Raw genomic sequence first — 461373 nt, forward strand, 5'->3', positions numbered from 1 at the left:
GATCGGGCCCTTGAGGTGGACCAGGCCATGGAGACTGAATTCTTCTTCGCTGTAGAACCGGCCCAGGCTGCTGGCGGCCTGGTGGTCGAGCAGGCGGGTGGTCGCCACGAGGCGGCCGGTGTTCAGGTCGCGTACGCCGATGTGGGCGCAGTGAACATCATAGTCGTCCATGTCCAGACCCATTTCCGCGCCTTTGAGCTTGGCGTTGAATTCGCCACTGAAGACGTTGAAGCGCAGGGCCTGGGCTTCTTGCAAGGCCTGGGCGCCGATCAGGCGTTCGGCTTGCAGGCGGCGTTCATTGCCGGTGTCGCTGATGCGGGCGATCTGGGTCATAGCGAATCTCCGTGCTGGCCGTCTTAAGGTTGCAGCCAATCAACTTTCTTTATGCAGCCATGTTGTGCAAAGTCAGGCTATGTAGCCCCGGTGTCATCGCCATGAAGCTTTGGTGATGCTTATATGACAGCCTTCGAGGAGCCGCCCATGCCCTGGCAAAACCTGATCGAACGCAGTGAACGCCTGCCCGCCCACCCGGACCTGGCCGAGGGTTACGCGACCTTGCAGCAGCGATTGGGGCCGGTGACGCCGTTCGAACTGGCGGTGGCCGGCGCACGGTTGATGGCGACGCCGGGGCTGGCGTTCCTGGTGGGCTATCAGGCGGCGTTGCGCGTGCTCTGGCCCAGTGCGCCCCAGGGCCTGGGCGCGCTGTGTGCCACCGAGCAGCGCAGCCTGCGCCCGGCCGACCTGCACACCCGCCTCGACGACTTGCGCCTGAGCGGGCGCAAGGACTTCGTCACCGCCGGCGACGCCGCCGAGTGGCTGCTCATCGCCGCTCGCAGCGAAGCACCGGGGCAAACGCCGCGGCTGAGCCTGGCGGTGGTCTACCCCGGCGAGCCCGGGGTGAACCTGGAGACACTCCCGGCCATCGCCCTGATGCCCGACATCAGCCATGGCCGCGTACACCTCGACGGCGCCTCGTGTGAATTGCTCGCGGGCGATGGCTGGGATGCCTATGTGAAACCGTTCCGCACCCTGGAAGACCTTTACGTACTCAGCGCCATGACCGCCTGGCTGTATGGCGTGGGGCAAGAGTGCGACTGGCCCCAGGCGCTGCAACTGCGCTTGCTGGCACTGCTCGCCGGGTGCGCGGAAGTGAGCCGGCACAACCCTTCCAGCGCTGCCGGGCATGTACTGCTGGGTGGCTTGTTCGCTCAGTTCCAGGGGCTGGAGGGGGAATTGAATGCCGCACTGGCCGCCGGGCCGACGCCCTGGCGCGAGATGTGGACGCGGGATAACGCCGTGATGGACATGGCGGCGGGCGCGCGGGCCAAGCGGTTGGCCAAGGCGTTGGGCAGCACGGCTAAGTGACCCACCCCTGTGAGGGCGAGCAAGCTCCCACCCGGGATTTGGCGTGTACGCCGCCTTTGCATGCACCACCTGACTCTGTGGGAGCGGGCTTGCCCGCGAAGACGGCGGCACATTCAGCCTCTTCATGACAGACACGCCGCTTTCGCGACCAAGCTCGCTCCCACCTCCCACCCCGGCACTCAAACTGTCATCAAGCTCGATTAGGATCAGCAGGTTCAATCCTGCGAGCCCCACGCATGTCCAAAGGCTGGTTGCTGATTCCGCTCCTGCTGCTCACCCTGAGCGCCCACGCCGAAGACTGGCCTGGCGAGCAATGGCCCACCGGCCCTGCAACCAGTGGGCCGGCGGTTGAAGCCCTGGAGCAATACGCTTTCCCGGCTCGGGACGACGCCACCCGCCAAGGCATCCGTACCGACGCGCTGCTGGTGATCCGCGACGGTCGCCTGGTCTACGAACGTTACGCCGGGCCGAACAGCGCCGACACCTTGCACCTGACCTGGTCCATCAGCAAAAGCCTGCTGGCGACGCTGTTCGGCGTGGCCTACGGGGAGCGGTTGTTCGATCTGCAGGACCCGGCCGCCCGGTATTACCCGGCCCTGGACCAGCAGCCGACGATGACCCTGGCGGATCTGTTCCACTGGGCGTCCGGCCTGGACTGGCAGGAGGACTACGAATACGCGCCGCTCAATTCGTCGGTGGTGGCGATGCTGTACACCCGCGGACGCCACGACATGGCGGCGTTCACCGCACGGCATGAGCGCTACAGCCCACCGGGTCAGGCGTTCCGTTACTCCAGCGGCGACAGCAACCTGCTGGCGGCGGCGCTGAGGAACATCGTCGGGCCGCAGCGTTATCCCGATTACCCCTGGACGGCCCTGTTCGAACCGCTGGGCATTCGCCGCGCCACTTGGGAAAGCGATACCAGTGGCACGTTCGTCGGTTCGTCCTATGCCTACCTCACGGCACGGGACCTGGCGCGGGTGGGGCTGTTGATGCAGCGCGACGGACGCTGGGGTGAGCGGCAACTGATCCCCAAGGCCTGGGTCGCGTTCAACCGCGAGCCCTTCGTCCACTTCCAGGCCGGCCAGGATGAAGCGGTTCCCGGAGGCCATTGGTGGCTCAATCGCGCCGCCGACCCGGCCATCCATCCTTGGCCCGATGCGCCGCCGGATACGTTCGCCGCGCTGGGCCATTGGGGCCAGGCGTTGTACGTCATTCCCAGCGTGAAGTTGGTAATCGTGCGCTACGGCGACGACCGCGACGGCTTGTATCGCCACAACGAACTGCTCAAGCGTGCGATGGCGGCGTTCGCCGAAACGGTGCAGCCATGAAGCGGCGCTGGCTGCTCGTGCTGTTGGCGGTTCTGTTCGTGGCGCTGGCCAGTTGGCTCTGGCGCGAGCGAACGGCGCTGCGGGTCTTTCCGGACATCATCAGCGCCTACACCGCCAAGGAGTACTGCTCGTGCCGCTACGTGATGCTGCAACCGGCCGACTATTGCCGTGGCTATGTGGAACAGTCGGTGCCCATCAGCGCATTCCTGGAAACCCCCGAGGCCAAACGCGTCACCGTCAGCGGCTTGGGTCGTAGCCACAGCGCGCGGTGGCTGGGAGAGCGGCAGGGGTGTCGGTTGGAGCCCTGAAAGCTGACTTTGGCGATTGCCTTTTGTGGCGAGGGAACTTGCTTGCGCTCGAGTGTGCAGCGCTCGCAAATTCTTCAGTCGGTCGTAATCTTGGGGCTGCCTCGCAGCCCAGCGGGAGCAAGCTCCCTCGCCACGGAATGTGTGGATAGCCGGTTCACTGTTGCAACAGACAGTTTGCAAGCGGCCCTGGCCCGGTTAAGGTTCGCCACAGGTTTATCTGTCTGCCGAGTGTGTATGTTCAAGCGGTCTCTCTCCCACGCCGTCGCTACCTTGCTACTGGCCTGCGCCGCGCTGCCGGCCCAGGCCAACTGGTACCTGGACGGTGAATCGTCGCGGCTGTCGTTCATCAGCAGCAAGAACGGCAATGTCTCCGAGGTCCAGCGGTTCCTGGTGCTTCATGGTCAAGTCCAGCCCAATGGGCTGGCGCGCCTGGAAGTGGAACTCGACTCCATCAACAGCGGCATCCCCCTGCGGGACGAGCGCATGCGCGCCGAGCTGTTCGAGGTCAAGCAGTTTGCCGAAGCGACGGCCACCGCGCAGATCGACCTGGCACCCATCCAGGACCTGGCCAACGGCGCGCAACTGGAACTGCGCCTGCCGCTGACGGTGGACTTGCATGGCAAGCAGCATGAGTACAACGTCGAGCTGCTGGCCACTCGCCTGGATGAACGCCGCTTCCAGGTGGTGACCCTGGAGCCGGTGGTACTCGACGCCGCGGATTTCGAACTGGCGCCGGGCCTGGAAAAACTGCGCCATCTGGCCGGGTTGTCGGCCATCAGCCTCTCGGTGCCGGTCAATGCGGTGCTGATCTTTACGGCGCGCTGACATGAGCGGCCCGGTCTTCCCCTGGCGTGACGGCAACCGCTTCGAGCTGCTGATCGACGGGCCGCAATTCTTCCCGCGCATGCTGGTGGAAATCGCCCGCGCCCAGGAACAGGTCGAGCTGGAACTGTACCTGGTGGAAGCGGGGCACTGTGCCGAGGCGATGGTCCAGGCCCTGGTGCAGGCGGCCGAGCGCGGTGTTCGCGTGCGGTGCCTGTTCGACGACTACGGCAGCCTGGCGTTTACCCTCAGCCTGCGCAATCGCCTGGTCGAAGCCGGGGTGGAGCTGCGTTTCTACAACCGCCTGAGCTGGCGGCGTTGGGTGCGCAATTTCTACCGTGACCACCGCAAGTTGTTGCTGGTGGACCAGCGCTTGGCAGTGGTGGGCGGCACCGGCGTGACCGATGAATTCTGGAACCCCCTGGATGATCGCAGCGAATGGCACGAGGTGATGGTGGAAATCGTCGGCCCGCTGGTGCTCGACTGGCAGTTGCTGTTTGACCGCCAGTGGCTCGCCAACCGTCATCGGCGCGCCTGGAAGCCGGCTTCCAACTTCGGCTTGCCGCGCCTGCCACGTGTTCCGCCGGCGGGCGAGGGCATGGGGCGGGTGGCGTATGCCGACGCCCGCCAGCACCGCGACATCCTGCAATCATTGTCCCGGGCGCTGAACAGCGGCCAGAAACGCATCTGGATGGCGACCCCGTATTTCCTGCCGACGTGGAACGTCCGGCGCTCCCTGCGCAAGGCAGCGGCCCGGGGTATCGACGTGCGCTTGCTGTTGACCGGCCCGCGCACCGACCACCCCTCCGTGCGCTACGCCGGGCACCGTTACTACCCGCGATTGCTCAAGGCCGGGGTGAAGATCTTTGAGTACCAGCCCTGTTTCCTGCACCTGAAGATGGTGCTGGTGGACGACTGGGTCAGCATCGGCTCGTGTAACTTCGATCACTGGAACCTGCGCTTCAACCTGGAAGCCAACCTCGAAGCCCTGGACCCCGGGCTCAGCCAGGCGGTGGCGGCGAGTTTCGAGCGCGATTTCAGCCAGAGCCTGCAAGTCAGCCTCGACGCCTGGCGGCGCCGACCGCTGTGGAAGCGGTTCAAGCAGCGGCTGTGGGGATGGGTGGACCGGTTGGTGGTGAACCTGTTGGATCGGCGAGGCTGACGGTACACCGAGCATCCAACGGTGGGAGCGGGCTTGCTCGCGAATGCGGTGTATCAGTCAACCATTCAGTCGGCTGACATACCGCATTCGCGAGCAAGCCCGCTCCCACAGAGGGTAAACGTCAGAGCAACTCAAAACTCTGTTGCTTCACATCCTGGGAGTCCAGGCCGATCTGCACATTGAACTTGCCCGGTTCGGCGGCGTACTTGAGCTGGGCATTGAAGAACTTCAGGTCATCCTCGCTGATGGTGAAGTGGACGACCTTCTTCTCGCCGGCCTTGAGCATCACCTTGCGGAAGTTCTTCAGTTCCTTCACCGGGCGGATGATCGAGCCCGTCACGTCCTGGATGTACAACTGCACCACGGTCTCGCCGTCACGCTTGCCGGTGTTCTCCACCGTCACGCTGGCGTCGAGCTTGCCGGTCTTGTTCAGCGTGGTCGACGACAGGGCCATGTCCGACAGGCTGAACTCGGTGTAGCTCAGGCCGTAGCCGAAGGGGTAGAGCGGGCCGGTGGTGTCGTCGAAGTATTGCGAGGTGTAGTTGCCTGGCTTGCCGGGTGTGAACGGCCGGCCGATGCTCAGGTGGTTGTAGTAGGTCGGAATCTGCCCAACCGAACGTGGGAAAGTGATCGGCAGCTTGCCCGATGGGTTGTAGTCGCCAAACAGCACGTCGGCGATGGCATTGCCGCCCTCGGTGCCGCTGAACCAGGTTTCCAGGATCGCATCGGCCTGTTGCTGTTCTTCCAGCAACGACAGCGGACGGCCGTTCATCAACACCAGCACCAGCGGCTTGCCGGTGGCTTTCAGGGCCTTGATCAACTCGCGTTGGCTGGCCGGGATGTTCAGTTCGGTGCGGCTTGAGGACTCGTGGGACATGCCACGGGATTCACCCACCGCGGCCACCACCACATCGGCGTCCTTGGCGGCTTTCACCGCTTCGTCGATCAGCACCTGGGCCGGACGCGGGTCGTCCACCACTTCCGGGGCATCGAAGTTGAGGAAGTTCAGGTAGTCGAGCACCTTCTTGTCGCTGGTGATGTTGGCGCCACGGGCGTAGACCAGTTTCGACTCGGCGCCCAGGGCGCGGGTCATACCGTCGAACAGCGTGACCGACTGCGCAGGGCGCCCGGCGGCGGCCCAACTGCCCATCATGTCGATCGGAGCCTTGGCCAGCGGGCCGACCAGGGCGATTTTCGCGCTCTTTTTCAGGGGCAGGGTCTGGTTGCGGTTCTCCAGCAACACCAGGCTGCGGCGTGCCACGTCACGGGCGTCGGCGCGGTGCAGGCGGCTTTCGGCGTAGGTGTCGGCCGGGTCATCCTCGGCCTTGCCGATGCGCAGGTACGGGTCCTTGAACAGGCCCATGTCGTACTTGGCGGCCAGCACTTCACGCACCGCGTTGTCGATGTCGCTCTGCTCGATCTCGCCGGACTTGAGCAGCCCCGGCAATTCCTTGCCATACAGCGAGTCGTTCATGCTCATGTCGATGCCGGCCTTGATCGCCAGCTTCGCCGCTTCGCGACCGTCCCGGGCGACGCCGTGCTTGATCAGTTCGAAGATCGCGCCGTGATCGCTCACGGCCAGGCCCTTGAAGCCCCACTCCTTGCGCAGCAGGTCGTGCATCAGCCAGGTGTTGGCCGTGGCCGGTATGCCGTTGATGGAGTTCAGCGCGACCATCACCCCGCCGGCGCCGGCATCGATGGCGGCGCGGTAGGGGGGCAGGTAGTCCTGGTACATTTTCACCGGGCTCATGTCCACGGTGTTGTAGTCCCGGCCGCCTTCCACGGCGCCGTACAGGGCGAAGTGCTTGACGCTGGCCATGATGCTGTCGGCGGCGTTGGCGCCGTTGCCCTGGAACGCCTTGACCATCACCCCGGCGATGCGCGACACCAGGTAGGTGTCTTCGCCAAAGCCTTCGGACGTCCGCCCCCAGCGCGGGTCGCGGGAGATGTCGACCATCGGCGCGAAGGTGATGTCCAGGCTGTCGGCAGCGGCTTCCTGGGCGGCGATGCGCCCGGAGTGGTAGATGGCGTCCATGTCCCAGCTCGACGCCAGGGCCAGGGGGATCGGGAAAATGGTGCGGTGGCCGTGGATCACGTCATAGGCGAAGAACATGGGGATCTTCAACCGGCTGCGCATGGCCGCGTCCTGCATCGGACGGTTTTCATCGCGAGTGATGGAGTTGAACGTGCCGCCGATGTTCCCCGCGGCGATTTCCTTGCGGATCATCTCCCGGGGCATTTCCGGGCCGATGCTGATCAGGCGCAACTGGCCGATCTTCTCTTCGAGGGTCATCTGCTTCATCAGGTTGCTGATGAAGGCATCCTTGTTCTCTATGGGGGCTGGCAGGTTGTCGGCTACTACGGATTGACTGGCCAGGGTGACAAACAGGCCCAGCAAACACAGCTTCTTCATGAATAGTTTTCTCGCAAGCCTAAAGGGCGGTGAGCACACGCCGGTCAGCCAAAATGTGAGGAGCGGCTATTGTTGTTCGGTCAAATACAGCACACTTTCGAGCCCGGTGGGCTGAACTTAGTTTCGCACCGCGCATCTTTTAGCCCATCGCCCTGATTGAATCCAGTGCGGCGGCAGATTATGCCCTAGACGCCGAGGCGATAGGTGGCCGCGTTTTTTAATGTCATGCAAGGGAGAGCTTCACCCGATGAATCTACGACTGAACCACCGCAGCGGCTTACAGGTGCTGGTGCTGATGCTGTTCACCACGCTGCTGGCCGGTTGCGGCATCAACAACATCCCGACCCTGGACGAACAGGCCAAGGCCGCCTGGGGCCAGGTGCAGAACCAGTACCAGCGGCGTGCCGACCTGATCCCCAACCTGGTGGAAACCGTCAAGGGCTACGCCCAGCATGAACAGGAAACCCTCACCGCGGTGATCGAGGCCCGGGCCAAGGCCACGTCGATCCAGGTCGATGCCAGCACCCTGGACAACCCGGAAAAACTCAAGCAGTTCCAGCAGGCACAGGATCAACTGTCCGGGGCATTGAGCCGGCTGATGGTGGTGTCCGAACGTTATCCGGACCTCAAGGCCAACCAGAACTTCCTGGCCCTGCAATCGCAACTCGAAGGCACCGAGAACCGCATCGCCGTGGCCCGTCGCGACTTCATCCTGGCGGTGCAGCAGTACAACACCGAGATCCGTACCTTCCCGGGACGCCTGTGGCACAGCGTGATGTACAGCGACCTGCCGGTCCGCCAGACCTTCGAGGCCACCAGCCCCGATGCCGAGAAAGCGCCCCAGGTGAAGTTCTGATCGGTACCCGGCGCCTACAGGAGTTCCAATGCGCGTGTTGAAATTTGGCCTGGTGCTGTTGCTCTGGGTGTTTGCAGTCACGGCCCAGGCCGAGTTGAAGTTTCCGGCGCTGACCGGGCGGGTGGTGGACACCGCCCAGTTGCTTGAGCCGGCGGTGCGCGAGCAACTGGATGCGCAGCTCAAGTCCCATGAGCAGGCGACCGGCGAGCAGGTGGTCGTCGTCACGGTGCCAGACCTGCAAGGCGCCAGGATCGAGGACTTCGGCTATCTGCTCGGGCGCCACTGGGGCATCGGGCAGAAGGATAAAAACAACGGCGCCCTGCTGATCGTCGCCCGGGATGACCGTAAACTGCGCATCGAGGTGGGCTACGGCCTGGAGGACCGCCTGACCGACGCCCAGAGTTCGGTGATCATCAACCAGGTGATCACCCCGGCGTTCAAGACCGGCAACTTCAACAAGGGCATCAGCGACGGCGTGTCGGCGATGCTGGTGGTGCTGGGCGGCAGCCCGCTGGATGAACCGGCGCCGGTGTACAGCACGGACGAGCAGCAGGAGGGCGATTTCGTCCAGCGGCACCCGTGGCTGTTCGTCCTGCTGGTGATGCTGTTTATCATCACCGTGATGGTGTGCCAGGTGCTGGGCATCCTGCCCGTAAGCATCGGCAGCTCCAGCGGTTCCAGTAGCAGTGGTTCCAGTGGTGGTTTTGGCGGCGGTGACTCCAGCGACGGAGGGGGCGGCGGAGGCTTCAGCGGGGGCGGTGGCAGTTTTGGAGGCGGCGGTTCGTCGGGCGGCTGGTGACAATAATAATGAACGGGCATTTCTAACCATGGCATTACTGACTGAACACGAACAACGCAAGGTGGCCGAGGCCATTGCCCGGGTCGAGCAGGACACCGACGCCGAGCTGGTCACGGTGCTCGCCGCCCGCGCCGACGACTATGCCTACATCCCGCTGCTGTGGGCCAGCCTGCTGGCCCTGGTGGTGCCCGGCGTGGTGCATTACCTCACGGGCTGGCTGGCGATGCACAGTTTGCTGCTGGTGCAATGGCTCAGCTTCATCGGCTTGTGCCTGGTGTTTCGCATTCCCCGCATCACCACGCACCTGATCCCCCGTTCCGTACGGCATTGGCGCGCCTCCAACCTGGCGCGTCGGCAGTTCCTCGAACAGAATCTGCACCACACGGTGGGCGGCACGGGCATGTTGATCTTCGTCTGCGAGGCCGAGCGCTACGTGGAAATCCTGGTGGACGAGGGCATTTCCAAGCGCCTCGACAACAAGCATTGGGACGCCATCGTCGCCACGTTCACCCAGCAGGTGCGCCAGGGCCAGACGTTGCAGGGCTTCGTGAACTGCATCGAAGCCTGCGGCACCTTGCTCAAGGAACACGTGCCGGTGACCCAGGCGCGCAATGAATTGCCGAACCGGTTGGTGGTGTTGGGCTGAAGATCTGCTGTCGAACATCGTTGTGGCGAGGGGATTTATCCCCGCTGGGGGCGAAGCCCCCCAAAGAGCCGACGGCTGGAACGCCAAGCGATCTGGTCGCCTGTTTTTTTGAGGGCTGCTGCGCAGCCCAACGGGGATAAATCCCCTCGCCACATTAATTTCCCAATTCCCCGTGCCCTCGAACCCCATCCCCCCTAAAATACCCACCACTCCCGTTTCGCCCCGCCCCGAGGCCGCTTGTTCATGTCCGTTACCGCCACCCCCGCCCGTCCCGCGCCGGATCATCACGCCCAGTTCATCGAGCTGTTGCGCACCAGCCTTGCGCAAAACGCTTTCATCAAACTGGTACTGGCCAAGCATGTCGGGGATGAAGCGGACCTCCAGCGGTTGATCATCAAGCCGCTGACGGTCAAGGAGCAGCCGTGCCTGTCCTTCGTCTACCGCTACAAGACCCGCGACATCACCAAGAACTTCCCGTTGGCCGAAGGGGTGGACACCGTTGCTGCGCTCTTGCCGGCGTCGTTCAAGAACGCGCACCTGCTGGCGGTCACCGACGAGGCGCAGCTGGAATACAGCAAGAAGGGCAAGCCTTCGCTGTTCAGGAGCAAGCCCCAGCAGTTGCGTGAGGTGCCGTCCGGCGAGCACAACCGCGAGAAGAACCGCTTCCTCGACCTGAGCCGGCCGTTCCTTGCCGACCTGGGTGTGACCAACCACAAGCACGAGCTGATCCCAGCGATGTCGCGCAAGTGGAAGCAGATCAACAAGTTCATCGAGGTGTTCAGCCATGCGCTGACGTCTTCGCCCCTGGCCCTGGACAAGCCGGTGCGGGTCTCGGATTTCGGCTCGGGCAAGGGCTACCTCACCTTCGCCATCCACGATTACCTGCGCAACACCTTGCAGGCCGAGGGCGTGGTCACCGGTGTCGAGCTGCGCGAAGACATGGTCAAGCTGTGCAACGAAGCGGCGGCGCGCCTGGAGCATCCGGGCCTGAGCTTCCAGCACGGTGACGTGCGCAGCGTCGCGCCGAGCGCGGTGGACGTGATGATCGCCTTGCACGCCTGTGACATCGCCACCGACTACGCGATCCACATGGGCATTCGCTCCGGCGCCTCGATCATCATGTGCTCGCCGTGCTGCCACAAACAGATCCGCCTGCAGATCCAGAGCCCAGCCTTGCTCAAGCCCATGCTGCAATACGGCCTGCACCTGGGCCAGCAGGCGGAAATGGTCACCGACAGCCTGCGGGCGCTGTTCCTCGAAGCCTGTGGCTACGAAACCAAGGTGTTCGAGTTCATCTCCCTGGAACACACCAACAAGAACAAGATGATCCTGGCGGTCAAGCGCGCCGAACCCATCGATACGACCGAACTGCTGCGCAAGATCCAGGAACTCAAGGCGTTCTATCACGTCACCGAGCATTGCCTGGAGACCCTGCTGCGCGCGGATGGACACCTCTGACGCCGCCCCTGTGGGAGCGAGCTTGCTCGCGAAAGCGGTACATCAGCCCCATTGCCGTGGGCTGATACTCCGCCATCGCGAGCAGGCCTGTTTCTCTCTCGTCGTGCAGCCCGTCCGGTAATGCCGGGTTGGCGCTGCACGGCCGGGCCACCGGGCTACCTTTAATGCGTTCACCCTTCTCGCATACAAAGGAGCTCAACCATGGCCGCCAAGAAAATCCTGATGCTGGTCGGCGATTACGTCGAAGACTATGAAGTGATGGTGCCGTTCCAGGCCTTGCAGATGGTCGGCCATACCGTGCACGCGGTGTGCCCGGACAAGAACGCCGGGCAGACGGTGCGCACGGCGATCCACGATTTCGAAGGTGACCAGACCTATAGCGAAAAGCCTGGGCACCTGTTTGCCCTCAACCATGACTTCGCCACTGTCGCCGCCGCCGACTACGACGCATTGCTGATCCCGGGCGGGCGTGCGCCGGAATACCTGCGCCTGAATGAAACGGTGCTGCAACTGGTGCGGGATTTCGATCTGGCCGGCAAGCCGATCGCGGCGGTTTGCCACGGCGCGCAATTACTGGCGGCCGCCGGCATCCTCGAAGGTCGCGAATGCAGTGCTTACCCGGCCTGCGCCCCGGAAGTGCGGCTGGCCGGAGGCACCTACATCGACATTCCGGTGACTCAAGGCCATGTCCAGGGCAACCTGGCGACCGCTCCGGCCTGGCCGGCACATCCGAACTGGCTGGCGGGGTTCCTGACCTTGCTGGGCACGGCGATCACGTTATAGCCATGTCGCCAGGCATCGCCAGCGTCTAGGCCACGATGGGGGGGTGGCGGTCAAACCTCCACCGGCACCGCCAGCTTCGGATCGCCCAGGGGATGACTCTTGGCGTCGAAGAACCGCAGCTCCACCGCCAACCCCTGGAACACGTTGGCGTAGTGGCGCTTCTGGTGCTGGATGAACGCCTGGCTGCGCGGGTAGATCGAGATCGCCACGACCTTGGGGGCCGCCAGGCGAAGGGCGTCGACGATGTGCCGGTCCTGCTCGCCGAGGGCATGGCCGAACAGGCACAGGTTGTCGCCGTGATGCAGCAACTGGTCGTAGCAGAATGACAGGTAGTCGGAGCTGCGGATGGTCTTGAGCTTGTCCTGGCTCGGGCCTTCATTCACGAACAGCGGCACATCGTCGAGGGTCTTGAGGGTGTTGTTGATGGCGAAGCTGCCCAGCAACGTGCCTTCGGTGGAACTCAACCTGCGCGCCATGCCGTCCTGGTTGCGCACCAGGTGCAGGCCGCCGTGCAGGTACAGCAGGCGCGGTTTGTCGGTGATCGCCTGGCTCAGGTCGAAATGGTGATCGCTGCCCGTGAACAGGTCGGTGAGGGTGCCCGGCGCGTGCTGGATCGCCCAGTGATTGAGCAGGTCGTAGTTGGTGGTGAACACCGTGCGGTAGTGGCTCAACGCCTGGTTGAGCGTCGCCAACGTGGAAGGCTGCACCAGTCGCCACGGGATGTGCACCGCGTGCACGGTATTGATCAGCGCTTCCTTGATCGCATAGTAGCGGTTGCGCGGGGCGGCGGAGCTGACGGCCAGGGCCTTGTTGATGCGGCTGGTGGTCTTGAGCGCGCCGAGCACCTGCTCGAAGCTGCGCGTCTGCATCGCATCGAACACACTCAACTCCGACGGGCTCAGGGGCTTTTCCTCGACGGTGCGGGCGTTTTCGAACAGTGAGTCGTAGCCGAAATCGTCCCACACCGCGCGACTGGCACCATTGCCCAACAGCAGGCCGCTGAAGTCGGTGCTGGCCTGCAGGGCCGCCCAATCTTCAAGCCGGGCGTCGTATTCGTGGAAATCGGTCATCGCGAAGCTCATCCAAAACGTGGCAAAGGCAGGGCGCGACTTTATCACGACAAACTCTTGAGCCAGATCAAGGAACGCCGTGACTGATCGGTCAATCCTGTATGCCCCTACCGATCCGGTCTCTTCCAGGAGCGTGTCCCATGAGCAGCACCTTTTTCATTCCAGCCGTGAACATCATGGGCCTGGGTTGCCTCGACGAGGCGATGACCGCCATTCGCAACTACGGTTTTCGCAAGGCCTTGATCGTCACCGACGCTGGGTTGGCGAAGGCCGGCGTGGCCGGCAAGGTGGCTGAGCTGCTGGCAGTCCAGGACGTCGATGCGGTGATTTTCGACGGCGCCAAGCCCAATCCAAGCATTGCCAACGTCGAGCTTGGGCTGGGGCTGCTGAAGGAGAGCGGGTGCGACTTCGTCGTGTCGCTCGGCGGAGGTTCGCCCCACGATTGCGCTAAGGGCATTGCCCTTTGCGCCACCAACGGCGGGCAGATCCGTGACTATGAAGGCGTGGACCGTTCCAGCAAGCCGCAACTGCCACTGATCGCCATCAACACCACCGCCGGCACGGCCAGCGAGATGACCCGCTTCTGCATCATCACCGACGAGACGCGCCACGTGAAAATGGCGATCGTCGATCGCAACGTGACGCCATTGATGTCGGTGAACGACCCGGCGCTGATGGTCGCGATGCCCAAGGGCCTGACGGCGGCCACCGGCATGGATGCGCTGACCCATGCGGTCGAGGCGTACGTGTCCACCGCTGCCACGCCGATCACCGATGCCTGTGCCCTGAAAGCCGTCACCCTGATCAGCAACAACCTGCGCCTGGCCGTGCGCGACGGCAGCGATCTGGCGGCGCGGGAGAACATGGCCTACGCACAGTTTCTCGCCGGGATGGCGTTCAACAACGCTTCGCTGGGTTTCGTGCACGCCATGGCCCACCAACTGGGTGGCTTCTACGACTTGCCTCACGGGGTGTGCAACGCGGTGCTGTTGCCGCATGTGCAGAGCTTCAATGCCACGGTGTGCGCCGCTCGCCTGGCTGAGGTGGGGCGGGCCATGGGCGTCGACGCGCCGAGGGCCACCCCGGAAGAGGGCGCACAGGCCGCCATCGCGGCGATCCGCAGCCTGGCCCAGGACGTGGACATCCCCGCCGGCCTGCGTGAATTGGGCGTACGCCTCAATGACGTACCGGTCCTGGCCTCCAATGCGCTGAAAGACGCCTGCGGCCTGACCAACCCCCGAGCGGCGGACCAGCGCCAGATCGAGGAAATCTTCCGCAGCGCGTTCTAATCGCCCTGGGGCGGCCTGGACCTCACGCAGGCCATCGCCGCCACACCCAGCAAGGCGCACAACGTCGCCAGTGGCCAGGCCTGTTGGCTCAGCAACAGGCTGGCCACGGCACCGATCACCGAAGCCAGCAGTTGATGCAGGAACCCGCTCAACGCCATGGCATAGGCACCGGCCACCGGCGAGCCTTGGTTGGCCAGGGACAGGCTGATGGGGTAGTTGACCGACTGGCCGAACACCGCAAAACAATAGGGCAGCCAGAACAGCAAGGCGACGTGGCTCAGCGCCAGGCTGCTGACCAACATGATCGTGCTGCCGGCCAACACCAGGGCAATGCCCCAGCCCATCATCCGCTGCTGGCCGGTACGCAGCACGAAAGCATTGACCGTCAGCGCTCCGAGCAGGTACGCCGCGCTGATCGGCCACCCCAGCAGCCCGTATTCGATGGGCGACCAGTCAAAGCCTTCCTGCAGAATCAATGGCGCTGCGGTATTGAAGGCAATGATCACGCCGTAACCCAGCCCGCCGGCCAATGCCGGTCGCAAAAAGTGACGGTGCCTGAGTATCCGGGCGTAGATTCGCCAGGCCGATGGGCTGTCCTGGCTCGGCGCCACCACCGGGAACCTGGCCCGGGAGACCGCCGCCGCCATGACCAGGCTGGTGGCGCCCAACCCTTGGAAAATCGCCTCCCAACCCAGTGCAGCCTGGATCAACGAGCCCAGGTATTGACCGATGCCGAGGGCCACCACGAAGGCGATGGATATCCATGAAAGGGCCTTGGCCAGCAGGTCACCGCTGAAACTGTCGCGAATCAGCACCCGTGCCATCACCGAGATACCGCTGGCGCCGATGCCCTGGATCAGCCTCATCGCCAGGAATGCCTCGGCGTTGCTGCCCATCGGCAAGGCCAGGTTGCTCAGGCCGTAGAGCCCCAATGCCGCCAGCAACACCACCTTGCGCCCCAGCCGCTGGCTCAGGCTCCCCCACCACAGCATCGGCAGGGCCATGCCGATCAGGTACGCCGCCAGGCCCCAGGACACCCGGGAGGCGTCGGTTCCCAGGGCCTGGGCGATGTCAGGCAGGGCCGGCAAATAGATGCTCATGCCCAGTTGTGCCAGGAACACGGTCGTGCAGGTGACGATCAGGGTGGTGCGGTTGTTCATCAGGAGGCTCGTTTCATGGGCGGATGTCGCGTCCGTGGGCAGCCAGCAGTTGAGTGATGCCTTGGCAGAATTCGCTGATCACCTTTGGCTCCATATCGGCGCGCAGGGTAATACGGATCGCAGCCTTGCCTTGGGGCACCACCGGGAAAAAGACCGCCGAGGTGAAGTACCCTCGTTCGGCCAGTTCGGTCGCCAGGCTGTTCGCCAGGGTGGTTTCACCGCAAGGCACCAGTCGGATCGCCATGGGGCTGCCGTGCTGTTCGGTACGAACGAGGCGGTCGAAGAGGCGGATATTAGCCTGCAAACGCTCCTGCAAGCTGCCGAGCTCGCGGCTGTGGTGCAGGCGAATCGAAGCCATGCCGGCACCGATGGCTGCCGCGTTCAAGCTCTGGGACCAGTTGCTCGGCCCACCGTAGCGTTGCACCAGCGCCTTGTGCCGTTCGCTGCCGAACATCGCCAGCCCACCGCTGGCCCCGAAGGATTTCGCCAGCGAAGCGACGATCAGAGTGCGCTCGTCCAAGGCGGGCAGGCGCGAGCGGACCAGGCCCATGCCGCGCTCCCCGACGGCCGACAGCGCATGAGAATCGTCCAGGTAGAGAAACAGACCGTACCGTTGCTTGAGGTACATCAGGCTGTCCGGTCCGCGAGGCCGCCCATGCTGTAGGCGCCGTCGGCCACGTACGCCACGTTGCGCTGGCGCTTGCACACGTCCTCGATGAAGTCCATGTCGTTGTGCGCACAGGTGAGCACCTGGGTTTCATCGGCGCAGGCCGCCTTGATGTGATTCATCGAATAATGGGCCAGCTTGTCGAACACCATGACGGGCGATCGATTGTCCGAGAAGGCACCGCTGGCCAGCAGCGGCAGGATTCCGGCACTCGCCGCGCTGCACGACAGCGCACTGAGGCAACTGGCGCCGAACAGCTCCGACAATTGGGTCTCGTACTGCGCAAGGATCGCCAGCTTGCAGCGGTTCCTGGAGTTGGCGACTCGCAAGGTCCCGGTTTCCCACAGGGCGGTCATGGCGCCATCCAGCAAGGCCGGGTGGTAATCCAGCCCCAGGTAGGACGTGGTGCAGAAGTGATGGAGGGTACGGCCATATTGGTCGACCAGGACATTGGGCGTCTTGACCTCGACATTGAGCCCTGAGATTTTTCCGGCTTCAGCGCATTGCCAATCCTGATCCGCGAGGGAAATGACTTTACGGTAGTGGGTGAAGCGATGGGTGGGGTGTGCAGTCTGGTTCATGGTTCGATCACATTCCTTGATTCACGACGCTGTCCGTGGCGTGTTTCGTCGCCGTGTTTCCAGACTTTACAGCGCAGGGCCATAGGCTTTGAATCGGTCGTTTCCGGCATGTTTGAGTGTTACTGGAGACTTCTGCGTAGGAGTTTGCCTAGGAACCTGGACGGCAAATCCATTTGCGAGTGCGAGGTGCCGGCAGGTTATGCTCTGCGGGCTGGGGGGCTCTATTCTTTAATGGGGGGGCGTGGCTTGCGCCTCGGTCACCTGCGCTATCCTCATCATGACTTTCGCCCCTTTACCGCTGCACTCACCCGGATGACTCCAGCACCATGGACACCCGAAGCCACACGCCGCTGGCCAGTTACATCGACCTGATGCTGGACGCCGTGTGCGCGGTCGATGGCCAGGGGCGCTTCGTGTTTGTCAGTGCTGCCTGCGAGCGCATTTTCGGCTATACCCCGCAGGAATTGATGGGGCAGGCGATGATCGACCTCGTGCACCCCGCCGATCGCCAGCGTACCCTCGAGGCCGCGCGGGAGATCATGAACGGGGAGCCCAAGCTCAATTTCGAGAACCGCTACCTGCACAAGGATGGCCGGGTGGTGCACATCCTCTGGTCGGCGCGCTGGTCGCCGGTGGACCAATTGCGGATCGCCGTGGCGCGCGACATCACCGAGCGCAAGCTGGCAGAGTCGCGCCAGGCGGCGTTGTATGCGATTTCCGAGGCCGCCCATGCGGCGGCGGACCTGTTGGCGCTGTTCAAGCGCGTCCACCAGATCATCGGCGAATGGCTGCCGGCGTTGAATTTTTCGGTGGCGCTGTACGACGAGCAATGCGCGCAGTTGAACTTCGCCTATCACGTCGACGACCTGGAGCAGCAGCCCGAGCTTCCCGGCACGATGACCGGGCGTTTGTGCGCCGAGGTGATCCGCAGCGGCCAGCCGATCCTGTTGACGCCCGGTTGCAGCTCACTGCCGTCGGGGTTCTGCGACCTCGTGGCGCAGCCGGGCGCGCCCTGTTGGCTCGGTGTGCCGTTGAACTCGCAGAACGGCACGATCGGGGCGCTGATCGTCAAGAGTGCCCCGGACAACGAGCGCTACACCGAGCAGGACAAGGACCTGCTGCAATACGTCTGCGCTCAAATCACCATCGCCATCGAACGCCAGCAATTGCATGCCCGGTTGCAGCACATGGCGCAATACGATCAGTTGACCCAGGTGCCTAACCGTGAATTGCTGCGTGACCGGTTCAAGGCTGCACTGGCCAGCGCCCGTGCCGTGTCGGGGCGCATGGCCTTGCTGTACATCGACCTCGATCGCTTCAAACAGATCAACGACACCTACGGCCACGGTGTAGGCGACCTGTTGTTGCAAGCGGTGGCCAGCCGTCTCAAGGGCTTTATACGGGATGTCGACACCGTGGCGCGCATCGGCGGGGACGAGTTCGTGGTGCTGCTTCATAGCATCCAAGCGTTGGACGATGCTCACCGCGTGCAGGAAAAAATCCGCCAGGTGCTGAGTCAGCCGCTGCGGCTGGACGGCTATTGCCTGAGCATCGAGCCGAGCATCGGGGTCGCTTGTTTTCCCGACCATGGGGTCGAAGATGTGGCGCTGTTCCGTCATGCCGACGAGGCGATGTACGCCGCCAAGCGTCAGAACCATCGGGCATTCAGCCACTGAGCGTAGGTCGCCGTTCGTCGCGGCGAGGCACTTGAATCAAACTTTTCAGCCCTTTTGCCTTTCGAAACCCTGGCAGGTCCCGTGGTGGGGCCGCTGCCGAATGTTCAATTGAGGAGGGCGCGACCATGAACCGGATGGCCACCTTTTTTCGCACCACCAGCCTCGTCGTGTTGATGGGCCTGGGTGCCAACAGTGCCTGGGCCCAATCGCCTGCCGAATTCATCAACGACGCTTCCGCCAAGGGCATGGCCGACATCGAGGCCAGCCGCATGGCCCATGGCAAGGCTGAGTCCAGGGAGGTCAAGGACTACACCATCATGGTGATCAACGACCGTACTACCGCCAACCAACACCTGGCGAAGATCGCGAAGAAGCTCGACTTGCCCGTCGCGCCTCGGGAGGAAATGGCTGACAAGGCCAAGACCCTGATGCCGCAGGTGCAGGAGGGCGAGTCGTTCGAGGCCGCCTATGCCGCCAGCCAGGTCAAGGCCACAGAGGAGGCCATTACCCAGATCCAGGAGCAGGCCCAGACCACCGAAGTGCCTGAGATCAAGGCCTTCGCCGATGAGACCCTGCCCAAGTTGCAAACCCATCTGGAGATGGCCAGGGCGCTGCAAGCCAGCCGCTGAGCCGCTGCACCTTTTGACGTGAGGGCGACATCCATTGCCTTGACGGTGGCCGGGAAGACGCGAGGGGCATCACGCCCCTCGCGTCTTCGTATCAGCACTGATTCAGGTCAACGTTGCTTTTTTGCTCAAGGCCTTCAAGGTTCTTGACCTCGCCCTGGCCCATCGTCTGGTAGTGCTTCCTCAATGCCTCCAGTTGCTTGAGGTCCAGCGATTCGAGACCGAGCATCGCGTTCTGCGCCTCCGCCGTGGCTCGCAACAACTCATCGATCTTCAGGTGCAAGATGTCTGTGTCGCGGTTCTGCGTGTTCTGAATCAGAAATACCATCAGGAAGGTGATGATCGTCGTCGACGTGTTGATGATCAGCTGCCAGGTGTCGTTGAACTGGAAAAAGGGTCCGCTGATCGCCCAAAGCGCCAGTAATACAATGGCGCCCAAGAACGTCTTCGGGCTTCCCGCCCATAGAGCCAGCTTCTGTGCGATTTTTGCGAAGTTCATTGCCGTGTTCCTTAATGGGATTCACCTGTCTGGTGAGACAGCAACGACGCGTTGAAAATTCTGCTTACATTTGCACCGCTCCCACAGGTTTATTTGCGAGAGGCCCCGGGCCGATCAATTGATAACAACCAGCCGGTGTTGTGATGTGCAGTTCTCGGATTCTGCCTACAAGCCAAGCGGAAGGTGTCTGCTATCCACAGGAGTCACCCCGTGAACGTTATGAATTATCAAGGCTACGCCGCTCGGATTGACTACAGTGACGAGGACGGTCTGTTTGTAGGCCATATCGCGGGGATCAAGGATGTCGTCGGGTTTCACGGCGAATCTGTCAGCGAGCTTCGAGCGGCGTTCAAGGAGGCGGTGACTGACTACCTGGAGACGTGCGCCAAGCTGGGGCGCGCACCGCAGAAGCCTTATTCAGGCCATCTCATGTCACTGGAGTGTGCGCTTGAGGAAAAACAGGTTCAGCGCTTTGGGTTGCAGGCATTCCCGGACTTGGATATCCAGGGAAAGTAAATGTGGAGCGGGTGAAGGGAATCGAACCCTCGTTATCAGCTTGGGAAGCTGGAGTAATGCCATTATACGACACCCGCTCAGAGCGGCTGACTTTGTACCAGATGTGGGCGGGGATTTGAAGTTTTTCTTTGCCTGATGCGCGTGCGCTCGTCTACGCAGGCCTTGGATCAAAGCGGTCTTTCGCGGGCAAACCCCGTTTTGTTGGCGCGGGGCGGGGCTTGCTCGCGAGGACTCGTTTCAGATTGCCAGTGCATGGTAGTCCTGCACGAAGCTGTAGCGCGGACGGCTTTCGCGGTGTGTCGGCGTGAGGAAGTTCATCACGGCGTTGCGGCTGTCGCGGCAGGCGGCCTTGTGTTCCATGTCCAGGAAATGCCCGGTGGCTTGCACCGTGCTGAACGTACTGTGCCGGACATGGTTGGCAAAAAGCCTGGCGTCGTCGGCCGAGGTGTATTCATCCCATTCGCCGTTGAGGAACAGTACCGGCACGTTGATTTTTCTCGCCGCGTTGACGTAGCACTGCGGGTCGCTCTGGAGCACGTCAGTGATGTGGAAATGCATCTGGCCGTACTCATGCTCGGCCAGGCTGCTGACATGGCGATAGTTGAAGCGCTTGAACAGCGGCGGCAAATGCTTGCCGATGGTGCTGTTGACCAGGTGGCCGACCCGGTCGCGGTCCAGGTTGCTCAGGTAATCCACGCCACGCTCCAGGTAGTCGCGCATCGGTGCGTTGAGCACCGGCGAGAACGAACTGATCACCGCTTTTTCAATCCGCTGTGGGCGCTGGGCCAGGGCGCTCAACGTGGCGGCGCCGCCCCAGGAAAAGGACAGCACATGCTCGGCGGCAAAGTGGTCGATCAGTTCCAGGAGAATCTGCCCTTCGATCTCCTTGGTGAGCATTCTTTCATGCCGGTTGTGCGCTTTTGACTTACCCGCATAGGGCTGGTCGTACAACACAACGTTGAATTGCGGATGGAGGCTTTTGACGGTCTGTGCAAACGACGCAGTCGTGGCCATCGAGCCGTTGACCATGATGATGGTCTTTTGTGCGGCGTCTGCGCGATAGAACTCCGTGTAAACCCGATACTGACCTTGTATATCCAGCACAGCGATTTCTGGCCTCATGTCATAAGACTCCTGGCAAGCGGGTATGCGCGCAATGAGATTGCACGGGCAATGTGACAGGTAGGCATACGCCTGGAAGATAAGGCCCATGTCGATCCACTGAAGCGGTCGACGGGTGTTGTTGTAGGCGGGCAGTTTGCCGGGAGGGATACGGCGGAGCCTGGGGGCTCTGGCCGGCAAAAAGTTTCTTGGAAGTATGTTGTGACTCATCGGTCACATTTCGGCCGACGGTTTGATTCAAGCAGGGGGACGACCGTTGTGCAAGTACCGCTTGGAAAATTGTTCGACACTTCTGCCCGACGGTAATGGGCTCAGATCAGGCTGATCTCGTCAGCGCCCAGGGCGCGGTACTGGCCCGGTTCGAGAGCAGGGTCCAGCACCAGGGGGCCCATGCGTTCGCGGTGCAGGCGCAACACCTTATTGTCGAAGTGGCCGAACATGCGCTTGACCTGGTGATAACGCCCTTCGACGATGCTCAGGCGCGCCGTGGTCGGCCCCAGCAGCGTCAACCCTGCCGGTTGGGTGGTGAGGTCTTCGAAGGCGAAATACAGACCCCGCGCGAAGGTGTCGGCGTACTCGGCGGTGATCGGCTGTTCGGTTTCGACGTAATAGACCTTGGGCAGCTTGGTCTGCGGTTGGGTCAGGCGGCGCGACCAACTGCCGTCATTGGTGATCAGCATCAGGCCGGTGGTATTGAAGTCCAGGCGCCCGGCGATGTGCAGGTCGTCCTTGTCAGGTTCATCGAGCCAATCGAGCACGGTCGGGTGTTGCGGATCGCGGGTGGCGCTGACGCAGCCGGGTGGCTTGTGCAGCATGAAATACCGTGGACGTCGGCCCGCCTGCAGCACCTCGTCATCGACTTCAACACGACTGAACTCACGCACCTGGGCGTGCGGGTCGGTGACGGTCTGGCCGTCGATCCGCACCCGGCCCGCCACCAGTAACAGGCGGGCCTGCTGGCGATTGAATCGGGGTAGATTGCTGAGAAAGCGGTCAACGCGCATGGGGCAGTTCAGGCCAGGAAGAGGGCGCGCATCTTACGCGATCGGCCGGGGCTTGGCGTGCAGTTGGGCTTCAACCTGTGCACAGCGTGGGCACAGGCAGGATTGATCACGCAGCGCTGCCGGCAGCGCTTCGAGCACGGCCGGGTCGATGCTTACGCCAAAACACCAGCAGGCCCGATCGACGGTTCTCGGATCGGCCAGCGAGCAGTCGTTGCTGCCACCGCAGGCAGGGCAAAGGTCGGGTTTATTCATAACTGGAGTGAGGCATTTCCACACAGGTTCGATTGCGGCCGGTTTGCCGGGCGCGTTGCAGTGCATGATCGGTCCGGGACAGCAGGCTGTGCAAGGTGTCTTCGTCCTGCACCGTGGTCAGTCCGATGCTGACCGTGACCAGCAATTGTTTCCCGCTGCAGAAATAGCGCTGTTTTTCCATGTGCTGACGAATTTTCTCAGCGATTTTCAGACCGGTCTGTCCATCGGTGTCCTTGAGCAGGACGACAAAGGCATCGGTGCTCCAGCGACAGACGATGTCTGAATGCCGCAGGCTCTCAGTCAGGCTGCGGGCGAACCCGGTCAACAGTTGATCGGTGGCGATATGACCGTGAGTGGTGTCCAGTCGCTTGAAGTCGTCCAGTTCCACCAGCAGCGCCGTCAAGGGTCTGGGCTCACGCTGGGCTTCGTGCAGGGCTTGCACGGCCAGCAGATCGAAGCCACGGCGGTTTGGCAATTCGGTCAGGCTGTCGAGGGTGGCCTGGGCGTCGATGCGTTGCTGGTAGTCGTTGATCAGCCGATAAACAATGGTCAGGACCGCCAGTGTCACGAGCACGCCGATCAGCAGGTTCAGGTACAGCGTCCTGAGAATGTGCTCGCGTATCGAGGCCTGGGCTGCGTAATAGCCCAGCAACGTAATGATCAGGAAGCCAGTACCGAGCAGCGCCACCACCGCCAGCAGCGGCTTGCACAGGGAATACAACGGCGAACGGAGCGACATGGCGATTCCCTTGGCGCAGACCCAATGAAGTCAGTTTAGTGGCCTTGTGGGAAAAGACAGTCGATTTTGCCGGTTTGCAAGATTGTGGCGAGGGGATAAATCCCCTCGCCACAGGTACTGTTTACTCAAGGGTAGTTAGATAAGCCCGCCATCCCCCCAGATGGCTGATGTCCTGAGCGCCCTCCAAACCATACGACTCACAGATGAATCCGTTTTCCCAGCGCCCATCGGCCAGTTGCACCTTGCCCAGTCCCAACGGGGCGGGAATGCCAGTCAGGAACGAGCCCAGTTCACTGCTCGGCAGCTCCCAGACTTCGACCTCGATCGCCACGCCGCCTTCACGAACCCGAACCATGCCGGGGCGCGAGGGTGGGCCGCCGGGCAAGGCATGCAGGCGGTAGTCTGGCGAGCTTTGGGTGGCCTCGATCAGCCGGGCGCCGCGTTGCCTGAGCTGCCAGTTCAGCGCCAACCCGTCCAGGTGTGCGCCGCACACGACCAGCCGCGCCCGGTCGTGGCGCGCCGGGTGGACGGCAACGGGCAACGTCTTGTCCTGTTGACGCTGCAAGGCATCGGCCAGGCTCAAGAGGTACTGATCGGTGAAGGCTCGACCGAACAGCGTCACGCCCCAGGGCAAGCCGTTGGCCATGAACGCGCTGGGGACGGCGACGGCGGCGTAGTCCAGCAGGTTCATGAAATTGGTGTAATAACCCAGTTCCGAGTTGCGCAGTACCGGTTCGGCGGCCAGTTCGGCGAGGGTCACTGGCCGGCCGATGGTCGGTGTGAGTACGCAGTCAAGCGCGTCCATGGCTCGGTCGCATTGGGCTTTGAGCGCTTGCAGACGGTACCGGGCGCGGAAGGTCTGTACGCCATCTACCGTAGGCGCTTTCGCCAGCACGGCACGAATGACGGGCAGCACGGCGTCGGGCTCGCGCTCCATCAATGGGCCGGCGACGCTGTAGCGCTCGGCTACCCACGGACCTTCATAAAGCAGCCGTGCGGCTTCCAGGAACGGCGACAGGTCCAGTTCCACGGCTTCGCCGCCCAGGCGTTCGAGTCGTTTGACGACTTCCTGAAACAGTTGCGGACCTTCAGGGCAACCGAAAAACGCCAGGTCTTGCTGGCGCGGCACACCGAAACGAAAGCGCCGAGGCACGCCGAACGCAGAGCCATCGTTCCACTGCGGGTTGTGGCGGCTGTAGTCGTCACGCGGGTCTGGGCGGGCTGTCAGCGCCAATAGCTGGCTGGCTTCCCTGGCCGTCGCCGTGAAGGTGGTGACGCAGTCCAGTGTGCGACAGGCCGGGACCACGCCCGCCGTGGAGATCAATCCCAGGGTGGCTTTCAATCCCACCAGGTTGTTCAGCGCGGCGGGCACCCGACCGGAGCCGGCGGTATCGGTGCCCAAGGCAAAACTTGCCAGGCCCAGGGCTACGGCCAGCGACGAGCCGGCGCTCGAACCGCCTGCCGGATAGTCGGGCAACACGCTGTTGCGGCAGGCGCCGTAGGGCGAGCGGGTGCCATTGAGCCCGGTGGCGAACTGGTCGAGGTTGGTCTTGCCCAGGGGGATCGCGCCCAGTGCCAGCAACTGCTCGACAATGGTCGCCGAGCGCGGCGGCACATAGGCAAACGCCGGGCAGGCTGCCGTGGTCGGAATGCCGGCCAGGTCGATGTTGTCCTTGATGGCAAACGGCACCCCATACAGCGGCAGGCTCTCCAGGTCGCGGCTTTCCAATGCGGCCAGGTAGGGCTCCAGTTCCTCGACCGTCAGCAGGTGGATGAACACGTGATAGTCCGGGTTCAGCGCCGCGGCTTTTTGGCGCAGTTCCAACAGCAATTTGCGCGGCGTCAGTTCGCCGCTGCGATAGGCATCGCGCAGGTCGTCCAAGCGAAGCGAAAGGTTCATGGTCTTAATCCTTTGATTGAGTTCAGTCACGTTCCAGCACCACGACGCGCTGTCCGGCGCGCACCGCCGAACCGGCCTGGACGCGCACCTCGCGCACCACGCCGGCCGAGGGCGCAAGCAGCGGGATTTCCATCTTCATCGACTCCAGGATGACCAGCACATCGCCGACGGCGACCCGAGCGCCAACCTGCACCTGGACCTGCCAGAGGTTACCGGCGATGTGGCTGTCGACGCTCAGTTGACCTTCGGTCAGCAGCGAATCTTCGCTCGGCGCGATGGGCGGTTCTTCACTGTCAAAGTGCGCCTGGCCACTGGCGATCCAACGCTCGCGCTCGGCATCGAAGGCACCTTGTTGCTGGCGGCGGAACGTGGCGATGCTGTCGGCTTCCTGCAGCAGGAAACGCTGGTAGTCGGCGAGGTTGAGCTGGCTGTGCTCGATCTTCAGGTCGAAGCGGCCCAGGGGGAATTCGCGGCGGATGTTCAGCAGCTCATCGGCGCTGACCGGGTAGAAGCGGATCTGATCGAAGAACCGCAGCAACCAGGGCTTGCCGTCGAATGCGGCGACGTCCCGATAACGATTCCACATCTGCAACGTGCGCCCGACGAACTGATAGCCGCCCGGCCCTTCCATGCCGTACACGCACAGGTAGGCGCCGCCGATGCCCACCGAGTTTTCCGCGGTCCAGGTCCGGGCCGGGTTGTATTTGGTGGTCACCAGTCGATGGCGTGGGTCGAGCGGTGTGGCGACCGGTGCGCCGAGGTAGACGTCCCCCAGGCCCATCACCAGATAGCTGGCGTCAAACACTGTGCGTTGCACTTCGTCGAGGTTGGGCAGGTCGTTGATGCGTCGAATGAACTCCAGGTTGCTCGGGCACCAGGGCGCGTCCTTGCGCACCGTGGTCATGTATTTCTCGATGGCCAGCTGACAGGCCGGGTCATCCCAGGACAGCGGCAGGTGAACGATGCGCGACGGCACTTGCAAGTCCTGCGCGGCGCACACGGCGTCCCACTCACCGGCGACGAGGCTCAGTAGATCGGCCAGGGGCAGTTGTTCGGGTTGATAGTGCACTTGAAGCGAACGAATGCCCGGCGTCAGGTCGATCACCCCGTGCAATTGTTTGTGTTCCAACGCCTGCATCAAGGCATGGGCGCGAAAGCGCAGCACCAGGTCCAGTTCGGGGGCGCCGATTTCCAGCAACAGATGAGTGTCGCCAGCCAAGCGAGCGACCAGGCGGGTATCGTCCTGCCCGATATCCAACACCACAGGCGACACGATCCCCTGTGGGAGCGAGCTTGCTCGCGAAGGCGATGGCACATTCAGCATTGATGTATCCGACAGACCGCTATCGCGAGCAAGCTCGCCCCCACAGGGAGCCCATTTCAGGGCCAGTGAGCGCGCGGTCGATATATCCACCGGCACGAATCGCACCTTGTCCCCCGCCTTGAGTTGCCCCAACTGCCAGAGATCCGCTTCGATCACCGTCACCGGACAGACAAAACCGCCCAGGCTCGGGCCGTCGGGGCCGAGGATGACCGGCATGTCGCCGGTGAAGTCCACGGCGCCGATGGCGTAGGGGTTGTCATGGATATTGGAAGGGTGCAGCCCGGCCTCGCCACCGTCGGCGCGAACCCATTCAGGTTTCGGCCCGATCAGTCGGACGCCGGTGCGGCTGGAGTTGAAGTGCACTTCCCAGGCGGTGTCGAAGAACGTCTGGATGTAGCGCTCGGTGAAATATTCGGGCGCGCCGTGCGGGCCGTAGATCACGCGGATCTGGCGCACGCTCGGCAGTTCCAGGATCGGTGCGCTCGTTGGCGGCAGCGTCGCTTGCTCATCCAGCGGCACCAGATGCAACACGTCGCCGGTACACAACGCCCGTCCGCCATGGCCGCCGAACTGACCGAGGGTAAAGGTGCTTTTACTGCCCAGGTAATCCGGCACTTGTACGCCACCCTGCAGGCACAGGTAGCTGCGCGCCCCGGCGCCGGAAATGTTGCCGATGGCGAGGGTGGAGCCGGCAGTGATCGACAACGGCGTGTTCATCGGTACGGCTTCACCGTCGAGTGTGAGGGCAATCACCGCACCGGTCACCGCCACCCGGGCATCGCAGTTGAAACGCAGCAGTGGCCCGTTCATGGTGATTTCCAATGCCGCCGCACCTTCTTCATTGCCCAGCAGGCGATTGCCCAGGCGCAACGAACGGCTGTCCATCGGTCCTGACGGCGGCACCCCCACTGCCCAGTAACCGAGGCGGCCGGGATAGTCCTGGACGCTGGTCTGGGTGCCGGGGCTGAGCACTTCAACGGTGTTGGCACGGTAGACCAACGTCTCCAGGCAGCGGGTCCAGGGCTGGCCGTTGGCAAACGGTGCATCGAGGAGAATCTGTTGCAGGTAGTCGCGATTGGTTTCGACGCCGTACAGCTGGCTTTCGTCCAGCGCTTGGTGCAAGCCCAGGCGGGCCTGCTCGCGGGTTGGAGCCCAGCGAATGACCTTGGCGATCATCGGGTCGAAGTAGGGCGGGATCTGGCAACCAGCCTCGACCCAGGTGTCGATGCGTAGCTGTTTGCCATCGGCCTCGGGGAATTTCACGGCGGTCAGTAGCCCCGGGCTTGGCTGGAAGTCCCGACCTGGATCCTCGGCATACAAGCGAGCCTGGATCGCGTGGCCCTCGGCTTTTAAACCCTCGCTCAACGCTTTCAGTGGTGGCAGGTCTCCGGCTGCCAGTTGCACCATCCAACGCACCAGGTCCACGCCCCACACCTGCTCGGTGACACCGTGCTCCACTTGCAGGCGGGTGTTCACTTCCAGGAAATAGAAGCGCCCCGCATCGCTGTCGAAGACGAACTCCACGGTGCCGGCGCTGCGGTAGTTCACGGCCTGGGCCAGTTGGATCGCCGCTGCGCAGAGTTCGTCGGCCATGCCTTCGGGCAGGTTGGGGGCCGGCGTTTCCTCGATGACTTTCTGGTTGCGTCGCTGCACCGAGCAGTCGCGCACGCCCAGGGCGATCACCTGGCCCTGGCCGTCGCCGAACACCTGGACCTCCAGGTGCCGGGCCTTCTCGATGTATTTCTCGATGAACACTCCGGCGTCGCTGAAGTTGTTCTGGCCCAGGCGCTTGACCGCTTCGAAGGATTCGCTCAGTTCGGCGGCACTGCGGCACACGCGCATGCCGATTCCGCCGCCGCCGGCGGTACTTTTGAGCATGACCGGATAACCGATCCGGGTGCCGGCCAACAGTGCGGCGTCGAGGCTGTCGAGCAGTTCGGTGCCTTTGAGCAGAGGCACGCCGTGCTGTCGCGCCAGGTCGCGGGCGGTGTGCTTGAGGCCGAACACACGCAGTTGTTCTGGTGTCGGACCAATGAAGGCGATACCGGCAGCTTCGCAGGCTTCGGCGAAGGCTGCGTTTTCCGAGAGGAAGCCGTAGCCGGGATGAATCGCTGTCGCGCCGCTGCTTTTGGCAATCGCCAGAAGCTTGTCCACCGCCAGATACGTATTGGCCGCCGCGCCTTCGCCCAGGCTGTGGGCTTCGTCGGCCTGCAAGATATGCAGGCTGGCGGCATCGGCTTGGGAATACACCGCCACGCCTTGGACCTTCAGTTCGCCCAAGGTCCGCAGGATGCGGCAAGCGATGGCTCCACGGTTGGCGATCAGGATTTTTTCGAACATGGCATTGCCCCCTCAGGCATGCGTGCTGCCTGAACTGGGATGCGGGCCGTCCCGCAGTTGTCGATGGCCACCGGGGTCGTCCCCGTGAGCGAAATAATCAATCTTACAAACACCGCTGACCCCTGTGGGGGCGGGTTTGCTCGCGAAATCGGTGAGTCAGTCAACATCAATGTCACTGTCGTACCGCTTTCGCGAGCAAGCCCGCTCCCACATGAGGTTTTGGGTGTCAGTGCTGTTTGATGCATTGCCCCGATCGGCTCTGGCACAGCGTGAACAGCCAGCGACGCAGGCAGGTGAGTTTCAGTTCCATATCAAAAGCTCCGCTGGCGTGGGGTTGTAGGCGTTGCAGGGGTTATTCAGTTGCGGGCAGTTGGAGATCAGCACGATCACATCCATCTCGGCCCGCAGGTCGACGTATTTGCCTGGCGCCGAGATCCCGTCTTCGAAGGTCAGGCCGCCGTCGGCGGTGACCGGCACGTTCATGAAAAAGTTGATGTTCGGCCCGATATCGCCCTTGCCCAGGCGACCATCGTGGGCGCAGGCCCGCAGATAATTGTCACGGCAACTGTGCATGTAGCGTTTTTCCAGGGCGTAGCGCACGGTGTTGCTTTCCTGGGCGCAAGCGCCGCCGAGGGTGTCGTGGCGTCCACAGGTGTCCTCGACGATGGTCAGCATCGGGTGGCCGAGGTTGGAATACAGCACGCTGCCGGTGCTCAAATAAACGCTGTTTTGCCGGCGCAGGGTGCGCTGCACGTCGTAGCGCTCCTTGGGGTTGGCCAGGCTGTAGAACAGCGTATCGACTGCCTGGTTACCTTCCAGGTCGAGGATGCGTAGGGTCTGGCCTGCCTTGACCTCCACCAGCCAGGGTTCCCCGGCGGGAATCGTGGCACGGTAGACGGCGGTATCGGGTTGTTTGTGTGCGGTGGCGATGGCGAGTGACATGGCAGCGATCCTCAGGCGAACAGGCGGTCGGTGTTGATGAAGCCGCGCTGGTTTTCCGGGCGCGAAAGGCGGCAGTGCTCGGCGACGCTGGCATCGGCGTTCATCCAGCTGAGCTTGAGCGGTTGCGGGGCGTATTGCGGGTTCGGGTCCATCGGGTGTTGCAGCGCGGTCAGCACCACCAGGGTGTCCATCGGTGCGTACAGCTCGATGTAGTCGCCGGCCTTGGAATGGCCTTCGACGAAGTGAAAGTGGCCGGCCTCATCGACGTTGACCCGGCTGAACAGGTTGAGGGTCATCAACAGGTCGGATAGGCCCAGACCCCATTTGCCCAGTTCCACCAACAGGTTGTCGGTGCCGTTGCGAAAGAAGCCGTTGCGCAGTTCCTGATAGCGCCCCTGACCGTACTTTTGCGCGACTTCCTCGGCGCAGAGCACACCGCCCAGGCTGTCGCTCCAGCCGCAGGTGTCGGCGGTGATTGCCGCCAGTACCCGGCCCATGTCCGAGTAGAGGCAGTGGCCGGCGGTGAGTTTGGCGGTGTGTTGGCATTTGAGGCTGTCAGGCAGGTTCAGGCGTTCGGTTTTCTCGTTGGCATTGAGTAGCGTCAGGCTCACATTGGCCCCGCCGCGCAGATCGGTCAGGCGCAGCAGTTGGCCGCGCTTGAGCACGAACGAACGGTGGCCGCCGCCGGGCAGCAGTTCTTCGGCGAAGGGTGTAAACAAGCGGGTCGAATCGGTCATGGAAAAACTCCTTTCAAGCGATACGCAATGTGCCGGCCAGTTCGGCGGGCAGGGCGTCGACGGCGGCACGGGCGGTGCGGCGGTCGCTGTTCAATGGAATGTCGTAGGTGATGCGTGCGCCATAGGCGCCAGGGGCGTGGGGATCGACACGGACTTTGTCGAACACCAGCAGGCGCGTGCCGAGGCTGAAACCTTCGCTCAGGTCATGGGTGACCATGAACACGGTCAGCCGGGTTTCGCGCCACAGCTCCAGCAACAAGGCATGCATGTCCTTGCGAATGCCCGGGTCGAGGGCGCCGAAGGGTTCGTCCAGCAGCAGGACGCGCGGCTTCATGATCAGTGCCTGGGCGATGGCCAGTCGCTGCTGCATCCCCCCGGACAGTTGCGCCGGGTATTTATCCCGCGCATGGCCGAGTCCGACCTTGTCCAGCAACTGTGCGGCTTCTTCCCGGGCCTGGCGCTTGGCGCTGCCGAACAGACGGCCCAGCAGCGGCGAGCGCGGCAACTCCAGGCCCAGGGCGACGTTGTCCAGCACGCTCAGGTGCGGGAACACCGAGTAGCGCTGGAACACCACGCCCCGGCTCATATCCGGCTCGCCGGACAAGGGGGCGTCGTCCAGGAGAATCTGTCCACGACTGGCGCACTCCTGGCCCAGTAGCAATCGCAGGAAGGTCGACTTGCCGCAACCCGAGGCCCCCACCAATGTGCAGAACTCACCCTCGGCGACGTTCAGGTTCAAGCGCTCCAGTACCACCTGGTCGCCGTACTGTTGCCAGACGTTGTTCACCGTAATGAAGCTCATGCCTTCGCCCCCTCATACCAGGGGAACGCCTGCCGGGTCAGGCGCTTGAGGCCCCAGTCCATCAGCCAGGCGAGCAGGGTGATCCACACCACGTACGGCAAGATCACGTCCATCGCCAGGTAACGGCGCACCAGGAAAATCCGATAGCCCAGCCCATCGGTGGAGGCGATGGCTTCGGCGGCGATCAGAAACAGCCAGGCCGAACCGAGCATCAGTCGCAGGGAAATCAACAGGCGTGGCAGTAATTGCGGCAGCACCACCCGCAGCATCAGGGTCCAGGTCGAGGCGCCGAGGGTCTGGGCCTTGATCAGCAGCTCGGAGGGGATTTCCCGGGCGCGCTGTTCCAGGTCCCGGGCCAGGCTCGGGGTGATGCCAATCACGATCAGCATCACTTTGGACAACTCTCCCAGCCCGAAGACGATGAACAGGATCGGCAGGATAGCCAGCGGCGGCACCATCGACACCACGGTGAGCAGCGGCGATAACGGCGCGCCCAATAGCGGCAACGTGCCGGCGGCCATGCCCAGGCACAGCCCGGCCAGGGCACTGATGCCCAGGCCGATGACTAACCGGCGCAGGCTTGAGCCGGTGTCTTGCCAGAGCAGGTACTCGCCGCTGCGGGCGTCAGCGGTGAAGGCCAGGCGCTTGACCGCATCGGCCATTTGCACGGCGCTGGGTAGCAGTTTGTCGTTGGGATTGTCCGTCAACCGTTCGGCCGAGCCCATGAAGTAGGCGAACAACACCAGCGCGAAAGGCAGGATCACCAGCAACAAGCGGCTGGGGCGATCCGGGTAGCGGTTGATCAGGCGCATGCCAGGTCCTCCGGTTTACAGCTTGGCGTCGGCGGCCAGCTGTACGTAGGTCGGGTCAAAGCGCAGCTTGAGGTTGGCCTTGTCGCCGCGGGTCACGCCATTGGCGAACGTCATGCCGACCGCGTTCGTGTCCTTGGCGCCTTCGCCCAACAAGCCGTGCTGAAAGGAGAACTCGGCCACCTTGCCCATGGTGGCGGGCAGTTGTTCGCTGGTGGCGAAGTTGAGCGCTTCTTTGGGGGTGGCGAACAACTTGGTGGTGTCCAGTTGCGCCTGGAAACCTTTGAGGTCGGTGCCCGAGGCTTTGGCCATGTGTTCCAACGCGGCCTGGCTGGCTGCGTTTTTCGCATTCATCAGCGCCACCACTTCAAACCAGGCGCCGGTCAACGCTTTGCCCAGGGCCGGGTTGTCCTGCAAGGTCTGGGTATTGACCACCATCATGTCCATGATCTCGCCGGGAATCTGGCTGGAGTTGAACACTTCACTGACGCCTGGCTGGGCCTTGATGTCCGAGAGCATCGGGTTCCAGGTGGTGACGGCCTTGACCTGATCGGTGTTGAACGCGGCGGAGATGTCGGCGTCGGAGGTGTTGACGACTTTCAGGTCTTTTTCGGCGAGGCCGACGGAGTCCAGGGCGCGGGCCAGCAGGTAATGGGACACTGACAGTTCCACCAGGTTGACGTCCATGCCCTTGAGATCGGCCACTTTCTTGCCCTCGCCCTTAAGGACGATGCCGTCGTTGCCGTTGGAGAAATCGCTGACGATCAGCGCGGTGCTGTCCACGCCACCGGCCGCGGGAATGGTCAGGGCGTCCATGTTGGTCATGGTGCAGCCGTCGAACTGACCGGCGGTGTACTGATTGATGGATTCAACGTAATCGTTGAGCTGCACGACATCGATCTTGATGCCGTACTTTTTTGCCCATTTGTCGACGATGCCTTGGCTGCCGGCGTATTCCCAGGGCATCCAGCCGGCGTAAATGGTCCAGCAGACGCTGAAGTGGTCTTTTTGTGCGGCAGCGGATGAAAAGCTCACGAGGGCCGAAAGGGCGGCGAGGAGCAAGGCGGACAGACGAAGCTTGAGCATGGTGGTTCTCCAGTTGATCAAGGGCGGACAGGAGCAACGCGGCACCGCGAACGGTGGCTTGTCTCCCGGGCTTTTGTCCCGCCGTGTAACCTCAACTGGAGGTCGCCAACTCTCGGACCAGCCACTCGCCAGAAGCGAGCCGGAACCCTAGTCAGCCATTGCAAATTGTGGTGCCGCGAACCTGTGATGACTCCTGCACGGGTTTGTTAAAGCGAGAGACGTGCCAACTCCGGCAAAGGCCCGGGCCAGAGACGGCAGGTGTTGGGGAAGGAGGGGCGAGGGCGGATTTGTGCTTGCTTGTGGTGCTGCCGCGCACCGGAAGAGGGCGACGAGGGACATGTTTCCAGTTGTTGCCATATCGCACCAGATTCCGATTTTGCTGTCTGAATATTCGTCAGTCACCCAAATATGACTGCCGCCCATCAGCGTCGCTGATGTGGCCCATTCGCGGTCCAGGAGGCCGCCATGTATCGACGACTGCTGCTCCTTGCGTTTCTCGGTTTGACTCTTTCGGCCTGCGTGCCCTACTACGACGGAGACTCGAGCTACTACCGTTCAGAGGTCTACACTTCACCCGCGCCGGTCTACTACGGGGGCGCAGGTTATTATTCGGCCCCACGTGGCTATTACGCCCCGCGGTATTACCAACCGGCGCCGCGCTACTATTCGGCCCCGCGCTACTATCAACAAGGTCCGCGCTACTACGCGCCACCGCGGGCCGCCTACCGGCCTTATCCGAACCGGGGCGGCTGGGATGGCTGGGGCGGTCGCGACCGGGGCGGCTGGAATGACGATCGAGGTGGACATGATCATCGAGGACGCGGTGATCATGACGGACGAGGCAGAGGCGGCCACCGCTGATCCCCTGGCAATAAGAAGCGGCGCATCGAGCGCCGCTTTTTTTTGCCTGGCTTACACCCACGTTGTGGCCCGCACTGACAGGGCTCGTTCAACGCCTATTCGTTGGACAAGTCCGCCAACGGGTGCCGACCTTCCCAAGCCTTGTGGAAATGCGCTTGCACCACGGCTTCCGGAATATGGTTGATGTCCGGCCAGTGCCAATGGGGCTTGTGATCCTTGTCGATCAGCCGTGCCCGTACGCCTTCGCTGAATTCCGGATGGCGGCAGCAGTTGAGGCTCAAGGTGTATTCCATTCGGAACACACCGGCCAATGACAGGTGTCGGGCGCGGAGGATCTGCTCCCAGACCAGGTGCGCGGTCAGGGGCGAACCTTCAGTCATTGTCCGGGCTGCCCGAGCGATCAGCGGGTCCTGGTGGTCCACCAGCAGGCTCAGTGCTTTCCAGGCGCAGCGCACATCGCTGACGTCCAGCCACTCATCGATTTTCTGCCGGCGCGGCAGCCATTGGGCTTCGGGCAGTTGCGCGATGGCTTCCTGCTGCAAGGCCTTGAACAGGCTGTTGAGCTGCATCTGGGTCTGTTCCTGCCAGTTGAGCTGCAACAAGCCTTCGATCAGGTCGTCCTGTTGTTCGTCCAACAGGAAACGGTCGGCCAGGCCCAGGTCGAGGGCATCCCGAGCGTTCAGGTGGGCGCCGGTCAGGCCGAGGAACAAGCCGAGCTTGCCCGGCAGGCGCGACAGGAACCAACTGGCGCCGACGTCCGGGTACAAGCCGATGCTGATTTCGGGCATCGCCAAGCGACTGCTGGGCGTGACGATGCGCGTGCTGGCGCCTTGCAGCAGGCCCATGCCGCCGCCCAATACGTAGCCATGTCCCCAGCACAGCAGAGGTTTGGGGTAGGTGTGCAGGTTGAAGTCCAGCCGGTATTCCGCCGCGAAGAATTGCGCCGCCAGCGGCGGCACTTCACCGGGACTGGCCCGGCAGGCCTCCACCAGGCTGCGGACTTCACCGCCGGCGCAGAAGGCCTTGGCGCCGTTGCCACGCAGCAGCACGCAGACGATTTGCGGTTCTCTGGCCCAGGCATCGAGACGGTCACGCAGGGCGTTGATCATCGGCAGGGACAGGGCGTTCAGGGTTTTTTCGGCATCCAGGGTGGCGACGCCGATGCGCGCTCCTGTGATACCCGTCAGTTCTTCGAAGTGCAGATTCATCGTGACCTCGATCCGAAATTTGAATGTTCAGTATGACCGTTGCGTGGGAAAGTGCCGGTTCTGTGTCAGATCAATTGACAAGCCATGTAGGCTTTCCTAGGGTGCGCCCATTGTTTCTACCGGGTGCAATCATGACTGCTGATGACCGTATCAAACTCGAACCGAGCTGGAAGCAGGCACTGCGTGCCGAGTTCGACCAGCCCTACATGGCAGAGTTGCGCGAATTCCTGCGTCGGGAGTACGCCGCGGGCAAGGAGATCTACCCACCGGCATCGCTGATCTTCAACGCCCTCAACTCCACGCCGCTGGACAAGGTCAAGGTGGTCATCCTCGGCCAGGACCCGTACCACGGCCCGGGCCAGGCCCACGGCTTGTGCTTCTCGGTGCAGCCGGGCGTGCCGACGCCGCCGTCGCTGGTGAACATCTATAAGGAATTGAAGCGCGACCTGAACATCGACATTCCCAACCACGGCTACCTGCAAAGCTGGGCCGACCAAGGGGTGCTGCTGCTTAACACCACCATGACCGTGGAGCGCGCCAATGCCAACGCCCACGCGGGCAAGGGTTGGCAGCATTTTACCGACCGGGTCATCGAAGTGGTCAGCGAGCACCAGCCGCACCTGGTGTTCCTGCTGTGGGGTGCCCATGCGCAAAGCAAGCAGAAACTGATCGACGCGACCAAGCACCTGGTGCTGACCTCGGTGCATCCGTCGCCGTTATCGGCGTACCGGGGGTTCCTGGGGTGCGGACATTTCAGCCGCACCAACAAGTTCCTCGAACAGCACGGCGAGGCGCCGATCGACTGGCGATTGCCGCCGGTCTGAGTGTTCGTCCTCGGGGCCTGTTCGCCAGCAGGCTCGCGAAGAAAACACCGCAGACAATCAGCCCTGCCCCTGGCGCCGTATCCAGTAACGGAACAACGGTTCTGCCAGAAACAGCACGAACAACAGTCGCATGACCTGCAACGCCGTCACCAACGGCACCGACAATTGCAGCGTCTCCGCCGTCAAGCTCATTTCCGCGATGCCGCCGGGCATCATGCCGAGGGTCAGTGAGCGCAGGTCCAGGTGGGTCAGTGTGCTCAGGCCCAGGGCCGCGAGGCTGGCGATCAGCATCGTCAACACGGTGCCGATCAGGGTGCGGCCCATGAACGACGGCGCCCGCCGGAAGAACTGTCGGTTGAAATGACAACCCAGGCCGCTGCCGATCAGCCATTGGCCAATCTGGCTGGCGCCGTGGGGCAAGCCGATGTGCAGGTCCCAGCCGATGCTCACTGCCGCGCTCACCAGCAGCGGCCCGAACAGCCACGGGTTGGGTTGGCGCAGGCGCTCCCAGATCCAGGCGAGCAGGGCGCCGGCTGGAAACAGCAGCGCCAACCAGAGCCAGTCCACGGTCGTGGCGTGTTGTACCGGGGAGCCTTCGCCCAACAGGTACTTGAATGCTGCGGGCACGCACAGCACCACCACCAGCACCCGCAAGCTCTGGCCCGCGGCGACGCGGCTCAGATCGGCGCCGTTACGGGCGCCAAGGTTGACCATTTCGCCGGAGCCGCCCGGCATGCTGGAAAAGAAAGCGGTGGCGCGGTCCTCGCCGGTGCGGCGCATCAGCCAGACACTCACCCCGCTGGACACGCTGGTGATCAGCGCGCCAAAAAAAATCAGGCCGAAGTGGCCCAGGACCTGCTCCATCACCAGGGGCGTGAAGTGCAGGCCGATTCCGATACCCACTACCCATTGGCCGCATTTGCGGCCGCCGGGGATTTCCTTCAACTGCCAGGGTGTCAGGCAGCGCACCAGGATGATCGCCAGCAACGAGCCGACCATCCAGGGCAAGGGCCAGCCAACCAGGCTGGCCAGGTAACCGCCGGCCAGGCCGACCAGCGGTGTTCCCCACCATTGTCTAAAAGTCGCCTCAGACATTGGCCAGGGCACGTCGTTGGGCGGCGCGACGACGCCAGATCCGCAACAATGGCATGAACAGCATGATCGCCGTCAGGATCCAGCAACCGAAGGTGATCGGGCTCGACCAGAGGATCTCCAGTGCGCCATTGGAAATCGACAACGCACGCCGCAGGTTCTGCTCCATCAGGCCGCCCAGGATAAAGCCCAGCAGCACCGGTGACAGCGGGAAGTCCAGCTTGCGCAGGATGTAGCCGAAGATGCCGATGCCGATCATCAGGAACAGGTCGAACGTGGTGGCGTGCACCGCATAGACACCGATGCCGGTGATGATGGCGATGACCGGTACCAGCGCCCAGTTCGGTACCGCCAGGATGCGGGTGAACACGCGGATCATCGGGATGTTGAGGATCACCAGCATGACGTTGGCGATGAACAACGACGCGATCAGGCCCCAGACGATGTCCGGCTGTTGCTGGAACAGCAACGGGCCAGGGGTGATGTTGTACAGCGACAGCGCGCCGATCATCACCGCCGTGGTGCCCGAACCGGGAACGCCGAGGGTCAGCATCGGCACCAGCGCACCGCAGGCTGCGCCACCGATGGCGGTTTCTGGCGCGGCGAGGCCACGCTTGTCGCCCTGGCCGAACGTGCCGCTGGCACCGGCGATGCGCTTCTCGGTCATGTAGGCCACGGCACTGGCGAGGGTCGCGCCGGCGCCCGGCAACACGCCCATGATGAAACCGAGTAGGCCGCAACGCAGGTTCACGACAAATACCGATGCCGCTTCCTTGAAGTTGAACATCATCCGCCCGGTGGCTTTCACCGCTTCCTGGCCGCGGTGGGTTTTCTCCAACAGCAACAGGATCTCGCTGATGGAAAACAGGCCGAGCACCAGCACGACGAACTGGATCCCGTCGGTCAGGTGGATGTTGTCACCGGTGAAGCGGTACACGCCGCTGTTGGCATCGATCCCGACACTGGACAGGAACAGGCCGATCAGCGCTGCGATAAACGTTTTGAGGGGACGGTCGCCGGCCATGCCACCCAGGCAGACGATGGCGAACACCATCAGGACGAAATACTCCGCCGGTCCGAAGGCAATTGCCCATTTGGCCAGCAGCGGGGCAAACAGGACCATGCCGCAGGTGGCGATGAACGCACCGATGAACGAACTCCACGCCGACAGTGACAACGCCACTCCGGCCAGGCCTTGGCGCGCCATCGGGTAGCCGTCGAGGGTGGTCATCACGGTGGAGGCTTCGCCCGGGATGTTGAGCAGGATCGAGCTGATGCGCCCGCCATATTCGCAACCCAGGTACACGGCGGCCAACAGGATAAGCGCCGACTCCGGCGGCAGCCCAAGGGCGAATGCAATCGGGATCAGCAGTGCCACGCCATTGATCGGGCCCAGACCCGGCAACAAACCGACCACGGTGCCGATCAAGGTGCCGGTCAATGCGGTGACGAGGTTGTAAGGCGTCAGTGCCACGCCAAAACCCTGGCCGAGATAATTCAGGGTATCCATATCAATTCTCCAGGACGTCGAGCAGGCCGAGGGGCAGGGGGACGTCCATCAGCTTGTCGAACAACAGATACAGACCAATGGCCATCAGGCTGATGATCACCACGCTCGGCACCCAACGGCCGCCATACAGGCGTGCCATCGGCACTCCGACCAAAATGCTGGCGAGGATGAAGCCCAAAGGTTCGAAGGTGCCGGCGAACACCAGCAGCAGTGCTATGCAGATGCCGATTTTCTGCAGGGTTTCGCGGTCCAGTTGCGGGTCTTCGTCGCTGTGTATGACCGGTGCGGGACGAAACAGCATGTACAACAAAGCCAGGCCCATCAGCCCAAGCATCAGCAGGGGAAAGGCGCGTGGGCCAACGGGTTCATAAGAAAAAGCCGCCTGGTAAGGCCAGGCCATCAGTGCCAGGCCAACACAGGCCAGCAACAGCACCGCCGCAAAAATACGTTGAAGGGTGAGCATGACTAACTCCTGGGCAGCGTCGGGGTAGCCGACGCCGCCGCGCGAACAGAGACGGTTACTGGATCAGGCCGAACTCTTTGGCCAGCACCTTGTAATCGGCGACTTGCTTCTTCACGTAGGTGTCCAGTTCCTGGCCGGTCATGGCGAACGGGAACAACTCGCGCTGGTCTCGCAGCTTGGCGAACTCTTCGGAGGCCAGCAGCTTGTCGAAGGCGTCTTTCCACCAGGCGTAATCTTCGTCGCTGACCTTTGGCCCGAGGTAGAAGCCGCGCACCACCGGCCAGACGATGTCGTAGCCTTGTTCCTTGGCGGTCGGGATGTCTTTCATTTCCGGCTCGTCGATGCGTTTTTCGGCGAACACGGCCAGCAGGCGCATGTCACCGCTCTGGATATGGGGCATGGAGTCGGAGATGTCGGTACTGCCGACCTGGATGTGCCCGCCGAGCAGGGCAGTAGCGATTTCACCGCCGCCTTCGAGGGCCACATAGCGCAGGTCGCGAGGGTTGATCCCGGCGGCCTTGGCGATGAGTGCGGTCTGCATCCAGTCCTGGCTGCCCACGGTGCCGCCGGAGCCGATGACCACTGAGCCTGGATCTTTCTTCAGGGCTTGTACCAGATCATCGAGGGTCTTGTAGGGCGAATCACTCTTCACTGCGATGGCGCCATAGCTGGTACCGACGGCGGCCAGCCAACGCACGGCGCTTTCGTCGAAGCGACCGAACTTGCCCTGGGCCAGGTTCAACAGCGAGCCGCTGGACCAGGCCACCAGGGTGCCGGCGTCCGCCGGGCGCTGGGCGACCACGGCGTTATAGGCCACCGCGCCAACGCCACCGGGCATGTAGGTGACGCGCATCGGCTTGGTCAGCAGCTTCTGGTTGACCAGTGCGCTTTGCGCAAGCTTGCACGTCAGGTCGAAACCGCCGCCGGGGGAGGCCGGTGCGATGCATTCGGGGCGCTTGGGTTCGGCGAGCAACTGCCCGGCGAACATCAGGCAGCCGGCGGCCAGGACGACTTTACGCAGTGATAGGCTCATTATTGTCTCCACAGGAGTTGTTGTTGTGTGTGGTACGAAGGGGGCGATTCCGGCTCCTTGCCTTGCTCATCGAGGATGGCCGACACAGGTCGTGGCAGGGAGGGGCGCGATGGAACAACGGCAGGCCGGGCAGCAGTGAAGCTGGCCAGGACGGTCTGTTGGAAGCGGGAAAGGTGGGCTGGCACGGTGGCCTGACGCTGCATGGACAGCATGATGAACACTCCGCTTTTATTGTTCTTATCGGCGAAAACGCTTCGAGGCGTTTTTCGTTCGCGATCCGCATCGCGACCGGCAGTCGAAACTGTCCGTCCCGGGACTCTAACGGCCCAACCTTTCGCTAACCTTTCAATACCTTTCAGGCTGTTTTTTGGCTTCACAGTGGGCGTTGCGGCTGTAAACTCCGCGCCAAAGAATGGCGTCGGCCATCCCTGAATCGAGGAATAACCCATGCGTGTTCTGCTCGTCGAAGACCATCTGCAGCTTGCCGAAAGCGTTGCCCAGGCGCTCAAGAGCACCGGTTTGACCGTCGATGTGCTGCACGATGGCGTGGCCGCAGACCTGGCCTTGAGCAGCGAGGAGTACGCCGTGGCCGTCCTCGATGTCGGGCTGCCGCGCATGGACGGTTTCGAAGTGCTGGCGCGCCTGCGGGCTCGCGGCAAGACCCTGCCGGTGCTGATGCTCACCGCCCGCAGCGACGTCAAGGATCGTGTCCATGGCCTGAACCTGGGGGCCGACGATTACCTGGCCAAGCCCTTTGAACTGACCGAGCTGGAGGCCCGGGTCAAGGCGCTGTTGCGGCGCAGTGTCCTGGGCGGCGAACGCCAACAGCGCTGTGGTGGGCTGGTGTATGACCTGGACACCCGTCGTTTCACCCTCGACGATGAACTGCTGACGCTGACATCCCGCGAGCAGGCGGTGCTGGAGGCGTTGATCGCCCGGCCGGGGCGGGTGATGAGCAAGGAGCAGTTGGCCGCCCAGGTATTTGGCCTGGACGAAGAAGCCAGTGCGGATGCCATCGAGATCTACGTCCACCGGCTGCGCAAGAAACTCGATGGCCATGCCGTCGCCATCGTGACGTTCCGTGGCCTGGGCTACCTGCTGGAAAACCGCGATGCATAAGCCCGACAGCCTGCGCTGGCGGTTGCTCTGGAACCTCGCATTGCTGTTGGTGGTGCTGATGCTCGCCAGCGGCCTGAGCGCCTACTGGAACGGTCGCGAAGCCGCGGATACCGCCTATGACCGCACGCTGCTGGCCTCGGCCCGAACCATCGCCGCGGGGCTTTCCCAGCGCGATGGCAGCCTGAGCGCAGACGTGCCCTATGTGGCCCTGGACACCTTCGCCTATGACAGCGCCGGGCGCATTTATTACCAGGTCAATGACATCAACAAGCAGTTGATCTCCGGCTATGAAAACCTTCCCGGCCCGCCGCCCGGTACGCCACGCACCGACGATTACCCGGCCCTGGCGCGCTTCTACAACGCCAGTTACCAGGGCCAGAACGTGCGGGTGGTGAGCCTGCTCAAAGCCGTGAGCGAGCCGAACATGAACGGCATGGCGGAGATTCGCGTTGCGGAGACCGAAGAGGCGCGGGTCAGCATGGCCCGCAGCCTGATGGCCGACACCTTGCTGCGCCTCGGGATGCTGGCCGTGGGGGCGTTGCTGCTGGTGTGGTTCGCGGTCAGTGCCGCATTGCGTCCACTGGAGCGCTTGCGTACGGCGGTGGAGGAGCGCCAGCCGGACGATTTGCGTCCGCTGCCGCTGGTGGAAGTCCAGCATGAGCTCTGGCCCCTGGTGCGGGCCCTCAACCACTTCACCGAGCGGCTGCGCGGGCAGTTCGAGCGCCAGGCGCAATTCATTGCCGATGCCGCCCATGAACTGCGCACACCGTTGGCCGCGCTCAAGGCCCGCCTGGAGCTGGGCTTGCGCGCCAGTGAGCCGGCGACCTGGCGTGAAACCTTGGAAACCGCCGCCCAAGGCACCGACCGCTTGACCCATCTGGCGAATCAGCTGTTGTCCATGGCCCGCGTCGAAAACGGCGCCCGCGCCATCGCCGAGGGCGGCGCGCAGTTGCTCGACATGAGTCAGCTGGCCCGGGAGCTGGGCATGGCCATGGCGCCGCTGGCCCATGCCCGGGGTGTGGCGTTGGCGCTGGAAGCCGATGAGCCGGTGTGGCTGCGGGGCGAGCCGACCTTGCTCAACGAGTTGCTGAGCAACCTGGTGGATAACGCCCTGGCGCATACCCCATCGGGCGGCAACGTGATCCTGCGGGTCACCGCGCCGGCGGTGCTGGAAGTTGAGGACGACGGCCCTGGCATTCCCCTGCACGAGCGCGATCGGGTGTTCGAGCGCTTCTATCGTCGCAACCAGCAAGTGGCCGGGTCCGGCCTGGGGTTGGCGATCGTCGGTGAGATCTGCCGCGCTCACTTGGCGCAGATCACCCTGCACGATGGGCAGGAGCGGGGGCTGAAGGTGCGGGTGAGTTTTGTACCGGGCTCGGACTGATTCCAATGCGCTTCGGCGCACCCGGCTCGCTAGTAAAACATCGACCGCGCTTCTTCGATGTGCGCGCAGCGATCCTTGTTGTCCAGGTCGATGCCCAGCTTCTTGAAGGACGGCACCGCAAACACATCGATCTTGCCGAGAGGGTGGTCGGTGTCTCTGTAGCAATACAGCGCAGCGACCTGCACCAGGTCGACATAATCGACCTGCCGGGTATCCCGGGTGAAATCCAGGTACAAGCCCGGCAGTTTCACCAGCCTCTCTGGAAACTCCCAGACACTGAGCAACTTGTCCCCCAGCACCGGATGAATCGTCTCGATGACATGGTTGAGGCTGACGGGGTCGGACAACAATTCGTTGTTGTCTTGCGCGTACGTCAGGATCGGCAGCACGCCGATCTGGTGCACCAGCCCACCGAGGGCCGCCTGGTCGGGCTTGAGCTGCGTGTAGCCGCGGCACAGCGCATAGCTGACACCGGCGATCTCCAGGCTTTTGCGCCAGACTTCGCGCATTTTCTGTTCGACCACCTCGGAGCGGGCATGGAAAATCTGCTCCATGACCAGGCCAATGGCCAGGTTACTGCTGTAGTTGACGCCAAGCCGGGTGATGGCCGTGTGCAGGTCGGTGACTTCCTGGGTGGCGCGAAGCAGCGGGCTGTTGACCACTTTTATCAGGCGAGCCGAAAGCGCCGTGTCGCGACCGATCACTTTGCTCAGGTTGCTTACGCTGATTTCCGGGTCTTCAGCGGCCCGGCGAATCTGCAGGGCCACTTCCGGTAATGTTGGCAACACCAGGTCATCGTTATCGATGGCCTCCACCAAATCCCGTTGGACCTTCTCCGCCAAATCGCTCATTTCGGTTCTCTAGGGTGTTGCGACAAAGGCTGCGATCAGCGCTGGATCTCGCGGTCGCGGTCCAACTCGTAAGGCAAGTCGAGCAACTGCAGGGTTGGGCCTTCCAGGGCGCCCAGGTGCAGGTTGCCATCTTCCGCTGCTTCGGCCTGCAACACCGCCAGCAGTTCAATGTTTTGCTCGGCTCGCGCAGCCATCACCACTTCGCCGATGGAGCTGCCGTGGGTCGGGGAGAACAGCGCCGTGCCCGGTTCCGGCAGTTCGCTGGCGTCCAGTTGCAGGCGATACAGGCGCCGTTTGAGCTTGCCCAGGTACTGCATGCGGGCGACGATTTCCTGGCCGGTGTAGCAACCTTTCTTGAAACTCACGCCGCCAACGGCTTGCAGGTTGAGCATCTGCGGGATGAACAGCTCACGGGTGGCCGGCATCACCTGACCGATACCGGCGCGGACCTGGCCCAGCAGCCACGGGTTCAGGTCTTTCTCGGCGAGTGCCGCGGCCAGTTGGCTCCTGAGCGCTGGCGCCTGCTCGGCGCGGGCCCAGAGTTCAGCACGGCCGGGGGAAACCCGCACGGCGATCAGCGACTCATGGCGAACCACACTGTCGGTGTCGGCCGGCAGTTCGAGGCCCAGGCCGGCGAGCACGTCGTCGGCGTTTTCCAGGCCGAAGCGAACCCAGGCCGGGCTTTCGTCGGTGAGTTTGGATTTGGAGAACACGGCGTATTTTTTCAGGTCCGCCAGTTGTGGCTCGAGCAGCTCGCTGGCCATCGCCATCAGCACGCCGTCGCCTTCGAGCAGGATGCGGAAGCTCGATTGCATACGGCCTTTCTGGGTGCAGCGGGCACCAAGGCTGGCACGGCTGTCGCTCAGGTAGTTGAGATTGCAGGTCAATTGACCTTGCAGGAATTTGCCGGCATCCACGCCGCGGACCGCGAGAACGCCTTCGTGGGACAGGGTGCAGAAAAAAGCGGAATCAGCCATGGGACATCGCAGGGTAAAAAGTCTGGTGGACATCATAAGGGGGCGCCCTTGAAATGGGTAGTTCACAAAGGAACGGTCGTGGCCGACCAATGCTGTCTGTTCCACCACGGCGGGGCCTGTATACTTGCGCTCTATTTGAGGAGCGCTCCATGGTCGAAGATGTTGAACTGAATCGCCTCTACTGGCACAGCCGTCGCGGCATGCTTGAGCTGGACGTGTTGCTGGTGCCGTTCGTGAAAGAGGTCTATCCCCATCTCAATGAAACGGACCGCGCGTGCTATGTCCGCCTGCTCGAATGCGAGGACCAGGACATGTTCGGCTGGTTCATGGAGCGTAGCGAATCCGACGATCCAGAGCTGCAGCGCATGGTTCGGATGATTCTGGACCGTGTCCAGCCAAAGTAACCGCTTCGAATGCCGCTGGCAGGCCTCCAGGCAACTGCTGGCGGCCTACCTGCTGGCCCAGGCTGTCGCCCTGGGTTCGTTGTGTCTCCTGTCTGTCCCTTTCCCGTTGGCAGCGCTTGGCGTGGTGCTGTGCCTGGCCCATGGCGCCTGGGTCCTGCCGCGACAGCTCTTGTTGACCCATCGACAGGCCTTCAGTGGTTTGCGTTACGATGCGGCCGGTTGGCACCTGTGGAGCCCGGCTCACGGTTGGCGGGCGGTGCAGTTGCGCCCCGACAGCCTGGCGTTGCCGATGATCGTCGTGCTGCGTTTTCGCCTGCGGGGCGAGTGGCGGGTCCGCTCGCTGTGCGTGCCGCGCGACGCGATGGCGCCGGATGTTCATCGGCGCCTGCGGGTGCGGCTCAGGTTCAGTCGACGTAGGTGGGCGGCACCAGGATAGTGTCCAGTGCCTCGGGCAGCAGGTTCGGGTAGTCGAGGGTGTAATGCAGCCCTCGGCTTTCCTTGCGCTCCATGGCCGAGCGAATCATCAGTTCGGCCACCTGGGCCAGGTTGCGCAGCTCGATCAGGTCGCGACTGACTTTGTAGTTGCTGTAGAACTCGTCGATTTCATCCAGCAGCAAGCGCACCCGATGCTGGGCCCGTTGCAGGCGCTTGTTGGTGCGCACGATCCCCACGTAGTCCCACATGAAACGCCGTAGTTCGTCCCAGTTGTGGGCGATGATCACGTCTTCGTCCGAATCGGTGACCTGGCTGGCGTCCCACGAGGGCAGGGCGGCGGGGATGGCGATCTGTGGCAACTGTTGCAGGATGTCTGCCGCCGCCGAGCGGGCGTAGACGAAGCATTCCAGCAGCGAGTTGCTGGCCATGCGGTTGGCGCCGTGCAGGCCGGTGAAGCTGGTTTCGCCGATGGCGTACAGGCCCGGCACGTCGGTGCGGCCCTGCTGGTCGACCATCACGCCACCGCAGGTGTAGTGCGCCGCCGGCACCACCGGGATCGGTTGCCGGGTGATGTCGATGGAAAACTCCAGGCAACGCTCGTAGACGGTCGGGAAATGGCTCTTGATGAAGGCTTCGGGCTTGTGGCTGATGTCCAGGTAGACGCAATCGATGCCCAGGCGCTTCATTTCATGGTCGATGGCCCGGGCGACGATGTCCCGGGGCGCCAGTTCGGCACGCGGGTCGAAGCGCTGCATGAAGCGTTCACCGTTGGGCAGCTTCAGGTGGGCCCCTTCGCCACGCAGGGCCTCGGTCACCAGGAAACTCTTGGCCAGCGGGTGGTAAAGGCAGGTGGGGTGGAACTGGTTGAATTCCAGGTTCGCCACCCGGCAGCCCGAGCGCCATGCCATGGCGATGCCGTCGCCGCAGGCGCCGTCGGGGTTGCTGGTATAAAGGTAGACTTTCGCGGCCCCGCCGGAGGCCAGGATGACGAAACGCGCGCCGTAGGTGTCGACTTCGCCGGTGCCGCGATTGAGCACGTAGGCGCCCAGGCAACGATCACCCTCCAGGCCCAGGCGCTTTTCGGTAATCAGGTCGACCGCGACGCGCTGCTCCAGCAACTCGATGTTCGGCCGCTGCCGGGCCTGGGCGAGCAATGTCTTGAAGATCGCCGCGCCGGTGGCATCGGCCGCGTGGATGATCCGTCGATGGCTGTGGCCGCCTTCGCGGGTCAGGTGAAATTCGAAACCGCCGTCTTCGTTGCCGGAGTGCTCGTCACGGGTAAATGGCACGCCCTGGTCGATCAGCCACTGGATGGCTTCCCGGCTGTGCTCGACGGTAAAGCGCACCGCGTCCGGGTGACACAGGCCGCCACCGGCGTTGAGGGTGTCGTCGACATGGGACTCGACGGTATCGGTATCGTCCAGGACGGCCGCGACGCCGCCCTGGGCCCAGAATGTCGAGCCGTTGGCCAGGTCGCCCTTGCTCAGCACGGCGATGCGCAAATGCTCCGGCAAGGTCAGGGCAAGGCTCAAACCGGCGGCTCCGCTGCCGATTACCAGAACATCATGTTGGAACTGTTGGCTCATTCGAATGGTTTCCGCTCAAGGCGACCCGGGTCGGGGTTGGCGCAGGACACCGTTTCATCGGGTCACGCAGCCACGCAGCCCACTAGTATATAGAGGGGGGGACCGGCACAATAGCCGGGCGAATCATGGCAATGTGGTACCAGTGTGGTGGAACAGCGGCACGCTTCGTCGGATCGCGGTTTCGCATGGGTGGGCAACAAGGCGGCCGTTTCGAGGACAGAGCGTGGTTTATCCCGTCACGGTTGGCCAATGTCCACTTCACAGCGCTATAAAATAGAGGGAACTTTTGCCAGGCGCCTACGTTCAATAGACGGTTGTCTGCAAAAGGGAGCAGCGTTGGGTGTGCAGGATTTCGATTGAAGTCCTTGCCGACAGGCCCGGCGATAGATTATTCGCGCAGCCGGGGAATCTCGTGCTGCGTTTTTCGTGCGTGCCTAGATCAGAGTGCGCCGGAAACTTGCTTGAAAGGGGGAGAACTTTTGCGAAAAGCCCGAGTCTATGTTTGCAAGCCCGGACAATTAGTAATGCAAGCCTCCTTCGAGCTTATCGAGGAGTGTTCATGCTAACCCAGGAAGAGGATCAGCAGCTGGTTGAGCGCGTACAACGCGGCGACAAGCGAGCTTTCGATCTGCTAGTGCTGAAATACCAGCACAAAATTCTCGGGTTGATCGTGCGGTTCGTGCACGACACCCATGAAGCGCAGGATGTTGCTCAGGAGGCCTTCATCAAGGCCTACCGTGCACTTGGTAATTTTCGCGGCGACAGCGCGTTCTACACGTGGCTTTACCGCATCGCCATCAACACGGCGAAAAACTATCTGGTTTCACGCGGCCGCCGGCCGCCGGATAGCGATGTAAGTTCTGAAGATGCAGAGTTCTACGATGGCGATCACGGCCTCAAGGACCTCGAATCCCCGGAACGCGCATTGCTGCGGGATGAGATCGAGGGCACTGTCCACCGAACCATCCAGCAACTGCCCGAAGATTTGCGTACGGCTTTAACTTTACGCGAGTTCGACGGTCTGAGTTATGAGGACATTGCGAGCGTCATGCAATGTCCGGTGGGTACCGTGCGCTCCCGGATCTTCCGCGCTCGGGAGGCCATCGATAAAGCCCTGCAACCGTTGTTGCAGGAAAACTAAAGACAGCGGCGATAGCCAAGAGAGGAACGCCATGAGTCGTGAAGCCCTGCAGGAATCGCTGTCCGCAGTGATGGATAACGAAGCGGACGAACTGGAATTGCGTCGGGTATTGAATGCCTTTGACGATGTTGAAACCCGTGAGACCTGGGCTCGTTACCAGATCGCTCGGGCTGTAATGCACAAGGACCTGCTGCTTCCGCGCCTGGACATCGCTGCGGCCGTTTCTTCTGCATTGGCTGACGAAGCCGTACCGGCAAAAGCCTCCCGCGGACCATGGCGCAGCCTGGGTCGCCTGGCCGTTGCCGCTTCGGTCACCGTAGCCGTACTGGCCGGTGTGCGCCTGTACAACCAGGATGAGATTGCCGGCGTGCAAATGGCGCAGCAGTCCACCCAGCCTGGCCTCGCCGCTCCACAGGTCAAGGGCCCGGCAGTGCTGGCCGGCTACAGCGAAGGTTCGGAAGCTGCAGGTCCGATGACCAACGGTGTGCTGCAAGGCCAACCTGGCTGGCATGACCAGCGTCTGCCTAACTACCTGCGTCAGCATGCCCAGCAAGCTGCCTTGAAGGGTACTGAAAGCGCGCTGCCCTATGCCCGTGCAGCCAGTATGGAAAACCGTTAATTAAGGACGACCATTGCGCGCCATACCTTTATTCGCGCTGTTGCTGGGAGGCTGGTGTACGGTTCCAGCCTATGCCGATGAGGCTCAGGACTGGTTGAACCGCCTGGGCCAGGCCGAGCAGCAACAAAGCTTCCAGGGCACTTTCGTTTACGAGCGCAACGGTAGTTTCTCTACCCACAACATCTGGCATCGTGTCCAGGATGGCAAGGTCCGCGAGCGGCTACTCCAGCTCGACGGCTCGGCACAGGAAGTCGTGCGCATTGATGGACGGACTCAATGCGTCAGCGGCTCCCTGATCGCGGGGTTGGGCAATACGCCAGACGGCACTGCAAGGGCGCTCGATCCGCAAAAACTCAAGAATTGGTATGACCTTGCCGTCATTGGCAAGTCGCGTGTGGCTGGGCGTCCGGCGGTCATCGTTGCGTTGACGCCCAAGGACCAGCATCGCTACGGCTTCGAACTTCACCTGGACAAAGAGACGGGGTTGCCGCTCAAGTCCTTGTTGCTCAATGACAAGGGGCAACTGCTCGAACGGTTCCAGTTCACGCGCATGAATGTTGCCGCGCCGGCGGAGGCCGATTTGCAGGCCTCGGCTGATTGTAAGGTGGTTGCACAGGACCCGGACAAGGCCGCTGCGGTGAAAGCCTCCTGGCACTCGGACTGGCTGCCGCCGGGCTTCGAGTTGGCCAGCAGTACCGCGCGCAAGGACCCGGACACCAAGGTCCTGGTCAACAGCCTGATGTACGACGATGGCTTGGCGCGCTTCTCGGTGTTCCTTGAGCCATTGAATGGCGCCAACGCCACCGATACCCGCACTCAGCTCGGCCCGACGGCCGCCGTCTCCCGTCGACTCACCACGCCCCAGGGCGAAATGATGGTCACGGTGGTTGGCGAGATTCCCATCGGGACGGCGGAGCGGATCGCGCTGTCCATGCGTTCCGATGTCACGGCGACCCAGTAGCGTATTGGCTGGGTGGCCTGAATGCGCGAAAGGCTGATGGCGCCGGGGTCTGATCGAAATGCCGAAACTTCCTGTCAGCATTTTCATTTGCAAAAACACGGTTTTTTTTCTATTAGGTCAGAGCCGCTCGGCCCTGGCCTTGTCTGTTTGCGGAACAAAAATACCGGCGTATCTTTCCCTGGTATTGCTTGCTCCATATCGCTTAACCATGCTCGTCGTAACGGGAGCCGTATGTCGATACCACGCTTGAAAACCTATCTCTCCATCTTTGCCACCGTGCTTGTGCTCGGCCAGGCTGTCCCTGCCGTGGCAGCCGAGTTGCCTGACTTCACGCAGTTGGTCGAGCAGGCGTCGCCCGCAGTGGTGAACATCAGTACGACCCAGAAGTTGCCGGATCGTCGGGTATCGGACCAGCAGATGCCGGACCTCGAAGGCCTGCCGCCGATGCTGCGCGAGTTCTTCGAGCGCGGGATGCCGCCGCAACCGCGGTCGCCGGGTGGCGGTCGCCAGCGTGAGGCGCAATCCCTGGGTTCCGGCTTCATCATTTCGCCTGATGGCTACATTCTGACCAACAACCACGTGATCGCCGACGCCGATGAGATCCTGGTGCGCCTGGCTGATCGCAGTGAACTCAAGGCCAAGCTGATCGGCACCGACCCACGCTCCGACGTGGCCTTGCTGAAAATCGACGGCAAGGACCTGCCCGTGCTCAAACTGGGTAAATCCCAGGACCTGAAGGCCGGCCAGTGGGTCGTGGCCATCGGTTCACCGTTCGGTTTCGACCACACCGTGACCCAAGGCATTGTCAGCGCCATCGGGCGCAGCTTGCCGAACGAGAACTACGTGCCCTTCATCCAGACCGACGTGCCGATCAATCCGGGTAACTCCGGTGGCCCGCTGTTCAACCTTGCCGGTGAAGTGGTGGGTATCAACTCGCAGATCTACACCCGGTCGGGCGGCTTCATGGGCGTGTCCTTCGCCATCCCGATCGACGTGGCCATGGACGTGTCGAGCCAGCTGAAAAGCGAAGGCAAGGTCAGCCGTGGCTGGCTGGGCGTCGTCATCCAGGAAGTGAACAAGGACCTGGCCGAGTCGTTCGGGCTGGAAAAACCAGCCGGTGCGCTGGTGGCGCAGATCCAGGAAGGGGGGCCGGCGGCCAAGGGCGGCCTGCAAGTGGGTGACGTGATCCTGAGCATGAACGGCCAGCCGATCATCATGTCCGCCGACCTGCCGCACCTGGTGGGCGCCCTCAAGGCCGGTGCCAAGGCCAATCTGGAAGTGATCCGCGAAGGCAAGCGCAAGAATGTCGAACTGACCGTCGGGGCCATTCCCGAGGAAGGCAAGGAGCTGGATTCGCAGACCAAATCCGGTGTCGAGCGCAGCAGCAATCGACTGGGCGTGGCAGTGGCCGAGCTTACCGAAGAGCAGAAGCGCACCCTGGAGCTTCAGGGCGGCGTGGTGATCAAGGAAGTGCAGGACGGTCCTGCGGCCCTGATCGGCTTGCAACCAGGCGACATCATCACTCACCTGAACAACCAGGCCATCGGTTCGGCCAAGGAGTTCACCGATATCGCCAAGGCACTGCCGAAGAATCGCTCGGTGTCGATGCGGGTCCTGCGTCAGGGACGTGCGAGTTTCATCACCTTCAAGCTGGCCGAATGACCGGTTAGCGCCGCAATGAAAAAACCGCCTCAAGAGAGGCGGTTTTTTATGCGTGGTAAATACTGCCTGCCACGCAGATGGGTGACGAGCCCATGACCCTGTGGGAGCTGTGCTGGGCCGTAAACCTGGCGTCGCAGCCTTACCCCATCATGTCCTTGACCATGCGTTCCTGTTCCATGAGCTCCCGTTGCCGGGCGTCGATGCGTGACGACAGCGGGAAGTTGGTGCCGGCGCGACGTTTGGCGAAGTCCAGTTGCTGGATGGCCTGGCGGTAGTCGCCAACCAGCGCGAAGTACTCGGCACGCGCCTGATGCAAGCCAATGATGTTGCCCGACAAGCCGCGAGTCTCGGCCACCATGTACCAAACGTCCGGGTCGTCCGGGCGGGACTTGAGCAGCGTTTCCAGGGCCTTCTCGGCGTCGGCGGGGCGGTTTTGCTTGAGCAGCAGGTCGACCCGTACCTGGTTGAGGGGGTAGTTGCCTGGGTATTGCGTCAGCATCCGGTCGACGCGCGATTGTGCGTCGGCCAGCTTGTTGCTGGTGATGTCCAGGTCAACCTGGGCCAGGTTGTAGATGATTTCGTTGGGTGATTTGGCCAGTAGCGGCTTGAGGTTTTCCCGGGCCTCGTTCAATTGGCCGCCCTTGATCTGCGCGATCGCCAGGCCATAGCGCGCCACGTCGTTCTTCGGGTTCTCATCCAGCTGCGCCCGGAAGCGCTTGGCGCCCAGGCCCGGGGTTTCTTCGTAGATCAACTGGACGCGTGCGCGAATCAGTTGATAACGCACGCTGTCCTCGATGCCGCCCGGCTTGGCCTGTTCGGCGCGGTTACGGGTGTCGGCGATCCGGGATTCGGTCACTGGGTGAGTCAGCAGGAACTCCGGAGGCCGGGCGTCGAAGCGGTACTGGCGCATCAGGCGCTCGAACATGGTCGGCATGGAGCGCGGATCGTAGCCGGCCTTCTCCAGGTTCAGGATGCCGATACGGTCGGCCTCCTGTTCATTCTGGCGGGAGAAGCGCCGCTGTTCCTGGATGGCGGCTGCCTGGGTCCCGGCGATGGCGGCGATGCCGGCGTCACCGCCACCGGCGGCGGCGATCACGATGCCGGTCAACAGCGCCGCCATCATCGGCACTTGCATGCGCTGCTGGGCTTCGACGCCGCGGGCGAAGTGGCGTTGCGACAAGTGCGCCAGTTCGTGCGCCATGACCGAGGCGTATTCGCCTTCGGTCTGGGCGTTGAGGAACAGGCCGCCGTTGACCCCTACGATCCCGCCCGGCGCGGCGAAGGCGTTGAGTTGCGGGCTGTTGATCAGGATGAACTCCAGGCGCCGGTCATTGACCTGGCTGGTTTCCACCAGCTTGTAGACGCTGGTTTCAACATAATCCTTGAGCTGTGGATCGTTGAGCTGGGACACCTGGCTGCGCAACAGGGCCAGCCAGGCGCGACCCAGCTGGTGTTCCTGTTCCGGCGAGACGATGGCAGAACTGGCGTCGCCAAGTGACGGCAGGTCGTCGGCGAAGCCCGGTGAGGCAAGCAGGCAAGCGAGCGTCAGCAGGGTGGGGCGCAGAAATGTCATGCACGAAGCCTTAGTCGACAAAGACCTTACTGTAGCCGGACACCGGGCCCGGGACCAGATATTCTAGGCGGCTCAACGACCTGCCGCGGAGTGAACCGATGACCGATGCTGTAGCCCACGATGCCGAACTGGACGCCAGCGGCCTGAACTGCCCGTTGCCGTTGCTCAAGGCCAAGCTGGAACTCAATCGGCTGGCCAGTGGCGCGGTGCTCAAGGTGACCGCCACGGATGCGGGCTCCCAGCGTGATTTCCGCACCTTCGCCCGGTTGGCCGGTCATACGCTGCTGCGTGAAGAAGACGATAACGGCGTTTACCGTTACTGGCTGAAAAAGGCCTGAGCAATCGATGACGCTTCTTAAGGATTTTTAATGTTCAAGGTGTTACGCGACTGGATTCAACGCTACTTCTCCGATGAGGAGGCGGTGGTCCTGGCTGTCCTGCTGTTCCTGGCCTTCACCGCCGTGCTCACCCTGGGCGGCATGCTGGCACCGGTGCTGGCGGGGATGGTGCTGGCGTACCTGATGCAGGGCCTGGTCACCACCCTGGAGCGCCTGCGTTTGCCGGGCGCCGTGGCCGTCGGCTTGGTGTTCGCCCTGTTCATGGGCTTGCTGGTGCTGTTCATCGTGGTGATCGTGCCGCTGCTCTGGCACCAGTTGGTGACGCTGTTCAACGAGTTGCCGGGGATGCTCGCCAAATGGCAGTCGCTGCTGTTGCTGCTGCCCGAGCGTTATCCGCACCTGGTGTCCGACGAGCAGGTACTGCAGACCATCGAGGTGGTGCGCGGGCAGATTGGCAAGTTCGGTCAGTGGGCGCTGACGTTTTCACTGTCCAGCCTGCCGCTGCTGGTCAACATCATGATTTACCTGGTGCTGGTGCCGATCCTGGTGTTCTTCTTTCTCAAGGACCGGGAAATGATCGGGCGCTGGGTCCGGGGCTACCTGCCTCGCGAGCGCACGCTGATCACTCGGGTGGCCCAGGAAATGAACCGCCAGATCGCCAATTACATTCGCGGCAAAGTCATCGAGATTTTCATCTGCGGCGGCGTGACCTACATCGGCTTCGTGGCCCTGGGGCTCAACTACGCGGCGCTGTTGGCCTTGCTGGTGGGGGTTTCCGTGGTGGTGCCGTACGTGGGCACCGTCGTCGTCACCGTGCCGGTGGCGCTGATTGCGCTGTTCCAGTGGGGCTGGAGCGATCAGTTCATTTACCTGATGGCGGTCTACGGGATCATCCAGACCCTGGATGGCAACGTGTTGGTGCCGCTGCTGTTTTCCGAGGCGGTGAACCTGCACCCGGTGGCGATCATCTGCGCGGTGCTGCTGTTCGGCGGGTTGTGGGGGTTCTGGGGCGTGTTCTTCGCCATTCCCCTGGCGACGCTGTTCAAGGCCGTGCTGGATGCGTGGCCGAGCAAGGAGCCGGTGGTGGCGCCGTTGTTGTAGCGGTCACATCTGAATGAGTCGGTGAGGTTGATGGCGCCATCGCGAGCAAGCTCGCTCCCACAGGGATTGATTAACACCACCAATCCATAGTGGGAGCGAGCTTGCTCGCGATGGCGCCAGTACAGGGCAGTGAGAATTTCAGGCCTTGTCGAGCGCCTGGGCCGCCGCCAGCACCGCATCCACATGCCCCGGCACTTTCACACCACGCCACTCCTGGCGCAGTACACCGTCCTTGTCGATCAGGAAGGTGCTGCGATCCACGCCCAGGTATTCCTTGCCATAGAGCTTTTTCAGTTTGATCACATCGAACAGCTGGCAAACGGCTTCGTCCTTGTCGCTGATCAGCTCGAACGGGAATTCCTGTTTGCACTTGAAGTTCTCGTGGGACTTGAGGCTGTCCCGGGAGACGCCGAACACCTCGGTGTTGGCGGCCTGGAACTGCGGGTACAGGTCACGGAACCCCTGGCCTTCGGTGGTGCAGCCTGGCGTGCTGTCCTTCGGGTAGAAGTAGATCACCACCTGCTTGCCTTTCAGGGCCGCGAGGCTGATGGTCTGCCCGCTGGTGGCGGGCGCCTGGAAATCGGTAACCGGTTGGTCGACGGCAACGGCCATGAACGCTTCCTTACATTGGGTTTTGTGGACGCCACGGTTCGATCAGCGCATCCAGGTTCATCGCGTCGGCGAAGTCCAGGAACTGATCGCGCAGCCAACTGATCTGGGTGCCGGCCGGCAGGGTCACGGTGAACGTGGCATTGAGCATGGTGCCGCCGGTCTGGGGTGCCTGGTAGGTGTCGCAGGTCAGGTTTTCCAGCTCGACGTGGTGGTCCATGAAGAATTGGCACAGCTCGTTGATGATGTCCGGGCGGTAGGCCGAGCTCACGTAGGCCACGTAGGGCAGAGCCTGGGGACGGTTCTCCAACGCGGCGCTGCGCACCACGTTGACGGTGAAGGCGTGCTTCTTCGCCAACACGGGGAGGCTGCCTTCCAGGCGAGCGAGGGCGTCCCAGCTGCCGGAAATTTCCAGCACGAGCGCACTGCATTCGCCGTGACGGGTCAGGCGTGAGGTCACGACGGCGCAGCGATTTTCATGGCTGGCGCGGCACAGGACGTTAGTCAGCTCCATGGGGTTGGCGCCAAGGGCACTGATAACAAGGAATTGTTCGCGGACTGTGGGGGTGGACATGCAGCATTCCTAAAGCGATGAGCGGTCGGTACTTTTTACAGCCCGGTACGGCGCCAGGCCCCGGAAAAGCGCACGGCCCAGGCCCAGTGTCCGGGGTTGCGCCGTGTTCCGCGATGGCAGCAACGGACCGGGACAAACGCAGGATCGGGGCTTGTGGCGACGAAAACGGAGGCTGGAAACCGGCGTACGAGCTTATCGGTACCGATCAAAGCCTGAAGGGTAGCGAAAACCATCGCCAAGGGGAATGGTAGTTCGCTTGTACAAGCATCTTGGCGCCAGTACCATTACCGCTCTCTTTTTCCGGCAGGAGCGGTTTCATGATTGCGGGCAGTATGGTGGCACTGGTCACACCCATGGATGCACAAGGGCATCTTGACTGGGCCAGCCTCAGCAAACTCGTGGACTTCCACCTTGAAAACGGCACCCATGCCATTGTCGCCGTCGGCACCACCGGCGAGTCGGCCACCCTCGACGTCAACGAACACATTGAAGTCATCCGGGCCGTGGTCAAGCAGGTCAATGGCCGCATCCCGGTCATCGCCGGCACCGGCGCCAACTCCACCCGCGAAGCCGTCGAACTGACCCGCAATGCCAAGGAAGCCGGCGCCGATGCCTGCCTGCTGGTTGTCCCGTACTACAACAAGCCGACCCAGGAAGGCCTGTACCAGCACTTCAAGCACATTGCCGAAGCCGTCGACATCCCGCAGATCCTCTATAACGTTCCCGGCCGCACCTCCTGCGACATGCAGGCCGAGACGGTGATCCGCCTGTCCACCGTGCCGAACATCATCGGCATCAAGGAAGCCACGGGCGACATGAAGCGCGCCAAGGCGATTCTCGATGGCGTGAGCGAGGATTTCCTCGTGCTGTCCGGTGACGACCCGACCGCCGTCGAGCTGATCCTGCTGGGTGGCAAGGGCAACATCTCCGTGACTGCCAACGTCGCTCCGCGCGAAATGGCCGACCTGTGCGAGGCCGCGCTCAAGGGCGACGCCGAGACCGCCCGGGCCATCAACGAAAAACTGATGCCACTGCACAAGGACCTGTTCATCGAGGCCAACCCGATTCCGGTGAAATGGGCCTTGGTCGAAATGGGCCTGATGCACGAGGGTATCCGCCTGCCACTGACCTGGCTGAGCAACACCTGTCATGAACCGCTGCGGCAGGCCATGCGCCAGTCCGGCGTCCTGGTTTAATTGAGGAAGTACAACGCATGAAGCGAATGGCCGGACTTTCCGCACTTGCCTTGATTATCTCCAGCACCAGCGGCTGCGGATGGATCTGGGGGCCGGAAGGTTACTTCCGCGACCGTGGTAGCGATTACCTGCAGGCGCAACAGACTGCACCGATGCAATTGCCGCAAGACGTCAACGTCGCCAAGCGCCTGGATCCGCTGCTGCCGATCCCGCGCAACGTTGCCGACGACACCGCCAAGGGCGAATACGTCGTCCCACGCCCGCAGCCGCTGTCGGCCGTGGCCGAGGCCAGCGACTACACCTTGCAGAAAAGTGGCGATTCCAGCTGGGTCATGGGCCAGCATCCACCGGCTGAAGTCTGGCCCGTGGCAATCCAGTTCTTCCAGGACAACGGTTTCCGCCTGGATGAACAACGCCCGCAGACCGGCGAATTCACCACCACCTGGCAGCGCGCCGATGAACTGTCCGCGGCCATGGGCAAGCGCCTGAGCGCCGCCGGTGTCGCATCCGACGCCGAAACCCGCGTGCGGGTGCGCATCGAGCCTGGCGTGCAGCGCAACACCAGTGAAATCTATGTCGTCAGCGCCGAGCGTCCTGCCGGCAGCACCGCCGACGTGGCCTTCACCAACCGTTCGGTCAACACCGGCCTCGACGCAGCACTGGTCGATGACATGCTGGCCAGCATGAGCCGTACCGCCGAGCAGGGTGGTTCGGTTTCGATGCTCGCCACCCGCGACTACGACACGCCAAGCCGCGTCAGCCTGAGCGAAGACGGCAGCGGCAACCCGGTGCTCAACGTCGGCTCCGACCTGGACCGTGCCTGGTCGAGTGTTGGCCGTGCATTGGAGCAGGGCGAATGGCGAGTTGAAGATATCAACCGCAGCCTGGGCCTGTACTACATCAACCTCGCCGAAAAAGCCGAGAAGAAAGACGAGAAGCCGGGCTTCTTCAGTGGCCTGTTCGGCAGCAAGCCGGACAAGGAAGAAGTTGAAGCCCGTGCCGAGCGCTATCAGGTTCGCCTGAGCAAGGTGGGTGACAGCGTCCAGGTGACCGTCGAGAAGAACATCAACACCGTGGCGCCGGCCGAAGTGGCTCGTAAAGTGTTGAGCGTGATTCAGGACAACCTGGGCTGATCCGATGCGTTTTGCCGTTCTCGGCAGCGGTAGCCAAGGGAACGGCACGCTGGTCGCCAGCGCCGGTACGTATGTGCTGGTCGATTGTGGTTTCTCCCTGCGGGAAACCGAGAAGCGCCTGTTGCGCCTGGGTGTGCATCCGGCGCAACTGAGCGCGATACTCGTGACCCACGAACATGCCGACCACGTGCATGGCGTGGGTTTGCTGTCTCGGCGCTACAATCTGCCGGTGTACCTGAGCCGTGGGACTCTCGGCGGCCTGCGCAAGCCCATCGAACCGGCGGGGTTCGTGGCCGGTGGCGAGCAATTGCGCATCGGCTGCCTGGACATCAGTGTGGTCAGCGTGGCCCATGATGCCCGTGAGCCGACGCAATATGTGTTCAGTGACGGCGAGCGGCGCTTCGGCTTGTTGACCGACCTGGGTTCGTATTGCGACAGGGTGATGGACAGTTACCGCGACCTCGATGCCTTGATGATCGAGTCCAACCACTGTCGTGACATGTTGGCGCGCGGGTACTACCCGTATTTCCTCAAGCAGCGGGTCGGCGGGGAACACGGACATTTGAACAACCACCAGGCCGCGTTCCTGGTGGCCGAGTTGGGCTGGCAAGGCCTGCAACACCTGGTCCTGGCCCATCTGAGCAGCAAGAACAACCTGCCGCAGCTGGCCCGGCAATGTTTTGTCGACACCCTTGGGTGCGACCCGGACTGGCTGCAACTGGCCGATCAAGATTCAGGGCTCGACTGGCGACATATCGCCTAGCCCACTACTTAGCAAGCGGAGCCATCATGGAAAAACGTGAAGAACTCTACCGCGGCAAAGCCAAGTCGGTTTACAAGACCGACGACGCCGACCGTTTGATCCTGCTGTTTCGCAACGACACCTCGGCGTTCGACGGCAAGCGCATCGAACAGCTGGACCGCAAGGGCATGGTGAACAACAAGTTCAACGCCTTCATCATGCAGAAGCTCGAAGCCGCCGGCGTGCCGACCCAGTTCGACAAGCTGCTGGGCGACAATGAATGCCTGGTCAAGAAGCTGGACATGATCCCGGTCGAGTGCGTCGTGCGTAACTACGCCGCCGGCAGCCTGGTCAAGCGCCTGGGCGTGGAAGAGGGCATGAAGCTCAACCCCTACACCTTCGAATTGTTCCTGAAGGACGACGCCAAGGGCGACCCGTTCATCAACGAATCCCACGTCGTGGCATTCGGCTGGGGCACCGCCGAGCAACTGGCGCGCATGAAGGAACTGTCCCTCAAGGTCAACGAGGTGCTGAGCAAGCTGTTCGACGACGCCGGCCTGCTGCTGGTGGACTTCAAGCTCGAGTTCGGCGTATTCAGCGACGGCTCCATCGTCCTGGGTGACGAATTCAGCCCGGACGGCTGCCGCCTCTGGGACAAGGCCACCAAGAAGAAAATGGACAAGGACCGCTTCCGCCAAGGCCTCGGTGATGTCATCGAAGCCTACGAAGAAGTCGCCCAACGCCTGGGTGTGCCGCTGTAAACGACGCAAGCATCTGATAGCACGGAAAAAATTTCGCTCGGGGGTTCGCTTCCGGCGAATGTGCTGGTATGATGCGCGCCACTGGAGAGATGCCGGAGTGGCCGAACGGGACGGATTCGAAATCCGTTGTACTGGCGACAGTACCTAGGGTTCAAATCCCTATCTCTCCGCCATTATTGAATACGATTAAGCCCCTGAAATGGTTGAACATTTCAGGGGCTTTTTCGTTTTTCGGGTTTGAGTGATTCTAGTGCGCATTGTTTTGCGAATTACTTTACGTATACTCAGGGTGCGCGCCTAAGCAGCGACGTTAACAAATGAATTGAGGCAACTAGCGCATGAGTGCACTTCTAGACCGAGCTGAGCAGGCAGTCTCCGCTACCGCGATGGTTCGCGGTTTCAGTGCGAAATTGAAGGAAGTCACCAGTGGGGAGGTCACCCACCTGGTGATTTTCAAAGACAACGAGCCGGCTGCTGTGTTGGTAGGCGTAGATGCCTATCAAGCCCTGCAGGATGAGCTTGAGGATCTGCGTGCCGAGCGCCTGGCCATCGAGCGTCTGGCAACCTTGGACGAACAGAACACGGTAAGCCTTGAGAGTATGGAGGCTTGCTTCAAGTAGGCAGCAGCTAATGAAATGGAGCGTCCGATTTCACCCCGATGTTGAACATGACTTGAAACAGCTGGGCAATGCCAAGGCGAAACAAATCCTGAAGGTGATACGCGAGCGTATTTCAGAAGGAGAGCCCGAGAAGATCGGTAAGGCCCTTCGTGGAGCGCTTGCCGGTTATCGCCGAATTCGGACGGGTAATGTACGCATCGTCTATCGCATCAACGGCACCGAAATTATTTTGGTCCTGTGTGTAGGCGCAAGACGCGACGATGAAGTTTATGAAGTCGCCAACCGTCGAGTCTGACCAAGCTCTTGTTTTGACATAATTGATAGCACCAAGCCCCTGGAAATGAACATTTCAGGGGCTTTTTGGTTTCTGGCGTTTGATTTTCAGGCGGTGATCTCGTCACAACGCCACGGACTTGGGGCTAGCGCTGATCAACGCTACCCGCTACCCGATTTGCCAGCAGTTCGCCCAGATCGATCACCTGCTGAATACCCATCGCCGCATGCCGCCGCGACCCTTCAAGGTCGAATACTAAAGGTACCGCTTCACAGCCCAGCGGGGGGCAAGCGCCCTCGCCACGCCAATTCCCGGCGTAACCCTCTGCGCATGTCACCATCCTGTGACAATTGCGCTAATGTCTCTCTAGCAGAAGGCTTGCCTGCCGATAGGTAAGACATACCCTAAAAAGGAGTGACCTCATGCCACGGTTCTTCGCCGATCTGGGCTTTCGCTGGAAAATCACCCTGCCCATTGCTTTCCTGGCGTTGTTGCTGGTGTTGATGGGGTGGTCGGGGATGCGGGGCATTGGCCAGGTGACGGAGTCGAGCACGCAATTGACCAACCGTTATCTGCCGGCGATCAGCCTGCTGCTCAACGCCGATCGAGACCTTTACCAGGCGTTTGTCGCCGAACGCAGCCTGCTGGGGGGCAATGCGGGGGAGCATCTGGAGGCGTTGCGGGCCAGTCATCGGGACAACCTGAAGCAGGCTTATGATCGCGTGCAGAAATACGCCGCGATGCAGCCGGGGGCCGATGCGATGGCACTGGTCAGTCAGTTCAATGACCGCTTTGCCCAGTGGTCGCAACTGTCACGGCAGGTGGTCGAGCAGGCGGCAAGCAATCCACAGGCGGCCAGCGCCCTGAGTTTCGGCGAGGGTGAAAGTAAGTTCGATACCATGCGCGATGCCATCGACAAGCTCGGTGAGCTGGAGGATGCCGCGTCGCAACGCGAGGGGCAGGCGGCAATTGATCATGGTGAAGCGGTGGGAGTGCAGCAGGGCGGCATTCTGTTGATTGGATTGCTCGGCTGCATGGTGTTGATTGCGGTCTTGCCCTTGGTGGTGTTGCGTCCGATGCGGCGCTTGCTGCACCGCGTCGAGCAGATTGCCGAGGGCGGCGGCGATCTGAAGGGGCGCCTCGAGGTGGGCTCGGCGGATGAGCTGGGCCAGCTCGGCAGTGCTTTCAACCGTTTCCTCGACAAGCTGCAACCGCTGATTGCCGAGGTGGGCCGGGTGTCCGGTGAGGTCGATTCAGCGGCACGCGCCATGGCGAAGATGGCGGCGACCAATGATCAACTGATCAGCAGTGAACATGCCGCCCTCGACCAGGTCAGCACCGCCGCGACCCAGATGAGCGCCGCCGTACACGAGGTGGCCCACAATGCGGTGAGCGCGTCCGACGCCGCACAGCAGGCCAGCAGCCAGTCCCGTGAGGGCACCGAGGTGGTCAACAGCACCATCGACTCGATTCGGCAACTCGCCCAGGAAGTGGAAAGTGCGTCGTCTACCATCGAGGCCTTGGCCCAGGAAACTTCCAGCATCGGCGCCGTGCTGGAGGTCATCCGCGGGATTGCCGAGCAGACCAACCTGCTTGCGCTGAACGCAGCCATTGAGGCCGCTCGGGCCGGCGAGCAGGGCCGCGGTTTCGCTGTCGTGGCGGACGAAGTCAGGGCCCTGGCGGCGCGCACCCAGGATTCGACCAAGGACATCCAGGTTCGCATCGAACGCCTGCAATCGGGCGTCGCCAAGGCCGTCCAGGCCATGCAGGTAGGCAGCGGCAAGGCCCGCGACAGTGTCGCGCAGGCCGCCGGGGTCGATCAGGTGCTCAGCGGTACCAGCGGCTCGATCCAGCGGATCAACGACATGGCTGCGCAAATCGCCAACGCCTGCGAGGAGCAGAGCAGTGTCACCGAGGAAATCGCCCGCAATATTTCCGATCTCCGTGATTTGTCCAACGAAGCGGCGCAGAATTCCGCCCAGAGCATGCAGGCCAGCCAGCAGCTTTCCACCCTGTCGAAGAACCTGGCGCAATTGACGGGGCGTTTCCGCGTTTGAGGCCGTGGCCCCGGGATCGTGCGTCCTGGAGCCCTCCAACGGTCAGATCTCCTTTACGGGTGTCTCGCCCTGGACGTTCTTGATCAGCCCGATGGCATGCATGCAGTCGGCCTTGTTCACATAGGATTCGCCGCTGGCGATCGTTTCATGGTTGCCGGCCCTCAAGCGCCAGCGCCATTGGCCTTTTCCGGTGCAAAGGGTGCCGCGGGTTTGCCGGTAGATTTCAAAATACATCGATTCGCTCCCTGCGATGATTCAGTCAAGACATGTGGTGCACATGTGGCTCACAGCCTAGCCAAGCGGCCGGATTTGGCTACGTGAAAATCGTTTCCATTGGTTATCGGGTATGTCCGGGCGCAGGCTCTGGCAAACGGCTCGACCATGAGTGGAAAACAAGTCATGTTGCGGCCGACGAGTCTGTGGCAAGTTCCGGTTTCATCCTTGCGTTGCCCTGACCGGTCCTGCTTAATACGGTTCGACACGGGCCTCCTCCAATGAGGGCCTGGGGGCCGGTAACCTGAGGTGGGGCTGTCCGACAGGTCCGAAAACACTATAAGAAAAAGAGCCATCAAGTGACTGAATATCCAGGAACGGATCTGCAAGGACGTCTAGCGCTTTCGCTTGTCATACCGGTTTACAACGAAGTCCAGTCCATTGACTTGTTCATCACCAGGATCGACCAGGTCTTTGTCCATGAATCGCTGGTGGACCTGGAGCTGGTGTTCGTCAATGACGGCAGCGTGGACGACACCCTGGTGCTGCTGCTGGAACGGCAGAAGACCGACCCGCGTATCCGCGTTGTCGACCTGAGTCGCAACTTCGGCAAGGAGGCGGCATTGAGCGCTGGCCTGCAAGCCGCGCGCGGCCAGGCGGTGGTGCCGATCGACGTCGATCTGCAAGACCCTCCCGAGGTCATTCTCGAAATGATCACGCACTGGCGCAACGGTGCCGAGGTGGTGCTGGGGCACCGGGTCAACCGCGACTCCGACTCCTGGGCCAAGCAGGTTTCCGCCAACAGCTTCTACCGCCTGCACAATAAAATCGCCGACCACAAGCTGCCGGAAAACGTCGGTGATTTCCGCTTGATGGATAGGTGCGTGGTCGATGCCTTGCAGACGTTGCCCGAGTCCCGGCGCTTTATGAAAGGGCTGTTTGCCTGGGTCGGGTTCCGCACCACCTACGTCGATTACGTCAGGCCCGAGCGTGCCGCCGGCCAGAGCAAGTTCAACGGCTGGCGCCTGTGGAACTTCGCCCTCGAAGGCATCACCAGCTTCAGCACTGAACCGCTGCGCATCTGGACCTACCTGGGGCTGTGCGTCTCGCTGGTGTCTTTCGCCTTTGCGGTGTTCATCATCCTGCGCACCCTGATTTCCGGCATCGACTTGCCAGGTTATGCCTCGCTGATGGTGGCGGTCACGTTCCTCGGTGGGTTGCAATTGATCGGCATCGGCGTGCTGGGGGAGTACCTGGGCCGCACCTACATCGAATCCAAGCGTCGACCGGTGTTCCTGGTGCGACGCATCTATGACCCTAAGGACTGAACCGTGGATCTCAAGGAAACCGATATCCTGGGGCCCGATATCGGGCAGCACTGGTATTACCGTTCCAAGGCGCTCGCCATGCGCCACCTGCTCAAGGGCATTTCGGCCCGTACGTTGCTGGATGTGGGCGCCGGGTCGGGGTTTTTTTCCCACCATCTGCTGACCCATACCGACACGGCCCAGGCGTGGTGCGTGGACATCAGTTACCCGGACGATTCCGATGCCACCACCGCCGGCAAACCGGTTCATTATCGACGCGCCATCGACACGCTGGACGCCGACCTGGTGTTGCTGATGGATGTGCTGGAGCATGTGGACGACGACGTCGGGTTGCTCAAGGGCTATGTCGACAAGGTGCCGTCCGGCAGCCGTTTCCTGATCACCGTGCCGGCGTTCCAGTTTCTCTGGAGCGGCCACGACGATTTCCTCGAACACAAGCGCCGCTATACCCTCGGGCAATTGGAGGGCGTCGTGGCGCAGGCCGGGTTGCAGGTGCAGCAAGGCGCCTATTATTTCGGTCTGGTGTTCCCCATTGCCGCCGGCCTGCGGCTGGTGCAGCGCAGCACGTCCAGCGAGGCGCCCAAGTCCCAGCTGGCGCGGCATCATCCGTGGGTCAACGGTGTGTTGAAGGCCCTGTGCAGCCTGGAGCGCCCGTTCATGGGCGCCAATCGTCTCGCCGGCCTGACGGTGTTCTGCCTGGCGCAGAAGCCGTGACCTGGATGCATTCGCCGTTGCTACGCCGTGCCCTGCGCTTCGGCCTGACGGGCCTGCTCGTCACCGCGATACACGTGGTGGCCGCCGTGGCGTTCATGCACCTGGTCATGGCCAACCCACCGCTGGCCAATGGTTTCGCCTTTATTGTCGCCACTCTCGTTTCCTACCTGATCAACACCCTGTGGAGTTTTTCCAGCCAGTTGCAGGGTCGCACCCTCGCTCGTTTCGTGGTGGTGTCGATCGGCGGGTTCTGGCTGGCGATGCTGGTGGCCTGGGTGGCCCAGAACGCCGGCCTGGACTACCTGGCGGGCATCGCGGCCGTAGCGCTGATCATCCCGGTGTTTACCTTCATCCTGCACAATTTCTGGACCTATCGATGACCGCTCGCGGCCGGCACTACTCGCTTTCCCTATTGCCCCTGCTGCTGGGTGCGCTGGCATTTCTGCTGGTCATCGGCCCTCGGGTGCTCGACCCGACGAACATTGCCTGGCTGGGGGAGGGCGATGCGGCGACCCACTACATGGGCTGGGCCTTTTTCCGCCATTCGCCCTGGACTTTTCCACTGGGCATGAACCCCTCCTATGGGCTGGAGTTGGGCAACGGGATCATCTTTTCCGATTCCAACCCGCTGCTGGCGTTTATGTTCAAACCTTTCAGCGCCTGGCTCCCGGACACTTTCCAGTATTTCGGTTTCTGGTTGCTGGCCTGTTTTGTCCTGCAGGCCTGGTTCGCCTGGAAGCTGACAGGGTTGTTGTCGTCCTCGGTGTGGGTGCGGTTGCTGGGGACCGGCCTGTTCGTGTTTTCGCCGCCGATGTTCCTGCGCATGGGCGGGCACCTGTCGTTGTCCGGGCATTTCCTGATCCTGGCGGCGCTGTACCAGGCGCTGCGCCCCGGTACAGAGAAGAGTCGGCTGGCGTGGGGGGCGTTGCTGGCGGCAACGGCGTTGGTGCATGCGTACCTGCTGGCGATGGTGGCGTTGATCTGGCTGGCGGACCTGGCGACCCGAACCCACCAGGGCACTTTGTCGCGGCGCCGTGCCGGGATCGAGCTGGCGGGCCTGTTTCTGCTGGTTGCGTTCTGCTGTTGGCAGGCGGGTTATTTCAGTGTGGGCGGCGGGACCGTGGCGGGCGGTTATGGCCTGTATCGCCTGAACGTCATGTCGCTGGTCAACCCCAGCGGCTGGTCGCATGTGTTGCGGGATATCCCCCAGGGGCCGGGGGATTACGAAGGCTTCAATTACCTGGGCTTGGGCATCCTGGTGCTGGCGATCTGCGCGGGCGTGGCCCTGCTGCAAGGCAATACGGGGCTGGGCAGGGCCGTGCGTAACCGGTGGTTGTTGCTGGTGGCGCTGATCGGGCTGACGCTCTTTTCGCTGACCAACCACCTTGGCATCGGCCTGCTGGAGGTGCATTACTGGCTGCCCAAAAGCCTTGAACAAGCGGCGAATGTGTTTCGCGCGGCCGGTCGGATGTTCTGGCCGGTGTTCTACGCCATCGTGTTTGTCGTGATCTTCCTGGTGATCCGGGGCAACAGGCCGCGGGCGGCGGCATGCCTGCTGGCCATCGCCCTGGTGGTCCAGGTCCTGGATACCCATGCCGGCTGGGCTGGCCTGCGCAAGAACCGGATGCAGCCCGCCGCGTCGAGTTGGCCGACCTCGATGAGCGATCCGTTCTGGGCCAGTGCAGCCGGGCATTATTCGAAGGTCCGCACGTTGATGCCGCAGAATCAGCCGGAAAACTGGTTGCTGACCAGTCAGTACGCCCTGAGCCATGGGCTGGGAACCGACGGCGTTTACCTGGGGCGCATGGGCACCCGCGAGATCGAACAGGCCCAACGGCGCGCCGACCAGATGCTTGCCAGCGGTGAGTATGAGGCGGACTCGCTGTACATCCTCGACAGCCGCGCCGCGCTCCTGGCGGCGAAAACCGTTCATCGCCAGACCGACCTGCTGACCCGTGTCGATGGCTTGGTGGTCCTGGCACCGGGCTGGAAGTCCTGCGCCCAGTGCCGGCCATTTGCCGATGAGACGTTGGATGTGCAAGCCCGGCTTGGTGAGCGCCAAGTGTTCAACCGCGCCAATGCGATGCTGACCAGTGGCTGGGGTCGTGTCGAGGATTGGGGCACCTGGTCCGAAGGCATGGCGGCTGAGGTGGTGTTACGCGTACCACCCCAGGCCCGCGGGATTGCCATTGAAGCGGCGGCCTTCATCCAGCCCCGGCATACGAGCCAGCGGGTCGAGGTTTCGATCAATGGTATCGCGGTGCTGTCGACGCGGCTCACTCGCTTGCAGGACAACACCCTCGAGCTGCCGCTGACACCCGCCATTCGAGAGGCGATGGAAGTGGAAGGCCAGGTGCGCGTGCAGTTCCATTTGCCCGATGCCATCAGCCCCAAGGCGCTGGGGTTGAGGACGGATGAGCGAGTCCTGGGGTTGGGGCTGAAATCCCTGACAGTGAACTGAATACTCATCCTGTAGGAGCGGGCCTGTGGGAGTCTGCCCGCGAAAGCGGTGTGTCAGTCGGCGGAGATGTTGGATAGACCGGCCCCTTCGCGGGCAAGCCCGCTCCCACAGATTGATCGTTGGCGGGCACGAGATGTGTGTTCACCGTAGATCCCCGGTGGGAGCGGGCTTGCCCGCGAAAGCGGTGTGTCAGTCGATGGAGAGGTTGGCCAGGCCCGGCCCCTTCGCGGGCAAGCCCGCTCCCACAGGTTGACCCTTGGCGGACACAAGATTTGTGTTCATCGCACATCCCTTGTGGGAGCGGGCTTGCCCGCGAAAGCGGTGTGTCAGTCGGCGGAGATGTTGGCTAGACCGGCCTCTTCGCGGGCAAGTCCGCTCCCACATTTTGGTCGTTGGTGGGCACGGGATGTGTGTTCACCGTAGATCGCCGGTGGGAGTCTGTGGATGATTGCAACCCCGCGCTTGGACCTTTTGTGGATAGACGCGCAACCCTCGGCGTTTCTACACTGCACCCAGTTCGGGATTGGGAGCTGTGGATGAATCGCAACGAATTGCGCAAGGCCGACATCAACCTGATGGTGGTGTTCGAAACGCTGATGCTCGAACGCAACGTCACGCGGGTGGCGGAGAAGTTGTTCCTGGGCCAGCCGACCATCAGCTCGGCCCTGAACCGTTTGCGCAAGATGTTCAACGACCCGCTGTTCATTCGCGTCGGCCATCGCATGGAGCCGACCGCCCGAGCCGAGGAGATCATCCGGCATTTGTCGCCGGCCCTGGACTCGCTGTCGGTGGCCTTGAGCCTGACACACGATTTCGATCCCGCCAGCAGCACCATGACGTTTCGCATCGGCCTGTCGGACGACGTCGAGTTCGGCCTACTGCCGCCCTTGCTGAGCAGCCTGCGCCAGGAAGCGCCGCAAATCGTGTTCGTGGTCCAGCACGTCGACTACTGGCGCATCCCCGACCTGCTGGCATCGGGTGACATCACCGTGGGCATCAGCCAGACGCGTGGGCTGCCGGCCAATGCCAAACGCAAATTGTTGCGACACATCCAGCCCCGGGTATTGCGCGCCGATGCATCGGACACGCCGCTGACCCTCGACGAATACTGCGCGCGCCCGCATGTGCTGGTGTCCCACACCGCCAACGTGGCCGGTTTTGCCGACGAGTGGCTGGCCGAGATCGGTCGGACGCGCCAGGTGGTGCTGTCCGTGCCGCAGTACAGCGCGTTACCGGCGCTGCTGGCGGGCACGGACCTGATCGCCAGCCTGCCGGATTACACCGCCGCGGCAATGGCCGCATCGGGCCAGTTGTTCAGTGAACCTTTTCCCTTCAAGACCCCCACCCTGGACTTGTCCATGGTCTGGCTGAGCCATGTCGACAGCGACCCGGCCGAGCGCTGGCTGCGATCCCGGCTGGAGGCGTTCATGGGCGAACGCATCGCGCCAGGGCGTTCCTGAGCTCGCCGGACGACGAAACAAAAAACTGCCGCACAGACGAAAGTCGAGCTATGGTTGCCAGGTTTCATCACCTCGTCATTCTCGAACCGGAGTCGAATACATGCCCCACCTGCACATGGAGTACACCGCCAACCTGCCCGAGCTCAAGCCCGAGGTCGCCCTGTTGCGCCTCAATAATGCGCTGGTGGCGTCCGGTCAGTTCGCGGCGGAGTCGGACATCAAGAGCCGGGCCATGAAGGTGGAAACGTTTCGGGTCGGCACCGGTCTGGGCGAGCGCGCTTTCGTGCACGTGAAGCTGGCGCTGTTGAGCGGTCGCTCGCCGGAAATCAAGAAGCAACTGGCCGACAGCCTGCTGGCGGTGATCCAGGAGCTGGGTCCTTGGCCGGAAGGCGTGTCCGTGCAACTGTGTGCGGAAATCCTCGACATCGATCGCGGCCCGTACGCCAAGGCCTTGATCGAGCGTTGAGCGTCGGGCGCCTTACCCGGCGCAGGCCTTGATGATCTGTTCGCGCAGCCAGGCATTGGCGCTGTCCTGGTCGGCGGCCTGGCTCCATTGCATGTTCAAGGTAAAACCCGGCAGCCCCTTGGGCACTTCGTGGTGATTGAAGATCGCCTCGTTCGCCAGCAGTTTCTGGATGCGGCGAGGCAGAGTCAGGATGAAGTCGGTGCCGGTGATCATCTTCAGCGCGGCGCTGTAGCTGTTGGCTCGTGCGGCAATCTGGCGCTGGTGCGCCTGCTGCGACAGCCAGCCGTCCACCATGTTGCTGGATGACATCCAGGGTGTCGGAAAAACGTGCCGGCGCTGTACGAATGATTGAAGGCTCAGTTGCGGCTCCAGTGGCGTCGCCCGCTTGTCCACGACACACACCAGCTCTTCCTCCAGCAACTGCCGGGATTTGAAGTCGGCGTGGTTGCTGTGGAAGTTCGGACCAAAGCAGATCACCAGGTCGAGGCTGCCGTCTCGCAGTTCTTCGGCAGGAATATCGGCTTCGAGCTTGTGCACGTTGACCACCACGGGCAGGTCGGCGTAGTCGAAGTTTCGCAGCAACTGCGGCAGGATCACGTGCTCGAAATACTCCGGCGCGCAGATATTGAACGTGATGGCCTGCCGGGTCGGATCGAACGTTGGCGTACCGGCGTGGCACAGGTTGATGCTTTGCAAAATGGCGCGCACGTGGTCGTACATGCCCTCGGCCTTGTAGGTAGGACGCATGCCGGTGCGGGTGTTGATAAACAGCTCGTCTTCGAAACAGGTTCGCAGTTTCTTCAGGCAGTAGCTGACAGTGGACTGGCTGACACACAGCGCCTCGGACACGCCGGTGACGCTGCTTTGCTCGTACACGGCGCTAAACACCATGAGGTCTTGCATATCGAGCTTTCTGAGGGAGTTACTGTTCAGCATCCTTTCTGTCTCTCGCTGTGCTCCTTGCGCGGATCTTGCGCAAACCAGGCTGATGATCGTAACGGAACGATGGTCCCAAGAGAATGCCGGGCAGGCCGTTTCACGGTCGGCAGTGGGACACATAATGTAGGGAATACGACGCGTCGATCAACGCCCGGGTCGATGATTCATTGTTTAGCTCGGCCCGATCCGAACTCCATCAAATCAATGTTTAACGTCTGTAGGTTGTCGTGGGACGCTGCTCGGACCTGTTTTTCAGTGATGCGCTCATGGACGGTTGGCCTTCAGCAAACCCGTACTCGTCACCGACTGCCCTGGGGCCGCGCTGCGTCGCGACGCCCTCGCTGAGCGCGCTGCCTTCGGAACTGGCCTTCTGGGCACTCTGGCATTGTCGCCATGCCCGGCCTCCGGACTGCCGTATTTCCTGTTGATCCCTTCACGGTGCTTGCCCATGCGAGCACGGGTTGACGGCGCCTGGGCGCCTGTCCGACATGACCATACGAGCCTTGTGATGAACCTTGCCAAGACACCCTTCGCGTCAGTGCAGCACGCCGACGCCTTCCTCACCGAAAACCCCGATATCGAACTGTTCGAGCTGTTCATTCTCGACAACAACGGCGTGCCTCGCGGCAAGTTGTTGCACCGGGACGAATTGCGGGCGGTCTACACCAGTGGCCGGCCGCTGCCCAGCACGATTCTCGGGCTGACCCTCAATGGCGACGACGTGGAAAACTCCGGGCTGGTGTGGGACGTCGGCGACATCGATTGCCGGGCCTATCCCCTCAGCGGCAGCTTGCAGCGCCTGCCCTGGCGGCTGATCCCCACGGCTGCGGTGCAGGTCAGCATGCACCCCGAGGAGGGAATGCCCGCGACCGTCGCCGATCCGCGCTACCTGCTCAGCCGGGTGATCGCGGCCTTGCAGGCGGACGGCTATTACCCGGTGATGGCGGCGGAGTTGGAGTTCTACCTGCTGGACGCGCAACGCGACAGCCAGGGGCGGCCGCAACCGGCGCGGGATGCTGACGGTGCTCGCCCGAGTGCGACCCAGGTCTATGGTTTGCGTGAGCTGGAACAGATCGAACCGTTCCTGGCGGACCTTTATGCCGCATGCAAGCTCCAGGGGATTCCCGCCCGGACCGCGATTTCCGAGTACGCGCCGGGCCAGGTGGAGATCACCCTCGAGCATCGCGCCGATGCCTTGCAGGCCATGGACGAAGCGGTGCGCTACAAGCGGCTGGTCAAGGGCGTGGCGCATAAACACGGCATGGCCGCGTGCTTCATGGCCAAGCCTTTCGCCCACTTGGCAGGTTCCGGCCTGCACATGCATGTCAGCCTGGCGGACGAGAAGGGCCACAACCTGTTCGCCAGCGAAGCCGCCGAGGGCACGCCGTTGTTGCGCCATGCGGTGGGCGGGATGCTCGAAACCTTGTTCGACTCGTTGCTGATGTTCTGCCCGAACGCCAACTCCTACCGACGCTTCCAAAGCCACAGCTACGCGCCGCTGGCGGCGACCTGGGGCGTGGACAATCGCACCGTGAGCCTGAGGGTGCCGGGCGGTCCCGCTTCGTCCCGGCACATCGAACACCGCATCTGCGGCGCAGACGCCAACCCGTACCTGGCGGCCGCGGCGATATTGGCCGGTATCCATCACGGCATACGCCAGCAGTGCGATCCCGGGGCGCCTGTCGAAGGCAATGGTTATGCCCAGGCGACCGCGTTGTTGCCCACCGACTGGCTTACCACCCTGAGTGCCCTGGAGGCATCGACCTGGGCGCGGGAAGCGTTTGGCGATGAGTTTCTCAATGTTTATCTAGCGGTCAAGCGCGCCGAGTACCGCCAGTTCATGGGGGAGGTGGGCGAGCAGGACTGGCGTTGGTACTTGCATCACGCCTGACGCCCGGGCAAGCCGCGCGGGGCATGCGCCCCGTGCGGCGTGTTGCTTAAAAAATTATTTAATAGCAACTTTTTCACGAAAAATTGATGGTGGCCTACTTAAAGTTTGTGTTGCCGTAGGGAATGAATTTTTCACATTCACCTGCGGCACTTCTTTTTCAAAGAGCAACTTTCAGGAAACCGTCAATCATCATGCCGACTATTAAAGCCGTGCGCCCGGAGTGGGTGACACTGGTGGCCAGTGCCTTCTTGTTAGTGGGCTTCAACATTGTGCTCTGGCAACACTTGCTGGCGATCACCACGGCGGACGCCCGGGGCCTGCTGATGTGCCTGGCCTTTGGCGTGATGATCTTCTGCGCCTTCAACCTGGTGTTGACGCTCGTGGCGTTCCGGCCGCTGCTCAAGCCGGTGTTGATACTGCTGTTCATGATCAGCGCCGGCGTGGCCTATTTCATGGCGCAGTATGGCGTGCTGATCGATGCCGGGATGCTGCGCAACTTTGCCGAAACCAATGCCACGGAAGTCCGCGACCTATTGTCGCTGAAGTTGTTTGCCTACATCGTTTTACTGGGTGTCGTGCCGTCCTGGTTATTGTTCAAGACACCGATCAACTATCGTCGCTGGCCAAGGGAGTTATTAAGTAAGTTGTTGGTCGGCGTGGCGTCGGCGGCGGTGATCGGTGGCGTCGCGTTGGTCAACTACCAAGGGTTGTCGTCGTTGTTTCGCAACCACCACGAATTGCGCCTGATGGTCGTGCCCAGCAACTACATCGGGGCGACCGTCGGCTACTTGCGCGAACAGGTCGCGTCGGCCAAGCAACCCTTCATCGCCGTGGGTGAGGACGCCAGCCGCAACCCGGCCTGGCAAACCCACGGGCGCAAATCCCTGACGGTGCTGGTGGTGGGGGAGAGCGCCCGGGCCGAGAACTTCGGCATCCTCGGCTACAACCGCGACACCACCCCGAACCTGGATAAGGAAGCCGGCCTGATCGCCTTCACCGATGTGCATTCCTGCGGGACCGAGACCGCCGTGTCGGTGCCGTGCATGTTCTCCAACATGGGGCGCAAGAACTACGACGCCAGCAAGGCCAGGAATGAAGAAGGCCTGCTGGACGTGCTCAAGCGTGCCGGGCTGGAGGTGATCTGGCGCGACAACCAGTCTGGCTGCAAGGGTACCTGCGACCGCGTCACATTGCAGGATGTGAGCAACCTCAAGGATCCGGCGCTGTGCGCCAACAGCGAGTGCCGCGACGAAATCCTGTTGCAGGGTCTGCAGCACTTCATCGACAACCTCGACAAAGACACCGTGCTGGTGCTGCACCAGATGGGCAGCCACGGGCCTGAGTACTTCAAGCGCTACCCCAAGGAGTACGAGCACTTCACTCCGGTGTGCGAGAGCAATGCGCTGAACAATTGCAGCCGCGAGAGCATCGTCAACGGCTACGACAATACGTTGGTGTACACCGACCATGTGCTGTCGACGCTGATCGACCTGCTGCGGGCCAACCAGGACAAGGTCGACACGGCCATGCTCTACCTGTCGGACCATGGCGAGTCCCTGGGCGAGTACAACCTGTTCCTCCATGGCACGCCCTACATGCTCGCCCCGGAACAACAGAAGCACGTGGCGATGCTCGCCTGGTTTTCCGACAGCTATCAGAAGGCGTTCTCGGTCGACACCCATTGCTTGCAACTGAGCCGGGAGAAACCCCTGAGCCAAGACAACCTGTTCCATTCGATGCTCGGGCTGCTGGAGGTCAGCAGCAAGGTCTACAACCCGGACCTGGACCTGTTCGCCAATTGCCGCGGCGCGGTCATCGACGGCGTGTTGGCGCGCGAGTGAGTGCCTACACCTTTTTTTCACGCGACGCCGGTTAACCTGTCTGTCATCCATTTCCCAAGAGCCGTTCGTATGTCCGCGTTACCCCCTTCCACCGTCGAGCTTGAGTTCGCCAGGCAGCACGACCAGGAGCATGCGCAGGTCTGCTGCCAACCGGCGCCTCGACGGCTGCGCCTGGCGTTCTGGCGGGATGAGCACATGGTGCGCAACGCCCTGAAAGTGGCTGGTGAACCGGGGTTGGTGCTGGATGTGGCATGCGGGGCCGGGCGGTTCTGGCCGGTGCTGGCTGAGCATGCCAACCGGGTGATCCTGGCGGCGGACCCATCGCCGGACATGCTCGAGCACGCGCTCACCCACCATGGTGGCGCGCTGCTCCAGCGGGTCAGGACGTTTCCCAGTTCGGCGTTCACCATCGGGCTCTCGGCCAACGCGGTGGATTGTATTTTTTGCCTGCAACTGTTTCGGCACGTCAGCGCCAGCGAGCATCGCCTGGCCTTGTTGCGCGAGTTTTATCGGGTCAGCCGCGACACGGTGATCGTTTCGGTGCAAATCGAGGGCCGTCTGAAGATCGGCCATTCTTCGCCGCGCAAACTCGCCGGCAAGGCGGACATCGAGACCGAATTCCGAAAGGCCGGTTTCAACGTGGTGTGGCACCAGGATTTCCTGCCCGGTTTTGCACTGACGCGGGTATATGTATTGCGTAAGACCAGTTAGTTCGTAATGTAGGACTATTCTTGCGTTTGCGCGGGCAATTTCTCTCAGGCTCTGGCTCTACGAATGCTCGCAATCGCCGGCGGCGATATATACTGCGCGCCATTCTTCAAGGGAGAGCCGTGTGGCCATCGATATTCACTGGATTCGCGACAACGATAGCCTCGGTCAGTTTTGCGCCGAATGGCAGCAGTTGCCCTTCGTCGCCCTCGACACCGAATTCATGCGGGTCGACACCTTTTACCCGATTGCCGGCTTGCTGCAGATCGGCGATGGCAAGCGCGCCTACCTGATCGACCCCTTGACCATCGACAACTGGCAACCCCTGGCCGCACTGCTGGAGAACCCGGCGGTGCTCAAGGTGCTGCACGCCTGCAGCGAAGACCTTGAAGTGCTGCTGCGCCTGACGGGCAGCCTGCCCGCGCCGTTGTTCGACACCCAACTGGCCGCCGCGTACCTGAACCTGGGGTTCTCCATGGGGTACTCGCGCCTGGTGCAGGACGTGCTGGGGATCGACCTGCCCAAGGGTGAGACCCGTTCCGACTGGTTGCAACGGCCCTTGTCCGAGACGCAGATCAGCTACGCCGCCGAAGATGCGCTGCATCTGGCGGAAGTTTTCGTACAACTGCGTCCGAAACTGTCCGATGAAAAATACGCCTGGGTCCTGGAGGATGGTGCCGAACTGGTGGCCAACCTGCGTCGTGAAATCGACCCGTATGAGGTGTACCGCGAAGCCAAGCTGGCCTGGAAACTCTCCCGCGCCCAATTGGCCGTGCTGCGCGAGCTGTGTGCCTGGCGCGAGCGTGAGGCGCGTGCCCGCGACCTGCCGCGCAACCGCATCATCCGTGAGCATTCGCTGTGGCCCCTGGCCCGCACGCAGCCGGATAACCTCGGGGCGTTGGCTAAAATCGAAGACATGCACCCGCGCACTGTGCGCCAGGACGGCGAGTTCCTGCTGGACCTGATCCAGCGCGCCGGCAGCGTACCGCCCGACCAATGGCCGCCAGCCGTGGCCGAGCCGTTGCCGATCGAGGCCGCGGCCCTGGTCAAGCGCCTGCGGGCACTGGGGCAGGCCGAAGCGGAACGCCTGGGGATTGCCCCGGAGCTGATGCTGCGCAAGAAAACCCTCGAAGCCCTGATCAAGAGCGGCTTTCCCGAGGGCCCTTACCAATTGCCCGATTCGCTGCGTGGCTGGCGCCGCGAATTGATGGGCCAGGCGCTGCTCGACAGCCTGGCCACTGCCGGAGAACAGCCTTGAAACGTATCTGCTCCATCTACCGAAGCTCGAAGAAAAACGAGATGTACCTGTATGTGCTCAAGAGCGATGCACTGGCGCGGGTCCCCGAGCCGTTGATGGCGGCCTTCGGCAAGGCGATCCATGCCTTTGACCTGGTCCTGACCCCGGAGCGACAGCTGTCCCGGGAGGACATCAACCGGGTGCTGGAAAACCTCGATACCCAGGGCTACCACTTGCAGATGCCGCCCGCCGAAGACGAGTACATCGAGCATCTGCCCGAAGAGTTGCTGCGCCGTAACGACCCGGTCTGACAGGTACCCCGAGGCCCCGTCCTGGGGCGCTTGAAACACTGGAATGGATTTATCGATGATGACCCCAGGGCGGAAAACGCTCCGCCGGCGGTCGTCTGTACTGTTTTTGAAAGGTTTGATTCATGCGCGTTCTGATTGCCGAACACGATCATGCGGTATACGCCCAACTGCTGCGCCAGGCTGCCCCCGATCTTGAAGTCCTGACCAGCGGCGATTCCGCCGAACTGTCGCGGCTGGCCGCCGATTGCCCGGTCTGGCTCGGCCAGCCCGACCTGCTCGCCACACTGTTGCGCCAAGGCCACCAGCCGCAGTGGTTGCAGTCGACCTGGGCCGGCATCACGCCGTTGCTTGCCGAAGGCTTGACCCGCGACTACCGCCTGACCCGGGCGGTGGGCATTTTCGGTCAGGTGATGGCCGAATACGTGCTCACCTACATGCTCGGCCATGAGCGCGAGGTCCTGGCGCGCCTGGTCAGCCAGGTGGAGCGCAAATGGGACAACCGCCAGGGACAGGGCCTGGTGGGGCGCAAGGTGTTGATCGTCGGTACGGGCGATATCGGCCAGCGCGTGGCGCAGTTCCTGCTGCCGTTTGGCGTGCAGTTGTATGGCATTGCCAGCGAGGCCCGCGAGCAGGCGCCGTTCGTCGAAGTGGGAGCGCTGGAGGATCTGCCGCGGCTGGTGGGGGAGGCGGACTACGTCATCAACCTGCTGCCCAACACGCCCGACACCCATGATGTGTACGATGCGGCGTTATTCAAGCAGTTCAAGCCCAGCGGTCTGTTCATCAACGTCGGACGCGGCGTGGCGGTGGTGGATGCGGACCTGGTCGAGGCCCTGAAGGAAGGGCACCTGGCCGGCGCGGTGATCGACGTCTGCCGCCAGGAGCCGCTGCCGCAACGCCACCCATTCTGGACTGCCTGGGGCCTGCTGCTCACCGGCCACAGCTCCGCCCCGACCTCGCCACCGATGATGGCGCAACTGTTCCTGGAAAACCTGCGGGCCTACCAGGCCGGCGAGGCACTGCGCGGGGAAGTGGATTTCACTCGGGGTTACTGAAATCACCGATCAATCTTGTGGGAGCGGGCTTGCTCGCGAAGGCGGTGGTTCAGCCAGAGTCAATGTTGGCTGACACATCGCCTTCGCGAGCAAGCCCGCTCCCACAGGGGGATTGTGTGGCGGGTTACAGAGTGAAATCGCCTTCGGCCACCAGTTCGCTCAACGGCCGGCGCGGGCTAGGGGTTTCGCGGGCCTGGAGGTACTCGGCCAGGGTGGATTTGTCCCCCAGCTTGCCAATCGCCACGGCCGCGTGCAGGTCATAGCCCTCGGGGATCTTCAGCTCCTGGCGGGTCAGTGCCTGATCGAACCCGGCCATGCCGTGGGTGTGCCAGCCGCTGAGGCTGGCTTGCAGCGCCAGGTGGCCCCAGGCCGCGCCGGTGTCGAAGGCGTGGCTCTGCGCCGGGGTTTCTTCGGTGGCGCCGGGTACGGCGAAGGTGGTCTTCGACACGATGATCACCAGCGCCGAGGCATGCTGGGCCCAGCTGCGGTTGAATTCGTTGAGCAGGCCCAGGAAGCGCTCCCAGTTCGGCGTGTCACGGCGCGCGTACAAGAACCGCCACGGTTGCGAGTTGTAGGCCGATGGCGCCCAGCGCGCGGCTTCGAAAAAGCCCAGCAGGGTGTCTTCGGCAATGCTTTCGCCCGTAAAGGCGCGGGGCGACCAGCGTTCGATGAACTGCGGATGAATGGCGTAATCGGCGATGCGGGAATTGGCGCTCATGACTCACCTGACAGGGCTGTTTGGAAAATGTCGCAACAACCTACGTCGCGGCGTGCGGCCTGACAAGACCCCGCCTACCGACAGTCGCCAATGCTTGGCCTGAAGCAGCCCGGGCACTAGACTGTCGGCCTTTTCACCACCTGATGTTGATGCTTGAGCCATGGCCGCCAAAGTCGAACCGTTCTGGATACGCAAAACCCTCGATCAGCTGGATGCCCAGGAATGGGAATCGCTGTGCGACGGCTGCGGCCTGTGCTGCCTGCAAAAGCTCGAAGACGAAGAAGACAACAGCGTCTACTACACGCGCATCGCCTGCAAACTGCTGGACCTCAAGACCTGCCAGTGCAGCGACTATGCCAACCGCCGTGCGTTCGTTCCCGATTGCATTCAACTTACCCCGGGCAAGGCCGATGAGTTCAAGTGGCTGCCACCGACCTGCGGTTATCGGCTGGTCAGCGAGGGCAAGGACCTGCCGCTGTGGCACCACCTTGTCTGCGGTGATCGCGATGCGGTGCACCACGAACGCATTTCCCAGTCCGGGCGCATGCTGGCCGAAGGCAGCGTGCCCGAAGAAGATTGGGAAGATCATCTGATTTTTCGCGCCGGCTGAGCCGCCGGGCATCGCTACCAGGGAGAACCCATGGCTGCAGGATTGAAACGGATGCTGGCGGCCGGGTGCCTGGTCGTGTGTGGCCCTTTGTGGGCGGCGCAGAAAGTCGACCTGGATTATCACGTGCACCTGCTGCCCCAGAGCGACCAGGCCGAAGTGCGCCTGACGCTGGCCCGCGGTTCGGCGGTGCGCAGCCTGGATTTCGACCTCGACGACGGCAGCCGCTACAGTGATTTCAAGGCCGACGGCCAGTGGCAACTGACCCCCGGCAAGCACGCCCGGGGTGTCTGGCGGCCGACAGCCGACAAGGCCAGCCTGAGCTACCGGGTGCGCATCAGCCATACGCGCAAGAATGGCACCTTCGAAACCCGCATGACTCCGACCTGGGCCCTGTTTCGCGGCGACGACCTGGTGCCGTCGGCCAAGCTCGACCAGCAGGACGGTGTCGAATTGGTCGCGCGCCTGGAAGTCGAGTTGCCCGACGGCTGGAAAAGCATCGAGACGCCGTGGCCGCGCATCGGCAAACAACGTTTTCGCATCGACAACCCCTCGCGCCTTTTCGACCGGCCTACCGGCTGGATGCTCGCCGGCAAACTCGGCAGCCGCCGCACACGCCTGGGGGAGACCGAAGTGACGGTGGCCTCGCCTCAAGGCCAGGGCATGCGCCGGATGGACGTGCTGACGCTGCTGACGTTCGTCTGGCCGCAGGTGCAGGCCGTGGTGCCGCGTCATCCCGCCAAGCTGCTGATCGTTGGCGCGGGCGACCCGTTATGGCGCGGTGCCCAGGGCGCCCACGAATCGATCTACCTGCACAGCCGTCCGCCGCTGGTGAGCGAGCGGGGCAGCAGCCCGCTGTTGCGCGAGTTGATGCAAGTGCTGGCGCGGGTTAACGACCGTGATCGCAGCGACTGGATCAGCGAGGGGCTGACGGAGTTCTATGCGATCGAACTGCTGCGTCGCGCCGGCGGCCTGAGTGACGAGCGCTATCAGGCCCTCAATGACCGGCTCGCTCGGGACAGCCATGGTGTCACGACCTTGCGCGGCGAGCAGATCAGCCCCGCGATGGTGGCCAAGGCGGTCCTGCTGTTGCAGGAACTGGACCGTGAGATCCGCCTGAAAACCCGTAACAAGCGTTCGCTGGACGATGTGCTGCAAGGGGCGATGCGGCTGGAGACGGTCGATACCGAGGAGTTCGTGCAGCTCAGCGAAAGCATCCTGGAGGGCGCTTCCACCGTCCTGGATAACCGCTTGCTTCAGTGACGGCGCTTTCGCGAGCTGGCTCGTTCCCTCAGGGGATCAACGGTGTTCTGCGGTCTTGTGGCCGAGACACTGTAGGCGCGAGCCTGCTCGCGGTGGGGCCATCAGCCCCGGCGCAAAAGATCAGAGCCCGGCTTTGGGCGAAACCAGCGAATCATTCCCCGTCACCGTAGCCGTGCTCGTCGCCGCTTCGGCGTTGGCCTTCATGCGGCTCAGCTCCTCGCCGGCCTGTTCAATCCGGGCCCGGGCGTTGTCGAGGTTCTGGCGATTCTTTTCCAACAGCGACTTGGCCGAGCAATGCCCGGTGATGCCCCGCGCCAGTGCCATGCCGCCAATGGCCAGTTGAGCCAGCCCGATCACCCCGCCACGGCGCAAGCCCTTGCCCATCATCAGCACCCCACCGGCCAGCGAGCCGATGCGCTCCCAGCCGTGCACGTTCTGCCGCGGGTGGGATTGGAAAGGGGTGCTCTGAATCGGCTCGAATGGATTGTTATCGCTCATGATCTGTCTCCAGTGTGGGGATTGGTATAAAGCTGACTGCCCGAGCGTTTGCCTTGTTCAATCGGATTTGACGCCGGTCAGCGGAATTGCGGACCGGAGCGGGTGTTGTTGCCTTTGGCCATGCGGTCGTACAGCACGACGTTGACGGTGGCGGCCAGGTTCATACAGCCCGTGGTCGGGATGTACACCACGTCTTCGCACCAGTCGCGGATGTCCTTGTCCAGCGAGCCGTCTTCGGGGCCGAAGATGTACAGGGCCCGGTCCGGGTGGGTGTATTCGGGCAGCGGACGGGCGCCTTCCACCAGTTCCACGGCCACCGGTACGCAGCCCAGGGGCAGGATTTTCTTCAGGTCGTCGATGCCGATCAGTGGAATGTCGTAGTGGACTTTCTTGGTGTCGGTGACGAAGTCGGCGGCGCGCTCGTAGCGCTTGCCGGTGTAGAACACCGACGCCACGCCGTAGCAGCCGGCGGCGCGCATGACCGAACCGACGTTTTCCGGTGACTTTGGGTTGAACAGACCGATGCAGCTGTAGCGTTTGTTGGCCACGGGCGGGGTGCCTTTGGGGAAAAAGGCGAGATTATACGGGGAATGGGGGAGGGGCGGCAGTTTCGAGATTGGCGGTGACTGTCGGACCGCTTTCGCGAGCAAGCTCGCTCCCACAGGGGGCTATCGGCGTACGTGAGCTTCTGTGTACACCTCGATCCACTGTGGGAGCGAGCTTGCTCGCGAAGAGGCCCTGACAGCCCCTGAAGAGGCTGTCAGGCCCTTGCCGATCACTCGTCCTTCTTCATCAACCCAGCCAGCGCGGCGAAGGGGTTGTGGGTCGCCTTGGCGATTTTCGGCGTGCTGAGGGAGCCGTCGCCGAAGTACTGCTGGTCGGTGTAGCGCGAGTGCTCGTTGTCGTGGCAGTACAGGCACAGCAGTTCCCAGTTGGAACCGTCCTGCGGGTTGTTGTCGTGGTTGTGGTCGCGGTGGTGAACGGTCAGCTCGCTCAGGCGCTTGCCGGAAAATTCACGGGCGCAGCGGCCGCAGACGTGGGGGTACATTTTCAGGGCCTTGTCGCGGTAGCCCATTTCCCGGTCGCGCTGGGCGTCGGCGAGGATGCGGTCCAGCTTGGCGGTGTTGGACGGTGGCGTTGACGAACTCATGGGTTCACCTTGTAGAAAAGACAAATGACGGTTGAATGCAGTTTAGCTCAGCCCTTGAGCTTCTCGGCAATCCAGATGGTGTGGCGGGTGCCTTTGTTGCCGTGGGCGAACACTTGCACTTCCTCGGCCTTGAAGCCGGCTTTTTTCAGTTTGTCGGAAAACTGCCGGTCAGCGCTGGCCGACCACACCGCCAGCACGCCCTTGGGGCGCAGCGCCTTGGCGCAGGCGGCCAGGCCGGCAGCCGAATACAGCCAACTGTTGGCTTTCTGGGTCAGGCCTTCGGGACCGTTGTCGACATCGAGCATGATCGCGTCGAACCCTTGGGGTTCGGCCTGCAGGACCTTGGCCACGTCTTCAAGGCGGATGACGGTGCGCGGGTCCGACAGCGGCCGCCCAGCCTTTTCACCCAGGGGGCCGCGATTCCACTCCACCACGCCGGGCACCAGCTCGGCCACCACCACTTCGGCCTGCTTGCCCAGGTGCTTGAGGGCCGAGGCGAGGGTGAAACCCATGCCAAGGCCGCCAATCAACACTCGTGAATCGGGCCGGCCGGCGACCTTGCGGCAGGGGATCTCGGCCAAGGCATCCTCGGAACCGTGCATGCGCGTGTTCATCAACTGGCCGCCGTCACCGCCCTGGATCTTGATGACGAAGTCTTCGCCGTACTCGAACAGGCACAAGGCGCCGCCGTTGGCCGGGATGGGGGTGGTGTCGAGCAGAACGAAACGTTTCATGGAAGTCTCATGAGGGAGGGTGGACCGGTGTGCCAGCGGGCTGTGCGGTTAATTCCAGTGCATCCATTAGCCACACAGGCCTCCTGGGTCTAGCCTGAAGGCAACAGTCGCCACGGAGCCATTGATGAAGTGCATCATTCTACCGGCCATTGTCCTGGCGGTGTGCTCGATGAGTTGCGCGCAGGCCCAGCAGCCGACGATTCCGGTCAACCCGCCGAGCATCCCCGGTTCGCCCGGCACCGCCACGCCCCTGCCGTACCCGCCGGTCGCGCCCAGCGGCCTACCCAAGACCGGCCCCGGAAGCGCCGGGCCGCCTTTGCTGCCGCCGATCGAAATGCCCCACCCGCCCAAGGACCAACCGCTACCGGGCATGGAGTCGCAAGCGCCGAAGGCCAAGTCGCCGGGGGGATGAACCTGATAGGTGAATGACGGGCCCTGTGGGAGCGGGCTTGCTCGCGAAAGCGGAGTGTCAGTCGACATCAATGTTGTTTGACACTCCGCTTTCGCGAGCAAGCCCGCTCCCACGCCGATTGTGGTTGGCCGTCAGACCTGCTGCGACAGCAGCTGTCCATCGGCCATGCGCAGGCGCTTGGACAGGGACACAGCGAGGGCGCGGATGATCTTGGCGGCGATCTTGGGGGCGTCGTTGAGCATTTTTTCCAGGGAGTCCTTGCCCAGGTTCAGCAACTGGCAGGGGCTGGCCGCGATGCAACTGGCCGAGCGCCGCTCGCCGTCCAGCACGGCCATTTCCCCGAACGCCCGGCCACTGCGCAAGGTGGCGATGGTCACGGGTTGGCCGTCGGGGCCGGTTTTCTGCACGGCCACCTGGCCGGTGTGGATGATGCACATGAAACTGCCCGCATCACCCTCTCGGAAGATCGCCTCGCCCTCGGCGATGGCGCTGATGCTGAAATAGCCCGACGCCGCCGCGAAGTCGGCAGGCTGCAATTGGTCGAACAGGCCGCAGTCCATCAGCCAGTCGCGGATTTCTTTGTTCAGTAAGGTCGGTTCTGACATGTCGTCACGGTCTTTTTCTTGTGTCTGCTACGGTTTGGATTGCTTGGCTGCAAGCAGGGCCCTGTAGGAGCGGGCTTGCCCGCGAAGGCGCCATATCAGTCACTGCTGATGTCGGCTGACACATCGCCTTCGCAAGCAAGCCCGCTCCCAGCTTTTGAGCGCGCGTCGTTTCTAAGACCCGGCCGTCATCCAGAGTTCCTCAGGCCTTGCCCAAAACCTTCAAGACAAATGCATATTCGAGGGCTACGTCACGCAATCCCTGGTAGCGCCCGCTCATGCCACCGTGGCCTGCGCCCAGTTCGGTCTTGAGCAGCAAGGGGTTGTCGTCGGTCTTGGTGGCGCGCAGTTTCGCCACCCACTTGGCCGCTTCCCAGTACTGCACGCGGCTGTCGTTGTAGCCGGCGATGACCAGCAGCGCCGGGTATGCCTGGGCCTTGACGTTTTCGTACGGGGCGTAGGCGCGGATCCGATCATAGACGTCCGGCTCCTGCGGGTTGCCCCATTCGTCGTATTCGGTGACGGTCAGTGGCAGCTCCGGGTCGAGCATGGTGTTGAGCACATCGACGAACGGCACTTCGGCAATGGCGACCTTGAACAGCTCCGGGCGTTGATTGAGCACCGCGCCGATCAACAGGCCACCGGCGCTGCCGCCACTGATCGCCAACTGCTCGGCGGTGGTGAAACCGTTGGCGATCAAATGCTCGGCGCAGGCGATGAAGTCGCTGAAAGTGTTGGCCTTGTGCTCCTGCTTGCCGGCGCGGTACCAGGCTTCGCCCAGTTCACCGCCACCGCGTACGTGGGCGATGGCGAACGCCACGCCGCGATCGAGCAAACTCAGCCGTGCGTGGGAAAACCAGGGGTCGAGGCTCTGGCCATAGGCGCCGTAGCCGTACAGGTACAGCGGCACCGGTTGGCCGAGGGCCTCGCGCTTGACCACCAGGCTGATAGGAACTTGCGTGCCATCCGGGGCCGTGGCCCAGATCCGCTGGCTGACGTAGGCGTCGGCATCGAACGGCCCCAGCACCGGGGTTTGCTTGAGGACCACCTGCTCACCGCTGGCCAGGTCCAGTTGGCGGATCTGCGCGGGGCGGTTCAAGGCTTCGTAACGCAGGCGAATGCGCGGGCTGGAAAACTCCAGGCTGTTCTGCACGTGCAGGCTGTAGGCGGTGTCCGGCAGTTGCACGCGATAGGCCGGCAGGTCCTGTGGGTGGACTTCGATGATCGGCAGGCCACCTTCGCGCAGGCTCAGGGTCATCGCCTCGGCATTCAGGCTCAGGCCGTCGATCATCACCGTTTCGCTGTGGGGAATGAGGTTCTGCCAGTCGGCTTCGGTCGGCGCCACGCCGGTGTCCGCGGCCTGGTACAGGGCAAAGTTGATGCCGTCGCGGTTGCTGCGGATCAACCAGGTCCACTGGCCATCGAGCAGGCCGTGGTCGACGTCGTATTCGTGGTGTGCGCGCCGTGGCGCCAGGCAGGTGAAAGGCTGTTGCGGGTGCGCGGCATCCAGCACCCAGGCTTCGCTGGTGGTCTTGCTGCCCAGGGACAGGATCAACTGGCGCTCGGAGCTGGAACGGTAGCAGTGCAGGAAGAAACGTCCATCCGGCTCGTGGAACACTTCTTCGGCGGCGGTGCCATCCAGGCGATAGCGCCAGAGCTTGTGGGGGCGATGGGTGTCGTCCAGTTCGCCGAAGAACAGTGTCAGGCTGTCGTTGGCCCACGTCATGCTGCCGTCGCAGTGTTCGAAGGACAGTTCACTGATCTTGTCGTTGGACAGTTCCTTGACGAACAGCGTGTAGATCTCGTCGCCGGTGGTGTCCAGGCTGTAGGCCAGGCGCTGGTGGTCGGGGCTGATGCTGAACGCACCGAGGGAAAAGAAACTGCCGCCCGCCAGCGCGTTCGGGTCCAGCAGCAGTTGTTCGCGACTCTCGTCCACGCTCAGGCTGTCGTCGGCCGGACGCGGGCAGCGGTAATGGCGCGGGTATTCGTCGCCGGCGGTGGTGCGGGTGTAGTACAGGTACGGTCCCCAGGGCGAGGGCAGGGACAGGTCGGTCTCCAGGATCCGTCCCTTGATCTCCTGGAACAGGGCCTCGCGCAGGTCGGCCTGGTCGGCGAGTTGGTCTTCCTGGTAGCTGTTTTCGGCCTTGAGGTAGTCGAGCACCGCGTCGGTGTCGCGTTCCTGCAGCCAGGCGTACGGGTCCACCCCGGCGTCCCTGCGGGCAATCGGGGCGTTGGAAACGTGGGCAGATAAGGACATGGAAGGCTCTCGAACGTTGTACGAAAAGGGGCTTGGCAGACGCCGGGGCAGCCTGACGAGCGAAAAGTCGTTACTATAAGCGCCTCTTTGCCTGCCTTGCCATGGACACCATGACCGAGAACGACTATCTGATCGCCTGGGGCCTCTATGCCTTCGCGGCCCTGGGCTGCCTGCTGGTGTGGATGCGCATGACCCGCTGGATGTGGCGCTGGTTGCGCGAGCCGCTGCGCTTGCTGATGGCGGTGTTGCTGTTCTGCCCGACCATTGTCGACCCGGTGAAGGACAAGTTTGCCCCTGCCGTGGCCATTGTCGCCCTGGACGTGCTGTTCAAGGTGGGCAACAACGTCTGGCGGGCCGCGTCCGACCTGCTCATGTACGGCATGATCGCGTTCGGCGTCTACTTGCTCTTCGCGCTGGTGCGCTTGCCCATCGAGCGCGCATCCAATGCCCGCAAGGCACATGCCGCCGCCGCAAAAGCCGCTGCCGCCGCCGATGAGCCCGAGGATGAGCCGCCGTTCGGCGTGGCCGGCGATGATCGCTACGGTCGTCCGCCGGTGCCGAGCAATCCCCAGCGTTCGCGCATCGAACCGCGCCTGTAGCCAAGCCTGCCTTTTGAAGCGAGAGTCCGAGCATGTGTGAGTTACTGGGCATGAGCGCCAATGTGCCGACCGACATCGTGTTCAGCTTTACCGGGCTGATGCAGCGCGGGGGCAAGACCGGGCCGCACCGGGACGGCTGGGGCATCGCCTTCTACGAAGGCCGGGGCTTGCGCCTGTTCCAGGACCCGGCCGCCAGCAGCGAGTCGGAAGTGGCGAACCTGGTGCAGCGCTATCCGATCAAGAGTGAAGTGGTGATCGGGCATATTCGCCAGGCCAACGTCGGCAAGGTCTGCCTGGCCAACACGCACCCGTTCGTGCGCGAGCTGTGGGGCCGCAACTGGTGTTTCGCCCACAACGGCCAGCTCGCGGATTTCCAGCCGGGCGTGAGTTTCTACCGCCCGGTGGGCGACACCGACAGCGAAGCGGCCTTCTGCGATTTGCTCAACCGCGTGCGCCAGGCCTTCCCGGAACCGGTGGACGTGGAGCAACTGCTGCCGGCGCTGATCGAAGCCTGCGGCGAATACCGTCGCAAAGGCGTGTTCAATTGCCTGTTGAGCGACGGCGACTGGCTGTTCTGCTATTGCTCGACCAAACTGGCCCAGATCACTCGGCGTGCGCCATTCGGCCCGGCACGGCTGAAGGATGTCGACGTGATCGTCGATTTCCAGGCCGAAACCACGCCCAACGACGTGGTCACGGTGATCGCCACCGAGCCCTTGACCGAAAACGAAACCTGGACCCGCTACGAACCGGGCCAATGGAGCCTGTGGCGGCGCGGCGAATGCGTCAGCCAGGGCCGGACCGAATAAGGACGTCACGCTATGTTGCTCAGTTATCTACGGCTGGTGTTGTTCGCGATTGGCCTGCTGGTGGGGGTCCAGGTGCCGGGCTTCATCAATGATTACGCCAAGCGGGTCGAGGCCCACCTGATCGAGGCACAGACAGGCCTGCAAGGTTTCCAGGGCACCGCCAATCAGTTTTTCAAGGGTGACATGCAGGCCCTGGTCGCCCATTACCGCGCCAGCGAAGACCCGATCTTTCGCAGCGACGCCGACAGCCTGAACACCTTGCTCGTGCGCCAGCAGGCCTTGGACAAGCAGTTCCAGGCGATGCAGGGGCCGTGGTACATCCGCTTGCTGCAAGTGGCACTGGCCGCAGACCCGGACATTCGCAAGGAAACCTGGAACGGCTACAGCTACCAGATCCTGCTGACCCCCGAGGCCATGGTCTGGGGCATCAGCGGCGCAATGCTGCTGTCGTTCGGCCTGGAATGCCTGTTCCGCCTGATCGACTGGGTCGTGCTGGGCGGCAAGCGCCTGCGCCAGAGCCGACCGATCGAAGAGCGGGATTTGCGCGGGCTTTGACGCTCACGCTAGAACGCTTTTTGTGGCGAGGGAGCTTGCTCCCGCTTGAGTGCGAAGCGCTCATCGCTTTTTTGGGGCCGCTGCGCGCTGGAGCGCCAGCCCGGCCCAGCGGAGCAAGCTCCCTCGCCACAAAGGCTTTGCGCCGTTTCCGCGGGTAGTTCTACCCATCAACTTTTTCTTATGACCCGTCCGAGGTTTTATTAGTTGGACGCGCCGGCGCCTGCGCTCAAGAATCACGGCACCCGATCCCGACGTTTGCAGCGTCGAGGCTTAAAACAATAAAACCGTGGAGAACCACCATGAGTGCACCCGACATGCTCGGCGTCCCCGAGTCCAAGGCCCGTTCCGGCCCGTTCGATTGGTATCGCAACATCAACCAACAGGAACGTCGCACATTCTGGAGTTGCAAGATCGGCTACGCCTTGGACGGCATGGACACGCAGATGCTCAGTTTCGTGGTGCCGACGCTCATCGCGATGTGGGGCATCACCACCGGTCAGGCGGGGCTGATTCACACCAGCACCCTGATCGCCTCGGCACTTGGCGGTTGGGTGGCCGGCATTCTCTCGGATCGTATCGGCCGGGTCCGCACCCTCCAACTGACCGTGCTGTGGTTCGCGTTCTTCACCTTCCTCTGCGGCTTTGCCCAGAACTACGAACAATTGTTGATCGCCCGTACGCTGATGGGCTTCGGCTTCGGCGGCGAGTGGACCGCTGGCGCGGTGTTGATGGGCGAGGTGATTCGCGCCAAGGACCGTGGCAAGGCGGTGGGCATGGTGCAATCGGGATGGGCGCTGGGTTGGGGCATGACGGCGATTCTGTACGCGCTGCTGTTCTCGGTGCTGGCGCCGGAAGACGCCTGGCGCGCGCTGTTCATCCTTGGCATCGTGCCAGCGGTGTTCGTGATTTTCGTCCGTCGGCTGGTCAAGGACCCGGAGGTCTACAACCAGACCAAGGCCCGCCTGGCGTCTGGCAATAACGCCAGGTTCTACGAGATTTTCGCCCCCGACATCCTCTTCACCACGATCCGCGCTTCGCTGCTGACCACCGGCGCCCTGGGTGGCTACTATGCAATCACGTCCTGGCTGCCGACGTTCCTGAAGAACGAGCGCGGCTTGAGCGTGCTGGGCACCGGTGGCTACCTGGCGATGGTGATCGTCGGCTCCTACGTGGGTTACGTCATCAGCGCATACTTGTCGGACATACTGGGGCGCAAGAAAAATTTCGTCCTGTTCGCCGTCGGCTCGTTCACCATCGTGCTGCTGTACACCCAGGTGCCGGTGAGCAATAACGTGATGCTCTGGCTGGGCTTTCCCCTGGGCTTCTTTGCCTCCGGGATGTTCAGCGGCATGGGCTCGTTCCTCACCGAGCTGTTCCCCACACGTATCCGGGGCTCGGGCCAGGGTTTTTGCTACAACATTGGTCGGGCGGTGGCGGCATTGTTCCCGCTGCTGATCGGCCTGCTGAGCCAGCGGGTGCCGTTGAGCGTCGGGATCGGTGCGTTTGCGGCCGTGTCCTACGGCGTGGTGATCCTGGCGGCCCTGAGCCTGCCGGAAACCCAAGGCAAGCAACTGGAAGCCGAGTAACGAGTAACCTGGGGGTGTGTGCCCCCAGGGTCAGAAGAAAGTACCTACAGGAGCGTTCAGCGTGAACCGCCTGCTATTGAATTGTGACATCGGCGAAAGCTTCGGCAGTTGGACCATGGGTCTGGACGCCGAAGTGATGCCCTTCATCGATTGCGCCAACATCGCCTGCGGCTTTCACGCCGGCGACCCGAGCATCATGCGCAAGACCGTCAGCCTGGCCCTGGCCAACGGCGTGCAGATCGGCGCACACCCGGCCTATCAGGACCTGGCCGGCTTCGGCCGCCGCTCCATGGCCTACGCTGCCCAGGAACTGCAGGACCTGTTGCACTACCAGATCGGCGCCCTCGACGGCATCTGCCGGGCCCAGGGTGGACGGGTCAGCTACGTCAAGCCGCACGGCGCGATGTACAACGACATGATGGCCAACCCGGCGCAGTTGCGCGCGGTGATCGAGGCGGTGGCCCACTATGACCCGGACCTGCCGCTGATGCTCATGGCGACCCGGGATAACAGCGCCGCCCAGGCCCTGGGTGACGAATATGGCCTGACGTTGTGGTTCGAAGCCTTCGCCGACCGTGCCTACGACAGCGCTGGCCGCCTGGTGTCGCGGCAGGCGCCGGGGGCGGTGCATCACGATCCCGAAGCCATCATTGCCCAGGCCCTGACCATTGCCCGTGGCGATGCCTTGGCCGCCAGCGATGGCAGCGCGTTGATCCTGCACGCCAATACCTTGTGCGTGCACGGTGACAACGCCAGCTCCGTGGCCGCCGTGCAACGCATCCGCGAAGCGCTGGACCGGCAGCGTGCGTCATGAAGCCACGTGTGGAAGTGGTCGCGGTGGACTGCCTGATGGTGCGCCTGTTCGATGAAATCGCCGAAGACAACATGCCGTGGATGCTCGCCGCCAGCGAGCGCCTGCGCGCGGTGTTCGCCGCCGACCTGATCGACCTGGTGCCGTCCTACACCACGTTGATGGTGCATTACGATCTGTTGGCCTTGAGCCCGGCGCAGGCCCGGTCGCTGGTCAGCGAGGCGCTGAACCATTTGTCGCCCGATGCTCGCTCGGCTGGGCGCTGCCATGTGCTGCCGGTGTGGTACGACCTGAGCGTCGGACCGGAACTTCTGCTGTTGTCGGGTCGCAGCGGGTTGACCGTGGAGCAGGTGATCCGGCGCCACAGCGAACACGAATACCAGGTGTTCGCCCTGGGCTTCGCTCCGGGGTTTGCCTTCATGGGGTTGGTGGACGAAGCGCTCGCCGCGCCGCGCCTGGACACGCCGCGCAAGCGGGTGGCCGCAGGCAGCGTCGGGATTGCCGAGCGCCAGACCGCGGCGTACCCGCTGGTGTCGCCTGGCGGCTGGAACCTGATCGGCCGCACCCCGGCCAAACTGTTCGACCGTGAACGTGACGGCTACAGCCTGATGCAACCCGGCGACACGGTGCGTTTTGTCGCCGTGGACCGCGCCGAGTTCATCCGCTTGGGCGGCGATGACACACCCCAGGAGGCCCAGGCATGAGCCGCTTATTGATCCAGGCCAGCACCCCGCTGTGCCTGTTGCAGGACGCCGGCCGCTTTGGCGTCCGCCACCTGGGCGTGACCCAGGGCGGTGCGGCGGATTGGCTGTCGATGGCCTGGGCCAACTGGATGCTGGGCAATGCCCTGGACGCGTCGGTGGTGGAAGTCACCCTTGGCGGCTTCACGCTGGTGGCCGAGGACGACTGCGTGCTGGCGCTGGCCGGGGCCGACCTGGGCGCCCGGGTGGACGGCCAGGCCGTGGCGCCTTGGCGCTATTTCAGCCTGCGCAAAGGCCAATCCCTGGCGCTCACCCAGCCCGTGCTGGGGGCTCGGGCCTACCTTGCGGCCCCTGGCGGCTTCGAAGCCCCGGCGGTGTTGGGCAGCCGGGCAACGGTGGTGCGCGAAGCGCTCGGCGGGTTGGATGGGCTGGGGCGGGCGTTGGCTCGCGGCGAGCGCTTGAGCTATGGGGGGGCGGCCACGCCTCGGCCGATGCCGGGCCGGTTGATCCCGGATTTCCAGCAGTCTCAGCCATTGGAGCTGATCCTGGGGGCGCAGAACGGGGTGTTCAGTGGCCGCAGCCTGTTCGATGCGTTCAACACGCCCTGGACGCTGGACAGCCGCGCCGATCGCATGGGCATCCGCCTGCTGGGAACGCCGCTGGAATACCAGGGCCCGCCGATGATTTCCGAAGGCATTCCCCTGGGGGCCGTGCAGGTGCCGCCGGACGGCCAGCCCATCGTGTTGCTCAACGACCGGCAAACCATCGGTGGCTACCCGCGCCTGGGCGCCTTGACCCCGCTGGCCCTGGCCCGGTTGGCGCAATGCCTGCCGGGGGCGCAAGTGCGGTTGCGGCCGGTGGTGCAGGAGGTGGCGCATCGGCAGCAGGTGGCGTGTTTGCGCGGTTTTCTCGACCGCTAAAAGCATCGCGAGCAAGCTCGCTCCCACAGGGGATCTCATGTGTGACGAAGATCCAGTGTGGGAGCGAGCTTGCTCCGGGCGGCGATCCGACGATGAGGCCCTAAAGGGCACCAACGATCACTTGGAAAGAAACCGCATCCCTTCCTCCAACCCTCGCAGGGTCAGCGGATACATCCGGTCCTCCACCAGTTCCCGCACGATGTTGGTGGAGGCGGTGTAGCCCCAGGTGTCCTTGGGGTAGGGGTTGATCCAGATGAGCTTCTTGTACTTCTCCATGAAGCGCTGCATCCACACGTAGCCCGCTTCTTCGTTCCAGTGCTCGACGCTGCCGCCCGGCTGGGTGATTTCATAGGGCGCCATGGCGGCGTCGCCGATGAAGATCACCTTGTAGTCGGCGCCGTACTTGTGCAGCAGGTCCTGGGTGGAGGTGCGTTCGGAGGTGCGGCGCAGGTTGTTCTTCCACACCGACTCGTACACGAAGTTGTGGAAGTAGAAGTACTCCAGGTGCTTGAACTCGGTCTTGCAGGCCGAGAACAGCTCTTCGCAGATCTTCACGTGGGCATCCATCGAACCGCCGATGTCGAACAGCAACAGCAGCTTGACGGTGTTGCGCCGCTCCGGCCGCATCTGGATGTTCAGCAGGCCGGCATCCCGGGCGGTGTGGTCGATGGTGCCGTCGATGTCCAGCTCTTCGGCCGCGCCCTGGCGGGCAAACTTGCGCAGGCGGCGCAGGGCGATCTTGATGTTGCGGGTGCCCAGTTCCACCTGGTCGTCGAGGTTCTTGTACTCGCGTTGGTCCCAGACCTTCACGGCCTTGCCCTGGCGCTTGCCGGCGTCGCCGACACGGATGCCTTCCGGGTTGAAACCCCCGGAGCCGAACGGGCTGGTGCCGCCGGTGCCGATCCACTTGTTGCCGCCGGCATGGCGTTCCTTCTGTTCTTCCAGGCGCTTCTTGAATTCCTCGATCAGCTTGTCGAGGCCACCCAGGGACTGGATCTGCGCCCGTTCTTCATCGGTCAGCGAGCGCTCGAACTCCTTGCGCAACCAGTCTTCGGGGATCAGCGCCTGGAGATGATCGTCGAGTTTCTCCAGGCCATTGAAGTAAGCGGCGAAGGCCCGGTCGAACTTGTCGAAATGGCGTTCGTCCTTCACCAGGATCGCCCGGGACAGGTAATAGAACTCGTCCATGTCGGCGAAGATCACCCGCTGTTTCAGCGCATTGATCAGGTCCAGCAGTTCACGCACCGACACGGGCACCTTGGCGGCGCGCATCTCATTGAACAGGTTCAGCAGCATGGCAGTTGCCCTCGCGCTTGTTGACGAAGAGGGCTCAACGCGTGCCGCGACGGCTCATGAACGCCAGGCGCTCAAGCAGCTGCACGTCCTGTTCGTTCTTGACCAGGGCACCGGCCAGCGGCGGGATGGCCTTGGTGGGGTCGCGCTCGCGCAGGACCGCTTCACCGATGTTGTCGGCCATCAACAACTTGAGCCAGTCCACCAGCTCGGAGGTGGAGGGCTTTTTCTTGAGGCCCGGCACCTTGCGCACGTCGAAGAACACGTCCAGCGCTTCGCTGACCAGGTCTTTCTTGATGTCCGGGTAATGCACATCGACGATCTTCTGCAGCGTCGCGCGGTCCGGGAAGGCGATGTAGTGGAAGAAGCAGCGGCGCAGGAAGGCGTCCGGCAGCTCCTTTTCGTTATTGGAGGTAATGATGATGATCGGCCGCTGCTTGGCCTTGATGGTTTCGTCGGTCTCGTAGACGTAGAACTCCATCTTGTCGAGTTCTTGCAGCAGGTCGTTGGGGAACTCGATGTCGGCCTTGTCGATCTCGTCGATCAGCAGGATGACCCGTTCCTCGGACTCGAACGCTTCCCAGAGCTTGCCTTTCTTCAGGTAGTTGCGCACGTCATGGACCTTGTCCACACCCAGTTGCGAGTCCCGCAGGCGGCTGACCGCGTCGTACTCGTACAGGCCTTGGTGGGCCTTGGTGGTGGACTTGATGTGCCAGGTGATCAGGCGGGCGCCGAAGGACTCAGCCAGTTGCTCGGCCAACATGGTCTTGCCGGTGCCCGGTTCGCCCTTGACCAGCAGCGGCCGCTCCAGGGTGATGGCGGCGTTGACGGCCAGCTTCAGGTCATCGGTGGCCACGTAGGCGCGGGTGCCTTCGAACTTCATCTGCGGATTCCTCGAACGTGTCGTCGGCCCGGCGAGGCGGGGCGCGCGAAAATAAATGTCGTGCCCGACTATAACGCGACGTCCCGCCGACTGTGAACGCAGACGCTGTATTCAGTCTCTGAATGGAGCGTCACATGTTGACCCGGTCTCGCCACGGGATTGATGCCCCTAACCTTTGGATGGCGGTGGCTGTTCATAGCGGGCGTTGAAGGCCTGGACGAAGCCGTTGCGCAATATCTGCAGGAAGGCTTCGAAGGCGCTGATGTCCTGTTGATGGACATTGCCGCTGAGTTCGACCCGGGTGGCGAACTGGTTCTTGCGCTGGTTTTTCAGTGCCGTTTCACCCGCGCCGACCAGTGCTTCCCAGACCGAGCGGAAAATGTTCTTTTTCTCGTTTTCCACGTCCTGCTGCCAATCGAAGACGTCCACATCGCGCAGCAGCGGCTTGATGTAGCCGCTGAGCTTGGCGTCGGTCGCCTGCGCTTCGATCACCAGGTCGCCGTGGCCGGCGTTGAAGTCGAACTTGCCATAGGCCGCGGCGAAGTCGTTGAGGCGCTTGAGTTCGATGTTCGTGGCCCGCAGGCGGAAATCGAAATCCTCGAAATTGCTCAGTGGATCGAAGGTGGCCAGCACTTCCAGGGGCGCGTGTTCGGCCACCAGCGCCTTGCCCTCGAAACGCGCGTCACGCTTGCCTTCGGTGTCGACCACGTTGGTCAGGTTATAGAAGCTGGCATTGACGTCGGTGGCCCGCAGGTTGACGGGCGGCTTGGAGTTGAAGTTGCGAAAGGTCACGTGGCCATCCCTGATCCGCACTTCGTTGAAGGTGATGGGCAGCAGTTTGCTCAGTTGTTCGCGCCAGTTGGTGCCCTGACCGGTCTGGGAGTTCTGTCGGTTGCCACCGCCGTCGACGAAGTTCACTTCGGGCCGGGCGAACTCCGCCTCGGCCACCACCGCATGGTCGTACCACAGCGAATGCCAACTGACGGACAAATCGACCAGCGGTGCATCGACGAAAGGCACCGGGACCTTGCCGTCGACCTTGATGATTTTCAGGCCGTTGATCCGATAGGCCCCGCGCCACCAGGCCAGGTCCACGTCGGTGACTTGGCCGCGATAATCGCCCATATTCGCCAACTTGTCGTTCAGGTAGTCGCGAACCAGATAAGGCAAGGTGAAGTGCAAGGCCACCAGCAGCACGACGAGGGCGGCGAGTCCCCACAGTGGCCAGCTGTATCGACGCTTCATGTCAGTCAGTCTCCAGCGTTGTTAAAGCCATTGACCGTTGTCGCCGTGCGAACGTTCGGTGCAACTGGACGCCCATGGGCAACAGGCTTACCTTAAAGCGCTTAACTATCCGCAGCCTCAAGGACCGGTCATGAGCCGCATATTCGTCGACAACGCCCATTCCATTGGCAATACGCCGCTGGTGCAGATCAACCGCATCGCGCCCCGTGGCGTGACCATCCTGGCCAAGATCGAGGGGCGCAACCCGGGTTATTCGGTCAAGTGCCGGATCGGCGCGAACATGATCTGGGACGCCGAAAGCACCGGCAGGCTCAAGCCGGGCATGACCATCATCGAACCGACCTCGGGCAACACCGGTATCGGCCTGGCGTTCGTCGCCGCCGCCCGCGGCTACAAGCTGATGCTGACCATGCCGGCGTCCATGAGCGTCGAGCGGCGCAAGGTGCTCAAGGCCCTGGGCGCGGAACTGGTGCTCACCGAGCCGGCCAAGGGCATGAAAGGCGCCATCGAGAAGGCCGCCGAGATCCTCGCCAGCGACCCTTCCCGCTATTTCATGCCGCAGCAGTTCGAAAACCCGGCGAACCCGGCGATCCACGAAAAAACCACCGGCCCGGAAATCTGGAACGACACCGATGGCGCGGTGGATGTGCTGGTCGCGGGGGTAGGCACCGGGGGAACCATCACCGGCGTTTCACGGTATATCAAGAACACGTGTGGCAAGCCGATCCTGTCGGTGGCGGTCGAACCCGAAACCTCGCCGGTGATTACCCAGGCGATGGCGGGGCAGGAGATCAAGCCCAGCCCCCACAAGATCCAGGGGATCGGTGCCGGCTTCGTGCCGAAGAACCTTGACCTGTCGATCGTCGACCAGGTCGAGCGGGTCACCGACGAAGAGTCCAAGGCCATGGCTTTGCGCCTGATGCAGGAGGAGGGCATCCTCTGCGGCATCTCTTGCGGCGCGGCGATGGCCGTGGCCGTGCGCCTGGCGGAAAAACCGGAAATGCAGGGCAAGACCCTGGTGGTGATCCTGCCGGATTCGGGCGAGCGCTATCTGTCGAGCATGTTGTTCAGTGATTTGTTCACCGAGCAGGAGATCCAGCAGTAACGGCCAAGCAATCGAGGCTTCTTGTGGCGAGGGAGCTTGCTCCCGCTGGGGTGCGAAGCGCCCCTTTTGTAAAGCAGGCGCCTGCTTCGCAGTCGAGCGGGAGCAAGCTCCCTCTCCACAAAAGTGGGCCGTGCAAAGTGGTGAAAAGGCATGAGCTGAACATTGGCATCAGCCAACGTTCAGCTCATGCGTGATAAGAAGGGCATTGTTGCGTCATTCTCAACAGTGAATGTTGCCTGGGGCGGTTTCTTCCCCGGGCAAGGCTCTATACCATGGCCGGCCGTCGCGCCGGGCTGATGGCGTTGCGCAAGTCGTTTTGGACAAGGAGTTTTACAATGACCGTTTCGTTTGTCGCCAAGGCCTCGGTATTGCTGCTGTTTCTGGGCAGCACGCTGTATGTGCACTTGCGCGGTCGCGCGCGTTTGCCGGTATTGCGCCAGTTCGTCAATCACTCGGCCTTGTTCGCCCCCTACAACGCCTTGATGTACCTGTTTTCCGGCGTGCCCTCCAAGCCCTACCTGGACCGCAGCAAATTTCCCGAGCTGGATGTGCTCAAGGACAACTGGCACGTCATTCGTGACGAGGCCATGCACCTGTTCGACGAAGGCTATATCCGGGCCGCGGAAAAGAACAACGATGCCGGCTTCGGGTCGTTCTTCAAGAAAGGCTGGAAGCGCTTCTACCTCAAGTGGTACGACAAACCGCTGCCGTCTGCCGAACTGCTGTGCCCGAAAACCGTCGAGCTGGTCAGCGCCATTCCCAACGTGAAGGGCGCAATGTTTGCCCTGCTGCCGGGCGGCAGCCATCTGAACCCTCACCGGGACCCGTTCGCCGGTTCCCTGCGCTATCACCTGGGGCTGTCCACGCCCAATTCCGACGACTGCCGGATCTTTGTCGACGGCCAGGTCTATGCCTGGCGCGATGGCGAAGACGTCATGTTCGATGAGACCTACGTGCACTGGGTCAAGAACGAAACCCCGCAAACCCGGGTGATCCTGTTCTGCGACGTCGAACGCCCGCTGAAAAGCCGGCTGATGACCCGTCTCAACCGCGCCATCAGCGCCTTCCTCGGTCGCGCCACCGCACCGCAGAACCTCGACGACGAACGCGTCGGCGGGATCAACCAGGCCTATGCCTGGAGCAAGCGGTTCAGCGACGGCTTCAGCGGCCAGCTCAAGCAGTGGAAGCGCAAGCATCCCAAGGCCTACCGGGTGATGCGCCCCGTATTGGCGGTGGTGGTGCTGACGACCCTGGGCTACTGGCTGTTCGGCTGAGCCGTGGCGAGGGAGCTTGCTCCCGCTGAGTGGCGCAGCCGCCCCAGAAAACGAGGGCCGCTTCGTGCCCGGCGGGAGCAAAGCCCTCGCCACGGCCTCACTCTATCTCAACAGGCTTCGCCACCCCTGGCTTCAACACCAGCCACAACGCCGCCGCAATCAGCACCCCGCCATACAGGTGCGCCATGCCCAGCGGCTCATCCAGCAGCAACGCCCCCCACAACACGCCGAACGGCGGGATCAGGAAGGTCACGGTCATGGACTTGACCGGGCCGATGGAACTGAGCAGCCGGAAGTACAGAATGTACGCCAGTGCCGTGCACACCAGGCCCAACCCCAGCAGCGACGACCAGACGCTCCAGCCGCCCCAGCTGGCCGGGGGCTGGCTGATGGCGGTGTAGCCGAACAGCGGCAGCAAGAACACCGTGGCGCCGAACATGCTGCCCAGCGCGGCGAGGCGGCTGTCCAACCCTCCTTGATGATCGAGCCAGCGACGGGTGAGGAAGCCGGCAAAGCCATAGCAGGTGGTCGCCAGCAGGCAGGCGAGGGCGCCCATCAGCAGTTGCAGGTCGAAGGCCACCGGCCCGGCGCCGGTCAGGATACCCACCCCGAACAAGCCCAGGAACACCCCACTGACCTTGGCCACGGTGAGTTTTTCGCTGAAGAACAGGCCGCCGATCAGCACGCCCATCAACGGCGTGGTGGCGTTGAAGATGGCCGAGTAGCCGGCGGGCAACACCTGGGCCGCCAGCGAGTAGAACGTGGCCGGGATGCCCGAGTTGATCAGGCCCAGCACCATCACCACTTTGAGCTTGCCGCGAAAATCGAAGTCGATGCGCATCAGCGTCAGGATGACCAGCAGGCCGACGAAGGCGATGGACACGCGAAAAAAAGCAGTGGGGATCGTGCCAATGACGGGGGCGATAATGCGCATGAACAGAAAGCTGGCCCCCCAGATGGCGGCCAGTGATAGCAAACGCAGGGTATCGACGAGGTTCACGGGGCTTTCCTGGCAGAATCGGGCGACAAGTGTCGCTGCCCCGGATACCGATGGCAATGGTTGCGCTGGCGCGCGATTGGCCTCTAAGCTCAGTCGCCAATAACAAGCCTGACCCGCCGAGGTTCACCCTATGCCGCAACCATGGCCCGCCACCGATATCGCCCGTTCGATCCTCGAAGGCTTCGACGATTATCGCGAGCATTTCCGGCAGATTACCGACGGCGCCCGCGCCCGGTTCGAGCAGGCCCAGTGGCTGGAGGCGCAAGCGGCGTCGGCGGCGCGGATCAATCTGTATGAAGAAAAAGTCTTTGAAACCGTGGCGCGGCTGCGCAAGGCCTTCGAAGCCGAGGCGTTGATGGACGTGGGCTGCTGGCCGCTGGTCAAGAGCGCCTACATCAGCCTGATCGACCTGCGTTTCGACGATGAACTGTCGGAAACCTGGTACAACTCGATCTTCTGCGGGCTGTTCAGCCACGACCTGATCAGCGACGGCACCATGTTCATCCACACCACCCGGCCCAGCCTGCGCCGGGCCCGGGCCGCCCAGACGCGTACCTACAAGCCCCAGGGCCAGCTCGACCGGATGCTGGCGAACATCTTCGCCGACTACCGCTTCAGCGAGGACTACGCCGACCTGCCGGGCGACCTGCAGCGCCTCGAAGCCCAACTGCGCGAGAACCTGCCGGACTGGGTCTGCAAGGACCCGGAACTGACGGTGGAGTTGTTTTCCTCAGTGCTGTACCGCAACAAGGGCGCCTACCTGGTGGGCCGGATCTACACCCAGGACGACCAATGGCCCCTGGTGATCCCGCTGTTGCACCGCGAAGGCCGGGGCATCCAGATCGACGCGCTGATCACCGACGAGGCGCAGGTGTCGATCATCTTCTCGTTCACCCGCTCGTACTTCATGGTGGACGTACCGGTGCCGGCGGAATTCATCGGTTTTCTCAAGCGCATCCTGCCGGGCAAGCACATTGCCGAGCTGTACACCTCCATCGGTTTCTACAAGCACGGCAAGTCCGAATTCTACCGGGCGCTGATCAACCACCTGGCCAACACCGACGACCGCTTCATCATGGCGCCGGGGGTGCGCGGCATGGTCATGAGCGTGTTCACCCTGCCGGGCTTCAACACTGTGTTCAAAATCATCAAGGACCGTTTCTCGCCGTCGAAAAACGTCGACCGGGCTACGGTGATCGAGAAGTATCGCCTGGTGAAAAGTGTCGATCGGGTTGGGCGCATGGCCGATACCCAGGAGTTCGCCGACTTCCGCTTCCCGCTGAGCAAGTTCGAGCCGGCCTGCCTGGAAGAACTGCTCGACGTGGCGCCGTCCACAGTGTCGGTGGAGGGCGATACGGTGCTGATTCGCCACTGCTGGACCGAGCGGCGCATGACGCCGTTGAACCTCTACCTGGAAAACGCCAACGAGGCCCAGGTGCGCGAGGCGCTGGAAGACTACGGCCTGGCGATCAAGCAACTGGCGGCGGCGAACATTTTCCCCGGTGACATGTTGCTCAAGAACTTCGGCGTGACCCGCCACGGCCGCGTGGTGTTCTACGACTACGATGAGATCTGCTTCCTCACCGAAGCCAACTTCCGCCACATCCCCCAGCCCCGCACGCCGGAAGACGAGATGGCCTCCGAGCCCTGGTATTCCATCGGCCCGCTGGACGTGTTCCCTGAGGAATTCCCGCCGTTCCTGTTCGCCGACGTGGGCCAGCGCAAGCTGTTCGACCAATTGCACGGCGAGCTGTACAACGCCGATTACTGGAAAGGCCTGCAAGAGGCGATCCGGGCGGGGAAGGTGATCGATGTGTTCCCGTATCGGCGCAAGGGATAGAAGCAGCTTCAAGCTTCAAGCTTCAAGCGGTAAGTTTTGAGTTTCCGGTCAACGCGGCTTGCAACTTGCAGCTTGCAGCTTGAAACTTGCCGCTGCTCTTTTTTCCCCTTGCGTACCTGATGACTGACCAAGCCCCCGCTATCGACAAGCTGCTGAAGAACCTCGACCACGCCATGCTCGCCGACCGTCACCGGTTGCGGCGCCAGTTGCTCGAGCTGCGCAAGAAACCCGACGAGGCCAAGCTGGCCCAGTGGGTGGCGCGCATGCAGGCATCGTGTGACCAGGTGCTGGCGCGCAAGGCCAGCCTGCCGGTGATTCGCTACGACGACAATCTGCCGATCGCGGCCAAGCGCGATGAAATCAAGGACGCGTTGCTCAAGCATCAGGTTCTGATCATCGCGGGCGAAACCGGCTCGGGCAAAACCACCCAGTTGCCAAAGATCTGCCTGGAAATCGGTCGCGGCCAGCATGGCCTGATCGGCCACACCCAGCCGCGCCGTATCGCCGCTCGCAGCGTTGCCAGCCGGGTCGCCGAGGAACTGGCGACGCCGTTGGGCGCGCTGGTGGGCTACCAGGTGCGGTTCGAGGACCAGAGCGACGCCAACACCCTGATCAAGCTGATGACCGACGGCATCCTGCTGGCCGAGACCCAGAACGATCGCTACCTCGAACGCTACGACACGATCATCGTCGACGAGGCCCACGAACGCAGCCTGAACATCGATTTTCTGCTGGGCTATCTCAAGACCCTGCTGCCGCGCCGCCCGGACCTGAAAGTCATCATCACCTCGGCGACCATCGATCTTGAGCGCTTCTCCAAGCACTTCGACGATGCGCCGATCGTGGAGGTCTCGGGTCGTACCTTCCCGGTGGAAACCTGGTATCGGCCGCTGACCCTGGAGCAGGACGAAGAAGGCAACCGGGTCGAAGACGACCTGACCGTCGACCAGGCGATCCTCGCCACCCTCGATGAAATTGCCGCCCATGAACGCAGCGAGCGCCGTAGCCCCGGTGACGTGCTGGTGTTCCTGCCAGGCGAGCGGGAGATTCGTGACGCGGCGGAAATGCTGCGCAAGGCCCAGCTCAAGCACACCGAGATCCTGCCTTTGTATGCGCGCTTGTCCCCGGCCGAACAACAGCGAATTTTCCAGTCCCATCCGGGGCGGCGCGTGGTGCTGGCGACCAACGTCGCCGAAACCTCGCTGACCGTGCCGGGCATCCGCTACGTCATCGACAGCGGCACCGCGCGCATCAGCCGTTACAGCTACCGGGCCAAGGTCCAGCGCCTGCCCATCGAAGCCATTTCTCAGGCCAGCGCCAACCAGCGCAAGGGCCGTTGCGGCCGGGTCGAGCCGGGGATCTGTGTGCGGTTGTACAGCGAGGAGGATTTCCTCGGCCGGCCGGAATTCACCGACCCCGAGATCCTGCGCACCAACCTGGCCGCGGTGATCCTGCAGATGCTGCACTTGCGCCTCGGTGAGATCACCGATTTCCCGTTCATCGAGCCGCCGGACGGCAAGGCCATTAGTGACGGTTTCAACCTGCTGCAAGAGTTGTCGGCGGTGGACCGCAATGGCCAGCTCACGGCGTTGGGCCGCCAGTTGGCCCGCCTGCCGGTAGACCCGCGCATGGGTCGCATGCTGCTGGAAGCGGCGAAGCTGGGCAGCCTGCAGGAGGTGCTGATCGTGGCCAGCGCGATGTCGGTCCAGGACCCGCGCGAGCGTCCGCCCGAGCGCCAGCAGGCCGCCGACCAGGCCCACGCCCAGTGGAAGGACACGGACTCGGACTTCGCCGGGCTGGTCAACCTGTGGCGCGGTTTCGAAGAGCAGCGCCAGGCGTTGACGTCCAGTCCGCTGCGCAACTGGTGCCGGAAGAACTTCCTCAACTACTTGCGCCTGCGTGAGTGGCGCGACGCCCATCGGCAATTGAGCCTGATCTGCCGCGACCTGCAGTTGAGCCTCAACAAGGAACCGGCGGATTACCCGAAGCTGCACAAGGCGGTGCTCTCGGGGCTGCTCAGCCAGATCGGCCAGAAAACCGAGGACGGCGATTACCTAGGGGCCCGTCAACGGCGGTTCTGGGTCCACCCGTCATCGGGCCTGGGCAAGAAACGGCCGCAGTGGCTGATGACCGCCGAACTGGTGGAAACCACCAAGCTGTATGCGCGCATGGTCGCCAAGATCGAGCCGGACTGGATCGAGCCGCTGGCCGGCCACCTGATCAAGAAGAATCACTTCGAACCCCATTGGGAAAAGAAGCGTGGACAGGTGGTGGCCTATGAACAGATCACCCTGTTCGGGTTGATCGTGGTCGGTCGTCGGCCGGTGCACTACGGGCCGGTGGACCCAGTGGTCTCCCGCGAACTGTTCATCCGCGAAGCGCTGGTGCGTGGTGAGATCCAGTCCCGGGCCAAGTGCCTGGGCGCCAATACCCGGCTGCTGGAACAACTCGACGAGCTGGAGGCCAAGGCCCGTCGTCGCGACATCCTGGCGGATGAAGAAACGCTGTTCGGATTCTACGATGCACGCTTACCGGCGGAGATCCACCAGACCGCGACGTTCGACAGCTGGTACCGGATCAACAGCCAGAAAGACCCGCAACTGCTGATCATGCGCGAAGAAGACGTACTGGCTCGCGAGGCCAGCGAGGTCACCGCCGCGTACTACCCGGACACCTTGCGCGTCGGCGATTTGACCTTGCCCCTGAGCTACCACTTCGAGCCCAACCATCCTCGCGACGGTGTGACCCTGCGGGTGCCGGCGCCGCTGTTGCCGATGCTGCCGCCGGAGCGCCTGGAATGGCTGGTGCCCGGGATGATCGAGGCCAAGTGCATCGCCCTGGTGCGCAACCTGCCCAAGGCCTTGCGCAAGAATTTTGTGCCGGTGCCGGACTTCGTCAAGGCTGCGCTGCAACGCATCACCTTCGCCGAGGGTTCGTTGCCCCAGGCCCTGGGGCGTGAACTGCTGCGCATGACCGGGGCGCGGGTTAGCGACGAAGCCTGGGCCGAAGCGGCGCAGCAAGTCGAAAGTCATCTGCGCATGAACCTGGAAATCGTCGACGGCCAGGGCAAGTTCCTCGGCGAAGGCCGCGACCTGGCCGAACTGACGGCGCGCTTTGCCGAGGCCAGCCAGGCCGCATTGGCGGTGCCGCAAACGGCGAAAAGCCAGGCGCCGGTGGAGGCGAAAGTCTTTGCGCCGGTGGCCGAGAAAACCCAACAGAAGATCGCCGGGCTGTCGATGACGGTCTACCCGGCGCTGGTGGAAGAGGGCGGCGTGGTCAAGGAAGGGCGCTTCCCGACACCGGCCGAAGCCGAGTTCCAGCACCGCCGCGCCTTGCAGCGCCTGTTGATGCAACAACTGGCCGAGTCCGCCAAGTTCCTGCGCGGCAAGCTGCCGGGGCTGACCGAGCTGGGCCTGCTGTATCGCGAGCTGGGGCGCATCGACAGCCTAGTCGAAGATATCCTGCTGGCGAGCCTCGACAGTTGCGTGCTGGAAGGCGAGGCGAGCCTGCCCCGCGACGGCGCCGCGCTCGCCTCCCTGGCCGAGCGCAAGCGCGGCGGGTGGACCGAGCACGCCGAGCGCCTGGCGAAGCTGACCCTGGACATCCTCAAGCTCTGGCACAGCCTGCAAAAGCGCTTCAAGGGCAAGATCGACCTGGCCCAGGCCGTGGCTCTGAACGACATCAAGCAGCAGCTCGGCCACCTGGTGTACCCGGGCTTCGTGCGCGAAACTCCGCATCAATGGCTCAAGGAACTGCCGCGCTACCTCAAGGCCATCGAGCAGCGCTTCGAGAAGCTCGGCGGCCAGGTGCAAAAGGACCGGGTCTGGAGCGGCGAGCTGTCGAACCTCTGGGCCCAATACCAGGCCCGTGCCGACAAACATGCCCAGGAAGGCAAGCGCGACCCGCAACTGGAGTTGTACCGCTGGTGGCTGGAGGAATACCGGGTGTCGCTGTTCGCCCAGCAGTTGGGCACCAAGGTGCCGATTTCTGACAAACGCCTGGGCAAGCAATGGAGCCAGGTGGAACCGTGATCGCAAAGCCCCTCTAACCCCTGTGGGAGCGAGCTTGCTCGCGATAGCGGTGTATCAGTCAACATCAATGCAGGCCGAACCATCGCTATCGCGAGCAAGCTCGCTCCCACAGGGTATGGGGTTGTGATGAATGGAGAATGGGCCAAACCCCAGGGTTTATGGCAAACTTCGCGCCTATAAATGCCGGTCCCGTGGTTTTTGAGCTTCAATCCCTCGGGCGGATCGGAATAAAGCGCTGCCAGGGCTGCTTCCCCGGATGGGAAAAGTCCCTTTGTGTATTGGTACGTCGGTGCCAATGCTTTCTGCCTGAACAGATCAGAGACACGCCCATGCATAACGTCGTCATCAGCGGCACCGGCCTGTACACCCCGGCCAACAGCATCTCCAACGAAGAACTGGTGCACTCCTTCAATACCTATGTCGCCCAGTTCAACGCCGACAACGCCGAGGCCATCGAGCGCGGCGAAGTGGAGGCGCTGACCGAATCCAATGCCGCGTTCATCGAAAAGGCTTCCGGTATCAAGAGCCGCTTTGTCATGGACAAGGACGGCATCCTCGACCCGCAACGCATGACCCCGCGTCTGCCCGAGCGCTCCAACGACGAGTGGTCGGTGCTCTGCGAAATGGCGGTCGGTGCCGCCAGGCAAGCCCTGGAGCGCGCCGGCCGCAGCGCTGCCGACATCGACGGCGTGATCGTCGCCTGTTCCAACCTGCAGCGGCCGTACCCGGCCATCGCCATCGAGGTTCAGGAAGCGCTGGGCATCGAGGGCTTCGGCTTCGACATGAACGTGGCCTGCTCCTCGGCAACGTTCGGCATCCAGGCCGCCGCCAACAGCGTGCAACTGGGCCAGGCCCGGGCGATCCTGATGGTCAACCCGGAAGTGTGCACCGGGCACCTGAACTTCCGTGACCGCGACAGCCACTTCATCTTCGGCGACGCGGCCACCGCCGTGATCATCGAACGCGCCGACCAGGCCACCTCGGCGCACCAGTTCGACGTGGTCAGCACCAAGTTGCTGACCAAGTTCTCCAACAACATCCGCAACAACTTCGGCTTCCTCAACCGCGCCGCTGAAGAGGGTGTCGGCAGCCGGGACAAACTGTTCGTCCAGGAAGGCCGCAAGGTGTTCCGCGACGTCTGCCCGATGGTGGCCGAACTGATCGGCGCCCACCTGGATGAGAACCAACTGGACGTCGGCCAGGTGAAGCGTTTCTGGCTGCACCAGGCCAACCTGAGCATGAACCAGTTGATCGTGCGCAAGCTGCTGGGACGCGAAGCCACCGAAGAAGAAGCCCCGGTCATCCTCGACCGCTACGCCAACACCAGTTCGGCAGGTTCGGTCATTGCTTTCCACCTGTACCAGGATGACCTGCCGGCGGGCACCGTGGCCGTTCTCAGCTCGTTTGGCGCCGGCTATTCGATTGGCAGTGTGATTCTGCGCAAGCGTTGATCCTGTCCGGGCTTCCTCTGTGGCAAGTGGAGCTTCTGTGGCGAGGGAGCTTGCTCCCGCTCGGTTGCGCAGCGACCGCAAGATCTGGGGGCTGCTTCGCAGCCCAGCGGGAGCAAGCTCCCTCGCCACAAAAAGCAGCGTCCGGCTTCCTGCAGAATGGGGCGTTTGAATGACGGTCACCGATGACACCCAACTGCTCCAGCGCCTGCTGGCCGGTGAGCAGCGTGCCTACAAGGAACTGGTCAGTACCTACCAGGGCCCGATGCGCGCGGTCGCCTATGCCATCGTCGGCAACCGCCACGCCGACGAAGTGGTGCAGGACGCCTGGTTGTCGGTGGTGCGCAATCTCAGCGGTTTCCAGGGGCGTTCCAGCCTCAAGACCTGGCTGTTGACCATCACCGCCAATGCCGCCAAGGGCCGCTACAAGCAGAACCGGCGGGAAGTGCTGCTCGACGATCTGCCGGCGCCCCACGGCACCCTGGGCGACGAACGTTTCGCCGCCGACGGGCATTGGTTGCTGGCACCGTTCGCCTGGCACCAGGACACCCCCGAAGCCCTGCTCACGGAAAGCGAGCTGCGCGATTGCCTGGAGCACACCTTGCTCAGCCTGTCGGACCTGCAGGGCAGTGTGCTGACCCTGCGTGAGCGTCAGGGCCTGGAGCTGGAAGAAATCTGTAATCTTCTCGACATCTCGCTCTCCAACGTTCGTGTGCTGTTGCATCGCGCCCGGCTAAAGGTCTTCGCGACCGTGGAACATTTCGAGGAAACCGGCGAATGCTGACCTGCAAGGAACAAGTGGCGCGCTCCAGCGATTACCTCGATGGGCAACTGAGCTTTCGCGAGCGCCTGATGGTGCGCCATCACCTGATGTTCTGCCCCAACTGTCGGCGTTTCATCCGCCAGATGCGCCTGATGCAGGCGACCCTGAGAAAACTCCCTGAACCGCCGGTGCCCGATCTCGACCACCTCGCCGAAAAACTTGCGGCCGAACGTCGTCGATCAAGCCACTAAAATCCGCCAACCGCGCAAGTTGTGGGAGCGGGCTTGCTCGCGAATACGGTGGCACATTCGATATCCATGTCGACTGGCACACCGCTTTCGCGAGCAAGCCCGCTCCCACAGGGGGCTGCATAGCCTCTGGTTATTCCCTTTCGAAGTAAAAAGTTCCGCTGTCATAAAATCTTTATGTGATAGCAACTCGCCTGACACAACCTGCCGCCAAGATCCCCTCCCAACACCAGCGGGCCCAGTTCCGCGTGTTTTCTAACGCATAGACTACCAACTAGGGGAATTCTTCGATGATCCGTAAGCACTTCGCAGGTTTTGCCGCCAGCGCACTGGCAATGGCAGTAACCGCCCAGGCTTTCGCCGGCACCGTCACCACCGATGGCGCCGATATCGTGGTCAAGACCAAGGGCGGCCTTGAGGTCGCTACCACTGACAAAGAGTTCAGCTTCAAGCTCGGCGGTCGTTTGCAGGCTGACTACAGCCAGTTCGACGGGATCTACACCGACAACGGCAAATCTGCCGATGCCGCTTACATCCGTCGCGCATTCCTGGAACTGTCCGGCGTGCTGTACACGGACTGGGCCTACACCATCAACTACGACATGTCCCACAACAGCGGCGACTCGGACAACGGCTACTTCGACGAAGCGTCCCTGGCCTATAACGGTTTCAAACCAGTGTCGATCAAGGTCGGTCGTTTCGACCCCGACTTCGGCCTGGAAAAAGCCACCAGCTCCAAGTGGGTCACCGCGCCTGAGCGTAACGCTGCTTACGACCTGATCGACTGGGCCAACAGCCACCAGAACGGCCTGGGCCTGCAAGCGTCCAGCACCTTCGCCGATTCGTTCTATGCATCGGCCGGTGTGTTCAGCAAGGACACCGACGACACCGACGGCGACAGCGTCAAGCAAGTCAACGGCCGCTTCGTGTTCGCCCCGATGCACGAGGCTGGCAACGTGTTGCACTTCGGTGTGAACGTGGCCTCGCGCGATGTCTCCGACACCGTGTTCGATGCACGTTATCGCTCTCGCCTGGGCATGCGTGGCGTAGAAACCCTCGGCGGCAACGATGCCGGCCCTAACGGTAACCGTCCGGTACTGGGCGGTGCCAACAACTCGCCGGCCGGTTCCTACGACCGCGACACCGCGTTCGGCCTGGAAGCCGCCTTCGCCATGGGGCCTGCGTCGATCCAGGGTGAGTACATCACCCGCAAGACCAAGGCTGATGCCGACGGCTTCGAAGACCTCAAGGGCCATGGCTTCTACGTTCAGGGCGCCTACACCCTCACCGGTGAATCGCGCGGCTATAAAGTGGGCAAGTTCGACGCCATCAAGCCTCAGAACAAATCCATCGGCGCCTGGGAAGTGTTCTATCGCTACGACAGCATGACCGTCGAAGACGACAACATCACCACCGCCAGCGCCACCCGCGACGTCGGCGATGCCGAAGCCAAGGTGCACAACCTGGGCGTGAACTGGTACGCCAACGAAGCGGTGAAAATCTCCGCCGCCTACATCAAGGCCAAGACCGACAAAGTCACCAACGTCAACGGTGATGACGACGGCGATGGTTTTGTCATGCGCGCCCAGTACGTGTTCTAAGCCACGTACCGCTACACCGCTCTCGCTTCATCCGTTAAGCTCCTTTGAACCCCGCCTCTGGCGGGGTTTTTTTTGGCCTTTTTTCCGGGGGCACTGTACGGGCATGCACCTGTAAACCCTGACAGTTTCGCGGTTTCCGGAAAACGTGCTTACTTCGTTCAGGCGCAATGGCAGATGCGGAGAACGACATGGCGGGTTCAGATAAAGTAGGACAGCCTGGGTCCAATGGCTCTCTCGGCGACTCCGGGGTTTCACGCAACGAAACGACTGACGGCTTTCACTATGACGCGCTGGACAACTTGATTGGTCGAACGACCTCCGCCGGTAGAGAGCAACGTTTCTACCGAAGCGATGAATTGGCGAATGAAACCAACGGGAACATCAACAGCACTTTCATCCGCGCCGAGGGTGTCGTACTTGCCGAGCACCGGACCGGCAGTGGTTCAGAGGTCATGCTGTTGGCGGGCGATGACAAGAACAGCGTGTTGAGTGAGATCAGCCAGGGTGCTGTCAAAAGCATCGCTTATTCGGCGTACGGCCATCTTACGCAGAGCGCCTCGGTGAACTGTCATCTGGGCTACAACGGCGAACGACGTGATACACAAACCGGTTGGTATCTGCTGGGTAATGGTTATCGAGTGTTCAACCCACGTCTAATGAGGTTTCACAGCCCGGACAATTTAAGCCCGTTTGGAAAGGGGGGCTTGAATGCGTATATGTATTGCGTGGGGGATCCGGTTAATAGAGTGGATCCTACTGGGCATATTTCTAAGGGATTTTTCTTGCGAATTTTCCGGAAAACCACTGCGTCTTCCATCGCAAAAGAAATTCCTGACGCTTTAAAGAGGGGCCCTGAAGGAAAGCCGGCATCCCTATTTTCTATTACAGAGAAGCATGTTAGTGATCTTAATAAAAGGCAGCTGGTGGCCTATGACAATGCTCGAAAAGTCCATCTTGATCTCGAAAAGCTTTACAAGAGTGAAAGCGGAAGATATGCGGATATCACAAAAAATATGTGGGCCCTCGAAAAATTTGTCGATAAAGCAAATGCCGCCAGGATGGATTACGCATTTTCTGAAGCGAATATAGGTAAGCGTCGTATTACTCGACATAGCGCCGACGCTTTTAATGATGATGCGATTTTGTATAACTCGCGAATGTCAATGGATTTGAAGGAAGTAGATGCCGAGTTGGCTTATTTTAAAAGTGAAGTTAATAGATGGAGGGTTCGTCATTTAAGATCATTAAAAGTTCGTTGGTAAAATTTTCAAGAGTCGACGAGGAAAGAAAAGTGACTGTGTTCCACTATGATGCGCTGGACACGTTGGTCGGACATAGCACCGCCGATGGCCAAGAGCAACGGTTTTACCGAAACAATGAGCTGGTGGCGGAGACCAACGGAACTGACAGCACGACTTTTGTTCGAGCAGAAGGTGTTGTACTCGCCGAGCACCCGGTCGGCGGTGATTCCGGTGTCCGGTTGCTGGTGGGCGATGACAAGAACAGCGTGTTGGGGGAGATCAGCCAGCAGGGCATCACGCATCATGCCTACTCTCCTTACGGCTATCTCACTGATGCCGCATTAGCGAACAGTCTGCTGGGTTACAACGGCGAGCGACGTGAAGGGCAAACCGGGTGGTACTTGCTAGGCAAGGGTTATCGAGTCTTCAATCCGTTAATGATGAGGTTTCACAGCCCGGACAACCTGAGCCCGTTTGGAGGGGGTGGGTTGAATGCGTACATGTACTGTGCGGGGGATCCGATCAATCATGTGGATCCGACTGGACATAACTTGTTAGGCACGTTGCTCAGGGCCGTCAGGAAAACGACTGCCTCGGCGGATTATCTCGAGGATGTTTCAGGTATACCGCGTGACCTTCTGAGAACTAATCCTGCCAAATCGGAAGCGGCTTCGATTAAAACCATCAGGCCCAAAGATGTGGACTATCTAAAGAAAAGGAAAAATTTTTATTCGGATGTGGCAGCAGCGCGTCAAGCAGACCTCATCACGGCCAAGGTCGAGGGGAGCGCTCATATTGCGACTCTGGAGAGTCAAGTGGAAAGTAGTCTTGAGGTGTTTGTCTCAGTCAATAAGGCCTATCGACATGCTAAGAATAATATAGGCCGCCTAGGCAGGACCCGGCACAGTACAAGAGACTTTAAGATAATTGCAGCGGCATACGATCAGAAAATCTCACCGAGAAGTGATCTGGAAAAATACTTCAAAGGCTTGAATCTCGGAGAGGAGGAGATGAAAAACATCCGCCAGCTCCGTATGTGAAATATCGAATACCCCTCCTTCCTTTTCCCCGGATCGGCGATACTGATCCTATCGCTTGGACCCTGGTACCCCCAATGCCGCTTCACGTACTGGACACTCTCTCCACCATCGCGTCCCAGGAATGGGACGCGATGGTGCCCGCCCATCAACCGTTCCTGCGCCACGCCTTCCTGAGTTCCCTGGAAGACAGTGCCAGCCTCGGCCCGCAATCCGGTTGGCAGCCCGAGCATTTGCTGCTCGTCGAAGACGGTCGTCTGCTGGCCGCCTTGCCCAGTTACCGCAAGTGGCATTCCTACGGTGAGTACGTGTTCGACCACGGCTGGGCCGATGCGTGTGCCCGGGCCGGTATCGACTATTACCCCAAGCTGCTGACGGCGGTGCCGTTCAGCCCGGTCAGCGGTCCGCGTCTGCTGGCGGCGCGGGGGGAGGATGGGCTGGCGTTGTTGGGCAGCGTGCCGGGGTATCTGGAGGTCGAGGGGCTGTCCAGCGCCCACATCAACTTTACCGATGACTTCACCGATACCGCGCTGGCCGGGCAGGAGGGTTGGTTGCAGCGGATTGGCTGCCAGTACCATTGGCAGAATCGCGGTTACCGGGACTTCCAGGACTTTCTCGACGCGCTCAGTTCCCGCAAGCGCAAGCAGATGCGCAAGGAGCGCGAGCAGGTGGCGGGGCAGGGCATCGAGTTCGAATGGCTCGATGGCCATCAACTGGACGAGGCGCAGTGGGATTTCGTCTACGCCTGTTACGCCAACACCTACGCGGTGCGTCGGCAGGCGCCGTACCTGACGCGGGCGTTCTTCAGCCTGCTGGCCGAACGCATGCCCGAGGCCATTCGCGTGGTGCTGGCCAAGCAAGGCTCACGGCCGGTGGCGATGGCCTTCAGCCTGGTGGGCGGCGACAGCTTCTATGGGCGTTACTGGGGTTGCCTAGCGGAATTCGATCGCTTGCACTTCGAGACCTGTTTCTACCAGGGGATGGATTATGCGATTGCCCACGGCTTGCAACGCTTCGATGCCGGTGCCCAGGGCGAGCACAAATTGATACGTGGGTTCGAGCCGGTGATCACCCGGTCGTGGCATTACTTGCGCCATCCGGGGTTGAAGGCCGCGGTGGCGGACTTCCTGGCGCGCGAGCAGGAAGGGGTTTTGGCCTACGCCGAGGAGGCCAGGACTGCACTGCCGTATCGACAATGCTGAACTCACTGGCTGGCACGGCCCTCTGTGGCGAGGGGATTTATCCCCGCTGGGCTGCGAAGCAGCCCTAAAACCTGGCACCTCGGTGTATCAGGCTGATTGAGTTGGACTCTTTTGGGGCTGCTCCGCAGCCCAGCGGGGATGAATCCCCTCGCCACAGGTACGATTGAGTCAGGTCCTAGTCGATCCCCACAAACCCACCCGTCTGATGCTGCCACAACCGCGCATACAACCCGCCGTGCGCCAGCAGTTCGGCGTGGCTGCCGGTTTCGGCGATGCGGCCATGCTCCAGGACCACCAACCGGTCCATCCGGGCGATGGTGGAGAGGCGGTGGGCGATGGCGATCACCGTCTTGCCTTGCATCAGGGTCTCGAGGCTTTCCTGGATCGCCGCTTCGACTTCCGAGTCCAGGGCTGACGTTGCTTCGTCCATGATCAGGATCGGCGCGTCCTTGAGCAGCACCCGCGCGATAGCGATGCGCTGGCGCTGGCCGCCGGAGAGTTTCACGCCGCGCTCACCCACGTGAGCATCGAAGCCGGTGCGCCCCTCGGCGTCCGACAGCAGCGGGATGAACTCATCGGCGCGGGCCTTGTGCACGGCCTCCCAGAGCTGTGCGTCGGTGGCGTCGGGCTTGCCGTAGAGCAGGTTCTCGCGAATCGAACGGTGCAGCAGCGAGGTGTCCTGGGTGATCATGCCGATGCGCGAGCGCAGGCTCTCCTGGCTCACTTCGGCAATGTCCTGGCCGTCGATGAGAATGCGCCCGCCCTGCACGTCATAGAGACGCAGCAGCAGGTTGACCAAGGTGGACTTACCGGCGCCGGACGGACCGATCAGGCCGATCTTCTCACCGGGCTTGATGGTCAGGTTGAGGTCGCCGATCACCCCGCTTTTCTTGCCGTAGTGGAAGTCCACATGTTCGAAGCGCACCTCGCCCCGGGCCACCGCCAGGGGCTTGGCTTGGTCGCGGTCGGTGACGCTGACCGGCTGGGCGATGGTCTGCAGGCCATCCTGGACCATGCCGATGTTTTCGAAGATGCCGTTGACCACCCACATGATCCAGCCGGACATGTTGACGATGCGAATCACCAGCCCGGTCGCCAGGGCAATCGCGCCGACGCTGATCAGCGATTGGGTCCACAGCCACAGCGCCAGGCCCGTGGTACCGACGATCAGCAGGCCGTTCATGCTGGTAATGACCACGTCCATGCTGGTCACCACACGGCCGGCCAGCTGGGCTTTTTCGGTCTGTTCCTGGATCGCCTCGCGGGCGTATTGCTGTTCGAAGTTGGTGTGGGCGAACAGCTTCAGGGTGGTGATGTTGGTGTAACCGTCGACGATCCGGCCCATGAGCTTGGAGCGGGCATCGGACGACACCACCGAGCGCTCCTTGACCCGCGGCACGAAGTAGCACAGGGCGCCGATGTAGGCGGCGATCCAGAGCAACAGCGGGATCATCAGGCGCCAGTCGGCCTCGGCGAACAGCACCAGCGAGCTGATGGCGTAGATCAGCACGTGCCACAGCGCATCCACGGCCTGCACCGCCGAGTCGCGCAGGGAGTTGCCGGTCTGCATGATGCGCTGGGCGATGCGCCCGGCAAAATCGTTCTGGAAGAAATTCAGGCTCTGTTTGAGCACATAGCTGTGGTTCTGCCAGCGGATCAGGCTGGTCATGCCGGGGCTCAGGGTCTGGTGCACCAGCAGGTCATGCAGGGCCACGAAAATGGGGCGAAAGACCAGCGCCACCACGGCCATCCAGGCCAGCTCCAGGCCGTGGATCTTGAAGAAGTCCACATTGGGCGTGCCCTGGGCCAGGTCGATGATGCGGCTCAGGTAGCTGAACAGCGCCACTTCGATCAGTGCGCCGATCAGGCCCACCACCAGCAGCACGGCGAAGCTCGGCCAGACCTGTTTCAGGTAATAGGTGTAGAAGGGTAGGACGCGGTTCGGCGGTGCCGAAGTGGGGGCGTCGCGGAAGATGTCGATCAGTTGTTCGAAACGGCGATAAACCATCGGTCAATGCCCTGGCAGGGGCTCTCCTTTTGCTGTGAGCGGCGCGCGATTGGCCTCGCCGCTCAGGCTTGCCGTGTGCCTCAGTCGATGCGCTTGGCCGACTTGATGATCACAGGGTCGATTGGCACGTTCTGCATGCCTTGCTTGGTGGTGGTCTGGGAGTTGACGATGATGTCCACCACGTCCATGCCCTTGACCACTTTGGCGAACACCGCGTAACCGGCGTCACGGCCCGGGTCGAGGAACGCATTGTCGGCCACGTTGATGAAGAACTGGCTGGTGGCCGAGTTCGGATCGGAAGTGCGGGCCATCGACAAGGTGCCGCGAACGTTATGCAGGCCATTGCTGGCTTCGTTCTTGATCGGTGCCTTGGTGTCCTTCTGTTGCATCTGTTGGGTGAAACCGCCGCCCTGGGCCATGAAGCCGGGGATCACGCGGTGGAAAATCGTGTTGTTGTAGAAACCGCTGTCCACGTACTCGAGAAAGTTCTTGGTACTGATAGGGGCCTTGACCGGGTCCAGTTCGATTTCGATCTGGCCATTGGTGGTCTCCAGCAGCACGTGAGGCGCAGGCGCGGCCATCAGGTTGGCGGCGAACAATACGGTACCGGCGGCGAGGGCGATTTTTTTCAGCATGGGGTCAGTGATCCTGAGTGGTGGAGTCGGTTGCGCTCAAGAAGTGCAACAGGGTTTGGTTGAAGCGTTCGGGTTGATCCAGCGGGGTAGCGTGCCGTGAATCGGCGATGACCGCCAGTTGCGCATTCGGCAGCCGCTTCACATAGGCTTCTTTGAGCGCCACAGGGGTATAGTCATGGTCGGCGCAGATGACGAGCGTTGGACAGGTGACCTGCGACAGTCGTTCCTGGACGCCCCAACCCACGATCGCGTCGAAGCTGGCGAGATAAGCACGTTTGTCGTTCTTTGCCCAGCGTCGGGCCATTTCCAGGCGTAACTCGATCTGCCCGGGCTTGGGAAACAACTTGGCGCCCAGGGCCTTGCCGATGGTTTCCAGGCTGAGGAGGCGCATCAGGCTCCAGCGCTTGAACCATTGCCAGCAGTCGTCGGGCGTGCGGACCTTGACTTCGGGGGCGCTGTTGACGATGCACAGGCTCCTGACCCGCGCAGGTTCGTCCACGGCCAGCTGAAAGGCGATCATCCCGCCCATGGACCAGCCCACCAGGTGCACCGGGCCGAGGTCGAGGTGTTCGATCAGGGCGATCAGGTCGGCACTGAAACCCTCGATGCTGTAGCGTTCGCGAGGCTTGTCGGAGCGGCCGTGGCCGCGCACGTCCATGACGATCAATCGATAGTGAGCGGACAGCGCCGGGATCTGCTGTTCCCAGTCCCGAGTGCTGGAACCCAGGCCGTGGACCAGCAGCAAGGGCGCACCGTGGCCGTATTCCTCGTAGTGCAGGTGACAACCTTCATGTTCGAAGTAGGCCATCGATGACTCCTGTCAGGCTTGTTCAGGGGCGGCGAACGGCGCATCCAGCGGCGCGGTGTCGAAGGTGCGCAGCAGTTCGACAAGGATCTGCGTTGCCGGGCCCAGGGGTTTTTCCTTGTTCGAATACAGGTAGAAACTCGGGTTACGGCTGCCACCCTGATCCAAGGGTAGTCGTTTGAGCGTGCCTTCCTTGAGTTCTCGCTCGATCATGTGGCGGGGCAGCCAGGCGAAGCCCAGGCCGCTGCTGACGAACGTGGCGGCGGTGGCGAGGCTGCCGACGGTCCAGCGTTGCTCGGCGCCGAGCCAGCCCACGTCCCGGGGTTGCTGGCGCCCGGAGTCGCGGATCACCACTTGCAGCTGGCTTTCCAGGTCCTGGAAGCTCAGTTCGCGATTGAGCCGGTGCAGGGCATGTTCAGGGTGCGCCACTGCGACGAACTCTACATCGCTCAACTCCGCGCCGAGGTAGCCAGGAATATTGAAACTGCTGATCGCCAGATCGGCCACGCCTTCGAGCAACACTTCCTCCACCCCCGACAGCACCTCTTCGCGCAGCCGGACCCGGCAGCCACGGCTTTGCGGCATGAACGCCGTCAACGCGCGCACCAGGCGGGCCGAGGGGTAGGCCGCGTCGACCACCAGGCGCACTTCCGCTTCCCAGCCTTGCTCCATGTGGTGGGCCAGGTCTTCCAACTGGCTGGCCTGTTTCACCAGTTGCCGGGAGCGCCGCAGCAACACACCGCCGGCCTCGGTCAACACGGCCTTGCGCCCGTCGATCCGCAGCAGCGGCACGCCGAGCTGATCCTGCATGCGGGCCACGGTGTAGCTGACCGATGACTGGGAGCGATGCAACACTTCGGCGGCCTGGGCGAAACCGCCGTGGTCCACCACGGCCTGCAACGTTCGCCATTGATCAAGGGTCACGCGGGGCGCTTTCATATTGAGCTCCTCTTGTCCTAAGCTGGCGGTCCCTGGGTGGAGACTGCCGAATGAAAAAAATCTGTTGTGCGGTGCTGGCCTTGCTGCCGCTGACCGCGTTTGCGTACCCGATCGATGTGGAAAAACACCTCAACGGCCTGAGCATCGACTACAACGCCTACGACACCGATGCCGACATCGGCTCCATCCAGGTCAACAACTACGGCAACACGGACGCGGCGTGCACGGTGGTCTTTCGCAACGGCCCCGAAGCGCCACGCACCCGCAAGCTCGAAGTCGCCGCCGGCAAGTTCAAGAACGCCACGGCCAAGTTCAACCGCAACATCATCAAGCTGCGCATCGTGCTGACCTGCCAACCGAAATAACGGCATAGCGGGGCAAGCGCCGAGTGCTTGCTCCGCTTATAAACGAATTTATCGATGCTTTACAGCAGTTATTTGCGCTTTTTCATCGATATGCTCATGTTTAATCTTCACTCCATCGACTGACAACATTTTCAGATGGAGCCTACAACCCATGTCACGCGTCCTGATCATCGAAAGCAGCGCCCGCCAGCAAGACTCGGTTTCCCGTCAACTGACCCAGACGTTCATCAACCAGTGGAAAGCCGCGCACCCGGCCGATGAGATCAAGGTCCGTGACCTGGCCGTCAACCCGGTGCCGCACCTTGACGCCAACCTGCTGGGTGGCTGGATGAAGCCTGCCGAGCAACGCAACGACAGCGAAAATGCCTCGCTGGAACGTTCCGATCAGTTGACGGAGGAACTGTTGGCCGCCGATGTGCTGGTGATGGCGGCGCCGATGTACAACTTCGCGATTCCAAGCACCTTGAAGGCCTGGCTCGACCACGTACTGCGTGCCGGCGTGACCTTCAAATACACCCCCACCGGCCCGCAAGGCCTGCTGACCGGCAAACGCGCCTTCGTGCTGACCGCCCGTGGCGGTATCCATGCCGGCGGCAGCACTGACCATCAGGAACCGTACCTGCGCCAGGTCATGGGCTTCATCGGGATCCACGACGTGACCTTCATCCATGCCGAGGGCATGAACCTGGGCGGCGACTTCCAGGAGAAGGGGCTGAACCAGGCCAATGCCAAGCTCTCCCAGGTCGCCTGATCCGTTAATCCTCGGGTAATCGCCAGGTGGTCTAGTGACCTGGCGCTTCCCTTCAAACCGTTTTGCGCATCGAACCTCCCTTTGCACTTATTGCTCCTGAGTGCATCAGCCCGATTGAACGCCCTGGCGAGATCGGGCTTTTTTTTGCCTGCGATTTCACTCACACAAAAAGGCCCCTTGTGGGAGCAGGCTTGCCCGCGAAGGCGGCTCATCAGTGACAAATTTGTTGGCTGACACGCCGCTTTCGCGGGCAAGCCCGCTCCCACAGGGAAGTGCGGTGCTTACGGATCTTGTGTGCGCTGGGCTGGATCTGTGAATGCACCGCCGCCTTCGCCAGCAAACTCGCCCCCACCGCGCAAAACCGCTATCTTCGCCGCCATTCGAAACGAGGGGCTTATGGGCTATCTACTTTTTGTGACGCTGATCCAGGCGTTTTCCTTCAGCCTGATCGGCGAGTACCTGGCCGGGCACGTCGACAGCTATTTCGCGGTGCTGGTGCGGGTCGTGCTGGCGGGGCTGGTGTTCATTCCATTGACGCGCTGGCGCCAGGTCGAGCCGTCGTTCATGCGCGGCATGTTGCTGATCGGTGCCTTGCAGTTCGGTGTGACCTACGTCTGCCTGTACCTGAGCTTCCGGGTGTTGACGGTGCCAGAAGTGTTGCTCTTTACCATCCTGACCCCGCTGCACGTCACCCTGATCGAAGACGCACTGAACCGCCGCTTCAACCCCTGGGCGTTGATCGCGGCGCTGGTGGCCGTGGCCGGTGCGGCGGTGATTCGCTATGACCGGATCAATCCGGATTTCTTCATGGGCTTTTTGCTCCTGCAACTGGCCAACTTCACTTACGCGGCCGGGCAGGTGCTGTACAAGCACCTGGTGGCCCGCCACCCCAGCGACCTGCCGCACTACCGGCGTTTCGGCTATTTCTATCTCGGTGCGCTGGCGGTGGCGTTGCCGGCGTTCCTGCTGTTCGGCAAGGCCGACTTCTGGCCCGAGGCACCGCTGCAATGGGGCGTGCTGCTGTTTCTCGGCCTGGTGTCCACCGCGCTGGGGCTGTACTGGTGGAACAAGGGCGCGTGCCTGGTCAACGGCGGCACGCTGGCGGTGATGAACAACCTGCATGTGCCGGTAGGGTTGCTGCTGAACCTGCTGATCTGGAACCAGCACGAGGCACTGGGCCGGTTGCTGCTGGGCGGGTCAGTGATATTGGCGGCGGTGTGGATCAGCCGGTTGGGGGTACGCCAACCGCTACCTGCACACTGAAAACCCTTGTGGGAGCGGGCTTGCTCGCGAAGACAGAGTATCAGTCGACATTTTAATTGACTGACCCACCGCTTTCGCGAGCAAGCCCGCTCCCACAGGGTGATTGGTTGTGAGGGTCAGACCACCTGCTTCTGCGGCTCCGGCAGGTGGCTCGCCCCCAACACTGCCGGCAGCAGGCCTGAGCGCAGGTCCGTGCCGCTAGGCTGCTGATACAGGTTCAACCCAAACTCCGGCATCACCGCCAGCAGGTAATCGAAGATATCCCCCTGGATCCGCTCATAGTCGGCCCACACCGTGGTGCGGGTGAAACAGTAGATTTCCAGGGGGATGCCCTGGGCCGTGGTCTGCAACTGGCGGACCATGCAAGTCATGTTCGGCTGGATCTCGGCGTGGCTTTTCAGGTAGGCGAGGGCATAGGCGCGGAAGGTCCCCAGGTTGGTCATGCGTCGACGGTTCGCCGACATTGCCGCGACGTTGCCCTGGGCTTCGTTCCAGGCCTTGAGTTCAGCTTGCTTGCGGCTGATGTAATCCGTCAGCAGCCGCACCTGGGTCAGGCGCTGTTCTTCCTCGTCATGCAGAAAACGCACGCCGCTGGCGTCGATGAACAGGCTGCGCTTGATGCGTCGGCCGCCGGATTGCTGCATGCCACGCCAGTTCTTGAACGACTCGGACATCAGGCGCCAGGTCGGGATCGAGACGATGGTCTTGTCGAAGTTCTGCACCTTGACCGTGTGCAAGGTGATGTCCACCACGTCGCCGTCCGCCCCGACCTGGGGCATCTCGATCCAGTCGCCGACCCGCAACATGTCGTTGCTGGTCAACTGCACGCTGGCGACGAACGACAGCAAGGTGTCCTTGTAGACCAGCAGGATCACCGCCGACATCGCACCCAGGCCGGACAGCAGCAACAGCGGTGAGCGGTCGATCAGGGTGGCGACGATGATGATCGCGGCAAACACATACAGCACCATCTTGGTCAGTTGCACGTAGCCTTTGATCGAGCGGGTGCGCGCGTGCTCGGTGCGGGCGTAGACATCCAGCAGGGCACTGAGCAGCGCACTGAGGGCCAGCACCATGAACAGGATGGTGAACGCCGTGGCGACATTGCCTAGGAACACCAGGCTGGCCTTGCTCAGTTCCGGCACCAGGTGCAGGCCGAACTGGATGATCAGCGACGGCGTTGTCTGCGCCAGGCGATGGAAGACCTTGTTCTGGCGCAGATCATTGATCCAGTGCAGGGCCGGTTGGCGCCCCAGCAGCTTGGCGGCGTGCAGGATCAGGTAGCGCGCCACGCGCCCGAGCACCAGCGCAATCACCAGCAGCAACATCAGACCGAGGCCGGAGTGCAGGAGCGGGTGCTGGTCTAGGGCACCCCAGAGGTCTTGAAGGTGGACCCAGAGTTGTTTGATATCCATGGACGAAACGGTTCTTCTCTATAAGACGCGATGGCGCGATTAGAGCATTTAAGCCGGCCCAGGTGACCGTTAGGGCGCGCGGAGGCCGGAAAAAAATCGCATATTGTCGGCGTTTGCATAAAGAAACTCGGCCTTCGCGCTCGAAACCGTTACCCTATGCAGCTGTTTTTTTGCATTTCTTCGAGGTAGCACCCGTGTTTTCCGAATTCGCCCTGCACGAACGCCTGCTCAAAGCCGTGGCCGAGCTTAAATTTGTCGAGCCAACGCCCGTGCAGGCAGCGGCCATTCCGCTCGCGCTCCAAGGGCGTGACCTGCGGGTGACGGCGCAAACCGGCAGCGGCAAGACCGCCGCGTTCGTGCTGCCGATTCTCAACCGCCTGATCGGTCCGGCCAAGGTCCGCGTCAGCATCAAGACCCTGATCCTGCTGCCGACCCGTGAACTGGCCCAGCAGACCTTGAAGGAAGTGGAGCGTTTCTCGCAGTTCACCTTCATCAAGTCCGGCCTGATCACCGGCGGTGAAGACTTCAAGGTCCAGGCCGCCATGCTGCGCAAGGTGCCGGACATCCTGATCGGCACCCCGGGGCGGATGATCGAACAGTTGAACGCCGGCAACCTGGACCTCAAGGAGGTCGAAGTGCTGGTATTGGACGAAGCCGACCGCATGCTGGACATGGGCTTTGCCGAAGACGTGCAGCGCCTGGTGGACGAGTGCGCCAATCGCCAGCAGACCATGCTGTTCTCCGCCACCACCGGTGGTTCGGGCCTGCGCGAGATGGTCGCCAAGGTGCTGAACAACCCCGAGCACTTGCAGCTCAACGCGGTCAGCCAACTGAACTCCACGACCCGCCAGCAGATCATCACGGCGGACCACAACCAGCACAAAGAGCAGATCGTGAACTGGTTGCTGGCCAACGAAACCTACGAAAAGGCCATTGTGTTCACCAACACCCGCGCCATGGCCGACCGCATCTACGGTCGCCTGGTGGCGCAGGAATACAAGGCTTTCGTCCTGCACGGCGAGAAAGACCAGAAGGACCGCAAGCTGGCCATCGACCGCCTCAAGCAGGGCGGCGTGAAAATCCTCGTCGCCACCGACGTTGCCGCCCGCGGCCTGGACGTGGACGGCCTGGACATGGTCATCAACTTCGACATGCCTCGCAGCGGCGATGAATACGTGCACCGCATCGGCCGTACCGGCCGCGCCGGCAATGACGGCCTGGCGATCTCGCTGATCTGCCACGGCGACTGGAACCTGATGTCGAGCATCGAACGCTACCTCAAGCAGAGCTTCGAGCGCCGCACCATCAAGGAAGTCAAGGGCACCTACAGCGGGCCGAAAAAGGTCAAGGCGTCGGGCAAGGCCGTTGGCGTGAAGAAGAAAAAGGTCGACGGCAAGGGCGACAAGAAGAAAGCCGCCGCCAAGTCCCCGACCAAGCGCAAGACCGCCAACCGCCCGAAAGCCGACGCGCCTTCGCTGGTCAGCAAGGACGGCATGGCCCCGCTCAAGCGTCGCAAGCCAGAGGCACCGGCGGCGGAGTGAGGGGGCTGTAGCGTTGCAAAAAAAACCGGACCTTGAGTCCGGTTTTTTTTATGCCTGGCACAGGAACCGTGGCGAGGGAGCTTGCTCCCGCTGGGCTGCGCAGCAGCCCCATCAGGCTGCCTGTTCACCTGACTCAAGGGGTTGATCCCACGTTTGGGATGTTTCGCACGGGAGCATTCGCCTGCCGGCTCAGCGGGAGCAAGCTCCCTCGCCACAAAGACCTGTGGCACTCCGGTTGGGGCAATCAACCCGCCTTCTGCTGCGCCTCTTTCAACTCTTGCAAACGCTTGTCGATCAACTGGCACTTGTCCGGCAAATCCTTGCTGGCGGTCTTCAGATCCATGGCCTGCAGTTCATCGTTGATTTCCTTGGCCTTGGCCGGATTCTGCTGAGTGAGCCTGGTCACTTCCTGGGCCAGTTGCTCGCGTTTGGCGGTGGCTTCCTCGGGCGTGCAGGCCCAGGCGGGCAGGGCGCAGGCGAGGGTTGTGGCCAGGGTGAGTTTCAGGAAGGTTTTCATGGGGCGGGCCTCGTATTCCTTGTTGGGCGGGTAAGGGGTTGAGGCTGGTTTGGGCCTGAAAGTTCACCTTGAAAGAGCTCAATCTGACGTCGCCAGGTTTCCGACCAACGCTCCATAAAACTTTCATTTTTTCGTGCATTAGTTAATTGACGCCAAAATGATGGCTCTCTAATATCGCGCCACTATTTTGATGTCATTTTTGCTCGAGGGATCGAACATGTCCTCACCCGCCCATTGGGCGAGGTTGTGCCTGGCTCTGCTGTGCCTTTCTCCGCTGACCGACGCCCGTGCCGCCCCGACACCCGGTGAAACCGACCTGATCCGTGAGCGCCAGAATCGCCTGCTCGAAGAGCAGCAGCGTCGCCTGGAGGAGCTCAAGGACTTGCCGGGCCAGGAAGCGAAGCCGGCCCAGCCGACGGCGCCGGTCGATGCCCGTTGTTTCCCCATCAAGACCATCGAACTCAAGGGCGCCGACAGTCTCTCCGCCAGTGAGCGCGAGCGCCTGCTCAAACCTTACATCGGCCAGTGCCTGGGGGTGACCCAGCTCAACGAGTTGCTCAAGGTCATCACCGACCGCTACATCGAAAAAGGCCTGGTCACCAGCCGTGCCTACCTGCCGCAGCAGGATCTGTCGGGCGGGCACTTGAGCGTGCTGGTGGTGGAAGGGCGGCTCGAAGGCCTTGAAGGCGCCGAGAACAGCCAACTGTCGGATCGTGAGCTGGCGATGGCGTTTCCCGGCAAGGCCGGCGACCTGGTCAACCTTCGAGAGATCGAACAGATGGTGGACCAGCTCAATCGCCTGCCGTCGAACCAGGCAAAAATGGAGCTGACCCCCGGCCAGAACGTTGGCGGCAGTGAAGTGCGCGTCACCAATGACCCGCGAAAGCCCTGGCGTGCCGGCCTGTCGCGCAGCAACGACGGCCAGCGCAGCACCGGTGAGCAACAATGGGGCTCTAGCTTTGAATGGGACAGCCCGCTGGGCCTGGCCGACCAGTTGATGTTGCGCGGCGGTCACGACGCGATGACCGACCACCAGCACACCTCCAACAACGCCATGCTCTATTACAACCTGCCGTTTGGCTGGTGGAACGTCAGCTACACCTACATCCAGAGCGAGTACCGCTCGCAGATCGCGGCGAACGGTTTCAACTTCAAGCAGACCGGCGACAGCCAGAACCACCAGCTGCGCGTTGAGCGAGTGATCCACCGCGATGCCCTGAGCAAGACCTCCCTGAACACTGGCCTGGCTTACCTGCGCAGCAACAACTTCATCGAAGACAGCAAGCTGGCGGTCAGCAGCAATCGCCTGAGCGAAGCACAGTTCGGCATCAACCATGGCCGGCGGGTCGGCAGCGCCTTCATCAACCTGGACCTGGGCATGCAGCAAGGCATTGGCGCGTTCGATGCCCAGGACAACAACAACCCGGGCCCCGGCCAGGCCGACGCCCGCTACCGCAAGTACACCGCCACCGCCAGTTACCTGCTGCCCTTCAAGCTGTGGAACGAGTCGTTCAGTTTCAGCAGCCTGATGACCGGTCAGCGCAGCGAGGACGTGCTGTTCAGCCCGCAGCGCATAAGCCTGGGCGGGCAGTCGTCGATTCGCGGCTACAAGGATCAGTCGCTGTCCGGCGACAGCGGTGGCTACTGGCGCAATGACCTGCGTTGGAGCCGGCCGATCTCCCAGGCCTGGCTGCGCCCGGTGTTCGCCGAATACGGCGCCAGCCTTGGCTACGACCAGGGCGTGATCCGCGGTGACCGCTACAACGGCGATCAGCACGGGCGCATGTCGAGCAACTCGGCGGAGCTGTTTGCCCGCGGCGAGCACCTGACCGCCAGCGTCACCTTCGCCCATTCCCTGGAACGGCCGGATCCCCTGACCGAGCGCGAAGCGCCGATCTACTTCCGCCTGGACGTACTTCTTTAATTTTTGCTGCAAAGAGACTTGAACATGGACGATCGCCAATACGCCTTCCTGGCCCGCCAACCTTCTGCTGCCCTGCAAACCCGCGAACGGTTCTGCGGCATGCCCAAGCGCGGCCTGGCGTTTTTGCTGGCCAACGTCATGTTCTGGCAACCGATGTGGGCCCAGGCCGACGGGATTGCCGTCAGTGCGGCGGGCACCGGCCTGGACCGGGCAGGCAATGGCGTGCCCATCGTCAACATCGCCCGGCCCAACGGCAACGGCCTGTCGCACAACCAGTTCACGGACTACAACGTCGGCAGCAACGGCGTGATCCTCAACAACGCCACCGCCCGCACCCAGGCCACGCAACTGGGCGGGATCATCCTCGGCAACCCGAACCTGAGCGGCACCGCGGCCACGACCATCCTCAACGAAGTCAACGGCGGCAACCCCAGCCAACTGCGCGGCTACACCGAAGTGGCGGGGCAGTCGGCCCGCGTCATCGTCGCCAACCCTTACGGCATCACCTGTAACGGCTGTGGGTTCATCAACAGCCCGCAAGTGACCTTGAGCACCGGTAAACCGGTGGTGGAAAACGGCCGGCTGGACCGTTACCAAGTGGACCAGGGCAGCGTCACCGTCGAAGGCGCCGGCCTCAACGCCACCAACATCGACCGCTTCGAAATCATCACCCGCAGCGCCAGGATCAACGCCGAGATCCAGGCAAAAAACCTGACGATTGTTGCCGGTCGCAACGACGTCAACGCCGACACCCTCAACGCCACCGCCCGCGCCGACGACGGCAGCGCCAAACCGCAACTGGCCATCGACTCCTCGGCCCTGGGCGGGATGTACGCCGGAGCCATCAAGCTGGTGGGCACCGAGGCCGGCGTCGGCGTGAAGCTGGACGGCAAACTGATCGCCAGCGGCGGCGACATCCAGCTCGACGCCAACGGCCAGTTGAGCCTGGCCGAGACCTCCGCCACGGGCGCGGTCAACGTCAAGGCGGCCAGCGCCACCGTGCAAGGCGCGGTCTATGCCGGCACCGCACTGAATGTGCAGACCCAAGGCAACCTGAGCAACCAGCAAACCCTCGCGGCGCGAGACAGCATCACCCTGAACGCGGGCGGGCAGTTGACCAACAGCGGCATGATCGAGGCCGGGGTCAATGCGGATAACACGCGTAATGCGGCGGGGGATGTGAGCCTGACGGCGCAGAGTCTGAGTAACGAGGGTAAGAGTGTTGTTGCCAGTCGTAACCTCACAGCCAACGTGACGCAGACGCTGAGTAACCAAGGCGGAACGCTGAGCGGTGGGCAGACCACCACGGTCAACGCCGCGACCCTGGACAACCAAAACCAAGGTCGGGTGCTGAGCAACAACACCCTGAACATCACCGCTAACACACTGCTCAACACCCAGGGCACGATCAGCAGCAACGGCAATCTCACGGCCAATGTCGGGCAGTTGAATAACAACAGTGGCGAATTTACCGGCTTGAACGGCGTCACGTTGCGCGTCGCTTCGCTGGATAACGTGGCGGGTCTGGTCGCGGCGGGGCAGGGTTTGGTTATCAACGCCAGCGGCCAGGTGAACAACCGCAGTGGTCGGCTCACTTCAAGCAAGAGCGTCCAGCTCGGCGCTGCATCGATGGATAACACGGCGGGCCGTTTGCTCAGTGACGGCGCGCTCACCGCCAGCCTTTCGGCGCAACTGCTGAATCAGGCGGGATTGCTGTCGTCGGCTGGACTGCTGACGCTCAATGCGGCGAGCCTGGACAACCGCCAGAATGGCGTTGTCACCACAACCCAGGCCGCCGACGTCAATGTAGGCAAGGTGGATAACCGCGGCGGTGAGCTGTCGAGCCAGGGCGCCCTGACGCTGACTGGCACCGAGCTGGATAACAGCAACAGCGGCAAACTGATTGCCTACGGCGACCTGCGCGTGACCCTGGAACGCCTGAGCAACCAGAGCCAGGGCGTGATCTCCAGCCGAAGCGCCTTGGCAGTCAACGCTGGGCAACTGGACAACCGCCAGGGTTCGCTTTACGCCCGGCAAGGGATGAACCTGGACCTGAGCGGGCAACTGCTCAATGCCCAAGGCAGCATCAAAGGCGATACCACCGCCAACGTCAAAGCCGCCGGGATCACTAACGATGCGGGCCAACTGACCAGCGTCGGTGCGTTGAACATCGACAGTGCCGCGACCTTGAGCAACCTGGGCGGTAGCGTGATCAGCGGCGACACGCTGCTGTTGAAGGCCGGCCAGGTGAACAACGCCACCGGCCGCATCGCCAGTGCCAAGGCCCTGAATGCCAGCGTCACCGGGCTGGCGCAACAGAATGGCCAACTGGTCAGCAACACCCGTCTCTCTCTTGACCTTAACCATGGGCAGCTGAGCAACCAGGGCGGGCTGATCAGTACTCCCGGCGCGCTGCTGCTGAACAACCTTGCCGCTGTGGACAACCGTGGCGGTGAGATCTCCAGCGACAAGGCCTTCAGCCTGAACGCCAGCGCGTTGGACAACAGGGCCGGCAAAGTCGTCAGCAAGCAAGGCCTCAACCTGACCATTGCCCAGGCGTTGAACAACGCCCAAGGACGGATCTCGGCCAATGGCCTTGCCGTGCGCGCAGCCAGCCTGGACAACAGCAGCGGCACCTTGAGCAGCGACGCCGACCTGAGCGTGAACCTCGACGCCGCGCTGACTAACCTGGCGGGGGAAGTGTCCAGTGCCGGGCTGACCCGACTCAACGCGATGACCCTGAACAACCGCAACGGCCAGATGCTGGGCGACAACGCCCTGGAGATCACCCTGGGTGGTGCGCTGGACAACCGCGAGGGTGTGCTCGGTTCGGGCAAGGTCGTGGACATCCAGGCCGCCAGCCTGAACAACAGCGGCGGCGGGCAGATAATCAGCGACGACAGCTTGCGCGCCCGCATCAGCGGCCTGCTGGACAACCAGAGCCAAGGCGAAGTGATTGCCAAAGGCGCACTGGACCTGCAAACCGGCAGCCTCGACAACCGTAGCGGACGCCTCACCGGCAAGGATCTGCTGACCTTGCGCAGCGATTCGCTCGACAACCGTGGCGGCAACGTCCGTGCTGACAAAGCGCTGCAACTGACAGTCGCGCAACTGGACAATCGCAACAACGGCGTCATCACCGGCAAGACCCAGGTCACCGTCGAAAGCACGCGGCTGGACAACAGCGGTGGCCTGCTGAGCAGCGTCGGCCCGCTGACCTTGAAGGCCGATGAAGTACAGAACGGTCTTGGCCGAATCTCCAGCCAAACCGACCTCACCGCCGTGATCGATACCTTGCAACAGCAGGGCGGTGCGCTGGTCGCCCAAGGCAACCTGAGCCTGACCGGCAGCGTTCTGGATAACCGCAACGGTGGCTTGGTCGGCACTACAAAAGCGCTGGATCTGCAGGTTGGGCAGATCGATAACCGTGCGGGCGAACTGTCCGCAGGACTGGGCGTCAAGGTCGGCGCTCAACGGCTGGACAACAGCGACGGCGGCAAACTGATTGCCGGCAGCGCTCTTGAATTGAAAGTCGCGCAACTGATCAACCAGACCAAGGGCCTGATCCACGCCCAAGGCGGCCTCACGCTCACCGGCAGCACCCTGGACAACAGTGCAGGCTCCCTCAGCAGCCTTGAGGCGTTGGTGATCACCCTCGACAACGCACTGCTCAATAACAAAGGCCTGATCAGCAGCGAAGGTGCACTGACCGTCAACGCCGGCAGCCTCGACAACACTGCCGGCAGCCTGGGCAGCGCCGGTGCGTTGTCGATTGTCAGTAAGGGCGGTTTGATCAACCAAGGCGGCTCCATCAGCACCGATGCCGCGCTGACGCTCAACAGCGCCAGCCTGGACAATAGCCAGAAAGGCCTGGTCTCGGGCAGCGCCGCCACTGAAGTGCGCACTGGCGCTTTCAATAACAGCCAGGGCGGGCGCCTGACCTCGGGCAATACCCTGACGCTCACCGCCACTCAGGTGAACAACGCCGCTGGCCGTATCGCCAGCAGCCAGGCCCTGAGTGCATCCCTCACTGGCCTGGATCAACAGCAAGGCGAGTTGTTCAGCAACACCCGCGTCAGCCTGGACATGAACCAAGGCCAACTGAACAACCAGGGCGGCCTGATCAATGCCCCGGGCCTGTTGCTGCTCAGCAACCTCAAGGACGTCAACAACCAGGGCGGTGAAATTTCCAGCCGGCAAGCGTTCACCCTGGCGGCGCGCAACCTCGATAACAGCGGCGGCAAACTGCTCAGCAACCAAGGCCTGATGCTTCGAACAGTGCAGGCGCTGAACAACGCCAAAGGGATTATCTCGGCCGCGTCCGTAGACAGCCACAGCGCCAGCCTGGATAACCGCGATGGCCTGATCAGCAGCCTCGATCAACTCGATTTGACTGTCGATACGTTGCTCGACAACCAGCGCGGTTCGCTGATCGCCGACGGCGCGCTGGTATTGAACGCTGATCGCCTGGACAACCGCACCGCCAGCATCGCCGGCAAAGCCGGGCTCGACGTCACCGTCACCGCGCTGGACAACCGTCAAGGCACGCTGGTCAGCACCACGGACCTGACCTTGAAGGCATCCAGCCTCGACAACCGTCAGGCCGGTTTGATCGGCGCAACAAAAGCGCTGGATCTCAACGTTGACGATCTCGATAACCGTGGCGGCGAGCTGAGTGGCAACACGGGTGTCACCCTGGTGAGCAAAAACCTCGACAACAGCGACAGCGGCCAGCTATTCGCCGGGCAGACGCTGAAGCTCACCGTGGACAAACTGGTCAACCGCAACAAGGGCCTGCTCAGTGCCAAGGCACAGTTGAACCTCGATGGCGCTTCGCTGGACAACAGCGGCGGCTATCTGATCAGCCAGCAAAACCAGCGCATTGACCTCAGTGGCGACCTGATCAACACCCAGGGTCAACTCAGCAGCGAAGGCACCCTGGACGTCAGCGCCGCCAACCTGAGCAACACCGGCGGCAGCCTGTCCAGTGCGGCCAATCTCACGGTTAAAAGCCTGGGCCGCCTCGACAACCAGGGCGGTGAACTGGTGACCGACGGCGCGTTGCTCCTCACCAGCACGGCGCTGGACAACCGTCAGCAGGGCAGCATCAGCGGCAAAGGTGCGGTGAACGTCACCACCGGCGCGTTCGACAACAGCCAGAACGGACGTCTCAACAGCGGCAGCACCCTGAGCCTCAACGCGGCCCAGGTCACCAACCAGGACGGCGGCCGTATCGGCAGCCAAGGCGCGCTGACGGCTTCGGTGTCCGGCCTGGATCAACAGGGCGGCCAGCTGTTCAGCAACACCTCGCTGAGCCTGGACCTGAACAACGGCCAGCTCAACAACCCGAACGGCCTGATCAATGCCCCCGGCACGCTGCTGCTGAAAAACCTGCTCGGCGTGAACAACCAGGGCGGCGAAATCTCCAGCGCCCAAGCCTTCACCCTGGCGGCGCAAAGCCTCAACAACGACGGCGGCCGGTTGCTCAGCAACCAGGGCCTGACCCTGCGCATCGCCCAGGCGCTGAACAACGTCAAGGGCCTGATCGGCGCGGCAACCGTCGATGCCCACGCCCAAAGCCTGAACAACAATGGCGGCACACTTACCAGTCGCAACAACCTCGTTCTGGCGATCGATCAACAACTGGATAACCAGGCCCAAGGCCTCATCAGCGCCGCGCAATTGCTCACGCTCAACAGCGGCGATTTGAACAATCAGGGCGGCAGCGTGTTGGCCAGCGGTGCCTTGCTCCTCAACGCCATGGCGCTTAACAACAGCGCCAACGGCCTGATCAATGCCCAGGGTGATCTCACGCTGACTGCCAACGCGCTGGACTCCAGCGACGGTGGCGAAGTGTCGGCCAAGGGTGATATGCACCTGACCCTCGCGGCGTTGACCCAAAACGGTGGGCGTCTGTTGGGCGAACAAGCCATGGCGCTGAACCTGGGCGGCCATGACCTGAACAACCGCAATGGCCTGATCACCGCTAAAGGTCCGCTGACCCTCAACGGCCTGCGCAACCTGAACAACCAGAGCGGCGAAATTTCCAGTAGCCAGAGCTTCACGCTCAGCGGCCAGACACTCGATAACAGCGGCGGCAAGCTGATCAGCAGCCAGAGCCTGAGCCTCGACGGCGATAGCTTGGTCAACCAGAGCGGCTTGATCTCTGGATGGCAAGACTTGCAGGTCAATGGCAGCAGCCTGGACAACCGCAACAACGGCACGCTCTCCAGCCGCAACGGAGACGTCGGCGTCACCCTCAGCGCAGCGCTGCTCAACAGCGCTGCCGGTGCGCTGGTCAGCCAGAAAAAACTCACGGTCAGCGCCGCCAGCCTGGATAACCGGGGCGGGATTCTTTCCAGCGGTGCCGACCAGACCCTGACCGTCACGGGCGGTTTGCTGAACAACGCCCAAGGCGGCCTGATCGACAGCGGCGCAACCCTGGTCATGAACGCCATGACGCTGGGCAACGCCAACGGCACCCTCAATGCACAGAACGCCCTGAGCTTCACCGGCACCAGCCTGGACAACAGCGGTGGCAACCTGATCGGCAACGCCGCCGTCACCCTGGACCTGCTCGGCGCCCTGACCAACACCAACGGCAAGCTCGCCAGTGTTGGCCCATTGCGGGTCGAACGCGCCACGCAAATCAATAACCAGGGTGGCCAGATCGCCAGCCAGGGCTTGTTGACCTTGCTCACCGATGGTCTGGACAACAGCAATCGCGGCACCGTCGCGGCCAATGATCAATTGATCCTCAACACGACCGGCACGGTACAGAACGACGCCGACGGTCTGATCTACAGCCAGAACAGCGGCGTGCAGATCGACGCGGCCAGCCTCGGCAACGGTAAGGGTGTCGTGCAAAGCCAGGGCGCGCTGACGCTCACCGTGACCGGCGACATCGACAACCAGAGCGGCCGCCTCCAAGCCAAGGCCGGTGACGTGGCGGTCGTCGGGCGCAACCTGGACAACCGCGGCGGCGTGCTCGCCAGCCTGCAAGGCCTGCTCACCACCCAACTGAGCGGCGTGCTGAAAAACGGCTACGACCTGAACAACAACCGCCAGGGCGGCATCACCCAGGCCCAGCGCCTGAACCTGATCGCCCTCGGCGGCCTCGACAACTACGGCGGGCGCATCTCCGCGCAAACCGGCGACGCCACCGTCACCACCCGCGACTTCGACAACCGCAACGGCGGCCTCTACGCCAAAGGCAAGGTCAACGTCACCGGCAACGATTTCGATAACAGCGGCGACAACGACGGCCAGATCGCCGGCAGCCAAATCGACCTGAACCTCACCGGCGCGCTGAACAACCGCCTGGGCATCATCGAGAGCGACAGCACCCTGGCTATCAAAGCGGCGAGCCTCGATAACCAGACCGGGCAGTTGCGGGCATTGGGCGGGAGCGGTACGACCAACTTTCAAATTGGTGGCCTGTTCGATAACCGTAACGGCACGCTGGAAACCGCCAACAACGGCCTGATCCTCAACGCCGCCAACTTCCAGAACCTGGGCGGCAGCTTGTTGCATGTTGGCAGCGGCGACTTTGACATCTCCACCGCCAACCTCACCAACGCCGGCGGCAGCCTCGTCACCCGCGGCGGCTTGACGCTGACCGCAGACAGCTGGACCAACAGCAGCGTGATCCAGGCCGGGCGACTGACCGTCAATGTGAACAACCTGACGCAGACCGGGACGGGGCAGTTGCTGGCTTCTACCCGTTTGGTGGGGAGTGGGGGAAATTGGAGCAATGATGGGCTGATTGCCAGTGATGGTTCGATCAACCTTACCTTGGGGGGGAGCTATGTTGGCAACGGGCGGATGTCGAGTCTCGGTGGGATTGACCTGACCGCGGCCCAACTGAGTCTGGGCGCGGCCTCCAGCATCGCCGGTGGTGGTGACTCGACAGTGACCATCGGCGGACAACTGAGCAACGCCGGGCGTCTCACCTCCAGTGCCAACCTGACCGTCCAGGCCGGAAACCTCATCAACGCCGGGACCCTGGGTTCGGCCCGCAACCTCGTGTTGAAAACCCCTTCGCTGCTCAATGACCGTGGGTTGGTATTCAGCGGTGCGGATATGACGCTGGGGGTGAGTAACTTCACCAACCAGAGCGGTGATCTTTACGGGTTGGGGAATGTGTTGATAGGGGGTTATGGCGCCGCCGCGCGAGCCGCCAGTGTAAACAACGTCTCCGGTTCGATGGAGAGCGGCGGCACATTCACGATCAACGCCGATGGGTTCCAGAACCGTACCGAGGGTGCGGTGGCGTCTGGTGGGCGCAAGCTGATTTCGGGGTTTATCGCCAATATATGTAATGACTGCAAAGGGGACTACTACACCTTCACGCTGGCGGCCCGTGAGGTCTTCGAAAGTGTTGACAACGACACCAGTGCCTCGTCATTGCTGACGGCCGGTAAGGATTTCGTGTTCCAAGGCAGCAGCTTTCTCAACAGTAAAAGTACGGTGAGCGCCGGCGGCAATATCAACATCGTGGCCGACAACGTGCAGAACATCGGTGCGCAGAACGGAACCATCGAGCGCACCCGCATGTATCAAGTCGCAGGTATGAGCGACGGCGGTACTGGACGGTTTTTCGCCAACGTCCTGACTCCTTACAACCAGCGCAATAACCCTGATTTCCCGTATGTCTATTACCTTGATCTGGACGGGAATATTCACAAGGCCATCCCCAAATCGACTCGCTACAGGGAAGGGGGGCGAGACGGTGAATCGTTTTCCGTGGTGAGTCTTACAGATGCCGATACAGGGGGCACGGTCAAAACACGTGGAGACTACAACCTCGTACTGCCCGGGCTGGCCTACGGTTTCGAGAACACCACGCAATCCCAGTACGATCCGAACAACCTGCTTCAGATGCCAAACCTGGATCAGTACAACCTTCTAAGTGACATCGAAATCGCCAAAGACAGTTCCGGCACCGCCAGTACAGTCGGCAGCCGTAACGCCGTCATCCAGGCCGGCGGTAACGTCTCGATCACCGCCACCAAAGACCTGCAGAACAGTGTCATCCATGAGGACTACACCGCCAGCGGCGGTACCAACAAAGTCGCGAATACCCAGGCAAGCGGAACCGGCACCACCATCGTCAGGATCAACAATCAGCTGCCACCTGATCGCGCCCAGCAGCAGGTGAACCCACTGAGCCTTCCTGGCTTCGCCTTGCCAACCGGTCAAAACGGTCTGTTCCGCCTGAGCGGCCAAGGTGGTTCGGCTCAACAGGCCACTCAGGCCAACTCCGGCTCGCCAAACTGGAGCATGGGCAGCGCCTCGATCAGCACCAGCCAGCGCCAACAAGACCTGCCGGATACTCAAGCCCGTGCTGTCCAGGTAGGTGCGATCGCGGCGGTGGGTGCCAGTGATCGGCAACTGTCCCTGATCGCTCGTCAAGCCAACGACAGCGACGTGAGCGCCAGTACGCTCAACGTCAGTGCGCCTGCACAAGACAGCCACTCGCTGCCGATGCCAAGTCGCAACAGCAGCAGCGCCGGGACTCAAGTGGCCGCGGTGAATGTCACAGGCACCAACCTGCTCCCAACGACCCAGGTCGTCCCCCAGGTGGGCAATGTGGTTGATACGCCAGCCGCCAGCCAGACGGTCGCGCGCGTTCAAGGTATACCAGAGACCTCCTTCAAGCCTAACCCGCAAAAGTACCTGATCGAGACCAACCCCGTACTCACCGACCTCAAGTCGTTCATGAGCTCGGACTACCTGCTGCAAAACCTCGGCTACGACCCGGACCAAAGCGCCAAACGCCTGGGCGACGGCCTCTACGAACAGCGCTTGATCCAACAAGCGGTGGTCGCCCGCACCGGCCAGCGCTTCATCGACGGCCAAACCAGCGACGAAGGCCTGTTCAAGTACCTGATGAACAACGCCATCGTCAGCAAGCAGGAGCTTGGTTTGTCGGTAGGCGTGACGTTGACTTCGGAGCAAGTCGCGGCGCTGACCCACGACATCGTCTGGCTTGAAGAGCACGAAGTGAATGGCGAAAAAGTCCTGGTGCCGGTGCTGTACCTGGCGCAGACCGAGGGCCGCCTCGGGCCTACCGGTGCGCTGATTGCCGGTAATGACGTGACGCTGATCGCCGGCCAAAACCTCGACAACGTCGGCACCCTGCGCGCATCCAACAATCTTTCGGCGACCGCAGGCAACGACCTGGTCAACAGTGGCTTGATCGAGGCCGGTAATCGCCTGGACGTGTTGGCGGTCAACAACATCGCCAACCAGGCCGGTGGGATCCTCGCCGGGCGTGACGTCAGCATCAAGGCGGTGATGGGGGACGTCGTCAACGAGCGTACCGTTACCACCGCAAACGACAGTCGGCGACAGGACTTCATGGACAGCGCCGCCCGTATCGAGGCTGCCAATGACCTGGACATGGGCGCCGGACGCGATTTCAAGAGCGTCGGCAGCGTCATGGTCAGTGGTCGTGACATCACGATCGATGCCGGTCGGGACGCGATCATTGCCTCAGCCCAACAGGAAAGTGCCAGCAACAATGGCGTTCGCAAAAGCGCGGTGACGCAATTCGGCTCCAGCGCGCAAGCAGGTCGCGACCTGACCGTGAACGCCGGCCGGGATTTCGCTGCCATCGCCAGCCAACTCGGGGCCGAGCGCAACGTCGCATTGACCGCCGGGGAGAATATGACCATCTCCTCCGCAACTGACGAAACCCACTCTTATTCCAAAACGAAAAAAGTCACCACCCAGGAAGATCACGTCAAACAGATTGGCAGCGCCATCAGCGCTGGCGGTGACGTGACGATGGGGGCCGGAAAAGACATGGCCATCATCTCCAGCCGCATCAGTGCCGGGGATGAAGCTTACCTGGTGGCGGGCGAAAACCTCGACGTCTTGGCAGCGCAGGACAGTGACTACTCCCTGTATGACAAAAAGAAAAAGGGCAGTTGGGGGAAAAAGCAGACCAAGCATGACGAGGTGACCAAGGTCACGAACGTGGGGAGTGAAATCACTGCGGGGGGCGATCTGACGTTGGTCAGTGGGGATGATCAGCGGTATCAGGCTGCGAAGTTGAACAGTGGGGCTGACCTGACTGTGCAGAGTGGAGGGGCGATTACCTTTGAGGGTGTGAAGGATCTGAGTCAGGAGACTCATACAAAGAGCAAGTCGAGCATGGCCTGGAACTCGATGAAGGGTAAAGGCCATACGGACGAGACCTTGATCCAGAGCCAACTTGTAGCACAGGGAGACTTGGTCATCAAAGCGGTCGATGGTTTGAACATCGATATCAAGAATATCAACCAGAAAACCGTTAGCGAGACCATCGATGCCATGGTTAAAGCCGACCCCCAGTTGGCTTGGCTCAAGGAGGCCGAACAGCGTGGCGATGTTGACTGGCGGTTGGTGAAAGAAACTCACGAGTCATTCAAGTACAGCAGCTCCAGCCTTGGGCAGGGGGCGATGTTGGCGATCATTATTATTGTCACCGTCCTGACAGCCGGAGCTGCGAGTGCGGCAGTGGGGTCGGCAGCTGGCGCAACGGCCGGTTCAGGTACGGCGATGGCGGCTGCGGGTAGCTCCGCAATGGTATCGGCGGGTACGGCGGTGGGGACCGCAGCGGCAGGGACCGGTAACCTTATTGCCTCTGCGGCGCTGACATCGGTGGCTAGTACTGCAGCGGTCAGCACAATTAATAACAAAGGTAATATGGGAGCTGTCTTCAAAGACGTTTTCTCATCCGAAAACCTGAAGGGCTATGTGCTGGCAGGGGCGTCAGCGGGCATCGCTTCGCAGTTCGGGTTTAGTCCTACAGATCTGAAGTTTGATATCCCCAGCGCACAAAGCGTGGCTATAAAAGTGGCCGCTGACGCCGCCGCCAAGACAGTGATCACTGGCGGGAGCCTGAAAGACAACCTGGTTACGTCTGCATTGGGTTCGGCGATTAGCATTGGTGGGGCGGTTTCCGCTAATAAAATTGGTGATATCACCGTCTTCGACAATGGCAAGCTTTCCAAAGTAGTGATGCATGCCGCGTTGGGTGGATTGATGGCGGAAGCTATGGGAGGGGACTTCCGTACAGGCGCTATTGCTGCTGGCGCGAACGAGGCATTGGTAGATGCCCTTGCCGACAAGTTGCTACCGGTCGGAGTAGATCGAAACAGCCCGGAATACCAACAAGGCGTGAGCAAGTTGTTGGGTGCTTCTCAGCTGATAGGTGTGTTGACAGCGGCATTTACGGGCGGGGACGCATCCGCCGCCGCTGCGGTAACGGCAAACGCAACTCAGTACAATAACCTCAATCATCAGTCAGCAGAACGTCTGCTTAAAGAACTTCAGGGGTGTCGGGCGACTGAGGGATGCAGCGCACAGAACATCCGCGAGATCGTCGGAAAGTACGAAGAACTATCTGCCCAGCGTTCCATGGCCATCAACGCTTGTGAAAGCAGAGCGTGTGTAGAGGCGATCCAGCAAAGCGCGGTTTCTTTGGACGCTCCTGTCGCCAAGGACTTGATGGACTTCCTGCGGCGTAATGTTTCTTATGACATGGCCGGGCTTCTCACGGGAAATCCAGGGGCGGTTGCCGTTCCGTCACAGGGAGTAGATGGTTGGGGAGCGCTGTTTACCTCAGATAAGCAAATGGCGTTCGCGAAGAGCCTCAAGGAAGGTTGGCTGACGCCGGATGAATGGGCAGGGGTCGATCAATGGGTCAAGGAGACCAGTTGGCTTGATCAACAGGCTGGACGGCAGTTATCGCTGTTTGAGCGGGCTGGGTTGTTGACTGAGCTGAAGACTACCTTGAGTATGGAGATTCTGGGTAAAAGTCCTGTGGTTGTCGGTGTTAATGTTCCGAAAGGGGGAGCGACGGAACAAGCGACTCCGCCAAGCTCAAAGCCTGAGTCCCCCGCGTCGCAAGCAGATGGCGATTTTGGCTACTTAAACCAGCCAGTGAATAAAACAGCCGCCTTTTTTGATGCTTACGCTTCAGCCAAAGGGTTTATTAATAATGGTAGGATCAGTGCTGCGGATTTGGAGAAGCTGGTGCCGCCTGGTACGCAAAATAGTTTCAAGCCCTCAGGTACAATTGCCGATGGGAGCAAGTTTCAATACATATGGAATGGTCAAAAAGTCGAGATAAAATGGCATGCGCCTGATGCGAACGCTGCTGCTAAGTTTCCTGGTTCAAACGCTGGCTCCGGATGGACTGCACAAATAAAAATTGGGAACAAGCTGCTTGGTCAAGACGGCTTGTTGTACAGGCAGCCTTCCAATGCAACGCATATACCGGTGGATTTTTAAATATGAAGAGTTTTGAATACTATACTAGTCTGCCAGACTCAATGACTAACAAAGAGCTCGAAGTTGAATTTACAGAGTTGTTGGATGGTTTCGAGTTGCAAGCTGTCAAAAGGGGAGATTTTATAAAGTCGATTTTAGAATTAAGTGATAGACAGTGGCATACTTATAATGTTTTGGATGGTGGTATAAGAGAACGGATCGAATATTGCTTGATTTCCGTATGGGATGGGTATGATCAAGCGTTGGTTGAAGATATCATTGGTATTATGGTGAGATTAGGGCTCGAGAAAATAAGGGGGTTTCTATGCTCCTGCTCATTAATGGATGTGTCGCCGGAAGTTTTTAATGAGATTTCACTTGCGCTTTCTGAGGTAGGTGACTCAGTTAAGGATCCGTACAGAGGTATGCGTTAGAAGGGAAAAAGGGGACAGATCTATTTTCCGAAAATGGACGGCGGTATGAGGCGTCTGTACGCCAAATTATTTTTAGCAAACAGGGGACAGATTTATTTTTCAATCCTCTGCCACGCTGAAAGCTTCCAAGGATACAGGAAGCGAATCTGCCAAGAATGCGGCGAAAACAGAAAAAGGGGACAGATTTATTTTTCATTCCTCTGCTACGCTGAAAGCTTCCAAGGATACAGGAAGCGAATATGCCAAGAATGGGACGTATTGTTTTACCAAATTATCCGCATCACGTGGTACAGCGCGGCCATAACCGGCAGGTAGTGTTTGCGGCGGCGGAGGATTATCAGCGCTATCTATCTGATCTGCGTGAGCTGAAGGATGCGTTCGGAGTAAAGGTCTACGCCTATTGCCTGATGACGAATCATGTCCATTTGTTGCTAGCTCCAGGGGAGTCGACCGTTGGGCTGGGGCAGTTAATGAAGGCACTGGCTGCCCGTGCGACGCGCTATCGAAATCGATTGGAAGGGCGTTCAGGCACCCTGTGGGAAAGCCGTTACAAATCCAGCGTGGTCCAGTCGGATTCATATTTGCTCGCTTGTAGTCGTTACATTGAGTTGAATCCTGTACGTGCTCGTATGGTCGCTGATGTCGCAGACTATGTATGGTCGAGCTATCGAAGCCGGGTAAGTGATGGGCCTGGTAGGTGCTGGTTAGATTCTGATCCCTGCTTCTTGGCTTTGGGTGATACCCCGCTGGAGCGGCAGCTTCGGTATGGGGAGTTTGTGCGCCAAGCCATTCCGTCTGATCAGCTTCGATTGATCCGCGATGCCTTGCAGCGAGGCCAACTGACGGGAACAAGCCGTTTCGTAGATGAGGTGGAGCGAATTGTTGGTGTGAGGGTAGAGCAGCGAGGGCAGGGGCGGCCGAGGGCTGAGTTGGGAAAATAAATCTGTCCCCTTTGTGGAGTTACCAAAAATGTGGGAGTCGCTACTCGAAAAGAACTCGAGCAACGCCCGGGTTTATACACAGGATGAATTTTTTAAGGAGTTCAAGCAATGACCGTAAGTCAATCGGTACTTGATGATCTTTGGCGGGGGGAGAAAAGTATTTGCTTTTTTGTGCATGCTGGAAAGTGTTATTGGGTTGTAGATGAGAAGTATAATTTTTCTCTTGATGCAGAGAAAGACTATCGCGCCTACCTTGATAGTGGCGAAATAACCCAGGAGCAATATGAGCAGTCTTGCAAAAGTTTCAGAGGTGGCATTCTGAAAATGACGGCGGAAAATTTTCCGCAGTATTTGGGTGATTCAAGTGGAAAAATTTTGTCTCCAAGTGATTTAAATGATTTTATAGGTGCGGATTTCGAGGTTTTTGAAAAAGTTGAGTATTATTTTTTAACCGGTGAAGGTTTGACCCAGGATCTGTTTAAACGCGCCAACATGATTCACTCTAGGTTTCCTAGGTTTTACATAAATTTTGACAGAAAAATTTTTATGCATATGGATGACGCGCGTGTTCATGAAGGTCTAGCTTATCCAGACTGGATTGCTGAATGTTTTGATTTTAGCTTTTTGATTCCTGCTAGCGAGCGGTATTGGGTGGTGGCGGGAAATGACTATTGGAAGCTTCGGTTTGTATGAGTGATAAATAAAAGATGAAAGATTTATTTTTCATTCCTCTGTTACGCTGAGAGCTTGCAAGGAGCCAATATTCCCGGAAATGAAAAGGGGACGAAATAAAAAGAATAAAAAGGGGACAGATTTATTTTCCGAAAAGGGGACCGGTATTAGGCGTTTGTACACCAAACTATCCTGATTGATCCGCGATGCGTTGCAGCGAGGTCAATTGACGGGTACAAGCCGTTTCGTAGACGAGGTCGGGCGGATTGTGGGTGCGCGCGTAGAGCGGCGAAGACAGGGGCGGCCGAGGACTGAGTCGGGAAAATAAATCTGTCCCCTTTTTCGGATAAGCTAGGCGGTTTAGGTGTTAAAACAGCATGTGGGAATACATTGGGTCGCTGTGCTGAGTTTACAGCTGCTAATGAACTACTGTTGAGTAATCCTAGTCTCAAACTAAGCGATATTAAATTTACTCCTGCTGTTAGGCCTGGTGAGGTGGTGCCACGTTGCGAGAATTGCACAAATATTTTTGGAGCTGAATAAGTGGAAATGGATGATGAATTTTTAGAGGTTAATGATTTGGATTGGTTTGCAGTTTTCAATGATGGGTTGCTTGCGCATTTTGCAACTGGAGGGCGAGGTGTTGTTCCTGAGGTGATCAGGGAGTCGATTTCTGATTATGAAATGGCCTATGAGTTTTTTTGTTCGTTGAGTGATGGTTTTGAGTGCGAAGTAGTTGAGGAAAATATTCCAGATTTTAATATCAAGGTTCAGCGCGATCGATACTTGAAGTCGTTTGCTGCGATGGCTAGGAAAGGATTGTTTAGTTATGATGTTTGTGATGCTGGTTACAAATTAATAGCAAGGCCTAAAGGTGGAATGAAGGACTCTAAATTGCCGCTGAATATTAAAGGGGTTTTATACAAAATTCCGGTTGGGTCTTTCGATAATATAAAAATTATCAAGGTTTGCTAGAGTAGATCTATTACTCTACGGGGATTCCTCAGCGGAGAAAAAGGGGTCGGATTCTGAGGGATCCCCGAATTTTCTTACGCAAAATCAAGAAGTTGGAATATTGAAGAGACCTGCATGAATCGGCAGCTTGTGTTGCACCACACAAAACAAGATCCCGACCCATGCAGGCCATCCGATTCTTACACAGCGCGCTCGCCCAAGCACTTCCCGATGTTCATTCTCATCGTCTGAAAACGTTGATGTGTTGTGTCAGCGCTTTACTCCGAGGACGTCGGCTCACTCTGACGGGGCTTGGTCGATTCTTGCCGAGCAAAGCCTATCCCAAACACACCATCAAGCGAGTGGATCGGTTGCTGGGTAATCGGCATCTGCAAACCGAGCGCCCGTTGTTCTACTGGGTCATGCTGAGAGCATTGCTGAGCTCGCTGAAACATCCGTTGATCCTGGTTGACTGGTCACCTATTGATGCGGCTGGAGAGTTCTTTTTGTTGCGCGCTGCCATCCCTTTGGCAGGACGTTCGTTCCCGATCTACGAGAGTGTTCACGAACGCGAGGGTTGTCCGAAATATCAAAAACGACTGCTACAAACGCTGGCCGAAATACTCCCCAAAGACTGCGTTCCGATCCTTGTGGCTGATGCAGGTTTTCGCCGGCCATGGATCAAAGCCGTCGAAGCGCAAGGCTGATATTACGTGGGACGTGTACGTAATCGGGATCTCTACCGAAACGACGCAGACACTTGGCTACCCGTTAAAAGCCTCTACGCTTTGGCATCGTCCTCACCGAAGTCACTGGGACGGATCGAGATGACCCAGAGCGCTCCGCACATCATTGATCTGTATTGCGTTAAGCATTCGGCAAAGGGTCGCAAACACCAGCGTGTCACCGGCTCAATTGCCAAAAACAAACTCAGTAGGCAATCGGCCAATCGTGAACGAGAGCCCTGGTTGTTGGCCAGCAACCTGCCGGAAGATCAATGGAACCCATCGAAAATCGTGGCCATTTATAAACAGCGCATGCAGATAGAAGAAGGCTTCAGGGATGTAAAAAGTGAGTATTTTGGGGTAGGCATCACTCGCCATCGGAGTCGCTGCCCACGCCGAATCGAAGTGCTTTTGCTGATCTCGGCTCTGGCTAATTACATCATTTGTTTAACGGGGTTGCAGGCCCGCGAGGCGGGTCATGAGCGCCGATTTCAAAGCAACAGCCTTAAACGCCGACGAGTGCTATCGCTTTGGCGGCTGGGCTTGGAATACTGGCGCAGCGGACGCGGCTCAAATTCTCGAAGCACCTTGGAGAGGCTTGAGCACGCGCTGCGCGCAGAGGTACATCAAGAGGCGCAGGCACTGGAGTAGATTTGTGGGGATCCCTCAGAATCTGTCCCTTTTTTGATTGAGGTCCAGCGATGACAATCACTATGTTCATGGAAATTGAGGCGGGTGCCACGCTGGAAGTTATTCGGCATGTTGTGCAGAACATTGCCAATACTGTAACAGTGGAGAAAAACTCGTTAGAAGGCCATTTTTCTGATTCGAACTGCTTCTTTTATTTTGAATTGGTCGAACCGCCCAGTGTTGTGTCAGCTGAGGGGTGGGGCGTGGATTGGCTTGTTGGTGTCATGGGGGCATTTCATTGCCCCCTGCATAAACTGGAGCAGAGTTGGCGCGAGATCAGGGCATGTGATGGAGGAATTATCGTTAAAGTCCTCGGTGCGCTTCGTTCTTTCCTTTCAGTACGATAGCGTCTATGCGTTCAATGAAGGGGAGGGTGTGGTGTATAAAAAAAGTATGGTTGTTTGATGGGTGTGGCTTCAAGTGTGTTTGAGGTTGGATCAGGTGAAGGTAGTAGCATTGCGCAGCCTTGAAGCACTTCTCACAGTTGGAAGTACAAGCTGATCCCGATCAACCCCACGTTCACCCTAGAAAGGTAAGGTTTACTTGGCGGAGTTTCAGTTTGTGGGGCAGGGCTGCGAATTGCATGTCTATGACACCACACAACCTCAGCAACGCACTCCTATCGCGAAAGTTCCTAGCCTCTAATTCAGTTGGCACATGCAAAACGGGCGACCACAGGTCGCCCATTTTTTCATTACCTCGCCGCTTGATCGCGCAACCGTCGCCCAATCACATCCATTACATCACACCCATCGCGCAACGATACTGTCAGCAGTTTGCAGAAGTCGGAAAGCACGATGGTGTCGGAGCTGATATCCGAACGAAACGCGATGTTCTCCAACACCTGAGTCACGGTGCGAATACGGTAGCCGGCGGTTTCGAAAAGGACGTCGAGTGGAGCTTCGGTGTCGATGAGCAGGGTGGCGGGGATGCAGTCGATGCCGGTGATGGGCATGTATCGATTCATTTTGAAGATCTCTGTTTGATTGGCTGAAAGCCATCACTCAGTCGTCGCCAAACAATTGGGTGGTGGCTGTGCGCAGGTTGGCGAACCGGTTACAGAGAAAACCGGTAGATCCGAAGATCTCCCGCGCACAGCCGCCGTGGAATATAGCGGCTTTGCGGGTGCGTCGGTACCTGCAATGAGCTGGTAGCTTTCGCATTCTCTGTAGTCGGGTCGCCAAACCCGAATCGCCTTTTGGGGCGACGGGGGACTATAGGCCGACCCATTCCCGAGCCACAAGACGCCACTTTCCGAGCTTTGTGTAGGACCTTTGGCCGTGCATCAGTCGGCTTTTGGGGCTGCCGCGGGTCAGGCACCGCAGGCGCCTGCTACGCAATCGAGCGGGAGCAAGCTCCCTCGCCACGGAGCGATGCTCGGCCTAAGGATTGGTTTTTAGCCGTATGAGCAGCCATGTGGCTTGGCGTCTTCATACTTCATCACGGGAGCGGAGCAAGTCCCCGTTTCCTTCACTACGACCTGCTGTAATTCTGTCCGTCTGTTTCGCAGGAGGTTTCCACGTCTGTGCGGGTTCTTTCTTACTTTTTTACGGGATGCGTCTGATTTAAGAGGAACGGTTTCGGCAGTAGTCTTCGGTGAAGAGGCGCCATGCGTCGAACCATTGGCTTGATCAAATCGATGATTGGCATGGTCGTGTACATCGAGCTGCGGGGCGATGTGATCTGCATCATCTCTTTCCGAAAAGCCATAAGCAGGAGGCCATACGGTATGGCGAAAACATCGAAGACTGACTGGGAGCGCCTGGCCAAGTTGAATGACCCGAACATCGATACCAGCGATATTCCTGAGCTGGGTGAGGATTTCTTCCGCCGCGCGGAGCTGCGTGTTCCAACAAAACAAGCGGTGACCATTCGCCTCGACTCCGATGTGCTGGAGTGGTTCAAGGGGCAGGGCGCTGGTTACCAGACGCGCATCAATCAACTTCTGCGTCAGTACATGCAAGCGCAGCAAAACCACCGGCAATAAAGGATCCAGCAATGAAACGGGCGAATCAGGTCGTCCGTTTTCATTATTGTTCTTCCTGCGGCCGCAATCGTTTCCAATCACATTCAAGTGGTGTTGATTCAGGCACCGCAGGCGCCTGCTACGCAGCCGAGCGGGAGCAAGCTCCCTCGCCACAGGGATCGCGCTCGACTTGTGCGGGTTGGCGCATCAGTCGTGGCAGCAGCTGTGTGGCTTGGCCTCGTCGTACTTATCGTGATGCCGTACCCAGTCCATGATTTCGTCCTCATTACGACCCTTCGGCGTGAGGTCGAGGTAGTGGTAGGTCCCGACCAGCATGTCCAAACCTCGGGCATAGGTGGAGTAGGTGTGAAAGATCTCGCCGGCTTGGTTGCGATAGAAGACGCTCAGGCCTGGGAGTTCGCCTTCGGCGGTGTCGGTTTTTTCGTAGTTGTAGGTGGCCGTTCCGGCAGCGGTGTCTTCGGCTTTGAAACTGACGCCGAAGTCGTCGTTGAAGTCGCAACCGTTTGAGGAGACCCAGTCGAAGGCCCAGCCCATGCGCCGCTTGAACGGCTGGAATTCGGCAAAGGATGCGCGGGAGACGGCGACCACCGCCACGTCGTGATGGGCGAGGTGTTGGTTGGCGCCGTCGATGTGGTCGGACAGGAAGGAGCAGCCGTGGCAACCTTCTTTCCAGCCGGGGCCGAACATGAAGTGGTAGACGACCAGTTGGCTACGGCCGTCGAACAGGTCGGCCAGGCTGAGTTCGCCGTGGGGGCCCTGGAAGCGATAGGGTTTGTCGATCTTGACCCAGGGCAGGGCGCGTCGTTCGGCGCTGAGTCTGTCCCGTTCGCGGGTGAAGGCTTTTTCGTGGGCCAGGTGTTCGCGGCGCGCAGCGAGCCATTCTTCCCGCGAGACGACCGGATGATTCTCGACGTTCATGATGATTTCTCCTGTAGGCAGGGTCGTTCAGCAAGTGCTTGTGTCAGTGGTCGTTTGGCCGTGTGTGAATTCGACAGACCGTTGGTCGGCAGATGAAATGGCCCGTCGGGAAGCCCGGCTGAACGGCGGCGCAGCGTCTCGGTCACACCCTTAGTGTCTTGTATTTGCGAAACAGGACGCTGGGAAGGCATCTCACTCTTTGGAGGATGGACCAGGATGACGACTTATAACTGGGACTTGATCGAACGGTTGCTGCACGAAGTGCAGAACGGCGCCGGCCACAGCTTTACCCCTCGGCCTTATGCGGAGCAGCACGCGGCGGCCAAGGCGGCGCAGGGCGAGGAGATCGAGAATCTCGATCATCTGAAAGCGGTTGCCGGGGAGTATGAAAAGCTGCTGCTGGAGCGTGGCTTCATTGAGCCGCGGCCGGAGGAAGAAGGCGGTAATGGTGAAAACTTCGTGCTCACGCCCCGCGGTTCGCGCTTGCTGAGCCTGATCGACAGCAGCATTCCGGGCAATGATCACCCACGCCAGGTGCTGGATGAGCAGGACGATGCGCTGGATGAGTTCACGTTCGATGACTTGGCTTCGAAGGCGCAGATTGCCTGATGGGTGTGCGCCTTGTTTGCGAGAGCGGGCTTGCCCGCGAATGCGCCGTGTCAGCCAACATGATCGTTAGCTGGTAGATCGCATTCGCGGGCAAGCCCGCTTCCCACATTGGATTTTTTTTGTGGTTTCAAGAGCGTGCCGATTTCAGGCATTTCAAGTCGCTGAAGTCCTTCTTCACCCCGTCGATTTTCTTCAGCAAACGCTCGCGCTGGGGCGGGGTGCTTTCGGCCAGCAGGTCGATCAGCAGGCTGCGGGCCTGGGCTTCGGTCTTGCTGAAGGCTTCGCGATAGGCCGGTGTCCAGAGGCTTTCGCGGTTGACCAGCAGTTGCTCGATGCGCTGCGGGAAATCGGGGCTGTGGCGTTGGGCCACGGCTTGGCTGAACTGGTTCTGCCAGTGGGCGCGGTTGGCGATCCATTGTTGGTTCTGGTCGCCGAGGGCAGTGGACCATGCCATCACGCGTTGGCGCTGAGCCTCGTTGATTGGGCCGAGCCAGTCGTTCAGGCGTTTTTCCATGCGTTTGCTGCGCGCCTGGATTTGCTCATGCAATGACGGCTTGAGGTATTCCTCCTGGCGCTTGCGCTGGTCCTTGACGAAGGCGGCGTCCATGTCCGCCACTTGTTCGTCGCTAAGCCCCTGAAGCAACTGGATGGCCGACGGGGTGATTTCCCGGGCGGTTTCGGCGATGGCGGCCTTGGCTTCCTGGGTGCGCTGTTGCAGGGCGGTATCGGTCACCTGGTTGGTTTGCACCATGGTCTTGAGGCGGTCCAGCCAGTCGAGGTAGCCCGGTAGCTGCGTGGTGCAGTGCCAGCTCAGGTGTTGCTTGAGGCGTTCGTTGAACCAGTCTTTTTGCTCGCCGTTGATTTCCAGGTAGTCATTGAGGGTCCACGGGATGATCAGGTCGAGGTTGCGGTAGGCCAGGCCTACCCGGCTGCAGGCGGTGAGCGTCAATAGCACGGCGATGAACAGGGCGGTGCGTGTTAACCAGCGCGACATGAGCGAGTCCTTGCGAGGGCGTAGGTGCTTTGTTGGAGCATTGCAGACGCGCGGCAGTTCAGCCGATTAAAAGCGTAACGCCTAGGCTGTGTACGAAATAGTTTGAAACGCAGGTTAGGCAAGGCAAAAACCGGCTTGGAACGACCGGGGTCGCGCTCGACTTGACTGGTTGTCAATGAGCATTCCGAGCCGGTTTTTAACGCCGCATAACCAAGTTTCAAGCTATTTCGTACATAGCCTAGTAAAAAGGGTGGGCCATCTTGAGGGTCAGCAGGCTGTCGCACTGGCTGTTGTGCCCGGAATAGGCCGAGCAGCTGCTGCCGCTGAGGCTCGAGTCGCTGTAGATCAGGTCCAGGTCGAGCCCTTTCCAGGGGCGGGAAATTTTCAGCGACCAGTCACTGAAACTGCTGACATAACCGTTGTCCACCGACACGGGCGTGTTGAGCTGGTGGGTGGTGTACTTGGCGCTGATGCCGATGCCGAAGGGCACGTTGCCGCCAAGGTCGGCAAACAGCGTGCTGTTCAGCTTATCCGGATCGTTGCTCAAGGCGGCACCGAAGCGGCTGCCGAGTACGGTCAGGCCGCCGAAGAATTCCTGGCTGTCGAGGGTATCGGCGGTGGGATAGCTGTAATGGATCAGGCCGACTTCATAGCCCAGCGTCTGGTCGAAGGGGTGTTTAAAGCCCATGTAGGAATCGACTTCAAGGTCCGACGTCAGACCGGCGCTCGGGGACCATTGGCCGGCGTACCAGCCGCTGTCGTGGCTCAGGTCCAGGCCGCCATGGAACGAGCCGGTGCTCGATTGGGTCACCAGGCCCTGGGCCATGCTGCGGGTCGGCGTGGTGCCAAGCTTGAGGTCGAAGTCGCCGAGCTCGCGCTGGAAGACCTGCCCGTAGGCCAGGGAGCACGTCATCAGGCTGGTCGTCAGCACAGCAACGGGATAGCGCATGCTTCACTCCGGAATTAGCGAGGAGCAGGAACGGGAACTAAGCTGAAACGCTTGAGCTAGAGAGGTGCAAGGATACCGACGAATGCTCGGCAGCGATGGCCGTTCGTCGATTCGTGCGAAAAGCAGAGGGTGAAGAGGGGATTTTCCAGTCCAAGCGCTTCGAAGCTCAAAGCGCTTTGGGACCAGAGGAGGTGCTGGTTACTTTTTGCCCAGGCTGATCTGCTTGGACGGGCCGAACGTCTGGCCGCTGACACCTTTGGCAATTTGCTGGATCTCGCCGCCGGACTTGAGGAACGCCGCGATCTGGTCGTTGATCGACTCGCTGGTTTCAACGGCTGGAGCTGGCTTTGCTTTGCTGTTGGATGCTTTTACGCGCATGACGGCCATTAACCTGTAGATAATTAATTGGGCCAGGCATCGTACAGGAAATACTTGACAATAGCTTGGTAAATATCCCTCGCAAGGCGTGCTGCGCAAGCGCAAATGACACCCGGATAATCCAGCCATTGTTGCCCTAACCCTCTGTTTTAAATAACAACGGTGCGAAAAATATAACGCCGCCGGCGGGCGTTTGGCTCCGTCGCTGGCCTGACGAATGGCCGCCGTTTGCGCGAAAGGCCAGGAAAATCAACGGTTGCGCGGGCCTTCCCGGCAAAGCGTGTGACGGCCACGAATCGCGCCGCAAAACCGGGTAGAATGCCGCCCACGCAATGAGGGTATTGGAAATGGCTTTAATCGGGCGCTACAACAGTCTGCAAGTGGTTAAACACACTAACTTCGGTTTATATCTGGACGGCGGGCCGGACGGCGAAATTCTGCTGCCCAACCGTTATATCCCCAAGGATATTCCCAGCGAAGATGAAGACTGGCTCAATGTTTTTATTTATTTGGACAGCGACGACAAACTGATCGCGACCACGGAAAAGCCCAAAGTCCAGGTCGGTGAGTTCGCCAGCCTGAAAGTGGTTGAAGTCAACAGCATTGGCGTGTTCCTCGACTGGGGCCTGCCCAAGGACTTGCTGCTGCCGTACTCCGAGGAAAAGCGCCAGTTGAGCGCTGGCGATTACTGCGTGGTGCACGTCTACCTGGACAAGCACACCCGCCGCATTACCGCCACCGCTCGCCTGGACCGTTACCTGGACAAGACACCGGCCAACTACACGCCGGGCCAGGAAGTGGATTTGCTGGTGGCCGAGGCCACCGACATGGGGTTCAAGGCGATCATCAACAACAAGCACTGGGGCTTGATCCACAAGAACGAAATCTTCAAGTTCATGCGTGCCGGCAAGCAGGAAAAAGGCTTCATCAAGGAAGTCCGTCCGGACGGCAAGATCAGCTTGAGCCTGCAGCCGGTGGGCCAGGAAGCCGCCACCAGCCTGAACGCCAAGATCCTCGCCAAGTTGCGCGAGAACAACGGCACCCTGGCGGTCAGCGACAAGAGCGATCCGGCGCTGATCAGCAGCCTGTTTGGCGTGAGCAAGGGCAACTTCAAGAAAGCCATTGGCGCGCTGTACAAGAATGGGCAGATTGTCATTCATGCTGATCGCATTGAATTGAGCTGAGCACCCATCACGCTTGCGGCCCTGTGGCACAAAGCATGTGCCTCTGGGCAGCAATCCGTATCTCCGGTGGCGAGGGAGCTTGCTCCCGCTGGGTCGCGAAGCGGCCCCTCGACCATGCCCCTCGGTGTGTCAGTTTTGATTGAGCACACGTGTTTTAGGCCTGCTTCGCAGCCCCGCGGGAGCAAGCTCCCTCACCACGAGATCTTCGCTGTATACAAAAAACTGCACCTTTAGCATGCACTCACGCCCTGTTCGTGGGCGTAGGCACCTGTCTGCGCGGTTGGATTCTTCGCTGTACACCGCGTTTTGTCGCACATCCACTTCCTGTGGCACGCATTCTGCGTAGCGTTTCGTATACAAACCATGCCGGCTCCCGTGCGCAGTATGGTGAGCAGGTTGATGCGGGGGCACGGCGGTACTCAAAAGGAGCCCCGCAATGTCCAAGCAATTGCCCAACGGCTACAGCCCCCGCCTCTACAACGAGGACCTGGGCCCGCTGCCGCAGAAATGGAATTGGTACAACATCTTCGCGTTCTGGATGAGCGATGTGCACAGCGTGGGCGGTTATGTCTTTGCCGCCAGCCTGTTCGCGTTGGGCCTGGCCAGTTGGCAGGTGTTGATTGCCTTGCTGGGCGGGATTTGCATCGTGCAGTTGATCGCCAACCTGGTCGCCAGGCCGAGCCAGCAGGCGGCGGTGCCGTACCCGGTGATCTGTCGGCTGGCGTTCGGGGTCTTCGGGGCGAATATTCCGGCGGTCATCCGCGGTTTGATTGCCGTGGCCTGGTATGGCATCCAGACCTACCTGGCTTCCAGCGCGTTGATCATCGTGGTGCTGCGGTTCTTTCCTTCGATGCAGGCCTACGCCGAGCCGCAGTTTGCCGGCCTGTCCTACCTGGGCTGGTTCGGCTTCCTCGGCCTTTGGTGCGTCCAGGCGTTGGTGTTCTGGACCGGGATGGACTCGATCCGCCGGTTCATCGACTGGGCCGGGCCAGTGGTCTATGCGGTGATGTTCCTGTTGGCCGGCTGGATCGTGTGGAAGGCCGGTTGGAGCAACATCAGCTTCACGCTGGCGGAAAAGTCCTTGTCGGGCTGGCAGGCGGTCGGCCAGGTGATCGTGGCGACGGCGCTGGTGGTGTCGTACTTTTCCGGTCCGACCCTCAATTTTGGCGATTTCAGCCGTTATTGCCGGAGCATGTCTGACGTGCGCCGAGGCAATTTCTGGGGGCTGCCGGTGAATTTCCTGGCGTTCTCCCTGGTCACGGTAGTGATTGTTTCCGGGACCCTGCCCGTGTTCGGCGAAATGCTCCACGACCCGATCGCCACCGTGGCGCGCATCGACAACGATGTGGCTGTGCTGCTGGGGGCCTTTGCCTTCGTCACCGCGACCATCGGCATCAACATCGTCGCCAACTTCGTGTCTCCCGCGTTTGACTTCGCCAACGTCGCGCCGAGCAAGATCAGTTGGCGCGCCGGCGGCATGATTGCCGCCGTGGCCTCGATTTTCATCACGCCGTGGAACCTGTTCAACAACCCGGAGGTGATCCATTACACCCTGGACGTGCTGGCGGCGTTCATTGGCCCGTTGTTCGGGATCCTGCTGGCGGACTACTACCTGATCAAGAAACAGCACATCGATGTGGATGCGCTGTTCAATGACGGGCCAAGCGGGCGTTATTACTACAGCGGCGGCATTAACTGGACGGCGGTCAAGGCCATGATCGCGGCGACGCTAGTGGGGGTGGCGATTACCTTTACGCCGGTGCTGCAACCGATGGCCAACTTTGCCTGGTTCACCGGTTGCCTGCTTGGGGGCGCGCTGTACTTCGCCCTGGCCCGGCGCGAGTCGATCTTGCAGCGCGGTCCCTCGCTCAACCCGGCCGGCCAGGCCTGATCAACGCAGGATGGTGCGAGGGCAGGGGCTCGCCGCAGCCTGGCTGGCGGGCCGCAGCAACAGCCCGCCGGCCAGCACCAGGCCGCTGCCGGCGATGATCAGTGCCGGTTGCAACCCACCGCTGAAATGGCTGCTCAGTGCCGCGAGCAGTGGGCCGCTGAGCTGGCCCACGGCAAAGCAGGCGGTCAGCAACCCGGCGTTGCGCTGGGTGGCGTGGGGAGCCAGTTCCCGCGAGCGCAGCATCACCAGTTGCATACAGGCCAGGAACGGCGCGCCGCAGAGTAGGACCCCCAGTGCCAGCCCCAAGCCGCTGCCCAGCAGGCAGGCGAACACCCCGGCGGCCTGCAGCCAGAGCGTGCCGATCAACCAGCGACCGGTGGTGTTCGGGTCCGGGCGACGCCGGCTGACCAGCAGCACGCCCAGCGCGGCGGCCAGGCCAAAGCTGGGCCAGAACAGGTCAGCCTGCCATTGCCCGTGGAATTGGGCCGAGGCCATTTGCGACAGAAACGTGGCCGGGATGATGTAGCCCACGCCGTAGAGGGCGTACACCACACCAAGGCGGGCAATGCCACGGCTGGGTGAATGGCGGGGCGGCGCTGCGACGGCGGCGGTTGCGGCGGGCTGCGGCAGGATCGGCAGGATTCCGAGCAGCATCGCCAACGCCACGCCGGCGTAGACCAGCCACAGGGTGGCGGAGGCCTGGCCCAGCAGGTTCGAGCCCAGGGCGAGCAAGCCGGTCAGCGCAATCCCCAGGCCTGGGCCGGCAAACACCAGGGCACCGAGGCGAGGGCGTCCGGCCGCCGCGGCCAAGGGCTGGCTCAAGGCCGTGATCATCACCAGCACCCAGGCACTCGCCACGCCCGTGCCGAAACGCAGCGCCAGGTGCGGCCAGAAGCCCCAGGCCCAGAACGACGCCAGCGTCAGCAGCACGCACAGCCACAGGCCGCCGAGCAACCGGCGCCTCACCTGTTCCGCACGACGGACGAACATCGCATCCAGCGCGCCGAGGAAGTAACCCAGGTAGTTGGCGGCGGCAATCAGACCGGCGGCGGTCAAGTCGACCTGGCCCTCGCCGATGAGATGAGGTAACTGGGGCGTCAGGGCAAAGCGACCAATGCCCATGGCCATCATCAAGGCGATGAAGCTGCCGAGCAGGCGAGTGAGAGGTGACATGTCGTTCTCCAGCGTCGAGGCGAATGACCGTCAGGCTAGAACCGATTGACTTTCATTAAAAATGAATAATAGTGAGTAACTTGTTCTTTTTTGGAGAATGTCGTGGAGTTCAGCCAATTGCGGATTTTCCAGGCCGTGGCCGAGGAAGGATCCATCACCCGGGCTGCCGAACGCTTGCACCGGGTGCCGTCGAACCTCTCGACCCGGCTCAAGCAGCTGGAAGAACAGCTGGGTGTGGATCTTTTCTTGCGCGAGCGTCAGCGCTTGCAGTTGTCACCGGCGGGAAAAGTCCTGCTGGACTATGCGAGCAAGCTTTTTGCCCTGCACGACGAAGCCCACGCGGCGGTGCAGGGCGGGCAACCGGCCGGGGATTTTGTGTTGGGCACGATGTACAGCACCGCGGCGATTCACTTGCCGGACCTTCTGGCCGCTTATCACCGTACTTACCCGGCGGTGAACCTGCAGGTGCAGTCCGGGCCCAGCGGCGAACTGCTCGAAGGCTTGCTCACCGGGCGCCTTGATGCCGCGCTGGTGGATGGCCCGCTGGAGCTGGCGGGGCTGGACGGCGTGCCGCTGTGCGACGAGCGGCTGGTGGTGATCACCGAAGCCGATCACCCGCCGGTGCGCAGTGCGCTGGATGTCCAGGGGCGCTCGGTGTTCACGTTTCGCCGGGGCTGTTCGTACCGCATGCGCCTGGAAGCCTGGTTTGCCCATGACCACGCGACCATGGGCCGGGCGATGGAGATCGAGTCTTACCAGGGGATGCTGGCGTGTGTGATCGCTGGCTCCGGGGTGGCGTTGTTGTCCGAGTCGATGCTGGCCAGCATGCCGGGCCGCGAGCGGGTGACGGTGCACCCCTTGGCCGAGCCGTTTGCCAGCGCCACGACCTGGCTGATGTGGCGTAAGGGCATGGTGGGCGCCAACCTGAATGCCTGGATTGAATTGCAACAACAGGCCTGGCCGCGCGTGCCTGCGGTGACGGCTCGATCGGCTTGAACTCCGGGCGTGGGATTTGGATCAATTCAGTAACAGATCATTGCAAACTGAGACGAGCATTGCGTAACACATCGGACTATTATCAGAGCGAAGGGGCCATAGCATTCTGCCGCTCGTATTACCCTGAGGGGGCACCACGATGAAAGAGAAAATCCAGAACTGGCTTCACGACCTGGGTGTTGCGCTTGGCTTGATCGAACCGCCGATGCAGCCGGTCCCGATCCGTACCGATGACGAGCAACGCCGCCGCCAGCCGCGCCGCCGCTGATTAGTTGTCAGGTCGGTTTTTGTGGGAGCGAGCCTGCTCGCGAATGCGTTGTATCAGCGTAAGTGGTGGCTGATACGTCGCCATCGCGAGCAGGCTCGCTCCCACAGTCGTTTACCGATTATCAGACCATCTTCGCCACCGCATTCGCTCGTGGCGACAACAGGCTTACCACCACAAAACTCACCAGCGCCACGCTCAGGCTGTAGTAGATCGGCGTGTTGGCGTCCAGGCCGTCCTTGACCATGAAGAACAACGCCGTCAGGAAGCCCAGCGACATGCTGCTGATCGCGCCGGCGGTGGTGGCGCGTTTCCAGTAGATGGCGCCAATCAACGGGATCAACATGCCGCCCACCAACAGGTTATAGGCCAGGGTCAGGGCGCTGATGACGTCACTGACCACCAGGGCGATAACCAACACCAATGCCCCCATCAGCAGGGTGGCGATGCGGTTCTCGTGGACATCGCCGCTGCCGCCTTCACGGCCCTGGCGCAAACGTGGCAACAGGTCCTGCACCACCGTGGTGGACGCCGCGAGCAGGCCGGCTGCGGCGGTGGACATCAAGGCCGCCAGGGCAGCGGCGACCACCAGCCCGCGAATCCCGTTGGGCAGGCTGGTCTGGACCACGCTGGCAAAGGCGTTGTTGACGTTGGCAAGGTCCGGCAGCAACACCTTGGCGGCCATGCCGATCAATGCCCCGGCCAGGCCATAGAGCACGCAATACAGGCCGGCGGCGGTGCCGGCCACTTTCGCCACGCCTTCGCTGCGAGCGGTGAACACCCGCTGCCAGATGTCCTGGCCGATGAAAATCCCGAAGAAATAGATCAGGAAGTAGGTAAGGATGGTGTCCCAGCCAATGGCGGTGAAATCGAAGTAACTGGCCGGCAGTTTCGCCACCATCGCATCCCAACCGCCGGCGTCGACGATGGACATCGGCATCAGCAGGAACACCAGGCCGATGGTCATGATCAGAAACTGCACGATGTCGGTGAGGGTCAGCGACCACATGCCGCCGATGGTGGAGTACAGCACCACCACGCCACCGCCCACCAGGATCGAGACCCAGAAGGGCAGGCCGAACAGCACTTGCATCACCGTGCCGATGGCGATGGTCGAGGTGGCGCCGATCATCAACGCATACACCAGCATGATCAGCGCACTGGCGTGACGCGCGGCCGGGTTGTAGCGGCGCTCCAGCACCTGGGTCACGGTGTAGATCTTGAGTTTGAGCAGCGGCTTGGCCAGAAACAGGCTCAGGCCGACGATGCCCAGGCCGATGGCGCCGCACAGCCAGAAGCCGGAAATCCCATGGACATAGCCCAGGCGCACGGTGCCGATGGTGGACGCGCCGCCCAGGACCGTCGCGGCCATGGTTCCCAGGTAGAAGCCCGGGCCGAGGTTGCGTCCGGCGACCAGATAGTCCTCGCGGGTCTTGGCGCGACGCATGCCATACCAGCCCAGGGCGATCATGCCCGTGGCGTAGAGAAGAACGACGATTAAGTCCAAAGCCATGGTGGCGAGTCTCCGATTGTCTTTTTTGTGTGAGGCGAGGCGAGGCTGCTATCCATGACATCCCAGCCTCTATGCGAACGCGCTTTTGTGGCGAGGGAGCTTGCTCCCGCTCGACTGCGCAGCAGTCGTCATCAAGGGGCCGCTGCGCGACCCTGCGGGAGCAAGCTCCCTCGCCACAGGGATTTCGTTGTCTCGGATCAGGCGGTTTGCCTGAGGGCTGATGGATCGATGGGCACCGAAGCGTCTTTGCTACGCGGATCCTGCGGCCCATACACCGCCGCCGGCTCGGCGAACAGCCCAAGCAACACCAGGTACACCACCGACGCCAGGCCCAGGGTCACCGGCAGGCTGATGTCGATGCCACCGGCCAGTTCACCCAACGGGCCGACGAACTGCCCCGGCAGGTTGACGAAGCACAGTCCGACCAATGCGCTGGGGATCCACGCCCCCAGGCCGCGCCAGTTCCAGCCATGGTTGAACCAGTAGCGTCCGCCGGTTTCGCCTCGGGTGAACACTTGCAGGTCGTCCGGGCAGTAGAAACCGCGTCGCACCAGCAGGCCGATGATCATGATCACCATCCACGGGGTGGTGCAGGTGATGATCAGCACGGCGAAGGTCGACACGCTCTGCACCAGGTTCGCGGCGAAGCGCCCGATGAAGATGAAGGCAATCGACAGCAGGCCGATCAGCAACGTCGCCTTGACCCGCGACAACAGCCGTGGGAACACGCTGGACATGTCCAGCCCGGTGCCATACAGCGACGTGGTGCCGGTGGACATGCCGCCAATCACCGCGATCAGGCACACCGGCAGGAAGAACCAGCTTGGCGACACCGCCAGCAGCCCGCCCACGTAGTTGTTCGCCGCGATGTAGTCCGGGGCCTTGATCGCCACGATGGTGGCGGTGGCGAGGCCGAACAGGAACGGGATCAGGGTGGCCAGTTGTGCGGCGATCACCGCCAGCATGATGCGCCGCTTGGAGGTGTGGCGCGGGATGTAGCGCGACCAGTCACCGAGGAACGCGCCGAAGGAAATCGGGTTGCTCATGGCCACCAGCGCCGCGCCGATGAACGCCGCCCAGAAGCCCGGTTGACCAAGCCCGACAGTGCCGGCGAACTGGCTGTCGAAGCTTGGCGCGAACGCCACGATGCCCAGCAGGAACAACAGGCTGGCGGCCCACACGGCCACACGGTTGACCCACAGCATGAAGCGAAAGCCGTAGATGCACACCGTCAACACCAGCAGGGCGAACAGGCCGTAGGCCAGGCCCAGGCTCAGGTCGGTTTCCGGGACGCCGACCAGCCGCTTGGCGCCGCCGATCAACGCATCTCCGGAGCTCCACACCGACAACGAGAAGAACGCGATGGCGGTCAGCAGCGACAGGAACGAACCGACGATCCGCCCATGCACACCGAAGTGCGCACCGGAGGACACCGCGTTGTTGGTGCCGTTGAGCGGGCCGAACAGGCCCATGGGGGCGAGGATGATCGAACCCACCAACACCCCCAGGACGATCGCCCAGGCCCCGGCCTGGAACGACAGGCCGAACAGCACCGGGAAACTGCCCAGCACGGCGGTGGCGAAGGTGTTGGCGCCGCCGAAGATCAGGCGAAACAGATCGCCCGGGCCGGCGGTGCGTTCGTGGTCCGGGATCTGTTCGACCCCGTTGGTTTCGATTTGCGTAAGGCTGTTTTCATTATTGTTATGCATGATCTGCTCCGATCATCGAGGCGCGTTCATCGAAGGTGGACGTCGCCTGTTTGGCTAAGGGGGTGGCAGCCCTTCCGGCATTGCGGACAAATGTTCATGGCAGGCCAGCCAAAGGCCCTGTTGTTCTTGTGTGCGTCCTTCCTGCTTGCGGAACAGGATGGTTTCGCGCTCCTGGCTAAAGTGTCGCTCCCCTTGCAAGCGCAGCTCGGTGGCCACGTCATGGATGAAAACCGCCACGTCACCTTGCAGGCTGACGAAGGCGTTGCTCGAGGTGCACGCCAGCACCTCGAAGCCATCCTCGGACCGCCAGCGATCCCACAACGCCTGGTAGGCATCGCGTGACAGCAACGGCTGTTCGAGGGTGTGGAACACGAAACTCGCATCGGCGGTGAACGCGCCGAAGTAAGCCTCGCGGTCGTTGCGGGCGAAGGCCGCCACCAGTTCGGCGGCGGCCAGCAGGACTTGCTCGCGTTCGTTCATGGCGCGCCCCTCAGCGATGAGCCACGCCAGGCAGTACGCAGAGCATCTCGTACAGCAGGTTGGCGCCCAGCAGCGAGGTATTGCCGGTGGTGTCGTACGGCGGCGAGACTTCTACCAGATCGCAACCGACCAGGTCGAGGCCCTGGCAGCCGCGCACGATTTCGATCGCCTGGATGGTGGTCAGACCGCCGATTTCCGGGGTGCCGGTGCCTGGGGCCCAGGCCGGGTCGATGCCGTCGATGTCAAAGCTCAGGTACACCGGGCCGCCCCCGACCTTCTCCCGGACTTCAGCCATCAGCGGCGCCAGGGAATGGTGCCAGCACTCTTCGGCCTGGACCACGCGAAAGCCCTGGCGGCGGCTCCAGTTGAAGTCATCGGCGGTATAGCCCTGGGCGCGCAAGCCGATCTGCACCACGCGATCGCAATCGAGCAGGCCCTCTTCCACGGCCCGGCGGAACGTGGTGCCGTGGGCGATCTTCTCGCCGAACATGTGGTCGTTCACGTCGGCGTGGGCGTCGATGTGCACCAGGCCGACCTTGCCGTGTTTCTTGTGGATGGCCCGCAGGATCGGCAGCGTGATGGTGTGGTCGCCGCCCAGGGTCAGGGGGATGACGTCGTGTTCGAGGATGGTGTGATACGACTCTTCGATGATCCGTACCGCGTCCAGCAGGTTGAAGGTGTTGATTGCCACGTCGCCGATGTCGGCGACCGACAGCGAGTCGAAGGGCGCAGCGCCGGTGGCCATGTTGTAGGGGCGGATCATCACCGATTCGGCGCGGATCTCGCGGGGGCCGAAACGGGTGCCGGCGCGCAGGGAGGTGCCGATGTCCAGCGGCACGCCGACGAAGGCAGCGTCCAGGCCGGCGGCGGTGGGCACGTGGGGAAGGCGCATCATGGTGGCGATGCCGCCGAAGCGCGGCATTTCGTTGCCGCCCAGTGGCTGGTGAAGAATCTTGTCCACGGGTAGGGCCTCATCGTTGTTTTATTTATCAGGGGCCGATTCTGCGAAAAGCCGTGGCGCTGAAAAATCGCTGGGGGCAAATACTTAGTTCAGATTTTTCTAAACTAATGTGGGGTAGGGCGATAGACTCCGCGTCAGCACGGTCCCCCTGTTTGGATGGGTGTGGTTCTGTGGCGAGGGGATTTATCCCCGCTGGGGCGCGAAGCGGCCCTAAAACCTGAAAGCTCGGTGTGTCAGGAAAATGGTATTGGGGCTGCTTCGCAGCCCAGCGGGGATAAATCCCCTCGCCACACAGTCTTGCAGTGATACGCCGGTACGGAGAAACCCAATGGCCAACGCTCTACCCGACCTGAAACTGCTGCGTATTTTCGTCAGCGTGGTCCGGCACCAGGGGTTTGCCAACGCCCAGCACGAACTCAACCTTTCGACATCGGCCATCAGCACTTACATGAGCCAGCTCGAATCGGCCCTGGGCCTGGTGCTGTGTCATCGCGGGCGGGGTGGGTTCAGCCTGACCAGCAAGGGCGAATTGTTCCACCAGGAAACCCTGCGCCTGCTGGGTGAGCTCGAAGGGTTCGAACAGTATGCGGCGGCCCTCAAGGGGGAGCTGCGCGGCACGCTGAACCTGGGCGTGATCGACTCCACCGTCAGCGACAAGGCCTTGCCATTCGCCGAGGCCATCGGTGCCTACAGCCAGGAGCATCCGGCGGTGCACCTGCATCTGTCCGTCCTGAGCCCTTATGAACTGCAGCTCGGTGTGCAGGACAACCGCCTGGACCTGGCCATCGGCGCGTTTTCCACGCGCATGAGCGGGCTGGTCTACATGCCGTTGTACCGCGAGCAGCATTGGTTGTATTGCAGCAATCGCCACCCGTTGTTCCACGAGCGGCGCATCCCCGAACCAGTCATTACCCAGCAGCGTATGGTCGGACGCGGGTATTGGAGCCAGGCCGAACTGGCCCGCCATGGTTTCAAGCACAGCGCGGCGACGGTGGAGAGCATGGAGGCGCAGTTGATCCTGGTGTTGTCCGGTGCCTATGTCGGTTACTTGCCCGAGCATTACGCCCAGGCCTGGGTCGACAAGGGCGATTTGCGGGTGCTGCTGCCGGCCACCTTTGGCTACCAGGCGCCGTTTTCGATGATCGTGCGCCGTGGCCGCAGCCGCGAACCTTTGATCCAGACCTTCCGCGACCTGCTCAAGGCGCAGCTCAACCAGGCCTGAGGTGCCGCCATGTCCCGAATTCATTGCCCGCGTTGCCACCGGCCACAAAGCCATTGCCTGTGCCCGCTGATTCCCAGCCTCGACAGCCGTACCCGGGTGTTGCTGCTGCAGCATCCCAGCGAAGTCAATCACGCCTTGAACACCGCCCGGCTGGCGGCCCTGGGGCTGAACAATGCCGAGCTGATCGTGGGCGAAGTGTTCGAAGACTTGCCGCAATTGCTCCACCGGCCGGGGTATCAGGCACGCTTGCTGTTTCCCGGCGAGGTCGCGCAACCGTTGCAGGCCTATGCAGCGTCCGACGATCCACTGCTGCTGGTGGTGCCGGACGGTACCTGGCGCAAGGCGCGCAAGTTGCTGCATCTCAATCCATTGCTGGCGGCACTGCCAAGGGTGACGCTGGCTGAGGGCGGGGTGTCTCGCTATCGCTTGCGCAAGGCTCCGGGGCCAGGGGCACTGTCGACGGTGGAGGCAATTGTCCAGGCGTTGCAGGTGCTGGAGGCACCGACGAGTTTCGAGCCGTTGCTGAAGCCGTTCGAGGCGTTGATCGAAGGGCAGATTGCGGCCATGGGGGAGCAGACGTTTCGGCGCAATCATGCTGAAAAATAGTGCGTGTTCCTGCCGCCCCCTTCGCGGGCAAGCCCGCTCCCACACTGGATGGATGGTGCGCCCCAGAGCCTCTGTGGGAGCGGGCTTGCCCGCGAAGGGGCCCGAATGGCCACAGATAGTCCCAGCCAGAGACTACCGCTCGCGCATCGCCTCGGTCCGCGCCTTCAGTACCGGTTTGAGCAAGTAGTCCAGCACGCTTTTCTCTCCGGTGATGATGTCCACGGTCGCCACCATCCCCGGGATGATCAGCAGCGGCTTCACGTCGCCCCCCAAGTGGTTTTTGTCGGTGCGGACCTGGATCAGGTAGAAGCTGTTGCCCTTGTCGTCGGTGATGGTGTCGGCGCCGATCAGTTCGAGGCGGGCGCTCAGTCCGCCGTAGATGGTGTAGTCGTAGGCGCTGAACTTGACCATGGCTTTCTGGCCCGGATGCAGGAATGCCACGTCCTGCGGACGGACCTTGGCTTCGATCAGCAGGTTGTCTTCCAAGGGCACGATTTCCACCATGTCGCTGCCCGGCTGCACCACGCCGCCGATGGTGTTGACCTTCAATTGCTTGATCACCCCGTGCACCGGCGAGACCACGGTGGTGCGGGACACGCGGTCGTCGATGGCGATGCTCGAGGCGGTGATTTTCGACAGCTCGGTGCGTTTTTCGTTGAGGTCCTTGGCCGCGTCTGAGCGGAAGGTCTGTTCCGATTCGTCGATCTTGCTCTTGATCTCATTGATCGCCGATTCGGCCCGGGGAATGGCCAGGGTGGTGGCGTTGAGCGAGCCGCGGATTTCCACCGCGTTGCGTTTGAGCCGCAGGATCTCCACCGGCGACACGGCCCCGGTCTTCACCAAGGGCGCGGACATGTTCATTTCTTCTTGCAGCAAGGCCAGGGCAGAGCTGAACTGGCTTTGCTTGGAGCGAAACTCCGCCAGTTCCTGGGTCTTCTGCCGCAGTTGTTCGGTCAGGGTCCGTTGTTCGCTGGCCAGGCGCCGTTGCCGTTGTTCGTACAGCGCGCGTTCGTCCTCGGCCACTTGCGGGGCCTTGCTGGCCACCTCGGCCGACAGCGTGAAGGGGCGCCCCTCGGCCTCGGCCGAGAGCCTTTCGACCTGGGCGGTCAAGGCGTAGCGGTCGGCTTCGCTTTCGCCCTTGTTCGACAGGAACCGCGTGTCATCCAGGCGCAACAGGGTGTCACCCTTGCTCACCATCTGGCCTTCGCGCACGAAAATCTCGGTGACGATGCCGCCTTCCAGGTTCTGGATCACCTGCACTTTGCTCGACGGAATCGCCTTGCCTTCGCCGGTGGTGACTTCCTGCAAGACCGCCAGCTTCGCCCAGACCAACCCGGTGATGATCAACCCGGCGGCCAGCCACACGGTGACCCGCGATCGCCGAGGCGAATCCTGCAACGCCGCGCTGGCGGTTTCCGCCATGAACTCGCTTTCGGCGCTTTTGTTGAAACTGCCGAAGTAGCTTCGGGCAGTTGGATCGGGTGTTTGGGCAGACATGGGGATACCCGTTGGTTAAGTGAAATAAAGCCAAGTGACGCTTTTGTGGCGAGGGAGCTTGCTCCCGCTGGGCTGCGAAGTGGCCCCAAAAAATCAACTCGATCTGCCTGACGTTCCGCGGTGTCAGGGTCCGGGGCCGCTACGCAGCCCAGCGGGAGCAAGCTCCCTCGCCACGGCATCGACTAGACGGCGCCAGACCCCACCCGTCCCTTGCGCAGCGCATCGATCACCGCGTCCTTCGGCCCGTCCGCCACGATCCGGCCGTTGTCCAGCACCACCAGACGGTCCACCAGGCTCAGCATCGAGGTGCGGTGAGTAACCAGCAGCACGGTCTTGCCCTGCACACGGGTATGAAGTTTTTGCCGCAAGAGGTCCTCGCTGCTGTTGTCCATGGCACTGGTGGGTTCGTCCAGCAGCAGGATCGGCGGATCGAGCAGCAGGGCCCGGGCCAGCAGCACCGCCTGGCGCTGCCCGCCGGAGAGCAGTTGGCCGCGCTCACCCACCGGGCGGTCGAAGCCTTGGGGATGCTGGCGGGCCAGTTCGGTGACGCCGGTCAGTTCCGCCACTTCCAGCATGCGCGCGTCGCTGACGTAGCGGGCGCCCAGGGTGAGGTTGTCGCGCAGGCTGCCGGCCAGCAGCGGCAGGTCGTGAGCCACGTAGCCGACCTGTTGGCGCAGGTCGGCGACGTCCAGCTGCCGCAGGTCCAGGCCGTCGAGCAGCAGTTGGCCTTCCTGCGGCGCATAGAAACCCATCACCAGGCGCGCCAGGGTGCTTTTGCCCGAGCCGCTGCGCCCGATGATCCCGACCCGTTCGCCGGGCTTGAGGCTGAAGCTGATGTCGGCCAAGGCCGGGGTGCTCTGGCCGTTGTAATGGAACGTCACGCCGCTGATGTCCAGTGCACCCTGCAATTGGGTGCGCTCCAGCGGCCGCTGCCTGGCATCGCGCTCCTGGGGCAGGGCCATCAGGGCATCGGTGCTGCGCATGGTGAGCTGGGCTTGCTGGTAGCGGGTGATCAGCCCGGCGATCTGGCCCAGGGGCGCCAGCACCCGGCTGCCGAGCATGTAGGTGGCCACCAGTGCGCCGACGCTGAGGTTGCCGGCGATGATGCTGTAGACCCCGGCCACGATGGTCGCCATGCCGGCCAGTTGTTGCAGGAACAGCGTACCGTTGGTCGCCAGCGCCGAGAGGTTGCGCGCGTGGCTGTCCAGGCGGGTGAGGGCGCCGTGGGTGCTTTCCCATTGATGCTGGCGCTCGCTTTCGGCGCTGCAGGCCTTGAGGGTTTCCAGGCCGCCGAGGGTTTCGATCAGCAAGGCCTGGCGTTGGGCGCCCAGGGCCAGGCTTTTTTGCACGGTGTCGCGCAGGCGCACCTGGATGATCATGGCGAAAACAATGGTGATCGGGAACGCGATGACCGGAATCACCACCAGCCAGCCGCCCAGCAAGCCGATCACCACCAGCATCAGCACGGCGAAGGGCAGGTCGATGAGGCTGGTGAGGGTCACGGCGGTGAGAAATTCGCGCAGGCCCTGGAAGTCATGGATGCTCTGGGCGAACCCGCCGATGGTCACCGGCTTGGCTTTCATGGCCATGCCGGTGATGCGTTCGAACAGGGTCGCGGAGAGGATCACGTCGGTTTTCTTGCCGGCGGTGTCCAACAGATGAGCGCGCACCACCCGCAGCACCAGCTCGAACCCGGTGCCGATCAACAACCCCACGGCCAGCACCCACAAAGTCGAAGTGGCCTGGTTGGGCACCACGCGGTCGTAGGTCTGCATGACGAACAGCGGCACCATCAACCCCAGCAGGTTGATCAGCAAGCTCGCCAGGATCGCGTCGCTGTACAGCCAGCGCGACAGTTTCAAGGTGTCGCGAAACCACGCTTCGACCCGCGGCACCAGGGGCGCGCGCAAGTCTTCGAGTTCATGCCGTGGCCGGGCGAACAAGGCCTGGCCACTGTAGTCGAGGGCCAGTTCCTCGCGGCTGACCCATTGTTCGCCGCCGTCGGCTTCGCTGGGCAGGATCAATGCCCGGCCGTCCTCGCCCCAACGCCGCAGTACCGCACAGCGCCCTCCCGTCAGGATCAGCATCACCGGCAGGTTGAGCGGCGAGATGTCGGCCAGCTCGCGGCGCAGCACCCTGGCCTGCAAGCTGGCCCGGGCTGCTGCGCGGGGCAGCAGCTCCAGGCCCAGGCGTTGGTGCGCCATAGGAAGCCCGGCGCTGAGGCTGGCGCGACTGGCGGTCGCGCCATGGAGTTTGCAGAGGATCAACAGGCCGTCCAGCAAGGGATCATCAAAGTTCAGGCGCGGGTCGGCGCCGGGGGTTGCGGGTTCCATGCTGGTCATGTCGGTCGCTCCCAGGCGCTACTTGAGTTCTGGCAACCGCGCTTCGTTCTTGACCTCGGTCTGCGCAATCGCGTCGGCCGGCAGCACCACCCGCTGTTTGTTCAGCAGCAGGCCCATGTTCGCCAGCACCCGGTACATCGAGTATTCCTCGGTGTAGCGCACTTCGGTGTAGCGCCGGTTGGCGTTGTACAGCTCGTTTTCGCTGTCGAGCAGGTCGAGCAGGGTTCGCTGGCCGAGGCCGAACTGGTCCTGGTAGGCCGCGCGCACACGGGTGGTGGTCTCGGCGTATTCGCGGGCGGTAGGGGTCTGCTTACGGGCGTTGGTCATGGCGTTCCAGGCCAGGCGCGTGTCTTCGTTGAGCTGGCGCAGGGCGTTGTTGCGGATGTCCATGGCCTGGTTGATCTGGTGGGCGTTGGACGCGAGCCGGGCCTTGTCGCTGCCGCCGCGAAACAGGTTGTAGTTCATCACCACGCCCACGCGCCAGTTGTTGTCGTGGCCTTCCTCGCCGCCGAGGTTGTTGTTGGCGCCCACCGCGGCCTCGGCATCGAAGCGTGGGTAGAACGGCGACTTCGCCACTTCGTACTGGCTTTCCGCAGACTGGATGTCGGCCTGGGCCGATTTCAGGTACGGGTTGTTGTCGATCATGCTCTGCTGGGCCTGGCGCAGGTCGGCGGGCATTTCACCCTTGGTCGAGGGCGGGGTTTCCAGTTCATCGGGCATGCGCCCGACCACGCTGTAGAAGTTCGCCTCGGCATCGGCCAGGTCCACTTCGGCGGTGTCGAAGTTGTTTTCCGCCAGGGCGCGACGGGCCCGGGACTGGTCGGCGTCGGCGGTGCTGCCCACCCCGCGTTCGGTGCGCAGGCCGATCTGGTCGTTGACCCGCAAGTGCGCTTGCAGGTTGTTCTTGGCCAGGGTTACCAGTTCGCGACGCTTGAGCACTTCCAGGTAGACCTCGATGGTGCGCAGGGCCAGGTCCTGGGCGGTGCCCTGGGCGTAATAGGCGCGGGAGTTGACCACGCCCTTGGTGCGTTCCACTTCATTGGCGACGTTGAACCCGTCGAAGATCATCTGCCGCAGGCGCAGCTCCGATTGGGTGTAGTTCAGGATATTGGTGTGGTGGTTGCCCAATGCCCGGGTGTTGGTGTTGTCGCTGTAGCCACGGCCGTAGCCGGCGTTCAAATCCACCGACGGGTAGAAGCCCCCCTTGGCGACCTTGACGTCTTCATTGGCCGACAGACGGCTGTCCACCCGCTGTGCCAGTTCCGGGTGGGTCGCGATGGTGCTCTGGATCGCTTCAGTCAATGACATGGCCTGCGCCTGAGAAGAGCAGGCCATGGCCAGCAAAACCGCGCTGCAGAGGGGGGTTAGAACGCGCATGGGGTGCATCTCCTGAGGTCTGTAAGTGCTTCGTTGTCGCCAGAAAATTGACGTATTTAAGATCAAAACCGTTTCAACCTTGTAACAACACAGCTAAGAACATCCTGCGAGAAACCTAAGAAGAATTTCTCATAAGGCTTATTTCGAAAAAAACTTATGTGCTCTTCGAAAACCAGCACATTGTTCAAAGCGCAAGCCTTTGAATCTGCGGGTTATGACGGCTTTTAGGCGTCAATAAAAGTTTCAGGCGATTTTCTAGACGACGTGAAGAAGTGTCGAAAGTGGGGACGGCGGGGCGAAATTAAGCGACGGTTTTTTGTCATTCTGTCGGAAAGCCAGCACCTTTCGACCCTGTAAAAGCTGGCAGATTTTCCAGCTTTTCGATCGCCATCCCGAGGACGGATTCTTCACCCAGACACGTGCCGATTGCAGTCGGCAACGGAGGACAGCACATGGCAGCGCTCATCGGTACCGTCAGCAAAGTGGTAGGGCAGGTTTTCGCAGAAGCGGCCGGAGGGCTGCGGCGGCCCTTGGTGGAAGGCGATCGGCTCTATGCCGGCGAACACCTGGTCACCGGTGCCGAGGGCGCAGTGGCGGTGCACCTGCAGAACGGCCAGGAACTGACCCTGGGCCGCGAGAGCAACCTGACCCTGACGGCGCAATTGCTCGCGCACCAGGCGCAGGCGCCGCATGTGGATACGCCGGAAGCGACGGCCCCCAGCGACGCGCAACTGACCGATGTGCAAAAACTGCAACAAGCCATCGCGGCCGGCGCCGACCCGACCCAGACGGGCGAAGCCACGGCAGCAGGCCCTGGGGCGGGCAACGCCGCGGGCGGCCTGGGTGGCGGCCACAGCTATGTGCTGCTGGAGGAGGTGGGCGGGCAGGTTGATCCGCAGATCGGCTTCCCCACCGCCGGATTCAACGGGATTCCCGAGTTTCCGCAATTGCGCCTGGCCGCTGAGCCAGACAATAACGGCAACGACGCCGGCGTGCCGCCGGTGACACCTCCCGACAACCCGGTGACCCTCGACGGGGTCGATGTGCAAGGCGGTGAACTGACCACCAACGAAGCCAACCTGGCCGATGGCACCGCCAGCAATCCGGGGGCGCTGGTGCAGAGCGGCACCTTCACGGTGACCGCCCCCGACGGGCTGAGCAGCTTGAGCATCGGTGGCATCAGCGTGATGACCGGTGGCGTGCCTGTGGGCTTTCCCCAGGCCATCACCTCGACGTTGGGCAATACGCTGACCATCACGGGCTATGACCCGGCCACCGGAGTGGTCAGCTACACCTACACCCTCACGGGCAATGAAACCCACCCGACCGGCGGTGGTGCCAACAGCATTACTGAGCAGTTCCCTGTGGTGGCGGTCGACACCGACGGCGACACGGCCACCGGCACCCTCGACGTGAACATCACCGACGACGTGCCGCAGGCGATCGACGACAACAATCCCGCTACTGCCTCGGAAACCCTGGTCACGCTCACTGGCAACGTGCTGCCCAACGACCTCCAGGGGGCCGACCGCATCCCCACCGGCCCCGACAGCGGCCCGATCGTGGGTGGGACGTTCACCGGCACCTACGGCACCCTGGTGCTCAACCCCAGCGGCACGTACACCTACACCCTCAACACCAGCGACCCGCAATTTGTCGCGCTGCATGGGGGAGGCAGCGGTACCGAAACGTTCACCTACACCCTGACCGATGCCGACGGCGACACCAGCACCGCCAACCTGGTGCTGCAAGTCCACAACAATGACGACCCGGTGATCATCACCGGCCTCGACACCGATGGCGGCGAGCTGACGGTGCAGGAGAAAAACCTCAGCGACGGCAGCAGCCCGGATGCTTCGGCGCTGACCCAGAACGGCACCTTTACCGTCACCGCGCTGGATGGCGTGCAAACCCTGAGCGTGGGCGGTATCAACGTGGTGAGCGGTGGCGTGGCCGCCGGTTTCCCTCAGTCAATCACCACCGCGCTGGGCAACACGTTGACCATCACGGGTTTCAACGCCACCACGGGGGTGGTGAGCTATAGCTACACGCTGCTGGATAACGAAGCTCATCCAAACGCCAACGGTGCCAACAGCCTGAGCGAGCAGTTCGCGGTTGTGGTCACTGACGATAACGGCACCACCGCCAACGGCAACCTGGACGTGAACATCGTCGACGACGTGCCCAAGGCCGTGGACGACAGCAACGCCGCCACCGCGTCGGAAACCCACCTGACCCTGACCGGCAGCGTGCTGACCAATGACACCCAAGGTGCGGACCAGGTCGCGTCCGGCCCCGTGACGCCCGGTACGTTCACCGGGACTTACGGCACCCTGGTGCTCAACGCCGACGGTTCCTACACCTACACGCTCAACACCGCGGATGGAGACTTCAAAGGCCTGCACGGTGGTGGCAATGGCAGCGAGACCTTCACCTACACCCTGACCGATGCCGACGGCGACACCAGCACCGCCAACCTGGTGCTGCAAGTCCACAACAATGACGACCCGGTGATCATCACCGGCCTCGATACCGATGGCGGCGAGCTGACGGTGCAGGAGAAAAACCTCAGCGACGGCAGCAGCCCCGACGCCCCGGCACTGACCCAGAACGGCACCTTCACCGTCACCGCGCTGGACGACGTGCAAACCCTGAGCGTCGGCGGTATCAACGTGGTGAGCGGTGGTGTGGCCGCCGGTTTCCCTCAGTCAATCACCACCGCGCTGGGCAACACCCTGACCATCACGGGCTTCAACGCCACCACGGGGGTAGTGAGCTATAGCTACACGCTGCTGGATAACGAAGCCCATCCAAACGCCAACGGTGCCAACAGCCTGAGCGAGCAGTTCGCGGTCGTGGTCACCGATGACAACGGCACCACCGCCAACGGCAACCTGGACGTGAACATCGTCGACGACGTGCCCAAGGCCGTGGACGACAGCAACGCCGCCACCGCGTCGGAAACCCACCTGACCCTGACCGGCAGCGTGCTGACCAATGACACCCAAGGTGCGGACCAGGTCGCGTCCGGCCCCGTGACGCCCGGTACGTTCACCGGGACTTACGGCACCCTGGTGCTCAACGCCGACGGTTCCTACACCTACACGCTCAATACGACGGATGCAGACTTCAAAGGCCTGCACGGTGGTGGCAATGGCAGCGAGACCTTCACCTACACCCTGACCGATGCCGACGGCGACACCAGCACCGCCAACCTGGTGCTGCAAGTCCACAACAATGACGACCCGGTGATCATCACCGGCCTCGACACCGATGGCGGCGAGCTGACGGTACAGGAGAAAAACCTCAGCGACGGCAGCAGCCCCGATGCCCCGGCGCTGACACAGAACGGCACCTTTACCGTCACCGCACTGGATGGCGTGCAAACCTTGAGCGTCGGCGGTATCAATGTGGTGAGCGGTGGCGTGGCCGCTGGTTTCCCTCAGTCAATCACCACCGCGCTGGGCAACACGTTGACCATCACGGGCTTCAACGCCACCACGGGGGTGGTGAGCTACAGCTACACGTTGCTGGATAACGAAGCTCATCCAAACGCCAACGGTGCCAACAGCCTGAGCGAACAGTTCGCGGTCGTGGTCACTGACGATAACGGCACCACCGCCAACGGCAACCTGGACGTGAACATCGTCGACGACTTACCAACCGCTCACGCCGACTCGGCCTCGGTGGTGGAGGGCGGGACGGTGAGCGGCAACGTACTGGACAACGACGTGGGCGGTGCCGACGGGCCGGCTGCCAGTGGCGCAGTGATCGGCGTACGGGCTGGCAACGACACTTCGTCCCCGGTGATCGGCGGCCTCAACACCCAGATCAACGGCACCTACGGCTACCTGACCCTGGACGCCAACGGCAACGCCGTCTACCACAGCAACCCCAATAGTGTCGGCGCACCGGGCGCCACCGACGTGTTCACCTACACCGTACGCGATGCCGATGGCGACCAGAGCACCACGACCATCACCATCGACGTGCACAACAGCTGCCTCGTCGCCACGTCGGACCAGGACATCACCGTCTACGAAAAAGCCCTGGACCTGACCCAGGACGGCCAGGACCTGGCCCCCGGCACCGTCACTGGCAGCAACCCGAATTCCACCGGCGAAACAGCCAGCGGCAGCCTGGTCGGTTCGGTGTCCGGTGCCGTGGGTGCCGTGACGTTCGCCTTGGTGGGTAATGCCACCGGAGCCTACGGTCAGTTGTTGCTTCACGCCGACGGGACCTACACCTACACCCTGACCGCGCCCACCACGACCACGCCCCACGCCAACGACGGCCCGAACGTCTTGAGCGAAAGCTTCACCTACCAGGCCACGGACTCCCTGGGCAATACCGTCACCAGCACCATCGTGATCAACATTGTCGACGATGTGCCCAACGCCCATGCCGACTTCGCTTCGGTGGTGGAGGGCGGCACGGTCAACGGCAATGTGCTGGGCAACGACGTGCTCGGCGCCGACGGCGGTGAAGTCATCGGCATCCGGGCTGGCAACGACACCTCGTCCCCGGTGATCGGTGGCCTCAATACCCAGATCAACGGCACCTACGGCTACCTGACCCTGGACGCCAACGGCAACGCCGTCTACCACAGCAACCCCAACAGCGTCGGCGCACCGGGCGCCACCGACGTGTTCACCTACACCATACGCGATGCCGATGGCGACCAGAGCACCACGACCATCACCATCGACGTGCACAACAGCTGTCTCGTCGCCACGTCGGACCAGGACATCACCGTCTACGAAAAAGCCCTGGACCTGAACCAGGACGGCCAGGACCTGGCCCCCGGCACCGTCACCGGCAGCGACCCGAGCGCCACCAGTGAAACAGCCAGCGGCAGCCTGGTCGGTTCGGTGTCCGGTGCCACGGGCGCGGTGACCTTCACGCTGGTGGGCAACGCCACGGGGGCGTATGGGCAATTGCTGCTCCATCCGGACGGCTCGTACACCTACACCCTGACTTCGCCCGCCACGACCACGCCCCACGCCAACGATGGCCCAAACGTATTGAACGAAAGCTTCACGTACAAGGCCACCGATGCCCTGGGCAACAGCGTCACCGGCAGCCTGGTGGTGAGCATCGTCGACGATGTGCCCAAGGCGGTCGCGTCCGAGCGATCGGTCACGGCGGTGGAGATCGATTCGAACCTGCTGATCGTGCTCGATGTGTCTGGCAGCATGAAAGACGATTCCGGCGTGCCGGGGCTTTCGCGCATGGATCTGGCCAAGCAGGCGATCAGCGCCTTGCTCGACAAATACGACGACATGGGCGACGTCAAAGTCCAGCTTGTGACCTTCAGCGGCAGTGCCACCGACCAGAGTAGCGTGTGGGTGGACGTGGCAACGGCCAAGACGCTGATCGCCGCGCTGAACGCGCACGGTGACACCAATTACGATGCGGCCGTGGCGATGGCCAAGACGGCGTTCGCAACCCCCGGACAACTGACCGGCGCACAGAACATTGGTTATTTCTTCTCCGATGGCAAGCCGACCCTGGGCGAAATCGGCTCGGCGGACGAGGTCGCGTGGAAAGCCTTTCTCGATGCCAACAACATCAAGAATTACGCCGTCGGCCTGGGCAGCGGCGCCAGAAACGTCAACCTCGACCCGCTGGCCTATGATGGCAGCACCCACACCGACACAAACGCGGTGGTGGTCACTGACTTGAACCAGCTCAATTCGGTGCTTTCCGGCACGGTGCAGGGCGTGCCGGTGACCGGTAGCCTGTTCGGTGAGGGCGGCTCGTTCGGCGCCGACGGCGGGTTTATCAAGAGCCTGGTGGTGGACGGCACGACCTACAGCTACAACCCGGACGCCAACGGTGGCCAAGGTGCGCTGACCGCCAGCGGCGGGGCCAACCACGGCTCCTTCAATACCGTGACCAACACCCTCAGCATTGCCACCGCCCATAGCGGCATGCTCGTGGTGAATCTCGATACCGGTGCGTTCAGCTATGCCTCCCAGACCACCACCAGCACCGTGATCACCGAGAACATCGGCTATACCCTCAGCGATAACGACGGTGACCTGGCCAGCTCCAACCTGGTCATCAAGGTCCAACCCAACAGCCCACCGGTGGCGGTCGATGACAACATCATCACCAATGTGCTCTCGGGCAACATCGTGATCCCGGGCGAACTGCTGCTGGGCAACGACGGCGATGCCAATGGCGATCCGCTGAGCGCTTCGCCCACCAGCTTCGCCACCGGCTGGGTGGCCCGTGGCGCGGACTTTACCGGCAGCACCGGCACGGCGAGCTTCACCGGCAACAATGTGCAGTCGATCAACCTCAGCCGCAGCGCCTTCGTCGCCAATGCCGCGACCATGACTGCTGTGCTGGTGGTCAGCGGCGCATTGGGGGCGGTGTCCAACAACAACGCCAATGATGAAGACCGGCTCAACATCAGCCTCAAGCAAGGTGAAACCCTTACCCTGGATCACAACCTGGCGGCCGGCCACGTCAGCCTGGAATACGCCCTCAACGGCGGGCCATTCATCGCCATTGCCGATGGCGGCTCGTTCACGGCCGCCGCCGATGGCAATTACCAGATCCACGTGACCAACATTGCCAACCCCGGCAACGGCAACGTCAATGCGGCGGAAAACTACCAACTGACCCTGACCGTCAACTACGCCGGCGCCCACGACATCACGCCGGATTACCACGGCACCTACACCGCCAGTGACAACCATGGCGGCAGCGACGGTGCGGCGGTGAGCATCAGCTACCAGGCCGGGCACACCCTGACGGGCACCAGCGGTGATGACGTGCTGGTGGCCGGCGATGGCGACAACGTCCTCAACGCCGGCGACGGCAACGACATCCTCAGCGCGGGCTCGGGCAACAACGCCCTGCACGGTGGGGCGGGCAATGACTTGCTTTACAGCGGCGCGGGCAACGACCTGCTCGACGGCGGCACGGGCAACGACACTGCCAGCTACGCGCACGCCACGGCCGCGGTGACGGTGAACCTGGGCCTGTTGGGCGCGCAAAACACCCTCGGTGCAGGCACCGATACCTTGACCGGCATCGAAAACCTCGTCGGCTCGAACTTCAACGACACCCTCACCGGTGACGCCGGCAACAACCGCATCGATGGCGGGTTGGGCAATGACGTGCTCAATGGCGGGGGGGGCGACGACCTGCTGATCGGCGGCCTGGGCAACAACACCCTGACCGGTGGCAGCGGCGCCGACACCTTCCAGTGGCGGGCGGGCAACAGCGGCCACGACGTGATCACCGACTTCACCCCCGGCGTCGACAAACTCGACCTGTCGCAACTGTTGCAGGGCGAAAACGGCAGTGCGGCGTCCCTGGACGATTACCTGCACTTCACCGTCAGCGGCAGCGGTGCGTCGGTCACCACCAGCATCGACGTCAGCGCACTGGCCGGCGCCACGCCGAGCCAGACCATCGACCTGGCGGGCGTCAACCTCGCCAGCCACTACGGTGTCACGCCGGGGGCAGGTGGGATGATCGCCGGAGGCGCGGACACGGCGACGATCATCAACGGGATGCTGAACGACCATTCCTTGAAGGTGGACACGGTGTGATTTGAGCGGTACCGCGGCGTCTGGTCTGGGGCGGTTTCGTCCCTTGCCGGTCCAGTCCCTCAGTGGCTGATCGTTCCCATGCGGTACGTGGGAACGATCAGCCTCGTGCTTTTATATCGTGCCGACAATGATGATGAACGTCGCCGTCTTGCCGTTGGAGGTCGCGGTGACCGTCACGAAACCGTATTGGTCGCCGGCGATCAGCTTCGGCGACACGGCGTCACCCTGGCTGTTGGTCGTCGCGGTCGGTGTCTGGTCGTCCCCGACGAAGCGGGTTCCGGTTTCCCTGTCGTCGATGATCGTGTAGGTGACCCAGGCGCCCTCTACCGGATTGCGGTCCTGATTCAAGGTGCGCGCCGTGAGGGGCAGGGGGAACTCAGTCCCTTCGGGCGCGATCTGGCCTTGCCCCGTGACCACGGACAGATGCTCCACGTTCTTCGTCGGGTCGCCCTCCTGCGACACCACTCGCAAGTGGAACGTGGCTGTCCGGCCGCTGGACAGGGCGGTGACCTGCAACGTCCCCGTCCTGGCGTCGGTCACCAGCGCTGGCGACGTCGCATCACCCTCGGCGTTCGTCTGCACGATCGGTGTCTGGTCAGCCCCTTCGAACCGGGTCCCGGTTCCGCCATCATCCGTGACTGCAAAGGTGACCTGTGCGCCCTCGATCGCTGCGTCCAAGGGGTCTCTTGCCCGTGCGGTCAATGGCTCCGCAAACCGGCTGTCCGTGGGGGCGGCCTGGAGATTTCCCGCCTGCGTTCGTAGCGACTGAACCTCGCCCGGCCCACGGGACATCACGGTCAGGGCGAGGTGGCTTGCGCCGCGGATCTGCCCGGTATCGGACAACAGCCGTACCCGGCCATCGGTGATCCGGCCCTCGGGGGCGCTGTCATCCACACGCAGCATCGCCGTTTGTGCCGTGGCCCAGTTGGCTGCGCCTTGCAGGGTGCATGACGCGGCTTTACCGTCCTCGGCGATCCATTGGGTAGCGCCGCTCTGGCAGGACAGGTCAGTGATCGCGGTATGGGTGGGGGCGTGGTAATACAACTGCTCGCCGGGTTTGCCTGCCACCGGGGATTCTCCGTCCACCTGGGTCACGCGTACCGCAATCGGCACGCCAGCCGCTCCCGGCTTGGCCACTGGCACGCTCGGCTGTTCCACCGGGACACTGCCCTCGGGCAACCGTTCATCGAAATATCCCGCGACTCCGGGCCAGATGCTGCTGATCTGCGTGCCAGCGTTGTACCCCGAACTGAAACCATAGTTCAGGGCAACCACCGCATTGGTTCGCGCATCGATCACTGGCGATCCGGAGGACCCTGAGTCGGTGTCGCAGTTGTATTTTGCGAAATCCGTCCGGCCGTTGTTACGCACTTCGGTCACCCAGCAAGGGTGCCCGTCGTCGTGAAAGCGCGAAATTCGTTTCGGTCCCGCCAAGGGGTGCCCTGCAATGTAGACCGGGTCGCCAACCTCCGAGATGCGGGTATCCAGGCCCAGGTAGCCGAAGGCGTCCAATACGCCGTTGTCGACCGCCGCCTGATCCAGGGCCAGCAGCGCAAAATCACCCGAGCCATCGGATGCAACGATTCGCTCGACCGGCACCCGGACAGCAGGCCGCACAGCCTCCGAGTCGCAGCTCGTTTCCTCGTAATCGAACTCCACCACCATCCGCGTCATGTCCGGGTTCTCACCGATGACATGCAGGTTGGTGAACACCAGGTTCCCAGGCCCTACCCGCCACGCAGTGCCATAGCTGCGCCCGGTATAAATCCTGCCGACCGCCCGTGAGCGCTGGTACTTTGCCGGGTCCGACGGCTGTACGCACCGGGCCTTTTCGAGCTGGCTCTCGCCGATGATCTGGCCAGGAGTGATCGGGGTGGCAGGCGCAGGCTGCACGGCAGCGACCGCCAACCCGGCGGCCAGTATCAGCCCGGCAAAGGCCAGCGGCGCCAGCTTGTTTTTCAATGGGGTCGGCATGGCGGATGCTCCGGTCGCGAAAGGACGATGGAGCGATTAATGAGGTGGATTCGGTTCGCTGGCTACTGTCGGATCTGACAGGTTGCGCGAGTGGCTGACGGATGGTCGGGGCTTACGGTTTGCGCAGGGTCTTCTGCTTGAGGATGTAGACCGTCACCAGCACCGCGCTGGTGAGCATGAAACCGCGGGCCCAGGGCAGGGGGACCAGGTAGCAGGAAAAGAGGATGCTCGCCCACATCAGGCCGATGGCGTAGACCTTGCCCTTGAGCGGGATGCCATTGCCGCTGAGGTAGTCACGGATCCACGGGCCGAGGCGGGGATGTTCTACCAGCCATTGGTAGAAGCGCGGCGAGCTGCGCGCGAAGCAGGCTGCGGCCAGGAGCAGGAAAGGAGTCGTGGGGAGGACGGGAACGAAGATACCGATGACCCCCAGCACCACGCTCAACCAGCCGATGGCCAGCAGAGCGTAACGCAGGATCAGCGGGCGATTGCCGATGGGCGCGGACACCCAGGCACTCAGTGGTGACGAGGCTTGAGGATCGCCGGTTTCTCATCCGGTGCGTTGCACAGCAGGTACAGGGCGGTGAGCGCCTCCGGGATCTGCACGATCATGTCGTCCATCAGGTTGGCGTCGGCAGCGATGTCGGAAAACTCCGGCTGCTCGTCGAACAGCCCGGAACCGACCATGATCGGCAGCAGCATCTCGCTGACTTCCTCTTCGGCGGTTTCGAACCAGGCGGCTTCGCGCAGGAACACGCCTTCCATGAAGCCGATGCACCAGCCACGCAGTTCCGAATCGTCCGGGTCATCGCCCAGGTCCAGTTCACAGGGCAGCTCGAATTCCTCGTCGGAAGCCAGCTGACGGGCGATGTGGGCCTTGAGGCCAACCAGCGTGGCTTCGATTTCGGCACGTTGGGCTTCGTCGCTGTAATGCGGCTCTTCGGCGAACAGGGCATCGATCCATTCGCGATCCGGCACCGGTTCGGAGCAGATCGACAGGGCGGTCAGATAGCCATGAGCGGCCACGTAATCCAGCGCCTCTTCGTGCAGCTCATCGGCGTCGAGGAAGACTTGCAGGCGGGTCAGTTGCTCAGCGAAGGACATTACGGGCTACCTTGGGGAATAAACAATGCGGGAATTCTAGGCCTTCTTGCGCCCACAGGCCAGCCGCGTGGCGTATTTGCCTCCTTCTTGATGGTAGACGCAGCCTCTGTGGCGAAGGGAATGACCTGTGGCGAGGGGATTTATCCCCGTTGGGCTGCGGAGCAGCCCTGAAACCATGCGCCCCGGTGTGTCAGGTGGGTTGAGTTGCCTCTTTTGGGGCTGCTCCGCAGCCCAACGGGGATAAATCCCCTCGCCACATGGAACGATGTCTGGATTCAACCACCTCTTGTCAGCAGCGCCCTTTGCACCGAAGGCCTCGGGTATACTGCCGCGTTTTGTGATGCCCTGCGGCGTCCCGCCGGTTCGAAACGCACACTTACGATTTGCCCAGGCAGCGTGGGTGATTCTGAACCAGCCTTGCAGGGATGTTTCGGTGATTTTTGGAGTTCCTATGCTCGAACAGGCTCAACGCGTCCTCAAGGACATCTTCGGCTACGACAGTTTCCGTGGCCGCCAGGGTGCCATCATTGAGCGCGTGGCCAGCGGTGGCGATGCCCTGGTGCTCATGCCCACCGGCGGCGGCAAGTCCTTGTGCTTCCAGGTGCCGGCGCTGCTGCGCAACGGCCTGGCCGTGGTGGTGTCGCCGCTGATCGCCTTGATGGATGACCAGGTCGCGACCCTCGAGGAACTGGGCGTGGCCGCCGCGTCGCTGAACTCCACCCTGAGCGCCGAGCAGCAGCGGGACCTGGCGGCGCGGATCAAGCGCGGCGAAGTGAAGATGTTGTACCTGGCGCCGGAGCGCCTGGTGCAGCCGCGCATGCTGGCGTTCCTGCAGAGCCTGGAAATCGCCCTGTTCGCCATCGACGAAGCCCACTGCGTGTCGCAGTGGGGCCACGATTTTCGTCGTGAATACCTGCAACTGGGGCAACTGGCGGAACTCTTCCCCGACGTCCCACGTATCGCCCTGACGGCCACCGCCGACAAGCGTACCCGCGAAGAGATCGTCGAGCGCCTGCACCTGCAGAACGCCGAGCGATTCCTCTCCAGTTTCGACCGCCCCAATATTTTCTACCGTATCGTGCCCAAGGAGCAGCCGCGCAAGCAGTTGCTGGCGTTCCTCGCCGAGCGGCGCAGCGACGCCGGCATCGTCTACTGCCTGTCGCGCAAGAAGGTCGATGAAGTGTCGGCGTTCCTGTGCGAGCAGGGGTTTCCGGCGTTGCCCTACCATGCCGGCCTGCCCAACGACCTGCGGGCCTACCACCAGAAGCGCTTTCTCAACGAAGAAGGCCTGATCATGGTGGCCACCGTGGCGTTCGGCATGGGCATCGACAAGCCGAACGTGCGCTTCGTCGCGCACCTGGACCTGCCCAAATCCCTCGAGGCGTATTACCAGGAAACCGGACGTGCCGGCCGCGACGGCCTGCCGGCCGATGCCTGGATGGCCTACGGCCTGCAAGACGTGGTGATGCTCAAGCAGATGTTGCAGAACTCCGAAGGCGACGAGCGGCACAAGCGCCTGGAGCAACACAAGCTCGACGCGATGCTCTCGCTCTGCGAGGAAACCCGTTGCCGGCGCCAGACCCTGCTGGCCTATTTCGACGAAGACATGCCCCAACCGTGCGGACACTGCGACAACTGTGTCGACGGCGTGCAGACCTGGGATGCCACCGAGCCGGCCCGCCAGGCGTTGTCGGCCATTTTTCGCACCGGTCAGCGTTATGGCGTGGGGCACCTGGTGGATGTGCTGCTGGGCAAGGACAACGAGAAGATCCGCAGCTTCGGTCACCAGCACCTGTCGGTCTACGGCGTGGGCAAGGCCCGCAGTGAAAGTGAATGGCGATCGTTGTTCCGTCAGCTCGTGGCCCGCGGCCTGGCCGACATCGACCTGGAAGGCTACGGCGGCCTGCGCCTGACCGAGCGCTGCCGCCCCTTGCTCAAGGGCGAGGTCACGCTGGAGTTGCGCCGCGACCTCAAGCCAGCCACCGCGGTCAAGAGCAGCAAGAGCCAGGCCAGCCAACTGGTGCGCGGCGAAGAGCGCGACCAGTGGGAAGCCTTGCGCGCCTTGCGCCGCAAACTGGCCGAGGAACATGGCGTGCCGCCGTACGTCATCTTCCCCGATTCGACGCTCTTGGAAATGCTCCGCAGCCAACCCGCGACCCTGGCCGACATGGCTCGGGTCAGCGGCGTGGGGGCGCGCAAGCTGGAACGTTATGGCGAGGCCTTCCTCCAGGTGCTGGGCGGCGAGGCCGAGGCGCCGGCGGCGGTGCTCGACGTCCGCCACGAACTGATCACCCTGGCACGAGCCGGCATGACGCCGCTGCAGATCGCCGGGCAGTTGCAGTGCTCGGAAAAGAACGTCTACACGATGCTGGCCGAGGCCATCGGCCAGCAGCAGTTGTCCCTGGAGCAGGCGCTGGACCTGCCCGAGGACTTGATGGGCGAGGTGCAGGACGCGTTTCTGGATGGCGAGGGCGAGTTGCCATCGGTGTCGGAAGTTGCCGCACTGTTTGTAGGGCGAGTGCCAGAAGGTGTGCTGTATTGCGTCAGAGCCGCCTTGCAGTCGGAATTTGAAGTCTGATCAGTGTGTTAAGCGCCTTTAACGATTCACTACAGGGCAACCCTTGCTTGAATCCGAAGCTCATGCTTAGCTGACTAATAATTAGCATTTCCCTATTTCAGATCTGATGAGTTTTTTATGCCGTTAACCGATCAACACCGATTTGGCATGCAACTGGCGCAGATGTCCCGGGGCTGGCGCGCCGAGCTGGATCGTCGCCTGGCGGGGCTGGGCTTGTCCCAGGCACGCTGGCTGGTGCTGTTGCACCTGGCGCGTTTCGAACAGGCGCCGACCCAGCGTGAGTTGGCCCAGAGCGTTGCCGTCGAAGGCCCGACCCTGGCCCGCTTGCTCGACAGCCTGGAAACCCAAGGGCTGGTGCAGCGCCAGGCCGTGGCCGAAGATCGGCGTGCGAAGAAGATCGTGCTGTGCCCGCCGGCCCGACCGCTGATCGAACAGATCGAAACCATTGCCACGCAGTTGCGCCGGGAGTTGTTCGAAGGCATCGACGAAGCGGACATGCGTGTGTGCATGCGGGTCCACGGCAGGATCCTGGCCAACCTGGAAAAATCCTGAGGCATATCGGCGGTATCCCGACTTTTGAGATTCGGCCGTTAGCGAACTATAACCAGTACTGAGCAATCGTATTGGATGCGTTCGAATCGAAAGGGATACCCATGCTTGAAAGTCTGCAGTCCACGTTGCGCAGTGGAGTCAACGTGTTGGTCGTCGTGGGGGCATTGGGGTATTCGGCCCTGGCGTCTGCGCTGGGGCTGGGAGAGATCACGCTTCATTCTGCCTTGAACCAGCCGTTGCGCGCCGATATTGCCCTGGTCGATGTCGCCGGGCTCGCCGAGGGCGACCTGTCGGCCAGCCTGGCAAGCCCGGACGATTTCAATCGCGCGGGCGTGGAACGGGTGTTTTTCCTCAACAACCTGCGCTTTACGCCGGTATTGCGAGGTGAGCGCAGCTACATCCGGGTGACCTCCAGCAAACCGGTGGAAGAACCGTTCCTCAACTTCCTGGTACAAGTCAGCCAACCCAATGGGCGCCTGTTGCGCGAGTTCACCGTGCTGATGGACCCGCCCGGCACACCGGGGATCGTGCCGGCCAATGACGAACCCGGTGCAGCCGCGCAGTCGTCGACACCGAGCCAAGCCGCGCCGGCCATCAAGCCGCCCCCTGCGACACAAGGCAAGCGCTACACCGTCGTGCCGGGGGACAACCCTTGGATCATCGCCAAGCGCTTGCATGATGCCGGCAGCAACGGCTCGGTCAACGAGCTGATGGAAGGCATCCAGGCGCTGAACCCCGGCAGCGACCGGCTCTCCATCGGTCAACGCTTGTTGCTGCCTGATTCGGCCGTGTTGCCGACCTCCGTGGGGCCTGCCGCTGGCGCTGCCACTGTAACGGCCGCCTCCGATGAACAGTTGGCCGCCAGCGTGCTGCAAAACCAACAGCAACAGAAAACCATCGAGGCGTTGCAGGCCCGGCTCCAGGCGCAGGACGAAGAAATCAACGGCCAGCGCAAGCAGATCAGCGAATTGCAGGCGCGTTTGGCCGAGTCCGCCCCCGCGCCTGCCGTGGCCGCCCAGGCGTCGTCGCCACCTTCGGCAGCGGCCCCGGTGGCGGACGTCCAGTCGACAGCGCCAGCGGCCACCGAGCCGGAGCCGGACGGCATCGACTGGCTGTGGGTGGGCGGGCTGGTCGGCTTGCTGGGCTTGCTCGGATTGCTGTTGTTCATTCGTCGTCGCCAGCAGGAACAGGTCGATTCGACGCCGATCCCCGAGCGCCCTGCGCCGATATTGGAAGACGCGGCCGAACCCTATGCCGTGCCCCTCGACAAGGCGCAACCCGAGGTCGCCAGCACCTTCAATCACGGCGATACGCCCTTGGGGGATGTGCTGGAAGGTGTCGGGATCTACCTGACCTACGGTCGCTTCACCGAGGCGGCGGGGTTGTTGCGTGCGGCCTTGCTGGCGGAGCCGGAGCGCACCGACCTGGGCCTCAAGTTGCTGGAGGTGCTGGGCAGGCAGGGCGATGTCATCGGTTTCCAGGCCCAGGAACAACATTTGCTGGCCCAGGGCGTCGACGCCGACGTGCTGGAGGGTATTCGCGGGCGCTACCCCAAGGTGGCGACCCTCGCCACAGCGGCTGCGGTTCCCGCCGTGTTTCAGGCATCGGCCGCCGAGCTCGCGCCGCAACCGCCTGCTGCTGCGCCGGCCCCGCCACCCACCCACGTGCCGGGCGACGAATTCGAACTGGACCTCGACGCGCTGTCCCTGGAAACCAGTTGGGATTTGGCCGATGTTCCGTCGCCTGCCGTAGAAAAGCCGGCATCGGCGGCCTCTGACGAGTTGTCGCTCTCGGGATTCGGCGAACCGGAACTGCAATGGGAGGCCCCCCTGGAAACCGAGTCGTTGGACGATGATTTCCTCGACAGCTTTGCCGATGAAGAGCAGGCGCTGGAGCTGGAAGCATTGCCCTTCGAACCGGGCACTGTTGAAGCCGATTCCCTTGAGTCCTTTACCCTGGAGCCCGAGGTGCCGGAAACCTCGGAGAAGTTGGAGCAGGCGCAGAACTGCATCGATGATGGCGACCTCAAGACCGCCATCTCACTGCTGGAAGAACTGCTCGAAGAGGGGGACGAGCCCCTCAAGCAGACCGCCCGGGTGTTGTTGGCCGGGATTCGCTAGGCATTGACGGGGTATCGGCTTGCCGGGCTCTTCGCGAGCAGGCGCCAATGCCCCAGGTCCCTCAGAACGTCTGGCCCAGGTTCAGGTACACCGCTTGCTCGTCATCGTCATTGAAGCCATAGCTGAAATTCAGTGGCCCCAGCGGTGTGTCGAAGCCCAGGAAAAGGCTGGCGGCATTGATGTAGCCGCTGTCGAACGCATTGTCGTTGTTCCAGGCCCGGCCGCGCTCCAGCGAGCCGCCGATGTACAGCGGGAAGTCCAGCGGCAGGTACGCCCGCGGCGTGAGGCGGCGATAATACACGGCGCGCATCAGGCTCATGTTCTGCCCCGAGATACTGTCTTCGCGAAAGCCCGACAGTTGCCGTGCTCCCCCCAGGACGAAGCTTGAAGTCACGATTTCGGCGGTGTCGAGTGTCCGCCCGTAGCGCCCGCCCAGGATGAAAGTGTTCGGGCCGCTGCTCAGGGCTTTGTCCAGCTTGAACTCCCACTGGCGGTAGCGCTGGTCGGACCCCAATCCCGGTTCGTACTGGCGCCAGGCCAGGCCAATGTCCTCGCCTTCATGGGGGAAATACACATTGTCGAAGGAATCGAACGAGTATTTCAGTTCGTAGAAGCCCTCATTGAAATTTTCGCTGGGCTGGTCGTGGTCGCCGATGCGCACGTCCGCCTTGCCCCAGGCCTGGCCGACACCGAGGCGGACCTCGCCGCTGTTGCCGATCTGTCGGCCCAGGTTCAGGCCGAAGCCGTAGCGCTCGACGCGATACTGGGCGATCGGATCGTTGTCCAGGATAGCCTCGACGTTGCGCGACTCGAATTGCCCATAGGGTGCGATGAAATAGCGCGAGCCGACGTCCAGCGGTTGGTAGAACTCGCTGTACAGCTCCTGCCTGTCGCCGATCTGCGCCCGCGTCAGCCATTCGGCGCCCAGGCGATTGATCCCGTTGACCCGGTAGCTGGCGCCGAGGTTGAACGCGCTGTCGCCGCGCATGTCGTCCGACAGGCTTAGCCCCAGCCGCAGGTAATCGGTGCCGGTTCGTTTGCCCCGGGCGCTGATCACCAGCGTATGGTCCTGGCCCTTGCGCACCACGCGGTATTGCACCTGCTCGAAGTAATCCAGGCCATACAGCGTGCCCATGTCGGTCTGCAAGCGCCCCAGGTCCAGCGGCTCGCCGATCTGTTGGCGGACGTAGTAGCGAATCACGTCGTCGCCGACTTTCGAATCGTTTTCCACCCGGATCGCGGTGATGACCGGCGTGCGTTCACTTGGCGTGCGCGCCGCCATGAGCTGCGGGTCGGGCGGTTCGGCGGGGCGCAGGTGTGCCAGGCGGGCCTGGAGGATTTGCGTGGCGCGGTAGCCGGCATCGATCATTTCCCGGGCGCGTCCGAAATCGGTGGAGCCGAAGCTCGCCAGGGCCGGCTGGATCAACACGTCGTCCTGTTTCAGCGTGGCCAGTTGCTCTTCGGAGTTGCGCCGGGTCATCAGGGTGGTCGACTGGTTCAGCACGTCGACCACCGTGACTAACTGCTTGCGGTTGCGCAAAGGCGTGCCGATGTCGACCACGATGGCCACGTCCACGCCCATTTCCCGGGCCACGTCCAATGGAATGTTGTCGGCCATGCCGCCGTCCACCAGCAACCGGCCGTCCAGTTCTACCGGGGCGAACACCGCCGGGATCGACATGCTGGCGCGAATGACCTTGGGCAAGTGGCCTTTGCTGAACACCACCTTTTCGCCGCTGGCGATGTCGGTCGCCACTGCGCGGAACGGGATCGGCAGCTTGTTGAAGTCGCGGGTGTCGCTGGCGTGGGCCAGCAGGCTTTCCAGCAGCAGGTCCAGGTTCTGCCCCTGGATCACGCCCAACGGCAGGCCGAGGCTGCCATCGTCGCGAAAGCTCAGCTTCTGTTTCACCAGGAAGTCCCGGTCATCCTGCTTGCGCCTGAAGGGCACATCCTTGCGGGGCGGGGCATCGGACAGCGCCTGTTGCCAGTCGATGCCCAGGGCCAGCTTCTCCAGTTCGTCGATCTTGTAGCCCGAGGCGTACAGCCCGCCGATCACCGCGCCCATGCTGGTGCCGGCAATGGCGTCGATCTTGATGCCTTGTTCTTCCAGGGCCTTGAGCACGCCGATATGGGCCAGCCCCCGGGCCGCGCCGCCGGACAGCACCAGGCCGATTTTCGGTCGCGCGGTTTGTGCGGCGGGTGCGTCGGCATGGCCGAACAGGGGCAGCAACAACAGGAGCAGGCAGGGCAGCAAACGGCGCATCGTCAATCTCGGGCGAACGGTAAAGGCGGGTATTATAACGACGCCCTCGACCCCAGGAGTTCACTCGCAATGACCGCGCACAAACCGGAAATCGTCATCACCTATTGCACCCAGTGCCAATGGCTGCTGCGCGCCGCCTGGCTGGCCCAGGAGTTGCTCAGCACCTTCGCCGACGACCTGGGCAAGGTGTCGCTGGTGCCGGGCACCGGTGGGATCTTCCACATCAGTTGCGACGGCACCTCGATCTGGGAACGCAAGGCCGACGGCGGGTTTCCCGAGGCCAAGGTGCTCAAGCAACGGGTTCGCGACCAGATCGATCCGGCGCGCGACCTGGGCCATAACGACCGGGTTCAGTGAGACGCGGCCTCGGTGCCGACACTCGGTTTCTTCGAACCGGCCACCTGGCTCGACACGACGATTGCAACGATAATCACCGCGCCGCCGATCAACATGCGCAGCGTCGGGTTTTCATTGAACAGTAACCAGGCGATGGTGATGCCGTAGACCGGCTCCATGGCAAAGACCACGGCCGCCGTGCGGGCCTTGATCACCGCCAGGCTGGCGACGAACAGGCTGTGGGCCAGGCCGGTGCAGAACACGCCGAGCAGCGCGATCCACAGCCAGTCGAGAGGGCGTACATCGGCCAGTTGTGGCGCGGCCATGGGCAGCAGGCACAGGCCAACCACCACGTTCTGGCACAGTGCGGCCTGCACCGGCGGCACATGCGCCGAGCCGGCGCGGTTGGTCAATGACAACAGCGAGAACAGCAACCCCGAGGCCACGGCCCACAGCAGGCCGGTAGTGGCGCCGCTGGCCAGGTCGAAGTCTGGCGTGACCAGCACCAGGCCGATGCTCACCAACACCACCAGCAGGATTTCATTGGCGCGAATCCGCTCGCGGAAGATCAGCCCTTCGAGCAACACCGTAAAGGCCGGGAAACTGGCGAACCCCAACGTCGCAATCGCCACGCCGGCGACTTTGACCGCGATGAAGAAGCTCACCCAATGCCCGGTCAACAGCAACCCGCCCAACAACAGTCGACGGCCATCGGTTGCCCGCAGTTTTTGCCAACGGGTAGGGCTGGCGAACCGGGCAAACACCGCCAGGGCCAGTACGGCGAAGACGGCGCGACCGAACACGATGACCGCCGGCGAAGCGGCGGCGAGCTTGCCGAACACGCCGGTCAGGCCAAACATGAGGGCGCCGATGTGCAGGGCGCCGAGGGCGGTACGGGGAGTCATTGCGGTCCTTGGGCTGGTGGATTGGAACGGGTGGATAAGGGCATGGGCTCACTGATCGCTATCAGCCAACACAATTCCCTGTGGGAGCTTGCTCAATCAATGCAACGTTGACTGGCAGGCCGCCATCGCGAGCAAGCTCTCTCCCACAAGGGTATTTAAGCGTCAAGCACGCCTTGGTGTCTGTCGCGATCCTGGCGTTTTTTAGCGCCAGGCTAGCGTTGGCGTCGCAACTGGCCCGGTGAGGCGCCGAATTCGCGCAGGATGGCGGCGGCGAAGGCGCTCTGGGAGCTGTAGCCGACGCGATGGGCGATCTCGCCGATGGGCAGGTCGCTGTCGCGCAGCAACGCCACGGCCTTGTGCAAGCGGCGGCTGCGGATGTAGTCCATCGGGGTCTGGCCGCACTCGGCGATGAAGCGGGCGTGCAAGCGCGCGCTGGAGAGTCCGGCGACCTTGGCCAGATCGGCCACTTGCAGCGCATAGGCGGCGTACTGGTCGATGTGGGCGTCGAGGGCGGCAAAGGGCAGGCGCCGGCCACCGGACGGCTGCGGGCCAATGCCATTGAGGCTGGCCAGGAGCAGCACCGCACCTTGCTGGGCGATCACCGGGTCGTCCACCGGGCTGCCCGCCAGCCAACTGACCAACTGGTTTTGCCCCGCATCCAGCGGCAGGCGCGCGCAGCGGTCCAGCAACCGCCGGCTGGCGTCGGCATGGTCGCCCAGGGATTGCCCGACCCACTCATCGCTCGGCACATCCAGCACCAGGCAGCGGCTGCCGCGGGGGCTGTCACAGGCATGGTGGGCACCGGCCGGCACCACCACGAAACTTTGCTGCACCACCTGGCTGCCGCAGCCCTCGACCTCGAAATCCAGCGCGCCCGACAAGCCGAACACCAACTGGGCGTGGTCATGGCTGTGGACGATCAGGTCCTGGCTGTAGTGGCGTAGCGTGAGGATCGGTCTCATCGCGGTCTCCCGGGGGCAGGCCGCCAGTCTACACCCGGCGCGCCGCGCCTCGCGTTGTCATGTAACCGACTTGTGCCTGTCATGGGCCATTAACCGCCTGGGTGCACAGTGGCACAAACGATCAGAGGGTTGCCCATGACCAGCGCCGAGCTCGCCAGACCCAGCCGCAAACAACGTGTTCGCACCCTGTGGATCTCCGATGTGCACCTGGGCACCCGGGATTGCCAGGCCGAGCACCTGTCGCATTTTCTCAAGGGCTATCACGCCGACAGGATCTATCTGGTCGGCGACATCATCGATGGCTGGAAGCTGCGCGGCGGCATGTACTGGCCCCAGGCCCACACCAACGTCATTCGCCGCCTGCTGACCATGAGCAAGCGCGGCACCGAAGTGATCTACGTCACCGGTAACCATGATGAGTTCCTGCGCCGCTATTCGAAACTGATCCTGGGCAATATCCAACTGGTGGACGAAGCCGTGCACGTCACCGCCGACGGTCGGCACCTGCTGGTGATCCATGGCGACCAGTTCGACGTCATCACCCGTTACCACCGTTGGTTGGCGTTCCTCGGCGACTCGGCCTACGAATTCACCCTTACGCTCAACCGCTGGCTGAACCACTGGCGGGCCCGTTATGGCTATGGGTACTGGTCGCTGTCGGCCTACCTCAAGCACAAGGTCAAGACCGCGGTGAGTTTCATCAGCGACTTCGAGGAGGCCATCGCCCACGAATGCGTCAAGCGCGAGCTGCATGGCGTGGTGTGCGGGCACATCCACCATGCCGAGATTCGCCAGGTGGGTGGCGTGGAGTACCTCAATTGCGGCGACTGGGTCGAGTCATGCACGGCGCTGATCGAGCATTGGGACGGCTCGATCGAGCTGTATCGGCTGGCGGATGCCCAGGCGCGGGAGGCGCAGTTGAAGGCCCTCAAAGTGGCTGAGCCTGCCTGAGTCGTCTGCTGTTGTGTCAGGCGGGTGCGTCAGCCATCGCCGCCTTGTAGATCGACTGCTTCGGCGCGGCGAATACCCTTTCCAGCAGGGGTTCGAAGAAGCTCAACGGCAGCGTGTCGTAGTCGGCGTCGAACGCCGCCGCGTCGTAGCGGGCGCAGAATTCGAGGGTGGCCTGGTACTGCGGGTGTTCGCGAAACTGCTCGCGCAGGTGCCGGTCCATGCCCAGGTGATGGAAGAAGTAGTAGCCCTGGAAGAGCCCGTGCTTCTCCACCATCCACAGGTTTTCGGCGCTGACGAAGGGCTTGAGGATCGCGGCGGCGATGTCCGGGTGGTTGTACGAGCCCAGCGTGTCGCCGATGTCGTGGAGCAGGGCGCAGACCACGTACTCCTCGTCTCGCCCGTCGCGGTAAGCGCGGGTGGCGGTCTGCAAGGAGTGGGTCAGGCGATCCACCGGGAAGCCACCGAAATCACCATCCAGCAGTTTCAAGTGGGCCAGGATCCTTCCCGGCAACTGCCGCGCGTAGGTGCTGAAGTCGGCCGCGATGATCGCCCAGTCTTCCCGGGTGCCGTCCTGCATGTGGGTAAAGCGTGCGTGGGTGCTCATCGACAATCCCCTGGTACCTGGTTAAAACGCCACCTTGCCCAGCATCATGTCCCGGTACATGACGAAGTCACCGAGCAGGCTGTAGAGCGGGTGTTGAAAGGTGGCCGGACGGTTTTTTTCGAAGAAGAAGTGCCCGACCCAGGCAAAGCCGTAGCCGGCGACAGGCAGGGCGAGCAGCCACCAGGCGCTGCCGACGACCCATGCCACGGCAACCAGCAGGATGACCTGGGAGGTGCCGATGAAGTGCAGTCGTCGGCAGGTGCTGTTGCTGTGCTCGCCGAGGTAGTAGGGGTAGAACTCGGCGAAGCTGTTGAATGATCTGACCTTTCCCAAGACGGCAGGCTCTTTGAGGGTTTATTGTCCTTTCAAGTCTAGAGCGCTCACCTGCATCGGCCAGTGACAATGAGGGCCAGTCTAGTATCCTTCGCAAATCCGGCCGCAGCACGCGGCTCCTCGTGCAAGTGATCCGTCATGAGCGAACGAACGACTTCTTCAAGCTGGGCGATGGGGATTGTCAAGGCGCTGGAAATGGACGGCCTCGATTGTCGGGCGCTGTTCAAGCAACTGGGGTTGGATTTCGAGGCCCTGGACGATCCGGACGCGCGCTTTCCCCAGGACTCGATGACGCGGCTCTGGCAGCAGGCCGTGCAACTCTCGGGCAACCCGGCCATTGGCCTGAACATGGGCAAGGTAGTGCGCCCGGCTTCCTTCCACGTGGCGGGCTACGCCCTGATGTCCAGCCGCACGCTGGTGGAAGGTTTCCAGCGGCTGGTGCGTTACCAGCGGATCATCGCCGAAAGCGCCGAGTTGAGTTTTCGTCAGTTCGAAGAGGGCTACGGGCTGATCCTGACGGTGCACGGCGATCATCTGCCCCCCACCCGCCAGAGCGCCGAAGCATCCCTGGCCTGCGCGCTGGCCTTGTGCAACTGGTTGACCGGGCGCACCCTGCGTCCGGTGAAGGTGCTGTTCCAGGGAGAAGAACCGGCGGACCTGGCGCCTTATCGCCAGGCGTTTCCCGCGCCGCTGGTGTTCGGTGCGCCTTACGACGCGCTGATCCTGGAGCGCAGCGACCTGGAAGCGCCGCTGCCCACGGCCAACGAGGCCATGGCGAGGCTGCACGACCGGTTTGCCGGCGAGTACCTGGCACGGTTTTCGGAAAGCCGCGTGACCCACAAGGCGCGGCAGGTGCTGTGCCGACTGCTGCCCCAGGGCGAGCCCAAGCGCGACGTGGTGGCGCAGACGCTGCATCTGTCCCAGCGCACCTTGCAACGCCGCCTGCAGGAGGAGGGCACCAGTTTCCAGAGCCTGCTCGACGACACCCGCCGCGAACTGGCCGAACAGTACCTGGCGCAACCGGCCATGACCTTGCTGGAAATCGCCTACTTGCTGGGCTTTGCCGACCCGAGCAATTTTTTCCGGGCCTTTCGCCGTTGGTTCGACACCACGCCCGGCGAGTACCGGGCACGGCTGGCGAGTGCGACGAAACCGGTCAGTGACGCCAGAACGCCGGGATACACAGCACGAACACCGTGATGATCTCCAGCCGTCCCAGCAGCATGCCGCCGGACAGGATCCACTTGGCGGCATCGGGCAGCGGTGCGAAGTTGCCGGCCGGGCCGATGGTTTCCCCCAGCCCCGGGCCGACGCCGGACACGGTGCTGGCCGCGCCGGTCAGGGCGGTCATCCATTCCACCCCCAGCAGCGACAGCAGCAGGGCGATCACGCAGATGGTGATGGCGAAGAAGAACGAGAAGGTCAGGATCGAACGGACGATTTCCTCGTCGAGGCGGTGGCCGTTGTACTTCTGCTTGATCACTGCCCGAGGGTGGATCAGCTGATTGAGGTTGGCCCGCAGCAGGATGTAGGCGACCTGGAAGCGGAAGATCTTGATCCCGCCGGCCGTCGAGCCCGAGCAGCCGCCGACGAAGCCCAGGTAGAAGAACAACATCAGTGAGAAATTGCCCCACAGGCTGTAGTCCCCCAGGGCGAAGCCGGTGGTGGTGACGATCGACGTCACGTTCAGTGCCACGTGCCGCAGGGCGTCCAGCCAATGCAGGTCGGTGGTGGCCCAGTACCAGGTGCCGAGCACCAGCCAGGTGACCAGCAGCACCCCGATCAAGCCCTGGACCTGCTGGTCCTTGATCAACGCCCGGCGATTACCGCGCAGGGTCGAGACGTACAGGGCGAACGGCAGGCTGCCGAGGATCATGATGACGATGGTCACCCAGTGCACGGCCGGCTGCGTCCATTTGGCCAGGGACAGGTCCGAGGTGGAGAAACCGCCGGTGGAAATCGCCGACATCGAATGGTTGATCGCGTCGAACAGGCTCATCCCGGCCCACCACAGGGCCAGTGTGCCGAGAATGGTGATGCCCACGTAGGACGCCACGATCAGCCGCGCCACCATGTGTGAGCGAGGCATGACCTTTTCCGAGCGGTCCGACGACTCGGTCTGGAACAGCCGCATGCCACCGATGCGCAGCAACGGAAGGATCGCCACCGCCATGCCGATGAAGCCGATCCCGCCGAGCCAGTGCAGCAGCGAGCGCCACATCAGGATGCCCGGGGACATGGTGTCTAGGCCGCTCAGGACCGTGGCGCCGGTGGCGGTGATCCCCGACATGCTCTCGAAGAATGAATCGGTGTAGCTGATGTGCTGAGTCAGCAGGAACGGCAGCGCGGCGAAGATGCACACCACCAGCCAACTGCTGACGGTCAGCAGGTACATGTCGCGCGGGCGCAGGTGAATGTGTTCCGGGCGCCCGGGAAGGACCAGGGCCAGGCCGGCGACGAAGGTGATCATGCTCGACCAGAGGAACGACGGCAGGTCACCGGTGCGGTCGAACACCAGCAACGTGGCCATGGGCACGACCATGAAGATCGCCAGGGTGATCAGGAAGATGCCGATGATGAAACCTATGATCCGCAGGGTCGGCAACGCCATGAAGTCCGCTCGGGCTGAAAGGGGAAGGGCGCCATTCTACCGACGGCAAGCGGCATGTAAACCGCACCCGGCGCGACGGGCGTGTGCATCGGCGTTCTAATTTGCGCTAACGAACTCGCCGTACAGCCACTAGAATAGCCGGACATTTTTCAGGGAGGTGGCCGATGCAGGCTCTCGACGCTTTGCTCAACCGTGTTTCCGTCCCGCGCCTGGTGGACCCGGCCCCTACGCCGGAACAGCGCGAGGTCATGTTCGCCGCTGCGATGCGGGCGCCGGATCACGGCCAGTTGCGGCCTTGGCGTTTTCTGACGGTGGAGGGGGCGGCGCGCCAGCGCATGGGCGAACTGCTGGCCGAAGCGGCGCGCTTCAACGACCCGCTGGTGGCCGAAGCCGTTGTGGAAAAAGCCCTCAACGGCCCGTTGCGTGCGCCGTTGGTCGTGGTGGTGATCGCCCGCCTGCAGGATCATTTCAAGGTCCCGAAGGCCGAGCAGATGCTGGCGGCCGGCTGCGCGGCCCATGCCATCCTGCTGGCGGCTTATGCCCAGGGCGTCGGTGGCGTCTGGCGTACGGGCGAGCTGGCGTATTCCCCGCACGTGGCCAAGGGGCTTGGCCTGGAGGACGGCGAAGAGGTGATCGGCTTCCTTTACCTGGGCACCCCGCAGAAAGAAGCACGCGTCGCTCCGAAGGAAGACACCGCCGAATTTGTTCGTGAGTGGACAGGGCTGTAGCTACAACTGGCGGGCTCTTGTGGCGAGGGGATTTATCCCCGCTGGGCTGCGCAGCAGCCCCCCAAACTGTTTTTGCAGGTCCATCTGACACAGCCGAGGCGTCAGCTTTCAGGGCTGCTGCGCAGCCCAACGGGGATAAATCCCCTCGCCACAAAGGGGTATGTGTCAGATAGGGATGACAGTTATTTACAAACGTCAGCAATCGCCTCGGCCAATTGGTCCAGGCGTGTCGCGTCGATGCCCGCCACGTTGGCCCGGCCCGTGCCAACCATGTACACGCTGTGCCGCTCGCGCAGATGCCGGACCTGCTCCGGCGTCAGGCCAGTGTAGGAAAACATTCCGCGTTGCACGCCGATATGGGCGAAGCGCTCCCGCAGGCCGTGGGGCTCGAGGGCGTCCAGCAGGCCGCTGCGTAGCTGGGCGATGCGCAGACGCATGGCCTGGACTTCATCGGCCCACAGGCTTTTGAGTTGTGCGTCGCCAAGGATGGTCGCGACCACGGCGGCGCCGTGATCCGGCGGCGTCGACCACAGGTTGCGGGCGATGTTGGCCAGTTGGCTGCGGATATCCAGCAACTTCCCGCTTTCCCCGGCGCAGACGATCAGCGCCCCGGTGCGATCGCAGTACAGGCCGAAGTTCTTCGAGCAGGAACTGGTGATCAGCACTTCCGGCAGCGCCTGGGCAAACAGCCGCACCGCCCACGCATCCTGTTCCAGCCCGTCGCCAAAGCCCTGGTAGGCGAAGTCGATCAACGGCAACAGTTCACGCTGGCGCACCACGTCCAGTACCTGGCGCCATTGATCATGGGTCAGGTCGAAACCGGTGGGGTTGTGGCAGCACGCGTGCAGCAGCACCACATCGCCTTTGGGCGCCTGGTTCAAGGTCGCCAGCATGGCCTCGATATCCAGGCGATTGTCGGCGCCCACGTAGGGGTAGTGACTGGCCTTGACGCCAGCGGCGGCGAAGATGGTCTCGTGGATCGGCCAGGTCGGGTTGCTCAGCCAGACGCCCCGTCCGGGCAGGCACTGGGCGATGAAGTCGGCACTCAGGCGCAGGGCCCCGGTGCCCCCTGGGGTCTGGGTGGCGCCGGCGCGTTTTTCGGCGATGTGTGCCGAGTCCGCGCCCAGCACCAGTTCACTGATCAACTGGCCGAACGCCGCGTCGCCGTGACCGCCAATGTAAGTCTTGGTGGTCTGGCGATCCACCAGGCGCTGTTCGGCCTGCTTTACCGATTCCAGGATCGGCGTCAGGCCTTGGGCGTCCTTGTAGACCCCCACGCCCAGGTCGAACTTGCTCGGGTTGGTGTCCGCGCCGTAGGCCTCCATCAGGCCGAGGATCGGATCGCCGGGCACCCGGCCGATGGCGTCGAAATGCATTACTTGCGACCCTCGGCGGTCTTGGCCACTTCATCGGTGCGCGCGGCCATGATGAAGTCATTGCGGTGCAGGCCCTTGATGGAGTGGCTCCACCAGGTCACGGTGACTTTGCCCCATTCGGTCAGCAAGCCCGGGTGATGGCCCTCGGCTTCGGAGATCTCGCCGACGGCGTTGGTGAAGGCCAGGGCGTGCTTGAAATTCTTGAACAGGAAGACCTTTTCCAGCTGCATCACGCTGTCGCGCACTTCGATGTTCCAGTCCGGGATCTGCTTGATCAGTACCGGCAGTTCTTCGTCGCTGACTTGCGGGGCATCGGCGCGGCAGGCTTCGCAATGGGCTTGGTTCAGAGTGTTCATGGTGTGTTCCTGGATCGAAAGAGTAGAACGTCGATGCGCCCACGCTAAAGCAAAGCCGTGCGGCGCAACAGACTCAATTGGGCTCAAAAAAAGCCATTCAGGCCGCTTTTGGCGGAAATTTCGGCGTGTGCAGGCCCAGTTCCCGGCCGCGCTTGACCAGGCTCATGATGTCTTCATGGGCCAGGTCGAACAGGCGCTTGAGTTCGGGAAGGACGAAGTACACCGGTTGCAGGATGTCGATGCGATACGGCGTGCGCATGGCTTCCAGCGGATCGAACGCCTGGTGCTCGGGCTCGTCGGACAGGCAGTACACCGTCTCCTTGGGGGACGACAGGATGCCACCGCCGTAGATGCGTCGGCCCTGAGGCGTGTCCACCAGGCCGAACTCGATGGTCATCCAGTACAGGCGCGCCAGGTAGACGCGTTCTTCCTTGGAGGCCTGCAGACCGAGCTTGCCGTAGGTGTGGGTGAATTCGGCGAACCAGGGGTTGGTCAGCAGGGGACAGTGGCCGAAGATCTCGTGGAAAATGTCCGGCTCTTGCAGGTAGTCCAGTTCTTCACGGGTACGAATAAAGGTCGCCACCGGAAACTGCTTGCTGGCCAGCAATTCAAAAAAGGTCTGGAAGGGGATCAGCGCCGGCACCCGGGCGACTTGCCAGCCTGTGGTTTCGCCCAGCACTTTATTGATTTCACCCAGTTGCGGGATGCGATCGTGGGGCAGGCCGAGCTTTTCGATGCCGTCGAGGTATTCCTGGCACGCGCGGCCCTCGATGACTTTCAACTGGCGGGTGATCAGCGTGTTCCACACCGCATGTTCTTCGGCGGGGTAGTCGATAAAACCTTGCGCATCGGGCTCGCGGGCCACGTACTGCGTCTGCTTCATGCTGTTCTCCTGCTGATTTCCCTCAGGGGGAAAGGCGTGTTTTGTTGTTATGTCCAGCGATGCAGTAGAGATAACGCGAAGCAGACGAATGTGCAGCAGGGCCATGGCGACGTGGGTGGATGGAATGGCGCTGTTTCGTAAATTTTTCGTTACAGATGGGCCGGTGCGTCCATGCCGATTGGATTTTCAGCTGGGAAATGCCCTGCAGCTGTCACATAATCTTGACGGTTATTTGCACTCAGTCTCAGAAAAATCCTACTCACAACGAGCTCCCGGGCCTCCTTATGCGCATCAAAGTCCATTGCCAGAACCGCATCGGCATCCTGCGGGACATCCTCAACCTGTTGGTGGAGTACGGCATCAACGTCGCCCGCGGGGAGGTTGGTGGCGAACATGGCAATGCGATCTACCTGCACTGTCCCAACCTGATCAACATTCAATTCCAGGCGTTGCGTCCAAAGTTCGAGGGCATCGCCGGGGTGTTTGGCGTCAAGCGTGTAGGGCTGATGCCCAGCGAGCGTCGGCACATGGAGCTCAACGCCTTGCTGGGCGCCCTGGAGTTTCCGGTGCTGTCCATCGACATGGGCGGCTCCATCGTCGCCGCGAACCGGGCGGCGGCGCAGTTGCTCGGGGTGCGGGTGGATGAGGTGCCGGGGATTCCGCTGTCGCGTTATGCCGAGGATTTCGACCTGCCGGAGCTGGTGCGCGCCAACCAGTCGCGCATCAACGGCTTGCGGGTCAAGGTCAAGGGCGATGTGTTCCTGGCCGATATCGCGCCTTTGCAATCGGAGCACGACGACAGCGAGGCCATGGCCGGCGCGGTCCTGACGTTGCACCGCGCCGATCGGGTCGGCGAGCGTATCTACAACGTGCGCAAGCAGGAGTTACGCGGCTTCGACAGCATCTTCCAGAGCTCCAAGGTGATGGCGGCGGTGGTCCGTGAAGCCCGGCGCATGGCGCCGCTGGATGCGCCGCTGTTGATCGAGGGCGAGACCGGCACCGGCAAGGAATTGCTGGCGCGGGCCTGCCACCTGGCGAGCCCGCGCGGGCAATCGCCGCTGATGGCGCTCAACTGTGCCGGCCTGCCGGAGTCCATGGCCGAGACCGAACTGTTCGGCTACGGCCCTGGCGCCTTCGAAGGTGCCCGGGCCGAAGGCAAGCTCGGCCTGCTGGAACTGACGGCGGGGGGCACGCTGTTTCTCGACGGGGTCGGGGAGATGAGCCCGCGCCTGCAAGTGAAGCTGCTGCGCTTTTTGCAGGATGGTTGCTTTCGTCGGGTCGGCAGCGATGAGGAGGTGTACCTGGATGTGCGCGTGATCTGCGCCACCCAGGTGGACCTCTCCGAACTCTGCGCCCGCGGCGAATTCCGCCAGGACCTGTACCACCGCTTGAACGTTCTGTCGCTGCACATTCCGCCACTGCGCGAATGCCTGGATGGGCTGACGCCGTTGGTGGAGCACTTTCTCGACCAGGCCAGCCGCCAGATCGGCTGCCCGTTGCCAAAGCTGGCCCCGGCGGCGATGGAGCGCCTGAGCCACTACCATTGGCCGGGCAATGTCCGGCAACTGGAAAACGTGTTGTTCCAGGCGGTGTCCCTGTGCGATGGCGGGAAAGTGCGGGCCGAGCACATTCGCCTGCCGGACTACGGCGTGCGCCAGCCCCTTGGCGATTTCTCCCTTGAGGGCGGGCTCGACGAGATCGTCGGGCGCTTCGAGAAGGCGGTGCTGGAGCGCCTCTACTCCGAGCACCCCAGCAGCCGGCAATTGGGCAAGCGGTTGGGGGTGTCCCATACCACCATTGCCAACAAGTTGCGGGCGTACGAGGTGGGCAAGGCTGAGTCCTGACCGTAGCGGCGGCTGAAATAGTTGGTATGGGATTTGCTCGACCGAGGTCGGTGCGCCGCTTATTCACATTCTGTGGCGACTTTTTGACAGGGCTCAGCCCCGGTTCCCGCTGCGTACGTGAGATTCAGAATGCATAAGAAAATTGCAGTGGTGCAGTCGAACTACATTCCCTGGAAGGGCTACTTCGATCTGATCCGCAGCGTCGATGCGTTCATCCTGTACGACGACGTCCAGTACACCCGCAGTGACTGGCGCAACCGTAACAAGATCAAGACCGCCCAGGGCGAGTATTGGCTGAGTATCCCGGTCAAGAAAAAGGGCCGCCTCGGCCAGTTGATCAATGAAGTCGAGATCAGCACTCCGGGCTGGGCCGCCGCGCACTGGAAAACCATCGAGCAGAGCTACCGACGCGCGCCGTATTTTGCGCAGATGCAAGCGCCGATTCGGGCGCTCTACGAGCAGGCGGCCGACCTGACCCACCTGACCCGGATCAACCACCTGTTCATCGCCGGCCTGTGCCCCCTGTTGGGCATCCACACACCGCTTTACCGTTCTGAGGACCTGGGTGGGGTCGAGGGCAAGAACGAGCGTCTGATCCACCTGTGCCAGGCCCTCGGTGCCGAGCATTACCTTTCCGGACCGGCAGCCAGCCATTACCTCGACGAAGCCGCGTTCGCCGCCCAAGGCATCACAGTGTCGTACATGAGCTACGCCGGCTACCCCGAATACCCGCAGGTGTACGGCGACTTCCAGCACGCGGTCAGTGTCATCGACCTGTTGTTCAATACCGGCGCGGATGCATCGGCTTTCATGACGCGAGGGGCTGCCTGAGCGGGCCTTGCAGTCACACCCTGTTTGATTTGATTGTGGAGATGCACCCGATGTCGAACCCCGCGCAGTTGGACGCTCATTCGCTTGAACAGGCGTTGGCGCGTTTGCGGCTGATGTATGCCAAACCCGAGCATCCCTACTATTTCGCCGCACCTGCCTACCGTGAATCGTCGTCGGGCGTGGTCTCGCTGCATTACCTCTGCCACATGCTCAATCTCAGTGGCCGTGAGGCTTACATCTGCGGCAGCGACGTGGTCAATCCAGACCTCAAGACCCCGGTGATCACCTCCGCGATCAAACAGCGCCACAAGGCCGCCGGCAAAGTGCCGATCGCGGTGTACCCCGAGGTGTTCCCCGGCAATCCGCTGAACTGTTCGGTCGTGGCGCGTTTTCTGCTGAATTTCGAGGGCTTCCTTACCGGAAACAGCATGGACGCGGCGCCCACCGACTTGTTTTTCTATTACGCAGCCCGGCTCGCCGAGCACCGGGGCGACCCTGACGGCGACCTGCTGTGCCTGCCGACCATCGACATCGAAATGTTCTCCAGCGTGGGCACCGATGCTGTGCGCGAGGGTAGCTATCTCTATCAGAACCGCCACCCGCTGGAAAAGATCGACTACGCGCAACTGCCCGCCGACATTCGTCTGCTGAGTATGGCCAATCCGCTGACCCTGCCTGAGTTGGCCAAGGTGTTGCGCAAGGCCGAGGTGATGTATTCCTACGAGTGGTCGATGACCTGCGTGATGGCGGTGCTGTGCGGCTGCCCGGTGATCTTCATTCCGGGGCATGGCGTCGACCAGCCGCTGCTCGACACCAGTTTCTTCGGCAGTGTGGGCTTTGCCATGCTCGACCAGCCGGACCCGTTGGCGCATGCCCGGGCCAGCCTCGGTGACGCTTTGCCGCGTTACGTTGAGCGCACCGCGTCTTTCTGGCAGCAACTGGATGTGTTCATTGCCCGGACCCAGGCGACCGCCGCCCGGGAAGCCGTCGGCAACCGCCTGGGGGCGCTCGACTGGTTGCGCCAGCGCTACCCGACGGCCCAGCAGTTGCGCCTGGTCAACGAGCGCTTGGCGATCCCAACGGCCCCCAGCTTCACGGTCCTGGTCCGCGATGACGGCAACCCGCTTGCATTGGCGCACACCCTCGACAGCCTGGATCGACAGTTGTACCAGCGCATCCATGTGTGCGTGATGGGCAGCGTCGATCCGGCGCGCGCCAACGTCCAGTGGTTGGCCTGTGATCCGAGGCAGCCGGTGACTGCGATCAATGGCTTGCTCGCTGGCATCCAGAGCGACTGGGTGATGATGGTCGAGGCGGGGGAGGAGTTCGTGGCCGCAGGCTTGCAGGTGACGGCGCTCAACCTGCTCGACGCCCCCGACAATTGCCTGGCGGTGTACGCCGACGAGGCGCTGCGCATGGCTGGCGTGGTCAATGTCGCGCTGCGCCCCGATCTGAACCTGGACTTGCTGTTGGCCAACCCGGCCAGTTTTTCCCGTCACTGGATGTACCGTCGCGAAGCGCTGGTGCAGCTGTGCGGTTTTGACGAGACCTGCGGCGGAGCCTTTGAGCTGGCCTATCAGTTGCGCCTGATCAGCGAGCAAGGTGGGCAGAGCGTGGGGCATGTCAGCGAGCCCCTGCTGATCGGCAACGAGCCGAGGCCGTCGGACTGCGCCGATGAGCGTGCGGTCATCGACGCGCATCTGCAGGCGCGTGGCTACGTTCAAGGGCAGGCGATCGCCCTGGACATGCAGCCCGGCGGCTACCGCATCGACTACGGCCATGAGCGCCAGGCCTCGGTCAGCATTGTGATCTACCTCGAAGGGCAACTGGTCAATTTCCAGCGTTGCCTGGAAAGCCTGCTGATCCAGACCAGCGCCGTGGACTTCGAAGTCTTGCTGGTCGAGCCGGGCGGCGACGACCCTGCCTTGCTGGAGTGGCTGGCGCTGGTCGAGGAGATGGGCGAAGGCCGTTTCCAGGTGTTGCGTTTCATGCCGGGACAATCCCGTGCGGCCATGTGCAATGCGGCGGCGCAGGAAGCGCGTGGCGAGTACCTGCTGTGGCTCGATGCCCATGCCGCCGTGCTGGAGCCCGGCTGGTTGCACGCGTTGCTCAACCAGGCCCAGCGCCCGGAAGTCGGCGCCGTGGGCGGCAAGTCCCAGGACAACCAGGGGCGCATTCGCCAGGCGGGCCTGGTGCTGGGGTTGGGAGGAACGGTCGGTCGGGCTTTCGAGGGTGTGTCATCCCAGGTGGCGGGCTACATGGGGCGGCTGGGGCTTGAGCAGAGCTGCTGCGCGGTGGACGGTGAGTGCCTGATGCTGCGTCGGGCGTTGTTCCTCGAAGCGGGCGGCTTCGACACCGATCCGTTGTTGGCGCCCTGGACCTCTATCGACCTGTGCCTGAAGTTGTACCAGGCGGGGTACCTGAACGTCTGGACGCCTTTCACACGCCTGTTGGTCGACCCGCTGCCGGCCCCCCGTGCGAGCCGCGAGCAGGAGGACGCATTGTTCGCCCGCTGGATGCCGCAGTTGGCCCGCGACCCTGGCTACAACGCCAATTTCTCGCTGCGTGCCGGTGAGGGCTTTACCCTGGAAAACAACGACCTGAGCTGGTATCCGCTGCAAGGCAGCGTGCCGAGGCTGCTGGTTTGCATCACTGACCCGCAGGCGACGGGGCACTCGCGGCTGATCCAGCCGTTGCGGGCCATGCTGGAAGCCGGGCAGGTCGAGGGTACGGCGGTTTCAACGGTGTTGTCGGCGGTGGAGATCGAGCGCCTGGCGCCGGCCACCGTGGTGTTGCAGCGGCCTCTGGATGACGCGGGGCTGTTGGCCCTGAGCCGCCTGAGGGCGTTTTCCAAAGCGTTCACGGTCTACGACCTGGACGGTTACTTGCCGCAGATGGAATTGAAGGGTGATGACTCGGCCGATGAGCTGTTGGAGCGCCTGCGGTTCGGGCTGCTACAGGCCGATCGGGTATTGGTCTCTTCACCGACGCTGGCCGAACTGTTGCAGGGCCAGCACGATGATATTCGCCTGGTGGAAACCCTGCTGCCGGCCGCCTGGGGGCGCCTGCAGAGCAAGCGTGCCGTAGGCGTCAGGCCGCGCCTGGGCTGGCTGGGTGGCAAGGACGCCGAGCTGTTGGCCGATGTGCTGCCAGCGTTGGCCGGCGAAGTGGACTGGGTGGTGCTGGGCGACTGTCCGGCGGCCATGCGGCCTTTCGTGGCAGAACTGCACCCGGGTGTCGGGCAGCAGCAGTTGGCGGGCGCCCTGGCCGCGTTGAACCTTGATCTTGCCTTGGTACCGATGGCCGAAACCCTGGGCAACGCCTGCTCGGCCGACCTGCGCGTCCTGCAGCATGCCGCTTGCGGGCATCCGGTCATTTGCAGCCGGGTGCCGGGGTTTGTCGGTGGCGAGGTATTGCCGCTGTCGCGCGTGAGCAACGAGGCGCAAGACTGGATCCGCACGATTCGCCTGCACCTGGAGGATCGTGAGGCCTCGGCGACCCTGGGAGACGCCTTGCAGTCGGCCGTGCGTACCCAGTGGCTGCTCGAAGGTGAGCGCCTGGACGCCTGGCGACAGGCCTGGCTGGCTGATTGAACCGTACCGATGACTATTTGGCCGCCCAGCGGAGTGCAGTGACATGAGCAACGATCTTGATACCTTCATCGCCGCCTACAGCGACAGCTTTGGCTATGCGTATGACAACAACATCATTCTCAATTGGTATCCCCAACGCATCATGGCGCTGTGCACCCAGGCGCAAAGCCTGCTGGAGCTCGGCGTGGGCCATGGTTTCAGTACCCATCGCTTCTCGAAGTTCTTTAGCAAACACACGGTCATCGACGGCTCCGCCTCGGTGATCGCCCAGTTCAAGGCCCAGTACCCGGACAGCCCGGCCGAGATTGTCGAAAGTTATTTCGAGACCTTCGACACCGACCAGCGTTTCGATCTCATTGTGATGGGCTTCGTGCTTGAGCACGTCGATGATCCGCAGGTCGTGCTGCAACGGTTCAAGCGTTTCCTGGCGCCGGGGGGGCGTTGCTTCGTGCTGGTGCCCAATGGCGAGTCCCTGCATCGGCGCTTCGGCCATGCTGCCGGGTTGCTTGACGACATGATGGCGCTGGGCAGCGGCGATCTGGAACTGGGTCATGTGCGCAGCTATTCGCTACAGTCCCTGACGGCCGAGCTGCAAGCCGCAGGGCTTGAGGTGGTGCGCAAGGAAGGCGTGTTCCTCAAGCCTTTCACCACCGGTCAACTGAAGGAATTGAACCTGGGGGCGGACATCGTCCAGGCCATGTGCACCGTGGGGATCGATTACCCGGAGCTCAGTTGCGCGCTCATGCTCGAAGCGACAGTCGCTGCGTCATGAGAAGCCTGGTCATCGGAAGTACCTCGGTCATCGGCCAGGCGGTTGCTCGCGGCTTGTCGCGCCATGGCCAGGTCAGGTTGGCGGGGCGCCGGGATGCCGACATCGCCTTCGACTTGAGTGCCCAGGCGCCCGTCGCCTGCGATGAGCGCTTCGACGTTGTCGTGTTGGCCGCTGCCGATTTCGGCGGGCGCCAGCCGGATGAGCTGGTTCGCGCCGAGCTGGTCAACAGCGTGGGTACGCTGGCGGCCTGTCGCCTGGCGGAACAATGCGGGGCCCGCCATTTCATCTTGCTGTCGTCGCGTTCAGCCTGCGACCAGGTGACGGATCCCTACTTTGGCATCTACTCGCTGTCCAAGCGCCATGCCGAGGAAGTGGCGAGCCTGTATTGCCAGGAGCGCGGCATGGCGTTGAGCATCCTGCGTATCAGCCAGGTCTACGGCAGTGACGAGCAGTGCCGGTCTCATCAACCGCTGTTGTATGCCATGGCCGACAAAGCGCAAGCCGGGCAGGCCGTCGAGCTGTATGGCCGCAACGACGCCAAGCGCAACTACCTGCACCTGAACGACCTTGCCGAGCTCTGCGCACGGGTAGCGACCCACGGCATTACAGGGCTGTTCAACTGCGGCCATCCGCAATCCCCGCGTCTTTCCGAGATCGCCCAGGCCGCGTTCGAAGCATTTGGCAAGCCGCTGGACGTCCGCTTCCTGGCGGAAAAAAACGACATCCCCGACCTGCCGCCCTTCGACGATTTGCAGGCGCTCCACGAGCAAACGGGTTTCACCCCGCGAATCGACATTCGCCAGGGATTCGAGTTGATGCGAGCGCACCGGGAGACCCTGGCATGAAGACCGTCATGGTGACTGGCGTAGGGGCCATCATGGGCTATGGCCTGCTCAAGTCCTTGCGTGCGGCGGATGCCTCTGTCCGGCTGATCGGCACCGATATCTACGACGACGCTGTCGGGCGCGCCTGGAGCGATGCATTCGAGCAAGCCCCGCTGACCGCTGACCCGGGATATGGCCAATGGCTGGGCGACACCCTGGCCCGGCACAAGGTTGACCTGCTGATTCCGGGGATCGAACAGGACCTCCATTGGCTGTCGGACAACCGCGCGTTGTTGGCCACGCTTGACTGCCGGGTGGTGCTCAACAATTCGCACCTGATCGACCTTTCCCGGGATAAATGGGCCATGGACCAGGCGCTGGTGGCGCTGGGGGATGCCTGCCGTATTCCCAGCCTGCTGTCCGGGGACTTTCATTCGCTCACGGCCGCGCTGGGCCTGCCGTTCCTGCTCAAGCCGCGCAGGAGCTACGCTTCCAAGGGGTTGGTCTGGGTTCGCGAGGAGCGCGACTTCACGCCTCACGCGCCGTTGCTGGGTGAGTACCTCATGGCCCAACCGATCATTGGCAGCGCGGCCGACGAGTTCACCGTGGCGGCGTTTGGCGACGGTCGCGGCGACCCCGGGCCGATCATTGCCTTCCAGCGCCGCCTGGCCTCGGATGGCTCCACCGCCAAGGCTTGGGTGTATCAGGACGATTCGCTGGAACAGGTGGTGGTCAGGTTATGCCGTGCCTTCAAGCCTGAGGGGCCGACCAACTTGCAGTTCCGGCGTGGCGGCGACGGTTCCTGGAGCCTGCTGGAGATCAATCCGCGGATCTCCTCGACCAGTTCGATACGCCGCGCATTCGGCTACAACGAGGCGGCCATGTGCCTGGACTATTACCTGCACGGCAAGACGCTGGCCCGGCCTACGCTGCGCAGTGGTTTCGCTGTTCGTTATATAGAGGACTTCATTGTCTATGATCGGGATCATTTCTGACGTACATGGCAATTACAGCGCCCTTCGGACAGTGCTGGCCAAGCTCGACGAACTGGGTGTTACACAGATCATCTGCTTGGGCGACACCGCCGGTTACTACAGCCAGGTCAATGAATGCTGCGACGCCCTGCGCGAGCGGGACGTCTTCTCGGTGATGGGCAACCACGACTGGTACCTGGCCAAGCACGAGCGATGCCCTCGTTCCAACAGCGCCAATGCCTGCCTGGACTACCAGCAAGGCGTCGTCACGGCGCAGAACCTGGCCTGGCTGGGCTCGCTTGCGCAGCGCTCGAACCAACAGGGGGTGAGCATCGTCCACGGTGGCTGGAACGATCCGTTGGATGAGTACGTGCGACCTTCGCAGGCGTATTTTTCGCCCTTGCCTGGCCGCTACTTCGCCTCGGGCCATACTCATGTCCAGTACCTGTGGAGCGGCGAAGGCAAGGTCTACTGCAACCCTGGTTCAGTCGGCCAGCCCCGTGATGGTGACGCTCGGGCCGGTTTCGCCACCTGGGACGGTGAGGCGTTCGAGCTGCACCGGGTTGAATACGACATCGTTGAAACCCAGCAGGCGATGAAGCGAGCCGGATTCACTCCGTACTTCTATGAAAATCTTGATACAGGCAGCCAGATAGGTGGGCGGATCAGTGCGGTTTGAGGTTTTGTCCTGCGCGCCACCCATGACCATGCCCATCCAGGGAAGTTTGCAATGAGCAAAGAAACGATCTTCTTCAATCGCCCTTACATGACCGGCAAGGAACTGGATTACATCGCCCAGGCCAAGTTCGGCAACATGCTCGCCGGCGATGGCCCCTTCACCAAGCGGTGTCATCGCTGGCTGGAGGCGCAAACGGGCAGCAACAAGGCCCTGCTGACCCATTCATGCACCGCGGCCCTGGAAATGACGGCGTTGCTGCTGGATATCCAGCCTGGCGATGAAGTCATCCTGCCGTCGTATACGTTCGTCTCCACCGCCAATGCCTTCGTGTTGCGCGGCGCGGTGCCGGTCTTCGTCGATGTGCGGCCCGACACCCTGAACCTGGACGAGCGCCTGATCGAGGCGGCGATCACGCCACGGACCAAGGCCATCGTACCTGTGCACTACGCAGGCGTGGCCTGCGAGATGGACGAGATCCTGGCCATTGCCCGCAGGCATGGGCTGGCCGTGGTGGAAGACGCCGCGCAAGGTGTGATGTCGACCTACAAGGGGCGGGCGCTGGGCAGTATCGGTGACCTGGGGGCCTTCAGCTTTCACGAAACCAAGAACGTGATTTCGGGGGAGGGCGGGGCCTTGCTGGTCAATGATCCCGCGTTGGCGTTGCGGGCCGAGATCATCCGGGAAAAAGGCACCGATCGCAGCCGGTTCTTCCGGGGTGAAGTAGACAAGTACACGTGGCAGGAAGTGGGCTCCTCGTTCCTGCCGGGGGAAATGACGGCCGCGTTCCTCTGGGCCCAGTTGGAAGAGGCGCAAGCCATCACCAACCGCCGCCTGGCCCTCTGGGACAATTACCATGCGGCGCTGGCGACGCTTGAGCGGCAAGGGGCGCTGCGGCGTCCGATAGTGCCTGAAAACTGCCAGCACAACGCGCACATGTACTACGTGATCCTCGCCCCGGGCGTCGAGCGCCAGGCCGTCCTCGAAGAGCTCAAGCGACATGCCATCTACGCGGTGTTCCATTACGTGCCGCTGCATTCATCGCCCGGTGGCCTGCGTTATGGACGCGTGCAGGGGTCGATGGAGGTGACTGACGGCTATTCCGAGCGCCTGTTGCGTTTGCCCATGTGGCTCGGCTTGACCCATGAGCACCAGGAGCAGGTGGTGGGTGTGTTGGGCGATGCCTTGGCAAAGGCCTGACCTCCGCCAGCCGATGAGGCGCCTGGCATCAGGCCAGGTGCCAGGCCTTGCCACCTAGCGGCATAACACCGCCGGTTTTTCGACTTCGACACCCTCAACCTATCCTCTGTAAATCCCCCAGGCCCTTTGTTTACCGGGCCTTGGCCCGCCAGAAAAAAGTTGGTCTGCAAATTGCTTAAGGCTGTGCAACACAGCAGTGGACGGCAAACGTCCGGCATGCAGAGGAACGACAGTGGACAAGTACCTTTATGTGGCAATGACCGGCGCCAGCCAGAACGCACTGGCGCAACGGGCCCATGCCAACAACCTGGCGAACATTTCCACCAATGGTTTCCAGAAAGACCTGGAGCAGGCGCGCTCGATGCCGGTGTTCGGCGACAGCTTTCCGGCGCGGGCGTTTGCCATGTCCGAGCGACCTGCCACGGACTTCACACCGGGCGCGTTGGTGGAAACCGGTCGCGACCTCGACGTGGCGGTCAGCGGTCCGGGCTGGATGGCGGTACAGAATCCCGACGGTGGTGAAAGCTACGTGCGCACCGGCAGCCTCAATGTTGACGCCCTGGGCGTGCTGCGGGCCGGCAACGGCATGCCGGTGATGGGCAACGGCGGTCCCATCGCCGTGCCGCCGGAGCAGAAGATCGAAATCGGCCAGGACGGCACCATCAGCATCCGCGCCATGGGCGAAGGCCCGCGGGTAATGGCCGAGGTGGACCGCATCAAGCTGGTCAATCCGGACCTCAAGAACATGACCAAGGGCCTGGACGGTTCGATCCGGACCAAGGACGGCCAGCCGGCACCCATCGATGCCAACGTGCAGTTGGTCTCGGGGTTCCAGGAAGCGAGCAACGTCAATGCCGTGGACGAGATGACCTCGGTCCTGGCCCTGGCCAAGCAGTTCGAGCTTCACGTGAAGATGATGAACACCGCCAAAGAAGGCGATGAGGCTATGGCTCGGGTCTTGCAGATCTAACTATTAATGACAGCGTCGCGCCGATAATCAGGCGTACGAGGAGAATCGAATGCTTCCGGCTTTGTGGGTTGCCAAAACAGGTTTGTCCGCCCAGGACACCAACCTGACCACCATTTCCAACAACCTGGCGAACGTCTCGACCACGGGTTTCAAGCGTGATCGTGCCGAGTTCCAGGACCTGCTGTACCAGGTCAAGCGTCAGCCAGGTGCCCAGTCGACCCAGGACAGCGAGCTGCCGTCGGGCCTGCAAGTGGGTACCGGTGTGCGCATCGTCGGCACCCAGAAGAACTTCAACGCCGGTAGCCTGCAAACCACCGAGCAGCCGCTGGACATGGCCATCGACGGTCGCGGTTTCTTCCAGATCCTGCAGCCGGACGGCACCACGTCCTACACCCGTGACGGTACCTTCCACCTCGACTCCAATGGCCAGATCGTCAATGCCAGCGGTTTCGCCCTGGAACCGGCCATCATCATCCCGAACGATGCCCAGACCTTCACCGTGGGCCGCGACGGTACCGTGTCCATCACCGTGGCAGGCAACCCGGCCGCCCAGGTGATCGGCAACCTGCAGACCGCCGACTTCATCAATCCGGCCGGCTTGCAGGCCGTGGGCAACAACCTGTTCCTGGAGACCGCCGCCAGTGGCGCGCCGCAAATCGGCACCCCGGGCCTGAACGGTTTCGGCACCACGCTGCAGAACACCCTGGAAACCTCCAACGTGAGCACGGTCGAGGAGATGGTCAACATGATCACCACCCAGCGCGCCTACGAAATGAACTCCAAGGTGATCTCCACCGCCGACCAGATGCTCTCGTTCGTCACGCAGAATCTGTAATCGTCCCAACATCTGTACTTACGTAGACAGGGCGGCCCGTAGGTCGCCTGCAACACCGAGAGGTAGGGTCATGAAACGCTTTGTATCTGTACTGGCATTGAGTGGGATCACCGCGCTTGCGGGTTGTGTCGCGCCAACGCCCAGGCCCAATGACCCGTACTACGCGCCGGTGTTGCCGCGTACACCGTTGCCGGCTGCGGCCAACAATGGCTCGATCTACCAGGCCGGCTTCGAGCAGAACCTGTACAGCGACCGCAAGGCATTCCGGGTCGGTGACATCATCACCATCACCCTGAACGAGCGGACCCAGGCCAGCAAGAACGCCAACTCGCAGATGGACAAGACCAGCGCCACCAGCGTCGGCCTGACCTCGCTGTTCGGTTCCAGCCTGACCACCAACAACCCGATCGGCAGCAACGACCTGAGCCTCAATGCCGGCTACAACGCCGACCGGGCGACCAAGGGCGACAGCAAGTCCGGCCAGAGCAACAGCCTGACCGGTTCGATCACCGTGACCGTCGCCGACGTGCTGCCCAACGGCATCATCGTCGTGCGGGGCGAGAAGTGGCTGACCCTCAACACCGGTGACGAACTGGTGCGCATCGCCGGCATGGTTCGTGCCGACGACATCGCCACCGACAACACCGTTTCGTCCACCCGCGTGGCTGATGCGCGCATTACCTATTCGGGCACCGGTGCCTTCGCCGATGCCAGTCAGCCCGGTTGGTTCGATCGTTTCTTCCTCAGCCCGAAGTTCCCTTTCTAGGTGGCCCCGTTGAATCTTAAACAGCTGTTGCTCGGTGCGCTGATGATGTCGGCAGCCTTCGCCGCTCAAGCCGAGCGCCTGAAGGACATCGCCAGCATTTCCGGCGTGCGCTCCAACCAGTTGATCGGCTACGGCCTGGTCGTGGGCCTCAATGGCACCGGTGACCAGACCACCCAGACCCCGTTCACGCTGCAGACCTTCAACAACATGTTGTCGCAGTTCGGCATCAAGGTGCCGGCCGGTTCCGGCAACGTGCAGTTGAAGAACGTCGCGGCGGTGTCGGTCAGTGCCGACCTGCCGGCTTTCGCCAAGCCCGGCCAGCAGGTGGATATCACCGTTTCGTCCATCGGTAACTCCAAGAGCCTGCGCGGCGGTACCTTGCTGCTGACGCCGCTCAAGGGTATCGACGGCAACGTCTACGCCATCGCCCAGGGCAACCTGGTGGTGGGCGGCTTCGACGCCGAGGGGCGCGACGGTTCGAAGATCACTGTCAATGTTCCGTCGGCCGGTCGCATCCCTGGCGGTGCGTCGGTGGAACGTGCGGTGCCGAGTGGTTTCAACCAGGGCAACAGCCTGACGCTGAACCTCAACCGTTCCGACTTCACCACCGCCAAGCGCATCGTCGACAAGATCAACGACATGCTCGGCCCAGGCGTGGCCCAGGCCATCGACGGCGGCTCGATCCGGGTCACCGCGCCGCTGGATCCGAGCCAGCGGGTCGACTACCTGTCGATCCTGGAAAACCTCGAAGTCGATCCGGGCCAGGCCGTGGCGAAAGTCATCATCAATTCGCGCACCGGTACCATCGTGATCGGCCAGAACGTCAAGGTTTCACCGGCCGCCGTGACCCACGGCAGCCTGACCGTGACCATCACCGAAGACCCGATCGTCAGCCAGCCGGGTCCGTTGTCCAACGGCCAGACCGCCGTCGTGCCGCGGTCGCGGGTCAATGCCGAGCAGGAAGCCAAGCCGATGTTCAAGTTCGGCCCGGGCACCACCCTGGATGAAATCGTCCGGGCGGTGAACCAGGTCGGCGCGGCACCGGGCGACTTGATGGCGATCCTCGAAGCCTTGAAGCAGGCCGGCGCGTTGCAAGCCGACCTGATCGTGATCTGAGGGTCGAGCCATGGATATGCGCAAGGGCGCTTTGACCAGCGGCGACTCGGCGTCCTACTCGGACCTGAACCGCTTGAACCAACTCAAGGTTGGCGACAAGAACAGCGATGGCAACCTGCGCAAGGTGGCGCAGGAATTCGAGTCGCTGTTCCTCGGCGAAATGCTCAAGTCCATGCGTTCGGCCACCGAGGCCCTGGGCAAGGACAATCCGATGAATACGCCTGAAGCCAAGCAGTACCAGGAAATGTACGACCAGCAGTTGGCCGTTTCCATGTCCCGCGAAGGCGGCGGTATCGGCCTGGCCGACGTGCTGTTGCGCCAGATGTCCAAGAACAAGCCGCTGGCCCCGGGCGAAGCGGCCACGCTGTCGGCGGCCAAGCAGCAAGAGGCGCTGGACAAGGCGACCAAGGCAGCCGTGCCGACCCCGGTTGCCGCCGGCACCCTGCCCACGGACGGCCCGTTGTCGCGCACCAGCGGCCAGCGTCCACTGTGGGCCTCGCGGGCCGTCAGTGCGCCGCAGGGCGCCGAGGGTGGTCATCGCAACGACATGGAACTGCTCAACCAGCGTCGCCTGGCCCTGCCGCCGAAGCTGGCCGACCGCCTGCTCGCGGGCCTGGTGCCTTCGGCCTCGGTCAATGCCGAGGCCCCGGCGCAGAACCTGCTGCCCGATCGTGCTGTCGCCGCCGTCAAGCCGGCGACCGGCGAGCTGGGCAACGGCGACTGGCTGGCCGCGCTCAAGGCGGCCGACGCGAAACCGGACATGCAGGTCTACGGCCGTGCCGTCGCGCAGCCGCCATTGGCACCGGCGCGCAAGGCTTTCCGCGATGCCGACGAATTCGTCAACGCCATGTTGCCGATGGCCAAGGAAGCTGCGGACCGCATCGGTGTCGACCCACGCTACCTGGTGGCCCAGGCGGCCCTGGAAACCGGTTGGGGCAAATCCGTCATGCGCCAGCCCGATGGCAGCAGCAGCCACAACCTCTTCGGCATCAAGGCGAGCCAGAACTGGAAAGGCGATTCGGCGCGGGCGATCACCAGCGAGTTTCGCAATGGCGAGATGGTCAAGGAGACGGCCGAGTTCCGTTCCTACGCGTCCTATCGCGACAGCTTCCACGACCTGGTCAATCTGTTGCAGAGCAACAGCCGCTATCAAGATGTGCTGAAGTCGGCCGATAACCCCGAACAGTTTGTACGCGAGTTGCAGAAGGCCGGTTACGCCACCGACCCGAACTACGCCCGCAAGATTTCGCATATAGCCCGGCAGATGACGAGTTACCAGAACTACGCATCGGCAGGCGCCACCACGACGTTATAAGGTCTGAACCATGAGTTTGCTCAATATAGGGATGTCAGGTCTGTCCACAAGCCAGACCGCGTTGGTGACCACGGGTAACAACATTGCCAACGTCGATACCGCCGGGTATTCGCGTCAGCAGACCGTGCAGACGACCAAGGCGTCGAACCAGTACGGCAACGTGTTCATCGGCTCTGGCACCACCCTGGCCGACGTGCGTCGGGTGTATAACTCCTACCTCGAAGCACAGCTCAAGACCACCACCTCGCTCAACAGCGATGCGGCGGCCTATCAGGGGCAGATCACGCCGCTCGATTCCCTGTTGTCCGACAGCGGCACCGGCCTGAACGGCGCACTGACCAAGTTTTTCGCCTCGGTGCAGAACGTCAATGCCAAGCCGGGCGACGACGCTTCCCGCCAGTTGCTGCTCAGCGATGCCCAGGCCCTGAGCAACCGCTTCAACTCGGTGGCCAGCCAGTTGACCGCGCAGAACGACAACATCAACGGCAACCTGTCGAACATGGTCGACCAGATCAATAGCCTGGCCACCACCATTTCCCAGTTGAACAAGAAGATCTCCGAAGTCTCCAACTCGGGCGGTGCGCCCAATGACCTGCTGGACTCGCGCGGCGAAGCCATTCGCCAGCTGTCGACCTTCACCGGCACCCAGGTCGTGGAGAACGGCAACAGCCTGGATATCTACCTCGGTTCCGGCCAGCCGCTGGTGATGGGCAACATCACCAACACCCTGCAAGCGGTGCCGGACAAGAACGATCCGGGGCGCATCGGCATCCAGCTCAACAGTGGCTCCAGTTCCATGGACCTGACCCAGGTGCTGACCGGCGGTGAGATCGGTGGCCTGATGCGCTACCGCAGCACCGTGCTCGACCCGGCCATGAACGAGCTGGGCCGTGTGGCGCTGGTCGTCGCCGACCAGATGAACAGCATCCAGGCCTCGGGTATCGACAAGAACGGTGCCTTCGGTTCCAACCTGTTCAGCAGCATCAACAGTGCCGCGCAGATGAGCCAGCGCAGCGTCGCCGCCCTGAACAACAGCGCCGGCGCCGGCAACTTCAACGTGTCCATCGAGGACACCGGCAAGCTGACCACCAACGACTACAAGATCACCTTTACCAGCGGCAGCGACTACACCGTCCAGCGCCTGCCCGATGGCACCTCGATGGGCGCGTTCAACACCGCGACCACGCCGCCACCGGTGGTCGATGGCTTCTCGCTGACCTTCGCCAACGGCACCGCGGCCGCCGGCGACTCGTTCAAGATCACCCCGACCCGCAATGCGGCGGGCAGCATCAAGACCGAGATGACCGATTCCAAGCGGCTGGCGATTGCCGCGCCGTTGGGCGCCGCCATCGCAGCGGGCGGCAGTGGCACGCTGACCATTCCGGCCAGTGGCCAGCCGGCGATGACCACCAAACTGGACATCTACGACGAAGCCACCACCAGCATCATCCAGAACGGCATCCAGAACTCGATGCCGGTCAAGGTGGTGTTCGGCGCGACCTCCGCTGACGGCACGAGCCAGGGTTACCAGTTGCTCGATGCCAAGGGCGGCACGATCAGCAGCGGCACGATCAAGCCTGGCCAGAGCAACACCCTGAGCCTGAGCGTTCCACTCAAGGACGCCAGCGGCAACCCGATCATGGACTCGTCCGTCCCGCCGGTGCAGCGTACCGTCTCGTTCGACATGTCCATCGCCGGCGCGCCTTCCCAGGGGGCGGGCATCAACATCAGCCTCAGCCAGGCCGGCAGCCTGGACAACCGTAACGGCACCGTCCTGGCCGGTTTGCAGACCGCCAAGACCGTGGACACCAATTCCGGCAGCAAGGGCATTTCCCTGAACGATGCCTACGGCAAGCTGGTGGAAGGTGTCGGTGCCAAGGCCGCCCAGGGCAAGCTGGACAGCGCCGCCACCGGCGCCATCCTGAACAACGCCAAGAGCGCCCGCGACTCGCTGTCGGGCGTGGACCTGGACGAAGAAACCGGCAACCTGGTCAAGTTCCAGCAGTACTACACCGCGTCTTCGCAGATCATCAAGGCTGCGCAACAAATCTTCAGCACATTGATCAACAGTCTTTAAGGACCCGTAGCCCATGCGCATTTCTACCTCTCAGTTTTACGAAAGCACGGCTGCGAACTACCAGAAGAACTTCGCCAATGTGGTCAAGACCAGCGAAGAGGCCAGCAGCCTGGTACGGGTGAACACGGCCGCCGATGATCCGGTGGGCGCTTCGCGTCTGCTGCAACTGGGCAACCAGGCGTCGATGCTTTCGCAATACGAAGCGAACGTCACCACGATCAAGGCGACCCTGGGCACCACCGAAGCGGTCATGACCAGCATCGGCAACGTGCTGCAACGCGCCAAGGAATTGGCCGTCAGCGCCGGCAACGCCGCCTACACCGACTCCGACCGCAAGGCGGTGGCCTCGGAATTGGGGTCGATCGAAGAGCAACTGCTGAGCCTGATGAACACCAAGGACGAGAACGGCAAGTACATCTTTGCCGGCTCCAAGGGCGATGTCGTGCCGTTCACCCGCAACGACGACGGCACCTACAGCTACAACGGCGACCAGGTCACCTTGGACCTGCCGATCGGCGACACCATGTCCATGGCCACCAACAGCACCGGCTGGGAAGCATTCCAGCAAGCCGTCAACACCAGCCGTAGCCAGGTCACCATGACTGCGCCAGCGGTGGATGATGGTCGCGTGGTGTTGACCAACGGCCAGGTCTCGTCCGCAGTGACTTACAACAGCCAGTTCCGCAGCGGTGAACCGTACACCGTGGAGTTCGCCAGCGGCACTCAGTTGAAAATCACCGATTCGAGCGGCAACGACGTGACGGCCGAAGCCAGCAAGGGCGGCGTCATCAACCCCAACACCCAGGCCGGGCAGACCGTGAGCTTTCGCGGTGTCGACCTGACCTTGAACGTCAACCTTCATACGGGCGACGCGGCCGGCACGGTGCTGCCTGGTCATACCTTCACCCTGGCGGCCAAGCCCGACAGCTTCACGCCGGCCCGCAGCCCGGGCAACACCACGACGACCCAGATCACCGGCAGCACCATCACCGACCCGGTGGCCTACCACGCCAGTTTCCCGTCGGGGTCGGCCGTGATGAAATTCACCAGTGCCACGGATTTCGACCTGTACGCCGCGCCACTGACCGCCGACAGCAAGCCGGTATCCAGCGGCACCCTGGCAGGCAACGTCGCGACCGCCTCCGGCGTGAGCTTCACGCTCAACGGTGCCCCGGCCGCCGACGATCAGTTCAGCATCGCGGTCAACACCCACGAGACCCAGAACATCCTGGACACCGTGAACCAGTTGCGCTCGGCATTGGAAACGCCCGTCGATGGCAACAACATCGCCGGCCAGAAACTGAACGCGGCGCTGGCTTCGGCCATGGGTAACCTGGCCAGCGGCACTGACCAGCTGACCAGCGCGTTGAGTTCGGTCGGTGGTCGTGGCCAGTCCCTCGACACCCAGAGCGACACCAACCAGAGTTTTGTGTTGGCCAACTCCCAGACCCAGTCGGCGATTCGTGATTCCGACCCGGCCGAAGTGATGACGCGCCTGACCTTGCAGCAGACTATGCTGCAGGCATCGCAGTTGGCGTTCAGCAAGATCGCTCAATTGGGTCTGTTCAACAAAATCTGATCCGGGGCAGGGACCGTGACGCCAGCGCGGTCCCTGACTCGCTCCTTATACGATTCAGGACGTCCTGCTCTCGCCTGAGTTGACGCCCGCCGGTTGAGAGCCATGCGTGTGAAATCAGCTCCTCTTGTCAGTATTGCCATCCCCGCGTTCAACCCACGCTTTTTCACTCTCGCTTTGCAAAGTGCGCTCGACCAGACCTACGAGAACCTGGAGATTGTCATCTGCGACGACTGTCGCACCGATGAAGTCGAGCAGATTGTCCAGACCCTGGGCGCGGGTTCCAACGTCCCCGTGCGCTACCTGCGTAACCCGCAGCGGCTGGGATTCCAGCAGAACCTGTTGCGCTGCCTTGAAGAGTCCCGGGGCGAATTCATCAAGTTCCTGTGCGATGACGACCAGTTGTTGCCGCTCTGCGTCAGCCAGCAGGCGGCGATGCTGCAGGAGCATGCGCAAGTGTCGTTGGTGGTCAGCAAGCATCACCTGATCGATGCCGACAATTACGCCTTGCCGATCCGCTTGGAAAACACCGGCATCACCCAGTTCGATGCGCTGTTCAACGGCACTGACATGCTGGCGTATTTTGAAAAAACCACCCGCAATATTCTCGGCGGCTTCAGTGGTGCGTTAATGCGCCGCACCGATGCCGAGGCCTTGCTGCCCGCGTTGGCGCGGGCCGGTGAAGGTTTCGAGGCTGTCCTCGATTTCGCCCTGTTCATCTGCCTGTTGCGCCGCGGCAACCTGGTCCAGCTTTATGCCGAGGGCAGCGGCCAGCGGTTGCATCCGGATCGCCTGGGGCGTCAGCCCAAGATGCTCGATGCGGCCACGGTGGAACTGACATGGCTCAAGGAAATGCTCGCCCAGCGCAGTGGCGAGCCGGCGCCCGCCAGTGGCTGGGTGCGTTACCAGACGCTGGGGCAGCCCAAGGAGCCGGGGGCACCGGAGTGGGAGGAGGTCAACGTCTACTCGATCATTGCGACCCGGCAGGGCGTTATCGGTTCGCAAGTCGGTACGGACATCGAAAGCTACGCAGACCTCTACGTGCAGTGGCTGGAGTGCCGGCGTTTCAGCCCATTGCGCAAGCAAGTCCTGTCTCGACAGATCGCCCGCTGGGCCTATCGTCCGAGGATAGTCCCCGTCATCATCGACGCGCAGGACGATGCCTATGCGCTGGGGATTACCCTGCAGAGTATTGCTGCCCAGGCCTATGCCTGCGAATCGGTGCTGGTGTTGTCCAATGGTCGCCAGTCACTGGACAACCATGTCCTGCGCCTTGGGCTGCAAGCAGATTGGGCGCAGCAGCTCAATGGCTTGCTGCCCCAGCTGGACGGTGCCGACTGGTTCTACCTGCTGCAGGCCGGCGATCGCCTGACCGAATCGGCGCTGTTGATAATGGCCGACCGGATTGTCGGTTCGCCGGGTGCGGTCTGTCTCTACAGCGATGAAGGCGCGCTGGTGGATGAAAAATCGGCCGAGCCGATCTTCAAGCCCGACTTCAACGTCGACCTCATGCGCGGCTATCCCTATGTCGGTCGGACACTGGCGTTCGAGCGCGAGCGATTCCTGGCCTCGGGTGGGTTCGATCCGAGCCTGGGCGAGTTGGCCCCCCATGACCTGGTCTGGCGACTGGTGGAAACGGACGGGCCGCAAGTCATTGGGCATATTCCCGAGGTCCAGGTCGAGTCGATGTTCTCGTTCGCCCAATGGCTCTCGCTGCCCGAGGTCATCGAGCAGAACGCCCGGCTGGTCGGCGCTCACCTGCAGCGCATCGGCGTACCGCACCGGCTGCATCCGGGGCCGCTCCTGGCGTTGATCCCGCGCATCGAATATCTGTTCGACGAGCGGCCGCTGGTGTCGATCGTCATCAGCGTCAAGGATGACCTGGGCGCGCTGGAACGCTGCGTCAACAGCCTGATCAGCACGACCACGTATCCGCACTACGAAATCATCATCGTCGATAACGCCAGCGAGAACGCCGAGCTGCAACATTGGTTGCGGGCAATGGCCGAATTGGGCAGCGACACCCTGCGAATATTCACCCACCCGGGAAGCGACAACGAAGCCGTGATCCGCAACTTCGCCGTGCAGCAGGCCCGCGGTGAATACCTGTTGTTGCTCAACCCCAATTGCATCGTGCTGGAAGCCGCCTGGCTGGACGAGCTGCTCAATCATGGGCAGCGTCCCGAGGTTGGCATCGTCGGGCCCCGCACACTCAACCAGCAAGGGCGGGTCATCGATTCCGGCATGATCATGGGGCTCGGTGGCCTGGCGGGCAGGGCCTTTGTCAACGAGTCGGTCACGTCAGGCGGCTATATGCAACGCTTGCAGACCGTGCAGAACTGGAGCGCTGTCGGCGATCACTGCCTGTTGGTGCGCAAGCAGGTGCTGGAGGAGACCGGTGGGTTCGATGAGTCGATCACGACGCAGCGCATCAATGCCCTGGAACTGTGCCAGCAGGTCGGGAAAAACGGTTACCTGATCGTTACCACCCCTTACAGTGACGTGGTGCTGGCGTCTGGCGTGGAAGCCAGTCGCGATGCCTCCTGGAAGCAGCGGTTGGAGCTCGAACAGGAGGCGTTCTATCAGCGCTGGTTGCCCAGGATCGCCAATGATCCTGCCTACAACCGTAACCTGACCCTGACCGGGAAAAGCTTCAGCCTCGAACCCGGACCCCGCACCGGCTGGAATCCCTTGATTACCCGCAACGTGCCTTCGATCCTGGGGATGGCGGTCAATACCTCGGCGGTGGGGCACTACCGTGTCAGCCAGCCGTTGTTCGAACTGGAAGCGGCAGGGCGGATCGTGGGACGTGTTGCCTACGATACGCCTTCGATCATCGATATCGAGCGTCAGTCACCCGATGTGATCGTGCTTCAAGGTCGCTATAACGTGGGCAAGTTCAAGGACATCGCCCAGGTCAAGAATTACTCCAAGGCCATGCGCATCTACGAATTGGATGACTACATCGCCAACGTCCCGGAAAAAAACGAACACCGTCGCAATATGCCGGACAACCTCGAAGACTTGCTACGCCGGGGGATCGCCCAGTGTGATCGGGTGGTGGTTTCCACCCATCCGCTGGCGGACGTCTTGTCCAGCATGCACCACGATATCCGCGTGGTGCCGAACATGTTGGCGGCCGGCCTGTGGCACCAGCTCAGAAGCCTGCGTGCCACCTCCAGCAAGCCGCGTATCGGTTGGGGCGGCGGCACCAGCCACCGTGGCGACCTGGAGCTCATTGCAGATGTCGTGCGTGAACTGGCTGACGAAGTCGAATGGGTTTTCTTCGGCATGTGCCCGGATCTGCTCAAGCCCTATATCCATGAGTTCCATCCTGGCGTGAGCCTGGCGGCGTATCCGGCAAAGCTTGCCAGCCTGAACCTTGACCTGGCCCTGGCGCCGCTTGAGTTTCATGTTTTCAATGACTGCAAGAGCAACCTTCGCCTGCTGGAGTACGGTGCGTGTGGCTATCCGGTCATTTGCTCGGATACCGAAGCTTACCGGGGGCATTTGCCTTGTACGCGGATTCTCACCAACAGCAGCGAAGAATGGCTGGAGGCGATCCGCATGCACCTGGCAGACCCGATTGCCAGTTACCGGATGGGCGACGAATTACGTGAAGTGGTGCTGCGCGACTTTATCTTGCGCGGCGATAACCTGCAGTACTGGGCCAACGGCTGGCTGCCGGATTGATGGGTTTCAACCTTGAAACTCCCGGTGTCGCTGATGCGGTCACCCACTCGTTAAGGAATGAATATGCAAAGCAATGTCCCAACAGGATCGTCTGCGCCGTTGAATGAACGGTTGACCCTGGTGCTGCTCGCTCACGACCAGTCGACTGCCCTGCGGCGGGCGTTGCACCACTACCGCGACGGTTCATTCGCCGTGCTGGTCATCGACTCGTCCAGCCAACCCGGCGGCGACATCACGGCAGCGTTCCCAGGCGTGCAATACCTGCATGCACCCACGGCCACGGGTTTCGGCGACAAGGTTCGCCAGGCTGTAGAGCGCGTCGCCACGCCTTACCTGGCAGTGGCCGATGCCGAGGATTTCCTGCTGCCCCAAGCGCTCGAGCAGGCGTTGCAGTTCCTTGAGGCACACCCCGACTACAGTGCCTGCCAAGGCTACAGCCTGGCGTTCGAGGCCCACGCCGATCGTGTCGACTACTACTTGCTCGACCGCAAGGGCTGTGATGACTACCGCGGAGCATCGGCCGAAGCGCGACTGGCCGCGTTTGCCGATGATTGCCCGTCGCTGGCCAATGCCCTCGTGCGCACTGAAACCCTGCGGCGCAGCTACGCGTCGTTGCCCACCGGTTTTGAGTCACGATTGCAGGAAGCCGGCCATACCTATGGTGTGGTGAGCGAAGCCTCGGTGCGCCTGCTGGACATTCCGTACGGTGTGCATGAACGCGGTCGCGTGGCGCCGCCGCGAAGCCCGTCCGCAGTGCCGGGTTCCCAGGACCTGCGCGCGGCCGCCGAACAGGAACGCCTGGCCACGACGTTGGCTAGCGCATTGGGTGCGGGAGCCTCGACGCGCGAGCACGCCAAAACCATCGTGAAGAAACTGGCCGAGCGCTCGGTGCCGCAGTCTGGCAAGCTGTTGGAGTCTGCTTGGGATTCGCGGCGTGGCGAATCGGTTCGCCGGTTCGAACCGACGCAATACGTCGAGATGCCTTTCTATAACCGGGCGTTCTTTGACGAACTCACCGACCTGGAATTCCTGCTTCATGCGGCGCCAAGCGGGCAGGTGCAGTTGAGGGAGCTGGAAGCGGTCATGCTCAAGCAGAAGGAGCTGTCTCGCCCCCAACGCAATGCCAGCGCCGAGCCGCTTGATGAACAACTGGCGAGGGCTTTCCTCAGCTATGCGTTCAACCAGGACCTGATCAAGCAACTGCTCGAACTCATGCAGGCCAAGGGTGACAAGCGCTACGTGCAAATGCTCCAGGCCTGGGACCAACGGCTCAAGGCGGCGGCGTTTGAAAATACTGCGAGGTTGTTCGACACCACGCGCTCCGGCCAATTGCTGGCCTGGCTCGAAGCGCGTGAGCCGAGCGCCAGTGACGCCCGGAAAGTCTCCAAATACCTGGCCGCCCGCAACGGTGGCCCGACGTTCGGCATTTTGATCCTGGACCTGGACGCCGACATCTTCAAAATGCAGGCGACGTTCGACAGCGTCATCAATGGCTATTGCCGGGCGTTCAAGATTGTTGTGTTTACCACCGGCGATCTGCCGGCCGAGACCACGTCAAAGAATGTCCTGCATTTCGTCAAGGTCAACGAAAGCAACTACGTCGACAAGATCAACCAGGTGGTCAGCCAAAGCGATTGCGATTGGATGGTCATGGCCGAGGCCGGTGATGAGCTGACGCCGGGCGGCCTGTTCCGCGCGGGTGTGGAATTGCTGGGCGCTCCACAGTGCCAGGCTGTGGCAATGGATGAGTTCCAACGTCAGCCCGACGGGACGCTGGCCGATGTGTTCCGGCCAGGGTTCAACCTCGACTTGCTGCTGAACGCCCCGGCCTTGATGGCCCGTCATTGGCTGGTACGCCGCGAGACGTTGGTCAGGCTCGGCGGCTATTCCCGCGAGTTCAAGCAAGCGATGGAGTTCGACCTGCTGTTGCGTTTGATCGAGCAGGACGGCCTGGAAGGGCTTGCCCACCTGGATGAGCCTTTGCTGACCTGTCAGGCGCCGGCGGTGGAAGACAACGCCGATGAACGCAAGACGTTGCTGCGTCACCTGGCGGTGCGTGGTTATCAAGCCGATGTGAGCGCGTCGGTGCCGGGGACACACAAGATCGACTACCGCTTTGCCGAGCGTCCGATGGTGTCGATCATCGTCCATGGCATCACCGACCTGACGCCGCTGCAGCGCTGCTTGCTCAGCGTGCTGCAACGCACCCGGTATCAGCGCTACGAGGTGTTGGTTCCGCTCGTGGCGGCCGAGCACGCGACGCTGCGCACCTGGCTCGGTGGCCAGGGGCATCAGGCCAGTCGGGTGCGGTTACTGGAGATCGAACCCGGCGTCGCAACGGGGTCGTTGATCAACGCCGTCAGCCAGGAGGCCAAGGGTGACTATCTGGTGACCCTGGCGGCCGACAGCGAGGTGCTCAACGTCAACTGGATCGAGTCGTTGCTCAACCAGGCCTTGCGTCCGGAAGTCGGTGTGGTCGGCGCCAGGCTGATCGAGCGCGATGGGCGTATCAGCCAGGCTGGCTTGATCCTGGGCTTGAATGACGAGGTGGGCTCGCCTTTCATCGGCGAATCGAAAACCGCCAAGGGCTACATGAACAGGCTGGTGGTCGAGCAGAACTGTTCGGCGGTGTCGTTCGCCTGCCTGATGATTTCCCGGCAGTTGTTCAACGCGGCCGACGGCATCGACAGCGGACTGTTCGACGAGGCCCTGGGGGATGTCGACCTGTGCCTCAGGGTGGGCCAGGCGGGTTACCTGACGGTCTGGACGCCCCATGTGCAGGTCATCCAGTCCGGCGTGCTGGCCAGTACGCCCGAGGCGCTTGCGGCGCTGCGTGGCAAGTGGTCCGGGGCGTTCGCTCAGGACCGTTTCTACAACGCCAACCTGTCGCTGCAAGGTGCGGGTTTCGCCCTGGGACCGGTGCGCAACGTACCGTGGACCGAACTGCTCGACGAACCTGCCGCCTGACCTCGCTGCTCAGCGTCGGCAGGGTGAACCTGCCGGCGCACTTGCCGAAGTACCCCACTCATCACCCGATGCCTGCCCGCAGTCTCTGACGGACGCGGGCAATGACACGGCTTCGTTTGTCATGAAAAAATGCCTCTGCGGGACAAAACGGCGTGACGCATAGGTCATAAAGTGCATCTTCACTGTATTGTATTCCGCGGAGTGGAGGCCCGTTCGTTTGCCTGGCAATGGCCTGCGCCCTTGGAAATCAACCATTTTGAAGCGCCCCTGAGCTTTTGGGGGTGGAACCTAGTCGCAGTTTATGATCGGGAAGCCATGATGATTGGCATAAAAAGCATAGCGAGTTACGTGCCGACCGCTGGCGTGGATAACTACGCTCAGGGTGCCAAATTCGAGAAGGATGAGGAGTTCATCCTTGGCAAGATCGGTTCGGCGTTCCTGCCGCGCAAAGACGCCGACCAGGAAACCTCGGACCTGTGTGTCGAAGCCGTGAACGCCTTGTTCGCCAACAACCCGCAGCTGTCGCGCGAGTCCATCGACGCGCTGATCGTGGTCACCCAGAACGGTGACGAAGAAGGGCTGCCCCATACCGCGGCCATCGTGCAGGACAAGCTGGGGCTGCCGACTCACGTGGCGGCATTCGATATCTCGCTGGGCTGCTCGGGCTACGTCTACGGTATCTACGCTCTCAAAGGCTTCATGGAGGCCGCTGGGCTGAAGAACGGCCTGTTGGTGACGGCTGACCCTTATTCGAAGATCGTCGACCCTGAAGACCGCAACACCACCATGCTGTTCGGCGATGCCGCCACGGCCACCTGGATGGCCGAAGGGGCCAACTGGCAGTTGGGCAAGTCCAAGTTCGGCACCGACGGCTCCGGCGCGCCGCACTTGAAGGTCAGCGACGGCGTGTTTTTCATGAACGGCCGCCAGGTGTTCAATTTTGCCTTGTTGAAAGTGCCGGCCCATTTGCACGAGCTGCTCGATGAATCCTCGCTGCAAGCCAGCGACATCGATGCCTTCTGCATCCACCAGGGCAGCGCGGCGATTGTCGATGCCGTGGCGCGCCGTTTCGAGGGTGAGCCCGAGAAATTCATCAAGGACATGGTCGAGACCGGCAACACCGTATCGTCGAGCATTCCGTTGCTGCTGGAGAAGCACGTGCTGGATGCCGACTGGAAGCGCGTGGCGATCAGCGGTTTCGGCGTGGGCCTGTCGTGGGGATCGGCGATTCTCTATCGCGACTGATTCACACCGGAACATAAATGTGGGGGCGGGCTTGCCCGCGAAGGCGTCGGTACTTCAGCACAGATACAAGCTGATCCACCGCCTTCGCGAGCAAGCCCGCTCCCACTTTTTTTGCCTGCGATTTCATGGCTCAGGTTTTTGACGCCATTTTTCAGCGCTTCGCTCCACGCTAAGCCCTTGTTTATCAAGGGGTGGCAGTCTGCTAGCAAATTTTTTGAAAAAAGCCCTCAAGCAAGTTCCCAACCCGACGATAACTATTACGAAGGTTCTCTAGGCCACACCCCGGCGGTTGCCAAAGGGCCGGAAGCCGCAGTACCCAACCAACGAGGAATTCGTCATGGCTTTAACAGTAAACACCAACACTACTTCGCTGAACGTTCAGAAGAACTTGAACCGTGCTTCCGACGCTCTCTCCACTTCGATGACTCGTCTGTCTTCCGGCCTGAAAATCAACAGCGCCAAAGACGACGCCGCCGGCCTGCAGATCGCTACCCGTATGACCTCGCAAATCCGCGGTCAGACCATGGCAATCAAAAACGCCAACGACGGTATCTCCATGGCGCAGACCGCTGAAGGCGCGATGCAAGAGCAAACCAACATTCTGCAGCGTATGCGTGAACTGGCCATCCAGTCCCGTAACGATAGCAACAGCGCAGATGACCGTATCGCTCTGAACAAAGAGTTCTCGCAGATGAGCGACGAACTGACCCGTATCGCCAACAGCACCAACCTGAACGGCAAGAACCTGCTCGACGGTACTGCTAGCACCATGACCTTCCAGGTTGGTTCGAACACCGGTTCCGACAACCAGATCTCCCTGACCCTGAGCGCCAGCTTCGACGCCGCGGCCCTGGGTGTTGACTCGGCAATCACCATCGTTGGTTCCGACAGCGCTACTGCTGAAACCAACTTCTCGGCCGCAATGGACGCAATCACCAGCGCGATCGACACCATCAACAGTGCTCGTGCCGACCTCGGTGCTGCTCAGAACCGTTTCGCCAGCACCATCTCCAACCTGCAGAACATCAACGAAAACGCCAGTGCTGCACTGGGTCGCGTACAAGATACCGACTTCGCTGCTGAAACTGCACAACTGACCAAGCAGCAGACTCTGCAGCAAGCGTCGACTTCGGTTCTGGCCCAGGCCAACCAACTGCCATCCGCTGTACTGAAGCTGCTTCAGTAATAGCTGGATGAGTTTTAGCGGGGGAGTGCGCATGCGTGCTCTCTCGCTTTTTCCGTTCAAGAGGTGATGGACATGGATATGAGCGTGAAGCTGAACTTGTCTTATCCAGCGGCGAAGCCGACGCCTACAGTGGCCGACAAGCCAGTGGAGAAGCCTCAAGCCGATGTTGTTTCCGTGGCACCGGTCAAGGAAACTCCCAAGGACGCTGCTGCCGAGCAAGACAAACTCAAGAAGGCCGTTCAGGAAATCGAGAAGTTCGTCCAGTCGGTCAAGCGTAATCTGGAGTTCTCTATTGATGAGCCTTCAGGCAAAGTAGTGGTCAAAGTCATCGCCAGCGGTTCCGGTGAAGTGATTCGCCAGATCCCGAACGAAGAAGTTCTGAAACTGGCGAACAGTTTGAATGATGCAAACAGCTTGTTGTTCAGCGCTGAAGCCTGACAATCGGCACGAATTTCGTTGCTATGTACTTTTGGGCGTTGTAGGGGTCAAAAGGCCGGCGACACACTGAAGGGAGTTCCTCATGGCAAGTCCAATTCTACCTGGCCTGGGGCTGGGTTCTGGCCTTAATACGACTGAGATCGTCAAGGCGCTGGTCGATTCCGACAAGGCTGCCAAGCAAGGTCAGATCACCCGAGCCACCACCACGACTAGCAACAGTATCTCGGGGGTCGGAACCCTGAAGTCGTTGCTGGCAGCCTTCAACACCGCCATGAAGGACTTGGGCAACACCAGGACCCCGCAATTCGCGGGTTTTGCCGCAACCTCTTCCGTCCCCGGTGTCCTCACGGCTACCGCCAGCAACACGGCGGTGAACGGCACTTACGCCATCAAGGTCACCAACCTCGCCACGGCGTCCAAGGTCACCTCGGCGGCTTTCGCCGGCGGTACGACCAGTGCGATCCCTTCCGGCACGCTGACCATCGCGCAGAAGGGGGTCAACTACAACCTCACTGTGCCGGATGGTTCGACCCTGCAATCGGTGCGTGACGCGATCAACGCCGACTCGTCCATGAAGGCCGCCGGTTTGAGCGCCAACATCGTGACCGACTCCTTTGGTTCGCGGCTGGTGCTGGGTTCCACCACCACCGGCGCAGGTTCCGACATCTCGGTCAGCGGCATCGCCGGGCTGGAGATCGATGGGACGAACGTCGTGGGTGCCAACGGTGCTGCGCTGACGGCCACCTCGGCGGGCGCTATCGGTGCCCTGGCCCAGGACGCCGTGTTTTCCGTCGACGGCATGAAGCTGACCAGCGCAAGCAATACGGTGAGCACGGCGATTTCCGGACTGACCCTGAACCTGGTCGGAGTGCCAGGGGACGGAACGTCAACCGTTACCGTCGCGCCGAACAATGATGGCCTGAAAGCCTCGATCCAGAAATTCGTCGACGCCTACAACGCGGTCGCCAACAGTGTCACTGCGCTGACCAAGCCGTCCCTGGACGATGATGGCAACCCGACGATACCGGCCAAGCTGACCGGTGACTCTTTGCCTCGCTCGCTCCTGGCGACGATCCGCGAACCGTTGTCCCAGACGGGCGCCGGCGACAAGCTGACGGTGCTGGCCCAGCTGGGTATTACCACCGACCAGAAGACGGGCGCGTTGAACTTCGATACCGCCAAGTTCAACACGGCCATGAACGACAAGAAGCTGAGCGGTGAAGTCCAGACGATGTTCACCGGTACCAACGGCTTGCTGGAGCGCATGGGCAAGGCGATCGAACCCTTCACCCAGACCGGCGGCATTCTCGACCAGCGGACCTCTGCGCTGACCAAGACCCAGACCCGCCTCAAGAGCGATCAGGCGGCCCTGGATCGCCGGGTCGAGACCTTGACGGCCTCGTTGACCAAGAAGTACAACGACATGGACACCCTGGTCGGCAAGCTGAAGGCCACGGCCAGTAACATCACTTCGATGTTCGAGGCTCTGACGGCGCAACAGCGAAACAGCTGATTTCGACCGATGCAAAAAAGCCCGGCAACGTTTTGACAACGTTCCGGGCTTTCGGCTTTTCGGTCTAAAGTTTTTTGACGCAGCGTCGATACGCTGTTTATACGAACCGAAGATTTTTGATGAGGTAGAACATGAATCCGATGTTGGCCCTTCGCCAATACCAGAAGATTGGCGCCCAGGCGCAAACCTCCGAGGCAAGTCCCCATCGTCTGGTGCAGATGCTCATGGAAGGTGGGCTGGACCGTATTGCCCAGGCCAAGGGCGCGATGGAGCGCAAGGACATCGCCAGCAAAGGCATCCTGATCAGCAAGGCCATCGGCATCATCGGCGGCCTGCGTGAAGGGCTGGACCTGGAGAACCAGGCCGAGTCGGTGACGGAGCTGGACAACCTGTATGCCTACATGATCAAGCGTCTGACCGACGCCAACATCCAGACCGATCCGAAGATCCTCGACGAAGTCGCCGATCTGCTGCGCACGGTCAAAGAAGGCTGGGATGGCATCGCCGCGCCTGGTCCGCAATTCTAAGGAGCACTCTCATGAGTCTTGTCTTGCAGCGAATAGAACAAACCCGTGATGCGTTGGTCGATGCCCTGGCCCAGCGCAACTGGGAGGCAATCGGTCAGTTGGACTTGACGTGCCGTTCGTGCATGGAAGACGTCCTGAGTGAATCCGGGGTGGACGAGGCGACGTTGCGTAACAATCTTGAGGAATTGCTGGGGGTCTACAAGCAGTTGCTCGAGGCGGCGACAGGGGAGCGCCAGGCAATCGTCGACGAGATGTCGCAAGTCCATCAAGCACAGAACGCTGCAAAGGTTTACCATCTGTTCGGTTAATGCTCAGTTAATCCAACGCCGCTGCGCCATAAATTTGACTGTGCACGGTTTTTTGACTTAACTAGTATCTGTTTACAGATTTGAGGCGTCTACAGGCATGACAAGTCTGCAAGCGTCTAGCTTGCCCCCTAATTTCGGGCATTGGGTTGACTAGGGAAGTTGCTATTGCATGTGGCGTGAAACCAAAATTCTCCTGATCGATGACGATAGCGTTCGCCGCCGTGACCTGGCGGTGATCCTGAATTTTCTTGGCGAAGAAAATCTGCCCTGCGGCAGCCATGATTGGCAGCAGGCCGTCGGCTCCTTGTCGTCCAGCCGTGAAGTCATTTGTGTCCTTATCGGGACCGTAAATGCTCCCGCTACGCTATTGGGCTTGCTAAAGACACTCTCAACCTGGGATGAGTTCCTTCCGGTTTTGTTGATGGGCGAAAATTCTTCCCTTGACTTGCCAGAAGACCAGCGTCGCCGTGTGCTTTCCACGCTCGAAATGCCGCCCAGCTACAGCAAGTTGCTGGATTCGCTGCACCGTGCGCAGGTCTATCGCGAGATGTACGACCAGGCCCGCGAGCGCGGCCGGCACCGCGAACCCAATCTTTTCCGCAGCCTCGTCGGCACCAGCCGGGCCATCCAGCACGTTCGCCAGATGATGCAGCAGGTCGCCGATACCGATGCCAGCGTGCTGATCCTGGGCGAGTCGGGTACCGGCAAGGAAGTGGTCGCGCGCAACCTGCATTACCATTCCAAGCGCCGCGAAGCGCCGTTCGTGCCGGTCAATTGCGGAGCGATTCCGGCCGAATTGCTGGAAAGCGAACTGTTCGGCCATGAGAAGGGCGCCTTCACCGGTGCCATCACCAGTCGCGCCGGGCGTTTCGAGCTGGCCAATGGTGGCACGCTGTTTCTCGATGAAATCGGCGACATGCCCCTGCCGATGCAGGTCAAGCTGCTGCGGGTCTTGCAGGAGCGTACATTCGAGCGCGTGGGCAGTAACAAGACCCAAAGCGTCGATGTACGGATCATTGCCGCGACCCACAAGAATCTCGAGAGCATGATCGAGATCGGCAGTTTCCGCGAAGACCTCTATTACCGCCTCAACGTATTCCCGATCGAAATGGCGCCGCTGCGTGAGCGGGTCGAAGACATTCCGCTGCTGATGAATGAATTGATTTCGCGCATGGAGCACGAGAAGCGCGGTTCGATCCGCTTCAACTCGGCAGCGATCATGTCCTTGTGCCGGCATGGCTGGCCGGGCAACGTCCGCGAGCTGGCCAACCTGGTGGAGCGCATGGCGATCATGCACCCGTACGGGGTGATCGGTGTGAACGAACTGCCGAAGAAATTCCGCTATGTCGACGATGAAGACGAGCAGATGGTCGACAGCCTGCGCAGTGATCTGGAAGAGCGGGTGGCGATCAACGGCCACACGCCGGACTTCACCGCCAATGCCCTGCTGCCACCCGAAGGCCTGGACCTCAAGGACTACCTTGGCGGCCTGGAGCAAGGGCTGATCCAGCAGGCCCTGGACGACGCCAACGGAATTGTCGCCCGTGCTGCGGAACGCCTGCGCATTCGCCGGACCACCCTGGTGGAAAAAATGCGCAAGTACGGCATGAGCCGACGCGAAGGTGATGAACAGGCGGATGATTGACGCCTGTTTTCCACGCGCCTGACTGTTGAAGGTGGGGGCGTTTGTCCCTGCTGGTTCGCCTGACAGGCTCTAAACAGTGCCGCTGCACGTCCTGGCGGGAGCAAGCGCCCTCGCTACACATGCACTTTTTCTTTGCTCTTTGTCTCGGCACGGGTATTGCTACACCCCTCGCAACGTTCCGTTTAACTGACGGTCAGCCAAGCGAGAGAGCCCGATGAGCCAAGCCGCCCAAGCCCAGATGTCTCCTGTCCCTGATCCGGGACACCTGCCGAGCGCCGAACAGGCGAGCCGGCTTGGACTCGAGCAGGCCTTTTCGCTGTTCAATCAGATGTCCAGCCAACTGACGGACTCCTACAGCCTGCTGGAAGCCCGGGTGACCGAGCTCAAGGGGGAGCTGGCCGTGGTCAGTGCCCAGCGCATGCAGGAGTTGGCGGAAAAAGAGCGTCTGGCGAATCGCTTGCAGAATCTTCTCGACTTGCTACCGGGGGGCGTCATCGTCATCGATGCCCATGGTCGCGTGCGCGAAGCCAACCCGGCCGCCTGCGAGTTGCTCGGCCTGCCGTTGGAAGGTGAGCTGTGGCGCCACGTCATCGCCCGCTGCTTCGCGCCCCGCGAGGATGACGGCCACGAAGTGTCCCTCAAGGACGGCCGACGGTTGTCCATCTCGACCCGTTCGCTGGACGCCGAGCCTGGCCAACTGGTGTTGCTTAACGACTTGACCGAAACCCGTCACCTGCAAGATCAGCTGGCCCGCCATGAGCGCCTGTCTTCCTTGGGGCGGATGGTGGCGTCGTTGGCGCACCAGATTCGCACGCCGCTGTCGGCCGCGCTGCTCTACGCCAGTCATCTGACAGAACAGCCCCTGCCGATGGAAACCCAGCAACGGTTCGCCGGGCGCTTGAAGGAACGCCTGCATGAGCTGGAGCACCAGGTGCGTGACATGCTGGTGTTCGCCCGCGGCGAGCTGCCGCTGACCGACCGCGTGACTCCCAAGGCGCTGCTTCAATCATTGCAGGCTGCCGCGTTGACCCATGTGCAGGGCCTGTCGATCCGCTGGCAGTGCGACAGCCATGCCGGGGACATATTGTGCAACCGCGACACGCTGGTGGGCGCGGTATTGAACCTCATTGAAAATGCGATCCAGGCCAGTGGCAGCGATGTCCGGCTGAAAGTGCACCTCTATACCCGCGACAACACCTTGCGCCTGTGCGTCAGTGACAGCGGCAGTGGCATCGAGCCGGCCGTGCTAGCGCGGTTGGGTGAACCATTCTTCACCACCAAGACCACCGGGACAGGCCTTGGCCTGACCGTGGTCAAGGCTGTGGCCCGTGCTCACCAGGGAGAATTGCAGTTGCGCTCGCGGTTGGGGCGCGGCACTTGTGCGACGGTGCTCCTGCCGCTGTTTTCCAGCGCGCCAGGAATGGAGTGAGAGCCATGGCGACCAAAGTACTGCTGGTTGAAGACGATCGAGCCCTGCGCGAAGCGCTGGCCGATACGCTGATGCTGGCCGGGCATGATCATGTTTCCGTCGGGTCGGCGGAAGAGGCGTTGCTGGCCGTGGGGCGGGAGGCGTTCAGCCTGGTGGTCAGCGACGTCAATATGCCGGGCATGGACGGCCATCAGTTGTTGGGCCTGTTACGTGTCCGCCAGCCGCAACTGCCGGTGCTGCTGATGACGGCCCACGGTGCTGTCGAGCGCGCGGTGGATGCCATGCGCCAGGGGGCCGCCGATTATCTGGTCAAGCCATTCGAGCCCAAGGCGCTGCTGGACCTGGTGGCTCGCCATGCGCTGGGCAGTCTCGGGCCCGAACGCGAAGGGCCGGTGGCCATCGAGCCGGCCAGTGCCCAGTTGCTGGAGCTGGCCGCGCGGGTGGCGCGCAGTGATTCGACCGTGTTGATTTCCGGGGAGTCCGGTACCGGCAAGGAGGTGCTGGCGCGCTATATCCACCAGCAATCGCACCGCGCCAACGAGCCGTTCATCGCCATCAACTGCGCGGCGATTCCCGACAACATGCTCGAAGCTACGCTGTTCGGTCATGAAAAGGGTTCGTTCACCGGCGCCATCGCTGCCCAGGCGGGCAAGTTCGAGCAGGCCGACGGCGGCACGATCCTGCTCGATGAAATTTCCGAGATGCCCATGGGGCTGCAAGCCAAGTTATTGCGGGTGTTGCAGGAGCGGGAAGTGGAGCGGGTGGGGGCACGCAAGCCCATCAGCCTGGATATCCGCGTGGTGGCGACCACCAACCGCGACCTGGCCGGCGAAGTGGCGGCGGGGCGTTTTCGTGAGGACCTGTATTACCGCCTGTCGGTCTTTCCGCTGGCCTGGCGACCACTGCGCGAGCGCACCGCCGATATCCTGCCGCTGGCCGAGCGGCTGTTGGCCAGGCACGTCAATAAAATGAAGCACGCGGCCGCCAGGTTTTCTCCGCAGGCCCAGGCTTGCCTGATCGCTTATCCATGGCCGGGCAATGTCCGCGAATTGGATAACGCCATTCAGCGGGCGTTGATCCTGCAGCAGGGTGGTGTGATCCAGCCGGAAGATTTCTGCCTGGCCGGCCCGGTGGCCTGCGCGCCATTGCCGGCCTTGTCAGTGGTTTCAACCGTGGCTGCGGCGCCTGCGGTCGAAGTGGAAGGCGAGTCGGCCGGCGCCCTGGGAGATGACCTGCGCCGGCGTGAATTCCAGATGATCATCGACACCCTTCGGGCCGAGCGCGGCCGCCGCAAGGAAGCCGCCGAGCGCCTGGGTATCAGCCCTCGCACGCTGCGCTACAAGCTGGCGCAAATGCGCGATGCCGGCATGGACGTAGAGGCCTACCTGTTCGCCAGTTGAGGCGTGTAAACCAGTCATTCACTTGTGGGAGCGAGCCTGCTCGCGAAAGCGCTAGGTCAAACAATACAGGTGTTGTCTGGCCCACCCCTTCCGCGAGCAGGCTCGCTCCCACTCATTTGTTTATTGCGGTCATCGAGCTGGCACCCTTGTTGCTACTACCTGGGTACCCGCTGAGTAAGTGTCAAAAAAATGCGGGCCGCCAAAGAGAGTAGACCATGAGCCAAGGTATTGAATTTAATCGATTGATGTTGGACATGCGGGCCATGCAAATGGACGCCATGGCCCAGCCCAAGTCGGTCGCGGTCCCCCAGGTGGGTGGCAGCAGCTTTTCCGACATGCTCGGTCAGGCCGTCAATAAAGTGAACGATACCCAGCAGGCGTCGAACCAATTAGCCAGTGCTTTTGAAATGGGCAAAAGTGGTGTCGACCTCACAGACGTGATGATCTCTTCGCAGAAAGCCAGTGTCTCGTTCCAGGCGTTGACCCAGGTTCGCAACAAACTGGTTCAAGCCTATCAAGACATCATGCAGATGCCGGTTTAAGGAAACTATTGAGTCATGGCAGAAGCAGCCGTAGATAACGTTCCAGCCAAGGCCACCGCACCAGACGGCAAACCGCCGCTGTTCGGCTTGTCCTTCCTGGAAAATCTCTCCGAGATGACCATGTTGCGTCAGGTTGGCCTGTTGGTCGGCCTGGCTGCCAGCGTGGCGATTGGTTTTGCCGTGGTGTTGTGGTCCCAGCAGCCGGACTACCGTCCCCTCTATGGCAGTCTGGAGGGCATGGATGCCAAGCAAGTCATGGAGACGCTGTCTTCCGCCGACATTCCTTATACCGTCGAACCCAATTCCGGTGCCTTGCTGGTCAAGGCCGACGATGTCGCCCGTGCGCGCCTCAAGCTTGCCGCGGCGGGCGTGACGCCAAAAGACGGTAACATCGGTTTCGAGATCCTCGACAAGGACCAGGGCCTGGGCACCAGCCAGTTCATGGAAGCGACCCGTTATCGTCGCGGCCTGGAAGGTGAGCTGGCACGGACCATTTCCAGTCTGAACAACGTCAAGGCCGCCCGTGTGCACTTGGCGATCCCGAAAAGCTCGGTGTTCGTGCGCGATGAGCGCAAGCCGAGTGCGTCGGTATTGGTTGAGCTGTACGCCGGCCGCTCCCTCGAGCCTGGCCAGGTCCTGGCCATCGTCAACCTGGTGTCCACCAGCGTCCCTGAACTGAGCAAATCGCAGATCACCGTGGTCGACCAGAAAGGCAATCTGCTGTCCGACCAGGCGGAGAACTCCGAGCTCACCATGGCCGGCAAGCAATTCGACTACAGCCGCCGCATGGAAGGCATGTTGACCCAGCGGGTGCACAACATCCTGCAACCGATCCTGGGTAACGACCGCTACAAGGCCGAAGTGTCCGCCGACGTGGACTTCAGTGCAGTCGAGTCGACTTCCGAGCAGTTCAACCCGGACCAGCCGGCGTTGCGCAGCGAGCAGTCGGTGAATGAACAACGTACCGCCAGCAATGGCCCGCAAGGCGTGCCGGGTGCCCTGAGCAACCAGCCGCCATCGCCGGCCAGCGCGCCGCAAACCACGGGAGGCGCCGCAGGTGCCGCCGGCATGGTGCAGCCAGGCCAGCCACTGGTGGACGCCAACGGCCAGCAGATCATGGACCCGACCACTGGCCAGCCGATGCTGGCGCCGTACCCGGCCGACAAGCGTCAGCAGTCGACCAAGAACTTCGAGCTTGACCGTTCCATCAGTCACACCAAGCAACAGCAGGGCCGGTTGAACCGCCTGTCGGTTGCCGTGGTGGTGGACGACCAGGTCAAGGTCAATCCGGCCAACGGCGAAACCAGCCGTGCCCCTTGGAGCGCCGACGAATTGGCGCGTTTCACCCGCCTGGTGCAGGACGCCGTCGGTTTCGACGCCAGCCGCGGCGACAGCGTCAGCGTGATCAACGTGCCGTTCTCTTCGGAGCGCGGGGAAGTGATCGCCGATATTCCGTTTTATTCGCAACCCTGGTTCTGGGATGTGGTCAAGCAGATATTGGGCGTGCTGTTCATCCTGATCCTGGTGTTCGGCGTGCTGCGTCCGGTGCTCAACAACATTACCGGCGGCGGCAAGAGCAAGCAGTTGGCAGGCCTGGGTGACGTAGAACTGGGCGGCATGGGCGGCCTGGATGGCGAATTGGCTAACGATCGCGTCAGCCTTGGCGGGCCGCAGAGCATTCTGCTGCCAAGCCCGAGCGAAGGCTATGACGCACAGTTGAACGCCATCAAGAGTCTGGTGGCAGAAGATCCGGGTCGTGTGGCCCAGGTCGTGAAAGAGTGGATTAACGCAGATGAGTGATAATCGAGCCGCTGTTGCCAAATTGTCCCGGGTCGACAAAGCCGCGATCCTGCTGCTGTCCCTGGGTTCGACCGACGCTGCCCAGGTGCTGCGCCACATGGGGCCCAAGGAGGTCCAGCGCGTGGGCGTGGCCATGGCGCAGATGGGCAATGTGCATCGCGAGCAGGTTGAACAGGTGATGAGCGAGTTCGTCGACATCGTCGGCGACCAGACCAGCCTGGGCGTCGGCTCTGACGACTACGTGCGCAAGATGCTGACCCAGGCTCTCGGCGAGGACAAGGCCAACGGCCTGATCGACCGTATCCTGCTGGGTGGCAACACCAGTGGCCTGGACAGCCTCAAGTGGATGGAACCGCGCGCCGTTGCCGACGTGATCCGCTACGAGCACCCGCAGATCCAGGCCATCGTGGTGGCTTACCTCGACCCGGACCAGGCCGGTGAAGTACTGGGCAACTTCGACCACAAGGTGCGCCTGGACATCATCCTGCGGGTGTCCTCGCTCAACACCGTGCAGCCGGCGGCCCTGAAGGAATTGAACCAGATTCTGGAGAAGCAGTTCTCGGGCAACTCCAATGCCTCGCGCACCACCCTGGGTGGTATCAAGCGTGCGGCGGACATCATGAACTTCCTCGACAGCTCGATCGAAGGCCAGCTGATGGACTCGATCCGCGAGTTCGACGAAGACCTGTCCGGCCAGATCGAAGACCTCATGTTCGTGTTCAACAACCTGGCGGACGTCGACGATCGGGGCATCCAGGCGCTGTTGCGCGAAGTGTCTTCCGATGTGCTGGTCCTGGCCCTCAAGGGGTCGGACGAAGGCGTCAAGGAAAAGATTTTCAAGAACATGTCCAAACGGGCGGCGGAACTGTTGCGCGACGACCTCGAGGCCAAGGGCCCGGTGCGCGTCAGCGACGTGGAAACTGCGCAGAAGGAAATCCTTACCATCGCCCGCCGCATGGCCGAAGCCGGAGAGATCGTGCTCGGTGGCAAGGGCGGCGAAGAGATGATCTAAGGTCGTTATGTCTGCCAAGAGCGATGAGTCACCCAGCGACCTGATCCGCGCCCGGGACGTCGGTGGTTTCGACGTCTGGTCGCTGCCCAGCTTCGATCCCCATGTGCCCGAGCCTGAACCGGAGCCGATGGAAGAACTGCCGGAAATCGAGGAAGTGCCGCTGGAGGAAGTCCAGCCGCTGACCCTTGAGGAAGTCGAAAGCATTCGTCAGGAAGCCTATAACGAAGGCTTTGCCGTCGGCGAGAAGGAAGGCTTCCACAGCACCACCCTCAAGGTTCGCCAGGAAGCCGATGTGGCGCTGACGGCCAAGCTCCGGGCGCTGGAATCGCTGATGGTCAACCTGTTCGAGCCGATCGCCGAACAGGACACCCAGATCGAGAAGTCCCTGGTGGACCTGGTGCAGCATATTTCCCGGCAGGTGATTCAGCGCGAACTGGCCATCGATTCGAGCCAGATCGAGCATGTCATGCGTGAAGCCCTCAAGCTGTTGCCGTTGGGCGTGGGCAATGTGCGGCTGTACATCAATCCCCAGGATTTCGAACTGGTCAAAGCCCTGCGCGAGCGCCACGAAGAAACCTGGCGCATCGTCGAGGATGCGTCGTTGCTGCCGGGCGGTTGCCGGGTGGAAACCGAGCACAGCCGCATCGATGCGACCATCGAGACGCGCATCAACCAAGTCATGGCCAAGCTGCTAGACCAATTGCACGAGCAAGCCTTGCACCCGGCCCCCAGCGATTTGAGCCTGGAGTTGCCGGACGAACCCAAGGGCGCCGCCGGTATCGACCTCGAAGGCGTCGAACCGGTTGCAACGACAGCGGACGACCGCGATGCGCCTTGAGCGAACCAGCTTCGGCAAGCGCCTGGGCAGTTACGCCGAGGCGACCGAACTGGCCGGCCAACCGATCCTCGAAGGGCGCCTGTTGCGCATGGTCGGCCTGACCCTCGAAGCCGAAGGCCTGCGCGCGGCCATGGGCAGTCGCTGCATGGTGATCAACGACGACAGTTATCACCCGGTGCAGGTTGAAGCCGAAGTCATGGGCTTTGCCGGCAGCAAGGTTTTCCTGATGCCGGTGGGCAGCGTGGCCGGGATCGCTCCGGGCGCACGTGTCGTGCCGTTGGCCGATACCGGTCGCCTGCCCATGGGCATGAGCATGCTCGGGCGCGTGCTGGACGGTGCCGGGCGGGCTCTTGACGGCAAGGGCGGCATGAAGGCTGAAGACTGGGTGCCGATGGACGGCCCGACGATCAACCCGCTCAAGCGCGACCCCATCAGCGTTCCACTGGACGTGGGCATCCGCTGCATCAACGGTTTATTGACGGTAGGACGCGGGCAGCGCCTGGGTCTGTTCGCCGGTACCGGCGTGGGCAAGAGTGTGCTGCTGGGCATGATGACCCGTTTCACCGAAGCCGACATCATCGTGGTCGGGCTGATCGGCGAACGGGGCCGCGAGGTGAAGGAGTTCATCGAGCACATCCTCGGCGAGGAAGGCCTCAAGCGTTCGGTGGTCGTGGCATCGCCCGCGGACGATGCGCCGTTGATGCGCCTGCGGGCGGCCATGTATTGCACGCGTATCGCCGAGTATTTTCGCGATAAGGGCAAGAACGTCCTGTTGCTGATGGATTCGCTGACCCGTTTCGCCCAGGCCCAGCGGGAAATTGCCCTGGCCATCGGCGAGCCGCCGGCCACCAAGGGGTATCCACCGTCGGTGTTCGCCAAGCTGCCGAAACTGGTGGAGCGCGCCGGTAACGCGGAGAAGGGCGGTGGTTCGATCACCGCCTTCTACACCGTGTTGTCCGAAGGCGACGACCAGCAGGACCCTATCGCCGACTCGGCGCGGGGTGTGCTCGACGGTCACATCGTGCTGTCCCGGCGCCTGGCCGAGGAAGGGCATTACCCGGCCATCGACATCGAGGCGTCCATCAGCCGGGTCATGCCGTCGGTCATCAGCACCGAACACCTCAAGCGCGCCCAGCAGTTCAAGCAGTACTGGTCGCGCTACCAGCAGAGCCGGGACCTGATCAGCGTGGGCGCCTACGTGCCCGGCGGTGATCGCGAGACCGACATCGCCATCAATCTTTACCCGGCAATGTCCGTCTACCTGCGCCAGAGCCTGAACGACAACATTGGCCTGGGCGCCAGCGAAGCGCACCTGGAAAGTATCTTCACGCCGATCGCCGGCGGGTAACCGATCATGGCCACGAGTCGTGCGGCGCGTCTGGCGCCAGTGGTCGAGATGGCGGAGAAGGCCGAGAAAACCGCCGTCCAGCGATTGGCCTATTTCCAGGGCCAGGTGGCGGTTGCCGAAAGTAAGCTGGCCGACCTGGAAAACTTTCGCCTCGAATACCAGGAACAGTGGATCACCCGTGGCAGCCACGGTGTCTCCGGGCAATGGCTGCTGGGTTACCAAGGGTTTCTTGCACAATTGGGCACCGCGATCGACCAGCAACGACAAAGCCTGGTCTGGCACCAGAACAATCTGGAAAAGGCCCGCCAGAGTTGGCAAGAGGCGTTTGCCCGGGTCGAAGGCCTGCGCAAGCTGGTGCAACGCTATATCGATGAAGCACGGCAGTTGGAAGACAAGCGCGAGCAAAAGCTGCTGGATGAATTGTCCCAGCGCCTGCCGCGACAGAATCCATACTGATCATGGAGTTTTTTAGAGTGAATGCTGTGAAACCTTGCTCAGGCTTCGACCAAGTGCTAAACCTTGTACACGTATGTCCATGACAGGGAAGCCAGCTATGCAAGCTCAAGCGATACAAGTCTTTACCGAATTATCGAGCAATGGAAAAAAGCTGACGATTTCGGTCAAGGGGCGGTTCGATTTCAAGCTCCATCAAGAGTTTCGGCAGTCTTACGAGAAGTACGAAACACTCAATGCACAGCTTGATAGCTATGTCGTGGACTTGAAAGACACCACTTACCTCGACAGCTCCGCGCTGGGCATGCTGCTGTTGCTGCGCGACTACGCGGGCGGCGAGGACGCCGACGTGAGTGTCATCAATTGCGGCGCGGATGTGCGCAAGATCCTCGCGATCTCCAATTTCGAGAAGCTGTTCGATATCAACAGCCCGAAAGAAGACAAGTCGGCGGAGGGACGGCAGCAGGCAGGGCAATCCTCGGGCAAAGCCTGATACAGCCATGTTGTCCGCCGCCGAATCACTGACAGTCCTGATTGCCGAGGACAGTGCCGCTGACCGCCTGCTGTTGTCGACCATCGTCCGCCGCCAAGGGCATCAGGTGCTCACTGCCGCCGATGGAGCCGAAGCGGTCGAGGTCTATCTGGAGCAGCGCCCGCACCTGGTGCTGATGGATGCGATGATGCCCGTCATGGATGGTTTCGAGGCCGCGCAGAAAATCAAGCAGTTGGCCGGGGATCAGTTGGTCCCGATCATTTTTCTCACCTCGTTGACCGAAAGCGAAGGCCTGGCGCGTTGCCTGGAGGCCGGCGGCGACGACTTTCTTGCCAAACCCTACAACCAGGTGATCCTGGCCGCCAAGATCAAGGCCATGGACCGTCTGCGGCGGTTGCAGGCCACGGTGGTAGAGCAGCGCGACCAGATTGCCCGACACCATGACTATCTGCTCAACGAGCAGCGCGTCGCCAAGGCGGTGTTCGACAAGATCGCCCACTCCGGCTGCCTGAGCGCGCCGAACATCCGTTACCTGCAATCGCCCTATGCCCTGTTCAACGGCGACCTGTTGCTGGCCGCGTTCAACCCCGCTGGCGACATGCATATCCTGCTCGGGGACTTCACCGGGCATGGGTTGCCGGCGGCGGTCGGTGCGATGCCGCTGGCCGAAGTGTTCTATGGGATGACCGCCAAGGGCTACGGCCTGGCGCAGATCCTGCGGGAGATGAATGCCAAGCTCAAACGCATCCTTCCTGTGGACATGTTCTGTTGCGCGACCCTGCTGTGCCTGAGTTTCCAACGGCGCACGGTGGAGGTCTGGAACGGCGGCATGCCCGATGGCTACCTGCATGACAGCCTGAGCGGGGCGCGCACGCCGCTGCCGGCGCGCCACCTGCCGTTGGGTGTACTCTCGCCGCAGTTGTTCGACGACCGCACCGAAGTGCACCCCATGTCCCTGGGGGACCGGGTGTTCCTGCTGTCCGACGGGGTGATCGACACCGCTAACGATGACGAGCAATTGTTCGGCGTGGAGCGTCTGCAGCAGGTGTTCGCGGCCAACCGTGAGCCAGACCTGCTGTTCGAGGACATCCAGCAGGCCCTGCGGGACTTTCGCGGTGAGGCCCGGGACGATTTCAGCATGGTCGAGGTCAGCCTGGTCGCCGCGACGCAACTCAACCCGCCGCCACCGGTCTATTCCGATAGCGGTCAATCGAGCCCGCTGGACTGGTCGGTGAGCTTCGAGTTCCGGGCGCAGACGCTCAAGCGCTTCAACCCGATGCCGTATCTGCTGCAGTTACTGCTTGAGGTCCATGGGCTTCGGGCGCAGAGTGGCGCCCTTTACAGTGTTCTGTCGGAGCTCTACTCCAACGCTCTGGATCACGGGGTGCTGGGGCTCGACTCGGACCTCAAGCGCGACGCGTCAGGATTTGCACGTTATTACAACGATCGCAATACGCGTCTGGATGAGTTGAGCGCCGGTTACGTGCGGGTTCATCTGCACGTCACGCCAAACGGCGACGGTGGCCGTCTGGTTATCGAGGTCGAGGACAGCGGCGAAGGTTTCGATGTTGCCCGGGTGTTGGCACGGCCCGTGGACTGTGATCGGTTGTCCGGGCGCGGCGTAAGCCTGGTGCGTCAGCTGAGCCATCAGGCCCGTTGGTCAGACGATGGTCGTAGTGTACGCGTGGAGTTTTTCTGGGAGGCTCTGGCATAATCGGGTCATTCTTGATCAGGGAGCGAACAAGTGAGTGAGATTCATCTGGATCGCGACGTGCTCAGCACGTTGAAGGAAGTCATGGAAGAGGGCTATCTGGAACTGCTGGATACCTTCCTCAACGACTCCGAGGCGCGTTTGCGCGTGCTGCATGAAGCCCGGGACGCTGAAAAACTGAGCGCCACCGCCCACAGCTTCAAAGGCAGCAGCAGTAACATGGGAGCCATTCGCCTCGCCGAGTTGTGTGGTGAGCTGGAACAGCGTGCCAAACAGCCTTCGCTGGGGGGTATCGAAAAACTGGTCAGCGAAATCGACAGCGAATTTGCCCATGTCCGCAATCTTTGCCGGGAAGAGCGCGAAGGCTTCCACTGCTGAGATCTACGAGCCACTCAAGCGTTGGCCCGCCCCTTGCATTGTCTTGTCCGACTGTACCTATGAATCCAGTGCAGCGGAGAGAATGTTCATGCCTGTCACCCCTAATACGCTGCTCCAGGCCACTGCCCAGGCCAAGCCCCAGGCAGCCGTCAATTCACCGGCGGCGGCCCCGGACAATGGGGATAGAGCCTCCAGCTTCGCTCAGGTCTTCGCCCGTCAGGCGCCCGCCAAGTCATCGGCTGCCCCTGAACCGTCGGTAAAACCGATGCGCGACAAGTCTTCCGATAACACCGTCAAAAAGGACGCCGGCAACGAAACCGCTGCCGCCCCCGAGCGGACGGTTGCCGATAGCGGCAAACCCTTGCCCGCGGACAAACCCGCCGATGCCGACGACCAGGTCGCGAGCGATGACGCCGCAGATTCGACCGACGCGCCAGTGGCTGACGCTGCGCCGGTTGATCCGACATTGCTGCCGGAGGTCACCCCGCCCGTGGTGACGACTGCGCCGGAGCCCGCGCCAGCAGTGGTGGCGGCGGATCCCCAGGTGGCCGCTGCGGTAGTGGCTCCAGTCGTCTCGCAGGCGCTGACCACGCCGCCTGCGGACCCGGCGACGGACCCTGCGTTCGATCCCCAAGCCGACCCGCTCGACGCGATGCCTGCCTTGCGGCTGGCCATGGAGCAGGGTGGTCATGTTTCCGCCGCCAGCCAGGCCCAGCCCAAGGCTGCCGCCCCGGCGGCGCTTGATGCCGAGCCGACGTCGGCGCAAACCTTCGCCGCCGGCATGGCGAGCATGCTCACCGTGCAGGCTGACCAGGACAGCACCAGCCCTGGCAGCCAGGGCGGTGAAAAGGCTTTTGGCGGCTTGATCAACGAGGGCCTCAAGGACCTGACCAGTGCGGCCAGCGACACCCGGGTCGACGACTTCGCCAATCGCCTGGCGGCCCTGACCCAGGCGGCGACGCCGAAGACAGCCAACGCGGTGCCGGTCAACCAGCCCATTGCCATGAACCAGAATGGCTGGACCGAAGAGGTGGTCAACCGGGTGATGTACCTGTCGAGCGCCAATCTCAAGGCGGCCGACATCCAGCTGCAACCCGCCGAACTCGGGCGACTGGACATCCGCGTGAACATGGTGCCGGACCAGCAGACCCAGGTCACGTTCATGAGTGCTCACCCGGGCGTTCGCGAAGCCCTCGAAGGCCAATTGCACCGCTTGCGGGACAGCTTCACCCAGCAGGGCATGGGGCAGGTCGACGTCAACGTGTCCGATCAGTCCCGAGGATCGCCCAACCAGGACCAGCCGGCCCAGCAGCAGGCCCAGGCCGGACGTCCCACCTCATCGGGCGGTCGAGCGGATGCGTCGGTGGATGAGCACCTGCCGGCTGGCGTGGCCGAAGTTGCAGCCAGTACGACCAGTGTGATCGGCAGCAGCGCGGTCGATTACTACGCCTGACCTGGTGAGGTAACCTTTTGTGGGAGCGGGCTTGCTCGCGAAGGCGGTGTGCCAGTTGATAATCATGTCATCTGACGCACAGCCTTCGCGAGCAAGCCCGCTCCCACAGTTGTTTTCGGGTGGCGTAAATTGCTTCTGGCATAACACTTGCTCCTGCCTTGCCAGGCAACCGTGAACCCCCCGATTAGTGACGGATTATTGGCATGGCGAAGAGTGAAGCAGCAGCTGTAAAAGACCCGGCAACCAAGGGCAAGCTCAAGATGATCATCATGATCGTGGTGGGCCTGCTGTTGGCGATCGGGGTGTCCGTGGGGGCTACCTGGTATTTCATGCATGGGGCCCAGAGCAAGCCGGCTCCCGTGGCCGAAGCCGCCCCCGTCGGTAAGCAACCGGCCATTTTCGAATCCATGGCGCCTGCGTTCGTCGCCAACTACACCCAGAATGGCCGCCAGCGCTACATGCAGGTCAGCATCACCCTGATGGGGCGCAACCAGGCCGACCTGGAGGCCCTGCGGGTGCACATGCCGCTGATCCGCAACAACCTGGTGATGCTGTTCTCCGGACAGAATTTCGACACCCTGGCCACCCCTGTCGGCCAGGAAATGTTGCGCCAGAAAGCCACGGCCAGCGTCCAGGAAGTGGCTCAGAAAGAGCTGGGCAAAGTGGTGATCGAACAATTGCTCTTCACTAACTTCGTATTGCAGTAGGAACACGACATGGCCGTGCAGGACCTGTTGTCCCAGGACGAAATCGATGCGCTGTTGCATGGTGTCGACGATGGCCTGGTGCAGACCGAAAATGCTGCTGAACCGGGCAGCGTCAAAAGCTATGACCTGACCAGCCAGGATCGCATCGTTCGTGGACGCATGCCGACGCTGGAAATGATCAACGAGCGTTTCGCCCGCTACACCCGCATCAGCATGTTCAACATGCTGCGCCGCTCGGCCGATGTGGCCGTCGGTGGCGTACAGGTGATGAAGTTCGGTGAATACGTACACTCGCTGTACGTACCCACCAGCCTCAACCTGGTGAAGATCAAGCCGTTGCGTGGCACCGCCTTGTTCATCCTCGATGCCAAGCTGGTGTTCAAGCTGGTGGACAACTTCTTTGGTGGCGACGGCCGTCACGCCAAGATCGAGGGGCGTGAATTCACCCCGACCGAGCTGCGGGTCGTGCGCATGGTGCTGGAACAGGCCTTCGTCGACTTGAAGGAGGCCTGGCAGGCGATCATGGAAGTGAACTTCGAGTACATCAACTCCGAAGTGAACCCGGCCATGGCCAACATCGTCGGCCCGAGCGAAGCCATCGTGGTCTCGACTTTCCACATCGAACTCGATGGCGGTGGCGGCGACCTGCACGTGACCATGCCGTACTCGATGATCGAGCCGGTGCGAGAAATGCTCGACGCCGGTTTCCAATCGGACCTCGACGACCAGGACGAACGCTGGATCAACGCGTTGCGCCAGGACGTGCTGGATGTCGACGTGCCGATCGGTGCGACGGTCGCCCGGCGCCAGTTGCGTCTGCGGGACATCCTGCATATGCAGCCGGGGGACATCATTCCCGTCGAAATGCCGGAAGACATGATCATGCGCGCCAACGGCGTACCGGCCTTCAAGGTCAAGATGGGTTCCCACAAGGGCAATCTGGCGTTGCAGGTGATCGAGCCGATCGAACGCCGCTGACCGGTGTCGAAGTGGCTGAGCCTTTTTTACTGACTTTTACGTTTTGAACCGATTTTTGCCCGCCGAGGACACATGATGGCTGACGATATGAATACCCAGGATGACCAGGCGCTGGCCGACGAATGGGCTGCGGCCCTGGAAGAAACCGGCAACGCCGGGCAGGCCGATATCGATGCGCTGCTGGCGGCCGATACGGGGGCCCACGCTTCCAACCGTCTGCCGATGGAAGAGTTCGGCAGCATGCCCAAGAGCAATGAGCAGGTTACCCTGGACGGTCCGAACCTGGACGTGATCCTCGACATCCCGGTGTCGATTTCCATGGAAGTGGGCAGCACCGACATCAACATTCGCAACCTGCTGCAACTGAACCAGGGTTCGGTGATCGAGCTGGACCGTCTGGCGGGCGAGCCGCTGGATGTCCTGGTCAACGGCACGCTGATCGCCCATGGCGAAGTGGTGGTGGTCAACGAGAAGTTCGGCATTCGCCTGACGGACGTGATCAGTCCGAGCGAACGCATCAAGAAGCTGCGCTGAGTGAAAGGTTTCCTTGGGGCTGCATTGATGCTGCCGTTCAGCGTGCTGGCGGCCGAGCCGGTGGCCACGGCGGCCGCTACGTCGGCCAGTGGCAGCGGCGTGGCCGGGCAATTGGCGCAATTGGTGATCGGCCTGTTGCTGGTGCTGGGCCTGATCTTCTTCCTCGCCTGGTTGCTGCGCCGCGTGCAGCAGGCCGGGCCGGCGGGCAAGGGGCAGGTCATCGACATCGTCAGCACGCGCGCGCTCGGCCCACGGGACCGGCTGGTGCTGGTGCAGGTCGGCAACGAGCAGATCCTGCTCGGCCTGAGTCCAGGCAGCATCACCGCCTTGCACGTCCTCAAGGAGCCGGTGCAGGTGCCCTCCACCGAGCAGGCTACCCCCGAATTTGCCCAGCGCCTCATGGAACTGCTGGGCAAAGACCAGAAGGATAAGAAGTAATGCCGTTGCGCATTCTGTTGGCGCTGGCCTTGATGCTGGCCGCGCCGTCGGTCTTTGCCGCCGATCCGCTGTCAATCCCGGCGATTACCCTGGGCACCAACGCCGACGGGGCCCAGGAATATTCGGTCAGCTTGCAGATCCTGCTGATCATGACCGCGCTGAGCTTCATTCCGGCGTTCGTCATGTTGATGACCAGCTTTACCCGGATCATCATTGTCTTCTCGATCCTGCGCCAGGCCCTGGGTCTGCAACAGACACCGTCGAACCAGATCCTCACCGGCATGGCGCTGTTCCTGACGATGTTCATCATGGCCCCGGTGTTCGACCGGGTGAACCAGGATGCGCTGCAACCCTACCTGGCGGAAAAACTCAGCGCCCAGGACGCAGTTGCCAAGGCCCAGGTGCCGATCAAGGACTTCATGCTCGCCCAGACTCGCAGCAGCGACCTGGAGCTGTTCATGCGCCTGTCCAAGCGCACCGACATCGCCAGTCCGGACCAGGCGCCGCTGACCATCCTGGTGCCGGCGTTCGTCACTTCCGAGCTGAAGACCGCGTTCCAGATCGGCTTCATGATCTTCATCCCGTTCCTGATCATCGACCTGGTGGTCGCCAGCGTGCTGATGGCCATGGGTATGATGATGCTGTCGCCGCTGATCATTTCCTTGCCGTTCAAGATCATGCTGTTCGTGCTGGTGGATGGCTGGGCGTTGATCATTGGCACCCTGGCGGGCAGTTTCGGCGGTGTTTAGACCTTCCCTGCGGATAGCAAGATATGACGCCTGAAGTTGCGGTAGACCTGTTTCGCGAAGCGCTCTGGCTGACCACCATGATGGTCGCCATCCTGGTGATCCCCAGCCTGCTGGTGGGCTTGCTGGTGGCGATGTTCCAGGCCGCGACCCAGATCAACGAACAGACCCTGAGCTTCCTGCCGCGCCTGCTGGTGATGCTGGTCACGCTGATCGTGGGCGGCCCCTGGATCGTGCAAACTTTCATGGAATACATCCTGCGTTTGTACGGCAGTATTCCGCAGTTGATCGGCTGACCTGATGTCGATGCTTGCGCTGACCGACACCCAGATCAGTTCCTGGGTGGCGGCGTTCGTCCTGCCGCTGTTTCGCGTCACCGCCGTGCTGATGAGCATGCCGGTCTTCGGCACGACCCTGTTGCCGCGACGCGTGCGCTTGTATTTCGCCCTGGCGATCACGGTGGTCATCGCCCCCGGCCTGCCGCCGATGCCGCCGGTCCATGCATTGGACCTCAGTGCGTTGATGCTGGTGGCCGAGCAGATCCTCATCGGTGCCCTGATGGGGTTCTCGTTGCAGCTGTTTTTCCAGGCATTCGTCGTGGCCGGGCAAATCATTTCGATCCAGATGGGCATGGCCTTCGCCTCCATGGTCGACCCCACCAACGGGGTCAACAGTGCGGTGATCGGGCAGTTCCTGACCATGCTGGTGACCTTGCTGTTCCTCGCCATGAACGGGCACCTGGTGGTGTTCGAGGTACTGACCGAAAGTTTCACCACGATGCCTGTGGGCAGCGCGCTGCTGGTCAATCATTTCTGGGAGATCGCCGGCAAGCTCGGTTGGGTCCTGGGTGCGGCGATGGTGCTGGTATTGCCGGCGATCACCGCACTGCTGGTGGTGAACATCGCTTTCGGCATCATGACCCGGGCGGCGCCGCAACTGAACATCTTCTCGATCGGTTTCCCGCTGACCCTGGTGCTGGGCATGGTGATCTTCTGGATCAGCCTGGGGGATATTCTCAACCAGTATCAGCCGCTGGCGACCCAGGCCCTGCAGCTGCTACGTGACATGGCACAGGCGCGCTGACCATGGCTGAAAGCGAGAGTGGCCAGGACAAGACAGAAGACCCCACGGAGAAGCGCAAGCGCGAATCCCGGGAAAAGGGCGAGATTGCGCGCTCCAAGGAGCTCAACACCCTGGCGATCATGCTGGCCGGGGCGGGTGGCCTGTTGATCTACGGGGGTGGGTTGGCCCTGGACCTGCTGGAAATCATGCGCCTTAACTTTTCCCTGCCTCGCGAAATACTGCTCACGCCCGACGCAATGACGCAGTACCTGTTGCACTCGGGCAAGATCGCGATCCTGGCGGTGCAGCCGATTCTGATTTTCCTGCTGCTGGCGGCCTTTATCGGGCCGATTTCCCTGGGCGGCTGGCTGTTCGCCGCCGGCAGCCTGGCGCCCAAGTTCAGCCGAATGAACCCGCTGTCGGGCCTCAAGCGGATGTTTTCCACTTCGGCGCTGATGGAACTGCTCAAGGCCTTCGGCAAGTTCCTGTTGGTCCTGTCCGTGGCGTTGACGGTGTTGCAGGGCGACATCGACGACCTTCTGAGCATTGCCCACGAGCCGTTGGAGCAGGCCATCATCCACAGTGTGCAACTGGTGGGGTGGAGCACGTTGTGGATGGCTTGCGGGCTGATCCTGATCGCCGCCATCGACGTACCGATCCAGCTTTATCAGAGCAAGCAGAAGCTGATGATGACCAAGCAGGAGGTGCGCGACGAGTACAAGGAGCAGGAGGGCAAGCCGGAGGTCAAGCAAAAGATCCGTCAGCTGCAGCGCGAAGTCTCCCAGCGCCGGATGATGGCGGCCATTCCGGAGGCCGATGTGGTCATCACCAACCCGACCCACTACGCCGTGGCGCTCAAGTACGACCCCGAAAAAGGCAATGCGCCGGTGTTGCTGGCCAAGGGCAGCGACTTCCTGGCCTTGAAGATCCGCGAGATCGCCGTCGCCAACCAGGTGATGCTGCTCGAATCCCCGGCCCTGGCACGGTCGATCTACTACTCCACCGAACTCGAAGAAGAAATCCCCGGCGGCTTGTACCTGGCCGTGGCCCAGGTGTTGGCCTACGTCTACCAGATCCGCCAGCACCGCGCCGGCAAGGGCAAGCGTCCCGAGCCGCTGAAAGACCTGCCGATTCCGCCGGATTTGCGGCGTGATTCCTGAGTCGGGCCAAGGCTGATGTGGGCGCGCGCTGCGCCTCTATTGCTACCCCTGACAAAAGTTGGAAGGCTTCTTGCAATGCCCCGTTTGCGCTCGTTCCGGGCGTCAAAAGTTTGCTTCACAGAAACGGGGAATATCGGTGAATCGCTCTCAGCTACTCAGCACCGCGCGCAGCAACGCTGTGACTCTCAGCCAAGGCAACCTCGGGGTGCCGCTGCTGCTGATGGTCATGCTTGCCATGATGATGCTGCCCGTGCCGCCGTTCCTGCTGGACGTGTTCTTCACATTCAACATCGCCCTGTCGATCGTGGTGTTGCTGGTCTGCGTCTACGCCCTGCGCCCCCTGGATTTCGCGGTGTTCCCCACCATCCTGCTGGTGGCGACGTTGCTGCGCCTGGCGCTGAACGTGGCGTCCACCCGGGTGGTCATGCTCCACGGCCAGGACGGTCATGCCGCCGCCGGTAAGGTGATCCAGGCCTTCGGCGAGGTGGTGATTGGCGGTAACTACGTGGTGGGTATCGTGGTTTTCGCCATCTTGATGATCATCAACTTCGTCGTGGTGACCAAGGGTGCCGGGCGGATTTCCGAGGTGAGCGCGCGTTTTACCCTCGATGCGATGCCTGGCAAGCAAATGGCGATCGACGCCGACCTCAACGCCGGCCTGATCGATCAGAACCAGGCCAAGACGCGACGCCTGGAAGTGGCCCAGGAAGCCGAGTTCTACGGTTCCATGGACGGCGCCAGCAAGTTCGTGCGCGGTGACGCCATCGCCGGCCTGCTGATCCTGTTCATCAACCTGATCGGCGGCATGGCGGTCGGTATCTTCCAGCACGGCATGAGCTTTGGCGATGCGGGCCGGGTCTACGCCTTGCTGACCATCGGTGACGGTTTGGTGGCGCAATTGCCATCACTGTTGTTATCCACAGCGGCCGCGATCATGGTGACCCGTGCATCGGGTTCCGAGGACATGGGCAAGCAGATCGGTCGGCAGATGTTCGCCTCGCCCAAGGCCCTGGCCGTGGCCGCTGGCCTGATGGCGGTGATGGGCCTGGTGCCGGGCATGCCCCATGTCTCCTTCCTGAGCATGGCCGCATTGGCGGCGGGTGGTGCCTACCTGTTCTGGAAAAAACAGAACGCCCAGAAAATCCAGGCCCTGCAAGAGGTCAAGCGCCAGCAGGAACTGCTGCCGTCGCCGGCTCGCGCACTGGAGACCAAGGAACTGGGCTGGGACGACGTGACCCCGATCGACATGATCGGCCTGGAAGTCGGCTACCGCCTGATTCCATTGGTCGATCGCAACCAGGGCGGCCAGTTGCTGGCGCGGATCAAGGGCGTGCGCAAGAAGCTGTCCCAGGATTTGGGCTTCCTGATGCCGACCGTGCATATCCGTGACAACCTCGACCTGGCGCCGAGTGCCTATCGCCTGACACTGATGGGGGTGATCCTGGCCGAAGCCGAGATCTACCCGGATCGCGAGCTGGCGATCAATCCGGGACAGGTCTACGGTTCGCTCAACGGCATCACCGCCAAAGATCCGGCTTTCGGCCTGGAAGCGGTGTGGATCGAAATCAGCCAGCGGGCGCAAGCGCAGTCTCTCGGCTATACCGTGGTGGACGCCAGCACCGTGGTTGCCACCCACTTGAACCAGATTCTGTACAAGCACTCCAGCGAGCTGATCGGTCACGAAGAAGTCCAGCAATTGCTGCAAGTGCTGGCCAAGGGCTCGCCGAAGCTGGCCGAAGAGTTGGTGCCGGGGGTGGTTTCGCTGTCGCAACTGCTCAAGATCCTGCAGGCGCTCCTGGCCGAGCAAGTGCCAGTGCGCGACATTCGCAGCATCGCCGAAGCCATCGCCAACAACGCTTCCAAGAGTCAAGATACCGCCGCGATGGTGGCGGCGGTGCGGGTCGGTGTATCCCGCGCAATCGTCCAAAGCATTGTAGGTACTGAGTCCGAGCTGCCTGTGATCACCTTGGAGCCAAGGTTGGAACAGATATTGCTCAATAGTTTGCAGAAGGCAGGACAAGGTTCGGAAGAGGGTGTTCTGCTGGAGCCAAGCATGGCCGAGAAGCTGCAGCGTTCGTTGATCGAAGCAGCCCAGCGGCAAGAGATGCAAGGGCAACCGGTGATCCTGCTGGTGGCCGGTCCGATTCGCGCGATGCTCTCGCGGTTCGGGCGCCTCGCGGTCCCGGGGCTGCATGTGCTGGCTTACCAGGAAATACCGGACAACAAGCAAGTGACCATCGTTGCGACAGTAGGGCCCAACGGCTGAGGTAGTGGTTTATGCAAGTGAAGCGTTTTTTCGCCGCCGATATGCGTCAGGCCATGAAGCTGGTTCGTGACGAGCTGGGCGCCGAAGCAGCCATCATCGGTAATCGCCGGATCGCCGGCGGTGTCGAGCTGACAGCGGCTCTGGACTACAAATTGTCGGCGCTGGCCCCGCGTGTTCCGAACATGGAACTCGAGGACGAGCTGCGCAAGACCCAATCGCGCATCGCCAGTGCCCAGGCCGAACTGAGCCTGCGCAGCAGCGAAGGCGAGGCCGCGCCAGGCACCAATCGTCAATTGTTCGCCGGTCAGCCACTGACCGCCGGCCTGCCGCTGACTGCCGCTGAACCGCTGATCGAGCCTACCCAGGCCGAGCCGCGTCGGCCGGCGCCAGCGCCCGCCGCGCCAGCCCGTGGGGTCGACCCGCGTGCCCTGGACTCGATGCGCTTTGAACTCAACAGCCTGCGCGAACTGATGGAAGTCCAGCTCGGCTCCCTAGCCTGGAACCAGTTGCAAGGCAGCCGTCCGGCCCAGGCCAACCTGTGGCGTCGCCTGCAACGCATCGGTCTGTCCGGTCCGTTGTCCCGCGACTTGCTGGCACTGATCAATGGGATCGAAGAGCCTCGCCAGGCCTGGCGCATGCTGTTGGCGCACCTGGCGCGTATGATCGCCACGCCGGACGTCGAGCCACTGGAAGAGGGCGGGGTGATTGCCATGGTCGGTCCTGCCGGCATGGGCAAGACCACCACCCTGGCCAAGCTCGCCGCCCGTTATGTACTCAAGTACGGTGCCCAGAGCATTGCGCTGGTGAGCATGGACAGCTTCCGCATCGGAGCCCAGGAGCAACTCAAGACCCTGGGCCGCATCCTCAATGTGTCGGTAACCCACGTGGACCCGGGCCAGTCCCTGGCCCAGGCGCTGGAGCCTTTGCTGCGCAAGCGCGTCGTGCTGATCGATACCGCCGGCCTGCAAGCCAGCGATCCGGCCCTGCGCCTGCAGCTCGAAAGCCTGGCCGGGCGCGGTATCAAGTCAAAAAATTATCTCGTGTTGGCAACCACCAGCCAGAAACAGGTTCTAACCGCCGCATACCACAGCTACAAGCGCTGCGGGCTGGCCGGCTGCATCCTGACTAAGCTGGACGAAACGGCAAGCCTGGGCGAGGTGTTGAGCCTGGCGATCGGTCATGAACTGCCGGTGGCCTACCTGACCGACGGGCCGCGGATCCCGGATGATCTGCATCTGCCGCGCCGTCATCAACTGGTCAGTCGTGCCGTGAGTGTGCAAATGCAGGAAGAACCCAGCGAAGAAGCCATGGCTGACATGTTCGCTGATATCTACCACAGCCCATCCAAACAGGTCGGCTGAGGTTATCATGAGTATTTTTTGTACCTACATCGATGGTCTGCCATGCATTGTTCCGTGTGAACGCGCAGCCAGTAATGTGGCCTCCGTCTAAGTAAGACAAGGTAAAGAACGAACATGGGCAGCATGCATCCCGTACAGGTGATCGCGGTGACCGGCGGCAAAGGTGGCGTCGGGAAGACTAACGTGTCAGTGAACTTGTCCCTGGCTCTGGCAGAGCTTGGCCGACGGGTCATGCTGCTGGACGCCGACCTGGGCCTGGCGAACGTCGACGTGTTGCTGGGGCTAACCCCAAAGCGCACGCTGGCGGACGTGATCGAAGGCCGCTGTGAACTGCGCGACGTACTGTTGCAAGGGCCTGGCGGGATTCGCATCGTGCCGGCCGCCTCCGGCACCCAGAGCATGGTTCACCTGACCCCGGCCCAGCACGCGGGCCTGATCCAGGCGTTCAGCGACATCGGCGACAACCTCGATGTGCTGGTAATCGACACCGCGGCCGGCATCGGTGACTCGGTCGTCAGTTTCGTGCGGGCCGCCCAGGAAGTGCTGCTGGTGGTCTGCGATGAACCGACTTCCATCACCGACGCCTATGCCCTGATCAAGCTGCTGAACCGCGACTACGGCATGAACCGCTTCCGCGTCCTGGCCAACATGGCGCAGAGCCCGCAGGAGGGACGCAATCTGTTCGCCAAGCTGACCAAGGTCACGGATCGCTTCCTGGATGTCGCCCTACAATACGTCGGCGCCGTGCCCTACGACGAAAGTGTCCGCAAGGCCGTCCAGAAGCAACGTGCCGTCTATGAAGCTTTTCCACGTTCCAAATGTGCGCTGGCGTTCAAGGCAATCGCCCAGAAGGTCGATAGCTGGCCGCTGCCGGCCAACCCGCGCGGGCATCTGGAATTTTTCGTCGAGCGTCTCGTGCAACAAACAGCAGGGCCCGTGCTATGACAGCCAGCAGTTACAACCACCTCTACAAGAAATCGGCACGGGACGCCCAGTACGAGTTGATCGAGCGTTACGCGCCCCTGGTCAAGCGTATCGCCTATCACTTGCTGGCGCGGCTGCCGGCCAGTGTCCAGGTCGAGGACCTGATCCAGGCCGGCATGATCGGCCTGCTCGAAGTGTCGAACAAATACGACGCGAGCAAGGGCGCCAGTTTCGAGACCTACGCCGGTATCCGTATCCGCGGCGCGATGCTCGATGAGGTCCGCAAGGGCGATTGGGCACCGCGTTCGGTGCACCGCAACACCCGCATGGTGAGCGATGCGATCCGTGCGATTGAAGCTAAAACCGGGCGTGACGCTAAAGATCACGAGGTTGCGGCCGAACTCCAGTTGAGTCTCGATGATTATTACGGGATTTTGAACGATACCTTGGGCAGCCGCCTGTTCAGTTTCGACGACCTGTTGCAGGACGGCGAGCATGAAGGGCTGCACGAGGATGGCGCGAGTGCTCACATGGAGCCATCGCGTGACCTGGAAGATGAACGCTTCCAGAGCGCGCTGGCCGAAGCGATTGCCAATTTGCCGGAGCGTGAGCGACTGGTCTTGGCGCTGTACTACGACGAAGAGCTGAACCTCAAGGAAATCGGTGAGGTCCTGGGGGTCAGCGAATCGCGGGTCAGCCAGTTACACAGCCAGTGCGCAGCCCGTTTGCGGGGGCGTTTGGGGGAATGGCGAGCGCGCTGATACGCAGTGCGGGGGCGCTGCGAACGAGGCCGGCAGGTACTGCACGGTCTCACCCGTTGTGCTGCGCGCTGTTGTCGAGCGTTGTGCCGGATTGATTGAAATGGCGCGTTCAGGTGCTGGACGCGTTTAAGACTGCTTGGAGGTCGAATTGGACAAGAACATGAAAATCCTCATCGTTGATGACTTCTCAACGATGCGGCGGATCATTAAAAACCTGTTGCGTGACCTTGGGTTCACCAACACGGCCGAAGCAGATGACGGGACCACTGCGCTCCCGATGTTGCACAGTGGCAACTTCGATTTTCTGGTCACCGACTGGAACATGCCCGGCATGACCGGCATCGACCTGCTGCGCCAGGTGCGCGCTGATGAAAAACTCAAGCACCTTCCCGTGCTGATGGTCACCGCCGAAGCCAAGCGCGAGCAGATCATCGAAGCGGCCCAGGCCGGTGTGAACGGCTACGTGGTCAAACCCTTCACGGCCCAGGCGTTGAAAGAGAAGATCGAAAAAATCTTCGAACGCATCGGCTAACGGCGCCCCGGGGGGAGCTATGGATAACGAATCTTCAATGGGCGATTTCGAATCGACCCTGAAAAAACATGCCCGTGAACTGGTCGAAAGCCTCGAAAAAGGCCGTTTTGGCGATGCGGTTCAAATGATCCATGAGCTCAACCAGACCCGTGACCGTGGTCTGTATCTGGAAGTGGGCAAGCTCACGCGTGAATTGCACAGCGCGATTGTCAATTTCCAGATCGACCCGCGCATGCCGCAGGCCGAGGAAGTCTCGCAGATCACCGACGCCACCGAGCGCCTGGGGTATGTGGTCAAGCTGACCGAAGCGGCGGCCAACCGCACCATGGATTTGGTGGAGAGCGCCACGCCGCTGGTCAATGGCCTGAGCGAGGAAGCCCAGGCCTTGAGCACCGACTGGGGTCGGTTCATGCGTCGCGAGGTGGGGGCCGAGGAGTTTCGCGAGTTGGCCCGCCGGGTCGACGGTTTCCTGACGCGCAGCAGCAGCGAAAACCGCGCCGTCGCCAGCAACCTCAACGACATCTTGTTGGCCCAGGATTATCAGGACCTGACCGGCCAGGTGATCAAGCGCGTGACCCAACTGGTCACCGAAGTGGAAAGCAATTTGCTCAAGCTGGTGTTGATGGCCAGCCAAGTCGACCGCTTTGCGGGCATCGAACACGACCGTGAAGCGATGCTTGCTGAAAAAGATCCACAAAAACATCTCTCTCAGGGTGAAGGTCCGCAAATTCATGCCGATAAAAGAGAAGACGTTGTGTCCGGTCAGGACGATGTGGACGATTTGCTGTCCAGCCTTGGATTTTAGCCTGTTTTAGGAGCACCCCATTAATGAGCTTCGGCGCCGATGAAGAGATCCTTCAGGATTTCCTGGTTGAGGCTGGCGAGATTCTTGAGCAACTGTCCGAGCAATTGGTCGAGCTGGAAAGCCGGCCGGATGATGCGGATCTGCTCAACGCAATTTTTCGCGGTTTCCACACTGTAAAAGGAGGCGCCGGCTTCCTCCAGCTCAACGAGCTGGTGGAGTGCTGTCACATTGCCGAAAACGTGTTCGACATCCTGCGCAAGGGTGAGCGTCGCGTTGATTCGGAGCTGATGGACGTGGTGCTTGAAGCGCTGGATGCGGTCAACAGCATGTTCAGCGAAGTGCGCGAGCGCTCGCCGATTACCCCTGCCACGCCTGAGCTGCTCGCTGCGCTGTCGCGCCTGGCCGAGCCTCAGTCGGCGGATGAAACCGCTGCCGTGGCCGAGCCGGTCATTGAAGAGCCGGCCGTCGAGGAACCCGTCGCCGAGGAATCGGGCGACATCACCGATAACGAATTCGAACAACTGCTGGACTCCCTGAGCGCCGCCAAGGCCCAGGCCGAGGCGCCGGCGGCTCCGGCTGCCGCACCGGCGGGCGATGCCGCTGCCAGCGATGAAATCACCGACGCCGAGTTCGAGTCGTTGCTCGACCAGTTGCATGGCAAGGGCCAGTTCGCCGTCGATGCCGTCGCGCCTGCAGCGGCCCCGGCCGCCCCGAAAGCGGCGGGCGACAACTCGGACATCACCGACGACGAATTCGAAGCCTTGCTCGATCAGTTGCATGGCAAGGGTACCTTTGCCGTCGACGCCCTGGATTCGGCCATCGCTTCGGCGCCAAGCCCGGCGCAACCTGCCGCCGCTGCGGCCGGCAGCGACCTGATCAGCGACCACGAATTCGAGTCGCTGCTGGACGAGTTGCACGGCAAAGGCAAATTCACCGAAGTCGGCACGGCTTCCGCTACGGGGGCTGGCGCTGCGACGGCTGCACCGGTGGCCAAGGCCGCGCCGAAACCGGCTGCCAAGGCGCCGGAGCCAAAGGCCGAGACACCTGCGCCCGCGGCCAAGCCAGCCGCCGCGGCCGCGCCAGCACCGGCTCGTGCCGCGTCGGCGCCGCCAGCGGAAAAACCAGCCAGCGAAGCCGAGACCACCGTTCGGGTCGACACCGCACGCCTGGACGAGATCATGAACATGGTCGGCGAACTGGTGCTGGTGCGTAACCGCCTGGTGCGCCTGGGCCTCAACAGCCAGGACGAAGCCATGTCCAAGGCCGTGTCGAACCTCGACGTGGTCACGGCCGACCTGCAGACCGCGGTCATGAAGACCCGGATGCAGCCGATCAAGAAAGTCTTCGGGCGCTTCCCGCGCCTGGTTCGCGACCTGGCGCGACAGCTCAAGAAAGAAATCAACCTGGAACTGGTGGGTGAAGAAACCGACCTCGACAAGAACCTTGTCGAGGCCCTGGCCGACCCGCTGGTCCACTTGGTGCGCAACGCGGTCGACCACGGTATCGAGTCGCCGCAGGAGCGAGAAGAAGCGGGCAAGGTCCGCAGTGGCAGGGTGATCCTGGCCGCCGAGCAGGAGGGCGACCACATCCTGTTGTCGATCTCCGACGACGGCAAGGGCATGGACCCGAACGTGTTGCGCTCCATCGCGGTGAAACGCGGCGTGATGGACAAGGATGCCGCCGACCGCCTCAGCGACACCGAGTGCTACAACCTGATCTTTGCCCCGGGCTTCTCCACCAAGACCGAGATCTCCGACGTGTCGGGCCGTGGCGTGGGCATGGACGTGGTGAAAACCAAGATTTCCCAGCTCAACGGTTCGATCAATATTTACTCGACCAAGGGCCAGGGCTCGAAGATCGTCATCAAGGTCCCGTTGACCCTGGCGATCATGCCGACCCTGATGGTGATGCTGGGCAACCAGGCGTTCGCCTTCCCGCTGGTGAACGTCAACGAAATCTTCCACCTCGACCTGTCGCGCACCAACGTGGTGGACGGCCAGGAAGTGGTGATCGTACGGGACAAGGCATTGCCGCTGTTCTACCTCAAGCGCTGGCTGGTCAGTTCGGCGGCGCACGAGGAGCAGGGCGAAGGCCACGTGGTGATCCTTTCGGTGGGCACCCAGCGGATCGGCTTCGTCGTCGATCAGTTGGTGGGCCAGGAAGAAGTGGTCATCAAGCCGTTGGGCAAGATGCTCCAGGGCACCCCGGGCATGTCCGGCGCCACCATCACCGGCGACGGCCGTATCGCACTGATTCTCGATGTGCCCAGCATGCTCAAGCGCTACGCCGCCCGGCGTATTTGATTCTGGAGGAGGGCGGTCCATGGCCGCGCCTCGTCTAACGGAGTGTTTATGGTAGTTAAAGTCCTGGTGGTGGACGATTCGGGTTTTTTTCGCCGCCGCGTCTCGGAAATTCTTTCGGCTGATACGAGTATCCAGGTTGTCGGTACGGCAACCAACGGCAAAGAGGCGATCGATCAGGCCCTGGCACTCAAGCCGGATGTGATCACCATGGACTACGAGATGCCGATGATGGATGGCATCACGGCCGTGCGCCACATCATGCAGCGCTGCCCGACTCCGGTATTGATGTTCTCGTCCCTGACCCACGAAGGCGCCCGGGTGACCCTCGATGCGCTGGACGCCGGGGCCGTGGATTTCCTGCCGAAAAACTTCGAAGACATCTCGCGCAACCCCGACAAGGTCCGGCAGTTGCTGTGCGAGAAGGTCCACAGCATTTCGCGCAGCAACCGCCGCGTCGGTGGCTACAGCGCCCCGGCACCGGCCCCTGTCGCCGCGCCAAGCCCTGCGCCGACGTCAAGCGCTTCGAGCAGCTTCAACCCGCCACCGGTGCGCAGTGCACCGGCACCGGCCCCCACTCGTTCGGCCCCGGCCAGCGCCTCGTCGGCGGCGCCCAAGCGCAAAGCCTACAAGCTGGTCGCGATCGGTACGTCCACGGGCGGCCCGGTGGCGCTGCAACGGGTCCTGACCCAATTGCCGGCCAATTTCCCGGCCCCCATCGTGCTGATCCAGCACATGCCCGCGGCGTTCACCAAGGCCTTCGCGGAGCGCCTGGACAAGCTGTGCAACATCAGCGTCAAGGAAGCCGAGGATGGCGACATCCTGCGTCCAGGCCTGGCGTTGCTGGCGCCGGGTGGCAAACAGATGATGGTCGACGGGCGTGGCGCGGTGAAAATCCTGCCGGGCGACGAGCGCCTGAACTACAAGCCGTGCGTGGACATTACCTTCGGTTCGGCGGCCAAGTCCTACGGTGACAAAGTTCTGGCGGTGGTGCTCACCGGCATGGGCGCCGACGGGCGCGAGGGCGCACGCCTGCTCAAGCAGGGCGGCAGTGCGATCTGGGCCCAGGACGAAGCCAGTTGCGTGATCTACGGCATGCCGATGGCCATCGTGAAGGCCGATCTCGCCGACGCGGTGTACAGCCTGGATGACATAGGTCGACACCTGGTCGAGGCATGCCTGTAATGGATGTGCTCAGCCTGATCGGCATCATCATGGCGTTCGTCGCCATCATCGGTGGCAACTACCTGGAAGGCGGGCATCTCGGTGCCCTGGCCAATGGCCCGGCTGCGTTGATCGTGCTCGGTGGCACCATTGGCGCGGCGTTGCTGCAATCGCCCATGAGTGCATTCAAGCGGGCGATCCAGGTGCTGGTCTGGATCCTGTTTCCGCCGCGTGTCGACCTGGCCGGCGGCATCGACCGGGTGGTGAACTGGAGCCTGACCGCGCGCAAGGAAGGCTTGCTGGGTCTGGAAGGGGTCGCCGATGCCGAACCCGACAGTTACTCGCGCAAAGGCCTGCAATTGCTGGTGGACGGTGCCGAACCGGAAGCCATTCGCAGCATCCTGGAAGTGGATTTCTACACCCAGGAAGCCCGCGACATCGAAGCGGCCAAGGTATTCGAAAGCATGGGCGGCTACGCGCCGACCATCGGCATCATCGGTGCGGTGATGGGCTTGATCCACGTGATGGGCAATCTGGCCGACCCATCGCAACTGGGCAGCGGCATCGCCGTGGCCTTCGTTGCCACGATCTACGGCGTGGCGAGCGCCAACCTGGTGTTGCTGCCGATTGCCGCCAAGCTCAAGTCCATCGCATTGCGCCAGTCGCGCTACCGCGAAATGCTGCTGGAAGGGATCCTGTCGATCGCCGAGGGTGAAAACCCACGCTCCATTGAGTTGAAGCTCCAGGGCTTCATGGATTAATGGGGGTAATGGACCATGGCCCGTCGCAGGCACACTGAAGAACACGTCAACCATGAACGCTGGCTGGTTTCCTACGCTGACTTCATCACGCTGCTGTTCGCCTTTTTCGTGGTCATGTATTCGATCTCGTCGGTCAACGAAGGCAAGTACAAGGTCATTTCCGAGGCCCTGATCGGCGTCTTCACCGACTCTGATCGCGCCCTCAAGCCCATCCCCATTGGCGAAGAGCGGCCCAAGACCACGACCCCGGCCCAGCCGCTGGTCAAGGATTCCGAGCAGGTCGATGCCGGCATCGCCGGTGGCAGCGATCCATTGAAAAGCATTGCCGACGACATCAGCGCGGCATTCGGTGACCTGATCAATTCCAATCAGATGACCGTGCGCGGCAACGAGTTGTGGGTCGAGATCGAACTCAATTCCAGCCTGTTGTTCGGCAGCGGCGACGCAATGCCCAGCGACATGGCCTTCAACATCATCGACAAGGTGGCGGCGATCCTGAAGCCGTTCGACAACCCGGTCCATGTCGAAGGCTTTACGGACGACCAGCCGATCCGGACCGCGCAGTACCCGACCAACTGGGAGCTGTCCTCGGCCCGTTCGGCCAGCATTGTCCGCATGCTGGCGATGCAGGGCGTGAACCCCGGTCGCCTGGCGTCGGTGGGCTATGGCGAGTTCCAGCCGGTGGCCAACAACGCCACCGCCGAAGGCCGTGCGCGCAACCGTCGCGTGGTGCTGGTGGTGTCGCGCAACCTTGATGTGCGCCGTAGCCTGACCGGTACAGGGACGGCCAACGCAACACCGGATGCGGCGTTGAAGCGTGCTGGCACACAAACTGCACCGGCTGCGGTCAAGTCGCCGGGACAGCGGAGCGCCGTCAATTCTCCGTCACCCGCTTTATAACCGAGCTATTTCTCGGTCGAGCCTGTTTCGGCCGGGAGGAACGATCCGAATGAGAGTCTGGGCAGTCGCCAATCAAAAAGGTGGTGTGGGTAAAACCACATCTTCCATCGCTCTAGCTGGCTTGCTGGCCGAGGCGGGCAAGCGCGTGGTCATCGTCGACCTGGACCCCCATGGCTCGATGACCAGCTATTTCGGCTACGATCCCGATAGCCTGGAGCACAGCAACTTCGACCTGTTCCTGCACAAGGGCACCGTGCCCGAGGGCTTGCCGGGGCAGTTGCTGTTGTCCACCAGCCACGAAAGCATCTCGCTGTTGCCATCGAGCACCGCCCTGGCCACGCTGGAGCGCCAGTCGCCGGGCCAGAGTGGCCTGGGCCTGGTGATCGCCAAGAGTCTGGCGCAGCTGTGGCAGGATTTCGATTACGCCATCATCGACAGCCCGCCGTTGCTGGGCCTGTTGATGGTCAACGCCTTGGCCGCGAGCCAGCAATTGGTGATCCCGGTGCAAACCGAGCACCTGGCGGTCAAGGGCCTGGAGCGCATGGTCAATACGTTGGCGATGGTCAACCGCTCACGCAAGCAATCGCTGGCGTTCAACATCGTGCCGACCCTGTTCGACCGCCGTACCCAGGCGTCCCTGGGGACGCTGCGCGTTCTGCGGGACAAGTACCCGGATGACATCTGGCAAGGCTACATCCCCGTCGATACGCGCTTGCGGGACGCCAGCCGCGTCGGCGTGACCCCGTCGCAGTTCGATGGCAAGAGCCGCGGTGTGCTGGCTTACCGGGCGCTGCTCAAGCACTTGTTGGCCCAGCAACTCGTTTCGCAGCAGGTGGCTTAACGTGACGAGGTTTCCTACAGGCATTGCGCCGACTCGTGAGCGCTCAAGTCCTACAGCATTCATGCCGATAACCTTTTCAAGTGGCGGACTTTTCCAATGAACCGCCCGATAAAGACGACCTCGCGTCCCCAACTGGCCCTGCAGTCCTACCTGGACGGGCTGTTGCAGGAAGCGACCGAAGAATTACCACCGTCGCCGAGTGTGATCGAGGCGTTGCCCGAGCCCGAGCCTGTCGAAGCCGAAGGTGTGCTGGATGAGTTTCAAGCGGCCGTGCTCGAAGAGCAGGCTCGTGACGCCCGTACGTCGGTGGTTGCCGCAGCGGTCGAGGCACCGTTCGTCAAGCCGTCGCTGAAGGTCATGGACGCACCCGCGCCGATCCTTGCGCCGGTGTCGACGGTTGCACCGCTGTTGCAGGGGCTGGTGACGCCGGTGGTGGAAGTCCACCTGCCGCCGAGCAGCCCGCCGCCGCCGGAGCCGACCGATGACCGCCCGAGCTGGGCCGCCGAGCCGTTCGAGTGCCTGTTGTTCGATGTGGCCGGGTTGACCCTGGCGGTGCCGCTGGTGTGCCTGGGGTCGATCTACTCCCTGGCCGGGCAGGAATTGACGCCGTTGTTTGGCCAGCCGCAATGGTTCCTTGGGATCCTGCCGAGCCAGGCCGGTAACCTGAAGGTGCTCGATACCGCGCGCTGGGTGATGCCGGACCGTTATCGCGACGATTTTCGCCAGGGCCTGCAATACGTGATTTCGGTGCAGGGGTACGAGTGGGGGTTGGCGGTGCACCAGGTCAGCCGTTCGCTGCGCCTGGATCCGAACGAGATCAAGTGGCGCAGTCATCGAGGGCAACGGCCATGGCTGGCCGGTACGGTGATCGAGCACATGTGCGCCTTGCTGGACGTTTCCGAGCTGGCAGAGCTGATCGCCAGCGGCGGGGCAAAACACCTGGATGGCAGCCTGCCGGTCCAGAAACCGAAATAACACAACCGGTGGCGCACAGCGTCGCTGGACAGAATACACGCCGCCACAAGGCGGTTTTTCGAGGGGTCAGGGTATGAATGATAAGGCGTCGTCTCTCAAGGGTTCCGAAGATCCGATTTTGCAATGGGTGACCTTCAAGCTCGATAACGAAACCTATGGCATCAACGTGATGCGGGTCCAGGAAGTGCTGCGCTATACCGAGATCGCTCCGGTTCCGGGTGCGCCAAGCTACGTGCTGGGGATCATCAACCTGCGCGGCAACGTGGTCACGGTGATCGACACCCGCCAGCGTTTCGGCCTGAATTCCACCGAGGTCAACGACAACACCCGTATCGTGATCATCGAGGCTGACAAGCAAGTGGTCGGTATCCTGGTCGACAGCGTGGCCGAAGTGGTTTACTTGCGTCAGTCGGAAATCGAAACCGCGCCTAACGTCGGTAACGAAGAGTCGGCCAAGTTCATCCAGGGCGTCTGCAACAAGAACAATGAGTTGCTAATCCTGGTCGAGCTGGAAAAAATGATGAGCGAAGAAGAGTGGTCGGAACTGGAGAGTATCTGATTTGATTCTTGAGGTAGCAGTCATTGTCCTGTTCCTGTTTTGGGCAGGCACGCTGGCAATGTTCGTGGCGTACATACGCGACCAGCGACAAGTTGCTGCTCAGCAGGCCCAAGGCGATGCGCTGCGTGACCAGCGCATCAAGGAGCTGGCCAAGCGCGTCGACGACTATCAGAACGGCACCGTGCGCATGGGCGAAGCGCTCCATGAGCTGCGGGCCGTGGTCGCGCCGTTGCCGGACAAACTCGCCCAGCTGGAGCAGCGTGACCCTTCCACCCTCTCGTTCGCCCAAGCCGCCCGCCTGGTAGGCATGGGTGCCAGCATCGACGAACTGACCCAAGCCTGCGGCCTGACCCAGGCCGAAGCGGAGTTGATGAGCAAGTTGCACAAGGGCGGCTGAGCCGTTCGGCGCCCAGCACCATCACCATGGCGAGGCGCTCGTTGCCGCAGGGCAGCGCAGCGGCCCTCGCTTTTTTGCGGCTGCTGCGCACTGGAGCGCCAGCCCGGCGGAGCGGGAGCAAGCGCCCTCGCCACGGTCGATCAGTACACGGTCGATCAGTAGTCGTCCCCGCGCTCCGTCACATCTTTCTCGAGGCTCGGTGCATTCGGGTCGTAGCCCTTGGGGAACTTGCCTTTCAGGTTCCAGGCGAACGCGATGATCTCGGCGATCGTGCGGTACAGCTCCTCCGGGATGCTGTCGCCCAGTTCCAGCCTGGCCAGCAGTTTCACCAATTCGGCATTTTCATAGATCGGTACTTCGCTGTCCCGGGCGATCCGCAGGATTTCCTCGGCCAGGGCTTCGTCGCCCTTGGCGGTGAGGGTCGGGGCGTGGTGGCCGTCGTACTTGAGGGCGATGGCCTGGCGCGGTTCGGTGTGGGTTGTCATGCGGTTTCGTCCACCCAGCGTTGTTCGAGTCGGGTCTTGGGCCCTTGGGGCGGGATGCCGAGGTGGCAGTCCAGGTCGCTGACGTTCAAGCCGCAGTCCAGCAGGCGTTCACGCAAGGTTGCCAGGTTGCTCTCGATCAGGCTCGCGGTGTACGGCCGCTGCGCCCACAACTGGCTCGACAGGCTACCGCTGAGCAGTTGGGCCTGGACCTGCAAGGGGCCCAGCGGCTCCATGTCGAACGCCAGTTCGACCCGCCAGAGTTGCTGCTTCGGTTCACGTTCTTCCCGGCGCTCGTCAGGTTGTTCCCGAGGCGGGGTTTCCTCGCGCTGAAACTTGACCTGCAAGGGCACGATGTCCTGCAGGTTGCGCATGGGGATCTCCAGTTGCCAGGTGCTCATCAGCCTGCCGTCGGGGGTCAGCCCCGTTTGTTCCAGGCTCGACAACTGATGGCTTTGCAGGCGCGACACGGCAGCGGCGGCCAGTCGCAGCAGGTGCTCGAGGTCGCCTTCGTCATCCTGCTCCTTCAGCAGCCGCGAGGGTAGGGGGAAATTGGTCGGTTGCGGCTTGGCGCTGACCTGGCCGAGCATTCCCAGGGCGCTGCGCACAAAGGTGGGCAAGGCCTGGGCCAAGGTGTTGGCGGCGATGATGGCGCCCAGGTTGGTGGAGGCGGGCAGCGACGGGGTCAGTTGGGCGATCAGCTTCAACAGGTCGCCTTTCATGTCCGCCGCCGGACCCAGCGGCGGCCCGGCAAGCAGTTTGCTTTCCAGGAACACCCCACTGGCCACCATGGCCTGGGCCAGGCCTTTGGGCGTGCTCAATTGCTGGACATCCGGCAGGCCGGCCAACAGCCGCGTCACGGCTGCGCGCAGCTCGGCACCGGTGTCGTCAGTGGTCGGGAGGTTCTGCAAGGCGCTGATCAGGCTGTCCAGCGAGCCTTGGCGGCTCACTTGGGTGGCCAGTTGCTGGCTTACCGCCAGTTGCTCCTGGTGGTTGCTCAATGGCACGAACTTCAGGGTCTGGGCGTCTTGCACCTGGGCACTCAACAGTGTGCCGATGCGCAGCGGCTGCGGGCTGTCGATGTCGAGGGTGGCACCTGCCTGAGCGGTGTTGAGCAGGCTCACCAACGACCGGTACACCACCGGCTGCCCCGGCAGTTGCGGCAGGGCCTGGCTGGTCAGCACCTTGCCTTGCAGCAGGGTCCCGACCGGCATTTGCGCGGTGTCGATGCGGGTCAGGGTGGCGACGCTGGAGGCGATGGCCTGTTGCACCGTCACGGCCAGGTTGGTGGCCGAGGGCTGGGTCACGGCCAGGCTGGTGCCCTGGGGCAGCGGCTGCATGCTGGTGGCCTGGACCGTGGTCTGGCGGCCGCTTTCCAGGGTGACCTTGAGCAATAGCTGGAATGTCTGGTCGGCCTGCTTGAGCGAAAGGACTTCGGCACTCGCCGTCTGGCCGGCACCGATCAGGCCCTCGACCGGCGTCAGCAGTTTGAGCAGCTCGCCACTGACCACGGGCGTACGCGTCGTCGCCGTGGGCTGAGGCAGCGGCTGAATGTTCATGTCACCTGTCATCAGCAGTCTTACCTTGGGAAAAAGCCCTCTTTCGCGCAGGGCACGACATGTATAATGCCGCCCGTCTTACAGGGAGTGGCGAAAACCTTGCAATTGTTTGACGCAGCTCTGTGGAACAGGCCGTCAATGCATCTATGCTGCATCTCTTTAACGGCCGCTGCACCGCCGACTTGAACCGTATAAGGCCCGCGATCCCTTGACCAGTCCTCTTTTGCAAACCGTCGGCCTCGCTTGTGAGCGAGACTTGCGGCTGCTGTTCGAACATCTCGAATTGAGACTCTCGCCCGGCGATATGGTGCAGGTCAGTGGCCCCAACGGCAGCGGCAAGACCAGCTTGCTGCGGCTGCTGGCCGGGTTGATGCAGCCCACCGCCGGCCAGGTGCTGCTCAATGGCCAGCCGTTGCAGAGCCAGCGCAGCGAACTGGCGCGCAACCTGCTCTGGATCGGCCATGCCGCCGGGATCAAGGATCTGCTCACCCCGGAAGAAAACCTCAGTTGGCTCTGCGCCTTGCATCGCCCGGCCGGACGCGAGGCGATCTGGCAGGCGTTGGCCACGGTGGGCTTGCGCGGTTTTGAAGACGTACCGTGTCACACCCTGTCCGCCGGCCAGCAGCGTCGCGTGGCCCTGGCCCGGCTGTATCTAGACAGCCCGCCGCTGTGGATCCTCGACGAACCCTTCACCGCCCTGGACAAGCAGGGCGTGGCGCAGCTCGAGGAACACCTGGCCGGACACTGCGAGCGCGGTGGCACGGTGCTGTTGACCACTCACCACACGCTGGCGCGGATGCCATCCGGTTATCGCAGCATTGACCTGGGGACCTGGGCGGTATGAGTGTGTTCGGTTTGTTGTTGGCCCGTGAGGCGCGGCTGTTGTTTCGTCGTCCGGCCGAATTGGCCAATCCGCTGGTGTTCTTCGCGATCGTGATTGCATTGTTCCCGTTGGCCGTCGGCCCGGAGACTCAATTGTTGCAAACCTTGTCGCCAGGACTGGTCTGGGTGGCCGCGCTTTTATCGGTCCTGCTCTCGCTGGACGGGCTTTTCCGCAGTGATTTCGAGGACGGTTCCCTCGAACAGTGGGTCCTTTCGTCGCACCCCCTGGCCCTTCTGGTTTTGGCCAAGGTACTGGCACACTGGGTTTTTTCCGGGTTGGCGCTGGTGCTGCTCTCGCCGCTGCTGGCCATGATGCTTGGCTTGCCCAGCGCGTGCATGCCGGTGCTGCTGGTGTCGCTGCTGCTGGGTACGCCGGTGCTGAGCTTGCTCGGTGCGGTGGGCGCGGCGTTGACGGTGGGTTTGAAGCGCGGCGGCCTGCTGCTGGCATTGTTGATCCTGCCGCTGTATATCCCGGTGTTGATCCTCGGCAGTGGCGCCTTGCAGGCGGCCTTGCAGGGCATGCCGGCGACGGGTTATCTGCTGTGGCTTGGAAGCCTGACCGCCCTGGCGATAACCCTGACACCCTTTGCAATAGCCGCTGGCCTGAAGATCAGCGTCGGCGAATAATAATGAGGCCTGGTCAAAAACTGACCACTTCCCTGGAAGTCAAGGCCGCCCCGGCGGTTCGTGATGGCGAGCCGCAACCGTGATGGAAACAGCAATGAACTGGACCTGGTTTCACAAGCTCGGCTCACCCAAGTGGTTCTATGGCATCAGCGGCAGGCTGCTGCCCTGGCTGAGCATCGCCGCTCTGCTGCTGATCGGTTCCGGCATCGTCTGGGGCCTGGCCTTCGCCCCGCCGGATTACCAGCAGGGCAACAGCTTCCGCATCATCTACATTCATGTGCCCACGGCGATGCTGGCCCAGTCCGTCTACGTGATGCTGGCGGTGTGCGGGGTGGTCGGGCTGGTGTGGAAGATGAAGCTGGCCGACGTGGCCCTGCAATGCGCGGCGCCCATCGGCGCCTGGATGACCGCCGTTGCGCTGGTCACCGGTGCCATCTGGGGCAAGCCGACCTGGGGTTCATGGTGGGTCTGGGATGCCCGACTGACGTCGATGCTGATCCTGCTGTTCCTGTACTTCGGTCTTATTGCGCTGGGCAACGCCATCAGCAATCGTGACAGCGCCGCCAAGGCGTGCGCGGTGCTGGCGATCGTCGGCGTGATCAACATCCCGATCATCAAGTACTCGGTGGAGTGGTGGAACACCCTGCACCAGGGCGCGACGTTCACCCTCACCGAAAAGCCGGCGATGCCGGTGGAAATGTGGCTGCCGCTGCTGCTGACGGTGCTGGGGTTCTATTGTTTCTTCGGTGCGGTGCTGCTGCTGCGGATGCGCCTCGAAGTGCTCAAGCGCGAAGCCCGCGCCAGTTGGGTGAAGGCCGAAGTACAGAACAGCCTGGAGGCCGCTCGATGAGTTTCGCTTCATTCGGCGATTTCCTCGCCATGGGCCATCATGGCCTGTATGTCTGGTCAGCCTATGGCATTTGCCTGGCGGTACTGGCCCTCAACGTGGCGGTGCCGATCCTGGCCCGCAAGCGGTATCTGCAACAGGAGGCGCGTCGTCTGCGCCGGGAGAACGGTCAGTGAATCCGCTGCGCAAAAAACGTCTTGTCATCATTCTGGCGATCCTGGTGGGTGTCGGTGCCGCGGTCGGCCTGGCGCTCAGTGCCTTGCAGCAGAACATCAATCTGTTCTACACCCCGACCCAGATTGCCAACGGCGAAGCGCCCCATGACACACGCATCCGCGCCGGTGGCATGGTGGAAAAGGGGTCGCTGGTGCGTTCCGGGGATTCGCTGGACGTGACCTTCAACGTCACTGATTTCAACAAGACCGTCACCATCACCTATCGCGGCATTCTCCCGGACCTGTTCCGCGAGGGGCAGGGCATCGTCGCCCTGGGCAAGCTCAACGCCAGTGGCGTGGTGGTGGCCGATGAAGTGCTGGCCAAGCACGATGAAAAATACATGCCGCCGGAAGTGACCAAGGCCCTGAAAGACAGCGGTCAGTCGGCGCCTGCTCCCGTGAAGGAGGGCTGATCGATGAGCACCGGTATCTTTATTCCCGAGTTGGGCCACCTGGCGATGATCCTGGCCCTGTGCTTTGCCCTGGTGCAGGCCGTGGTGCCGTTGCTCGGTGCCTGGCGCGGCGACCGCCTGTGGATGAGCCTGGCCCAGCCGGCGGCGTGGGGCCAGTTCGCCTTCATGGTGTTCGCCTTCGGTTGCCTGACCTACGCCTTCATGACCGACGATTTTTCCGTGGCCTACGTCGCCAGCAACTCCAACAGCGCGTTGCCCTGGTATTACAAGTTCAGTGCGGTGTGGGGTGCCCATGAAGGTTCGCTGCTGCTCTGGGCATTGATCCTGGCCGGCTGGACCTTCGCCGTCTCGGTGTTCTCCCGGCAGTTGCCCCAGGTGATGCTGGCCCGGGTACTGGCGGTGATGGGCATGATCAGTACCGGCTTCCTGCTGTTCCTGATCGTCACCTCCAACCCGTTCGAGCGAATCTTGCCGCAGATGCCCAGCGATGGCCGCGACCTCAATCCGCTGTTGCAAGACATCGGCCTGATCGTGCACCCACCCATGCTGTACATGGGGTACGTCGGCTTCTCCGTGGCCTTCGCCTTCGCCATCGCGGCCTTGCTCGGCGGACGCCTGGATGCCGCCTGGGCCCGCTGGTCGCGGCCCTGGACCATTGTCGCGTGGGCCTTCCTCGGCATCGGCATCACCCTCGGTTCGTGGTGGGCCTACTACGAACTCGGCTGGGGCGGCTGGTGGTTCTGGGACCCGGTGGAAAACGCCTCGTTCATGCCCTGGCTGGTGGGCACGGCACTGATCCATTCCCTGGCCGTCACTGAAAAACGCGGCGTGTTCAAGAGCTGGACCGTGCTGCTGGCCATTGCGGCGTTCTCCTTGAGCCTGCTTGGGACGTTCCTGGTGCGCTCCGGTGTCCTGACGTCGGTGCATGCCTTCGCCTCGGACCCTGAGCGCGGTGTGTTCATCCTGATGTTCCTTTTGTGCGTGGTCGGTGGTTCGCTGACGTTGTTCGCCCTGCGCGCGCCGGTGGTGAAAAGCCAGGTGGGCTTCAACCTCTGGTCGCGGGAAACCCTGTTGCTGGGCAACAACCTGGTGCTGGTGGTGGCCGCGTCGATGATCCTGCTGGGGACGCTGTACCCGCTGGTGCTCGATGCGTTGTCCGGGGCCAAGCTGTCGGTCGGTCCGCCGTACTTCAACGCCTTGTTCATCCCGCTGATGGGGATCCTGATGGTGGTGATGGCCATCGGCGTACTGGTGCGCTGGAAAGACACGCCGGTCAAGTGGTTGCTGGGCATGCTGACGCCGGTGCTGCTGGGCACGGCGGCCCTGGCCGTGGTGGCCGGGGTGGCCTATGGCGACTTCAACTGGGCGGTGCTGGCCACTTTCGTGCTGGCGGCCTGGGTGCTGCTGGCCGGTGTCCGAGACATTCTCGACAAGACCCGCCACAAAGGCCTGGTCAAGGGCCTGCCAACCCTGACCCGCAGCTACTGGGGCATGCAGATCGCCCACCTGGGCATCGCCGTCTGCGCCCTGGGCGTGGTGCTGTCCAGCCAGAACAGCGCCGAGCGCGACCTGCGCCTGGCCCCGGGAGAGTCCATGGAGCTGGCCGGGTATCAGTTCGTGTTCGAGGGCGCCAAGCATTTCGAAGGCCCGAACTTCACCTCCGACAAAGGCACCGTGCGGGTCATTCGCGACGGCCGGGAAGTGACGGTCCTGCACCCGGAAAAACGCCTGTACACCGTGCAGAACTCGGTGATGACCGAGGCCGGCATCGATGCCGGTTTCACCCGCGACCTGTATGTGGCACTGGGTGAATCCCTGGGCGATGGCGCCTGGGCCGTGCGGGTGCACGTCAAGCCGTTCGTGCGCTGGATCTGGTTCGGTGGCCTGCTCACCGGTCTTGGCGGGGTCCTGGCGGCGCTGGATCGGCGTTATCGGGTCAAGGTGAAAACCCGGGTGCGCGAAGCCCTGGGCGTGACGGGAGCCACTGCATGAGACGTTGGATGATGGTGTTGCCGCTGGCGCTGTTCCTGGTGGTGGCGGTGTTTCTGTACCGGGGGCTTTACCTGAACCCGGCCGAGCTGCCCTCGGCGATGATCGGCAAGCCGTTCCCGGAGTTTTCCCTGCCGTCGGTGCAGGGTGACAAGACCCTGACCCGCGCCGACCTGCTGGGCAAGCCGGCGCTGGTCAATGTGTGGGGCACCTGGTGCATCTCTTGCCGGGTCGAGCACCCGGTGCTGAACAAACTGGCGCAGAACGGCGTGGTGATCTACGGCGTCAATTACAAGGACGTCAACGCCGACGCGCTGAAATGGCTCGCCGAGTTCCATAACCCTTACCAGTTGGATATTCGCGACGAGGAGGGCTCCCTGGGCCTGAACCTGGGGGTCTATGGGGCGCCGGAAACCTTCTTCATCGACGCCAAGGGCATCATCCGCGACAAGTTTGTCGGGGTGATCGACGAACAGGTCTGGCGCGAGAAGTTGGCCGCCAAATACCAGGCACTGGTTGACGAGGCCAAGCCATGAGGCGCTGGCTGGCAGCCGCCATGCTCGGGTTGAGCCTGGTGGGGGTGGCCCACGCCGCCATCGACACGTACGAATTCGCCAACGAGGGCGAGCGCGAGCGGTTTCGCGAGCTGACCAAGGAACTGCGCTGCCCCAAGTGCCAGAACCAGGACATCGCCGACTCCAACGCACCGATTGCCGCTGACCTGCGCAAGGAAATCTTCCGCATGCTCGGCGAGGGCAAGGACAACCAGCAGATCATCGACTTCATGGTGGACCGCTACGGTGAGTTCGTGCGCTACAACCCCGCCTTGTCCTCCAAGACCGCGCTGCTCTGGTTCGGCCCCGCCGGGCTGTTGCTCGGTGGCTTCGTGGTCATCGCCGTGATCGTTCGCCGCCGTCGGGTGCAGCGTACGGCCGCCCCGGACACGCTTTCCGTCGAAGAGCGCCAGCGCCTCGACCAACTGTTGGATACAACCAAGCATGATTGATTTCTGGCTCGCCGCAGGTCTGCTGCTCCTGATTGCCCTGAGTTTTCTGTTGATTCCTGTGTTGCGTGGTCGCCGTGCCCAGCGCGAAGAGGACCGTACCGCGCTCAACGTGGCGCTGTACCAGGAGCGCGTCGCTCAACTGCAGGCCGAGCGGGAGGAGGGCGTGCTCAACGCCGCGCAGTTGGACACCGGCCGCGCCGAAGCCGCCCGTGAGCTGCTGGCCGACACCGAGGGCGCCGATGCGCCGCGCGAGTCGCGCCTGGGCAAGCCCTTGCCGTTGCTCGCCGCCGTGCTGGTACCGTTGCTGGGCTTGGGGCTGTACCTGCATTTCGGTGCCAGCGACAAGGTCGAACTGACCCGTGAGTTCGCCCAGGCGCCGCAGTCGATGGAAGAAATGACCCAACGCCTGGAGCGGGCGGTGGCGGCGCAACCGGACAACGCCGAGGGCCTGTATTTCCTTGGCCGTACGTACATGGCCCAGGATCGGCCCGCGGATGCAGCGAAGATCTTCCAGCGCACCGTGGCGGTGGCGGGCCGCCAACCCGAACTGCTGGGCCAGTGGGCCCAGGCGCAGTACTTCGCCGACGGCAAGAAATGGTCGGACCAGGTCCAGGCCCTGACCGACGAAGCGCTGAAGCTCGATCCCAAGGAGGTCACCAGCCTCGGCCTGCTGGGCATCGCCGCGTTCGAGGGCGAACGTTACCAGGACGCGATCGATTACTGGAGCCGCCTGTTGGTGGAGCTACCGGAGGGTGACAAGTCCCGCGAGGCGTTGCAGGGCGGTATCGCCCGCGCCACCGAGAAGCTTCAGGCCGCTGGCGGCCAGGTTGCGCCGGCCCAGGCTCAGACCCAGGCACCTGCCGCCAAGGCGGCCGCCGTGCTCAAGGTGCGTGTCGAGCTGGCGCCGGCGCTCAAGGCCAAGGTGCAGCCAGGCGACAGCGTGTTCATCTTCGCCCGCGCCGCGTCCGGCCCGCCGGCCCCGCTGGCGGCCAAGCGCCTGACCGTCGCCGACCTGCCGGTGACCGTAGAGCTGGGGGATGCGGACGCGATGATGCCGCAGCTGAAACTGTCGAACTTCCCTGAAGTCCAACTGGTGGCGCGGATCTCCCGTGCCGGTCAACCCACCGCCGGTGAATGGATCGGCCGCAGCCAACCCCTGGCGAGCAGCACCACCGCGTCGCAGCACCTGACCATCGACAGCCCGGACCAATAACAGGAATTCGCACCATGACCGCCATCGCTCGCATCACCTTGCTCACGCTCGTCCTGGGCCTGAGCGCTTGTGCGGTCCAGCGTCCGCCGGAGCCTTCGACGCCACTGCCGCCGATTCCGCCGTCGACCCCGACCACCAAGCCTGGCCCGTCCACGCCGCCGGGCAAACCGGCCACCCCGAGCAAACCGGCCAAGCCTGTGCCACGCACCTCCGCCAGCTTCGCCCCGCCGCCGGGCGGCAACAGCCATTGGGATGCCAAGCTGGGGGTGTATGTGCTGGATAACCAGACCAACACCTTCTATCGCCAACGCACCTACTACCGCTGGAACAACGGCTGGAGCCGCTCCGTCAGCCCGAACGGCCCGTGGGAAGACACCACCATCGAAGGCGTGCCGGCGGGGTTGGGGCGGCAGTTTCACTAATCGCTAAGAATCCCTCTGGGGAGAGCTTTCTGAGGCAAAGGTGCATTCTGTGGCGAGGGAGCTTGCTCCCGCTGGGCGGCGAAGCAGCCCAATCCAGTCACCGCGCTTGATCAGGCATGTCTCATTTGGTCGGTTTTGCGACTGCCGCGCAGCTTCGCGCGAGCAAGTTCCTTCGCCACAATGAGTCCGTCTCGCCTATGCGTAGCACCGGGGATTTTGTGTTTCTGAATATTCATTGAACAAAATTTTCACAAAACCTTGCGGACAATCCCCCGCGCTTTTATCGCGGCCGGTTATTTAATGGCAATGCCATGGCCGTTCGTGCAAACATTTGCGCACTCGCGCAAGCCCCGGGGCCAGGCATTGGCCAACAGAGGGCGCGCCGTTGTTCCTTTTTGTCACTCAAACTCCAATAGGTCCTAAAACGACATGGCAATCCCGGACGCCCTGAGTCAGCAGCGCACTACGCATCGCCTGCTGCAACCGACCGTCAAATCGCACCTGGCCTACACCCTGCTTTGCGCCCTGGTGATGATGGTCATGTTCAGCCTGCTGCGCGTTGCGCTGCTGGTCTACAACCGCGAGATGATCCTCGACACCCCGGCCTCTACCTTTGTCGAAGCGTTCGTCAACGGCTTGCGATTCGACCTGCGCCTGGTGGTCTACCTCTGCATTCCATTGCTGCTGGCGTTGTTCAGCGCCAGGGCCATGGCGGCACGTGGGTTCTTTCGTTTCTGGCTGACGGTCACCTCCAGCATCGCCTTGTTCCTGGGCCTGATGGAGATGGACTTCTACCGTGAATTCCACCAGCGCCTCAACGGCCTGGTCTTCCAGTATGTAAAGGAAGACCCGAAGACCGTGATGAGCATGCTCTGGTACGGCTTCCCGGTGGTGCGCTACCTGCTGGCCTGGGTCGGCGGCACGATCATCCTGAGCCTGGCGTTCAAGGGCGCCGACCGGGCGACCCGTCCGCGCGGCCCGTTCAGCGGTGGCAGCATCGGCACGCGCCAGATCGCCCCGTGGTACGGACGTGTAGCGGTGTTCATGGTCTGCCTGCTGGTGGCCGTGGTCGCCGCCCGTGGCACTCTGCGCCAGGGCCCGCCGCTGCGTTGGGGCGACGTGTACACCACCGACTCGAACTTCGCCAACCAGCTGGGCCTCAACGGCACGCTGTCGCTGGTGGCGGCGGCCAAGAGCCGGATGTCCGAAGACCGTGACAACATCTGGAAAGCCACCCTCGAACAACCGCTGGCCCAGCAGACCGTGCGCGACATGCTGGTCATGCCCGACGACAAGCTGGTGGACACCGAGACCGCCGCCGTGCGCCGCGACTACACGCCGCCGGCCGACAAGACGCTGCCCATCAAGAATGTGGTGGTGATCCTCATGGAAAGCATGGCCGGTCACTCGGTGGGCGCCCTGGGCGCATCGGGCAACATCACGCCTTACCTGGACAAGCTGTCCAAGGAAGGCCTGCTGTTCGACCGCTTCTTCTCCAACGGCACCCACACCCACCAGGGCATGTTCGCCACCATGGCGTGCTTCCCGAACCTGCCCGGTTTCGAATACCTGATGCAGACGCCGGAAGGCAGCCACAAGCTGTCGGGCCTGCCGCAGTTGCTCAGTGCCCGTGACTACGACGACGTGTACGTTTACAACGGCGACTTTGCCTGGGACAACCAGTCGGGGTTCTTCAGCAGCCAGGGCATGACCAACTTCATCGGGCGTAACGACTTCGTCAACCCGGTGTTCTCCGATCCGACCTGGGGCGTGTCCGACCAGGACATGTTCGACCGTGGCCTGATCGAGCTCAAGGCGCGGGAAAACGGCAAGCCGTTCTACGCCTTGCTGCAGACCCTGTCGAACCACACGCCGTATGCGCTGCCGACACCGTTGCCAGTGGAGCGGGTGACCGACCGTGGCAGCCTGAACGAACACCTGACCGCCATGCGCTACGCCGACTGGGCCCTGGGCCAGTTCTTCGAGAAGGCCCGCAAGGAACCGTACTTCAAGGAAACCCTGTTTGTGGTGGTGGGCGACCATGGCTTCGGCAACGAACGCCAGATCACCGAAATGGACCTGGGCCGCTTCAACGTGCCGTTGCTGCTGATCGGCCCGGGCGTCCAGGAGAAGTTCGGCCAGCGCAGCCACACCGTGGGTACCCAGGTCGATATCGTGCCGACCATCATGGGCCGGATCGGCGGTCAGGTGCGCAACCAGTGCTGGGGACGTGACCTTTTGAACCTGCCGCAGGGCGATACCGGTTTTGGCGTGATCAAGCCATCGGGCAGCGAACAGACCACGGCGATCATCAAGGACGACCAGATCCTGGTGCTGCCGAAGGAAAAGGAAATGCCGCCAAAGATGTATCGCTACGAACTGGGTGCCAACCCCCGTGCGGAGATCGTCCCGGATGCACCGGACACCGCAGCGATGAAACTCAAGCTCGAGTCGTTCCTGCAGACGGCCACCAAGAGCTTGTTGGATAACACCGCCGGTGTTATCGACGGCAAGCCGGACTGATTATCGGCGAGCATAAAAAAGAGGCCCGTGAGGGCCTCTTTTTTTTGTTCTTAGTGGTTCATATCTTGCCCAGTAGTAGCAGGACCAACAGCACCACCAACACCACACCGATAATACCGGACGGGCCGTAACCCCAGCTTCTGGAGTGCGGGAAGACCGGCAGACCACCGATCAGCAGGAGGATCAGGATAATGATAAGAATTGTGCCCATTGTAGATTTCCTTATTGGTCAGTTCTGGGTTGATGCAACTTTTGACTGCCAGCGCGCATGCATTAAATCCGGGCGGCTTAATAGGTCCGACCGTAACGTCCTGTAAAAAATTCAATGTTTTTTAGTACCCGCTACAAAGTGTGCAAGCCGCCACGGGTCCCTTCACATCCCGCCATGGTTTGCCCTCGCCATTCAGCAATCTGATGGAGCGTGGGGACGGCCGGGTCCTTCGCTACACTCGGCCTATCTCTCCCGGAACAACAAGGCTGTCTGCTATGCAAAATCGCATGATGATCACTGGGGCCGGCTCCGGCCTGGGCCGCGAAATCGCGTTGCGCTGGGCCCGCGAAGGCTGGCGCCTGGCCTTGTCGGATGTCAGTGAGCCCGGCCTGGTGGAAACCCTGAGGTTGGTGCGCGAGGCAGGCGGCGACGGTTTCATCCAACGTTGCGATGTGCGCGACTACAGCCAATTGACGGCCTTCGCCCAGGCCTGCGAAGAGAAGTTCGGCGGCATCGACATCATCGTCAATAACGCGGGCGTGGCCTCGGGCGGGTTCTTCAGCGAACTGTCCCTGGAAGACTGGGACTGGCAGATCGCAATCAACCTGATGGGCGTGGTCAAGGGCTGCAAGGCGTTCTTGCCGTTGTTGGAGCAGAGCCGCGGCAAAATCATCAACATCGCCTCCATGGCCGCGCTGATGCAAGGACCGGCCATGAGCAACTACAACGTGGCCAAGGCCGGCGTGGTGGCCTTGTCGGAAAGCCTGCTGGTTGAGCTGGCCCAGCAGGAAATCGGCGTGCACGTGGTGTGCCCGTCGTTCTTCCAGACCAACCTGCTCGACTCCTTCCGTGGGCCGACACCGGCCATGAAGGCCCAGGTTGGCAAACTGCTGGAGAGCTCGCCCATCAGCGCCGCCGACATCGCCGATTACATCTACCAGCACGTCGCCCAGGGCCAGTTCATGATCCTGCCCCACGAGCAGGGGCGGGCGGCGTGGGCGCTCAAGCAGCAGGCCCCGCAGAAGCTCTACGACGAAATGACCGTCATGGCCGACAAGATGCGCGCCAAGGCTCGACAGAACCCGAGTTGACCTGGCGCCCCGGTGTCCTCAGGATGGCGCGATTCGGCCTTCCTGATGGACATTTGCATGCTCAATTACCTGTGGTTCTTTCTTGCCGCGCTGTTTGAAATCGCCGGTTGCTACGCGTTCTGGATGTGGCTGCGCCAGGGCAAGAGCGCCTGGTGGATCGCCCCGGCGCTGATCAGCCTGACCCTCTTTGCCCTGTTGCTGACCCGCATCGAAGCCACTTATGCCGGTCGCGCCTACGCCGCCTACGGCGGTATCTACATCATCGCCTCGATTGGCTGGCTGGCCGTGGTGGAGCGGGTGCGGCCGCTGGGTTCGGACTGGATCGGCGTGGCGCTGTGCGTGCTGGGGGCGAGCGTGATCCTGTTCGGGCCACGCTTCTCGGCGACCTGAAATAAACGCCGCTATACAGGTTTTGCAGGACGTTTCCGTCAGCCCGAAGTGCTTTGCTTGTAGGGCCTTACTGATTTGTCGTGGGAGCCTTGAGAAGCTGAATCAGGCCGGGCATGGTCGAGGTCCAGACATTCTTAAGGACAAGAACCATGCTCGTACTAAGCCGCGCTGTGGGCGAACTGATTTCCATCGGTGACGACATTTCCGTTCGCGTGCTGTCGGTCACCGGCGGCACCGTGCGTTTTGGCGTCGAAGCGCCCCGACACATCGATGTCCATCGCTCCGAAATCTACGAAAAGATCCAGAAGAAAAAAGCCCACGCCCAGCGCAAGGCCTGTTCAGTCGAATAGGTGCTTGGGCACGTCGTGCTTGAGCATCAGTTGGCATTGTTCGCTCTCGGGATCGAACACGATCATCGCCTGGCCCTTGGTCAGCGCTTGCCGCACGCGCAGTACGCGGGTTTCGAGGGGCGTGTCGTCGCCATTGTCGGTGCCGTCGCGGGTCACGAAATCCTCGATCAGGCGGGTGAGTGTGTCGACTTCGAGTTGGTCGTGGGGAATCAGCATGGGGTACCTCGGCTAGACAATGAGGCGATGCTACGGCCAACGGGCGTTTGCGGCTAGCCTTGGGGGGCTTGCCGGGGGGCGCTGACGGCTTCGCGAGCAAGCTCGCTATCACATTGGCATGCAACCTTTGTGGGAGCGAGCTTGCTTGCGAAATCGGTTTTGCTGACGCCGCCCCGCAAGGCGGGCGACTCAGTTGTCCGACCGTTGCCCCAGCAGGCTATCCACCGAAGGCACCCGGGTATCGCTTTCCATCTGCGCATCGTGTTCGATCTGGTGACTGAAGCGGTCCAGCGAGCCTTGGGCCGGTTGCGCGTCGCTGGCAAACACGGGTGGGCTGAGGATGTAGGCGCCGAGCAGGCGGCTGAGGGCGGCCAGGCTGTCGATGTGGGTGCGTTCGTAGCCATGGGTGGCGTCGCAGCCGAAGGCCAGCAGGGCGGTGCGAATGTCGTGGCCGGCGGTGATGGCCGAGTGGGCGTCGCTGAAATAATAGCGGAACAGGTCCCGGCGGGCCGGCAGCTCGTTCTCCTTGGCCAGTTTCAGCAGGTGCCGCGACAGGTGGTAGTCGTAGGGGCCACCGGAGTCCTGCATGGCCACGCTCACCGCATGTTCGCTCGACTGCTGGCCGGGCGCGACCGGCGCGATATCGATGCCGACGAATTCGCTGACGTCCCAGGGCAGCGCGGCGGCTGCACCGCTGCCGGTTTCCTCGGTGATGGTGAACAGCGGGTGGCAGTCGATCAGCAGTTCTTCACCGCTGTCGACAATGGCCTTGAGTGCCGCCAGCAGCGCGGCGACGCCGGCCTTGTCATCCAGGTGGCGGGCGCTGATGTGACCGCTTTCGGTGAACTCCGGCAACGGGTCGAAGGCCACGTAGTCGCCAACGCTCACGCCCAGGGTTTCGCAATCGGCGCGGGTGGTGCAGTAGGCGTCCAGGCGCAGTTCGATGTGGTCCCAGCTGATGGGCATTTCATCCACGGCGGTGTTGAACGCATGCCCGGATGCCATCAAGGGCAGCACGCTGCCGCGAATCACGCCGGTGTCGGTAAACAGGCTGACCCGGCTGCCCTCGGCAAACCGGCTCGACCAGCAGCCCACCGGGGCCAAGGTCAGGCGTCCATTGTCCTTGATGGCCCGTACCGAGGCGCCGATGGTGTCCAGGTGCGCGGACACCGCGCGGTCGGGGCTGTTCTTGCGGCCCTTGAGGGTGGCGCGGATGGTGCCGCGACGGGTCATTTCAAAGGGGATACCCAACTCTTCGAGCCGTTCGGCAACGTAGCGCACGATGGTGTCGGTGAAGCCGGTCGGGCTGGGAATGGCGAGCATTTCCAGCAAGACTTTTTGCAGGTATTCGAGATTCGGTTCGGGAATTTTGCTGATCATGGAAACTCCTCTCGGACGATAAGGTTAGGCAGAAGAGCCTTGTGGCGAGGGAGCTTGCTCTCGTTCGAACGCAAAGCGGTCGCAGCTCCAGCCCTGAATAATCCGGACATTCGCATCGAAGGGGGGCGCTCCGCGACCCAGCGGGAGCAAGCCCCCTCGCCACTGTGAACGGTGCTCAGGCCACCGCCTGGCTATGGGGAAACAGCAGGTCCACAAAGCGTTCGGCAGTGGGTTGCGGTTCGTGGTTGGCCAGGCCGGCGCGTTCGTTGGCTTCGATGAACACATAGTCGGGCTGGTCGGCCGCCGGCACCAGCAGGTCAAGGCCGACCATGGGAATGTCCAACGCTCGGGCGGCGCGTACCGCCGCATCGGCCAGGGTCGGATGGAGGATGCCGGTGACGTCTTCCAGTACCCCGCCGGTATGAAGGTTGGCCGTGCGCCGCACGAACAGGTGCTCTCCGGCCGGCAGGACGCTGTCGTAGTCGAACCCCGCCGCCTTGAGCGTGCGCTCGGTCTCGGCATCCATCGGGATCTTGCTTTCGCCACCCGTGGCGGCCTGGCGTCGGCGACTCTGGGCTTCGATCAGGGCGCCGATGGTGTGACGGCCGTCGCCGATCACTTCCGCCGGCCTCCGGATGGCGGCCGCCACCACTTCGAAACCGATCACCAGGATCCGCAGGTCCAACCCCTCGTGGAAGCTTTCCAGCAGCACCCGGCTGTCGAACTGCCGGGCCGTTTCGATGGCGGCTTGTACTTCTTCAATGGTGCGCAGGTCCACTGCCACGCCCTGGCCTTGTTCACCGTCCAGCGGCTTGACCACGACCCGTTCGTGCTCGTCGAGAAACGCCAGGTTGTCGTCGGCATTGCCCGCCAGTTGTTGCGCCGGCAGGTTCAGGCCGGCGTTCTTCAGCACCTTGTGGGTCAGGCTCTTGTCCTGGCACAGGGTCATGCTGATGGCGCTGGTCAGGTCACTCAGGGATTCGCGGCAACGCACCCGGCGGCTGCCGTGGACCAGGGTGAACAACCCTGCCTCGGCGTCGTCCACCTGGACCTCGATGCCGCGACGGTGGGCTTCCTCGACAATGATCCGCGCATAAGGGTTGAACTGAGCCTCGGGACCCGGGCCAAGGAACAGTGGCAGGTTGATGCCGTTCTTGCGTTTGATGGCAAAGGTCGAGAGGTTGCGGAAACCGAGCTTGGCGTAGAGGTTTTTCGCCAGGCGATTGTCGTGCAGCACCGACAGGTCGAGGTAGCTCAGGCCCCGGCTCATGAAATGCTCGATGAGATGGCGCACCAGCACTTCACCAACCCCTGGCCGTGAGCATTGCGGGTCCACGGCGAGGCACCAGAGGCTGCTGCCGTTTTCCGGGTCGTTGAAGGCTTTCTGGTGATTCAGGCCCATGACGCTGCCGATCACCGCGCCGGTATCGTCGTCTTCGGCCAGCCAGTAGACCGGGCCGCCTTCGTGACGCGGGGTCAAGCGTTGCGGGTCGATGGGCAACATGCCGCGGGCCTGGTAAAGCTGGTTGATGGCTTGCCAGTCGGCGTCCCCTTGGGCCCGGCGGATGCGAAACCCACGGAACACCCGCGTGGCCTGGCGATAATCGCTGAACCACAGGCGCAAGGTGTCGGACGGGTCGAGGAACAGATGCGCCGGTTCCAGCCCCAGGACTTGCTGGGGCGCGGCGACGTACAGGGCAATGTCGCGTTCGCCCGGTTGCTCATTGAGCAGTTCCTGGGCCAGGCAAGCCGGGTCGGGGAACGTGTGGCCGATCAGCAGCCGACCCCAGCCGCAGTGGACGGCGATCGGGTCGGCGCCCATTGCGCTGCCATCTTCGGCCAGGCGCGCCTGCAGACGTTCGTACGAAGGCGCCTGGCCCCGCAAGAGGCGTTGGTTGTGAACGGTAGGGTGGGGTTTCATCAATCAGATTCCTTGCTCGCTGAGCCACAGGTTCAGCGCCGCCAGTTGCCACAGGCGCGAACCGCGCAGCGGGGTCAATTGGCCGTTGGGGTCGGTGAGCAGGCGGTCGAGCATGGCCGGGTTGAACAGGCCGCGATCCTGGCTCGGATCCAGCAGCAGTTCGCGCACCCAGGCCAGCGTGTCGCCTTCCAGGTGCTTGAGCCCAGGCACGGGGAAATAGCCCTTCTTGCGGTCGATGACCTCGCTGGGGATCACGCGCCGGGCGGCTTCCTTGAGCACCTGCTTGCCGCCGTCGGGCAGCTTGAACTTCGCCGGCACCCGGGCCGAAAGCTCCACCAACCGGTAGTCGAGGAACGGCGTGCGCGCTTCCAGGCCCCAGGCCATGGTCATGTTGTCGACGCGCTTGACCGGGTCGTCCACCAGCATCACTGTGCTGTCCAGGCGCAGCGCCTTGTCGACCGCGGCGTCGGCGCCGGGTTGGGCGAAATGTTCCTTGACGAAGTCACCGGCGGCGTCATTGGCCGTCAGCCACTTAGGCTGCACGGTGTCGGCGTATTCCTCGTAGCTACGGTCGAAGAATGCGGCACGGTAGGCTGCGTAAGGGTCGCTGGCGCCGTCCACTTGCGGGTACCAGTGATAACCGGCGAACAGTTCATCGGCACCCTGGCCGCTTTGCACCACCTTGCAATGCTTGGCCACTTCTCGCGACAGCAGGTAAAAGGCGATGCAGTCGTGGCTGACCATCGGTTCGCTCATGGCGCGGAAGGCCGCCGGCAGTTGTTCGATGATCTCTTTTTCGTCGATGCGCAGCTGATGGTGGCGGGTGCCATAGTGCTTGGCGATCAGGTCCGAATACTGGAATTCGTCGCCGCGCTCGCCGCCGGCATCCTGGAAACCGATGGAAAAGGTGGACAAGTCTTCCACGCCGACTTCGCGCAGCAACCCCACCAACAGGCTCGAATCGACGCCGCCGGACAACAGCACGCCCACATCGACGGCCGCGCGTTGGCGGATGGCGACGGCTTCGCGGGTGCTGTCGAGCACGCGGTCGATCCAGTCTTCCAGGTTCAGGTTCTGCTCATCGGCGTGGGGGCCGTAGGGCAGGGTCCACCAGGTTTTCTGCTCGGTGGTGCCGTCGGCTTCGACCCGCATCCAGGTGGCCGGCGGCAGTTTTTCGACGCCGGCCAGCAGGGTGCGAGGCGCGGGGACCACCGCATGGAAATTCAGGTAATGGTTCAAGGCCACCGGGTCGAGCATCGGGCTGATGTCACCGCCCTTGAGCAGGGCCGGCAAGGCCGAGGCAAAGCGCAAGCGCTGGCCGGTACGCGACAGATACAGCGGCTTGACGCCGAGGCGGTCGCGGGCGATGAACAGCCGCTTGGCGTCCCGTTCCCAGATGGCGAAGGCAAACATGCCGTTGAGCTTGGGCAACAGGGCCTCGCCCCAGGCGTGATAGCCCTTGAGCAGCACTTCGGTGTCGCCGCCGGAATGGAAGGCGTAGCCCAGCGCTTCAAGCTCGGCGCGCAGTTCCGGGAAGTTGTAGATGGCGCCGTTGAAGGCCAGGGACAGGCCCAACTGATTGTCGATCATCGGCTGCGCCGAGCCGTCCGACAGGTCCATGATTTTCAGGCGACGGTGGCCCAGGGCAATCGGCCCCTGGCTATGGAAACCCCATGCGTCAGGGCCACGCGGGGCCAGGTGATGGGTGATTCGCTCTACGGCCGCAAGGTCCGCAGGTTGTTGATCGAAACGTAACTCTCCAGCTAATCCGCACATAAGTCCTTACCGGTTTTTCCGTTGGGGAGGGGTCAAGCAACGTCCGCCGAAAGGGCGGGTACTCTGAAACTGACCGGTGGGATTGCTGTGAGTTTTAGATCGATGCGTTATAAGCCGACGGACGGGACGGCTCCGACGGGCTCTCGCATGACGCCGATGCAGAAGCTGGCGGGGCTAATGGTACTGCCCCTGCACTGATGGTCGCCGACGCAGGTGCGACCGGCAGTGCAGGAATGGCGGATGGGCCTGCTATGGGGTAACCGCCAACGACAGGACCATCACTTCGACCATTCATTGAAGAGCTTCTGATACCGAACAGCAATGGGGCATATTTCGTCGCGGAGTTTGCAGGAAGCAACAGCGAAGTTTACTGCACGCTGCTGACCATAATCCTTCATGTGTTTGAAACCATCAGCGTATGAGAAGTATCCGTCCTGAATGAACTTTGGCAACTCGTCGCGCATGGTATCCAATCCTTGGGATATTGGCCTGTCGTACCGATTTGTTTTACTCATGCTCTTCCATTCATACATGGCGGCTACCACGAAGAAGTGACCGTTGATCACGCTCACATGGCCATCAGGGAGGTCATCAGAGATGTATTCAGCAAACCATATGTTTCCTTCAGGGGTCTTGTATGAATACTTCTTGACGATGGTGTCCAGGTATTCATTAATCAACCCATCGTTCGATGTGTCCCCTGTCGAGTTCCTGATGTGCATCAGGCCTACAGCGATAGCCGCGTTCCCGAAAGCCGAGTACCAAGGCGCCGACATCGGGTACTTGTCGAAGACGTATGGGAACCGGTAGATGACTCGGTAGTTACCATCGCTATCAACAATCGAGTTTGCCTTCATCTCATCCATCAGAGCCCTGACCGTCGCCTCAAGGCGAGGCTTGTCATTGGCGATGCTCTGAAGCGCCGCTGCATTCGATGCCCAGAAATAAGGCGACCATTTGGCAGGGTTCTGCGATTTTTCGTACTGGGAGTCAGAACTTGCCCACGTAGGGTTGTTGTGAGCTTGCAAGGAAATGGGCTTGAGCATCTCGCCTGGCGACAAAGTGTTGAAGTTATCCTGCTTGCTGCATGCAGCGCTTGTGATAATCGCAGCCAGTGCGATAAGCCTTATTATTTTATTCATGCCCATGCCCTAACTCCATTCAGTGGCGCGAACTCTACTGTTCGTGCAGGATTTTACACAATGCATCATGGCCAGCTACGGGGCTGGCGGCTGTCCAAATGCGAGGTTCGGCCCTGAACCATGGCAGGCTTTAGATGAGGTTAGAGATGCATATTGGATAGCTCCGACTGAATCTGCATTGACGGCAGAATAGAGCTTATTCTGGGGTGCTTATCACGGCCAGTGCCGTTTTCACGAATTCATCGTTCCGTTCGAGAGTCGCCAACGGCTTCCATAGGGATTCTTATGTGGTTCAGGCCTTGCCCCGAATCAACGCTCGCAACGCGAACCGGTTCGGGTGGCAGGCCTCGGCCACGCTTCGGGGCAGCGGCATGGGTTCGTCGTCGAGCCAGGCGGCGATCAGTTCGCCCGACAGGGGCGCGGTGATCAGGCCGCGCGAGCCGTGGCCGCTGTTGACGTAGAGGCCGCCGAGCCAGGGGCAGGAGATGTCCGGCACTTGCCGGGCGTCTTTGCCCAGGGCGTGATAAGCCTCGTGGAAGGCCTGGCTGTCAGCTAGGGGCCCTACGATCGGCAGGTAGTCCGGGCTGGTGCAGCGGAACGCCGCGCGGCCTTCGAGCCGTTGCGGGTCCAGGGTGGCGGCGCCGAGGCGTTCGAGCAGGTCCTCGGAAATTTCTTCGAGCATCTGCAGGTTGCCGGCGTGTTCGGCAGCGGTGGGGGTCAGGTCGTCGCTGTTGAAGTCGAAGCTGGCGCCCAGGGTGTGCTCGCCCAGACGTGGCGGCGCCACGTAGCCTTCGGCGCAGACCACGGTCGCCAGGTCCTGGCTGCGCGCGGTTTGCGGCAGCCGGGTGATTTGCCCGCGAATGCGCTTGAGGGGCAATCCGGCGGCCGGTTCGAAACGCTTGATTTCGGCGGCACTGGCGAGGATCACCACCGGCGCGCTGGCCAGGCAGCGTTGACCGTCCCACGCTTGCCACTGGCCATCGACGCGACGCAATTGCAGCACGTCATGGTGCGCTTGCACCTCGATCGCGGTGCCCGAGGCCTGCCAGCGGCACAGCGCCGGCGGATGCACCCAGCCGCCTTCGGGATAGAACAGACCACCGCAGGCCAGTCCGATACCTGACAGCCTTTGTGCCTCGGGCTGCGCCAGGGGGTGCAGCAAGTCAGCGGGGAACGCCTCGGCCAGTTGCGCCTGGCGCTCGGCTTCCTTGTGATTGAAGGCCAGTTGCAGGACGCCGCAGCCGTCCCAGTCGACGCCCCGTTGCAGGTGCTCCAACAGACGGCGGGTGTAGCCGAAGCCGCTGAGGATCATCTGCGACAGCGCGGTGCCGTGGGCCGACAGCTTGAGGTACAGCACGCCCTGCGGATTGCCCGACGCCTCTTCGGCCAACCCGGCGTGTCGTTCCAGCAGCGTCACCTGCCAGCCCCGCGCGGCGAGGCTGGCGGCGCTGGCGCAACCGGCCAGGCCGCCACCGATCACCAATGCCCGACGCTCGTCGCCGAGGGCCGCGGGGCGGGCGTACCAGGGTTTTGCCGCGGACGGCGCCGGTGTCTGTTCCGGCCAGCCCAGGAACACGCCGCGCAGGATCTCCCATTTATGGCCGATGCCGGGCGTGCGTTTCATCTTGAAACCTGCCGCGTTCAGCAACCGCCGAACCCAACCGGTGCTGGTGAAGGTGCTGAGGGTCGATCCCGGGGCCGCCAGCCGCGCCAGTTCGGCGAACAGCTCGGCCGTCCACATCTCGGGGTTCCTGGCGGGTGCAAACCCGTCGAGGAACCACGCGTCGATGCGGGCATCCAGTTGCGGAAGTTGTTCCAACGCATCGCCGATCAACAAGGTTAGCGTCACGCGACCATTCGCCAGCACCAGGCGTTGGAAACCCTGGTGGATGGCCACGTAGTGGTCCAGTAACTGCTGCGCCTGGGCTTGAAGCTGCGGCCAGAGGGCCAGGGCGCGACGCAGGTCCTCTGGGCTCAAGGGGTACTTCTCGACGCTGACGAAATGCAGCCGCGCCCCGGCCGGTGCGCACTGCTCGAACAACTGCCAGGCGCAGAGGAAGTTCAGGCCGGTGCCGAACCCGGTTTCGCCGATCACCAGGCGCCCGTCCTCGGGCAGCGCGGCGAAGCGCTCGGCCAGCTGGTTCTGTTCAAGGAACACGTAGCGGGTTTCATCCAGCCCCGACTGATCGGAAAAATACACGTCGTCGAACACCCGCGAACGCGGGCGACCCTGTTCATCCCAGTCGAGTTGGGCGTGTTGCTGGATGGGCGTCATGGCAGGCTCGGTGAAAACGGGGAGGCCATTCTAGCTGATCCACAAAGCCGAACGCGCAGCGTGCGCACAGGCATTGTCATGCCAGGCGTAGGGAATGATCCTGCCTGGTGCTACACCGCAGGGCATCCAATCCGCTAGTCTTGGCGGATCCTTGGAAGGAGTTGCCCATGTTTGAATCCGCTGAAATCGGTCACGTCATCGACAAAGACACCTTCGACGCCGAGGTCCCGGCCCTGCGTGAAGCGCTGCTCGAAGCGCAATTCGAGTTGCAGCAGCAGGGCCGCTTCCCGGTCATCGTGCTGATCAACGGCATCGAAGGCGCGGGCAAGGGTGAGACGGTGAAGTTGCTCAACGAGTGGATGGACCCGCGGCTGATCGAAGTGCGCACCTTCGACCAGCAGACCGACGAGGAACTGGCGCATCCTCCGGCCTGGCGCTACTGGCGGATGCTGCCGGCCAAGGGGCGCATGGGGATCTTCTTTGGCAACTGGTACAGCCAGATGTTGCAGGGGCGGGTCCATGGCGAGTTCAAGGATCCGCGGCTCGACCAGGCGATCAACGCCGCCGAGCGCCTGGAAAAAATGCTTTGCGACGAAGGCGCGTTGATCTTCAAATTCTGGTTTCACCTGTCCAAGAAACAGATGAAAGCCCGGCTCAAGGGGCTTAAGGATGACCCGCTGCACAGTTGGCGCATCAGCCCGCTGGACTGGCAGCAATCGCAGACCTACGACAAGTTCGTCAAATACGGCGAGCGGGTCTTGCGTCGTACCAGTCGCGACTACGCGCCTTGGCACGTGATCGAGGGCGTGGACAGCTGTTATCGCAGCCTGACGGTGGGGCGGATTCTGCTCGAAGGCTTGCGCCAGGCGTTGGACCGGCCGAAGGTCAAGCCGGAAAAAGTCGCCGTGGCGCCGCTGCCGGCACTGGACGACCAGGTCACGCTGATCGACAGCCTGGACATGACCCTGCGCCTGGAAAAGGACGACTACGAAGAACAGCTGATTACCGAGCAGGCGCGTTTCGCCGGCCTGCTGCGGGACAAACGCATGCGCCGGCATGCGCTGGTGGCGGTGTTCGAAGGCAACGATGCGGCGGGCAAGGGCGGCGCGATCCGTCGGGTCGCGGCGGCCCTCGATCCGCGCCAATACAGCATCGTGCCGATCGCCGCGCCCACCGAGGAGGAGCGCGCCCATCCCTATATGTGGCGGTTCTGGCGGCATCTGCCGGCACGGGGCAAGTTCACCGTGTTCGACCGTTCCTGGTATGGCCGGGTGCTGGTGGAACGGGTCGAGGGCTTTTGCAGCCGGGCCGATTGGTTGAGGGCCTACGGCGAGATCAACGATTTCGAGGAACAGATCGCCGACGCCGGCGTGGTGGTGGTCAAGTTCTGGCTGGCCATCGACAAGGAAACCCAGCTTGAACGCTTCCAGGCGCGTGAGGAGATCCCGTTCAAGCGCTTCAAGATCACCGAGGACGATTGGCGCAACCGCGACAAGTGGGACGCCTACCGGTCCGCGGTGTGTGACATGGTGGACCGCACCAGCACCGAGATTTCCCCCTGGACACTGGTGGAGGCCAACGACAAGCGTTGGGCCCGGGTCAAGGTGTTACGCACTCTGAACCAGGCGCTGGAGGACGCATTCGAGCGCGCCGACAAGCAGGCGCGCAAACGCAAATCCAGGAAATAGGCCGATGGCGGCGCATACGCGAGGTGAATGATTGTCGCGATCGGTTATGCAGTGGATCTATGCTCGATCCACTCTCAACCGACTACAACAATGGAGTACCGCCATGCGTGAAGTGGTGATCGTCGATAGCGTACGAACCGGCCTGGCCAAGTCTTTTCGCGGCAAGTTCAACATGACCCGCCCGGACGACATGGCGGCGCATTGCGTCAACGCGTTGTTGGCGCGCAATGACCTCGACCCGGCCAGCGTCGAGGACTGCATCGTCGGTGCCGGCTCCAATGAAGGCGCCCAGGGCTACAACATCGGCCGCAACGTCGCGGTGCTCTCGCAACTGGGCACCGGCACCGCCGGCATGACCCTCAACCGCTTCTGCTCCTCCGGCCTGCAAGCCATCGCCATCGCTGCCAACCAGATCGCGTCCGGTTGCAGCGACATCATCGTGGCCGGCGGCGTGGAGTCCATCAGCCTGACGATGAAGAGCGTCAACACCGATAACCTGATCAACCCGCTCCTCAAGGAGCAGGTGCCGGGGATTTATTTCCCCATGGGCCAGACGGCCGAAGTCGTCGCGCGCCGTTACCAGGTCAGCCGCGAGGCGCAGGACCGCTACGCCTTGCAGAGCCAGCAACGCACCGCCAAGGCCCAGGCCGCCGGGCTGTTCGCCGACGAAATCATTGCGATGTCGGTCAAGTACCGGGTCGAAGACAAGCACACCGGCGCGGTGCAGATCCTCGATGGCGTGGTCGACCATGACGACTGCAACCGCCCCGACACCACCTACGAAAGCCTGGCCGGGCTGAAACCGGTGTTTGCCGAGGACGGTTCGGTCACGGCGGGCAACTCGTCGCAACTGTCCGACGGCGCCTCGATGACCCTGGTGATGAGCCTGGAGAAAGCCCTGGCGCTGGGGCTCAAGCCCAAGGCGTTTTTCCGTGGCTTTACCGTGGCCGGTTGCGAGCCCGACGAAATGGGCATCGGTCCGGTGTTCTCGGTGCCCAAGCTGCTCAAGGCCAAGGGCTTGCAGGTGGCCGATATCGACCTGTGGGAACTCAACGAAGCCTTCGCCTCCCAGTGCCTGTACAGCCGCGACCGGTTGGAGATCGACAACGAGAAGTACAACGTCAACGGCGGCTCGATTTCCATCGGCCACCCGTTCGGCATGACCGGCTCGCGGCAGGTGGGGCATCTGGTGCGCGAACTGCAGCGGCGCAATCTGCGCTACGGCGTCGTGACCATGTGCGTGGGCGGCGGGATGGGGGCGACGGGGTTGTTCGAGGCGGTTGGATAACCCCTGCTAACAGAGGTTTTGTGGCGAGGGAGCTTGCTCTCGCTCGGCTGCGTAGCGGTCGTCAATCCTTCGCTACGGTACGGGGGCAAGAGGGGGGCCGCTTCGCGGCCCAGCGGGAGCAAGCTCCCTCGCCACAGCAAGCTCCCTCGCCACGGCAAGCTCCCTCTCTACAGCAGGCCCCTCGCCACAGCACGTTCTCTCGTCTCAACAAGCTGCCTGTCACAGGTGGGTGGAGCTTTTCAGGCAGTGCTCAGCCCACGACTTGCGGCAGTTGCAGCATGCGCTCGATGTACGCCGCCACCTCGCGTTCCGCTGTTTCACGATCGGGGAACGGCCCCTCATGCGTACCTTCCCGGGTGTTGAAATAAAATTGGCCGTTCACCCGGCAAATTCGGTCACTGGGAAAGACCATCGCGGGGACGACGTCTTCGGCACGTTTGCCAAGCATGAGCGGCTCCAAAGGAAGGCGAAAGCTGATGGAGTGAAGTTTATGTGTTGTGGCTGGCGGGCGCTTGGGCAGCCGATAGGCGGCAATGTGCCATCCCTTATCATGAACTGTTAGTGACCAACTGTCCCTGTGTTGCCCCGTGATCCATGCCTAGAATAGACGCTCTTTTGTCCTGGGCTTCGAGGATTGCATGCATATTTCATCCGGTCGCTGGGTCTACGGCCTGTTTCTCGCCCTGCTGACCGCCCTGTTATGGGGAATCCTGCCGATCAAGCTCAAGCAAGTGCTGCACGTGATGGACCCGGTCACCGTGACCTGGTTTCGCCTGTTGGTGTCCGGCGGCCTGCTGTTCATCTACCTGGCGGCTACCCGTCGTTTGCCCAGTCGCCGGGTGCTCGGCCCCAGGGGCGGCTGGCTGGTGGCGATGGCGGTGCTGGGGCTGGTGGGCAACTACGTGTTGTACCTGATGGGCCTGAACCGTCTGAGCCCCGGCACGGCGCAACTGGTGGTGCAGATGGGCCCGATCATGCTGCTGGTCGCCAGTCTGTTCGTGTTCAAGGAGCGCTTCAGCATCGGCCAGGGCATCGGCCTGGCGGTGCTGTTGATCGGTTTCGCGCTGTTCTTCAACCAGCGCCTCGTTGAGTTGCTCACATCGCTGAGTGAGTACACCGCCGGGGTGCTGCTGGTGTTGCTGGCGTCCACGGTCTGGACCTTCTATGCCTTGGGGCAGAAGCAATTGCTGACGGTGTGGAATTCACTGCAGGTGATGATGGTGATCTACCTCTTCTGCGCGTTGCTGCTCACCCCCTGGGTGCATCCCTTGGAGGCGTTGCAATTGAGCCCGGTACAAGGTTGGCTGCTGTTGGCCTGCTGCCTCAATACCCTGATCGCCTATGGCGCATTCGCCGAAGCCCTGGCGCACTGGGAGGCGTCACGGGTCAGTGCGACGCTGGCGATTACGCCGTTGGTGACCTTCGCCGCCGTGGCGTTGGCGGCCTGGTGGTGGCCCGACTACGTGCATGCCGAGCAGATCAACCTGCTGGGGTATGGCGGGGCGGTGCTGGTGGTATTGGGCTCGGCGCTGGTCGCGCTGGGGCCTTCGCTGATCGCCGGGCTCAGGGCGCGGCGTCAGCGGTTGGCGGTGGGGCGCTAGGGCAGGGCTTTTCGCGAGCAGGCTCACGAAGGCCTGCTCGCGGTCCATCCCGGCTCAGCCCTGGCTGCCGGCTTCCAACATGTTTTCCGGCCTCACCCAGGCGTCGAATTGTTCATCGGTCAGGTACCCCAACTGCAACGCCGCCTCACGCAAGGTCAGCCCTTCGCTGTAGGCTTTCTTGGCGATTTCGGCAGACTTGTCGTAGCCGATGTGTGGGTTCAGCGCGGTCACCAGCATCAGCCCACGTTCCAGGTGCGCGGCCATCTGCTCGGCATCCGGTTCGAGGCCGGCGATGCAGTGCTGCTGGAAGTTGCTGCAGCCATCGGCCAGCAACTGGATCGATTGCAGCAGGTTGTGGATGATCACCGGCTTGAACACGTTCAACTGCAAGTGACCCTGGCTGGCGGCGAAGCCGATGGTGACGTCGTTGCCCATCACCTGGCAGGCGAGCATCGACAGGGCTTCGCACTGGGTCGGGTTGACCTTGCCAGGCATGATCGAGCTGCCCGGTTCGTTGGCCGGCAATTTCACCTCGGCGAACCCGGCCCGTGGCCCGGAGCCCAGCAGGCGCAGGTCGTTGGCGATTTTCATCAGGGTCACCGCCAGGGTTTTCAGCGCGCCGGACAACGCGGTGAGCGGTTCATGACCCGCCAGCGCGGCAAACTTGTTCGGCGCGGTGACGAACGGCAGGCCGGAAAGTGCCGCGAGCTCGGCCGCGATCGCTTCGCCAAAGCCATGGGGCGAATTGAGCCCGGTGCCCACCGCCGTGCCGCCCTGGGCCAGTTCACACACCGCGGGCAATGCGGCACGGATCGCCCGTTCGGCGTAATCGAGCTGGGCAATGAACGCCGACAGTTCCTGGCCGAAGGTAATGGGCGTGGCGTCCATCATGTGGGTGCGGCCGGTCTTGACCAGCTTCAGGTGGCGCGCCGCCAGTTCCGCCAGCCCGCCGGACAACTCGCTGATGGCCGGCAACAGTTGCTTGTGGACGGCCTGCACCGCGGCGATGTGCATGGCGGTGGGGAAGCAGTCGTTGGAGCTCTGGGAGCGGTTGACGTGATCGTTCGGGTGCACCGGGGTCTTGCCGCCGCGGGGGTTGCCCGCCAGTTCGTTGGCGCGCCCGGCGATCACTTCGTTGACGTTCATGTTGCTCTGGGTGCCGCTGCCGGTCTGCCAGACCACCAACGGGAACTGGTCGTCATGCTGGCCGTCGAGCACTTCGTCGGCGGCCTGTTCGATCAGCCGGGCGATGTCGGCGGGCAGGTCGCCGTTGCGGTCATTGACCCGCGCGGCGGCTTTCTTGATCAGCGCCAGGGCATGCAGCACCGACAGCGGCATGCGTTCATTGCCGATGGCGAAGTTGATCATGGACCGCTGTGTCTGGGCGCCCCAGTAGGCGTCGTCAGGGACTTCAACCTGGCCCAGGCTGTCGGTTTCGGTACGGCTCATCGGGTCAAACTCCTTTAAGGCTGAATGCGCAGTTTAGGCCCGATTGGGCGGCGCCGGTTCCGTCAATCTAGGGGCGGTGAGTCCGGCCCGTCAATCGGACCCAACAAGCGTCGGGGTTGAGGCCCGGCGTTTATTAGGCGCAGAATGGTCGCCCTTGGGGTTTTACCTCGCCTGTAATGAAAGGAAACTCGATGACCCGTCTTCGTGCCATCTGTACCGCAGTTGCTCTGGTATGTGCCAGCGGCCCTGTTTTCGCCGATACCGCCAGCCATAACGCCAGCGCCGAAGCGTTCCTGACCCTGGCGCACGCTGACAAACTGGGCACCCCGGTGTACATGCAAGTGCAGCAGATGTTTGCCCAGCGCTTTGAACAGACCAAGGCCCCCGAGTCGAAGAAAGCCACCCTGGAAACCTACCAGGCCAAGGCCAACGCCGCGCTGGACCAGGCCATCGGCTGGAACAAGCTCAAACCGGACATGGTCAAGCTCTACACCAGCAACTTCAGCGAGTCGGAGCTCAAGGACCTGGTGGCGTTCTACCAGTCGCCGCTGGGCAAGAAAGTCCTGGAAAAAATGCCGCAGCTGACCCAGCAATCGGCCCAGTTGACCCAGGCCAAGCTTGAAAGCGCGGTGCCGGTGGTCAACAAGCTGCTGGCGGACATGACCGCCGAGCTCGAGCCAAAAGCCGCTGCGCCGGCCAAGAAAAAGCCGTAAGCGGAGCCCGGTATGAGCATGCAGCAACGCATCGAATCGACCCTCGGGCTGTTGCAGCCCGAGCACCTGCAAGTGCTGGATGAAAGCCACATGCACAGCCGTGGGCTACAGACCCACTTCAAGGCCGTGGTGGTCAGCCGGCATTTCGAGGGGCTCAATCGCGTCAAGCGCCACCAGAAGGTCTACGGCACGCTGGGCGAGCTGATGGGCGAGTTTCACGCGTTGGCGCTGCACACCTACACCCCCGAGGAGTGGGCGCAGATCGACGCCGCGCCCGCTTCGCCGACCTGCGCAGGTGGCAGCAAGCACTGATTCAGGCGCTGTGGCGAGGAAGCTTGCCGTGGTGAAGGCGCTTTCCGTGGCGAGGGAGCTTGCTCCCGTTGGACCGCGAAGCGGTCCCCCCTGAATAACGCAGGCGACGGCTTCGCCGCCGAGCGGAAGCAAGCTCCCTCGCCACCGGTGTGCTCCTAAAGCCACCGTGTATTTGCTAGAATCCGCAACGCGCCTGCAAGGGCGCTTTTTTTTTCGCATCCGGTTCACCCTTTGCGAGGGTAGCCACCTGGAGAAACACCCATGACACAACCCATTGTCGTGGCGGCACTGTATAAGTTCGTCACCCTTGAAGACTACGTCGAACTGCGCGAGCCCCTGCTCAAGGCCATGCTCGATAACGGCATCAAAGGCACCCTGCTGATCGCCGAAGAAGGCATCAACGGCACGGTCTCCGGCACCCGCGAGGGCATCGACGGGTTGCTGGCCTGGCTCAAGAACGATCCACGCATGATCGACATCGACCATAAAGAGTCGTACTGCGACGAGCAGCCGTTCTATCGCACCAAGGTCAAGCTGAAGAAAGAAATCGTCACCCTCGGCGTCGAAGGCGTGGACCCGAACAAACAGGTCGGCACCTACGTCGAGCCGCAGGATTGGAATGCGCTGATCAGCGATCCGCAGGTGCTGCTGATCGACACCCGTAACGACTACGAAGTGTCCATCGGCACCTTCGAAGGGGCCATCGACCCCAAGACCACCAGCTTTCGCGAGTTCCCCGAGTACATCAAGGCCCATTTCGATCCGGCCCGCCACAAGAAAGTCGCCATGTTCTGCACCGGCGGCATCCGCTGCGAGAAAGCCTCCAGTTATATGCTCGGCGAGGGTTTCGAGGAGGTCTACCACCTCAAGGGCGGCATCCTCAAGTACCTTGAGGAAGTGCCCCAGGAACAATCCAAGTGGCGTGGCGACTGTTTCGTGTTCGATAACCGCGTCACCGTTCGCCACGACCTCAGCGAAGGCGACTACGATCAATGTCATGCCTGTCGTACGCCGGTCAGCGTCGAAGACCGTGCTTCGGAGCACTATGTGCCGGGTATCAGCTGCCCGCATTGCTGGGACACGCTGAGCGAGAAAACCCGCCGCAGCGCCATCGACCGGCAAAAGCAGATCGAACTGGCCAAGGCTCGCAACCTGCCGCACCCGATCGGCTACAACTACAAGCAGTCATCTTCCGAGGCTTGAACCATGGCGCCACGCCTGCTCTATGTAATGGACCCGATGTGTTCCTGGTGCTGGGGTTTTGCACCGGTGGCCGAGGCGCTGGTGGAGCAGGCGCAGGCGGCGGGGGTGGAGTTGCACCTGGTGGTGGGCGGCTTGCGCACCGGCAGCGGGTCGGCGCTGGAGCCGACGACCCGACGCTACATTCTCGAACACTGGCAGGCGGTCACCCAGGCCACCGGCCAGCCGTTCACGCTTGAAGGCGCGCTGCCGGACGGGTTTGTCTACGACACCGAGCCGGCCTGCCGCGCCGTGGTCACCGCCCGCACCCTGGCGCCGGACCTGGCCTTCAAGCTGCTGAAGCTGATCCAGCAGGCGTTTTACGTGCAGGGGCGCGACGTCACCCACGCCAGCGTCCTGGTGGAATTGGCCGAACAGGCCGGGCTGCCGCGCATCGAGTTCGCCGCCGCCTTCGATCGCGCCGACCAGCACGCGGCCACCGCCGCCGATTTCACCTGGGTGCAGGACCTGGGGATTGCCGGGTTTCCCACGCTGCTGGCCGAGCGTGACGGTCAGTTGGCGTTGTTGACCAACGGCTACCAGCCCCTGGAATCCTTGTCGCCCTTGCTGGGCCGTTGGCTGGAGCGCGCCGCCTGTGCCTGACCGGCCGGAGCACTCGCCAACCCCGCAACGCATCGATCGGTTGAGCTGGGCCGAAATCCGTCGCCTGGCCCTCAAGCACAAGAAAGCCCTGTGGATCGCCAACGGCGTGGCCGTGCTGGCGACGCTGTGCAGCGTGCCGATTCCATTGCTCCTGCCGCTGTTGGTGGACGAAGTGTTGTTGGGGCGCGGCGATGCGGCCTTGAACGTGATGAACCAGGTGTTGCCCGCGGGGTGGCAGCAGGCGGCCGGCTATATCGGGCTGATGCTGCTGGCGACCCTGGTGCTGCGTTGCGGTGCATTGCTCTTCAACGTGTTGCAGGCGCGGCTGTTCGCCCGGTTGGCCAAGGACATCGTCTACCGCATTCGCATCCGCCTGATCGAACGGCTCAAGCGCATTTCCCTCGGCGAGTACGAAAGCCTGGGCAGCGGCACCGTGGCGGCGCACCTGGTCACCGACCTGGACACCGTCGACAAGTTCGTCGGTGAAACCCTCAGCCGTTTCCTGGTGGCGATGCTGACCCTGGTGGGCACCGCCGGGATCCTGGTGTGGATGCACTGGAAACTGGCGCTGCTGATCCTGTTGTTCAACCCATTGGTGATCTACGCCACGGTGCAATTGGGGAAAAGGGTCAAGCACCTCAAGAAGCTGGAAAACGACAGCACCTCGCGCTTCACCCAGGCCCTGACGGAAACCCTGGACGCCATCCAGGAAGTGCGCGCCGGCAATCGCCAGGGCTTTTTCCTCGGGCGCCTGGGCATGCGGGCAAGGGAAGTTCGCGATTACGCCGTGAGTTCGCAGTGGAAAACCGACGCGTCCAGCCGCGCCACCGGCCTGCTGTTCCAGTTCGGCATCGATATCTTTCGCGCCGCGGCCATGCTCACCGTGCTGTTTTCGGACTTGTCGATCGGGCAGATGCTGGCGGTGTTCAGCTACCTGTGGTTCATGATCGGCCCGGTGGAGCAGTTGCTCAATCTGCAGTACGCCTTTTATGCGGCGGGCGGTGCGCTGTCGCGGATCAATGAGCTGTTGGCCCGTGCCGACGAGCCGCAGTACCCCGGCGGCAGCGACCCGTTCAAGGGCCGTGACACGGTGGGCATCGACATTCAGGGGCTGGATTTCGGCTATGGCGAGGAACTGGTGCTCAACCAGTTGAGCCTGTCCATCCTGCCCGGGGAGAAAGTCGCCATCGTCGGTGCCAGTGGCGGCGGCAAGAGCACCCTGGTGCAACTGCTGCTGGGCTTGTACACGCCGCAGGCGGGCAGCATCCGTTTCGGCGGCGCGACGCAACACGAGATTGGCCTGGAGACCATCCGGGAGAATGTCGCGGTGGTGTTGCAGCATCCGGCGCTGTTCAACGACACGGTGCGCGCCAACCTCACCATGGGCCGCGAGTGCACCGACGAGGCCTGTTGGCGAGCCCTGGAGATCGCCCAGCTCGATGCCACCGTGCGCGCGCTGCCCCAGGGGTTGGACAGTATCGTCGGGCGTTCCGGGGTTCGGCTGTCCGGTGGTCAGCGGCAACGGCTGGCGATCGCCCGCATGGTATTGGCGGATCCGCGGGTGGTGATCCTCGATGAAGCCACGTCCGCGCTGGACGCTGCCACCGAGTACAACCTCCACCAGGCCCTGGCGCGTTTCCTGCGCGGGCGCACCACGCTGATCATCGCCCATCGGCTCTCCGCGGTGAAACAGGCCGACCGCGTGCTGGTGTTCGATGGTGGGCAGATCGCCGAGGACGGCGACCATTTGCAGCTGATTGCCGAAGGTGGCTTGTACGCTCGACTCTACGGTCACTTGCAACAGATACAGCAGCCTTGAGTTTCCGGCACTTTTCTGTGCTTAGTATCGAAAAAAAATCAGCCAAACACCCCCGACTTCACTGAATTTCCAGCTAAAGCCCCTCGATTCTTCCTACCGGCGTTCCAAGGATCGAAAACTAGCCTAGGCTCTGGAATTAGCAGCGGATTTCTCGCGGGTGCTTATCGGCAACGCCTGTGCAAGGGACCTCATGAAGCAAAAACGGACTCTCGGAACGCCTCGATTGTTGGGCATCGTCTGGCCCTTTATTGCCGTTGTGCTATTTCAGGCATTGCTCGGTGGCGTGAGTCTCTACGTATTGTCGGCGGTTCGCGGTTACGTGGCGGGGGAGAGCCTCTGGTCCAAGGGGCAGAAAGACGCCATCTATTACCTCAACCTCTATGCCGACAGCCGCGACGAAGCCATTTTCCTCAAGTACCAGCAAGCCATCGCCGTTCCCGAGGGCGGGCATGAGCTGCGGGTGGCGCTGGACCGCCAGCCGCCGGACCTGGAAGCGGCCAGGACCGCCATCCTCAAGGGCGGCAATCACCCGGACGACGTGGCGAGCCTGATCTGGCTGTATCTGAATTTTCGTCACTTCAGCTACCTGGAAGAGGCCATCGACCTGTGGACGGTGGGGGACGGCTACCTGATCGAGCTGGATAACGTCGCCCAGCAGATGCACGCCAGCATCAGCGCGGGCCAGGCGACGGAGGTCGATGTCCGCGGCTGGAAGGCGCGGATCTTTGCCATCAACGATTCCGTCACCCCGGCGGCCAAGGCATTCAGCGATGCGCTGGGCGAGGGCTCGCGCTTCATCCTGCGGCTGTTGCTGGTGACCAACTTCGCCACGGCGCTGGGGTTGATCGTCCTGGCATTGCTGCGTACCCACAAATTGCTGGCCCAGCGGCAGGTCTTTGCCAATGCGTTGCAACTGGAGAAGGAACGCGCCCAGATCACCTTGCAATCGATCGGCGACGGCGTGATCACCACCGACGTCGAGGGAGCCATTGCCTACATGAACCCCGCCGCCGAGGCGATGACCCACTGGAAAGCCGAACATGCCATGGGTCTGCCCCTGGCGGCGCTGTTCAATTTGCTCGATGACAACGCCCAGGCGGAAGGGCTGACCCTGATCGAGCACATCCTCAGCGGCCGGCTCAGCGGTGCCAGCGAACACTCCAAGCTGATCCAGCGCCTGGACGGCAGCACCGTGTCGGTCACGCTGGTGGGCGCGCCGATCCGCCATGCGGGCAACGTCAGCGGCGCCGTGCTGGTGCTGCACGACATGACCCAGGAGCGCCAGTACATCGCCAACCTGTCCTGGCAAGCCACCCATGATGCATTGACCGGGCTGGCCAACCGCCGGGAGTTTGAATACCGGCTCGAACAGGCCCTGCACAACCTCACGCGCCAGGTCGGTCGCCATGCCTTGATGTTCCTCGACCTGGACCAGTTCAAGCTGGTCAACGACACCTGCGGCCACGCCGCGGGCGACGAGTTGTTGCGCCATATCTGCGCCTTGCTGCAATCGGGGCTGCGGGAAAATGACACCCTGGCCCGGTTGGGCGGGGACGAGTTCGGCATCCTGCTGGAAAACTGTTCGCCGGAGGCCGCGGAAAAGATCGCCGAGGGGCTGCGCCAGACCGTGCAGAACCTGCATTTCGTCTGGAAGGGCCGGCCGTTCGTGACCACGGTGAGCATCGGCCTGGTGCACATCGCCCAGACCCCGACGACCCTGGAGGCCTCCTTGCGGGCCGCCGACATGGCCTGCTACATGGCCAAGGAGAAGGGCCGCAACCGGGTCCAGGTCTACCATGCCGACGACTCGGAGCTGTCCCTGCGCTTTGGCGAGATGGCCTGGGTCCAGCGCCTGCACATGGCCCTGGAGGAAAACCGCTTCTGCCTCTACGCCCAGGAAATCGCCGCGTTGGGGCCTGGCGACCATGGCGGCGGGCACATCGAAATCCTGTTGCGGCTGCACGACGAGGCCGGGCGGATGATCCTGCCCGACAGCTTCATTCCCGCGGCGGAGCGCTATGGCCTGATGACCTCCCTGGACCGCTGGGTGGTGGAGAACGTGTTCAAGGTCATTCGCCAGTGCCTGAATGAATCACGGCAGGCACCGATGGCCATGTGTGCGATTAATCTGTCAGGTACGACTATCGGAGATCAGGCGTTCCTCGACTTCTTGCGTAAACAATTCGCGGCCTACTCGATCCCCCCGGAAATGATTTGTTTTGAAATTACCGAGACCAGCGCTATTTCGAATTTGGGCAGTGCGATCCGCTTTATCAATGAACTCAAGAGCTTGGGTTGTTACTTCTCGCTGGATGACTTTTGCGCCGGAATGTCTTCATTCGCTTACCTGAAACATTTACCTGTAGACTTCCTGAAGATCGACGGGAGTTTCGTAAAGGATATGCTGGACGACCCGATTAACCGTGCAATGGTCGAAGTGATCAATCATATCGGCCACGTCATGGGTAAGCGCACGATTGCCGAGTTTGTTGAAACCACCCAGATCGAGCAGGCATTGCTGGAAATCGGGGTGGATTACGCTCAAGGGTATGTGATTGAACGCCCGCAATTGTTTACCTGTGACACGTTGCAATGTAGGCCGGCCCGGCCCCAGCCGTTGTTATTCAAGGCCCCCGGCACGTTCCGCTGAACCTCTTGTTGATCCGGAAAATCACAATCAAAAGGAGCCAGACAGTGATCGACACATTCAACCGAACAGGCCCGCTCATGGAGGCCCAAAGCTATCCGAAATGGGCACAACAGCTCATTATCGATTGCAGCGAGAGCAAGCGCCGGGTTGTCGAACACGAGCTGTATCAACGCATGCGCGACAACAAGCTCAGCGCCAAGACCATGCGCCACTACCTCATTGGTGGTTGGCCGGTCGTTGAACAGTTCGCCTTATACATGGCACAGAACCTCACCAAGACCCGCTTTGCCCGCCATCCCGGCGAGGACATGGCGCGTCGTTGGCTGATGCGTAATATCCGTGTCGAACTCAACCATGCCGACTACTGGGTCAACTGGAGTGCCGCCCATGGCGTCACCCTGGAAGACTTGCAAGCCCAGCAAGTGCCTCCGGAGCTCCATGCGCTGAGTCACTGGTGCTGGCACACCAGTTCGTCGGACTCGCTGATCGTGGCCATCGCCGCGACCAACTATGCCATCGAGGGCGCCACTGGGGAGTGGTCGGCCTTGGTGTGCTCCACCGGCGTCTACGCGGCGGCGTTCGCCGAAGAGGAACGCAAGCGGGCGATGAAGTGGCTGAAGATGCACGCCCAGTACGACGATGCCCATCCTTGGGAAGCCCTGGAGATCATCGTTACGCTGGCGGGCATGAACCCGAGCAAGGCCCTGCAAACGGAGCTGCGCCAGGCGGTGTGCAAGAGCTATGACTACATGTACCTGTTCCTGGAGCGTTGCATGCAACTGGAACACTCGGAGTCCGTGGGCAAGTCGCCAGTCAACCGTGAGCGCCTCGCGCTGGCCGGCAGCTGAGCCGTTTCCCGGACATAGCTGAACCCCTCGGGGAGTGAGTCAGCTCGCGATAGAGCCTGCAGAGTCGACGGGGAGGTCGACTGTCAGGCCCTCATCGCGAGCAGGCTCGCTCCCTCAGGTGATGATGTTATTCACTTGGTTGGCTTCAACCCGCCATCGCCAACCGATTGCGCCCCTCGCGCTTGGCCACATACAGCGCGCTGTCGGCTCGCCGCAACAGGCTTTCGGCTGATTCGCCGGGCAGCAGGGTGGCGCAGCCCAGGCTGACGGTGAGTTCGATCCGGGTGCCCCCGGCGAAGTAATCCTGGACCTGGGCGGCATGACGCAGGCGTTCACCCACCATGGCCGCGGCGTCCCGGCTGGTGTTGGCCAGCAGGATCAGAAACTCCTCGCCTCCGAACCTAAACACCATGTCCACATTGCGCAGTTGATTCTTGATCGACTCGGCCACGGCCTTGAGCACGTCATCGCCGACGCTGTGACCGTGGTTGTCGTTGATATGTTTGAAGTGGTCGATGTCCAGCATCAGCAACGACAGGGGCTGCGAATGACGCTTGGCCATGTCGATTTCCCGGGTCAGCGTCTGGTCCATCGCGATGCGGTTGCCGGTGCCGGTCAGGGGGTCGCGCAGGGCGCTCTGGGTCGCCGCGCGGTAGAGCAAGGCATTGCGCAGTGGATACAAGAGCGTGGAGAGCATCGCTTCCAGGTCGGCCTGTTCGGCGTCGGTGAAGCGTTGGTTGCGGCGAAACACCAGTTCGCCCAAGTGTTCGCCTTCGTGGCTGAGGTTATAGCTGACGGTGTGGTGCCCACGCTGGCCGAACTCCAGGCGCAGATCGCTCGGCTTGTGTTGATACGCCAATGCATCCAGAGGCACGAGCCGCTGAACCTCGCGGAAGAACAAACCCAGGATGCGTTGCGGCTCCAGGCTGGTCTGCAATTGCTGGCCCAGTTGCTGGCGCAATTGCGACAGGCTGACAGAGCGCGCCGCGAGCGGCGACGGCTGGCCGAGGCCCAGGCGCTGCAACTTGGCACTGTCAAAATCAATCGCGTTCATCTGCATGGGCGTTTTCATATGGCGTTAGCCCCTAAGCTAAATCTGTCCCGGCAGGCTGGGTGTGGCGGCTTTGGGCTGCGCGTCGTACTGGTCCATCAGTCCCGTAGGACTCTGATAGGAGTCTAGTCGGCTTTCCCTGGCTGGCTAAGTCTCGTCTCAACGTCCGTTACCCGCCGAACATGGCGTGTTTTGAGGATATTTAGAGCGAAAGTCGTGCCATTCGGTTCATTTCAATAAAAACCGATGGGAAATCAAGGTCTTGTGTGTGCGTTTCAAGTTGCCGGGGGCACTGAGGTGACGAGGGTTTGGCGTTTCGCCTGGCTGCGTGCCGTGCAAAGGCGCGTCGCGACGGGAAGTCGTCGCGACGCGAGCCCGGTGTTACTGGGCGTTGAAGGCCTGGCCGTTCACACCTGTGCTGTCCGGCCCCATCAGGTAGAGGTAGACCGGCATGATTGCCTCGGGCGTCGGGTTGTCGAGCGGGTTTTCCCCAGGGTAGGCCTGGGCGCGCATGCTGGTGCGGGTCGCACCCGGGTTGATGCTGTTGGCGCGCACGGCGGCAACGCTGTCGACTTCGTCGGCCAGGGTCTGCATCAGTCCCTCGGTGGCGAACTTGGACACGCCATAGGCGCCCCAGTACGCCCGGCCCTTGCGGCCAACGCTGCTGGAGGTGAACACCACGGACGCATCCTTGGACAGCTTGAGCAGCGGCAGCAAGGTGCTGGTGAGCATGAACATGGCGTTGACGTTGATGTGCATCACCCGCATGAAGTTCTCCCCGGACAACTGCTCCAGCGGCGTGCGCGGGCCGATGATCGAGGCATTGTGCAGCAGGCCGTCCAGGTGACCGAACTCGGTCTCGATCATGGCCGCCAGTTCATCGTATTGATGGGGCAGGGCGGTCTCGAGGTTGAACGGGATCACCGCCGGCTGCGGATGGCCGGCTGCCTCGATTTCGTCATAGACCTGGGTCAGGTTGGCTTCGGTCTTGCCCAGCAGCAGCACGGTGGCGCCATGGGCCGCGTAGGCCTTGGCAGCGGCAGCCCCGATACCGCGACCGGCGCCGGTCACCAGGATGACCCGGCCCTGGAGCAGGTCGGGGCGGGCGGAATAATCAAACATAAAAAAACCTCACGAAACATAACGATGCGTAGTGACGAGCTGTTGTGGCGAGGGGATTTATCCCCGCTGGGTCGCGAAGCGACCCCCTTCGTTTTTGATTCATCGCGGTGACAGACAGTTTGTGGAGGCGCTTCGCGCCTCAGCGGGGATAAATCCCCTCGCCACAGGAGCGATACTCGATTTGCCTCAGCAACTGCACAACGCGTTATCCAGCACCTCGCGCAGTGCCAGCGGGTGATCGATCACCACGTCAGCGCCCCAGTGCTTGGGGTTGTCGTCCGGGTGGATGTAGCCGTAGGTCACGGCGCAGGTTCGAGTGCCGGCGCTGCGACCGGACTCGATGTCCCGCAGGTCGTCGCCTACGAACAACACGCTGGCCGGGTCCAGGTCGAGCATCTTGCAGGCCAGGGTCAGCGGTTCCGGGTCGGGCTTGCTGTTCGTCACATGGTCGGGGCAGATCAGCACTTTCGAGCGCTGCGCCAGGCCCAGTTGCTGCATGATCGGTTCAGCGAAGCGCACCGGCTTGTTGGTGACCACGCCCCAGATCAGGTTGGCCGCCTCGATGTCGGCCAGCACCTGGGCCATGCCGTCGAAGAGATGGCTGTGCACGGCGCAACCCTTGAGGTAGCGGTCGAGGAATTCCTGGCGAAGGTCCTCGAACCCGGGCGATTCCGGGTCCATGGAGAAGGTCACCGCGACCATTGCCCGGGCGCCGCCGGAAATCTCGTCGCGGATGTGCTGCGGGTTCATCGGTGGCAGGCCGCGATCAGCGCGCATGGCCTGGCAGATGGCGATGAAGTCCGGCGCGGTATCGAGCAACGTGCCGTCCATGTCGAAAAGAACCGCTTTGAGACGCATCGCCTTACTCCTCGCGCAGGGTCTGGATCATGTAGTTGACATCAACGTCGGCGGCCAGCTTGTAGTGCTTGGTCAGCGGGTTGTAGGTCAGGCCGATGATGTCCTTGACGGTCAGGCCGGCCATGCGGCTCCAGGCGCCGAGCTCGGACGGGCGGATGAATTTCTTGAAGTCGTGGGTGCCACGCGGCAACAGCTTCATGATGTATTCGGCGCCGACGATGGCGAACAGGTAGGCCTTCGGGTTGCGGTTGATGGTGGAGAAGAACACCTGGCCGCCCGGCTTGACCATGCGGAAGCAGGCGCGGATGACCGAGGACGGATCCGGTACGTGCTCGAGCATTTCCAGGCACGTCACCACGTCGAACTGGCCGGGCATTTCCTCGGCCAGGGCTTCGGCGGTGATCTGCCGATATTCCACGTTGACGCCGGATTCCAACTGGTGCAACTGGGCCACCGCCAGCGGCGCCTCCCCCATGTCGATGCCCATCACCGTCGCCCCACGCTGGGCCATGGCCTCGCTGAGGATGCCGCCGCCGCAGCCGACGTCGAGCACCTTCTTGCCAGCCAGGTTGACCCGTTCATCGATCCAGTTGACCCGCAGTGGGTTGATGTCGTGCAGCGGCTTGAACTCGCTTTCACGGTCCCACCAGCGATGGGCCAGGGCTTCGAACTTGGCGATTTCGGCGTGGTCGACGTTGCTCATGTGCAGATCCTCGAAAAGCTGGGAAAGTCAGGTGCCCCGAGCCTGGTGGCTCAAGGGGCGTGGTTATTCGTCGTGTCCGCTGATGCGGCGCCCCCAGGCCTGGGCCGTGGCGGTCAATTGCGATTCGTCGAGGCGCGTCAGCCGGCCGTCTTCCAATAACGGCTTGCCGGCCACCCAGAGGTGTTTCACACAGTTGCGCCCCGTGGCGTAGATCAACTGCGACACTGGATCGTAGATCGGCTGCTGCGCCAGGCCCGACAGGTCGAAGGCCACCAGGTCGGCGGCCTTGCCGACTTCCAGCGAGCCCACGGTGGACTCGATGCCCAGCGCCCGCGCGCCATTGAGCGTGGCCATGCGCAGCGCTCGGTGGGCGTCCAGGGCCGTGGCGGAACCGGCGACAGCCTTGGCCAGCAGGGCAGCGGTGCGGGTTTCCCCCAGCAGGTCCAGGTCGTTGTTGCTGGCCGCGCCGTCGGTGCCAATGGCGACATTGACCCCCGCCTGCCATAAACGCTCCACCGGGCAGAAGCCGCTGGCCAGTTTCAGGTTCGATTCCGGGCAGTGGATCACGCTGCAATTGCTTTCTACCAGCAAAGCCTGGTCTTCATCGCTGATCTGAGTCATGTGCACGGCCTGGAAGCGCGGTCCCAGCAGGCCAAGCCGGCCCAGGCGCGCCAGCGGTCGCTCGGCGGTGTTATCCACAGCCTGCTGCACTTCGAAGGCGGTTTCGTGGACATGCATGTGGATGGGCGCGTCCAACTCCTCGGCGATCACGCGGATTTTCTCCAGGTTCTCGTCGCCCACGGTATAGGGCGCATGGGGGCCAAATGCGATTTTGATCCGAGGATGGTGCTTGAGGTCGCCAAACAGCTCGATGCCCTGACGAATGGCGTCATCGGCGCTGGCCGCACCGGGGATCGGGAAGTCGAGGATCGGAATGGCCAGTTGCGCGCGCATGCCGCTGTTGTGCACGCGCTCGCTGGCCACCTTGGGGTAGAAGTACATGTCGCTGAAGCAAGTGATGCCGCCCTTGATCTGCTCGGCGATCGCCAGGTCGGTGCCATCGCGGACGAAATCCTCGTCGACCCACTTGGCCTCGGCCGGCCAGATGTGCTGCTCGAGCCAGGTCATCAAGGGCAGGTCGTCGGCCAGGCCACGGAACAGCGTCATGGCCGCGTGCCCGTGGGCATTGACCAGACCGGGGGCCAGGAGCATGCCGGGCAGTTCGCGAACCTCTGCGGCGTCACACTTGAGGGCTTCTGTCCGCGGGCCGATAAATACGATGCAACCGTCGCGAATGCCCAGGCCATGGTTCTGGAGCACTACGCCGGCGGGTTCGACAGGCACTAACCAGCTCGGCAGCAATAATAAGTCGAGCGCAACGGCAGGCTTGGGCATCGTGGAGCGGTTCCATGGGGTATAAAGGATGGCGAAGTATACCCGAGCGTCTTCGCAGAGGGATCGCTATAATCGGCGGCTTTTGTTCATGAGTGCGGGGTGAGGGATGCGCGATCGACTGTTGGCTGCGGAGAAGGTGAAGGCCATCGATTGGCGCGATGGCGTCCTGTACTTGCAAGATCTGCGGGCATTGCCATTCGAGCAGAACTGGATCGCCTGCACCAGCGCCGCCGAAGTGGCCGACGCCATTGGTGCGCGAGTGGTGCGCGGCGCCCCCGTCATTGGCATTTGTGCAGCGTACGGCGTCGTGCTCGCCGCCCGTGCCCGGATGACGCAGGGCGGTGACTGGCAGGCCGCGTTGGAAGCCGACTTTGCCGTGCTGGCTGCCGCCCGGCCGACGGCGGCGAATTTGTTCTGGGCGCTGGATCGGATGCGTGATCGGTTGGGCCGCCTGAAGGAGCACGCCGAACCGCTGGCGGTGCTGGAGGCCGAAGCCATCGCGATCCATGTGAGCGATCGCGAGGCCAACCTGACCATGGCCCAGCTCGGCGTCGACCTGATCCGCAAGCACCAGGGCAACGCCCAGGCCATCCTCACCCACTGTAACGCCGGGGCCCTGGCCACCGGCGGCTTCGGTACCGCCCTGGGGGTGATTCGTGGCGCGTTCATCGAAGGCATGGTCGAGCGTGTCTATGTCAATGAAACCCGGCCTTGCCTGCCAGGCTCGCGCCTGAGCGCCTGGGAGCTGGCCGAGGAGGGCCTGCCGGTGACCATTAACGTCGATTCCGCCGCCGCCCATATCATGAAGACCAAGGGCGTGACCTGGCTGATCGTGGGGGCTGACTGCATTGCCGCCAATGGTGACGTGGCGAACCGGATCGGTACGTATCAACTGGCCGTCTGCGCGATGCATCACGGTGTGCGCTTCATGGTGGTGGCGCCGAGCTCGGCCATCGACATGAGCCTGGCCTGCGGCGAGGACATTGTGCTCGAGGACGGCGATGGGCGCGCATTGCTGGAGATGGAGGGCCAGCGCATCGGCGCCGACGTCGAGGCCTTCGACCCGCGGTTCGATGTCACCCCGGCGGACCTGATCGACGTCATCGTCACGGAAAAGGGCATCGTCGAGCGTCCCGATACGGCGAAACTGGCGCAGTTGATGTGCCGCAAGCGGCTGCATTGAGACGGTTGTTGTCAGTAATGTCGCCATCGCGAGCAAGCTCGCTCCCACACTGGAATGTGTTATGGCTGACATCCCTGGCATACACAAATCCCCTGTGGGAGCGGGCTTGCTCGCGAAGAGGCCTCTACAGGCAACAAATTCCTTGCATTTGTGCTCTTGTTCTCCATCCATAGCGCCTCTAAGCCCCTCTGATCCCATATCAGCCTGTCACCGGTCAACTAACTACGCACCATGCGCATCTGGGGGATAGGTGCGTGGCGGCTCTTGTGATAACATCCGGCGGTTTCCAAGGCTGCCTCGCGAGGCGGCCTTCACTGCGCAGATCCATGGCATAACTCGTTGATTTGTCGTAAGTCGTTGCACGGCATTTGTTCGGCAGCGGCGAGCTTCGTTCGTCCCATCTGGATGTGACGAGGTTTCACCAGAAAAAGGAATCAGGCTTCTCATGGGCGAACTGGCCAAAGAAATCCTACCGGTCAATATCGAAGACGAGCTGAAACAGTCCTACCTCGACTACGCAATGAGCGTAATCGTCGGGCGGGCGCTGCCGGATGCGCGCGATGGCTTGAAGCCCGTGCACCGGCGCGTGCTGTACGCGATGAGCGAGCTGGGCAACGACTTCAACAAGCCGTACAAGAAATCCGCCCGTGTCGTCGGTGACGTGATCGGTAAGTATCACCCTCACGGTGACACCGCCGTGTACGACACCATCGTTCGGATGGCCCAGCCATTTTCCCTGCGCTACCTGCTGGTAGACGGCCAGGGCAACTTCGGTTCGGTGGACGGCGACAACGCCGCGGCCATGCGATACACCGAAGTGCGCATGACCAAGCTGGCCCACGAGTTGCTGGCCGACCTGCACAAGGAAACCGTGGACTGGGTGCCGAACTACGACGGCACCGAGATGATCCCGGCGGTCATGCCGACCCGTATCCCCAACCTGCTGGTCAACGGCTCCAGCGGTATCGCCGTGGGCATGGCGACCAACATCCCGCCGCACAACCTCGGTGAAGTCATCGACGGTTGCCTGGCTCTCATCGACAATCCCGAGCTGAGTGTCGATGAACTGATGCAGTACATCCCCGGCCCCGACTTCCCGACCGCCGCGATCATCAACGGTCGTGCCGGCATCATCGAAGCCTACCGCACCGGTCGTGGGCGCATTTACATGCGTGCCCGCTCGACCGTCGAGGACATCGACAAGGTCGGCGGCCGCCAGCAGATCGTCATCACCGAGCTGCCGTACCAACTGAACAAGGCCCGCCTGATCGAGAAGATCGCCGAGCTGGTCAAGGAAAAGAAACTCGAAGGCATCACCGAGCTGCGTGACGAGTCCGACAAGGACGGCATGCGCGTCGTGATCGAGTTGCGTCGCGGCGAAGTGCCCGAGGTGATCCTCAACAACCTCTACGCCCAGACCCAGCTGCAAAGCGTGTTCGGCATCAACATCGTTGCGCTGATCGACGGTCGTCCGCGGATCCTGAACCTCAAGGACCTGCTGGAAGCCTTCGTGCGTCACCGCCGCGAAGTGGTCACCCGCCGTACCGTGTTCGAACTGCGCAAGGCCCGTGAGCGTGGTCACATCCTCGAAGGCCAGGCCGTCGCCCTGTCGAACATCGACCCGGTGATCGCCCTGATCAAGGCTTCGCCAACCCCGTCGGAAGCCAAGGAAGCGCTGATCAGCACCCCTTGGGAGTCCAGCGCGGTGATGACCATGGTCGAGCGCGCCGGCGCCGATTCCTGCCGCCCGGAAAACCTCGATCCGCAATATGGTCTGCGTGACGGCAAGTACTTCCTGTCCCCGGAGCAGGCCCAGGCCATTCTGGAACTGCGCCTGCACCGCCTGACCGGCCTGGAGCACGAGAAGCTGCTGGCCGAGTACCAGGAGATCCTCAACCAGATCGGCGAGCTGATCCGCATCCTCAACAGCGCCACGCGCCTGATGGAAGTGATCCGCGAAGAGCTGGAAGTGATCCGCGCCGAATACGGCGACGTGCGTCGCACCGAGATCCTCGATGCGCGCCTGGACTTGACCCTGGGTGACATGATCCCGGAAGAAGACCGCGTGGTGACCATTTCCCACGGCGGCTACGCCAAGACCCAGCCATTGGCTGCCTACCAGGCCCAGCGCCGGGGTGGCAAGGGCAAGTCGGCGACAGGCGTCAAGGACGAGGACTACATCGCCCACCTGCTGGTCGCCAACAGCCATACCACGCTGCTGCTGTTCTCCAGCAAGGGCAAGGTGTACTGGCTCAAGACCTACGAAATCCCCGAGGCCTCCCGTGCCGCCCGTGGCCGTCCGCTGGTCAACTTGTTGCCGCTGGACGACGGTGAGTACATCACCACCATGTTGCCGGTCGAGGAGTACACCGAAGGCCACTACATCTTCATGGCGACCGCCAACGGCACCGTCAAGAAGACCCCGCTGGAATCCTTCAGTCGCCAGCGCAGCGTCGGCTTGATCGCCCTGGAACTGGACGAGGGCGACGTGCTGATTTCCGCTGCCATTACCGACGGCGAGCGCGAGGTCATGCTGTTCTCCGACGGTGGCAAGGTGACGCGCTTCAAGGAGTCCGATGTCCGCGCCATGGGCCGTACCGCCCGCGGTGTGCGCGGCATGCGCCTGCCAGAAGGGCAGAAGCTGATTTCCATGCTGATCCCGGAAGAAGGCAGCCAGATCCTCACGGCTTCCGAACGTGGTTATGGCAAGCGCACCGCCATCGGCGAATTCCCCGAGTACAAACGTGGCGGCCAGGGCGTCATCGCCATGGTCAGCAACGAGCGTAACGGTCGTCTGGTCGGCGCGGTCCAGGTGCTCGATGGCGAGGAGATCATGCTGATCTCCGACCAGGGCACCCTGGTGCGTACGCGGGTCGACGAGGTGTCGAGCCTGGGTCGTAACACCCAGGGCGTGACGCTGATCAAGCTGGCCAGCGATGAAACGCTAGTAGGGCTGGAGCGGGTCCAGGAGCCGTCGGAAGTCGAAGGCGAGGAGCTGGAAAGCGAGGATGACGTGGCGTTCGACGGCACGCTCGGTGCCGATGTCGACGATACGGTTGGCGATCAGTCGCTGGATGCCGCCGCAGACGAAGAAGAACCGCAGGACTAAGCGGACACGCAGGGGGCGGATGAAGATTCGCCCCCTTGTTGTTTGTCCCTTTTGAAAATTTGCGACATCGCACATCCCCCGCTCCCACAGGGGGGCAGAACACAAGATTTATGTGACCACCAGATCAGAGCGAGATTGGATGTGAGCAAGAGAGCCTATAACTTCTGTGCCGGCCCGGCGGCGCTTCCTGAAGCGGTCCTGAAGCGCGCCCAGGGTGAACTTCTCGACTGGCATGGCAAGGGCCTGTCCGTCATGGAAATGAGCCATCGCAGCGATGAGTTCGTGTCCATTGCCACCAAGGCCGAGCAGGACCTGCGTGATCTGCTGAACATCCCGTCCAACTATAAAGTGTTGTTCCTGCAAGGCGGCGCCAGCCAGCAGTTCGCCCAGATTCCGCTGAACCTGCTGCCGGAAAACGGCAAGGCCGACTACATCGACACCGGTATCTGGTCGCAAAAGGCCATCGAAGAAGCTTCGCGCTACGGCCACGTCAATGTTGCAGCTACCGCCAAGCCCTATGATTATTTCGCCATTCCCGGCCAGAACGAATGGAACCTGTCCAAGGACGCGGCCTACGTGCATTACGCGCCGAACGAAACCATCGGCGGCCTGGAATTCAACTGGATCCCGGAAACCGGCGACGTGCCGCTGGTCGCCGACATGTCCTCGGACATCCTCTCGCGCCCGGTGGACGTGTCCCGTTTCGGCATGATCTACGCCGGTGCCCAGAAGAACATCGGCCCGAGCGGCATCCTGGTCAGCATCATTCGCGAAGACCTGCTGGGCCGTGCCCGTTCCCTGTGCCCGACCATGCTCAACTACAAGGTCGCGGCGGACAACGGCTCGATGTACAACACGCCGCCGACCCTGGCCTGGTACCTGTCCGGCCTGGTGTTCGAATGGCTCAAGGAGCAGGGCGGTGTCGAAGCGATCGGCAAGCTCAACGAGGTGAAGCAGCGCACGCTGTATGAGTTCATCGATGCCAGCGGCCTGTACAGCAACCCGATCAACAAGACCGATCGTTCCTGGATGAACGTGCCGTTCCGCCTGGCCGACGACCGTCTCGACAAGCCGTTCCTGGCGGGTGCCGACGAGCGTGGCCTGTTGAACCTCAAGGGCCATCGCTCGGTGGGTGGCATGCGCGCGTCCATCTACAACGCCGTGGACATCAACGCCGTCAATGCGTTGGTGGCCTACATGGCAGAGTTCGAGAAGGAACATGGCTGATGTCTGAACAGGAACTCAAGGCGCTGCGCCTGCGCATCGACGCCCTGGACGAAAAGGTCCTGGAGCTGATCAGCGAGCGCGCGCGCTGCGCCCAGGAAGTCGCCCGGGTGAAAATGGCGTCGTTGGCGGAAGGCGAAGTGCCGGTGTTTTATCGTCCTGAGCGTGAAGCGCAGGTGCTCAAGCGGGTCATGGAACGCAACAAGGGCCCGTTGAGCAATGAAGAGATGGCGCGGCTGTTCCGCGAGGTGATGTCTTCGTGCCTGGCGCTTGAGCAGCCGCTGAAAGTCGCCTACCTGGGCCCCGAAGGCACCTTCACCCAGGCCGCGGCCCTGAAACACTTCGGCCACGCGGTGATCAGCAAGCCCATGGCGGCCATTGACGAAGTCTTCCGCGAAGTGGCGGCCGGCGCGGTGAATTTTGGCGTGGTGCCGGTGGAAAACTCCACCGAAGGCGCGGTCAACCACACGCTGGACAGCTTCCTCGAGCACGACATGGTGATCTGCGGCGAAGTCGAGCTGCGCATCCACCATCACCTGCTGGTCGGTGAAAACACCAAGACCGACAGTATCAGCCGGATCTATTCCCACGCCCAGTCGCTGGCCCAGTGCCGCAAATGGCTGGATGCTCATTACCCGAACGTCGAGCGCGTGGCGGTCTCCAGCAACGCCGAGGCGGCCAAGCGGGTCAAGGGCGAATGGAATTCGGCGGCGATTGCCGGCGATATGGCGGCCGGCCTCTACGGGTTGACTCGCCTGGCCGAGAAAATCGAGGATCGCCCGGATAACTCCACGCGGTTCCTGATGATCGGCAACCAGGAAGTGCCGCCGACCGGCGACGACAAGACATCGATCATCGTTTCCATGAGCAACAAGCCTGGTGCGCTCCATGAGCTGTTGGTGCCGTTCCATGACAATGGCATCGACCTGACCCGTATCGAGACGCGTCCGTCGCGCAGCGGTAAATGGACCTACGTGTTCTTCATCGATTTCGTCGGCCACCACCGCGATCCGCTGGTCAAAGGTGTGCTTGAGAAAATCAGTCAGGAAGCAGTGGCACTCAAGGTGCTGGGTTCCTACCCCAAGGCAGTTCTTTAAGGGCGGATAGCAAATGAGTGGCAACTTCCTCGCACTGGCGCAGCCAGGCGTGCAACAACTTTCGCCTTATGTTCCGGGCAAGCCTGTGGATGAGTTGGCCCGCGAGCTGGACCTGGACCCGGCCAGCATCGTCAAGCTGGCGAGCAACGAAAACCCGCTGGGCGCAAGTCCCAAGGCGCTGGCGGCGATCCGTGACGAGCTGGCCGAGCTGACCCGTTACCCCGATGGCAACGGCTTTGCCTTGAAAAGCCTGCTGGCCGAGCGCTGTGGCGTAGAGCTGAACCAGGTGACCCTGGGCAACGGCTCCAACGACATCCTCGAGCTGGTGGCCCGCGCCTACCTGGCGCCGGGCCTCAATGCGGTGTTCAGCGAACACGCGTTCGCGGTTTACCCGATCGCGACGCAAGCTGTCGGCGCCGACGCCCATGTGGTGCCGGCCAAGGCGTGGGGGCACGATCTGCCGGCGATGCTGGCGGCCATCGACGCCAACACCCGGGTGGTCTTCATCGCCAACCCGAACAACCCGACCGGCACCTGGTTCGATGCCCAGGCCCTGGATGACTTCCTGCAGGACGTGCCGGAGCATGTGCTGGTGGTGCTGGACGAGGCCTACATCGAGTACGCCGAAGGCAGCGACCTGCCTGATGGCCTGGATTTCCTGGCGGCCTATCCGAACCTGCTGGTTTCGCGCACGTTCTCCAAGGCCTATGGCCTGGCGTCGCTGCGGGTTGGCTACGGCTTGTCCACGGCCGTGGTGGCCGATGTGCTGAACCGCGTGCGCCAGCCGTTCAACGTCAACAGCTTCGCCCTGGCTGCGGCCTGTGCCGCGTTGCAGGACGAGGAATACCTGGCGCAGAGCCGTCGTCTCAATGAGGCCGGCATGCAGCAGCTCGAAGCCGGTTTCCGCGAGTTGGGCCTGGACTGGATCCCCTCGAAAGGCAATTTCATCTGCGTCGATCTCGGGCGTGTCGCCGCCCCGGTGTTCCAGGGGTTGTTGCGTGAGGGCGTGATCGTGCGTCCGGTGGCCAACTACGGCATGCCGAACCACTTGCGCATCACTATTGGGCTGCCGGCGGAGAACAGCCGTTTCCTGGAGGCGTTGAGCAAGGTCCTGGCTCGTGGTTGATGTCACTTCATTGCAACCTGCTGTTCCTATGATCGGGCGCCTGGTGGTGGTCGGCCTGGGGCTGATCGGTAGTTCGTTTGCCAAGGGATTGCGCGAAAGTGGGCTGTGCCGGGAGGTGGTCGGCGTCGACCTGGACCCGCAGTCACGCAAGCTGGCGGTCGAGTTGGGCGTGGTGGATCGCTGTGAAGACGACCTGACGGTCGCCTGCCAGGGCGCGGACGTGATTCAGTTGGCGGTGCCGATCCTGGCCATGGAAAAACTGCTGGCGCGCCTGGCGACCATGGACCTGGGGCGCGCCATCCTCACGGATGTCGGCAGTGCCAAGGGCAATGTCGTGCGGGCGGCCACCCTGGCGTTCGGCGGGATGCCGGGGCGCTTTGTGCCGGGGCATCCGATTGCCGGTTCCGAGCAGAGCGGGGTGGAAGCCTCCAACGCCGAGCTGTTTCGCCGGCACAAGGTGATCCTGACGCCGCTGGAGCAGACCGATCCGGCTGCGTTGGCGGTGGTGGACCGCCTCTGGCGCGAGCTGGGCGCCGACGTCGAGCATATGCAGGTCGAGCGCCACGATGAAGTCTTGGCCGCCACCAGCCATTTGCCGCACCTGCTGGCGTTCGGGTTGGTGGATTCATTGGCCAAACGCAATGAAAATCTTGAGATCTTCCGTTACGCTGCCGGCGGTTTCCGCGATTTCACGAGAATCGCCGGTAGCGACCCGGTCATGTGGCACGACATCTTCCTCGCCAACCGTGAAGCTGTCCTGCGCACACTCGATACATTTCGCAGCGATCTCGACGCCTTGCGCGACGCGGTCGATGCAGGGGACGGGCACCAATTGCTGGGCGTTTTCACACGCGCCAGGGTGGCCCGCGAGCATTTCAGTAAAATCCTGGCCCGTCGGGCCTATGTGGACGCTATGAACTCCAACGATCTGATTTTCCTGGCACAACCTGGTGGCTCCCTGAGTGGGCGTATTCGTGTACCGGGCGATAAATCGATTTCCCACCGCTCGATCATGCTCGGCTCCCTGGCCGAAGGCGTGACCGAGGTGGAAGGCTTCCTCGAAGGCGAAGACGCCCTGGCGACGCTTCAGGCGTTTCGCGACATGGGCGTGGTCATCGAAGGTCCGCACCACGGTCGCGTGACCATCCACGGTGTCGGGCTGCATGGCTTGAAGCCAGCGCCTGGGCCGATCTACCTGGGTAACTCCGGGACGTCGATGCGCCTGCTGTCCGGCCTGCTGGCCGCGCAGGATTTCGACAGCACGCTGACCGGCGACGCCTCGCTGTCCAAGCGGCCGATGAACCGTGTCGCCAACCCGTTGCGGGAAATGGGTGCGGTCATCGAGACGGCTGCCGAAGGTCGTCCACCGATGACCATCCGTGGCGGCAACAAGCTCAAGGGGCTGACCTACACCATGCCGATGGCCAGTGCGCAGGTGAAATCCTGTCTGCTGCTGGCTGGTCTCTACGCCGAAGGCAAGACCACCGTGACCGAGCCTGCGCCCACTCGTGATCACACCGAGCGCATGCTGCGTGGCTTCGGCTACCCGGTCACCGTCAACGGCGCAACTGCGTCGGTCGAGTCCGGCAGCAAGCTGACCGCGACTCACATCGAAGTCCCTGGCGATATCTCGTCGTCGGCATTCTTCCTGGTGGCCGCGTCCATCGCCGAGGGCTCCGAACTGGTGCTCGAACATGTGGGTATCAACCCGACCCGCACCGGCGTGATCGACATCCTGCGCCTGATGGGCGCCGACATCACCCTGGAGAACCAGCGTGAAGTGGGCGGTGAACCGGTGGCGGACCTTCGCGTAAGAGCGGCTAAACTCAAGGGTATCGAGATTCCGGAGGCTTTGGTTCCGCTGGCCATCGACGAGTTCCCGGTGCTGTTCGTGGCCGCTGCCTGTGCCGAAGGCCGCACAGTGCTGACCGGTGCTGAAGAGCTGCGGGTCAAGGAGTCGGATCGTATCCAGGTAATGGCCGACGGCCTGCTGGCCCTGGGCGTGAAGTGCCAACCGACACCGGACGGCATCATCATCGACGGCGGCCAGATCGGCGGCGGCGAAGTCCATGGTCACGGCGATCACCGCATTGCCATGGCCTTCAGCGTTGCATCGTTGCGCGCCAGCGCGCCGATTCGCATCCATGACTGCGCCAACGTCGCCACGTCGTTCCCGAATTTCCTGGCGCTGTGCGCACAGGTCGGCATTCGAGTAGCACAAGAGGCGCAGTCGTGATCATCAAGGCACCGGTCATCACCATCGATGGCCCGAGCGGTTCGGGCAAGGGCACCGTGGCCGGGATCCTGGCCAGGCAACTGGGCTGGAACCTGCTGGATTCGGGTGCCTTGTATCGCCTGCTGGCATTCGCCGCGGCGAACCATGGTGTCGACCTGACCAACGAGGAGTTGCTCAAGGCGTTGGCTGCGCACCTGGATGTCCAGTTCATCGCAGCCACCGATGGCCAGTTGCAGCGCATCATCCTGGAAGGCGATGAAGTCAGCGATGTCATTCGCACCGAAAGCGTGGGGGCCGGGGCTTCCCAGGTGGCTGCGCTGCCGGCGGTGCGCGAAGCGTTGCTGCAACGCCAGCGTGCTTTCCAGGAACTGCCAGGGTTGGTGGCCGACGGTCGTGACATGGGCACGGTGGTATTTCCTGAAGCGCCCTTGAAGATTTTCCTCACCGCCAGCGCGGAGGAGCGGGCTCGTCGTCGATATTTGCAGTTGAAGGGCAAAGGCGAGGATGTTAGTCTGTCGAGTCTGCTAGATGAGATCCGTGCACGCGACGAGCGTGACACCCAGCGCGCAGTGGCCCCGCTCAAGCCGGCGGCCGATGCGATACAGCTGGATTCCACGGAGTTGTCCATCGATCAGGTGTTGCAACGCATCATGAGCGAAATCGCACTGCGCGATCTCGCCGGGTGACCAGGAAGCTCTGCAGGGGACCAGTCATAGTCCTGCGGTGCTTCTTCTACATGAAACTAACCCACACCGTCTGGGGTGTGGAGCCGGGCGTATCCTTCGCCCCAATCATCAGGAATTAAAATGAGCGAAAGCTTTGCGGAACTCTTTGAAGAAAGCCTAAAAACCCTGAACCTTCAGGCTGGCTCCATCATCACCGGTGTTATCGTCGATATCGATTACCAGGCTCGCTGGGTAACCGTTCACGCTGGTCTGAAGTCTGAAGCACTCATCCCGCTTGAGCAGTTCTACAACGACGCTGGCGAACTGAACATCAACGTCGGTGACGAAGTTCACGTTGCGCTGGACTCGGTTGAAGACGGCTTTGGTGAAACCAAGCTGTCCCGTGAAAAAGCCAAGCGTGCTGAATGCTGGATCGTTCTGGAAGCGGCTTTCGCAGCTGAGGAAGTGGTCAAGGGCGTTATCAACGGTAAGGTTAAAGGCGGCTTCACTGTCGACGTTAACGGCATCCGTGCGTTCCTGCCAGGTTCCCTGGTTGACGTCCGTCCAGTGCGCGACACCACGCACCTGGAAGGCAAAGAGCTGGAATTCAAGGTCATCAAGCTGGACCAGAAGCGCAACAACGTTGTCGTTTCCCGTCGCAGCGTCCTGGAAGCCGAGAACTCCGCCGAGCGTGAAGCTCTGCTGGAATCGCTGCAGGAAGGCCAGCAGGTCAAGGGTATCGTCAAGAACCTCACCGACTACGGCGCATTCGTGGATCTGGGCGGCGTCGATGGCCTGCTGCACATCACCGACATGGCCTGGAAGCGTATCAAGCATCCTTCGGAAATCGTCAACGTTGGCGACGAGATCGATGTCAAGGTTCTGAAGTACGATCGCGAGCGCAATCGTGTTTCCCTGGGCCTGAAGCAACTGGGTGAAGACCCATGGGTTGCTATCAAAGCCCGTTACCCAGAAGGCACCCGCGTCACCGCTCGTGTTACCAACCTCACCGACTACGGCTGCTTCGCTGAGCTGGAAGAAGGCGTTGAAGGCCTGGTACACGTTTCCGAAATGGACTGGACCAACAAGAACATCCACCCTTCGAAAGTCGTACAAGTCGGCGACGAAGTGGAAGTCATGGTTCTGGACATCGACGAAGAGCGTCGTCGTATCTCCCTCGGCATCAAGCAGTGCAAGTCCAACCCATGGGAAGACTTCTCTGGCCAGTTCAACAAGGGCGATAAAATCTCCGGCACCATCAAGTCGATCACCGATTTCGGTATCTTCATTGGTCTGGACGGCGGCATCGACGGCCTGGTTCACCTGTCCGACATTTCCTGGAACGAAGTGGGCGAAGAAGCCGTACGCCGTTTCAAGAAGGGCGACGAGCTGGACACTGTTATCCTGTCGGTTGACCCAGAGCGCGAGCGCATCTCCCTGGGTATCAAGCAACTGGAAAGCGATCCGTTCTCCGAGTACGTTCAAGAGAACGACAAAGGCGCAATCGTTAAGGGCATCGTGAAAGAAGTTGACGCCAAAGGCGCCATCATCACTCTGGCCGACGATATCGAAGCGACTCTGAAAGCCTCCGAAATCAGCCGTGACCGCGTTGAAGACGCGCGCAACGTCCTGAAGGAAGGCGAAGAAGTAGAAGCCAAGATCATCAGCGTTGACCGCAAGAGCCGCGTAATCCAGCTCTCGATCAAGTCGAAAGACGTTGAAGACGAGAAAGAAGCTATCCAAAGCCTGCGCGACAAGCCAGCTTCGGACAGCGTCGCTGCTGGTCCTACCACTCTGGGCGACCTGCTGCGTGCACAAATGGAAAAACAGAACTGAGTTCTGTCAGACCATAGAAAAAGGGCGACTTCGGTCGCCCTTTTTTGTGGCCGCGATTTGCCTTGGTTTCTTAAGGAGCCGGGGTTTCACGTTGGCCATGAAACCTATCCCTTAATAAAACTGTCTCTTTTGTTATGCAGATCAATCATCTATATAACGACTAAGGGTTGCCTTGAGGTGCTGGGGTGATAGGGATTTGAATGAACAGACTCTTTCTCGTGCTGTTGGTTGCGGCCCTGGCAGGTTGCTCTACCAGTGCAAAGACGCATGCCGTGCGTGGTGTCAGTGGTATCGAGGTCGACTGCTCGGGGTTGGGTTCGGGCTGGGAAAAGTGCCAGAAGCGGGCAGCGAAGGAATGCAAGGGGGCGGGCTACAAGGTGATTACCCGATCCGATGACGCCAGGGACGACGACCAATATCCCTTCGGCTTCAATCCGGCAGGCTACCTGACTCGCACGATGCTGGTCATGTGTCGTTAGCGCCTGAAATGACGCCCATCTGCCCAAAAAAGGGGCAGGCTGAGCTTGTAGGCGATATGTCAATACTTGGGCTGTTCAAAATCCTCCGGGCATGCTAAAACCTTTGAAGCGCTGATCTAGCTGCTTGAAAAAGAAGGGAAAAATATGACGAAGTCGGAGTTGATCGAACGAATTGTCACCCATCAAGGGCTACTCTCATCCAAGGATGTAGAGCTGGCCATCAAGACAATGCTTGAACAAATGTCCCAATGCCTGGCGACTGGAGATCGTATCGAGATCCGTGGCTTCGGCAGCTTTTCCCTGCATTACCGCGCTCCTCGGGTGGGTCGCAACCCCAAGACCGGTCAGTCCGTCAGTCTCGACGGTAAATTCGTCCCTCATTTCAAGCCGGGCAAGGAGCTCAGGGATCGTGTCAACGAAGAGGAGGAGGCGGATTGAAGGCTACTAACCAAGGGGCAGGCCATGCGTAATCTAAAGCGTGTTGTCCTTGCCGTATTCCTGCTGCTGGTGATTCTGATTGTCCTGGCGTTCGTGCTGGAAAATCAGCAATCGGTTTCCTTGCTATTCTTGGGTTGGAGCGGGCCTGAGCTACCTGTCTCTGTCATCATCGTTCTTGCACTGTTGATGGGCATGTTAATTGGCCCATTATTGGGATGGCTTGTCACTCGTCTGATGCGATCTTCGCGAAAGCAGCTTATTTAACAAAAAAATAGGAAGGTTCCTACAGACAGCTCAGGAGTTGTCGGTCTATATCCATTAGTAAATCATTTATTTACCTGTAAAATGCACCGCTTGACCGCAACATGGCACATGTATGCGCCAGTCGGGGTAACGAGGCCTAGGCTTCGTATTCAAGGATTAGACAGCGCTCGGTTGGCAGCCCTGTCGTCAACTCAAGGTACGGTTTCGCGTGAAAATTCTAGTCACCGGCGGCGCAGGGTTCATCGGTTCGGCCGTCATTCGGCATATCATTTCCGACACGGCTGACTCTGTCGTGAATGTCGACAAGCTGACGTATGCCGGCAATCTCGAGTCCCTGATTGATGTGTGCCAGAGTCCTCGCTATGCATTCGAGCATGTCGATATCTGCGATCGTGCAGCCATTGACCGGGTCTTGAGAGAGCATCAACCGGATGCCATCATGCACCTGGCTGCTGAGTCCCATGTGGATCGCTCCATTTCCGGGCCCTCGGAATTTATCCAGACCAACATTATCGGCACCTATGTCTTATTGGAAGCGGCGCGCCATTATTGGGCCACTTTAGATGAGGCGCGCAAGCCCGGCTTTCGTTTTCATCATATTTCCACAGACGAAGTGTACGGCGATCTTGAAGGCCCCGAAGAGTTGTTCACCGAAACGACACCTTATCAACCCAGCTCTCCGTATTCGGCCAGCAAGGCAAGCTCCGATCACTTGGTACGCGCATGGGCCCGTACTTACGGTTTACCGACGCTGGTCACCAATTGTTCGAACAATTACGGCCCATACCATTTCCCCGAAAAATTGATTCCTCTGATCATCCTCAATGCACTTGAGGGGAAGCCGCTGCCCGTATATGGCAAAGGCGACCAGGTTCGGGATTGGCTTTATGTGGAAGACCACGCTCGGGCCCTCTACAAGGTCGTGACCGAGGGTGTCGTCGGCCAGACGTACAACATCGGCGGCCATAACGAGAAACAGAACATTGAGGTCGTGCGCACCCTTTGCGCCTTGCTGGATGAGTTGCGTCCGGGCTCGCCTTACTGTCCCCATGCAGAATTGATCAGCTACGTTCAGGATCGCCCTGGCCACGATCAGCGTTACGCCATCGATGCGAGTAAAATTCAACGGGAGTTGGGCTGGGTGCCTGAGGAAACGTTTGAAAGTGGCATTCGCAAGACTGTGGAGTGGTACCTGAACAACACCGAGTGGGTGGCGCATGTAAAGAGCGGAAGCTATCAGCAATGGATTGACCAGCACTACAACGATCCTTCGAGTGAATCATGAAGATCCTTCTGCTTGGGAAAAACGGGCAGGTAGGCTGGGAGCTTCAACGTTCACTTGCGCCACTGGGAGATGTGATTGCACTGGATCGTCAAACAGTGGATGGGCTTTGTGGTGATTTGACCGATGTTGAGGCTCTGCGCGAGACGATTCGGCAAGTCAGCCCGGACATCATCGTTAACGCAGCCGCTTACACGGCTGTGGACAAGGCTGAGCACGACGAACCTGAGCTGGCTGATCGTATAAATGGCGACGCCTGTCGGATAATGGCACAGGAAGCTGCATCGTTGGATGCCTGGCTTATTCACTATTCCACGGATTATGTCTTCAATGGCCAAGGGAGCAGGCCTTGGCAGGAAACAGATCCCACGGCACCGGTCAACCACTACGGTGCCAGTAAGCTGGCCGGCGAGCAGGTGATTATCGCATCTGGTTGCAACTACCTGATATTGCGTACGAGTTGGGTATATGGTGCTCGCGGTAATAACTTTGCCAAGACCATGTTACGTCTGGCGAAAGAACGCGAAACATTAAACGTCATTGCCGATCAAATTGGCGCGCCAACTGGGGCGGATCTCATTGCTGATGTCACTGCCCTGGTGATTCGGCGACTGGATGAAGGGGCGGGCTCTAGCGGCATTTATCATTTGGCCGCGAGTGGAGAGGTTTCCTGGCACGGCTACGCCAGTCACGTCATCGATTTCGCCCGTAGCCATGGCGAGCCGTTGATGGTAAGCGCAGTAAATCCCATCGAAACCAATGCTTATCCAACCCCGGCAAAACGCCCGCTGAACTCACGCTTGAATACCCAGAAACTGCGCGATCAATTTTCACTGCATCTGCCGGATTGGCAGAGCGGCGTCACCCGAATGCTTAGGGAAGTAATGAATAAATGACAACAACAAACCGTAAAGGGATCATTCTCGCTGGTGGATCGGGCACTCGGTTGCACCCATTGACGCTCGGTGTATCGAAACAGATGTTGCCGATCTACGATAAGCCGATGATTTTTTATCCGCTTTCAGTGCTGATGCTTGCGGGGATGCGGGAGATCTTGATTATTTCCACCCCCGAAGACCTGCCTTGTTTCAAGAAGCTGCTGGGTGATGGCAGCCTTTACGGTATTCAATTGACCTACGCCGAGCAGCCAAGTCCCGATGGCCTGGCCCAGGCGTTCATTATTGGTGAAGCGTTCATCGGTAACGATCCTTGCTGCCTGATTTTGGGTGACAACATTTTTTACGGGCAACACTTTTCGGATAATTTGCGTTCGGCCACCCATCAAAAGGAAGGCGCAACGGTATTTGGTTATCACGTGTCTGATCCGGAGCGTTTTGGGGTAGTGGAGTTCGATGACTCGGGACGTGCCCTCAGCATCGAAGAGAAACCCGTCGCTCCCAAGTCAAATTACGCCGTCACTGGTCTTTATTTTTACGATAATGATGTGGTTGGCATAGCAAAGAGCATAAAGCCTTCTGCCCGCGGTGAGTTGGAAATCACCGACGTCAATCGTGTCTACCTGGAGCGCAAGAAACTCCGTGTGGAAATGCTCGGCCGCGGTTTTGCATGGCTTGACACAGGGACCCATGATTCTCTTCTGGAGGCCAGCCATTTCGTTCATACCATTGAGCAACGACAGGGCCTTAAAGTAGCTTGCCTGGAGGAGATAGCTTTTACCAATGGCTGGATAAACAGAGCGCAATTGGCTGAGCAGGCTGAACGCCTTAAAAAGACCGGATACGGCCACTATCTTTCCAAGCTTTTGAGTTAATCGATACCCATCCGCACCAGGATTTGTTTCCTGTTGCTTAATAGATCTTAAGTAGCACATCGACGTAGCGACTGCTTAATGACAGTCGCTGTGGAATGGGCAGAAAACTCAAACTCGCTCTCAACAGCGTGCTGAAGTAGATTAAAACAAGGCTTAAAGACTATGCAAAGTGATACTGCGAATAATCAATACGCCAATGAATTTGATGCCTTCCAGATCGCGCGAGCGTTATGGAGCCAGGTGTGGGTCATTATCAGCGTAACCGCTATTGCCGTTGTCCTGGGGCTGATGTATGCGTTTTTCAGCGAGCGAGTCTTTGAAGCCCGCGCCTATCTGGTGCCTCCGACCCAAAGTGATATTGCCGAGTTAAATGCAGGGCGTACCAGGGAATTCGAGCTTGAGCCCTATACCATTGAGCAGGTATATCGTTTATTTGTGCGAAATCTACTCTCCGAGACACTGCGCCAGGAGTTTTTTGAAAGTACGTACCTTCCATCGCTGAGTGAAGATGAAAAAAAACGCTCGCAGGATGCGTTGTACGCCGAGTTCCTGAAGAAACTGAAGGTGACTCCGGTTACGGCTGATGAGGTGGGTCGCTACTCCGTGATTGCCCAGACGGGTAATGCAGAACAGTCAGTGGACTGGGTCAAGAAATATATCAAGCATGCAGAGTTACAAGCAGTCAGCGAAATCACCAAGAACGTTTCATATGAAGCCAAGGTCCGTGCCCAGAATATGGGGCGGGAGATAGATGCAAAGCGTGAAACAGGTGAGGCCATGCGTGCGGATACGTTGGTCAAATTACGAGCGGCGCTAGGTGTCGCTGAGGCGGTTGGCGTGCAGAAACCTACGATGATATTCGATGGTACCCCGAACGCGGCAACCACGAACATGACAGGGGAAATGAGCTTCTTGAGAGGCGTCGAGGCGCTTAAGGCTGAAATAAAAAGCATGGAGGACAGGTCTTCCAATGACGCATTCCTGTCCGGCTTGAGGGACCTTCAAGCCAAGAAGAGCTTTTTTGAAAAGCTGGCAGTCACCCCCCTGAAAATCGATATGTACCGCTATGACGGCAATGTTGAAGTGCCACAAGAGGCTATCAAGCCGAAAAGAACACTTGTTGTGTTGCTGGCATTGGTCCTCGGCCTGATGCTGGGTGTCTTGGCAGCGCTTTCGGTCCATCACCTGGGCGGGAAGTCGGCAAAAAAATCTCCAGGTTATCAAGTCTGAACCCTATTTTGATGTGCCCAGTTGGTTAAGGAAACACTCCATGAAATTGCTAAAAACCGATTTGCAGGACGTAGTGATTATAGAACCGACGGTTTTTAGGGATGATCGGGGCTGGTTTTTTGAAAGTTTTAATGAGCCGCGCTTTCACGACGAGCTCTCAAAGTTAGGTTTGCCCATACCCAGAAGCTTTATTCAAGACAACCATTCCTCCTCGCAAAAGGGCGTTCTTCGTGGCTTGCATTATCAGCTCGCACCCCACGCTCAGGGTAAGTTGGTCAGAGTTGTCTCGGGATCGGCCTATGACGTTGCTGTCGATATTCGCAAGGGGTCGCCCACCTATGGGAAATGGGTGGGTGCCGAGCTAAGCGCAGAAAACCATCGCATGCTGTGGATTCCTGAAGGATTCGCACACGGCTTTGTAGCGTTGGAAGATAACACGCACTTTTTATACAAGACCACGGATGTCTACAGTAAAGAACTTGAGCGCAGCATCAAGTGGGACGACCCTGATTTAGGCATCGACTGGCCTGCTGGGGCTGATTTTATTATCAGTGAAAAAGACAGGCAGGCGAGCCCGTTGAAAGACGCTGATCTTCCAAGTCTGTATACCCCCGGCAGTACTCAAGCGCTGACGCTGGACATCATTGGGGATAGCCGAGGGAGTCTGATCGCCTTGGAAAAGTCGAGTCAGATACCATTTGAGTTTAGACGCGTCTATTATATTTTTGGCACGCAACCTGAGGTCAGCCGAGGGTTTCATGCGCACAAAGATCTTCGTCAACTGGCCGTGTGTGTTTCGGGCAAGTGCCGGATGTTGATGGATAACGGCGTGACGAAGGAAGAGATCTGGTTGGACTCGCCGACAAAAGGTGTTCTGATCAATAATCTTGTCTGGCGGGAAATGCATGATTTTAGCCCGGACTGTGTGTTGGTCGTATTCGCCAGCCATGAATATGACGAAAAAGACTATATTCGAAATTACAAAGAATTTACCAATTTAGTAGCCGCCGCTGCCGTATCCAATGAGGCTGTTTGATCCCGGCTTGCTCTTGAAGCCAGCTGATTTGATCTACACGCAAAGAACAGGTGTTTAATGATTGAGTTTCTAAGTTTGAAAGATGTAAACGCGGCCTACGCTTCCGAACTCAAAGCTGCCTGTGCGCGAGTCATCGATTCTGGCTGGTATATTCAAGGAAAAGAGCTGGAGGCCTTCGAGAGTGATTTTGCGAAGGCGTGTGGCGTGCAATTTTGTCTTGGCGTAGCGAATGGGCTGGACGCGCTGACGCTAACCTTGAGAGCGTGGAAGCTCCTCGGCAGGTTGACCGAAGGCGATGAAGTGATCGTCCCTGCCAACACTTATATAGCGAGTGTCCTGGCCATTACCGAAAATGGCTTGACCCCTGTGCTCGTTGAGCCTGATGAAACCTTGAACATTTCGCCGGCGTTGATAGAGTCTTCTATCGGCCCCAAAACCAAGGCAATTATTCCCGTTCATCTTTATGGTCGCTTGGCTGATATGCCAAGTATCATGAGTATCGCAAAAAAGCATAATCTTTTGGTTTTGGAGGACTCCGCACAGGCGCACGGTGCGAGTATTGACGCAAAAGTGGCCGGTAGTTGGGGCGATGCAGCCGGATTCAGCTTCTATCCAGGGAAAAATCTCGGCGCACTGGGTGATGCTGGGGCGATTACCACGAATGACCCGGAACTGGCTACAGTACTAAAAGCACTACGCAATTATGGCTCTCACGAGAAATACAAGAATATCTACCAAGGTGTCAACAGCCGGCTTGATGAAATACAAGCCGCAATGTTGAGCGTTAAATTAAAATATCTGTCGACTGATATTCAAAGTCGCAGAAAGATTGCGCGTGCGTACAGTGACGGTATCCGTAATGCTGCGATCCGTCTGCCCATCCAGGAAAATGTGTCTCCCTTGGATTTTGAAGGCCATGTCTGGCATCTTTATGTTGTTCGCTGCCAGCACCGTGATGCTTTGCAGAAGCACTTGGCTGCATCAGGTATCCAGACATTGATACATTATCCAATACCTCCGCATAAACAGCTTGCTTACAAAAACTGGAATAGCCAGTCGTTCCCGTTAACCGAGAGGATACACGACGAGGTACTCAGCCTTCCGATTGGTCCCACCATGACCCTCGAAGACGCGAGCGCTGTGATTGATGCCTGCAATAGTTTTAATGGCCTTGGTTGAAGGCTAATGACGCTGATAAAAACAAGTCTGCTTAACGGGGTTGCCGTACTCGTTAAAATGTTGACGTTGCTTGGAATAAATAAAGTCCTGGCCATCTACGTTGGTCCTGTGGGTTATGCAGCGCTTGGGCAGTTTCAAAACGCTATTCAAATGATCACTACTTTTGCCAGTGGTGCTATTAATACAGGTGTTACGAAGTACACGGCGGAATATCATTATAACGAGGACAAGCAGCACGCCGTCTGGCGGAGTGCTGGGACTATAGCCTTGTTAGGCTCACTGCTTTGCAGTGTCGTTATAATGATATTCAGTGATGAGCTGGCGGTTGCATTTCTAAAGAACTCCGACTTTGGCGGTGTCTTCAGATGGTTTGCGGCTACGCTGGTATTCTTTACATTAAATGCGCTTTTGCTGGCGATACTTAACGGTAAAAAAGATCTGCTTCGTTACGTTTTCGCAAATATTGCTGGAAGCGTCTTTGCCTTTCTAGTGACTACGGCTTTATCAATGTATTTCGGCCTGTATGGTGCGTTGATAGCTCTGGCTATTTATCAATCAATTAGTTTTTTTGTGACTCTTGTTATTTGTCTGAAAGCGCCTTGGTTTCGCTTTAACTATATGGTGGGGCGCGTCGATTATGCAGTGGCCAAAAATTTTCTGAAATATACGGCCATGGCCCTTACATCAGCTATTTGCGTACCGGTCAGCCATATCTTCGTGCGAAACTACCTGGGTTCATCATTTGGTTGGGATGCGGCCGGCTACTGGGAAGCCATGTGGCGTCTTAGTGCCGCCTACCTCATGCTCGTAACAACGACCCTCAGCGTTTATTATTTGCCCAGGCTTTCTGAATTGGAAAGCCGGGAAGCGATAAGAGCGGAAGTTCTATTGGGCTACCGTGTCATATTGCCCTGTGCCGCGTTGTGCGGACTGATTATCTTTGTCTTGCGTGACTTCATCATACATGTGTTGTTTACAGCGGATTTCCTGCCCATGAGGAGTCTTTTCGCCTGGCAGATCGTTGGCGATACTCTCAAGATAGGTAGCTGGATCCTTGCTTATGTCATGCTGGGTAAGGCCATGTTCAAGCTCTTTATCTTTTCCGAAGTGCTTTCTGCAATTTCTTTTTATGTCATGACGGTCGTTTTTACAAAATTATTGGGCTTGGAGGGAGTGTCTCTGGCTCACGCGGTGAACTATGCAGTTTACTGGGCGTTGTTAATGCTGTTCGTTACGATGGAGTTGAAGAAAGTGAAAGCTGACGGGCTAGTTGGCTGAATGATTTGCTGGATAATGGTTTTTCTGTTGAGGCGCTTGCGTTGAATATTTATAATCCAAAAGTTTCTGTGATGATCATTACTTACAATCAGCAGCATCTGATTGCGGAAACGATCGAGAGTGTATTGACGCAAGACTATGACAATTTCGAGATTGTGGTAGCAGACGACGCCTCTACAGACGGTACGCGCGAAGTTATTCTGGACTTTTATAATAAATATCCTGATGTGATTGTGCCGGTCTTGAATGAGAAGAATCTCGGCATTACCGGCAACTCCAATGCGGCTTTTTTTGCCTGCAGCGGAGAGCTGGTCGCAGTGCTAGGTGGCGATGACCTGTTTTTACCCGGGAAGTTGAAGGCCCAGGTGGCGCTTTTCGAGGATCCCAAGGTCGTACTGTCTTACCATCCTGTGGATATTTTTAATCACGCTGATGGTGCGTTGATTTTTCGTACCAATACTACTGAAAAAGAGCGAATCAATAACGTCCACGATTTAATATCGAAGGGGGGTATTCCAGGTGCTTCTTCGGTCATGGTTAGACGTTCTGCGTGTCCTACGCACGGCTTCGATCCGCTCTTTCCCGTCGTTTCAGACTGGATCTTTTATATTGAAGTCGCGTTGCAAGGCGAAATTCGTGAACTCCCGGGTGTCTATGGCAAGTATCGTAAGCATGGTCTAGGGGCTAGCGACAGGACATTCGAATTGCTGCAAGAGTCTCTGCTGACCGTCGATCTCATTGCCAAACGCTATGAACATGATCCGGCCATTAGGGAAGCGTGCCAACAAGGTGGCTACCGTTATCTTCTAGGTGAGCTTTTCAGGCAGGTTGTTAAGAAGAACAAGGCCAATGTCGAGGCGCTGCGTCCGTTATTCCTGAAGTATTCATCCGGAAACAAACGAACAATGACCAATTTGCTTTTTGGGATTCTGCGTCGCCCCATGATTTTCAACGTTGTTTCGGGGGTGCTGCCCCGGCTGAAAAATGCCCTAAAGCGACAGGTATAAACGACTATGCTGAACCCTGCATTTGTTTATATTGCCATGTGGTCGCTGGTCCTGTTGCTGTATTTTTTTGACTTGACCACAAATTTGGTCTCCCCCTCGGCGGTGGGACTGATGGTGATAATCATGAATATGGTCAGCATATTGTTATTGTATTTGCTTTTAAGGGGGCGGAAAAAGATCGAAGTTCCCAGTGAAGCACAGACCGATTTTTATATAAGTGTCGTGTCGCGTTTTTTAATGTTGTTAGGGTGTGTGTGGTTTCTTGGCACCGCTTTCGAGATTTATTATTCGGGGGGCGTGCCTCTTTATTGGCGTTTGGTGGGTATTAATAAACTGTACACCGAGTTCGGTGTGCCTTCCCTCCATGGAGTCATGAATGCCTGCTATCTGCAGGTGCTGTCAATGGCGACTTATTTGTCTATAAAAAAACACTCCAAAAAAATGGCTGTATTGATTCTAGTTCTTTTGCTATGGCCGGTGTTGATGTTGGGCCGCGGTATTCTGCTGAGCGGATTGATTCAGGTCGTTTGTGTTGCGTTGCTACTGACGAAGGTATCCTCTAAGAAGATACTTTCGCTGGCTGTCGTTGCTGTGGCGGTTGTGGTGATTTTTGGCTACTTGGGTGATATGCGGCAAACCTCAAACCCCTTTGCCTATTTGGTATCTGGTCAATCCGGAGAAGTGTTTGATGCCTTGCCCAGCGGTTTTCTCTGGTTTTACGTCTACCTGACAGCCGGGCTCAGTAATTTTTTCCACAACATTGATACTGTGATTCCGAACTGGTCGGTATCCTATTCGATGTCCAATATGCTGCCTTCGATTGTGAAGGCGTATTTTGAGTTGGATGCCAGGAACGATCTGTTCACGTTTGTGGATAACAATTTGAATACCTCTACCATTTATGCAGGCTTCGTATCGGATACCGGGGCTTTGGGTGGCTTTATATTTGTTGCGCTGATTCAATTGGTTTGCTGCTGTGTATACAAGGTCTCGCTCAGGGGGCGACCCTGGGGGATCTTTGCTTATTCGGTAGCCTTTCAGATTCTCGTGTTTTCAATTTTCTATGATATGTTTTTCCTGTTGCCGACATTGTTCCAATTTTTTATCTGCTGTTCTCTGTATGTTTTTGCCGGCCTCCGTTCCGGTAGACATGAAAAATACGCGCGGCAAGACGCACCCTAAGCGCCCATGTCAGACGCAAAGATGTTTTACTGTTGATGGATAGAGGTACCGTTATGAAAAAGATTCTAATCACTGGTGGTGCAGGGTTCATAGGTTCGCACCTCGTTCCCAAACTGTTGAAAACGAACCATACCGTTAGAATTCTGGATCCTCTAACCGTTCAGGTGCATGGCAGTCTACCTGTTGACCTCGATTGGTTGAATGGTGAAGGCATCGAGTTCATTCGCGGAAGTGTCACTTCGCGAGAAGATTGGACAAAGGCGCTTGAAGGCGTTGACGGCATCGTCCATTTGGCGGCAGAAACCGGCACTGGTCAATCGATGTACGAGATTGCCCGCTATAACGAGGTTAACTCCCAAGGCACTGCCTTGATGTTTGACGTCCTGGGCAAGTTACCGGCGCATCGTGTTAAGAGAATCATTCTCTCCTCAAGTCGTTCGGTATATGGAGAGGGGGCCTATATCAACCCTCTCACTCAACAGCGTGTATGCCCGACCGCTCGTTCCGCTGACGCGCTGAGTAAACAAATGTGGGAACCTCTTTGCCCCTTTACAGGCGATGCATTGCAACTTGTACCGACGAAGGAAACGGATCTGATCGCCCCGTCCTCGTTCTATGCAGCGACCAAGTATGCGCAAGAGGATCTTGTCAGGATTGGCAGTCAGTCAATGGGCATAGATTATACGATTTTCCGTTTGCAGAATGTTTACGGTGAGCGACAGTCGCTCAATAATCCGTACACTGGCATATTGTCCATATTTTCCACCAAGATTCGTCGCGATACCGTTCTTCCACTTTTCGAAGATGGCCTCGAGAGCCGCGATTTTGTGCATGTCGATGATGTGACAGATGCGTTGGTTGCGGGTTTGCTTGTTGAAAAATCACCCAATACCGTCGTTAATGTTGGTAGCGGGATTGCCACCTCTGTTAAGGAAGTCGCCGAGGAGTTGACAGTCGCGTTCGGGAAAAAACCGAATGTTCAAGTGACCGGGCAGTTTAGAGTTGGCGATATTCGTCATAATTACGCTGATATTGAACGGTTGAATAAGTTGCTCGGTATTCATCCCAAGATTACGCTGAAAGAAGGTCTCAAGCGCTTCGCTGAGTGGGTGCTCCAGCAGCCGCTGCCAGAGGATCAGCTGGAAAAGGCTAATCAAGAATTACGCGCTCGAAAGTTGATGAATTAAGGAGCTTGCCATGGAGCAGGACAACCCGGGTTTGTGGCGTCTGTTGTGCGCAGACATTGAGAGGCAGAGGGCACTATTCAAGGCTCCTGCGACCAGGTCAAAGATAAAGTTGGTGTTGGCTATGGTTTCTCCTAGATTTGCTCCCGTGCTGCTCTACAGGCTAGCATATTCAATGAATTCCAACGGGCTGAAAATAATCGGCCGGTTTTTTTCCTTGTTGAATTACACCGTCTTTGGGATAGAAATAGCGGTTGCCTGCAAAATTGGTCCGGGCCTGTTTTTCCCCCATACCCAGGGAACCGTTATCGGTGCTGTCAGCGTAGGCGCAAACGCTGTTATCTATCAAGGCGTGACGCTGGGCGCCAAGGATCTGGATTTTACCTACGACGCGGACCACCGTCCCGTTATTGGTAACGATGTGGTAGTCGGTGCCGGGGCGAAAGTGCTGGGGGGGATAACGGTGGGCGATAATGTTACGGTGGCCGCCAACTCGGTGTTGCTGACGAGTATGCCGGCAAATGTCATCGTCGCCGGCATGCCTGCAAAAATCGTTAAACAGCGAGCGACGTTGGTGTGAATGAATTGTTAAAGAATAAAAACGTCTTATACGTGGCTCCGATGTTTTTTGGTTATGAGTCCGAGATAAAGGGAGAACTGGAGCAACAGGGCGCCAGCGTCACTTTTCTATTGGACCGTCCATTCGAATCGCCTTTTCTAAAGGCGCTCACAAAGTTTCGTCACGCGTGGGTAATCGGCGCTGCCGATCGATATTATGAACGACAGATGAGCTCCGTTCATACGGAGTTTGACTACGTTTTTGTTGTCAATGGACAGACGCTCTCTGCGAAAACACTTTCTGCGTGGCGTGAACGGTATCCAAAGGCAAAATTTATCTTATATATGTGGGATTCTTTTTCCAATCGACAACAGACGCTTCATAATCTAAAGTATTTTGATAGTGTGTTTACCTTCGATAAAAATGATGCTGAAAAGTACAATGTCAATTTTCGGCCTTTATTTTTTTCGGCGGGTTTTAATGCTGTCGTCGAGACGAAGACAGAATACGATATAAGTTTTATTGGTACAGCACACACCGATCGGTTTTTTATTGTCGATAAAATAGATCGCCAATTGGATGCGTCAACAAGAAGATATTGGTATCTTTACTTGCAGGCCAATTGGGTTTATTGGTTCTATCGCTGCTTTAATCGCGCCTATCGGAATGCCAGGAAAAGTAATTTCAAATTCGCGTCGATACCCAAGTCTGAGGTTCAGCGTGTTTTTAACGTTTCAAATGCGATACTCGATATAGAGCATCCTCAGCAGACGGGGTTGACCATGCGTACGTTGGAAACATTAGGGGCAAGGAAGAAACTGGTTACCACCAACGCAAGCGTTAAACAGTACGATTTTTACGCTGAAGATAATATTCTTGTCATTGATCGTTGGGAACCCGTTATCAGCAAGGCGTTTCTTGAACGGCCTTATAAGGCTGTTGATCCTCATATTTATCATCGCTATAGCCTGGCCGGCTGGCTTGATGAAATTATTATGCTGGTGAACAAAAAATGAAGATCCTAGTGACGGGGGCAAGTGGCTTTATTGGGCGTTCTTTGTGTCTTGATCTTCAGGCAAAGGGGTTTGCCGTGCGTGCGCTTATGCGCAAGCCTTCGGCGGCCGCCGCAGATTATGAATGCCTGTTCGGTGAGCTGGACAATGAAGAGTTCCTTTCCGAAGCGTTGTCTGGCGTAGATATCGTTGTCCATCTCGCGGGCAGGGCGCATCAATTTGGCAAAGCCGCCAAGGATGTCTCGGCGATGTTCAAGGTGAACAGAGACTTCACCTTGAGGCTCGCCTCCATTGCGGAGCAGCGCGGAGTCAAGCGCTTTATTTTCGTCAGTTCTATTGGTGTCAACGGGGTCGAAACCGGATTAGCGCCTATTGACGAAACCAGCCCTGCCACCCCCGTCAAGGATTATGCTTTATCCAAGTACGAGGCCGAAGTCGCCCTCAGCCGTGCATACATAGAGGGTGCCAGTGGGATGGAATTGGTTATTATCCGTCCGCCCCTTGTTTATGCGGCCAATGCGCCGGGTAATTTCCAACGTCTGTTGAAACTCGTCAGGAGCGGTTTGCCCTTGCCCTTTTCTGGGGTCGCCAACCGAAGAAGCATGATCTCTCTTGATAATTTGACTGATTTTATACGCGTGTGCGCCATTCATCCCGATGCCGCTGGAGAGTTATTTCTTGTATCCGACGGTGACGACCTCGCCTTGCCGGAAATCATTGATGCTCTTTCTGTTGGCATGGGGAAGCGGCCCCGGGTTTTCTATTTTCCTGTCAAGCTCATTTATGCGGCCGGCCAGCTCGTCGGTAAGCGTGCTTTGGTAACCCAGTTGTGTGGATCTTTCGTTGTCAACCCCGCAAAGGCGATGAAACTATTAGGGTGGACACCACCTTTTTCTTCTCGCAATGAGCTTGTCAGGTCGGCACGGGAGTTTATGTTGTCCGCAGAAAAGTGTCGTTCAAGACCGGAACAGTCTGAATAAAGGAGTTTTTAATGCTGTGGTTCGTTTTGCCGGTTATCGCGATTGCTTCCTTCCTGCTGACCTGGGTCCTGCGTCGGTATGCATTGGCTCGCAGTCTTATAGACGTACCTAACGCCCGCAGTTCCCATACTGCACCCACGCCCAGAGGCGGCGGGGTGGCAATTGTCCTATGCTTTTTCGCAGCGGTGGCGGCATTGTTTTTCCTGGGCATCCTGCCATTGAATCCGGTCGCGGCGCTCTTAGGGGCAGGATCGTTGGTGGCTATCCTGGGTTTTCTGGATGATCATGGGCATATTGCTGCCAGATGGCGCCTGTTGGGTCACTTTATCGCCGCGTTTTGGGCGTTATACTGGGTCGGTGGCCTTGCACCGCTTTCCATGTTCGGCATGAACGTGGAGTTGGGTGTTTTTGGTTATGTGGTTGCGGCGTTGTTCCTGGTCTGGATGTTGAATCTTTATAATTTTATGGATGGTATCGACGGGATCGCCAGTGTCGAGGCTATAACGGTCTGCCTGAGTGCTGCGCTGCTAGGTGGGTTGCAGGGTGCTGGCAACGTTGTCGGTCCGTTGTTGCTTGCCAGTGCTGTGCTGGGCTTCCTGTGCTGGAATTACCCGCCTGCGAGGATTTTCATGGGCGATGCCGGGAGTGGTTTCCTGGGTATCACGTTGGGCATTTTTGCACTTCAGTCTGCCTGGATATCGTCTGATCTGTTTTTTGCCTGGCTGATCTTGCTCGGCGTTTTTATCGTGGATGCAACAGTGACGCTGATTCGCCGTCTACTGAGAGGAGAAAAGCTCTACGAAGCTCATCGCAGCCATGCCTACCAATTCGCCTCGCGGCATTACAAGCAACATTTGCCTGTGACATTGACAGTGGGGGCACTTAATCTGCTGTGGCTGCTGCCTATGGCTTTTCTGGTGGTCGAGGGGGTTGTGCAAGGCGTTGTTGGGGTACTGGTAGCGTATGTACCTTTGATTTTACTGGCACTGAAGTTTCGAGCTGGCTTGGCAGAGGGTACTCAGCAGAAACTGGTTTAGGTTTCTGGCCTCTGGATCTTCATCGAGAAGAGACTGACTGTTCAGCCGTTTTATTAGGTACCCAAAGGATTTATGGATAAATTACGAACTTTCTTGCTGGAGCTATCGCGCCGGCAGAAGCGCTTGATTCAAGTGTCTGCGGATATCGTTCTGGTCTGGTTGGCGCTGTGGCTTTCGTTTGTGGTGCGTTTGGGCGTCGATGCGCTGATCAATCCATTCACTGCCCATCAGGTTCTGTTCCTGAGTGCGCCGGCCATCGCGATTCCGTTGTTTATCCGTTTTGGAATGTACCGCGCGGTGATGAGGTACTTTGGCAATGACGCACTTATCGCCATCATCAAGGCTGTCAGCCTCTCTTCGTTGATTCTGGGGATCGTCGTCTTCTGGTACAGCAATCATCAGAACATTGTGCCCAGGTCGATCATCTTCAACTATTGGTGGCTTAGTCTGATCATGATTGGCGGACTGCGCCTGGCGATGCGTCAGTACTTCCTGGGCGACTGGTTCACGGCGGCGCAGCATGTTCCTTTCACGAATCGTGACGATGGATTGCCAAAGGTCGCCATCTATGGCGCAGGTGCTGCCGGTAACCAATTGGTAGCTGCACTGCGTATGGGGCGTGTCATGCGTCCGATAGCGTTTATCGACGACGATAGCAGTATCGCCGATCGGGTGATCGCGGGTCTGCAGGTCTACAAACCCAAAAACATTCAGCGCATGATCGATGTCACGGGGGCTCAGGAAATTCTACTGGCCATTCCCTCGGCAAACCGGGTAAGGCGTCGTGAGATCTTGGGCTTCCTCGAAGGCTTCCCCCTTCACGTACGCAGTATTCCCGGCTTTATGGACTTGGCAAGCGGGCGCGTAAAAGTTGACGACATTCAGGAAGTCGATATCGCCGATCTGTTAGGCCGTGATGCAGTACCGGCCCAGGAGAGCTTGCTCGAGCATTGCATCAAGGAGCAGGTGGTTATGGTGACGGGCGCCGGAGGGTCGATCGGCTCGGAACTGTGCCGCCAGATACTTGAATTGCGCCCGTCGACATTAATAATGTTCGAACATAGCGAGTTCAATCTGTACAGCATCTTGTCCGAGTTGGAGCAGCAGGTTGCCAGGAAGTCCCTTTCCGTACGTCTTTTGCCGATCCTGGGTTCAGTAACCAACCCGCGTAAACTGCTTGACGTGATGAATGTATGGCAAGTGAACACTGTCTACCATGCAGCAGCCTATAAACACGTTCCTATAGTCGAACATAATATTGCCGAAGGTGTTCTGAACAACGTCATTGGTACATTGAATACCGCCCAAGCGGCGCTGCAGGCAGGGGTTGCCAATTTTGTTTTGATTTCCACAGACAAGGCTGTACGTCCTACCAACGTCATGGGCAGTACCAAACGTCTGGCAGAGCTAACGCTGCAGGCGCTTAGCCGGGAAATAGCACCGGTGCTTTTTGGCGATAATGCCAACGTATCACGTGTCAATAAAACCCGTTTCACGATGGTTCGTTTCGGTAATGTTCTCGGCTCGTCAGGTTCGGTCATCCCTTTGTTCCATAAGCAGATAAAGTCAGGTGGACCGCTGACCGTCACTCATCCGAAAATCACCCGATATTTCATGACGATCCCAGAAGCTGCACAACTGGTTATTCAGGCCGGGGCCATGGGGATGGGGGGGGATGTTTTCGTATTGGACATGGGAGAACCGGTCAGGATCGTCGAACTGGCCGAGAAGATGATTCATCTGTCGGGCTTCAGTGTGCGTTCGGAAAAGAACCCCCATGGAGACATTGCCATAGAGTTCACGGGGCTGCGGCCTGGAGAGAAGTTGTACGAAGAGTTATTGATTGGCGATAACGTAGTGCAAACTTCTCATCCGATGATTATGAGTGCCAATGAAGACTTCATACCTTGGGATGCGTTGAAGGGTAAATTGGCTGAGTTGATCACCGCCGTCGAGACTGACGATTATTCGCGTGTACGCCAGTTGTTGCGCGATACAGTCAGTGGTTATGCACCCGATGGAGAAATAGTGGACTGGATCCACCAGCAAAGACGACGCGACCCTTGATCAAGGCTGAGCGTTCACTGGTCAGGGTAAGCAACGGTCTCTGCCCCGCTTGTTCTTGAACGATGATAAAGACGTTCGATAAATGCGCAGGGCACACCTTCAGGAAAATTGAGGATGTGCCCATTCTGTTTGGGTGCCGAAACCGTCCAAAGGCTCGTTCAAGCCTGGTTTTGGCCTTCATCCTTGCGCTGCAGTATCTTTGCTGGGTTACCCACCACCGTGACATTGGCGGGCACTGAACGGGTGACCACCGCCCCTGCGCCAATCATCGCGTTCTCCCCAATAGTTATTCCTGGAAGAATAGTGCAATTGGCGCCCAAGGAGGCGCCTTTGCTTATTACGGTTCTGTCGAAGCTTTCAGGATAGACCTTGCTTCTCGGAAAGCGGTCATTGGTGAATGTGGCGTTGGGACCAATAAACACATCGTCTCCGATGGAAACACCATCCCACAGCTGAACACCGCATTTGATTGTTACCCGGTCTCCTACGACGACGTCGTTTTCGATGAACACGTGGTCGCAGATATTGCAGTCCTGGCCGATTTTGGCCCCGGGTAGCAAGTGGGTGAAGGCCCAAACCCGAGTGCCTTTGCCTATCTGGGAGGTTTCGCATAAAGCGTGGGAATGCACGAAGTAATCTTTATGATCGCTCATTGTTATCCGTTCCATTGGATGGTTGGAACACCACCCTGTGTTGGCAAGTTTCGTAAGATTATTGGCTTATAAGCCATTGATCCAGCGACTGATAATAAAGTAACTGCTCAAATTTTTCTGTGCTAAAGGCAAAGCGAAAGGGTCATGGCGATTGATAAACCCGGGAGCAGGGGCTCTTGCAGGGGATTTCGCAGCTCGAAGTAGGTGGCCTTAGCTTGAGCATCGATGTGTTTTTGCCGTCACCGTTTCGCTCGCGTGGGATGCGATTGACCTACCCATTCGCGTGAGCCCCTGAAAGTCTAATACGCCTCGTTATTACATTTTTTGCAATGGTCGCCTTTTTGACAGCCCTCAATCATCGCCTAAGTTTGGAATGCAGCGTCACAAAGCTGCTTCCTCTTGACGGTATCAAGGAGCTTCATTTTATGCGTAAAGGATATTTTTACCCGCTGATTTTTGCCCTCCTGGCCAATGCCTCGGTCGCGGTAGGCGCGACCGCAGTGGTCAAGCCCGAGGTGGCAATGCCTCCTGTGGTGCAGAGCTCGGTGTCTTCGCAAGAGGGCAAGGTGGATTTGAACCAGGCAGATGCTACGACGCTTCAGCGTGAGCTGACTGGGATAGGTAAGGCGAAGGCTGATGCAATTGTTGCATATCGTGAAAGTAATGGCGCTTTTTCGTCAGTCGAAGAGTTGCTGGAGGTCAAGGGCATTGGTAAAGCAATCCTGGACAAAAATCGGGATAAACTGGAAGTGAATTGAGCTGAATCGAAGGAATGGCCAGTCGATGGGACTGGCTTTTTCCGTTTTATCGATAGCGGGCTGCGTGGGTTCGCTCTTTGAGTGAATTGATCCACTTTTTTGCCGCTTATAGGCCATTCAAACTGAAGCATGACGCTGGACTCGACCTCACCGTTCATATCCCGTTGGATGAGCAGCCTCATAGCCTCATCGGCCGCTCGCTAACAGGCGATCAAGGAGCCTTGCCATGTACAAAGACTACCCAGCTGCCTACCAGGTCAGCAAAGGTTCCGCCCTCCAGGTGGACAAGCCTTTCTACGACCGAATCCGTACCCGGCAGGACCAGCGCACGCTGATCGAGCAGTTCGAAGTCCCCATTCGCACTGGCCGTGCCTGGCATGTACCCGCCGGGCACGTCTTTCGTGTCACCACGCCGCAGGGCCCGCAGGTCGGCGACTTCAACGTCTGGAACGCCCACGACCCGCGGGAGCGATTGTGGGCGGCGCGTACCCGGCAGTTGCAGGGCGCCCATGTCAGTACCCACGACCGGTTGTGGTCGAACTTGCCGTTCCTGCGGCCGCTGGTGACCATCACCGACGACAGCCTGGCCGGTTATGGCATCGATGAGCACGGGGGGCGGTTGCACGATCTGCTGGGCACGCGTTGCGACCCTTACGTCAACAAGATGCTGACCGGCGAGGATTTCCACCATCACTGCCATTCGAACCTGACTCGCGCGGTGTTGCCCCACGGCTTGACCGAGTTCGATGTACACGACGTGCTGAATATCTTCCAGTGCACCGGGCTGAACCATGACGACATGTACTTCATGAAGGCCTGTCCGGCACAGAAAGGCGATTACCTGGAGTTCTTTGCCGAAATTGATCTGTTGTGCGCCCTGTCCACCTGCCCGGGCGGTGACCTGTCACTGGCCATGTGGGGGCCGGATGCGCAGGATCCATTGAGCGTCTGTCGGCCACTGGGGGTGGAGATCTATCGGTTGGACCACGCATTGTTGGAAGGCTGGAGCCAGCCTGAGCGGGCGGCGTACAAGGGGTTGCATGGCTTGCACATTGCCAGGGCGGATTGGGAGAAGTAACGCAGTAGGCGGACAGGACGCGGCCTTCTGTGGCGAGGGGATTTATCCCCGCTGGGGCGCGCAGCGGCCCCTTTTAAAACCCACCCAGTCGATCAGATAGACCGCGTGACAGGTTTTGGGGCTGCTGCGCAGCCCAACGGGGATAAATCCCCTCGCCACAAAAGTTTTGTGTCAGGCAGCACTCCACAGTGTTGTGCCAGCCAGCAGCCAGCAGCCAGCAGCCAGCACTCAACGATCCTTGGCCTCCTTCGCGTCCATCTCGGCGTTGCGCTCGGCAACACGCTTGCGTTGTTCGTCCGTCAACTCGACCTTGTTGGCGGTGTCGCGCAGCATCATCAGACCACCAACGATCGAGCCGATTGCAACAATCAGAATCAACCAGGCATACCAGGGCATAGGGCTCTCCTTGAGGGCGCGGCCAGTGGGCGTCTGTTCGCCAATCTGCCGCGCCTACCACTTATGAGCGAAGCTCGTTCGCAGTGGTTCCATACTACGCCCGTTCGGCCGGCTTCACCTCAAGGCCCGGTCAGCATTGCATCGGCTGGAGCCGCCGCTCGCAGTTGTGCGGTCAGGGTGAAGTAGACGAAGCCCGCCGCCATGAACGCGACGAAGATCAGGCCGATCAGCGCATTGAACCAGGCCATCGCCACCAGGCATACCACCGCCAATACCAGGGCGATTCCCGGCACGAGAGGGTAGCCCGGCGCGCGGAAGGTGCGCTCCAGGTTGGGCTCGGTTTTGCGCAGTTTGAACAGGCTGAGCATGCTCATGATGTACATGACGATCGCACCGAACACCGCCATGGTGATCATCGCGGCGGTCAGGGTCATGCCGCCGAGGTTGATCAGGCCGTCGCTGTAGATCGCGGCAATGCCGATCAGGCCTCCGACGATGATGGCGCGGTGTGGCGTCTGGAAGCGTGAGAGCTTGGCCAGGGAGGCGGGCAGGTAGCCGGCGCGCGCCAGGGCGAAGAACTGCCGCGAGTAGCCCAGGATGATGCCGTGGAAACTCGCCACCAGGCCGAACAGGCCGATCCACACCAGCATGTGCAACCAGCCGGAGCTTTCGCCGACCACGGTTTTCATGGCCTGTGGCAGCGGGTCGTTGATGTTCGACAGGGTGCGCCAGTCACCGACGCCGCCGGCGAAGAACATCACTCCCATCGCCAGCACCACCAGGGTCAGGATGCCACTGATGTAGGCCTTGGGGATGGTGCGTTTCGGGTCCCTGGCTTCTTCGGCCGCCATGGCCGCGCCTTCGATGGCCAGGAAGAACCAGATGGCAAACGGGATGGCGGCGAACATCCCGGCAATGGCAGGGGCGCCGAATACGTCGGAACCGGCCCAGCCGTTCAAGGCGAAGTGACTGAAGCTGAAGGCCGGGGCGACAACGCCCATGAACACCAGCAACTCGGCCACCGCCAGGACGCAGACGATCAGTTCGAACGTCGCGGCCAGCTTGACCCCGAGGATGTTCAGGCCCATGAACACGATGTAGGCGCCAACCGCCGCGTGCTTGGGGTCCAGCGCCGGGAATTGCACGTTCAGGTAGGCCCCGATGGCCAAGGCAATGGCGGGCGGCGCGAAGACGAACTCGATCAGCGTCGCCAGCCCGGCGATCAATCCGCCTTTCGCGCCGAAGGCACGACGGCTGTAGGCAAACGGTCCGCCGGCATGGGGAATGGCCGTGGTCAGTTCGGTGAAGCTGAAGATGAAGCAGGTGTACATGGCCGCGACCATGAATGACGTCACCAGAAAACCCAGTGTCCCGGCCACGCCCCAGCCGTAGCTCCAGCCGAAATACTCGCCGGATATCACCAACCCGACGGCGATCCCCCATAAATGCAGGGTACCCAGCGTGGGTTTGAGTTGTGTGTTCATCGGTGGCTCCCCTCGATCCATAGCAAAAGCGCTGGGGAGGGCAGTGCAGTGGGCGTGCCAGTATGTCGGGGGCGGTCGCAACGGGTGAAATCCTGTCGTATCGGGGATGTTCCTTGCTTGATGTGCCCCTGTTGTGCGCCAGTTGAGGGCGTTGGCGCTGATAGTGCCGCCTTCGCGGGCAAGCCCGCTCCCACACTGGACTTGCGCTGAGCAGTCGGCGGGCTGGCTCGCGAAGAAGCCCGCCCAACCATCGATTCAGCCGATTTTTTACAGATTCTTTATCCCCCAACCGATCTCTCGATCTCGTTCCTTTACGCCCTCCCTGTCGACAATCACTCCACACACGGCACGACGCCGTACGACGGAGAAATCCCATGAGTGTTCTGGACGGGGTGTCGCTGCTGTTGGCAGTGGCGCTGTTCATTTACCTGCTGGTTGCGCTGTTGCGCGCGGATCGGAACTAGGAGCGGCTATGCACGGTTATGATTTCGGGCTGATCCTCGCTTTTTTCGCCCTGGTGCTGATTCCAGCACCGTTGCTGGGGCGTTTTTACTACCGGGTGATGGAGGGCCAGCGTACCTGGCTCTCTCCGGTTCTCGGGCCCGTGGAGCGGGGTTGCTATCGGCTGGCAGGCGTTGATCCCGGCGCTGAGCAGAGCTGGCAGAAATACACCCTGGCCTTGCTCGCGTTCAACCTGGCGGGCTTTGTGCTGTTGTTTGCGATTCTTCTGTTTCAAGGGCATCTGCCGCTCAACACCGAACAACTGCCAGACATGGAATGGACCCAGGCTTTCAACACGGCCGTGAGTTTCATGACCAACACCAACTGGCAGTCCTACAGTGGCGAGGCGTCGGTGAGCTACCTGAGCCAGATGGTCGGCCTGACGGTGCAGAACTTTGTCAGCGCCGCCACCGGACTGGCGGTGCTGGTAGCGTTGTGTCGCGGGATCGGGCGCAAGTCCGCCGCGACGCTGGGCAACTTCTGGGTCGACATGACCCGCGCCACCCTTTACGGGCTGTTGCCGTTGTGCCTGCTGTTGGCGCTCTTCCTGGTGTGGCAGGGCGTGCCGCAGACCTTCGCTCACTATGTGCATGGGATGACCCTGCAGGGCGCCGATCAGGTGATCCCGCTGGGGCCGGCGGCCAGCCAGATTGCGATCAAGCAATTGGGCACCAACGGTGGTGGGTTCTTCGGCGTCAACTCGGCGCACCCATTCGAGAACCCGACGGCCTGGAGCAACCTGTTCGAGCTCGCGTCGATCATCCTGATTCCTGCCGCGCTGGTGTTCACCTTCGGCCATTACGTCAAGGACCTGCGCCAGAGCCGGGCAATCATCGCCTGCATGCTGGTGCTGTTCCTGATCGGCGGTGCCACGTCGCTGTGGGCCGAGTACCAGCCCAACCCGACCTTGAACAACCCCGCCGTCGAACAAACCGCGCCGCTGGAAGGCAAGGAAGCGCGCTTCGGGACGACCGCGACGGTGCTCTGGTCGGTGACCACCACGGCAGCCTCCAATGGCTCGGTCAACGGCATGCACGACAGCCTCAACCCGCTGAGCGGCATGGTCGCGCTGGTGAACATGATGGTCGGCGAGGTGATTTTCGGCGGCGTCGGCGCAGGGCTCTACGGCATGTTGCTGAACGTGCTGATCGCGGTGTTCCTGTCCGGGTTGATGATCGGCCGCACACCGGAATACCTGGGCAAGAAGCTCGGCGCCCGGGAAGTGCAGTTGCTGGTGGTCACCCTGCTGGTGATGCCGGTGAGTGTGCTGGTGCTGGGCGCCATCGCCGCGAGCCTGCCCGGGCCGGCAGCCGCGGTGAGCAACCCGGGTGCCCACGGTTTCAGCCAGTTGCTGTACGCCTACACCTCGGCGGGGGCGAACAACGGCTCGGCCTTTGGTGGGTTCGGCGCCAATACCCCTTTCCACAACCTGATGCTGGGCCTGGGCATGTTGATCGGTCGTTTCGGCTACATCCTGCCGGTGCTGGCGTTGGCCGGTAGCCTGGCACTGAAGAAAACCGCGCCGATCGGGCAGAACAGCTTCCCCACCCACGGCCCGCTGTTCGTCACTTTGTTGACCGTGACGATCCTGCTGGTGGGCGGCCTGACCTTCCTGCCGACCCTGGCCTTGGGGCCGATCGCCGAACACCTGAGCATGGGCTTCTGAGGAATTGATAATGAATATGCCGATGAGCAAAGCCGTCGTCGCCAAGACGTCGGAACCCCTGAAAACCAACTTCTCGTCCTTGTGGCGACCGGCGCTGGTGCAAGCGTTCGTCAAGCTTGACCCGCGCCAGTTGCACCGGGCCCCGGTGATGCTGGTGGTGGAACTGACCGCCATCCTCACCACCGTGCTGTGCTTCGTTCCCGACACAGCGGTGCCGACGTTCGTCGCCGTGCAGATCGCCCTGTGGCTGTGGTTCACCGTACTGTTCGCCAACTTCGCCGAAGCCTTGGCCGAGGGGCGCGGCAAGGCGCGAGCCGACAGCCTCAAGGCCGGCAGCGAAGGCCTGAGCGCACGGCGCCAGACCGCCAACGGATTTGAAGTGGTGCCCGCTACCCGTCTGCGCAAGGGCGACGTGGTGCGTGTCGCGGCCGGGGAGATGATTCCCGGGGACGGCGAGGTGATCGAAGGCATCGCTGCCGTCAACGAGGCGGCGATCACGGGTGAATCGGCGCCGGTGATCCGCGAGTCCGGCGGCGATCGTTCGGCGGTCACCGGCAACACTCGGCTGGTCTCCGACTGGTTGCTGGTGCGCATTACCAGCAACCCTGGCGAGTCCACCCTGGACCGCATGATCGCCCTGGTGGAAGGGGCCAAGCGCCAGAAAACCCCGAACGAAGTGGCGCTGGACATCCTGCTGATTGGCCTCACGCTGATCTTTCTGCTGGTGGTGGTGACGCTGCAACCCTTCGCCCATTTCGCCAACGGCAGCCTGCCACTGGTGTTCCTGGTGGCACTGTTGGTCACCCTGATTCCCACCACCATCGGTGGGCTGCTGTCGGCCATCGGTATCGCCGGCATGGATCGGCTGGTGCGCTTGAACGTGATCGCCAAGTCCGGTCGCGCGGTGGAGGCGGCGGGGGACGTGCATGTGCTGATGCTGGACAAGACCGGCACCATCACCTTTGGCAACCGACGCTGTGCCGCGGTGCATGCCGCCCCTGGGGTGAGCGCCAGGGAGTTGGCCGAAGGTACGCTGTTTGCGTCGCTGGCCGACGATACGGCCGAAGGCAAGTCTATCGTCGAGTATCTGCGAGGCCTGCATCCGCTGCCCGAACCTGGCCTCGAGTCGCTGACCGCCGTGCCGTTCAGCGCCGAAACGCGCTTGTCCGGGGTCGATTACCAAGGGCGCATTTATCGAAAGGGCGCCGTGGATTCGCTGCTGGAGTTCATCGGTATGCCACGCAGCGAGTTGCCGGCGGCATTGGCCCGGGAAGTCGACAAAATCGCTCAGAGCGGTGGCACGCCGTTGCTGGTGTGCATGGACGGCAAGCTGCTGGGTGTCATTCATCTCAAGGACGTGGTCAAGCCAGGCATTCGCGAACGCTTCGCCGAGTTGCGCAAGTTGGGCATCCGCACGGTGATGGTGACGGGGGACAACCCGCTGACCGCCGCCGCGATTGCCGCAGAGGCAGGCGTCGACGACGTGCTGGCCGAGGCCACGCCGGAGAAAAAACTGGCGCGCATCCGCCATGAGCAGAATGACGGTCGGCTGGTGGCGATGTGCGGCGACGGTGCCAACGACGCCCCGGCCCTGGCCCAGGCCGATGTCGGCATGGCCATGAACGACGGCACCCAGGCGGCGCGGGAAGCCGCCAACATGGTCGACCTCGACAGTGACCCGACCAAGTTGCTGGACGTGGTGCAGATCGGCAAGGAATTGCTGGTGACCCGTGGTGCGCTGACGACGTTCTCCATCGCCAACGACATCGCCAAGTATTTCGCGATCCTGCCGGCGCTGTTCGCCTCGATTTATCCACAGCTCGGCGTGTTGAACGTGATGCACCTGAGCAGCCCGCAAAGCGCGATTGTGTCGGCCATTGTCTTCAACGCCCTGATCATCGTGGTGCTGATCCCCCTGGCCTTGCGCGGCGTACGGGTGCAAGCGGCGAACGCGGCGGCCTTGTTGCGGCGCAACCTGCTGATCTATGGCCTGGGTGGGATCGTGGTGCCGTTCGTGGGGATCAAGCTGATCGACATGGCGTTGACGGCGTTGAGGCTGGTTTGAGGTGACTGCACTTCTGGCAGGCGCCCTCGCCACACCTGTGTGTTCTGATTCGAGGAGTTTGAAATGTCCACTCTGATACGCCCGGCCCTGAGCCTGATTCTGCTGATGACCCTGGTCACCGGTGTCGCTTACCCACTGGTGGTCACGGGCGTGGCGCAAGTCGCGTTTCCCGCCCAGGCCAACGGCAGCCTGGTGAGGGATGCCGAGGGCAAGGTCCGCGGCTCGTTGTTGATCGCCCAGGACTTCACGGGCGACGCCTGGTTTCATCCACGGCCATCGGCCGCGGCCTTCGCCACGGTCGCCAGTGGCGCGAGCAATCTGTCACCCAGCAATCCGGCCCTGGCGGCACGAGTGATCGCCGACGCCGAGAAGTTGCAGGTGCCCGGCGCAGGCCCGGTGCCGCTGGCGCTGCTGACCACCTCCGGCAGTGGCTTGGACCCGCACTTGCCACCGAGCGCAATTGCCTATCAACTGGCGCGTGTCGCTGCGGCGCGCAACCTGCCGGTCTCGACGCTGGAGCAACTGCTCGATGCCCATGTCGAGCAACCCCTGGTGGGGCCGCCGGTGGTGAATGTCCTGGCGCTGAACCTGGCGCTGCAAAAGCTGTAAACCCTGTGGGAGCGAGCTTGCTCGCTATGGCTTTGTATCAGTCGGCCTGAGTGGCGACGGTCCCACCGCCATCCCGAACAAGCTCGCTCTCACAAGGGCTTGATTAATGCCTGAACGAGACCCCCAACATGAGCGATTCCGGCCGCGCCGACGCACTGTTAGCCCATCTACCGCGCAACGGCCGTGGCCGGCTCAAGGTCTTTCTTGGCGCGGCGCCCGGCGTCGGCAAGACCTACGCCATGCTGCAAGCGGCCCACACCCAACTGCGCCAGGGCGTGAAGGTGATTGCCGGTGTGGTCGAGACCCACGGACGCAGTGAAACCGAAGCGCTGTTGGGCGGCCTGCCGCAGCAGCCGCTGGTGCGTTCGGAGTATCGCGGCGTGATGCTTGAGGAGATGGACCTCGACGGTCTGCTCGCGGCCCGGCCGGCCCTGGCCCTGGTGGATGAGCTGGCCCACAGCAACGCCCCGGGCAGCCGCCACCTCAAGCGCTGGCAAGACATCCAGGACCTGCTCGCCGCCGGTATCGATGTCTACACCACCGTCAACGTCCAGCACCTGGAAAGCCTCAACGACCAGGTGCGCGGCATCACGGGCGTGCAGGTGCGCGAGACGCTGCCGGACTGGGTCCTGCAGGAGGCCGACGAGTTGCTGCTGATCGACCTGCCGCCGCGCGAGCTGCTGGAGCGCCTGCGCGATGGCAAGGTCTACGTACCGGAACAGGCTCGCGCGGCCATCGACGCCTTCTTCACCCAGACCAACCTGACCGCCTTGCGCGAGCTGGCCATGCAGACCGCCGCTGCCCAGGTCGATAACGATCTGGCCCAGGGCTATCGACAACTGGGCCAGGCCGCTCCGGCTGTGCGTGGGCGATTGCTGGTGGGCGTGGACGGTGACCTCCAGGCGGAGCGTCTGGTACGCCACGCCAGTCGCGTCGCCCAGCGGCGGCATTTGCCATGGAGCCTGGTGCACGTGGACAACGGCAGTCTCCGCGACGAAGCCTCGCGCCAGCGCTTGCAGAATGCCCAGCAACTGGCCGAACGCCTGGGTGGCGAAGTGGTGCTGCTGCGGGCCGCGGAGGTGGCTCGGACACTGATCCAGCATGCCAGCGAACGTCGCGCCACACTGTTGCTGGTGGGCCAGTCCAGCCCCCGTCTGCGTCGACGTTGGCTGGGCGGTGGCCTGGCCTCACGGCTGCTGCGCGATGCCCGAGGCCTGGAAATCAACGTGCTGGACGGCGACGAACAACCGCGCCCGGCTCGTGTGCGTTCAAGCCGCGTGCAGACCGGCTTCGATTACGTGCTGGCATTGGTCGCGACAGTCATGGCCAGTGCCCTGGCTTGGGGGATCTCGGGGGTGTTGGCGTTGCCCAATATTTCCCTGGTGTTCCTGATGGCGGTGTTGCTGGTGGCCGTGCGCAGCAGCCTCGGCCCGGCGCTGGCTTGCGCGGCGCTGTCGTTCCTGGCCTACGACTTCCTGTTCATCCCGCCCAATTTTTCCCTCACCATCCAGCGCGAAGAAGACGTGCTGACCCTGGTGTTCTTTCTCTTGATGGCCGCGTTGACCGGCAACCTGGCCGCCCGCCAGCGTCGCCAGTTGCAGGCGCTGCGCGACACCCAGCAGGAAACCAGTGAACTGCTCGACCTGTCGCGCAAGCTCACCGCCGCTACCGATCGCCAGGCCGTCATCAGCGCCGCCACGCAGCACCTCGGTGGCGGGCACGACTTGCAACTGTGCCTGCTCAACCGCGACGGCCAAGGTCACTGGAAGGTCGAGAGCGGCGAACCGCTGACGTTCACCGAAGCCGAACGCGCGGCCGCCGATTGGTCCTGGCAGCACGATCAACCGGCCGGCGCCGGCACTGGGACGTTGCCATCCGGACGCTGGTGGTGGTGGCCGCTGTCGGCAGAGGGCGGCCCGCTGGCCTTGCTGGGTGTGTGTCCGATGGAAGGCGCGCAGCTCAGTGGCCAGCGCCGCCGTTTGCTGGCGGCCCTCAGCCAGCCATTGGCCCAGGCGCTGGCCCGGGCACAATTGGCCCAGGACCTGGAAGCGGCGCGCCTGCACGGGGAAACCGAACAGTTGCGCAGTGCCTTGCTGGCGTCGGTGTCCCATGATTTGCGCACACCGCTGACCGCCATGCGTGGCAGCATCGACAGCCTGCTGGCGCTGGGCGAGGCGATCCCGCTGGAGGACCGCCGCGAATTGCTCGAAGGGACGCGCGATGAGGCCGAACGACTGGACCGCTATATCCAGAACCTGCTGGACATGACCCGCTTGGGGCACGGCGCGCTGAAACTGGCGCGCGATTGGGTGTCGCCGGCCGATATCGTCGGCAGTGCCCTGAACCGCCTGCGCGCGGTGTTGGCGCCCCTGGCGCTTGCGGTTGAAGCCTCGCCTGAACTGCCGTTGCTGTACGTCCATGCGGCGCTGATCGAGCAGGCGCTGGTGAACGTGCTGGAGAACGCTGCGCGTTTCTCGCCGGCCCATGGGCGGCTCCGGTTGAGTGCCGGGGCGACGGACAGCGAGGTGTTCTTTGCCGTCGCCGATGAAGGGCCGGGCATTCCCGAAGAGGAGCGGGAGAAGATTTTCGACATGTTCTACACCGCTGCCCGTGGCGACCGCGGCGGGCAGGGCACCGGGCTGGGGTTGGCGATCTGTCAGGGCATGGTCGGCGCCCATGGTGGGCGCATCAGCGTGGGTGATGGCCTGGACGGGCGCGGCACCTGCATCACTTTGCACCTGCCGTTGCAGACGCAACCGGGCCTGGACGATGAAGCCTGAGCGGCCCTGCGATATGCTTGCCGCTTGCTACCCACCCAGCGTTGAACGAGCCCCATGAACCAGACCGCGACCCTCTTGGTCATCGATGACGAACCGCAGATCCGCAAGTTCTTGCGTATCAGCCTGGCCTCCCAAGGCTACAAGGTGTTGGAGGCCGGCACGGGGGCGCAAGGGCTTGCCCAGGCGGCGCTGAACAAGCCCGATTTGCTGGTGCTCGACCTGGGGTTGCCGGACATGGACGGCCAGCAGGTGCTGCGGGAGTTGCGCCAATGGTCGACGGTGCCGGTAATGGTGCTCTCGGTGCGAGCCAGCGAAGCGCAGAAGGTCGAAGCGCTGGACAACGGCGCCAATGATTACGTGACCAAGCCGTTCGGGATCCAGGAATTCCTCGCCCGCATCCGCGCCCTGTTGCGCCAGGCCCCGGCCGGGGCGCCTGAGGAAGCGGCGCTGCGATTCGGCCCGCTGACGGTGGACCTGGCCTACCGACGGGTGTTGCTGGATGGCGCCGAGGTGGCCCTGACCCGTAAGGAATATGCGGTTCTGGCGCAGTTGGCGCGGCACCCGGGGCGGGTCATCACCCAGCAGCAACTGCTCAAGGACATCTGGGGCCCGACCCATGTCGAAGACAGCCATTACCTGCGGATCGTGGTCGGTCACCTGCGCCAGAAACTGGCCGACGACCCGACCCGGCCTCGCTTCATCGCGACCGAGGCGGGGGTGGGGTATCGGTTGTTGGGGGAGGGTGGGCCTTAACCCATCGGGCTTCAGTCAAACGCCGTTGTGGCGAGGGGATTTATCCCCGCTGGGCTGCGAAGCAGCCCCAAACCAGGCCTTGGAGTGGAGCAGAACGATTGAGGGGGTGCGCTTGGCGCCCCAGCGGGGATAAATCCCCTCGCCACCAGAGCGTGGCGATGATCATATCTATTTCTGCTCATTCTCATACCGATCCAGCGTGTCGCTGGCAATCTCCCGCCCCAGCGCGATCAGCTCCGGGGCCTTGTAGAACTCGAAGAAACGGCACACCCGCTTCGGCACGTTGATCAGTACATCCGGCGGATAACCGGCAATCTTGTACTGGGCCAATGACGTCTGCATCACCTCGAAACTCTGGTTGATCAAATCCAGCAACGAGGCCGGACCGACGTTGTCGATGATGAACGAACCCGTGGCGGATTTCGGCGCGCCTTCGGCCTCGGGCGCCGCGGCCGGTTGCTGGCCTTCGGGTTCCGCCGATTCCAGCCAGGGATTGATCTCGGCCGCCTCGGCCTTCAGCGCCTCCTGTTCCAGCAGCAACAGTTGCTCGGCCTGCTTGCGGCGAAACGGCAGGCGCGAACCCAGCGAGCTGACGAGGGTGTCGAAGCGTCGCCGGAACGCGGCGGGGCGCTGGATGACCGGGAGCTTGTACTGCTTCTGGTTGGTGGCGTTGAGGTTGACCGCGATGATCAGGTCGCAATGGCTCGACACGACCGGCACGATCGGCAGCGGGTTGAGCAGGCCACCGTCCACCAGCATGCGGTTGCCCTGCATCACCGGGGTGAACAGACTGGGGATGGCCGCCGAGGCACGCATCGCCTGATGCAGGCAGCCTTCCTGGAACCAGATTTCCTGCTGGTTGGTCAGGTCGGTGGCGACGGCGGTGTAGGGAATGCGCAGGTCTTCGATGTTGAGTTCGCCGACGATCTTGCGGATCTGGCCGAAGACTTTCTCGCCGCGAATCGCTCCCAGGCGAAAGCTCACGTCCACCAGCCGCAGGACATCCAGGTAGTCGAGGCTTTCAATCCAGTGGCGGTAATCCTTGAGCTTGCCGGCGGCATAGATCCCGCCGACCACCGCGCCCATCGAACAACCGGCGATGCAGGCAATGTCGTAGCCACGTCGTTCGATTTCTTCGATCACCCCGATATGGGCATAGCCCCGGGCGCCGCCCGATCCCAGTACCAATGCGACACGTTTTGTCATGACCCGGCCTCTTGTCGAACAGACTTCAACAATGCACTGATCAGCGGCTTGGCTCAATCGTTGTGGCGCAGGCGTCGTTTTTTGACACGCCGCCGTGGCATTTGCGTATGCTCGCCCACGCTGGAATATACGCGGCTGGCCTCGGCACTTTTTGCCGGCGAAACCGTCTTACCTGCACGACTGTTTACCTGACTCGAGGTGTAATGATGAAAGCCCGGATCTGCCTTCCCCTGGTAGCTTCCCTGATGGTTCTGGCCCTGACCGGTTGCGCGGCCAAGACCGCTTACCGTGACAGCTGCGGTACCCAGCTCGATGCCGCCTGGCATGAACTGGACCTGGCCAAGGCCGAAGGCTTTGCCGGCACCGTCAGCTACTCCAAGGCCCTGTCGCTGTTGACCGGCGCCAAGACCCAGCAACAATTCGAAGCGTTCGAAGGTTGCTCCAAAAAAGCCGAGAAGGCGCGCTTCTACATTCGTGAGTCTCGCGCTGGCCGTTGAGCCCCGCGAATCCATTACAGGACGTTAAAAGCAGCGACAAGCGATGGGTTGCAGGCTACAAGTGAAGGGCGCACCGTGTTCCTCACTTGTAGCCCGCAGCGCTAAGCTGCTTACGGAGTAGTGTCCATGATCGATCGGCTGGTGGCCCGGATACTGGGCCTGGAAGTCCGCCTGCTGGCCTGTCAGGCCCGCCTCAATGCCCATACCGACAGCGAAGCGCTGCATGACCTGCGGACCACCGTCCGCCGCCTGCGCAGCCTGCTTCGTCCGCTGCGTGGCTTGCCCGGGGTCGAACAGCTGGAAACCGCCGCTTCCGCGGTCGGCACCCTGACCACGCCGTTGCGCGACCGGGAAGTCCTGGCGGCCTACCTCGAACAACATGGCCAGGTCGAGGCGGCGCGCCGCCGCCGGGCGCTGATGGCCGACGCGTACCCCAGCGTGGCCGGCAGCCCGGAGCTGGGCCAGTTGCTGATGATCCTCGATGCCTTTCCTCGCTTCATTCGCGCTGCCCAGCGGGAGGGGCTGCTCAAGGGCTTACGCAAGCGCATCGAAAAGCGCCTGGACAAACAATGGCAAAAACTCGGTGAAGCTTTGCGCGACCCTGCCCATGACCGTCACCGGTTGCGCCTGCTGATCAAGCGCGTGCGCTACGCCCTCGAAGCCTACCCTGAACTCGACCGCTTGCCCGAGGCGGCCATGCCACGGCTCAAGTCCGCCCAGGGCGCGCTGGGTGACTGGCACGACTGCTGGCAATGGCTGGCCAGGGCCGAGGAAGAGGCCGACCTGCGATCCTGCGTGCCCACCTGGCAGCGCACGATGGAAAAGGCCGAGGCCAAGTCCGACAGGGTGCTCGATAAGCTCATTGCGAGCTGCTTCGAAAAATCCTGAGTTTCCCTGTGTGGGGGCGAGCTCGCTCCCACTGATTCAATAGCGGCGGCTTATCTGCCAGTCTCTTTGGCCGGAATGAGCGCTGTGCCGCTTGCCGGCGCTGGTTAAGATCCCTTCATCTCTTTTCCCTGCTTTCGAGGTCGTCATGCGCTTTTCCGATTTGATCGATGCCGTGCGCCGTCAACCAGAGGCCGTCACCATCGCGCCTGAATGGGGCCAGGGGCGCGCCACGTTTGGCGGGTTGGTGGCGGCGTTGCAGTATGAGGCGATGCGTGCCCGGGTGCCGGCGGATCGCCCGGTACGTTCACTGGCGATTACGTTTGTCGGCCCGGTCGAACCGGATGTGCCGGTCAGCTTTGAAGTCGATGTACTGCGCGAAGGCAAGGCGGTGAGCCAGGTGTTGGGGCGCGCCGTGCAGAACGGCCAGGTGGTGACGGTGGTGCAGGGCAGTTTTGGTGCCTCGCGTTCTTCCGTGGTGGCGGTTCAGGCCGACCCGGCACCGGAGTTCAAGAGCGTGGAACAGTGCCAGGAGCTGCCTTACGTCAAGGGCGCTACCCCTGAATTCATGCGTCACCTGGCCATGTGCTGGAGCGTCGGTGGCTTGCCGTTCACCGGCAACACATCCCGCAGCATGGGTGGTTGGGTGCGTCTGCGCGGTGATGTTAAGGAAGAACCGTTGAACGAGAGCCACATCCTGGCGCTGGTGGATGCCTGGCCACCGGCATTGCTGCCTCATCTCAAGCAAATGGCCCCGGGCAGCACGTTGACCTGGACCATCGAGTTTGTCCAGCCGTTGCTGGAGCTGACGACCCTGGACTGGTGCAAGTACCTGGCCGAGATCGACCATGCCCAGGATGGCTACGGCCATGTCGCCGCCAAATTCTGGAGCGCCGATGGCCGCTTGATCGCCTTGAGCCGGCAGACGGTGACGATTTTCGCCTGAGGCGATGGATCACGGATGGTGGCGCTGCAACCCCAATGCGGCGACCACGCCGATGGTGCCGATGGCGATGTCCGCCGCGCTGGCACTGAACACCCCGGACACAAGCAGCAGGAACGCAATGATGAACAGCGGCACCGCCATCAGGTGCAACACCTGGTGGGTCGGTTGGCGGTCAGGGGCGGGCCAGGTGCGCCATTGCCAAGCGGGTAAGTGAGGGTGACGTTTGCCCATGATGCATGTCCTTGAGTTCACGAAATCGAATAACCCAAGAATAGGCCCGGCCGGGTGAAGCGGCGAATCGCGCTTGGCTATCGGTGTGATAGGCGCTATCGCTTGTGTGGGCAGCGCTCTGGTTTAAAGGCCGGAACGGTTCCTGTGGCGAGGGAGCGCGCTCCCGCGGGTCCGCGAAGCGGGCCCAACGTGAGGGCCGGGATTATCTGGCCGGCAGAGCAGGGGGCGCTGCGCACCCCAGCGGGAGCAAGCTCCCTCGCCACAGAAGCTTGGACGGGCTGTGGCCTAAAGCTTCAACTGCCCGATCGCTTTGTTCAACTCGCCCGCCAGGGTCGCCAGCTCATGGCTGGTGGTGGCCGAGTCGACGGTTTGGCGCACGGTGTTTTCGGTGACGTCGCGAATACTCACCACCGCCCGGTTCATGTCCTCGGCAACCTGGCTCTGCTGTTCGGCCGCGACGGCGATCTGGGTGTTGCTCTCGCGCATCTGGGCCACGGCGGCGGTGATCTGCGCCAACGCATCGCCGGCCTCGCGGGCCTGTTGCACGCAGTCGTCGGCCTTGTACGAGCTCTCCTGCATGAAGTCCACGGCGTCCCGTGTGCCGGCCTGCAGGGCCACGATCATGGTGGTGATTTCGTCCGTGGAAATCTGCACCCGCTTGGCCAGGTTACGGACCTCGTCGGCCACTACGGCAAAGCCCCGTCCCATTTCTCCGGCCCGTGCCGCCTCGATGGCAGCGTTCAACGCCAGCAGGTTGGTTTGTTCGGCAATGCTGTGGATCACACTGACCACGCCACTGATCTTCTGGCTGTCTTCGGCCAGGCGCTGGATCATCTCGGCGGTCTGTTGCACCCCCGAGGACAGCCCGGTGATCGACTGCTGAACGCGGCTCACCACGTCATGACCGTTGCCGGCCAAGGTGTCGGCGGTCTTCGACAGGTCACGGGTGGCGCTGGCGTGCTGGGCGATGTGGTAGACCGTGGCAGACATCTCGTTGATCGCCGTGGCGGCCTGGTCGGTCTCGCTCTGCTGGCCGAGCATGCCGTGGCGCACGTCGGTCATGCTCGACGCCAGGCGTGCCGCGCCGGTGTCCAACTGCCGAGCCGTGCTGGCGACGGTGTCCACGACCCGTTGATAACCGGCCTGCATGGCATTGAACGCGGCCGCCATCTGGCCCACTTCATCCTTGCAGGCCAAGGGGACGCGGGCGGACAGGTCACCGGTTTTTTCCACGTGCAGCATGACGTCCTTCAGCGTGTTGAGCTGGCTGAGCAGGAAGCGGATCAACAGTTGCGAGGCCCCCAGCATTGCCAGCATCAGCACGAATACCGCCACGGCGTATTGGCTGAAGCGTTCGCCAAACACCTGGCCCAGGCTGACGCCATGGGCCAGGATGGCCAGTTGTTGGCCGTCGCCGCGCCGGATCACTTCGGCGCCCAGCAGCGGGTCATCGCCCAACAGCGGGCTGGCATCCAGTTCGACCCAGCCGTTGGCTTGCGTCAGTGCCGGCAGCGGCTGTTCATTGAACACCGGTACCTGGTCGCGCTGGAGCGCCAGGACGGTGCCGACCTTGGGCAGCGCCTGCCCGGCCGGCCAGGCGCCCAACAGGTACGCCTGGGCCTGGGCATTGGCCTGGGCCGCATGATTGCGCGCCTGCTGTTCAAGGTGCACTGCGTAGAGCACCAGCAGCAGGGTGGTGACAAAGGCGACCGCGTTGACCGCCCAGAATTTGTACTTCAGTGAGATATTGCTAAGCCAGGCACCCATGGAAGGTCTTCTCTGATAGCGGAAACAGTTTTGGCAAGGTGCCATTATTGTGCCGCTCCCCCAGGGCTGGGAGGTTGATGTGGGTCAACAGACACCCCGAAACCCTCTGTGGGAGCGGGCTTGCTCGCGAAGGCTGTGGGTCATTCACAGCAGGATGAACGGGTCTAGTGCATTCGCGAGCAAGCCCGCTCCCACACAGAGGTGTGTTTAAACCGATAGGACGGGCAATCCAAAAAACGCCCGTGCGCACGCAGTGGTATGGGCCGCCAGGTCTTCCGGGGTTTCGCCACGGTGTACGGCCACTTCCCGTAGCACCTCGGTCAGATAGGCCGGTTCGTTCCGGCCGTTTTTCGGCTTGGGCCGCAGCGTGCGCGGCAACAGGTATGGCGCGTCGCTTTCGAGCATCAGGCGGCCGCGAGGGATGTCGCGCACCAACGGATGCAGGTGCGTGCCCCGGCGTTCATCACAGATCCAGCCGGTGATACCGATGTGCAGGTCTAGGTCGAGGTAGTTGAACAGGGCCTTTTTTTCACCGGTGAAGCAGTGCACGACGGCGGCCGGCAACCGGTCGCGAAAATCCCGCAGGATGTCCAGCAGCCGCTGGTTGGCGTCACGCTCGTGGAGGAACACCGGCAATTGCAGTTGGACCGCCAGGGCCAGGTGCTCTTGCAGCACCTTCTCCTGCTGCGGCCTGGGGGAAAAGTCGCGGTTGAAATCCAGCCCGCATTCACCCACCGCCCGCACGCGGTCGTGGCTCAACAGGTCCTTGAGGTGCCTGGCGCTGTCGGCGGTCCAGTCGCTGGCGCTGTGGGGGTGAATGCCGGCAGTGGCGAACAGATGCTCGCCGCGCTCATCCAGGCGCTCGCACAGTGCCAGGGCCTGTTCGCTGCCCTCGATGCTGGTGCCGGTCAAGACCAGTTGGCAGACCCCCGATTCATAGGCGCGGTCGAGCACTGCCTGATGTTTATCGGCAAAACTGGGGTTGGTCAGGTTGACGCCGATATCGATGAGTTGCATGGTGCTACCTCGGCCCAAAGGCCGGAAAGCATATCAGAGCTGTAGATTTATAAGAAAAGCCAAGAACTACAACGAGTTGTGGCTGTCTGTTGAGGCCGCGAGACAGGTCGGGTTGGTATAAGCGCTATCACTGTGCCAGTCTTTCGCACTTTTCAGCGCCCCAAGCGCTCTGTTTCTGTCGGCCCCGGCCTCGTTTTCGAGGCGGCCGGCAGTGTTCCTTCCGGAGAGTGGATGACACGTCCCCAGGCGTTGCTACTGCTGTGTTGCTCGCTGCTCTTGCCGATCCCGGCGGACGCGCGGCTGCCTGGGCCGGTGCAGGTCGTGGCGCCGGGCACCGTGCGCGACCTGGCGCAAATCCGCAGCAGCCGGGTGCTGAAGGTGCTGGTCAACCAGAGTCGCAACAGCTCCGGCGAAGTCCAGGGCCAGCCCATCGGTGTCGAATACCACCGGTTACGCGCCTTCGAGCAGTACCTCAACGGTCACGCCCGGGACGGCCAGGAAATCACCCTCAAGATCATCCCCAAGGCCAAGGATCAGTTGCTCGGTGCGTTGCAGCGTGGCGAGGGCGATCTCGTGGCCCCCGGCGAGCTGCTCGAGCCCCTGGCCAGCCATGCGGTCAGCCCCAGCGATCCGATCCGCAGCGATGTGCCATTGCTGCTGGTGGGCATCAAGGGTGAGAAGCGCTACAACCGCGTGGAACAACTTTCCGGTAAGACCCTGGCCCTGCCCAACGGCAGTGCGGCGGGGGATGCGGTGAGCCAGATCAACCAGAAACTGGCCCTGCTCAAATTGCCGCCGGTGAAAATCGAATGGGTCGACCCGACCCTGGCGGTGGAAGATGTGCTGGAGATGGTCCAGGGCGGGATTTTCCATCTAACCATCGTCGAGCAACCCATTGCCGAACGCTGGGGCAAGATTCTTCCCAAGTTGCGCTTCGACCGCCAGGTGCTGATCGGCGAGCCCGGCGATGAATACTGGTTCGTGCGTCGTGATGCCGCCATGCTCCGGGCTAGCATCGACCGGTTCCTGGCGACCTACAAGGTGCCGGACAACCAGGACGCAGCGTTCCTGCGCATCTACCGGCGGCTGTACCAGGTTCACTATCCGCTGGCCCGCGCCGATCGCCAGCGCCTGGAGAAGCTGCGTCCGGTGTTGCAAAAACATGCCGAGGCCCAGGGCATGGACTGGCTCAACCTGGCGGCCCTGGCCTTCAAGGAGTCAGCCCTGCAACCCAGCGCTCGCGGGAGCGGTGGCCCCACCGGGCTGATGCAGATCACCCCGTCGGCAGCCCAACGGGTGGGGGTGGACAACATCCAGAACCTCGACGCCAACGTGCAGGCGGGCGCCAAGTACCTGGCCATGATTCGCCGCAAGTTTTTCGCCAGCCCCAAGCTCAATGAGCGCGAGCGCATGGCATTCGTCCTGGCCGCCTACAACATGGGGCCGGAGCGCGTCCAGGGCATGCGCGCCGAAGCCCGGCGACGGGGGTTGAATCCCAACCAGTGGTTCTTCCAGGTCGAGCGCATTGCCATGGAGCAGGTGGGAATGGGCGCCGTCAGCTACGTTAATAGCGTGAACAAATACTATTTGGCTTTTGATCGGGAGCGAGAGTCCCTGGAGCCGAACGGGCAGAAGGTCGCTTTACGGAAATGATCAATTAAATTGATTGGTGTGTCGCAATTTTTGCGCTTTTAGCACAAGTTTTTTTGATTAATATGGCGTCCAACCACCACACATCTAGGGATGAACCCATGAGCTCGCTGATCAACAAAGTAATGTCCACCCGTGCCGGCTACGGCCTGACTGTCCTGCGTATTGCCGTCGGCATCATCTTCGCCGCGCACGGTTCGCAGAAGCTCTTCGGCCTGTTCGGCGGCTACGGCCTGGCTGGCACGGCGCAATGGATGGAAAGCATTGGCCTGACCCCTGGCTACCTGATGGCGACATTGGCCGGCGGTACCGAGTTTTTCGCCGGGCTGGCGCTGATCATCGGCCTGCTGACCCGTCCGGCGGCACTGGGCCTGGCCTTCCTGTCACTGGTGGCGATTTTCTCGGTGCACATTGGTAACGGTTTGTTCATGGCCAACAACGGCTATGAGTTTGCCCTGGCGTTGTTGGCGGGCAGCGTTGCCATCCTGGTCGAAGGCGCTGGCAAACTGTCGGTGGATCGAGCCATCGCCGGCTGATGCTCAACTGAAAACAAAGGCGCTTTCCTTTTTCGAGGAAAGCGCCTTTTTCTTTTGCGGCTGACAGCCGCCATGGTCGTGCCGCTCCCGCAGGGTGACCCTGCCGCCGTTCTTGACACCGCCCGGTCAGCTTCTCTAGGATGCCGCTCATGCGCCGATTTAAACAGCTACTTGCGGGGCGCCAGGTGACTCATCCAGTTGCCGACAGAAGCCGGGTTACGTGGCTTCGAAGTACCGCTAAAGCGCTGGTTCGGTGTTGCCTCTCACCTGCCATGCAGACTTTTGAGGCAGAGACACGACACGATGAATGCACCCAGCCCCCTTGTACGTCTTGCGCCCATCACGGCGAACCTAGTGCAACGCAACCCGAAAATCCTCCTGGGTGGCACCCACCAGCCCACGTTGCTGCGCTACCTTGACGGCTGGCCGCGACGTAACCACGGGCCGGCCGCTTTCCTGATCCAGTTTGTCGAAGACGGTGAATCCTTGGCGCGTTTCGCCAATGACAGTTTCGACCTGGCCGTTATCCAATCACCCAGCGCGGCGGACGCCCCCGAGATGATCCGGCAACTGACCCGTGTCGCGCGGCAGGGGCTGATTACCCGCCGTTGAGGTGTCCGGCCCTTACGGATAGGTGATGTCGACGATATAGACCATTTTTTCGCCGGTCGGTGTCTGGACCTTGACTTCCGCATCCAGGGCCTTGCCAATCAGGGCCCGGGCCAGTGGCGAGTCGATGCTGATCAGGTTCTGTTTCAGATCCAGTTCGTCAGGGCCGACGATGCGATAGCGCGACGCCTTGCCTTCCTCGTCCTCGACGGTGACCCAGGCGCCGAAATACACCTTGTTGGGATCGCTGGGCTTTTCACTGACCACCTTCAGCGCTTCAAGGCGCTTGGTGAGAAAGCGCACGCGACTGTCGATTTCCCGCAGCATTTTCTTGCCGTAGGTGTACTCGGCATTTTCCGAGCGATCACCCTGGGCCGCCGCCTCGCTGACCGCCTGGGTCACCTGGGGGCGGCGCACATGCCACAGCTCATGGAACTCCGCGCGCATCCGCGCTTCACCTTCGGGGGTGATCAGCGCGGTGCCGGCGGTGCGGGGTGGGCGATAGCGGCTCATGGCAACTTCTTGTAATGGCGAAGCCGGAAGTCTATCAACCCTCGCGCAACACTGTCAGCGGGCTGGCATTGAGCGCTCGTCGGGTGCCGAACACCCCGGCGCCGCCGATCAACAAAGCGCCCACCAACGGCAACAACAGCAGCCACGGATGCGGATGCCATGGCAGGTCGAACGCGTAGCGGTAGAGCACCAGGCTCACCAGCTCCGAGCCCAGGGCCGCGAGCAAGCCGCTGACCGCGCCCAGCAGGCCGAATTCGATGCGTCGGGCCTTGACCAGCAATGGTCGTTCGGCACCCAGGGCCCGCAACAGCGCACCCTGGCGAATCCGCTCATCGAGGGTCGCCTGCAGGCCGGAGAACAGCACGGCCATGCCTGCCGCCAGGACGAACAGCAGCACATATTCCACGGCCAGGGTGACCTGGGCCAGGATGCTGCGCAGCTGTTCGAGCAGCGCCTCGACTTGCAGGATCGTCACCGCCGGGAAGGCCCGGGACAGGTCGACGATCTGCTGGTCGTGGCCCGCCGCCAGATAGAAGCTGGTGAGGTAGGTGGCCGGCAGGTCCTTCAGCGTTCCGGGCTGGAAGATCATGAAGAAGTTGGGCTGGAAGTTGTCCCAGTTGATTTCCCGCAGGCTGGTGACCTTCGCTTCGCGGTTGACGCCGCCCACGCTGAAGACCAGGCGATCACCGAGCTTTATCTTGAGGTTGTCGGCGACTTTGCCTTCCACCGAAACCCCCGGGATATCGTCTGGTGGTTGTTGCGGCCACCAGGTGCCGGCCGTGACGACGTTGCCCGCCGGCAGGTCCGCGGCCCAGGTCAGGCTCAAGTCGCGCTGCAGGGCCCGGTCACCGGCGGAGTCCTTGGTGACGAACTCGCTGGCCGGCTCGCCATTGATACTGATCAGACGCCCCGGCACCACGGGGTAGAGTGGCGCCGATTGTGCCGACAGCGCCACCAGCTTGTCGGTGAAGGCCTGCTTGTCGTCGGGCAGGATGTTCAGGGCGAAATAATTGGGCGCGTTCTTCGGCAACTGGTTTTGCCAGGTGTCCAGCAGCTCGCCGCGCAACAGCGCAATCAGCGCCATGGACAACAGGATCAAGCCAAATGCCAGGGCCTGGCCGGCCGCCGCCAGGGGATGGCGCAGCAGTTGGCCGAGGCCGAGCCGCCAGGGCAGGGCGGCGCGGGCCAGCAGGCGACGCAGGCTCTGGAGCAGCAATAGCAACAGCCCACCGAGTACCAGCGCCGCGACGACGCCGCCACCGAGCAGGGCGAACGTGAGGACCAGGTCCAGGCTCAGGCGCCACATGATCAGGCCCAGGGCGCCCAATGCGGCGCCATAGACCACCCAGGTGCTGGACGGGATCGGCAGCATGTCCCGGCGCAGCACGCGCAGCGGCGGCACCCGGCCCAGCGCGGCCAACGGTGGCAGGGCAAACCCCGCCAGGGCCACCAGGCCGGTGCCGATCCCGGCGATTGCCGGCAGCACGCCCCCTGGCGGAACCGCCGTGGGCAAGAGGTCATGCAGCAGCGCGAACAGGCCCAATTGGGCGATCCAGCCGAGTAGGGCGCCGCTGATGCTGGCCAGGAGGCCGAGCACTGCCAATTGCAGGCTGAACAGCACCATGGTTTCCCGGCGTGACAAACCCAGGCAGCGCAGCAGGGCGCTGGCATCGAAACGGCGGGTGGCAAAACGGTTGGCCGACAGCGCGACCGCGACGCCGGATAACAGCACCGCCACCAGGCTGGCCATGTTCAAGTAGCGCTCGGCCTTGCCCAGGGCTCCACCGATCTGCCGGTTGCCGTCGCGGGCATCCTGCAGGCGCTGGTTAGGCTCAAGGCCTGGCTTGACCAGGTCGCGATAGGTTTGCAGCGCCGGCGCCGGGCCGCGCCACAGGTCGCGATAGCTGACACGGCTGCCGGGTTGCACCACGCCGGTGGCGTCCAGGTCCTTGAGGTTGATCATGACCCGCGGCGTGAGGCTATAGAAATTCCCGGCGCGATCGGGTTCATAGGTCAGGACCCGGCTCAGGCGCAGGGTCTTGTTGCCGATGTCGATGCTGTCGCCGATCTTCAGGTCCAGGGCCGTCAGTAGCCGGGACTCGACCCAGGCTTCGCCCGGGCTCGGACGCCCGCCGGTTTCTTCCGGCGCGAACGGCGCGGCGGCGCTCTTCAGCTCGCCGCGCAATGGGTAGAGGTCATCGGCAGCCTTGACGCTGGATAACTGGATGCCATTGTCAGTGGCGACGACGCTGGAGAACTCCACCACCCGGGCATGTTCCAGGCCCAGTTCGGTGCCGCTGCGGATCTGTTCCGCGCGGGCCGGCGAGCTGCCTTCGAGCAGCAGGTCGGCGCCGAGGAACTCGGTGGCACGCAACATCATCGCGCCGTTGAGGCGGGCACCGAAGTAGCCGATGGCGGTACTCGCCGCCACCGCCACCAGCAGGGCGAAGAACAACACCCGCAACTCGCCGGCGCGGGCGTCGCGCAGCAATTGACGAACAGCAAGACTGAACAGGCGCAACAGCGGCAAGCGTGCCATCAAGGCTCCAGGGGCGCGACCATCTGGCCGGCTTCAAGTCGGATCAGGCGCCGGCAGCGATGGGCCAGGCGTTCATCGTGGGTGACCAGCACCAGGGTCGTGCCGCGTTCCTTGTTCAGTTCGAACAGCAGGTCGCTGATGCGCTCGCCGGTGTGGCTGTCGAGGTTGCCGGTCGGTTCGTCGGCAAACAGCACATCGGGTTCGGCGGCAAAGGCGCGGGCAATCGCCACGCGTTGCTGCTCGCCGCCGGAGAGCTGGCGGGGCGAGTGGGTCAGGCGCTGGCCCAGGCCGACCCGTTGCAGCAGTTCGGCGGCGCGTTCGCGGGCGTCCTTGCGCCCGTCCAGCTCCAGCGGCAGCATGACGTTTTCGAGGGCGTTGAGGCTGTCGAGCAACTGGAACGACTGGAAGACGAAGCCTACGTGCTCGGCGCGGATCCGCGCCCTCTGGTCTTCATCAAGGGCGCTCAGGGCCTGGCCGGCGAGCGTGACCTCGCCGCTGCTGGGCAGGTCGAGGCCGGCCAGCAGGCCCAGCAGGGTGGATTTGCCGGAGCCGGACGCGCCGACGATCGCCAGGCTGTCGCCTTTGTTCAGTTCCAGGCTGAGTTCGTGCAGGATGGTCAGTTCACCTTCCGCGCTGGAGACCACTTTGCTAAGGTCCGTCGCGGTGAGAATGCTTGAGCCCATGGAGAATCCGATGCGTGTGTGGTTTTTGAGTGCCGGCCTGGCCTTGATGTGCATGGTCCAGAACGCAGCGGCGGGTACAGTCCTGATCGTTGGCGATAGTATCAGCGCGGCTTTCGGCCTGGATACCCGGCAGGGCTGGGTGTCGTTGCTTGAACAACGGCTCAAGGCCGAGGGTTTTGACGACAAAGTGGTCAATGCGTCGATCAGTGGCGACACCAGCGCGGGAGGCCAGGCGCGGCTGCCGGCGCTGCTTGCAGCCCATAAACCGGACCTGGTGGTCCTGGAACTGGGAGGCAACGATGGCTTGCGCGGACAACCGCCAACACAATTGCAACAAAACCTTGCAGCGATGATCGACAGCGCCCGTGCCAGCGGTGCCAAGGTCCTGCTGCTGGGCATGCAACTGCCGCCCAACTATGGGCGGCGGTACACCGATGCGTTTGCCCAGGTCTACAGCACCCTGGCCGAGGAGAAGAAAGTCCCCCTCGTGCCGTTTTTCCTCAAGGACGTCGGCGGTGTTCCGGGGATGATGCAGGGCGACGGATTGCACCCGTCCGTCGCCGCCCAGGGCAAGTTGCTGGAAAATGTCTGGCCGACGCTGAAACCGCTGCTTTGACGCTTTTCTAGAGGCGGGCTTTCGGCTAATGTGGCGCCCCCGATTTGGAGCCCCCGATGCCGCGTCCCGCCTGGTCCTTGTTTGCCTACCAACTGATCGAGCCTGACGAGCAGTTGGACCTGTTCGCCTGCCAGGAAGTGCGGGTGCATCTGGTGACTCGGCAGCTGGAACTTGGCGGCTCCGCCGACCGTACGCTCTGCGGCAGCCTGCTGCCGGCCCAGCCGCGCTGGTCGAGTGTCGATCGGCGGATCTTCCAGGACCATCGCCTGTGTTCCTTGTGCCGGGCGATCCTCGAATCCCAGAAGCGCGGCACCTCGCCGATCTGGCCGGAGCTGCGGTTCGAGCTGTAATGCCTGCGGGAGTCTGTGCAGCCCTCGATCTGCTGCACATCGGACGCCTTGATGCCGCCCTCCCCGAAATAACAGGCTGCGGTGTACAATCGGCGCTTTCATACCCTCTGTTCGATCTGCGAAGGATTTCCCGGATGTTGCCGCGCTTGCCTGCCGTCGCCCGCTGCCTGTCTCTAGCCGCCCTGTGTATGGCCGGCCCCGTTGCAGCACTGGAGCTGCCTTTGCCACCGCCGGGTGAAGACATCATCGGCCAGGTGCAAGTCATCAAGGCCAAGTACGAAGACACCTTCGCCGACCTGGGCACCACCTATGACCTGGGCTACACCGAGATGGTCGCGGCCAACCCGGGCGTCGACCCCTGGTTGCCGGGCGCGGGCACCGAGATCGTGCTGCCGACCCGCTTCATCCTGCCGCCGGGGCCGCGCGAGGGGATCGTGATCAACCTGGCCGAGTACCGCCTCTACTACTTCCCCAAGGGCCGGAACGTGGTCTACACCTTCCCGCTGGGGATCGGCCGTGAAGGCTGGGGCTCGCCGATCGCCCACACCAGCATCATTGCCAAGACGCCTAACCCGACATGGACCCCGCCAGCCTCGATCAAGGCCGAGCACGCCGCCGATGGCGACCCGCTGCCGAATGTGGTGCCGGCCGGCCCGGATAACCCGCTGGGGCCTTTCAAGTTCACCCTGGGCACCCCGGGCTATTTGATCCATGGTTCGAACAAGAAATTCGGCATCGGCATGCGTACCAGCCACGGTTGCTTCCGGATGTTCAACAACAACGTCCTGGAAATGGCCGGCATGGTGCCGGTGGGCACGTCGGTGCGGATCATCAACGACCCCTACAAACTGGGCTTGAGCGGCGGCAAGGTTTACCTCGAAGCCCACACGCCGCTGGATGACAACGGCAACCCGTCGGTGGTGGACAAGCACACGGCGGTGATCAACGCGATGCTCAAGCGCGAAGACATCACCAGCAACCTGCGCATGAACTGGGATGTGGTGCGGGACGTGGTGGCGGCCGAAGATGGCCTGCCGGTGGAGATCGCCGTGCCGAGCACGTCGGCCCCGATGGTCTCGAGTGCACCGATCGACCTGCAGCAGTAATAACGCTCCAAGGCAACCCGCCGACCTCGCGAGAGGTCGGCGGGTTTTTTATTACCTTGAAAAAACACCGGGTAATAAAAAAGCCGACCCATGAATGGGTCGGCTCGATAACAATCCCGAAGGACTATTACTTGCGGCTAGCTTTGTCCAGCATGCGCAGAGCACGCTCGTTAGCTTCGTCAGCAGTCTGTTGTGCTTTTTGAGCAGCAGCCAGAGCTTCATCAGCTTTACGGTAAGCTTCGTCTGCACGAGCTTGGGCGCGAGCAGCTGCGTCTTCGGTAGCAGTCAGACGTGCTTCGGTTTCTTTCGATGCGCTGCTGCAACCGGTAGCCAGAACTGCGGCCAGGGCCAAAGCAGAGAATTTCAGAACGTTGTTCATCGTGTTCCCCTTCAAGGACTTTCTATTAGTGACTGTCTCCCCAGACTGGGGAGTTAGCCGGCGTACATACTACCCATTACTTGTAGTAAGTAAACTGACGTAACGCAAGAAGCAAAAAAATTGTAGGCGGTGATTCTTTTTCGAGCAACTTTTCTGTGCGCTGTTGAACAAGCACCAGCGCCAAGCCCCAGACTGGAGTGTCTAGATGAAGAAAAGTTCCGCGCCGGGATCAACTCCCCAAAGGCCCGCTAACGTCGTTGTTGATTGATTCGCCTAGACTTTTGTACATTTTTTGCGCAATGTCCCAGGCATCTTTATTGGGTCTTGGCGGTGACTTTAACTACCGGCGCTCGTCTCAAGACTCAACAACTGGCGATGTTCAGCTATTGCACCGCGACACCGACTTCAGCACGGCGATGGCGCCCGGTCGATAAAACCGACGAGGTTACCCCTTCGATGACAGGTGTGTCTTGAGCATTTGCGTCATTGGTGCCTACTATTCACGACGTGCTCGGGTTTGAGCGGATCGGTTTTGGCGCTCGGTGACCAGGAAGGCACGGGGTGGCGTAGATGTTCCTTCGCCGGAAAAACATCGGTAAGGTAGGGGTCAGCATTCAGACCCGCGAGGAGTAGTGATGAGCGAGGCGTTGTCCATCCACCATGACCAGGCTGGTCATCAATTCGAGACCACCGTGGACGGTCATCGTGCCTATCTGACCTATATGGACCTGGGCAAGCAGACCCTGGACATCTATCGCACCTTCGTGCCCAACGCCCTGCGCGGCCGGGGCATTGCGGCGGCGCTGACCGAAAAGGCGCTGCAGTACGCCGAAGAGATGGGCTACACGGTGATCCCGTCCTGCTCCTACGTGGAGCGCTACATGGAGCGTCACCAGCGGCACGCTGCGAAGCTTTGACCGAAGACGGATTCCCCAATGAAAAATGCCGGGCTTTTCAGCCCGGCATTTTTTTGCCTCGATCTTCCTGATAGGGAAGACGCTCGATCAGCCGCGCTGACGCTTGGGCAGCACGTCCTTGAGTTTGGCGTGCATGCTGCGCAGGGTGTTTTCGGTCGCGCTCCAGTCGATGCAGGCATCGGTGATGGAGACGCCGTACTGCAAGTCGGCGAGGTCTTTCGGGATCGCCTGGCAACCCCAGTTCAGATGGCTTTCGACCATCAGGCCGATGATCGACTGGTTGCCTTCCAGGATCTGGTTGGCCACGTTCTCCATCACCAACGGTTGCAAGGCGGGGTCCTTGTTGGAGTTGGCGTGGCTGCAGTCGACCATGATGTTCGGCTTGATCTTCGCCTTGTTCAGCGCCTGTTCACACAGCGCGACACTGACCGAGTCGTAGTTCGGCTTGCCGTTACCACCGCGCAGCACGACGTGACCGTAGGCGTTGCCCTTGGTGGTGACGATCGACACGCCGCCTTCCTGGTTGATGCCCAGGAAGCGGTGAGGGCTGGAAACCGATTGCAAGGCGTTGATGGCCACGGTGAGGCCACCGTCGGTGCCGTTCTTGAAGCCCACCGCCGAGGACAGGCCGGACGCCATCTCGCGGTGAGTCTGGGATTCGGTGGTGCGCGCACCGATGGCCGACCAGCTGATCAGGTCCTGCAGGTATTGCGGCGAGATCGGGTCCAGCGCTTCGGTGGCGGTGGGCAGACCCATTTCAGCCAGGTCCAGCAACAATTGACGACCGATGTGCAGGCCGTCCTGGATCTTGAACGAGTCGTCCAGGTACGGGTCGTTGATCAGGCCTTTCCAGCCGACGGTGGTACGCGGCTTCTCGAAATACACCCGCATCACCAGGTACAGGGTGTCGGACACTTCCGCCGCCAGGACCTTCAGGCGCTCGGCGTATTCGTGGGCGGCCTTGATGTCATGGATCGAGCAGGGCCCGATGACCACGAACAGGCGATGGTCGCTGCCGTCGAGGATATTGCGGATGACTTCCCGGCCCTTGGTCACGGTGCGCAGGGCAGCGTCGCTCAGGGGGATATCGCGCTTGAGCTGGTCAGGCGTGATGAGGGTCTCGTTGGAGGCGACGTTAAGGTCATTGATCGGTAAATCAGCCATCGTGTTACTCGTCAGGTCACGGGTGCCGGCCGCCAGCGATCCCCGCGCGGCGGTGCACAGCGGATTTAAGCGCGTCGGGGAGCCGAACCTTATCGCGTTACGAGGGGGCTCGACAATGGGCAGGGGCCGGTTTGAAGGGGATTTATCCCCGGTGGGATAAGTCCCCGAGTCCCGGGGGGCTGTGCAATGATGTGCAGGGCCGTTTACCAGAGGAGCGCAAAGATGCAGGCAGGTGTTAAACCGCGGATCGGCATGATCGGCACCGGGGCCATTGGCGGGTTCTATGGCGTGATGCTGGCGCGTGCCGGTTTTGACGTGCACTTCTTGTTACGCAGTGAGTTCAATGCGGTGGCCGAAGGCGGGTTGCAGGTCGACAGTGCGGTTCATGGTGCACTGGCCCTCAACCCGGTCCAGGCCTACCGCTCGGCGGCCGAGATGCCGCCCTGCGACTGGTTGCTGGTGGGCGCCAAAACCACCAGCAACGCCGAGTTGGCCCCGGTCATCCGCCAGGCGGCTGCGCCCGGGGCAAAGGTCCTGCTATTGCAGAACGGCCTGGATGTCGAGGAGGCGCTGCGCCCCTTGCTGCCCGACTCGCTGCACCTGTTGGGCGGGCTCTGCCTGATCTGTGTTCATCGGGCCGGTCCCGGTGTCATCACCCACCAGGCGCTGGGCGCGGTCAACATCGGTTACCACAGCGGCCCGTGCGGCGATCAGGCTGAACGCATGCTGATTGTCGAAGAGGCTGCGACGCTGTTTCGCCATGCCGGCATCGATGCCCAGGCCATGGCCGACCTGCAACAGGCCCGTTGGCAGAAATTGGTGTGGAACGTGCCCTACAACGGTCTCTCGGTGTTGCTGGGGGCCAGCACCACGCCGTTGATGGCCGATGCCGCCAGTCGCGAGCTGATCCAGGCATTGATGCGCGAAGTGGTGCAGGGGGCCCAGGCCTGCGGTCATCACATCGCACCGGGCTACGCCGACTACCTGTTCGCGATGACCGAGAAGATGCCCGACTACTGGCCGAGCATGCACCACGATCATCTGCACAAACGCGCGCTGGAACTGGAGGCAATCTACGCCCGGCCGTTGGCGGCGGCGAAAGCGGCGGGGTGTGCGCTGCCGAAAATCGAAGCCTTGTACCAGGCGTTGGCGTTCATGGATCGGCATAACCGCTGAGCGCGGATGGGGGGGCGACATGGCAAACAATATTGACGACAAGCTGGTGCTGGCGATTTCATCGCGGGCGTTGTTCGACCTCAGCGAAAGCCACAAGGTGTACCTGTCCAGTGGCGTCGAGGCCTACCGGCAATACCAGATCGAGCACGAAGATGAAGTCCTGGCGCGGGGAGACGCGTTCGCCCTGGTGGAGAAACTGCTGAGCCTCAATGCGCACCTGGGGCGTGCCCGGGTCGAAGTGGTGCTGGTCTCGCGCAACAGTGCCGATACCGGCCTTCGGGTGTTCAACTCGATTGGTCACTATGGCCTGGCGATCTCGCGTGCCGCGTTCGTCGGCGGCCGCAGTCCTTATCCCTACCTGAAGGCGTTCGGCTGCGACCTGTTCTTGTCCACCCATGCCGAAGACGTGCGCAGTGCCCTTGATGCCGGGTTCGCCGCGGCGACCATTCTCTCCGGCGGTGCCAGCCGCGCCGCCAGCGAGGAATTGCGCATCGCGTTCGACGGCGACGCGGTGCTGTTTTCCGATGAGTCGGAGCGCGTCTATCAGGCCGGTGGCCTCGAAGCGTTCCAGGCCAGCGAACGGCAGGCGGCCCGCGAGCCATTGCGAGGCGGACCGTTCAAGGGCTTCCTGGCCGCGCTCAATGCCCTGCAACGCGAGTTTCCCGAGGACGCTTGCCCGATTCGCACGGCGCTGGTGACGGCCCGTTCGGCACCGGCTCACGAGCGGGTCATCCGTACCTTGCGTGAATGGGATATTCGCCTGGACGAGTCGCTGTTCCTTGGCGGCCTGACCAAGTCGGCATTCCTTGAAGCCTTCGCCGCCGACGTGTTTTTCGACGACCAGACCGGCCACTGCGAACTGGCCCGCGAGGTGGTCGCCACGGGGCATGTCCCCCACGGCATCAGTAACGAGGTGAAGCCCTGACGACCGGTTGTTCAGGACGCTAAGCCGCACGTCGTGCTGGCGAAGGCGCTGCTAAGCTCAATCCATCTCCGCCATTCTGGCACGCGAGGAGGTCACATGATTCGTTCGATGCTGTACGCCACAGACCTGGGGCTCTACGCCCCTTATGTGATGCAGCATGCCTTGGCGTTGGCACGGACGTTTAAAGCCGAGTTGTATGTGGTGCATGCGGTAGAGCCGATGGGGTTGTTCGCCGAATCGGTGTTGCAAAGCTATCTCGACGAGCAGGCGCTGAACGAATTTCATCGCCAAGGTCTGAATACGGTGATGGCCAACATTGAGCAACGGGTGCTCGACAGTTTTCGCGAGGAGTTGGGCGAAGGGCAGCAGGACTTGCAACTGATCAAGTCGGTCAGGGTTTTCCAGGGTGATCCTTCCCAGGTCATTCTCGAGCAGGCTGCGAAGCTCTCCGTCGATTTGCTGATCGTCGGCAGTCATTGCCAGGGGGCCAATGGAGAAAGCCCCTTGGGCAGGACCGCTGCCCGGGTATTGCAGTTGTCCCGGGTGCCGGTCTACCTCGTGCCGCTGGTGCAGCGCCGACGCCAGGGAGAGGCTTGAGGCTAAATGGTGGCCTTTTATAAAAAGTTCTAGATTTATTGCCAAGACCTTCCATATAGTTATATACCGTCGCTGATGCCCGTGGCGTCCAACTGCTTTGAGGGATACATATGAAGCTTCAACAACTGCGCTACATCTGGGAAGTGGCGCACCACGACCTCAACGTTTCCGCTACTGCCCAGAGCCTGTACACGTCACAACCCGGCATCAGCAAACAGATCCGCCTGTTGGAAGACGAACTGGGCGTCGAAGTCTTCGCCCGCAGCGGCAAGCACCTGACCCGCGTGACCCCGGCCGGTGAGCGCATCATCACCACGGCCGGCGAGATCCTGCGCAAGGTCGAAAGCATCAAGCAGATCGCCCAGGAGTTCTCCAACGAGAAAAAAGGCACCCTGTCGATCGCCACCACCCACACCCAGGCCCGTTATGCACTGCCGCCGGTGATCAGCAACTTCATCAAGCAATACCCGGACGTGGCGCTGCACATGCACCAGGGCTCGCCGATGCAGATCGCCGAAATGGCCGCCGACGGCACCGTGGATTTCGCCATCGCCACCGAGGCCCTGGAACTGTTCGGCGACCTGGTGATGATGCCGTGCTACCGCTGGAACCGCTGTGTGGTCGTGCCCCAGGGCCATCCCCTGACCAAGTTGCCGAAGCTGACCCTCGAAGCCCTGGCCGAGTACCCGATCGTGACCTACGTCTTCGGTTTCACCGGTCGTTCGAAGCTCGACGAAGCCTTCAGCCATCGCGGCCTGACCCCCAAGGTAGTGTTCACCGCCGCCGATGCCGACGTGATCAAGACCTACGTGCGCCTCGGCCTGGGCGTGGGCATCGTGGCCAAGATGGCGGTCGACACCAAGCTCGACAATGACCTGGTGGTGCTGGATGCCAGCGAGTTGTTCGAGTCCAGCGTGACCAAGATCGGTTTCCGTCGCGGTACTTTCCTGCGTGGCTTCATGTGCGATTTCATCGAGAAGTTCGCACCGCACCTGACCCGTGAAGTCATGGCCAAGGCCATCCAGTGCCACAACAAGCAGGAACTCGAAGAGCTGTTCGACGGCGTCGAACTGCCCGTGCATTAAGCCAGGTTTCTAGATCGCCTCGGTGACAGCGAACTGTTGCCGGGCGCCCGCCACGACAATCTCCACTTCATCCCCTTCGAACTTGCCCAGAAGGCCCCGGCCCAGCGGCGAGCGAGGGGTGATGACCGTGATCGGCTGGCCCACCAGCGAGACCTTCAACCCTGCCGCGTCCGGCCCCAGGAACAGCCACTGCTGGCGGCCGTCTTCATCTTCCAGCCCGATCAACGTACCGACCTCGATCCCGCGCTGCTCGCTGTAGGGCCTGGGCGAAAGGTTCTGGCAAAGGGTGAGGGCCTGGCGGATTTCCTCCACGCGCCTGGCCTGGCCGGCGGCGAGGTAGGCGGCCTCAAGGCCGAGGGTGTCGTATTTGTTCTCGGCGATGTTTTCTTCGTGGGTCGCGGTTTCATACGCGGTCAGGGCCGCGCGTTCGGCGATGTCGAGATCGATCCTGAGCTTGTCCAGGATCAGTTGGTGGACGGTCTGTTTGTTCATGCTCATTCGCAGAATTGCAGCACGTTGGCGCGGCTTTTTTCGCTGGGTGCGTTCTGGTCCTGTTGCAACCAGAACTGGCACTTGGGGTTGGACAGGTTGCGGGGGTTGTTGCGGACCTGGTCCAGCGCTTGCCGCTGCTCGTTGCGTTGCAGGTTCTGCTGGTATTGCTCGAACATTGGCGTGGGCGGTGGCGGGGCCGGTTGCGCCGCCGGTGGTTGTGCCAGTTGATGCACGGCTGCGGCGACCGGCGCCAGGGTTTCACCCAGGAACAATCGCGACATGAGCCAGCCCGTCAGGACAATGGCAAGGAACCCCAGCCACAGGCCAAGGGCAATACTGACGGTCAGTTTCAAGGCTGAAAGACGTGGGGCGGGCGGGTAATCAGACATGGCTGCTTCCTGGCAGGGGCATGGGCAGGGAGTGATTGTCGCATGAAGATTAATCGCCGTCGGCTCTTCTGCATGCCTGGTTTATTCGGGACAATCAGGCCTTTGCCACAGGGAGTCGGGAATGACCGTGCGCTGGGATATTTTTTGCACCGTCGTCGATAACTTTGGCGACATTGGCGTCACGTGGCGCCTGGCTCGGCAACTGGTGGCCGAGCATCGATGCGTGGTGCGGCTGTGGGTCGACGACCTGCGGGCGTTCGAGCGGCTGTGCCCGGAGGTCGACACCACGTTGTCCGAGCAATGGCAGCAGGGTGTGGAGGTGCGCCACTGGCCGCAGCAATGGCCGACCACCGAAGCCGCCGACGTGGTGATTGCCGCGTTCGCTTGCCAACTGCCAAGTGCCTACATGGACGCAATGGCCGAGCGCCCGACACCGCCGTTGTGGATGAACCTCGACTACCTGAGTGCCGAAGACTGGGTAATCGGTTGCCACGGCTTGCCGTCGGTCAAGTACCACCACGTGCAGAAGTATTTCTTTTTCCCGGGCTTTGCGCAGGGCACCGGAGGCTTGCTGCGCGAAGCGGGCCTGCTGGAGCGCCGTCGGCAATTTCAGCTGGATGCCCAGGCGCAGACGCTTTTCCTACAGGGGCTGGGTGTCGATCGGTCGCCCGATGCGTGCCTGATCTCGCTGTTTGCCTATGAAAACACCGGGCTCGCCAGTTGGTTCGACGCCATGGCCGCCGATACCCAGGCGTTTCACGTGCTGGTGCCCGAAGGGCGGGTGCTGGGGGATGTCCAGCGCTGGCTCGGGGTCGATGGCCTGGCCGTGGGTGCGGTGCATCGACGCGGCGCCCTGACGGTGCAGGTGCTGCCGTTCATCCGCCAGGACGAATACGATCAACTGCTGTGGTGCTGCGATTTCAATGCGGTGCGTGGCGAAGACTCCTTCGTCCGTGCCCAATGGGCCGGCCGGCCACTGCTCTGGCATATCTACCAGCAGGAAGAAGACGTTCACCTGGAAAAACTCGAGGCGTTCCTCAGGCTGTACACCCAGGGTCTTTCGGAGGCGGCGCAAAATGCGATCAGCGGTCTTTGGCGGGCCTGGAATGCCGGCCAGGACATGGCCGAACACTGGCGATCGACCCGCCAACAGCAGCAGGAACTGGCCGAACATGCCCAGGCGTGGTGTCTGGAACAGGCCTCGCGACCCGATCTTGCCGCGGCGCTGGTGAAGTTTTATGGAAATTGGATATGATACGCGGCCTAGATTTTTGTAAATCCCATCCAAATTCGGATATTCGCAATGAAAACTGGTAAAGAACTCAAACCCGGTACCGTGATTCGTATCGACAACGATCCTTGGCTGGTTCAGAAAGCTGAATTCACCAAGTCGGGTCGTAACAGCGCGATCATGAAGACCAAGCTGAAGAACCTGCTGACCGGTTACAAGACCGAAACCGTTTACGGTGCGGACGACAAACTGGACGACGTGATCCTCGACCGCAAGGAAGCGACCCTGTCCTTCATCAGCGGCGACACCTACACGTTCATGGACACCACTGACTACACCATGTACGAGCTGAACGCCGAAGACATCGAAAGCGTTCTGCCATTCGTGGAAGAAGGCATGACCGACGTCTGCGAAGCCGTGTTCTTCGAAGAGCGCCTGGTGTCCGTAGAGCTGCCGACCACCATCGTGCGTCAGGTTGACTACACCGAAGGTTCCGCTCGCGGCGACACTTCCGGCAAGGTCATGAAGCCTGCCAAACTGAAGAACGGTACCGAACTGTCGGTGGCCGACTTCATCGAAATCGGTGACATGATCGAGATCGATACCCGCGAAGGCGGTTCCTACAAAGGCCGCGCTAAATAAGCGAAGCCTTTGCATGAAAAAGCCCGACCATCGAGTCGGGCTTTTTTATTTCAGGACTAGGCACCCAATCGCCTGTGGCGAGGGAGCTTGCTCCCTCGCCACAAAAGTTTCGGCGTGCAATCACTTCAAGTGCTGCTTGAGCTCTTGCGACACTTGCAACATCGCCGAGCGCACCGCTGGCACTTGGCTAACCACGTTGAGCAAACCGTAGTCGTGGATCATGCCGTTGTAGCGCACGGCCGTGACCGGCACTCCGGCGGCGTCCAGTTTGCGCGCATAGGCTTCACCTTCATCACGCAAGACATCGGCCTCGGCGGTCTGGACCAGCGCTGGCGGCAGGCCCTTGAGCTGCGCGGTACTGGCCCGCAACGGCGAGGCATAGATCTCGCTGCGTTGCCCGGCGTCGGTGGTGTAGTTGTCCCAGAACCATTTCATCATGTTCTTGCTGAGGAAATGCCCTTCGGCGAACTGGTTGTAGGACGCGGTCTCGAAGCTGGCGTCGGTCACTGGCCACAACAGCGCCTGGAAGCGGATCGCCGGGGTGCCCTTGTCCTTGGCCATCAGGGCCACGACGGCCGCCATGTTGCCACCCACGCTGTTGCCGACCACCGCCAGGCGCTTGCCGTCGACATTGATCTGCTTGCCGTGTTCGGCCACCCATTTCGTCGCGGCGTAGGCCTGGTTGATCGCCACCGGGTAATGCGCCTCGGGTGAAGGCGTGTAGTTGACGAACACCGCGACAGCACCCGAACCCGCCACCAGGTCCCGAACCAGTCGCTCGTGGGTCGGGAAATCGCCCAGCACCCAGCCGCCGCCGTGGAAGAACATGAACACGGGCAACTCACCCTTGACCCCGGCCGGACGGACGATGGTCATGCTGATCGACTGGCCATCGGCCTGGATGGTCTTCTCACTGACATCGGCCTTGGGCAAGGTCAGCTTGACCCCGGCCTGGGCGCCCACCAGCACGGCGCGAGCGTCCTTGGGCGACAGTTGTTCCAGTGGCTTGCCGGTGCCGGCGTTCAGCGCATCGAGAAATGCCTGGGTGTTGTGTTCCACGATGCCGTTGGCGAAAGCGCTGCTGACGCTGAGGGCGAGGAGGGTACCGGTCAAGGCTTTGCTGAGCGTGTTCATGTGAGCGTCCTTAGGTTCGAATTCGGGAATGGTGGGTTAAACCGTGACGTGCAGACGCACATCGACGTTGCCACGGGTGGCGTTGGAGTACGGGCAGACCTGGTGGGCCGCGTCGACGAGCGCCTGGGCATCGGCTTGATCAAGGCCCGGCAGGCTGATGTGCAGGTCGATGTCCAGGCCGAAACCGCCGGGGATCTGGCCGATGCCGACATGGGCGGTGATCGAGGCGTCGTCCGGGATCTTGCGCTTGCCCTGGCTGGCGACGAATTTCAGCGCGCCGATGAAGCAGGCCGAGTAGCCGGCGGCGAACAGTTGTTCAGGGTTGGTTGCCGCACCACCGGCACCGCCGAGTTCCTTGGGGGTGGCGAGTTTGACGTCGAGGATGTTGTCGCTGGAGATCGCGCGGCCATCACGGCCGCCGGTGGAGGTTGCGATGGCGGTATAGAGTATTTGCATGGTCAAAACCTCATTTCTGGCTGATGTTTTGCGCTAAATGTTTGCGCGCTAAATAGATGTGGAGAGAATGTATAGCGCTAATGTTTTGTGCGCAAGATAAATTTTCGAGAAAGTTTTGGTGAAAGGCCTTTAATCAGGCTGAAACTATTGAGTTAGAGCTGTTTGAAGGGGGTGAGATTTTTTTGGTGAGGGAGGGTTTTGGTGGAAGGGCTGGCGCTTTGGCGAGCAGGGGGGGCGGCTGGACGTACGCCTATCCAAGATCCAGGGTGGGAGCGAGCCAGCTCGCGAAACGGTGTGTCAGCTATCGAAGTGCTGAATCGGCTCGCTCCACCGGGACGTTCTGATGGCTACAGGGTGTCTTGCAGATGGCTGCGCAATGCCTGGAGCTCGAGTTGCAGTTTTTTCAACTGCTCCATGGTCTGGCCGCTGGCGGCGAGGATGCATTGGGGGATGCCGAGGGCTTTTTCGCGCAGGGCACGGCCTTGCTCGGTGAGTTCGACGATCACCACGCGTTCATCTTCGCGGCTGCGGGTGCGGCTCAGCAGGCCTTCGGCTTCCAGGCGCTTGAGCAATGGGGTGAGGGAGCCGGGATCGGTGAGCAGGCGGGTGCTGATTTCACCGACAGTCAGGCCATCTTTTTCCCACAGCACCATCATTGCCAGGTATTGCGGATACGTCAGGCCCAGTGCCTGGAGCAACGGCTTGTAGACCTTGGTCATCATCAAGGAGGTGGAATGCAGGGCGAAGCAGACCTGGTTGTCGAGCAACAGGGCTTCGCAAGCTTCGGGGGTGTCGCGCTGGGTGGTCATGGCAGAACCTTCAAACAGAGATGAGCTGAATCTAGCGGGCGAATCTTTAATGCGCCAGATAATTCTGACGATCTGATCAGATGTTGCGTTCCCTCGCTGGCGGCGACTGCGTAGGATAAGCGCCTTGGTGAAAGGGGAGTCGTCTGTGATCGAGTTTGTGGTGTTTCTGTTGTTCGGTGCCGCGCTGGGCACCCTGGGGGGATTGTTTGGCATCGGTGGCGGGCTGATTGCAATTCCGGTGCTGGGCGTATGGTTCGGGCTTGACCAACAACTGGCCCAAGGCACGGCGCTGGTCATGGTGGTGCCCAATGTCATGCTCGCGCTGTGGCGTTATCACCAGCGCAATCGTATCGAACTGCGCCATGTCCTGCCGTTGGCGTCCATGGGCTTCTGTTTTGCCTGGCTCGGATCGATCTGGGCCGTCGGTATCGATGCCCAGAGCATGCGGATCGGTTTCGTGGCGTTCCTGGTGGCGCTGACGCTCTACAACCTTGCCCGCATGTTCACCGCGACGGCACCGCCTTCGGCGCAGATGCGTCATGGCTGGCCATGGCTCGGTGTATTGGGGGCGGCGTCCGGTGCCATGGGCGGGTTGTTCGGTGTGGGCGGGGCGGTCGTTGCAACGCCGATCCTGACCAGCCTGTTCGGCACCACCCAGGTCGTTGCCCAAGGGTTGTCCCTGGCGTTGGCCTTGCCCAGCACTGGCGTGACCCTCGCCACGTATGCCTTCCATCACGAGGTGGACTGGAGCATCGGCCTGCCGCTGGCCGTCGGTGGCCTGTTGAGCATCAGTTGGGGCGTGAAGGTGGCCCATGCCTTGCCGGAGCGGCTGCTGCGCGGGCTGTTCTGCGGTTTCCTGGTGCTGTGCGCGGTGCTGCTCGCCCTTAAAGTTTGAAGCCCTCGACAATGTGCTCGGCCAGGCACTCGGTGATCGGCGACGGATTGTGCAGGTTGCGGATCAGCATGATGCTGGCCTCGGGCAATTCCGGCAGGTCTTCGGCCTCGCCCAGCACGCGCATGTCCGGGGTCAGCAGGCTTTCCAGCTGGGCGGTGATGGCCAGGCCCGCGCCCACCACTGCCATGAGCGCCGACAGGCTCGAACTGTTGTACGCCACGCGATACTCGCGGCCCATGGCATCCAGCGCGTTGCAGGCCCACTGCCGGCAGAAGCAATCGCTGTTGAACATCGCCAGTGGCAACGGCGTCTGTTCGTGAACGTTGAAGCACGCGGCTTCGGCCCAGACAAAACGTTCCTTGCGCAGCAGCTGGCCGATTTCGTCCCCCGGTTTGCGGGTGACGATGGACAGGTCCAGGTCCTGGCGAAGCAACAATTGCTTGGACGACTCGCAGTGCACCTCGATCTCTATCAGGGGATAGAACTGGGCAAAGCGCTGCAGGATCCCCGGCAGGAACCGCATCACGTAGTCGTCCGGCGTGCCGATGCGCACCGTGCCGACCATGTGCGGTTCGCGCAGGGTATTGAACACCTCGCTGTGCAGCTTGAGGATCCGCCGGGCGTAGCCGAGCAGCACCTGGCCTTCGGCGGTGAGCTTGACCTGGCGCCCGTCACGCTCGAACAGCCGCCGCTGCAGCACATCCTCTTCCAACCGCTTCATCTGCATGCTGACGGCCGATTGGGTGCGATTGACCAATTCGCCGGCGCGGGTGAAACCGCCCTGGTCGGCGATGGCGACGAAGGTGCGCAGCACTTCCGTATCGATGCTCGGGTAACTCGACAATTGATCAATCTCCGAGATGTATTGCATAAAAAACATTCGTTGGATTGATCTTAGCGTTGGCGCGAGACTTGAGCCATCCCCAACGGAGGACATCACGATGAAAGGTCAAAAAGGATATCTACTGGTAGACAAACTCTCCCACGGCTTCTCGCTCAGCGCGCTGATGCACAAGTTTAGCCGCTGGTACGAATTGCACCACGAACGTGAACTGCTGGCCGGCATGAGCGACGAGGCACTCAAGGACATTGGCGTCAGCCGTGCCGACGTGGAACGGGAAGTGGTCCGGCCATTCTGGGATGACCCGATGCACAAATGAGCTATCCTTCCCTACACAAACCCCTTATTGGTGAGGTAGGTTGCGAGCAGACAAGGAGATCTCCATGCCCGCGACGCTGTCCTTTACCCTCAAACAGGCCCGGCGTCTGGCGTTGGCCGCCCAAGGATTCGATGGGCGGTCGCCGCCAGCTTCGGTGCAACCCTCGCGCCTCAATCGCCTGATCGAACGCCTCGGCGTCCTGCAGATCGACTCGGTCAATGCGCTGGTGCGCTCGCACTACCTCCCGCTGTTCTCCCGTCTCGGTACCTACAACCCCGATTTACTCGACCAGGCGGCCTGGAGCCAGGGCCGACGCCGGACGCTGTTCGAATATTGGGGTCATGAAGCGTCGTTGTTGCCGATGGCGTTGTATCCGCTGATGCGTTGGCGCATGCAGCGTGCCGCCCGTGGCGAGGGGATCTACCAGCAGTTGGCGCGTTTCGGGCAGGAGCGCCAGGACGTGATTCGTCGGGTGCTGGCGTCGGTCCGGGCGCAGGGCGCCGTGGGCGCGGGCAGCTTGTCCACGCGCCAGGAAAAGGCCGGGCCCTGGTGGGACTGGAGCGAGGAGAAGCATGCCCTGGAATGGTTGTTCGCCGCAGGCGAAGTGACGGTGGCGGGGCGGCGAGGCTTCGAGCGGCTCTACGATTTGCCGGAACGGGTGTTGCCCGCCGAAATTCTGCAACAGGCGCCGCCGGACGAGGCCCAGGCTCAACGGGCGTTGCTGATGCACGCCGCTGACGCCCTGGGGGTTGGTACGAAAAAGGACCTGCGCGACTACTTTCGCCTTGAACCGGCGGACTGCCGTGGGCGTCTGGCCGAGCTGGAGGAGGCCGGCGAATTGGTGCGCTGCCAGGTGCAGGGCTGGAAGCAAGTGGCCTGGTGTCGACCCTTGGCGAAAATCCCTCGCAAAGTGGCGGCCAGCGCCTTGTTGTCACCTTTCGATTCCCTGGTGTGGGAGCGCAGCCGTACCGAGCGGCTGTTCGATTTTCGTTACCGGCTGGAGATCTACACCCCGGTGCACAAGCGGGTGTATGGCTACTACGTCTTGCCGTTCCTGCACAACGAACGCATCGCAGCGCGGGTCGACCTGCGGGCAGAGCGGGCCTTGGGCCGACTGGCGGTGCATGCGGTGCACGAGGAGGCACCGGGGTTGGACGAGGAGGGTGTGCAGGCCCTGGCGCTGAACCTGCGGCGCATGGCCCGGTGGCTGGGGTTGGAGCGGGTCCAGCTCAACTGCCAGCGGGTGAGTGGGGTTCGGTTGGCCCAGGCATTGGCTCAGTCAAGTGGTGACTGAACTGGCCATTTCGCGAACAAGCCCGCTCCCACACAGGATCTGTTGAGTTCACCAAATCAGTGACCGACTCGGTCCAATGTGGGAGCGGGCTTGCTCGCGAAAGCCATAGGCCAGGCATTACAAACCTGTCAGGTTCAGCGCCTGACCTGCTTCAACGTCTCGGCAATCAGGAACGCCAGCTCCAACGACTGATCGGCATTCATCCGTGGGTCGCAATGGGTGTGGTAGCGGTCCGACAGCCCATCTTCGGTGATCGGTCGTGCGCCGCCGATGCATTCGGTGACGTTCTGCCCGGTCATTTCGATGTGGATGCCGCCGGCATAGGTGCCTTCCGCCTCGTGGGCCTGGAAGAACTGTTTCACTTCGCCAAGAATCTGCGCGAAGTCCCGGGTCTTGTAGCCACTGCTGGCCTTGATGGTGTTGCCGTGCATGGGGTCGGAGCTCCACAGCACTTGCCTGCCTTCGCGCTGCACGGCACGCAACAGCGGCGGCAGGTGATCGCCGACCTTGTTGGCGCCCATCCGGGCGATCAGGTTCAGGCGGCCCGGGTCGTTGTCCGGGTTGAGCGCATCAATCAGGCGGATCAGGTCGTCAGGGTCCATGCTCGGCCCCACCTTGACCCCGATCGGGTTGTTCACCCCGCGCAGGAACTCGACGTGGGCGCCGTCCAACTGGCGGGTCCGGTCGCCGATCCAGAGCATGTGCGCCGAGCAGTCGTAGTAGTCGTTGGTCAGGCTGTCGCGGCGCACGAAGGCTTCTTCGTAATTGAGCAGCAGCGCCTCGTGAGCGGTAAAGAAGCTGGTTTCGCGCAGTTGTGGCGAGCTGTCCATGCCGCAGGCGCGCATGAAGGCCAGGGTCTCGTCGATGCGGTCGGCCAGATGACTGTATTTTTCCGCCAGGGCCGAGTTGGCGATGAAGTCCAGGTTCCATTGGTGCACCTGGTGCAGGTCGGCGAAACCGCCCTGGGCGAAGGCGCGGAGCAGGTTCAGGGTGGCCGTGGACTGGTGGTAGGACTGCAGCAGTCGCTCCGGGTCCGGTACGCGGCTTTTTTCGTCGAAGCCGATGCCGTTGACGATATCGCCCCGGTACGCTGGCAGCGTGACACCGTCGATGGTTTCATCGTTGGCCGAACGCGGCTTGGCGAACTGTCCGGCCATGCGCCCGACCTTGACCACCGGGCAGCCGGCGGCAAAGGTCATGACGATCGCCATTTGCAGCAGGACCTTGAAGGTGTCGCGGATCTTCGCCGCCGAGAACTCGGCAAAGCTCTCGGCGCAATCGCCACCTTGCAGCAAAAACGCCCGGCCCTGGGTCACCTCGGCGAACTGACGGCGCAACTCCCGCGCTTCACCGGCAAACACCAGCGGTGGATAACTGGCCAGGGTCTGCTCCACCCGCGACAGGTGCGCGGCGTCGGGGTAACGGGGTTGCTGCTGGATCGGCAGGGCGCGCCAGCTGTCAGGGCTCCAGGGTTGGCTCATCATGATCTCTAAGGTGGTTTACGCTCGGACAGCCATGTTAGCAGCAAATTAGTGCGTGACCTGTTTGCGTGGCTTCGCGGACAATCACAGTTTTTGCGCCGCCGGTGCGGCAACCATCAGGAGATGAAATGACAGAGGAACGCGTCGAGCATCTGCTCGCCGAGGTGCACGACGAGTTCGGCATGATCCGGGTCTTCGAAGTGGCCGATTACCGGTTTCTGGAGTTCGGCGATGCCATCGAGCAAAGCTGCGTGTTCACGGCCGACCCCAGTTGGCTCGAATACGATTACACCCGCGCCATGCTGATCGGGGCGTTGTGCCATGAGCAACCGGACAGTGCCTTGTTCCTCGGGCTGGGGGCCGGGACGCTGACCCAGGCCTGCCTCAAGTTCCTGCCGCTGGAGGACGTCGAGGCCATCGAACTGCGTCCCGACGTGCCCCGCCTGGCGATTGAATACCTGGGCCTGGATGACGATCCGCGCCTGTACATCCGCATCGGCGACGCCCTGGAGCTATTGGAGACCGCCGAGCCGGCGGACCTGATTTTCGTCGACCTCTACACCGACGTCGGCCCTGGCGTCGGGCACCTGGCCTGGGGCTTCCTGGAAAACTGCCAGAAACGCCTCAACCTGGGCGGCTGGCTGGTGATCAACCAATGGGCCACCGACGATGGCAAGCCCTTGGGCGCGGCGCTGTTGCGCGGCTTGTACCACCGGCATTACTGGGAACTGCCAGTGAAGGAGGGCAACGTGATCCTGATCGTCCCGGCGGACCTGGACCAGGCACTGGACATGCAAGGCCTGGTGGCCCGCGCCGAAGCGCTCTCGCCACAGCTGGGTTATTCCTTGCTGCCGCTGATCAAGGCGATTCGGCCGGCGACTTGAAACGTGGCGGCTCCTGTGGCGAGGGGATAAATCTCCTTGCCACATTACTGAGGTGAAGCGTTTCAGCTGGATTAAAAAAAGCTCCCTTTTCGGGCGAATTCCGGTATAGTGCGCGCCGGCCTTTAGCCGGGCCGCGTCAAGGTAGCGCAATTTCGAAGGCAACTTCGGTTGCATGTCCGCACAACGGACACACCCACGACGTTCTTTTTCATTCATTCGTTTTCGCAAATCCCCGCCGACAAAGCTGCCAGGGCGACTCTTGAGTCTCAACACGGCATGCGCAGCTTTGGAGCATGGGTCTTTGCGGATGCACTTAGAGGCAGACCCATGACCCAGGAAATCGGCGGCTTCGCCGCTCTTGAACTTCATCCCAATATTGTCGCTGCAGTAGTCGCTACCGGCTATGAAGAGCCTTCGGCCATTCAGCAGCAGTCGATCCCGATCATCCTCGCCGGTCACGATATGATTGGCCAGGCGCAAACCGGCACGGGTAAGACCGCCGCGTTCGCCCTGCCGATCCTGCACCGCATTGATCCGTCCAAGCGCGAGCCGCAAGCTCTGATCCTGGCCCCAACTCGTGAGTTGGCGCTGCAAGTTGCAACCGCTTTCGAAACCTACGCCAAGCAAATGCCAGGCGTGACTGTTGTGGCTGTCTACGGCGGCGCGCCGATGGGCCCACAACTGAAAGCAATCCGTAATGGCGCACAAATCGTTGTCGCTACCCCTGGCCGTCTGTGCGACCACCTGCGTCGTGACGAGAAAGTCCTCGCCACCGTGAACCACCTGGTTCTCGACGAAGCGGACGAAATGCTCAAGCTGGGCTTCATGGACGACCTGGAAGTCATCTTCAAGGCCATGCCGGAAACCCGTCAGACCGTCCTGTTCTCGGCCACCTTGCCGCAGTCGATCCGTGCGATCGCCGAGCGTCACTTGAAAGACCCGAAACACGTCAAGATCCAGAGCAAGACCCAGACCGTCACCGCGATCGAGCAGGCTCACCTGCTGGTTCACGCTGACCAGAAGACCTCTGCCGTGCTGAGCCTGCTGGAAGTCGAGGATTTCGACGCCCTGATCATGTTCGTTCGTACCAAGCAAGCGACCCTGGACCTGGCCAGCGCTCTGGAAGCCAAAGGCTACAAGGCTGCCGCGCTGAACGGTGACATTGCCCAGAACCAGCGTGAGCGCGTCATCGACTCCCTCAAGGATGGCCGCCTGGACATCGTCGTGGCGACCGACGTGGCTGCCCGTGGCCTGGACGTTCCGCGCATCACCCACGTGTTCAACGTAGACATGCCGTACGATCCGGAATCCTACGTCCACCGTATCGGCCGTACCGGCCGTGCCGGTCGCGAAGGTCGTGCACTGCTGCTGGTCACCCCGCGTGAGCGCCGCATGCTGCAAGTGATCGAGCGTGTGACCGGCCAGAAAGTGGCCGAGGTTCGCCTGCCGGACGCCCAGGCCGTGCTCGATGCGCGCATCAAGAAACTGACCAACAGCCTGTCGCCGCTGGTGGCCGATGCCGAATCGACCCATGGTGATCTGCTCGACCGCCTGACTGCCGACATCGGTTGCACTCCGCGTGCCCTGGCTGCTGCCCTGCTGCGCAAGGCCACCAATGGTCAGGCGCTGAACCTGGCGGCCATCGAGAAGGAACGTCCACTGGTGCCGAACAGCGCACCGCGTGGCGACCGTCCTGAGCGCAGTGGCGATCGTCCGGACCGTGGTGACCGTGAGCGTCGCGCACCGATCCCGCTGGCCGAAGGCCGCGCTCGCTGCCGTACCGCTTTGGGTGCCCGTGACGGCATCGCGGCCAAGAACCTGCTGGGTGCCATCCTCAACGAAGGTGGCCTGGCGCGTGAGGCCATCGGTCGCATCCAGGTGCGTGACAGCTTCAGCCTGGTTGAACTGCCGGAAGATGGCCTGGAAAAACTGCTGACCAAGCTCAAGGACACCCGCGTGGCCGGCAAGCAACTCAAGCTGCGTCGCTACCGCGAAGATTGATCGGCCCCTGGGCTGATTGAGCGAAAAAAATCCCCGACTGGTTCGGGGATTTTTTTTGCCTGTTGCCGGGTGACGGCGCTCAAGGGCGTTGAGGCCTTCGCGAGCCGCTCGCCCCCACCGCCGACACATACCCCTGTGGGAGCGAGCTTACTCGCGAAGGGGGCGAGTCGGTCTACCGGTCAGTCAAACCGGTAGATGTCCATTCCCAGCGTCCCCATCTCGAACCCCTGGTGGGCAACGCTGAACACGCCTCCCGCCCCCCGGGCGAAATACAACGGCAGCAGGTGTTCATCGCTGGGGTGGCTGCGCACGGCATGGGGCGCCTGGCGGCGGTAGTCATGCAGCGCGGGCTCGTCGTCGGCTGCCAGTTTCTCGACCATCCAGTCGCGAAAGGCCTGGGCCCAGGGTTCGACGCTTTCAGGGCCAGCATTCCAGTCTAGGTCGCGCAGGTTATGGGTGATGCTGCCGGAGCCGATCAGCAGCACACCTTGCTGGCGCAGGCTTGCCAACGCCTGGCCGACCCGGGTCTGCAACGCGGGACCCTGGCGGCTGGGCAGAGACACCTGCACCACCGGGATGTCGGCCTCGGGGTACATCAAGGACAACGGCACCCAGACGCCATGGTCGGCGGGCCGCTGGGTATCGAGGCGTGCCGGTAGGTGCGCGGCGTTGAGCAGCTCTGCGACCTGGGCCGCCAATGCCGGGTCGCCTGCTGCCGGGTATTGCACTTGGTACAGCGCCGGAGGGAAGCCACCGAAGTCATGCCAGGTGCGAGGCTGCGGGTTCGCGTTGACCAACAGTTCGTCGCTCTCCCAATGGGCGGACACCAGGACGATGGCCTTGGGCCGGGGCAATTGTGCGGCGAGGCGAGCCAATGCCGGGCCGCTGGCGCCAGGCTCCAGCGCGAGCATCGGTGAGCCATGGGAGATAAACAGGCTGGGCAGCATGAGCGGGCTCCTGAGCGTTAAGATGCCGTCATCTTCCGTCAGGACTATGATCGGAATCTAATATAAGTTTTAGCCCGTTTTAATCGAATTTCTGGAGGGAAACATGGAGCCCGAGTTTTGGCACAAGCGTTGGTCATCGAACCAGATCGGCTTTCATTCGCCGCAGGTGAACCCTTACCTGCAACGTTTCTGGCCGCAACTGGGGGTGGCCCAGGGCAGTCGTGTGCTGGTGCCGCTGTGCGGCAAGACCCTGGATCTGATCTGGCTCGCCCAGCAAGGGTATTCGGTGCTGGGGGTGGAGTTGTCGGAAAAGGCCGCGACTGATTTTTTCCTTGAGCATCAGCTTGAGCCGAGCGTGAGCGAGGAGGGCGTATTCAAGGTCTTTCGTGCCGCCGGTATCGAGATTCGCTGCGGTGATTTCTTCGCCCTGGAGCCGGGTGATGTGGCTGACTGTTCGGCGTTGTACGACCGCGCGGCGCTGATCGCCTTGCCTGTGCCGATGCGGGAACAGTATGCGGCTCACCTGCAGAGCATTTTGCCCCGCGGCGTCGGCCTGTTGATTACCCTCGATTACAACCAGGATGAAATGCCTGGCCCACCGTTCTCCGTGGGAGATGACGAGGTGCAGCGGCTGCTGGGAGGTGCCTGGCAGTTAGAGGTCTTGCAGGTGCAGGATGTGCTGGGGGAGAGCTGGAAGTTTTTGCAGGCGGGTGTAACGAGGCTGGACGAGCGGGTGTATCGGATTTCCAGTCGTTGAAGCGCGGGTGAGCGCCCCAAAAGGACGCTCCGCATTCAGCCTTGGGACACATAGAGTCCCAGGCTGCGTTCCCACGCAGCGCGTGGGAACGATCATGCTCAGCCGCGACGGCGCAGGGCTTCGATCCGCTCTTCCAGAGGCGGGTGGCTCATGAACATGCGCGCCAGGCCCTGCTTGATGCCACCGTTGATGCCAAAGGCGTTCAGGGTGTCGGGCATGTGTACCGGCAAGCCTTGTTCGGCTCGCAGGCGTTGCAGGGCGCCGATCATGGCACCGGTGCCGGCCAGGCGTGCACCGGCGTCGTCGGCGCGGAACTCGCGCTTGCGCGAGAACCACATGACGATGGCGCTGGCGAGGATACCCAGGACCAGCTCGGCAAAGATGGTCGCGATGTAGTAGGCCATGCCCTGGCCTTCTTCGTTCTTGAAGATCACCTTGTCGACGAAATTACCGATGATCCGGGCAAAGAACATCACGAAGGTGTTCACCACGCCCTGGATCAACGCCAGGGTCACCATGTCGCCGTTGGCGACGTGGCCGATCTCGTGGGCCAGCACGGCCCTGACTTCGTCGGGTGTAAACCGCTCGAGCAAACCCTGGCTGACGGCGACCAGGGCGTCGTTCTTGTTCCAGCCAGTGGCGAAGGCGTTGGCCTCGTAGGCGGGGAAGATCCCGACCTCGGGCATCTTGATACCGGCTTCGCGGGACAGCTGCTCGACGGTTTGCAGCAGCCATTGTTCATGGCGAGTGCGCGGCTGAGTGATGATCTGGGTGCCAGTGCTCATCTTCGCCATCCACTTGGAGATGAACAGCGAGAACAGGGAACCGGCGAAACCGAACACCGCACAGAAGATCAGCAGCTGATTGAGGTTGAGGTCAACCCCATTGGCCGCCATGAACCCGTTGAAGCCGAAAAGGCTCAGGGTGATGCTGGCAATCAGCACGACCGCCAGGTTAGTGGCCAAGAACAGCAGGATGCGCATCATGGTGGTGGAATTCTCCTCATGCTTAAGATGTAGCGTCATGCGGGGTATATAAGGTGCTGCCGCAGGCGATTCAACTGAGCGACTATTTCAAACTGTGTCCTACAGGCGTCCTAAATGATTGAAAGACTTTTCTGAAAGTGACGAGGGAAAAAAAATGGGGCGCCAGCCCCCGTGAACGTTGAACGGGGGTGCGCGCCGGCCATCCAGCCTTGAGTGTAGAAGGCCAGTCGGCGTCATCGGAACGGATATGTTGCTGAATCAGACAGCGTGCGAGGCAAGGAGGCCTCGCACGCTGTCTGGCTTACTGGCGGTAGGACTTGAGGAAGTTGCCGATCCGGCCGATGGCCTGGTCGAGGTCATCGACCCGCGGCAGGGTCACGACACGGAAGTGATCCGGCCACGGCCAGTTGAAGGCCGTACCCTGGACCACCAGCAGCTTTTCCGACAGCAGCAGGTCGAGGACGAACTTTTCGTCGTTGTGGATCGGGCAGACTTTCGGGTCGATCCGTGGGAAGGCATACAGCGCGCCCATCGGCTTGACGCAACTGACGCCGGGAATGTCGTTGAGCAGCTCCCAGGTACGATTGCGCTGTTCCAGCAACCGGCCCGGGGGCAATACCAGGTCGTTGATGCTCTGGTAGCCGCCCAGTGCCGTCTGGATTGCGTGCTGGCTCGGCACGTTGGCGCACAGGCGCATGTTGGCCAGCATGTCGATACCTTCGATGTAGCTCTGGGCGTGATGCTTGGGACCGGAGATGGCGATCCAGCCGGAACGGAAGCCGGCGACCCGGTACGACTTGGACAGGCCGTTGAAGGTCAGGCACAGCAGGTCCGGTGCCAGGGACGCGGTGCACACGTGCACGGCATCGTCGTAGAGGATCTTGTCGTAGATTTCATCGGAGAACACCACCAGGTTGTGCTGGCGGGCCAGCTCCAGCATGCCCAGCAGCACTTCCCTGGAATACACGGCGCCGGTCGGGTTGTTCGGGTTGATGATCACCAGGGCCTTGGTGTTCGGTGTGATCTTGGCCTTGATGTCCGAAAGGTCAGGGAACCAGTTGGCCTGCTCGTCGCAGAGGTAATGCACCGGGTTGCCTCCGGAGAGGCTCACGGCGGCGGTCCACAGTGGGTAGTCCGGCGCTGGCACCAGCACTTCGTCGCCGTTGTTGAGCAGCGCCTGCATCGACATCACGATCAGCTCGGAGACGCCGTTGCCCAGGTAGATGTCTTCGATGCCGACACCTTCGACCTGCTTCTGCTGGTAGTACTGCATCACGGCCTTGCGGGCGCTGAACAGGCCCTTGGAATCGCTGTAGCCCTGGGCGGTCGGCAGGTTACGGATGACGTCCTGGAGGATTTCATCGGGCGCTTCGAAACCAAAGGGCGCCGGGTTGCCGATGTTCAGCTTGAGGATGCGATGGCCTTCCTCTTCCAGGCGCTTGGCGTGCTTGAGCACCGGGCCGCGAATGTCGTAGCAGACGTTGGCGAGCTTGTTCGATTTGCTGACCTGCATGGCGATGTGTTCCTGAAAATGAACGATCCAGGCGGTGAGTGAACTACCGTACTGGGGATCCTGCGCCTGTGCCCAGGCCTGACGCGGTATGGGCGTCACAATCCGTTTGAATGCGCATGGCGTGACTGCCAGACTGGCGTCTGACGAGGCGCAATCATACGTGCCGCCCGATCCGCGGAAAAGCGTCGGATCGGGCTTTTTCAATTGCCGAGGTAGGACGATGGAAAAGTTGGAGAAAACCCTTGAAGAATGGCGTGCCATGCTCGACCCGGAGCAGTACAACGTCTGCCGGCTGAAAGGCACCGAGCGGCCGTTCTCCGGTCGATACAACGCCACCAAGACCGACGGCGTGTACCACTGCATCTGCTGCAACGAACCGTTGTTCGATTCGCAGACCAAATTCGATTCCGGCTGTGGCTGGCCGAGCTTCTATGCGCCGATAGAGGGAAGCGCGGTGGTGGAAGTGCGGGATATCAGCCACGGCATGATCCGCACCGAGGTCGTCTGTGCCAGATGCGACGCACACCTGGGCCATGTCTTCCCCGACGGCCCGCCGCCCACGGGCCTGCGCTATTGCATCAACTCGGTGTGCCTGGATCTCGTCCCCCGCGAATAGACGTGTGGCGAGGGGATTTATCCCCGCTGGGGCGTGAAGCGCCCCCAAGGCCTGAGCATGCGGTTTGTCAGACGGACCGAGGGGGACTGCTTCGCAGTCCAGCGGGGATAAATCCCCTCGCCACATGTCCGTTGTCGGCAACAGCCCAAGATGTTCCAGTGCTGTTTGCTGGTAATTAAATTGCACACAATTGAATTGCTCGCTATCTTGCACGCCAGTCCCATTCCTTTGGAGCCTTGCCATGAGCGACAACCTGCTGAGCATCCCGTGCACCACCCTCCAGGGTGAGCAAAAGACCCTGGCCGACTTCGCCGGCAAGGCCGTGCTGGTCGTCAACACCGCCAGCCAGTGCGGATTCACCCCACAGTACAAAGGGCTCGAGGCCCTGTGGCAGACCTACAAGGACCAGGGCCTGGTGGTGCTGGGCTTTCCCTGCAACCAGTTCGGCAAGCAGGAACCGGGTAACGAGGCGGCGATCAGCGAGTTTTGCGAGCTGAACTTTGGTGTGAGTTTCCCGCTGTTCAAGAAAATCGAGGTCAACGGGACCAACGCCCATCCGTTGTTCGTCCAGCTCAAGCAACGGGCTCCCGGGGTGCTGGGGTCCAAGGGCATCAAGTGGAATTTCACCAAGTTCCTGATCGGCAAGGACGGCCAGGTGGTCAAGCGGTTCGCCCCGACCACCAAGCCCCAGGACCTGACTGGCGAGATCGAAGCACTGCTCAAATGAACCCGTTGCCAGCCGATGCGCTGAAGCTCGACAGCCAGTTGTGCTTCAAGCTGTACGCCGCCTCGCGGGCGGTGATCCGTGGTTACAAGCCGATGCTCGACCAGCTCGGCCTGACGTACCCGCAATACCTGGTGATGCTGGTGCTGTGGGAATGGCAGGAAACGGCGCCGGAACAACCCACCGTCAAGGCCCTGGGCGAGCGCTTGTCGCTGGACTCCGGCACGTTGACGCCGCTGCTCAAGCGCCTGGAGCAACTGGCGCTGGTCCAGCGCCAGCGTTCGCCTCGGGACGAGCGTGAGGTGCACCTGAGCCTGACGCAGTCGGGGCGGGCCTTGCGTGAGCAGGTCGGGCCGCTCAAGGCCCGCCTGTTATGCGACAGCGGGATTGACCTGGACCGCCTCGGGGAACTGCGCGACGGTCTCGATCATTTATTGGGGCAGATCAGAGCGCTGACGTAGTGGGCACCCACTGGTCCAGGATCGCCGCCAGTTCTTCGCGGCGGAACGGCTTGGACAGGTAGTCGTTCATGCCCGCCGCGCGGCAGCGCTCGCGCTCCTCGGGCATGGCATTGGCCGTCAGCGCGACAATCGGCAACTGCGACCAGCGACCACTGCGCCGGATCTGCCGGCTGGCCTCGTAGCCATCCATCACCGGCATGTTGCAGTCCATCAGCACCAGGTCGAACACATGCTGTTCGAGCTGGTCCAGGGCTTCGACACCGTGGGCGGCAATGGTGACTTCGCAGCCCAGTTTCCCCAGCATGCCCTTGGCCACCAACTGGTTGACCGGATTGTCCTCCACCAGCAACACCCGGCCACGCCTGGAGGGCGCCAGGGTATCGATCCGGGCATCGTTGATGGTGGTTTCCTCGCTTTGCAGGGCCCGGCGCAGAATCTGGTACAGCGCATGACGCGCCAACGGCCGGGCCTGTTGCAACAGCGGGGCGAGGGCCGCGGCCTGTTCGCTGGGCATGAAGCTGCCGTAGGCGGTTACCAGCAGGATCGGGGCGTCGAAGGTCGGCCGCAGGTTGAACAGGCACTCCGGGCAGTCGGTGATCAGCACGTCGGGTTCGAGCCCCAGCAGCCCGTCATCCACGGAGCGCCGTAGATAGTCCAGGCCCCAGCCGGGCAACAGCATGCCCAGCAACTCGGCCAGCCCGCTGTTGCTGTCGGTGATGGCAACGACCTTGCCGCGCAGTGGTTCGACCGACGGCGCCGGGGTGTGGCAGGGCAGGGGCAGGTCGGCGCAGAACTGGCTGCCGAAGCCGGCCTCGGAGCTGATCGTCAACCGGCCCTGCATGGCTTCGCAGAGGTTGTAGGTCAGTGCCAGGCCCAGCCCGGTGCCACCGAACTGGCGGGTGATTCCGGCGCCGGCCTGGGTGAACGGTTGCAGGATCCTGGCCTGTGCTTCTTGGGGAATCCCGATGCCGGTGTCGCAGACCTCGATCCGCACCCCCCCTTCGTGCTGACTCAAGCGCACATCGACCCGGCCGAAGCGGGTGAATTTCAACGCGTTGGACAGCAGGTTGCTGACGATCTGGCGTACCCGCGTCGGGTCGCCCAGGACCTGGGCTGGAAACTGCGGGTCGATCAGGCAGGCCAGCTCGACGCTGGGGGCGGCATTCTGCGACAGCAGGTTGGCGGTGTCTTCGACCAGCGAGCCAAGGTCGAACGGGATGCGCTCGAGTTCCAACTGACCGGCGTCGAATTTCGACAGGTCGAGGATGTCGTTGAGCAGTTCCACCAGGACCTTGCCCGAGTCGTGGGCAATCGACAGCTGCTGCTGTTGTTCGGCCGTCAGCGGGCCGTCGAGGGACAGGGCGATCATCCCCAGCAGGCCGTTGAGCGGCGTGCGAATCTCGTGGCTCATGTTGGCGAGGAAGGCAGAGCGGGCCTCGGCCATGTCCAGCGCGGTACGCCGGGCCACTTCCAGCTCTTCGTTGGACTGGCTGAGGCGGGCGTTGATGGCCTTGAGTTCGGCAGTGCGCGCCGAGACGATGTTTTCCAGTTGCGCCAGGTATTCGGTGAGGCGGTTTTCGGCGGTGCGCCGCTGCTGGATTTCGGTGGAGATGTTCTCGAACTGTTGGTTGGCCACTGACACCAGCACGCCGATTTCGTCGTATTGGTGGCCGGCGGGGCATTCCAGGCGGCTCTGTTCGCTGCTGCCCGGGTCGCGACTGCTCAGCTCGCGGATGACCCGTACCAGGGGCTTGGTCAGCATCACGTAGAACAGCGCCAGCAGCAGGCCGGTCAGGATCAGGCTGCGGGCGAACCCGTTGAGCAGGGTGACTTCGGCCCGGCGCAGGAAGCGGCTGCCGAATGAGTAGGTGTCGACATCCAGGCGCAGCACGCCGAGGGACTCGCCAGGCAGATGGTCCAGGTAGAGACGGTCCTCGAACTGGCGCTGGGCGCCAAACAGGAAGTCGCTGATGAATCGATAACTGCTTTGCAGTTCGGGTCGCTTGACGCTGGCCAGCACCGTCTTGTTGTTGTCCACCAGTTCGGCGCCGATGATGGCCGGTGAACGCAACAGGCCCTGGGACAGCTCCTGGGCCAGTTCCGCGTCGATGTTGTAGGCGATGCGCGAGGCCGGGTTGTGGCTGATTTCCAAAAGCGACAGGATTTCACGGTTGATCGAGGCGTCTTCGCTGGCATAATCGATGCCGATCTGCATCAGGCTCAACAAGGTGCCCAGCACGAAGCCCACCAGGACGGTCAGGCGGGCCTGTTTGTAGGACAGCCGCTGGGTGAATCTGATGTCCATTGAGTGATGAACCACTTACGTTTCCCTTCGCCGCTCAAGCATAGCTGATCATCGCTGAATTCCGGCGTGGCCGGTTTATGTTATTTGGGGTAGACCCGCCATTGGGTAAGGCGTTTCGTCGCTGCAGCGCCATCATTACCGTGAACCAGTCCGAGGAAAAGACGTGGACTCTCGATTGAATGCTTTTCTTGAACGCGCCGATGCGGTGCTGGCCCGGATCGAGCCCTTGTTGCCTGCGCCGCGCCCTGCCATCGATTGGACCCAGACCCTGGCCGCCCGCTGGCAACGGGATGGGCGCAGCGGTTTCCTGCTGCCGCTTCAGGTCAGCCTCGACATGCGCCTGTCGGACTTGATCGGCGTGGATCGCCAGGTCGAGCAACTGGGGCGCAACACCCGCCAGTTCATCGACGGCATGCCCGCCAACCACGCGCTGCTCTGGGGCTCGCGGGGCACCGGCAAATCGTCCCTGGTGCGTGCGCTGTTGGCCGAACATGCCCAGCATGGCTTGCGGTTGATCGAGATCGAGCGTGACCACCTGGCCGACCTGCCTCGGGTGGTCGAGCAGGTGGCGAAACTGCCACAGCGTTTCGTGCTGTTCTGCGATGACCTGTCGTTCGAGTCCGGCGAAGGCGATTACCGCGTGCTCAAAAGCGTCCTGGACGGCTCCCTCGAACAGGCACCGGATAACGTGCTGTTGTACGCCACCTCCAACCGCCGTCACCTGGTGCCGGAAAAGGAGAGCGACAACGAGAACTGGAAGCGAGTCGATGGCGAGCTGCACCCCAGCGAAGCCGTCGAGGACAAGATCGCGTTGTCCGACCGCTTCGGCCTGTGGCTGTCGTTTTATCCATTTACCCAGGAGCATTTCCTCGACGTGGTGGAGCACTGGATCGGTGAGCTGGCGGCCAAGGCCGGGTTGACCTGGCAGCGCGACGAGGCGCTGGACGTGCAGGCGGTGCGCTGGGCCACCGGCCGCGGCAACCGCAACGGACGTTGCGCCTACCAGTTCGCCCGTTATTGGGTAGGGCTCAAACTCTTGGAGCACAAGGCATGATCGATTTGAAGAGCACCGGCCAGGGCCTCGACGGCTATGGTCTGTTATCGGCACAGCTGCAATCCCTGTTGGCCGATGAGCGTGATTTCATCGCCAACGCGGCACAGTTCTCGGCGTTCCTGTTCAGCCAGCTGGAGGACCTGAACTGGGCCGGTTTCTACCTCAATCGCAACGACGAGCTGGTCCTGGGGCCGTTCCAGGGCCAGATCGCCTGCGTGCGGATTCCCTTCGGCCGGGGCGTGTGCGGCGCGGCGGCGGCGACCCGACAGACCCAGCGGGTTGAAGATGTCCACCAGTTTCCCGGGCACATCGCCTGCGACAGCGCGTCGAACAGCGAGCTGGTGGTGCCTCTGGTCAAGGACGGGCGCCTGATTGGCGTGCTCGACCTGGACAGCCCGAAACTGGGGCGTTTCACCGAGCACGATCAGGCCGGCATCGAAGCGTTGGCGGCGATTTTCCTGCGCCTGACCGAGTGCTGAACGAGGCCAACCGGCTGGAGCAAGACTGGCCCGCCATCGCGCGGGCCCTGTCGGGTGCATGACCTTGCGGTGGGCCGGCAGGTTTGCTCCAACACGGGGTGCGGTGCGATTCAGCATGGTCGTAATCCCGCTCGGGCCAGCAGGGCATCCCGGTCGATCTCATCGATCTGCTGCGGGTCGAGAAACTGCTCGGCGTAGCGGGCGTAGATCTGTTCTTCGATGAACAAGCCGAACAACTGCGGATCGATATGGGCGTCGCGGCACATGGTGGCCATGATGCCCAGGGCTTCGCTCAGTTTCTTGGCCTTCTTGTAGGGCCGGTCGGCTGCCGTCAGCGCTTCGAAAATATCGGCGATTGCCATCATGCGGGCCGGCAGGCTCATTTCCTCGCGCTTGAGTCCCTTGGGGTAACCGCTGCCGTCCATCTTTTCATGATGGCCGCCGGCGATTTCCGCCACGTTGTCCAGGTGGCTGGGGAAGGGCAGTTGGCTGAGCATCAGGATCGTCTGCACCATGTGATGGTTGATGACGTAGCGCTCCTCACGGGTCAGCGTGCCGCGGGTGATGCTCAGGTTGTAGAGTTCGCCGCGGTTGTACTTCCAGCGCGGCACGTCGAGCTTGAAGCCCCACGGGTTGTCCGCCGGGATCAGCTCGGCTTCGTGACGCTCGAACAGGTGCTCTGGCTTGTCCGCCAACAACGCTTCGGTGACGGGCAACGTCGGCCGGGGCGTGCGCGCCTGGCGGCGGTTTTCTTCCCAGGACACCCCCAGGCGGTCATCGAGCGTGCGCTGCCATGGGCGTTGGGCGATGTTTTGCAGGCGCTGCAGGTCGGCGTCGGCCATGGCTTCGGAGCCCAAGTTGCAGCGGGCGACGAAGGCAAAGTCGTCATCGAGGCTGGCCAGTGTCGCATCGCGTTGCTGCGCCAGTGAGGCCGGGTCGCCGCCCGCTGCCATCGCTCGCCAGTAGTCGACCCAGGCGTCTCGCTTGAGCACTTCGAAGCGCGTGCGAATCTCGTGGATCCGGTCGTTCAGGGTTTCCAGCTTGGTGGCCTTGTCGACGACGTATTCGGGGGTGGTGACCTTGCCGCAATCGTGCAGCCAGGCGGCGATGTGCAGCGCTTCCCATTCATCTTCCGTTGGCTGGTACGCCTCGAACGCCGACGCCTGGCTCGCCGCCGCGGCCTCGGCGATCATCAGGGTCAGCACCGGCACCCGCTGGCAATGGCCACCGGTGTAGGGGCTCTTGGCGTCGATCGCGCCGGCCAGCAACTGGATGAACGAATCCAGCAATTGCTTCTGTCGGGCTTGCAGGCGCTGGCCTTCGATGCTGACGGTGGCGGCCCCGGACACCGCCTGGAGAAACGCGATGCGGTCCGGTTGCAGCTTTTCCAGGTCGGCTTCGGTGCCGCTGTCGTTGATCAGCAACACCAGGACGCCGACGGTTTCCTGGTGGCGATTGCGCAAGCGGATGCCGATCAGGTGGGCCCGGGGAGCGTCCATCGCCCTCAGGACACCTTGCAGGTCGGCCGCCTGTTCGAAGCCCAGGGAGGTCACCAGATTGTCCGAGACAGCCAGTTGCTGGAGCCATTGCGGGCTGCGCTCGGCCTGCAGCTCGTAACTGTTGAGCTTGAACGCTGCCAGGTCCCGGGGGACACCTTCGATCACCAGCCCATACGGCTTGACCCGATTGTCATCGTTTTCGCGCAGGTAGATCAGCCCGGCCTGGGCCTGGCCGATGGCCACGGTCTCGAACAACACCCGCTCCAGCAGCGGCGCGAAGCGGGTCTCGGCGCGCAGGCTGGCGGTGATCTTGAAGAAGCTGGCCAGGGTCTCCTTCATGCGCGCCATCGACACGCTCAACTGGTCGACTTCCAGCACCGGTGAGCGTCGCGAGACCGGGTAATTGAAGTCGAAGCTGCGAATGGCATCGGCCTCTTGCACCAACGCGCGCAGCGGCTTGACCAGGATCCTCGACGTCAGCCAGCCCAGCGGCAGGCACAACAGCAGGGTGGCCAGGGTGATCAGCGCGCCTTGCCAACGCATGCGATAGGCCTCGTCGAGCAGTTCGTCCTCGGGCACCAGCAGCGCCAGTTCCAGGCCTTGCGGTCCGCCTTCCTGCATGTGGCTGTGCGATACGATCCAGCGCCGTCCGGCGGCCTCCAGGCGCGACGTGCCCGTGCTGTCGTCGAGGGTGGCGGCGATGGCCGGGTTGAGGTCGCGGGCCTTGACCAGGCGCGCGGATTGAGCGTCCGCCACCAGTCGGCTGCTGTCGGGATAGGCCACCGCGTTACCCTTGGGGTCGAGCAGGACGATCTCGGTGTCGGTGGTGACCTTGTGCTTGGCCAGGGTCTGTGACAGCGCCGCGAGTGTCAGGTCGGCGCCGATCACCGCTTGCTCGCCGCTGCGCCGGGCCAGGGTGGTGCCGATGGTGTGGGTGGAGAAGAACAGATAGGGCTCGGTGGTGATCTGCTCGGCGGAGCCAGCGGCGCTGCGAAACCAGCTTCGATTGCGCGGATCGAACGTCTCTTCAGCGATGTCCCGGTGATCGATGAGCGTCAGGTGTTCGTCGTAGAACAGCGACTGGGCGCGAACCGAGCCGTCGGACGTCGCTCGCTCCACGGTCCAGACCTGGTAGGCCGCGTCGGCCGGGGCGCCCACGGCGGTTTTCAGGGCCGCGCTGCGCAACGGCCGGACCATCAGGAAATCACCCAGGGCATCACCCAGGTACAACGACGCCAGGTTCGGGTTGTCCCGCAGCGCCTGGCTGAAGGGCCCGAGCAAGGCCAGGCGTTGCTCCATCCGGGGTGAGCGCGTGGCCGGGTAATCGGCCAGCAGACCCAGCAGGTGGCGGATCGGTTCGTAGGTGTCGTACAAATCCAGGCGCACGTCCTGCTCGATCCGGTTGAACAGTTTTTCACTGCTGGAGAGGATGATTTGCGTGGTCTGCCGATAGTTGAAAATGCCCAGTACCACGCCGGTCAGCAGCAGAAGCAGGGTGAACATCACGCTGATATGGACGTGCAGGGGGAACCGGCGTTTTTCCGTACGCGGTGCGCTGGGCATTGCAGTCACTCCAAGTGTAAGGGGCGTTCTCAAAGGGTGTTTCCGCGTGGAGGGGACGCTGATCGAGAACACCCCTGGTACGCACTGCTCAGGCAACAGCATAGTAAACGCTGGGTTATCGTGCCTTGGCGAGTGCTGTTTGGAGGGCAACCCCGACGTCGATCATGGCCTGGTCGAGGGCTTCGACGCATTCGCTGATCCGCTGCGGTGCCGAGGCGGGCTGACAGGCCTGTTCCAGTGCCTCGCAACGCTGGATCAACGACGTCGCCTGCATGATCCGGGCGACCCCCTTGATCTTGTGCGCCGTCTCGCTCAAGGCCTGGCGCTCGCCGCTCCGGGCCACGTCGAGCAGCTCCTGGCGATCCAGGCGATTGCTGTTGAGCATCTCGCTCAGCAGGCGGTGGGTGGACGAGGGATCGCCGCCGGTCAGCGCTTGCAGGCCTTGCAGGCTGAAAACCCGGGCCTGCCGGCTGGGTTTGACAGCCTTGATCCACTGGCTCAGGGCGCTCAGGCTGATGGGCTTGAACAGGCAGTCGTCCATTCCCGCGTCCTGGCACCGTTGTTTTTCTTCCGGCTGCGCATTGGCGGTGAACCCCAGGATGGTGCAGGGAGGGCGTTGCTGCTCGGACTCCTCGCGGCGAATCGAACGCGCCAGTTCATAGCCGCTCATGATGGGCATGTTGCAGTCGGCGATGACCAGGTCGAAATGCCCTTGCTGCCAGACCTCGAACCCATGGGCGCCATCATGGGCAACCTGATAGGGGTAGCCGAGGTACTCCAGTTGCTGTGACATCAGCAGGCGGTTGGCCGGGTGATCGTCCACCACCAGGACGTTCAGCACGCCTGCCGCCGTTTCGATGACCGGCTCGGCGGCCACGCCGGCCGGCGCCGCTGGCAAGACGTTCAGCCGCAGCCGGACCTGGACCTGGGTGCCAAGGCCGGGCTGGCTGTTCATGTGCAGGTTGCCACCCATCATCTGGCACAGGTTGCGACTGATCACCAGCCCCAGTCCCGCGCCCTTGCGCGCCATCCGGCCATTGTTGTCGACCTGGGCAAAGGGTTCGAAGAGGCGCTTGAGGTCCGCCGGGCCGATGCCGATGCCGCTGTCGTTGACCTCAAGGTGCAAGTGCAGGACGTCGTCCTGGTCGGTGGGTGACAACCGGACCTTGACCAGCACCCGGCCCTGTTCAGTGAACTTGAGGGCATTGCTGATCAGGTTCGAGAGCACCTGTTTGAAGCGCAACGGGTCGATCGACACGTCCGGGTTGCCTTCGGCGGCGTCGAACTGCAGCGACAACGCCAGGTTTTTCTGCCTCGCCACGCCTTCGAATACCCGGATCACCGATTGCAGCATGGCCCGCAGGTTGACGCGCTCGGGCGCCAGGCTCAGGTGGCCCGATTCGATCCGGGCGATGTCCAGGATGTCGCCGATCAGCTCCAGCATGCCGGCGGCCGATTCGTACGCCACGGCGATGGTCGAACGGTCCACATGACCCTTGTCGGTCTGTTTCAGGGCCAGTTCAAGCATGCCGATCACCGCGTTCATGGGCGTGCGGATCTCATGGCTCATGGTCGCCAGGAAGGTGCTCTTGGCGCGGTTCGCGTCTTCGGCCTGCTTCTTGGACGCCCGCAGCTCTTCGAAAAGCTGGCGTCGCTCACTGATGTCGATCCACCCGCCGATGATGCCCTGCACCTGCGCGGCCGAGTTCCGGTAGGGGAGGATCCAGTGATAGATGGTCAGTTCCCTGTCCCCGATGTGCAGGGGGCGATCGACGATCAGCGGGGTGCCTTCGGCCATCACCCGTTGATAGTCGGCCTGGTACTCCTGCGCCTCGAAGGCGTTGCTCATGGCTCCCGGCATCACGTTCTTGCCGATGACGTCTTCGCGCCTGGCGTCGAACGTTTGCAGGTAACTGTCGTTGCAGCTTTGCAGGCAGCCGTTGCGGTCCCTCACGTAGATCGGGTGCGGCGTGCCGTTGAGCAGTGCGTGCATGAATTCCAACTGGTCGTTGAGGGCGAGCTCGGCCCGTTGGCGCTGCCGGATCTGGCGCTGCATGTAGGCGTTCCAGGCCAGCGACAGCAGCAACAGCAGGCCGACGCCTGCGACGATCTGGAAGAACAGGCGGTTATAGGTGCGCCAGGTATGTTGCGACGCCGAGACGTAGCCGCGCCAACGGTTGTTGATCACCCCCAGTTGATCGGGGTCGATGCTGGTCAGGGCCTTGTCGAGGATGGAATTGAGTTCGGTGGCATTTTTGGCGCTGGCGAGGGCGAACAGGGCCGGCTGGGTGCCGACGGTGCTGTTGATCTGCAATGTGTCGCGCCAGGAATGGGACGAGATGAAGTAGTTGGCCATGACCAACGAGCTGACCCCGCCGTCGACCTGGCCCTGGGCGAGCATCTCCATGGCCCCCAGGGTGCCGTCTGCCTCGACGATCCTGATGTCCGCAAAGTGCTGGCGCAGCCATTCGATCAGTGGGTTGCCCTTGGCGATGGCCAGGCTCCGACTGCCGAACTGGTCGAGCGTCGCCGGGGTGCCGGATTGTTTGCGGGTCAGAAGGACGAATGAGCTGTCGAGGTAAGGTCGGCTGAACTTCAATTTCTGCTGCCGTTCGCTACTGGGCAGGAATGCGGCGATCAGGTCGGCCTGGTCTTCCTGGATCGCGGCGATCATCTCGCTGTCGCTCTGGCGACGCTGGATATCCAGGCGCAGGCCGGTGCGCAGGCGGATCAACTCCAGCAGGTCGGCGCTGATCCCACGCAAGGCGCCGTCCGAATCGAAGAAGGTGAAGGGCGCGGAATGTTCATTCACCACCACCCGCACCACCGGATGCGCCGCCAGCCAGCGTTGTTCGCGGTCGGTCAGTTGGATCCGGTGATCGGCGAGGTACATGTCGCTGCCAGCACTCCAGCGCTTGGCGATGCTGGTGTGTTCGGCGAGGGGAATCTGGTTCAGCGTGGCATTGATGATCTCCAACAGGCGGGTGTCGCTGCGGCGCACCGCGAACCCGAAGCCAAAGGCCTCATGCTTGCCGAAGCTGGCCATGCGGATGTTGCTCAGGTAGCCCTTGCTGATCATGTAATGGGTGGACAGAGTGTCGCCGAGGAAGACGTCGGCCTGGCCAAAGGCAACGGCGTTGATCGCGTTCTGGTAGGAGGGGTAGGTGGTCAGGTGGGCCTTGGGGTACAGGTGCTCGATTTCCTCCAGGGGCAGGTAGTGATAGACCATGCTCAGGCGCAGGCCTTCGAGGCCTTCGGCCAGGGAACGGCTTTCATTGGCGCGAGTGACGAGCACCGGCTGGTCCACGGCATAGGGCGTCGACAGCAGGATGTCGGGCTGGCGGGCTTCAAAGCCATTGGCGGTGCCCAGCAGGTCGATCTGCCCGGCCTTGAGCGCTGCCAAGGCGGCGTCGCGGGATTCGAAACGCAGGACCTTCATGGGCAGGCCGGTTGCCTGGGCGAGGAGGCCGGCATAGTCGGCGGTCATGCCTTCGTAGTCGTGCCCGCTGGTGGAAAGGTCGAAGGGGGGATAGTCGGGCGCGGACGTGCCCAGGACCCATTCACGCCGCCCCTGAAGCCAGGCCTTCTGGGCGCCGTCGAGCTGGATCGACGCAGCCGCCGTCGAGCGGCCCAGCAGCGTCAGGTGCTCGGGCATGGCTGGCGCCGCCGCGAGGACACTTGCATATAACCCTGCACTCACTAGCAGCAGGCATTCCTTTATGCGTCTGAGCATCCTGTTTTTCTCACACAAGTGCGTTGCGTTTCGCCATTTCGATCAGTTCTACGAGGGACTTGACCTTGAGTTTCTGCATCAGTCTTTTTTTGTAGGTGCTGACGGTTTTATTGCTCAGAAACATGCCCTTGGCGATTTCCTTGTTAGTGCGGCCCTGGGCAAAAAGTTGCAGGACCATCAACTCCCTGTCGTTGACGCTCTTGAAAAGGTCCAGCTCTATACTGCGCGGATCATCCGGGCGTATCGGGTTCAAGGCCTGGCTGGGAAAGTAGTTGTAGCCAGACAGTACGGCCTTGATGGCACTGACCAGTTCGCTGAGGTCTTCCTGCTTGCACACATAGCCGGAAGCGCCCGATTGCATGCAGCGGATGCCGAACAGGGTCGGCGACTGGGCCGTGAGCACCAGTGTCTTGAGGGGTGTGGTCATGGCGTTGAAGCGCGAGAGGATTTCCAGCCCGTCAAGTTTGGGAATGCTGATATCCAAGATCACCAGGTCTGGCATGCATTCGCGCACCATTTGCATCGCATCGACGCCGTTGTCAGTTTCCCCCACGACCTTATAGCCCTCATGCTCCAGGAGCATGCGAACGGCGAGGCGGATGACCGGATGATCGTCGACAATGAAAACGGAGTTCATGAATAAAATACCCTGCGAGCTTAATAAAGCGCGCACCTTAGCCCAGTTACAGCCAGGGTCGTACGAAGAGACGGGCACCCAACTTCAATTTCAGAAGTTTCCTACAAAAAAAGAGGCAAGATATTACGATGTAATCGGTTTTTTAGTAGGTGGGTGAAACAGGGTGGAGAATTAAAGGCTTTTTTGTGAAAAGGTGTTTCTTTTCGCGGAATGTTTATGCAAACAAGTGGCGTGCAGGGCTTATTGAATGTTGCTGACGGGTTTTCCGTGTTTTCTCCTGTGAAACTTGCATGAATCCGTTGTGAGGGCGGGCTTGCTCGCGAAGGCGCAGGTCATTCGATACCGTCGCAATTCGACCTACCGCTTTCGCGAGCAAGCCCGCTCCCACAGGGTTGTGCCAGGCCCATCAAACCGTTGTTCCCACACCTTTTATTGACGCGTGCGGCCTGTCATCTCCTGGGCCATGTCGCTGGCGTAGCTGTCCGTCATCCCGGCGATGAAGTCGATCATGCGCAGGAATGCCGCGTGCAGTGGGCCATTCGGGTCGGGGGCGTTGTTGCCCAGCAGGTCGAGGATGCGGCGGTTCTTGAAGGAAGGCGTGCGGCCGCCATGCTGTTCGAGTGCGGCGCCGCAGAACCCGTTGAGCAGGATCTCCAACGTGGTGTACGCGCCGATCTCATGCAGGGTCTTGCGCTTGTCCTGGAAAATTTTCTTGCGGGCCATGTCCTTGGCATTCAGCACGCAGCGCTTGGCCGGGCCGTGCATGTGCTCCACCAGGTCCCCCGGCAGCGTACCGGCCAGCAACGCCTCCTGCTGTTCGACGAATGCCCGGGCGGCGGCGTTGGTCAGGTGCTCGATGGCCTTGCCCCGCAGGATCGCCAGTTTGCGCCGCCGGGAATCCTGCGGGCCCAACTGGCGGTAGGTGTCCGGAAGGTCGTCCCCCACCAGGTCCAGGAGCAGCGATTCCACCTGTGGGTATTCCAGCAGATCCATTTCCACGCCGTCTTCCAGGTCGATCAACGCGTAGCAGATGTCATCGGCGGCCTCCATCAGGTACACCAGCGGATGCCGGGCCCAGCGCTGGTCCTCGATCTGCGGCAGGCCGAGTTTGTTGGCGATCTGCTCCAGCAGCGGCAGTTCGCTCTGGTAGCAGCCGAACTTGTGCTTCTTGTAGCCCAGGGAGTCGGCGTGGCGAGCGGTCCAGGGGTACTTCAGATAGGTGCCGAGGGTGGCGTAGGTCAACCGCGTACCACCGTCGAACTGATGGTATTCAAGCTGGGTAAGCACGCGAAAGCCCTGGGCATTGCCTTCGAAATTCAGGAAATCGCCGCGCTCGGCTTCGCTCATGGCATCCAGCCAACCTCGCCCGGCGGCCTGCTGGAACCAATAGCGGATAGCATCCTCGCCCGAGTGACCGAACGGTGGGTTACCGATGTCGTGGGCCAGGCAGGCCGATTGCACGACCATGCCCAGGTCGCTCGGCTCACACCAGTCGGGCAGGGCGCTGCGGATGGTTTCGCCCACGCGCATGCCCAGGGAGCGCCCCACGCAACTGACTTCCAGCGAGTGGGTCAGGCGCGTGTGGATGTGGTCGTTGCTGGACACCGGATGCACCTGGGTCTTGCGCCCCAGGCGGCGGAAGGCGCCGGAAAAGATGATCCGGTCGTGGTCCTTGTGGAAGGGGCTGCGGCCCAGCTCTTGCGGGCTGTGAAGGGGTTTTCCGAGGCGTTCGCGTGTCAGCAGGGTGTGCCAATCCAAGGCCGGTTGCTCCGTTTGATAGGGTCGATGCCCTAGCTTCCCGGTTCGTGAGGCATGGTGCAAGGGCAAGTCGATTTACCTGCCCTTGTCACCGTTGCCTCAGGGTTTGCGCGCGCTCTTGGCCAATTTGATCAACGGCAGCAGCGTCGTGGCCAGCCGGACCAAACTGGTGAGGCCGCCGGTACGCCCGGCGCGGGTGCGCCTGCCGGTGAAAAAGCCGAGCAGCGACACCGCCGCCACGCCCCACAATGGCGCGTGCTTGATGCCGAAGCCTTCGTGCCAGCTTTGCGACAGGCCGCGTACCCGTCGCAGGGGGAGCAGCAACTGGCGTGTTTCCTGGCGGATCTCCTGGCGATGCATCTCCATGCGCAGGCGCACCAGCGCCTTGCGCATTTCCTGGCGGGTCTGGGCTTGAGGGATATCAGGCAGGCTCATGGCAGCAGGCGCTCCCGATCGTTGGCCAATTCTTCAAGGGTGGCATGGAAGGGCGACGATTCGTCATAGATCGCTGCTCGCAACCGAAGGCCACAGAACAGCGCCGCCAACAGGTAGAACAGGCACAGGCCGATGATGCCCGCCAGGCGATAGGTGTCCCACACCAGGATCAGCACCAGGGCCGAGAGCCCTACCAGCAGGAGCAAGGCGAACACCAGGGCAAGGCCCGCGAACAACAGCAGGCTGACGGTGCGCGCTTTCTGCTCCTGCAATTCGATGCCGAACAATTCGACATGGCTGTGCAGCAAGCCCAGGAAGGCTGCGCCCAGGCGACGTGCCGTGGGGGCGGTGCCCGCTTCGGGCGAGCCGGATTCGTCGAGGCCGATCATCAGCGTCTGGTCGCCAGCAGGCCGATCAGAAAGCCCACGCCCGCCGCGATGCCGACGGATTGCCAAGGGTTGGCCTGGACATATTCCTCGGTGGCGTCCACGGCCGCCTGGCCACGTTCGCGCATGGAATCTTCGGTCAGCTTGAGCGTTTCACGGGCGCGCAAAAGCGTTTCCTGGATCTGGCTGCGCAGCACGTCCGCCTGGTCACCCGCCAGCGTTGCGGTGTGGTCCAGCAAGCGTTCCGTGTCGTTGACCAGCGTCTGAAAATCTTCCTTCAGGATTTCTTGAGCAGTCTGTGCCTGGGTTCTGGCCATGGGGTGAATCTCCGTAAGTGACGTCTGAAGCGTTCGAGTATGAGCCTTGCCGGAAGGTTCAGTGAAAGTGACTGGTACAACTTTTGCTCTGGCTTTTGCCATGTACTGGTGCGTCAGCCCGCGCTGGTGCGCTGAAGCTGGGCGCGAGCCCGAAAACCTTAACCCAAATAATCAAAACCCGCGAAGCGCCTTGAAGCGGGACTGCGTTTCAGCCGTTTCGATGCACCAAAGCGGTTCGCCCGGCTGGCCAAAGCCGGCGACGCGTTTCAACTTGGTGCGTTGTCGGCGCGAGCGAACCGGTTTGGTGCCTTTCTCCACTTTTTCAGGTCTGCCATCACCATGGAAAATATGCAAAGTGCCGTGGACAGTCTGGTCCACAGCTCCAACACACTGTTCATCCTGCTGGGTGCGGTCATGGTCCTGGCCATGCATGCCGGTTTTGCGTTCCTGGAAGTGGGAACGGTCCGGCAAAAGAACCAGGTCAATGCGCTGTCGAAGATTCTCAGCGACTTCGCTGTTTCGACCCTGGCCTATTTCTTCATCGGCTATTGGATTTCCTATGGCGTGACCTTCATGCAACCGGCGGCGGTGCTCAGCACCGACCATGGCTACAGCCTGGTGAAGTTCTTTTTCCTGCTGACGTTCGCCGCCGCCATCCCGGCGATCATTTCCGGCGGTATTGCCGAACGTGCCCGGTTCGCTCCGCAGTTGTGCGCCACGGTGCTGATCGTGGCGTTCGTCTACCCGTTCTTCGAAGGCCTGGTCTGGAACGGCAACTTTGGTGTGCAGGCCTGGCTGCAAGCCCGCTTCGGTGCCGGTTTCCACGACTTTGCCGGCTCCGTGGTGGTGCATGCCATGGGCGGCTGGCTGGCACTGGCCGCGGTACTCCTGCTCGGGCCGCGCAATGGCCGCTACCGGGACGGTCGGCTGGTGGCGTTCGCGCCGTCGAGCATTCCGTTCCTGGCCCTGGGGTCGTGGATCCTGATTGTCGGCTGGTTCGGCTTCAACGTGATGAGTGCCCAGACCCTGCCGGGGGTGAGCGGGTTGGTGGCGGTCAACTCGTTGATGGCGATGGTCGGCGGTACCGTGGCGGCATTGCTCGTGGGGCGCAATGACCCCGGCTTCCTGCATAACGGCCCGCTCGCCGGCCTGGTGGCGGTCTGCGCCGGTTCCGACCTGATGCACCCGGTAGGTGCGCTGGCCACCGGCGCCATCGCCGGTGCGTTGTTTGTCTGGTGCTTCACCGCCGCCCAAGGCAAATGGAAGATCGATGATGTGCTCGGGGTCTGGCCACTGCATGGGCTGTGCGGTGTCTGGGGCGGCATTGCTTGCGGCATTTTTGGCCAAGGCGCGTTCGGCGGCCTGGGCGGCGTGAGCCTGGCCAGCCAACTGATCGGCACGGCGCTGGGCGTCGGCATTGCCCTGGCCGGCGGCTTTGCGGTGTATGGCGTCATCAAGGGGCTGCTGGGGCTGCGCCTGAGCCAGGAAGAAGAGTATTACGGCGCCGATTTGTCGATTCACAAGATCGGCGCCATCAGCCAGGACTGACCGATGCACTAGGGCGCCTTGTCCTGGTCGCCCGGGTAGAAGCCGTGCAGCAGGCGATAGCGGTCGTGCCGAACCTGGTCCACGTGATGGCGGACCTGCTGCTCGGGCAGGCCGAGCATGATCAGGGCATGGGAGGCCAGCATCAGGCTCGACTCGAGCAGCTCCGGGACCACTTCGCTGGCCCCGGCCGCTTGCAGCTCAGCCAGCTGGCTGTCGTCGCGGGTGCGGACCAGGATCGGCACCTGCGGGTTGACCCGCCGTGCCTCCTTGAGCACGGTGATGGCGATGTCGGTCTTGTCCACGGCAATCACCAGCAACCTCGCACGATTCAAACCGACCGCTCCCAGCAGGTCGCCTCGGCGCGAATCGCCGTAATGCACGCAGCGTTCGTCGACGCTGGCTTCCTGGATGATCACCGGGTCGTCATCCAGGGCGACGAACGCCAGGCCTTCGCGCCGCAGGAACCGGCCGATGGACTGGCCGACGCGGCCGTAACCACAAATGACCACATGCCCTGACAGCCCGGCGTTGAGCGCGCTGATCTGCTCCAGTTGTGCCTCTTGGTTGGGTTTGCGGTGCAGACGGGCGGCGATGTGGGGGGCGGCACGCAGCAACAGCGGGGTCAGCAGCATCGAGCAGAATGTCGCGGCCAGCAGCAGGCCACTGATGTCGGCAGGCATCAGGCGGTTCTGCTGCATGAGCGCCATCAGGGCAAAACAGAATTCGCCACCCTGGGCCAGGGCCAGGCCACTGCGCCAGGCGGTTTCACCGTCGCTGCCGCGCCACTTCACCAGAGCAGCGACCACGCAGCCCTTGATGAGCATCAGGCCGAGCGTCAGGCCGAGGATCAACAGCCCGTCGTCGACGAACAATTGCAGGTCGATCAGCATGCCAATGCTGACAAAGAACAGCCCCAGCAGGATGTCGCGGAAGGGGCGGATGTCGGCCTCGATCTGATGCCGGTAGTGGCTTTCACCCAGCAACATGCCCGCCAGGAACGCCCCCAGGGCGGGGGACAGGCCGAGCAGGTGAGTCAGCCATGCCGTCAGCAGCACGATCACCAGGGCCAGCAGCACGAACAGTTCTGCGGACCGCGAGGCAGCCACCTCATGGAACAATCGGGGCAGCAGCAGGCGGCTGGCCAGCAACAAACCAGCGAACAGCACCAGGGTCTTGCCGAGGGTCAGTGGCAGCGCCCAATACCACGGGTGCTCGCTGCTGCCGGCGAATACCGGCACCAGGGTCAACAGCAGCACGGCGATGACGTCCTGGAACAACAACACCCCGATGGCGTTCTGGCCATGGCTGCTGAAGATTTCCCCCAGGCTGGTCAGTTCCTTGCTGACGATGGCGGTGGATGACAAGGCCAGCCCTGCCCCCAGCAACAGCGTCGCGGCCAGGGGCGCGCCAGAGAAGGCCAACAGCCCGGCGAGGACCGTCCCCGTGGCGAGTACTTGCAGGCTGCCGAGGCCGAACACCACCCGACGCAGCTCGAGCATTTTCGACAGGGAAAACTCCAGCCCCAACGAGAACAGCAGGAACACCACCCCGAGTTCGGCCAGGTCGGGCAGTTCTTCGCTGTCGTTCACCCAGTCCAGCGCGGTCGGCCCCACGGCCAGCCCGACGCAGAGATAGCCCAGCACGGGCGGCAGTCGCAGGCGTCGGAACAAGGCGATGACCACCAGGGATGAGGCAAGAATGATCAGCAGATTGGCAAACAAGGGGCACTCCGTTTCAAGACGACAACTGACAGCGTAGCGGGGGAAAGGCACCCAGCCTCGCCGCAAAAGCCTCAATCTTCAGTGATTTGCATCAGCGTTTTGCCGAAACACCCTGAAGCGAGGCAGCGGCTCGACGGTTTCCCGGTGCGGGCCTAGAATGACCGTCTATCTTTTTTGGGTCTACCTGCCATGTCTTCTGAATGCCAGCTGCTCGGCACCCTGGGTTGTCACTTGTGCGAAGTTGCCGAGGGTGTGTTGATGCCTTTCGTCGAGCATGGATTGCTGGTGGAACTGGTGGACATCGCCGAGAGCGAGGCGCTGACCGAGGCCTATGGACTGCGGATCCCGGTCCTGCGGCGAACCGATACCGGCGCGGAGCTGGACTGGCCTTTCGACGATCCCGACCGGGTGGCCGCGTTCCTGCTTGAACCGTTCGCACCTTCCATTCGCCCGCGGTCATTGGCGTAAGCTGCATTCTTCGGTTACTGTATGCCCATACAGCTATCTGGAGTGCGTTCCCTTGGTCAATGTCGAACAACTGAAAAGCAGCGTAAACAGGATGTCCGCGGACGTTGTGCGCGAGGCGGTCCTGGAACTGCGCCTGGATGGCTTGGTCACCGAAGGCAAGACACCTTTCAATAAATTGCATTTCAACACCTGTTTCGCCGAGATCGAGGCGTTGTTCCAGCGTGCCGGCTATCACAAGCAACTGGATGTAGTGGGTTACCAGGGCTTGCTGTACGCATTGTACGACCCTGGTCGCTGGGAGGCGGTGGAGGTGTTGCGCTGGTTGAAGGAGTTCACCGAGGCGGCAGCCAAACCGGCGTCGGTCCCGGCCTGAAGCAATCATTGCTGGGCGGGCTTGCGCGACTGGCGGATAATACCGCCCTGCGAAAAGGCTCAAGAGTTTTCCATGGCTTCATCATTTTCCGCTGCACACCATCAGGCCAGCACGTTGTACCTGCCCCCGGGCTCCTGGCCGACGGTGCTGGAGTGCCTGTGCGAACATTTCAAGGCCATCAGCCGCGAGCAATGGCTGGACCGGATCGCTCGCGGGCGTGTGCTGGACGGGGAGGGCAACGCGATCCGTGCCGACCTGCCGTACCGTGAGGGCCTGCGCATCCACTATTTCCGTGAAGTGCCCGACGAGAAGCCGATCCCGGTGGTGGAGTCGATCCTGTACGCCGACGAACACCTGGTGGTGGCAGATAAACCACATTTCCTGCCGGTCACGCCGGCGGGCGAATATGTCGAGCAAACCTTGTTGCGGCGGCTGATCCGACGCCTGGACAATCCCCACCTGGTGCCGTTGCACCGAATCGATCGACACACTGCCGGCCTGGTGCTGTTTTCCGCCAACCCCGACAGTCGTTCGGCGTATCAAGCGTTGTTCCCCACCCGGCAGATCGAAAAGCACTACCAGGCCATTGCCCCGGCGCTGCCTGGGTTGAGCTTTCCCCGCGTGCATAAAAGCCGAATGATCGATGGCGAGCCGTTCTTTCGGATGTGTGAGGGGGCGGGCGAGCCGAATACTGAAACGGCCATCGAAGTCCTGGAGCGAAACGGCGAGCTGTGGCGCTATGGCCTGTCTCCGGTCACGGGCAAGAAGCACCAGTTGCGGGTGCACATGAATGCCCTTGGGGCGGGTATCTGCAACGATCCCTTTTACCCCGACGTGCTGCGGGATGTGGAGGACGATTACGCCAACCCGCTCAAGCTGCTGGCGCAGGGGCTGCGTTTTAACGACCCGCTGAGTGGTCAGGAGCGGGTGTTCGAGAGCCGTATTACGTTGCAGTGGTGAGCTGAGGCGGGGCTCTGGTCACAGGCTAAGTTGCCCTGATCGAAACTTTTCCGTTCACCACGGCTGCTTTCTCTAGAACGGTCCCATAAAAAAAACGGCGCTTGCCTTTGAAAAAAGGCAGGCGCCGGTTTTTTTGGTCAACAGCAATGCGCCGCTATTTCACAGCAGACGCCAGCGTCGAAGATTACAGATCCTTGACGGTACGAACCTGATCCTTGTTCACGCGGGTTTGCTTGCCATCCAGTTGCTCGAATTCATAGAAGCCGCTTTCTTCGTCGTACTTGGGTGTGTCGACGGCCTGGATTTCGCGACCGTCATTCAAGGTGATCACTGTTGGCGAGGCGCAACCGGCGAGGGTGGCGAGGCCCAGAGCAAGCATGAAAGTGGCGAGGGTCCGTTGAGTCATGGTGTTTCTCCGAAATGGATTCTTCAAGTTACTAACCCTCAGACGTATACAACGCGCGCAAGTTCCTGGCTAGTGTCAATCTGACACGCCTTTGTAACGGGTCAGTAATTCCGGCGTGTTCAGGTTGGCCAGCCGCGGGTCGTCGGCGGGGCATTGCAAGGCAACGGCGTGCAGCGTGCGCATGATCCGGCCGGGGCTGCGTTCGCCGTCGTGCCAGGCCCTCTCGAAGGTGTCGGCCAATGTCAGTGGGATGACGCACAGCAGCGGTTCCCAATGCTCGCCGTGCCGCACCATCAGCGGTTTGTCTGGGTGCTGGCTGGCCGCCCGGCGCATGCTGTCGAGCAGGCCGGCATCGATTTGCGGCACATCACACGGCAGCACCAGCAACTGTGCGTGTCGGGCCACCTTGAGGCCGGCGCGGATGCCTGCCAGCGGGCCGGGAAAGTCACCCTCGTCGTCATGCACCAGTTGGTCGGCGTACACCGCGTAGCGTGCCGGATTGCGGTTGCACGAAATGATCAGGTCGTCGCTTATCGCGCGGGTCTGGCGGTGGAGATGGGCAATCAATGGCTCGCCTTGCCACTCCAGCAGGCCCTTGTCCTGGCCGCCCATGCGTTGGCCGCGTCCGCCTGCCAGCAGCAGGATCGAGCAGGGGGGCAGGGGCGTGTTGGTCATGTTGTGTCTCCGCACGGGCGAATAAATGAAGCGCTGTGATATAACACCGGCCTGTTTCCCCTACAACTGGACGAGCCTATGAAAGCCAAGGCTGATGTACCTTTCGTGCCGCTCAATATCGCGGTGCTGACAGTCAGTGATACCCGTACCCTGGAAACCGATACCTCCGGGCAGGTCTTTGTCGATCGGCTGATGGCGGCCGGCCACAACCTGGCGGCGCGGGTCCTGCTCAAAGATGATTTGTACAAGATCCGCGCGCAAGTCGCGACCTGGATCGCCGAGGACGTGGTGCAGGTGGTGCTGATCACCGGCGGCACCGGGTTCACGGGGCGCGACAGCACCCCTGAAGCGGTCACGTGCCTGCTGGACAAGCAGGTCGATGGCTTCGGCGAGTTGTTCCGGCAGATCTCCGTGGCGGACATCGGCACCTCCACCGTCCAGTCGCGGGCCCTGGCCGGCCTGGCCAATGGCACGCTGGTGTGTTGCCTGCCGGGTTCCACCAATGCGGTGCGGACCGGTTGGGATGGGATCCTGGCTGAACAACTGGATGCACGGCACCGACCCTGTAATTTCGTGCCTCATCTGAAACAGGCGGCGCCGTGTGAATCCCGTGGGTAAACCGGGCAAGGCCGGGGCCTTGATGGCTGTCGAAGTGGCGTTGCAGCGCTTGCTCGACATGGCGGCAGCCGCGCCGATCGTCGAGCGCGAAACATTGCCGTTGGCTGCGGCACAGGGAAGGGTGCTCGCGCAGGACCTGGTGTCGACCCTTGATTTGCCGCCATGGCCCAACAGCGCCATGGACGGCTATGCCTTGCGGCTGGCGGACTGCAAAGACGAGCCGTTGGTGGTCAGCCAGCGGGTTTTTGCCGGTCAGGCCCCGGCGCCGCTGGCGGCCGGAACCTGTGCGCGAATCTTCACCGGGGCGCCTGTTCCTGCTGGCGCGGATTGCGTCGAGATGCAGGAAAATGCCGTGGTCGAAGCTGACGAGCGCGTTCGCTTCACCGAGCCCATGGTCATTGGCCAGAACATCCGCCCTCAGGGGCAGGAAACCACCGTCGGTGAGCAGGTTCTTGCGGCGGGTACGCGCCTGGGGCCGGTCGAACTGGGGTTGGCGGCATCCCTGGGGTGCGCATCGCTGGAGGTGGTGCGCAAGGTCCGTGTGGCTGTCCTGTCAACCGGCGACGAGCTGGTCGAGCCGGGCGAGCCACTGGGGCCGGGCCAGATCTACAACAGTAACCGCGTGCTGCTGTGTGGCTGGCTGCGAGGTCTGGGCTGTGAGGTGGTCGACGCGGGTATCCTGCCCGACGACTTGCCGACCACCCGTGAACGCCTGGCGCAGTTGTCGGATGTCGACCTGATCCTGTCCACCGGTGGCGTATCGGTGGGAGAGGCGGACTTCCTGGGCATTGCCTTGCGCGAGGACGGTGAGCTGGCGCTTTGGAAGCTTGCCATCAAGCCTGGGAAACCGCTCACGTTCGGGCACTACCGTGGCGTGCCGGTGATCGGCCTGCCTGGGAACCCGGCTTCGACTCTGGTGACGTTCGCGCTGTTGGCACGGCCTTATCTGCTCAGGCGCCAGGGTGTCGAGTCGGTGATGCCGCTCAAGTTCAAGGTGCCGGCCGGTTTCGCCTGGCCGAAGGCGGGCAGCCGACGGGAGTACTTGCGAGGCCGAATGGAGAATGGTCGCGCGATCATCTATCGCAACCAGAGCTCCGGTGTCCTGCGCAGCGCGGCCTGGGCCGAAGGGCTGGTCGAGGTGCTGGAAGGGCAGACCCTGGTCGAAGGCGACGAAGTGGGTTTCATCCCCCTGAGCGAAGTCCTCGGCTAGCGCCGTGCAGTGTCGTGGGGCCCGGGGCGGATACCCGGACCCTCGCTTGCATGGCCATTATCCCGTGAGCAGTGCTACCAGTTGGTCGAAGCGACTGTTGGCCACCCAGCCCAACAGACCGAGGACCACCGCCGCCGCGCCAGCCGAGTAGGCCAGCCTGTGGCGGATCACCCTGACGTCGGTGCGAATCTCATCCATGTCTTTGCGGATGTACTTGAGGTGGGTTTCCAGTTCTACGACGCGCGGTTCCAAATCAACTCCTCCAGTGGGATGACTGCAATGCTTGCAATCGTTTTGAGGGTCGGCCCGTCCGCTCCCAAAAGACGCGAGCTGTGGGGGCGACAGCTTGTATTCACGGCTATGCATGGGACGGTTCATCCCCTTGGCCATTACGTTCAGAACCCTTGATCCGGCCCCGACGGGCCGTGACGTATCTATTCATGGTCTGGCACTTCCTTGTGTGGTGATGAGCGTTTTACCGGTCTGGCAAAACAGAATGCCAAGTTGTCTCAATAGCGCTGGAGGGTCAATTGAGCTGATTCGCCGGGTCTTGTAAGAAAACTCTTCGAATGCAGAAGTATCGGTCGGGCCACCCCTGTGCATGGGGTTCGCTTGGGCAGTCGTTTGCGATTTTTCCATTAAATTGAGCCAGGCCGGGCTTTTTCGGCGCAATGAGTGGTCCCATTTGCTGAACCTTCCAATGACGGAGACGACGATGAGCAAGGGCAAGGCGCTGTTGATTTTGCATGGCAAGCAAGCGCTCAACGAAGAGGTTCGCGCGGCCGTGATGCTCAAGCGCGAGCAGGGGTGGGACCTGGCGGTGCGGTTGACCTGGGAGGCCGGGGACGCCCGACGATGCGTCGAGGAAGCCCTGGCGGCGGGCTACGAGCAATTGATTGCCGGCGGCGGTGATGGAACCTTGCGCGATATCGCCGAGGCGATGGCCCTCAATCCCGGCGATGCCAGCCTGGTGCTGATGCCGCTGGGCACCGCCAATGACTTTGCCCGCGCCGCCGGTGTGCCGCTGGAACCGGAACAGGCCCTGGACTTGCTGGACGTGGCGGCCCAGCCCGTTGACCTGGGCGAGGTCGGCGGGCGGATGTTCCTGAACATGGCCACGGGCGGCTTCGGCAGCCAGGTTACCGCCAACACGTCCGAAGACCTCAAGAAGGTCCTCGGAGGCGCCGCCTACCTGTTCACCGGCCTGTCGCGATTCAGTGAGCTGAGCGCCGCCTATGGCGAGCTGCAGGGGCCTGATTTCCATTGGGCGGGGGATCTGTTGGCGCTGGGCATCGGCAACGGCCGGCAAGCGGGAGGAGGGCATGTACTGTGCCCCGAGGCGTTGGCGGACGATGGGCTGCTGGATATCAGCATCTTGCCGGCGCCCCAGGAGGTGGTCGGCACGTTGAAGGACTTGCTGGCGGGCGGGCTGGGCATCGACAACATGTTCGTGCGCGCCCGCTTGCCCTGGGTGGAGATCAAGGTCGCCCAGGGCCTGGACATGAACCTGGACGGTGAGCCATTGCAGGTCGACACGCTGCGTTTCACGGTGCGCCCGAAGGCGCTGCGCGTGCACCTGCCGACCGATTCGCCGCTGCTGGGAGGCTCGACGGCACTCAATCGTCCAGGCTGATGATCTGCTCGCGTACCGCGAACAACACCAGGCCGGCGACGTCATGGATCTGCAGGCGCTTCATGATCTGCGCCCGGTGGGTTTCCACGGTCTTGATGCTCAGGCTCAGGCCGTTGGCGATTTCCCGGGTGGACTTGCCGCGCACGATCAACCGCAGTATTTCCAGCTGGCGCGCGGTCAGGTTATGGGTCTGGGCAGGTTCGGGCTGACGTTTCTGGACGCGGGTCAGCGCCTGGTTGATCACGGTATGGGCGATGGCCGGGCTCAGGTAACGCTCGTTCTTGCGCAGCGCTTCCAGGGCATGTTTCAGCTCATTGACGGTGGTGTCCTTGAGCAGGTAGCCGTGGGCGCCGCATTCCAGCGCCTGCATGATCAGCGCCGGATCCGTGTGCATGGACAGGATCAGTACCTTGCTGTGGGGGCGCACCCGCTTGAGTTGCTGCAAGGCTTCCAGGCCGCCGGTGTCCTTCATGGAGATGTCCAGCAACACGATGTCGGGCTCGAGCCGTTCCACCAGCTCCACCAACTGCTTGCCGTCGCTGGCTTCACCGATAACCGCGTAGCCTGGGATATCCATGACCAGGGCTCGTACGCCGGCCCTGATCAGGGAGTGGTCATCGACCAGAAGCAAATTACAGATCAATGGAGAACCTTATTCTTGCTGGCCCGTTCCAGGGCGCGGGGCGCCCAGGGGAAGCGTGCTTCGATGTGAGTGCCTTTGCCGGCCTCGCTAGTGACCTCGAGCGTGCCGCCCAGTTGCTCGACCCGCTCCGACATGCCGGCCATGCCGCGTTGGCCTTCGCGGCCAGGGTGGGTGGCCGGGGCGAACCCCTGGCCATCGTCGCTGATCAGCAGGGTGAGGCCATCCGGTAGGCGTTGTAGGCGCACCAGCAGGTTGGTCGCGCGGGAATGGCGCAGGATGTTGGTGACCGCTTCCTGGGTGATCCGGAACACGGCGACCGACATTTCTTCGGGAATGCCGGTCATGCGCTGTTGGCAATCGAGGCTCCATTTCACCGGCGCATTGGCCAGCGTCTTGAGCAGGTGCGCCCGCAGGCTGGCTTCCAGTCCCAGGCTGGCCAACTGCCTGGGGTTGAGGATCGCTGACACGTCGCGGACCTTGTCGAGGGTCTCGCTGAGGGTGTCGCAGAGGATGGCGCACTGGCCCTGCAACTCTTCCGGCATCCGCTGCTTGAGCCATTCGCTTTGCAGTTTCGCGGCGGTCAGCAGTTGGCCGATGTCGTCGTGCAATTCGCGGCTGAGTCGATGGCGTTCGTTTTCCTGGACTTCAAGCAAGCGGTCGGCCAGTTCCTGGGGCTGCAGCTTGATGGATTTGCGCGACAGTCGATGGCCGATCCAGACACAGGCCACGGCCACCAGGTTCAGCACCACCACGCTCAGCGGCAATGTATGGGCGAACAGGTAGGTCAGCAGGCAGCCCACGGCCGAGCAGACGCACAACAACAATGTGAAGCGGCGGGCATTTTCTCGGGAGGGAGGCCAGGTGATGAATGACTTGAGGCTGGCGTACATAGCGGATGGAGCCAATGATGTTCGCTGCGGGCTGGCCGGTCAGCGCATCTGACAGGCCGGGTTGGGTAAACGTTTCAGGTCGAGGGCCGCTTCGGTTGGCGGCCATGACGGCGCGGTCGTGAAGCGACTGACGCGAGAGATACTACCACTTCGCGCAACGTTGGTCGCGCTCGGCATCGCGCCGTCGGCATCGAAGTCAGGCTTGTTTCTGGGCGTAATGCACCAAGGCCAGTGGGCGCGAGGCAGCCAGCGCCTCGCAGGGGCTCTGGCCAACCTGGAAGGCAAAGGCTTCGATCAGCGAGGTCTGTTCGCTGCGATCCAGGCCCAGCGTGCCGGTGGTGTGATCGACCAGTTCCAGTTGCCAGGCCATCAGGGTGAAGCAGTCCTTCAAGGCGCACAGGGCCTGGTCATGCAGTTCCATGTGATTCTGCGCATGGCTGAGCAGGCCATGGATGTGCAGCGAGAATTCCGAAAGGGCTTCCAGGGCGAGGGCATTGGCCTTGCCTGCCAGTTTCAGCAAGGTACTGAGCATGCAGTCGATCGCATCCCTGTCATTGCTGATCAATTGCAAATGGCTCAGGCACTCTTCCGACTTGGCCAACAGCGTCTCGGCCTCGACCAGGAGTTCGGGCAGGCGCTCATTCCAGTTCCTGCGATCATTCGGCATGCTTATCTCCACAACATCATGTCAGGCGAAAGAAAACCGTGTACAGCGAACGGCTGGATCTCAAGGTCGACGACGGACACGCGCGCGGCATGAGGTCCGGGCCGATCAACGGCGACGAACCCGCAAACGATTGCACGGGTGGGCTCGGCTACAAGGCCGGAATCCGATGTCCTGGGGTCGCGCACAGAAGCCTGACTCCGTTCAGCAATGAGAATGGCGTCACATTAATGGCTATTGGATAGCGGGAATATCAGGTTGGACCTGATTGTGCCTAGGGGAATCCCTTAGGCAGCGGAACCTAATGCGCAAACCGAGGTCGCGCAGCGGGGAAAATAGCGAATGAAAATGCTGCGCCAGTAAAGCATGATGTTAATGTGACATCAATGCCCCGCGCTTGTATTTTATCAGGGGTCAAGATCCGGCGGACCCAGCCGATATCCCTTTCATTGGATTCATCCGAACAAGCCCAGGAGTCATCGATGGCCGGCATTCTCGACACAGTAGATCAACGAACCCAACTGGTGGGTGAGAATCGCCTGGAAATTCTCATGTTTCGCCTGGCGGGCCGGCAACTGTTCGCCATTAACGTGTTCAAGGTCCAGGAAGTGTTGCAACTGCCGAAGCTGACGCTGATGCCTCAGCGCCATCCCTTCGTCTGTGGCGTGGTCAATCTGCGGGGCCAGACGCTGCCGGTGATCGACCTGTCCCAGGCCATCGGTATGCGGCCGCTGGTGCCGGGTGCCAACAGCACCATCATCGTTACCGAGTACAACCGTTCGGTCCAGGCGTTCCTGGTGGGCGGCGTCGACCGCATCGTCAACATGAACTGGGAAGCGATCCTGCCACCTCCGGGCAGTGCGGGACGCGAGCATTACCTGACGGCCATCAGCAAAGTGGACGATCAGTTGGTGGAAATCATCGACGTGGAAAAGGTCCTGGCCGAAATCGTGCCGTACAACGCCAAGGTCTCCCGGGACAAACTCGAAGACCCGGTGCTGGAGCGTGCCCGTGGCCGCGAAGTGCTGCTGGTGGACGACTCCAATGTCGCGCTGTCGCAGTTGCGCGACACCCTGGGTCAGTTGGGGGTGAAGATGCACATCGCCAGCGATGGCTTGAAAGCCCTGAACATGCTCAAGGCCTGGGCCGATACTGGCGAGGTGATGACCGACAAGTTGCTGATGATCTTCACCGACGCCGAAATGCCGGAAATGGACGGCTACCGCCTGACCACCGAGATCCGCAACGATCCGCGGTTGCGTGGGCTCTACGTGGTGCTGCACACCTCGCTGTCCGGCAGCTTCAACGACTCGATGGTCAAGAAGGTGGGTTGCGACAATTTTCTCTCCAAATTCCAGCCGGACAAACTGGTGGATGTGGTACGCCAACGCCTGTCGCTTGACTGAGGTCGCTGGGTGGTTTGCTTCAACGGTCGGCTCGTATAAGGTGGCACTTTTTCGCCCCCAGGGAAGTTGACCATGTTGCGGCTGAGCGCGCTGTACCGTTATCCGTTGAAGTCCGGCAAGGGCCAGTCCCTGCAAGGGATTGGTCTGGACAAGCTCGGGCTGGACGGTGACCGGCGCTGGATGCTGGTGGACGAAGGCACGGGGCGTTTCCTGACCCAGCGGGCCGTGGCGAAGATGAGCCAGCTCTCGGCCTTGTGGAATGAGGCCGGTGGGCTGACGCTCAGCGCACCGGGCCATGGCACCCTCGACGTGGCGCTGCCGTCCACGGTCGAGGCGTCACTGCGCGGGGTGATCATCTGGCGCGACACCTTGCGGGTACCGGACGCCGGCGACGAGGCGGCCGCCTGGGTCAGTGCGTTCATTGGCAACCCCACGCGGTTGGTGCATGTGCCGGTGGAACTGGCGCGCACCACTGCCGCCGGTTATGGCAAGGATGACGACAAGGTCGCGTTTGCCGACGGTTTTCCGCTGCTGCTCATCGGCCAGGCCTCATTGCAGGACCTGTCCAATCGGGTCGGGCGTCCATTGGAAATGCTGCGCTTTCGCCCCAACCTGGTGGTCGAGGGCAGCGAGGCGTTTGCCGAGGATGGCTGGAAGCGCATTCGTATCGGCGACGTGGAGTTCCGGCTGGTCAAGCCATGTTCGCGTTGCATCATGACCACGGTCGATCCGCAAACCGGTGATCGCGACCCCAACCGCGAACCTTTCGCGACCTTGCAGCAATACCGCTCGACCCCTGACGGCGCGATGTTTGGCCAGAACCTGGTCAATGACGGCAATGGCCGGCTGGAAGTCGGCATGCCGGTTGAGGTGCTTGAGTAAGTATTGCGCTTGAAAAAAATGCCCGTGTCATTGGACACGGGCATTTTTGTTTCTCATACCGACACTCTGTGGCTGCTTGACGGTCAGCCGCGGTATTCACACAGGTAAGCGGTGTCGACGGCCACTTTGAGCTGGAACTTGCTGTCGGCCGGTACGTTGAACTGGCTGCCCGCCGCGAAGGTTTCCCAGTCGCTGCTGCCTGGCAGTTTTACGGTCAGGGCGCCGGAAACGACGTGCATGATTTCCCGCTGGGCCGTGCCGAATTCGTATTCGCCCGGTGCCATGACGCCGATGGTCGCAGGGCCTTCGGCAGTGCCAAAAGCGATCGACTTGACGGTGCCGTCGAAGTACTCGTTGACTTTAAACATGGGCGATTCCTCGAAAAAGGGGCTGAAAAAGGCCGGCCAGTATGCACAAGGCGTCGGTGTTCGTCATCTGCCGAGCGGGTTCGGGCTCGCCCCTCAACCCGGCAGTACCAATGGCAACAGCCGCGCGGTGTTGCGGGCATCCTCCAGCGCGCGGTGCTGTTGACCGCAGAATTGCAGGCCCGCCAGTTGCAACGCGGCATTGAGGCCCAGGGGGCGTTCCAGGCGACGGGCCTTGGCGAAGCGCTGCTTGAGGTTCATGTGCGGCAACTGGCCCAGCACGCTGTGCAGGTGTTGGTGCTGCCATTCCTGGAGCAGTTGCTTGCGGTCGTAGTCGCCCCAGCTGACCCAGCCTTCGAGGTTCGAATGATACGGCGCCAACCAGCGTTCGAATGCCGGCCAGACCTCGGTCAGCGGTGCGGCGCCGTCGATGTTGGCCTGGGTGATGTGGGTCAGTTCGCGACAGAAGGACGTGAGCAGCGGACGTCTCAAGGGGCGTACGAAGCGCTGGAAATGATCGACCTCACGCCCGTCACGATTCACCAGCGTGGCGCCGATTTCGATAATTTCCATTTCGGTTACCGGCCAGCCACCTTCATCGGTGGTGGCCTCCAGATCAATCACCAGCCAGTGAGGCATCGCAAGGTTCCCGGTATCGGCGTGCTGATGGCTTTGAGCGTAGTCAAACCCGGCGCATCCGCCTAGTGCGCTGTCTCGACTCGCAACAAAACCTGCTGCTGCCTGACCTGTTCGCCGGGCGCGACCTGCAATTGCCTGACCACTCCGTCGAAGCCCGCCTTGAGGGGGTGCTCCATTTTCATCGCTTCCAGCACCAGCAACAGCTGGCCCTGGCGAACCCGCGTGCCTTCGCTGACCAGCACCTCGACGATCGCGCCGTCCATGGGGGCCTTGAGCAGGCCGTCGCCAGGGGCGCTGGCGGCGGGCGTGATGGGGGCGCGGGTCCGGTCTTGCAGCGGCAGGCCACCGGGGCGGGTGAACAACCACAGATCGTTGCCGTCGAGGCGCCAGCGATGGCGTTGGCGAAGGCCATCGAGCATCAGCACGGCGCCAGACTGGTCGACCTCCAGCCATTTCAGTTCGACCGAGCGTTCGGCGCCGTGGATGCTCAGCGTCCCGTCGGGCCTGGCCAGCAGGTCCAGGGTCCAGTCGCGCTCGCCCATGCCGATCCGGTAACGCAGCGCCGAGCCGGCGTTGTTGCGCCAGCCGCCCAGGTCGGCGGCATGCCGGGCGCGGGCGCATTGATAGAACAGGGCCGTGGCGATGGCGAGTTGTTCGGCGGATGGCGTCGATGCCTGGAGGGCGACATGCCGGGCAAAGTGCTGCTCGATGAAACCGGTGCCGACGTCGCCGTCGATGAAGCGCGGATGCGCCAGCAACGCCGCCAGCAACCGCTGATTGCTCTGCACGCCCAGCAGTACGCAATCTTCCACTGCCCGCAGCAATCGGCGTCGGGCTTGCTCGCGGGTGGCGCCGTGGGCGATCAGTTTGCCCAGCATCGAGTCGTAGAACGGCGTGATGGCCTGGCCTTCCAGCAAGCCGTGGTCGATTCGCACGCCCTCGCCCGTGGGGGGCTCCCAGCCGATCAAGCGGCCGGTCTGCGGCAGGAAATCCGCCGCGGGGTCTTCGGCGTACAGGCGCACCTCCATGGCATGCCCGTCCAGTTGTACTTGGTCTTGGCGCAGCGGCAGGGGCAGGCCGGCGGCGATGTCCAGTTGCCAGGCCACCAGATCCTGGCCGGTGATCAGTTCGGTGACCGGGTGTTCGACTTGCAGGCGGGTGTTCATCTCCAGAAAGTAGAACCGACCGTCCGCGGCCAAGAGGAATTCCACGGTCCCGGCACCGACGTAGTCCACCGCACGGCCCGCCATGAGCGCCGCATTGCCCATGGCCTGGCGCAGTTCGGCGGTCATGACCGGGCAGGGCGCTTCTTCGATGATTTTCTGGTGGCGCCGCTGGATCGAGCAGTCCCGCTCGCCGAGGTGGATCAGTTGACCGTGGTGGTCGCCGAAAATCTGGATTTCCACGTGGCGCGGGTCGAGCAGTGCCTGTTCGAGGATCAGTTCAGCGTCGCCGAACCCGTGCAGCGCCTCGGCGCGAGCGACGCGCAGTTGTTCAGGCAGGTCCTCGGCCCGCTGCACCAGGCGCATGCCCCGGCCACCGCCACCGGCGCTGGCCTTGATCATCAGCGGGTAGCCGATGCGCGCGGCTTCCCGGCACAGGCTGTCGTCGTCCTGGGCTTCACCTTCATAGCCCGCGATGCAAGGCACGCCGGCGGCGAGCATGGCGATTTTCGAGCGGCGCTTGCTGCCCATCCGTTCGATGGCCTCGGGACTGGGACCGATGAACACGATACCGGCCGCCGCGCAGGCCCTGGCGAACCCGGCGTTTTCGGCGAGGAAGCCGTAGCCGGGGTGGATCGCATCGGCGCCGGTGCGCCGGGCCGCCTCTAGGATGGCCGTCGGATCCAGGTAGGACTGCTGGACCGAGGCCGGGCCGATCAGCACGGCCTCATCGGCCATGCGCACATGTCGCGCATCGGCGTCGGCTTCGCTGAACACCGCGACCGTGCGATAACCCTGGGCCTGGGCGGTGCGCTGGATCCGGCAGGCGATTTCGCCGCGGTTGGCAATGAGCAGTTTGCTGAAGACGGGCATGGGTTCTGTCCTGGGTTCTGCGGTGTCTGGTGGGCCGCTTTCAGTGCTGCTTGTCCGGCAACGTCCCCATGAGCTTGCACAGGATGCCCAGCATGATCTCGTCGGCCCCGGCGCCGATGGACACCAGCCGTACGTCGCGGTAGGCCCGGGCGACCGGGTTGTCCCACATGAAGCCCATGCCACCCCAGTATTGCAGGCAGCTGTCGGTGACTTCCCGGGCCAGGCGTCCGGCCTTGAGCTTGGCCATGGACGCCAGCCGGGTCACGTCCTGGCTGTTGATGTATTGCTCGGTGGCCTGGTAGACCAGCGCCCGCAGGCATTCGACCTCGCAGGCCAGTTCCGCCAGGCGAAAGTGGATCACCTGGTTGTCGATCAGGGCGCTGCCGAAGGTCTTGCGCTCACGGCAGTACTCGATCGTGCTGTCGATGCAACGCTCCATGCCCTTGAGCATGTTTGCCGCGCCGAACAGCCGTTCTTCCTGGAACTGCAGCATCTGCATCATGAACCCGGCGCCTTCCTGGCCGATTCGATTGCGTTGCGGCACGCGCACGTCATCGAAGAACACCTGGGCGGTCTGCGAGCTGCGCATGCCGAGTTTGTCCAGGGGCTCGCCGAGGCTGATACCGGGGCTGCGCATGGGCACCATGATCAGGGATTTGTTGTGGTGGGGCTTGTCGTCGGAGGTGTTGGCGAGCAGGCACATGAAGTCGGCGCTCGGGGCGTTGGTGATCCACATCTTGCTGCCGTTGATGAGGTAATCGTCGCCGTCCTTGCGGGCCGTGGTCTTGAGCCCGGCGACGTCGGAACCGGCGCCGATCTCGGAAACGCCGATGCAGCCCACCTGTTCGCCACGGATGGCCGGGCGCAGGAACTCTTCACGCAGCGCATCGGAGCCAAAACGCGCCAGCGCTGGCGTGCACATGTCGGTCTGTACGCCGATGGACATCGGGACGCCGCCGCAATGAATCGTCCCGAACGCTTCGGCCGCGACGATCGAATAGCTGTAGTCCAGGCCCATGCCGCCGAACTGTTCGGGCTTGGAGATGCCCAGCAAACCCAGATCGCCGGCCTTGCGCAAGACCTCGTGGATAGGGAACTGCCCGGCTTGCTCCCATTCGTCGACGTAGGGGTTGATGTCGCGCTCGACGAACTGGCAAACGCTACGCCGCAGTGCTTCATGTTCCTGGCTGAAGATCATTTTTTTGTTCTCCGTGGTCGCAAATCCATCACCGGGTCAGAAACGGGCCACGCCAAAGCTGTTGGCTTGCAGCGACCGCCGCTCGGCTTCGTGGCAGATGTCCAGCAGGTAGCCCAGCAGTGTGCGGGTGTCACGCGGATCGATGAGCCCGTCGTCCCAAAGGTGGGCGCTGCCGTAGAGGGCGCTGGACTGGCTGTCGAGTTTTTGCGCGGTGGTCTGTTCGAGCAGGTCCAGCATCTTCGGGTTGGGGCTCACGCCCTGCCTGATCTGCGTGGCCTCGGTGACGATGCGCAGCACCTTGCCGGCCTGGGCGCCGCCCATCACGGCCGTGCGGCTGTTGGGCCAGGCGAAGATGAAGCGCGGGTCCAGCCCGCGACCGCACATGGCGTAGTTGCCGGCGCCGTAGGAACCGCCCACCACGACCGTCAGCTTGGCCACCCGGGCATTGGCCACGGCCTGGATCATCTTGGCGCCATGCTTGATCACACCTTGTCGTTCCGATTCGGTGCCGACCATGAAGCCGGTGGTGTTGTGCAGGAACAGCAGCGGCGTGCGGCTCTGGTCGCACAACTGGATGAACTGCGCGGCCTTGCTGGCGCCCTTGGCGGTGATCGGGCCGTTGTTGCCGATCACGCCGCAGGCATGGCCGCGGATGTGCAGATGGCCGCAAACGGTTTGCGGGTCGAATGCTTGCTTGAACGCCAGGAACGCCGAGCCGTCGGCGATGCGGGCGATGATTTCCGCCACGTCGTAGGGCTTCTTCGGGTCGTCGGGCACCAGCCCCAGCAGATCGTCGGCGGGGTACAACGGCTCGGCCCAGGTCCGTTCGGGCGAGGGCGCCAGTTGCGCGTTCCAGGGCAGCAAGCTGAGGATCTCCCGGGCCAGGCGTATGCCGTCGGCATCGTCCTGCGCCAGGTATTCGGCGGTGCCTGCCACTTGCGCATGCATCTGCGCACCGCCGAGTTCCTCTTCGCTGGCGACTTCGCCCGTGGCGGCCTTGAGCAGCGGCGGCCCGGCCAGGAACAACCGCGCCTTGTCGCGCACCACCACCACGTAGTCCGACAGCCCCGGCTGATAGGCCCCGCCGGCGGTGGCCGAACCATGGACCACGGTGATCTGCGGCAGGCCCATGGCCGACATCCGTGCCTGATTGGCAAAGCAGCGCGCCCCTTCGACGAAGATCTGCGCGGCATAGTTGAGGTTGGCGCCGCCGCTTTCGGCCAGGGTGACCACCGGCAGTTTGTTTTCCATGGCGATCTGTTGCAGGCGCAGGGTTTTCTGCAAGCCGCTGGGGGAAATGGTCCCGCCCTTGATCGCGCTGTTGTTGACCACCACCAGCACCCGCACGCCGGACACATGGCCGATCCCGGCGATCAGGCCACCGCCGGCCTGGCTGCCATCCTTGTCATCATGGCGCTTGTAGCCGGCCAGGCTCGCCAGTTCGAGGAACGGCGCGCCGGGGTCCAGCAGCAGGTTCAGGCGCTGGCGCGGCAACAACTGGCCGCGCTGGTCGAAGGTGTCCTGGGCCTGGGCGGCTTTTTCCAGCACGGCCTGTTCAATCGCGCGCAGTTGCTCGACGCCCGCCAGCATGGCCGCGTGGTGGCGGGCGAAGTCGGTGCTGTGAGGGTCAAGCAGCGTTTCGATGACCGGCATGGACCGTTCTCCTTTTCGATGCGAACGCGCTAGTCGAGTTGATCGGCGATGCTTTGCGGCACCGGTATCTGGATATCGAGCAACTGCTGGGCCAGCGCCTTGCCCTGGGGGTCGCCGCGCAGGCTGGCGGCGCCACCGCCGCCCAGGGCGTTTTCCAGCAGGAAGTTCAGGCTATGGGTGCCCGGCAGGTACCAGCGTTCGACGCGGCCCAGCAACGGGTCAAGGACGTGACTCATCCAGTCGACCACCACTTCCGGCGTCAGGGCTTCGGCGATCCACGGCAGGTATTCGGGCGCACGCGCGATCACGCCGATATTGACGTGGTTGCCCTTGTCGCCGGAGCGCGCCACCGCCAGCTTGACCAGCGGCACGCTGGCATCGGCCCGACCCTGGGGTTTGGGCACGTCTGCGGCGAGCGGCAGGTCGCCGGTTTGCAAGGTGTCGAGAGGGGGCAGGGGGCACGGGTGGCGTTGCCCCTGGCATTCAATCGCGAGCGTGCAGTGGGCTTTGTCGATCAGGAACGAAAACAGGCGGATCAACGGCGACACGGTCGGCCTGCCACCCACCATGCCGGTCAGCCCGGGTGCCATGCCGGTGGCGGCCTGGGCGATTTCCCGGGAAAACAGCACCAGCGCTTGCCTGTCCGGGTGCCGAACCGCCAGTTTGAGCACCACTTCACGGGTGTCCTGGCGCCGGCGGTGCTGACCGTAAGTGGCTTCGCTGCCCAACAACTCGACGTTCACCTCGCGGTAGGGCGCCCAGCCGCGCTGGCTGAACATCTGCGAGGTCCTGGCGATAATTGCCTGGCCGACCCGTTCAGCCTTTGCCACCGCATCGATACCGGCGATCAGGCAGGTGGCGGTGCAGCGGTAGCCGTCCAGCCCGGTGGCGCAGACCTTGTACTGGTCGCTGGGCGGCAGGCCCCGGGCGCCATGGACGCGTACCGCATGCTTGCCTTGCTGGATCAGCCGGACCTGGCTGAAATCGCAGATCACGTCGGGCAGCAGGTAGCCTTGCGGGTCGCCGATCTCGTACAGCAATTGCTCGCCGACTATCAGTGGCGTGATCAGCCCGCCGGTGCCGGGGGCCTTGGTGACGATGAACTGGCCATCGGCGCTGACGTCGACGATGGGAAAGCCGATGTGCTCGTAGTCCGGCACCTCCCGCCAGTCGGTGAAGTTCCCGCCGGTGCATTGTGCCCCGCACTCGATGAGGTGGCCCGCCAGCGCGGCCTGGGCCAGTTTGTCGTAGTCGTCCCAGGCCCAGCCGAATTCATGCACGAGAGGGGCACTGACCACGGCGCTGTCCACCACCCGCCCGGTGATCACGATGTCCGCGCCCAGGCGCAAGGCTTCGACGATGCCCGGCGAGCCGAGGTAGGCGTTGCTGGACACGCACGCGGGCGGCAGGGGCTCGCCGCTGAACATCTCGCGCAGGCCCTGGCCGGCGAGCCGATCCCATTGCCCTTGCAAGTCATCGCCCAGCAGCACGGCGATCTTCAACGGCACGCCCGCCTGGTCACACGCCGCTTGCAGCGCCTCGGCGCAGGCCTGGGGATTGACTCCGCCGGCGTTGCTGATCACGCGGATCCGCTCGGCGTGCAAGCGCGGGAGCAGTGGCGTGAGCACCTCGATGAAGTCCGTGGCATAGCCGGCCTGGGGATCCTTCAGGCGCGCCCCGGCCAGGATCGACATCGTGACTTCCGCCAGGTAGTCGAACACCAGGTAGTCCAGCGCGCCTCCTTCGACCAGTTGTGCGGCGGCGCTGCAGGTATCGCCCCAGAAGGCGCTGGCGCAACCGATGCGGATCGTTCCTGGCATGAGATTCCCTCCGGCAAGCGTGGTCCGAGACTACCAAGCAAGCGCTTGGTCTGTAAACGGCTGCGGGTTTTCCACCCGAGCGCTTGCTTGGTGGCCTGGGTCGGCTTAAATTGCCCGCGCAGCTCTGTTGATTGGGACGCGGCCGCGCATAGGTTGATCGACTGTAGGAGAGAATGGGTGGACGAGCAAAAAGCCCTGGATGTGATGCACGAGCTGGTCGACAACGGGCAGCTGACCGACCCGCAGAGCGCGCGTGGCAAACTGCTCCAGAGCGCTGCCCATCTGTTTCGCAACAAGGGCTTCGAACGCACCACCGTGCGCGACCTGGCGAGCGCCGTGGGCATCCAGTCGGGCAGCATCTTTCACCATTTCAAGAGCAAGGACGAGATCCTGCGGGCGGTGATGGAGGAAACCGTGCGCTACAACACGGCGTTGATGCGGGCCGCGCTGGCCGAGGCGAGTGGCGTGCGCGAACGGGTACTGGCGCTGATCCGCTGTGAATTGCAGTCGATCATGGGCGGCACCGGCGAGGCGATGGCCGTGTTGGTCTACGAATGGCGCTCGCTGTCCCAGGACGGGCAACGGCAGGTGCTGGCCCTGCGCGACATTTATGAAGACTTGTGGCTCGAGGTTCTGGGCCAGGCCAAGGCGGCCGGGTATATTCGCGGAGACGTGTTCATTACCCGACGTTTCCTCACCGGCGCATTGTCCTGGACCACCACCTGGTTTCGCGCCGAAGGCAACTTGAGTCTCGATGAGCTGGCCGAGCAAGCCCTGATCCTGGTGCTTGAAGAAAAACAATAATCAAACGGTGCTTTAAATCGCCATAGGGCTGGCTAAGCGGCTGAAACCGCCTAGCTTGATTGTATTGACGGGTACTTTTGGGGAGTGGGGATCTTGACGTTTTCGCCGATGGGGATGACTTCCCGTGTGCTGCTGGCTGCCCTGGCCGCTTTCCTGGCGTTGCCGGCCTCGGCGGCGCAATTGGTCCGAATCGGTGCCGCGCATTTTCCACCCTACACCGTTCGTCCCGAGAACGGTGCCGACACGGGCCTGCTGCCGCAGATGGTGGAGGCCTTGAATCAATCGCAGGCAACCTACCAGTTCGTCCTGGTCCCGACCTCCATACCTCGCCGCTTCAACGACTTCAAGCAGGGCCGGGTCGACATGGCGATTTTCGAGAACCCCGACTGGGGCTGGCAGGATGTGCCGCATACGGCTGTCGACATGGGGCTGGAGGACGCCGAGGTGTTCGTCGCCCAGCGCCAGCCGGACCGCCAGCAGAATTATTTCGCCGACCTGAGGGGCAAGCGCCTGGCGCTGTTCAGCGGTTACCACTACGCCTTTGCCGAATTCAACGCCGACCCCAAGTTCCTCGCCGGCCAGTACAACGCCACCCTGACGTACTCCCACGACAGCAACCTGCTGATGGTCTTGCGCGGGCGCGCCGACATCGCCTTGGTGACTCGCTCGTACCTCAACGATTATGTGCTGCGCAATCCTGAGGTCGGCCCGCAATTGCTGGTGTCCGAGCGTATCGATCAGGTCTACCACCATTACGCCCTGATCCGGCCCCAGGCACCCATTACCAGCGAGGCGTTTGCGCAACTGTTGCAGACGCTGCGGGACAACGGCCAGCTGTTGAAGATCTTCAAGCCGTACCAGATCGAGCTGGTGCCCACGCACGCCCACTGAGCGGGCCCTAAATTTCCCGGCGCGGCTCACGTCCCTCGTTGACTACCGACGACTACGCGAGCCCCTTTCCATGTCCAATCTCAACCAGCCCATGGCGTTGCCCCTGCCCGGCGGGCGCCGTCTCGGCGCCGATGAAACCGAACGCCACCTGAGCCTGATGCTTGAAGGCGCGCCGCTGATCCGGCTGCGCCTGGAGCGCGGGCCCGAGTTGCATGTCCACTTGCAGGAGGTCCACGACCGTCCCGTGGGCCCGGCGCTCTGGGCGGCCTGCTACTGGTTGTTTGCCCGTGACCCGGACTGTCGACGCCTGGTCTGGCACCTTCAGGAGCGCCCCGGCGAAGCCTTGCTCAGTGGCCTGTTGACCAGCGCCGGGCGTCCCGGCGAATACGTCTGCGAGCGCACGATGTTCTGGCAGTTGCCGCAACCCTGGCTGGGGGAGTCGTTCAATGGCAGTTACCCGCAGCAGATGATCATCACCGATGGCCGGCGTCATCCGCGCCGGCCGGTCAAGCCGCGTGGCGAGGTGTACCGGCGCTTCGACGCGCGGCTGGGCGCCTGGGTATCACTGCGTACCCTGGAGATCGAGCAGGACCTGGAGCGTTTCAACCGCTGGCAGAACAGCCCGCGGGTGGCGAGCTTCTGGCAGGAGGAGGGCACCCTGGCGCAGCATCGCGAGTACCTGGACACGCTGGCGGACGATCCCCGTGTGCTGACCCTGATCGGCTGTTTCGATGACCAGCCGTTCGCCTATTTCGAAGCCTACTGGGCCAAGGAAGACCGTATTGCGCCGTTCTATGAGGCCGGGCACTACGATCGCGGCATCCACATGCTGGTGGGCGAGGAACAGCACCGCGGGCCGCACAAGGTGGCGAGCTGGTTGTCGGCGCTGGTGCATTACCTGTTCCTCGACGACCCGCGCACCCAGCGCGTGGTGGCCGAACCCCGGGCTGACAACGCGCGGATGATCGGGCACCTGCACAACCAGTGTTTCCACTGTGAAAAGGAATTCGACTTCCCCCACAAGCGCGCCGCGCTGATGATCCTGGGGCGGGAGCGGTTTTTTGACCGTTGCTCACTGATGTAGGGCAGGGCGTGCGGCGGACACCTGTGCAAGCGAGTCCGCCCGCGAAGGAGCTATCCGATGGCCCGGCGCTTATCGCCGGGCGAAGGTGTCCCCGCGTACCCCGGACACCTTGCGGCAATGCACCAGGGCGTCGCGGATCATGAAGTTCACCAGGGTCGGCGAGACGCCCAGTTCCTTGGCAATGTCTTTCTGTGGCACGCCGTGCAGGCGGTACATCTCGAAGGCATAGCGGGTTCGGCTGGGCAATTCGGTGAGCGCATCGGCGATGTGCTCCAGCGTGGAGAAGTTGATGTGGGAGGTTTCCGGCGACGCACCCTGGATCACCACGTTCAAGCCTTCCTCTTCCGGCCCCGCGTATTTCTGCTCCAACGCCTGCTTGCGGTAGTGGTCGATCGCCAGGTTGCGCACGATCTGGAACAGGTAGCTGAGCTGTGCCTTGAACGACGAGGTGATCTGCGGTGCCGATTGCAGTCGGAAGAACGCGTCCTGCACCACATCTTCCGCGCGGGACCGGCACCCGGTGATACGCGCGGCAATCTTGACCAGGATCAAGCGATTATCGACGAACGCCTGAAGTAACGGTGACTCACACCTGCTTGTGGATACTTGTTCCGTCATGGAATTCACCTTGCTGCAAAAAGTTAGCAGGACGACTGATCTGTCCGACCTGTCCTACGCATCGAGCGCCAAATTAGGCTTAATGATAATGATTGTCAATTGAGAAAAAGAATTATTGCAGCGTGTAAGTCCAGCGCCTGAAGCGCGACCCATTGCCGCAGTCGGATCACACCCCTGACAGGGTTGGCGCACGCGATCGCCGACTAATTCTTTGCCCGTGGCATCCGTTCCCTTGGTTGGATGGAAGAACACCCGATACCACTTGCAAGCCGAATTTCAGGCAGGAAACCTCATGACCGACGCGTTCGAACTCCCCAGCACCCTGGCCCATGCCCTCCAGCGCCGCGCCGCGTTGACGCCGGACCGGGTGGCCCTGCGCTTCCTTGCCGATACCCCGGAGCAGGGTGTGGTGTTGAGTTACCGCGACCTGGATGTGCGTGCCCGAACCATCGCCGCCGCACTGCAGGCCGAAGCGGCGTTCGGCGAACGTGCGGTGCTGTTGTTCCCCAGCGGCCCGGATTACGTCGCGGCGTTCTTTGGGTGCCTGTACGCCGGCGTGATCGCGGTGCCGGCCTATCCACCGGAGTCCGCGCGCCGTCATCACCAGGAGCGCCTGCTGTCGATCATCGCCGACGCCGAGCCGCGCCTGTTGCTCACCAGCAGCGATTTGCGCGAGCCCTTGCAAGCCCTCGAATCGGCGCCGCCGGTGCTGTGCGTCGATACGTTGCAGCCCAGGCTCGCCGAGCAATGGCTGCCACCCACGTTGCAGGACGATGACATCGCTTTCCTGCAATACACCTCCGGCTCCACCGCCTTGCCCAAGGGCGTGCAGGTCAGCCACGGCAACCTGGTGGCCAACGAGCTGTTGATCCGCCAGGGTTTCGGCATCGACCTGAACCCCGATGACGTCATCGTCAGCTGGCTGCCGCTGTACCACGACATGGGCCTGATTGGTGGGCTGTTGCAGCCGGTTTTCAGCGGTGTGCCGTGCGTACTGATGTCGCCTGGCTACTTCCTGGCCCGGCCCCTGCGCTGGCTCGAAGCGATCAGCGAGTACGGTGGCACCATCAGCGGTGGCCCGGACTTCGCCTACCGGCTGTGCAGCGAGCGGGTCAGTGAGGCGGCCCTGGAGCGTCTCGACCTGAGCGGTTGGCGCGTGGCCTATTCGGGGTCCGAGCCGATTCGCCTCGATACACTGCAACGCTTCGCTGAAAAGTTCGCCCCGTGCGGCTTCACCGAGGCCAGTTTCATGGCCTCCTATGGTTTGGCGGAAGCCACCCTGTTCGTGGCCGGCACGCCGCGTCGCCAAGGCATTCCTTCGCTACGGGTGGACGACGCGGCACTGGCGCTCAACCGTGTCGAGCCGGGGCAGGGCAGTGCGGTGATGAGTTGCGGTGTCAGCCAGCCGGGCCATGCCGTGCTGATCGTCGAACCCACCACGTTACAGGTGCGCGAAGACAACCAGGTCGGCGAAGTCTGGGCCGCCGGGCCCAGCATCGCCCACGGCTACTGGCGCAATCGCGAAGCCAGCGCCCAGACGTTCGTCCAGCACGCCGGTCGCACCTGGCTGCGCACCGGCGACCTGGGCTTCCTGCGCGGCGGCGAGCTGTTCATCACCGGCCGCCTGAAGGACTTGCTCATCGTGCGCGGGCACAACCTGTATCCCCAGGACATCGAGCAAGCCGTCGAGCGCGAGGTCGAGGCGGTGCGCAAGGGCCGGGTGGCAGCGTTCGCGGTCGATGACCACGGTGAGGAAGGCATTGGCATTGCCGTGGAAATCAGCCGCAGCGTGCAGAAACTCCTGGCGCCCGACACCTTGATCAAGGCCATTCGCCAAGCCGTGGCCGAGGCCTGCCAGCAAGCCCCGAGCGTGGTGGCGCTGCTCAACCCCGGCGCCTTGCCCAAGACGTCCAGCGGCAAGTTGCAGCGCTCGGCCTGCCGTGCCCGGTTGGCGGACGGCAGCCTCGACAGCTATGCGCGGTTTCCGTCGCAGGCCACGGAGGCGGTCGCCGAGGCCGGGCCGTCAACGTCCCTGCAAACGCTGATCGGCCAGCTCTGGTGCGAGCAGTTGCAGGTCGAACAGGTCCAGGCTGACGATCATTTCTTCCTGCTGGGCGGCAACTCCATCGCCGCGACCCAGGTGATTGCACGGTTGGGTGAAGCCCTGGGAATGGCGCTGAACCTGCGGTTGCTGTTCGAGGCCCCGACCCTGGCCGCCTTCACCGCCGCGGTGGCCAGCCTGCCCTCGGCCAATGGTCGGGCCCAGGACCCCATCGGCACCTTGGCGCGCCACCACGCGCTGCCGCAGTCCCTGGCGCAGAACCGTTTGTGGATCACCTGGCAGCTTGATCCCGCGAGCAGCGCCTACAACATTCCCGGCGCCTTGCACCTGCGCGGTGAGCTGGATGAAGACGCCGTGCGTGGCAGCTTCCAGCACCTGATCGAGCGCCACGAATCCTTGCGCACGCGGTTCCTGGAACGTGACGGCGTCGCCCTGCAACAGATTGATCCGGCGGTGGAGTTCAACGTGCCGGTATTCGACCTGCGCGACCTGCCGAGGGACGCGCGCGACGCCCGCGCACGCCAGATCCGGGAGGAAGAAGCCAGCACCCCGTTCGACTTGGAAAAGGGCCCGTTGCTGCGGGTCCGCCTGGTGCGTCTGGACGACGAGGACCACCACCTGCTGGTGACGCTGCACCACATCATCGCCGACGGCTGGTCGATGAACATCCTGGTCGATGAGTTCTCGCGGCTGTACGCGGCGGCCTGCCAGGGGCAGGTTGCCGCGTTGGCGCCGCTGCCGTTGCAGTACGCCGACTACGGCAACTGGCAGCGCCAGTGGCTCGCCGAGGGCGAGGCCGAACGCCAATTGACCTACTGGCGGCAGCAACTGGGCGATGAGCACCCGACTCTTGCGCTGAGCACGGATCATCCCCGCCGCGCCCACTCTCGGCGCAGTGCCGCGCGGCATGGCTTGCGCCTGGAAAAGGCCCTGAGCGACGCAGTGCGGCAAACGGCCCTGGCCCACGACGCGACGCCATTCATGTTGTTGCTGGCGGTTTTCCAGGTCCTGCTGCAGCGTTACACCGGCCAGGCCGACATCCGCATCGGCGTGCCCAATGCCAACCGGCCACGCCTGGAAACCCAGGGTCTGATCGGCTTCTTCATCAACACCCAGGTGCTGCGCGGACAGGTGGATTCGCGGCAGCCGTTCGCCGCGTTGCTGGGCCAGGCGCGGGAGGCCACCCTGGGCGCCCAGGCCCACCAGGACCTGCCGTTCGAGCAATTGCTGGAAGCGTTTCCCCAGGCTCGGGAGCAGGGTCTGTTCCAGGTGATGTTCAACCATCAGCAACGCGACCTGGGCGCCTTGCGTCGCCTGCCGGGGCTGCTGGCCGATGAGTTGCCGTGGCACAGTCGCGAAGCCAAGTTCGACCTGCAATTGCACAGCGAAGAGGATCGCCACGGCCGGCTGACCCTGTCGTTCGACTACGCCGACGAACTGTTCGAGGCCTCGACCATCGCTCGCCTGGCCGAGCATTACGGCAACCTGTTGCGCGCGGTCTGTGCCGATGCGCAACAAGCCATCGGCGAACTGCCGTTGCTCGGCGCCGATGAATACGCCCAGCAACGGCAGTGGAGCGCGGCGCCGTGCGCGCCGGCCAGCCAGTGGTTGCCGGAGCTGTTGAACGAACAGGCCCGGCGCACGCCGCGGCACACAGCGTTGCTGTGGGACGGCGGTCGCCTGGACTACGCCGAGTTGCACACCCAGGCCAATCGACTGGCGCACTACCTGCGCGACAAAGGCGTTGGCCCGGATGTCTGCGTGGCGATTGCCGCCGAGCGTTCGCCGCAGTTGCTCGTCGGCGTGCTGGCGATCATCAAGGCCGGCGGTGCCTATGTGCCGCTGGATGCCGATTACCCGGCCGAGCGCCTGGCCTACATGCTTGAGGACAGTGGTGTCGAACTGCTGCTGACCCAGAGCGCCTTGCTCGATCGTTTGCCCGCCTGCGCGGGCGTCAGCGTCATCGCCCTGGACGCCCTGCACCTGGAGCAATGGCCGAGCAACCCACCGGGCCTGTACCTGCATGGCGATCACCTGGCCTACGTGATCTACACCTCCGGCTCCACCGGCCAGCCCAAGGGCGTGGGCAACACTCACGCGGCCCTGGCGGAGCGCCTGCAATGGATGCAGGCCACCTATGGGCTGGATGAAACCGACGTGCTGATGCAAAAAGCGCCGATCAGCTTCGACGTGTCGGTGTGGGAATGCTTCTGGCCGCTGCTCACCGGCAGCCAACTGGTGCTTGCCGGCCCGGGGGAACACCGCGACCCGCACCGCATCGCCCAACTGGTGCAACGGTTTGGCGTGACCACGCTGCACTTCGTGCCGCCGCTGCTCAGCCTGTTCATCGACGAACCGCTGAGCGCCCGTTGCACCAGCCTGCGTCGCGTCTTTTGCGGTGGCGAAGCCTTGTCGGCCGAGCTGCGCAACCGGGTGCTGGCGCACCTGCCGGCTGCGCAATTGCACAATCGCTACGGCCCGACCGAAACAGCCATCAACGTCACCCACTGGCACTGCACCGAGGCCGATGGCGAGCACTCGCCGATCGGTCGGCCGCTGGGCAACGTGCTGTGCCGCATTCTCGATGACGAACTCAATCCCGTGCCGGCCGGTGTGCCGGGCGAATTGTGCATCGGTGGCCTGGGATTGGCCCGTGGTTACCTTGCCCGTCCCGGCCTGAGCGCCGAGCGCTTTGTCGCCGACCCGCTGGGCGAGGCGGGCACGCGGCTATACCGCACCGGCGACCGGGCGCGCTGGAACGCCGAGGGCGTGATCGAGTACCTGGGGCGCCTCGACCAACAGGTCAAGCTACGAGGCTTTCGCGTCGAGCCCCAGGAAGTCGAAGCGCGGCTGTTGGCCCAGGCCGGTGTCGCCCAGGCTGCGGTGTTGGTGCGGGATACGTCGGCGGGCCCGCAACTGATCGGCTACTACACCGCCCCCGATGTCACCGAAGACCAGGATGCCATCCACGCCCGGCTCAAGGCCGCGCTGGCCGCCGAGTTGCCGGACTACATGGTACCGGCCCAACTGCTGCGCCTGGACGCCATGCCCCTGGGCCCGAGCGGCAAGCTCGACCGGCGCGCCTTGCCCGAGCCGCACTGGCAGGTGCGCGAACACGTCGAGCCGACCAGCGCCCTCGAACAGCAGATCGCCGGAATCTGGCGCGACGTCCTGGGGCTTGCACGGATTGGCCTGCGGGATGATTTCTTTGCCTTGGGCGGCCATTCGCTGCTGGCGACCCAGATCATCTCCCGCACCCGCCAGGCCTGCGACGTCGAGCTGCCGTTGCGGGCCTTGTTCGAGGCCAGCGAGTTGGGCGCCTTCGCCGAACAGGTGCGCTTGATCCAGGCCAGCGGCCAGACCAACCGCCAGCCCCCCATCGAGCAGGTCGACCGCGGCCAACCGGTGCCGCTGTCCTATTCCCAGCAACGCATGTGGTTCCTCTGGCAGATGGAGCCGGACAGCCCGGCCTACAACGTCGGCGGCATGGCGCGCCTGCGCGGGGTGCTCGACGTCGGGCGCTTCGAGGCGGCGTTGCAGGCGTTGATCCTGCGCCACGAAACCTTGCGCACCACCTTCCCGAGCATCGACGGGGTTGCCCGGCAACAGGTGCACGCCGAGACAGGCCTGCGCATGGACTGGAAGGACTTCTCGACCCTGGCCGCCGACGTCCGTGAGCAACGCGTGCAGCAGTTGGCGGACAGCGAGGCCCACCGGCCCTTCGACCTGGAAACCGGGCCATTGCTGCGCGCCTGCCTGGTCAAGACCGGCGAGCGTGAACATTACCTGGTGCTGACCCTGCACCACATCGTCACCGAAGGCTGGGCGATGGACATTTTCGCCCGCGAATTGAGCGCCTTGTACGAAGCGTTTGTCGATGACCGCGAGTCGCCCCTGGAGCCCTTGCCGGTGCAGTACCTGGACTACAGCGTCTGGCAGCGCCAGTGGCTGGAGTCCGGCGAGCGGCAACGCCAACTGGACTACTGGACCGCGCAACTGGGCGACGAACACCCGCTGCTGGAGTTGCCCGGCGATCGTCCGCGCCCGCCAGTGCAAAGCCATCGCGGCGAGCTGTTTCGTTTCGACCTCAGCGATGACCTGGCGGCGCGGGTGCGTGCCTTCAATGCCGAACACGGCCTGACCCTGTTCATGACCATGACCGCCGCCCTCGCGGTGCTGCTCTATCGCTACAGCGGCCAGACCGACTTGCGCATCGGCGCGCCGGTGGCCAACCGCATTCGCCCAGAAAGCGAAGGGCTGATCGGCGCATTCCTCAACACCCAGGTGCTGCGCTGCCAACTCGACGGGCAGATGACCGTGAGCGAGTTGTTCGAACAGGTGCGGCACACGGTGATCGAAGGCCAGTCTCACCAGGACTTGCCGTTCGATCACTTGGTCGAAGCCCTGCAACCGCCACGCAGCGCCGCCTACAACCCGCTGTTCCAGGTGATGTGCAACGTGCAGCGCTGGGAATTCCAGCAGCGCCGCACGTTGGCCGGGATGAGCGTCGAATACCTGGCCAACGACGCCCGGGCCACCAAGTTCGACCTCAACCTGGAGGTCACCGACCTCGATCATCGCCTGGGTTGCTGCCTGACCTACAGCACCGACCTGTTCGACGAGCCGCGCATCGCCCGCATGGCCGGGCACTGGCGCAATCTGCTGGAGGCGCTGCTGGCCGACCCGGCCCGGTGCCTGGGTGAACTGCCGCTGCTGGCCGCCGAGGAACAGCAACAGTTGCTCGACAGCCTCGGGGTCGAACCCGGTGAGCATCGTCTGGACCAGTGCCTCCACGGGTTGTTCGACAAACAGGTCCAGGCCCGGCCCGAAGCGCCGGCCCTGACCTTCGCCGAGCAGACCCTGAGCTACGGCGAGCTGGACCGCCGCGTCAATCGCCTGGCCTGGGTGCTGCGCGAGCGCGGCGTCGGGCCGCAGGTGCGGGTGGGCCTGGCGCTGGAGCGTTCGCTGGAGATGGTCATCGGCCTGTTGGCGATCCTCAAGGCGGGCGGCGCCTACGTGCCGCTGGATCCGGAGTATCCGCTGGACCGCTTGCACTACATGATCGCGGACAGCGGCGTCGGCTTGCTGCTCAGTGACCGGGCCCTGTTCCAGGCCCTCGGTCCGTTGCCCGACGGCGTGGCGTGCTGGTGCCTGGAAGACGACAGCCCGGCGCTGGCGCAATACCCGGACCAGGCGCCGCCGTCGAACACCTTGCCGCAGCACCCGGCCTACCTGATCTACACCTCCGGTTCCACCGGCCAGCCCAAGGGCGTGGTGGTGTCCCACGGGGAAATCGCCATGCACTGCCAGGCCGTGATCCAACGCTTCGGCATGCGCCCGGACGATTGCGAGCTGCATTTCTATTCGATCAACTTCGACGCCGCCACCGAGCGCCTGCTGGTGCCGCTGCTCAGCGGTGCCCAGGTGGTCTTGCGGGCCCAGGGGCAGTGGGACGCCGAGGGCATCTGCGGGTTGATTCGCGCGCATCGGGTCAACGTCCTCGGCTTCACCCCCAGCTATGGCAGCCAGTTGGCGCAATGGCTGGCGAGCCACGGGCAAACCCTGCCGGTGCGCATGTGCATCACCGGTGGCGAAGCGCTGACGGGGGAGCACCTGCAACGGATCCGGGCGGCATTCAGCCCGAGCCTGTTCTTCAACGCCTACGGCCCGACCGAAACCGTGGTGATGCCGTTGGCGAGCCTGGCGCCGGAGCGATTGGAGGAGGGCGTTGCGAGCGTGCCGATCGGCAGCGTGGTCGGCGCGCGGGTGGCCTACATCCTCGACGCGCACCTGGCACTGGTGCCCCAGGGCGTCACGGGCGAGTTGTATGTGGGCGGTGCGGGATTGGCCCAGGGGTATCACCAGCGTCCGGGCTTGACCGCCGAGCGCTTCGTCGCCGACCCGTTCGCCACTGCTGGCGGGCGCCTGTACCGCACCGGCGACCTGGTGCGCCAGTGCGCCGATGGCCAGGTGGAATACCTCGGGCGGATCGACCACCAGGTGAAGGTCCGGGGGTTCCGCATCGAACTGGGGGAAATCGAAACCCGCCTGCTGGAACACCCGGCGATTCGCGAAGCGGTGGTGCTCGCCCTTGACCTGCCAGGAGGCAAGCAACTGGCGGCCTATCTGGTGAGCGATATCGCCGAACAGGACGCCGGGCAACAGGCGGCATTGCGCGAAGCCTTGCGCAGCCAGCTCAAGGCACAACTGCCGGACTACATGGTGCCCACGCACTTGATCCTGCTGGCGAACATGCCACTGACCGCCAACGGCAAGCTCGACCGCCGCGCCTTGCCGGCGCCGGACCCGGAGCTCAACCGCCAGCACTATGTGGCGCCGGCCAGTGCCCTGGAGCAGACCCTGGCGACGATCTGGGGCGAGGTGCTGAACGTCGCGCAGGTCGGCCTCAACGACAACTTCTTCGAACTGGGCGGCGATTCGATCCTGTCCATCCAGGTCGTCAGTCGCGCCCGGCAGCAGGGCATTCATTTCACGCCCCGGGACTTGTTCCAGCACCAGACCGTGCAGACCCTGGCGGCCGTGGCCAGTCATGTCGAGCAGGTGCGCGCCGAGCAGGGCCTGGTGAGCGGTGAGTCGGCGCTGACGCCGATCCAGCATTGGTTCTTCGAAACGCCGATGCCGAACCGTCATCACTGGAACCAGGCGCTGTTGCTGGAACCGACCAGCGCCCTCGACCCGCAGTGCCTGGAGCAGGCGCTGCGCAGCGTAGTGGAACAGCACGATGCCTTGCGCCTGGGCTTCGACGCCACCACCGGACACTGGCGCGCCGCACACCAGCCGCTGGCCGAGGCGCGGTGGCTGGAGTCTGTCCAGGTCACGTCCCTGGAAGCCTGCGAGAGCTTGTTCGCCGAAACGCAGCGCAGTCTGGAGCTGCCCACCGGGCCGTTGCTACGCACGCTGTTGGCGCAGTTGCCCGAAGGCCGGCAACGGCTGTTGATCGTCATCCATCACCTAGTGGTTGACGGTGTGTCGTGGCGGGTGCTGATGGACGATCTGCAAACCGCCTACCGCCAGCTGGCCGCCGGCCAGGCGCCGCAGTTGCCGGCCAAGACCAGCCCGTTTCGTGACTGGGCGGCGCGCCTGCAGGCTTACGCCGGCAGCGAATCCCTGCGCGAAGAATTGGACGGCTGGCGAGAACGCTTGAGTGGCCCGGCGCAGGCGCTGCCGTGCGCGCACCCTGACGGCGGTCGCCTGGAGCGTCACGCGCAAACCGTCAGCGTGCACCTGGACCGCGAGCTGACCCGGCAACTGCTGCAACAGGCGCCGAGTGCCTACCGCACCCAGGTCAATGACCTGTTGCTCACGGCGTTGAGCCGGGTGCTGTGCCGCTGGAGCGGCCATGAGTCGGTGCTGGTCCAGCTCGAAGGGCACGGCCGCGAGGCGCTGTTCGATGACCTCGACCTGACCCGCACCGTGGGCTGGTTCACCAACGTCTACCCGCTGCGCCTGCGCCCCGAGGTCAACGATCTGGGGGCCTCGATCAAGGCCATCAAGGAACAGCTGCGCGCCGTGCCCCACAAAGGTCTCGGCCATGGCGTGCTGCGCTACCTGGCCGACGAGGCCTCGCGCGAGGCCATGGCCGTCTTGCCGCGAGCGTCGATCACCTTCAACTACCTGGGCCAGCTCGACCAGACCCTGGGCCACGACGCACTGTTCCGAGCGCTGGACGCACCCCTGGGGGCGATCCACGACGCCGACGCGCCGCTGCCCAACGAACTGAGCGTCGACAGCCAGGTCAGCGGTGGCGAGTTGGTGGTGCGCTGGACCTACAGCCGCGAACGCCACGACGAACACGCGATCGCCCACCTGGCCGAGGCCTACCTCGATGAGCTGCGGCAACTGATCGCCCATTGCCTCTCGGATGAAGCGGGCGGCCTGACGCCCTCGGATTTCCCCCTGGCGAAACTGACCCAGGGCCAGCTCGACAGCCTGCCGGTTCCCGCCGCGCAGATCGAGGATGTCTACCCGCTGACGCCGATGCAGGAAGGCATGTTGCTGCACACCTTGCTGGAACCAGGCACCGGCCTGTACTACATGCAGGACCGTTACCGCATCAACAGCGAACTCGACCCGCAGCGTTTTGCCCAGGCCTGGCAAGCGGTCATCGCCCGGCACGAAGCCCTGCGCGCCTCGTTCTGCTGGAACGTGGGCGAAGACATGCTGCAAATCATCCACAAGCCCGGTCGCACGCCGGTGGATTACCTCGATTGGAGCGAGGTGTCGCCAGACCAGCAAGAAGCCAGGCTGCAAACCTTGCTCAAGGACGAGCGCGAGGCCGGTTTCGATCTGTTGAACCAGGCGCCGTTCCACTTGCGCCTGATCCGGGTCGGCGCGGCGCGCTACTGGTTCATGATGAGCAACCACCACATCCTCATCGATGCCTGGTGCCGTTCGCTGCTGATGGACGATTTCTTCGAGCTCTACACGGCCCTCGGTGAGGGCCGCGAATCCCGGTTGGCCGTGCCGCCGCGCTACCGCGACTACATCGGTTGGTTGCAGCACCAGAGCCTGGCCGAGGCCCGGCAGTGGTGGCAGCGCAACCTGCAAGGCTTCGAGCGGACCACACCGATCCCCGCCGACCGGCCGTTCCTGCGCGAACACGCCGGTGACAGCGGCGGCATGATCGTCGGCGACTGCTACACCCGCCTCGATGCCCGGGACGGTGCGCGCCTGCGGGAACTGGCCCAGGCCCATCAACTGACGGTCAATACCTTTGCCCAGGGCGCGTGGGCCCTGGTGCTACGGCGTGTGAGCGGCGACCGCGACGTGCTGTTCGGCGTCACCGTGGCCGGGCGTCCGGTGGAACTGCCGCAGATGCAGCGCACCGTGGGCCTGTTCATCAACAGCGTCGCCTTGCGGGTGCAGATGCCCGAGGACCATCAGCCGTGCAGTGTGCGCCAGTGGCTCGGCGGCCTGCTGGACAGCAACATGCAGTTGCGTGAGTACGAATACCTGCCGTTGGTGAGCATCCAGGAGGTCAGCGAGTTGCCCAAGGGTCAGCCGCTGTTCGACAGCCTGTTCGTGTTCGAGAACGCACCGGTGGAGGTCTCGGTACTGGACCGCGCCCAGAGTCTCAATGCCACCTCGGACTCGGGCCGCACCCACACCAACTTCCCGCTGACCGCGGTTTGCTATCCGGGGGATGACCTGGGTCTGCACCTTTCCTACGACCAGCGCTACTTCAACGAATCCACCGTCCAGGGCTTGTTGGCGGAGTTCAAGCGCCTGTTGCTGGCCTTGGTGGACGGGTTCCACGGGGAGATGGCCGAGCTGCCGTTGATTGGCGCCCAGGAACGGGACTTGCTGGTGCATGGCTGCAACCGGAGCGAGCGGGCCTACCCGCTGGAACACAGCTACGTCGAACTGTTCGAAGCCCAGGTGGCGACCCATCCCCAGCGCATCGCCGTCAGTTGCCTGGACGTGACGCACACCTATGCGCAACTGAACGCCCGCAGCAATCGCCTCGGCCATGCGCTGGTGGCCGCCGGCGTCGGTCCCGACCAGCCGGTGGCGTTGCTGGCCGAGCGGGACGCGGACCTGTTGGGCATGATCATCGGCAGCTTCAAGGCCGGTGCCGGCTACCTGCCCCTGGACCCGGGCCTGCCGAGCCAGCGCCTGGGGCGAATCATCGAGCTGAGCCGCACGCCGTTGCTGGTGTGCAGCCAGGCCTGCCGCGCCCAGGCGTTGGCCCTGCTGGACGCGTTCGCCTGTTCCGGGCGGCCGAAGCTATTGGTGTGGGAAGAGGTGCAGGCCAGCGCTGCGTCGGTGCAAAACCCTGGTATCTACAGCGGGCCGGAGCACCTGGCTTACGTCATCTACACCTCCGGCTCCACCGGATTGCCCAAGGGCGTGATGGTGGAACAACGGGGCATGCTCAACAATCAGCTCAGCAAGGTGCCGTACCTGGCGTTGAGCGAAGCCGACGTGATCGCCCAGACAGCCTCCCAGAGCTTCGACATTTCGGTGTGGCAGTTCCTCGCCGGGCCGCTGTTCGGCGCCCGGGTGGACATCGTGCCCAATGCCATCGCCCATGACCCGCAAGGCTTGCTGCAACACGTGCAGCACCAGGGCATCACAGTGCTGGAAAGCGTGCCGTCGTTGATCCAGGGCATGCTCGCCCAGGAGCGCATCGGCCTGGATGGCCTGCGCTGGATGCTGCCCACCGGCGAGGCGATGCCACCGGAGCTGGCCCACCAATGGCTGTTGCGCTACCCGGCCATCGGGTTGGTGAACGCCTACGGTCCGGCGGAGTGCTCCGATGACGTGGCGTTCTTCCGCGTGGACCTGGCCTCGACCCGTGGCACCTACCTGCCGATCGGCACGCCCACCGACAACAACCGCTTGTACCTGCTCGACGGCGCGCTGGACCTGGTGCCGTTGGGCGCCGTCGGCGAGTTGTGCGTGGCTGGCACCGGGGTGGGGCGCGGGTATGTCAGCGATCCTTTGCGCACCGCGCCGGTGTTCGTGCCGAATCCGTTCGGGGCGCCGGGAGAGCGGCTGTACCGCACCGGCGACCTGGCCCGGCGGCGCCCTGACGGGGTGTTGGAGTACGTCGGGCGCATCGACCATCAGGTGAAGGTGCGCGGCTATCGCATCGAACTGGGGGAAATCGAGGCGCGTCTGCACGAACAACCCGAGCTGCGCGACGCGGCGGTGGGTGTGCAGGAAGGCGTCCATGGCAAGCATTTGGTGGGTTACCTGGTGGCCGCCGATTCGGCGCTGAGCCCCAGCGAGCGCCTGGAGCGCATCCAGCAGCGGCTGCGGGCCGAACTGCCGGAGTACATGGTGCCGCTGCACTGGCTGTGGCTCGAGCGCCTGCCGCTCAACGCCAACGGCAAGCTCGACCGCAAGGCCTTGCCGGCCCTGGAGATCGGCCAGTTGCAAAGCCAGGACTACCAGGCGGCCGGCAATGAACTGGAGCAGACCCTGGCGGACATCTGGGCCGAGGTGCTGAAGGTCGAGAGGGTGGGGGTACGCGACAACTTCTTCGAGTTGGGCGGGCATTCGCTGCTGGCGACGCAAATCGCTTCACGGGTGCAAAAGGCCCTGCAACGCGAGGTGCCGCTGCGGGCGATGTTCGAATGCAGCACGGTGCAAGCGCTGGCCCGTTACATCGAGGGGCTGGCGGCCAGTGAAATCACCGGGGAGAAGGTGGATCGGCTGAACGACTTGATGGCCGAGCTGGAGGGGCTGTAGGGCGGCGGTGGCGGTGAGGGCCTCTTCGCGAGCAAGCCCGCTCCCACACCAGGCTTGTGAACACTGAGCCCCTGTGGGAGCGGGCTTGCTCGCGAAGGCGGTCGTGCGTGATGCGCCGCAACCCGAGGTTGACGCCTCGCCTTGCACGGCCCAGTCTCTCCAGGCCTTTTTCATTCATACAAGGAGGTCGCCGATGCCTTTTGCAACCGTTGACGGACAACCGCTTCATTACCTGGATCAGGGCCATGGCCCGGTGGTGCTGCTGGGCAGCAGCTATTTGTGGGACCACACCATGTGGGCGCCGCAGATCGAGGCGTTGTCCCGGCATTACCGGGTCATCGCCATGGACCTGTGGGGCCATGGCCAATCCGGGCGGCTGCCCGAAGGCATGACCTCGCTGGACGACCTGGCTCGCCAGGCGTTGGCCTTGATGGATCACCTGCAGGTCGACGGCTTCGACCTGGTGGGGCTGTCGGTGGGCGGGATGTGGGGCGCGCGGCTGGCGCTGGCGGCGCCGACGCGGGTCAAGTCCCTGGTACTGATGGACACCTACGTGGGCGTCGAGCCGGAGCCGACCCGCCAGTACTACTTCTCGCTGTTCGACAAGATCGAAGCCAGCGGCAGCATTCCCGAACCGCTGTTGGACATCGTCGTGCCGATCTTCTTCCGCCCTGGCATCGATCCGCAGTCCTCCTTGTACCAGCAGTTTCGTGCGACCCTGGCGGCGCTGCCGACCGAGCGCCTGCGCGACAGCATCGTGCCGCTGGGCCGGATCATTTTTGGCCGGGACGACATCCTCCCGCGCCTGACTGAACTGGACGCCGGGCGCACGTTGGTGATGTGCGGCGACCAGGACAAGCCGCGCCCGCCGTCCGAAGCGCTGGAGATGGCCGAGCGGATCGGCTGCCCCCACGTGCTGATCCCGGATGCGGGGCACATCTCCAACCTGGAAAACCCGGAGTTCGTGACGCAGGTATTGCTGGAGTTCCTGCGCCGCTGACCTTGGCCTTCGCGAGCAAGCTTGCTCCCACAATTAATGGGGGATGTTCAAACAATCTGCGCCTGGCAAATATCCCTGTGGGAGCGGGCTTGCCCGCGAAGGGGCCCGCCCGGCCAGCATCACCGGCACAGACAGACCGCTATCGCGAGCAAGCTCGCTCCCACCATTAATGGGGGATGTTCACATAATCTGCGCCTGACAAAGATCCCTGTGGGAGCGGGCTTGCCCGCGAAGGGGCCCGCCCAGTCAGCATCACCGGCACAGACAGACCGCTATCGCGAGCAAGCTCGCTCCCACCATTAATGGGGGATGTTCACATAATCTGCGCCTGACAAAGATCCCTGTGGGAGCGGGCTTGCCCGCGAAGGGGCCCGCCCGGCCAGCATCACCGGCACAGACAGACCGCTATCGCGAGCAAGCCCGCCCAGTCGACATCACTTCGGCCCGAGGATCTTCACCAGTTTGTCCGGCGAAGGCGCGCCTTGCTGTTGTTGCAGTTCGCCTTTGTCGTCGAGGTAGAAAATCGCCGGGGTCGCGGTCAGTTCCAGTTCGTCCATCAACTGCTGGTTGGCGTCCATTTTCGCCTGGATGGCCGGCGGGATGTCCTTGAGGGGCTTGAGGGCGCTGCCCTTGCCGGCCTTCTCGTGGGTCTCCAGGGCTTTCTCCGGGTCCTTGGCCGCCAGCAATGCCGCGGCTTTGCCTGGGCTGTCCTCGCGGATGATCCCCACCATGATGTGGCGCAGTTGCACCTTGCCGGCCTTGACCCAGGGCCGCGCCTGCTCCCAGAACATGTTGCAGTACGGGCAGTTCGGGTCGCTGAACAGGTACACCGTGCGCGGCGCGTCCGGGTTACCGTCGGCGATCCAATGGCTGGCGGCCATCTTCGCCCACATGGCCTTGGCCATCGGCGCATACACCAGTTTTTGCAGCGGTTCCACGCTCAGGTCCTTGCCGTCGGCGTCGTACAGGTTGCCCAGCAGCACGTGCTGGCCGTCCGGCGTCAGGTACAGGGCCATGCCTCGGTTCTGGTATTGCGCCGCGTAACCGCGCAGGCCGTCCGGGGCGTCGAAGGTACCGATGATCTTCGCGCCCTTGGCTTCGATCTTCTTGATCGCCGCGGGCAGCTCTTCGGCCTGCAGCAGTGGCGCTTGCAGCAACGCGGCCGAAAAGCCCAGGGTCAGCAGGTGGCGGAGGCGGGGCATGGCGATTTCCTTGTGACAGGGTGGGGCGGCACGGGCGAACCCGGCGCTTCAAAGTTTTCCAGGGCGCGGGCCAGGCTCGCTTCCGACAGCTCGCCCAGGTGGCTGCCCAGCAGGCGACCGTCGGCGCTGTAGAACAGCGTCGTCGGCAGAGCCATGGAGCCCACGGCCTGGCCGAGGCGACCGCTGCCGTCGAACAGCACGTTGTCCAGGCTCAAGCCCTGGGTGGCGAGGTAGGTGCTCACGCTCTGCATGCTTTCGGCCTGGTTGACGAACAGGAACGTCAGGTCCGGACGCCGCTGTTGGGCTTCTTCCAGTACCGGCATTTCACGCCGGCAGGGCGGGCACCAGGTGGCCCAGAGGTTGATCACCAGAGGGCCGCCCTGATAGTCGCCGAGCTTGACGGTCTGCCCGTCGGCGCTGCGCAGGTCGATGTCCGGCAGCCGCGTGCCCTGTTCGTAGATCGTCAGCGACAGGGACGCCACCAGCCAGAACAGCAAGCCACTGCCGACGCCGAAACCCAACGGCCGGCGCAGGGCCGGGCGCCGCCGCGCCCACAGCAATGCGCCGATCAACACCGCGACGACCCCCGGCCAGGCCAGGAAACCGCCGTCGCGCAGGTCGACGATTTGCCAGGCATCGTCCTGGTAATGGTTCCAGTAGGCGACGACAAAGCCGACCCGCGCGGCCAGCAGGCCGAGCAAAAACAGCACGAACAGCACCGACTCGGGGTTCTCGCCACCGCGCTTGGCGACCCGCCAGCCCACGAAGGTCGCCAGCGCCAAGGCGCTGATCAGCAGCAGGTGGTTAAGGGCGATGGCAAAGGTGCCGAGGGTGAGCGTGAGCATCAGCGGGCATCCCGGGTGACGTTCCAGCGTTCCAGGAAGGCCTTGGCATCGACTTCCCCGGTGATCCGCTGGCTGCGGCGTTCTTCACCGTCGGCGCCGATCCACAACAGGCTCGGCGGCCCTGGCACCTGGTAGCGGCCCAGCAACGCGCGGCTGGCGGCGTTGTCAGTGGTGACGTCCAGGCGCAGCAGGCGCACGCCGTTCAAGGCGTCCTGCACGTCGGCGCGGCCGAACACCTGTTTTTCCATGATCTTGCAGGACACGCACCAGTCGGCGTAGTAGTCCAGCAGCACCCACTGGCCCTGGGCCTTGGCCTCGTCCAATTGCTGTTGCAGGGCCGCCGGCTCACTGAGCGTGACGAAGGCGTCATGGGCCTTGGCGACCGAGCCGCCCGGCGCGGTGGCGGTGTAGACCTTGAGCGGCTGGAAGAAGTCATCGCTGCCGCCCGCCGCACCGACCACCAGGACGCTGCCCCACAGGCCGAACAGCAACGAGGCGCTGCCGCAGGCATAGGCGGCGCGGCCAAAACCTTCGGTCTGGCGCCAGGCACTGTACGCGGCGATCAACAACAGCGCGCCCCACAGCCCGATCCACAGCGAGCCATCGATCACCGGGCGAATCATCAACAGGGCCGTGCCCAGGAACAAGAAGCCGAACAAGCCCTTGAGCAGGTTCATCCAGGCGCCGGGCTTGGGCAGGAAGCGATTGCCCACGGTCACCAGCAGTAACAGCGGCAGGCCAATGCCCAGGCCCATGGCAAACAGGATCAGCCCACCGTGCAGCGCATTGCCGCCCTGGGCGATGTACAACAGCGCGCCGGCCAGCGGGGCGGTCATGCACGGCCCCACCAACAGGCCGGACAGTGCGCCGAGGATGCCGGCGCCCACCAGGCTGCCACCGCGGCGCTGGCGCCCGGCGTTTTCCAAGCGGTCGCGCAGGGCGGCCGGCAACTGCAACTCGAAGAAACCGAACATCGGCAGCGCCAGCAGCACGAAGATCGTCGCGAACGTGCCCAGCAGCCACGGCTGCTGCAGCAACGCCTGGAGGTTGGCGCCCAGCAACGCGGCCAATACGCCCATGGCGGCGTACACCAGGGCCATGCTGATCACGTAGCTGCCGGCCAGCGCCAGGCCGCGCCGCGGGCCGGCGCCGCTGCCCACCACCAGGCCCGCCAGAATCGGTAGCATGGGCAGGGAGCATGGAGTGAACGCCAGCAACAGTCCTAGGCCGAAGAACACCAGCAGGCTCCAGCCCAATGCCCGTTGTTGCAGGCCGCTGGCCAGGGCCTGGTCCGGCGCCTGGTTGCCGGCGGCCACAGGTGCGGCGCCGCCCAGATCGACGATTTGCGTCTGGGGTGGGTAACACAGGCCCGCGTCGGCGCAGCCCTGGAAGCCGACCTTGACCTTGCCGGTGGCACCGGCCGGGATCTTCAGTTCCAAGGCCTGGCGATAGACCTGCTGGTCGCCGAAGAACTCGTCGCTGTGGGCTTCACCCTCCGGCAGCCTGGGTTTCTGCGCCTCGGCCAGGCCGTCGAACTTGAGCCGTTGCTGGTACAGGTAGTAGCCATCGGCGATCTGCCAGAACAGCTGCGTTTCGCCGGAATCCAGGCGTTCGGAGGTGAACACGAAGGCCTTTTCCACCGGCAGGAAATCGGGTTTGGTCTCGAAGGGATTGGCGGCCTGGGCCAGGCCCGAAATCAGCAACAGCCACAACAAAAACAATCGACGCATGGATAAAGCCTTAGAACGAAGCAAGTGGAATGCACAATGGCGGCCGGCGATTAACCGTCGATTAACCCGGCGACAACCGGGCCTCGGCCGCAATGATCGCCCAAATCGGGCGGACTCGTCGCATAATGTCGGCTTAATCGGCCGGCGGCCTAATGTACCTTTTTCCACGGGGCTTACCATGCACGTACTGGTCTGCGAAGACGATGAGTTGATCGCCAGCGGCATCGTCGCCGGCCTTACGGCCCAGGGCCTGACCGTTGAGCATGTTGCCACGGCGTCGGCGGCGCGGGCGATGGTCGGCGTGGCCGAGTTCGACGTCATGGTGCTGGACCTGGGGCTGCCCGACGAGGACGGCCTGAAGCTGCTCAAGCAACTGCGCCAGCAAGGCCTGGAGATCCCGGTGTTGATCCTCACCGCGCGGGACTCGGTGACCGATCGGGTCGATGGCTTGCAGGCCGGCGCCGATGACTACCTGCTCAAGCCTTTCGACCTGCGCGAACTCGCGGCGCGCCTGCACACCCTGTTGCGGCGCGTGGCGGGGCGCAGCGTCAACCTGATCGAACACGGCCGGTTGACGTACGATCCCAGCAGCCGGGAAACCTTGCTGGACGGCCAGCCGGTGGACTTGTCCCGGCGCGAGCAGTCGTTGTTGCAGGCCCTGCTGCACAGTCGCGGCCGGGTGTTGTCCACCGAGCAACTCAAGGACAGCGTCTACGGTTTCAACGACGAACTGGAGAGCAACGCCCTCAATGTCCATATCCATCACCTGCGGCGCAAGCTGGGCAACGGGATCGTCGAGACCGTGCGCGGGTTGGGTTATCGCCTGGGGCCTGCCGATGGCGGGGAGTCTTCCAAGTGATGAGCCTGCGATTGCGCCTGAGCCTGACCCTCGGCGCGGCCTTCGCCCTGATCTGGGCCCTGGCGGCGGCGTGGATGCTCAGCGACCTGCGCAACCAGATGATGTTTTCCCTCGACCAGCGCCTGGTGGCGTCGGCGCGGATGGTCGCCGGCCTGCTGGAGCAGTTGCCACCGTTGCCCAGCAAGGGCGACGGCACGCACTTCAGCGCCGAGCAGTTGAGCATCCCCGGGGGCATGGCCTGCCAGGTCAGTTCCTTGCGGGGGGAAATCCTGGCGCGCAGCCATGGCACCCCGGAGCAGGCCCTGGAAGCGGAGAAAATGGGTTTCCATGACCAGATGATCGACGGCGCGCCCTGGCGCAGCTTCACCCTGGCCCGAGGTGACGTGCGTATCACCACCGCCGACCGCCAGATCGAGCGCGAGGCCCTGAACATGTCGATCCTCCTGGCGGCCTCGGTGCCGGTGGGCGTGGCGCTGCTCGGCTGCCTGTGCCTGTTGTGGCTGGGTATCGGCCAGGGCCTGGCGCCGCTCAATCGCATGCGCGACGCGCTGATGCGGCGCAACGCCGATTCCCTGGAGCCGCTGCAGATCCATCCGCTGCCCAGCGAGCTGCGGCCACTGCTGGAGACCCAGAATCAGTTATTCCAGCGCATTGGCAAGACCCTCGAGCGCGAGCGGCGGCTGACTGGCGATGCCGCCCACGAACTGCGCAGCCCGTTGACGGCCATCAAGACCCACCTGCAGGTCGCGCGCATGACCGAAGGCGCCGCTCGCGACCAGTCGCTGGCCCGGGCCGAGGAGGGCGCCGACCGCCTGCATCGAACCCTGGAGCAGTTGCTGCTGTTGGCGCGGGTGGAGGGTAGCCTGTCGTTCGACGATGGCGTGCAGTGCAATGCCGAGCAGGTCGCGCGGTTGGCGATCCAGGACGCGGCCAGCCATGATTCCCGGCGGATCAAGCTGCAACTGACCCCAGGGGTGTCCGAAGCGCCGGTGCAGATGCCGGCGGTGCTCTCCATCGCCGCCGTGCGCAACCTGCTGGATAACGCCTTGCGCCACACCCCCGGCGATACCGAGGTGCAGTTGAACCTGGAAATGGTCGGCCAGCGGGTTCGCTTCCAGGTGCGCGACCATGGGCCGGGCATCGCCGCCGACGACATCCAGCACCTGACCCAACGCTTCTGGCGCAACGGCCAGAGCACGGGCTGCGGGTTGGGCCTGGCGATTGTCCAGGCCATCGTCCAGCGTTGCGGCTGCGGCCTGCATTTCGACAGCCGGACGGACGGGTTGCGAGTCGAGTTGACGGTGCCGGTGCAGTCGTTGCCGGGCTGACCCCCATACCTGGGACGAGCTTTTTCTCCACAGGCTAAATCCCGGCCTCGCTGGTGCGTTTCCACATCAGGAAACCTGCACATGTGTGCACAGCGAGGTCGAGAGATGCCAGTCGCCAACAGCCTTATCGAAGCACCACCGGCCCGGCTCAGCCCGGAGCCGGCCGAGACACTCTATCAATTCAATGAGTCGCCGCTGCTGGCCCGCCAGAACCGCCAGGAGTCCAATGCCCGCAGCTATCCCCGGCGCCTGCCCCTGGCCCTCAAGCGTGCCCGCGGCTTGCATGTCGAAGACGTCGAGGGGCGTACGTTCATCGATTGCCTGGCCGGCGCCGGCACGCTGGCGCTGGGGCACAACCATCCGGTGGTGATCGAGGCGATCCAGCAGGTGCTGGCGGATGAATTGCCCCTGCACACCCTGGACCTGACCACGCCGGTCAAGGACCGCTTCGTCCAGGACCTGTTCGGCCTGCTGCCGGCGGCGCTGGCGGCCGAGGCGAAGATCCAGTTCTGCGGCCCCACCGGCACCGACGCGGTGGAGGCCGCCCTCAAACTGGTGCGCACCGCCACCGGACGCAGCACCGTGCTGTCGTTCCAGGGCGGTTACCACGGCATGAGCCAGGGCGCGCTGAGCCTGATGGGCAGCCTGGGGCCGAAGCGACCCCTGGGTGCCTTGCTCAGCAATGGCGTGCAGTTCATGCCGTTCCCCTACGATTACCGTTGCCCGTTCGGGCTGGGCGGCGCGCAAGGCGTGAAGGCCAACCTGCATTACTTGCACAACCTGTTGAACGACCCCGAGGCCGGGGTGCAATTGCCGGCGGCGGTGATCGTCGAAGTGGTGCAAGGCGAGGGCGGGGTCATACCGGCCGACCTCGACTGGCTGCGCGGCTTGCGGCGGATCACCGAGCAGGCCGGCGTGGCGCTGATCGTCGATGAAATCCAGAGCGGCTTCGGTCGGACCGGCAAAATGTTCGCGTTCGAGCATGCCGGGATCATCCCGGACGTGGTGGTGCTGTCCAAGGCCATCGGCGGCAGCCTGCCGCTGGCGGTGGTGGTCTACCGCGACTGGCTCGACACCTGGTTGCCGGGCGCCCACGCCGGGACGTTCCGGGGTAACCAAATGGCGATGGCCGCCGGCTCGGCGGTCATGCGCTATCTGGTGGAGCATGACCTGCCGGCCCACGCGGCCGCCATGGGTGAGCGCCTGAGCGAGCACCTGCGCATTCTGCAGCGCGACTTTGCGCAATTGGGTGATATCCGCGGTCGTGGCTTGATGCTTGGCGTCGAGCTGGTTGACCCCCACGGCACGCCGGACGCCCAGGGCCATCCGCCGGTGGATGGCCGCCTGGCGCCACGGGTGCAGCGCGAGTGCCTCAAGCGCGGGCTGATCCTGGAACTGGGCGGACGCCAGGGCGGCGTGGTGCGATTCCTGCCACCGCTGATCGTCACCGCGGCCGACATCGACCGGATCGCCGACATTTTCGGGCGCGCCTTGAGCGCGGCCGTCAGCGACGCCTAATTTTCATCCGGCCCCAAACGTTCCTTTCATACCCTGGCTGCGCATGCGCCGCAGTGAACCTCGAGCAAAGATGGAGAGACACCCATGACTTCAGTATTCGACCGCGAGGACATCGTCTTTCAGGTCGTGGTCAACCACGAAGAGCAGTATTCGATCTGGCCGGACTACAAGGCCGTTCCCGAAGGCTGGCGTACCGTCGGCAAGAGCGGCTTCAAGAAGGAATGCCTGGCCTACATCGAAGAAGTCTGGACCGACATGCGCCCGTTGAGCCTGCGCAAGAAAATGGAAGAACAGGGGGCTGGGGTTCATTGAGGTAGAACCTGTGGGAGCTGCTTTCCACAGGAGGAAAGCAGGGGAATACAATCCTGCAGTCATACCAGAACCCATGTGGGAGCGAGCTTGCTCGCGATTGGGAAGTGTCAGGCAACATTCATGCGGCTGACACACCGCTATCGCGAGCAAGCTCGCTCCCACAGGTTTTGGTGCCAGGCCTCTACATCACTTGAACCGCCGCTCCACCCCTTTCTCCACCAGGATCTTCGCCGATATCTCTTCCACGGAAAAATGCGTGGAATTGATGTGCGGAATATTTTCCCGCCGGAACAGATTTTCCACTTCGCGCACCTCGAACTCGCACTGGGCATAGCTCGAATAGCGGCTGTTGGGCTTGCGCTCGTTGCGGATCGCGGTGAGGCGGTCCGGGTCGATGGTCAGGCCGAACAGCTTGTGCTGGTGGGCGCGCAGGGCGCTGGGCAGTTGCAGGCGCTCCATGTCCTCTTCGGTCAGCGGGTAGTTGGCCGCGCGGATGCCGAACTGCATCGCCATGTACAGGCACGTCGGCGTCTTACCACAACGCGACACGCCCACTAGGATCAGGTCGGCCTTGTCGTAATAATGCGTGCGGGCGCCGTCATCGTTGTCCAGCGCGAAGTTGACCGCCTCGATCCGCTCCATGTAGTTGGAGTTGTGCCCGATGGAATGGGACTTGCCGACCGAGTAGGAGGAGTGTTCGCTCAGTTCCTGCTCCAGGGGCGCCAGGAAGGTCGAAAAGATGTCGATCATGAAACCATTGGACGTTGCGAGAATCTCACGGATGTCCTGATTGACGATGGTGTCGAAGATGATCGGGCGGAAACCGTCGGTTTCGGCGGCTTTATTGATTTGCTGTACCATGGCCCGCGCTTTGTCGACGCTGTCGATGTACGGACGTGTCAGCTTGGTGAAGGTAATGTTTTCGAATTGCGCCAACAGGCTTTGACCTAAGGTTTCGGCCGTGATGCCGGTGCCGTCGGAGATAAAGAAAGCAGATCGTTTCATTTGCGCCTTGGGCCCTAGTGAGCTAGTGACGATTCTTGGATATGATAGGCGCGATTTGCCGGCCGCCAGTGGCCCGCATTCTCACTTATTTTCCAGGTCCAGGCCATATCGCCGGCAATCGCTCCCCTGGAGCCGTCGGTGCCTTGAGCTTTTCCAACACAGTTAGTGGAGAGATCACCTTGGTAGAGTACGTAGTTTCCCTCGATAAGCTCGGCGTCCATGATGTGGAGCATGTGGGGGGCAAGAACGCATCCCTGGGCGAGATGATCAGTAACCTCGCCGGTGCCGGCGTATCGGTGCCAGGTGGCTTCGCCACGACCGCTCAGGCTTATCGTGATTTCCTGGAACTGAGCGGCCTGAACAAGCAGATCCACGATGCGCTCGATGCCCTGGACGTCGATGACGTCAATGCCCTGGCCAAGACCGGCGCCCAGATCCGCCAGTGGATCATGGAAGCCGAGTTCCCCGAGCAACTGAACAGCGAGATCCGCACCGCTTTCGCCAAGCTGTCCGAAGGCAATCCCGACATCGCGGTCGCCGTACGTTCCTCGGCCACCGCCGAAGACCTGCCGGACGCGTCCTTTGCCGGCCAGCAGGAAACCTTCCTGAACATCCGTGGCGTGGAAAACGTCATCCGCGCCGCCAAGGAAGTCTTCGCCTCCCTCTTCAACGACCGTGCCATTTCCTACCGCGTGCACCAGGGCTTCGACCACAAGCTGGTCGCCCTGTCCGCGGGTGTGCAGCGCATGGTCCGTTCCGAAACCGGCACCGCCGGCGTGATGTTCACCCTCGACACCGAGTCGGGCTTCCGTGACGTGGTGTTCATCACCGGCGCCTACGGCCTGGGTGAAACCGTCGTACAAGGCGCGGTCAACCCGGACGAGTTCTACGTCCACAAAGGCACGCTGACTGCCGGCCGCCCGGCCATCCTGCGCCGCAACCTGGGCAGCAAGGCCATCAAGATGATCTACGGTGACGAAGCCAAGGCCGGTCGTTCGGTCAAGACCGTCGACGTGGACAAGGCCGAGCGCGCGCGTTTCTGCCTGACCGACGCCGAAGTCAGCGAGCTGGCCAAGCAGGCGATGATCATCGAGAAGCACTACAAGTGCCCGATGGACATCGAATGGGCCAAGGACGGTGACGACGGCAAGCTGTACATCGTGCAGGCCCGTCCGGAAACCGTGAAGAGCCGCACCCAGGCCAACGTCATGGAGCGCTACCTGCTCAAGGAAACCGGCACCGTGCTGGTGGAAGGCCGCGCCATCGGCCAGCGTATCGGCGCCGGCAAGGTGCGGATCATCAACGACGTCTCGGAGATGGACAAGGTTCAGGCCGGCGACGTCCTGGTGTCCGACATGACCGACCCGGACTGGGAACCGGTGATGAAGCGCGCCAGCGCCATCGTCACCAACCGCGGCGGGCGCACCTGCCACGCGGCGATCATCGCCCGTGAGCTGGGGATCCCGGCCGTGGTCGGTTGCGGTAACGCGACCCAACTGCTCAAGGACGGCCAGGGCGTGACCGTGTCCTGCGCCGAGGGCGATACCGGCTACATCTTCGAAGGCGAGCTGGGCTTCGACATCAAGAAAAACTCCGTGGACGCCATGCCGGAGCTGCCGTTCAAGATCATGATGAACGTCGGCAACCCGGACCGCGCCTTCGACTTCGCGCAGTTGCCGAACGCCGGCGTGGGCCTGGCCCGCCTGGAGTTCATCATCAACCGCATGATCGGCGTGCACCCCAAGGCGCTGCTGAACTACGACGGCCTGCCGCCCGAGATCAAGGACAGCGTCGACAAGCGCATCGCCGGCTACGACGATCCGGTCGGTTTCTACGTCGAGAAACTGGTAGAAGGCATCAGCACCCTGGCAGCGGCGTTCTACCCGAAAAAGGTCATCGTGCGCCTGTCGGACTTCAAGTCCAACGAATACGCGAACCTGATCGGCGGCAAGCTCTACGAGCCGGAAGAAGAAAACCCGATGCTGGGCTTCCGAGGCGCTTCGCGCTACATCAGCGAATCGTTCCGTGATTGCTTCGAGCTCGAGTGCCGCGCCCTCAAGCGTGTGCGCAACGAGATGGGCCTGACCAACGTCGAGATCATGGTGCCGTTCGTGCGTACCCTCGGTGAAGCGAGCCAGGTGGTCGACCTGCTGGCCGAGAACGGCCTGGCCCGTGGCGACAACGGCCTGCGCGTGATCATGATGTGCGAACTGCCGTCCAACGCCATCCTGGCGGAAGAATTCCTCGAGTTCTTCGACGGTTTCTCCATCGGCTCCAACGACCTGACCCAGTTGACCCTGGGCCTGGACCGCGACTCGGGGATCATTGCGCACCTGTTCGACGAGCGGAACCCGGCGGTCAAGAAGCTGCTGGCCAATGCCATCGCCGCCTGCAACAAGGCCGGCAAGTACATCGGCATCTGCGGCCAGGGCCCTTCGGACCACCCGGACCTGGCCAAGTGGCTGATGGAACAGGGCATCGAAAGCGTTTCGTTGAACCCCGACTCCGTGCTGGAAACCTGGTTCTTCCTGGCCGAGGGGCAGGGCGCGGTCTGATTGAGTGAAGGGGCCTCACCGGTGATGTAAGCCGGGTAACCTTTGTGGGAGCGAGCTTGCTCGCGATAGCGGAGTGTCAGCCAAGATTATTTTGCTGATCCACCGCCATCGCGAGCAAGCTCGCTCCCACAGTTGTCTTTTTTTGTGCAAGAGCATTATGCAAAGCAGCAGCAACCTTTTTCCTGTCGCCCTGATCAGCGCCGAGCGACGCGGTGATCTGAGCGAAGACGTCTATCGCCTCAAGCCCGGCAACAGCCCGGACTACAGCGTCGAACTGGCCGTCACCCGCCTGGGCATGGCCGACGCCGGCCAGACCCGCGGCGTTCCCGTGATCCTGTTGCACGGCAGCTTCTCCAACCGCCGCTTCTGGTATTCCCCCAAGGGTCTCGGCCTGGGGGCGTACCTGACGCGCCTGGGTTTCGATGTCTGGATTCCGGAGATGCGCGGCCATGGGCTGTCCCAGCGCAACCAGGACTACCGCAACAACCGTGTAGCCGATTACGCCCGCTACGACCTGCCCGCCATCGGTGCTTTCGTGCGCGAGCAAAGTGGGCAAGTGCCGCACTGGATCGGCCACTCCCTGGGCGGCATCACCCTGGCGGCGGCGCTGGGCGGCCATTACCTGGGCGAGCCGGCCGTGGCGTCGGCGGCGTTTTTCGGCACCCAGGTCAGCCGCACCTACTGGCCGCTGAAGATCCCGCCGGTGGAATGGAGCGGGCGTTTCATTCTCAAGCGCTTTGCTCAACTGTCCGGCTCACGGCTCAAGCGTGGTCCGGAGGACGAGCCCATCGGCCTGGCCCTGGAAAGCATGCGCTGGTATGGCCTGTTCGGGCGCTTCGGCGATGCCGAGAAGAACTGGTGGGCCGGTTTGGCCGATGTCCAGGTGCCGGTGCTGGCGGTAAGTGCCGCAGGCGATCACCAGGGCCCGACCTGGGCCTGCCGCAAGCTCTTCGAACAGATCGGCTCCGAGCACAAGCAGTTTGTCTGCCTGGGCCGGGCACAGGGGTTCAGTGAAGATTTCGGGCATGTCGAGATGCTGGTCAGCAAGGCCGCGCACACGGATGTCTGGCCGTTGGTGGCGCGCTGGCTGGAAAACCCCTGTGCACCGTTGATGGCAGAACAACCCAGTCTGGCCGAGGCGGTTTGAGGCGAAGGCCCTGACAAGAGCATTTCGCTCTGGTCGGCTTGCGGCTAAGATATGACGCTTGAAGCGGTTTCGGTCACAAACGGTTGCTCATTCAGTCTGACGTTCCAGCCTTACAGGAGTTGTTCGATGAACCATTACCTCACGCCCGACCTGTGCGATGCCTACCCGGACCTGGTTCAGGTGCTGGAGCCGATGTTCAGCAATTTCGGCGGCCGCGATTCCTTCGGCGGCGAAATCGTGACCATCAAGTGCTTCGAAGACAACTCGCTGGTCAAGGAGCAAGTCGAGCAACCGGGCGCCGGCAAGGTGCTGGTGGTGGACGGTGGCGGCTCTCTGCGTCGGGCCTTGCTGGGTGACATGCTGGCGGAAAAAGCCGCGAAGAGTGGCTGGGAAGGGCTGGTGATCTACGGGTGCATCCGCGACGTCGACGTCATCGCCCAGACCGACCTCGGCGTCCAGGCCCTGGCCAGTCATCCGATGAAAACCGACAAGCGCGGCATCGGCGACCTCAACGTAGCGGTGACCTTTGCCGGCGTGACGTTCCGTCCGGGCGAGTATGTGTACGCGGACAACAACGGCGTGATCGTCTCGCCAAGCCCGTTGAAAATGCCTGAATGAAGCGCTACAGCCATAAGGGATGAGGATGTTCGAGGAAGAAAACGCGCAATGGGGGCTGGTGCATGCCCTGGTGTTGGACGGTAAGGGCGGCGCGCGTTCCATTGCCCGGACCGACCTCGACGAATTGCAGTTGCAGGCCCACGAAAGCCTGTGGCTGCACTGGGATCGCAGTCATCCGCAAACTCACACCTGGTTGCGCAAATCCAGCGGCCTGAGCGAATTCAACTGCGACCTGCTGCTGGAAGAGAACACCCGTCCGCGCCTGCTGCCCCTGCCTAACGCCGAGCTGCTGCTGTTCCTGCGGGGGATCAACCTGAACCCGGGGGCCGAGCCGGAAGACATGGTCTCGGTGCGGATCTTCGCCGCTGCCCAGCGTGTGATCTCCCTGCGTTTGCGACCGCTGCGGGCCACCGATGAGCTGTTGGCGCAACTGGCCGAGGGCAAGGGGCCGAAGACCGCGTCGGAACTCATCCTTTATATGGCCCAGTACCTCACCAACAAGGTGCAGGACCTGGTCACCTGTCTCTCGGAAATCGTCGATGGCGAGGAAGAAAAACTCGATACCGACGAACGGTACACCCCCGAGCACGACGCCATTTTGCACATCCGTCGAAGGGCGGCCGGGTTGAAGCGGTTCCTGGCGCCGCAGCGGGACATTTTCGCCCAGATGACCCGGCTGAAACTGCCGTGGTTCGTCGAAGACGATGGCGATTACTGGAACGAATTGAACAACAGCCTGACCCGTTACCTCGAGGAGCTGGAATTGACTCGCGAGCGCGTGGGGCTTGTGCTGGAGGCCGAAGACCGGCGCCTGTCGGTGCGCATGAACCGCACTATGTACCGCTTCGGCATCATCACCGGGATTTTCCTGCCGATGAGTTTCCTGACCGGCCTGTTGGGCATCAACGTGGGCGGTATCCCGTTCTCGGCGAGCCCCTACGGTTTCCTGGTCGCGTGCTTGCTGATGGTCTGTGTGGCGCTGGGACAGTGGTGGCTGTTCCGGCGTCTGCGCTGGGTGTGATGAGGCTTCATGTGACCCGACGAAATCTGATCGCGTCTTCCACAGACATCACGAGAGGTGCGTATGCACGATCCGTTTGAACAGTCTTTGCGCGACATGCTCAAGGCTTCGCCGTCCAGCCGGGACGACGACGCATGCCTGGGACGTGTACTGAAAACCGCCAACCGCCAGGTCGGCGCCAGTGATCTGTTCAGCCTGCTGGGCCGTTGGCTGCCCGCGCTGATGATCGCCTTGAACAACGGGTCGGCCCATGTCGCGCCGGTTTCCCGCCGTAAACCTGTTACTCGCACCGCTGATAAGGCTGATTGAATATGGAACTTGATCTCTGGACCCAGAGCCTCGTCACGGCAATGACCGCGTTGTGGACCAAGGTGGCCAACTTCATCCCGAACCTCTTCGGCGCCCTGGTGGTGCTGTTGCTCGGTTTCGTCGTGGCCAAATTGCTGGACACGCTGCTCTCCAAACTGCTCGCCAAACTGGGCCTCGATCGCCTGATGGGCGGCACCGGCCTGACCAAGTTGCTGTCGCGAGGCGGCATCCAGGTGCCCATTTCGACCCTGGTCGGCAAGATCGTCTATTGGTTCGTATTGCTCATTTTCCTGGTTTCGGCGGCTGAATCCCTTGGCCTTGAGCGAGTTTCAGCTACGCTGGACATGCTTGCGCTGTATTTGCCGAAAGTATTCGGCGCCGCGCTGGTGCTGCTGGTGGGTGTCCTGTTGGCCCAACTGGCCAACGGGCTGGTGCGTGGCGCCGCCGAAGGCGTGGGGCTGGACTACGCCGCCGGCGTTGGGCGAATCGCCCAGGGCCTGGTGATCATCATCAGTATCTCGGTTGCGATCAGCCAGTTGGAGGTCAAGACAGACCTGCTCAACCACGTGATCGTGATCGTTTTGATTACCGTTGGTCTGGCCGTTGCGCTGGCCATGGGGTTGGGAAGCCGGGAAATCGCCGGCCAGATTCTCGCGGGAATCTATGTGCGTGAATTGTATGAGGTTGGGCAACAGGTGCGTGTTGGCGAGGTCGAAGGTCAGATCGAAGAGATCGGCACGGTGAAAACCACATTGCTGACCGACGAGGGCGAACTGGTGTCGCTCTCCAATCGGATCCTGCTGGAACAGCATGTGAGTAGCCGCTAACCCGGCAAACCCTGCTAATGTATGCCGCCGCAAAATGCCTGCTATTCCAGGCTGCGGCGCACATTGACCTAGACTGTCGGCCCGACCTGTTTTGAACAAACCCCAATCGCTGTCCACGCGCTACGACCCCCGTGATCTCTCCGATGAGGAGTTGGTTGCCCGCGCGCATACGGAGCTGTTCCACGTAACGCGCGCCTATGAAGAGTTGATGCGCCGCTACCAGAGGACATTATTTAACGTTTGTGCACGGTACCTGGGGAACGATCGCGATGCTGACGATGTCTGTCAGGAGGTGATGTTGAAGGTGCTGTATGGGTTGAAGAACTTCGAGGGGAAATCGAAGTTCAAGACCTGGCTCTACAGCATCACCTACAACGAATGCATCACGCAGTACCGTAAGGAACGGCGAAAGCGTCGCTTGATGGACGCTCTGAGCCTGGACCCTCTTGAAGAAGCGTCTGAGGAAAAGGCGCCCAAACCCGAGGAGAAGGGTGGACTCGATCGCTGGTTGGTCCATGTAAACCCGATTGATCGGGAAATTCTGGTGCTACGATTTGTCGCAGAGCTGGAGTTCCAGGAGATCGCAGACATAATGCACATGGGTTTGAGCGCGACAAAAATGCGTTACAAGCGCGCTCTTGACAAATTGCGTGAGAAATTTGCAGGCATTGCTGAAACTTAGTTCGGCGCAAATATCTCTTACGTGTAGGCAAGTTCTGATAGACTTGCCGCCGAGTTGTCCCCCGGTTTGCGGGACTGCTTCACAATCACCAGATGGGGATTTAACGGATGAAACTGAAAAACACCTTGGGCTTTGCCATTGGTTCTTTGATTGCTGCCACTTCGTTCGGCGCTCTGGCACAAGGCCAAGGCGCAGTTGAAATCGAAGGCTTCGCCAAGAAAGAACAATTCGACAGCGCTCGTAACTTCAAGAACAACGGCAACCTGTTCGGCGGTTCGATCGGTTACTTCCTGACCGACGACGTTGAACTGCGTCTGGCCTACGACGAAGTGCACAACGCACGTACCGACGACGGCACCAACGTCAAGGGCGCCAACACTGCCCTGGACGCTCTGTACCACTTCAACAACCCAGGCGACATGCTGCGTCCTTACGTCTCGGCCGGTTTCTCCGACCAGAGCATCGACCAGAATGGCAGCAACGGTCGTAACCGTTCTACCTTCGCCAACGTTGGTGGCGGCGCCAAGCTGTACTTCACCGAGAACTTCTACGCCCGTGCTGGCGTTGAAGCTCAATACAACATCGACCAAGGCGACACCGAGTGGGCGCCAAGCGTTGGTATCGGTGTGAACTTCGGTGGCGGCTCCAAGCCTGCTGCTGCTCCAGTTCCAGCTCCGGCTGAAGTCTGCTCCGACAGCGACAACGACGGCGTGTGCGACAACGTCGACAAGTGCCCAGACACCCCTGCCAACGTCACTGTTGACGCTGACGGCTGCCCAGCCGTTGCTGAAGTTGTACGCGTTGAGCTGGACGTCAAGTTCGACTTCGACAAGTCGGTCGTCAAGCCTAACAGCTACGGCGACATCAAGAACCTGGCTGACTTCATGAAGCAGTACCCATCCACCACCACTACTGTTGAAGGTCACACTGACTCCGTCGGTCCTGACGCTTACAACCAGAAACTGTCTGAGCGTCGTGCAAACGCCGTCAAGCAAGTTCTGACCAACCAGTACGGTGTTGAATCGTCCCGTGTTCAGTCCGTTGGCTACGGCGAATCCCGCCCAGTTGCTGACAACGCCACTGAAGCTGGTCGTGCTGTTAACCGTCGCGTAGAAGCGCAGGTTGAAGCCCAAGCTAAGTAATTAGCCCACAGCTTTGGAAGAGCCCGGCTTAGGCCGGGCTTTTCTTTGCCTGGGATTTATGAAAATGAGGGGGGCGTTGCCGCAAAACAGTTGGTTAAACACAAAACCTGTGGGAGCGAGCTTGCTCGCGATAGCGGTGTGTCAGCCAGTATTGATGCTGCTGACCCGATGCTATCGCGAGCAAGCTCGCTCCCACATTAGGCTAGGTGTTGTTTGTTACAGCGCCGAAGCCTGAACCCACGCAGGCTGTGATGCGGTGAGTTCGGCAGCACCGGCCACCGCACCGATCACCAGGATCGCCGGGCTCTTGAGCTGGAAGGCGCTGGCATCGGCTTCCATCGAGGCCAGGTCGCTGCGGCAATCACGCTGGTGGGGCAGGGAGGCGTTTTCGATCATGGCCACGGGCGTGTTTGCCGCCAGGCCACCGGCCAGCAACTGCTCGCGGATCTCGCTCAGCTTTGCCACGCCCATGTACACCACCAGGGTCGTGCCGCTTTGCGCCAGTGCCTGCCAGTTCAGGCTGCTGCCGTCCTGGGTGTGGGCGGTCACCAGGGTCACGCCCCGGGCGACGCCGCGCAGGGTCAGCGGGATGTCACAGCGGGTGGCCCCGGCCAGGCCCGCCGTGATGCCATTGACCAACTCCACTTCGACACCTTGCGCCTGCAGCCACTGTGCTTCTTCACCGCCACGGCCAAAGATGCACGGATCGCCGCCCTTGAGGCGTACCACGCATTTGCCCTGGCGGGCATAGCGCAGCATCAGTCGATGGATGAACGCCTGGGGGGTGGAGCGGCAGCCACCGCGTTTGCCGACGGCGATGACGCGGGCACCGGGACAATGTTCCAGCACCGCCTCGTTGACCAGGTCATCGATCAACACCACGTCGGCCTCGCGCAGCGCGCGCACGGCCTTGAGGGTCAGCAACTCAGGGTCGCCAGGACCTGCACCCACCAGCCAGACTTTTGCGTTCATAGTGTTTTCCTCACGAGAGAGCGGCCATCGGTTGCGCCGAGGCAACCAGCAGGCGCTTGATTTCCGGTACGCAGGAACCGCATTGCGTGCCACAGCCCAATTCCTTTTTCAGCCCCTGCAAGTCCAGGCCGCGTTCGATGCCGGCGCAGATCGCGCGCTGGCTGACGTTCAAGCAGTTGCACAGTGTCTTGCCGCCGCTACCGCCACCCACCGCCGCGCCGACATTGCCTGGCGGAGCGCTCAATGGCGCCAGCAGCCAGCGGCGCAGTTGTTCATCGCTGCGACCTTCCTGCCACAGATTCTGCAACCAGTGCCGGGCGAGGGTTTCGCCGGCCAGGCGGATGGCGGTGATGCGACCGTTCTCGATCCGCACCCGTTTGCCGATGGCACGACGCGGATCGTCGTAGGCCAGCACCGGGCCGTCGATCAGCCCCAGTTGCTCGTCGATGGCCTGCAGCAGTTCGGGATCGGGCGCTGCGGCGCTGGCCGCGCGAATCACCAGCGCCGGGCGTTCACGGCCGGTTAGGCTGAGGCTGACGTAGGCAAACGCCTCACAGAGCGGTCGAAGCATCTCCAGATGCCGTTGAACATCGCCCTCGATCAATGTGAACAACTGCCAAGGCAGGTTCACCGGTTCCAGGCGTACGCCGCTGTGCTTGAGTTCCGGCTGTTTCGACAACGGGTCGAAGGCCGGTTGGGTCAGGCGGTTGACCCCACCCTTGAGGAACCGGTCACCCCAGTGCATGGGCAGGAACGCCTGGCCGGGACGCACGCTTTCGTCGCTGTCCACGGCCACGACCACCGCGCCGCGCCGGCTTTTCAGGCTGACCAGGTCGCCGGCCTGCAAGCGATGGCGCTGCAGTTCGTCAGGGTGCAGGCTGAGGACGGCTTCATTCACATGACCGAACAATTGTGCGGCGGTGCCGGTGCGGCTCATGCCGTGCCATTGATCGCGCAGCCGCCCGGTGTTCAGGGTCAAGGGGTAGCGTGCGTCGCGCAGCTCCCTGGCGGCACGATACGGTTCGGCGACAAATCGCGCGCGCCCGCTGTCGGTGGGAAAGATCCCGTCTTCGTACAGGCGCGCGGTGCCGGTCGTGGCGCCTTCCGGGAAGGGCCATTGCTGGGGGCCGAGTTCATCGATCAGGGCATGGCTGATGCCGGACAGATCGAGGTCGCGCCCGCGGGTCAGGTGTTTGTATTCGTCGAACACCTGGGCCGGGCTGGCAAAGTCGAACAAGCTGGGCTGGCCCGGCCGCAGGCGTTGTTCCAGGCGCTGGGCGAAGTCCACGGTAATCGCCCAGTCCGGCCGTGCTTCACCGGGCGCGTTGACCGCCCGGCGAACGTGGGAAATACGCCGTTCGGAGTTGGTCACCGAACCCTCTTTCTCGCCCCAGCTGGCCGCGGGCAGCAGCAGGTCGGCGAAGGCGGCGGTCTCGGTGGTGCGGAACGCTTCCTGCAACACCACGAACGGACAGGCTTGCAGCGCGTGCCGTACCGCCGTCTGGTCCGGCATCGATTGGGCCGGGTTGGTGCAGGCGATCCACAAGGCCTTGATCTTGCCGCTGCGCACTTCGTCGAACAACTCGATGGCGCTCAGGCCCGGGTTGGCCGGCAACTGCTCGACGCCCCAGTAGCGGGCGACCTCATCGCGGTGTTCCGGGTTGTTGGCTTCCCGATGACCGGGCAACAGGTTCGACAGGCTGCCGGTTTCCCGTCCGCCCATAGCGTTGGGCTGGCCGGTCAGCGAGAACGGCCCCGCGCCCGGACGGCCGATTTGCCCGGTGGCCAAGTGCAGATTGATCAACGCGCTGTTCTTCGCACTGCCGGCGGTGGACTGGTTCAAGCCCATGCACCACAGCGACAGGAAACTCGGCGCGGTGCCGACCCATTCGGCGCACTGGTGCAGTTGTTCGACACTGATGCCGCACACCTGGGCGACCATGGCCGGGGTGTAGTCGCGCACCAGGTTCTTCAATTCAGCCAGGCCTTCGGTGTGGGCCTTGATGAAATCGCGGTCGACCCAGTCTTCCCACAGCAACAGGTGCAAAATCCCGTGGAACAAGGCGACGTCGGTTCCCGGCAGGATCGCCAGGTGCAGGTCAGCCAGGTCGCAGGTGTCGGTGCGCCGAGGGTCGATGACGATGATTTTCATCTGCGGACGGCGGGACTTGGCTTCTTCGAGGCGACGAAACAGGATCGGATGCGCGTAGGCCATGTTGCTGCCGACGATCATCACGCAATCGCTCAGTGCCAGGTCTTCATAGTTGCAGGGCGGGGCGTCGGCACCGAGGCTGCGCTTGTAGCCGACCACGGCCGAAGACATGCACAGGCGCGAATTGCTGTCGATGTTGTTGGTGCCGACCAAGGCCCGGGCGAGTTTGTTGAACGCGTAGTAGTCCTCGGTCAGCAACTGGCCGGAAATGTAGAACGCCACGCTGTCGGGGCCGTGCTCGGCAATAGTGGCCGCGAAGACGCTGGCGGCATGCTCCAGGGCGCTGTCCCAGTCGGTACGGGCGCGGGCCAGGCCCTTGCCCAGGCGCAGCTCGGGGTACAGGGCGCGGGCGGCGAGGTCGCCGGTCAGGTGCAGGGTCGAGCCCTTGCTGCACAGTTTGCCGAAATTGGCCGGGTGGGTGGGGTCGCCACTGACGCCGAGAATGCGCTCGTCGTCATGGTCGATCAGCACGCCGCAACCGACCCCGCAGTAACAGCAGGTCGAGGCAGTGGTTTGGTGGCTCATCAGCTTGCGTCCCGTAGCGCCAGCAGGACCCGGCCGTTTTCGACACGGGCCGAATGATGATGGGCGCAGCCCACATCCGGCGCCTGGGCCTCACCGCTTTGCAGGTCGATCTGCCAGTTGTGCAATGGGCAAGCCACGCGTTTGCCGTAGATCAGGCCCTGGGACAACGGCCCCCCTTTGTGCGGGCAACGGTCGTCGAGTGCGAAGACTTCATCGTCGCTGGTACGAAAAATCGCGATATCGCCTTTCGGGCCCTGGATGATGCGTGAGCCCAGGGCGTTGATCTCTTCCAATGCGCAGATATCCAGCCAGTTCATGCCGGCACCTCCAGGTTCTTCACGGGGATGACTTCGAACTCTTTTTTCAGCTGGGGTTGTTCCAGGCGCTGTTTCCATGGGTCCTGTTCCAGGGCCAGGGAAAATTTCAGGCGTTCATGCAGCGCTTTGCGGCGGGCCGGGTCTTCCAGCACGGCTTTCTTGATGTGCTCCATGCCGACCCGCTGCATGTAGTGCACGGTGCGTTCGAGGTAGAAGGCTTCTTCGCGGTACAGCTGCAGGAACGCGCCGTTGTATTCGCGGACTTCTTCGGCGGTTTTGAGTTTGACGAAGAACTCGGCGACTTCGGTCTTGATCCCGCCGTTGCCACCGATGTACATCTCCCAGCCGGAGTCGACGCCGATGATGCCGACGTCCTTGATGCCCGCCTCCGAACAATTGCGTGGGCAGCCCGAGACCGCCAGCTTCACCTTGTGTGGCGACCACATGTTGAACAGGTCGTGCTCCAGTTCAATGCCCAGCTGGGTGGAGTTCTGCGTGCCAAAGCGGCAGAACTCGCTGCCCACGCAGGTCTTCACGGTGCGGATGGACTTGCCGTAGGCGTGGCCGGACGGCATGTCGAGGTCTTTCCAGACGCCCGGCAGGTCGTGCTTCTTGATGCCCAGCAAGTCGATGCGTTGCCCGCCGGTGACCTTGACCATGGGCACGCTGTATTTATCGGCGACGTCGGCGATGCGGCGCAACTCCGCCGGCGTGGTCACGCCGCCCCACATCCGCGGCACGACCGAGTAGGTGCCGTCTTTCTGGATGTTGGCGTGGGCGCGTTCGTTGATCAGGCGCGACTGTGGGTCGTCCTGGGCTTCGCCGGGCCAGGTGGAGATCAGGTAGTAGTTCAGGGCCGGGCGGCAGGTGGCGCAGCCGTTGGGGGTGCGCCAGTTCAGGTAGCTCATGGTGCCGGCGATGGTCAGCAGGTGTTCGTCGCGGATCGCCTGGCGGATCTGGCCGTGGTTGAGGTCGCTGCAGCCGCAGATGGCTTTCTCGCTTTTCGGCTTGACGTCCGCCGCACCGCCCACGGTGTTGATCAGGATCTGCTCTACCAGGCCGGCGCAGGAGCCGCAGGAACTGGCGGCCTTGGTGTGTTTTTTCACGTCATCGACGCTGAACAGCCCGTGTTCCTGGATCGCCTTGACGATGGTGCCCTTGCACACACCGTTACAGCCGCAGACTTCGGCGCTGTCGGCCATGCTCATGGCTTTGTCCTGGCCCTGGTGGCCGACATCGCCCAAGGCGTTTTCACCGAACATGAGGTGATCGCGGATTTCGCTGATCCCGGCGTTTTCACGGATCTGGCGGAAATACCAGCCGCCATCCGCCGTATCGCCGTACAGGCAGGCGCCGACCAGCACGTCGTCCTTGATCACCAGCTTCTTGTAGACGCCGCCAATCGGGTCGGAGAGGGTGATGGTCTCGGTGCCTTCGCCGCCCATGAAGTCCCCGGCGGAAAACAGGTCGATGCCGGTGACCTTGAGCTTGGTCGAGGTCACCGAACCCTTGTAGGTGGCAAAGCCCAGTTGCGCAAGGTGGTTGGCGCAGACCTTGGCCTGTTCGAACAGCGGGGCCACCAGGCCATAGGCCGTGCCGCGATGGTTGGCGCATTCGCCGATGGCATAGATGCGCGGGTCGTAGGTCTGCATCGTGTCGTTGACCAGGATCCCGCGGCTGCACGGAATGCCGGACTTTTCCGCCAGCTCGGTGTTGGGGCGGATGCCGGCAGCCATCACCACCAGGTCGGCGGGGATGATGTCGCCGTTCTTGAACTGGACCGAGCCGACCCGGCCGTTGCCGGCGTCGTGCAGGGCCTGGGTCTGCTCGTTGAGGCGAAAGGTCAGGCCACGCTCCTGCAGCGCGCTTTGCAGCAATTGGCCGCTGGTCTTGTCCAGTTGCCGCTCCAGCAGCCAGTCACCGAGGTGCACCACGGTCACGTCCATGCCCCGCAGCTTCAAGCCGTTGGCGGCTTCAAGGCCCAGCAGGCCGCCGCCGATCACCACGGCGTGCTTGTGGGTCTTGGCGGTGTCGATCATGGCCTGGGTGTCGGCGATGTCGCGGTAGCCGATGACGCCTTCGAGCGTGTGGCCAGGGATCGGCAGGATGAACGGCGTGGAACCGGTGGCGATCAGCAGGCGATCGTACTCGGCCTCGGTGCCGTCCTGGGCGATGACCCGGCGCTTGACCCGATCGATCTGCACCACCTTGCGGTTGAGCAGCAGGTTGATGTGATTGTCCTGGTACCAGCTCAGGTCGTTGAGCACGATCTCTTCGAACGTCTGCTCGCCGGCCAGCACCGGCGACAGCAGGATACGGTTGTAGTTGGTGTGGGGCTCGGCGCCGAACACCGTGATGTCGTACAGCTCGTTGCTCAGCTTGAGCAATTCTTCAAGGGTCCGAACCCCGGCCATACCGTTGCCGATCATCACCAGTTTGAGTTTTTTCATCAGGGTTCTCCGCGAGCTCATGCCCGTTTCATCACGGCGATCGGGCTGACTCGGCCATTTTTTCGAAAACAAAAAAGGCGTCCCGCTAGCAAGCTAGCGAGGACGCCTTTGTCCTGGTCCCGTTCTCTCGGGAGGCACC

General features: G+C 62.1%; 398 protein-coding genes, 2 tRNA genes, 7 pseudogenes and 1 riboswitch (1 of these 408 running past the window's edge). Of the genes and pseudogenes, 265 read left to right on the top strand and 142 right to left on the bottom strand.

All coding sequences use genetic code 11. The features are described from left to right. Positions 1–333, bottom strand: partial view of an L-ornithine N(alpha)-acyltransferase gene (gene olsB / locus V3H56_RS06745; protein ID WP_003198679.1) — the beginning only. 423 nt of this gene lie to the left of the window's left edge; 333 of the gene's 756 nt are visible here — the first part of the coding sequence; the start codon lies at positions 331–333; the stop codon falls past the left edge of the window. 147 nt (positions 334–480) lie between these two features. Between olsB and V3H56_RS06750 the strand changes: the two genes are divergently transcribed. From V3H56_RS06750 to V3H56_RS06770, 5 genes are all read left to right on the top strand, one after another. After that, positions 481–1365: an acyl-CoA dehydrogenase gene (locus V3H56_RS06750; RefSeq protein WP_212803476.1), complete on the top strand. Its 885-nt coding sequence runs from the start codon at positions 481–483 to the stop codon at positions 1363–1365. Positions 1366–1601: 236 nt separating this feature from the next. Next, a complete protein-coding gene (locus tag V3H56_RS06755) occupies positions 1602–2696 on the top strand; it encodes a serine hydrolase (RefSeq protein ID WP_212803477.1) in 1095 nt (364 codons plus the stop codon). Continuing rightward, positions 2693–3004: an amidase gene (locus tag V3H56_RS06760; RefSeq protein WP_338474373.1), complete on the top strand. Its 312-nt coding sequence runs from the start codon at positions 2693–2695 to the stop codon at positions 3002–3004. The genes V3H56_RS06755 and V3H56_RS06760 overlap by 4 nt, the downstream gene beginning before the upstream one ends. Before the next feature lie 234 nt (positions 3005–3238). Then, positions 3239–3829, top strand: coding sequence for a YceI family protein (locus tag V3H56_RS06765; RefSeq protein ID WP_042731085.1), 591 nt, complete (start codon positions 3239–3241; stop codon positions 3827–3829). Position 3830: 1 nt separating this feature from the next. Beyond that, on the top strand, positions 3831–4988 hold the full coding sequence (locus V3H56_RS06770; protein ID WP_047738495.1) for a phosphatidylserine/phosphatidylglycerophosphate/cardiolipin synthase family protein: 1158 nt from the start codon (positions 3831–3833) through the stop codon (positions 4986–4988). Positions 4989–5109: 121 nt separating this feature from the next. Here the strand turns inward: V3H56_RS06770 and bglX are convergent, their stop codons facing one another. After that, on the bottom strand, positions 5110–7401 hold the full coding sequence (gene bglX / locus V3H56_RS06775; RefSeq protein ID WP_042731083.1) for a beta-glucosidase BglX: 2292 nt from the start codon (positions 7399–7401) through the stop codon (positions 5110–5112). A 247-nt stretch (positions 7402–7648) separates the two neighbouring features. Here bglX and V3H56_RS06780 point away from each other — a divergent pair, with 247 nt between their 5' ends. From V3H56_RS06780 to V3H56_RS06800, 5 genes are all read left to right on the top strand, one after another. After that, positions 7649–8257: a LemA family protein gene (locus V3H56_RS06780; RefSeq protein WP_338474374.1), complete on the top strand. Its 609-nt coding sequence runs from the start codon at positions 7649–7651 to the stop codon at positions 8255–8257. 28 nt (positions 8258–8285) lie between these two features. Further along, entirely contained in the window at positions 8286–9056 is a 771-nt protein-coding gene (locus V3H56_RS06785; protein WP_042731081.1) for a TPM domain-containing protein, read from the top strand. Positions 9057–9084: 28 nt separating this feature from the next. Next, positions 9085–9702 carry a TPM domain-containing protein gene (locus V3H56_RS06790; RefSeq protein WP_042731080.1) on the top strand — a complete coding sequence of 206 codons (618 nt, stop codon included), beginning with the start codon at positions 9085–9087 and terminating at the stop codon, positions 9700–9702. 243 nt (positions 9703–9945) lie between these two features. Next, the gene (locus V3H56_RS06795; RefSeq protein WP_047738497.1) at positions 9946–11160 is read left to right on the top strand and encodes an SAM-dependent methyltransferase; all 1215 of its coding nucleotides are present in this window, start codon (positions 9946–9948) and stop codon (positions 11158–11160) included. Between the two features lie 201 nt (positions 11161–11361). Continuing rightward, positions 11362–11943: a DJ-1/PfpI family protein gene (locus V3H56_RS06800; RefSeq protein WP_047738499.1), complete on the top strand. Its 582-nt coding sequence runs from the start codon at positions 11362–11364 to the stop codon at positions 11941–11943. Positions 11944–11993: 50 nt separating this feature from the next. On the opposite strand, the gene V3H56_RS06805 is transcribed toward V3H56_RS06800, so the two are convergent. Further along, positions 11994–13013, bottom strand: coding sequence for a DUF4917 family protein (locus tag V3H56_RS06805; RefSeq protein WP_338474375.1), 1020 nt, complete (start codon positions 13011–13013; stop codon positions 11994–11996). 140 nt (positions 13014–13153) lie between these two features. On the opposite strand from V3H56_RS06805, the gene yiaY reads away from it, so the two are divergent. Further along, positions 13154–14302, top strand: coding sequence for an L-threonine dehydrogenase (gene yiaY / locus V3H56_RS06810; RefSeq protein WP_338474376.1), 1149 nt, complete (start codon positions 13154–13156; stop codon positions 14300–14302). Here yiaY and V3H56_RS06815 read toward each other — a convergent pair. Together V3H56_RS06815 and V3H56_RS06820 are read right to left on the bottom strand one after the other, a co-directional pair. After that, the gene (locus V3H56_RS06815) at positions 14299–15462 is read right to left on the bottom strand and encodes an MFS transporter (protein WP_338474377.1); all 1164 of its coding nucleotides are present in this window, start codon (positions 15460–15462) and stop codon (positions 14299–14301) included. The two genes, yiaY and V3H56_RS06815, sit on opposite strands and share 4 nt — an antisense overlap. Positions 15463–15475: 13 nt before the next feature. Beyond that, positions 15476–16710, bottom strand: a pseudogene (locus tag V3H56_RS06820) (aminotransferase class I/II-fold pyridoxal phosphate-dependent enzyme). A gap of 326 nt (positions 16711–17036) precedes the next feature. On the opposite strand from V3H56_RS06820, the gene V3H56_RS06825 reads away from it, so the two are divergent. Continuing rightward, positions 17037–18386 (top strand): diguanylate cyclase, encoded by a 1350-nt coding sequence (locus V3H56_RS06825; protein WP_338474378.1) that lies wholly within the window; start codon positions 17037–17039, stop codon positions 18384–18386. A 125-nt stretch (positions 18387–18511) separates the two neighbouring features. Further along, the gene (locus tag V3H56_RS06830) at positions 18512–19015 is read left to right on the top strand and encodes a DUF4142 domain-containing protein (protein WP_042731456.1); all 504 of its coding nucleotides are present in this window, start codon (positions 18512–18514) and stop codon (positions 19013–19015) included. A gap of 91 nt (positions 19016–19106) precedes the next feature. Here the strand turns inward: V3H56_RS06830 and V3H56_RS06835 are convergent, their stop codons facing one another. Then, entirely contained in the window at positions 19107–19511 is a 405-nt protein-coding gene (locus V3H56_RS06835; protein ID WP_042731455.1) for a low affinity iron permease family protein, read from the bottom strand. Between the two features lie 210 nt (positions 19512–19721). Here V3H56_RS06835 and V3H56_RS06840 point away from each other — a divergent pair, with 210 nt between their 5' ends. After that, positions 19722–20027 carry a type II toxin-antitoxin system HicB family antitoxin gene (locus V3H56_RS06840; protein ID WP_338474379.1) on the top strand — a complete coding sequence of 102 codons (306 nt, stop codon included), beginning with the start codon at positions 19722–19724 and terminating at the stop codon, positions 20025–20027. Between the two features lie 3 nt (positions 20028–20030). Here V3H56_RS06840 and V3H56_RS06845 read toward each other — a convergent pair. The 12 genes and pseudogenes from V3H56_RS06845 to V3H56_RS06900 form a co-directional block, all read right to left on the bottom strand. Continuing rightward, positions 20031–20104, bottom strand: a tRNA-Gly gene (locus tag V3H56_RS06845). A 160-nt stretch (positions 20105–20264) separates the two neighbouring features. Continuing rightward, entirely contained in the window at positions 20265–21149 is an 885-nt protein-coding gene (locus tag V3H56_RS06850) for an alpha/beta hydrolase (protein ID WP_042731453.1), read from the bottom strand. A gap of 311 nt (positions 21150–21460) precedes the next feature. Next, the gene (locus V3H56_RS06855; protein WP_123579521.1) at positions 21461–22153 is read right to left on the bottom strand and encodes a pseudouridine synthase; all 693 of its coding nucleotides are present in this window, start codon (positions 22151–22153) and stop codon (positions 21461–21463) included. Between the two features lie 33 nt (positions 22154–22186). Next, positions 22187–22405 (bottom strand): cysteine-rich CWC family protein, encoded by a 219-nt coding sequence (locus V3H56_RS06860; RefSeq protein WP_338474380.1) that lies wholly within the window; start codon positions 22403–22405, stop codon positions 22187–22189. After that, positions 22398–23015: pseudogene (locus V3H56_RS06865) on the bottom strand (GGDEF domain-containing protein); the annotation flags it as partial. The pseudogene V3H56_RS06865 and the gene V3H56_RS06860, both read right to left, overlap by 8 nt. 250 nt (positions 23016–23265) lie before the next feature. After that, positions 23266–25044, bottom strand: a complete 1779-nt coding sequence (gene atzF, locus V3H56_RS06870) for an allophanate hydrolase (RefSeq protein ID WP_338474381.1) — start codon at positions 25042–25044, stop codon at positions 23266–23268. A gap of 22 nt (positions 25045–25066) precedes the next feature. Further along, positions 25067–28708 (bottom strand): urea carboxylase, encoded by a 3642-nt coding sequence (uca, locus tag V3H56_RS06875; RefSeq protein WP_212803484.1) that lies wholly within the window; start codon positions 28706–28708, stop codon positions 25067–25069. A 300-nt stretch (positions 28709–29008) separates the two neighbouring features. Next, positions 29009–29650 carry an urea amidolyase associated protein UAAP2 gene (locus V3H56_RS06880; protein ID WP_042732480.1) on the bottom strand — a complete coding sequence of 214 codons (642 nt, stop codon included), beginning with the start codon at positions 29648–29650 and terminating at the stop codon, positions 29009–29011. Between the two features lie 11 nt (positions 29651–29661). Then, a complete protein-coding gene (locus tag V3H56_RS06885; protein ID WP_123579516.1) occupies positions 29662–30387 on the bottom strand; it encodes an urea amidolyase associated protein UAAP1 in 726 nt (241 codons plus the stop codon). A gap of 13 nt (positions 30388–30400) precedes the next feature. Then, positions 30401–31189: an ABC transporter ATP-binding protein gene (locus V3H56_RS06890; RefSeq protein ID WP_042731928.1), complete on the bottom strand. Its 789-nt coding sequence runs from the start codon at positions 31187–31189 to the stop codon at positions 30401–30403. Next, the gene (locus V3H56_RS06895; RefSeq protein WP_042731927.1) at positions 31186–32001 is read right to left on the bottom strand and encodes an ABC transporter permease; all 816 of its coding nucleotides are present in this window, start codon (positions 31999–32001) and stop codon (positions 31186–31188) included. The genes V3H56_RS06890 and V3H56_RS06895 overlap by 4 nt, the downstream gene beginning before the upstream one ends. A 15-nt stretch (positions 32002–32016) precedes the next feature. After that, positions 32017–33084 (bottom strand): putative urea ABC transporter substrate-binding protein, encoded by a 1068-nt coding sequence (locus V3H56_RS06900; protein ID WP_042731926.1) that lies wholly within the window; start codon positions 33082–33084, stop codon positions 32017–32019. A gap of 60 nt (positions 33085–33144) precedes the next feature. Further along, positions 33145–33246, bottom strand: a riboswitch (guanidine-I (ykkC/yxkD leader). Positions 33247–33549: 303 nt separating this feature from the next. Between V3H56_RS06900 and V3H56_RS06905 the strand changes: the two genes are divergently transcribed. Next, a complete protein-coding gene (locus tag V3H56_RS06905) occupies positions 33550–33945 on the top strand; it encodes a hypothetical protein (RefSeq protein WP_080922149.1) in 396 nt (131 codons plus the stop codon). Between the two features lie 95 nt (positions 33946–34040). On the opposite strand, the gene V3H56_RS06910 is transcribed toward V3H56_RS06905, so the two are convergent. Next, complete coding sequence (locus V3H56_RS06910) at positions 34041–35153, bottom strand: enoyl-CoA hydratase/isomerase family protein (RefSeq protein WP_338474382.1); 1113 nt, start codon at positions 35151–35153, stop codon at positions 34041–34043. A gap of 128 nt (positions 35154–35281) precedes the next feature. Here V3H56_RS06910 and ung point away from each other — a divergent pair, with 128 nt between their 5' ends. After that, a complete protein-coding gene (gene ung, locus V3H56_RS06915) occupies positions 35282–35977 on the top strand; it encodes a uracil-DNA glycosylase (protein WP_161796124.1) in 696 nt (231 codons plus the stop codon). Between the two features lie 57 nt (positions 35978–36034). On the opposite strand, the gene V3H56_RS06920 is transcribed toward ung, so the two are convergent. The 5 genes from V3H56_RS06920 to V3H56_RS06940 are packed head-to-tail and all read right to left on the bottom strand — an operon-like array spanning position 36035 to position 40524. Further along, positions 36035–37072, bottom strand: coding sequence for an AbrB family transcriptional regulator (locus V3H56_RS06920; protein WP_338474383.1), 1038 nt, complete (start codon positions 37070–37072; stop codon positions 36035–36037). Further along, the gene (locus V3H56_RS06925) at positions 37065–38579 is read right to left on the bottom strand and encodes a tripartite tricarboxylate transporter permease (protein WP_047739245.1); all 1515 of its coding nucleotides are present in this window, start codon (positions 38577–38579) and stop codon (positions 37065–37067) included. Before V3H56_RS06925 ends, V3H56_RS06920 begins: the two co-directional genes overlap by 8 nt. A 1-nt stretch (position 38580) precedes the next feature. After that, the gene (locus V3H56_RS06930) at positions 38581–39042 is read right to left on the bottom strand and encodes a tripartite tricarboxylate transporter TctB family protein (protein WP_042732117.1); all 462 of its coding nucleotides are present in this window, start codon (positions 39040–39042) and stop codon (positions 38581–38583) included. Positions 39043–39097: 55 nt separating this feature from the next. Continuing rightward, positions 39098–40075, bottom strand: a complete 978-nt coding sequence (locus V3H56_RS06935; protein WP_042732116.1) for a tripartite tricarboxylate transporter substrate binding protein — start codon at positions 40073–40075, stop codon at positions 39098–39100. After that, positions 40075–40524, bottom strand: a complete 450-nt coding sequence (locus V3H56_RS06940; RefSeq protein ID WP_338474384.1) for a hypothetical protein — start codon at positions 40522–40524, stop codon at positions 40075–40077. Before V3H56_RS06940 ends, V3H56_RS06935 begins: the two co-directional genes overlap by 1 nt. Between V3H56_RS06940 and V3H56_RS06945 the strand changes: the two genes are divergently transcribed. Together V3H56_RS06945 and V3H56_RS06950 are read left to right on the top strand one after the other, a co-directional pair. Further along, positions 40523–41194: a response regulator gene (locus V3H56_RS06945; RefSeq protein WP_042732115.1), complete on the top strand. Its 672-nt coding sequence runs from the start codon at positions 40523–40525 to the stop codon at positions 41192–41194. The two genes, V3H56_RS06940 and V3H56_RS06945, sit on opposite strands and share 2 nt — an antisense overlap. Continuing rightward, positions 41187–42578 carry a sensor histidine kinase gene (locus V3H56_RS06950; protein ID WP_042732114.1) on the top strand — a complete coding sequence of 464 codons (1392 nt, stop codon included), beginning with the start codon at positions 41187–41189 and terminating at the stop codon, positions 42576–42578. The genes V3H56_RS06945 and V3H56_RS06950 overlap by 8 nt, the downstream gene beginning before the upstream one ends. 29 nt (positions 42579–42607) lie before the next feature. Here the strand turns inward: V3H56_RS06950 and V3H56_RS06955 are convergent, their stop codons facing one another. Together V3H56_RS06955 and V3H56_RS06960 are read right to left on the bottom strand one after the other, a co-directional pair. Next, the gene (locus V3H56_RS06955) at positions 42608–43429 is read right to left on the bottom strand and encodes an HDOD domain-containing protein (protein ID WP_042732113.1); all 822 of its coding nucleotides are present in this window, start codon (positions 43427–43429) and stop codon (positions 42608–42610) included. Positions 43430–43464: 35 nt separating this feature from the next. Next, on the bottom strand, positions 43465–44406 hold the full coding sequence (locus tag V3H56_RS06960; protein ID WP_042732112.1) for a folate-binding protein YgfZ: 942 nt from the start codon (positions 44404–44406) through the stop codon (positions 43465–43467). Between the two features lie 149 nt (positions 44407–44555). Here V3H56_RS06960 and V3H56_RS06965 point away from each other — a divergent pair, with 149 nt between their 5' ends. Together V3H56_RS06965 and V3H56_RS06970 are read left to right on the top strand one after the other, a co-directional pair. Beyond that, a complete protein-coding gene (locus tag V3H56_RS06965; RefSeq protein ID WP_042732111.1) occupies positions 44556–44810 on the top strand; it encodes a succinate dehydrogenase assembly factor 2 in 255 nt (84 codons plus the stop codon). Continuing rightward, complete coding sequence (locus tag V3H56_RS06970) at positions 44794–45246, top strand: protein YgfX (RefSeq protein WP_212803486.1); 453 nt, start codon at positions 44794–44796, stop codon at positions 45244–45246. The genes V3H56_RS06965 and V3H56_RS06970 overlap by 17 nt, the downstream gene beginning before the upstream one ends. Here V3H56_RS06970 and nadB read toward each other — a convergent pair. Continuing rightward, entirely contained in the window at positions 45215–46831 is a 1617-nt protein-coding gene (gene nadB / locus V3H56_RS06975; protein ID WP_212803487.1) for an L-aspartate oxidase, read from the bottom strand. The two genes, V3H56_RS06970 and nadB, sit on opposite strands and share 32 nt — an antisense overlap. Positions 46832–47390: 559 nt before the next feature. Here nadB and rpoE point away from each other — a divergent pair. From rpoE to V3H56_RS06995, 4 genes are all read left to right on the top strand, one after another. Then, positions 47391–47972 (top strand): RNA polymerase sigma factor RpoE, encoded by a 582-nt coding sequence (gene rpoE / locus V3H56_RS06980; protein WP_003172477.1) that lies wholly within the window; start codon positions 47391–47393, stop codon positions 47970–47972. Between the two features lie 31 nt (positions 47973–48003). After that, the gene (locus tag V3H56_RS06985) at positions 48004–48591 is read left to right on the top strand and encodes an RseA family anti-sigma factor (RefSeq protein ID WP_042732348.1); all 588 of its coding nucleotides are present in this window, start codon (positions 48004–48006) and stop codon (positions 48589–48591) included. Between the two features lie 13 nt (positions 48592–48604). Next, complete coding sequence (locus V3H56_RS06990; RefSeq protein WP_042732347.1) at positions 48605–49552, top strand: MucB/RseB C-terminal domain-containing protein; 948 nt, start codon at positions 48605–48607, stop codon at positions 49550–49552. A gap of 231 nt (positions 49553–49783) precedes the next feature. Further along, a complete protein-coding gene (locus V3H56_RS06995; RefSeq protein WP_042732346.1) occupies positions 49784–51214 on the top strand; it encodes a DegQ family serine endoprotease in 1431 nt (476 codons plus the stop codon). 139 nt (positions 51215–51353) lie between these two features. Here the strand turns inward: V3H56_RS06995 and V3H56_RS07000 are convergent, their stop codons facing one another. After that, on the bottom strand, positions 51354–52787 hold the full coding sequence (locus tag V3H56_RS07000) for a M48 family metalloprotease (RefSeq protein WP_047739241.1): 1434 nt from the start codon (positions 52785–52787) through the stop codon (positions 51354–51356). 98 nt (positions 52788–52885) lie between these two features. On the opposite strand from V3H56_RS07000, the gene V3H56_RS07005 reads away from it, so the two are divergent. Together V3H56_RS07005 and V3H56_RS07010 are read left to right on the top strand one after the other, a co-directional pair. Continuing rightward, positions 52886–53125: a sulfurtransferase TusA family protein gene (locus V3H56_RS07005; RefSeq protein WP_025212368.1), complete on the top strand. Its 240-nt coding sequence runs from the start codon at positions 52886–52888 to the stop codon at positions 53123–53125. 30 nt (positions 53126–53155) lie between these two features. Continuing rightward, entirely contained in the window at positions 53156–54226 is a 1071-nt protein-coding gene (locus V3H56_RS07010; RefSeq protein ID WP_042731971.1) for an AI-2E family transporter, read from the top strand. 138 nt (positions 54227–54364) lie between these two features. On the opposite strand, the gene V3H56_RS07015 is transcribed toward V3H56_RS07010, so the two are convergent. Then, the gene (locus V3H56_RS07015; RefSeq protein ID WP_042731972.1) at positions 54365–54838 is read right to left on the bottom strand and encodes a peroxiredoxin; all 474 of its coding nucleotides are present in this window, start codon (positions 54836–54838) and stop codon (positions 54365–54367) included. A gap of 10 nt (positions 54839–54848) precedes the next feature. Continuing rightward, positions 54849–55409, bottom strand: coding sequence for a glycine cleavage system protein R (locus V3H56_RS07020; protein ID WP_003184325.1), 561 nt, complete (start codon positions 55407–55409; stop codon positions 54849–54851). 317 nt (positions 55410–55726) lie between these two features. Here V3H56_RS07020 and dapA point away from each other — a divergent pair, with 317 nt between their 5' ends. The 8 genes from dapA to V3H56_RS07060 all read left to right on the top strand — a co-directional run bounded on the left by dapA (position 55727) and on the right by V3H56_RS07060 (position 62192). Next, positions 55727–56605: a 4-hydroxy-tetrahydrodipicolinate synthase gene (gene dapA / locus V3H56_RS07025; RefSeq protein WP_042731973.1), complete on the top strand. Its 879-nt coding sequence runs from the start codon at positions 55727–55729 to the stop codon at positions 56603–56605. A 17-nt stretch (positions 56606–56622) separates the two neighbouring features. After that, positions 56623–57738 carry an outer membrane protein assembly factor BamC gene (gene bamC, locus V3H56_RS07030; protein WP_042731974.1) on the top strand — a complete coding sequence of 372 codons (1116 nt, stop codon included), beginning with the start codon at positions 56623–56625 and terminating at the stop codon, positions 57736–57738. A 4-nt stretch (positions 57739–57742) separates the two neighbouring features. Beyond that, positions 57743–58501 carry an MBL fold metallo-hydrolase gene (locus V3H56_RS07035; protein WP_042731975.1) on the top strand — a complete coding sequence of 253 codons (759 nt, stop codon included), beginning with the start codon at positions 57743–57745 and terminating at the stop codon, positions 58499–58501. A 26-nt stretch (positions 58502–58527) separates the two neighbouring features. Then, entirely contained in the window at positions 58528–59241 is a 714-nt protein-coding gene (gene purC, locus V3H56_RS07040) for a phosphoribosylaminoimidazolesuccinocarboxamide synthase (RefSeq protein ID WP_016963914.1), read from the top strand. Positions 59242–59324: 83 nt separating this feature from the next. Next, positions 59325–59414: transfer RNA gene (locus V3H56_RS07045), tRNA-Ser, on the top strand. Positions 59415–59627: 213 nt separating this feature from the next. Beyond that, entirely contained in the window at positions 59628–59861 is a 234-nt protein-coding gene (locus tag V3H56_RS07050) for a type II toxin-antitoxin system Phd/YefM family antitoxin (protein WP_221178971.1), read from the top strand. A 10-nt stretch (positions 59862–59871) separates the two neighbouring features. Further along, complete coding sequence (locus tag V3H56_RS07055) at positions 59872–60156, top strand: type II toxin-antitoxin system RelE/ParE family toxin (protein ID WP_338474385.1); 285 nt, start codon at positions 59872–59874, stop codon at positions 60154–60156. A 401-nt stretch (positions 60157–60557) separates the two neighbouring features. Then, a complete protein-coding gene (locus V3H56_RS07060; RefSeq protein WP_338474386.1) occupies positions 60558–62192 on the top strand; it encodes a methyl-accepting chemotaxis protein in 1635 nt (544 codons plus the stop codon). 42 nt (positions 62193–62234) lie between these two features. On the opposite strand, the gene V3H56_RS07065 is transcribed toward V3H56_RS07060, so the two are convergent. After that, positions 62235–62426: a DUF1508 domain-containing protein gene (locus V3H56_RS07065; protein WP_042729651.1), complete on the bottom strand. Its 192-nt coding sequence runs from the start codon at positions 62424–62426 to the stop codon at positions 62235–62237. 338 nt (positions 62427–62764) lie between these two features. Between V3H56_RS07065 and V3H56_RS07070 the strand changes: the two genes are divergently transcribed. The 6 genes from V3H56_RS07070 to V3H56_RS07095 all read left to right on the top strand — a co-directional run bounded on the left by V3H56_RS07070 (position 62765) and on the right by V3H56_RS07095 (position 68834). Then, positions 62765–63733: a glycosyltransferase family 2 protein gene (locus V3H56_RS07070; RefSeq protein ID WP_047739236.1), complete on the top strand. Its 969-nt coding sequence runs from the start codon at positions 62765–62767 to the stop codon at positions 63731–63733. A gap of 3 nt (positions 63734–63736) precedes the next feature. Then, complete coding sequence (locus V3H56_RS07075; RefSeq protein WP_047739235.1) at positions 63737–64447, top strand: methyltransferase domain-containing protein; 711 nt, start codon at positions 63737–63739, stop codon at positions 64445–64447. Positions 64448–64452: 5 nt separating this feature from the next. After that, positions 64453–64827, top strand: coding sequence for a GtrA family protein (locus V3H56_RS07080; RefSeq protein ID WP_338474774.1), 375 nt, complete (start codon positions 64453–64455; stop codon positions 64825–64827). After that, positions 64824–66908, top strand: a complete 2085-nt coding sequence (locus tag V3H56_RS07085) for a DUF6311 domain-containing protein (RefSeq protein ID WP_338474387.1) — start codon at positions 64824–64826, stop codon at positions 66906–66908. The genes V3H56_RS07080 and V3H56_RS07085 overlap by 4 nt, the downstream gene beginning before the upstream one ends. Positions 66909–67444: 536 nt before the next feature. Beyond that, a complete protein-coding gene (locus tag V3H56_RS07090) occupies positions 67445–68368 on the top strand; it encodes a LysR family transcriptional regulator (protein ID WP_042729655.1) in 924 nt (307 codons plus the stop codon). A gap of 100 nt (positions 68369–68468) precedes the next feature. After that, positions 68469–68834: a 5-carboxymethyl-2-hydroxymuconate Delta-isomerase gene (locus V3H56_RS07095; protein WP_042729656.1), complete on the top strand. Its 366-nt coding sequence runs from the start codon at positions 68469–68471 to the stop codon at positions 68832–68834. Positions 68835–68846: 12 nt separating this feature from the next. Here the strand turns inward: V3H56_RS07095 and V3H56_RS07100 are convergent, their stop codons facing one another. After that, positions 68847–69770 (bottom strand): LysR family transcriptional regulator, encoded by a 924-nt coding sequence (locus V3H56_RS07100; protein ID WP_047739233.1) that lies wholly within the window; start codon positions 69768–69770, stop codon positions 68847–68849. Between the two features lie 511 nt (positions 69771–70281). On the opposite strand from V3H56_RS07100, the gene V3H56_RS07105 reads away from it, so the two are divergent. From V3H56_RS07105 to V3H56_RS07130, 6 genes are all read left to right on the top strand, one after another. Next, the gene (locus V3H56_RS07105) at positions 70282–71664 is read left to right on the top strand and encodes a glutamine synthetase family protein (RefSeq protein ID WP_042729658.1); all 1383 of its coding nucleotides are present in this window, start codon (positions 70282–70284) and stop codon (positions 71662–71664) included. Between the two features lie 191 nt (positions 71665–71855). Then, positions 71856–73505, top strand: coding sequence for a phosphoethanolamine--lipid A transferase (locus V3H56_RS07110; RefSeq protein ID WP_042729659.1), 1650 nt, complete (start codon positions 71856–71858; stop codon positions 73503–73505). A gap of 69 nt (positions 73506–73574) precedes the next feature. Further along, positions 73575–74216, top strand: a complete 642-nt coding sequence (locus tag V3H56_RS07115) for a class I SAM-dependent methyltransferase (RefSeq protein WP_338474388.1) — start codon at positions 73575–73577, stop codon at positions 74214–74216. 121 nt (positions 74217–74337) lie between these two features. Next, complete coding sequence (gene rnd, locus V3H56_RS07120; RefSeq protein ID WP_047739232.1) at positions 74338–75471, top strand: ribonuclease D; 1134 nt, start codon at positions 74338–74340, stop codon at positions 75469–75471. Then, on the top strand, positions 75468–75761 hold the full coding sequence (locus tag V3H56_RS07125) for a YcgL domain-containing protein (RefSeq protein WP_042729662.1): 294 nt from the start codon (positions 75468–75470) through the stop codon (positions 75759–75761). Before rnd ends, V3H56_RS07125 begins: the two co-directional genes overlap by 4 nt. A 122-nt stretch (positions 75762–75883) precedes the next feature. After that, a complete protein-coding gene (locus V3H56_RS07130; protein ID WP_047739231.1) occupies positions 75884–76816 on the top strand; it encodes a D-2-hydroxyacid dehydrogenase in 933 nt (310 codons plus the stop codon). A 124-nt stretch (positions 76817–76940) separates the two neighbouring features. Here V3H56_RS07130 and V3H56_RS07135 read toward each other — a convergent pair whose 3' ends face one another. Continuing rightward, on the bottom strand, positions 76941–77534 hold the full coding sequence (locus tag V3H56_RS07135) for a nitroreductase family protein (RefSeq protein ID WP_042729664.1): 594 nt from the start codon (positions 77532–77534) through the stop codon (positions 76941–76943). 160 nt (positions 77535–77694) lie between these two features. Between V3H56_RS07135 and V3H56_RS07140 the strand changes: the two genes are divergently transcribed. Together V3H56_RS07140 and V3H56_RS07145 are read left to right on the top strand one after the other, a co-directional pair. Further along, positions 77695–78144, top strand: coding sequence for a YcgN family cysteine cluster protein (locus V3H56_RS07140; RefSeq protein ID WP_042729665.1), 450 nt, complete (start codon positions 77695–77697; stop codon positions 78142–78144). A 30-nt stretch (positions 78145–78174) separates the two neighbouring features. Continuing rightward, the gene (locus tag V3H56_RS07145) at positions 78175–79404 is read left to right on the top strand and encodes a hypothetical protein (RefSeq protein ID WP_338474389.1); all 1230 of its coding nucleotides are present in this window, start codon (positions 78175–78177) and stop codon (positions 79402–79404) included. Between the two features lie 120 nt (positions 79405–79524). Here the strand turns inward: V3H56_RS07145 and V3H56_RS07150 are convergent, their stop codons facing one another. From V3H56_RS07150 to V3H56_RS07165, 4 genes are all read right to left on the bottom strand, one after another. Beyond that, a complete protein-coding gene (locus V3H56_RS07150) occupies positions 79525–79902 on the bottom strand; it encodes a DUF2892 domain-containing protein (RefSeq protein ID WP_042729667.1) in 378 nt (125 codons plus the stop codon). Between the two features lie 77 nt (positions 79903–79979). Continuing rightward, positions 79980–80450, bottom strand: a complete 471-nt coding sequence (locus tag V3H56_RS07155; RefSeq protein ID WP_003198862.1) for an RNA methyltransferase — start codon at positions 80448–80450, stop codon at positions 79980–79982. Positions 80451–80677: 227 nt separating this feature from the next. Further along, positions 80678–81052 carry a YajD family HNH nuclease gene (locus V3H56_RS07160; protein WP_003184246.1) on the bottom strand — a complete coding sequence of 125 codons (375 nt, stop codon included), beginning with the start codon at positions 81050–81052 and terminating at the stop codon, positions 80678–80680. 47 nt (positions 81053–81099) lie between these two features. Beyond that, the gene (locus V3H56_RS07165) at positions 81100–81786 is read right to left on the bottom strand and encodes an MnmC family methyltransferase (protein WP_212803492.1); all 687 of its coding nucleotides are present in this window, start codon (positions 81784–81786) and stop codon (positions 81100–81102) included. Positions 81787–81910: 124 nt separating this feature from the next. Here V3H56_RS07165 and V3H56_RS07170 point away from each other — a divergent pair, with 124 nt between their 5' ends. Beyond that, positions 81911–82198: a hypothetical protein gene (locus V3H56_RS07170; protein ID WP_047739228.1), complete on the top strand. Its 288-nt coding sequence runs from the start codon at positions 81911–81913 to the stop codon at positions 82196–82198. Positions 82199–82329: 131 nt separating this feature from the next. On the opposite strand, the gene V3H56_RS07175 is transcribed toward V3H56_RS07170, so the two are convergent. Together V3H56_RS07175 and V3H56_RS07180 are read right to left on the bottom strand one after the other, a co-directional pair. After that, positions 82330–82803, bottom strand: a complete 474-nt coding sequence (locus V3H56_RS07175; protein ID WP_042732995.1) for a cyclic nucleotide-binding domain-containing protein — start codon at positions 82801–82803, stop codon at positions 82330–82332. Between the two features lie 199 nt (positions 82804–83002). Continuing rightward, positions 83003–85057 (bottom strand): S9 family peptidase, encoded by a 2055-nt coding sequence (locus tag V3H56_RS07180; protein WP_338474390.1) that lies wholly within the window; start codon positions 85055–85057, stop codon positions 83003–83005. Between the two features lie 101 nt (positions 85058–85158). Here V3H56_RS07180 and V3H56_RS07185 point away from each other — a divergent pair, with 101 nt between their 5' ends. The 7 genes from V3H56_RS07185 (at position 85159) to V3H56_RS07215 (ending at position 91038) form a co-directional block, all read left to right on the top strand. After that, positions 85159–85656: an MFS transporter gene (locus tag V3H56_RS07185; protein WP_338474391.1), complete on the top strand. Its 498-nt coding sequence runs from the start codon at positions 85159–85161 to the stop codon at positions 85654–85656. A gap of 32 nt (positions 85657–85688) precedes the next feature. After that, positions 85689–86465: a class II glutamine amidotransferase gene (locus V3H56_RS07190; RefSeq protein ID WP_042732978.1), complete on the top strand. Its 777-nt coding sequence runs from the start codon at positions 85689–85691 to the stop codon at positions 86463–86465. A gap of 12 nt (positions 86466–86477) precedes the next feature. Continuing rightward, positions 86478–87020, top strand: coding sequence for a DUF2937 family protein (locus V3H56_RS07195; protein ID WP_042732979.1), 543 nt, complete (start codon positions 86478–86480; stop codon positions 87018–87020). Positions 87021–87319: 299 nt separating this feature from the next. Next, complete coding sequence (locus tag V3H56_RS07200) at positions 87320–88606, top strand: MFS transporter (protein ID WP_338474392.1); 1287 nt, start codon at positions 87320–87322, stop codon at positions 88604–88606. A gap of 61 nt (positions 88607–88667) precedes the next feature. Further along, entirely contained in the window at positions 88668–89420 is a 753-nt protein-coding gene (locus tag V3H56_RS07205; RefSeq protein WP_042731662.1) for a 5-oxoprolinase subunit PxpA, read from the top strand. Then, a complete protein-coding gene (gene pxpB / locus V3H56_RS07210; protein WP_042731661.1) occupies positions 89417–90121 on the top strand; it encodes a 5-oxoprolinase subunit PxpB in 705 nt (234 codons plus the stop codon). The genes V3H56_RS07205 and pxpB overlap by 4 nt, the downstream gene beginning before the upstream one ends. Continuing rightward, positions 90118–91038, top strand: a complete 921-nt coding sequence (locus V3H56_RS07215; protein ID WP_338474393.1) for a biotin-dependent carboxyltransferase family protein — start codon at positions 90118–90120, stop codon at positions 91036–91038. The genes pxpB and V3H56_RS07215 overlap by 4 nt, the downstream gene beginning before the upstream one ends. Positions 91039–91155: 117 nt before the next feature. Here the strand turns inward: V3H56_RS07215 and V3H56_RS07220 are convergent, their stop codons facing one another. The 3 genes from V3H56_RS07220 to V3H56_RS07230 form a co-directional block, all read right to left on the bottom strand. After that, positions 91156–92334, bottom strand: a complete 1179-nt coding sequence (locus V3H56_RS07220; protein WP_042731659.1) for a VWA domain-containing protein — start codon at positions 92332–92334, stop codon at positions 91156–91158. A 34-nt stretch (positions 92335–92368) separates the two neighbouring features. After that, a complete protein-coding gene (locus V3H56_RS07225; protein WP_304550908.1) occupies positions 92369–93214 on the bottom strand; it encodes a MoxR family ATPase in 846 nt (281 codons plus the stop codon). A 168-nt stretch (positions 93215–93382) separates the two neighbouring features. Continuing rightward, a complete protein-coding gene (locus V3H56_RS07230) occupies positions 93383–94459 on the bottom strand; it encodes a DUF748 domain-containing protein (protein WP_338474394.1) in 1077 nt (358 codons plus the stop codon). Positions 94460–94589: 130 nt separating this feature from the next. Between V3H56_RS07230 and cysK the strand changes: the two genes are divergently transcribed. Further along, positions 94590–95564 (top strand): cysteine synthase A, encoded by a 975-nt coding sequence (gene cysK, locus V3H56_RS07235; protein ID WP_042731656.1) that lies wholly within the window; start codon positions 94590–94592, stop codon positions 95562–95564. A gap of 335 nt (positions 95565–95899) precedes the next feature. Next, positions 95900–96838 (top strand): aspartyl/asparaginyl beta-hydroxylase domain-containing protein, encoded by a 939-nt coding sequence (locus tag V3H56_RS07240; RefSeq protein ID WP_338474395.1) that lies wholly within the window; start codon positions 95900–95902, stop codon positions 96836–96838. A 97-nt stretch (positions 96839–96935) separates the two neighbouring features. Here V3H56_RS07240 and V3H56_RS07245 read toward each other — a convergent pair whose 3' ends face one another. Continuing rightward, positions 96936–97838 carry a DMT family transporter gene (locus tag V3H56_RS07245; RefSeq protein ID WP_338474396.1) on the bottom strand — a complete coding sequence of 301 codons (903 nt, stop codon included), beginning with the start codon at positions 97836–97838 and terminating at the stop codon, positions 96936–96938. A gap of 130 nt (positions 97839–97968) precedes the next feature. Between V3H56_RS07245 and aceK the strand changes: the two genes are divergently transcribed. The 9 genes from aceK (at position 97969) to V3H56_RS07290 (ending at position 111249) form a co-directional block, all read left to right on the top strand. After that, positions 97969–99678, top strand: coding sequence for a bifunctional isocitrate dehydrogenase kinase/phosphatase (gene aceK / locus V3H56_RS07250; RefSeq protein ID WP_338474397.1), 1710 nt, complete (start codon positions 97969–97971; stop codon positions 99676–99678). Between the two features lie 119 nt (positions 99679–99797). After that, entirely contained in the window at positions 99798–103709 is a 3912-nt protein-coding gene (gene hrpA / locus V3H56_RS07255; RefSeq protein WP_338474398.1) for an ATP-dependent RNA helicase HrpA, read from the top strand. Positions 103710–104038: 329 nt separating this feature from the next. Continuing rightward, positions 104039–105160, top strand: a complete 1122-nt coding sequence (locus V3H56_RS07260) for a beta-ketoacyl-ACP synthase III (protein ID WP_053143605.1) — start codon at positions 104039–104041, stop codon at positions 105158–105160. A gap of 169 nt (positions 105161–105329) precedes the next feature. Next, on the top strand, positions 105330–105941 hold the full coding sequence (locus V3H56_RS07265; protein WP_123579495.1) for an RNA polymerase sigma factor: 612 nt from the start codon (positions 105330–105332) through the stop codon (positions 105939–105941). Further along, positions 105935–106171, top strand: a complete 237-nt coding sequence (locus V3H56_RS07270) for a zf-HC2 domain-containing protein (protein WP_042730833.1) — start codon at positions 105935–105937, stop codon at positions 106169–106171. Before V3H56_RS07265 ends, V3H56_RS07270 begins: the two co-directional genes overlap by 7 nt. Before the next feature lie 287 nt (positions 106172–106458). Further along, complete coding sequence (locus V3H56_RS07275) at positions 106459–107769, top strand: OprO/OprP family phosphate-selective porin (RefSeq protein ID WP_042730834.1); 1311 nt, start codon at positions 106459–106461, stop codon at positions 107767–107769. A gap of 188 nt (positions 107770–107957) precedes the next feature. After that, entirely contained in the window at positions 107958–109031 is a 1074-nt protein-coding gene (locus V3H56_RS07280; protein ID WP_338474399.1) for an RHS repeat-associated core domain-containing protein, read from the top strand. A 29-nt stretch (positions 109032–109060) separates the two neighbouring features. After that, complete coding sequence (locus V3H56_RS07285; RefSeq protein WP_338474400.1) at positions 109061–110050, top strand: RHS repeat-associated core domain-containing protein; 990 nt, start codon at positions 109061–109063, stop codon at positions 110048–110050. Between the two features lie 74 nt (positions 110051–110124). Further along, entirely contained in the window at positions 110125–111249 is a 1125-nt protein-coding gene (locus V3H56_RS07290; protein ID WP_338474401.1) for a GNAT family N-acetyltransferase, read from the top strand. A 175-nt stretch (positions 111250–111424) separates the two neighbouring features. On the opposite strand, the gene V3H56_RS07295 is transcribed toward V3H56_RS07290, so the two are convergent. From V3H56_RS07295 to V3H56_RS07310, 4 genes are all read right to left on the bottom strand, one after another. Further along, complete coding sequence (locus V3H56_RS07295; RefSeq protein ID WP_338474402.1) at positions 111425–113257, bottom strand: ABC transporter ATP-binding protein; 1833 nt, start codon at positions 113255–113257, stop codon at positions 111425–111427. An 80-nt stretch (positions 113258–113337) separates the two neighbouring features. Continuing rightward, complete coding sequence (locus V3H56_RS07300; RefSeq protein ID WP_042731672.1) at positions 113338–113892, bottom strand: peptidylprolyl isomerase; 555 nt, start codon at positions 113890–113892, stop codon at positions 113338–113340. 4 nt (positions 113893–113896) lie between these two features. Next, positions 113897–114700, bottom strand: coding sequence for an alpha/beta hydrolase (locus tag V3H56_RS07305; protein WP_042731673.1), 804 nt, complete (start codon positions 114698–114700; stop codon positions 113897–113899). A gap of 12 nt (positions 114701–114712) precedes the next feature. After that, on the bottom strand, positions 114713–115636 hold the full coding sequence (locus tag V3H56_RS07310) for a LysR family transcriptional regulator (RefSeq protein ID WP_042731674.1): 924 nt from the start codon (positions 115634–115636) through the stop codon (positions 114713–114715). A gap of 50 nt (positions 115637–115686) precedes the next feature. Here V3H56_RS07310 and V3H56_RS07315 point away from each other — a divergent pair, with 50 nt between their 5' ends. The 3 genes from V3H56_RS07315 to V3H56_RS07325 all read left to right on the top strand — a co-directional run bounded on the left by V3H56_RS07315 (position 115687) and on the right by V3H56_RS07325 (position 118015). After that, positions 115687–116001, top strand: a complete 315-nt coding sequence (locus V3H56_RS07315; RefSeq protein WP_042731675.1) for a hypothetical protein — start codon at positions 115687–115689, stop codon at positions 115999–116001. Between the two features lie 151 nt (positions 116002–116152). After that, the gene (locus V3H56_RS07320; protein ID WP_042731676.1) at positions 116153–116752 is read left to right on the top strand and encodes an FMN-dependent NADH-azoreductase; all 600 of its coding nucleotides are present in this window, start codon (positions 116153–116155) and stop codon (positions 116750–116752) included. Between the two features lie 396 nt (positions 116753–117148). Then, positions 117149–118015, top strand: a complete 867-nt coding sequence (locus tag V3H56_RS07325) for a carboxylate/amino acid/amine transporter (RefSeq protein ID WP_047739214.1) — start codon at positions 117149–117151, stop codon at positions 118013–118015. A 116-nt stretch (positions 118016–118131) separates the two neighbouring features. On the opposite strand, the gene V3H56_RS07330 is transcribed toward V3H56_RS07325, so the two are convergent. Then, entirely contained in the window at positions 118132–119430 is a 1299-nt protein-coding gene (locus V3H56_RS07330; RefSeq protein WP_042731678.1) for a mechanosensitive ion channel family protein, read from the bottom strand. A gap of 194 nt (positions 119431–119624) precedes the next feature. Here V3H56_RS07330 and V3H56_RS07335 point away from each other — a divergent pair, with 194 nt between their 5' ends. After that, positions 119625–120971, top strand: coding sequence for a DEAD/DEAH box helicase (locus V3H56_RS07335; RefSeq protein ID WP_042731679.1), 1347 nt, complete (start codon positions 119625–119627; stop codon positions 120969–120971). A gap of 244 nt (positions 120972–121215) precedes the next feature. Here the strand turns inward: V3H56_RS07335 and V3H56_RS07340 are convergent, their stop codons facing one another. Beyond that, complete coding sequence (locus V3H56_RS07340; protein ID WP_042732913.1) at positions 121216–121488, bottom strand: hypothetical protein; 273 nt, start codon at positions 121486–121488, stop codon at positions 121216–121218. Positions 121489–121705: 217 nt separating this feature from the next. Between V3H56_RS07340 and V3H56_RS07345 the strand changes: the two genes are divergently transcribed. The 9 genes and pseudogenes from V3H56_RS07345 (at position 121706) to V3H56_RS07385 (ending at position 141438) form a co-directional block, all read left to right on the top strand. Beyond that, positions 121706–123412, top strand: coding sequence for a ShlB/FhaC/HecB family hemolysin secretion/activation protein (locus V3H56_RS07345; RefSeq protein ID WP_338474403.1), 1707 nt, complete (start codon positions 121706–121708; stop codon positions 123410–123412). Between the two features lie 24 nt (positions 123413–123436). Further along, the gene (locus V3H56_RS07350) at positions 123437–136696 is read left to right on the top strand and encodes a filamentous hemagglutinin N-terminal domain-containing protein (RefSeq protein ID WP_338474404.1); all 13260 of its coding nucleotides are present in this window, start codon (positions 123437–123439) and stop codon (positions 136694–136696) included. A gap of 2 nt (positions 136697–136698) precedes the next feature. Then, on the top strand, positions 136699–137109 hold the full coding sequence (locus V3H56_RS07355; RefSeq protein ID WP_212803504.1) for a hypothetical protein: 411 nt from the start codon (positions 136699–136701) through the stop codon (positions 137107–137109). 239 nt (positions 137110–137348) lie between these two features. Beyond that, positions 137349–138050 (top strand): transposase, encoded by a 702-nt coding sequence (locus V3H56_RS07360; protein WP_080964378.1) that lies wholly within the window; start codon positions 137349–137351, stop codon positions 138048–138050. Between the two features lie 108 nt (positions 138051–138158). Beyond that, positions 138159–138743 (top strand): hypothetical protein, encoded by a 585-nt coding sequence (locus tag V3H56_RS07365; protein WP_042732417.1) that lies wholly within the window; start codon positions 138159–138161, stop codon positions 138741–138743. 175 nt (positions 138744–138918) lie between these two features. Next, positions 138919–139050: pseudogene (locus V3H56_RS07370) on the top strand (transposase); the annotation flags it as partial. A 221-nt stretch (positions 139051–139271) separates the two neighbouring features. Beyond that, positions 139272–139697 (top strand): hypothetical protein, encoded by a 426-nt coding sequence (locus tag V3H56_RS07375; protein WP_047739209.1) that lies wholly within the window; start codon positions 139272–139274, stop codon positions 139695–139697. A gap of 161 nt (positions 139698–139858) precedes the next feature. Next, positions 139859–141052: pseudogene (locus tag V3H56_RS07380) on the top strand (IS4 family transposase). Positions 141053–141102: 50 nt separating this feature from the next. After that, positions 141103–141438, top strand: coding sequence for a hypothetical protein (locus V3H56_RS07385; RefSeq protein WP_338474405.1), 336 nt, complete (start codon positions 141103–141105; stop codon positions 141436–141438). 347 nt (positions 141439–141785) lie between these two features. Here V3H56_RS07385 and V3H56_RS07390 read toward each other — a convergent pair whose 3' ends face one another. Further along, complete coding sequence (locus V3H56_RS07390; protein ID WP_338474406.1) at positions 141786–142058, bottom strand: hypothetical protein; 273 nt, start codon at positions 142056–142058, stop codon at positions 141786–141788. A gap of 762 nt (positions 142059–142820) precedes the next feature. Between V3H56_RS07390 and V3H56_RS07395 the strand changes: the two genes are divergently transcribed. After that, positions 142821–143078, top strand: coding sequence for a BrnA antitoxin family protein (locus V3H56_RS07395; RefSeq protein ID WP_042732339.1), 258 nt, complete (start codon positions 142821–142823; stop codon positions 143076–143078). A gap of 186 nt (positions 143079–143264) precedes the next feature. Here V3H56_RS07395 and V3H56_RS07400 read toward each other — a convergent pair whose 3' ends face one another. Next, complete coding sequence (locus V3H56_RS07400; protein WP_123578540.1) at positions 143265–143996, bottom strand: thioredoxin family protein; 732 nt, start codon at positions 143994–143996, stop codon at positions 143265–143267. Positions 143997–144212: 216 nt separating this feature from the next. Here V3H56_RS07400 and V3H56_RS07405 point away from each other — a divergent pair, with 216 nt between their 5' ends. Beyond that, on the top strand, positions 144213–144605 hold the full coding sequence (locus V3H56_RS07405; protein ID WP_042732336.1) for a transcriptional regulator: 393 nt from the start codon (positions 144213–144215) through the stop codon (positions 144603–144605). 127 nt (positions 144606–144732) lie between these two features. Here V3H56_RS07405 and V3H56_RS07410 read toward each other — a convergent pair whose 3' ends face one another. From V3H56_RS07410 to V3H56_RS07420, 3 genes are all read right to left on the bottom strand, one after another. Beyond that, positions 144733–145599, bottom strand: a complete 867-nt coding sequence (locus tag V3H56_RS07410) for a DUF6279 family lipoprotein (protein ID WP_338474407.1) — start codon at positions 145597–145599, stop codon at positions 144733–144735. Positions 145600–145837: 238 nt separating this feature from the next. Next, positions 145838–146548: a TorF family putative porin gene (locus V3H56_RS07415; RefSeq protein ID WP_338474408.1), complete on the bottom strand. Its 711-nt coding sequence runs from the start codon at positions 146546–146548 to the stop codon at positions 145838–145840. A gap of 198 nt (positions 146549–146746) precedes the next feature. Beyond that, entirely contained in the window at positions 146747–146935 is a 189-nt protein-coding gene (locus tag V3H56_RS07420; RefSeq protein WP_018607615.1) for a hypothetical protein, read from the bottom strand. Positions 146936–147273: 338 nt separating this feature from the next. Between V3H56_RS07420 and V3H56_RS07425 the strand changes: the two genes are divergently transcribed. Together V3H56_RS07425 and V3H56_RS07430 are read left to right on the top strand one after the other, a co-directional pair. Then, positions 147274–148110: a S1-like domain-containing RNA-binding protein gene (locus tag V3H56_RS07425; protein WP_042732534.1), complete on the top strand. Its 837-nt coding sequence runs from the start codon at positions 147274–147276 to the stop codon at positions 148108–148110. Positions 148111–148546: 436 nt separating this feature from the next. Beyond that, positions 148547–150001, top strand: coding sequence for an NCS1 family nucleobase:cation symporter-1 (locus tag V3H56_RS07430; RefSeq protein WP_047737713.1), 1455 nt, complete (start codon positions 148547–148549; stop codon positions 149999–150001). On the opposite strand, the gene V3H56_RS07435 is transcribed toward V3H56_RS07430, so the two are convergent. Then, positions 150002–151174 (bottom strand): YbfB/YjiJ family MFS transporter, encoded by a 1173-nt coding sequence (locus tag V3H56_RS07435; RefSeq protein WP_338474409.1) that lies wholly within the window; start codon positions 151172–151174, stop codon positions 150002–150004. Between the two features lie 102 nt (positions 151175–151276). Between V3H56_RS07435 and V3H56_RS07440 the strand changes: the two genes are divergently transcribed. Both V3H56_RS07440 and V3H56_RS07445 read left to right on the top strand, forming a co-directional pair. Then, positions 151277–152170, top strand: a complete 894-nt coding sequence (locus V3H56_RS07440) for a LysR family transcriptional regulator (RefSeq protein ID WP_047737706.1) — start codon at positions 151277–151279, stop codon at positions 152168–152170. Positions 152171–152309: 139 nt separating this feature from the next. Beyond that, positions 152310–152438 carry a PA1414 family protein gene (locus V3H56_RS07445; RefSeq protein WP_003198971.1) on the top strand — a complete coding sequence of 43 codons (129 nt, stop codon included), beginning with the start codon at positions 152310–152312 and terminating at the stop codon, positions 152436–152438. 121 nt (positions 152439–152559) lie between these two features. Here V3H56_RS07445 and V3H56_RS07450 read toward each other — a convergent pair whose 3' ends face one another. The 4 genes from V3H56_RS07450 to speB all read right to left on the bottom strand — a co-directional run bounded on the left by V3H56_RS07450 (position 152560) and on the right by speB (position 157098). Next, on the bottom strand, positions 152560–153948 hold the full coding sequence (locus V3H56_RS07450) for a sodium:solute symporter (RefSeq protein WP_338474410.1): 1389 nt from the start codon (positions 153946–153948) through the stop codon (positions 152560–152562). 197 nt (positions 153949–154145) lie between these two features. Next, positions 154146–155660 carry a cytosine permease gene (locus tag V3H56_RS07455; RefSeq protein ID WP_338474775.1) on the bottom strand — a complete coding sequence of 505 codons (1515 nt, stop codon included), beginning with the start codon at positions 155658–155660 and terminating at the stop codon, positions 154146–154148. Positions 155661–155711: 51 nt separating this feature from the next. Beyond that, positions 155712–156137, bottom strand: coding sequence for a nuclear transport factor 2 family protein (locus V3H56_RS07460; RefSeq protein WP_042732846.1), 426 nt, complete (start codon positions 156135–156137; stop codon positions 155712–155714). Positions 156138–156147: 10 nt separating this feature from the next. Continuing rightward, the gene (gene speB, locus V3H56_RS07465; protein WP_042732847.1) at positions 156148–157098 is read right to left on the bottom strand and encodes an agmatinase; all 951 of its coding nucleotides are present in this window, start codon (positions 157096–157098) and stop codon (positions 156148–156150) included. Between the two features lie 328 nt (positions 157099–157426). On the opposite strand from speB, the gene V3H56_RS07470 reads away from it, so the two are divergent. Both V3H56_RS07470 and V3H56_RS07475 read left to right on the top strand, forming a co-directional pair. Further along, complete coding sequence (locus V3H56_RS07470; RefSeq protein WP_047737698.1) at positions 157427–158320, top strand: LysR family transcriptional regulator; 894 nt, start codon at positions 157427–157429, stop codon at positions 158318–158320. Between the two features lie 9 nt (positions 158321–158329). Next, a complete protein-coding gene (locus V3H56_RS07475; protein WP_338474411.1) occupies positions 158330–158926 on the top strand; it encodes a DTW domain-containing protein in 597 nt (198 codons plus the stop codon). A 132-nt stretch (positions 158927–159058) separates the two neighbouring features. Here the strand turns inward: V3H56_RS07475 and V3H56_RS07480 are convergent, their stop codons facing one another. From V3H56_RS07480 to V3H56_RS07490, 3 genes are all read right to left on the bottom strand, one after another. Next, positions 159059–160423: an HlyD family type I secretion periplasmic adaptor subunit gene (locus tag V3H56_RS07480; protein WP_338474412.1), complete on the bottom strand. Its 1365-nt coding sequence runs from the start codon at positions 160421–160423 to the stop codon at positions 159059–159061. 182 nt (positions 160424–160605) lie between these two features. After that, complete coding sequence (locus tag V3H56_RS07485; RefSeq protein ID WP_338474413.1) at positions 160606–162765, bottom strand: type I secretion system permease/ATPase; 2160 nt, start codon at positions 162763–162765, stop codon at positions 160606–160608. 18 nt (positions 162766–162783) lie between these two features. Beyond that, complete coding sequence (locus V3H56_RS07490) at positions 162784–164142, bottom strand: TolC family outer membrane protein (protein WP_042732802.1); 1359 nt, start codon at positions 164140–164142, stop codon at positions 162784–162786. Positions 164143–164594: 452 nt separating this feature from the next. Here V3H56_RS07490 and V3H56_RS07495 point away from each other — a divergent pair, with 452 nt between their 5' ends. After that, the gene (locus V3H56_RS07495) at positions 164595–171713 is read left to right on the top strand and encodes a retention module-containing protein (RefSeq protein WP_338474414.1); all 7119 of its coding nucleotides are present in this window, start codon (positions 164595–164597) and stop codon (positions 171711–171713) included. A 111-nt stretch (positions 171714–171824) separates the two neighbouring features. On the opposite strand, the gene V3H56_RS07500 is transcribed toward V3H56_RS07495, so the two are convergent. From V3H56_RS07500 to V3H56_RS07510, 3 genes are all read right to left on the bottom strand, one after another. Next, on the bottom strand, positions 171825–173687 hold the full coding sequence (locus V3H56_RS07500) for a trypsin-like peptidase domain-containing protein (protein WP_338474415.1): 1863 nt from the start codon (positions 173685–173687) through the stop codon (positions 171825–171827). Between the two features lie 112 nt (positions 173688–173799). Continuing rightward, on the bottom strand, positions 173800–174195 hold the full coding sequence (locus V3H56_RS07505; RefSeq protein ID WP_047737686.1) for a YbaN family protein: 396 nt from the start codon (positions 174193–174195) through the stop codon (positions 173800–173802). An 8-nt stretch (positions 174196–174203) separates the two neighbouring features. Further along, positions 174204–174791 carry a YecA family protein gene (locus tag V3H56_RS07510; protein WP_030141133.1) on the bottom strand — a complete coding sequence of 196 codons (588 nt, stop codon included), beginning with the start codon at positions 174789–174791 and terminating at the stop codon, positions 174204–174206. A gap of 451 nt (positions 174792–175242) precedes the next feature. On the opposite strand from V3H56_RS07510, the gene recQ reads away from it, so the two are divergent. The 3 genes from recQ to V3H56_RS07525 all read left to right on the top strand — a co-directional run bounded on the left by recQ (position 175243) and on the right by V3H56_RS07525 (position 180041). After that, on the top strand, positions 175243–177369 hold the full coding sequence (gene recQ / locus V3H56_RS07515; protein ID WP_042730119.1) for a DNA helicase RecQ: 2127 nt from the start codon (positions 175243–175245) through the stop codon (positions 177367–177369). 117 nt (positions 177370–177486) lie between these two features. Continuing rightward, a complete protein-coding gene (locus tag V3H56_RS07520; protein WP_042730118.1) occupies positions 177487–177921 on the top strand; it encodes a MarR family transcriptional regulator in 435 nt (144 codons plus the stop codon). Positions 177922–178022: 101 nt separating this feature from the next. Then, entirely contained in the window at positions 178023–180041 is a 2019-nt protein-coding gene (locus V3H56_RS07525) for a FimV/HubP family polar landmark protein (protein WP_338474416.1), read from the top strand. A gap of 61 nt (positions 180042–180102) precedes the next feature. Here V3H56_RS07525 and V3H56_RS07530 read toward each other — a convergent pair whose 3' ends face one another. Next, the gene (locus tag V3H56_RS07530) at positions 180103–182304 is read right to left on the bottom strand and encodes a patatin-like phospholipase family protein (protein ID WP_042730116.1); all 2202 of its coding nucleotides are present in this window, start codon (positions 182302–182304) and stop codon (positions 180103–180105) included. A gap of 69 nt (positions 182305–182373) precedes the next feature. Here V3H56_RS07530 and V3H56_RS07535 point away from each other — a divergent pair, with 69 nt between their 5' ends. Then, positions 182374–182661: a SelT/SelW/SelH family protein gene (locus V3H56_RS07535; RefSeq protein ID WP_338474417.1), complete on the top strand. Its 288-nt coding sequence runs from the start codon at positions 182374–182376 to the stop codon at positions 182659–182661. Here the strand turns inward: V3H56_RS07535 and V3H56_RS07540 are convergent. Further along, positions 182655–183545, bottom strand: a complete 891-nt coding sequence (locus V3H56_RS07540) for a DMT family transporter (protein WP_042730114.1) — start codon at positions 183543–183545, stop codon at positions 182655–182657. The two genes, V3H56_RS07535 and V3H56_RS07540, sit on opposite strands and share 7 nt — an antisense overlap. Positions 183546–183757: 212 nt before the next feature. After that, complete coding sequence (locus V3H56_RS07545; protein ID WP_047737675.1) at positions 183758–184507, bottom strand: AraC family transcriptional regulator; 750 nt, start codon at positions 184505–184507, stop codon at positions 183758–183760. A 135-nt stretch (positions 184508–184642) separates the two neighbouring features. On the opposite strand from V3H56_RS07545, the gene V3H56_RS07550 reads away from it, so the two are divergent. After that, entirely contained in the window at positions 184643–185458 is an 816-nt protein-coding gene (locus tag V3H56_RS07550) for a UDP-2,3-diacylglucosamine diphosphatase (RefSeq protein ID WP_042730112.1), read from the top strand. A gap of 16 nt (positions 185459–185474) precedes the next feature. On the opposite strand, the gene V3H56_RS07555 is transcribed toward V3H56_RS07550, so the two are convergent. Beyond that, on the bottom strand, positions 185475–186062 hold the full coding sequence (locus V3H56_RS07555) for an HD domain-containing protein (RefSeq protein WP_338474418.1): 588 nt from the start codon (positions 186060–186062) through the stop codon (positions 185475–185477). Positions 186063–186083: 21 nt separating this feature from the next. Then, on the bottom strand, positions 186084–186395 hold the full coding sequence (locus V3H56_RS07560; protein ID WP_338474419.1) for a DUF962 domain-containing protein: 312 nt from the start codon (positions 186393–186395) through the stop codon (positions 186084–186086). A gap of 138 nt (positions 186396–186533) precedes the next feature. Here V3H56_RS07560 and V3H56_RS07565 point away from each other — a divergent pair, with 138 nt between their 5' ends. Continuing rightward, positions 186534–187595: an AraC family transcriptional regulator gene (locus tag V3H56_RS07565; protein ID WP_080922072.1), complete on the top strand. Its 1062-nt coding sequence runs from the start codon at positions 186534–186536 to the stop codon at positions 187593–187595. Here V3H56_RS07565 and V3H56_RS07570 read toward each other — a convergent pair. Next, the gene (locus tag V3H56_RS07570) at positions 187552–189006 is read right to left on the bottom strand and encodes a TrkH family potassium uptake protein (RefSeq protein ID WP_338474420.1); all 1455 of its coding nucleotides are present in this window, start codon (positions 189004–189006) and stop codon (positions 187552–187554) included. The genes V3H56_RS07565 and V3H56_RS07570 overlap by 44 nt on opposite strands. A 164-nt stretch (positions 189007–189170) precedes the next feature. Between V3H56_RS07570 and V3H56_RS07575 the strand changes: the two genes are divergently transcribed. After that, positions 189171–189734 (top strand): NAD(P)H nitroreductase, encoded by a 564-nt coding sequence (locus tag V3H56_RS07575; protein ID WP_042730107.1) that lies wholly within the window; start codon positions 189171–189173, stop codon positions 189732–189734. A 182-nt stretch (positions 189735–189916) separates the two neighbouring features. Here V3H56_RS07575 and V3H56_RS07580 read toward each other — a convergent pair whose 3' ends face one another. The 3 genes from V3H56_RS07580 to phhA all read right to left on the bottom strand — a co-directional run bounded on the left by V3H56_RS07580 (position 189917) and on the right by phhA (position 192349). Further along, the gene (locus tag V3H56_RS07580; protein WP_338474421.1) at positions 189917–191110 is read right to left on the bottom strand and encodes an amino acid aminotransferase; all 1194 of its coding nucleotides are present in this window, start codon (positions 191108–191110) and stop codon (positions 189917–189919) included. Next, the gene (locus V3H56_RS07585) at positions 191110–191466 is read right to left on the bottom strand and encodes a 4a-hydroxytetrahydrobiopterin dehydratase (RefSeq protein WP_047737665.1); all 357 of its coding nucleotides are present in this window, start codon (positions 191464–191466) and stop codon (positions 191110–191112) included. Before V3H56_RS07585 ends, V3H56_RS07580 begins: the two co-directional genes overlap by 1 nt. 97 nt (positions 191467–191563) lie before the next feature. Then, entirely contained in the window at positions 191564–192349 is a 786-nt protein-coding gene (gene phhA / locus V3H56_RS07590) for a phenylalanine 4-monooxygenase (protein ID WP_047737662.1), read from the bottom strand. Between the two features lie 284 nt (positions 192350–192633). Between phhA and V3H56_RS07595 the strand changes: the two genes are divergently transcribed. The 58 genes and pseudogenes from V3H56_RS07595 (at position 192634) to V3H56_RS07880 (ending at position 258268) form a co-directional block, all read left to right on the top strand. Further along, a complete protein-coding gene (locus V3H56_RS07595) occupies positions 192634–194193 on the top strand; it encodes a sigma-54-dependent phenylalanine hydroxylase transcriptional regulator PhhR (protein ID WP_042731952.1) in 1560 nt (519 codons plus the stop codon). Positions 194194–194322: 129 nt separating this feature from the next. Beyond that, a complete protein-coding gene (locus tag V3H56_RS07600) occupies positions 194323–195024 on the top strand; it encodes a WbqC family protein (protein ID WP_042731951.1) in 702 nt (233 codons plus the stop codon). Between the two features lie 50 nt (positions 195025–195074). After that, positions 195075–198617, top strand: a complete 3543-nt coding sequence (locus V3H56_RS07605) for a glycosyltransferase (protein WP_338474422.1) — start codon at positions 195075–195077, stop codon at positions 198615–198617. A 43-nt stretch (positions 198618–198660) separates the two neighbouring features. Further along, positions 198661–199389, top strand: a complete 729-nt coding sequence (locus V3H56_RS07610; RefSeq protein ID WP_047737654.1) for a class I SAM-dependent methyltransferase — start codon at positions 198661–198663, stop codon at positions 199387–199389. After that, positions 199386–200234 carry an NAD(P)-dependent oxidoreductase gene (locus V3H56_RS07615; RefSeq protein ID WP_042729474.1) on the top strand — a complete coding sequence of 283 codons (849 nt, stop codon included), beginning with the start codon at positions 199386–199388 and terminating at the stop codon, positions 200232–200234. Before V3H56_RS07610 ends, V3H56_RS07615 begins: the two co-directional genes overlap by 4 nt. Further along, entirely contained in the window at positions 200231–201208 is a 978-nt protein-coding gene (locus tag V3H56_RS07620; RefSeq protein ID WP_042729473.1) for an ATP-grasp domain-containing protein, read from the top strand. The genes V3H56_RS07615 and V3H56_RS07620 overlap by 4 nt, the downstream gene beginning before the upstream one ends. After that, positions 201189–201866: a metallophosphoesterase family protein gene (locus tag V3H56_RS07625; protein ID WP_042729472.1), complete on the top strand. Its 678-nt coding sequence runs from the start codon at positions 201189–201191 to the stop codon at positions 201864–201866. The genes V3H56_RS07620 and V3H56_RS07625 overlap by 20 nt, the downstream gene beginning before the upstream one ends. A 51-nt stretch (positions 201867–201917) precedes the next feature. Further along, a complete protein-coding gene (gene rffA, locus V3H56_RS07630) occupies positions 201918–203063 on the top strand; it encodes a dTDP-4-amino-4,6-dideoxygalactose transaminase (protein WP_042729471.1) in 1146 nt (381 codons plus the stop codon). A 232-nt stretch (positions 203064–203295) separates the two neighbouring features. After that, positions 203296–204033 carry a flagellar basal body rod protein FlgF gene (locus V3H56_RS07635; protein ID WP_003199043.1) on the top strand — a complete coding sequence of 246 codons (738 nt, stop codon included), beginning with the start codon at positions 203296–203298 and terminating at the stop codon, positions 204031–204033. A 49-nt stretch (positions 204034–204082) separates the two neighbouring features. Further along, positions 204083–204868, top strand: coding sequence for a flagellar basal-body rod protein FlgG (flgG, locus tag V3H56_RS07640; RefSeq protein ID WP_042729470.1), 786 nt, complete (start codon positions 204083–204085; stop codon positions 204866–204868). A gap of 70 nt (positions 204869–204938) precedes the next feature. After that, positions 204939–205634: a flagellar basal body L-ring protein FlgH gene (gene flgH / locus V3H56_RS07645; protein ID WP_042729469.1), complete on the top strand. Its 696-nt coding sequence runs from the start codon at positions 204939–204941 to the stop codon at positions 205632–205634. Positions 205635–205676: 42 nt separating this feature from the next. Continuing rightward, the gene (locus V3H56_RS07650) at positions 205677–206750 is read left to right on the top strand and encodes a flagellar basal body P-ring protein FlgI (RefSeq protein WP_161796106.1); all 1074 of its coding nucleotides are present in this window, start codon (positions 205677–205679) and stop codon (positions 206748–206750) included. A 10-nt stretch (positions 206751–206760) separates the two neighbouring features. Beyond that, positions 206761–208065: a flagellar assembly peptidoglycan hydrolase FlgJ gene (gene flgJ, locus V3H56_RS07655; protein WP_042729467.1), complete on the top strand. Its 1305-nt coding sequence runs from the start codon at positions 206761–206763 to the stop codon at positions 208063–208065. 10 nt (positions 208066–208075) lie between these two features. After that, positions 208076–210142, top strand: coding sequence for a flagellar hook-associated protein FlgK (flgK, locus tag V3H56_RS07660; protein ID WP_047737644.1), 2067 nt, complete (start codon positions 208076–208078; stop codon positions 210140–210142). Between the two features lie 13 nt (positions 210143–210155). After that, positions 210156–211721 carry a flagellar hook-associated protein 3 gene (locus V3H56_RS07665; RefSeq protein ID WP_042729465.1) on the top strand — a complete coding sequence of 522 codons (1566 nt, stop codon included), beginning with the start codon at positions 210156–210158 and terminating at the stop codon, positions 211719–211721. Between the two features lie 108 nt (positions 211722–211829). Continuing rightward, the gene (locus V3H56_RS07670) at positions 211830–215411 is read left to right on the top strand and encodes a glycosyltransferase (protein ID WP_047739512.1); all 3582 of its coding nucleotides are present in this window, start codon (positions 211830–211832) and stop codon (positions 215409–215411) included. A 63-nt stretch (positions 215412–215474) separates the two neighbouring features. Further along, positions 215475–218378: a TIGR00180 family glycosyltransferase gene (locus V3H56_RS07675; protein ID WP_047737643.1), complete on the top strand. Its 2904-nt coding sequence runs from the start codon at positions 215475–215477 to the stop codon at positions 218376–218378. A 318-nt stretch (positions 218379–218696) separates the two neighbouring features. Next, the gene (locus V3H56_RS07680) at positions 218697–219623 is read left to right on the top strand and encodes a ketoacyl-ACP synthase III (RefSeq protein ID WP_042729478.1); all 927 of its coding nucleotides are present in this window, start codon (positions 218697–218699) and stop codon (positions 219621–219623) included. Positions 219624–219960: 337 nt separating this feature from the next. Next, positions 219961–220809 (top strand): flagellin domain-containing protein, encoded by an 849-nt coding sequence (locus V3H56_RS07685; RefSeq protein WP_042729463.1) that lies wholly within the window; start codon positions 219961–219963, stop codon positions 220807–220809. Positions 220810–220881: 72 nt separating this feature from the next. Beyond that, the gene (locus tag V3H56_RS07690) at positions 220882–221247 is read left to right on the top strand and encodes a flagellar protein FlaG (protein WP_047737641.1); all 366 of its coding nucleotides are present in this window, start codon (positions 220882–220884) and stop codon (positions 221245–221247) included. Between the two features lie 82 nt (positions 221248–221329). Continuing rightward, entirely contained in the window at positions 221330–222760 is a 1431-nt protein-coding gene (fliD, locus tag V3H56_RS07695) for a flagellar filament capping protein FliD (protein ID WP_047737639.1), read from the top strand. Between the two features lie 131 nt (positions 222761–222891). Then, entirely contained in the window at positions 222892–223287 is a 396-nt protein-coding gene (fliS, locus tag V3H56_RS07700) for a flagellar export chaperone FliS (RefSeq protein WP_042732556.1), read from the top strand. 11 nt (positions 223288–223298) lie between these two features. Beyond that, positions 223299–223595 (top strand): hypothetical protein, encoded by a 297-nt coding sequence (locus V3H56_RS07705; RefSeq protein WP_042732557.1) that lies wholly within the window; start codon positions 223299–223301, stop codon positions 223593–223595. A gap of 169 nt (positions 223596–223764) precedes the next feature. Further along, a complete protein-coding gene (locus tag V3H56_RS07710; RefSeq protein WP_042732558.1) occupies positions 223765–225240 on the top strand; it encodes a sigma-54 dependent transcriptional regulator in 1476 nt (491 codons plus the stop codon). A 238-nt stretch (positions 225241–225478) separates the two neighbouring features. After that, positions 225479–226669, top strand: coding sequence for an ATP-binding protein (locus V3H56_RS07715; RefSeq protein WP_185057655.1), 1191 nt, complete (start codon positions 225479–225481; stop codon positions 226667–226669). Positions 226670–226674: 5 nt separating this feature from the next. After that, entirely contained in the window at positions 226675–228069 is a 1395-nt protein-coding gene (locus V3H56_RS07720; protein WP_047737636.1) for a sigma-54 dependent transcriptional regulator, read from the top strand. Between the two features lie 215 nt (positions 228070–228284). Next, the gene (fliE, locus tag V3H56_RS07725) at positions 228285–228611 is read left to right on the top strand and encodes a flagellar hook-basal body complex protein FliE (protein WP_042731730.1); all 327 of its coding nucleotides are present in this window, start codon (positions 228285–228287) and stop codon (positions 228609–228611) included. 15 nt (positions 228612–228626) lie between these two features. Further along, entirely contained in the window at positions 228627–230411 is a 1785-nt protein-coding gene (fliF, locus tag V3H56_RS07730; protein WP_338474423.1) for a flagellar basal-body MS-ring/collar protein FliF, read from the top strand. Beyond that, positions 230404–231423 (top strand): flagellar motor switch protein FliG, encoded by a 1020-nt coding sequence (gene fliG / locus V3H56_RS07735; RefSeq protein WP_024778656.1) that lies wholly within the window; start codon positions 230404–230406, stop codon positions 231421–231423. The genes fliF and fliG overlap by 8 nt, the downstream gene beginning before the upstream one ends. Positions 231424–231430: 7 nt before the next feature. Further along, a complete protein-coding gene (gene fliH / locus V3H56_RS07740) occupies positions 231431–232261 on the top strand; it encodes a flagellar assembly protein FliH (protein ID WP_338474424.1) in 831 nt (276 codons plus the stop codon). Next, complete coding sequence (gene fliI, locus V3H56_RS07745; protein WP_042731733.1) at positions 232251–233609, top strand: flagellar protein export ATPase FliI; 1359 nt, start codon at positions 232251–232253, stop codon at positions 233607–233609. Before fliH ends, fliI begins: the two co-directional genes overlap by 11 nt. Positions 233610–233615: 6 nt before the next feature. Next, entirely contained in the window at positions 233616–234065 is a 450-nt protein-coding gene (gene fliJ / locus V3H56_RS07750; protein WP_042731734.1) for a flagellar export protein FliJ, read from the top strand. Between the two features lie 112 nt (positions 234066–234177). After that, a pseudogene (locus V3H56_RS07755) lies at positions 234178–234489 on the top strand (STAS domain-containing protein); the annotation flags it as partial. Between the two features lie 73 nt (positions 234490–234562). Next, complete coding sequence (locus V3H56_RS07760; RefSeq protein ID WP_042731735.1) at positions 234563–236269, top strand: fused response regulator/phosphatase; 1707 nt, start codon at positions 234563–234565, stop codon at positions 236267–236269. A 30-nt stretch (positions 236270–236299) separates the two neighbouring features. Next, the gene (locus V3H56_RS07765; protein ID WP_042731736.1) at positions 236300–236644 is read left to right on the top strand and encodes an Hpt domain-containing protein; all 345 of its coding nucleotides are present in this window, start codon (positions 236300–236302) and stop codon (positions 236642–236644) included. Positions 236645–236732: 88 nt separating this feature from the next. After that, entirely contained in the window at positions 236733–238097 is a 1365-nt protein-coding gene (locus V3H56_RS07770) for a flagellar hook-length control protein FliK (RefSeq protein ID WP_338474425.1), read from the top strand. A 203-nt stretch (positions 238098–238300) separates the two neighbouring features. Continuing rightward, on the top strand, positions 238301–238804 hold the full coding sequence (fliL, locus tag V3H56_RS07775) for a flagellar basal body-associated protein FliL (protein ID WP_042729111.1): 504 nt from the start codon (positions 238301–238303) through the stop codon (positions 238802–238804). Positions 238805–238813: 9 nt separating this feature from the next. Further along, a complete protein-coding gene (gene fliM / locus V3H56_RS07780) occupies positions 238814–239782 on the top strand; it encodes a flagellar motor switch protein FliM (protein WP_003184019.1) in 969 nt (322 codons plus the stop codon). A 75-nt stretch (positions 239783–239857) separates the two neighbouring features. Beyond that, positions 239858–240316, top strand: coding sequence for a flagellar motor switch protein FliN (gene fliN, locus V3H56_RS07785; RefSeq protein WP_042729112.1), 459 nt, complete (start codon positions 239858–239860; stop codon positions 240314–240316). Then, entirely contained in the window at positions 240317–240754 is a 438-nt protein-coding gene (fliO, locus tag V3H56_RS07790) for a flagellar biosynthetic protein FliO (protein WP_047737631.1), read from the top strand. Further along, positions 240754–241503 (top strand): flagellar type III secretion system pore protein FliP, encoded by a 750-nt coding sequence (fliP, locus tag V3H56_RS07795; protein WP_042729114.1) that lies wholly within the window; start codon positions 240754–240756, stop codon positions 241501–241503. Before fliO ends, fliP begins: the two co-directional genes overlap by 1 nt. 23 nt (positions 241504–241526) lie before the next feature. Further along, the gene (gene fliQ, locus V3H56_RS07800) at positions 241527–241796 is read left to right on the top strand and encodes a flagellar biosynthesis protein FliQ (RefSeq protein ID WP_042729115.1); all 270 of its coding nucleotides are present in this window, start codon (positions 241527–241529) and stop codon (positions 241794–241796) included. Between the two features lie 4 nt (positions 241797–241800). Beyond that, positions 241801–242583 (top strand): flagellar biosynthetic protein FliR, encoded by a 783-nt coding sequence (gene fliR, locus V3H56_RS07805; RefSeq protein WP_338474426.1) that lies wholly within the window; start codon positions 241801–241803, stop codon positions 242581–242583. A gap of 2 nt (positions 242584–242585) precedes the next feature. Then, positions 242586–243722, top strand: a complete 1137-nt coding sequence (flhB, locus tag V3H56_RS07810; protein ID WP_338474427.1) for a flagellar biosynthesis protein FlhB — start codon at positions 242586–242588, stop codon at positions 243720–243722. 136 nt (positions 243723–243858) lie between these two features. Then, positions 243859–245988 (top strand): flagellar biosynthesis protein FlhA, encoded by a 2130-nt coding sequence (flhA, locus tag V3H56_RS07815; RefSeq protein ID WP_042729118.1) that lies wholly within the window; start codon positions 243859–243861, stop codon positions 245986–245988. Between the two features lie 11 nt (positions 245989–245999). Beyond that, positions 246000–247349, top strand: a complete 1350-nt coding sequence (gene flhF / locus V3H56_RS07820) for a flagellar biosynthesis protein FlhF (protein WP_042729119.1) — start codon at positions 246000–246002, stop codon at positions 247347–247349. 114 nt (positions 247350–247463) lie between these two features. After that, complete coding sequence (gene fleN, locus V3H56_RS07825; RefSeq protein WP_042729120.1) at positions 247464–248294, top strand: flagellar synthesis regulator FleN; 831 nt, start codon at positions 247464–247466, stop codon at positions 248292–248294. Continuing rightward, the gene (gene fliA / locus V3H56_RS07830; RefSeq protein WP_042729121.1) at positions 248291–249034 is read left to right on the top strand and encodes an RNA polymerase sigma factor FliA; all 744 of its coding nucleotides are present in this window, start codon (positions 248291–248293) and stop codon (positions 249032–249034) included. The genes fleN and fliA overlap by 4 nt, the downstream gene beginning before the upstream one ends. A 160-nt stretch (positions 249035–249194) precedes the next feature. Beyond that, positions 249195–249566, top strand: a complete 372-nt coding sequence (locus V3H56_RS07835) for a chemotaxis response regulator CheY (RefSeq protein ID WP_003199125.1) — start codon at positions 249195–249197, stop codon at positions 249564–249566. Positions 249567–249585: 19 nt separating this feature from the next. Further along, complete coding sequence (locus V3H56_RS07840; RefSeq protein WP_042729122.1) at positions 249586–250371, top strand: protein phosphatase CheZ; 786 nt, start codon at positions 249586–249588, stop codon at positions 250369–250371. 23 nt (positions 250372–250394) lie between these two features. Further along, positions 250395–252674 (top strand): chemotaxis protein CheA, encoded by a 2280-nt coding sequence (locus V3H56_RS07845; RefSeq protein ID WP_042729123.1) that lies wholly within the window; start codon positions 250395–250397, stop codon positions 252672–252674. 48 nt (positions 252675–252722) lie between these two features. Next, on the top strand, positions 252723–253856 hold the full coding sequence (locus V3H56_RS07850) for a chemotaxis response regulator protein-glutamate methylesterase (protein WP_042729124.1): 1134 nt from the start codon (positions 252723–252725) through the stop codon (positions 253854–253856). After that, a complete protein-coding gene (locus V3H56_RS07855; RefSeq protein WP_042729125.1) occupies positions 253856–254596 on the top strand; it encodes a flagellar motor protein in 741 nt (246 codons plus the stop codon). Before V3H56_RS07850 ends, V3H56_RS07855 begins: the two co-directional genes overlap by 1 nt. 15 nt (positions 254597–254611) lie before the next feature. Beyond that, positions 254612–255496: a flagellar motor protein MotD gene (gene motD / locus V3H56_RS07860; protein ID WP_042729126.1), complete on the top strand. Its 885-nt coding sequence runs from the start codon at positions 254612–254614 to the stop codon at positions 255494–255496. A gap of 49 nt (positions 255497–255545) precedes the next feature. Continuing rightward, on the top strand, positions 255546–256337 hold the full coding sequence (locus V3H56_RS07865) for a ParA family protein (RefSeq protein WP_042729127.1): 792 nt from the start codon (positions 255546–255548) through the stop codon (positions 256335–256337). Between the two features lie 96 nt (positions 256338–256433). Beyond that, a complete protein-coding gene (locus tag V3H56_RS07870; RefSeq protein ID WP_042729128.1) occupies positions 256434–257312 on the top strand; it encodes a CheW domain-containing protein in 879 nt (292 codons plus the stop codon). 73 nt (positions 257313–257385) lie between these two features. Then, positions 257386–257871, top strand: a complete 486-nt coding sequence (locus V3H56_RS07875) for a chemotaxis protein CheW (RefSeq protein WP_024778681.1) — start codon at positions 257386–257388, stop codon at positions 257869–257871. 1 nt (position 257872) lies between these two features. After that, positions 257873–258268 (top strand): DUF2802 domain-containing protein, encoded by a 396-nt coding sequence (locus V3H56_RS07880; RefSeq protein WP_042729129.1) that lies wholly within the window; start codon positions 257873–257875, stop codon positions 258266–258268. A 155-nt stretch (positions 258269–258423) separates the two neighbouring features. Here V3H56_RS07880 and V3H56_RS07885 read toward each other — a convergent pair whose 3' ends face one another. Then, complete coding sequence (locus tag V3H56_RS07885) at positions 258424–258753, bottom strand: EscU/YscU/HrcU family type III secretion system export apparatus switch protein (RefSeq protein ID WP_042729130.1); 330 nt, start codon at positions 258751–258753, stop codon at positions 258424–258426. After that, complete coding sequence (locus V3H56_RS07890; RefSeq protein ID WP_047737620.1) at positions 258750–260321, bottom strand: flagellar hook-length control protein FliK; 1572 nt, start codon at positions 260319–260321, stop codon at positions 258750–258752. The genes V3H56_RS07885 and V3H56_RS07890 overlap by 4 nt, the downstream gene beginning before the upstream one ends. Before the next feature lie 196 nt (positions 260322–260517). Between V3H56_RS07890 and ccmA the strand changes: the two genes are divergently transcribed. The 11 genes from ccmA (at position 260518) to V3H56_RS07945 (ending at position 270446) form a co-directional block, all read left to right on the top strand. Continuing rightward, positions 260518–261153 (top strand): cytochrome c biogenesis heme-transporting ATPase CcmA, encoded by a 636-nt coding sequence (gene ccmA / locus V3H56_RS07895; RefSeq protein WP_047737618.1) that lies wholly within the window; start codon positions 260518–260520, stop codon positions 261151–261153. Next, positions 261150–261818, top strand: coding sequence for a heme exporter protein CcmB (gene ccmB / locus V3H56_RS07900; RefSeq protein WP_042729133.1), 669 nt, complete (start codon positions 261150–261152; stop codon positions 261816–261818). The genes ccmA and ccmB overlap by 4 nt, the downstream gene beginning before the upstream one ends. Positions 261819–261912: 94 nt before the next feature. Further along, positions 261913–262668: a heme ABC transporter permease gene (locus V3H56_RS07905; RefSeq protein ID WP_042729134.1), complete on the top strand. Its 756-nt coding sequence runs from the start codon at positions 261913–261915 to the stop codon at positions 262666–262668. Further along, positions 262665–262841 (top strand): heme exporter protein CcmD, encoded by a 177-nt coding sequence (ccmD, locus tag V3H56_RS07910; protein ID WP_042729135.1) that lies wholly within the window; start codon positions 262665–262667, stop codon positions 262839–262841. The genes V3H56_RS07905 and ccmD overlap by 4 nt, the downstream gene beginning before the upstream one ends. Next, positions 262838–263293: a cytochrome c maturation protein CcmE gene (ccmE, locus tag V3H56_RS07915; RefSeq protein WP_042729136.1), complete on the top strand. Its 456-nt coding sequence runs from the start codon at positions 262838–262840 to the stop codon at positions 263291–263293. Before ccmD ends, ccmE begins: the two co-directional genes overlap by 4 nt. A 3-nt stretch (positions 263294–263296) precedes the next feature. After that, on the top strand, positions 263297–265285 hold the full coding sequence (locus V3H56_RS07920) for a heme lyase CcmF/NrfE family subunit (protein WP_123578562.1): 1989 nt from the start codon (positions 263297–263299) through the stop codon (positions 265283–265285). After that, complete coding sequence (locus tag V3H56_RS07925; protein ID WP_053146500.1) at positions 265282–265818, top strand: DsbE family thiol:disulfide interchange protein; 537 nt, start codon at positions 265282–265284, stop codon at positions 265816–265818. Before V3H56_RS07920 ends, V3H56_RS07925 begins: the two co-directional genes overlap by 4 nt. Continuing rightward, positions 265815–266288 carry a cytochrome c-type biogenesis protein gene (locus V3H56_RS07930; protein WP_013973856.1) on the top strand — a complete coding sequence of 158 codons (474 nt, stop codon included), beginning with the start codon at positions 265815–265817 and terminating at the stop codon, positions 266286–266288. Before V3H56_RS07925 ends, V3H56_RS07930 begins: the two co-directional genes overlap by 4 nt. Continuing rightward, entirely contained in the window at positions 266281–267501 is a 1221-nt protein-coding gene (gene ccmI / locus V3H56_RS07935) for a c-type cytochrome biogenesis protein CcmI (protein ID WP_053146502.1), read from the top strand. The genes V3H56_RS07930 and ccmI overlap by 8 nt, the downstream gene beginning before the upstream one ends. A 14-nt stretch (positions 267502–267515) precedes the next feature. Further along, a complete protein-coding gene (locus V3H56_RS07940; RefSeq protein WP_042730425.1) occupies positions 267516–267923 on the top strand; it encodes a hypothetical protein in 408 nt (135 codons plus the stop codon). A gap of 429 nt (positions 267924–268352) precedes the next feature. After that, positions 268353–270446 carry an LTA synthase family protein gene (locus V3H56_RS07945; RefSeq protein ID WP_042730426.1) on the top strand — a complete coding sequence of 698 codons (2094 nt, stop codon included), beginning with the start codon at positions 268353–268355 and terminating at the stop codon, positions 270444–270446. Between the two features lie 58 nt (positions 270447–270504). Here the strand turns inward: V3H56_RS07945 and V3H56_RS07950 are convergent, their stop codons facing one another. Further along, positions 270505–270657 carry a DUF3309 family protein gene (locus V3H56_RS07950; protein WP_003183939.1) on the bottom strand — a complete coding sequence of 51 codons (153 nt, stop codon included), beginning with the start codon at positions 270655–270657 and terminating at the stop codon, positions 270505–270507. Between the two features lie 275 nt (positions 270658–270932). Between V3H56_RS07950 and V3H56_RS07955 the strand changes: the two genes are divergently transcribed. The 3 genes from V3H56_RS07955 (at position 270933) to csrA (ending at position 272488) form a co-directional block, all read left to right on the top strand. Beyond that, positions 270933–271748 carry an SDR family oxidoreductase gene (locus V3H56_RS07955; protein WP_042730427.1) on the top strand — a complete coding sequence of 272 codons (816 nt, stop codon included), beginning with the start codon at positions 270933–270935 and terminating at the stop codon, positions 271746–271748. A 57-nt stretch (positions 271749–271805) separates the two neighbouring features. After that, positions 271806–272138 (top strand): YnfA family protein, encoded by a 333-nt coding sequence (locus V3H56_RS07960; RefSeq protein WP_042730434.1) that lies wholly within the window; start codon positions 271806–271808, stop codon positions 272136–272138. A gap of 149 nt (positions 272139–272287) precedes the next feature. After that, positions 272288–272488 (top strand): carbon storage regulator CsrA, encoded by a 201-nt coding sequence (gene csrA, locus V3H56_RS07965; RefSeq protein ID WP_042730428.1) that lies wholly within the window; start codon positions 272288–272290, stop codon positions 272486–272488. On the opposite strand, the gene V3H56_RS07970 is transcribed toward csrA, so the two are convergent. From V3H56_RS07970 to mnmC, 6 genes are all read right to left on the bottom strand, one after another. Further along, a complete protein-coding gene (locus tag V3H56_RS07970) occupies positions 272477–272704 on the bottom strand; it encodes a YheU family protein (RefSeq protein ID WP_024778700.1) in 228 nt (75 codons plus the stop codon). The two genes, csrA and V3H56_RS07970, sit on opposite strands and share 12 nt — an antisense overlap. Positions 272705–272893: 189 nt before the next feature. Then, positions 272894–274081, bottom strand: a complete 1188-nt coding sequence (locus V3H56_RS07975; protein ID WP_212803863.1) for an osmoprotectant NAGGN system M42 family peptidase — start codon at positions 274079–274081, stop codon at positions 272894–272896. A gap of 178 nt (positions 274082–274259) precedes the next feature. Then, positions 274260–276005, bottom strand: a complete 1746-nt coding sequence (ngg, locus tag V3H56_RS07980) for an N-acetylglutaminylglutamine synthetase (protein ID WP_047737608.1) — start codon at positions 276003–276005, stop codon at positions 274260–274262. 3 nt (positions 276006–276008) lie between these two features. After that, on the bottom strand, positions 276009–277781 hold the full coding sequence (locus V3H56_RS07985; protein ID WP_338474428.1) for an N-acetylglutaminylglutamine amidotransferase: 1773 nt from the start codon (positions 277779–277781) through the stop codon (positions 276009–276011). A gap of 278 nt (positions 277782–278059) precedes the next feature. Continuing rightward, positions 278060–278929 (bottom strand): D-glucuronyl C5-epimerase family protein, encoded by an 870-nt coding sequence (locus V3H56_RS07990; RefSeq protein WP_047737604.1) that lies wholly within the window; start codon positions 278927–278929, stop codon positions 278060–278062. A 286-nt stretch (positions 278930–279215) separates the two neighbouring features. After that, positions 279216–281198, bottom strand: coding sequence for a bifunctional tRNA (5-methylaminomethyl-2-thiouridine)(34)-methyltransferase MnmD/FAD-dependent 5-carboxymethylaminomethyl-2-thiouridine(34) oxidoreductase MnmC (gene mnmC, locus V3H56_RS07995; RefSeq protein WP_338474429.1), 1983 nt, complete (start codon positions 281196–281198; stop codon positions 279216–279218). A gap of 167 nt (positions 281199–281365) precedes the next feature. Here mnmC and pap point away from each other — a divergent pair, with 167 nt between their 5' ends. Further along, positions 281366–282886: a polyphosphate:AMP phosphotransferase gene (gene pap, locus V3H56_RS08000; RefSeq protein ID WP_338474430.1), complete on the top strand. Its 1521-nt coding sequence runs from the start codon at positions 281366–281368 to the stop codon at positions 282884–282886. Between the two features lie 103 nt (positions 282887–282989). Then, positions 282990–284174, top strand: a complete 1185-nt coding sequence (locus V3H56_RS08005) for a thiolase family protein (RefSeq protein ID WP_042732829.1) — start codon at positions 282990–282992, stop codon at positions 284172–284174. A 250-nt stretch (positions 284175–284424) separates the two neighbouring features. Here V3H56_RS08005 and V3H56_RS08010 read toward each other — a convergent pair whose 3' ends face one another. Further along, the gene (locus tag V3H56_RS08010; RefSeq protein ID WP_047737600.1) at positions 284425–284622 is read right to left on the bottom strand and encodes a DUF6316 family protein; all 198 of its coding nucleotides are present in this window, start codon (positions 284620–284622) and stop codon (positions 284425–284427) included. A 190-nt stretch (positions 284623–284812) separates the two neighbouring features. Between V3H56_RS08010 and V3H56_RS08015 the strand changes: the two genes are divergently transcribed. Next, positions 284813–285775 (top strand): DMT family transporter, encoded by a 963-nt coding sequence (locus V3H56_RS08015; protein ID WP_047737595.1) that lies wholly within the window; start codon positions 284813–284815, stop codon positions 285773–285775. A 54-nt stretch (positions 285776–285829) separates the two neighbouring features. On the opposite strand, the gene V3H56_RS08020 is transcribed toward V3H56_RS08015, so the two are convergent. Beyond that, entirely contained in the window at positions 285830–287224 is a 1395-nt protein-coding gene (locus tag V3H56_RS08020) for a class II fumarate hydratase (protein WP_338474431.1), read from the bottom strand. A 191-nt stretch (positions 287225–287415) separates the two neighbouring features. On the opposite strand from V3H56_RS08020, the gene V3H56_RS08025 reads away from it, so the two are divergent. The 7 genes from V3H56_RS08025 to V3H56_RS08055 all read left to right on the top strand — a co-directional run bounded on the left by V3H56_RS08025 (position 287416) and on the right by V3H56_RS08055 (position 295408). Beyond that, positions 287416–287937, top strand: coding sequence for a DUF2059 domain-containing protein (locus V3H56_RS08025; RefSeq protein ID WP_042732949.1), 522 nt, complete (start codon positions 287416–287418; stop codon positions 287935–287937). 12 nt (positions 287938–287949) lie between these two features. After that, positions 287950–288249 (top strand): BolA family protein, encoded by a 300-nt coding sequence (locus V3H56_RS08030; protein WP_338474432.1) that lies wholly within the window; start codon positions 287950–287952, stop codon positions 288247–288249. Positions 288250–288510: 261 nt separating this feature from the next. Continuing rightward, positions 288511–289452 carry a rhodanese-related sulfurtransferase gene (locus tag V3H56_RS08035; protein ID WP_042731754.1) on the top strand — a complete coding sequence of 314 codons (942 nt, stop codon included), beginning with the start codon at positions 288511–288513 and terminating at the stop codon, positions 289450–289452. Positions 289453–289455: 3 nt separating this feature from the next. Next, positions 289456–290091, top strand: coding sequence for a DsbA family protein (locus tag V3H56_RS08040; protein WP_042731753.1), 636 nt, complete (start codon positions 289456–289458; stop codon positions 290089–290091). Beyond that, positions 290084–291910, top strand: a complete 1827-nt coding sequence (locus V3H56_RS08045) for an ABC transporter ATP-binding protein (RefSeq protein ID WP_042731752.1) — start codon at positions 290084–290086, stop codon at positions 291908–291910. The genes V3H56_RS08040 and V3H56_RS08045 overlap by 8 nt, the downstream gene beginning before the upstream one ends. A 190-nt stretch (positions 291911–292100) precedes the next feature. Then, entirely contained in the window at positions 292101–294560 is a 2460-nt protein-coding gene (locus V3H56_RS08050; protein WP_042731751.1) for an EAL domain-containing protein, read from the top strand. A 44-nt stretch (positions 294561–294604) separates the two neighbouring features. Further along, on the top strand, positions 294605–295408 hold the full coding sequence (locus V3H56_RS08055; protein WP_042731750.1) for an iron-containing redox enzyme family protein: 804 nt from the start codon (positions 294605–294607) through the stop codon (positions 295406–295408). Between the two features lie 145 nt (positions 295409–295553). Here V3H56_RS08055 and V3H56_RS08060 read toward each other — a convergent pair whose 3' ends face one another. The 5 genes from V3H56_RS08060 to V3H56_RS08080 form a co-directional block, all read right to left on the bottom strand. After that, on the bottom strand, positions 295554–296480 hold the full coding sequence (locus tag V3H56_RS08060; RefSeq protein ID WP_047737592.1) for a GGDEF domain-containing protein: 927 nt from the start codon (positions 296478–296480) through the stop codon (positions 295554–295556). Between the two features lie 360 nt (positions 296481–296840). Continuing rightward, a complete protein-coding gene (locus tag V3H56_RS08065) occupies positions 296841–297581 on the bottom strand; it encodes a YciK family oxidoreductase (protein ID WP_042731748.1) in 741 nt (246 codons plus the stop codon). A 186-nt stretch (positions 297582–297767) separates the two neighbouring features. Then, the gene (gene mupP, locus V3H56_RS08070; RefSeq protein WP_047737590.1) at positions 297768–298439 is read right to left on the bottom strand and encodes an N-acetylmuramic acid 6-phosphate phosphatase MupP; all 672 of its coding nucleotides are present in this window, start codon (positions 298437–298439) and stop codon (positions 297768–297770) included. A gap of 4 nt (positions 298440–298443) precedes the next feature. Further along, entirely contained in the window at positions 298444–299142 is a 699-nt protein-coding gene (gene ubiG / locus V3H56_RS08075; protein WP_042728087.1) for a bifunctional 2-polyprenyl-6-hydroxyphenol methylase/3-demethylubiquinol 3-O-methyltransferase UbiG, read from the bottom strand. Positions 299143–299205: 63 nt separating this feature from the next. Then, entirely contained in the window at positions 299206–300537 is a 1332-nt protein-coding gene (locus V3H56_RS08080; RefSeq protein WP_047737587.1) for a TRZ/ATZ family hydrolase, read from the bottom strand. 106 nt (positions 300538–300643) lie between these two features. Here V3H56_RS08080 and mtnA point away from each other — a divergent pair, with 106 nt between their 5' ends. The 26 genes from mtnA (at position 300644) to V3H56_RS08210 (ending at position 330999) form a co-directional block, all read left to right on the top strand. Then, positions 300644–301720 carry an S-methyl-5-thioribose-1-phosphate isomerase gene (mtnA, locus tag V3H56_RS08085; RefSeq protein ID WP_042728085.1) on the top strand — a complete coding sequence of 359 codons (1077 nt, stop codon included), beginning with the start codon at positions 300644–300646 and terminating at the stop codon, positions 301718–301720. A 445-nt stretch (positions 301721–302165) separates the two neighbouring features. After that, entirely contained in the window at positions 302166–304829 is a 2664-nt protein-coding gene (gene gyrA, locus V3H56_RS08090; RefSeq protein WP_338474433.1) for a DNA gyrase subunit A, read from the top strand. A gap of 141 nt (positions 304830–304970) precedes the next feature. After that, positions 304971–306056 carry a 3-phosphoserine/phosphohydroxythreonine transaminase gene (gene serC / locus V3H56_RS08095; protein ID WP_042728090.1) on the top strand — a complete coding sequence of 362 codons (1086 nt, stop codon included), beginning with the start codon at positions 304971–304973 and terminating at the stop codon, positions 306054–306056. Continuing rightward, positions 306056–307150: a prephenate dehydratase gene (pheA, locus tag V3H56_RS08100; RefSeq protein ID WP_053146538.1), complete on the top strand. Its 1095-nt coding sequence runs from the start codon at positions 306056–306058 to the stop codon at positions 307148–307150. The genes serC and pheA overlap by 1 nt, the downstream gene beginning before the upstream one ends. Before the next feature lie 13 nt (positions 307151–307163). Next, positions 307164–308276, top strand: a complete 1113-nt coding sequence (hisC, locus tag V3H56_RS08105; protein ID WP_053147051.1) for a histidinol-phosphate transaminase — start codon at positions 307164–307166, stop codon at positions 308274–308276. A gap of 28 nt (positions 308277–308304) precedes the next feature. After that, positions 308305–310512 carry a bifunctional prephenate dehydrogenase/3-phosphoshikimate 1-carboxyvinyltransferase gene (locus V3H56_RS08110; RefSeq protein ID WP_338474776.1) on the top strand — a complete coding sequence of 736 codons (2208 nt, stop codon included), beginning with the start codon at positions 308305–308307 and terminating at the stop codon, positions 310510–310512. After that, a complete protein-coding gene (gene cmk / locus V3H56_RS08115) occupies positions 310509–311198 on the top strand; it encodes a (d)CMP kinase (protein WP_047737581.1) in 690 nt (229 codons plus the stop codon). Before V3H56_RS08110 ends, cmk begins: the two co-directional genes overlap by 4 nt. Positions 311199–311318: 120 nt before the next feature. After that, entirely contained in the window at positions 311319–313013 is a 1695-nt protein-coding gene (gene rpsA, locus V3H56_RS08120; RefSeq protein WP_042728079.1) for a 30S ribosomal protein S1, read from the top strand. Positions 313014–313213: 200 nt separating this feature from the next. Continuing rightward, positions 313214–313492 carry a hypothetical protein gene (locus V3H56_RS08125; protein ID WP_212803532.1) on the top strand — a complete coding sequence of 93 codons (279 nt, stop codon included), beginning with the start codon at positions 313214–313216 and terminating at the stop codon, positions 313490–313492. A 144-nt stretch (positions 313493–313636) separates the two neighbouring features. Next, the gene (gene ihfB, locus V3H56_RS08130) at positions 313637–313930 is read left to right on the top strand and encodes an integration host factor subunit beta (protein ID WP_042728077.1); all 294 of its coding nucleotides are present in this window, start codon (positions 313637–313639) and stop codon (positions 313928–313930) included. 24 nt (positions 313931–313954) lie between these two features. Further along, positions 313955–314194 carry a LapA family protein gene (locus tag V3H56_RS08135; RefSeq protein WP_042728076.1) on the top strand — a complete coding sequence of 80 codons (240 nt, stop codon included), beginning with the start codon at positions 313955–313957 and terminating at the stop codon, positions 314192–314194. A 208-nt stretch (positions 314195–314402) separates the two neighbouring features. Beyond that, a complete protein-coding gene (gene rfbB, locus V3H56_RS08140; protein WP_047737578.1) occupies positions 314403–315479 on the top strand; it encodes a dTDP-glucose 4,6-dehydratase in 1077 nt (358 codons plus the stop codon). After that, on the top strand, positions 315476–316372 hold the full coding sequence (rfbD, locus tag V3H56_RS08145; protein WP_047737575.1) for a dTDP-4-dehydrorhamnose reductase: 897 nt from the start codon (positions 315476–315478) through the stop codon (positions 316370–316372). Before rfbB ends, rfbD begins: the two co-directional genes overlap by 4 nt. Then, positions 316369–317247 (top strand): glucose-1-phosphate thymidylyltransferase RfbA, encoded by an 879-nt coding sequence (gene rfbA / locus V3H56_RS08150; RefSeq protein ID WP_042728073.1) that lies wholly within the window; start codon positions 316369–316371, stop codon positions 317245–317247. The genes rfbD and rfbA overlap by 4 nt, the downstream gene beginning before the upstream one ends. A gap of 162 nt (positions 317248–317409) precedes the next feature. Then, complete coding sequence (locus V3H56_RS08155) at positions 317410–318477, top strand: Wzz/FepE/Etk N-terminal domain-containing protein (protein ID WP_047737572.1); 1068 nt, start codon at positions 317410–317412, stop codon at positions 318475–318477. Positions 318478–318517: 40 nt separating this feature from the next. After that, positions 318518–319513: a dTDP-4-dehydrorhamnose 3,5-epimerase gene (gene rfbC, locus V3H56_RS08160; RefSeq protein ID WP_047737568.1), complete on the top strand. Its 996-nt coding sequence runs from the start codon at positions 318518–318520 to the stop codon at positions 319511–319513. Positions 319514–319570: 57 nt separating this feature from the next. Next, positions 319571–320692: a DegT/DnrJ/EryC1/StrS family aminotransferase gene (locus tag V3H56_RS08165; RefSeq protein ID WP_042728070.1), complete on the top strand. Its 1122-nt coding sequence runs from the start codon at positions 319571–319573 to the stop codon at positions 320690–320692. 6 nt (positions 320693–320698) lie between these two features. Then, positions 320699–321970: an O-antigen translocase gene (locus tag V3H56_RS08170; RefSeq protein WP_047737566.1), complete on the top strand. Its 1272-nt coding sequence runs from the start codon at positions 320699–320701 to the stop codon at positions 321968–321970. 5 nt (positions 321971–321975) lie between these two features. Further along, a complete protein-coding gene (locus V3H56_RS08175) occupies positions 321976–322977 on the top strand; it encodes a glycosyltransferase family 2 protein (protein WP_338474434.1) in 1002 nt (333 codons plus the stop codon). A gap of 6 nt (positions 322978–322983) precedes the next feature. After that, positions 322984–324159: an O-antigen polymerase gene (locus V3H56_RS08180; RefSeq protein ID WP_042728068.1), complete on the top strand. Its 1176-nt coding sequence runs from the start codon at positions 322984–322986 to the stop codon at positions 324157–324159. A 53-nt stretch (positions 324160–324212) separates the two neighbouring features. Then, positions 324213–325346, top strand: a complete 1134-nt coding sequence (locus V3H56_RS08185) for an NAD-dependent epimerase/dehydratase family protein (RefSeq protein WP_042728067.1) — start codon at positions 324213–324215, stop codon at positions 325344–325346. A 10-nt stretch (positions 325347–325356) separates the two neighbouring features. Beyond that, a complete protein-coding gene (locus V3H56_RS08190; protein ID WP_338474435.1) occupies positions 325357–325923 on the top strand; it encodes a serine O-acetyltransferase in 567 nt (188 codons plus the stop codon). Further along, entirely contained in the window at positions 325920–326918 is a 999-nt protein-coding gene (locus V3H56_RS08195) for a hypothetical protein (RefSeq protein WP_338474436.1), read from the top strand. Before V3H56_RS08190 ends, V3H56_RS08195 begins: the two co-directional genes overlap by 4 nt. After that, positions 326915–327895, top strand: coding sequence for an NAD-dependent epimerase/dehydratase family protein (locus V3H56_RS08200; RefSeq protein ID WP_042728064.1), 981 nt, complete (start codon positions 326915–326917; stop codon positions 327893–327895). Before V3H56_RS08195 ends, V3H56_RS08200 begins: the two co-directional genes overlap by 4 nt. A gap of 11 nt (positions 327896–327906) precedes the next feature. Then, positions 327907–328932: a glycosyltransferase family 4 protein gene (locus V3H56_RS08205; protein ID WP_338474437.1), complete on the top strand. Its 1026-nt coding sequence runs from the start codon at positions 327907–327909 to the stop codon at positions 328930–328932. Positions 328933–329004: 72 nt separating this feature from the next. Then, positions 329005–330999, top strand: coding sequence for a nucleoside-diphosphate sugar epimerase/dehydratase (locus V3H56_RS08210; RefSeq protein WP_042728062.1), 1995 nt, complete (start codon positions 329005–329007; stop codon positions 330997–330999). A gap of 158 nt (positions 331000–331157) precedes the next feature. Here V3H56_RS08210 and V3H56_RS08215 read toward each other — a convergent pair whose 3' ends face one another. Continuing rightward, positions 331158–331652, bottom strand: coding sequence for an acyltransferase (locus V3H56_RS08215; protein ID WP_042728061.1), 495 nt, complete (start codon positions 331650–331652; stop codon positions 331158–331160). Between the two features lie 425 nt (positions 331653–332077). Between V3H56_RS08215 and V3H56_RS08220 the strand changes: the two genes are divergently transcribed. Further along, positions 332078–332410 carry a ComEA family DNA-binding protein gene (locus V3H56_RS08220; RefSeq protein WP_042728060.1) on the top strand — a complete coding sequence of 111 codons (333 nt, stop codon included), beginning with the start codon at positions 332078–332080 and terminating at the stop codon, positions 332408–332410. A gap of 226 nt (positions 332411–332636) precedes the next feature. Continuing rightward, positions 332637–333488, top strand: coding sequence for a DUF1989 domain-containing protein (locus tag V3H56_RS08225; RefSeq protein ID WP_338474438.1), 852 nt, complete (start codon positions 332637–332639; stop codon positions 333486–333488). Between the two features lie 228 nt (positions 333489–333716). Here V3H56_RS08225 and V3H56_RS08230 read toward each other — a convergent pair whose 3' ends face one another. After that, complete coding sequence (locus V3H56_RS08230; RefSeq protein WP_003183831.1) at positions 333717–333884, bottom strand: DUF2897 family protein; 168 nt, start codon at positions 333882–333884, stop codon at positions 333717–333719. Positions 333885–334003: 119 nt separating this feature from the next. Continuing rightward, positions 334004–335368, bottom strand: coding sequence for an ethanolamine permease (gene eat / locus V3H56_RS08235; RefSeq protein WP_338474439.1), 1365 nt, complete (start codon positions 335366–335368; stop codon positions 334004–334006). A 374-nt stretch (positions 335369–335742) separates the two neighbouring features. Between eat and kdpF the strand changes: the two genes are divergently transcribed. From kdpF to V3H56_RS08265, 6 genes are all read left to right on the top strand, one after another. Further along, positions 335743–335832 (top strand): K(+)-transporting ATPase subunit F, encoded by a 90-nt coding sequence (gene kdpF / locus V3H56_RS08240; protein ID WP_003218754.1) that lies wholly within the window; start codon positions 335743–335745, stop codon positions 335830–335832. Positions 335833–335840: 8 nt separating this feature from the next. Continuing rightward, positions 335841–337535, top strand: coding sequence for a potassium-transporting ATPase subunit KdpA (gene kdpA, locus V3H56_RS08245; RefSeq protein ID WP_338474440.1), 1695 nt, complete (start codon positions 335841–335843; stop codon positions 337533–337535). Positions 337536–337551: 16 nt separating this feature from the next. Continuing rightward, the gene (gene kdpB / locus V3H56_RS08250) at positions 337552–339600 is read left to right on the top strand and encodes a potassium-transporting ATPase subunit KdpB (RefSeq protein WP_338474777.1); all 2049 of its coding nucleotides are present in this window, start codon (positions 337552–337554) and stop codon (positions 339598–339600) included. Positions 339601–339663: 63 nt separating this feature from the next. Continuing rightward, complete coding sequence (gene kdpC, locus V3H56_RS08255) at positions 339664–340209, top strand: potassium-transporting ATPase subunit KdpC (protein WP_047737560.1); 546 nt, start codon at positions 339664–339666, stop codon at positions 340207–340209. Positions 340210–340337: 128 nt separating this feature from the next. Beyond that, entirely contained in the window at positions 340338–342989 is a 2652-nt protein-coding gene (locus V3H56_RS08260; RefSeq protein WP_338474441.1) for a sensor histidine kinase KdpD, read from the top strand. 54 nt (positions 342990–343043) lie between these two features. Then, on the top strand, positions 343044–343742 hold the full coding sequence (locus V3H56_RS08265; protein WP_047737555.1) for a response regulator: 699 nt from the start codon (positions 343044–343046) through the stop codon (positions 343740–343742). A 168-nt stretch (positions 343743–343910) separates the two neighbouring features. Here V3H56_RS08265 and V3H56_RS08270 read toward each other — a convergent pair whose 3' ends face one another. Beyond that, entirely contained in the window at positions 343911–344948 is a 1038-nt protein-coding gene (locus tag V3H56_RS08270) for a patatin-like phospholipase family protein (protein WP_042728337.1), read from the bottom strand. Positions 344949–345154: 206 nt separating this feature from the next. On the opposite strand from V3H56_RS08270, the gene V3H56_RS08275 reads away from it, so the two are divergent. The 3 genes from V3H56_RS08275 to V3H56_RS08285 all read left to right on the top strand — a co-directional run bounded on the left by V3H56_RS08275 (position 345155) and on the right by V3H56_RS08285 (position 347276). After that, entirely contained in the window at positions 345155–345445 is a 291-nt protein-coding gene (locus V3H56_RS08275; RefSeq protein WP_042728340.1) for a hypothetical protein, read from the top strand. 126 nt (positions 345446–345571) lie between these two features. After that, complete coding sequence (locus V3H56_RS08280; protein WP_042728336.1) at positions 345572–346333, top strand: CHAD domain-containing protein; 762 nt, start codon at positions 345572–345574, stop codon at positions 346331–346333. A 145-nt stretch (positions 346334–346478) separates the two neighbouring features. Continuing rightward, the gene (locus V3H56_RS08285; RefSeq protein ID WP_042728335.1) at positions 346479–347276 is read left to right on the top strand and encodes an acyl-CoA thioesterase domain-containing protein; all 798 of its coding nucleotides are present in this window, start codon (positions 346479–346481) and stop codon (positions 347274–347276) included. Between the two features lie 18 nt (positions 347277–347294). On the opposite strand, the pseudogene V3H56_RS08290 reads toward V3H56_RS08285, so the two are convergent. The 3 genes and pseudogenes from V3H56_RS08290 to V3H56_RS08300 form a co-directional block, all read right to left on the bottom strand. Continuing rightward, a pseudogene (locus tag V3H56_RS08290) lies at positions 347295–347507 on the bottom strand (terminase); the annotation flags it as partial. Positions 347508–347792: 285 nt separating this feature from the next. Continuing rightward, positions 347793–349274, bottom strand: coding sequence for a methyl-accepting chemotaxis protein (locus tag V3H56_RS08295; RefSeq protein WP_042728334.1), 1482 nt, complete (start codon positions 349272–349274; stop codon positions 347793–347795). 207 nt (positions 349275–349481) lie between these two features. Continuing rightward, entirely contained in the window at positions 349482–350291 is an 810-nt protein-coding gene (locus V3H56_RS08300; protein WP_338474442.1) for a TatD family hydrolase, read from the bottom strand. Between the two features lie 231 nt (positions 350292–350522). On the opposite strand from V3H56_RS08300, the gene V3H56_RS08305 reads away from it, so the two are divergent. The 3 genes from V3H56_RS08305 to V3H56_RS08315 all read left to right on the top strand — a co-directional run bounded on the left by V3H56_RS08305 (position 350523) and on the right by V3H56_RS08315 (position 353089). Then, positions 350523–351944, top strand: coding sequence for a transglycosylase SLT domain-containing protein (locus tag V3H56_RS08305; RefSeq protein WP_123578578.1), 1422 nt, complete (start codon positions 350523–350525; stop codon positions 351942–351944). A 98-nt stretch (positions 351945–352042) separates the two neighbouring features. Further along, on the top strand, positions 352043–352477 hold the full coding sequence (locus V3H56_RS08310) for a DoxX family protein (protein WP_042728331.1): 435 nt from the start codon (positions 352043–352045) through the stop codon (positions 352475–352477). 303 nt (positions 352478–352780) lie between these two features. Beyond that, the gene (locus V3H56_RS08315) at positions 352781–353089 is read left to right on the top strand and encodes a hypothetical protein (RefSeq protein ID WP_024618163.1); all 309 of its coding nucleotides are present in this window, start codon (positions 352781–352783) and stop codon (positions 353087–353089) included. A gap of 12 nt (positions 353090–353101) precedes the next feature. Here the strand turns inward: V3H56_RS08315 and greB are convergent, their stop codons facing one another. The 3 genes from greB to V3H56_RS08330 are packed head-to-tail and all read right to left on the bottom strand — an operon-like array spanning position 353102 to position 356821. After that, positions 353102–353599 carry a transcription elongation factor GreB gene (greB, locus tag V3H56_RS08320; protein WP_042728330.1) on the bottom strand — a complete coding sequence of 166 codons (498 nt, stop codon included), beginning with the start codon at positions 353597–353599 and terminating at the stop codon, positions 353102–353104. A gap of 34 nt (positions 353600–353633) precedes the next feature. Beyond that, positions 353634–356138 (bottom strand): ABC transporter permease, encoded by a 2505-nt coding sequence (locus tag V3H56_RS08325; protein ID WP_047737535.1) that lies wholly within the window; start codon positions 356136–356138, stop codon positions 353634–353636. Beyond that, entirely contained in the window at positions 356138–356821 is a 684-nt protein-coding gene (locus V3H56_RS08330) for an ABC transporter ATP-binding protein (RefSeq protein WP_042728328.1), read from the bottom strand. The genes V3H56_RS08325 and V3H56_RS08330 overlap by 1 nt, the downstream gene beginning before the upstream one ends. Before the next feature lie 10 nt (positions 356822–356831). On the opposite strand from V3H56_RS08330, the gene V3H56_RS08335 reads away from it, so the two are divergent. From V3H56_RS08335 to V3H56_RS08345, 3 genes are all read left to right on the top strand, one after another. Then, on the top strand, positions 356832–357437 hold the full coding sequence (locus tag V3H56_RS08335; protein WP_042728327.1) for an arylesterase: 606 nt from the start codon (positions 356832–356834) through the stop codon (positions 357435–357437). A 56-nt stretch (positions 357438–357493) separates the two neighbouring features. Then, positions 357494–357787, top strand: a complete 294-nt coding sequence (locus V3H56_RS08340; RefSeq protein ID WP_042728326.1) for a hypothetical protein — start codon at positions 357494–357496, stop codon at positions 357785–357787. Between the two features lie 134 nt (positions 357788–357921). Further along, positions 357922–358893, top strand: a complete 972-nt coding sequence (locus V3H56_RS08345) for a L,D-transpeptidase family protein (protein WP_042728325.1) — start codon at positions 357922–357924, stop codon at positions 358891–358893. Positions 358894–359020: 127 nt separating this feature from the next. Here V3H56_RS08345 and oprI read toward each other — a convergent pair whose 3' ends face one another. Continuing rightward, entirely contained in the window at positions 359021–359272 is a 252-nt protein-coding gene (oprI, locus tag V3H56_RS08350) for an outer membrane lipoprotei OprI (protein ID WP_025113130.1), read from the bottom strand. Positions 359273–359907: 635 nt separating this feature from the next. On the opposite strand from oprI, the gene V3H56_RS08355 reads away from it, so the two are divergent. Further along, the gene (locus V3H56_RS08355; RefSeq protein ID WP_042728324.1) at positions 359908–360189 is read left to right on the top strand and encodes a GNAT family N-acetyltransferase; all 282 of its coding nucleotides are present in this window, start codon (positions 359908–359910) and stop codon (positions 360187–360189) included. Between the two features lie 87 nt (positions 360190–360276). Here the strand turns inward: V3H56_RS08355 and V3H56_RS08360 are convergent, their stop codons facing one another. Then, the gene (locus V3H56_RS08360) at positions 360277–361353 is read right to left on the bottom strand and encodes a 3-deoxy-7-phosphoheptulonate synthase (protein WP_047737531.1); all 1077 of its coding nucleotides are present in this window, start codon (positions 361351–361353) and stop codon (positions 360277–360279) included. A gap of 222 nt (positions 361354–361575) precedes the next feature. On the opposite strand from V3H56_RS08360, the gene V3H56_RS08365 reads away from it, so the two are divergent. From V3H56_RS08365 to cysB, 4 genes are all read left to right on the top strand, one after another. Further along, positions 361576–362529, top strand: a complete 954-nt coding sequence (locus V3H56_RS08365) for a putative 2-dehydropantoate 2-reductase (protein WP_042728322.1) — start codon at positions 361576–361578, stop codon at positions 362527–362529. Between the two features lie 19 nt (positions 362530–362548). Next, complete coding sequence (locus tag V3H56_RS08370) at positions 362549–363454, top strand: 5'-nucleotidase (RefSeq protein WP_047739510.1); 906 nt, start codon at positions 362549–362551, stop codon at positions 363452–363454. A 96-nt stretch (positions 363455–363550) separates the two neighbouring features. Continuing rightward, the gene (locus V3H56_RS08375; RefSeq protein ID WP_042728320.1) at positions 363551–364051 is read left to right on the top strand and encodes a universal stress protein; all 501 of its coding nucleotides are present in this window, start codon (positions 363551–363553) and stop codon (positions 364049–364051) included. A 110-nt stretch (positions 364052–364161) separates the two neighbouring features. After that, on the top strand, positions 364162–365136 hold the full coding sequence (gene cysB / locus V3H56_RS08380; protein ID WP_003183769.1) for an HTH-type transcriptional regulator CysB: 975 nt from the start codon (positions 364162–364164) through the stop codon (positions 365134–365136). A gap of 9 nt (positions 365137–365145) precedes the next feature. Here cysB and V3H56_RS08385 read toward each other — a convergent pair whose 3' ends face one another. Both V3H56_RS08385 and V3H56_RS08390 read right to left on the bottom strand, forming a co-directional pair. Then, positions 365146–365628 (bottom strand): GreA/GreB family elongation factor, encoded by a 483-nt coding sequence (locus V3H56_RS08385; protein WP_053146601.1) that lies wholly within the window; start codon positions 365626–365628, stop codon positions 365146–365148. A 2-nt stretch (positions 365629–365630) separates the two neighbouring features. Then, positions 365631–366017: a hypothetical protein gene (locus V3H56_RS08390; RefSeq protein WP_042728318.1), complete on the bottom strand. Its 387-nt coding sequence runs from the start codon at positions 366015–366017 to the stop codon at positions 365631–365633. A gap of 121 nt (positions 366018–366138) precedes the next feature. Between V3H56_RS08390 and earP the strand changes: the two genes are divergently transcribed. Then, positions 366139–367272 carry an elongation factor P maturation arginine rhamnosyltransferase EarP gene (gene earP, locus V3H56_RS08395; protein ID WP_338474443.1) on the top strand — a complete coding sequence of 378 codons (1134 nt, stop codon included), beginning with the start codon at positions 366139–366141 and terminating at the stop codon, positions 367270–367272. A gap of 48 nt (positions 367273–367320) precedes the next feature. Continuing rightward, entirely contained in the window at positions 367321–367890 is a 570-nt protein-coding gene (locus V3H56_RS08400; RefSeq protein ID WP_003226785.1) for an elongation factor P, read from the top strand. A gap of 120 nt (positions 367891–368010) precedes the next feature. On the opposite strand, the gene V3H56_RS08405 is transcribed toward V3H56_RS08400, so the two are convergent. The 3 genes from V3H56_RS08405 to V3H56_RS08415 all read right to left on the bottom strand — a co-directional run bounded on the left by V3H56_RS08405 (position 368011) and on the right by V3H56_RS08415 (position 370289). Beyond that, positions 368011–369024 (bottom strand): alpha/beta hydrolase, encoded by a 1014-nt coding sequence (locus tag V3H56_RS08405; protein ID WP_338474444.1) that lies wholly within the window; start codon positions 369022–369024, stop codon positions 368011–368013. Positions 369025–369060: 36 nt separating this feature from the next. Next, a complete protein-coding gene (locus V3H56_RS08410; RefSeq protein ID WP_338474445.1) occupies positions 369061–369480 on the bottom strand; it encodes an organic hydroperoxide resistance protein in 420 nt (139 codons plus the stop codon). 347 nt (positions 369481–369827) lie between these two features. After that, entirely contained in the window at positions 369828–370289 is a 462-nt protein-coding gene (locus tag V3H56_RS08415) for a MarR family transcriptional regulator (RefSeq protein ID WP_042728314.1), read from the bottom strand. A 145-nt stretch (positions 370290–370434) separates the two neighbouring features. Here V3H56_RS08415 and V3H56_RS08420 point away from each other — a divergent pair, with 145 nt between their 5' ends. Next, the gene (locus V3H56_RS08420) at positions 370435–371184 is read left to right on the top strand and encodes a sulfite exporter TauE/SafE family protein (RefSeq protein WP_042728313.1); all 750 of its coding nucleotides are present in this window, start codon (positions 370435–370437) and stop codon (positions 371182–371184) included. On the opposite strand, the gene V3H56_RS08425 is transcribed toward V3H56_RS08420, so the two are convergent. After that, complete coding sequence (locus V3H56_RS08425) at positions 371174–372028, bottom strand: LysR substrate-binding domain-containing protein (protein ID WP_172679721.1); 855 nt, start codon at positions 372026–372028, stop codon at positions 371174–371176. The two genes, V3H56_RS08420 and V3H56_RS08425, sit on opposite strands and share 11 nt — an antisense overlap. Before the next feature lie 97 nt (positions 372029–372125). Here V3H56_RS08425 and V3H56_RS08430 point away from each other — a divergent pair, with 97 nt between their 5' ends. Both V3H56_RS08430 and V3H56_RS08435 read left to right on the top strand, forming a co-directional pair. Next, complete coding sequence (locus V3H56_RS08430) at positions 372126–372344, top strand: DUF1127 domain-containing protein (protein WP_042728311.1); 219 nt, start codon at positions 372126–372128, stop codon at positions 372342–372344. A gap of 64 nt (positions 372345–372408) precedes the next feature. After that, positions 372409–373638, top strand: a complete 1230-nt coding sequence (locus V3H56_RS08435; RefSeq protein WP_338474446.1) for a winged helix-turn-helix domain-containing protein — start codon at positions 372409–372411, stop codon at positions 373636–373638. A 134-nt stretch (positions 373639–373772) separates the two neighbouring features. Here the strand turns inward: V3H56_RS08435 and V3H56_RS08440 are convergent, their stop codons facing one another. Then, positions 373773–375119: a 3-deoxy-7-phosphoheptulonate synthase class II gene (locus tag V3H56_RS08440; RefSeq protein ID WP_042728309.1), complete on the bottom strand. Its 1347-nt coding sequence runs from the start codon at positions 375117–375119 to the stop codon at positions 373773–373775. A 128-nt stretch (positions 375120–375247) separates the two neighbouring features. On the opposite strand from V3H56_RS08440, the gene V3H56_RS08445 reads away from it, so the two are divergent. After that, positions 375248–376003, top strand: coding sequence for a spermidine synthase (locus V3H56_RS08445; protein WP_338474447.1), 756 nt, complete (start codon positions 375248–375250; stop codon positions 376001–376003). Positions 376004–376296: 293 nt separating this feature from the next. Beyond that, positions 376297–378004 (top strand): annotated as a pseudogene (locus tag V3H56_RS08450) (DEAD/DEAH box helicase). Between the two features lie 179 nt (positions 378005–378183). On the opposite strand, the gene V3H56_RS08455 reads toward V3H56_RS08450, so the two are convergent. Then, positions 378184–378951, bottom strand: coding sequence for a class III extradiol ring-cleavage dioxygenase (locus V3H56_RS08455; protein WP_042728306.1), 768 nt, complete (start codon positions 378949–378951; stop codon positions 378184–378186). A 103-nt stretch (positions 378952–379054) separates the two neighbouring features. On the opposite strand from V3H56_RS08455, the gene V3H56_RS08460 reads away from it, so the two are divergent. Continuing rightward, entirely contained in the window at positions 379055–379708 is a 654-nt protein-coding gene (locus tag V3H56_RS08460) for a thiopurine S-methyltransferase (RefSeq protein WP_338474448.1), read from the top strand. 98 nt (positions 379709–379806) lie between these two features. Here the strand turns inward: V3H56_RS08460 and htpX are convergent, their stop codons facing one another. Together htpX and V3H56_RS08470 are read right to left on the bottom strand one after the other, a co-directional pair. After that, complete coding sequence (htpX, locus tag V3H56_RS08465; protein ID WP_042730445.1) at positions 379807–380694, bottom strand: protease HtpX; 888 nt, start codon at positions 380692–380694, stop codon at positions 379807–379809. 301 nt (positions 380695–380995) lie between these two features. Next, on the bottom strand, positions 380996–382207 hold the full coding sequence (locus V3H56_RS08470) for a pyridoxal phosphate-dependent aminotransferase (protein WP_047737504.1): 1212 nt from the start codon (positions 382205–382207) through the stop codon (positions 380996–380998). Positions 382208–382427: 220 nt separating this feature from the next. On the opposite strand from V3H56_RS08470, the gene msrB reads away from it, so the two are divergent. The 3 genes from msrB (at position 382428) to V3H56_RS08485 (ending at position 384008) form a co-directional block, all read left to right on the top strand. Beyond that, positions 382428–382823 (top strand): peptide-methionine (R)-S-oxide reductase MsrB, encoded by a 396-nt coding sequence (gene msrB / locus V3H56_RS08475; protein ID WP_047737501.1) that lies wholly within the window; start codon positions 382428–382430, stop codon positions 382821–382823. Between the two features lie 241 nt (positions 382824–383064). Then, positions 383065–383550, top strand: a complete 486-nt coding sequence (locus V3H56_RS08480; protein ID WP_338474449.1) for a glutathione peroxidase — start codon at positions 383065–383067, stop codon at positions 383548–383550. Further along, on the top strand, positions 383547–384008 hold the full coding sequence (locus tag V3H56_RS08485; protein WP_042730441.1) for a MarR family transcriptional regulator: 462 nt from the start codon (positions 383547–383549) through the stop codon (positions 384006–384008). The genes V3H56_RS08480 and V3H56_RS08485 overlap by 4 nt, the downstream gene beginning before the upstream one ends. Here the strand turns inward: V3H56_RS08485 and V3H56_RS08490 are convergent. Beyond that, positions 383992–386313, bottom strand: coding sequence for a response regulator (locus V3H56_RS08490; protein ID WP_338474450.1), 2322 nt, complete (start codon positions 386311–386313; stop codon positions 383992–383994). The two genes, V3H56_RS08485 and V3H56_RS08490, sit on opposite strands and share 17 nt — an antisense overlap. A gap of 163 nt (positions 386314–386476) precedes the next feature. Between V3H56_RS08490 and V3H56_RS08495 the strand changes: the two genes are divergently transcribed. After that, a complete protein-coding gene (locus tag V3H56_RS08495; protein ID WP_042730439.1) occupies positions 386477–387367 on the top strand; it encodes an ATP-binding protein in 891 nt (296 codons plus the stop codon). Next, positions 387364–387846 (top strand): GAF domain-containing protein, encoded by a 483-nt coding sequence (locus V3H56_RS08500; protein ID WP_338474451.1) that lies wholly within the window; start codon positions 387364–387366, stop codon positions 387844–387846. Before V3H56_RS08495 ends, V3H56_RS08500 begins: the two co-directional genes overlap by 4 nt. 110 nt (positions 387847–387956) lie before the next feature. Here the strand turns inward: V3H56_RS08500 and V3H56_RS08505 are convergent, their stop codons facing one another. The 7 genes from V3H56_RS08505 to V3H56_RS08535 all read right to left on the bottom strand — a co-directional run bounded on the left by V3H56_RS08505 (position 387957) and on the right by V3H56_RS08535 (position 398174). Beyond that, positions 387957–390908 carry an HD domain-containing phosphohydrolase gene (locus V3H56_RS08505; protein WP_338474452.1) on the bottom strand — a complete coding sequence of 984 codons (2952 nt, stop codon included), beginning with the start codon at positions 390906–390908 and terminating at the stop codon, positions 387957–387959. Positions 390909–391023: 115 nt separating this feature from the next. After that, on the bottom strand, positions 391024–394641 hold the full coding sequence (locus V3H56_RS08510; protein ID WP_338474453.1) for a transporter substrate-binding domain-containing protein: 3618 nt from the start codon (positions 394639–394641) through the stop codon (positions 391024–391026). Positions 394642–394651: 10 nt separating this feature from the next. After that, on the bottom strand, positions 394652–395278 hold the full coding sequence (locus V3H56_RS08515) for a response regulator transcription factor (RefSeq protein WP_042730435.1): 627 nt from the start codon (positions 395276–395278) through the stop codon (positions 394652–394654). A gap of 429 nt (positions 395279–395707) precedes the next feature. Then, a complete protein-coding gene (locus V3H56_RS08520; RefSeq protein ID WP_047737490.1) occupies positions 395708–397036 on the bottom strand; it encodes a deoxyguanosinetriphosphate triphosphohydrolase in 1329 nt (442 codons plus the stop codon). Between the two features lie 99 nt (positions 397037–397135). Further along, positions 397136–397471 (bottom strand): hypothetical protein, encoded by a 336-nt coding sequence (locus tag V3H56_RS08525; RefSeq protein ID WP_338474454.1) that lies wholly within the window; start codon positions 397469–397471, stop codon positions 397136–397138. Further along, positions 397468–397860 (bottom strand): phage holin family protein, encoded by a 393-nt coding sequence (locus V3H56_RS08530; RefSeq protein ID WP_157061562.1) that lies wholly within the window; start codon positions 397858–397860, stop codon positions 397468–397470. Before V3H56_RS08530 ends, V3H56_RS08525 begins: the two co-directional genes overlap by 4 nt. Beyond that, positions 397860–398174 (bottom strand): DUF883 family protein, encoded by a 315-nt coding sequence (locus V3H56_RS08535; protein WP_042731698.1) that lies wholly within the window; start codon positions 398172–398174, stop codon positions 397860–397862. The genes V3H56_RS08530 and V3H56_RS08535 overlap by 1 nt, the downstream gene beginning before the upstream one ends. 339 nt (positions 398175–398513) lie before the next feature. Here V3H56_RS08535 and V3H56_RS08540 point away from each other — a divergent pair, with 339 nt between their 5' ends. Continuing rightward, a complete protein-coding gene (locus V3H56_RS08540) occupies positions 398514–399722 on the top strand; it encodes an ammonium transporter (RefSeq protein WP_042731697.1) in 1209 nt (402 codons plus the stop codon). An 8-nt stretch (positions 399723–399730) separates the two neighbouring features. Here the strand turns inward: V3H56_RS08540 and V3H56_RS08545 are convergent, their stop codons facing one another. Further along, entirely contained in the window at positions 399731–401443 is a 1713-nt protein-coding gene (locus tag V3H56_RS08545; protein ID WP_042731696.1) for a monovalent cation:proton antiporter-2 (CPA2) family protein, read from the bottom strand. 189 nt (positions 401444–401632) lie between these two features. On the opposite strand from V3H56_RS08545, the gene V3H56_RS08550 reads away from it, so the two are divergent. The 3 genes from V3H56_RS08550 (at position 401633) to V3H56_RS08560 (ending at position 403244) form a co-directional block, all read left to right on the top strand. Further along, positions 401633–401911, top strand: coding sequence for a glutaredoxin family protein (locus tag V3H56_RS08550; protein WP_338474455.1), 279 nt, complete (start codon positions 401633–401635; stop codon positions 401909–401911). A gap of 52 nt (positions 401912–401963) precedes the next feature. After that, on the top strand, positions 401964–402284 hold the full coding sequence (locus V3H56_RS08555; protein WP_042731694.1) for a hypothetical protein: 321 nt from the start codon (positions 401964–401966) through the stop codon (positions 402282–402284). A 72-nt stretch (positions 402285–402356) separates the two neighbouring features. Next, complete coding sequence (locus V3H56_RS08560; protein WP_338474456.1) at positions 402357–403244, top strand: pseudouridine synthase; 888 nt, start codon at positions 402357–402359, stop codon at positions 403242–403244. Positions 403245–403428: 184 nt separating this feature from the next. Here V3H56_RS08560 and V3H56_RS08565 read toward each other — a convergent pair whose 3' ends face one another. Together V3H56_RS08565 and mobA are read right to left on the bottom strand one after the other, a co-directional pair. Beyond that, complete coding sequence (locus V3H56_RS08565; RefSeq protein ID WP_003183689.1) at positions 403429–403650, bottom strand: YgdI/YgdR family lipoprotein; 222 nt, start codon at positions 403648–403650, stop codon at positions 403429–403431. Positions 403651–403725: 75 nt separating this feature from the next. Beyond that, entirely contained in the window at positions 403726–404325 is a 600-nt protein-coding gene (gene mobA, locus V3H56_RS08570) for a molybdenum cofactor guanylyltransferase MobA (protein ID WP_338474457.1), read from the bottom strand. Between the two features lie 78 nt (positions 404326–404403). Here mobA and moaB point away from each other — a divergent pair, with 78 nt between their 5' ends. Continuing rightward, on the top strand, positions 404404–404943 hold the full coding sequence (gene moaB / locus V3H56_RS08575; protein WP_042731691.1) for a molybdenum cofactor biosynthesis protein B: 540 nt from the start codon (positions 404404–404406) through the stop codon (positions 404941–404943). Beyond that, a complete protein-coding gene (glp, locus tag V3H56_RS08580; RefSeq protein WP_212803553.1) occupies positions 404927–406153 on the top strand; it encodes a gephyrin-like molybdotransferase Glp in 1227 nt (408 codons plus the stop codon). Before moaB ends, glp begins: the two co-directional genes overlap by 17 nt. A 57-nt stretch (positions 406154–406210) precedes the next feature. On the opposite strand, the gene V3H56_RS08585 is transcribed toward glp, so the two are convergent. After that, a complete protein-coding gene (locus tag V3H56_RS08585; protein ID WP_259697626.1) occupies positions 406211–406519 on the bottom strand; it encodes a hypothetical protein in 309 nt (102 codons plus the stop codon). A gap of 349 nt (positions 406520–406868) precedes the next feature. On the opposite strand from V3H56_RS08585, the gene yegS reads away from it, so the two are divergent. Beyond that, positions 406869–407786, top strand: coding sequence for a lipid kinase YegS (gene yegS / locus V3H56_RS08590; RefSeq protein WP_042730754.1), 918 nt, complete (start codon positions 406869–406871; stop codon positions 407784–407786). Here yegS and V3H56_RS08595 read toward each other — a convergent pair. The 3 genes from V3H56_RS08595 to V3H56_RS08605 form a co-directional block, all read right to left on the bottom strand. Then, the gene (locus tag V3H56_RS08595) at positions 407770–408429 is read right to left on the bottom strand and encodes a response regulator transcription factor (RefSeq protein WP_042730755.1); all 660 of its coding nucleotides are present in this window, start codon (positions 408427–408429) and stop codon (positions 407770–407772) included. The genes yegS and V3H56_RS08595 overlap by 17 nt on opposite strands. After that, positions 408426–409319 (bottom strand): sensor histidine kinase, encoded by an 894-nt coding sequence (locus tag V3H56_RS08600; protein WP_047737482.1) that lies wholly within the window; start codon positions 409317–409319, stop codon positions 408426–408428. Before V3H56_RS08600 ends, V3H56_RS08595 begins: the two co-directional genes overlap by 4 nt. Positions 409320–409515: 196 nt before the next feature. After that, the gene (locus V3H56_RS08605) at positions 409516–409986 is read right to left on the bottom strand and encodes a hypothetical protein (RefSeq protein WP_042730757.1); all 471 of its coding nucleotides are present in this window, start codon (positions 409984–409986) and stop codon (positions 409516–409518) included. Between the two features lie 479 nt (positions 409987–410465). Between V3H56_RS08605 and V3H56_RS08610 the strand changes: the two genes are divergently transcribed. Both V3H56_RS08610 and V3H56_RS08615 read left to right on the top strand, forming a co-directional pair. After that, positions 410466–411389 (top strand): chemotaxis protein CheV, encoded by a 924-nt coding sequence (locus V3H56_RS08610; RefSeq protein ID WP_042730758.1) that lies wholly within the window; start codon positions 410466–410468, stop codon positions 411387–411389. Between the two features lie 72 nt (positions 411390–411461). After that, a complete protein-coding gene (locus V3H56_RS08615) occupies positions 411462–412271 on the top strand; it encodes an MOSC domain-containing protein (protein ID WP_042730759.1) in 810 nt (269 codons plus the stop codon). 83 nt (positions 412272–412354) lie between these two features. Here V3H56_RS08615 and V3H56_RS08620 read toward each other — a convergent pair whose 3' ends face one another. The 6 genes from V3H56_RS08620 to V3H56_RS08645 all read right to left on the bottom strand — a co-directional run bounded on the left by V3H56_RS08620 (position 412355) and on the right by V3H56_RS08645 (position 419982). Beyond that, the gene (locus V3H56_RS08620; protein WP_042730760.1) at positions 412355–412639 is read right to left on the bottom strand and encodes a pyrimidine/purine nucleoside phosphorylase; all 285 of its coding nucleotides are present in this window, start codon (positions 412637–412639) and stop codon (positions 412355–412357) included. A 93-nt stretch (positions 412640–412732) separates the two neighbouring features. Next, a complete protein-coding gene (locus V3H56_RS08625) occupies positions 412733–413275 on the bottom strand; it encodes an exonuclease domain-containing protein (RefSeq protein WP_042730761.1) in 543 nt (180 codons plus the stop codon). Between the two features lie 62 nt (positions 413276–413337). Then, positions 413338–415311 carry an acetyl/propionyl/methylcrotonyl-CoA carboxylase subunit alpha gene (locus V3H56_RS08630; RefSeq protein WP_338474458.1) on the bottom strand — a complete coding sequence of 658 codons (1974 nt, stop codon included), beginning with the start codon at positions 415309–415311 and terminating at the stop codon, positions 413338–413340. A gap of 40 nt (positions 415312–415351) precedes the next feature. Beyond that, positions 415352–416509: a citronellyl-CoA dehydrogenase gene (atuD, locus tag V3H56_RS08635; RefSeq protein ID WP_338474459.1), complete on the bottom strand. Its 1158-nt coding sequence runs from the start codon at positions 416507–416509 to the stop codon at positions 415352–415354. A gap of 36 nt (positions 416510–416545) precedes the next feature. Further along, positions 416546–418162 carry an acyl-CoA carboxylase subunit beta gene (locus tag V3H56_RS08640; RefSeq protein WP_338474460.1) on the bottom strand — a complete coding sequence of 539 codons (1617 nt, stop codon included), beginning with the start codon at positions 418160–418162 and terminating at the stop codon, positions 416546–416548. Between the two features lie 29 nt (positions 418163–418191). Beyond that, positions 418192–419982, bottom strand: coding sequence for an acyclic terpene utilization AtuA family protein (locus V3H56_RS08645; RefSeq protein WP_338474461.1), 1791 nt, complete (start codon positions 419980–419982; stop codon positions 418192–418194). A 177-nt stretch (positions 419983–420159) separates the two neighbouring features. Here V3H56_RS08645 and V3H56_RS08650 point away from each other — a divergent pair, with 177 nt between their 5' ends. The 3 genes from V3H56_RS08650 (at position 420160) to V3H56_RS08660 (ending at position 422761) form a co-directional block, all read left to right on the top strand. After that, complete coding sequence (locus V3H56_RS08650; protein ID WP_042730200.1) at positions 420160–420786, top strand: TetR/AcrR family transcriptional regulator; 627 nt, start codon at positions 420160–420162, stop codon at positions 420784–420786. 114 nt (positions 420787–420900) lie between these two features. Beyond that, complete coding sequence (locus V3H56_RS08655) at positions 420901–421677, top strand: transporter substrate-binding domain-containing protein (protein ID WP_047739505.1); 777 nt, start codon at positions 420901–420903, stop codon at positions 421675–421677. 70 nt (positions 421678–421747) lie between these two features. Continuing rightward, positions 421748–422761 (top strand): GNAT family N-acetyltransferase, encoded by a 1014-nt coding sequence (locus V3H56_RS08660; protein WP_042730201.1) that lies wholly within the window; start codon positions 421748–421750, stop codon positions 422759–422761. A gap of 69 nt (positions 422762–422830) precedes the next feature. Here the strand turns inward: V3H56_RS08660 and V3H56_RS08665 are convergent, their stop codons facing one another. Beyond that, on the bottom strand, positions 422831–423379 hold the full coding sequence (locus V3H56_RS08665; protein ID WP_042730202.1) for an RNA polymerase factor sigma-70: 549 nt from the start codon (positions 423377–423379) through the stop codon (positions 422831–422833). A gap of 292 nt (positions 423380–423671) precedes the next feature. Here V3H56_RS08665 and V3H56_RS08670 point away from each other — a divergent pair, with 292 nt between their 5' ends. Beyond that, a complete protein-coding gene (locus tag V3H56_RS08670; RefSeq protein WP_338474462.1) occupies positions 423672–436658 on the top strand; it encodes a non-ribosomal peptide synthetase in 12987 nt (4328 codons plus the stop codon). A gap of 193 nt (positions 436659–436851) precedes the next feature. Then, positions 436852–437658 (top strand): alpha/beta fold hydrolase, encoded by an 807-nt coding sequence (locus tag V3H56_RS08675; protein ID WP_338474463.1) that lies wholly within the window; start codon positions 436852–436854, stop codon positions 437656–437658. A gap of 434 nt (positions 437659–438092) precedes the next feature. Here the strand turns inward: V3H56_RS08675 and dsbG are convergent, their stop codons facing one another. The 3 genes from dsbG to dsbD are packed head-to-tail and all read right to left on the bottom strand — an operon-like array spanning position 438093 to position 441435. After that, positions 438093–438860, bottom strand: a complete 768-nt coding sequence (gene dsbG, locus V3H56_RS08680) for a thiol:disulfide interchange protein DsbG (RefSeq protein WP_338474464.1) — start codon at positions 438858–438860, stop codon at positions 438093–438095. After that, complete coding sequence (locus V3H56_RS08685) at positions 438836–439705, bottom strand: TlpA disulfide reductase family protein (RefSeq protein WP_042731908.1); 870 nt, start codon at positions 439703–439705, stop codon at positions 438836–438838. The genes dsbG and V3H56_RS08685 overlap by 25 nt, the downstream gene beginning before the upstream one ends. Then, positions 439705–441435, bottom strand: coding sequence for a protein-disulfide reductase DsbD (gene dsbD, locus V3H56_RS08690; RefSeq protein ID WP_338474465.1), 1731 nt, complete (start codon positions 441433–441435; stop codon positions 439705–439707). The genes V3H56_RS08685 and dsbD overlap by 1 nt, the downstream gene beginning before the upstream one ends. Positions 441436–441613: 178 nt before the next feature. Here dsbD and V3H56_RS08695 point away from each other — a divergent pair, with 178 nt between their 5' ends. The 4 genes from V3H56_RS08695 to V3H56_RS08710 all read left to right on the top strand — a co-directional run bounded on the left by V3H56_RS08695 (position 441614) and on the right by V3H56_RS08710 (position 445452). Further along, on the top strand, positions 441614–442294 hold the full coding sequence (locus V3H56_RS08695; RefSeq protein WP_042731910.1) for a response regulator: 681 nt from the start codon (positions 441614–441616) through the stop codon (positions 442292–442294). Next, positions 442291–443622: an ATP-binding protein gene (locus V3H56_RS08700; RefSeq protein ID WP_338474466.1), complete on the top strand. Its 1332-nt coding sequence runs from the start codon at positions 442291–442293 to the stop codon at positions 443620–443622. Before V3H56_RS08695 ends, V3H56_RS08700 begins: the two co-directional genes overlap by 4 nt. Before the next feature lie 105 nt (positions 443623–443727). Beyond that, positions 443728–445140, top strand: coding sequence for an aspartate aminotransferase family protein (locus V3H56_RS08705; RefSeq protein WP_123578597.1), 1413 nt, complete (start codon positions 443728–443730; stop codon positions 445138–445140). An 84-nt stretch (positions 445141–445224) separates the two neighbouring features. Beyond that, positions 445225–445452 carry an MbtH family protein gene (locus tag V3H56_RS08710; protein ID WP_042731913.1) on the top strand — a complete coding sequence of 76 codons (228 nt, stop codon included), beginning with the start codon at positions 445225–445227 and terminating at the stop codon, positions 445450–445452. A gap of 186 nt (positions 445453–445638) precedes the next feature. Here V3H56_RS08710 and V3H56_RS08715 read toward each other — a convergent pair whose 3' ends face one another. Next, entirely contained in the window at positions 445639–446457 is an 819-nt protein-coding gene (locus tag V3H56_RS08715; RefSeq protein ID WP_042732259.1) for a pyruvate, water dikinase regulatory protein, read from the bottom strand. A 179-nt stretch (positions 446458–446636) separates the two neighbouring features. Here V3H56_RS08715 and ppsA point away from each other — a divergent pair, with 179 nt between their 5' ends. From ppsA to V3H56_RS08755, 8 genes are all read left to right on the top strand, one after another. Further along, positions 446637–449012, top strand: coding sequence for a phosphoenolpyruvate synthase (gene ppsA, locus V3H56_RS08720; protein ID WP_042732261.1), 2376 nt, complete (start codon positions 446637–446639; stop codon positions 449010–449012). Between the two features lie 157 nt (positions 449013–449169). Then, the gene (locus V3H56_RS08725; RefSeq protein ID WP_338474467.1) at positions 449170–450159 is read left to right on the top strand and encodes an alpha/beta fold hydrolase; all 990 of its coding nucleotides are present in this window, start codon (positions 449170–449172) and stop codon (positions 450157–450159) included. Positions 450160–450285: 126 nt separating this feature from the next. Continuing rightward, entirely contained in the window at positions 450286–450777 is a 492-nt protein-coding gene (gene rraA, locus V3H56_RS08730; protein WP_042732263.1) for a ribonuclease E activity regulator RraA, read from the top strand. 25 nt (positions 450778–450802) lie between these two features. Beyond that, positions 450803–451798 carry a zinc transporter ZntB gene (locus V3H56_RS08735; protein WP_047737449.1) on the top strand — a complete coding sequence of 332 codons (996 nt, stop codon included), beginning with the start codon at positions 450803–450805 and terminating at the stop codon, positions 451796–451798. A gap of 63 nt (positions 451799–451861) precedes the next feature. After that, a complete protein-coding gene (locus V3H56_RS08740) occupies positions 451862–452107 on the top strand; it encodes a hypothetical protein (protein WP_047737446.1) in 246 nt (81 codons plus the stop codon). 2 nt (positions 452108–452109) lie between these two features. Further along, positions 452110–452934, top strand: a complete 825-nt coding sequence (locus V3H56_RS08745; RefSeq protein ID WP_003183617.1) for a mechanosensitive ion channel domain-containing protein — start codon at positions 452110–452112, stop codon at positions 452932–452934. Between the two features lie 91 nt (positions 452935–453025). Continuing rightward, a complete protein-coding gene (sigX, locus tag V3H56_RS08750) occupies positions 453026–453616 on the top strand; it encodes an RNA polymerase sigma factor SigX (RefSeq protein WP_042729583.1) in 591 nt (196 codons plus the stop codon). A gap of 107 nt (positions 453617–453723) precedes the next feature. Beyond that, complete coding sequence (locus V3H56_RS08755; RefSeq protein WP_042729584.1) at positions 453724–454758, top strand: OmpA family protein; 1035 nt, start codon at positions 453724–453726, stop codon at positions 454756–454758. A 216-nt stretch (positions 454759–454974) separates the two neighbouring features. Here V3H56_RS08755 and cobA read toward each other — a convergent pair whose 3' ends face one another. Genes cobA through nirB form a run of 4 tightly spaced genes read right to left on the bottom strand, consistent with a single transcriptional unit; the run spans position 454975 to position 461234 of the window. Further along, on the bottom strand, positions 454975–455730 hold the full coding sequence (cobA, locus tag V3H56_RS08760; RefSeq protein WP_042729585.1) for a uroporphyrinogen-III C-methyltransferase: 756 nt from the start codon (positions 455728–455730) through the stop codon (positions 454975–454977). A gap of 10 nt (positions 455731–455740) precedes the next feature. Continuing rightward, positions 455741–458467: a molybdopterin-dependent oxidoreductase gene (locus V3H56_RS08765; RefSeq protein ID WP_338474468.1), complete on the bottom strand. Its 2727-nt coding sequence runs from the start codon at positions 458465–458467 to the stop codon at positions 455741–455743. Continuing rightward, positions 458467–458784, bottom strand: coding sequence for a nitrite reductase small subunit NirD (gene nirD, locus V3H56_RS08770; protein ID WP_042729587.1), 318 nt, complete (start codon positions 458782–458784; stop codon positions 458467–458469). Before nirD ends, V3H56_RS08765 begins: the two co-directional genes overlap by 1 nt. Continuing rightward, positions 458781–461234 (bottom strand): nitrite reductase large subunit NirB, encoded by a 2454-nt coding sequence (gene nirB / locus V3H56_RS08775; RefSeq protein WP_042729588.1) that lies wholly within the window; start codon positions 461232–461234, stop codon positions 458781–458783. The genes nirD and nirB overlap by 4 nt, the downstream gene beginning before the upstream one ends. Positions 461235–461373 lie beyond the last annotated feature (139 nt).

The organism is Pseudomonas sp. MS646 (genome assembly GCF_036693845.1).
Lineage (GTDB): Bacteria > Pseudomonadota > Gammaproteobacteria > Pseudomonadales > Pseudomonadaceae > Aquipseudomonas > Aquipseudomonas chlororaphis_E.

What these genes read in the sequence shown, in the direction of transcription:
- V3H56_RS06750 (WP_212803476.1), top strand. Translation starts at nt 481, where the DNA reads ATGCCCTGGCAAAACCTGATCGAACGCAGTGAACGCCTGCCCGCCCAC.
- V3H56_RS06755 (WP_212803477.1), top strand. Translation starts at nt 1,602, where the DNA reads ATGTCCAAAGGCTGGTTGCTGATTCCGCTCCTGCTGCTCACCCTGAGC.
- V3H56_RS06760 (WP_338474373.1), top strand. Translation starts at nt 2,693, where the DNA reads ATGAAGCGGCGCTGGCTGCTCGTGCTGTTGGCGGTTCTGTTCGTGGCG.
- V3H56_RS06765 (WP_042731085.1), top strand. Translation starts at nt 3,239, where the DNA reads ATGTTCAAGCGGTCTCTCTCCCACGCCGTCGCTACCTTGCTACTGGCC.
- V3H56_RS06770 (WP_047738495.1), top strand. Translation starts at nt 3,831, where the DNA reads ATGAGCGGCCCGGTCTTCCCCTGGCGTGACGGCAACCGCTTCGAGCTG.
- bglX (WP_042731083.1), bottom strand. Translation starts at nt 7,401, where the DNA reads ATGAAGAAGCTGTGTTTGCTGGGCCTGTTTGTCACCCTGGCCAGTCAA.
- V3H56_RS06780 (WP_338474374.1), top strand. Translation starts at nt 7,649, where the DNA reads ATGAATCTACGACTGAACCACCGCAGCGGCTTACAGGTGCTGGTGCTG.
- V3H56_RS06785 (WP_042731081.1), top strand. Translation starts at nt 8,286, where the DNA reads ATGCGCGTGTTGAAATTTGGCCTGGTGCTGTTGCTCTGGGTGTTTGCA.
- V3H56_RS06790 (WP_042731080.1), top strand. Translation starts at nt 9,085, where the DNA reads ATGGCATTACTGACTGAACACGAACAACGCAAGGTGGCCGAGGCCATT.
- V3H56_RS06795 (WP_047738497.1), top strand. Translation starts at nt 9,946, where the DNA reads ATGTCCGTTACCGCCACCCCCGCCCGTCCCGCGCCGGATCATCACGCC.
- V3H56_RS06800 (WP_047738499.1), top strand. Translation starts at nt 11,362, where the DNA reads ATGGCCGCCAAGAAAATCCTGATGCTGGTCGGCGATTACGTCGAAGAC.
- V3H56_RS06805 (WP_338474375.1), bottom strand. Translation starts at nt 13,013, where the DNA reads ATGACCGATTTCCACGAATACGACGCCCGGCTTGAAGATTGGGCGGCC.
- yiaY (WP_338474376.1), top strand. Translation starts at nt 13,154, where the DNA reads ATGAGCAGCACCTTTTTCATTCCAGCCGTGAACATCATGGGCCTGGGT.
- V3H56_RS06815 (WP_338474377.1), bottom strand. Translation starts at nt 15,462, where the DNA reads ATGAACAACCGCACCACCCTGATCGTCACCTGCACGACCGTGTTCCTG.
- V3H56_RS06825 (WP_338474378.1), top strand. Translation starts at nt 17,037, where the DNA reads ATGGACACCCGAAGCCACACGCCGCTGGCCAGTTACATCGACCTGATG.
- V3H56_RS06830 (WP_042731456.1), top strand. Translation starts at nt 18,512, where the DNA reads ATGAACCGGATGGCCACCTTTTTTCGCACCACCAGCCTCGTCGTGTTG.
- V3H56_RS06835 (WP_042731455.1), bottom strand. Translation starts at nt 19,511, where the DNA reads ATGAACTTCGCAAAAATCGCACAGAAGCTGGCTCTATGGGCGGGAAGC.
- V3H56_RS06850 (WP_042731453.1), bottom strand. Translation starts at nt 21,149, where the DNA reads ATGAGGCCAGAAATCGCTGTGCTGGATATACAAGGTCAGTATCGGGTT.
- V3H56_RS06855 (WP_123579521.1), bottom strand. Translation starts at nt 22,153, where the DNA reads ATGCGCGTTGACCGCTTTCTCAGCAATCTACCCCGATTCAATCGCCAG.
- V3H56_RS06860 (WP_338474380.1), bottom strand. Translation starts at nt 22,405, where the DNA reads ATGAATAAACCCGACCTTTGCCCTGCCTGCGGTGGCAGCAACGACTGC.
- atzF (WP_338474381.1), bottom strand. Translation starts at nt 25,044, where the DNA reads ATGAACCTTTCGCTTCGCTTGGACGACCTGCGCGATGCCTATCGCAGC.
- uca (WP_212803484.1), bottom strand. Translation starts at nt 28,708, where the DNA reads ATGTTCGAAAAAATCCTGATCGCCAACCGTGGAGCCATCGCTTGCCGC.
- V3H56_RS06880 (WP_042732480.1), bottom strand. Translation starts at nt 29,650, where the DNA reads ATGTCACTCGCCATCGCCACCGCACACAAACAACCCGATACCGCCGTC.
- V3H56_RS06885 (WP_123579516.1), bottom strand. Translation starts at nt 30,387, where the DNA reads ATGACCGATTCGACCCGCTTGTTTACACCCTTCGCCGAAGAACTGCTG.
- V3H56_RS06890 (WP_042731928.1), bottom strand. Translation starts at nt 31,189, where the DNA reads ATGAGCTTCATTACGGTGAACAACGTCTGGCAACAGTACGGCGACCAG.
- V3H56_RS06895 (WP_042731927.1), bottom strand. Translation starts at nt 32,001, where the DNA reads ATGCGCCTGATCAACCGCTACCCGGATCGCCCCAGCCGCTTGTTGCTG.
- V3H56_RS06900 (WP_042731926.1), bottom strand. Translation starts at nt 33,084, where the DNA reads ATGCTCAAGCTTCGTCTGTCCGCCTTGCTCCTCGCCGCCCTTTCGGCC.
- V3H56_RS06905 (WP_080922149.1), top strand. Translation starts at nt 33,550, where the DNA reads ATGTATCGACGACTGCTGCTCCTTGCGTTTCTCGGTTTGACTCTTTCG.
- V3H56_RS06910 (WP_338474382.1), bottom strand. Translation starts at nt 35,153, where the DNA reads ATGAATCTGCACTTCGAAGAACTGACGGGTATCACAGGAGCGCGCATC.
- V3H56_RS06920 (WP_338474383.1), bottom strand. Translation starts at nt 37,072, where the DNA reads ATGTCTGAGGCGACTTTTAGACAATGGTGGGGAACACCGCTGGTCGGC.
- V3H56_RS06925 (WP_047739245.1), bottom strand. Translation starts at nt 38,579, where the DNA reads ATGGATACCCTGAATTATCTCGGCCAGGGTTTTGGCGTGGCACTGACG.
- V3H56_RS06930 (WP_042732117.1), bottom strand. Translation starts at nt 39,042, where the DNA reads ATGCTCACCCTTCAACGTATTTTTGCGGCGGTGCTGTTGCTGGCCTGT.
- V3H56_RS06935 (WP_042732116.1), bottom strand. Translation starts at nt 40,075, where the DNA reads ATGAGCCTATCACTGCGTAAAGTCGTCCTGGCCGCCGGCTGCCTGATG.
- V3H56_RS06945 (WP_042732115.1), top strand. Translation starts at nt 40,523, where the DNA reads ATGCGTGTTCTGCTCGTCGAAGACCATCTGCAGCTTGCCGAAAGCGTT.
- V3H56_RS06940 (WP_338474384.1), bottom strand. Translation starts at nt 40,524, where the DNA reads ATGGGTTATTCCTCGATTCAGGGATGGCCGACGCCATTCTTTGGCGCG.
- V3H56_RS06950 (WP_042732114.1), top strand. Translation starts at nt 41,187, where the DNA reads ATGCATAAGCCCGACAGCCTGCGCTGGCGGTTGCTCTGGAACCTCGCA.
- V3H56_RS06955 (WP_042732113.1), bottom strand. Translation starts at nt 43,429, where the DNA reads ATGAGCGATTTGGCGGAGAAGGTCCAACGGGATTTGGTGGAGGCCATC.
- V3H56_RS06960 (WP_042732112.1), bottom strand. Translation starts at nt 44,406, where the DNA reads ATGGCTGATTCCGCTTTTTTCTGCACCCTGTCCCACGAAGGCGTTCTC.
- V3H56_RS06965 (WP_042732111.1), top strand. Translation starts at nt 44,556, where the DNA reads ATGGTCGAAGATGTTGAACTGAATCGCCTCTACTGGCACAGCCGTCGC.
- nadB (WP_212803487.1), bottom strand. Translation starts at nt 46,831, where the DNA reads ATGAGCCAACAGTTCCAACATGATGTTCTGGTAATCGGCAGCGGAGCC.
- rpoE (WP_003172477.1), top strand. Translation starts at nt 47,391, where the DNA reads ATGCTAACCCAGGAAGAGGATCAGCAGCTGGTTGAGCGCGTACAACGC.
- V3H56_RS06985 (WP_042732348.1), top strand. Translation starts at nt 48,004, where the DNA reads ATGAGTCGTGAAGCCCTGCAGGAATCGCTGTCCGCAGTGATGGATAAC.
- V3H56_RS06995 (WP_042732346.1), top strand. Translation starts at nt 49,784, where the DNA reads ATGTCGATACCACGCTTGAAAACCTATCTCTCCATCTTTGCCACCGTG.
- V3H56_RS07000 (WP_047739241.1), bottom strand. Translation starts at nt 52,787, where the DNA reads ATGACATTTCTGCGCCCCACCCTGCTGACGCTCGCTTGCCTGCTTGCC.
- V3H56_RS07005 (WP_025212368.1), top strand. Translation starts at nt 52,886, where the DNA reads ATGACCGATGCTGTAGCCCACGATGCCGAACTGGACGCCAGCGGCCTG.
- V3H56_RS07010 (WP_042731971.1), top strand. Translation starts at nt 53,156, where the DNA reads ATGTTCAAGGTGTTACGCGACTGGATTCAACGCTACTTCTCCGATGAG.
- V3H56_RS07015 (WP_042731972.1), bottom strand. Translation starts at nt 54,838, where the DNA reads ATGGCCGTTGCCGTCGACCAACCGGTTACCGATTTCCAGGCGCCCGCC.
- V3H56_RS07020 (WP_003184325.1), bottom strand. Translation starts at nt 55,409, where the DNA reads ATGTCCACCCCCACAGTCCGCGAACAATTCCTTGTTATCAGTGCCCTT.
- dapA (WP_042731973.1), top strand. Translation starts at nt 55,727, where the DNA reads ATGATTGCGGGCAGTATGGTGGCACTGGTCACACCCATGGATGCACAA.
- bamC (WP_042731974.1), top strand. Translation starts at nt 56,623, where the DNA reads ATGAAGCGAATGGCCGGACTTTCCGCACTTGCCTTGATTATCTCCAGC.
- V3H56_RS07035 (WP_042731975.1), top strand. Translation starts at nt 57,743, where the DNA reads ATGCGTTTTGCCGTTCTCGGCAGCGGTAGCCAAGGGAACGGCACGCTG.
- purC (WP_016963914.1), top strand. Translation starts at nt 58,528, where the DNA reads ATGGAAAAACGTGAAGAACTCTACCGCGGCAAAGCCAAGTCGGTTTAC.
- V3H56_RS07050 (WP_221178971.1), top strand. Translation starts at nt 59,628, where the DNA reads ATGGTTCGCGGTTTCAGTGCGAAATTGAAGGAAGTCACCAGTGGGGAG.
- V3H56_RS07055 (WP_338474385.1), top strand. Translation starts at nt 59,872, where the DNA reads ATGAAATGGAGCGTCCGATTTCACCCCGATGTTGAACATGACTTGAAA.
- V3H56_RS07060 (WP_338474386.1), top strand. Translation starts at nt 60,558, where the DNA reads ATGCCACGGTTCTTCGCCGATCTGGGCTTTCGCTGGAAAATCACCCTG.
- V3H56_RS07065 (WP_042729651.1), bottom strand. Translation starts at nt 62,426, where the DNA reads ATGTATTTTGAAATCTACCGGCAAACCCGCGGCACCCTTTGCACCGGA.
- V3H56_RS07080 (WP_338474774.1), top strand. Translation starts at nt 64,453, where the DNA reads ATGCATTCGCCGTTGCTACGCCGTGCCCTGCGCTTCGGCCTGACGGGC.
- V3H56_RS07085 (WP_338474387.1), top strand. Translation starts at nt 64,824, where the DNA reads ATGACCGCTCGCGGCCGGCACTACTCGCTTTCCCTATTGCCCCTGCTG.
- V3H56_RS07090 (WP_042729655.1), top strand. Translation starts at nt 67,445, where the DNA reads ATGAATCGCAACGAATTGCGCAAGGCCGACATCAACCTGATGGTGGTG.
- V3H56_RS07095 (WP_042729656.1), top strand. Translation starts at nt 68,469, where the DNA reads ATGCCCCACCTGCACATGGAGTACACCGCCAACCTGCCCGAGCTCAAG.
- V3H56_RS07100 (WP_047739233.1), bottom strand. Translation starts at nt 69,770, where the DNA reads ATGCTGAACAGTAACTCCCTCAGAAAGCTCGATATGCAAGACCTCATG.
- V3H56_RS07105 (WP_042729658.1), top strand. Translation starts at nt 70,282, where the DNA reads ATGAACCTTGCCAAGACACCCTTCGCGTCAGTGCAGCACGCCGACGCC.
- V3H56_RS07110 (WP_042729659.1), top strand. Translation starts at nt 71,856, where the DNA reads ATGCCGACTATTAAAGCCGTGCGCCCGGAGTGGGTGACACTGGTGGCC.
- V3H56_RS07115 (WP_338474388.1), top strand. Translation starts at nt 73,575, where the DNA reads ATGTCCGCGTTACCCCCTTCCACCGTCGAGCTTGAGTTCGCCAGGCAG.
- V3H56_RS07130 (WP_047739231.1), top strand. Translation starts at nt 75,884, where the DNA reads ATGCGCGTTCTGATTGCCGAACACGATCATGCGGTATACGCCCAACTG.
- V3H56_RS07135 (WP_042729664.1), bottom strand. Translation starts at nt 77,534, where the DNA reads ATGAGCGCCAATTCCCGCATCGCCGATTACGCCATTCATCCGCAGTTC.
- V3H56_RS07140 (WP_042729665.1), top strand. Translation starts at nt 77,695, where the DNA reads ATGGCCGCCAAAGTCGAACCGTTCTGGATACGCAAAACCCTCGATCAG.
- V3H56_RS07145 (WP_338474389.1), top strand. Translation starts at nt 78,175, where the DNA reads ATGGCTGCAGGATTGAAACGGATGCTGGCGGCCGGGTGCCTGGTCGTG.
- V3H56_RS07150 (WP_042729667.1), bottom strand. Translation starts at nt 79,902, where the DNA reads ATGAGCGATAACAATCCATTCGAGCCGATTCAGAGCACCCCTTTCCAA.
- V3H56_RS07160 (WP_003184246.1), bottom strand. Translation starts at nt 81,052, where the DNA reads ATGAGTTCGTCAACGCCACCGTCCAACACCGCCAAGCTGGACCGCATC.
- V3H56_RS07165 (WP_212803492.1), bottom strand. Translation starts at nt 81,786, where the DNA reads ATGAAACGTTTCGTTCTGCTCGACACCACCCCCATCCCGGCCAACGGC.
- V3H56_RS07170 (WP_047739228.1), top strand. Translation starts at nt 81,911, where the DNA reads ATGAAGTGCATCATTCTACCGGCCATTGTCCTGGCGGTGTGCTCGATG.
- V3H56_RS07175 (WP_042732995.1), bottom strand. Translation starts at nt 82,803, where the DNA reads ATGTCAGAACCGACCTTACTGAACAAAGAAATCCGCGACTGGCTGATG.
- V3H56_RS07180 (WP_338474390.1), bottom strand. Translation starts at nt 85,057, where the DNA reads ATGTCCTTATCTGCCCACGTTTCCAACGCCCCGATTGCCCGCAGGGAC.
- V3H56_RS07185 (WP_338474391.1), top strand. Translation starts at nt 85,159, where the DNA reads ATGGACACCATGACCGAGAACGACTATCTGATCGCCTGGGGCCTCTAT.
- V3H56_RS07190 (WP_042732978.1), top strand. Translation starts at nt 85,689, where the DNA reads ATGTGTGAGTTACTGGGCATGAGCGCCAATGTGCCGACCGACATCGTG.
- V3H56_RS07195 (WP_042732979.1), top strand. Translation starts at nt 86,478, where the DNA reads ATGTTGCTCAGTTATCTACGGCTGGTGTTGTTCGCGATTGGCCTGCTG.
- V3H56_RS07200 (WP_338474392.1), top strand. Translation starts at nt 87,320, where the DNA reads ATGAGTGCACCCGACATGCTCGGCGTCCCCGAGTCCAAGGCCCGTTCC.
- pxpB (WP_042731661.1), top strand. Translation starts at nt 89,417, where the DNA reads ATGAAGCCACGTGTGGAAGTGGTCGCGGTGGACTGCCTGATGGTGCGC.
- V3H56_RS07215 (WP_338474393.1), top strand. Translation starts at nt 90,118, where the DNA reads ATGAGCCGCTTATTGATCCAGGCCAGCACCCCGCTGTGCCTGTTGCAG.
- V3H56_RS07220 (WP_042731659.1), bottom strand. Translation starts at nt 92,334, where the DNA reads ATGCTGCTGAACCTGTTCAATGAGATGCGCGCCGCCAAGGTGCCCGTG.
- V3H56_RS07225 (WP_304550908.1), bottom strand. Translation starts at nt 93,214, where the DNA reads ATGAAGTTCGAAGGCACCCGCGCCTACGTGGCCACCGATGACCTGAAG.
- V3H56_RS07230 (WP_338474394.1), bottom strand. Translation starts at nt 94,459, where the DNA reads ATGAAGCGTCGATACAGCTGGCCACTGTGGGGACTCGCCGCCCTCGTC.
- cysK (WP_042731656.1), top strand. Translation starts at nt 94,590, where the DNA reads ATGAGCCGCATATTCGTCGACAACGCCCATTCCATTGGCAATACGCCG.
- V3H56_RS07240 (WP_338474395.1), top strand. Translation starts at nt 95,900, where the DNA reads ATGACCGTTTCGTTTGTCGCCAAGGCCTCGGTATTGCTGCTGTTTCTG.
- aceK (WP_338474397.1), top strand. Translation starts at nt 97,969, where the DNA reads ATGCCGCAACCATGGCCCGCCACCGATATCGCCCGTTCGATCCTCGAA.
- hrpA (WP_338474398.1), top strand. Translation starts at nt 99,798, where the DNA reads ATGACTGACCAAGCCCCCGCTATCGACAAGCTGCTGAAGAACCTCGAC.
- V3H56_RS07260 (WP_053143605.1), top strand. Translation starts at nt 104,039, where the DNA reads ATGCATAACGTCGTCATCAGCGGCACCGGCCTGTACACCCCGGCCAAC.
- V3H56_RS07265 (WP_123579495.1), top strand. Translation starts at nt 105,330, where the DNA reads ATGACGGTCACCGATGACACCCAACTGCTCCAGCGCCTGCTGGCCGGT.
- V3H56_RS07270 (WP_042730833.1), top strand. Translation starts at nt 105,935, where the DNA reads ATGCTGACCTGCAAGGAACAAGTGGCGCGCTCCAGCGATTACCTCGAT.
- V3H56_RS07275 (WP_042730834.1), top strand. Translation starts at nt 106,459, where the DNA reads ATGATCCGTAAGCACTTCGCAGGTTTTGCCGCCAGCGCACTGGCAATG.
- V3H56_RS07280 (WP_338474399.1), top strand. Translation starts at nt 107,958, where the DNA reads ATGGCGGGTTCAGATAAAGTAGGACAGCCTGGGTCCAATGGCTCTCTC.
- V3H56_RS07290 (WP_338474401.1), top strand. Translation starts at nt 110,125, where the DNA reads ATGCCGCTTCACGTACTGGACACTCTCTCCACCATCGCGTCCCAGGAA.
- V3H56_RS07295 (WP_338474402.1), bottom strand. Translation starts at nt 113,257, where the DNA reads ATGGTTTATCGCCGTTTCGAACAACTGATCGACATCTTCCGCGACGCC.
- V3H56_RS07300 (WP_042731672.1), bottom strand. Translation starts at nt 113,892, where the DNA reads ATGCTGAAAAAAATCGCCCTCGCCGCCGGTACCGTATTGTTCGCCGCC.
- V3H56_RS07305 (WP_042731673.1), bottom strand. Translation starts at nt 114,700, where the DNA reads ATGGCCTACTTCGAACATGAAGGTTGTCACCTGCACTACGAGGAATAC.
- V3H56_RS07310 (WP_042731674.1), bottom strand. Translation starts at nt 115,636, where the DNA reads ATGAAAGCGCCCCGCGTGACCCTTGATCAATGGCGAACGTTGCAGGCC.
- V3H56_RS07315 (WP_042731675.1), top strand. Translation starts at nt 115,687, where the DNA reads ATGAAAAAAATCTGTTGTGCGGTGCTGGCCTTGCTGCCGCTGACCGCG.
- V3H56_RS07320 (WP_042731676.1), top strand. Translation starts at nt 116,153, where the DNA reads ATGTCACGCGTCCTGATCATCGAAAGCAGCGCCCGCCAGCAAGACTCG.
- V3H56_RS07325 (WP_047739214.1), top strand. Translation starts at nt 117,149, where the DNA reads ATGGGCTATCTACTTTTTGTGACGCTGATCCAGGCGTTTTCCTTCAGC.
- V3H56_RS07330 (WP_042731678.1), bottom strand. Translation starts at nt 119,430, where the DNA reads ATGGATATCAAACAACTCTGGGTCCACCTTCAAGACCTCTGGGGTGCC.
- V3H56_RS07340 (WP_042732913.1), bottom strand. Translation starts at nt 121,488, where the DNA reads ATGAAAACCTTCCTGAAACTCACCCTGGCCACAACCCTCGCCTGCGCC.
- V3H56_RS07345 (WP_338474403.1), top strand. Translation starts at nt 121,706, where the DNA reads ATGTCCTCACCCGCCCATTGGGCGAGGTTGTGCCTGGCTCTGCTGTGC.
- V3H56_RS07350 (WP_338474404.1), top strand. Translation starts at nt 123,437, where the DNA reads ATGGACGATCGCCAATACGCCTTCCTGGCCCGCCAACCTTCTGCTGCC.
- V3H56_RS07355 (WP_212803504.1), top strand. Translation starts at nt 136,699, where the DNA reads ATGAAGAGTTTTGAATACTATACTAGTCTGCCAGACTCAATGACTAAC.
- V3H56_RS07360 (WP_080964378.1), top strand. Translation starts at nt 137,349, where the DNA reads ATGCCAAGAATGGGACGTATTGTTTTACCAAATTATCCGCATCACGTG.
- V3H56_RS07365 (WP_042732417.1), top strand. Translation starts at nt 138,159, where the DNA reads ATGACCGTAAGTCAATCGGTACTTGATGATCTTTGGCGGGGGGAGAAA.
- V3H56_RS07375 (WP_047739209.1), top strand. Translation starts at nt 139,272, where the DNA reads ATGGATGATGAATTTTTAGAGGTTAATGATTTGGATTGGTTTGCAGTT.
- V3H56_RS07385 (WP_338474405.1), top strand. Translation starts at nt 141,103, where the DNA reads ATGACAATCACTATGTTCATGGAAATTGAGGCGGGTGCCACGCTGGAA.
- V3H56_RS07390 (WP_338474406.1), bottom strand. Translation starts at nt 142,058, where the DNA reads ATGAATCGATACATGCCCATCACCGGCATCGACTGCATCCCCGCCACC.
- V3H56_RS07395 (WP_042732339.1), top strand. Translation starts at nt 142,821, where the DNA reads ATGGCGAAAACATCGAAGACTGACTGGGAGCGCCTGGCCAAGTTGAAT.
- V3H56_RS07400 (WP_123578540.1), bottom strand. Translation starts at nt 143,996, where the DNA reads ATGAACGTCGAGAATCATCCGGTCGTCTCGCGGGAAGAATGGCTCGCT.
- V3H56_RS07405 (WP_042732336.1), top strand. Translation starts at nt 144,213, where the DNA reads ATGACGACTTATAACTGGGACTTGATCGAACGGTTGCTGCACGAAGTG.
- V3H56_RS07410 (WP_338474407.1), bottom strand. Translation starts at nt 145,599, where the DNA reads ATGTCGCGCTGGTTAACACGCACCGCCCTGTTCATCGCCGTGCTATTG.
- V3H56_RS07415 (WP_338474408.1), bottom strand. Translation starts at nt 146,548, where the DNA reads ATGCGCTATCCCGTTGCTGTGCTGACGACCAGCCTGATGACGTGCTCC.
- V3H56_RS07420 (WP_018607615.1), bottom strand. Translation starts at nt 146,935, where the DNA reads ATGGCCGTCATGCGCGTAAAAGCATCCAACAGCAAAGCAAAGCCAGCT.
- V3H56_RS07425 (WP_042732534.1), top strand. Translation starts at nt 147,274, where the DNA reads ATGGCTTTAATCGGGCGCTACAACAGTCTGCAAGTGGTTAAACACACT.
- V3H56_RS07430 (WP_047737713.1), top strand. Translation starts at nt 148,547, where the DNA reads ATGTCCAAGCAATTGCCCAACGGCTACAGCCCCCGCCTCTACAACGAG.
- V3H56_RS07435 (WP_338474409.1), bottom strand. Translation starts at nt 151,174, where the DNA reads ATGTCACCTCTCACTCGCCTGCTCGGCAGCTTCATCGCCTTGATGATG.
- V3H56_RS07445 (WP_003198971.1), top strand. Translation starts at nt 152,310, where the DNA reads ATGAAAGAGAAAATCCAGAACTGGCTTCACGACCTGGGTGTTGCGCTT.
- V3H56_RS07450 (WP_338474410.1), bottom strand. Translation starts at nt 153,948, where the DNA reads ATGGCTTTGGACTTAATCGTCGTTCTTCTCTACGCCACGGGCATGATC.
- V3H56_RS07460 (WP_042732846.1), bottom strand. Translation starts at nt 156,137, where the DNA reads ATGAACGAACGCGAGCAAGTCCTGCTGGCCGCCGCCGAACTGGTGGCG.
- V3H56_RS07470 (WP_047737698.1), top strand. Translation starts at nt 157,427, where the DNA reads ATGGCCAACGCTCTACCCGACCTGAAACTGCTGCGTATTTTCGTCAGC.
- V3H56_RS07475 (WP_338474411.1), top strand. Translation starts at nt 158,330, where the DNA reads ATGTCCCGAATTCATTGCCCGCGTTGCCACCGGCCACAAAGCCATTGC.
- V3H56_RS07480 (WP_338474412.1), bottom strand. Translation starts at nt 160,423, where the DNA reads ATGTCTGCCCAAACACCCGATCCAACTGCCCGAAGCTACTTCGGCAGT.
- V3H56_RS07485 (WP_338474413.1), bottom strand. Translation starts at nt 162,765, where the DNA reads ATGACCAGCATGGAACCCGCAACCCCCGGCGCCGACCCGCGCCTGAAC.
- V3H56_RS07490 (WP_042732802.1), bottom strand. Translation starts at nt 164,142, where the DNA reads ATGCGCGTTCTAACCCCCCTCTGCAGCGCGGTTTTGCTGGCCATGGCC.
- V3H56_RS07495 (WP_338474414.1), top strand. Translation starts at nt 164,595, where the DNA reads ATGGCAGCGCTCATCGGTACCGTCAGCAAAGTGGTAGGGCAGGTTTTC.
- V3H56_RS07500 (WP_338474415.1), bottom strand. Translation starts at nt 173,687, where the DNA reads ATGCCGACCCCATTGAAAAACAAGCTGGCGCCGCTGGCCTTTGCCGGG.
- V3H56_RS07510 (WP_030141133.1), bottom strand. Translation starts at nt 174,791, where the DNA reads ATGTCCTTCGCTGAGCAACTGACCCGCCTGCAAGTCTTCCTCGACGCC.
- recQ (WP_042730119.1), top strand. Translation starts at nt 175,243, where the DNA reads ATGCTCGAACAGGCTCAACGCGTCCTCAAGGACATCTTCGGCTACGAC.
- V3H56_RS07520 (WP_042730118.1), top strand. Translation starts at nt 177,487, where the DNA reads ATGCCGTTAACCGATCAACACCGATTTGGCATGCAACTGGCGCAGATG.
- V3H56_RS07525 (WP_338474416.1), top strand. Translation starts at nt 178,023, where the DNA reads ATGCTTGAAAGTCTGCAGTCCACGTTGCGCAGTGGAGTCAACGTGTTG.
- V3H56_RS07530 (WP_042730116.1), bottom strand. Translation starts at nt 182,304, where the DNA reads ATGCGCCGTTTGCTGCCCTGCCTGCTCCTGTTGTTGCTGCCCCTGTTC.
- V3H56_RS07535 (WP_338474417.1), top strand. Translation starts at nt 182,374, where the DNA reads ATGACCGCGCACAAACCGGAAATCGTCATCACCTATTGCACCCAGTGC.
- V3H56_RS07540 (WP_042730114.1), bottom strand. Translation starts at nt 183,545, where the DNA reads ATGACTCCCCGTACCGCCCTCGGCGCCCTGCACATCGGCGCCCTCATG.
- V3H56_RS07545 (WP_047737675.1), bottom strand. Translation starts at nt 184,507, where the DNA reads ATGAGACCGATCCTCACGCTACGCCACTACAGCCAGGACCTGATCGTC.
- V3H56_RS07550 (WP_042730112.1), top strand. Translation starts at nt 184,643, where the DNA reads ATGACCAGCGCCGAGCTCGCCAGACCCAGCCGCAAACAACGTGTTCGC.
- V3H56_RS07555 (WP_338474418.1), bottom strand. Translation starts at nt 186,062, where the DNA reads ATGAGCACCCACGCACGCTTTACCCACATGCAGGACGGCACCCGGGAA.
- V3H56_RS07565 (WP_080922072.1), top strand. Translation starts at nt 186,534, where the DNA reads ATGAGCGAACGAACGACTTCTTCAAGCTGGGCGATGGGGATTGTCAAG.
- V3H56_RS07570 (WP_338474420.1), bottom strand. Translation starts at nt 189,006, where the DNA reads ATGGCGTTGCCGACCCTGCGGATCATAGGTTTCATCATCGGCATCTTC.
- V3H56_RS07575 (WP_042730107.1), top strand. Translation starts at nt 189,171, where the DNA reads ATGCAGGCTCTCGACGCTTTGCTCAACCGTGTTTCCGTCCCGCGCCTG.
- V3H56_RS07580 (WP_338474421.1), bottom strand. Translation starts at nt 191,110, where the DNA reads ATGCATTTCGACGCCATCGGCCGGGTGCCCGGCGATCCGATCCTCGGC.
- V3H56_RS07585 (WP_047737665.1), bottom strand. Translation starts at nt 191,466, where the DNA reads ATGAACACTCTGAACCAAGCCCATTGCGAAGCCTGCCGCGCCGATGCC.
- phhA (WP_047737662.1), bottom strand. Translation starts at nt 192,349, where the DNA reads ATGAAGCAGACGCAGTACGTGGCCCGCGAGCCCGATGCGCAAGGTTTT.
- V3H56_RS07595 (WP_042731952.1), top strand. Translation starts at nt 192,634, where the DNA reads ATGCGCATCAAAGTCCATTGCCAGAACCGCATCGGCATCCTGCGGGAC.
- V3H56_RS07600 (WP_042731951.1), top strand. Translation starts at nt 194,323, where the DNA reads ATGCATAAGAAAATTGCAGTGGTGCAGTCGAACTACATTCCCTGGAAG.
- V3H56_RS07605 (WP_338474422.1), top strand. Translation starts at nt 195,075, where the DNA reads ATGTCGAACCCCGCGCAGTTGGACGCTCATTCGCTTGAACAGGCGTTG.
- V3H56_RS07610 (WP_047737654.1), top strand. Translation starts at nt 198,661, where the DNA reads ATGAGCAACGATCTTGATACCTTCATCGCCGCCTACAGCGACAGCTTT.
- V3H56_RS07615 (WP_042729474.1), top strand. Translation starts at nt 199,386, where the DNA reads ATGAGAAGCCTGGTCATCGGAAGTACCTCGGTCATCGGCCAGGCGGTT.
- V3H56_RS07620 (WP_042729473.1), top strand. Translation starts at nt 200,231, where the DNA reads ATGAAGACCGTCATGGTGACTGGCGTAGGGGCCATCATGGGCTATGGC.
- V3H56_RS07625 (WP_042729472.1), top strand. Translation starts at nt 201,189, where the DNA reads ATGATCGGGATCATTTCTGACGTACATGGCAATTACAGCGCCCTTCGG.
- rffA (WP_042729471.1), top strand. Translation starts at nt 201,918, where the DNA reads ATGAGCAAAGAAACGATCTTCTTCAATCGCCCTTACATGACCGGCAAG.
- flgG (WP_042729470.1), top strand. Translation starts at nt 204,083, where the DNA reads ATGCTTCCGGCTTTGTGGGTTGCCAAAACAGGTTTGTCCGCCCAGGAC.
- flgH (WP_042729469.1), top strand. Translation starts at nt 204,939, where the DNA reads ATGAAACGCTTTGTATCTGTACTGGCATTGAGTGGGATCACCGCGCTT.
- V3H56_RS07650 (WP_161796106.1), top strand. Translation starts at nt 205,677, where the DNA reads ATGATGTCGGCAGCCTTCGCCGCTCAAGCCGAGCGCCTGAAGGACATC.
- flgJ (WP_042729467.1), top strand. Translation starts at nt 206,761, where the DNA reads ATGGATATGCGCAAGGGCGCTTTGACCAGCGGCGACTCGGCGTCCTAC.
- flgK (WP_047737644.1), top strand. Translation starts at nt 208,076, where the DNA reads ATGAGTTTGCTCAATATAGGGATGTCAGGTCTGTCCACAAGCCAGACC.
- V3H56_RS07665 (WP_042729465.1), top strand. Translation starts at nt 210,156, where the DNA reads ATGCGCATTTCTACCTCTCAGTTTTACGAAAGCACGGCTGCGAACTAC.
- V3H56_RS07675 (WP_047737643.1), top strand. Translation starts at nt 215,475, where the DNA reads ATGCAAAGCAATGTCCCAACAGGATCGTCTGCGCCGTTGAATGAACGG.
- V3H56_RS07680 (WP_042729478.1), top strand. Translation starts at nt 218,697, where the DNA reads ATGATTGGCATAAAAAGCATAGCGAGTTACGTGCCGACCGCTGGCGTG.
- V3H56_RS07685 (WP_042729463.1), top strand. Translation starts at nt 219,961, where the DNA reads ATGGCTTTAACAGTAAACACCAACACTACTTCGCTGAACGTTCAGAAG.
- V3H56_RS07690 (WP_047737641.1), top strand. Translation starts at nt 220,882, where the DNA reads ATGGATATGAGCGTGAAGCTGAACTTGTCTTATCCAGCGGCGAAGCCG.
- fliD (WP_047737639.1), top strand. Translation starts at nt 221,330, where the DNA reads ATGGCAAGTCCAATTCTACCTGGCCTGGGGCTGGGTTCTGGCCTTAAT.
- fliS (WP_042732556.1), top strand. Translation starts at nt 222,892, where the DNA reads ATGAATCCGATGTTGGCCCTTCGCCAATACCAGAAGATTGGCGCCCAG.
- V3H56_RS07705 (WP_042732557.1), top strand. Translation starts at nt 223,299, where the DNA reads ATGAGTCTTGTCTTGCAGCGAATAGAACAAACCCGTGATGCGTTGGTC.
- V3H56_RS07710 (WP_042732558.1), top strand. Translation starts at nt 223,765, where the DNA reads ATGTGGCGTGAAACCAAAATTCTCCTGATCGATGACGATAGCGTTCGC.
- V3H56_RS07715 (WP_185057655.1), top strand. Translation starts at nt 225,479, where the DNA reads ATGTCTCCTGTCCCTGATCCGGGACACCTGCCGAGCGCCGAACAGGCG.
- V3H56_RS07720 (WP_047737636.1), top strand. Translation starts at nt 226,675, where the DNA reads ATGGCGACCAAAGTACTGCTGGTTGAAGACGATCGAGCCCTGCGCGAA.
- fliE (WP_042731730.1), top strand. Translation starts at nt 228,285, where the DNA reads ATGAGCCAAGGTATTGAATTTAATCGATTGATGTTGGACATGCGGGCC.
- fliF (WP_338474423.1), top strand. Translation starts at nt 228,627, where the DNA reads ATGGCAGAAGCAGCCGTAGATAACGTTCCAGCCAAGGCCACCGCACCA.
- fliG (WP_024778656.1), top strand. Translation starts at nt 230,404, where the DNA reads ATGAGTGATAATCGAGCCGCTGTTGCCAAATTGTCCCGGGTCGACAAA.
- fliH (WP_338474424.1), top strand. Translation starts at nt 231,431, where the DNA reads ATGTCTGCCAAGAGCGATGAGTCACCCAGCGACCTGATCCGCGCCCGG.
- fliI (WP_042731733.1), top strand. Translation starts at nt 232,251, where the DNA reads ATGCGCCTTGAGCGAACCAGCTTCGGCAAGCGCCTGGGCAGTTACGCC.
- fliJ (WP_042731734.1), top strand. Translation starts at nt 233,616, where the DNA reads ATGGCCACGAGTCGTGCGGCGCGTCTGGCGCCAGTGGTCGAGATGGCG.
- V3H56_RS07760 (WP_042731735.1), top strand. Translation starts at nt 234,563, where the DNA reads ATGTTGTCCGCCGCCGAATCACTGACAGTCCTGATTGCCGAGGACAGT.
- V3H56_RS07770 (WP_338474425.1), top strand. Translation starts at nt 236,733, where the DNA reads ATGCCTGTCACCCCTAATACGCTGCTCCAGGCCACTGCCCAGGCCAAG.
- fliL (WP_042729111.1), top strand. Translation starts at nt 238,301, where the DNA reads ATGGCGAAGAGTGAAGCAGCAGCTGTAAAAGACCCGGCAACCAAGGGC.
- fliM (WP_003184019.1), top strand. Translation starts at nt 238,814, where the DNA reads ATGGCCGTGCAGGACCTGTTGTCCCAGGACGAAATCGATGCGCTGTTG.
- fliN (WP_042729112.1), top strand. Translation starts at nt 239,858, where the DNA reads ATGGCTGACGATATGAATACCCAGGATGACCAGGCGCTGGCCGACGAA.
- fliP (WP_042729114.1), top strand. Translation starts at nt 240,754, where the DNA reads ATGCCGTTGCGCATTCTGTTGGCGCTGGCCTTGATGCTGGCCGCGCCG.
- fliQ (WP_042729115.1), top strand. Translation starts at nt 241,527, where the DNA reads ATGACGCCTGAAGTTGCGGTAGACCTGTTTCGCGAAGCGCTCTGGCTG.
- fliR (WP_338474426.1), top strand. Translation starts at nt 241,801, where the DNA reads ATGTCGATGCTTGCGCTGACCGACACCCAGATCAGTTCCTGGGTGGCG.
- flhB (WP_338474427.1), top strand. Translation starts at nt 242,586, where the DNA reads ATGGCTGAAAGCGAGAGTGGCCAGGACAAGACAGAAGACCCCACGGAG.
- flhF (WP_042729119.1), top strand. Translation starts at nt 246,000, where the DNA reads ATGCAAGTGAAGCGTTTTTTCGCCGCCGATATGCGTCAGGCCATGAAG.
- fleN (WP_042729120.1), top strand. Translation starts at nt 247,464, where the DNA reads ATGGGCAGCATGCATCCCGTACAGGTGATCGCGGTGACCGGCGGCAAA.
- fliA (WP_042729121.1), top strand. Translation starts at nt 248,291, where the DNA reads ATGACAGCCAGCAGTTACAACCACCTCTACAAGAAATCGGCACGGGAC.
- V3H56_RS07835 (WP_003199125.1), top strand. Translation starts at nt 249,195, where the DNA reads ATGAAAATCCTCATCGTTGATGACTTCTCAACGATGCGGCGGATCATT.
- V3H56_RS07840 (WP_042729122.1), top strand. Translation starts at nt 249,586, where the DNA reads ATGGATAACGAATCTTCAATGGGCGATTTCGAATCGACCCTGAAAAAA.
- V3H56_RS07845 (WP_042729123.1), top strand. Translation starts at nt 250,395, where the DNA reads ATGAGCTTCGGCGCCGATGAAGAGATCCTTCAGGATTTCCTGGTTGAG.
- V3H56_RS07850 (WP_042729124.1), top strand. Translation starts at nt 252,723, where the DNA reads ATGGTAGTTAAAGTCCTGGTGGTGGACGATTCGGGTTTTTTTCGCCGC.
- V3H56_RS07855 (WP_042729125.1), top strand. Translation starts at nt 253,856, where the DNA reads ATGGATGTGCTCAGCCTGATCGGCATCATCATGGCGTTCGTCGCCATC.
- motD (WP_042729126.1), top strand. Translation starts at nt 254,612, where the DNA reads ATGGCCCGTCGCAGGCACACTGAAGAACACGTCAACCATGAACGCTGG.
- V3H56_RS07865 (WP_042729127.1), top strand. Translation starts at nt 255,546, where the DNA reads ATGAGAGTCTGGGCAGTCGCCAATCAAAAAGGTGGTGTGGGTAAAACC.
- V3H56_RS07870 (WP_042729128.1), top strand. Translation starts at nt 256,434, where the DNA reads ATGAACCGCCCGATAAAGACGACCTCGCGTCCCCAACTGGCCCTGCAG.
- V3H56_RS07875 (WP_024778681.1), top strand. Translation starts at nt 257,386, where the DNA reads ATGAATGATAAGGCGTCGTCTCTCAAGGGTTCCGAAGATCCGATTTTG.
- V3H56_RS07885 (WP_042729130.1), bottom strand. Translation starts at nt 258,753, where the DNA reads ATGACAACCCACACCGAACCGCGCCAGGCCATCGCCCTCAAGTACGAC.
- V3H56_RS07890 (WP_047737620.1), bottom strand. Translation starts at nt 260,321, where the DNA reads ATGACAGGTGACATGAACATTCAGCCGCTGCCTCAGCCCACGGCGACG.
- ccmB (WP_042729133.1), top strand. Translation starts at nt 261,150, where the DNA reads ATGAGTGTGTTCGGTTTGTTGTTGGCCCGTGAGGCGCGGCTGTTGTTT.
- V3H56_RS07905 (WP_042729134.1), top strand. Translation starts at nt 261,913, where the DNA reads ATGAACTGGACCTGGTTTCACAAGCTCGGCTCACCCAAGTGGTTCTAT.
- ccmD (WP_042729135.1), top strand. Translation starts at nt 262,665, where the DNA reads ATGAGTTTCGCTTCATTCGGCGATTTCCTCGCCATGGGCCATCATGGC.
- V3H56_RS07920 (WP_123578562.1), top strand. Translation starts at nt 263,297, where the DNA reads ATGAGCACCGGTATCTTTATTCCCGAGTTGGGCCACCTGGCGATGATC.
- V3H56_RS07925 (WP_053146500.1), top strand. Translation starts at nt 265,282, where the DNA reads ATGAGACGTTGGATGATGGTGTTGCCGCTGGCGCTGTTCCTGGTGGTG.
- V3H56_RS07930 (WP_013973856.1), top strand. Translation starts at nt 265,815, where the DNA reads ATGAGGCGCTGGCTGGCAGCCGCCATGCTCGGGTTGAGCCTGGTGGGG.
- ccmI (WP_053146502.1), top strand. Translation starts at nt 266,281, where the DNA reads ATGATTGATTTCTGGCTCGCCGCAGGTCTGCTGCTCCTGATTGCCCTG.
- V3H56_RS07940 (WP_042730425.1), top strand. Translation starts at nt 267,516, where the DNA reads ATGACCGCCATCGCTCGCATCACCTTGCTCACGCTCGTCCTGGGCCTG.
- V3H56_RS07945 (WP_042730426.1), top strand. Translation starts at nt 268,353, where the DNA reads ATGGCAATCCCGGACGCCCTGAGTCAGCAGCGCACTACGCATCGCCTG.
- V3H56_RS07950 (WP_003183939.1), bottom strand. Translation starts at nt 270,657, where the DNA reads ATGGGCACAATTCTTATCATTATCCTGATCCTCCTGCTGATCGGTGGT.
- V3H56_RS07955 (WP_042730427.1), top strand. Translation starts at nt 270,933, where the DNA reads ATGCAAAATCGCATGATGATCACTGGGGCCGGCTCCGGCCTGGGCCGC.
- V3H56_RS07960 (WP_042730434.1), top strand. Translation starts at nt 271,806, where the DNA reads ATGCTCAATTACCTGTGGTTCTTTCTTGCCGCGCTGTTTGAAATCGCC.
- csrA (WP_042730428.1), top strand. Translation starts at nt 272,288, where the DNA reads ATGCTCGTACTAAGCCGCGCTGTGGGCGAACTGATTTCCATCGGTGAC.
- V3H56_RS07970 (WP_024778700.1), bottom strand. Translation starts at nt 272,704, where the DNA reads ATGCTGATTCCCCACGACCAACTCGAAGTCGACACACTCACCCGCCTG.
- ngg (WP_047737608.1), bottom strand. Translation starts at nt 276,005, where the DNA reads ATGAAACCCCACCCTACCGTTCACAACCAACGCCTCTTGCGGGGCCAG.
- V3H56_RS07985 (WP_338474428.1), bottom strand. Translation starts at nt 277,781, where the DNA reads ATGTGCGGATTAGCTGGAGAGTTACGTTTCGATCAACAACCTGCGGAC.
- V3H56_RS07990 (WP_047737604.1), bottom strand. Translation starts at nt 278,929, where the DNA reads ATGGGCATGAATAAAATAATAAGGCTTATCGCACTGGCTGCGATTATC.
- mnmC (WP_338474429.1), bottom strand. Translation starts at nt 281,198, where the DNA reads ATGACGCCCATCCAGCAACACGCCCAACTCGACTGGGATGAACAGGGT.
- pap (WP_338474430.1), top strand. Translation starts at nt 281,366, where the DNA reads ATGTTTGAATCCGCTGAAATCGGTCACGTCATCGACAAAGACACCTTC.
- V3H56_RS08005 (WP_042732829.1), top strand. Translation starts at nt 282,990, where the DNA reads ATGCGTGAAGTGGTGATCGTCGATAGCGTACGAACCGGCCTGGCCAAG.
- V3H56_RS08010 (WP_047737600.1), bottom strand. Translation starts at nt 284,622, where the DNA reads ATGCTTGGCAAACGTGCCGAAGACGTCGTCCCCGCGATGGTCTTTCCC.
- V3H56_RS08015 (WP_047737595.1), top strand. Translation starts at nt 284,813, where the DNA reads ATGCATATTTCATCCGGTCGCTGGGTCTACGGCCTGTTTCTCGCCCTG.
- V3H56_RS08020 (WP_338474431.1), bottom strand. Translation starts at nt 287,224, where the DNA reads ATGAGCCGTACCGAAACCGACAGCCTGGGCCAGGTTGAAGTCCCTGAC.
- V3H56_RS08025 (WP_042732949.1), top strand. Translation starts at nt 287,416, where the DNA reads ATGACCCGTCTTCGTGCCATCTGTACCGCAGTTGCTCTGGTATGTGCC.
- V3H56_RS08030 (WP_338474432.1), top strand. Translation starts at nt 287,950, where the DNA reads ATGAGCATGCAGCAACGCATCGAATCGACCCTCGGGCTGTTGCAGCCC.
- V3H56_RS08035 (WP_042731754.1), top strand. Translation starts at nt 288,511, where the DNA reads ATGACACAACCCATTGTCGTGGCGGCACTGTATAAGTTCGTCACCCTT.
- V3H56_RS08040 (WP_042731753.1), top strand. Translation starts at nt 289,456, where the DNA reads ATGGCGCCACGCCTGCTCTATGTAATGGACCCGATGTGTTCCTGGTGC.
- V3H56_RS08050 (WP_042731751.1), top strand. Translation starts at nt 292,101, where the DNA reads ATGAAGCAAAAACGGACTCTCGGAACGCCTCGATTGTTGGGCATCGTC.
- V3H56_RS08060 (WP_047737592.1), bottom strand. Translation starts at nt 296,480, where the DNA reads ATGAAAACGCCCATGCAGATGAACGCGATTGATTTTGACAGTGCCAAG.
- V3H56_RS08065 (WP_042731748.1), bottom strand. Translation starts at nt 297,581, where the DNA reads ATGTTTGATTATTCCGCCCGCCCCGACCTGCTCCAGGGCCGGGTCATC.
- mupP (WP_047737590.1), bottom strand. Translation starts at nt 298,439, where the DNA reads ATGCGTCTCAAAGCGGTTCTTTTCGACATGGACGGCACGTTGCTCGAT.
- ubiG (WP_042728087.1), bottom strand. Translation starts at nt 299,142, where the DNA reads ATGAGCAACGTCGACCACGCCGAAATCGCCAAGTTCGAAGCCCTGGCC.
- V3H56_RS08080 (WP_047737587.1), bottom strand. Translation starts at nt 300,537, where the DNA reads ATGCCCAAGCCTGCCGTTGCGCTCGACTTATTATTGCTGCCGAGCTGG.
- mtnA (WP_042728085.1), top strand. Translation starts at nt 300,644, where the DNA reads ATGCGCGATCGACTGTTGGCTGCGGAGAAGGTGAAGGCCATCGATTGG.
- gyrA (WP_338474433.1), top strand. Translation starts at nt 302,166, where the DNA reads ATGGGCGAACTGGCCAAAGAAATCCTACCGGTCAATATCGAAGACGAG.
- pheA (WP_053146538.1), top strand. Translation starts at nt 306,056, where the DNA reads ATGTCTGAACAGGAACTCAAGGCGCTGCGCCTGCGCATCGACGCCCTG.
- hisC (WP_053147051.1), top strand. Translation starts at nt 307,164, where the DNA reads ATGAGTGGCAACTTCCTCGCACTGGCGCAGCCAGGCGTGCAACAACTT.
- V3H56_RS08110 (WP_338474776.1), top strand. Translation starts at nt 308,305, where the DNA reads ATGATCGGGCGCCTGGTGGTGGTCGGCCTGGGGCTGATCGGTAGTTCG.
- rpsA (WP_042728079.1), top strand. Translation starts at nt 311,319, where the DNA reads ATGAGCGAAAGCTTTGCGGAACTCTTTGAAGAAAGCCTAAAAACCCTG.
- V3H56_RS08125 (WP_212803532.1), top strand. Translation starts at nt 313,214, where the DNA reads ATGAACAGACTCTTTCTCGTGCTGTTGGTTGCGGCCCTGGCAGGTTGC.
- ihfB (WP_042728077.1), top strand. Translation starts at nt 313,637, where the DNA reads ATGACGAAGTCGGAGTTGATCGAACGAATTGTCACCCATCAAGGGCTA.
- V3H56_RS08135 (WP_042728076.1), top strand. Translation starts at nt 313,955, where the DNA reads ATGCGTAATCTAAAGCGTGTTGTCCTTGCCGTATTCCTGCTGCTGGTG.
- rfbD (WP_047737575.1), top strand. Translation starts at nt 315,476, where the DNA reads ATGAAGATCCTTCTGCTTGGGAAAAACGGGCAGGTAGGCTGGGAGCTT.
- rfbA (WP_042728073.1), top strand. Translation starts at nt 316,369, where the DNA reads ATGACAACAACAAACCGTAAAGGGATCATTCTCGCTGGTGGATCGGGC.
- V3H56_RS08155 (WP_047737572.1), top strand. Translation starts at nt 317,410, where the DNA reads ATGCAAAGTGATACTGCGAATAATCAATACGCCAATGAATTTGATGCC.
- rfbC (WP_047737568.1), top strand. Translation starts at nt 318,518, where the DNA reads ATGAAATTGCTAAAAACCGATTTGCAGGACGTAGTGATTATAGAACCG.
- V3H56_RS08165 (WP_042728070.1), top strand. Translation starts at nt 319,571, where the DNA reads ATGATTGAGTTTCTAAGTTTGAAAGATGTAAACGCGGCCTACGCTTCC.
- V3H56_RS08170 (WP_047737566.1), top strand. Translation starts at nt 320,699, where the DNA reads ATGACGCTGATAAAAACAAGTCTGCTTAACGGGGTTGCCGTACTCGTT.
- V3H56_RS08180 (WP_042728068.1), top strand. Translation starts at nt 322,984, where the DNA reads ATGCTGAACCCTGCATTTGTTTATATTGCCATGTGGTCGCTGGTCCTG.
- V3H56_RS08185 (WP_042728067.1), top strand. Translation starts at nt 324,213, where the DNA reads ATGAAAAAGATTCTAATCACTGGTGGTGCAGGGTTCATAGGTTCGCAC.
- V3H56_RS08190 (WP_338474435.1), top strand. Translation starts at nt 325,357, where the DNA reads ATGGAGCAGGACAACCCGGGTTTGTGGCGTCTGTTGTGCGCAGACATT.
- V3H56_RS08200 (WP_042728064.1), top strand. Translation starts at nt 326,915, where the DNA reads ATGAAGATCCTAGTGACGGGGGCAAGTGGCTTTATTGGGCGTTCTTTG.
- V3H56_RS08205 (WP_338474437.1), top strand. Translation starts at nt 327,907, where the DNA reads ATGCTGTGGTTCGTTTTGCCGGTTATCGCGATTGCTTCCTTCCTGCTG.
- V3H56_RS08210 (WP_042728062.1), top strand. Translation starts at nt 329,005, where the DNA reads ATGGATAAATTACGAACTTTCTTGCTGGAGCTATCGCGCCGGCAGAAG.
- V3H56_RS08215 (WP_042728061.1), bottom strand. Translation starts at nt 331,652, where the DNA reads ATGAGCGATCATAAAGATTACTTCGTGCATTCCCACGCTTTATGCGAA.
- V3H56_RS08220 (WP_042728060.1), top strand. Translation starts at nt 332,078, where the DNA reads ATGCGTAAAGGATATTTTTACCCGCTGATTTTTGCCCTCCTGGCCAAT.
- V3H56_RS08225 (WP_338474438.1), top strand. Translation starts at nt 332,637, where the DNA reads ATGTACAAAGACTACCCAGCTGCCTACCAGGTCAGCAAAGGTTCCGCC.
- V3H56_RS08230 (WP_003183831.1), bottom strand. Translation starts at nt 333,884, where the DNA reads ATGCCCTGGTATGCCTGGTTGATTCTGATTGTTGCAATCGGCTCGATC.
- eat (WP_338474439.1), bottom strand. Translation starts at nt 335,368, where the DNA reads ATGAACACACAACTCAAACCCACGCTGGGTACCCTGCATTTATGGGGG.
- kdpF (WP_003218754.1), top strand. Translation starts at nt 335,743, where the DNA reads ATGAGTGTTCTGGACGGGGTGTCGCTGCTGTTGGCAGTGGCGCTGTTC.
- kdpA (WP_338474440.1), top strand. Translation starts at nt 335,841, where the DNA reads ATGCACGGTTATGATTTCGGGCTGATCCTCGCTTTTTTCGCCCTGGTG.
- kdpB (WP_338474777.1), top strand. Translation starts at nt 337,552, where the DNA reads ATGCCGATGAGCAAAGCCGTCGTCGCCAAGACGTCGGAACCCCTGAAA.
- kdpC (WP_047737560.1), top strand. Translation starts at nt 339,664, where the DNA reads ATGTCCACTCTGATACGCCCGGCCCTGAGCCTGATTCTGCTGATGACC.
- V3H56_RS08260 (WP_338474441.1), top strand. Translation starts at nt 340,338, where the DNA reads ATGAGCGATTCCGGCCGCGCCGACGCACTGTTAGCCCATCTACCGCGC.
- V3H56_RS08265 (WP_047737555.1), top strand. Translation starts at nt 343,044, where the DNA reads ATGAACCAGACCGCGACCCTCTTGGTCATCGATGACGAACCGCAGATC.
- V3H56_RS08270 (WP_042728337.1), bottom strand. Translation starts at nt 344,948, where the DNA reads ATGACAAAACGTGTCGCATTGGTACTGGGATCGGGCGGCGCCCGGGGC.
- V3H56_RS08275 (WP_042728340.1), top strand. Translation starts at nt 345,155, where the DNA reads ATGAAAGCCCGGATCTGCCTTCCCCTGGTAGCTTCCCTGATGGTTCTG.
- V3H56_RS08280 (WP_042728336.1), top strand. Translation starts at nt 345,572, where the DNA reads ATGATCGATCGGCTGGTGGCCCGGATACTGGGCCTGGAAGTCCGCCTG.
- V3H56_RS08285 (WP_042728335.1), top strand. Translation starts at nt 346,479, where the DNA reads ATGCGCTTTTCCGATTTGATCGATGCCGTGCGCCGTCAACCAGAGGCC.
- V3H56_RS08295 (WP_042728334.1), bottom strand. Translation starts at nt 349,274, where the DNA reads ATGGGTGCCTGGCTTAGCAATATCTCACTGAAGTACAAATTCTGGGCG.
- V3H56_RS08300 (WP_338474442.1), bottom strand. Translation starts at nt 350,291, where the DNA reads ATGCAACTCATCGATATCGGCGTCAACCTGACCAACCCCAGTTTTGCC.
- V3H56_RS08305 (WP_123578578.1), top strand. Translation starts at nt 350,523, where the DNA reads ATGACACGTCCCCAGGCGTTGCTACTGCTGTGTTGCTCGCTGCTCTTG.
- V3H56_RS08310 (WP_042728331.1), top strand. Translation starts at nt 352,043, where the DNA reads ATGAGCTCGCTGATCAACAAAGTAATGTCCACCCGTGCCGGCTACGGC.
- V3H56_RS08315 (WP_024618163.1), top strand. Translation starts at nt 352,781, where the DNA reads ATGAATGCACCCAGCCCCCTTGTACGTCTTGCGCCCATCACGGCGAAC.
- greB (WP_042728330.1), bottom strand. Translation starts at nt 353,599, where the DNA reads ATGAGCCGCTATCGCCCACCCCGCACCGCCGGCACCGCGCTGATCACC.
- V3H56_RS08325 (WP_047737535.1), bottom strand. Translation starts at nt 356,138, where the DNA reads ATGGCACGCTTGCCGCTGTTGCGCCTGTTCAGTCTTGCTGTTCGTCAA.
- V3H56_RS08330 (WP_042728328.1), bottom strand. Translation starts at nt 356,821, where the DNA reads ATGGGCTCAAGCATTCTCACCGCGACGGACCTTAGCAAAGTGGTCTCC.
- V3H56_RS08335 (WP_042728327.1), top strand. Translation starts at nt 356,832, where the DNA reads ATGCGTGTGTGGTTTTTGAGTGCCGGCCTGGCCTTGATGTGCATGGTC.
- V3H56_RS08340 (WP_042728326.1), top strand. Translation starts at nt 357,494, where the DNA reads ATGCCGCGTCCCGCCTGGTCCTTGTTTGCCTACCAACTGATCGAGCCT.
- V3H56_RS08345 (WP_042728325.1), top strand. Translation starts at nt 357,922, where the DNA reads ATGTTGCCGCGCTTGCCTGCCGTCGCCCGCTGCCTGTCTCTAGCCGCC.
- oprI (WP_025113130.1), bottom strand. Translation starts at nt 359,272, where the DNA reads ATGAACAACGTTCTGAAATTCTCTGCTTTGGCCCTGGCCGCAGTTCTG.
- V3H56_RS08355 (WP_042728324.1), top strand. Translation starts at nt 359,908, where the DNA reads ATGAGCGAGGCGTTGTCCATCCACCATGACCAGGCTGGTCATCAATTC.
- V3H56_RS08360 (WP_047737531.1), bottom strand. Translation starts at nt 361,353, where the DNA reads ATGGCTGATTTACCGATCAATGACCTTAACGTCGCCTCCAACGAGACC.
- V3H56_RS08365 (WP_042728322.1), top strand. Translation starts at nt 361,576, where the DNA reads ATGCAGGCAGGTGTTAAACCGCGGATCGGCATGATCGGCACCGGGGCC.
- V3H56_RS08370 (WP_047739510.1), top strand. Translation starts at nt 362,549, where the DNA reads ATGGCAAACAATATTGACGACAAGCTGGTGCTGGCGATTTCATCGCGG.
- V3H56_RS08375 (WP_042728320.1), top strand. Translation starts at nt 363,551, where the DNA reads ATGATTCGTTCGATGCTGTACGCCACAGACCTGGGGCTCTACGCCCCT.
- cysB (WP_003183769.1), top strand. Translation starts at nt 364,162, where the DNA reads ATGAAGCTTCAACAACTGCGCTACATCTGGGAAGTGGCGCACCACGAC.
- V3H56_RS08385 (WP_053146601.1), bottom strand. Translation starts at nt 365,628, where the DNA reads ATGAACAAACAGACCGTCCACCAACTGATCCTGGACAAGCTCAGGATC.
- V3H56_RS08390 (WP_042728318.1), bottom strand. Translation starts at nt 366,017, where the DNA reads ATGTCTGATTACCCGCCCGCCCCACGTCTTTCAGCCTTGAAACTGACC.
- earP (WP_338474443.1), top strand. Translation starts at nt 366,139, where the DNA reads ATGACCGTGCGCTGGGATATTTTTTGCACCGTCGTCGATAACTTTGGC.
- V3H56_RS08400 (WP_003226785.1), top strand. Translation starts at nt 367,321, where the DNA reads ATGAAAACTGGTAAAGAACTCAAACCCGGTACCGTGATTCGTATCGAC.
- V3H56_RS08405 (WP_338474444.1), bottom strand. Translation starts at nt 369,024, where the DNA reads ATGAACACGCTCAGCAAAGCCTTGACCGGTACCCTCCTCGCCCTCAGC.
- V3H56_RS08410 (WP_338474445.1), bottom strand. Translation starts at nt 369,480, where the DNA reads ATGCAAATACTCTATACCGCCATCGCAACCTCCACCGGCGGCCGTGAT.
- V3H56_RS08415 (WP_042728314.1), bottom strand. Translation starts at nt 370,289, where the DNA reads ATGACCACCCAGCGCGACACCCCCGAAGCTTGCGAAGCCCTGTTGCTC.
- V3H56_RS08430 (WP_042728311.1), top strand. Translation starts at nt 372,126, where the DNA reads ATGAAAGGTCAAAAAGGATATCTACTGGTAGACAAACTCTCCCACGGC.
- V3H56_RS08435 (WP_338474446.1), top strand. Translation starts at nt 372,409, where the DNA reads ATGCCCGCGACGCTGTCCTTTACCCTCAAACAGGCCCGGCGTCTGGCG.
- V3H56_RS08440 (WP_042728309.1), bottom strand. Translation starts at nt 375,119, where the DNA reads ATGAGCCAACCCTGGAGCCCTGACAGCTGGCGCGCCCTGCCGATCCAG.
- V3H56_RS08445 (WP_338474447.1), top strand. Translation starts at nt 375,248, where the DNA reads ATGACAGAGGAACGCGTCGAGCATCTGCTCGCCGAGGTGCACGACGAG.
- V3H56_RS08455 (WP_042728306.1), bottom strand. Translation starts at nt 378,951, where the DNA reads ATGCTGCCCAGCCTGTTTATCTCCCATGGCTCACCGATGCTCGCGCTG.
- V3H56_RS08460 (WP_338474448.1), top strand. Translation starts at nt 379,055, where the DNA reads ATGGAGCCCGAGTTTTGGCACAAGCGTTGGTCATCGAACCAGATCGGC.
- htpX (WP_042730445.1), bottom strand. Translation starts at nt 380,694, where the DNA reads ATGATGCGCATCCTGCTGTTCTTGGCCACTAACCTGGCGGTCGTGCTG.
- V3H56_RS08470 (WP_047737504.1), bottom strand. Translation starts at nt 382,207, where the DNA reads ATGCAGGTCAGCAAATCGAACAAGCTCGCCAACGTCTGCTACGACATT.
- msrB (WP_047737501.1), top strand. Translation starts at nt 382,428, where the DNA reads ATGGAAAAGTTGGAGAAAACCCTTGAAGAATGGCGTGCCATGCTCGAC.
- V3H56_RS08480 (WP_338474449.1), top strand. Translation starts at nt 383,065, where the DNA reads ATGAGCGACAACCTGCTGAGCATCCCGTGCACCACCCTCCAGGGTGAG.
- V3H56_RS08485 (WP_042730441.1), top strand. Translation starts at nt 383,547, where the DNA reads ATGAACCCGTTGCCAGCCGATGCGCTGAAGCTCGACAGCCAGTTGTGC.
- V3H56_RS08490 (WP_338474450.1), bottom strand. Translation starts at nt 386,313, where the DNA reads ATGGACATCAGATTCACCCAGCGGCTGTCCTACAAACAGGCCCGCCTG.
- V3H56_RS08500 (WP_338474451.1), top strand. Translation starts at nt 387,364, where the DNA reads ATGATCGATTTGAAGAGCACCGGCCAGGGCCTCGACGGCTATGGTCTG.
- V3H56_RS08505 (WP_338474452.1), bottom strand. Translation starts at nt 390,908, where the DNA reads ATGCCCAGCGCACCGCGTACGGAAAAACGCCGGTTCCCCCTGCACGTC.
- V3H56_RS08510 (WP_338474453.1), bottom strand. Translation starts at nt 394,641, where the DNA reads ATGCTCAGACGCATAAAGGAATGCCTGCTGCTAGTGAGTGCAGGGTTA.
- V3H56_RS08515 (WP_042730435.1), bottom strand. Translation starts at nt 395,278, where the DNA reads ATGAACTCCGTTTTCATTGTCGACGATCATCCGGTCATCCGCCTCGCC.
- V3H56_RS08525 (WP_338474454.1), bottom strand. Translation starts at nt 397,471, where the DNA reads ATGAGCCTGCCTGATATCCCTCAAGCCCAGACCCGCCAGGAAATGCGC.
- V3H56_RS08530 (WP_157061562.1), bottom strand. Translation starts at nt 397,860, where the DNA reads ATGATCGGCCTCGACGAATCCGGCTCGCCCGAAGCGGGCACCGCCCCC.
- V3H56_RS08535 (WP_042731698.1), bottom strand. Translation starts at nt 398,174, where the DNA reads ATGGCCAGAACCCAGGCACAGACTGCTCAAGAAATCCTGAAGGAAGAT.
- V3H56_RS08540 (WP_042731697.1), top strand. Translation starts at nt 398,514, where the DNA reads ATGGAAAATATGCAAAGTGCCGTGGACAGTCTGGTCCACAGCTCCAAC.
- V3H56_RS08550 (WP_338474455.1), top strand. Translation starts at nt 401,633, where the DNA reads ATGTCTTCTGAATGCCAGCTGCTCGGCACCCTGGGTTGTCACTTGTGC.
- V3H56_RS08560 (WP_338474456.1), top strand. Translation starts at nt 402,357, where the DNA reads ATGGCTTCATCATTTTCCGCTGCACACCATCAGGCCAGCACGTTGTAC.
- V3H56_RS08565 (WP_003183689.1), bottom strand. Translation starts at nt 403,650, where the DNA reads ATGACTCAACGGACCCTCGCCACTTTCATGCTTGCTCTGGGCCTCGCC.
- mobA (WP_338474457.1), bottom strand. Translation starts at nt 404,325, where the DNA reads ATGACCAACACGCCCCTGCCCCCCTGCTCGATCCTGCTGCTGGCAGGC.
- moaB (WP_042731691.1), top strand. Translation starts at nt 404,404, where the DNA reads ATGAAAGCCAAGGCTGATGTACCTTTCGTGCCGCTCAATATCGCGGTG.
- V3H56_RS08585 (WP_259697626.1), bottom strand. Translation starts at nt 406,519, where the DNA reads ATGCATAGCCGTGAATACAAGCTGTCGCCCCCACAGCTCGCGTCTTTT.
- yegS (WP_042730754.1), top strand. Translation starts at nt 406,869, where the DNA reads ATGAGCAAGGGCAAGGCGCTGTTGATTTTGCATGGCAAGCAAGCGCTC.
- V3H56_RS08600 (WP_047737482.1), bottom strand. Translation starts at nt 409,319, where the DNA reads ATGTACGCCAGCCTCAAGTCATTCATCACCTGGCCTCCCTCCCGAGAA.
- V3H56_RS08605 (WP_042730757.1), bottom strand. Translation starts at nt 409,986, where the DNA reads ATGCCGAATGATCGCAGGAACTGGAATGAGCGCCTGCCCGAACTCCTG.
- V3H56_RS08610 (WP_042730758.1), top strand. Translation starts at nt 410,466, where the DNA reads ATGGCCGGCATTCTCGACACAGTAGATCAACGAACCCAACTGGTGGGT.
- V3H56_RS08615 (WP_042730759.1), top strand. Translation starts at nt 411,462, where the DNA reads ATGTTGCGGCTGAGCGCGCTGTACCGTTATCCGTTGAAGTCCGGCAAG.
- V3H56_RS08620 (WP_042730760.1), bottom strand. Translation starts at nt 412,639, where the DNA reads ATGTTTAAAGTCAACGAGTACTTCGACGGCACCGTCAAGTCGATCGCT.
- V3H56_RS08625 (WP_042730761.1), bottom strand. Translation starts at nt 413,275, where the DNA reads ATGCCTCACTGGCTGGTGATTGATCTGGAGGCCACCACCGATGAAGGT.
- V3H56_RS08630 (WP_338474458.1), bottom strand. Translation starts at nt 415,311, where the DNA reads ATGCCCGTCTTCAGCAAACTGCTCATTGCCAACCGCGGCGAAATCGCC.
- atuD (WP_338474459.1), bottom strand. Translation starts at nt 416,509, where the DNA reads ATGATCTTCAGCCAGGAACATGAAGCACTGCGGCGTAGCGTTTGCCAG.
- V3H56_RS08640 (WP_338474460.1), bottom strand. Translation starts at nt 418,162, where the DNA reads ATGCCGGTCATCGAAACGCTGCTTGACCCTCACAGCACCGACTTCGCC.
- V3H56_RS08645 (WP_338474461.1), bottom strand. Translation starts at nt 419,982, where the DNA reads ATGCCAGGAACGATCCGCATCGGTTGCGCCAGCGCCTTCTGGGGCGAT.
- V3H56_RS08655 (WP_047739505.1), top strand. Translation starts at nt 420,901, where the DNA reads ATGACTTCCCGTGTGCTGCTGGCTGCCCTGGCCGCTTTCCTGGCGTTG.
- V3H56_RS08660 (WP_042730201.1), top strand. Translation starts at nt 421,748, where the DNA reads ATGTCCAATCTCAACCAGCCCATGGCGTTGCCCCTGCCCGGCGGGCGC.
- V3H56_RS08665 (WP_042730202.1), bottom strand. Translation starts at nt 423,379, where the DNA reads ATGACGGAACAAGTATCCACAAGCAGGTGTGAGTCACCGTTACTTCAG.
- V3H56_RS08670 (WP_338474462.1), top strand. Translation starts at nt 423,672, where the DNA reads ATGACCGACGCGTTCGAACTCCCCAGCACCCTGGCCCATGCCCTCCAG.
- V3H56_RS08675 (WP_338474463.1), top strand. Translation starts at nt 436,852, where the DNA reads ATGCCTTTTGCAACCGTTGACGGACAACCGCTTCATTACCTGGATCAG.
- dsbG (WP_338474464.1), bottom strand. Translation starts at nt 438,860, where the DNA reads ATGCCCCGCCTCCGCCACCTGCTGACCCTGGGCTTTTCGGCCGCGTTG.
- V3H56_RS08685 (WP_042731908.1), bottom strand. Translation starts at nt 439,705, where the DNA reads ATGCTCACGCTCACCCTCGGCACCTTTGCCATCGCCCTTAACCACCTG.
- dsbD (WP_338474465.1), bottom strand. Translation starts at nt 441,435, where the DNA reads ATGCGTCGATTGTTTTTGTTGTGGCTGTTGCTGATTTCGGGCCTGGCC.
- V3H56_RS08695 (WP_042731910.1), top strand. Translation starts at nt 441,614, where the DNA reads ATGCACGTACTGGTCTGCGAAGACGATGAGTTGATCGCCAGCGGCATC.
- V3H56_RS08705 (WP_123578597.1), top strand. Translation starts at nt 443,728, where the DNA reads ATGCCAGTCGCCAACAGCCTTATCGAAGCACCACCGGCCCGGCTCAGC.
- V3H56_RS08710 (WP_042731913.1), top strand. Translation starts at nt 445,225, where the DNA reads ATGACTTCAGTATTCGACCGCGAGGACATCGTCTTTCAGGTCGTGGTC.
- V3H56_RS08715 (WP_042732259.1), bottom strand. Translation starts at nt 446,457, where the DNA reads ATGAAACGATCTGCTTTCTTTATCTCCGACGGCACCGGCATCACGGCC.
- V3H56_RS08725 (WP_338474467.1), top strand. Translation starts at nt 449,170, where the DNA reads ATGCAAAGCAGCAGCAACCTTTTTCCTGTCGCCCTGATCAGCGCCGAG.
- rraA (WP_042732263.1), top strand. Translation starts at nt 450,286, where the DNA reads ATGAACCATTACCTCACGCCCGACCTGTGCGATGCCTACCCGGACCTG.
- V3H56_RS08735 (WP_047737449.1), top strand. Translation starts at nt 450,803, where the DNA reads ATGTTCGAGGAAGAAAACGCGCAATGGGGGCTGGTGCATGCCCTGGTG.
- V3H56_RS08740 (WP_047737446.1), top strand. Translation starts at nt 451,862, where the DNA reads ATGCACGATCCGTTTGAACAGTCTTTGCGCGACATGCTCAAGGCTTCG.
- V3H56_RS08745 (WP_003183617.1), top strand. Translation starts at nt 452,110, where the DNA reads ATGGAACTTGATCTCTGGACCCAGAGCCTCGTCACGGCAATGACCGCG.
- V3H56_RS08755 (WP_042729584.1), top strand. Translation starts at nt 453,724, where the DNA reads ATGAAACTGAAAAACACCTTGGGCTTTGCCATTGGTTCTTTGATTGCT.
- cobA (WP_042729585.1), bottom strand. Translation starts at nt 455,730, where the DNA reads ATGAACGCAAAAGTCTGGCTGGTGGGTGCAGGTCCTGGCGACCCTGAG.
- V3H56_RS08765 (WP_338474468.1), bottom strand. Translation starts at nt 458,467, where the DNA reads ATGAGCCACCAAACCACTGCCTCGACCTGCTGTTACTGCGGGGTCGGT.
- nirD (WP_042729587.1), bottom strand. Translation starts at nt 458,784, where the DNA reads ATGAACTGGCTGGATATCTGCGCATTGGAAGAGATCAACGCCCTGGGC.
- nirB (WP_042729588.1), bottom strand. Translation starts at nt 461,234, where the DNA reads ATGAAAAAACTCAAACTGGTGATGATCGGCAACGGTATGGCCGGGGTT.